The organism is Pseudomonas sp. NyZ201 (assembly GCF_049860765.1).
Taxonomy (GTDB): Bacteria; Pseudomonadota; Gammaproteobacteria; order Pseudomonadales; family Pseudomonadaceae; genus Aquipseudomonas; species Aquipseudomonas bharatica.
The window spans coordinates 2,192,501-2,653,873 of the sequence record NZ_CP187557.1; the positions used below are offsets into that span (position 1 = coordinate 2,192,501).

378 protein-coding genes, 2 tRNA genes, 2 rRNA genes, 9 pseudogenes and 1 riboswitch (2 of these 392 only partly in view) are annotated in these 461,373 nt (G+C 64.3%); of the genes and pseudogenes, 170 read left to right on the top strand and 221 right to left on the bottom strand.

Annotation, left to right across the window (positions count from 1 at the left end; all coding sequences use genetic code 11):
- Together ACPFMA_RS09805 and rrf are read left to right on the top strand one after the other, a co-directional pair.
- Positions 1–2,773 (top strand): 23S ribosomal RNA (locus ACPFMA_RS09805) (it extends 118 nt beyond the left edge of the window).
- 136 nt (positions 2,774–2,909) lie between these two features.
- Positions 2,910–3,025: ribosomal RNA gene (gene rrf, locus ACPFMA_RS09810) — 5S ribosomal RNA — on the top strand.
- A gap of 128 nt (positions 3,026–3,153) precedes the next feature.
- Here rrf and queD read toward each other — a convergent pair.
- On the bottom strand, positions 3,154–3,510 hold the full coding sequence (gene queD / locus ACPFMA_RS09815) for a 6-carboxytetrahydropterin synthase QueD (protein ID WP_009401082.1): 357 nt from the start codon (positions 3,508–3,510) through the stop codon (positions 3,154–3,156).
- Between the two features lie 48 nt (positions 3,511–3,558).
- Entirely contained in the window at positions 3,559–4,641 is a 1,083-nt protein-coding gene (locus ACPFMA_RS09820) for a patatin-like phospholipase family protein (protein ID WP_064302882.1), read from the bottom strand.
- 141 nt (positions 4,642–4,782) lie between these two features.
- On the opposite strand from ACPFMA_RS09820, the gene ACPFMA_RS09825 reads away from it, so the two are divergent.
- The 4 genes from ACPFMA_RS09825 to ACPFMA_RS09840 are packed head-to-tail and all read left to right on the top strand — an operon-like array spanning position 4,783 to position 7,392.
- Positions 4,783–5,091 (top strand): PepSY domain-containing protein, encoded by a 309-nt coding sequence (locus ACPFMA_RS09825; RefSeq protein WP_425930079.1) that lies wholly within the window; start codon positions 4,783–4,785, stop codon positions 5,089–5,091.
- Positions 5,091–5,405: a PepSY domain-containing protein gene (locus ACPFMA_RS09830; protein ID WP_009401078.1), complete on the top strand. Its 315-nt coding sequence runs from the start codon at positions 5,091–5,093 to the stop codon at positions 5,403–5,405. The genes ACPFMA_RS09825 and ACPFMA_RS09830 overlap by 1 nt, the downstream gene beginning before the upstream one ends.
- A complete protein-coding gene (locus ACPFMA_RS09835) occupies positions 5,405–6,073 on the top strand; it encodes a response regulator transcription factor (RefSeq protein ID WP_064302884.1) in 669 nt (222 codons plus the stop codon). The genes ACPFMA_RS09830 and ACPFMA_RS09835 overlap by 1 nt, the downstream gene beginning before the upstream one ends.
- A complete protein-coding gene (locus tag ACPFMA_RS09840; RefSeq protein WP_425930080.1) occupies positions 6,070–7,392 on the top strand; it encodes a sensor histidine kinase in 1,323 nt (440 codons plus the stop codon). Before ACPFMA_RS09835 ends, ACPFMA_RS09840 begins: the two co-directional genes overlap by 4 nt.
- Positions 7,393–7,413: 21 nt before the next feature.
- Here the strand turns inward: ACPFMA_RS09840 and ACPFMA_RS09845 are convergent, their stop codons facing one another.
- Together ACPFMA_RS09845 and ACPFMA_RS09850 are read right to left on the bottom strand one after the other, a co-directional pair.
- Positions 7,414–8,169, bottom strand: coding sequence for a methyl-accepting chemotaxis protein (locus ACPFMA_RS09845; protein WP_376699749.1), 756 nt, complete (start codon positions 8,167–8,169; stop codon positions 7,414–7,416).
- Positions 8,170–8,271: 102 nt separating this feature from the next.
- A pseudogene (locus ACPFMA_RS09850) lies at positions 8,272–9,582 on the bottom strand (HAMP domain-containing protein); the annotation flags it as partial.
- Between the two features lie 248 nt (positions 9,583–9,830).
- On the opposite strand from ACPFMA_RS09850, the gene ACPFMA_RS09855 reads away from it, so the two are divergent.
- Positions 9,831–11,150 carry a Na+/H+ antiporter family protein gene (locus tag ACPFMA_RS09855; protein WP_009401073.1) on the top strand — a complete coding sequence of 440 codons (1,320 nt, stop codon included), beginning with the start codon at positions 9,831–9,833 and terminating at the stop codon, positions 11,148–11,150.
- A gap of 115 nt (positions 11,151–11,265) precedes the next feature.
- Here the strand turns inward: ACPFMA_RS09855 and ACPFMA_RS09860 are convergent, their stop codons facing one another.
- The 3 genes from ACPFMA_RS09860 to ACPFMA_RS09870 form a co-directional block, all read right to left on the bottom strand.
- Entirely contained in the window at positions 11,266–12,282 is a 1,017-nt protein-coding gene (locus ACPFMA_RS09860) for a FecR family protein (protein WP_064302887.1), read from the bottom strand.
- Between the two features lie 182 nt (positions 12,283–12,464).
- On the bottom strand, positions 12,465–14,234 hold the full coding sequence (locus ACPFMA_RS09865) for an acyl-CoA dehydrogenase C-terminal domain-containing protein (RefSeq protein ID WP_420059481.1): 1,770 nt from the start codon (positions 14,232–14,234) through the stop codon (positions 12,465–12,467).
- Positions 14,235–14,264: 30 nt separating this feature from the next.
- Positions 14,265–15,887, bottom strand: coding sequence for an acyl-CoA synthetase (locus ACPFMA_RS09870; RefSeq protein ID WP_425930081.1), 1,623 nt, complete (start codon positions 15,885–15,887; stop codon positions 14,265–14,267).
- 157 nt (positions 15,888–16,044) lie between these two features.
- On the opposite strand from ACPFMA_RS09870, the gene ACPFMA_RS09875 reads away from it, so the two are divergent.
- Positions 16,045–17,841, top strand: a complete 1,797-nt coding sequence (locus ACPFMA_RS09875) for a PAS domain S-box protein (protein WP_420059478.1) — start codon at positions 16,045–16,047, stop codon at positions 17,839–17,841.
- Positions 17,842–17,855: 14 nt separating this feature from the next.
- The gene (locus tag ACPFMA_RS09880; RefSeq protein ID WP_064302891.1) at positions 17,856–18,482 is read left to right on the top strand and encodes a response regulator transcription factor; all 627 of its coding nucleotides are present in this window, start codon (positions 17,856–17,858) and stop codon (positions 18,480–18,482) included.
- Between the two features lie 95 nt (positions 18,483–18,577).
- Here the strand turns inward: ACPFMA_RS09880 and ACPFMA_RS09885 are convergent, their stop codons facing one another.
- Positions 18,578–18,898, bottom strand: coding sequence for a DUF883 family protein (locus ACPFMA_RS09885; protein WP_009401066.1), 321 nt, complete (start codon positions 18,896–18,898; stop codon positions 18,578–18,580).
- 133 nt (positions 18,899–19,031) lie between these two features.
- On the opposite strand from ACPFMA_RS09885, the gene ACPFMA_RS09890 reads away from it, so the two are divergent.
- Positions 19,032–19,298, top strand: coding sequence for a hypothetical protein (locus ACPFMA_RS09890; protein WP_009401064.1), 267 nt, complete (start codon positions 19,032–19,034; stop codon positions 19,296–19,298).
- A 3-nt stretch (positions 19,299–19,301) separates the two neighbouring features.
- On the opposite strand, the gene ACPFMA_RS09895 is transcribed toward ACPFMA_RS09890, so the two are convergent.
- On the bottom strand, positions 19,302–19,760 hold the full coding sequence (locus ACPFMA_RS09895; protein ID WP_420059477.1) for an LEA type 2 family protein: 459 nt from the start codon (positions 19,758–19,760) through the stop codon (positions 19,302–19,304).
- Between the two features lie 133 nt (positions 19,761–19,893).
- On the opposite strand from ACPFMA_RS09895, the pseudogene ACPFMA_RS09900 reads away from it, so the two are divergent.
- The 7 genes and pseudogenes from ACPFMA_RS09900 to ACPFMA_RS09930 all read left to right on the top strand — a co-directional run.
- Positions 19,894–20,400 (top strand): annotated as a pseudogene (locus ACPFMA_RS09900) (RNA polymerase sigma factor); the annotation flags it as partial.
- Positions 20,401–20,404: 4 nt separating this feature from the next.
- Complete coding sequence (locus ACPFMA_RS09905; RefSeq protein WP_420059476.1) at positions 20,405–21,283, top strand: FecR family protein; 879 nt, start codon at positions 20,405–20,407, stop codon at positions 21,281–21,283.
- 123 nt (positions 21,284–21,406) lie between these two features.
- The gene (locus ACPFMA_RS09910; protein ID WP_425930589.1) at positions 21,407–23,839 is read left to right on the top strand and encodes a TonB-dependent receptor; all 2,433 of its coding nucleotides are present in this window, start codon (positions 21,407–21,409) and stop codon (positions 23,837–23,839) included.
- A gap of 165 nt (positions 23,840–24,004) precedes the next feature.
- Entirely contained in the window at positions 24,005–24,286 is a 282-nt protein-coding gene (locus ACPFMA_RS09915; protein ID WP_051032708.1) for a hypothetical protein, read from the top strand.
- Positions 24,287–24,311: 25 nt separating this feature from the next.
- Positions 24,312–25,460, top strand: coding sequence for a PQQ-dependent sugar dehydrogenase (locus ACPFMA_RS09920; RefSeq protein ID WP_425930082.1), 1,149 nt, complete (start codon positions 24,312–24,314; stop codon positions 25,458–25,460).
- Between the two features lie 168 nt (positions 25,461–25,628).
- Positions 25,629–26,735 carry a cell division protein ZapE gene (gene zapE, locus ACPFMA_RS09925; protein WP_425930083.1) on the top strand — a complete coding sequence of 369 codons (1,107 nt, stop codon included), beginning with the start codon at positions 25,629–25,631 and terminating at the stop codon, positions 26,733–26,735.
- Positions 26,736–26,746: 11 nt separating this feature from the next.
- Complete coding sequence (locus ACPFMA_RS09930) at positions 26,747–27,352, top strand: DinB family protein (protein ID WP_420059474.1); 606 nt, start codon at positions 26,747–26,749, stop codon at positions 27,350–27,352.
- Here ACPFMA_RS09930 and ACPFMA_RS09935 read toward each other — a convergent pair.
- Positions 27,327–27,761, bottom strand: coding sequence for a YqaA family protein (locus ACPFMA_RS09935; RefSeq protein ID WP_425930084.1), 435 nt, complete (start codon positions 27,759–27,761; stop codon positions 27,327–27,329). The two genes, ACPFMA_RS09930 and ACPFMA_RS09935, sit on opposite strands and share 26 nt — an antisense overlap.
- A gap of 199 nt (positions 27,762–27,960) precedes the next feature.
- On the opposite strand from ACPFMA_RS09935, the gene ACPFMA_RS09940 reads away from it, so the two are divergent.
- Positions 27,961–28,527, top strand: coding sequence for an antibiotic biosynthesis monooxygenase (locus tag ACPFMA_RS09940; RefSeq protein ID WP_420059472.1), 567 nt, complete (start codon positions 27,961–27,963; stop codon positions 28,525–28,527).
- Positions 28,528–28,585: 58 nt separating this feature from the next.
- The gene (locus ACPFMA_RS09945) at positions 28,586–29,404 is read left to right on the top strand and encodes an alpha/beta fold hydrolase (protein WP_064302901.1); all 819 of its coding nucleotides are present in this window, start codon (positions 28,586–28,588) and stop codon (positions 29,402–29,404) included.
- Between the two features lie 57 nt (positions 29,405–29,461).
- Here ACPFMA_RS09945 and ACPFMA_RS09950 read toward each other — a convergent pair whose 3' ends face one another.
- The 9 genes from ACPFMA_RS09950 to ACPFMA_RS09990 all read right to left on the bottom strand — a co-directional run bounded on the left by ACPFMA_RS09950 (position 29,462) and on the right by ACPFMA_RS09990 (position 41,246).
- Positions 29,462–30,373: a LysR substrate-binding domain-containing protein gene (locus ACPFMA_RS09950; RefSeq protein WP_009401051.1), complete on the bottom strand. Its 912-nt coding sequence runs from the start codon at positions 30,371–30,373 to the stop codon at positions 29,462–29,464.
- Positions 30,374–30,688: 315 nt separating this feature from the next.
- Positions 30,689–32,476, bottom strand: a complete 1,788-nt coding sequence (locus ACPFMA_RS09955; RefSeq protein ID WP_425930085.1) for a monovalent cation:proton antiporter-2 (CPA2) family protein — start codon at positions 32,474–32,476, stop codon at positions 30,689–30,691.
- 143 nt (positions 32,477–32,619) lie between these two features.
- Positions 32,620–33,048: a DUF411 domain-containing protein gene (locus tag ACPFMA_RS09960; RefSeq protein WP_009401047.1), complete on the bottom strand. Its 429-nt coding sequence runs from the start codon at positions 33,046–33,048 to the stop codon at positions 32,620–32,622.
- Between the two features lie 66 nt (positions 33,049–33,114).
- Positions 33,115–34,053 carry a copper resistance protein B gene (locus ACPFMA_RS09965; RefSeq protein WP_420059500.1) on the bottom strand — a complete coding sequence of 313 codons (939 nt, stop codon included), beginning with the start codon at positions 34,051–34,053 and terminating at the stop codon, positions 33,115–33,117.
- Positions 34,046–35,749, bottom strand: a complete 1,704-nt coding sequence (locus ACPFMA_RS09970) for a copper resistance system multicopper oxidase (protein WP_064302904.1) — start codon at positions 35,747–35,749, stop codon at positions 34,046–34,048. Before ACPFMA_RS09970 ends, ACPFMA_RS09965 begins: the two co-directional genes overlap by 8 nt.
- A gap of 154 nt (positions 35,750–35,903) precedes the next feature.
- Positions 35,904–37,970: a PAS domain-containing protein gene (locus ACPFMA_RS09975; RefSeq protein ID WP_425930086.1), complete on the bottom strand. Its 2,067-nt coding sequence runs from the start codon at positions 37,968–37,970 to the stop codon at positions 35,904–35,906.
- 56 nt (positions 37,971–38,026) lie between these two features.
- Positions 38,027–39,436, bottom strand: a complete 1,410-nt coding sequence (gene mapR / locus ACPFMA_RS09980; protein WP_420059498.1) for a GntR family transcriptional regulator MpaR — start codon at positions 39,434–39,436, stop codon at positions 38,027–38,029.
- Between the two features lie 39 nt (positions 39,437–39,475).
- A complete protein-coding gene (gene ccoG / locus ACPFMA_RS09985) occupies positions 39,476–40,885 on the bottom strand; it encodes a cytochrome c oxidase accessory protein CcoG (RefSeq protein ID WP_425930087.1) in 1,410 nt (469 codons plus the stop codon).
- 121 nt (positions 40,886–41,006) lie between these two features.
- On the bottom strand, positions 41,007–41,246 hold the full coding sequence (locus tag ACPFMA_RS09990; RefSeq protein ID WP_420059496.1) for a DUF3203 family protein: 240 nt from the start codon (positions 41,244–41,246) through the stop codon (positions 41,007–41,009).
- Between the two features lie 140 nt (positions 41,247–41,386).
- On the opposite strand from ACPFMA_RS09990, the gene ACPFMA_RS09995 reads away from it, so the two are divergent.
- The gene (locus tag ACPFMA_RS09995) at positions 41,387–41,932 is read left to right on the top strand and encodes an MgtC/SapB family protein (RefSeq protein WP_064303226.1); all 546 of its coding nucleotides are present in this window, start codon (positions 41,387–41,389) and stop codon (positions 41,930–41,932) included.
- Positions 41,933–42,483: 551 nt separating this feature from the next.
- Here ACPFMA_RS09995 and ACPFMA_RS10000 read toward each other — a convergent pair.
- From ACPFMA_RS10000 to ACPFMA_RS10010, 3 genes are all read right to left on the bottom strand, one after another.
- On the bottom strand, positions 42,484–43,383 hold the full coding sequence (locus ACPFMA_RS10000; protein ID WP_425930088.1) for a hydroxymethylglutaryl-CoA lyase: 900 nt from the start codon (positions 43,381–43,383) through the stop codon (positions 42,484–42,486).
- 22 nt (positions 43,384–43,405) lie between these two features.
- Positions 43,406–43,810: a MerR family transcriptional regulator gene (locus ACPFMA_RS10005; RefSeq protein WP_009401038.1), complete on the bottom strand. Its 405-nt coding sequence runs from the start codon at positions 43,808–43,810 to the stop codon at positions 43,406–43,408.
- Positions 43,811–43,986: 176 nt separating this feature from the next.
- Positions 43,987–44,637, bottom strand: coding sequence for an HAD family hydrolase (locus ACPFMA_RS10010; protein ID WP_064303228.1), 651 nt, complete (start codon positions 44,635–44,637; stop codon positions 43,987–43,989).
- Between the two features lie 81 nt (positions 44,638–44,718).
- On the opposite strand from ACPFMA_RS10010, the gene lexA reads away from it, so the two are divergent.
- The 4 genes from lexA to ACPFMA_RS10030 are packed head-to-tail and all read left to right on the top strand — an operon-like array spanning position 44,719 to position 50,455.
- Positions 44,719–45,336, top strand: a complete 618-nt coding sequence (gene lexA, locus ACPFMA_RS10015) for a transcriptional repressor LexA (RefSeq protein WP_009401036.1) — start codon at positions 44,719–44,721, stop codon at positions 45,334–45,336.
- On the top strand, positions 45,336–45,956 hold the full coding sequence (gene imuA / locus ACPFMA_RS10020) for a translesion DNA synthesis-associated protein ImuA (RefSeq protein WP_064303229.1): 621 nt from the start codon (positions 45,336–45,338) through the stop codon (positions 45,954–45,956). Before lexA ends, imuA begins: the two co-directional genes overlap by 1 nt.
- Positions 45,957–45,962: 6 nt before the next feature.
- Positions 45,963–47,381 (top strand): Y-family DNA polymerase, encoded by a 1,419-nt coding sequence (locus ACPFMA_RS10025; RefSeq protein ID WP_425930089.1) that lies wholly within the window; start codon positions 45,963–45,965, stop codon positions 47,379–47,381.
- Positions 47,357–50,455 (top strand): error-prone DNA polymerase, encoded by a 3,099-nt coding sequence (locus ACPFMA_RS10030; RefSeq protein WP_425930090.1) that lies wholly within the window; start codon positions 47,357–47,359, stop codon positions 50,453–50,455. The genes ACPFMA_RS10025 and ACPFMA_RS10030 overlap by 25 nt, the downstream gene beginning before the upstream one ends.
- A gap of 3 nt (positions 50,456–50,458) precedes the next feature.
- Here the strand turns inward: ACPFMA_RS10030 and ACPFMA_RS10035 are convergent, their stop codons facing one another.
- Positions 50,459–51,280: an aldo/keto reductase gene (locus ACPFMA_RS10035; protein ID WP_064303232.1), complete on the bottom strand. Its 822-nt coding sequence runs from the start codon at positions 51,278–51,280 to the stop codon at positions 50,459–50,461.
- Positions 51,281–51,403: 123 nt separating this feature from the next.
- Entirely contained in the window at positions 51,404–52,300 is an 897-nt protein-coding gene (locus tag ACPFMA_RS10040) for a LysR family transcriptional regulator (RefSeq protein WP_420059489.1), read from the bottom strand.
- A 107-nt stretch (positions 52,301–52,407) separates the two neighbouring features.
- Here ACPFMA_RS10040 and ACPFMA_RS10045 point away from each other — a divergent pair, with 107 nt between their 5' ends.
- Entirely contained in the window at positions 52,408–53,106 is a 699-nt protein-coding gene (locus ACPFMA_RS10045; protein ID WP_009401029.1) for a CoA transferase subunit A, read from the top strand.
- Between the two features lie 32 nt (positions 53,107–53,138).
- Entirely contained in the window at positions 53,139–53,795 is a 657-nt protein-coding gene (locus ACPFMA_RS10050; protein WP_009401028.1) for a CoA transferase subunit B, read from the top strand.
- Positions 53,796–54,022: 227 nt separating this feature from the next.
- On the opposite strand, the gene ACPFMA_RS10055 is transcribed toward ACPFMA_RS10050, so the two are convergent.
- The gene (locus ACPFMA_RS10055; RefSeq protein ID WP_009401027.1) at positions 54,023–54,949 is read right to left on the bottom strand and encodes a LysR family transcriptional regulator; all 927 of its coding nucleotides are present in this window, start codon (positions 54,947–54,949) and stop codon (positions 54,023–54,025) included.
- Between the two features lie 138 nt (positions 54,950–55,087).
- On the opposite strand from ACPFMA_RS10055, the gene ACPFMA_RS10060 reads away from it, so the two are divergent.
- Positions 55,088–56,317, top strand: a complete 1,230-nt coding sequence (locus ACPFMA_RS10060) for an acyl-CoA dehydrogenase (protein WP_064303235.1) — start codon at positions 55,088–55,090, stop codon at positions 56,315–56,317.
- 105 nt (positions 56,318–56,422) lie between these two features.
- Here ACPFMA_RS10060 and ACPFMA_RS10065 read toward each other — a convergent pair whose 3' ends face one another.
- From ACPFMA_RS10065 to xthA, 3 genes are all read right to left on the bottom strand, one after another.
- Positions 56,423–57,418, bottom strand: coding sequence for a TerC family protein (locus ACPFMA_RS10065; protein ID WP_064303236.1), 996 nt, complete (start codon positions 57,416–57,418; stop codon positions 56,423–56,425).
- 151 nt (positions 57,419–57,569) lie between these two features.
- Positions 57,570–58,859, bottom strand: coding sequence for a substrate-binding domain-containing protein (locus ACPFMA_RS10070; protein ID WP_064303237.1), 1,290 nt, complete (start codon positions 58,857–58,859; stop codon positions 57,570–57,572).
- A gap of 244 nt (positions 58,860–59,103) precedes the next feature.
- Positions 59,104–59,916 carry an exodeoxyribonuclease III gene (xthA, locus tag ACPFMA_RS10075; protein ID WP_064303238.1) on the bottom strand — a complete coding sequence of 271 codons (813 nt, stop codon included), beginning with the start codon at positions 59,914–59,916 and terminating at the stop codon, positions 59,104–59,106.
- A gap of 213 nt (positions 59,917–60,129) precedes the next feature.
- Here xthA and ACPFMA_RS10080 point away from each other — a divergent pair, with 213 nt between their 5' ends.
- Genes ACPFMA_RS10080 through ACPFMA_RS10090 form a run of 3 tightly spaced genes read left to right on the top strand, consistent with a single transcriptional unit; the run spans position 60,130 to position 66,252 of the window.
- Positions 60,130–60,780 (top strand): GNAT family N-acetyltransferase, encoded by a 651-nt coding sequence (locus ACPFMA_RS10080; RefSeq protein ID WP_279897274.1) that lies wholly within the window; start codon positions 60,130–60,132, stop codon positions 60,778–60,780.
- A 55-nt stretch (positions 60,781–60,835) separates the two neighbouring features.
- Positions 60,836–62,575 (top strand): autotransporter assembly complex protein TamA, encoded by a 1,740-nt coding sequence (locus ACPFMA_RS10085; RefSeq protein WP_064303240.1) that lies wholly within the window; start codon positions 60,836–60,838, stop codon positions 62,573–62,575.
- Complete coding sequence (locus ACPFMA_RS10090) at positions 62,572–66,252, top strand: translocation/assembly module TamB domain-containing protein (protein ID WP_425930091.1); 3,681 nt, start codon at positions 62,572–62,574, stop codon at positions 66,250–66,252. Before ACPFMA_RS10085 ends, ACPFMA_RS10090 begins: the two co-directional genes overlap by 4 nt.
- 1 nt (position 66,253) lies before the next feature.
- Here ACPFMA_RS10090 and ACPFMA_RS10095 read toward each other — a convergent pair whose 3' ends face one another.
- The 4 genes from ACPFMA_RS10095 to ACPFMA_RS10110 all read right to left on the bottom strand — a co-directional run bounded on the left by ACPFMA_RS10095 (position 66,254) and on the right by ACPFMA_RS10110 (position 68,752).
- Complete coding sequence (locus ACPFMA_RS10095) at positions 66,254–66,817, bottom strand: DUF2589 domain-containing protein (protein ID WP_420057068.1); 564 nt, start codon at positions 66,815–66,817, stop codon at positions 66,254–66,256.
- Positions 66,818–66,893: 76 nt separating this feature from the next.
- Positions 66,894–67,538, bottom strand: a complete 645-nt coding sequence (locus ACPFMA_RS10100; RefSeq protein WP_420057069.1) for a DUF2589 domain-containing protein — start codon at positions 67,536–67,538, stop codon at positions 66,894–66,896.
- Positions 67,539–67,614: 76 nt separating this feature from the next.
- Positions 67,615–67,995 carry a Mor transcription activator family protein gene (locus ACPFMA_RS10105; RefSeq protein WP_064303244.1) on the bottom strand — a complete coding sequence of 127 codons (381 nt, stop codon included), beginning with the start codon at positions 67,993–67,995 and terminating at the stop codon, positions 67,615–67,617.
- A 298-nt stretch (positions 67,996–68,293) separates the two neighbouring features.
- Positions 68,294–68,752 carry a hypothetical protein gene (locus ACPFMA_RS10110; RefSeq protein ID WP_420057070.1) on the bottom strand — a complete coding sequence of 153 codons (459 nt, stop codon included), beginning with the start codon at positions 68,750–68,752 and terminating at the stop codon, positions 68,294–68,296.
- A gap of 163 nt (positions 68,753–68,915) precedes the next feature.
- On the opposite strand from ACPFMA_RS10110, the gene ACPFMA_RS10115 reads away from it, so the two are divergent.
- Positions 68,916–69,104 carry a hypothetical protein gene (locus tag ACPFMA_RS10115; RefSeq protein ID WP_009401013.1) on the top strand — a complete coding sequence of 63 codons (189 nt, stop codon included), beginning with the start codon at positions 68,916–68,918 and terminating at the stop codon, positions 69,102–69,104.
- Positions 69,105–69,145: 41 nt separating this feature from the next.
- Here the strand turns inward: ACPFMA_RS10115 and ACPFMA_RS10120 are convergent, their stop codons facing one another.
- Positions 69,146–69,538, bottom strand: a complete 393-nt coding sequence (locus ACPFMA_RS10120) for a fe2+ zn2+ uptake regulation protein (RefSeq protein WP_279897279.1) — start codon at positions 69,536–69,538, stop codon at positions 69,146–69,148.
- A 177-nt stretch (positions 69,539–69,715) separates the two neighbouring features.
- On the opposite strand from ACPFMA_RS10120, the gene ACPFMA_RS10125 reads away from it, so the two are divergent.
- A complete protein-coding gene (locus tag ACPFMA_RS10125; protein ID WP_425930092.1) occupies positions 69,716–72,061 on the top strand; it encodes an acylase in 2,346 nt (781 codons plus the stop codon).
- Here the strand turns inward: ACPFMA_RS10125 and yegQ are convergent.
- Entirely contained in the window at positions 72,051–73,367 is a 1,317-nt protein-coding gene (gene yegQ, locus ACPFMA_RS10130; RefSeq protein ID WP_425930093.1) for a tRNA 5-hydroxyuridine modification protein YegQ, read from the bottom strand. The genes ACPFMA_RS10125 and yegQ overlap by 11 nt on opposite strands.
- A 233-nt stretch (positions 73,368–73,600) precedes the next feature.
- Here yegQ and ACPFMA_RS10135 point away from each other — a divergent pair, with 233 nt between their 5' ends.
- Entirely contained in the window at positions 73,601–74,665 is a 1,065-nt protein-coding gene (locus tag ACPFMA_RS10135; protein ID WP_009401007.1) for an AI-2E family transporter, read from the top strand.
- Positions 74,666–74,692: 27 nt separating this feature from the next.
- Here ACPFMA_RS10135 and ACPFMA_RS10140 read toward each other — a convergent pair whose 3' ends face one another.
- Together ACPFMA_RS10140 and ACPFMA_RS10145 are read right to left on the bottom strand one after the other, a co-directional pair.
- Complete coding sequence (locus tag ACPFMA_RS10140) at positions 74,693–75,055, bottom strand: DUF5064 family protein (RefSeq protein WP_420057073.1); 363 nt, start codon at positions 75,053–75,055, stop codon at positions 74,693–74,695.
- A gap of 115 nt (positions 75,056–75,170) precedes the next feature.
- The gene (locus ACPFMA_RS10145) at positions 75,171–77,261 is read right to left on the bottom strand and encodes a TonB-dependent receptor family protein (RefSeq protein ID WP_425930094.1); all 2,091 of its coding nucleotides are present in this window, start codon (positions 77,259–77,261) and stop codon (positions 75,171–75,173) included.
- A gap of 227 nt (positions 77,262–77,488) precedes the next feature.
- On the opposite strand from ACPFMA_RS10145, the gene ACPFMA_RS10150 reads away from it, so the two are divergent.
- Both ACPFMA_RS10150 and ACPFMA_RS10155 read left to right on the top strand, forming a co-directional pair.
- On the top strand, positions 77,489–77,749 hold the full coding sequence (locus ACPFMA_RS10150; RefSeq protein WP_064303250.1) for a helix-turn-helix domain-containing protein: 261 nt from the start codon (positions 77,489–77,491) through the stop codon (positions 77,747–77,749).
- A 12-nt stretch (positions 77,750–77,761) separates the two neighbouring features.
- A complete protein-coding gene (locus ACPFMA_RS10155; RefSeq protein ID WP_064303251.1) occupies positions 77,762–78,112 on the top strand; it encodes a putative holin in 351 nt (116 codons plus the stop codon).
- On the opposite strand, the gene ACPFMA_RS10160 is transcribed toward ACPFMA_RS10155, so the two are convergent.
- Positions 78,107–78,526, bottom strand: coding sequence for a helix-turn-helix domain-containing protein (locus ACPFMA_RS10160; protein WP_420057312.1), 420 nt, complete (start codon positions 78,524–78,526; stop codon positions 78,107–78,109). The two genes, ACPFMA_RS10155 and ACPFMA_RS10160, sit on opposite strands and share 6 nt — an antisense overlap.
- A gap of 251 nt (positions 78,527–78,777) precedes the next feature.
- On the opposite strand from ACPFMA_RS10160, the gene ACPFMA_RS10165 reads away from it, so the two are divergent.
- The gene (locus tag ACPFMA_RS10165) at positions 78,778–79,038 is read left to right on the top strand and encodes an ogr/Delta-like zinc finger family protein (protein WP_081263188.1); all 261 of its coding nucleotides are present in this window, start codon (positions 78,778–78,780) and stop codon (positions 79,036–79,038) included.
- A gap of 76 nt (positions 79,039–79,114) precedes the next feature.
- Here the strand turns inward: ACPFMA_RS10165 and nuoN are convergent, their stop codons facing one another.
- From nuoN to ACPFMA_RS10280, 23 genes are all read right to left on the bottom strand, one after another.
- Positions 79,115–80,584, bottom strand: a complete 1,470-nt coding sequence (nuoN, locus tag ACPFMA_RS10170) for an NADH-quinone oxidoreductase subunit NuoN (RefSeq protein WP_420057075.1) — start codon at positions 80,582–80,584, stop codon at positions 79,115–79,117.
- Positions 80,585–80,591: 7 nt separating this feature from the next.
- Positions 80,592–82,124 carry an NADH-quinone oxidoreductase subunit M gene (gene nuoM, locus ACPFMA_RS10175; protein ID WP_425930095.1) on the bottom strand — a complete coding sequence of 511 codons (1,533 nt, stop codon included), beginning with the start codon at positions 82,122–82,124 and terminating at the stop codon, positions 80,592–80,594.
- 39 nt (positions 82,125–82,163) lie between these two features.
- Entirely contained in the window at positions 82,164–84,017 is a 1,854-nt protein-coding gene (gene nuoL, locus ACPFMA_RS10180) for an NADH-quinone oxidoreductase subunit L (protein ID WP_009400997.1), read from the bottom strand.
- Positions 84,014–84,322, bottom strand: coding sequence for an NADH-quinone oxidoreductase subunit NuoK (gene nuoK, locus ACPFMA_RS10185; RefSeq protein WP_009400996.1), 309 nt, complete (start codon positions 84,320–84,322; stop codon positions 84,014–84,016). The genes nuoL and nuoK overlap by 4 nt, the downstream gene beginning before the upstream one ends.
- A gap of 4 nt (positions 84,323–84,326) precedes the next feature.
- On the bottom strand, positions 84,327–84,827 hold the full coding sequence (gene nuoJ / locus ACPFMA_RS10190; RefSeq protein WP_064303255.1) for an NADH-quinone oxidoreductase subunit J: 501 nt from the start codon (positions 84,825–84,827) through the stop codon (positions 84,327–84,329).
- A gap of 9 nt (positions 84,828–84,836) precedes the next feature.
- Positions 84,837–85,385 carry an NADH-quinone oxidoreductase subunit NuoI gene (nuoI, locus tag ACPFMA_RS10195; RefSeq protein ID WP_009400993.1) on the bottom strand — a complete coding sequence of 183 codons (549 nt, stop codon included), beginning with the start codon at positions 85,383–85,385 and terminating at the stop codon, positions 84,837–84,839.
- A gap of 11 nt (positions 85,386–85,396) precedes the next feature.
- Positions 85,397–86,404, bottom strand: a complete 1,008-nt coding sequence (gene nuoH / locus ACPFMA_RS10200) for an NADH-quinone oxidoreductase subunit NuoH (protein ID WP_009400992.1) — start codon at positions 86,402–86,404, stop codon at positions 85,397–85,399.
- Entirely contained in the window at positions 86,401–89,115 is a 2,715-nt protein-coding gene (gene nuoG / locus ACPFMA_RS10205) for an NADH-quinone oxidoreductase subunit NuoG (protein WP_064303256.1), read from the bottom strand. Before nuoG ends, nuoH begins: the two co-directional genes overlap by 4 nt.
- Before the next feature lie 133 nt (positions 89,116–89,248).
- Positions 89,249–90,613, bottom strand: a complete 1,365-nt coding sequence (nuoF, locus tag ACPFMA_RS10210; RefSeq protein WP_425930096.1) for an NADH-quinone oxidoreductase subunit NuoF — start codon at positions 90,611–90,613, stop codon at positions 89,249–89,251.
- Positions 90,610–91,107: an NADH-quinone oxidoreductase subunit NuoE gene (nuoE, locus tag ACPFMA_RS10215; RefSeq protein ID WP_009400989.1), complete on the bottom strand. Its 498-nt coding sequence runs from the start codon at positions 91,105–91,107 to the stop codon at positions 90,610–90,612. The genes nuoF and nuoE overlap by 4 nt, the downstream gene beginning before the upstream one ends.
- A 2-nt stretch (positions 91,108–91,109) precedes the next feature.
- Entirely contained in the window at positions 91,110–92,891 is a 1,782-nt protein-coding gene (gene nuoC / locus ACPFMA_RS10220; RefSeq protein WP_009400988.1) for an NADH-quinone oxidoreductase subunit C/D, read from the bottom strand.
- A 77-nt stretch (positions 92,892–92,968) separates the two neighbouring features.
- Entirely contained in the window at positions 92,969–93,646 is a 678-nt protein-coding gene (locus tag ACPFMA_RS10225) for an NADH-quinone oxidoreductase subunit B (RefSeq protein ID WP_064303257.1), read from the bottom strand.
- Positions 93,647–93,656: 10 nt separating this feature from the next.
- On the bottom strand, positions 93,657–94,070 hold the full coding sequence (locus tag ACPFMA_RS10230) for an NADH-quinone oxidoreductase subunit A (protein WP_009400986.1): 414 nt from the start codon (positions 94,068–94,070) through the stop codon (positions 93,657–93,659).
- Positions 94,071–94,425: 355 nt separating this feature from the next.
- Positions 94,426–95,088, bottom strand: a complete 663-nt coding sequence (locus ACPFMA_RS10235) for a lysoplasmalogenase (RefSeq protein WP_064303258.1) — start codon at positions 95,086–95,088, stop codon at positions 94,426–94,428.
- Between the two features lie 137 nt (positions 95,089–95,225).
- A complete protein-coding gene (aceA, locus tag ACPFMA_RS10240; protein WP_064303259.1) occupies positions 95,226–96,551 on the bottom strand; it encodes an isocitrate lyase in 1,326 nt (441 codons plus the stop codon).
- A gap of 525 nt (positions 96,552–97,076) precedes the next feature.
- Positions 97,077–97,841: a secretin N-terminal domain-containing protein gene (locus tag ACPFMA_RS10245; protein WP_425930097.1), complete on the bottom strand. Its 765-nt coding sequence runs from the start codon at positions 97,839–97,841 to the stop codon at positions 97,077–97,079.
- Between the two features lie 130 nt (positions 97,842–97,971).
- Positions 97,972–98,403, bottom strand: coding sequence for a GNAT family N-acetyltransferase (locus tag ACPFMA_RS10250; protein WP_279897289.1), 432 nt, complete (start codon positions 98,401–98,403; stop codon positions 97,972–97,974).
- A complete protein-coding gene (locus tag ACPFMA_RS10255) occupies positions 98,396–99,565 on the bottom strand; it encodes a cupin domain-containing protein (RefSeq protein WP_009400978.1) in 1,170 nt (389 codons plus the stop codon). Before ACPFMA_RS10255 ends, ACPFMA_RS10250 begins: the two co-directional genes overlap by 8 nt.
- Before the next feature lie 82 nt (positions 99,566–99,647).
- Positions 99,648–101,018, bottom strand: coding sequence for an adenylosuccinate lyase (purB, locus tag ACPFMA_RS10260; protein ID WP_009400977.1), 1,371 nt, complete (start codon positions 101,016–101,018; stop codon positions 99,648–99,650).
- An 89-nt stretch (positions 101,019–101,107) separates the two neighbouring features.
- Complete coding sequence (gene hflD, locus ACPFMA_RS10265; protein ID WP_064303262.1) at positions 101,108–101,728, bottom strand: high frequency lysogenization protein HflD; 621 nt, start codon at positions 101,726–101,728, stop codon at positions 101,108–101,110.
- On the bottom strand, positions 101,725–102,849 hold the full coding sequence (gene mnmA, locus ACPFMA_RS10270; protein ID WP_064303263.1) for a tRNA 2-thiouridine(34) synthase MnmA: 1,125 nt from the start codon (positions 102,847–102,849) through the stop codon (positions 101,725–101,727). Before mnmA ends, hflD begins: the two co-directional genes overlap by 4 nt.
- A 71-nt stretch (positions 102,850–102,920) precedes the next feature.
- A complete protein-coding gene (locus ACPFMA_RS10275) occupies positions 102,921–103,361 on the bottom strand; it encodes an NUDIX hydrolase (protein WP_064303264.1) in 441 nt (146 codons plus the stop codon).
- Between the two features lie 176 nt (positions 103,362–103,537).
- Positions 103,538–105,763, bottom strand: coding sequence for an NADP-dependent isocitrate dehydrogenase (locus ACPFMA_RS10280; protein WP_420057079.1), 2,226 nt, complete (start codon positions 105,761–105,763; stop codon positions 103,538–103,540).
- Between the two features lie 418 nt (positions 105,764–106,181).
- Here ACPFMA_RS10280 and icd point away from each other — a divergent pair, with 418 nt between their 5' ends.
- Positions 106,182–107,438 (top strand): NADP-dependent isocitrate dehydrogenase, encoded by a 1,257-nt coding sequence (gene icd, locus ACPFMA_RS10285; RefSeq protein ID WP_009400972.1) that lies wholly within the window; start codon positions 106,182–106,184, stop codon positions 107,436–107,438.
- A gap of 58 nt (positions 107,439–107,496) precedes the next feature.
- Here the strand turns inward: icd and cspD are convergent, their stop codons facing one another.
- Entirely contained in the window at positions 107,497–107,748 is a 252-nt protein-coding gene (gene cspD, locus ACPFMA_RS10290; RefSeq protein ID WP_037060661.1) for a cold shock domain-containing protein CspD, read from the bottom strand.
- Positions 107,749–107,977: 229 nt separating this feature from the next.
- Here cspD and clpS point away from each other — a divergent pair, with 229 nt between their 5' ends.
- Both clpS and clpA read left to right on the top strand, forming a co-directional pair.
- The gene (clpS, locus tag ACPFMA_RS10295) at positions 107,978–108,340 is read left to right on the top strand and encodes an ATP-dependent Clp protease adapter ClpS (protein ID WP_009400967.1); all 363 of its coding nucleotides are present in this window, start codon (positions 107,978–107,980) and stop codon (positions 108,338–108,340) included.
- A gap of 30 nt (positions 108,341–108,370) precedes the next feature.
- On the top strand, positions 108,371–110,641 hold the full coding sequence (gene clpA, locus ACPFMA_RS10300; RefSeq protein ID WP_009400966.1) for an ATP-dependent Clp protease ATP-binding subunit ClpA: 2,271 nt from the start codon (positions 108,371–108,373) through the stop codon (positions 110,639–110,641).
- A gap of 169 nt (positions 110,642–110,810) precedes the next feature.
- Here clpA and infA read toward each other — a convergent pair whose 3' ends face one another.
- The 3 genes from infA to aat all read right to left on the bottom strand — a co-directional run bounded on the left by infA (position 110,811) and on the right by aat (position 112,588).
- Positions 110,811–111,029: a translation initiation factor IF-1 gene (infA, locus tag ACPFMA_RS10305; RefSeq protein ID WP_002553999.1), complete on the bottom strand. Its 219-nt coding sequence runs from the start codon at positions 111,027–111,029 to the stop codon at positions 110,811–110,813.
- A 102-nt stretch (positions 111,030–111,131) separates the two neighbouring features.
- Positions 111,132–111,839 carry an arginyltransferase gene (locus ACPFMA_RS10310; RefSeq protein WP_064303266.1) on the bottom strand — a complete coding sequence of 236 codons (708 nt, stop codon included), beginning with the start codon at positions 111,837–111,839 and terminating at the stop codon, positions 111,132–111,134.
- 53 nt (positions 111,840–111,892) lie between these two features.
- Positions 111,893–112,588 (bottom strand): leucyl/phenylalanyl-tRNA--protein transferase, encoded by a 696-nt coding sequence (gene aat / locus ACPFMA_RS10315; protein WP_064303267.1) that lies wholly within the window; start codon positions 112,586–112,588, stop codon positions 111,893–111,895.
- A 351-nt stretch (positions 112,589–112,939) separates the two neighbouring features.
- Between aat and ftsK the strand changes: the two genes are divergently transcribed.
- From ftsK to cysG, 6 genes are all read left to right on the top strand, one after another.
- A complete protein-coding gene (ftsK, locus tag ACPFMA_RS10320) occupies positions 112,940–115,345 on the top strand; it encodes a DNA translocase FtsK (RefSeq protein WP_064303268.1) in 2,406 nt (801 codons plus the stop codon).
- 64 nt (positions 115,346–115,409) lie between these two features.
- Positions 115,410–116,033 (top strand): outer membrane lipoprotein chaperone LolA, encoded by a 624-nt coding sequence (gene lolA, locus ACPFMA_RS10325; protein WP_425930098.1) that lies wholly within the window; start codon positions 115,410–115,412, stop codon positions 116,031–116,033.
- An 18-nt stretch (positions 116,034–116,051) separates the two neighbouring features.
- The gene (locus ACPFMA_RS10330; RefSeq protein ID WP_009397605.1) at positions 116,052–117,377 is read left to right on the top strand and encodes a replication-associated recombination protein A; all 1,326 of its coding nucleotides are present in this window, start codon (positions 116,052–116,054) and stop codon (positions 117,375–117,377) included.
- Positions 117,374–117,748: a fluoride efflux transporter CrcB gene (crcB, locus tag ACPFMA_RS10335; RefSeq protein WP_009397604.1), complete on the top strand. Its 375-nt coding sequence runs from the start codon at positions 117,374–117,376 to the stop codon at positions 117,746–117,748. Before ACPFMA_RS10330 ends, crcB begins: the two co-directional genes overlap by 4 nt.
- 29 nt (positions 117,749–117,777) lie before the next feature.
- A complete protein-coding gene (gene serS, locus ACPFMA_RS10340) occupies positions 117,778–119,058 on the top strand; it encodes a serine--tRNA ligase (protein WP_009397603.1) in 1,281 nt (426 codons plus the stop codon).
- Positions 119,059–120,444, top strand: a complete 1,386-nt coding sequence (gene cysG, locus ACPFMA_RS10345) for a siroheme synthase CysG (protein WP_425930099.1) — start codon at positions 119,059–119,061, stop codon at positions 120,442–120,444.
- Positions 120,445–120,556: 112 nt separating this feature from the next.
- Here cysG and ACPFMA_RS10350 read toward each other — a convergent pair whose 3' ends face one another.
- The 8 genes from ACPFMA_RS10350 to soxR form a co-directional block, all read right to left on the bottom strand.
- Entirely contained in the window at positions 120,557–121,525 is a 969-nt protein-coding gene (locus tag ACPFMA_RS10350) for a glutathione S-transferase family protein (protein WP_420057082.1), read from the bottom strand.
- A gap of 113 nt (positions 121,526–121,638) precedes the next feature.
- On the bottom strand, positions 121,639–122,634 hold the full coding sequence (locus ACPFMA_RS10355) for a glycosyl transferase family protein (RefSeq protein WP_425930100.1): 996 nt from the start codon (positions 122,632–122,634) through the stop codon (positions 121,639–121,641).
- On the bottom strand, positions 122,631–122,966 hold the full coding sequence (locus ACPFMA_RS10360; protein WP_420057084.1) for a TusE/DsrC/DsvC family sulfur relay protein: 336 nt from the start codon (positions 122,964–122,966) through the stop codon (positions 122,631–122,633). Before ACPFMA_RS10360 ends, ACPFMA_RS10355 begins: the two co-directional genes overlap by 4 nt.
- Positions 122,963–123,253 (bottom strand): sulfurtransferase complex subunit TusB, encoded by a 291-nt coding sequence (tusB, locus tag ACPFMA_RS10365; protein WP_064303274.1) that lies wholly within the window; start codon positions 123,251–123,253, stop codon positions 122,963–122,965. The genes ACPFMA_RS10360 and tusB overlap by 4 nt, the downstream gene beginning before the upstream one ends.
- Positions 123,253–123,612, bottom strand: coding sequence for a sulfurtransferase complex subunit TusC (gene tusC / locus ACPFMA_RS10370; protein WP_064303275.1), 360 nt, complete (start codon positions 123,610–123,612; stop codon positions 123,253–123,255). The genes tusB and tusC overlap by 1 nt, the downstream gene beginning before the upstream one ends.
- A 1-nt stretch (position 123,613) precedes the next feature.
- Positions 123,614–124,006 (bottom strand): sulfurtransferase complex subunit TusD, encoded by a 393-nt coding sequence (tusD, locus tag ACPFMA_RS10375; protein WP_009397593.1) that lies wholly within the window; start codon positions 124,004–124,006, stop codon positions 123,614–123,616.
- Between the two features lie 84 nt (positions 124,007–124,090).
- Positions 124,091–125,461 (bottom strand): nucleobase:cation symporter-2 family protein, encoded by a 1,371-nt coding sequence (locus ACPFMA_RS10380; protein WP_064303276.1) that lies wholly within the window; start codon positions 125,459–125,461, stop codon positions 124,091–124,093.
- A gap of 179 nt (positions 125,462–125,640) precedes the next feature.
- A complete protein-coding gene (soxR, locus tag ACPFMA_RS10385; protein WP_064303277.1) occupies positions 125,641–126,117 on the bottom strand; it encodes a redox-sensitive transcriptional activator SoxR in 477 nt (158 codons plus the stop codon).
- 91 nt (positions 126,118–126,208) lie between these two features.
- On the opposite strand from soxR, the gene ACPFMA_RS10390 reads away from it, so the two are divergent.
- The 4 genes from ACPFMA_RS10390 (at position 126,209) to ACPFMA_RS10405 (ending at position 132,715) form a co-directional block, all read left to right on the top strand.
- On the top strand, positions 126,209–127,291 hold the full coding sequence (locus ACPFMA_RS10390; protein WP_425930101.1) for an efflux RND transporter periplasmic adaptor subunit: 1,083 nt from the start codon (positions 126,209–126,211) through the stop codon (positions 127,289–127,291).
- Positions 127,288–130,368, top strand: coding sequence for a MexW/MexI family multidrug efflux RND transporter permease subunit (locus ACPFMA_RS10395; protein ID WP_425930102.1), 3,081 nt, complete (start codon positions 127,288–127,290; stop codon positions 130,366–130,368). The genes ACPFMA_RS10390 and ACPFMA_RS10395 overlap by 4 nt, the downstream gene beginning before the upstream one ends.
- 9 nt (positions 130,369–130,377) lie before the next feature.
- Positions 130,378–131,826, top strand: coding sequence for an efflux transporter outer membrane subunit (locus ACPFMA_RS10400; protein ID WP_425930103.1), 1,449 nt, complete (start codon positions 130,378–130,380; stop codon positions 131,824–131,826).
- A 115-nt stretch (positions 131,827–131,941) separates the two neighbouring features.
- Entirely contained in the window at positions 131,942–132,715 is a 774-nt protein-coding gene (locus ACPFMA_RS10405) for an ABC transporter ATP-binding protein (RefSeq protein WP_009397582.1), read from the top strand.
- 6 nt (positions 132,716–132,721) lie between these two features.
- Here ACPFMA_RS10405 and mrdA read toward each other — a convergent pair whose 3' ends face one another.
- From mrdA to ACPFMA_RS10435, 6 genes are all read right to left on the bottom strand, one after another.
- Entirely contained in the window at positions 132,722–134,620 is a 1,899-nt protein-coding gene (gene mrdA / locus ACPFMA_RS10410; RefSeq protein WP_064303282.1) for a penicillin-binding protein 2, read from the bottom strand.
- Between the two features lie 187 nt (positions 134,621–134,807).
- Complete coding sequence (locus ACPFMA_RS10415; protein ID WP_425930104.1) at positions 134,808–136,058, bottom strand: OprD family porin; 1,251 nt, start codon at positions 136,056–136,058, stop codon at positions 134,808–134,810.
- A 73-nt stretch (positions 136,059–136,131) separates the two neighbouring features.
- On the bottom strand, positions 136,132–137,514 hold the full coding sequence (locus ACPFMA_RS10420) for a tripartite tricarboxylate transporter permease (protein ID WP_009397576.1): 1,383 nt from the start codon (positions 137,512–137,514) through the stop codon (positions 136,132–136,134).
- A complete protein-coding gene (locus tag ACPFMA_RS10425; protein WP_420057092.1) occupies positions 137,514–137,966 on the bottom strand; it encodes a hypothetical protein in 453 nt (150 codons plus the stop codon). Before ACPFMA_RS10425 ends, ACPFMA_RS10420 begins: the two co-directional genes overlap by 1 nt.
- A 102-nt stretch (positions 137,967–138,068) precedes the next feature.
- Entirely contained in the window at positions 138,069–138,977 is a 909-nt protein-coding gene (locus tag ACPFMA_RS10430) for a hydroxymethylglutaryl-CoA lyase (RefSeq protein ID WP_009397572.1), read from the bottom strand.
- On the bottom strand, positions 138,974–140,260 hold the full coding sequence (locus tag ACPFMA_RS10435; protein WP_064302875.1) for a hydroxymethylglutaryl-CoA reductase, degradative: 1,287 nt from the start codon (positions 140,258–140,260) through the stop codon (positions 138,974–138,976). Before ACPFMA_RS10435 ends, ACPFMA_RS10430 begins: the two co-directional genes overlap by 4 nt.
- A 151-nt stretch (positions 140,261–140,411) precedes the next feature.
- Between ACPFMA_RS10435 and ACPFMA_RS10440 the strand changes: the two genes are divergently transcribed.
- Positions 140,412–141,794: a PLP-dependent aminotransferase family protein gene (locus ACPFMA_RS10440; RefSeq protein WP_420057094.1), complete on the top strand. Its 1,383-nt coding sequence runs from the start codon at positions 140,412–140,414 to the stop codon at positions 141,792–141,794.
- A gap of 157 nt (positions 141,795–141,951) precedes the next feature.
- Here ACPFMA_RS10440 and ACPFMA_RS10445 read toward each other — a convergent pair whose 3' ends face one another.
- Positions 141,952–142,623: a Bax inhibitor-1/YccA family protein gene (locus ACPFMA_RS10445; RefSeq protein ID WP_425930105.1), complete on the bottom strand. Its 672-nt coding sequence runs from the start codon at positions 142,621–142,623 to the stop codon at positions 141,952–141,954.
- Between the two features lie 125 nt (positions 142,624–142,748).
- On the opposite strand from ACPFMA_RS10445, the gene ACPFMA_RS10450 reads away from it, so the two are divergent.
- The 10 genes from ACPFMA_RS10450 to atzF all read left to right on the top strand — a co-directional run bounded on the left by ACPFMA_RS10450 (position 142,749) and on the right by atzF (position 153,729).
- Positions 142,749–142,836: transfer RNA gene (locus ACPFMA_RS10450), tRNA-Ser, on the top strand.
- 253 nt (positions 142,837–143,089) lie between these two features.
- Positions 143,090–143,326: a type II toxin-antitoxin system ParD family antitoxin gene (locus ACPFMA_RS10455; RefSeq protein ID WP_420057095.1), complete on the top strand. Its 237-nt coding sequence runs from the start codon at positions 143,090–143,092 to the stop codon at positions 143,324–143,326.
- Positions 143,323–143,652: a type II toxin-antitoxin system RelE/ParE family toxin gene (locus tag ACPFMA_RS10460; protein WP_081263155.1), complete on the top strand. Its 330-nt coding sequence runs from the start codon at positions 143,323–143,325 to the stop codon at positions 143,650–143,652. The genes ACPFMA_RS10455 and ACPFMA_RS10460 overlap by 4 nt, the downstream gene beginning before the upstream one ends.
- 376 nt (positions 143,653–144,028) lie before the next feature.
- Positions 144,029–144,130, top strand: a riboswitch (guanidine-I (ykkC/yxkD leader).
- Positions 144,131–144,206: 76 nt separating this feature from the next.
- Entirely contained in the window at positions 144,207–145,274 is a 1,068-nt protein-coding gene (locus ACPFMA_RS10465; RefSeq protein WP_420057096.1) for a putative urea ABC transporter substrate-binding protein, read from the top strand.
- A gap of 13 nt (positions 145,275–145,287) precedes the next feature.
- The gene (locus ACPFMA_RS10470; RefSeq protein WP_425930106.1) at positions 145,288–146,103 is read left to right on the top strand and encodes an ABC transporter permease; all 816 of its coding nucleotides are present in this window, start codon (positions 145,288–145,290) and stop codon (positions 146,101–146,103) included.
- The gene (locus ACPFMA_RS10475) at positions 146,100–146,879 is read left to right on the top strand and encodes an ABC transporter ATP-binding protein (protein WP_009398841.1); all 780 of its coding nucleotides are present in this window, start codon (positions 146,100–146,102) and stop codon (positions 146,877–146,879) included. The genes ACPFMA_RS10470 and ACPFMA_RS10475 overlap by 4 nt, the downstream gene beginning before the upstream one ends.
- Positions 146,880–146,881: 2 nt before the next feature.
- Complete coding sequence (locus tag ACPFMA_RS10480; RefSeq protein WP_420057097.1) at positions 146,882–147,595, top strand: urea amidolyase associated protein UAAP1; 714 nt, start codon at positions 146,882–146,884, stop codon at positions 147,593–147,595.
- Positions 147,596–147,604: 9 nt separating this feature from the next.
- Complete coding sequence (locus tag ACPFMA_RS10485) at positions 147,605–148,231, top strand: urea amidolyase associated protein UAAP2 (RefSeq protein WP_064302867.1); 627 nt, start codon at positions 147,605–147,607, stop codon at positions 148,229–148,231.
- A 159-nt stretch (positions 148,232–148,390) separates the two neighbouring features.
- The gene (gene uca, locus ACPFMA_RS10490) at positions 148,391–151,975 is read left to right on the top strand and encodes an urea carboxylase (protein ID WP_425930107.1); all 3,585 of its coding nucleotides are present in this window, start codon (positions 148,391–148,393) and stop codon (positions 151,973–151,975) included.
- Positions 151,972–153,729 (top strand): allophanate hydrolase, encoded by a 1,758-nt coding sequence (atzF, locus tag ACPFMA_RS10495; protein ID WP_425930108.1) that lies wholly within the window; start codon positions 151,972–151,974, stop codon positions 153,727–153,729. Before uca ends, atzF begins: the two co-directional genes overlap by 4 nt.
- 111 nt (positions 153,730–153,840) lie before the next feature.
- Here the strand turns inward: atzF and ACPFMA_RS10500 are convergent, their stop codons facing one another.
- The 8 genes from ACPFMA_RS10500 to ACPFMA_RS10535 form a co-directional block, all read right to left on the bottom strand.
- Positions 153,841–155,130: an OprD family porin gene (locus tag ACPFMA_RS10500; RefSeq protein WP_425930109.1), complete on the bottom strand. Its 1,290-nt coding sequence runs from the start codon at positions 155,128–155,130 to the stop codon at positions 153,841–153,843.
- A gap of 56 nt (positions 155,131–155,186) precedes the next feature.
- The gene (locus ACPFMA_RS10505) at positions 155,187–156,506 is read right to left on the bottom strand and encodes an MFS transporter (RefSeq protein WP_064302863.1); all 1,320 of its coding nucleotides are present in this window, start codon (positions 156,504–156,506) and stop codon (positions 155,187–155,189) included.
- A 61-nt stretch (positions 156,507–156,567) separates the two neighbouring features.
- Positions 156,568–157,092: a gamma carbonic anhydrase family protein gene (locus tag ACPFMA_RS10510; protein WP_425930110.1), complete on the bottom strand. Its 525-nt coding sequence runs from the start codon at positions 157,090–157,092 to the stop codon at positions 156,568–156,570.
- Positions 157,093–157,107: 15 nt separating this feature from the next.
- Positions 157,108–158,292 carry a CaiB/BaiF CoA transferase family protein gene (locus ACPFMA_RS10515; RefSeq protein ID WP_425930111.1) on the bottom strand — a complete coding sequence of 395 codons (1,185 nt, stop codon included), beginning with the start codon at positions 158,290–158,292 and terminating at the stop codon, positions 157,108–157,110.
- A 10-nt stretch (positions 158,293–158,302) separates the two neighbouring features.
- Entirely contained in the window at positions 158,303–159,226 is a 924-nt protein-coding gene (locus ACPFMA_RS10520; RefSeq protein ID WP_064302860.1) for a hydroxymethylglutaryl-CoA lyase, read from the bottom strand.
- Positions 159,227–159,461: 235 nt separating this feature from the next.
- Positions 159,462–160,358 carry a LysR family transcriptional regulator gene (locus tag ACPFMA_RS10525; RefSeq protein ID WP_425930112.1) on the bottom strand — a complete coding sequence of 299 codons (897 nt, stop codon included), beginning with the start codon at positions 160,356–160,358 and terminating at the stop codon, positions 159,462–159,464.
- A gap of 186 nt (positions 160,359–160,544) precedes the next feature.
- Positions 160,545–161,573 (bottom strand): alpha/beta fold hydrolase, encoded by a 1,029-nt coding sequence (locus tag ACPFMA_RS10530; protein ID WP_064302858.1) that lies wholly within the window; start codon positions 161,571–161,573, stop codon positions 160,545–160,547.
- 12 nt (positions 161,574–161,585) lie between these two features.
- Positions 161,586–162,794, bottom strand: coding sequence for a cytochrome c biogenesis protein DipZ (locus tag ACPFMA_RS10535; protein ID WP_425930113.1), 1,209 nt, complete (start codon positions 162,792–162,794; stop codon positions 161,586–161,588).
- Positions 162,795–163,012: 218 nt separating this feature from the next.
- Here ACPFMA_RS10535 and ACPFMA_RS10540 point away from each other — a divergent pair, with 218 nt between their 5' ends.
- The 6 genes from ACPFMA_RS10540 to ACPFMA_RS10565 all read left to right on the top strand — a co-directional run bounded on the left by ACPFMA_RS10540 (position 163,013) and on the right by ACPFMA_RS10565 (position 179,920).
- On the top strand, positions 163,013–163,756 hold the full coding sequence (locus ACPFMA_RS10540; RefSeq protein WP_064302856.1) for a response regulator: 744 nt from the start codon (positions 163,013–163,015) through the stop codon (positions 163,754–163,756).
- Positions 163,753–165,051, top strand: coding sequence for an ATP-binding protein (locus ACPFMA_RS10545; protein ID WP_420057109.1), 1,299 nt, complete (start codon positions 163,753–163,755; stop codon positions 165,049–165,051). The genes ACPFMA_RS10540 and ACPFMA_RS10545 overlap by 4 nt, the downstream gene beginning before the upstream one ends.
- A 1,421-nt stretch (positions 165,052–166,472) precedes the next feature.
- A complete protein-coding gene (locus ACPFMA_RS10550; RefSeq protein WP_009398876.1) occupies positions 166,473–168,068 on the top strand; it encodes a ShlB/FhaC/HecB family hemolysin secretion/activation protein in 1,596 nt (531 codons plus the stop codon).
- Positions 168,069–168,107: 39 nt separating this feature from the next.
- Positions 168,108–176,879, top strand: coding sequence for a beta strand repeat-containing protein (locus ACPFMA_RS10555; protein ID WP_425930114.1), 8,772 nt, complete (start codon positions 168,108–168,110; stop codon positions 176,877–176,879).
- 192 nt (positions 176,880–177,071) lie between these two features.
- Complete coding sequence (locus ACPFMA_RS10560; protein WP_425930115.1) at positions 177,072–177,686, top strand: biliverdin-producing heme oxygenase; 615 nt, start codon at positions 177,072–177,074, stop codon at positions 177,684–177,686.
- A complete protein-coding gene (locus ACPFMA_RS10565; RefSeq protein WP_425930116.1) occupies positions 177,683–179,920 on the top strand; it encodes an ATP-binding protein in 2,238 nt (745 codons plus the stop codon). Before ACPFMA_RS10560 ends, ACPFMA_RS10565 begins: the two co-directional genes overlap by 4 nt.
- A gap of 31 nt (positions 179,921–179,951) precedes the next feature.
- Here the strand turns inward: ACPFMA_RS10565 and ACPFMA_RS10570 are convergent, their stop codons facing one another.
- Positions 179,952–180,689: an AraC family transcriptional regulator gene (locus tag ACPFMA_RS10570; protein ID WP_425930117.1), complete on the bottom strand. Its 738-nt coding sequence runs from the start codon at positions 180,687–180,689 to the stop codon at positions 179,952–179,954.
- A 305-nt stretch (positions 180,690–180,994) separates the two neighbouring features.
- Here ACPFMA_RS10570 and ACPFMA_RS10575 point away from each other — a divergent pair, with 305 nt between their 5' ends.
- Together ACPFMA_RS10575 and ACPFMA_RS10580 are read left to right on the top strand one after the other, a co-directional pair.
- Positions 180,995–182,947 carry an ATP-binding protein gene (locus ACPFMA_RS10575; RefSeq protein ID WP_425930118.1) on the top strand — a complete coding sequence of 651 codons (1,953 nt, stop codon included), beginning with the start codon at positions 180,995–180,997 and terminating at the stop codon, positions 182,945–182,947.
- Between the two features lie 97 nt (positions 182,948–183,044).
- On the top strand, positions 183,045–184,826 hold the full coding sequence (locus tag ACPFMA_RS10580; protein WP_425930119.1) for a thiamine pyrophosphate-requiring protein: 1,782 nt from the start codon (positions 183,045–183,047) through the stop codon (positions 184,824–184,826).
- A 118-nt stretch (positions 184,827–184,944) separates the two neighbouring features.
- On the opposite strand, the gene ACPFMA_RS10585 is transcribed toward ACPFMA_RS10580, so the two are convergent.
- The 4 genes from ACPFMA_RS10585 to araD1 all read right to left on the bottom strand — a co-directional run bounded on the left by ACPFMA_RS10585 (position 184,945) and on the right by araD1 (position 190,520).
- The gene (locus ACPFMA_RS10585; RefSeq protein WP_425930120.1) at positions 184,945–186,522 is read right to left on the bottom strand and encodes an aldehyde dehydrogenase (NADP(+)); all 1,578 of its coding nucleotides are present in this window, start codon (positions 186,520–186,522) and stop codon (positions 184,945–184,947) included.
- 29 nt (positions 186,523–186,551) lie between these two features.
- On the bottom strand, positions 186,552–188,105 hold the full coding sequence (locus tag ACPFMA_RS10590; protein ID WP_009398886.1) for a UxaA family hydrolase: 1,554 nt from the start codon (positions 188,103–188,105) through the stop codon (positions 186,552–186,554).
- A 29-nt stretch (positions 188,106–188,134) separates the two neighbouring features.
- Entirely contained in the window at positions 188,135–189,454 is a 1,320-nt protein-coding gene (locus tag ACPFMA_RS10595) for an MFS transporter (protein ID WP_425930121.1), read from the bottom strand.
- A gap of 67 nt (positions 189,455–189,521) precedes the next feature.
- Positions 189,522–190,520 carry an AraD1 family protein gene (gene araD1, locus ACPFMA_RS10600; protein WP_425930122.1) on the bottom strand — a complete coding sequence of 333 codons (999 nt, stop codon included), beginning with the start codon at positions 190,518–190,520 and terminating at the stop codon, positions 189,522–189,524.
- A 114-nt stretch (positions 190,521–190,634) separates the two neighbouring features.
- Here araD1 and ACPFMA_RS10605 point away from each other — a divergent pair, with 114 nt between their 5' ends.
- The 8 genes from ACPFMA_RS10605 to ACPFMA_RS10640 all read left to right on the top strand — a co-directional run bounded on the left by ACPFMA_RS10605 (position 190,635) and on the right by ACPFMA_RS10640 (position 198,434).
- Positions 190,635–191,558: a LysR family transcriptional regulator gene (locus ACPFMA_RS10605; protein WP_064302845.1), complete on the top strand. Its 924-nt coding sequence runs from the start codon at positions 190,635–190,637 to the stop codon at positions 191,556–191,558.
- 148 nt (positions 191,559–191,706) lie between these two features.
- Complete coding sequence (locus ACPFMA_RS10610) at positions 191,707–192,246, top strand: methylated-DNA--[protein]-cysteine S-methyltransferase (RefSeq protein ID WP_064302844.1); 540 nt, start codon at positions 191,707–191,709, stop codon at positions 192,244–192,246.
- A gap of 78 nt (positions 192,247–192,324) precedes the next feature.
- Positions 192,325–193,164, top strand: a complete 840-nt coding sequence (gene yghU / locus ACPFMA_RS10615) for a glutathione-dependent disulfide-bond oxidoreductase (RefSeq protein ID WP_425930123.1) — start codon at positions 192,325–192,327, stop codon at positions 193,162–193,164.
- A gap of 264 nt (positions 193,165–193,428) precedes the next feature.
- Entirely contained in the window at positions 193,429–193,947 is a 519-nt protein-coding gene (locus ACPFMA_RS10620) for a sigma-70 family RNA polymerase sigma factor (RefSeq protein WP_064302841.1), read from the top strand.
- The gene (locus tag ACPFMA_RS10625) at positions 193,944–194,843 is read left to right on the top strand and encodes a DUF4880 domain-containing protein (protein WP_425930124.1); all 900 of its coding nucleotides are present in this window, start codon (positions 193,944–193,946) and stop codon (positions 194,841–194,843) included. The genes ACPFMA_RS10620 and ACPFMA_RS10625 overlap by 4 nt, the downstream gene beginning before the upstream one ends.
- A 77-nt stretch (positions 194,844–194,920) precedes the next feature.
- Positions 194,921–197,278: a TonB-dependent siderophore receptor gene (locus ACPFMA_RS10630; RefSeq protein ID WP_425930125.1), complete on the top strand. Its 2,358-nt coding sequence runs from the start codon at positions 194,921–194,923 to the stop codon at positions 197,276–197,278.
- 14 nt (positions 197,279–197,292) lie between these two features.
- Entirely contained in the window at positions 197,293–198,126 is an 834-nt protein-coding gene (locus ACPFMA_RS10635; RefSeq protein WP_425930126.1) for an alpha/beta hydrolase, read from the top strand.
- 116 nt (positions 198,127–198,242) lie between these two features.
- Positions 198,243–198,434 (top strand): hypothetical protein, encoded by a 192-nt coding sequence (locus tag ACPFMA_RS10640; RefSeq protein WP_009407329.1) that lies wholly within the window; start codon positions 198,243–198,245, stop codon positions 198,432–198,434.
- Positions 198,435–198,560: 126 nt separating this feature from the next.
- Here ACPFMA_RS10640 and ACPFMA_RS10645 read toward each other — a convergent pair whose 3' ends face one another.
- From ACPFMA_RS10645 to ACPFMA_RS10670, 6 genes are all read right to left on the bottom strand, one after another.
- A complete protein-coding gene (locus ACPFMA_RS10645) occupies positions 198,561–199,889 on the bottom strand; it encodes a hypothetical protein (protein WP_425930127.1) in 1,329 nt (442 codons plus the stop codon).
- 272 nt (positions 199,890–200,161) lie between these two features.
- On the bottom strand, positions 200,162–200,941 hold the full coding sequence (locus ACPFMA_RS10650) for an SDR family NAD(P)-dependent oxidoreductase (RefSeq protein ID WP_425930128.1): 780 nt from the start codon (positions 200,939–200,941) through the stop codon (positions 200,162–200,164).
- Positions 200,938–201,756 carry a molybdenum cofactor biosynthesis F family protein gene (locus ACPFMA_RS10655; protein ID WP_425930129.1) on the bottom strand — a complete coding sequence of 273 codons (819 nt, stop codon included), beginning with the start codon at positions 201,754–201,756 and terminating at the stop codon, positions 200,938–200,940. Before ACPFMA_RS10655 ends, ACPFMA_RS10650 begins: the two co-directional genes overlap by 4 nt.
- Positions 201,757–201,894: 138 nt before the next feature.
- Complete coding sequence (locus ACPFMA_RS10660; RefSeq protein WP_425930130.1) at positions 201,895–202,266, bottom strand: GFA family protein; 372 nt, start codon at positions 202,264–202,266, stop codon at positions 201,895–201,897.
- 61 nt (positions 202,267–202,327) lie between these two features.
- Positions 202,328–203,002, bottom strand: a complete 675-nt coding sequence (locus ACPFMA_RS10665; protein ID WP_425930131.1) for a helix-turn-helix transcriptional regulator — start codon at positions 203,000–203,002, stop codon at positions 202,328–202,330.
- The gene (locus tag ACPFMA_RS10670) at positions 202,999–204,258 is read right to left on the bottom strand and encodes an MFS transporter (protein ID WP_425930132.1); all 1,260 of its coding nucleotides are present in this window, start codon (positions 204,256–204,258) and stop codon (positions 202,999–203,001) included. Before ACPFMA_RS10670 ends, ACPFMA_RS10665 begins: the two co-directional genes overlap by 4 nt.
- A gap of 646 nt (positions 204,259–204,904) precedes the next feature.
- Here ACPFMA_RS10670 and ACPFMA_RS10675 point away from each other — a divergent pair.
- From ACPFMA_RS10675 to ACPFMA_RS10685, 3 genes and pseudogenes are all read left to right on the top strand, one after another.
- Positions 204,905–205,162, top strand: a pseudogene (locus tag ACPFMA_RS10675) (PAS domain-containing protein); the annotation flags it as partial.
- A gap of 33 nt (positions 205,163–205,195) precedes the next feature.
- Positions 205,196–205,438: pseudogene (locus tag ACPFMA_RS10680) on the top strand (methyl-accepting chemotaxis protein); the annotation flags it as partial.
- Positions 205,439–205,642: 204 nt separating this feature from the next.
- Entirely contained in the window at positions 205,643–206,101 is a 459-nt protein-coding gene (locus ACPFMA_RS10685) for a DUF3574 domain-containing protein (protein WP_420057139.1), read from the top strand.
- A gap of 32 nt (positions 206,102–206,133) precedes the next feature.
- Here ACPFMA_RS10685 and ACPFMA_RS10690 read toward each other — a convergent pair whose 3' ends face one another.
- The 4 genes from ACPFMA_RS10690 to ACPFMA_RS10705 all read right to left on the bottom strand — a co-directional run bounded on the left by ACPFMA_RS10690 (position 206,134) and on the right by ACPFMA_RS10705 (position 212,317).
- Positions 206,134–208,521 (bottom strand): TonB-dependent receptor plug domain-containing protein, encoded by a 2,388-nt coding sequence (locus tag ACPFMA_RS10690; protein WP_425930133.1) that lies wholly within the window; start codon positions 208,519–208,521, stop codon positions 206,134–206,136.
- A gap of 170 nt (positions 208,522–208,691) precedes the next feature.
- A complete protein-coding gene (locus ACPFMA_RS10695; protein WP_425930134.1) occupies positions 208,692–209,747 on the bottom strand; it encodes a substrate-binding domain-containing protein in 1,056 nt (351 codons plus the stop codon).
- Between the two features lie 25 nt (positions 209,748–209,772).
- Positions 209,773–210,792: an ABC transporter permease gene (locus tag ACPFMA_RS10700; RefSeq protein ID WP_425930135.1), complete on the bottom strand. Its 1,020-nt coding sequence runs from the start codon at positions 210,790–210,792 to the stop codon at positions 209,773–209,775.
- Positions 210,785–212,317 (bottom strand): sugar ABC transporter ATP-binding protein, encoded by a 1,533-nt coding sequence (locus ACPFMA_RS10705; protein WP_425930136.1) that lies wholly within the window; start codon positions 212,315–212,317, stop codon positions 210,785–210,787. The genes ACPFMA_RS10700 and ACPFMA_RS10705 overlap by 8 nt, the downstream gene beginning before the upstream one ends.
- Before the next feature lie 363 nt (positions 212,318–212,680).
- On the opposite strand from ACPFMA_RS10705, the gene ACPFMA_RS10710 reads away from it, so the two are divergent.
- From ACPFMA_RS10710 to ACPFMA_RS10740, 7 genes and pseudogenes are all read left to right on the top strand, one after another.
- On the top strand, positions 212,681–213,931 hold the full coding sequence (locus tag ACPFMA_RS10710) for an acyl-CoA dehydrogenase family protein (protein WP_420057145.1): 1,251 nt from the start codon (positions 212,681–212,683) through the stop codon (positions 213,929–213,931).
- Positions 213,928–215,259, top strand: coding sequence for an LLM class flavin-dependent oxidoreductase (locus ACPFMA_RS10715; RefSeq protein WP_425930137.1), 1,332 nt, complete (start codon positions 213,928–213,930; stop codon positions 215,257–215,259). The genes ACPFMA_RS10710 and ACPFMA_RS10715 overlap by 4 nt, the downstream gene beginning before the upstream one ends.
- 9 nt (positions 215,260–215,268) lie before the next feature.
- Positions 215,269–216,321, top strand: coding sequence for an NADP(H)-dependent aldo-keto reductase (locus ACPFMA_RS10720; protein WP_425930138.1), 1,053 nt, complete (start codon positions 215,269–215,271; stop codon positions 216,319–216,321).
- A gap of 143 nt (positions 216,322–216,464) precedes the next feature.
- Complete coding sequence (locus tag ACPFMA_RS10725) at positions 216,465–216,713, top strand: hypothetical protein (protein WP_425930139.1); 249 nt, start codon at positions 216,465–216,467, stop codon at positions 216,711–216,713.
- Positions 216,714–216,889: 176 nt separating this feature from the next.
- A complete protein-coding gene (locus tag ACPFMA_RS10730) occupies positions 216,890–219,424 on the top strand; it encodes an EAL domain-containing protein (protein ID WP_420057150.1) in 2,535 nt (844 codons plus the stop codon).
- Positions 219,425–219,573: 149 nt separating this feature from the next.
- Positions 219,574–220,254 (top strand): annotated as a pseudogene (locus tag ACPFMA_RS10735) (PAS domain-containing protein); the annotation flags it as partial.
- 135 nt (positions 220,255–220,389) lie between these two features.
- Positions 220,390–220,800, top strand: coding sequence for a methyl-accepting chemotaxis protein (locus ACPFMA_RS10740; protein ID WP_376699756.1), 411 nt, complete (start codon positions 220,390–220,392; stop codon positions 220,798–220,800).
- 100 nt (positions 220,801–220,900) lie between these two features.
- On the opposite strand, the gene ACPFMA_RS10745 is transcribed toward ACPFMA_RS10740, so the two are convergent.
- The 8 genes from ACPFMA_RS10745 to ACPFMA_RS10780 form a co-directional block, all read right to left on the bottom strand.
- Positions 220,901–222,199: an NAD(P)/FAD-dependent oxidoreductase gene (locus ACPFMA_RS10745; protein ID WP_420057151.1), complete on the bottom strand. Its 1,299-nt coding sequence runs from the start codon at positions 222,197–222,199 to the stop codon at positions 220,901–220,903.
- Positions 222,200–222,479: 280 nt separating this feature from the next.
- Entirely contained in the window at positions 222,480–223,400 is a 921-nt protein-coding gene (gene hpaD, locus ACPFMA_RS10750; RefSeq protein WP_064302819.1) for a 3,4-dihydroxyphenylacetate 2,3-dioxygenase, read from the bottom strand.
- A 224-nt stretch (positions 223,401–223,624) separates the two neighbouring features.
- The gene (locus ACPFMA_RS10755) at positions 223,625–224,557 is read right to left on the bottom strand and encodes a phosphatidate cytidylyltransferase (RefSeq protein ID WP_425930140.1); all 933 of its coding nucleotides are present in this window, start codon (positions 224,555–224,557) and stop codon (positions 223,625–223,627) included.
- A 1-nt stretch (position 224,558) separates the two neighbouring features.
- Positions 224,559–225,182: a lysophospholipid acyltransferase family protein gene (locus tag ACPFMA_RS10760; RefSeq protein WP_064302817.1), complete on the bottom strand. Its 624-nt coding sequence runs from the start codon at positions 225,180–225,182 to the stop codon at positions 224,559–224,561.
- 11 nt (positions 225,183–225,193) lie between these two features.
- Entirely contained in the window at positions 225,194–225,649 is a 456-nt protein-coding gene (locus tag ACPFMA_RS10765; protein ID WP_009401614.1) for a hypothetical protein, read from the bottom strand.
- On the bottom strand, positions 225,646–226,965 hold the full coding sequence (locus ACPFMA_RS10770) for a phosphatase PAP2/dual specificity phosphatase family protein (protein WP_425930141.1): 1,320 nt from the start codon (positions 226,963–226,965) through the stop codon (positions 225,646–225,648). The genes ACPFMA_RS10765 and ACPFMA_RS10770 overlap by 4 nt, the downstream gene beginning before the upstream one ends.
- The gene (locus ACPFMA_RS10775) at positions 226,965–228,719 is read right to left on the bottom strand and encodes a bifunctional alpha/beta hydrolase/class I SAM-dependent methyltransferase (RefSeq protein WP_425930142.1); all 1,755 of its coding nucleotides are present in this window, start codon (positions 228,717–228,719) and stop codon (positions 226,965–226,967) included. The genes ACPFMA_RS10770 and ACPFMA_RS10775 overlap by 1 nt, the downstream gene beginning before the upstream one ends.
- An 11-nt stretch (positions 228,720–228,730) precedes the next feature.
- Positions 228,731–229,348: a CDP-alcohol phosphatidyltransferase family protein gene (locus ACPFMA_RS10780; RefSeq protein ID WP_081263153.1), complete on the bottom strand. Its 618-nt coding sequence runs from the start codon at positions 229,346–229,348 to the stop codon at positions 228,731–228,733.
- Positions 229,349–229,512: 164 nt separating this feature from the next.
- Between ACPFMA_RS10780 and ACPFMA_RS10785 the strand changes: the two genes are divergently transcribed.
- A complete protein-coding gene (locus ACPFMA_RS10785; protein ID WP_064302814.1) occupies positions 229,513–229,767 on the top strand; it encodes a ParD-like family protein in 255 nt (84 codons plus the stop codon).
- Positions 229,764–230,534 (top strand): type I methionyl aminopeptidase, encoded by a 771-nt coding sequence (gene map / locus ACPFMA_RS10790; RefSeq protein WP_420057156.1) that lies wholly within the window; start codon positions 229,764–229,766, stop codon positions 230,532–230,534. The genes ACPFMA_RS10785 and map overlap by 4 nt, the downstream gene beginning before the upstream one ends.
- A 98-nt stretch (positions 230,535–230,632) precedes the next feature.
- On the opposite strand, the gene ACPFMA_RS10795 is transcribed toward map, so the two are convergent.
- Genes ACPFMA_RS10795 through ACPFMA_RS10810 form a run of 4 tightly spaced genes read right to left on the bottom strand, consistent with a single transcriptional unit; the run spans position 230,633 to position 233,450 of the window.
- Positions 230,633–231,361, bottom strand: a complete 729-nt coding sequence (locus tag ACPFMA_RS10795) for an amino acid ABC transporter ATP-binding protein (protein WP_425930143.1) — start codon at positions 231,359–231,361, stop codon at positions 230,633–230,635.
- The gene (locus ACPFMA_RS10800; protein WP_420057313.1) at positions 231,348–231,998 is read right to left on the bottom strand and encodes an amino acid ABC transporter permease; all 651 of its coding nucleotides are present in this window, start codon (positions 231,996–231,998) and stop codon (positions 231,348–231,350) included. The genes ACPFMA_RS10795 and ACPFMA_RS10800 overlap by 14 nt, the downstream gene beginning before the upstream one ends.
- Positions 231,995–232,660 carry an amino acid ABC transporter permease gene (locus ACPFMA_RS10805; protein WP_064302811.1) on the bottom strand — a complete coding sequence of 222 codons (666 nt, stop codon included), beginning with the start codon at positions 232,658–232,660 and terminating at the stop codon, positions 231,995–231,997. The genes ACPFMA_RS10800 and ACPFMA_RS10805 overlap by 4 nt, the downstream gene beginning before the upstream one ends.
- Positions 232,661–232,670: 10 nt before the next feature.
- Complete coding sequence (locus ACPFMA_RS10810) at positions 232,671–233,450, bottom strand: transporter substrate-binding domain-containing protein (protein WP_425930144.1); 780 nt, start codon at positions 233,448–233,450, stop codon at positions 232,671–232,673.
- 257 nt (positions 233,451–233,707) lie between these two features.
- Here ACPFMA_RS10810 and ACPFMA_RS10815 point away from each other — a divergent pair, with 257 nt between their 5' ends.
- A complete protein-coding gene (locus tag ACPFMA_RS10815; protein ID WP_064302809.1) occupies positions 233,708–234,412 on the top strand; it encodes a FadR/GntR family transcriptional regulator in 705 nt (234 codons plus the stop codon).
- 175 nt (positions 234,413–234,587) lie between these two features.
- Here the strand turns inward: ACPFMA_RS10815 and ACPFMA_RS10820 are convergent, their stop codons facing one another.
- The gene (locus tag ACPFMA_RS10820) at positions 234,588–235,067 is read right to left on the bottom strand and encodes an OsmC family protein (RefSeq protein ID WP_425930145.1); all 480 of its coding nucleotides are present in this window, start codon (positions 235,065–235,067) and stop codon (positions 234,588–234,590) included.
- 171 nt (positions 235,068–235,238) lie between these two features.
- Between ACPFMA_RS10820 and ACPFMA_RS10825 the strand changes: the two genes are divergently transcribed.
- The 7 genes from ACPFMA_RS10825 (at position 235,239) to ACPFMA_RS10855 (ending at position 245,520) form a co-directional block, all read left to right on the top strand.
- A complete protein-coding gene (locus tag ACPFMA_RS10825) occupies positions 235,239–236,129 on the top strand; it encodes a LysR family transcriptional regulator (RefSeq protein WP_064302807.1) in 891 nt (296 codons plus the stop codon).
- Between the two features lie 146 nt (positions 236,130–236,275).
- On the top strand, positions 236,276–238,954 hold the full coding sequence (acnA, locus tag ACPFMA_RS10830; protein WP_425930146.1) for an aconitate hydratase AcnA: 2,679 nt from the start codon (positions 236,276–236,278) through the stop codon (positions 238,952–238,954).
- Positions 238,955–239,113: 159 nt separating this feature from the next.
- Positions 239,114–240,166: a lactonase family protein gene (locus ACPFMA_RS10835; RefSeq protein WP_425930147.1), complete on the top strand. Its 1,053-nt coding sequence runs from the start codon at positions 239,114–239,116 to the stop codon at positions 240,164–240,166.
- A 72-nt stretch (positions 240,167–240,238) separates the two neighbouring features.
- A complete protein-coding gene (locus ACPFMA_RS10840; protein WP_425930148.1) occupies positions 240,239–241,555 on the top strand; it encodes an MFS transporter in 1,317 nt (438 codons plus the stop codon).
- 162 nt (positions 241,556–241,717) lie between these two features.
- On the top strand, positions 241,718–242,971 hold the full coding sequence (locus ACPFMA_RS10845; protein WP_425930149.1) for an OprD family porin: 1,254 nt from the start codon (positions 241,718–241,720) through the stop codon (positions 242,969–242,971).
- A 126-nt stretch (positions 242,972–243,097) separates the two neighbouring features.
- Complete coding sequence (locus tag ACPFMA_RS10850; RefSeq protein WP_425930150.1) at positions 243,098–243,823, top strand: transporter substrate-binding domain-containing protein; 726 nt, start codon at positions 243,098–243,100, stop codon at positions 243,821–243,823.
- 53 nt (positions 243,824–243,876) lie between these two features.
- Positions 243,877–245,520, top strand: coding sequence for an acetolactate synthase large subunit (locus ACPFMA_RS10855; RefSeq protein WP_009401593.1), 1,644 nt, complete (start codon positions 243,877–243,879; stop codon positions 245,518–245,520).
- Between the two features lie 61 nt (positions 245,521–245,581).
- Here the strand turns inward: ACPFMA_RS10855 and ACPFMA_RS10860 are convergent, their stop codons facing one another.
- From ACPFMA_RS10860 to ACPFMA_RS10875, 4 genes are all read right to left on the bottom strand, one after another.
- Entirely contained in the window at positions 245,582–245,836 is a 255-nt protein-coding gene (locus tag ACPFMA_RS10860; RefSeq protein WP_425930151.1) for a type B 50S ribosomal protein L31, read from the bottom strand.
- A 375-nt stretch (positions 245,837–246,211) separates the two neighbouring features.
- A complete protein-coding gene (locus ACPFMA_RS10865) occupies positions 246,212–247,507 on the bottom strand; it encodes an MFS transporter (RefSeq protein ID WP_425930152.1) in 1,296 nt (431 codons plus the stop codon).
- Between the two features lie 43 nt (positions 247,508–247,550).
- Positions 247,551–248,327: an SDR family NAD(P)-dependent oxidoreductase gene (locus tag ACPFMA_RS10870; RefSeq protein WP_064302800.1), complete on the bottom strand. Its 777-nt coding sequence runs from the start codon at positions 248,325–248,327 to the stop codon at positions 247,551–247,553.
- Entirely contained in the window at positions 248,324–249,217 is an 894-nt protein-coding gene (locus ACPFMA_RS10875) for a sugar phosphate isomerase/epimerase family protein (protein WP_425930153.1), read from the bottom strand. The genes ACPFMA_RS10870 and ACPFMA_RS10875 overlap by 4 nt, the downstream gene beginning before the upstream one ends.
- Positions 249,218–249,333: 116 nt before the next feature.
- Here ACPFMA_RS10875 and ACPFMA_RS10880 point away from each other — a divergent pair, with 116 nt between their 5' ends.
- Positions 249,334–250,251, top strand: coding sequence for a LysR substrate-binding domain-containing protein (locus ACPFMA_RS10880; protein WP_425930154.1), 918 nt, complete (start codon positions 249,334–249,336; stop codon positions 250,249–250,251).
- Between the two features lie 34 nt (positions 250,252–250,285).
- On the opposite strand, the gene ACPFMA_RS10885 is transcribed toward ACPFMA_RS10880, so the two are convergent.
- Entirely contained in the window at positions 250,286–251,059 is a 774-nt protein-coding gene (locus tag ACPFMA_RS10885) for an IclR family transcriptional regulator domain-containing protein (RefSeq protein ID WP_009401587.1), read from the bottom strand.
- 148 nt (positions 251,060–251,207) lie between these two features.
- Here ACPFMA_RS10885 and ACPFMA_RS10890 point away from each other — a divergent pair, with 148 nt between their 5' ends.
- From ACPFMA_RS10890 to ACPFMA_RS10910, 5 genes are all read left to right on the top strand, one after another.
- The gene (locus tag ACPFMA_RS10890; protein ID WP_425930155.1) at positions 251,208–252,017 is read left to right on the top strand and encodes a shikimate dehydrogenase family protein; all 810 of its coding nucleotides are present in this window, start codon (positions 251,208–251,210) and stop codon (positions 252,015–252,017) included.
- 11 nt (positions 252,018–252,028) lie between these two features.
- On the top strand, positions 252,029–253,759 hold the full coding sequence (locus tag ACPFMA_RS10895) for an FAD-dependent oxidoreductase (RefSeq protein WP_425930156.1): 1,731 nt from the start codon (positions 252,029–252,031) through the stop codon (positions 253,757–253,759).
- Between the two features lie 2 nt (positions 253,760–253,761).
- Entirely contained in the window at positions 253,762–254,082 is a 321-nt protein-coding gene (locus ACPFMA_RS10900) for an NIPSNAP family protein (RefSeq protein ID WP_064302795.1), read from the top strand.
- Between the two features lie 11 nt (positions 254,083–254,093).
- Complete coding sequence (locus ACPFMA_RS10905; protein ID WP_425930157.1) at positions 254,094–255,734, top strand: FAD-dependent oxidoreductase; 1,641 nt, start codon at positions 254,094–254,096, stop codon at positions 255,732–255,734.
- A 163-nt stretch (positions 255,735–255,897) separates the two neighbouring features.
- Positions 255,898–256,620 carry a CPBP family intramembrane glutamic endopeptidase gene (locus tag ACPFMA_RS10910; protein ID WP_425930158.1) on the top strand — a complete coding sequence of 241 codons (723 nt, stop codon included), beginning with the start codon at positions 255,898–255,900 and terminating at the stop codon, positions 256,618–256,620.
- Here the strand turns inward: ACPFMA_RS10910 and ACPFMA_RS10915 are convergent.
- The gene (locus ACPFMA_RS10915; protein ID WP_425930159.1) at positions 256,617–257,468 is read right to left on the bottom strand and encodes a LysR substrate-binding domain-containing protein; all 852 of its coding nucleotides are present in this window, start codon (positions 257,466–257,468) and stop codon (positions 256,617–256,619) included. The genes ACPFMA_RS10910 and ACPFMA_RS10915 overlap by 4 nt on opposite strands.
- A gap of 135 nt (positions 257,469–257,603) precedes the next feature.
- Here ACPFMA_RS10915 and ACPFMA_RS10920 point away from each other — a divergent pair, with 135 nt between their 5' ends.
- The 3 genes from ACPFMA_RS10920 to ACPFMA_RS10930 are packed head-to-tail and all read left to right on the top strand — an operon-like array spanning position 257,604 to position 260,657.
- Positions 257,604–258,665 (top strand): agmatine deiminase family protein, encoded by a 1,062-nt coding sequence (locus tag ACPFMA_RS10920; protein ID WP_420057174.1) that lies wholly within the window; start codon positions 257,604–257,606, stop codon positions 258,663–258,665.
- Complete coding sequence (aguB, locus tag ACPFMA_RS10925) at positions 258,662–259,570, top strand: N-carbamoylputrescine amidase (protein ID WP_425930160.1); 909 nt, start codon at positions 258,662–258,664, stop codon at positions 259,568–259,570. The genes ACPFMA_RS10920 and aguB overlap by 4 nt, the downstream gene beginning before the upstream one ends.
- 1 nt (position 259,571) lies before the next feature.
- The gene (locus tag ACPFMA_RS10930) at positions 259,572–260,657 is read left to right on the top strand and encodes an extracellular solute-binding protein (protein WP_425930161.1); all 1,086 of its coding nucleotides are present in this window, start codon (positions 259,572–259,574) and stop codon (positions 260,655–260,657) included.
- 5 nt (positions 260,658–260,662) lie between these two features.
- Here ACPFMA_RS10930 and ACPFMA_RS10935 read toward each other — a convergent pair whose 3' ends face one another.
- Together ACPFMA_RS10935 and ACPFMA_RS10940 are read right to left on the bottom strand one after the other, a co-directional pair.
- On the bottom strand, positions 260,663–261,517 hold the full coding sequence (locus ACPFMA_RS10935) for an AraC family transcriptional regulator (RefSeq protein ID WP_425930162.1): 855 nt from the start codon (positions 261,515–261,517) through the stop codon (positions 260,663–260,665).
- 220 nt (positions 261,518–261,737) lie between these two features.
- Positions 261,738–262,919 carry a DUF6166 domain-containing protein gene (locus ACPFMA_RS10940; RefSeq protein WP_425930163.1) on the bottom strand — a complete coding sequence of 394 codons (1,182 nt, stop codon included), beginning with the start codon at positions 262,917–262,919 and terminating at the stop codon, positions 261,738–261,740.
- A 229-nt stretch (positions 262,920–263,148) separates the two neighbouring features.
- On the opposite strand from ACPFMA_RS10940, the gene ACPFMA_RS10945 reads away from it, so the two are divergent.
- Positions 263,149–263,892 (top strand): sulfite exporter TauE/SafE family protein, encoded by a 744-nt coding sequence (locus ACPFMA_RS10945; protein WP_425930164.1) that lies wholly within the window; start codon positions 263,149–263,151, stop codon positions 263,890–263,892.
- A 25-nt stretch (positions 263,893–263,917) separates the two neighbouring features.
- Here the strand turns inward: ACPFMA_RS10945 and ACPFMA_RS10950 are convergent, their stop codons facing one another.
- From ACPFMA_RS10950 to ACPFMA_RS10980, 7 genes are all read right to left on the bottom strand, one after another.
- Positions 263,918–264,700: a hypothetical protein gene (locus tag ACPFMA_RS10950; protein WP_425930165.1), complete on the bottom strand. Its 783-nt coding sequence runs from the start codon at positions 264,698–264,700 to the stop codon at positions 263,918–263,920.
- A gap of 277 nt (positions 264,701–264,977) precedes the next feature.
- On the bottom strand, positions 264,978–265,889 hold the full coding sequence (locus ACPFMA_RS10955; protein WP_420057185.1) for a DMT family transporter: 912 nt from the start codon (positions 265,887–265,889) through the stop codon (positions 264,978–264,980).
- Between the two features lie 258 nt (positions 265,890–266,147).
- Entirely contained in the window at positions 266,148–267,638 is a 1,491-nt protein-coding gene (locus ACPFMA_RS10960) for an aldehyde dehydrogenase (RefSeq protein WP_420057187.1), read from the bottom strand.
- A 1-nt stretch (position 267,639) separates the two neighbouring features.
- The gene (locus ACPFMA_RS10965) at positions 267,640–268,542 is read right to left on the bottom strand and encodes a dihydrodipicolinate synthase family protein (protein ID WP_420057189.1); all 903 of its coding nucleotides are present in this window, start codon (positions 268,540–268,542) and stop codon (positions 267,640–267,642) included.
- 41 nt (positions 268,543–268,583) lie between these two features.
- Positions 268,584–269,912: an MFS transporter gene (locus ACPFMA_RS10970; RefSeq protein ID WP_425930166.1), complete on the bottom strand. Its 1,329-nt coding sequence runs from the start codon at positions 269,910–269,912 to the stop codon at positions 268,584–268,586.
- Positions 269,913–270,119: 207 nt separating this feature from the next.
- A complete protein-coding gene (locus ACPFMA_RS10975; RefSeq protein WP_420057192.1) occupies positions 270,120–271,439 on the bottom strand; it encodes an NAD(P)/FAD-dependent oxidoreductase in 1,320 nt (439 codons plus the stop codon).
- Positions 271,440–271,533: 94 nt separating this feature from the next.
- Positions 271,534–272,256 carry a GntR family transcriptional regulator gene (locus tag ACPFMA_RS10980; protein WP_425930167.1) on the bottom strand — a complete coding sequence of 241 codons (723 nt, stop codon included), beginning with the start codon at positions 272,254–272,256 and terminating at the stop codon, positions 271,534–271,536.
- A 619-nt stretch (positions 272,257–272,875) separates the two neighbouring features.
- Here ACPFMA_RS10980 and ACPFMA_RS10985 point away from each other — a divergent pair.
- The 5 genes from ACPFMA_RS10985 (at position 272,876) to ACPFMA_RS11005 (ending at position 277,784) form a co-directional block, all read left to right on the top strand.
- On the top strand, positions 272,876–273,727 hold the full coding sequence (locus tag ACPFMA_RS10985) for a glycine betaine ABC transporter substrate-binding protein (RefSeq protein ID WP_064304444.1): 852 nt from the start codon (positions 272,876–272,878) through the stop codon (positions 273,725–273,727).
- Positions 273,728–273,834: 107 nt separating this feature from the next.
- On the top strand, positions 273,835–274,932 hold the full coding sequence (locus tag ACPFMA_RS10990) for a quaternary amine ABC transporter ATP-binding protein (protein ID WP_425930168.1): 1,098 nt from the start codon (positions 273,835–273,837) through the stop codon (positions 274,930–274,932).
- Positions 274,929–275,786, top strand: a complete 858-nt coding sequence (locus tag ACPFMA_RS10995; RefSeq protein ID WP_425930169.1) for an ABC transporter permease — start codon at positions 274,929–274,931, stop codon at positions 275,784–275,786. Before ACPFMA_RS10990 ends, ACPFMA_RS10995 begins: the two co-directional genes overlap by 4 nt.
- Positions 275,776–276,624, top strand: a complete 849-nt coding sequence (locus ACPFMA_RS11000) for an ABC transporter permease (RefSeq protein WP_425930170.1) — start codon at positions 275,776–275,778, stop codon at positions 276,622–276,624. Before ACPFMA_RS10995 ends, ACPFMA_RS11000 begins: the two co-directional genes overlap by 11 nt.
- Positions 276,625–276,773: 149 nt before the next feature.
- On the top strand, positions 276,774–277,784 hold the full coding sequence (locus ACPFMA_RS11005; RefSeq protein WP_279900189.1) for a GlxA family transcriptional regulator: 1,011 nt from the start codon (positions 276,774–276,776) through the stop codon (positions 277,782–277,784).
- Positions 277,785–277,892: 108 nt separating this feature from the next.
- Here the strand turns inward: ACPFMA_RS11005 and ydiJ are convergent, their stop codons facing one another.
- Entirely contained in the window at positions 277,893–280,907 is a 3,015-nt protein-coding gene (ydiJ, locus tag ACPFMA_RS11010; protein WP_425930171.1) for a D-2-hydroxyglutarate dehydrogenase YdiJ, read from the bottom strand.
- A gap of 150 nt (positions 280,908–281,057) precedes the next feature.
- Between ydiJ and ACPFMA_RS11015 the strand changes: the two genes are divergently transcribed.
- The 3 genes from ACPFMA_RS11015 to ACPFMA_RS11025 all read left to right on the top strand — a co-directional run bounded on the left by ACPFMA_RS11015 (position 281,058) and on the right by ACPFMA_RS11025 (position 283,715).
- Positions 281,058–281,963 carry a LysR substrate-binding domain-containing protein gene (locus ACPFMA_RS11015; protein WP_064303451.1) on the top strand — a complete coding sequence of 302 codons (906 nt, stop codon included), beginning with the start codon at positions 281,058–281,060 and terminating at the stop codon, positions 281,961–281,963.
- A gap of 203 nt (positions 281,964–282,166) precedes the next feature.
- Positions 282,167–283,204 carry an AAA family ATPase gene (locus ACPFMA_RS11020; protein WP_425930172.1) on the top strand — a complete coding sequence of 346 codons (1,038 nt, stop codon included), beginning with the start codon at positions 282,167–282,169 and terminating at the stop codon, positions 283,202–283,204.
- A 1-nt stretch (position 283,205) separates the two neighbouring features.
- Positions 283,206–283,715 carry a hypothetical protein gene (locus ACPFMA_RS11025; RefSeq protein WP_064303453.1) on the top strand — a complete coding sequence of 170 codons (510 nt, stop codon included), beginning with the start codon at positions 283,206–283,208 and terminating at the stop codon, positions 283,713–283,715.
- A gap of 55 nt (positions 283,716–283,770) precedes the next feature.
- Here ACPFMA_RS11025 and ACPFMA_RS11030 read toward each other — a convergent pair whose 3' ends face one another.
- The 13 genes from ACPFMA_RS11030 to ACPFMA_RS11090 all read right to left on the bottom strand — a co-directional run bounded on the left by ACPFMA_RS11030 (position 283,771) and on the right by ACPFMA_RS11090 (position 314,255).
- Complete coding sequence (locus tag ACPFMA_RS11030; protein ID WP_425930173.1) at positions 283,771–295,614, bottom strand: hypothetical protein; 11,844 nt, start codon at positions 295,612–295,614, stop codon at positions 283,771–283,773.
- Positions 295,615–297,132 (bottom strand): hypothetical protein, encoded by a 1,518-nt coding sequence (locus ACPFMA_RS11035; protein ID WP_064303455.1) that lies wholly within the window; start codon positions 297,130–297,132, stop codon positions 295,615–295,617.
- 22 nt (positions 297,133–297,154) lie between these two features.
- Positions 297,155–300,814 (bottom strand): hemagglutinin protein, encoded by a 3,660-nt coding sequence (locus tag ACPFMA_RS11040; protein WP_425930174.1) that lies wholly within the window; start codon positions 300,812–300,814, stop codon positions 297,155–297,157.
- Between the two features lie 30 nt (positions 300,815–300,844).
- Positions 300,845–304,066 (bottom strand): hypothetical protein, encoded by a 3,222-nt coding sequence (locus ACPFMA_RS11045; protein WP_425930175.1) that lies wholly within the window; start codon positions 304,064–304,066, stop codon positions 300,845–300,847.
- Between the two features lie 84 nt (positions 304,067–304,150).
- A complete protein-coding gene (locus tag ACPFMA_RS11050) occupies positions 304,151–305,983 on the bottom strand; it encodes a Hint domain-containing protein (protein ID WP_425930176.1) in 1,833 nt (610 codons plus the stop codon).
- A 250-nt stretch (positions 305,984–306,233) separates the two neighbouring features.
- Positions 306,234–308,177 (bottom strand): response regulator, encoded by a 1,944-nt coding sequence (locus ACPFMA_RS11055; RefSeq protein WP_425930177.1) that lies wholly within the window; start codon positions 308,175–308,177, stop codon positions 306,234–306,236.
- A complete protein-coding gene (locus ACPFMA_RS11060; RefSeq protein ID WP_064303460.1) occupies positions 308,167–309,039 on the bottom strand; it encodes a sensor histidine kinase in 873 nt (290 codons plus the stop codon). Before ACPFMA_RS11060 ends, ACPFMA_RS11055 begins: the two co-directional genes overlap by 11 nt.
- Positions 309,032–310,057: an ATP-binding protein gene (locus tag ACPFMA_RS11065; protein ID WP_425930178.1), complete on the bottom strand. Its 1,026-nt coding sequence runs from the start codon at positions 310,055–310,057 to the stop codon at positions 309,032–309,034. Before ACPFMA_RS11065 ends, ACPFMA_RS11060 begins: the two co-directional genes overlap by 8 nt.
- A complete protein-coding gene (locus ACPFMA_RS11070) occupies positions 310,048–310,452 on the bottom strand; it encodes an anti-sigma regulatory factor (protein ID WP_009401528.1) in 405 nt (134 codons plus the stop codon). The genes ACPFMA_RS11065 and ACPFMA_RS11070 overlap by 10 nt, the downstream gene beginning before the upstream one ends.
- A complete protein-coding gene (locus tag ACPFMA_RS11075; protein ID WP_009401527.1) occupies positions 310,449–310,811 on the bottom strand; it encodes an STAS domain-containing protein in 363 nt (120 codons plus the stop codon). The genes ACPFMA_RS11070 and ACPFMA_RS11075 overlap by 4 nt, the downstream gene beginning before the upstream one ends.
- 4 nt (positions 310,812–310,815) lie before the next feature.
- On the bottom strand, positions 310,816–311,667 hold the full coding sequence (locus ACPFMA_RS11080; RefSeq protein ID WP_425930179.1) for an STAS domain-containing protein: 852 nt from the start codon (positions 311,665–311,667) through the stop codon (positions 310,816–310,818).
- A gap of 298 nt (positions 311,668–311,965) precedes the next feature.
- Complete coding sequence (locus tag ACPFMA_RS11085) at positions 311,966–312,727, bottom strand: class I SAM-dependent methyltransferase (RefSeq protein ID WP_420057212.1); 762 nt, start codon at positions 312,725–312,727, stop codon at positions 311,966–311,968.
- 100 nt (positions 312,728–312,827) lie between these two features.
- Positions 312,828–314,255 carry a PLP-dependent aminotransferase family protein gene (locus ACPFMA_RS11090; RefSeq protein ID WP_420057213.1) on the bottom strand — a complete coding sequence of 476 codons (1,428 nt, stop codon included), beginning with the start codon at positions 314,253–314,255 and terminating at the stop codon, positions 312,828–312,830.
- A 454-nt stretch (positions 314,256–314,709) separates the two neighbouring features.
- On the opposite strand from ACPFMA_RS11090, the gene ACPFMA_RS11095 reads away from it, so the two are divergent.
- Both ACPFMA_RS11095 and sodC read left to right on the top strand, forming a co-directional pair.
- Positions 314,710–316,131, top strand: coding sequence for an amino acid permease (locus ACPFMA_RS11095; protein ID WP_009401519.1), 1,422 nt, complete (start codon positions 314,710–314,712; stop codon positions 316,129–316,131).
- 468 nt (positions 316,132–316,599) lie between these two features.
- Positions 316,600–317,127, top strand: coding sequence for a superoxide dismutase [Cu-Zn] SodC (gene sodC / locus ACPFMA_RS11100; RefSeq protein ID WP_420057214.1), 528 nt, complete (start codon positions 316,600–316,602; stop codon positions 317,125–317,127).
- Between the two features lie 157 nt (positions 317,128–317,284).
- Here the strand turns inward: sodC and ACPFMA_RS11105 are convergent, their stop codons facing one another.
- From ACPFMA_RS11105 to ACPFMA_RS11135, 7 genes are all read right to left on the bottom strand, one after another.
- The gene (locus ACPFMA_RS11105) at positions 317,285–318,889 is read right to left on the bottom strand and encodes a dipeptide ABC transporter ATP-binding protein (RefSeq protein ID WP_425930180.1); all 1,605 of its coding nucleotides are present in this window, start codon (positions 318,887–318,889) and stop codon (positions 317,285–317,287) included.
- A complete protein-coding gene (locus tag ACPFMA_RS11110; RefSeq protein ID WP_009401264.1) occupies positions 318,886–319,776 on the bottom strand; it encodes an ABC transporter permease in 891 nt (296 codons plus the stop codon). Before ACPFMA_RS11110 ends, ACPFMA_RS11105 begins: the two co-directional genes overlap by 4 nt.
- A gap of 1 nt (position 319,777) precedes the next feature.
- The gene (locus ACPFMA_RS11115; protein ID WP_064303466.1) at positions 319,778–320,728 is read right to left on the bottom strand and encodes an ABC transporter permease; all 951 of its coding nucleotides are present in this window, start codon (positions 320,726–320,728) and stop codon (positions 319,778–319,780) included.
- Positions 320,725–322,347 carry an ABC transporter substrate-binding protein gene (locus ACPFMA_RS11120; RefSeq protein ID WP_425930181.1) on the bottom strand — a complete coding sequence of 541 codons (1,623 nt, stop codon included), beginning with the start codon at positions 322,345–322,347 and terminating at the stop codon, positions 320,725–320,727. The genes ACPFMA_RS11115 and ACPFMA_RS11120 overlap by 4 nt, the downstream gene beginning before the upstream one ends.
- Positions 322,348–322,412: 65 nt before the next feature.
- Positions 322,413–324,821, bottom strand: coding sequence for a TonB-dependent receptor plug domain-containing protein (locus ACPFMA_RS11125; protein ID WP_425930182.1), 2,409 nt, complete (start codon positions 324,819–324,821; stop codon positions 322,413–322,415).
- Between the two features lie 336 nt (positions 324,822–325,157).
- Positions 325,158–326,741, bottom strand: coding sequence for a rhodanese-related sulfurtransferase (locus tag ACPFMA_RS11130; RefSeq protein WP_425930183.1), 1,584 nt, complete (start codon positions 326,739–326,741; stop codon positions 325,158–325,160).
- Positions 326,738–327,346 (bottom strand): cysteine dioxygenase, encoded by a 609-nt coding sequence (locus ACPFMA_RS11135; RefSeq protein ID WP_064303470.1) that lies wholly within the window; start codon positions 327,344–327,346, stop codon positions 326,738–326,740. The genes ACPFMA_RS11130 and ACPFMA_RS11135 overlap by 4 nt, the downstream gene beginning before the upstream one ends.
- Before the next feature lie 242 nt (positions 327,347–327,588).
- On the opposite strand from ACPFMA_RS11135, the gene ACPFMA_RS11140 reads away from it, so the two are divergent.
- From ACPFMA_RS11140 to ACPFMA_RS11155, 4 genes are all read left to right on the top strand, one after another.
- A complete protein-coding gene (locus ACPFMA_RS11140) occupies positions 327,589–328,659 on the top strand; it encodes an LLM class flavin-dependent oxidoreductase (protein ID WP_064303471.1) in 1,071 nt (356 codons plus the stop codon).
- Positions 328,660–328,738: 79 nt separating this feature from the next.
- Positions 328,739–329,200 (top strand): tripartite tricarboxylate transporter TctB family protein, encoded by a 462-nt coding sequence (locus ACPFMA_RS11145; protein ID WP_009401390.1) that lies wholly within the window; start codon positions 328,739–328,741, stop codon positions 329,198–329,200.
- Positions 329,201–329,209: 9 nt separating this feature from the next.
- Positions 329,210–330,712: a tripartite tricarboxylate transporter permease gene (locus ACPFMA_RS11150; protein ID WP_425930184.1), complete on the top strand. Its 1,503-nt coding sequence runs from the start codon at positions 329,210–329,212 to the stop codon at positions 330,710–330,712.
- A 32-nt stretch (positions 330,713–330,744) separates the two neighbouring features.
- On the top strand, positions 330,745–331,719 hold the full coding sequence (locus tag ACPFMA_RS11155) for a Bug family tripartite tricarboxylate transporter substrate binding protein (RefSeq protein WP_064303473.1): 975 nt from the start codon (positions 330,745–330,747) through the stop codon (positions 331,717–331,719).
- Between the two features lie 190 nt (positions 331,720–331,909).
- Here the strand turns inward: ACPFMA_RS11155 and ACPFMA_RS11160 are convergent, their stop codons facing one another.
- A complete protein-coding gene (locus ACPFMA_RS11160) occupies positions 331,910–332,590 on the bottom strand; it encodes a GNAT family N-acetyltransferase (protein WP_425930185.1) in 681 nt (226 codons plus the stop codon).
- Between the two features lie 369 nt (positions 332,591–332,959).
- Here ACPFMA_RS11160 and ACPFMA_RS11165 point away from each other — a divergent pair, with 369 nt between their 5' ends.
- Positions 332,960–334,162: a sugar transporter gene (locus ACPFMA_RS11165; RefSeq protein WP_425930186.1), complete on the top strand. Its 1,203-nt coding sequence runs from the start codon at positions 332,960–332,962 to the stop codon at positions 334,160–334,162.
- Here ACPFMA_RS11165 and ACPFMA_RS11170 read toward each other — a convergent pair.
- From ACPFMA_RS11170 to ACPFMA_RS11215, 10 genes are all read right to left on the bottom strand, one after another.
- Positions 334,129–335,652, bottom strand: a complete 1,524-nt coding sequence (locus ACPFMA_RS11170) for an FAD-dependent monooxygenase (RefSeq protein WP_425930187.1) — start codon at positions 335,650–335,652, stop codon at positions 334,129–334,131. The two genes, ACPFMA_RS11165 and ACPFMA_RS11170, sit on opposite strands and share 34 nt — an antisense overlap.
- 44 nt (positions 335,653–335,696) lie before the next feature.
- Positions 335,697–336,260, bottom strand: coding sequence for a TetR/AcrR family transcriptional regulator (locus ACPFMA_RS11175; protein WP_425930188.1), 564 nt, complete (start codon positions 336,258–336,260; stop codon positions 335,697–335,699).
- 58 nt (positions 336,261–336,318) lie between these two features.
- Entirely contained in the window at positions 336,319–337,023 is a 705-nt protein-coding gene (locus ACPFMA_RS11180; protein WP_425930189.1) for an SDR family NAD(P)-dependent oxidoreductase, read from the bottom strand.
- Between the two features lie 3 nt (positions 337,024–337,026).
- Positions 337,027–337,626 carry a 2-hydroxychromene-2-carboxylate isomerase gene (locus ACPFMA_RS11185; protein ID WP_064303478.1) on the bottom strand — a complete coding sequence of 200 codons (600 nt, stop codon included), beginning with the start codon at positions 337,624–337,626 and terminating at the stop codon, positions 337,027–337,029.
- A 265-nt stretch (positions 337,627–337,891) separates the two neighbouring features.
- Positions 337,892–338,836, bottom strand: a complete 945-nt coding sequence (locus tag ACPFMA_RS11190) for a LysR substrate-binding domain-containing protein (RefSeq protein WP_425930190.1) — start codon at positions 338,834–338,836, stop codon at positions 337,892–337,894.
- Between the two features lie 12 nt (positions 338,837–338,848).
- Positions 338,849–340,165 carry an NAD(P)/FAD-dependent oxidoreductase gene (locus ACPFMA_RS11195; RefSeq protein WP_425930191.1) on the bottom strand — a complete coding sequence of 439 codons (1,317 nt, stop codon included), beginning with the start codon at positions 340,163–340,165 and terminating at the stop codon, positions 338,849–338,851.
- A gap of 20 nt (positions 340,166–340,185) precedes the next feature.
- The gene (locus ACPFMA_RS11200) at positions 340,186–340,527 is read right to left on the bottom strand and encodes a hypothetical protein (protein WP_425930192.1); all 342 of its coding nucleotides are present in this window, start codon (positions 340,525–340,527) and stop codon (positions 340,186–340,188) included.
- Entirely contained in the window at positions 340,524–341,831 is a 1,308-nt protein-coding gene (locus ACPFMA_RS11205) for a spinster family MFS transporter (RefSeq protein ID WP_425930193.1), read from the bottom strand. Before ACPFMA_RS11205 ends, ACPFMA_RS11200 begins: the two co-directional genes overlap by 4 nt.
- 779 nt (positions 341,832–342,610) lie before the next feature.
- On the bottom strand, positions 342,611–342,922 hold the full coding sequence (locus ACPFMA_RS11210; RefSeq protein ID WP_425930194.1) for a hypothetical protein: 312 nt from the start codon (positions 342,920–342,922) through the stop codon (positions 342,611–342,613).
- A 593-nt stretch (positions 342,923–343,515) separates the two neighbouring features.
- Positions 343,516–344,157, bottom strand: a complete 642-nt coding sequence (locus tag ACPFMA_RS11215) for a LysE family translocator (RefSeq protein ID WP_425930195.1) — start codon at positions 344,155–344,157, stop codon at positions 343,516–343,518.
- A gap of 112 nt (positions 344,158–344,269) precedes the next feature.
- On the opposite strand from ACPFMA_RS11215, the gene ACPFMA_RS11220 reads away from it, so the two are divergent.
- Complete coding sequence (locus tag ACPFMA_RS11220; RefSeq protein WP_420057233.1) at positions 344,270–344,713, top strand: Lrp/AsnC family transcriptional regulator; 444 nt, start codon at positions 344,270–344,272, stop codon at positions 344,711–344,713.
- An 11-nt stretch (positions 344,714–344,724) separates the two neighbouring features.
- Here ACPFMA_RS11220 and ACPFMA_RS11225 read toward each other — a convergent pair whose 3' ends face one another.
- Positions 344,725–345,642, bottom strand: a complete 918-nt coding sequence (locus tag ACPFMA_RS11225; protein WP_064303485.1) for a LysR family transcriptional regulator — start codon at positions 345,640–345,642, stop codon at positions 344,725–344,727.
- A 124-nt stretch (positions 345,643–345,766) separates the two neighbouring features.
- Between ACPFMA_RS11225 and ACPFMA_RS11230 the strand changes: the two genes are divergently transcribed.
- The 5 genes from ACPFMA_RS11230 (at position 345,767) to ACPFMA_RS11250 (ending at position 350,089) form a co-directional block, all read left to right on the top strand.
- Complete coding sequence (locus ACPFMA_RS11230) at positions 345,767–346,525, top strand: 5-oxoprolinase subunit PxpA (RefSeq protein WP_420057235.1); 759 nt, start codon at positions 345,767–345,769, stop codon at positions 346,523–346,525.
- A 94-nt stretch (positions 346,526–346,619) separates the two neighbouring features.
- Entirely contained in the window at positions 346,620–346,865 is a 246-nt protein-coding gene (locus tag ACPFMA_RS11235) for an acetyl-CoA carboxylase (protein WP_009401419.1), read from the top strand.
- 10 nt (positions 346,866–346,875) lie between these two features.
- A complete protein-coding gene (locus ACPFMA_RS11240; protein ID WP_425930590.1) occupies positions 346,876–348,249 on the top strand; it encodes an acetyl-CoA carboxylase biotin carboxylase subunit in 1,374 nt (457 codons plus the stop codon).
- Complete coding sequence (locus tag ACPFMA_RS11245) at positions 348,246–349,118, top strand: 5-oxoprolinase subunit B family protein (RefSeq protein ID WP_420057237.1); 873 nt, start codon at positions 348,246–348,248, stop codon at positions 349,116–349,118. The genes ACPFMA_RS11240 and ACPFMA_RS11245 overlap by 4 nt, the downstream gene beginning before the upstream one ends.
- The gene (locus ACPFMA_RS11250) at positions 349,115–350,089 is read left to right on the top strand and encodes a biotin-dependent carboxyltransferase family protein (protein WP_420057238.1); all 975 of its coding nucleotides are present in this window, start codon (positions 349,115–349,117) and stop codon (positions 350,087–350,089) included. Before ACPFMA_RS11245 ends, ACPFMA_RS11250 begins: the two co-directional genes overlap by 4 nt.
- A 314-nt stretch (positions 350,090–350,403) precedes the next feature.
- Here the strand turns inward: ACPFMA_RS11250 and nikE are convergent, their stop codons facing one another.
- Genes nikE through nikA form a run of 5 tightly spaced genes read right to left on the bottom strand, consistent with a single transcriptional unit; the run spans position 350,404 to position 355,346 of the window.
- The gene (gene nikE / locus ACPFMA_RS11255) at positions 350,404–351,219 is read right to left on the bottom strand and encodes a nickel import ATP-binding protein NikE (protein ID WP_425930196.1); all 816 of its coding nucleotides are present in this window, start codon (positions 351,217–351,219) and stop codon (positions 350,404–350,406) included.
- The gene (locus tag ACPFMA_RS11260) at positions 351,216–351,986 is read right to left on the bottom strand and encodes an ATP-binding cassette domain-containing protein (RefSeq protein ID WP_420057240.1); all 771 of its coding nucleotides are present in this window, start codon (positions 351,984–351,986) and stop codon (positions 351,216–351,218) included. Before ACPFMA_RS11260 ends, nikE begins: the two co-directional genes overlap by 4 nt.
- The gene (nikC, locus tag ACPFMA_RS11265; RefSeq protein WP_425930197.1) at positions 351,987–352,832 is read right to left on the bottom strand and encodes a nickel ABC transporter permease subunit NikC; all 846 of its coding nucleotides are present in this window, start codon (positions 352,830–352,832) and stop codon (positions 351,987–351,989) included.
- Positions 352,829–353,770, bottom strand: a complete 942-nt coding sequence (gene nikB, locus ACPFMA_RS11270; protein WP_425930198.1) for a nickel ABC transporter permease subunit NikB — start codon at positions 353,768–353,770, stop codon at positions 352,829–352,831. Before nikB ends, nikC begins: the two co-directional genes overlap by 4 nt.
- A gap of 1 nt (position 353,771) precedes the next feature.
- Positions 353,772–355,346 carry a nickel ABC transporter substrate-binding protein gene (nikA, locus tag ACPFMA_RS11275; protein WP_425930199.1) on the bottom strand — a complete coding sequence of 525 codons (1,575 nt, stop codon included), beginning with the start codon at positions 355,344–355,346 and terminating at the stop codon, positions 353,772–353,774.
- A gap of 87 nt (positions 355,347–355,433) precedes the next feature.
- Between nikA and nikR the strand changes: the two genes are divergently transcribed.
- Positions 355,434–355,853: a nickel-responsive transcriptional regulator NikR gene (gene nikR / locus ACPFMA_RS11280; protein ID WP_420057245.1), complete on the top strand. Its 420-nt coding sequence runs from the start codon at positions 355,434–355,436 to the stop codon at positions 355,851–355,853.
- Positions 355,854–355,886: 33 nt separating this feature from the next.
- Here nikR and ACPFMA_RS11285 read toward each other — a convergent pair.
- The 3 genes and pseudogenes from ACPFMA_RS11285 to ACPFMA_RS11295 form a co-directional block, all read right to left on the bottom strand.
- Positions 355,887–356,024, bottom strand: a pseudogene (locus tag ACPFMA_RS11285) (integrase); the annotation flags it as partial.
- Positions 356,025–356,216: 192 nt separating this feature from the next.
- Complete coding sequence (locus tag ACPFMA_RS11290; RefSeq protein WP_420057246.1) at positions 356,217–356,831, bottom strand: YitT family protein; 615 nt, start codon at positions 356,829–356,831, stop codon at positions 356,217–356,219.
- Positions 356,818–357,003 (bottom strand): hypothetical protein, encoded by a 186-nt coding sequence (locus ACPFMA_RS11295; protein WP_420057247.1) that lies wholly within the window; start codon positions 357,001–357,003, stop codon positions 356,818–356,820. The genes ACPFMA_RS11290 and ACPFMA_RS11295 overlap by 14 nt, the downstream gene beginning before the upstream one ends.
- A gap of 196 nt (positions 357,004–357,199) precedes the next feature.
- On the opposite strand from ACPFMA_RS11295, the gene ACPFMA_RS11300 reads away from it, so the two are divergent.
- Positions 357,200–357,664 carry an Lrp/AsnC family transcriptional regulator gene (locus ACPFMA_RS11300; protein WP_420057248.1) on the top strand — a complete coding sequence of 155 codons (465 nt, stop codon included), beginning with the start codon at positions 357,200–357,202 and terminating at the stop codon, positions 357,662–357,664.
- A gap of 164 nt (positions 357,665–357,828) precedes the next feature.
- Here the strand turns inward: ACPFMA_RS11300 and ACPFMA_RS11305 are convergent.
- From ACPFMA_RS11305 to ACPFMA_RS11320, 4 genes and pseudogenes are all read right to left on the bottom strand, one after another.
- A pseudogene (locus tag ACPFMA_RS11305) lies at positions 357,829–358,222 on the bottom strand (GGDEF domain-containing protein).
- A 264-nt stretch (positions 358,223–358,486) separates the two neighbouring features.
- A complete protein-coding gene (locus ACPFMA_RS11310; protein ID WP_425930200.1) occupies positions 358,487–359,374 on the bottom strand; it encodes a hypothetical protein in 888 nt (295 codons plus the stop codon).
- 634 nt (positions 359,375–360,008) lie between these two features.
- Positions 360,009–360,445, bottom strand: a pseudogene (locus ACPFMA_RS11315) (hypothetical protein).
- Between the two features lie 98 nt (positions 360,446–360,543).
- Positions 360,544–361,485 (bottom strand): aromatic alcohol reductase, encoded by a 942-nt coding sequence (locus tag ACPFMA_RS11320; RefSeq protein ID WP_425930201.1) that lies wholly within the window; start codon positions 361,483–361,485, stop codon positions 360,544–360,546.
- Between the two features lie 98 nt (positions 361,486–361,583).
- Between ACPFMA_RS11320 and ACPFMA_RS11325 the strand changes: the two genes are divergently transcribed.
- Entirely contained in the window at positions 361,584–362,033 is a 450-nt protein-coding gene (locus ACPFMA_RS11325; RefSeq protein ID WP_420057253.1) for a winged helix-turn-helix transcriptional regulator, read from the top strand.
- Positions 362,034–362,174: 141 nt separating this feature from the next.
- Here ACPFMA_RS11325 and ACPFMA_RS11330 read toward each other — a convergent pair whose 3' ends face one another.
- A complete protein-coding gene (locus ACPFMA_RS11330; protein WP_425930202.1) occupies positions 362,175–363,371 on the bottom strand; it encodes an MFS transporter in 1,197 nt (398 codons plus the stop codon).
- Positions 363,372–363,465: 94 nt separating this feature from the next.
- On the opposite strand from ACPFMA_RS11330, the gene ACPFMA_RS11335 reads away from it, so the two are divergent.
- Positions 363,466–364,359 carry a LysR family transcriptional regulator gene (locus ACPFMA_RS11335; RefSeq protein WP_425930203.1) on the top strand — a complete coding sequence of 298 codons (894 nt, stop codon included), beginning with the start codon at positions 363,466–363,468 and terminating at the stop codon, positions 364,357–364,359.
- 258 nt (positions 364,360–364,617) lie between these two features.
- Here the strand turns inward: ACPFMA_RS11335 and ACPFMA_RS11340 are convergent, their stop codons facing one another.
- Complete coding sequence (locus ACPFMA_RS11340) at positions 364,618–365,562, bottom strand: GlxA family transcriptional regulator (protein WP_420057315.1); 945 nt, start codon at positions 365,560–365,562, stop codon at positions 364,618–364,620.
- A 105-nt stretch (positions 365,563–365,667) separates the two neighbouring features.
- Here ACPFMA_RS11340 and ACPFMA_RS11345 point away from each other — a divergent pair, with 105 nt between their 5' ends.
- From ACPFMA_RS11345 to ACPFMA_RS11370, 6 genes are all read left to right on the top strand, one after another.
- A complete protein-coding gene (locus ACPFMA_RS11345) occupies positions 365,668–366,462 on the top strand; it encodes an SDR family NAD(P)-dependent oxidoreductase (RefSeq protein WP_425930204.1) in 795 nt (264 codons plus the stop codon).
- A gap of 25 nt (positions 366,463–366,487) precedes the next feature.
- Positions 366,488–367,252, top strand: a complete 765-nt coding sequence (locus ACPFMA_RS11350; protein ID WP_420057258.1) for an SDR family oxidoreductase — start codon at positions 366,488–366,490, stop codon at positions 367,250–367,252.
- A gap of 38 nt (positions 367,253–367,290) precedes the next feature.
- On the top strand, positions 367,291–367,809 hold the full coding sequence (locus tag ACPFMA_RS11355) for a carboxymuconolactone decarboxylase family protein (RefSeq protein ID WP_420057259.1): 519 nt from the start codon (positions 367,291–367,293) through the stop codon (positions 367,807–367,809).
- A gap of 180 nt (positions 367,810–367,989) precedes the next feature.
- Positions 367,990–368,997 carry a zinc-binding alcohol dehydrogenase family protein gene (locus tag ACPFMA_RS11360; RefSeq protein ID WP_425930205.1) on the top strand — a complete coding sequence of 336 codons (1,008 nt, stop codon included), beginning with the start codon at positions 367,990–367,992 and terminating at the stop codon, positions 368,995–368,997.
- A gap of 81 nt (positions 368,998–369,078) precedes the next feature.
- Entirely contained in the window at positions 369,079–370,176 is a 1,098-nt protein-coding gene (locus ACPFMA_RS11365) for an L-dopachrome tautomerase-related protein (protein ID WP_420057316.1), read from the top strand.
- Between the two features lie 12 nt (positions 370,177–370,188).
- Positions 370,189–370,977: a glycine betaine ABC transporter substrate-binding protein gene (locus ACPFMA_RS11370; RefSeq protein ID WP_425930206.1), complete on the top strand. Its 789-nt coding sequence runs from the start codon at positions 370,189–370,191 to the stop codon at positions 370,975–370,977.
- Between the two features lie 39 nt (positions 370,978–371,016).
- Here ACPFMA_RS11370 and ACPFMA_RS11375 read toward each other — a convergent pair whose 3' ends face one another.
- Entirely contained in the window at positions 371,017–371,907 is an 891-nt protein-coding gene (locus ACPFMA_RS11375; RefSeq protein ID WP_420057317.1) for a LysR family transcriptional regulator, read from the bottom strand.
- A gap of 394 nt (positions 371,908–372,301) precedes the next feature.
- On the opposite strand from ACPFMA_RS11375, the gene ACPFMA_RS11380 reads away from it, so the two are divergent.
- The gene (locus tag ACPFMA_RS11380; RefSeq protein WP_425930207.1) at positions 372,302–373,087 is read left to right on the top strand and encodes an L-dopachrome tautomerase-related protein; all 786 of its coding nucleotides are present in this window, start codon (positions 372,302–372,304) and stop codon (positions 373,085–373,087) included.
- Positions 373,088–373,175: 88 nt separating this feature from the next.
- Here ACPFMA_RS11380 and ACPFMA_RS11385 read toward each other — a convergent pair whose 3' ends face one another.
- Complete coding sequence (locus tag ACPFMA_RS11385; protein WP_420057263.1) at positions 373,176–374,111, bottom strand: DMT family transporter; 936 nt, start codon at positions 374,109–374,111, stop codon at positions 373,176–373,178.
- A 138-nt stretch (positions 374,112–374,249) separates the two neighbouring features.
- Here ACPFMA_RS11385 and ACPFMA_RS11390 point away from each other — a divergent pair, with 138 nt between their 5' ends.
- Complete coding sequence (locus ACPFMA_RS11390) at positions 374,250–374,753, top strand: Lrp/AsnC family transcriptional regulator (RefSeq protein WP_425930208.1); 504 nt, start codon at positions 374,250–374,252, stop codon at positions 374,751–374,753.
- 242 nt (positions 374,754–374,995) lie between these two features.
- On the opposite strand, the gene ACPFMA_RS11395 is transcribed toward ACPFMA_RS11390, so the two are convergent.
- Together ACPFMA_RS11395 and ACPFMA_RS11400 are read right to left on the bottom strand one after the other, a co-directional pair.
- The gene (locus ACPFMA_RS11395) at positions 374,996–375,346 is read right to left on the bottom strand and encodes a putative quinol monooxygenase (RefSeq protein ID WP_420057264.1); all 351 of its coding nucleotides are present in this window, start codon (positions 375,344–375,346) and stop codon (positions 374,996–374,998) included.
- Between the two features lie 415 nt (positions 375,347–375,761).
- On the bottom strand, positions 375,762–376,652 hold the full coding sequence (locus ACPFMA_RS11400; RefSeq protein WP_425930209.1) for a LysR substrate-binding domain-containing protein: 891 nt from the start codon (positions 376,650–376,652) through the stop codon (positions 375,762–375,764).
- 112 nt (positions 376,653–376,764) lie between these two features.
- Between ACPFMA_RS11400 and ACPFMA_RS11405 the strand changes: the two genes are divergently transcribed.
- Positions 376,765–377,205, top strand: a complete 441-nt coding sequence (locus tag ACPFMA_RS11405; RefSeq protein WP_064303034.1) for a PACE efflux transporter — start codon at positions 376,765–376,767, stop codon at positions 377,203–377,205.
- A 120-nt stretch (positions 377,206–377,325) separates the two neighbouring features.
- Here ACPFMA_RS11405 and ACPFMA_RS11410 read toward each other — a convergent pair whose 3' ends face one another.
- The 4 genes from ACPFMA_RS11410 to ACPFMA_RS11425 all read right to left on the bottom strand — a co-directional run bounded on the left by ACPFMA_RS11410 (position 377,326) and on the right by ACPFMA_RS11425 (position 381,305).
- Positions 377,326–378,324, bottom strand: a complete 999-nt coding sequence (locus ACPFMA_RS11410) for a transketolase family protein (protein WP_425930210.1) — start codon at positions 378,322–378,324, stop codon at positions 377,326–377,328.
- Entirely contained in the window at positions 378,321–379,169 is an 849-nt protein-coding gene (locus tag ACPFMA_RS11415) for a transketolase (protein ID WP_425930211.1), read from the bottom strand. Before ACPFMA_RS11415 ends, ACPFMA_RS11410 begins: the two co-directional genes overlap by 4 nt.
- 18 nt (positions 379,170–379,187) lie before the next feature.
- Positions 379,188–380,486 (bottom strand): MFS transporter, encoded by a 1,299-nt coding sequence (locus ACPFMA_RS11420; protein WP_037060767.1) that lies wholly within the window; start codon positions 380,484–380,486, stop codon positions 379,188–379,190.
- Between the two features lie 69 nt (positions 380,487–380,555).
- Positions 380,556–381,305, bottom strand: a complete 750-nt coding sequence (locus ACPFMA_RS11425; RefSeq protein ID WP_425930212.1) for an SDR family NAD(P)-dependent oxidoreductase — start codon at positions 381,303–381,305, stop codon at positions 380,556–380,558.
- A 193-nt stretch (positions 381,306–381,498) separates the two neighbouring features.
- Here ACPFMA_RS11425 and ACPFMA_RS11430 point away from each other — a divergent pair, with 193 nt between their 5' ends.
- Positions 381,499–382,419, top strand: coding sequence for a LysR substrate-binding domain-containing protein (locus ACPFMA_RS11430; RefSeq protein WP_009401471.1), 921 nt, complete (start codon positions 381,499–381,501; stop codon positions 382,417–382,419).
- A 46-nt stretch (positions 382,420–382,465) separates the two neighbouring features.
- On the opposite strand, the gene ACPFMA_RS11435 is transcribed toward ACPFMA_RS11430, so the two are convergent.
- The 3 genes from ACPFMA_RS11435 to ACPFMA_RS11445 all read right to left on the bottom strand — a co-directional run bounded on the left by ACPFMA_RS11435 (position 382,466) and on the right by ACPFMA_RS11445 (position 386,154).
- Positions 382,466–383,713 carry an OprD family porin gene (locus tag ACPFMA_RS11435; RefSeq protein ID WP_081263170.1) on the bottom strand — a complete coding sequence of 416 codons (1,248 nt, stop codon included), beginning with the start codon at positions 383,711–383,713 and terminating at the stop codon, positions 382,466–382,468.
- Positions 383,714–383,829: 116 nt separating this feature from the next.
- On the bottom strand, positions 383,830–385,116 hold the full coding sequence (locus tag ACPFMA_RS11440; RefSeq protein WP_420057274.1) for a CitMHS family transporter: 1,287 nt from the start codon (positions 385,114–385,116) through the stop codon (positions 383,830–383,832).
- Positions 385,117–385,221: 105 nt separating this feature from the next.
- A complete protein-coding gene (locus tag ACPFMA_RS11445) occupies positions 385,222–386,154 on the bottom strand; it encodes an SMP-30/gluconolactonase/LRE family protein (RefSeq protein WP_425930213.1) in 933 nt (310 codons plus the stop codon).
- A gap of 389 nt (positions 386,155–386,543) precedes the next feature.
- Between ACPFMA_RS11445 and ACPFMA_RS11450 the strand changes: the two genes are divergently transcribed.
- The 4 genes from ACPFMA_RS11450 (at position 386,544) to ACPFMA_RS11465 (ending at position 390,969) form a co-directional block, all read left to right on the top strand.
- Entirely contained in the window at positions 386,544–387,485 is a 942-nt protein-coding gene (locus ACPFMA_RS11450; protein WP_425930214.1) for a hydroxymethylglutaryl-CoA lyase, read from the top strand.
- Entirely contained in the window at positions 387,482–388,684 is a 1,203-nt protein-coding gene (locus tag ACPFMA_RS11455; protein WP_425930215.1) for a CaiB/BaiF CoA transferase family protein, read from the top strand. Before ACPFMA_RS11450 ends, ACPFMA_RS11455 begins: the two co-directional genes overlap by 4 nt.
- Positions 388,681–390,069: an MFS transporter gene (locus tag ACPFMA_RS11460; RefSeq protein ID WP_425930216.1), complete on the top strand. Its 1,389-nt coding sequence runs from the start codon at positions 388,681–388,683 to the stop codon at positions 390,067–390,069. The genes ACPFMA_RS11455 and ACPFMA_RS11460 overlap by 4 nt, the downstream gene beginning before the upstream one ends.
- Positions 390,070–390,204: 135 nt before the next feature.
- Positions 390,205–390,969: an IclR family transcriptional regulator gene (locus ACPFMA_RS11465; protein WP_425930217.1), complete on the top strand. Its 765-nt coding sequence runs from the start codon at positions 390,205–390,207 to the stop codon at positions 390,967–390,969.
- Between the two features lie 122 nt (positions 390,970–391,091).
- Here the strand turns inward: ACPFMA_RS11465 and fdhE are convergent, their stop codons facing one another.
- The 4 genes from fdhE to fdnG are packed head-to-tail and all read right to left on the bottom strand — an operon-like array spanning position 391,092 to position 396,571.
- Positions 391,092–391,982, bottom strand: coding sequence for a formate dehydrogenase accessory protein FdhE (fdhE, locus tag ACPFMA_RS11470; RefSeq protein ID WP_425930218.1), 891 nt, complete (start codon positions 391,980–391,982; stop codon positions 391,092–391,094).
- Positions 391,979–392,620 carry a formate dehydrogenase subunit gamma gene (locus ACPFMA_RS11475; RefSeq protein ID WP_420057282.1) on the bottom strand — a complete coding sequence of 214 codons (642 nt, stop codon included), beginning with the start codon at positions 392,618–392,620 and terminating at the stop codon, positions 391,979–391,981. The genes fdhE and ACPFMA_RS11475 overlap by 4 nt, the downstream gene beginning before the upstream one ends.
- Positions 392,617–393,510, bottom strand: a complete 894-nt coding sequence (gene fdxH, locus ACPFMA_RS11480; protein WP_420057283.1) for a formate dehydrogenase subunit beta — start codon at positions 393,508–393,510, stop codon at positions 392,617–392,619. The genes ACPFMA_RS11475 and fdxH overlap by 4 nt, the downstream gene beginning before the upstream one ends.
- A gap of 10 nt (positions 393,511–393,520) precedes the next feature.
- Positions 393,521–396,571 (bottom strand): formate dehydrogenase-N subunit alpha, encoded by a 3,051-nt coding sequence (fdnG, locus tag ACPFMA_RS11485; RefSeq protein ID WP_425930219.1) that lies wholly within the window; start codon positions 396,569–396,571, stop codon positions 393,521–393,523.
- Positions 396,572–396,873: 302 nt separating this feature from the next.
- Here fdnG and ACPFMA_RS11490 point away from each other — a divergent pair, with 302 nt between their 5' ends.
- Together ACPFMA_RS11490 and ACPFMA_RS11495 are read left to right on the top strand one after the other, a co-directional pair.
- Positions 396,874–397,221 carry a hypothetical protein gene (locus tag ACPFMA_RS11490; RefSeq protein WP_009401476.1) on the top strand — a complete coding sequence of 116 codons (348 nt, stop codon included), beginning with the start codon at positions 396,874–396,876 and terminating at the stop codon, positions 397,219–397,221.
- 119 nt (positions 397,222–397,340) lie between these two features.
- Complete coding sequence (locus ACPFMA_RS11495; RefSeq protein WP_425930220.1) at positions 397,341–398,243, top strand: universal stress protein; 903 nt, start codon at positions 397,341–397,343, stop codon at positions 398,241–398,243.
- Positions 398,244–398,285: 42 nt separating this feature from the next.
- Here the strand turns inward: ACPFMA_RS11495 and ACPFMA_RS11500 are convergent, their stop codons facing one another.
- Together ACPFMA_RS11500 and ACPFMA_RS11505 are read right to left on the bottom strand one after the other, a co-directional pair.
- Positions 398,286–399,992: an amidase gene (locus ACPFMA_RS11500; RefSeq protein WP_420057288.1), complete on the bottom strand. Its 1,707-nt coding sequence runs from the start codon at positions 399,990–399,992 to the stop codon at positions 398,286–398,288.
- A gap of 304 nt (positions 399,993–400,296) precedes the next feature.
- Positions 400,297–400,371: transfer RNA gene (locus tag ACPFMA_RS11505), tRNA-Gln, on the bottom strand.
- A 326-nt stretch (positions 400,372–400,697) separates the two neighbouring features.
- Here ACPFMA_RS11505 and ACPFMA_RS11510 point away from each other — a divergent pair.
- Positions 400,698–401,324 carry a LysE family translocator gene (locus ACPFMA_RS11510; RefSeq protein WP_420057290.1) on the top strand — a complete coding sequence of 209 codons (627 nt, stop codon included), beginning with the start codon at positions 400,698–400,700 and terminating at the stop codon, positions 401,322–401,324.
- A gap of 101 nt (positions 401,325–401,425) precedes the next feature.
- On the top strand, positions 401,426–402,295 hold the full coding sequence (locus ACPFMA_RS11515) for a helix-turn-helix domain-containing protein (protein WP_425930221.1): 870 nt from the start codon (positions 401,426–401,428) through the stop codon (positions 402,293–402,295).
- A gap of 121 nt (positions 402,296–402,416) precedes the next feature.
- Here the strand turns inward: ACPFMA_RS11515 and ACPFMA_RS11520 are convergent, their stop codons facing one another.
- The 5 genes from ACPFMA_RS11520 to ACPFMA_RS11540 form a co-directional block, all read right to left on the bottom strand.
- Positions 402,417–403,712 (bottom strand): NAD(P)/FAD-dependent oxidoreductase, encoded by a 1,296-nt coding sequence (locus tag ACPFMA_RS11520; protein WP_425930591.1) that lies wholly within the window; start codon positions 403,710–403,712, stop codon positions 402,417–402,419.
- 14 nt (positions 403,713–403,726) lie between these two features.
- Positions 403,727–404,812 carry a polyamine ABC transporter substrate-binding protein gene (locus ACPFMA_RS11525; RefSeq protein ID WP_420057293.1) on the bottom strand — a complete coding sequence of 362 codons (1,086 nt, stop codon included), beginning with the start codon at positions 404,810–404,812 and terminating at the stop codon, positions 403,727–403,729.
- 46 nt (positions 404,813–404,858) lie between these two features.
- Complete coding sequence (locus ACPFMA_RS11530; RefSeq protein WP_009401483.1) at positions 404,859–406,217, bottom strand: glutamine synthetase family protein; 1,359 nt, start codon at positions 406,215–406,217, stop codon at positions 404,859–404,861.
- Between the two features lie 577 nt (positions 406,218–406,794).
- Complete coding sequence (locus ACPFMA_RS11535) at positions 406,795–408,987, bottom strand: OsmC domain/YcaO domain-containing protein (RefSeq protein ID WP_425930222.1); 2,193 nt, start codon at positions 408,985–408,987, stop codon at positions 406,795–406,797.
- A 105-nt stretch (positions 408,988–409,092) separates the two neighbouring features.
- On the bottom strand, positions 409,093–409,689 hold the full coding sequence (locus ACPFMA_RS11540; RefSeq protein WP_420057295.1) for a nucleotidyltransferase family protein: 597 nt from the start codon (positions 409,687–409,689) through the stop codon (positions 409,093–409,095).
- Positions 409,690–409,748: 59 nt separating this feature from the next.
- Here ACPFMA_RS11540 and ACPFMA_RS11545 point away from each other — a divergent pair, with 59 nt between their 5' ends.
- The 3 genes from ACPFMA_RS11545 to ACPFMA_RS11555 are packed head-to-tail and all read left to right on the top strand — an operon-like array spanning position 409,749 to position 413,409.
- A complete protein-coding gene (locus ACPFMA_RS11545; RefSeq protein WP_425930223.1) occupies positions 409,749–410,252 on the top strand; it encodes a (2Fe-2S)-binding protein in 504 nt (167 codons plus the stop codon).
- Positions 410,249–411,241 carry an FAD binding domain-containing protein gene (locus ACPFMA_RS11550; protein ID WP_425930224.1) on the top strand — a complete coding sequence of 331 codons (993 nt, stop codon included), beginning with the start codon at positions 410,249–410,251 and terminating at the stop codon, positions 411,239–411,241. The genes ACPFMA_RS11545 and ACPFMA_RS11550 overlap by 4 nt, the downstream gene beginning before the upstream one ends.
- A complete protein-coding gene (locus ACPFMA_RS11555) occupies positions 411,238–413,409 on the top strand; it encodes a xanthine dehydrogenase family protein molybdopterin-binding subunit (protein WP_425930225.1) in 2,172 nt (723 codons plus the stop codon). Before ACPFMA_RS11550 ends, ACPFMA_RS11555 begins: the two co-directional genes overlap by 4 nt.
- 50 nt (positions 413,410–413,459) lie before the next feature.
- On the opposite strand, the gene ACPFMA_RS11560 is transcribed toward ACPFMA_RS11555, so the two are convergent.
- From ACPFMA_RS11560 to ACPFMA_RS11575, 4 genes are all read right to left on the bottom strand, one after another.
- The gene (locus tag ACPFMA_RS11560) at positions 413,460–414,482 is read right to left on the bottom strand and encodes an XdhC family protein (protein ID WP_425930226.1); all 1,023 of its coding nucleotides are present in this window, start codon (positions 414,480–414,482) and stop codon (positions 413,460–413,462) included.
- A gap of 286 nt (positions 414,483–414,768) precedes the next feature.
- Complete coding sequence (locus ACPFMA_RS11565; protein WP_425930227.1) at positions 414,769–416,082, bottom strand: c-type cytochrome; 1,314 nt, start codon at positions 416,080–416,082, stop codon at positions 414,769–414,771.
- Positions 416,083–416,092: 10 nt separating this feature from the next.
- The gene (locus tag ACPFMA_RS11570; protein ID WP_425930228.1) at positions 416,093–418,324 is read right to left on the bottom strand and encodes a molybdopterin cofactor-binding domain-containing protein; all 2,232 of its coding nucleotides are present in this window, start codon (positions 418,322–418,324) and stop codon (positions 416,093–416,095) included.
- Positions 418,324–418,782 carry a (2Fe-2S)-binding protein gene (locus ACPFMA_RS11575; protein WP_064303061.1) on the bottom strand — a complete coding sequence of 153 codons (459 nt, stop codon included), beginning with the start codon at positions 418,780–418,782 and terminating at the stop codon, positions 418,324–418,326. Before ACPFMA_RS11575 ends, ACPFMA_RS11570 begins: the two co-directional genes overlap by 1 nt.
- 301 nt (positions 418,783–419,083) lie before the next feature.
- Between ACPFMA_RS11575 and ACPFMA_RS11580 the strand changes: the two genes are divergently transcribed.
- The 3 genes and pseudogenes from ACPFMA_RS11580 (at position 419,084) to ACPFMA_RS11590 (ending at position 420,289) form a co-directional block, all read left to right on the top strand.
- Complete coding sequence (locus ACPFMA_RS11580) at positions 419,084–419,329, top strand: hypothetical protein (RefSeq protein WP_425930229.1); 246 nt, start codon at positions 419,084–419,086, stop codon at positions 419,327–419,329.
- Positions 419,330–419,414: 85 nt separating this feature from the next.
- Positions 419,415–419,771: pseudogene (locus tag ACPFMA_RS11585) on the top strand (methyl-accepting chemotaxis protein); the annotation flags it as partial.
- 95 nt (positions 419,772–419,866) lie between these two features.
- A complete protein-coding gene (locus tag ACPFMA_RS11590; RefSeq protein WP_009401501.1) occupies positions 419,867–420,289 on the top strand; it encodes a hypothetical protein in 423 nt (140 codons plus the stop codon).
- A 9-nt stretch (positions 420,290–420,298) separates the two neighbouring features.
- Here the strand turns inward: ACPFMA_RS11590 and ACPFMA_RS11595 are convergent, their stop codons facing one another.
- The 13 genes from ACPFMA_RS11595 to ACPFMA_RS11655 all read right to left on the bottom strand — a co-directional run bounded on the left by ACPFMA_RS11595 (position 420,299) and on the right by ACPFMA_RS11655 (position 431,799).
- Complete coding sequence (locus ACPFMA_RS11595; RefSeq protein ID WP_425930230.1) at positions 420,299–421,189, bottom strand: LysR family transcriptional regulator; 891 nt, start codon at positions 421,187–421,189, stop codon at positions 420,299–420,301.
- A complete protein-coding gene (locus ACPFMA_RS11600) occupies positions 421,189–422,097 on the bottom strand; it encodes a LysR substrate-binding domain-containing protein (RefSeq protein ID WP_420057309.1) in 909 nt (302 codons plus the stop codon). Before ACPFMA_RS11600 ends, ACPFMA_RS11595 begins: the two co-directional genes overlap by 1 nt.
- Positions 422,098–422,102: 5 nt before the next feature.
- Positions 422,103–422,660: a GNAT family N-acetyltransferase gene (locus ACPFMA_RS11605; protein WP_420057310.1), complete on the bottom strand. Its 558-nt coding sequence runs from the start codon at positions 422,658–422,660 to the stop codon at positions 422,103–422,105.
- Between the two features lie 214 nt (positions 422,661–422,874).
- Positions 422,875–423,219: a carboxymuconolactone decarboxylase family protein gene (locus ACPFMA_RS11610; RefSeq protein WP_037060772.1), complete on the bottom strand. Its 345-nt coding sequence runs from the start codon at positions 423,217–423,219 to the stop codon at positions 422,875–422,877.
- A 119-nt stretch (positions 423,220–423,338) separates the two neighbouring features.
- Entirely contained in the window at positions 423,339–424,238 is a 900-nt protein-coding gene (lpxO, locus tag ACPFMA_RS11615) for a lipid A hydroxylase LpxO (RefSeq protein WP_425930592.1), read from the bottom strand.
- 161 nt (positions 424,239–424,399) lie between these two features.
- Positions 424,400–424,945, bottom strand: a complete 546-nt coding sequence (locus tag ACPFMA_RS11620) for an AidA/PixA family protein (protein ID WP_064303066.1) — start codon at positions 424,943–424,945, stop codon at positions 424,400–424,402.
- A 521-nt stretch (positions 424,946–425,466) separates the two neighbouring features.
- Positions 425,467–426,318 carry a CAP domain-containing protein gene (locus tag ACPFMA_RS11625; RefSeq protein ID WP_425930231.1) on the bottom strand — a complete coding sequence of 284 codons (852 nt, stop codon included), beginning with the start codon at positions 426,316–426,318 and terminating at the stop codon, positions 425,467–425,469.
- Positions 426,319–426,657: 339 nt separating this feature from the next.
- Positions 426,658–427,371, bottom strand: coding sequence for a GNAT family N-acetyltransferase (locus ACPFMA_RS11630; protein WP_420059451.1), 714 nt, complete (start codon positions 427,369–427,371; stop codon positions 426,658–426,660).
- A gap of 65 nt (positions 427,372–427,436) precedes the next feature.
- A complete protein-coding gene (locus ACPFMA_RS11635) occupies positions 427,437–429,062 on the bottom strand; it encodes a methyl-accepting chemotaxis protein (RefSeq protein ID WP_420059450.1) in 1,626 nt (541 codons plus the stop codon).
- 109 nt (positions 429,063–429,171) lie between these two features.
- A complete protein-coding gene (locus tag ACPFMA_RS11640) occupies positions 429,172–430,023 on the bottom strand; it encodes a helix-turn-helix transcriptional regulator (RefSeq protein ID WP_064303072.1) in 852 nt (283 codons plus the stop codon).
- The gene (locus tag ACPFMA_RS11645) at positions 430,020–430,343 is read right to left on the bottom strand and encodes an AzlD domain-containing protein (RefSeq protein WP_420059449.1); all 324 of its coding nucleotides are present in this window, start codon (positions 430,341–430,343) and stop codon (positions 430,020–430,022) included. Before ACPFMA_RS11645 ends, ACPFMA_RS11640 begins: the two co-directional genes overlap by 4 nt.
- Positions 430,343–431,035 (bottom strand): AzlC family ABC transporter permease, encoded by a 693-nt coding sequence (locus ACPFMA_RS11650; protein WP_425930232.1) that lies wholly within the window; start codon positions 431,033–431,035, stop codon positions 430,343–430,345. The genes ACPFMA_RS11645 and ACPFMA_RS11650 overlap by 1 nt, the downstream gene beginning before the upstream one ends.
- 77 nt (positions 431,036–431,112) lie before the next feature.
- Positions 431,113–431,799, bottom strand: a complete 687-nt coding sequence (locus ACPFMA_RS11655; protein ID WP_425930233.1) for a sel1 repeat family protein — start codon at positions 431,797–431,799, stop codon at positions 431,113–431,115.
- A 273-nt stretch (positions 431,800–432,072) separates the two neighbouring features.
- Between ACPFMA_RS11655 and ACPFMA_RS11660 the strand changes: the two genes are divergently transcribed.
- Both ACPFMA_RS11660 and ACPFMA_RS11665 read left to right on the top strand, forming a co-directional pair.
- Positions 432,073–434,433, top strand: coding sequence for a DNA polymerase II (locus ACPFMA_RS11660; protein WP_425930234.1), 2,361 nt, complete (start codon positions 432,073–432,075; stop codon positions 434,431–434,433).
- Positions 434,434–434,661: 228 nt separating this feature from the next.
- Positions 434,662–435,210, top strand: a complete 549-nt coding sequence (locus ACPFMA_RS11665; protein ID WP_064303076.1) for a DUF4174 domain-containing protein — start codon at positions 434,662–434,664, stop codon at positions 435,208–435,210.
- A 106-nt stretch (positions 435,211–435,316) separates the two neighbouring features.
- On the opposite strand, the gene ACPFMA_RS11670 is transcribed toward ACPFMA_RS11665, so the two are convergent.
- Complete coding sequence (locus ACPFMA_RS11670) at positions 435,317–436,558, bottom strand: NAD(P)/FAD-dependent oxidoreductase (protein WP_425930235.1); 1,242 nt, start codon at positions 436,556–436,558, stop codon at positions 435,317–435,319.
- Between the two features lie 114 nt (positions 436,559–436,672).
- On the opposite strand from ACPFMA_RS11670, the gene ACPFMA_RS11675 reads away from it, so the two are divergent.
- From ACPFMA_RS11675 to ACPFMA_RS11715, 9 genes are all read left to right on the top strand, one after another.
- A complete protein-coding gene (locus tag ACPFMA_RS11675; protein WP_425930236.1) occupies positions 436,673–437,683 on the top strand; it encodes an Ldh family oxidoreductase in 1,011 nt (336 codons plus the stop codon).
- 214 nt (positions 437,684–437,897) lie between these two features.
- Entirely contained in the window at positions 437,898–439,091 is a 1,194-nt protein-coding gene (locus ACPFMA_RS11680; protein WP_425930237.1) for an aromatic amino acid transaminase, read from the top strand.
- 277 nt (positions 439,092–439,368) lie between these two features.
- Complete coding sequence (locus ACPFMA_RS11685; protein ID WP_425930238.1) at positions 439,369–440,649, top strand: serine/threonine transporter; 1,281 nt, start codon at positions 439,369–439,371, stop codon at positions 440,647–440,649.
- 238 nt (positions 440,650–440,887) lie between these two features.
- The gene (gene tpx, locus ACPFMA_RS11690) at positions 440,888–441,388 is read left to right on the top strand and encodes a thiol peroxidase (protein ID WP_009400333.1); all 501 of its coding nucleotides are present in this window, start codon (positions 440,888–440,890) and stop codon (positions 441,386–441,388) included.
- A 178-nt stretch (positions 441,389–441,566) separates the two neighbouring features.
- Entirely contained in the window at positions 441,567–442,895 is a 1,329-nt protein-coding gene (locus ACPFMA_RS11695) for an MdtA/MuxA family multidrug efflux RND transporter periplasmic adaptor subunit (RefSeq protein ID WP_420059441.1), read from the top strand.
- Entirely contained in the window at positions 442,892–445,990 is a 3,099-nt protein-coding gene (locus tag ACPFMA_RS11700; RefSeq protein WP_425930239.1) for an MdtB/MuxB family multidrug efflux RND transporter permease subunit, read from the top strand. Before ACPFMA_RS11695 ends, ACPFMA_RS11700 begins: the two co-directional genes overlap by 4 nt.
- A gap of 31 nt (positions 445,991–446,021) precedes the next feature.
- The gene (locus ACPFMA_RS11705) at positions 446,022–449,135 is read left to right on the top strand and encodes an efflux RND transporter permease subunit (protein WP_425930240.1); all 3,114 of its coding nucleotides are present in this window, start codon (positions 446,022–446,024) and stop codon (positions 449,133–449,135) included.
- A complete protein-coding gene (locus tag ACPFMA_RS11710) occupies positions 449,132–450,616 on the top strand; it encodes an efflux transporter outer membrane subunit (RefSeq protein WP_425930241.1) in 1,485 nt (494 codons plus the stop codon). The genes ACPFMA_RS11705 and ACPFMA_RS11710 overlap by 4 nt, the downstream gene beginning before the upstream one ends.
- Positions 450,617–450,845: 229 nt before the next feature.
- Positions 450,846–452,930 (top strand): putative bifunctional diguanylate cyclase/phosphodiesterase, encoded by a 2,085-nt coding sequence (locus ACPFMA_RS11715; RefSeq protein ID WP_420059437.1) that lies wholly within the window; start codon positions 450,846–450,848, stop codon positions 452,928–452,930.
- A 17-nt stretch (positions 452,931–452,947) separates the two neighbouring features.
- Here ACPFMA_RS11715 and ACPFMA_RS11720 read toward each other — a convergent pair whose 3' ends face one another.
- The 4 genes from ACPFMA_RS11720 to ACPFMA_RS11735 form a co-directional block, all read right to left on the bottom strand.
- Positions 452,948–453,208 (bottom strand): DUF1652 domain-containing protein, encoded by a 261-nt coding sequence (locus ACPFMA_RS11720; RefSeq protein WP_009400322.1) that lies wholly within the window; start codon positions 453,206–453,208, stop codon positions 452,948–452,950.
- Between the two features lie 280 nt (positions 453,209–453,488).
- Entirely contained in the window at positions 453,489–454,136 is a 648-nt protein-coding gene (locus ACPFMA_RS11725; RefSeq protein WP_425930242.1) for a DUF1345 domain-containing protein, read from the bottom strand.
- Between the two features lie 116 nt (positions 454,137–454,252).
- Positions 454,253–455,509, bottom strand: a complete 1,257-nt coding sequence (locus ACPFMA_RS11730) for a carbohydrate porin (protein WP_420059435.1) — start codon at positions 455,507–455,509, stop codon at positions 454,253–454,255.
- A gap of 56 nt (positions 455,510–455,565) precedes the next feature.
- Positions 455,566–457,983 (bottom strand): glucose/quinate/shikimate family membrane-bound PQQ-dependent dehydrogenase, encoded by a 2,418-nt coding sequence (locus ACPFMA_RS11735; protein ID WP_064303086.1) that lies wholly within the window; start codon positions 457,981–457,983, stop codon positions 455,566–455,568.
- Between the two features lie 476 nt (positions 457,984–458,459).
- On the opposite strand from ACPFMA_RS11735, the gene ACPFMA_RS11740 reads away from it, so the two are divergent.
- From ACPFMA_RS11740 to ACPFMA_RS11755, 4 genes are all read left to right on the top strand, one after another.
- Entirely contained in the window at positions 458,460–459,128 is a 669-nt protein-coding gene (locus tag ACPFMA_RS11740) for a GntR family transcriptional regulator (protein ID WP_425930243.1), read from the top strand.
- 71 nt (positions 459,129–459,199) lie between these two features.
- A complete protein-coding gene (locus ACPFMA_RS11745) occupies positions 459,200–460,006 on the top strand; it encodes an ABC transporter substrate-binding protein (protein ID WP_425930244.1) in 807 nt (268 codons plus the stop codon).
- 12 nt (positions 460,007–460,018) lie between these two features.
- Positions 460,019–460,795: an amino acid ABC transporter permease gene (locus ACPFMA_RS11750; RefSeq protein ID WP_425930245.1), complete on the top strand. Its 777-nt coding sequence runs from the start codon at positions 460,019–460,021 to the stop codon at positions 460,793–460,795.
- A 3-nt stretch (positions 460,796–460,798) separates the two neighbouring features.
- A protein-coding gene (locus tag ACPFMA_RS11755) for an amino acid ABC transporter ATP-binding protein (RefSeq protein ID WP_009400315.1) crosses the window boundary here: on the top strand, positions 460,799–461,373 show its 5' portion. 205 nt of this gene lie beyond the right edge of the window; only the first 575 of its 780 coding nucleotides appear in the window; the start codon lies at positions 460,799–460,801; the stop codon falls past the right edge of the window.

A 461,373-nucleotide genomic window follows, 5' to 3' on the forward strand; every position in this document is an offset into this window, starting at 1 on the left:
ATGGGGGAACCCACTCAGCACAAGCTGAGTATCTTGTACTGAATACATAGGTACATGAGGCGAACCAGGGGAACTGAAACATCTAAGTACCCTGAGGAAAAGAAATCAACCGAGATTCCCTTAGTAGTGGCGAGCGAACGGGGACTAGCCCTTAAGTTGACTTGAGATTAGTGGAAGGCTCTGGAAAGTGCCGCCATAGTGGGTGATAGCCCCGTACACGAAAATCCCTTGTCAATGAAATCGAGTAGGACGGAGCACGAGAAACTTTGTCTGAATATGGGGGGACCATCCTCCAAGGCTAAATACTACTGACTGACCGATAGTGAACCAGTACCGTGAGGGAAAGGCGAAAAGAACCCCGGAGAGGGGAGTGAAATAGAACCTGAAACCGTATGCGTACAAGCAGTGGGAGCCTACTTTGTTAGGTGACTGCGTACCTTTTGTATAATGGGTCAGCGACTTATATTCAGTGGCGAGCTTAACCGAATAGGGGAGGCGTAGCGAAAGCGAGTCTTAATAGGGCGTTTAGTCGCTGGGTATAGACCCGAAACCGGGCGATCTATCCATGGGCAGGTTGAAGGTTAGGTAACACTGACTGGAGGACCGAACCGACTACCGTTGAAAAGTTAGCGGATGACCTGTGGATCGGAGTGAAAGGCTAATCAAGCTCGGAGATAGCTGGTTCTCCTCGAAAGCTATTTAGGTAGCGCCTCATGTATCACTCCAGGGGGTAGAGCACTGTTTCGGCTAGGGGGTCATCCCGACTTACCAAACCGATGCAAACTCCGAATACCTGGAAGTGCCGAGCATGGGAGACACACGGCGGGTGCTAACGTCCGTCGTGAAAAGGGAAACAACCCAGACCGTCAGCTAAGGTCCCAAAGTCATGGTTAAGTGGGAAACGATGTGGGAAGGCTTAGACAGCTAGGAGGTTGGCTTAGAAGCAGCCACCCTTTAAAGAAAGCGTAATAGCTCACTAGTCGAGTCGGCCTGCGCGGAAGATGTAACGGGGCTCAAACCATGCACCGAAGCTACGGGTATCACTTAGGTGATGCGGTAGAGGAGCGTTCTGTAAGCCTGTGAAGGTGAGTTGAGAAGCTTGCTGGAGGTATCAGAAGTGCGAATGCTGACATGAGTAACGACAATGGGAGTGAAAAACTCCCACGCCGAAAGACCAAGGTTTCCTGCGCAACGTTAATCGACGCAGGGTTAGTCGGTCCCTAAGGCGAGGCTGAAAAGCGTAGTCGATGGAAAACAGGTTAATATTCCTGTACTTCCGGTTATTGCGATGGAGGGACGGAGAAGGCTAGGCCAGCTTGGCGTTGGTTGTCCAAGTTTAAGGTGGTAGGCTGGAATCTTAGGTAAATCCGGGATTTCAAGGCCGAGAGCTGATGACGAGTTGCCTTTAGGCGACGAAGTGGTTGATGCCATGCTTCCAAGAAAAGCTTCTAAGCTTCAGATAACCGGGAACCGTACCCCAAACCGACACAGGTGGTTGGGTAGAGAATACCAAGGCGCTTGAGAGAACTCGGGTGAAGGAACTAGGCAAAATGGCACCGTAACTTCGGGAGAAGGTGCGCCGGCGAGGGTGAAGGACTTGCTCCGTAAGCCCATGCCGGTCGAAGATACCAGGCCGCTGCGACTGTTTATTAAAAACACAGCACTCTGCAAACACGAAAGTGGACGTATAGGGTGTGACGCCTGCCCGGTGCCGGAAGGTTAATTGATGGGGTTAGCTAACGCGAAGCTCTTGATCGAAGCCCCGGTAAACGGCGGCCGTAACTATAACGGTCCTAAGGTAGCGAAATTCCTTGTCGGGTAAGTTCCGACCTGCACGAATGGCGTAACGATGGCGGCGCTGTCTCCACCCGAGACTCAGTGAAATTGAAATCGCTGTGAAGATGCAGTGTATCCGCGGCTAGACGGAAAGACCCCGTGAACCTTTACTATAGCTTTGCACTGGACTTTGAATTTGCTTGTGTAGGATAGGTGGGAGGCTTTGAAGCGTGGACGCCAGTTCGCGTGGAGCCATCCTTGAAATACCACCCTGGCAACTTTGAGGTTCTAACTCAGGTCCGTCATCCGGATCGAGGACAGTGTATGGTGGGTAGTTTGACTGGGGCGGTCTCCTCCTAAAGAGTAACGGAGGAGTACGAAGGTGCGCTCAGACCGGTCGGAAATCGGTCGCAGAGTATAAAGGCAAAAGCGCGCTTGACTGCGAGACAGACACGTCGAGCAGGTACGAAAGTAGGTCTTAGTGATCCGGTGGTTCTGTATGGAAGGGCCATCGCTCAACGGATAAAAGGTACTCCGGGGATAACAGGCTGATACCGCCCAAGAGTTCATATCGACGGCGGTGTTTGGCACCTCGATGTCGGCTCATCACATCCTGGGGCTGAAGCCGGTCCCAAGGGTATGGCTGTTCGCCATTTAAAGTGGTACGCGAGCTGGGTTTAGAACGTCGTGAGACAGTTCGGTCCCTATCTGCCGTGGACGTTTGAGATTTGAGAGGGGCTGCTCCTAGTACGAGAGGACCGGAGTGGACGAACCTCTGGTGTTCCGGTTGTCACGCCAGTGGCATTGCCGGGTAGCTATGTTCGGAAGAGATAACCGCTGAAAGCATCTAAGCGGGAAACTTGCCTCAAGATGAGATCTCACTGGAGCCTTGAGCTCCCTGAAGGGCCGTCGAAGACTACGACGTTGATAGGTTGGGTGTGTAAGCGCTGTGAGGCGTTGAGCTAACCAATACTAATTGCCCGTGAGGCTTGACCATATAACACCCAAGCAATCTGAGCTGAGAAGCCGGATTGTGGTGGTGAAGACGCAATGAACCGAAAGTTCGTGCAAACCACAACTGTCACATACCCGATTTGCCGAGGCGTCGAAAGACGAGTTGGCACACAGAATTTCTTGACGACCATAGAGCATTGGAACCACCTGATCCCATCCCGAACTCAGTAGTGAAACGATGCATCGCCGATGGTAGTGTGGAGCTTCTCCATGTGAGAGTAGGTCATCGTCAAGATTCAATTCCGAAACCCCTATCTGCGTATGCAGGTAGGGGTTTTGTCTTTCTGAATCACGAGAATACAGCTACGAAAAAGGGCTTGCCTGGTAACCAGAGCAAGCCCTTTCTGGTGAAGCGCTAAACCATCAGTCGCCGGTGTATTCGCATCCGCTGGTGCACGTCTCATGAATCCGCACTTTGCTCAACTCCGGCAGCAGCGGCTTGACCTGGTCCCAGATCCATTTGGCGATCACTTCGCTGGTCGGGTTTTCCAGACCGGGAATATCGTTGAGATAGTTGTGGTCGAGTTGTTCGTAGAGTGGCTTGAAGATCGCCTTGATCTCGGAGAAGTCGCGGATCCAGCCGGTATGAGGATCGAGTGGGCCGGTCAGGTGCAGGGCGACCTTGAACGAGTGGCCGTGCAGGCGACCGCACTTGTGGCCGGCGGGGACGTTCGGCAGGCGGTGCGCCGATTCGAAGGTAAATTCTTTGAAGATTTCCAAAATATCCAACTCTGAAAGCCAATGCTGTCGCGCAGTTTACCAGCAAGGTCACGACAAGGGTTGCAGATGGTCGCCCAGCGTGCCTCGCTCGACCAGCTCCAGGAAGCTGTCGCCCAGGCGCTGGCTTTCGGTCATTGCGGTACGCCAGTAACGCTGGCGGCTGGCAGCATCGCCCATGAAGCGCTTGAAGTCGCTGCGATCGGGCAACTTGCCGTAGGGCAGCCGGGCCAGGTATTGGGGCGACGGTGCCAGCAGCACCACGTTCTTCAGCCTTTCTGTATCGCCGCGCCGCCAGGGCAGGGCCTTGTCGAACCAGCCGGGAATCACCTTGTCGGTGAAATGCGGGTAGAGCACGATGTCGCCGCCGCTATAGGGCAGGTCGAGGTGATAGTCGAGCAGACCGCCATCGCGATAGGTGCCGGAGCCTGCTCCCGGGATGTCGCGCACGCCTTCCATGACCATCGGGATCGAGCCGGACGCCAGCAAGGCATGGCGCAGATTGTCGGTCGCCAATGGCAGGCAACGCGACGGGAAGTCCGTCAGGGTTCCCAGTGGCGGCGCGCTGCGGGCGTCGTGAAGGATGATGCGTTCGAAGTGCCTGGCCAGGCGTGGCCGACCGATGAGGTTATCGGCAATCACCGATGACAGCCCCAGCCCCAGGCGCGCGCGGTGATCCTCGGCAAGCAGGCCATGGCTCTTCACTACCATGATGTTCAAGCGATACAGCGGATTATCCAGGACTCTGGCATCGCGGCCTTCAAGCAGATCATCGAGCATGCGCTGGCAACTGCGGCTGACTTCGGCCTGGGTCACTCCTTTTGCGAAGTCTTGCGCCGTGTACAGCTCGCCCAGGCGGCGGATCGCTGTGGTCGGGTCTGGCAGGCAGGCGCTGGCGAAGCGCCAGGAACCAATCGAGGCGCCTATCAGCGCCCGCTCCCGTGGCGCCCGGGGCAGCCATTCGCCGAACAAGGCCAGGTCCAGCCCCTGGATACCCAGCGCCTTGGGGCCACCTGCGGCACCCGGTAGCACGCCGACATCTGCCGCGCTCAGCCCGTTTTCGCGTATGCGCGCCAATGCGCGTTTGCCAGCCTTGAGGGTCAGCGCAGGAAAGGGTGTATGGATGGCGGTCATTGGATCGGCTCGCTACGGGTTGACTGGCGAGTATAAGCCGCGGCGTACCGCGCTATCATGTCGCCAGCTATTTTCAGCTTCAATTAAGTTCGGCTGGTTAGACTTTCCACCGTACCCGATTGATAACGATGGAGAAACATGATGAAAACTTTCACTGCCCTGTTCGCCGCCGCTACCCTTGCCCTGGGAGCCAATGTCGCCCTGGCCAAGGACGTGCAACCCGACCAAGTAGTGAAGCTGGTGCAGAGCCAGCAGATCCAGTCGCTCGATGTCCTGAAACAGGAGGCCCTTGAGCAGTACCGCGGTTCGACCGTCACCGACAGCGAACTGGAGGAAGAGTACGGCCGCTACATCTATAAGGTCGAACTGCGGGACGCGCAGAACGTCGAGTGGGATGTGGACCTGGATGCCAAGACCGGCGAAGTCCTGAAGAACGAACGAGACAGCTGATGACACGTCTTGCCCTGGGCATCCGCTGGCCCCTGCTGGCACTGTTGGCGGTATGCTCCCTGGCCCTGGCCCGCGACCTTGACCAGGACGAAGCCCTGGCCCTGCGTCGCGACGGGGTCATCCTGCCGCTTGAACAACTGCTGCAAGCCGCCCTGGGACGCTATCCCGGGGCGCGCCTGCTGGAAGCGGAGCTGGAAGAGGATGACGATGTCTATGTCTACGAAGTCGAGTTGCTGACCGGTGAAGGTGTCGTACGCGAAATCAAGCTCGATGCCGCCAGCGGCACCCTGCTCAAAGATGAGGAAGATGATTGATGCGCCTGCTATTGGTCGAGGACAACGTCTCGCTCGCCGATGAACTGACGGCCAGCCTGCAACGCCAGGGCTACGCGGTGGACTGGCTCGCCGATGGCCGCGATGCCGTGTATCAGGGCGCCAGCGAACCTTACGACCTGATCGTGCTGGACCTTGGCCTGCCCGGTATCCCGGGGCTCGAAGTGCTGCGCCAGTGGCGTGCCGGTGGTTTGGTCACGCCGGTGCTGATCCTGACCGCGCGGGGCTCCTGGGCCGACCGGATCGAAGGACTTAAGGCCGGCGCCGACGACTACCTGAGCAAGCCTTTCCATCCTGAAGAACTGCAACTGCGCATCCAGTCCCTGCTGCGCCGCGCTCGCGGCCTGGCCAACCAGCCGACCCTGGAGGCCGCCGGCCTGCACCTGGACGAAGGCCGTCAGTGCGTCAGCCGCAGCGGCGAGGATGTGCAACTCACCGCTGCGGAATTCCGCCTGCTGCGCTATTTCATGCTGCACCCGCAGCAGATCCTGTCGAAGAGCCATCTCGCCGAGCACCTCTACAACGGTGAAACCGAACGCGATTCGAATGTGCTGGAAGTCCATGTCAACCACCTGCGCCGCAAGCTTGGCCGCAGCGTGATCGAAACCCATCGCGGCCAGGGCTACCGCTTTGGCGGGGCGTTGCAGTGAGGTCGATCCAGTCGCGTCTCAGCCTCGGCCTGGTGGGAACATTGGTGGTGGTCGGGCTGGCCCTGGCCCAGGTCAGCCTGTGGCTGTTCGAGGTGGGGCTGCACCGCTATCTGGAAAGCGGCCTGCGCAAGGAAAGCGAAAACCTGCTGATGGCCCTGGTCCAGGGGCCCAACGGCATGGAGCTGGATCAGCGGCGCATCTCCGCGGCCTACAACCGGCAGTTTTCCGGCTACTACTTCCGTATCGACTTCGACAGCCAGACCTGGCGCTCTCGCTCATTGTGGGACACCGAGTTGCCCAGGCCGGAAACCGCCGGCCTGCATGACGGTCTTGAACTCGGCCCGGCAGGCCAGCAACTGCTGGTGCTACGCGCCGATTACCGGCGCCAGGGCCGGGCCATTTCCATCAGCGTCGCCCAGGACTATACGCCCATGCGCGATGGCTTTCGCCGCATGCAGCAGATCGGCCTGGGCCTCGGTCTGCTGGCGTTGGTGCTGGTGCTGGTGTTGCAACGCCTGATCGTCACCCGTTCGTTGCGTCCGCTGGAGCGTTCCCGCGAGCAGATTGCCCAGTTGCAACAGGGCAAGCGCACGCAACTGGACAGCGAAGTACCTGGCGAGCTGGAGCCCTTGGTCGCCCAGATCAACCACCTGCTGGCCCACACCGAAGACAGCCTGCGCCGCTCGCGCAATGCGCTGGGCAATCTCGGCCATGCGCTCAAGACGCCCCTGGCGGTGCTGCTTAGCCTGGCATCCAGCGAGCGTTTGAAGGACGCCCCGGAGCTGGCTGCGCAGTTACGCGAACAACTGGAGCAGATCCAGCAGCGCCTCAGCCGTGAACTCAACCGTGCCCGCCTGGCTGGCGATGCCTTGCCCGGGGCGCATTTCGATTGCGATGTGGAACTCCCGGGCCTGCTCTCGACCCTGGGCATGATCCATGGCGACGGCCTGCTGATCCGCCGCGATGTGCCGGAAGGGCTGTCGCTGCCCTGGGACCGCGAGGACCTTCTGGAACTGCTCGGCAATCTGCTGGACAACGCCTGCAAATGGGCTGACGGCGAAGTATGCCTGGGCATTTGCCAGACGCCGGACAGCTACCTGCTGTGGGTCGACGACGACGGTCCGGGGATTCCCGAGGATGCCCGCCAGGGTGTGCTGGAGCGCGGCGCGCGCCTGGATGAGCAGGTTGCCGGGCATGGGCTCGGGCTGGGCATCGTGCGCGATATCGTCGAGGCCTGGCGTGGCCGGATGGACCTGCAGGCAAGTCCGCTGGGCGGCTTGCGGGTACATATCGAACTGCCGAGACGGGCAGGGCGCTGAGGCCCTGCCCGATAGGCCGGATTACACCTTGAAGTGATCCATCAAGCCCTGCTGCTGGTTGGCCAGGCTGTTCAGCGCCTGGCTGACCCGCGCCGATTCCTCCGCCTGATGGGACAAGGATTCGGTGACATCGCGGATTGTCGCCACGTTGCCGCTGATCTCTTCGGCGACCGCACTTTGTTCCTCGGCGGCGCTGGCGATCTGCAGGTTCATGTCGGTGATCACTGCCACCGCCTCGCCGATCTGGCGCAGCGCGGTCACCGCCTGGCCGACCTGTTCGACGCTGCCCTGGGCCTGGCGATGACTGCTGTCCATGGCACCCACCACCTCGCGGGTGCCGGCCTGCAGTTGCTCGATCACATGGCGGGTTTCTTCCACCGATTCCTGGGTGCGCTGGGCCAGGTTGCGCACCTCGTCGGCGACCACCGCGAAGCCGCGTCCGGCCTCACCGGCACGGGCCGCCTCGATGGCCGCGTTGAGCGCCAGCAGGTTGGTCTGCTCGGCGATGGAGCGGATCACTTCGAGTACCGAGCCGATTTTCTCGCTGTTATCCGCCAGGCCTTCGACCTGGCCCATGGCAGTGCTCATGTTGGCGGCCAGGGTGCCGATGCTGTTGGTGGTCTGGTCGATCACCGCCAGGCCCTGGCGGGTCGCCTGGTCCACGTCCCGCGCTGCCTGGGCCGCTTGTGCCGCGCTACGGGCGACATCGTGGGCGGTAGCGCTCATCTCGTGGGACGCGGTGGCGACCTGGTCGACCTGGCGGTATTGCTGCTCCATGCCGGCACTGGTCTGGCTGGCGATGGCCGACGACTTGTCGGCAGTATCCCGCGCTGCGTGCACCGAGCTTTTCACTTCGGCGATGGTCGGCTGCAGCTTGTCGAGGAAGCGGTTGAACCAGCCGGCCAGCTCGCCCAGTTCGTCCTGCTTGGCGTAGGCCAGGCGGCTGGTCAGGTCGCCATCGCCGCTGGCGATCTCGCGCAGGCGGTGGGCAACGTGGAGGATCGGCCGGGTCACGCCGCGGGCCAGCAGCCAGATCAGCAGCAGGCCGACCACCGCCGCCAGCAGGCCCAGGGCCAGTTCGATCATGGCGCCGCTGGTATTGCGCTGGTCCAGCTCCTGCTTGAGCGCTTCGGCCGGGCCGGTCAGGGCGCTTTCCGGTACATCCAGCAGGACGCCCCAAGGCTTGGCGCCAGGTGTCGGGGCGAACGAGGCCAGCACTTTCAGGCGGCCTTCGTGCTGGATGCTGTGCAGCGCGGTGCCGTCGCCCAGCAGGCGCATCAGCTCGGCGCCGCTGGCCGTGTCGATGTCCGCATAGCGCTTGGCCAGCTTGCTGGTGTCCGGGCTGTAGCCGGCAAGCAGGCCGGCCGGGCTGATGATGCCGATCTGCGTCTGCCCGCCATAGAGCCGGGCGCTGGCGTCCTTGCTCAAGGCCTGCAGGCTGTTCAGGTTGATATCGATGGACAGGGTGGCGATGACCTTGTCGTTGACGATCAGCGGGAACACGATGCTGGTCATCAGCACCTGCTGGCCGGCGATCTCGTAGAAGTACGGCTCGGTGATGCAGGTTTTGCGCGTGGTGCGCGGGCATACCGACCAAGTGTTGGCCGGCTCGCCGCTCGGTCCGATGCTGGTGTCGGCCATGTCCTTTTCCGGCAGGGCCATGGAGGTCAACTGGCCTGCGGTCGGTTGCGACCAGTACAGGGCGAAGCGTCCGGTCTCGTTGCTGCCCAGGGCATCCTGGTTGGCGAAAAGCGTGTCCTTGCCGTCGAGGGCGTTGGGTTCGAACACCAGCGACAGGCCAAGCAGGTCCGGGTTGGCCTGCAGTGCCGAGCGCACCTGGCGGGTCATGTCCTCGCGCAGGTCGAAGGCATCGAGGAAGCGCTTTTCTGCCTGTTCACGCAGGAACAGCACCTGGCGCGCAAATCCGGCGCCGTACTGGTAGGCATCCATGAACTGCCGACGGATGGTCAGCGCCTGGACTTCGCCCTGGGACTCGATGCGGCTCTCGGCCGCTTCGGTGAGCATCTGCATGCTGCTGGCCTTGACCAGCTCCGTCGTGTGCTCCATGCGATACAGCGAAAGACCGACCAGCAGGGTGACGATGCCGGCAAGGCAAAGTCCGGCCAGCAGAGTGATCTTCCATTGGATGGAAAGCTGTCTGAACGACATTGGCGAAATCCTTTGAACCATTAGAGATAGACACGCCGACTGTATCGGCCTCCGCACCGGTTTCTTTATTCAAACGTTCAATTTAATTGCGTCCTTTTCGTTCATCGACGCGACCCCTGCACCGCTGTGGGCCGCTGCGCTTTGACAATGGGGGAGGCCTCCTTCAGAGTGTGCGCCTTCCACATTACATACCGTCATTCGGCCAGGCCCCCAGGGCATATCTGTCGCCGACGCTAGTGCTTTTTCATCGTTTCAAGAGGCTGGAAAGAATGAATGCAGTCATTGCCGCGGTCGGCATCATGCTGGTGCTGAGCCTGTCCCGCGTGCATGTGGTCATCGCACTGATCATTGGTGCGCTGGTGGGCGGGCTGGTCGGTGGCCTGGGGATCGAAGGTACGCTCAAGGCCTTCAATGGCGGGCTGGGCGGCGGGGCCACGGTGGCGTTGTCCTACGCCTTGCTCGGCGCCTTCGCGGTGGCCATCGCCAAATCCGGACTGGCCCATGCCCTGGCCGACCGGGCCTTGGCGATGTTCCATGGGCAGCGCGACGGCCAGGGCGGAAAAATCAAATGGCTATTGATCGGGCTGATGCTGGTCGTGGCGATCGCTTCGCAGAACCTGCTGCCAATCCACATCGCCTTCATTCCGCTGCTGGTGCCACCGCTGCTCTATGTACTGACGCGGCTGCAGATCGACCGGCGCCTGGTGGCCTGCGTCATCACCTTCGGCCTGATCACCCCGTACATGTTCCTGCCGGTGGGCTTCGGCAATATCTTCCTCAACGAAATCCTCCTGGCCAACGTGGCCCGTAGCGGCGTCGATATCAGTGGCGTCAACGTCACCCATGCCATGGCCATCCCGGCGGCGGGCATGCTCGCCGGGCTGCTGATTGCGGTGTTCTTCAGTTATCGCAAGAAGCGCGTATACGACCTGGAAAAGATCGAGCAGGTCGAGCAGGTGGCGGTCAGCTACAACCCGCTGACGCTCCTGATTGCCGGTTGTGCGATCGCGGCGGCGTTCATCGTCCAGTTGTGGCTGGACTCGATGATCATCGGCGCGCTGGCGGGTTTCCTGATCTTCTCGGTTTCCGGCATCGTCCGCTGGAAGGACACCGACGACCTGTTCACCGAAGGCATGAAGATGATGGCGATGATCGGCTTCATCATGATCGCTGCCTCCGGCTTTGCCGAAGTGATGAAAGCCACCGGGGAGGTGAAGACGCTGGTCGAGGCGTCGGCGGTGTGGATCGACCACAGCAAGGGCATCGGCGCGTTGCTGATGCTGCTGGTGGGCCTGCTGGTGACCATGGGCATCGGTTCTTCGTTCTCGACCGTGCCGATCCTTGCGGCGATCTTCGTGCCGTTGTGCGTGCAACTGGGCTTCGACCCGATCGCGACAGTCTGCATCGTCGGTACGGCGGGAGCGCTGGGTGATGCCGGGTCGCCGGCGTCGGACTCGACCCTCGGACCGACGTCCGGGCTGAACGTCGATGGCCAGCATCACCACATCTGGGACACCGTGGTGCCCACCTTCATCCACTACAACCTGCCGCTGCTGGCGGCGGGGTGGGTGGCGGCGATGGTGCTGTAAGAGCGCTGCGGAGCCTGTGGGAGCGGGTTCACCCGCGATACGGTAGCGGATTAACCATCGCAATCGCGGGTGAACCCGCTCCCACCGGGGCCGCGTCGTCCTTAAGGCTGCTGGCTCAGCCCTTCTTCGGCGGCGGCGAAATCCGGTTCAACACCGTGTCGCCGTTCTTGTCCTGGGTCAGGTACACCGGCAGCACCTTGGGCAAGGTGCGCACCAGCTTTTTCACATCGCTGGTGTTGTAGATCCCGCTGATGCGCACGCTGCCGGTGCTGGCATCGGCCAAGCGCAGAGGGCTGTCGAGGTAGCGGTTGATCAGCGGCAGGGCCTGGTCGAGGGTGAGGTTGTCGATCACCAGCTTGCCATTGCGCCATGCCAGGCTGGGGTCATTGGCGTAGGTCTGGTTCAGGCTCGGTTCGAGATCGCCGGTTTGGTAGGCGGCCTGCATGCCCGGGCCGAGACGGTAGCCGCTGCCGAGCTTGAAGCTCTCGCTGCTGACCAGCACCGAACCTTCCACCAGGGTCACCTTGACCTGGTCGCGGTACTTCCAGACGTTGAAACGGGTGCCGGTGACTTCGGTCTGGCCGTTGCCGGCGCGGACCACGAACGGGTGCCGTGGATCGTGATGGACCGTGAAGAACGCCTCGCCCTTGCTCAGGGTGACCCGGCGCTGGTCCTTGAAATTCATGTAGCGCAGGGACGTGCCGAGGTTCAATTCCACCTCGCTGCCATCGCCAAGGGTGACGGTGCGACGGCTATCGGTGCTTTGCACCGACTGGTAATCGTTGGGCAGCCAGCCCTGGTCCCAGCCGACCCAGCCGGCCAGGGGCAGGGCCAGCAAGGCAATGACTGCCGCCGAGGCATAGTGCCGGGCACGTTGTGGCTGCTGCCGGGGCTTGAGCGGCAATTGCAGGATTTGCGCAGGGGCAGGCGAGCGGGGAAGCTGGTCGGCAGTTATCCAGATATCCTGCATCGCCTCGAACTCACGACGGTGCAGCGGGCTGGCCGTCAGCCACTCGGCGAACTCGGCCTGTTCCTGTTCAGTGCAGTCGTCAGCGTGCAAGCGCATGCACCAATGCGCAGCGGCATCGGTAATGGCGTTGAGTTCGTCGTCGCTGGGGCTGGCCTGATTCATTGATACTCCCGGTTTTGGCCATTCTACCCCTGCGTGGCGGGGCTCCGGAACCGAGATCATGGCGAATCACTATCAGTTGTGAGATTTATTTGCAGTAAATCCGTTGCAAAGCCGGCTTTTCCGCACAAACCAACCGGCGGTCGGAAAACCGGCACGCTCGGGCGTGCCGGGATATCCGCCGTTCAGAAATGCTCGGCGTCGAGCTGATACAGGCTGGCGCTCCCGGCCTGGATGCCGGCCTGCAGGGACAGGGTCCGCGGCAGCAGGCGAGCGAAATAGAAGGCCGCCGTGGCCAGCTTGGCTTCGTAGAATTCCGGCTCGTCGGCATGCCGGGCCTTCGCTACCGCCGCCATGCGCGACCACATGTAGGCGTAGGCGACATAGCCGAACAGGTGCAGGTACTCCACCGACGCCGCACCCACCGCATTGGCATCGACGCCAGCCTGCTCGCGCAGCCATTGGGTGGTGCTCTGCAGTCGTACCAGTGCTTCCAGCAATTGTGCAGCGTAAGGCGGCTCGCTCTCGCAGAAAGCGCGGATTTCACTGGCCAGCAGGGTCAGCGACTGTCCGCCATCGGCCACCACCTTGCGCCCGAGCAGGTCCAGGGCCTGGATACCGTTGGTGCCTTCGTAGATCTGCGCGATCCGCACATCGCGCACCAGTTGCTCCTGGCCCCATTCGCGAATATAGCCGTGGCCGCCGAATACCTGTTGCCCCAGCACGCAGCTTTCCAGGCCGGTGTCGGTGAAGAACGCCTTGGCCACCGGCGTCAGCAGGGCTACAAGGCGTTGCGCGGCTTCGCGCTCGCCGGCGTCCTCGGCATATTTGGCGATATCCAGCTGTTGCCCGACGTAGGTGGCGAATGCCCGCCCGCCTTCGGTCAGGGCGCGCATGGTCAGCAGCATGCGGCGCACGTCGGCATGCACGATGATCGGATCGGCGATCCTGTCCTTGGCTTGCGCACCCGTGGCTGCGCGGCTTTGCAGGCGATCCCGGGCGTAGGCGGCCGCGCTCTGGTACGACGCCTCGGCGCAACCGATGCCCTGGATGCCGATGGACAGCCGTTCGTAATTCATCATGGTGAACATCGCCGCCAGTCCACGATTGGGTTCGCCGACCAGGTAACCCACCGCGCCATCGAAGTTCATGACGCAGGTGGCCGAGGCCTTGATGCCCATCTTGTGCTCGACCGAACCGCAGCTCACCGCGTTGTCCACGCCCAGGCTGCCGTCATCGTTGACCACGCGCTTGGGCACCAGGAACAGCGAGATGCCCTTGGGCCCGGCGGGCGCGTCCGGCAGCCTGGCCAGGACCAGGTGAATGATGTTCTCGGTGAGGTCCTGGTCGCCACCGGTGATGAAGATCTTGGTCCCGCTGATGGCGTAGCTGCCGTCGACCAGCGGTTCGGCCTTGCTGCGGATGATGCCCAGGTCGGTGCCCGCATGGGGTTCGGTCAGGCACATGGTGCCGGCCCATTCGCCGCTGTACAGGCGTGGCAGGTATAGCGCGCGCAGGCTATCGCTGGCATGGGCGTCGATCGCCAGGCAGCAGCCGGCGCTCAGCGCCGAGTACAGGCTGAAGGAGCAGTTGGCAGCGTAAAGCATTTCCTCGAACTGTACCGCGAGCATCTTCGGCATGCCCATGCCGCCATGCTCCGGGTTGCCGGCCAGGCCGACCCATCCACCCTCGCGGTACGTGCGCCAGGCGTCCTTGAAACCCTCCGGGGTGGTGACCTGGCCCGCCTCGAAGCCGACGCCCTGTTCGTCGCCGCTACGGTTGAGCGGGGCGATCAATTGGCCGGTGATCTTCGCCGCCTCTTCGAGGATGGCGTCGGCGGTCTCGCCGTCGACCGTCGCCGCCAGGGCCGGCAGTCGCGCCCACTGGGCCGGGCCCTGGAACACTTCATGAAGGACGAAGCGCATATCGCGCAGCGGGGCATTGAATTCAGGCATCTTGGTTCTCGCAATAAAAGGAGGGACGGATCAGAGCGCCTTGGCCCAGTCGCGCAACAGGTACTTCTGGATCTTGCCGGTGGAGGTCTTCGGCAGGTCGCGGAAGATCACCGTCTTCGGCAGCTTGAAGCCGGCCAGGTGTACGCGGCAGAAGGCGATGATCTCGGCCTCGCGGGTGTCCTCGAAGCCGGGCTTGAGGCTGATCCAGGCGCAGGGCGTCTCGCCCCATTTCTCGTCCGGCCGGGCGACCACGGCGGCCTCGAGCACGGCGGGATGGCGGTATAGCGTGTCCTCCACTTCGATGGTGGAAATGTTCTCGCCGCCGGAAATGATGATGTCCTTGAGTCGGTCCTTGATCTCGACATAGCCGTCCGGATGGCAGACCGCCAGGTCGCCGGTATGGAACCAGCCGCCACGGAAGGCTTCGGCAGTGGCTTCGGGGTTCTTCAGGTAGCCCTTCATCACCGTGTTGCCGCGCATGAAGATCTCGCCCAGGGTGTTGCCGTCCCGTGCCACGGGTTCGAGGGTCTGCGGGTCGGCGACCATCAGGCCTTCGAGGGTGGCGTAGCGCACGCCTTGACGCGATTTGATCCGCGCCCGTTCCTGCAACGGCTTTTCATCCCACTCGGCGTGCCAGGCGCAGACCGTCACGGGGCCGTAGACCTCGGTCAATCCATACACGTGGGTGACCTTGATGCCCATTTCCTCCACCGCGCCAATGACCTTGGCCGGTGGCGCCGCGCCGGCGACCATGGCGTTGACCGGATGGTCGATGGCCGCCTTGGCCGAGTCGGGCATGTTGATCAGCGCATTGAGTACGATGGGCGCACCGCACAGGTGGCTGACCTGGTGTTCGCGGATCAGGGTGAGGATCTTCTGCGGATCCACCCGGCGCAGGAACACATGGGTTCCGGCCAGGGCGGTGACGGTCCAGGGATAGCACCAGCCGTTGCAGTGGAACATCGGCAGGGTCCACAGGTACACCGGATGATTGCCCATGGCCCAGGTCATCTGGTTGCCCAGCGAGTTCAGGTAGGCGCCGCGGTGGTGATAGACCACGCCCTTGGGGTTGCCCGTGGTGCCGGAGGTGTAGTTCAGCGAAATCGCTTGCCACTCGTCCTCGGGCCACTGCCAGGCGAACTGCGGGTCGCCCTCGGCCAGGAAGGCCTCGTAGTCCAGCTCGCTGACCGCGCAGCCTTCGCCGTACTCGGGATCGTCCACATCCACCACCAGCGGCGGGTGTTCCATCAACTGCAGGGCGGCGGCGATGACCTTGTGGAATTCGCGGTCGGTAATCAGCACCCTGGCTTCACCATGTTCCAGCATGAAGGCAATGGCTTCGGCGTCGAGGCGCACGTTGAGGGCGTTGAGCACGGCGCCGATCATCGGCACGCCGAAATGCGCTTCGAGCATCGCCGGGATATTCGGCAGCATCACCGCCACCGTATCGCCCCGGCCGATGCCGCGGCCGGCCAGGGCGCTGGCCAGGCGTCGGCAGCGCTGGTAGGTTTCCTGCCAGTTGCGCCGGATCGAACCGTGGATCACCGCCGGGTAGTCGCCGTACACGGCAGCGGTGCGTTCGATGAAGCTCAGGGGAGTAAGGGCGACATGGTTGACAGGCGCGGGCTGCAGGCCCTCGGAGAAGATCGACATAGAAAGCGATGTCCTGTTGGCTGATTGTTAGCTCTGATCAGGGTTCTGGAGCGGGGTGACCGTTCCGTTGCGTTGATTTTTACGCTGTTCGCCATGTTACTTGGAAGATAGACTATAGCAATATGGTACAAATACTATAAAAAGCGGAGTCCTCCTTGTGACGCTCATTCCTTCGGCCTTGCTCGATAACGATCCGCAACCCTCGCTGCTGCTCGACGCCAACGCCGTGTTGCGCGCCGCCAACCCGGCCATGCGCGACGAGCTCAATGGCTGGCCGCCGCAAAGCCTGTCGGTGCTGCTGCCGGCCAACCATGCCGCGCTGGTCCGCGCCTGCCTGGGTCAACAGCGGGCGATTGCCGAGGTCGAGAGCCTGGCCGGCGAGCGCATTCTGCTATGGACCTTCATCCCTGCCGGCGCCGATCAGGTGGTTGCGCGGTGCCGTGACGCCACCGGCGAGCGTCGCGCCGAGCGCGAGGCGGCCCAGGCCCGGCGCCTGTACCGGCTGATTACCGAGAACACCACCGACCTGATTTCCCGGCACACCCCCGACGGCAGTTTCCTCGATGCCTCGCCGGCCTCGTACCGCCTGCTCGGCTACTGGCCGGAGGAACTGCGCGGGGTCAAGGTGCAGGCCCTGCTACATCCCCAGGATCGCCGCCAACACCTTATCCAGGCCTCGACTGCGCTCGAGCGCGATGGCTACCAGACCATGACCTGCCGCGTACGCCATCGCGACGGCCGCGACCTTTGGTTCGAGATCGCCAGCCGTGCCATTCGCGAGACCTATACCGGTGCGGTGGTGGAGATCGTCAGTGTCTCGCGGGATATCACCGTGCGTATCGAAGCCCAGGAAAACCGCCGGCGCCTGGCCGAAGTGGTGGAGGCCAATACCGACCTGGTGCTGTTCACCGATCCTGACGGGCGCCTGACCTACCTCAACCGCTCGGCGCGCCGGGCCCTGGGCCTGACCGCCGTGGAGGACGCACCTCGCCTGGGCGAACTGCTCGACGCCGAGGCTTGCCAGCGCCTCGATCACGAGGGCTGGCTGCGTGCCGAACGCGAGGGCGTCTGGCAATGCGAAGCGCGGCTGGCGCCCTACGACGGGACTGCGGCGTTTCCGGTGTCGCTGGTGTTGCTTGCGCATACGGCGGCCGGCGGCGAACGTTACTACTCGCTGGTGGCCCGCGACATGACCGAGCGCGAACTGCGCGAGACCCAGCAGCGCCGCCACCAGGATGAACTGGCCCACACCGCGCGCCTGGTGACCCTCGGCGAACTGGCCTCGGGCATTGCCCACGAAATCAACCAGCCGCTGGCCGCCGTGCTCAACTACGCCGCCGCCAGCCAACGTTACCTGCACGCCCTGGAGCGTGATCCGCAGGCTGCCGGCCGGGTTGCCCAGGGTTTGCAGCGGATCAGCGAACAGGCGACCCATGCCGCCGAAGTGATCAAGCGCCTGCGTGCCTTCCTGCGCAAGGAACCGCGGCGCCTGCAGGCGCTGTCGGTGGCCGGGGTGGCGCGCGAGGCGGTGCGCCTGTGTGCCTGGGAGGCGACGCAGGCGCAGGTGACGATCGAGCAGCGAATGGCGGACAATCTGCCGCCGGTGTACGCCGACCGCGTGCTGCTGGAGCAGGTCCTGCTCAATCTGCTGCGCAACGCCATCGACGCCAACCGCGAGCATCAGCCGGGGCAGCCGTCGCGGATCGTGCTGCGTGGCGAGCAGGAGGGCGCGCGCCTGCTGGTCCAGGTAATCGACCAGGGGCCGGGCGTGGCGCCGGAGCAACTGGACGGCATCTTCACCCCCTTTACCACCAGCAAGCCGGAAGGACTGGGCCTTGGCCTGAGCATGAGCCGCAGTATCGTCGAAGGTTTCGGCGGCACGCTCTCGGCCAGCCCGGGGGAGGGCGGGGGACTGATTCTGAGCTGTCGGCTGGCGCCGGCGGCAAGCGCTTGAACAAGGGGACTTTGATGCAGGATCCGAAGGTCTATGTGGTCGACGACGACCAGGGCATGCTCGATTCAACGGTGTGGCTGCTGGAGTCGGTGGGCCTGGTGGCCCTGCCATTCACCAGCGGCCAGGCCTTTCTCGATGCCTGTGAGGGCGACTTGCCGGCATGCGTGCTGCTCGATGTGCGCATGCCCGGCATGGGCGGCCTGAGTGTGCAGGAAGCGTTGCGGGCAAAGGGGATCGACCTGCCGGTGATCTTCGTCAGTGGTCACGCCGATGTGCCGATCGTGGTCAGGGCTTTCAAGGCCGGGGCCTGCGACTTCATCGAAAAGCCGTACAACGACCAGATGCTTTTGGACAGCGTCCAGGATGCCTTGGGGCGTTCGTCGCAGATCCAGGTCGGCAGCCGCCAGCGCGACGCGGTGCAGGCACGGATCGACAGCCTCACGCCGCGCGAGCGCGATGTGTTCGTGCCGCTGGTCAAGGGTTACACCAACCGGGAGATTGCCGAGCAACTGGAGGTCAGCGTCAAGACCGTCGATCTGTACCGCTCGCGGGTCATGAAGCGCATGCAGGCCGAGCACCTGCCGGAGCTGGTGGGGATGGCGATTGCCTGTGGTGTCGTCGAGCCGTTGAATCTCCGTTGACCCCATCGCCGGCAACGCCGGCTCCCACAAGAATCTGCGGCGCCGCCGAACCCTGTGGGAGCTGGCTTGCCAGCGATGAGACTAAAGATTCCGGATCAGGAACGACGCCCCAGCAACAACCCCACTACCAATCCGAACCCCGCCGAAATCGCCACCGTCTGCCACGGATGCCCGCCAATGTACTGCTCGGTGGCGTCCACCACCGGCTTGGCCCTGTCACGCACGTTACCCACCGCCTGGCCGGCCTGTTTCAACTTGAGCTGCAACTGGGCACGCAGGGTCTCGGCTTCCTCGCCGACCAGCGAGGCGCTGTCGTTGAGCAGCTTCTCCGACTCCTGGATCAGTGCCTGCAATTCGCTGAACGCCTGGTCCTTGATCTGCTCGCTTTCGGTGTGCTGGGTGGTTTTCCTGGCCATTGCGCTTCCTCGGTCAAATCATACGTCGATGTGTGATGGACGCCCGCCGGTACGGAAAAGTTGCACCGGTTTGCAGGGCATCGGCGGCTACAGTGTAAGATAGCGCCCATTTTCAAGCGGCAGGAATTACCCCATGAGTTTCAATCTGGCCAACAAGAGTTTCGCCGAGCGGGCCGAGATCGAAGACGAAAAAGCCCGGCTGTTCGAGCTATGGCAGACCAACCTGGCCAAGGCCAAGGGCGAAGCCGTCCGCCTGATCGGCGAGAAGCCGCGGCGCAAGGGCAAATGGGCGGAGTGGGTGCGGGCTGAGCTGGATGCCATGTCGCCGCCGGAATACGCCAACATGGTGCGCGGCGAGGTCAACAAGCTGATGGCGGCGGCCAGCGCCAGCAAGGCCTGAGCGTCAGCGCGGCAGCTCGAAGGTGCCGCGGTCCTTGAAGCGCATGGTGCCGAAGGCTCCCCCGGCGAGCTTGCCATTGACCTCGTAGGGCATGCCGTCGAGGCTGCTCATCTGGCTCAGGCCCACGGCCTGGCGCAATACCGAAAACGCGGTGATGCTTACCGGCACCACCAGCACCTGTTCGCTGAAGCGGCCAATGCTGCCGTGCTGGTCGCTGACGCCGGCAGCCAGCGGCTGGCCATTGACCTCCAGGTTCAGGGCCACGCCATTGAAGTCGATGGCCGTCTCGTTGGGGTTCTGCACCCGCAATTTCACCGCCATGCGCAACTCCAGGTCCTGGCCGGGCAGGGGGTCGATACCGATCACGCTGATGTTCACCGGATCCCGCCCCTGGAACAGCGCACAGGCTGACAGGGCGAGGATCAGGCTCAGGCCGGTGAGATGGCGCAACAGGCGAGACATGGCGATTGCTCCGGGAACAGGTTGCCCCGGAGTGTGGCAAATGCACGGCGGCGTTGAAAGTCGTACATGACTTGAAAGATAATCCTTCTCATTAAAGTTCATGTCCTACTTTCCACGGCGATCTTTCCCACTCATGCTGACGTCCCCCGCTTCAGGGCTGCTGGCCAGTTTCCAGGAGCATTACGATGATCTCCTGCTGTTCCTGACCCGGCGCATGAACGACCGCCAGCGCGCGGCCGACGTGGCCCAGGAGACATGGCTCAAGCTGGTGAAGATCGATGAGCAGGACGTGCCGGTAGTGCACGCCCGCAGCTTCATTTTCCGGGTCGCCGGCAACCTGGCCATCGACACCCTGCGCCGCGAGCAGCGCCAGGAAAGCAACCTCGGCGACAGCGATGTGGCGGGGCAGATGGTCTGCCCGGGGCCGGCGCCGGAGGCCACGCTGCTGGCCCGGGAGCGCCTGGCCATCCTCGACGAAGCCCTGCTGCAACTCTCCGACAATGCCCGCCAGGCGTTGCTGTTGAACCGTGTCGAGGGCCTGACCCAGGCGCAGATCGCAAAACGGCTGGGCGTATCCGAAAGCATGGTGGCAAAATACATCGGCCAGGCCCTGCGCCATTGCCGCGACTGGCTCAAGCACAACCATGACTGACGCGCGCATGCCTTCCGAACCCCAGCCCATCCTCGACCTTTCAGATGCTGCCATCGATTGGCAGGTGCTGTTGCATTCGGGCACTGCCAGTGCCGCCGACCGGTCCCGCTACCAGCGCTGGCGCGAACTCAGCGCCGAACATCTGGCCGCCGCCGAGGAGGCCGAGGCACTGTGGGGCGATATCGGCCACACCGAAGCTGCCGCCAGATTGCCCATCGCGCCGCGCCGCAGCCGTCGCTGGGGCTCGGCCATCGCCGCTTCGCTGGTGCTGGCGCTGGTGGGCTACGGTGGCTGGCAACAAGCACCGGCACTGCTGGCCGACTACCACACCAGCACGGGTGAGCGCCGCACCGTCACCCTGGAAGACGGCTCGCGGGTCACCCTCAACAGCGCCAGCGCGTTTTCGGTGAAGTACACCGACGACCGGCGCCTGGTGTCGTTGCGCGAAGGCGAGGCGCTGTTCGAGCCGGCGCAGGATCCGCGGCCGTTCGTGGTCGATAGCGGCGACGAACGGGTGCAGGGCAGTGGTGCGGTGTTCAGCGTGCGTCGCCAGGGCCACGCCGCCAGTGTGGTGGTGGCCCGTGGCGAGGCGCGGGTCGGCGAGCGCTTGCTCGCGGCGAGCCCCGATGCCCAGGCGCAAACTGCCTGGCAACGCGGCAAGCTGATCTTCAACGGCCGCCCGCTACGGGAAGTGATCGCCGAGCTGGAGCGCTACCAGCACGGGCGCATCCTGATTTCCGATAATCAGCTCGGTGCCTTGCCGGTCAGCGGCGTGTTCGATCTCGATGATCCTCACGGCCTGCTGCGCACCCTCGAACAACGCTATGAGCTGAAGGTCACCTATCTGCCGTGGCTGGCCGTGCTGTACTGATCCGGGCACCGAAAATTTTTTTCGAAAGTCACTGCAAGTTCTGCAAGGCCGAATCGTCGTAGTGAGACTGATCAGCAACTCATTCTCATTTACGTATTCGTCTGGAAGAAAACAGTGAAAGGTCTGTCCCCGTCCTCAGCACGTTCCACCCGTTCCTTCAAACTGGCCCTGCTGGCCTCGGCCGTGGCCGCCGGCCTCTGGGGCACCTTCGCCGCCCATGCCGCCGAAGCCGTGAACCCTGCACAGACCAGCGCCGCCCAGGCACGCCAGGTCAGCCTCGACCTGCCGGCGCAGAGCCTCGACCAGACCTTGACCCAATTCGCCGACCAGGCCGGGCTGCACCTGCTGTTCACCACCAGCGACGTCGCCGGCCTGGACAGCCCGGGCCTGCGCGGCAGCTACAGCATCGAGCAGGCGCTGCAACAACTGCTTGCCGGCAGCGGCATGAGCTGGCAGTTCAGCGATACGAACACGGTGATCCTGCGCAAGGCCGAGCCCCAGGCCAGCATCGCCCTCAAGGCGATCGAGGTCAGCGTGGCCTCGCGTACCAGCACCTCGATCAGCGAGATTCCCGGCACCGTCTGGGTGGTCGACCAGGAGCAGCTCAAGGAGCAGATCAGCAGCGGTGTCAGTCTCAAGGAAGCCATTGGCAAGCTGGTCCCGGGCCTTGACCTGGCGCCGGAAGGGCGGACCAACTACGGCCAGAACATGCGCGGGCGCAATGTCCTGGTGATGATCGACGGGGTCAGCCAGAACAGCTCCCGTGGCCTGTCGCGCCAGTTCGACAGCATCTCGCCGTTCAACGTCCAGCGCGTCGAAGTGCTGTCCGGCGCCAGCGCTATCTACGGCGGCGGTGCCACCGGCGGGATCATCAACATCGTTACCAAGAAGGGCGAAGAGGGCCCGGCGCGTTTCGAAACCCAGATCGGGGCCAGCAGCGGCTTCAACAACAGTGACGACCTGTCGACGCGCATTGCCCAATCGGTCAGTGGCGGCAACGAGCGCATCAATGCCCGCCTGGGGGTGTCCGCCGAGCAGAACGAAGCCTTCTACGACGGCGCCGGCGAGCAGATCTTCATCGATAACACCCAGACCGACCTGCAATACAACCGCACCATCGACGTGCTGGGCAGCCTGGGCATGCAGTTCAACGATGAACAGAGCCTCGACCTGCTGGCGCAGTACTACGACTCCGGCAACCACGGCAGCACCGGGATCTACTTTCCGCACCTGAACTACAACGCACCGTCGGATCTGGAAGACGCCGAACTGCGCAGCGGCCTGTCCAGCGACCTCGAACCGCAAACCCGGCGCCTGCTGCTCAACGCCAACTACCACCATGCCGATGTGCTCGGCCAGGACTTCTACCTGCAGGCCTCGTACCGCAAGGAAGACGACAATTTCTACCCGTTTCCCTACTACAACAGCGGTACGCCCCGGGGCTCGCGCGGCGTGTACTTCGCTGCCTCGCAGCAGAACTTCGAGGTTTCCAGCCTGAAGGCGCTGTTTGCCAAGCAGTGGGATACCCTCAAGCTCACCTATGGCGTCGACCTCGATCGCGAGCGTTTCAATGCCGAGCAGAGCACCTTCGATGCGCGCACCTCGTCCAGCAGTGGTGGCCTCGAACTGGAAACCGCGAGCAAGGCGCCGCGCTACCCGAGCTACCGGGTCGACGGCCTGTCTGCCTACGCGCAACTGGACTGGCACCTGACCGACAACCTGACCCTGTCCGGCGGCGCACGACGCCAGCAGATGGACGTGGATGTCGGTGACTTCAAGGGCATTCCCGGTGGCAGCAACGACTATCAGGTCAACCTGTACAACCTGGGGGCGATCTACGACTTCAAGAACGGGCATCAAGTCTGGACCAACTACGGCGAAGGTTTCGACCTGCCGGACCCGGCCAAGTACTACGGCAAGGCTGGCCTGAGCGTCGATGACAACCCGCTGGCCGGGATCAAGAGCCGCCAGGTCGAAATGGGCTGGCGCTATGCCGATGTGGACTGGGATGCCCAGGCGGCGGTCTATTACATCTGGTCGGACAAGGTCATCAGCACCGACTCGGCGACCCTGACCATCAACGTCGAAGACAAGAAAAGCCGTGACTTCGGCTTCGAAGGCGCGCTGACCCGACGCTTCGACAGCGGCTGGGAAGCCGGCAGCACCCTGCACCTGGTGCGTTCCGAGGAGGAAGACACTGACGGCGACTGGATCAAGCGCGATGCCCGCTATGCCTCGCTGTCCAAGTCCACCGCCTTCGTCGGCTGGAAGGGCGACGGGCGCAACGCGCGGCTGCAGGCCAACCACGCCTTCACCCTCGAGGACGATGCCGACCATAAGATTTCCGGCTACACCACCTTCGACCTGCTGGGTAGCCAGGAGACCGGTTTCGGCACCTTCAGCGCCGGCATCCAGAACCTGCTGGACAAGCAATACAGCACCGTCTGGGGCCAGCGCGCGACGCTGTTCTACTCGCCGACCTATGGCCCGGCCTACCTGTATGACTACCAGGGACGCGGCCGCACCTACACCCTGACCTGGTCGCTGGCCTACTGAGGCCAGTGCTGCTGCGGGGCCGCCAGGGCAATGCTTCCCTCGTAACAAAATGAATCACCTGCGCCGGCCCCGGCGCTTTCCGGGCGAACCTCTCGCACCTTAGGCTATCCAACCTTCGGAGATGCCCAATTGCGGGAGGTGCCCATGTCACGCCGACCTTTGCCGATGCTGTTCGCTGCCGTCCTTGCCGCTTGCGCCGCGGGGGCGGTATTGGCAGCGAGCGAAAACAACCCGCACAACAGTCCCATCCGCGACATCAACCCCAATAGCCAGCAGGGCAGCGTGCCCGCCACGCCGCCGCTGCGCGGCCCGTCCACCCAGCCGCCATCCCGCCCGCCAACCCTGGAGAACCGGGGCATCGGCAATGGCGACAACCTGCGTCGCGAGCAACAGGCGCCACGCCTGGAGCCCATCCGCCCACCCCGCGATTCACAACGTGCACCGTGATCGCGCCCCCAGAAAGGAAGCCCGCATGACCTCACGATCCTGGCTGCTCGCCTTCGGTACTGCCGCACTCTTGCCACTTCTGGCCCAGGCCGCGCCTGAACGAACCTTCCCCAGCGAGGAGGGCACGCTCAAGGTGGCGACCCTGGCCGAGGGCCTGAAACACCCCTGGGCCCTGGCGTTTCTTCCGGACAATCAGCGCATCCTGGTCACCGAGCGCCAGGGCAACCTGCGGGTGATCGGCCCTGAGGGCCGGGTGGGTGCGCCATTGAATGGCGTGCCCGAGGTCTGGGCCAAGGGCCAGGGCGGCCTGCTCGACGTGGTGCTGTCGCCGACGTTCAACAAGGACCGCCTGGTCTATCTGTCGTTTGCCGAGGGCGGTGGCGAGGGCGGCAAGGCCGGCACGGCGGTCGGGCGTGGGCGGCTTTCCGGCGACCTGTCGAGCCTGGAGGATTTCAACGTGATCTTCCGCCAGGAGCCGAAGCTGTCCAGCGGCAATCACTTCGGCTCGCGGCTGGTGTTCGACCGCGAGGGTCATCTGTTCATCGCCCTGGGCGAAAACAACGAGCGACCGACCGCCCAGGACCTCGACAAGCTGCAGGGCAAGGTGGTGCGCATCCTGCCCGATGGCGAGATTCCCAAGGACAACCCTTTCGTCGGGCAGAAAAACGTGCAACCGGCGATCTGGTCCTACGGCCACCGCAACCAGCAGGGCGCGGCGCTCAACCCCTGGACCGGGCAACTCTGGACCCACGAGCATGGTCCCCGTGGTGGTGACGAGATCAATATTCCCAAGCCCGGCAAGAACTACGGCTGGCCGCTGGCGACCCATGGCATCAATTATTCGCTGATGCCCATTCCCGAGGCCAAGGGCAAGGAGGTGAAGGGCACGGTAGCGCCTCACCACGTCTGGGAGAAATCCCCGGGCATCAGTGGCATGGCGTTCTATGATGGCGGTCGCTTCAAACCCTGGGACCACAACCTGTTCATCGGTGCCCTGGCCACCCAGGAAGTGATCAGGCTGCAGCTCGATGGCGACAGGATCGTCCATGAAGAGCGCATGCTCGGGCAGTTGGACGCCCGGGTGCGGGATGTCCGGGTAGGGCCGGACGGGTTCCTCTACCTGCTGACCGATGAGGAGGATGGGCAACTGTTGAAGGTGGGGCTGGCCGAATAAGCCGCCATTACGCGGCCCCTGTGGGAGCGGGTTCACCCGCGATTACTTCAGTGAATCCACAACAGTAATCCCGGGTGAACCCGCCCACAGGGACCGCGCCGGCTTCAAAATCCACATACAAATAATGGCTTACTGATATACCCTGTGCCCTTTTGTCCGAGGGTCAGCATGTCCCACACCCCCTTGGCCCTGTACCGCCAGGCCATCGAGCAGCAGGGCTTCATTCCCGACCCTGCCCAGCAGGCCGCCGTGCAAGCCCTGCAAAACTGCTTTGATGCCGTGCAGCGCGGCGAACCGGCCCGGGGCGTGTACCTCTGGGGCCCGGTCGGTCGCGGCAAGACCTGGCTGATGGACCAGTTCCATGGTTGCCTGACGATTCCCGCGCGCCGCCAGCATTTCCATCACTTCATGCGCTGGACCCACCAGCGCCTGTTCCAGCTCAACGGCACTGCCGACCCGCTCAAGGCCCTGGCCCAAGGCCTCGCCGAAGAGATCCGCGTGCTGTGTTTCGACGAGCTGTTCGTCAACGATATCGGTGATGCGATCATTCTCGGTCGTCTGTTCCAAGTGCTGTTCGAGTCCGGGGTAGTGGTGGTCGCTACCTCCAACCTGCCGCCACGCGAGCTCTACGCCGACGGCTTCAACCGCGAGCGCTTCCTCCCGGCCATCGCCGCGATCGAGGCGTCGATGCAGGTGGTGGCAGTCCAGGGTGAGCAGGATCATCGCCTGCACCCCGGTGTCGGCCAGCAGCGCTACTGGGTACGCCAGGCCGGCCAGCCCTGCGCGCTGGAGCAGGTGTTCAACGAGTTGAGCGGCGGCGCCCCGGCCACTGATGCGGACCTGCCCGTCGGCTACCGCACCGTCCAGGTGATCCGCCGCAGCGCCAGGGTACTCTGGTGCGATTACCTGCATCTGTGTGAGCAGCCCCTGGCCGCCATGGAGTTCATGGCCCTGTGCGAAACGTTCGACGCCATTCTGCTCAGCGGCGTGCCGGCGCTCGGTGCGGCGCAGCGCCCGGGCAGGATCGCCCGGGGCACCGAGGATGGTGCCGAGCGGGTGGTGGCCGGCGAGCGGGAGCTGCCGCAACTGTCACCGCAGGACAACGGCGCACGGCGTTTCATCGCTCTGGTCGATGAATGCTACGACCAGCGCGTGGCCCTTTACCTGGAGGCCGACGTTCCCCTGGAAGCGCTCTACACTCAAGGCTACCTGGAGTTCCCGTTCCGACGGACACTCAGCCGTCTGCGGGAGATGCAGCTGCAACGCTTCCACTGAGGACGTGCAAGATGGCCGAGCCACTGTCGCACCACCTGCTGACCATGGCCTACAACAATGCCTGGGCCAACCACCGCCTGTACAAGGCGTGCCGGCAACTGAGCCGCGACGAACTGGTCGCGCCGCGGTGCAGTTTCTTCCCCTCGATCAAGGCCACCCTCAATCACCTGCTGACCGTCGACTGGTTCTACCTCCAGGCCCTGGAGCGCGAGCTGCGCGGGGAGCCGCCGGACGAACTGTCGGCGCGCTTCTTCGAGCCGGAACAACCCTTCGACGATGTCGGGCAGTTGCACCGGGAACAGGCGCAGAACGACCGGCGCCTGATCGCTTATTGCCAGCAACAGCGCGACGACCAGTTGCAGCGCTACGTCAGCATCGTCCGTCCCGAGCGGGTTCAGCGCGACCAGCGCTTGCGCCTGCTGTCCCATCTCTTCGAGCACCAGATCCACCACCGCGGGCAGGTCCACGCCATGCTCGCGGATACCGGTGTGCGCCCGCCGCAACTGGATGAATTTTTCTGCGAGGGGGAGGCCCATCTGCGTGCGCAGGACTTCGCCGAACTGGGCTGGACCGAGGAGATGATCTGGGGCGTCAGCGGCCGAACCAACCCAGGGTAATCAGCGCCAGCACCAGGTACCGTGCGCCCTTGGCCAGGGTCACCAGCAGCACGAAGCGCCAGAATGGCTCGCGCATGATCCCGGCGATCAGGGTCAGCGGGTCGCCGATCACCGGCATCCAGCTCAGCAGCAGCGACCATTGCCCATAGCGCTGGTAGCGCTGCTGCGCCTTGTCCAGTTGCGTGGCGGAAAAGGGGAACCAGCGCTTGTCGCGCCAGCGTTCCACGGCTCGCCCCAGCAGCCAGTTGACGATAGAGCCGAGGACGTTGCCCAGGGTCGCCACCAGCAACAGGCTCGTCACCGCCTGCGGATCGTGCAGGAGCAGGCCCACCAGCAGCGCTTCGGACTGAAGCGGCAATAGCGTGGCGGCGCCGAATGCCGCGAGAAACAGACCCCAATAGCTCAGCACGGTGGGCGCGCTTCCTTTTTCCGAAGGATGCGTAGGATATTTCCCGGAACCCACGACCGCCAGCACGGAAGTGTTCGAGTGTTTATCGTTCCGTTAATGGAACGCTAAAGGCCGATTTGGCCATCTGGTGCTGAAAGGGTGTCGAAATTAAGCTTTTCCCATCAACGCGACACACCACTTATCGCCAGGGAAACTGCTTATGAACACCGCCAACCAGGACAGCTCCAACGTGGTCACGCTGGTCATCCAGCACAAGGTCCGCAGCGACGCGCTGGACACCTATGAAGAATGGCTCAAGCGCGCCGTGCAGGCCGCGCGTCGCCAGCCCGGTCACCTGGGCGTCAACGTCATCCGTCCGGAGCAGGGCGGCAGGCACTTCACCACAGTGGTGCGCTTCTGCGAGTCGGCCCGCCTGCAGGACTGGGTCAACTCCAGCGAGCGCCAGCGGATGATCGACGAGGTCATGCCTTTGCTCGATGGCGGCGACCATACCGAGGTCCACGCCGACCCCGAGTTCTGGTTCACCCCTGTCGGCAGTGGTGCCCAGCAACCGCCACGCTGGAAGCAAGCCGTGCTGACCTACCTGGTGATCTGCCCGATGACCCTGCTGGTCCCGGCCTTGCTGGCGCCGCTGTTCGCCGCGGTTCCCGCGCTGGGCGGGCCGCTGGCGGGCAACCTGATCGGCAACCTCTTCGTCATCCTGCCCGTGGTGTTTTTCATCATGCCGCTGGTGACCCGTCTCGCTGCCGGCTGGCTGCGGGCCTGAACGAATCACCCCATACACACTCAAGAAACTACCTACGCATTTTTCAGGAGATACCGCTATGAGCACCCTCGTTACCCGTGACGGCACCGCGATCTATTACAAGGACTGGGGCAGCGGCAAGCCCGTGCTGTTCAGTCATGGCTGGCCGCTGGACGCCGATATGTGGGATGTGCAGATGGAATTCCTGGCCAGCCGCGGCTACCGCGCCATCGCCTTCGACCGTCGCGGTTTCGGGCGTTCCAGCCAGCCGTGGACGGGCTATGACTACGACACCTTCGCCGACGATATCGCCCAGCTGATCGAGCACCTCGACCTCAACGAGGTGACCCTGGTGGGCTTCTCCATGGGCGGCGGCGATGTCACCCGCTATATCGCCCGGCATGGCAGCGAGCGGGTGGCCGGGCTGGTCCTCCTGGGCGCGGTCACGCCGCTGTTCATCAAGACCGCGGACAATCCGGAGGGTGTCGACAAATCGGTATTCGATGGCATCCGCGACGGCATCCGCGCCGACCGTGCGCAATTCATCGCCGACTTCGCAGCGCCGTTCTACGGCATCAATCATGGGCAGAAGGTGTCCCAGGGCGTGCAGGCCCAGACCCTGAACATCGCCCTGATGGCCTCGCTCAAGGCCACCCTGGACTGCGTGACGGCTTTTTCCGAAACCGACTTCCGTCCGGACATGGCGAAGATCGACGTGCCAACCCTGGTGATCCATGGCGATGACGACCAGATCGTGCCTTTCGAGACCACGGGCAAGAAAGCCGCGCAGATGATCCGCGGGGCCGAGCTGACCCTCTACAGCGGGGCGCCCCACGGGTTTGCCGTGACTCATGCGCAGCAGTTGAACGAAGACCTGCTGGCGTTCCTGTCGCGCTGATCCCCGTTGTGCTTTCGGGCCTCATCGTCGGACCACCGCGATGAGGCCTTCTGCTTTCTAGGCCATGTCACTCCCCGCAAACTCCTCCGCCAGATGATCGATCAATGCCCGCACCGACGGCAGCAAGCCGCGCCGTGACGGGAAGATCGCATGCACGATGCCGCAGCGCGGATGCCATCCCGGCAGCAACTCCACCAGCCGCCCCGCCGCCAGGTCCTCGCGCACCGCCACCCGTGGCAGGTGAGCGATTCCCACCCCGGCGACGACGAAATGGCGCAAGGCGAACAGGTCGTCGGTGACCATGCGTGGGGTATGCGGGATCACCAGGCTGCGGCTCATGTCCTCGCCCTGGAACAACTCCCATTGGTACTCGCGCTGGGCGCTGCCCCAATGCAGGCTGGGCAGCTCGCCGAGCCGCTGCGGGTCGAAGCCTTCCGGCAGTGCCTGGAGAAACGACGGCTGGCCGACCAGGCATTGGGTGCTGTTGCTCAGCACCTTCATCACCATGTCGGTGTTTTCCAGGGGCGGGAAGCGCACCCGCAAGGCCAGGTCGAAGCCTTCGTGCAGCAGATCGACGCGGCGGTTGGTGCTTTCGATGAACAGCTCTACCAACGGGTACTTGAGCATATAGCGGGTCAGCATCGGCCCGACCCAGGAGTTGAGTAGAGTGGTCGGGCAGCTCAGGCGCACCAGGCCGCGGGGTTCGCTGCGATTGCGCTCGATCACCTCGGCCGCGCCCTCGGCCTCGACCCGCATGGCCAGGCAGCGTCGATAGTATTCCTGGCCGATCTCGGTCAACGAGCAGTGACGGCTGGTGCGATGCAGAAGGCGCACGCCGAGGCGTTCTTCCAGCTCGCAAATGCGCCGGCTGAGCTTGGACTTGGGCATGTCCAGCGCGCGGCCGGCGGGGGCGAAGCCGCCGTGTTCGACGACCTGGGTGAAGTAGTAGAGGGAGTTGAGGTCTTCCAAGAAGGGCGGCTCCGTTGTGACAAGCTCCGGAGTCTACTGCAAGTGTCTCTGTTGATCTTCAGGGCCTCATCGCTGGCAAGCCAGCTCTCAAGAACAAAACATAACTCTTTGATTTGCAGAGACCTTGTGGGAGCGGGTTCACCCGCGATTGCAGTAGTGAATTCACCATAGCAATCGCGGGTGAACCCGCTCCCACAGGGTACGCGTCGTGCTTTGGAACTGTTCTCTGCGCGACAGCGCAGCCTGAAAGGCTGGGCGGACTCCCACAGTGTCCTGTGGGAGCTGGCTTGCCAGCGATGAGGCCCTGAAGGTCAATCAATCAGCATCGGCCTCGAACAACCGCTCCAGATCCAGCCGCGCTTCCTTGGCCGTCTGCATCACCTTGGCCTTGTCATCCCGCACCCGGCCCTGGGCGGCCAGCACTTCCTCGTCGTGCCGGGTGAAACGCTGGATCCGGTCCGCCGCCTGGTCCTCGCTCAAGCCCAGCCCGACCAGGGTCATCCGGCTCATTTCCAGGCTCGAATGGAAGGTCTCGCGAATCGGCTCGGCACCCACGTCCACCAGCTCATGCACATGCTGGCGATTGCGTGCCCGGGCCAGGACCTTGAGGTGCGGGTACATTTGCTTGACCCGCTGCGCCGTGCGCGTGGTGGCCTCGGCGTTGTCGGTGGTGATGACGAAGTATTCTGCCTCGCCGACCTTCGCCGCATGCAGCACCTCGGGACGTTGCGGGTCACCGTAGAACACTGGCACCTGCTCGAACATGCGGGTCATCTCGATGGTATCCACCGAGGTTTCCAGAGCGAGGAAAGGTATCTTCTGCGCGCGCAGGATCCGCGCCACGATCTGGCCCATCCGGCCCATGCCGACGATCACCACCCGCGGCGCATCGGTGTCGATGTCCTTGTATTGCTCCGGCACTTCGCGCACCACCTGCGGGCGCTTGCCCAGGCGGGCGCAGCCGAGCAGCAGGAGCGGGGTGATGGCCATGGACAGGGTGATGGTCATCAGCAGCATGTCGTAGGTTTGCAGGTCGAACAGGCCCTGGTCGCGTCCCAGCTTGAACACCACGAAGGCGAACTCGCCACCGGCGGCCAGCACCACGCCCAGGCGCAGGGCATTGACCTTGTTCAGGCCACCGGCGAAGTAGCCGACCAGCATCAGCAGCGGCAGCTTCACCGCTACCAGCAGCAGCGTCATGCCGATCAGCAGCAGCGGCATGTCCAGCAGCAGGCGCAGGTTGGCCCCCATGCCCACGCTGATGAAAAACAACCCCAGCAGCAGCCCTTTGAACGGCTCGATCTGCGCCTCAAGTTCATGCCGGTATTCCGAGTCCGCCAGCAGCAAGCCAGCGAGGAAAGCGCCCAGGGCCATGGAAATACCTGCTTCCTCCATGAGCCAGGCCGTACCGATCACCACCAGCAGGGCGGTGGCGGTAGATACCTCCGGCAGGCCGGTGCGGGCCACGATGCGGAACAACGGACGCAGCAGGTAGCGGCCGCCGACGATAACGATGGCAATGCTGCCGAATACCTTGAGGCCGTGGCCCAGACTGTCGCCATGGCTGGTATCCGGCCCGGCGGCGGCCAGCAGCGGCACCAGGGCGATCAGCGGAATCGCGGCGATGTCCTGGAACAGCAGGATGGCGAAGGCCAGGCGACCATGGGGCGCATTGAGCTGCTTGCTTTCGGCCAGGCTCTGCAAACCGAAGGCGGTGGACGACAGGGCCAGGCCAAGGCCCAGGACAATCGCCGCCGGCAGCGAGCGGGCAAAGCCGAACAGCGCGATGGCGCCGATCACCGCACCGGTCAGCAGGACCTGTGCCAGGCCCACGCCGAACACCGACTTGCGCATCAGCCACAGGCGCCGTGGCGACAGTTCCAGGCCGATGATGAACAGCAGCAGGACCACGCCCAGCTCGGAGATATGCGCAACGCTCTGGGTGTCGCGGATCAGCCCCAAGGCTTGCGGGCCGATCACCACGCCAGCCAGCAGGTAGCCGAGCACGGCGCCCAGTTGCAGGCGCTTGGCCAGGGGAACGGTAACGACCGCGGCGAGGAGGAAGATCACCGCGGTTTGCAGAAGGCTGCCTTCGTGTGGCATTGCTCGGTCTCCATGAACTGCTTGAGGCAGCGTTTGCTATGAAAGTCCGGGCATTTTCCTGGGGATTGGTGTTTCCGACAATCCGGCTGGGTGTGGATTGATTGTCTCCCTGTTGGTGACAATAAGCGGGTCAGGCCTGTGAATCAGTACTCGGCAATCACTTCGTCGGTGCCGGCACCGGTCAAGCCGATGACCTGGTAGGCGTCCTTGTGATCGCCCATTTCCATGCCCGGGGAGCCCATTGGCATACCCGGTACGGCAATGCCTTTCAGGTCGGGGCGTTTGCCGAGCACTGCAATCTGTTCGGCCGGGACATGGCCTTCGATGAACTGGCCGTTGATCACGCCGGTATGGCAGGAAGCCAGGCGCGGCGCCACGCCGAGTTTCTGCTTGACCGCGCTCATGTTCGGCTCGACGTGGTCGTTGACGGTATAGCCGTTGTCGCGCAGATGGCTGATCCATTCCTTGCAGCAGCCGCAGTTGGGGTCGCGGTAGACATCGATGGTCTGCCCGGCCTGGGCCAGGGTGGTCAGGGCCAGTAGGCCGAGGGCTGCCAGGTTTTTCTTCAGCATGGTCTTTCTCCTTTGGATTCTGTGTTGTCTGAGCGGGCCGCACCGCAGCGATCGGGGCGACACGATCTAGAACCTTAACCTGATACCCGCCACCCAGCGCGTCTGCCCGATATCCTCGCCTTCATCCCGGGCCATCGCCGCCGTCTCGCCATACATCCGGTTGAAAGTCACCCCTACATAGGGCGCGAATCCCGGGGTGATTTCGTAGCGCAGGCGCACCCCGGTCTCGCTGTCCGCCAGCCCTGAGCCTTGTCCGCGGCCGGCGTCGTCGCGCCCATGGAAATTGGCTTCGACCATCGGCTCCAGCCGCCAACGCTGGGTCAGCAGGATAGCGTAGGACGCTTCCACCCGCAGCGCGGTCTGTTGTCGCTCGCCGGCGTACAGCGTGGCTTCCAGCTCCATGCCATAGAGCGGTGTGCCCTGGACGCCGAAGGCCGCCCAGGTCTGGCCGCTGCCCGGTTTGAAGTCCTGGCGCACGCCCGCGACCACTTCCCACCAGGGGCTGAAGGCGTGCCCCCAGAGTGCCTGCAATTCTGCCTTGTGGGTGCGTCCCTGTTCCCGTTCGCCTTCGCTGCGCAGCCACAGGCGGTCGATATCACCGCCGATCCAGGCGTTGGCATTCCAGTTCAGCGCGCTGCTGTTTTCGAAATTCTGGTACTCCAGTTGTTCGACGGTCACCGCCCAGTTGATCTGCCGGTCATGCACCTGGTGCCCGGGCAGGGGCGGGAAGGCTGCCTGGCGATCGGCGTCGGTAATCGGTTTGAGCGGTGTACGTGGTGGTTGCGGTGCATCGTGGTTCATCGAGCCATGCGTCATTGCTCCGTGATTCACTGCTTCATGACCCATTGCTCCATGGTTCATCGCGCCATGGCCCATGCCCGAATGATCCATACCGGAGTGATTCATGCCGGAGTGATCCATCGTTGCCGCACGAATCTCCTCGCTGCCCAGCAGCAAAAGCAGGGCAATGCCGCCGATCAGCGGCCTGTTCGATCGTTCATTCATCGACGCGCACCTCGCGGAACATGCCGGTTTCCATGTGGTAGAGCAGGTGGCAGTGGTAGGCCCAGCGGCCCAGGGCGTCGGCACTGACCCGGTAACTGCGGCGGCTGCCCGGTGGCATGTCGACGGTGTGCTTGCGCACCTGGAATCGCCCGTGTTCATCCTCCAGGTCGCTCCACAGGCCATGCAGGTGGATGGGGTGGGCCATCATGGTGTCGTTGACCAGGGTGATGCGCAGGCGCTCGCCGTATTTCAGGCGCAGCGGTTCGGCATCGGAAAAGCGGATGCCGTCGAACGACCAGGCGAAGCGCTCCATGTGCCCGGTGAGGTGCAGTTCGATCTCGCGCCCCGGTTCGCGGCCATCCGGGTCGGCGAAGGTGCTTTTCAGGTCGGCGTAGGTCAGTACCCGCCGGCCGTTATCGCGCAGGCCGATGCCGGGATCGCCCAGGTTGGCCTTGGGCATCATGGTCTGCATGTCCACCAGCGGGTTGCCGTTCTCCGAAGCCGGGTGCTGCTGCATGTCCATGCCCGGCATGGCGTGATGCATGCCGGCCATGCTGCCGTGGTCCATCGCGCCCATGTCGCCATGGCCCATGTCCGCCATGCTCAGCACCGGCTTGGGCTCCAGCGCCGGAATCGCTGCACTCAGGCCATGGGCCCGGGCCAGGGTACCGCGGGCATAGCCACTGCGGTCCATGCTTTGGGCGAACAGGGTGTAGGCCGGCAGGTCGCCGACCGTGACCAGCACATCGTAGGTTTCCGCCACCGCCAGGCGCAGTTCGTCCACCGTGACCGGCTGCACCGGCTGGCCGTCGGCGGCGATCACGGTGAGCTTGAGGCCGGGAATGCGGAAGTCGAAGTAGGTCATCGCCGAGCCGTTTATCAGGCGCAGGCGCAGGGTTTCGCCGGGCTGGAACAGGCAGGTGAAGTTGCCCTCGGGGGCCAGGCCATTGAGCAGGTAGGTGTAGGTGGCAGCGCTGATATCGGCGATATCGGTGGGCGTCATGTGCATCAGCGCCCATTCCTTGCGGTTGGCCAGGGTCGCCGACCAGCCGTCGCGGGCCACGTCATCGATGAAGTCGCCGACGGTGCGCTGGCGCTGGTTGTAGTAGTCGGACTGTTTCTTCAAGCGGGTCAGCAGGGCGGCGGGCTTCTCGTCGCTCCAGTCGCTGAGCAGCAGCACGCAATCGCGCTGGTAGACATGGGGCTCGGGGGTCTTCGGCTCGATGACGATGGCGCCGTAGACCCCGGCCTGCTCCTGCAGGCCGGAATGGCTGTGGTACCAGTAGGTGCCGTGTTGCTCCAGGGTGAAGCGGTACAGGTAATCACCACCGGGCTCGATGCCGGCGAAGCTCAGGCCGGGCACGCCGTCCATGTTGGCCGGGAGGATGATCCCGTGCCAGTGCAGCGAGGTGCTTTCGTCCAGGCGATTGCGCACCCTCAGGGTCACCGTATCGCCTTCGCGCCAGCGCAGGACCGGGCCGGGCAGGCTGTTATTGATGGTCAGCGCGGTCCGTGGCTTGCCGGTGATATTGACGGCGGTCTGGCCGATGAACAGCTCGAAATGCTGGCCGTCCAGCTCGACGGCATCATGCGGCCCGCGGGCCCATGCGTTGCTGCGCCAGAGGCCGAGACCGCCCAGGGCGCTGGCTGCGGCCAGGCCCTTGACGAAGGTGCGGCGGGTAGGAAGGTGGGGCATGGGGTGTCAGTCCATCAACAGGGATGCCCGACCTTAATCCGTTGTGGCTGACAGCAAACTGAGGTTTGAATTACAGATTTGTCAGGGAGCGCTGGGCAGCGTCGCCCGAGCAAACGGATCAACACACAATAACCAGCCCCAGCCCCGGCCCCATTCACCGCTCCCCGAGAATCTCCTCCACCCGCGCCATCAACCCCTCCAACGTAAACGGCTTGGTCATCACGCTGATCCCCGGCGCCAGTCGCCCATCGCTCAGCGCGGCGCTTTCGTCATAGCCGGTGATGAACAGCACCGGCAACTGCGGGTGCACCTGGCGCACCGCCGCCGCCATTTGCCGACCGCTGAGCCCGCCCGGCAGGCCGATATCGCTGATCAGCAAATCCGGCGGCGTCCCGTCCTTCAACCTTGGCAAGGCCAGCACAGCGCTTGCGTAGAACTCGACCCGGTGACCGGACTCTTCCAGGATCTCGGTAATCACCCCGCGCAGGGTGTCCTGGTCTTCCACCAGCACGATGCGCGCTCCGCTGCCCAGGCCCGGGACATTGCGCGCGCTGGTGCGGGCCGGGCTTGCCGCCGCACTCTGGTGATGGCGCGGCAGGTACAGCTCGATCCGCGTGCCCTGGCCAGGGGCGCTGACGATACGCAGTTGCCCGCCGGACTGACGGACGAAACCGTAGGCCATCGACAGCCCAAGCCCGGTGCCCTGGCCCAGCGGCTTGGTGGTGAAAAACGGGTCGATGGCCCGCGCCGCGACATCGGCGGACATCCCCGTGCCGTTGTCGGCGACGCTCAGGCACAGGTACGGCCCTGCGGCCAGGTCCAGCGGGCGTCCGCGTTCTTCGTCCAGCTCGATATTATCGATGGCGATTTCGATCAGCCCGCCATTGGGCAGGGCATCCCGGGCATTGATGCACAGGTTGAGCAGGGCGCTTTCCAGTTGCGGCGGGTCGATGAAGGTCGGCCACAGGTCATCCCTGAACTGGCTGCGAACCGCGATGGCCGGGCCGACGCTGCGCTGGATCAGCTCCTCCATGTCGCGCAGCAGGGCACCGACATCGGTGGCCTGGGGTTGCAGGGTCTGTTGTCGGGAAAAGGCCAGCAGGCGGTGAACCAGCGACGCCGCGCGCTGGGCCGAGGTGCTGGCGGCTTCCAGCAGTGGATGCAGTTCGGCGTGGCGCTGCTGGTCCAGGCGCTGGCGCATCAGTTCGTGGGCACCGAGGATACCGCCGAGCAGGTTGTTGAAGTCATGGGCGATGCCGCCGGTAAGCTGGCCCACCGCTTCCATTTTCTGCGCCTGGCGCAGGGCCTCCTCGGCGCGCAGCAGGCGTTGCTGCTCCTCGACCCGGGCACTGATGTCATAGGCGAAAAGATAGGCGCCGAGCAATTCGCCCTGGTCGTCGTGCAGCGCATTGAAGCGCAGTTCGTAATGACGGCGGCGGTCACCGCTGCCGAACTCGACGGTTTCGATGAACACCTCACCGGCCAGGGCCCGGCGCCACAAGGACAGGGTCCGCGCGCAATCGGCGGGGAAGCGGCGCAGGACGTGCTCCACCCGGTCGCCGACCTTCGGTACCTCGTCGTAGAGGTGATAACAGTCCTTGAGGGCTTGTTGGTTGATCGCCATCCAGCGCAGGTCGGGGCTGACCACCTGGACGCAAGCCACGCTGTTGTCCACCAGTTGAGCGAGCAATTGGCGTTCGGCCAGCGCGTCGCGCACCCGTTGCTCCAGTTGCTCGTTGAGCCGATGCACGGCCCGTTCGGCGTTGCGTCGTTCGGTCACGTCCTGGAACAGCACCGCAACCTGCTTGCGCTCGGCCGGTTCGATGCGGAAGGTGGTGACCGACAGCACGCGGCCGGTGGCGACCAGTTCCTGTTCGAAATGCAAGGGCTCACCGGTGCGCAATACCGCGCCATAACGGGCGACCCAGTCGTCGGCCTCGTCGGGGACCATTTCCCGCAGTTTCTGCCCGACCACGTTGGGAATCCCGGCGTGGCGAGCGTAGGCGGCGTTGGCCACGACGTGGATGTAGTCGCTCAGCGGGCCATGGGGGCCATCGAAAAACTCGATGACACAGAAGCCCTCGTCCATGGTGTCGAACAGAAAGCGGTAGAAGTCCTCATCCTGCGCCCGTTGCTGCAGTAGTTGCCGTTCGAGGGCGGCATTGCGTTGTTGCAGGGTCTGGAGTTGCAGGCGCAGTGAGTCGAGTTCGCGGGAGGGCATGGAAAGGTCCGGACGCAGGCCAATGGCGCCACTTTAGACCGCCGCTGATCCGGCGGCTAGAAGGAGCGTACGATCCGTCCGAGTGTTTCCATGGCTTTTTCCGATTGCTCGGTCCAGGGGCTGCCGTAATTCAAGCGGATGCAATGACGGAAGCGCCGGGTCGGCGAGAAGATCGGCCCCGGGGCGATGCTGATGCCCTGGGCCAGGGCCATCTGGAACAGTTTGAGGGAGTCCATGCTCTCCGGCAGTTCCAGCCAAAGAAAGTAACCGCCCGAAGGATGGCTGACCCGTACCGAGGCGGGAAAATGCCGGGCGATGGCGGCGAGCATGGCGTTCTTCTGTTCTTCCAGGGCGTAGCGCAGGCGGCGCAGGTGGCGGTCGTAGCCGCCGTGCTGGAGGTAGTCGGCGATGGCCGCCTGGGCAGGCATCGAGGCGCACAGCGAAGTCATCAGCTTGAGCCGTTCGATGGTGCGGGCGAAACGTCCGGCGGCTACCCAGCCAATCCGATAGCCGGGGGCGAGGCTTTTGGAGAAGGAACTGCAATGCATCACCAGGCCCTCGGTGTCGAAGGCTTTCGCCGGCTTCGGCGCCTGCTGGGCGTAATACAGCTCGGCGTAGACGTCGTCCTCGATCAGCGGCACCTGGTGCTGGCGCAACAACTCGACCAGCGCCCGCTTCTTTTCTTCCGGCACGCTGGCGCCCACCGGGTTCTGGAAGTTGGTCATGCACCACACGGCCTTTACCGGGTGCCGCTCCAGGGTCTGGGCCAATACCCCCAGGTCGATGCCCTCGCGCGGGTGCACGGGGATTTCCACGGCCTTGAGCTTGAGGCGCTCGAGCACCTGCAGGCAGGCGTAGAACGCCGGTGCCTCTATCGCCACCAGGTCGCCCGGCTCGGTCACCGCCTGCAGGCACAGGTTCAGGGCTTCCAGGGCACCGTTGGTGATGAGCAGTTCCTCCATCGGCAGCATCAGCCCGCCGACCATGTAGCGCAGGGCGATCTGCCGGCGCAGTTGCGGATTGCCCGGCGAAAGGTCGGTGACCACCATGCGCGGGTCCATGTCTCGGGTCGCGCTGGCCAGCGAGCGGGCCAGGCGTTGCAGGGGGAACAGGGCAGGGCTGGGGAACGCCGAGCCGAACGGCACGGTGTGCGGGTCCTTGATCGATTCGAGGATGGAGAACACTAGTTCGCTGACGTCGACCTCGGTGGACTCGCTGGCCGGCTCGCCGATCCGTGGTTCGCTGAACGGTTTCGGCGCATGGGCGTTGACGAAATACCCCGAGCGCGGCCGCGCGCGGATCAGCCCGCGGCGTTCCAGCAGGTAGTAGGCCTGGAACACCGTGGACGGGCTGACCCCGTGGGTCTGGCTGGCGTAGCGCACCGACGGCACGCGCTGGCCGGGTCCGAGGACCCCGGTGTAGATCAGTTCGGCAATGTCGTCGGCGAATTTCTCGTAGCGTTTCATCATGGCTCTGCTGGTTCGAAGTGCACGCAGTGTAGGGGATCAGCGGTTGAGCGGGGCAACGAAGCGGCTGCGGGCCACGGCGCGGATTGCCGGTTCGTCGCTGTCCACCAGTTCGAAGTCCAGTTCCTGCGAACTGCTGCTTGCCCGTTCGCCCAGCATCGCTACCGATACCGGCAGCTCGGCCATTTCCCCGGCGGGAATGCTGAAGCGGGTCTGGCCATGCAGTTCGAAGCCCTCGGCATCCAGCAAACGCAACTGGTAGTTCTGCGCTACCTGGGTCTTGTTGATCACCTTGAGCACGTAGATGTTCTCGATCTGGCCGCGGGCATTCTCGCGGAACAGGCCGCGGTCCTTGATGACGTCCATGGACAGCATCGGCCGTTCATGCAGGGCGATGACCAGGGCACCGATCATCACCACCAGCACGGTGACGTAGCCCAGCAGGCGCGGGCGCAGCCAGTGGGTGCGCCCGCCTTGCAGGCTGTGCTCGGACTTGTAGCCGATCAGGCCGCGCGGGTAGTTCATCTTGTCCATGATGCTGTCGCAGGCATCGATGCAGGCGGCGCAACCGATGCATTCCATCTGCAGACCATCGCGGATATCGATGCCGGTCGGGCAGACCTGTACGCACATCGTGCAGTCGATGCAGTCGCCGAGACCGGCGGCCTTGTAGTCCTGGTCCTTCTTGCGCGCACCGCGGTTCTCGCCGCGACGCGGGTCATAGGCCACGGCCAGGGTGTCCTTGTCGAACATCACGCTCTGGAAGCGGGCGTAGGGACACATGTGCATGCACACCGCCTCGCGCAACCAGCCTGCATTGATATAGGTGGCGCCGGTGAAGAACAGGATCCAGAACAGGCTGACGCCACCGGCCTGCAAGGTGAACAGCTCTTCTGCCAGCGGGCGGATCGGCGTGAAATAGCCGACGAAGGTCAGGCCCGTCAGCAGGCTGATGGCCAGCCAGAGACTGTGCTTGAGGGCACGGCGGGCCAGCTTGTTCGGCCCCCAGGGCGCCTTGTCCAGTTTCATGCGCTGGTTGCGGTCGCCTTCGCTGACCTTCTCGCACCACATGAACAGCCAGGTCCAGGTGCTTTGCGGGCAGGTATAGCCGCACCAGACCCGCCCGGCGAACACGGTGATGGCGAACAGGCCGAAGGCGCAGATGATCAGCAGCGCCGAGAGCAGGATGAAATCCTGTGGCCAGAAGGTCGCGCCGAAGATATGGAACTTGCTCTCGGCCAGGTCCCAGAGCACGGCCTGGCGGCCACCCCAGTCCAGCCAGGCGGTGGCGAAGAACAGCAGGAAAAGAAAGCCTGCGCCACCCAGGCGCAGGTTGCGGTACAGGCCAGTAAAGCTGCGGGTAAAGATCTGCTGGTCGCTGCTGGCGGCCTTCTTCTTGTGGGTCGGCTCGGCAACTTCAACGATCTTGACGGGAATAGGTTCGCTCATGGTTCGTCGCTCATCAGGCCTCGATCAGGCCAGGGCACTATGGCGAGCGATCTGTATTCAGAACAGATTCAGGTATCCCGATAAAAACCGTATCAGATTTTCCGCGAAAGGCCTGCAGGCCTTAGATTATCGAGCCTGGAGCGCTGCTTTTCAGGTGCCTGCGACCATCCACCGCACCAGCCACGGTCAGCGCATCGGCTTCCGCTTCGGTGATCGGCACGCGCTTGCCGGCCAGTTCGGCCACGGACATGCGCAGGTTCTCGTCAGTCAGCACCTGCACTTCGCTGGCGTTGCCTTCGATATTCAGTTCTTCGCTGATCAGGGTGCAGCGCTGGGTGGTGTCATCGATCTGGATGGGCATGGTGTGTTCCTCGTGCAAAGGGCCTATGGGGTAGACCATCGGCCCGTCCCGCTTGCGGCCTCGAGCCGATCAGCGGTTGCATCGCACTTTGTCGAAGCGGCTGTTGTCCATCGACTGACAGCACTGATAAGGAAAACGCCATGGATGCCTGGTGGGATGAAGTGTGGATGACGCTTGTGGCGGAGTTCGCCGACATTACCGATGCGAAACAATTGACCCAGGTTTCGGTACGCCTGCTGATGGCCGCGCTTCTGGGGGCGGTGCTCGGTTTCGAGCGCGAGATGAAAGGCAAGGCCGCCGGGGTGCGCACCCATATGCTGGTGGCCATTGGTGCGGCACTGTTCGTCCTGGTCCCGCGCATGGCCGGGGCTGACGATGCGGCGCTGAGCAGGGTGGTGCAGGGGATCGTCGCCGGGATCGGCTTCCTCGGCGCCGGTACCATCCTCAAGGGGCACGATCTGGATGCCAGTCACGTCAAGGGCCTGACCACCGCCGCCGGCCTGTGGATGACCGCCGCCATAGGCGTGGCCGCCGGAATGGGCCGCGAGGCCACGGCGTTGTTCAGCACGATATTGGCGCTGGTGGTGTTTTCGATCATGCCGTGGGTGGTGGACCTGTTCGAGGACGAGGAACACAAGAGGAAGCGCAGGGAGGAAGGAGACAAGGAGGAAAATGGCAAGGCCTGAATGCACTGAGGGGAGCCGAAGCTCCCCTCAAAGATTGTTGCGTGCTCTTTTTTTGTTATTGGAGGGCGGTCTGTTGTTGTTTTTGTCAACCGTTGCCTCTTGTCGCTGTTTTGTGCGACCCCCATCCGGGGTCAAGAGCAAACGTATTTTTTTGAGCGCTGATCGACCTTCATCATTGCTGATCCAACCGTGACGGGCGCTACCTTGAGGTAGTTTTATTGTTCTCTGTCTGGTTGCGGGGCACGCCCCGGAAAAGCCATCCACTTCAAAAAAATCAGTTAGCTTCGTCTCTGCCGTATTGTTCTTGTTATGTCAGATCCGGTACGTCTTGTTTTTATTGGGTTTGCCGCATTTTTTATTCTTGTTGTGCCAGAGATAAAGCAGGTGCCGTGCCAACTTTTAAAAATCCAATAAAATCAATGTGTTGAAGAATTTGATGGAAAAGCCTGCGCGGGAAAAACCGCTGATTTGTTTCCGTGTTACCCGGAATTTCCCTGGGCAGTGGGTAGGCGGTAACACTTTGTGACCGAGTGCACAGTGTTACCACTTCCTCAGCAGGCGTTACGCGCACGTGCTACCCGCGAGCCAGTGGCGCGACCGAGCACGGCGCTGATGCGCTGGCCAGCGGCGATCAACCGCTCCAGGTCGATGCCGGTATCGATGCCCAGGCCTTGCAGCATGTACACCACGTCTTCGCTGGCCACATTGCCGCTGGCGCCCTTGGCGTACGGGCAGCCGCCGAGGCCGGCGACCGAGCTGTCGAACACGTTGATGCCTTCCAGCAGGCTGGCATAGACGTTGGCCAGGGCCTGGCCGTAGGTGTCGTGGAAATGCCCGGCCAGGTGCGGGCGTGGCACCTGGGCGCCGACCACGTTGAACAGATGACGGGTGGCCCCCGGGGTGCCGGTGCCGATGGTGTCGCCGAGGGACACTTCATAGCAGCCCATTTCATAGAGCTCGCGGGCCACGGCGGCGACCTGGGCTGCGTCCACCTCGCCCTCGTACGGGCAGCCGAGCACGCAGGACACATAGCCGCGTACCCGCACACCGTGCTGGCGCGCAGCCTCCATGATCGGCACGAAGCGTTGCAGGCTCTCGCTGATCGAGCAGTTGATATTGCGCTGGGAGAAGGCCTCGGAGGCGGCGGCGAACACCGCGACTTCCTTGACCCGGGCGGCGAGGGCGTCCTCGAAGCCGCGCATGTTCGGCGCCAGGGCGGCATAGGTGACGCCCGGCTGCTGGCGGATGCCGGCGAAGACTTCGGCCGAACCGGCCATCTGCGGCACCCATTTCGGCGAGACGAAACTGCCCACTTCGACGTAGGACAGGCCGGCATCGGTCAGGTCGTCGACCAGGCGCACCTTGTCGGCGACGCTGATGGGTTGGGCTTCGTTCTGCAGGCCGTCGCGGGGACCGACTTCGACCAGACGCACTTTGGCGGGCAATGGCATGGCGGGGGCTTCCTGGTGGGGCTCAATGGCCGTTGTTGTTCTGCGTGTTCAGGGTTGCTGCCAGCGCCTGCTGGCAGCGTTCTTCGGCGGTATCCAGTTCCAGTTGCATCTGCTGGATGTCGAGCAGTTGCTGCTCCAGCTGGGCACGGCGCTCGGCGATCTTCGCCAGCATGCTGTTGAGCTGCCGGGTATTGCCGCCGGTGGGGTCGTACAGCTCGATCAGTTCGCGGCACTCGGCGAGGGAAAAACCGATGCGCTTGCCACGCAGGATCAGTTTCAGGCTGACCTTGTCGCGTGCCGAATAGACCCGTTCCAGGCCGCGCCGCTCGGGGCTCAGCAAACCTTGTTCCTCGTAGAAGCGGATGGCCCGGGTGGTGATGTCCAGCTCGCGGGACAGGTCGGAAATACTGTAGGTCTGGCTGCTCATGGGCTGGCTCTGCATGAAGGCGATATGGCGCCTAACCTAAAGCCAGGTTGACGTATACGTCAAGGTGATTGGAGTCTGCACTGAACCCTGTGGGAGCGGGTTCACCCGCGATTACGGTAGTGGATTCACCATCGTTATCGCGGGTAAACCCGCTCCCACAGGGTCCGCGTCGCTCTTCAGATGCTTTTAATGACTTCCCACAACCGCGGATCCTCGAAATCCGCCACCACCAACTGCGCCCCCGCCGCCCTCAATGCCTCCACCGTCTGGCTCGTCGACAATCCCACGGTAAAGATCCCCGCACCACTGGCCGCCTTGACCCCCGGCACCGAATCCTCGAATGCCAATGCCCGTTCCGCCTGCGCACCCAGGCGCTGCAACCCGGTGAGGTAGGGCAGCGGGTCCGGCTTGGCTTTCGGCAGTTCCTCCGCCACCAGCACGTGCTCGAAACGCCCGGCCAGATCCAGCGCCTGGAGCATGTGCTCGGCATTGGCCCGCGGTGCATTGGTCACTACCGCCATGCCGATGCCACGGTCCTCGGCGTACTCCAGCAGGCGGAGCAGGCCCGGCGTCGGCTGCAAGGTCGGCGACAGCTCGCGAAAGCGCGCCTCCTTGCGGTCGGCAAAGGCCCGGTGTTCGTTTACCGGGCGATCGGGAAACAGGTAGCGGCACAGGTCGGCATTGGCCCGTCCGCTGATATGCGCCTCGAATTCCGCCTCGGTCAGGGTACGGCCATCCTCGTGCAGCAACTGCTGCATGGCCAGCAGGTGAAGCTTGTCGGTATCCGCCAGGGTGCCGTCGAGGTCGAAAAGCAGGGCGTCGAGCATGGTGCATATCCGTAGAACGATGAACGGCCATCATACCCGCCGATCGATGGTGCTGGTCAGTGGAGTACGAAAAGAGTACAAATGTACCCCATGACCAGACTCTCTCCCAAACGCAGCGCCATCCTCACCTTCATCCGTGATCGCATCACCGGAGAAGGACGGCCGCCGAGCCTTTCCGACATCGCCCAGGCCTTCGGTTTCGCCTCGCGCAGCGTGGCGCGCAAGCATGTCCAGGCCCTTTGCGAGGCCGGTTTCATCGAGATCACGCCGAACCAGGCGCGCAGCATCCGCCTGGCCGGTCCCTTGCGTCGGCCCGAGGTGCTGGACATCCCGGTGCTCGGCCAGGTAGCGGCGGGCCGACCGATCGGCCCGGACGTGGATATCCACGAGCAGTTGCTGCTCGATGCCCACCTGTTCAGCCGCAGCCCGGACTACCTGCTCAAGGTCCGTGGCGATTCGATGATCGACGACGGCATCCTCGACGGCGACCTGGTGGGCATCCGCCAGCAGCCCGACCCCCGGGACGGCCAGATCGTGGTCGCGCGACTCGATGGCGAGGTGACCATCAAGCGTTTCGAACGTGGCAACGGCCACTACCGCTTGCTCCCGCGCAACCCGGCCTATGAGCCGATCATCGTCGGTCCGGACCGCGACTTCGTCATCGAAGGCGTGTTCTGCGGCCTGGTCAGGCGTGACTGATGGGCGCGGTGGTCAGCCTCGACGGGCTGCTCGATACCCGCCGTGTCTGGAAAGGCCGGCCGGTGGTCGAGGACCATGGCCTGCAGCCCACAGGGCATGCCGCACTGGATGCGGTGCTGCCTGGCGGTGGCTGGCCGGCGGCCGCCCTCACTGAACTGTTGCTGGCGCAGGAGGGCGCGGGTGAGCTGCAACTGCTCTGGCCCAGCCTGGCACGCCTGACCTCGGCTGGTGAGCGGGTGGTGCTGGTGGCTCCGCCGTTCATTCCCTATCCTCCGGCCTGGCAGGCCGCGGGCGTGGATTTGCGCTGGCTGTCGGTGATCGAGGCGGGCAGCAAGGAAAGCCTGTGGGCTGCCGAGCAATGCCTGCGCTCCGGCAGTTGCGCCGCCGTGCTGTGCTGGCCACAGCGTGCCGATGACCGTGCATTACGGCGTTTGCAGGTGGCTGCCGAAACCGGCCAGGCCCTGGCCTTCGCCTGTCGCGACCAGGGTGCTGCGCTCAATCCGTCGCCTGCGGCCCTGCGCATCGCTGTCGATAGCAAGCCGGCGCAATGGCGGGTACTCAAGTGCCGTGGCGGGCTGGCGCCGGCCCGGCCAATCGCCGCCAGCGGACGCACAGGGTGAGACGCCATGCTCTGGGCTTGCATCCTGTTACCGCAACTGGCGCTCGACAGTGTCCTGCGCAGGCGTGAAGACGCCGATCAACCGCTGGTTCTGATTACCGGTCCGGCCAATCGCCGGATAGTGCAGGCGGTCAATCCGCCTGCCCGGGCCCTTGGCCTGCGCGCCGGGCAAAGCCTGGCCACGGCCCAGGCCCTGGCCGGCGGTTTCACCACGGTGGAGCACGATCCTGCTGCTACCGAGTGCCAGCAGCAGTTGCTTGCCGCCTGGGCCTACCGCTTCAGTTCCCAGGTCAGCCTGCATTACCCCCGTGCCCTGCTGCTCGAAGTGGAATCCAGCCTGGGCCTGTTCGGACCCTGGCCCAGATTCGAGGCCTGCTTGCGCAAGGAATTGAAGGCCCTGGGCTTCAGCCACCGTATCGTCCTGGCCAGCAACCCGGTGGCGGCGCGGATGCTGGCCAATGCCCATGACGGGCTGGCAGCCAGCGATGCCGAGCTCACCCGTGCCGCACTGGCGGCCATGCCCATCGATCGCCTTGGCCTGCCTGCGGACGCCGTCACGGCCTTCAGCCGCATGGGCCTGCGCCACTTGCACCAGGTATTGACGCTGCCCCGCGAAACCCTGGCCAGGCGTTTCCCCGCCCAGGTGCAACTGCATCTGGACCGTTTGCTGGGGCTGCGTGCCATGGCCCTGGACTGCTACCTGCCGCCGGACCGTTTCGAGTCGCGGCTGGAGCTGAACTTCGATGTGGAGTCCAGCCAGGCCCTGCTGTTTCCGCTACGGCGGATGATCGAGGACCTGGCCGCCTTTCTTGCCGGGCGCGATGCCGGGGTGCAGCGCTTCGACCTGTTCCTGGAACATGCCGAGGGCGCCGACACGCGGCTGCAGGTCGGCCTGCTGGCGGCCGAACGCGACGCCGGGCGCCTGCTGGAGCTGGCCCGCGGCCGCCTGGAGCAACTGACCCTGCGCGCTGCGGTGCGCAACCTGCGCTTGAGTGCCGAGGAACTGCCGGCCTTCGTGCCCCTGGCCGGCGAATTGTTCTCGGCCAGGGCCCAGCAGCAACAGGGTTGGGAGCAGTTGCGCGAACGCCTGCGGGCCCGTCTCGGCGATGATGCGGTGCGTACCGTGGGTGTGGTGGCCGATCACCGTCCGGAATATGCCTGGCGCAGTGCTGATCTGCCGGCTGCCTGCGCTCCTGGCCCGGCACCGCGTCCCGGCTGGTTGCTGGAAGCGCCGCGATCCCTGCCGCTGAACGGCCTGCGCCTGCTGGCCGGGCCGGAGCGCATCGAGTCCGGCTGGTGGGATGGCGGCGATGTGCGCCGTGACTATTACCTGGTGGAGACCGCCGCCGGCCAGCGCGGCTGGGCTTATCGCCAGTTGGGCGAAAGCCGCGACAGCCCGCTGTGGCTGCAAGGCTGGTTCGCATGAGTGGTTATGCCGAGCTGCATTGCCTGTCGAACTTCAGTTTCCAGCGCGGGGCATCGAGTGCGATGGAGCTGTTCGGGCGAGCGAAACAGCAGGGCTACAAGGCCCTGGCGATCACCGACGAATGCACCCTGGCCGGGATCGTCCGGGCCTGGGATGCGGCGAGAAAGGTCGAACTGCCGCTGATCGTCGGCAGCGAGATGCGCGTGGAAGACGGCCCGAAGCTGGTGCTGCTGGTGGAAAACCCGACGGGTTACCAGCGTCTGTGCGGCTTGATCACCCAGGCCCGGCGGCGTACGGAAAAGGGCAGCTACCGGGTTCTGCGCGAAGACTTCGAACAACCCATGGACGGCCTGCTGGCGCTCTGGGTTGCGGATACTACGGACGACCCGGCCCCGGGCCGCTGGCTGCGCGAGATTTTCGGCGAGCGCCTGTGGCTGGCCGTGCACCTGCACCATGGCCATGACGACCGCCAGCGCCTGCAGGACTTGCTGGCCCTGGCCCGTGAGCTGGATATCCGTCCGCTGGCCTGCGGCGACGTGCATATGCACAGCCGGGGGCGACGAGCCTTGCAGGACTGCATGACCGCCATCCGCCATCACACCACCGTTGCCGAGGCCGGGCACCGCCTGTTCGCCAATGGCGAGCGCCATCTGCGTGCGGTCGAACAACTGGCCGCGCTGTATCCACCGGCCTTGCTGGAGGAAACCACGCGGATCGCCGCACGCTGTCACTTCGAACTCAAGCGCGACATCAACTACCAGTACCCCCACGAAATCGTGCCCCAGGGCTACACCGCCAGCGCCTGGCTGCGCGACCTCTGCGAGCGAGGAATCCCCACGCGCTGGCCGGCGGGCATCAGCGACAAGAATCGCCAAGCACTGGAACACGAACTGCAACTGATCACCGACCTTGAATACGAGTCCTACTTCCTCACCGTCCATGACATCGTCCGCTTCGCCCGCGAGCAGGGCATCCTGTGCCAGGGCCGTGGCTCGGCGGCCAATTCGGTGGTGTGTTTCGTCCTCGGCATCACCGAGCTGGACCCGAGCCAGACCAGCCTGCTGTTCGAACGCTTCCTGTCCCGTGAACGCAAGGAGCCGCCGGATATCGATGTGGACTTCGAGCACGACCGCCGCGAGGAAGTCCTGCAATACGTGTTCAGGCGTTACGGTCGCCATCGCGCCGCCCTGACGGCGGTGGTCAGCACTTACCATGCCTCCGGCGCGATACGCGATATCGGCCGGGTGCTGGGCCTGCCGCCGGACCAGTTGGGCGCCTTGTCCGACTGCTGCGGGCGCTGGAGCGACCGGGTGCCGTCGCCCGAGCGCCTGGTGGAAGCCGGCTTCGACCCGGACAGCCCGCTGCTGCACCGGGTCCTGACCCTGACCGGCGAACTGATGGGCTTCCCCCGGCACCTGTCCCAGCACCCCGGCGGCTTCGTTATCAGCGAGCAGCCGCTGGATACCCTGGTGCCGGTGGAGAACGCTGCGATGGAAGAGCGCACGGTGATCCAGTGGGACAAGGACGACCTCGACATGATGGGCCTGCTCAAGGTCGATGTACTGGCGCTGGGCATGCTCAGCGCCTTGCGCCGCTGCTTCGATCTCTACGAGGTGCATCGCGGCAAGCGCCTGAGCATCGCCGCAATCCCGGCGGACGACCGCCCCACCTACGACATGATCAGCCGCGCCGACACCATCGGCGTGTTCCAGATCGAGTCGCGGGCGCAGATGGCCATGCTGCCGAGGCTCAGGCCGCAGAAGTTCTACGACCTGGTGATCCAGGTGGCGATCGTGCGGCCGGGGCCGATCCAGGGGGACATGGTGCATCCCTACCTGCGTCGGCGAAACAATCAGGAAGAGGTGGTCTATCCCTCGGAAAAGCTCAAGGCGGTCTTCGAACGCACCCTCGGCGTACCGCTGTTCCAGGAGCAGGTCATGTCCCTGGCCATCGTCGCCGCCGACTTCACCCCCGGCGAAGCCGACGAGTTGCGTCGCTCCATGGCGGCCTGGAAGCGTCATGGCGGGCTCGAGCCACATCGCATTCGCCTCACCGAGGGCATGTTGCGCAACGGCTACGACCTGGCGTTCGCCGAACGCATCTTCGAGCAGATCAAGGGCTTCGGCAGCTACGGCTTTCCCGAGTCCCATGCCGCCAGTTTCGCCCTGCTGACCTACGCCAGTTGCTGGCTCAAGTGCCATGAGCCGGCGATCTTCGCCTGCGCCCTGATCAACAGCTGGCCCATGGGTTTCTACAGTCCGGACCAGATCCTCCAGGACGCGCGCAGGCATGCCATCGAGATCCGCCCGGTGGATGTCCGGCACAGCCACTGGGATTGCAGCCTGGAACCGGGGCAGGGCGGCGCGCTGGCCCTGCGTATCGGCCTGCGCCAGGTGCGCGGTTTTCGCGAAGAGGATGCCCGGCGTCTGGCCCGGGTGCGGGAAGTACAGGCGTTCCGCGATGTCGGTGACCTGTGTCTGCGCGCCGGGCTCGACAACCGCGCCCGCGACCTGCTGGCCGATGCCGGTGCGCTCGCTGCGCTGGCGGGGCACCGTTACCAGGCGCGCTGGGAAGTGGCCGCGGTGCAGGCGCAACTGCCCTTGTTCGCCGGCATCGAGCCGACTCCGGAAATCGCGGTGGCGTTGCCCGCGCCCAGCGTGGGCGAGGACCTGTTCGCCGACTACAACAGCATCGGCACCACCCTTGGCCCGCATCCCCTGAGCCTGCTGCGCCGTCGTCTCACCGCCCTGGGCTGTCGCAATTCGCGGGCGCTGGACGATGTGGCGCATGGCGACAGCATCAGCGTGGCCGGGCTGGTAGTCGGCCGGCAGCGCCCGCAGACCGCCAGCGGGGTGACCTTCGTTACCCTGGAAGACGAGTTCGGCATGCTCAACGTGGTGGTCTGGCGCGATCTGGCCGAGCGCCAGCGACGGGTGCTGGTAGGTGCACAACTGATGCAGGTACGCGGCAAGCTGGAGTTCGCCGATGGCGTACGCCATCTGATCGCCCGGCGCCTGGAAGATCTCAGCCCGCTATTGAGCGGGCTGGATGTGCGTAGCCGGGACTTTCACTGAGGGTCAGACCACCGCCAGGCGTTGCTTGCGGGTCGGTGCAGGGAAGGCCTGGTCGATGGCTTGCAGGTCCTCGGCATCGAGGACCAACCGGCCTGCCGCCGCATTGAGCTGTACATGGCGTGGCTCCACCGCCTTGGGGATCGCGATCACCCCGTCATTGCGGGTGACCCAGGCCAGGCTGACCTGGGCGGGTGTGACGCCGTGGCGTTCGGCGACCTGCGCCAGGACCGGATGGCGCAGCAGGCGCCCGGCCTGGGCCAGCGGGCAGTAGGCCATGACCGGTACCTGGTGTTCGCGGCACCAGGGCAGCAGGTCGAACTCGATGCCGCGTTGCTCCGGGTTGTACAGCACCTGGTCGGTAGCGCAGGCCGGATTGTCCAGCTCGCGCATATCGTCGCTATCGAAGTTGGACACTCCCCAGCGCCCGATCTTGCCCGCTTCGCGCAGGCGCTCGAAGGCCTCCACGGTTTCTTCCAGCGGGTACTGGCCGCGCCAGTGCAGCAGGTACAGGTCGATATGGTCGGTGGCCAGGCGTTGCAGGCTGCGCTCGCAGGCGGCAATGGCCCCTTGGCGGCTGGCGTTGTGCGGATAGACCTTGCTGACCAGGAAGACCTGGTCCCGGCGCCCGGCCAGGGCTTCGCCGACCACTTCCTCGGCGCCGCCTTCGGCGTACATCTCCGCCGTATCGATCAGCGTCAGGCCAAGGTCGATGCCTTGCTGCAGGGCGGCGACCTCACGCCGGCGCTGGCCCGGGTCTTCACCCATGTACCAGGTGCCCTGGCCGATGACCGGGACCTGGTGGTTGCCGAGTGTTGTCGTTCTCATATTTGAAGTCTCTCCTGTCTCTCAGCCTTGTGCGGACCCTGTGGGAGCGGGTTCACCCGCGATTGCAACAGTGAATTCACTACCGCAATCGCGGGTGAACCCGCTCCCACAGGGTCCGTGTTCTCAAGTCAGAACCGGCGCAGTCACTTCTGCCTCCAACACATCCAGAACCGCCTGCGCCGCTGCCGACAATTTATGATCCGCCAGCATCGTCACGCCGATCCTGCGCTCCACCACCGGCTCCACCAGCGCCACGCACTGCGCTCCCAGCTCACGCATCTGGCCGATGCACAGCGCCGGCACGGCACTGACCCCCAGTCCGTTGGCGACCATCCGGCCAATGGTAGACAACTGGTGACTTTCGAACGCCACCGCCAGCTTGCCGTGATCCGCCGCCACATGCCGTTCCAGCAACAGGCGCACCGCCGACGGCCGCTGCAGGGCAATGAAATCCTCGCGCAGCAACTCCGTCCAGCTCACTTGGGCCTGCCCTGCCAGCGGCGAGTCTTTCGGCACCACGGCGACGAAACGGTCCAGGTACAACGGCCGGAACAGCAGCGGCTCGCTGGATTCCGGTTCGAAACCGATGCCCAGCTCCACTCGCCGATGCCGGACCAGTTCCAGTACCTGTTCATTGATCACGTCATGCACCGTGACGTTCACCCGCGGATAGCGCTGGCGAAATAGCTTGAGCACCGGCGGCAGCAGGTTGCCGGCAAAGGCCGGCATCGCCGCGACCGAGACCCGCCCCAGCTGCAAGGTGAAATGCTGGCGCAGCACTTCCTCGGTGTTGTCCCAGTCCGCCAGCAGGCGCCGGGCCAGAGGCAGCAGCACTTCGCCCTCCGGCGTCAGGCTGACACTGCGCGTGGTACGGCTGAGCAGGGCGCCGCCGAGTTGCTCTTCCAGACCCTTGATGGTCAGGCTCAGGGCAGGCTGCGATAGATGCAGGTGCTCACCGGCCTGGGCGAAGCTCTGGTAGGTGGCGACCGCGACGAAGGCGCGCAATTGCTTGAGGTTCATGGAATTGTTTTGAAATCCAAATCAATCAATGAGAAAAACAAAATTAACAAATCAGTCTGCAGGGAGGAAGATCCGTCCAGCCCTACAACGACAACAAGGCGGATCACATGGCCGGACTGGACAAGCGCGTAGCAACCTATGAACAGGCCCTCGAAGGCCTGACCGACGACATGACGGTACTGGCCGGCGGTTTCGGCCTCTGCGGCATTCCCGAGAACCTCATTGCCGAGATCAAGCGCCGCGGTGTCACCGGCCTGACCGTGGTCTCCAACAACTGTGGCGTCGATGGCTTCGGCCTCGGCGTACTCCTGGAAGACCGCCAGATCCGCAAGATGATCGCCTCCTATGTAGGCGAGAACGCTGAGTTCGAACGCCAGTTGCTTAGTGGCGAACTGGAAGTGGAACTCACCCCGCAAGGCACGCTGGCCGAGAAGATGCGCGCCGGTGGCGCCGGGATCCCGGCCTTCTACACCGCCACCGGCTACGGCACCCCGGTCGCCGAAGGCAAGGAAGTGCGCCAGTTCAACGGGCGCCATTACATCCTCGAAGAAGCCATCACCGGCGACTTCGCCATCGTCAAGGGCTGGAAGGCCGACCACTACGGCAACGTGGTGTACCGCAACACCGCACAGAACTTCAACCCGCTGGCCGCCACCGCCGGCCGGATCACCGTGGTCGAGGTCGAGGAGATCGTCGAACCGGGCGTGCTGCTGCCAAGCGAGATCCACACCCCGGGCATCTATGTCGACCGGGTCATCGTCGGCACTTTCGAGAAGCGCATCGAAAAGCGCACCGTCAAAGCCTGACCCGTCCCCAGAACAACGAAGAGATCCTGACCATGGCACTTACCCGCGAACAAATGGCCCAGCGCGTCGCCCGCGAACTCAAGGACGGCTACTACGTCAACCTCGGCATCGGCATTCCGACACTGGTGGCCAACTACGTCCCCGCCGATATGGACGTGATGCTGCAATCGGAAAACGGCCTGCTGGGCATGGGCGAATTCCCCACCGAAGGCCAGCTCGATGCCGACATGATCAACGCCGGCAAGCAGACCGTGACCGCCCGCCGTGGCGCGTCGATCTTCAACTCGGCCGAATCCTTCGCCATGATCCGCGGCGGGCATGTCGATCTCACCGTGCTCGGCGCCTTCGAAGTGGACGTGGAAGGCAACATCGCCTCCTGGATGATCCCCGGCAAGCTGGTCAAGGGCATGGGCGGGGCGATGGACCTGGTGGCCGGTGCCGAGAACATCATCGTCACCATGACCCATGCGTCCAAGGACGGCGAATCCAAGCTGCTGCCACGCTGCAGCCTGCCGCTGACCGGCGCCGGCTGCATCCGCAAGGTGCTGACCGACCTGGCCTACCTGGAAATCGACAATGGCGCCTTCATCCTCAAGGAGACGGCGCCTGGGGTAAGTGTCGAGGAGATCATCGAGAAGACCGCGGGCAAGCTGATCGTGGCCGACGATGTGAAGGAAATGACCTTCTGATTTTGTGGTGAGCTTTAGGGCCTCATCGCTGGCAACGCCAGCTCCCACAAGGTCGTGTGTCGACCGGTGGGCCTGAGTACGACGCCGACTCTGTGGGAGCTGGCGTTGCCAGCGATGAGGCCCTCGAGGTCACCACACTTGTGAGTAAAAACACAATCGCGGAGCCTGTTCAGGGCAGGGAACCACGCACTCCCTGCCCCTGACCGGTCCCGCGATTGCCTTCCCGCCTACTGCTTCGCCTCCCGCTCATCCTGCGCCACCACCGCCTGGCACAACTCGATCATCTGCTCGCGCATCCAGCGGTTGGCTGGGTCCTGGTCGGTGCTTTCATGCCAGTACAGATGGGTTTCCAGTGGCGGCACGTCGTTCACCGGCAAGCGTACGTAGTTCAGTTGATGACGCCGGGCGAAACGCTCCGGCACGGTCATCACCATATCGGTCTGCTGCAGCACCTGGGAGGCCATCAGGTAATGCTGCGAGCGCAGGGCGATGCGCCGTTGCAGGCCCATCTTGCCCAGTGCCAGGTCCACGTAACCCAGACCGTTGCGGCGGCTGGAGATATGGATATGGGTCATGCCCATGTACTCGTCGAGGCTGATCCGCTCCTTCGCCATCGGATGCCCCTGGCGCAGCGCGCAGACGTACTGGTCCTGCATCAGCTTGACGTGGCGCACCTGCGGGTCGGTGTTGAGCGGCGCATCCACGGCGAAGTCCAGGCGCCCGGCGGCCAGCTCCTTGGTGGTCTCGCGGCGCTTGCACAGGAAGCTTTCGATCACCACTGCCGGCGCCAGGCGGCGCAGGCGCTGGAACAGCGGCGGCAGCACCACCGCCTCGGTGAGGTCGGTCATGCTGATGCGGAACGTCTTGTTGGCCTGCAACGGGTTGAAGATCCGGCTTTCCTGCACCGATACGCGCAACAGCGACAGGGCGTTGCGCACCGGGCCGATGATGTTCTGCGCCATCGGCGTCGGCACCATGCCCTGGGCAGTACGCACGAACAGCGGATCGTTGAAGGTTTCGCGCAGCCGGGCCAGGGCGTTGGACACCGCGGGCTGGGTAATGCCGACGATCTGTCCGGCACGGGTCAGGTTGGCTTCGGTGTAGATCGCATCGAAAACGATGAACAGATTCAGGTCGACCTTGTTCAGGTTCATGGGCACTGCTCTTGTTGGTGTTATCGGCCGATCATATATCGGTTATGAATGTTTATACACGCCGAAAATAGACTAGGTGGATTGTGACCGGTGTTCTAGCATCCGTTGCAGATCCCTTTCCCGAAGAAGGTACTGCTGATGGATTTCGCCTACACACCCAAGGTCCAGGCCCTGCGCGAGCGCGTCACGGCGTTCATGGATGCCTATGTCTATCCCGCCGAAGCGGTGTTCGAGCGCCAGGTCGCCGAGGGTGATCGCTGGCAACCGACGGCGATCATGGAAGAGCTGAAGAACAAGGCCAAGGCCGAGGGCCTGTGGAACCTGTTCCTGCCCGAGTCGGAGCTGGGCGCCGGCCTGACCAACCTGGAATATGCGCCGTTGGCCGAGATCATGGGCCGTTCGCTGCTGGGGCCGGAGCCGTTCAACTGCTCGGCGCCGGATACCGGCAATATGGAAGTGCTGGTGCGCTACGGCAGCGAGGAGCAGAAGCGCCAATGGCTGGAACCGCTGCTGCGTGGCGAGATCCGTTCCGCCTTCGCCATGACCGAGCCGGACGTAGCCTCGTCCGACGCGACCAACATGGCCGCCCGCGCCGAGCGCCAGGGTGACGAGTGGGTGATCAACGGGCGCAAATGGTGGACCTCCGGTGCCTGCGATCCGCGCTGCAAGGTAATGATCTTCATGGGCCTGAGCAATCCGGACAACCCGCGTCACCAACAGCATTCGATGATCCTCGTGCCCACCGATGCGCCAGGGGTGAAGATCGTTCGCCCGCTGCCGGTATTCGGTTATGACGACGCGCCCCATGGCCATGCCGAAGTGTTGTTCGAGAACGTGCGGGTACCGTACGAGAACGTGATCCTCGGCGAGGGCCGTGGTTTCGAGATTGCCCAGGGACGCCTCGGTCCTGGCCGTATCCACCACTGCATGCGCTCCATCGGCATGGCCGAACGGGCCCTTGAACTGATGTGCAAGCGCTCGGTGGCGCGTACCGCCTTCGGTCGTCCGCTGGCGCGGCTGGGCGGTAACGTCGACAAGATCGCCGACTCGCGCATGGAAATCGACATGGCCCGCCTGCTGACCCTGAAGGCGGCGTACATGATGGACACTGCAGGCAACAAGGTTGCCCGCAGCGAAATCGCGCAGATCAAGGTGGTGGCGCCGAACGTGGCGCTGAGGGTGATCGACCGGGCGATCCAGATCCATGGTGGCGCCGGGGTTTCCGGGGACTTCCCGCTGGCCTACATGTACGCGATGCAGCGCACCCTGCGCCTGGCCGACGGCCCGGATGAAGTGCACCGTGCGGCGATCGGCAAGTACGAGATCGGCAAGTATGTGCCGAAGGAGATGCTGCGTAGCGGCCACTGATTTCAAGGATGGCAGTGAACCCTGTGGGAGCGGGTTCACCCGCGATTGCGATGGTGAACTCACCGACGTCATCGCGGGTGAACCCGCTCCCACAGAATACGGTGATCAGCCTTCTTTTTGGGGTGATTTCTCATCCCGGGTCTTGAACAGCGACAACACCACCCCTCCCGCCAGCAAGCCGAAGGTCACCCCCAGCGACACCAGCGCCGGGATCTTGCCGATGAACCCATGCAGGAAGATCTTCCCGCCGATGAAGATCAGCACCAGCGCCAGCGCGTACTTCAGGTAGACGAACCGGTGCATCAGCGCCGCCAGGGCAAAGTACAGCGCCCGCAGGCCCAGAATGGCGAAGATGTTCGAGGTGTAGACGATGAACGGGTCCTGGGTGATGGAGAAGATCGCCGGCACGCTGTCCACGGCGAACACCAGGTCGGCCAGTTCGATCAGCACCAGGGCCAGGAACAGCGGCGTGGCGTAGAGAATCGCCTTCGACCCGCCCGGCGGCGTCAGGCGCACGAAGAAGTGCGCGTCATGCAGGCGGTCGGTAACCCGCACATGTTTCTTGATGAACCTGATCATCGGATTATTGGCCAGGTCCGGATGCGAATCCTCGCGGCTGAACAGCATCTTCACCCCGGTGATCAGCAGGAAGGCACCGAACACGTAGAGAATCCAGTCGAACTCCTTCACCAGGGCGCTGCCGACGCCGATCATGATCGCCCGCAACACCACCACCCCGAGAATCCCCCAGAACAGCACGCGGTGCTGGTAGCGTCGGGGAATGCCGAAGTAGCCGAAGATCATCGCCATGACGAAGACGTTGTCCATCGACAGCGACTGTTCCACCAGCAAGCCGGTGTAGAACTCCAAAGCGCTCTGGGCGCCGAGTTCGTACCAGATCCAGCCACCGAACATCAGCCCGACACTGAAGTAACCGGCGTAGAGCAGCAGGCTCTCGCGCATCTCGATTTCGCGCTGGTCGCGGTGCAGCACCCCGAGGTCGAGGACCAGCAGGGCGACGACGATAACGACGAAGGCCAGCCAAAGCAGGCCGCTGGTGCCGAGGAATTCGGCATTGATGAAATCATGCAGAGCTGTCATGAGCCCCTCCCTATGTCGTGGAAGTGACTCCGACATGGCGGTCGAATGACCGTCAGAGGGGCCCGGCGTCACATGTTTCAGCCTAGTCGGCGACAGGCGCGGGGCCGGGTGAGAGCGTTACAAGGTCTTACAAGGATGAGCGAAACCTCCTTCAGTAAACCCAGGCTTCGACACGGCGATTGCGGATCCGGCCCTGGGTGTCGGTATTGGCCGCCACCGGCAGCTCGGCGCCGAGGCCGATGACATCGCGCAGGGTCACGCCGGCCCTGACCAGTTCGCGGCGCACCGCCATTGCGCGCAGACGCGACAGCAGGTCGGCGCGACGGGCGTCATCCTTGGCATCGCCGAAGCCCACCAGCACCACCTTGTTGTCCAGCTTGCGGTTCTGCTTGAGGTACTCGGCCAGCCGCTGGATGTCGCGCAGGGCCTTGTTGTCGAGCGTCGCGCTGCCTTCCTGGAAGCGGAAGTTGACCGACAGCCGCCTGGCTTCGCTGGACAGGCGGCGGTAGCTCGGCGGCATGTCCGCCTGGGGCTGTTCGTCGATAGTGCGCACGCGCTGGTCGATAAAACCGTTGCTGGCGACGATGGCCTGGCCCTGCGGGCTTTGGCTGAACGCCAGCAGGGCACGGGCGAGGGGATTGTGCTGTGCCGGCGGCAGGTAGAAGTACAGGCGACGCGTCAGCGGGTAATCCTCGCTGGCGATCTGTTCCGGACTCGGCAGCATCGCCCGCGAGGCACCGTCGGCGACCGCCAGGACCCGCGCGCCGTGCACCGTGCTCAGGCTGCTGAAACCGATGGCATGGCGGTCGTTGCGCACGGCTTCGCTGAGTTCTTCGCCGGATTCGAAGCGCCGGGTATTAACGGCCAGGACCTGCTGGTGCGGATCGAGTACCAGGCTCTTGAAGGTTTCCCAGGTGCCGGAGCGGTCGTCACGGGCATACAGGCGGATCGGTCCGCCGCCGACGCCGAGTGCTTCCCAGGTGGTGATCTGCCCGGAAAAGATCTTCGCCAGTTGCTCGATGGTCAGTTGCGGCAGAGGGTTGTCAGGGTGGACCAGCACCGCGACGCCGTCGAGGCCGATGACCTGCTCGGCTTCGGCACTGGTCAGGTTGCCCAGGGCCTGGAGTTCGGCCTGCTCGCTGTCCTTGATCGGGCGCGAGGCAGCCGCCAGGTCGGCGCTGCCGGCCTTGAGTGCGGCGAAACCGGTGCTGGTGCCGTGGGCGGCGATGTCCACTTGGATATCGCCGGCGCTGATGCGCACTTCATTGGCCCGGGCGCCGGGCTCCGTGCGGATATCGCTGATGCCCTGGCTCTCCAGGAGTCCGCGCACCAGTGCCGGGGCCAGGGCTGCGCCGATGGTGTTGGAACCCTGGATGCGCAGGGTATCGGCAACTGCCAGGGGTGCGAGCAGGGCGAGGAGCAGGGCGCAGGCGCGGATCATTGCCGGAAGGCACTCTCGAAGGGACGAAGGTGGCGGCAGATTAAGACAGGAAGATGAAATAAAAATGACGGCTGTGGCGTGGGACCTTGTGGAGCCGGCCCGGCCTTTCAGGCTGCGCTGTCACGCTAGAGAATACTTCTAAAGTAAGACTCGGACTCTGTGGGAGCGGGTTCACCCGCGATAGCGTCGGTGAATTCACTACCGTAATCGCGGGTAAACCCGCTCCCACATTCGAACCGTGTTGTCAGCTCAATTCAAGCCAGATCGGCGCATGGTCGGACGGCTTTTCCATCCCGCGCAGTTCATAGTCCACACCCGCCGCCTTGACCCGCGGCAACAGCGCATCGGAGGTGAGGATCAGATCGATGCGCAGCCCGCGTTTCGGTTCATCCTCGAAGCCCCGGCTGCGATAGTCGAACCAGCTGAACTGATCGACCACTTCCGGATGCAGGTGGCGGAAGCTGTCGGTCAGGCCCCAGCCCTTGAGCCTGGCCATCCACTCGCGCTCTTCCGGCAGGAAGCTGCATTTGCCGGTCTTCAACCAGCGCTTGGCGTTGTCCGGGCCGATGCCGATGTCGCAATCCTCCGGGGAGATATTCACGTCGCCCATCACGATCAGCGGCTGGTCGTTCCTGAACTCGCTTTCCAGCAGGTTCTGCAGGTCGGCATAGAAACGCTGCTTGGCCGGGAACTTGGTGGGGTGGTCGCGGCTTTCGCCCTGGGGGAAGTAACCGTTCATGATGGTCACCGGGTTGCCCTGGTCATCGGCGAAGGTGCCCCAGATGAAGCGGCGCTGGGCATCTTCTTCATCGGTGGAGAAACCCTTGACCAGGCTCAGCGGCGCCTGGCGCGAGAGCAGGGCGACGCCGTAATGGCCTTTCTGGCCGTGGTAATGCACGTGGTAACCGAGGGCCTGCACCTCGGCGAGCGGGAACTGATCGTCGGAGACCTTGGTTTCCTGCAGGCCGATCACATCCGGCTGGTGCTTGTCGATCAACGCCGCCAACTGATGGGGCCGGGCGCGCAGGCCGTTGATGTTGAACGAGACGATCTTCATGGAAGGGCAATCCTGGGGAAAAGGCAGGATGCTAGCTGAGTCGGGCGGCAGGGGCCAGCCTCGAGGGCACTGGAAGAGCATCGTTATCACACCCGACTCCGTCCCTGAGCACCTTGTGATTCCCTCCTATACTCCAACCCCATCAGGAAGGAACGTTGGCGCAGCCCACCCCTCAAAGAGCAATGCCCGACTGCCATCAGGAGATCCGCGACCATGCCCCAATCGACCCCCGCGCCGGCCGAAGTGCGTCTGCTCGACGGCGGTTACAGCCGTGAAGCGCGTTCTCTGCTCTACCACGCCTACCGCCACGAACCCACCTACGCCTACCTGTTCGAAGCCGAGCGCCCGGGTTTCGAGCAACGCGTGCGCGCCCTGGTTCGTGAGCGGGTGCGCCAGCATTTCCTGCAGGACCTGCCTGCCCTCGGCCTGCTGGTGGAAGACCGCCTGATCGGTATCGCCCTGATCTCCCCGCCGGTACGCCGCCTCGGCGTGACCGAGAGCTGGGCCTGGCGTCTGCGCATGATGCTGTCGGCCGGTGTGCGCTGTACCCGCCGCTACCTCGAATACCGCGCGGCCTTGCTGGCCTGCCTGCCCGGCGACGCCGTACATATCCTGCCGCTGCTGGGTATCCATCCGCAGTTCCAGGGCCGGCACTATGGCGAACAATTGCTGGCGGCGGTGCACGATTGGTGCGCCGCAGACGAGAGTTCCCGCGGCGTGGTGCTCGACACCGGCAACGAGCACTACCTGGATTTCTACCGCCGCCAGGGCTACCTGGAAATCGGTGAAGTGGCCGTCGGGCCGATTCGCGAGCATGTGTTTTTCCATCCCGCTCCGCAAAGGATCGCCCTGGCTCCGGCCTGATCCGGACGGCTTTCGACATGCAAGCCGTCAGCCGGCTCTGGTAGCATCCGTGCCCATGACGTATTCAGGACGCTTTTCCCTGGGTTTGATCCTGTGCCTGGCCAGCAGCCTCGCCGCCGCACAGAGCGAACTGGTCGTTCGCATCAAGCCCGCCAACACCGCACTCAAGGCCAATGTCGAGGGTTATATCGGAAGCCTCGGCGAGCGTGACGAAGAGGCGCTGCTGCGCTTCAGTCGTGGCGCCGAGGAGCAGGCGCGCAAGGCCGCCCAGGCCCTGGGTTACTACCAGGCCCGGATCGACAGCGAGGTGCTGCCGCCTCGCGACGAGGACAAGGGGCCACGCCTGCGCCTGACCATCGAACCCGGCGAACCCATTCACCTGCGTAACGTCAAGGTGCGCATCGACGGCCCGGCCAGCCAGCTCAAGGCCTTTCGCATCCCCGACAGCAAGGCGCTGCGCAGCGGCGCGGTGCTCAATCATGGCAGCTACGAGGACGCCAAGCGCCTGATCCAGAACCAGGCCTCGCGCTATGGCTTCTTCAAGGGCCACTTCACCAGCAATCGCCTGGCGGTGGACCCCGCTGCCGGGGTCGCCGATATCGAACTGGTCTACGATAGCGGCCCGCGCTATAGCCTGGGCAAGGTGACGTTCGACGGCGATTCGCCCTTCGATGAAGACCTTCTGCAACGCATGGTGCCGTTCAAGGAAGGCACGCCCTACGACTCCGAGTTGATCGCCGAACTGAACAACGCCCTGCAATCCAGTGGTTACTTCGAAGGCGTGCGGGTCGATGCCGCACCCACGGCGGCGCAAGGCCAGAGTATCCCGGTGGCCGTCGACGTGCAGGCGCGCAAGCCGCGAACCATGGGCCTCGGCCTTGGCTATTCGACCGACGTCGGGCCGCGGGTGAAGGCCAACTGGACTCGCCACTGGGTCAACCCGCAAGGCCACAGCTACGGGATCGAAAGCGAGGTTTCGGCTCCTCGGCAGAATATCGGCCTGTGGTACGACGTGCCCCTCGACCCGCCGCTGACCGACAAGCTGCGCTATGCCGGCGGCTATCAATATGAAGAGATCGCCGGCACCGATACCTTGAGTAAATTGCTCACCGTCGGCCCGGAATGGCACAGCAAGCTGCCCAGCGGCTGGCAGCGCGTGCTGTCGCTGAAATGGCAGCGCGAGGAATATCGCCTGGGTGACGATTCCGGGCTGAGTACGCTGCTGATGCCCGGCGTCAGCTACAGCTACCTGCGCAGCGACAACCGTATCGATCCGCACAACGGCTACCGCCTGCAATTCGATGCGCGGGTGGCCAAGGAAGGGCTGATGTCCGACACCAACCTGCTCAACGGCACGGTGCTGGTCAAGGGCCTGACCACCCTCGCGGACAAGCACCGTTTCCTCGGTCGTGCCCAGTTCGGTGGCAGCGCCACCAACGGTTACAAATCCGTACCGCCATCCCTGCGCTTCTTCGCCGGTGGCGACCAGAGCGTGCGCGGCTACGATTACCAGACCCTGTCGCCGACCAACAGCGACGGCGATCGCATCGGCGGTCGCTACATGGTCGCGGCCAGTGCCGAATACCAGTACCAGATCGCCGATAAGTGGCGGGTGGCGACCTTCGTCGACCAGGGCAACTCCTTCAACAATCTCGAACTCCCCAGCCTCAAGACCGGCGTCGGCTTCGGCGTGCGCTGGATTTCCCCGGTGGGGCCGCTGCGTCTGGACCTGGCCAAGGCGCTGGACGACGACGGCGGGATTCGACTGCACTTCTCGATGGGACCAGAGCTGTGAAACGGGTAGCGAAATGGAGTGCGATCAGCCTGTTCGCAGTGTTGGTTCTGATAACCCTGGCCTTGGGCCTGGTGCTGGGTACGCAAGCGGGCAGCCGTTGGGCCCTGGGCCTGGTGCCCGGCTTGCAGGTGGACGGTTTCCAGGGGCGTCTGGCCGGTTTGTGGCAGGCGGAAAAGCTGGTCTGGCAGTCCGGTGAGGACCGCGTCGAACTGACCGCGCCGCTGCTTGAATGGACGCCCGGCTGCCTGCTGCGCCGGACTCTGTGCGTGGACAAGCTGCACGCCGCGCAGATCGAGCTGGCCTTCGCGCCCACCGAAACCGATCCGGACAGCGGTCCGCTGAAACTGCCGGACCTCGATCTGCCGCTGGCCATCGAGCTGGGCGAAGTCCAGGTCGGCGTGTTGCGGCTGGACGGCGCCGAGCAACTCAGTGGCCTGACCCTCGCCGCCCACTGGACCCGCGAAGGCCTGAAGATCGACAGCCTCGACCTCAAGCGCGACGACCTGCACCTGACCCTGCAAGGCCTGCTGCAACCCAGCGGCGACTGGCCATTGCAGGCCGAGGGCCAGTTGCAGTTGCCGGCGGTAGATGGCCAGGCCTGGCAACTGGCGTTGCAGGTCAAAGGCGATCTGCAGAAGAGCCTCGACCTGCAGGCCGACAGCAGTGGCTACCTGCAAGGCCGCCTGAGCGGCCAATTGCAACCCTTGGTGGAAAACCTGCCGGCCCAGGTCCATCTCAGCGCCAGGGACTTCAAGGCTGCCGCCAGCCTGCCGGACACCTTGCTGTTCCAGCAACTGGAACTGACTGCCCATGGTGATCTCAAGGCCGGTTACCAGTTGGTTGGCGCTGGCAATCTCGCCGCTCGGGACGGCCCGATCAACCTGGCCCTGCGTGGCCGGGTCGATGCCAAGGGCGCCGAAGTGGCCGGGCTGGACCTGACCGCCAGCGCCGAGCAGCGCCTGGCCCTGACCGCCACGGCCAATTGGGAAAACGCCCTCGCTGCCACGGCCACCCTCGACTGGCAGGATTTCCCTTGGCTGCGCCTTTATCCGCTGGACGAGGCGCCGCAAGTAGTGCTGCATCGCCTGAAGGCCCAGGTGCAGTACCGCGATGGCAGCTATGAAGGTGATTTCAGTGGCGAGCTCGACGGGCCGGCCGGCGCCTTCACCCTGCGCAGTCCGTTCAACGGCGACCTTGGCCGCATCAGCCTGCCGCAACTGGTGCTGAACGCGGGGCAGGGCAAGGCCGCCGGCAGTGTCAGCGTGGCCTTCGCGGATGGCGTGGCCTGGGACGCGGCCTTGGATCTGTCCAATCTCGACCCGGCCTATTGGCTCAAGGAGATGCCCGGCACGCTTGCCGGCCCGCTGCGCAGCAAGGGCGAGCTGAAGAACGAAAAACTCTCGCTGAACGCTGACCTCGACCTCAAGGGCCGCCTGCGCGGCCAGCCTGCGCTGCTGCAGCTCAAGGCCGAAGGCGCGGGCGAGCAGTGGACCCTGGGCACCCTGCAAGTGCGCCTGGGCGACAACCGGATCAATGGCAGCGGCAGCCTGCAACAGCGCCTCGCCGGGCAGATCGACCTGAACCTGCCGCGCCTCGGCCAGCTCTGGCCGCAACTGCAAGGGCAGGTCAAGGGGCGGCTGGATGTCTCCGGCACCCTCAAGGCGCCGCAAGGTCAGTTGAAACTGCAAGGCACGCAACTGGCGCAGGCAGAAAACCGTCTGCAATCCCTCGATCTCGACGCCCGTCTCGATGGCGCACAAAAAGCCCTGATCAACCTCGATGCCAGCGGCATCCGCGCCGGCGAAACGGCACTGGGTACCCTGACCGCCAAGGGCCAGGGCGATATCCGCCAGCAACAGTTGCAACTTGCCCTCGATGGTCCGCAACTCAAGCTGGACCTCGGCCTGGACGGGCAACTGGACCAGAAAAAAGGCGACTGGCGCGGACGCCTGGCCAGGGGCGAAATCAAGGCCGGCGGTCAGGAATGGCGCCTGCAGGCGCCGGCCACCTTGCAGCGCCTGGCCAACGGGCAGATCGATTTCGGTGCCCACTGCTGGCGCTCCGGGCCGGCCAGCCTGTGTGGCGATCCGCAGCGCCTGGCACCGGAGCCGCGGATTCGCTATCACCTCAAGGAATTCCCGCTGGAAAGCCTGGCGCAATGGCTGCCGAAGGACTTCGCCTGGCAGGGCCGGTTGAATGCCGATATCAATCTCGACCTGCCGGCCAGTGGCCCGAAAGGTTCGGTGCAGGTGGATGCCAGTGGTGGCACCCTGCGCATCCGCGAGAAGGGCCAGTGGGTCGATTTCCCTTACCAGGCCCTGCGCCTGGACAGCACCCTTGGCCCACGTCGGGTCGATACCCGGTTGGACTTCCGTGGCGGTCGCCTGGGTGAGCTGAGCCTGAATGCACGTATCGATCCGCTGGCGCGCAACAAACCGTTGATTGGCGATTTCAGCCTCAGCGGCCTTGACCTCGCGGTGGCGCGGCCCTTCGTGCCGATGGTCGAGCGCCTGGCCGGGCAGTTGAATGGCAGCGGACGGATTTCCGGCACGCTGCTGGCGCCGCTGGTCAATGGCAACCTGGTGCTGTCGGGGGGCGAGGTAGCAGGGGCCGAGCTGCCGCTCAGCCTGCGTGACCTGAGCGTACGGGCGCAGATCGCCGGCGAGCAGGTGCAATTGAATGGCGACTGGAAAAGCGGCGAGCTGGGCCAGGGCCGCCTGGGTGGCGAGATCGGCTGGGGCCAGGCGTTGAGGGTCAACCTGGCCCTGCAAGGCCAGCGCCTGCCGGTCAGCGTCGAGCCCTATGCGGCGCTGGAAGTGGCGCCGGACCTGAAGATCAGCCTACAGGGCGAGCGTCTGGCGGTCAGCGGCAAGGTGCTGGTACCCAAGGGCACGATTACCGTGCGCGAGCTGCCCCCGTCGACGGTCAAGGTGTCGGAGGACACGGTGATCGTTGGCCAGCAGACCGAGGAAGGCAAGGCGCCGATGCAGGTGGCGATGGATATCGACGTGCAGGTCGGCCAGGACAAGCTGGCCTTCAGCGGCTTCGGCCTGACCGCCAACCTGCTCGGCCAGGTGCATATCGGCGATAACCTCGATACCCGCGGCGAACTGAGCCTGGCCGACGGTCGCTATCGTGCCTACGGCCAGCGCCTGACCATCCGCCGCGCCCGGCTGCTGTTCGCCGGCCCTATCGACCAGCCCTACCTGGACATCGAAGCGATCCGCAAGACCGACGATATCATCGCCGGCATCCGCCTCACCGGCAGCGCCGAGCAGCCTACCACCACGGTGTTCTCGGAGCCGGCGATGAGCCAGGAACAGGCGCTGTCGTACCTGGTGCTGGGGCGTCCGCTGAGCACTACCGGCGAGGACAACAATATGCTGGCGCAAGCGGCGCTGGGGCTTGGCCTGGCGGGAAGTGCGGGAATCACCGGCAGCCTGGCATCGAGCCTCGGCATCGAGGACTTCCAGCTGGATACCGAAGGCAGCGGGCAGAGCACCGCTGTGGTAGCCAGCGGCAACCTGACCGAGAAATTGAGCTTGCGCTACGGCGTGGGCGTGTTCGAGCCGGCCAATACCATCGCTCTGCGGTATTTGCTGAGCAAGCGCCTGTACCTGGAAGCGGCCAGTGGCGTGGCCAGCTCCCTGGACCTGTTCTACAAGCGGGATTTCTAGCTCAGCGCACGGTGGCGGCGTCTATGAACTCGTTGCTGGAGGTTGGCGGGCCGTCGGCAGGGGCGGACTGGCGGAACGGCGAGATCAGGTTGGTGTACTCCTCGATCAGCCGGTTCAGCGCTTCGGGCGGCTCGCAGGCCTGGAACTGCATGCGGATCTGTACCTCGTCCGGATCGCGCGCCTCGCCCTGGCGGCGGTTCTGCTGGCCGACCTTGACGAAGAAGCGCTGGTGCGCGGAGTCGCTGCATTGGCCAGGGGCAGGGCGGGTATTCTGGATCCTCACCGAGAGGTCCACCTGCATCCGCTCCAGCGCCAGTCCGCGTGGTGCAACCAGGGTGATCAGCGGGATCTTCAGGGTGTGCCGGTCATCCATTGCCACTTCGACCATCTTCGCCTTCATCGGCGCGCCCAGTTGCTGGCTGTCGTAGTCGAAAAACTGGTCGAACAGCCTGATGTACTGCTGGGCGATCAGCCCGGTGGTGGCGGAAGCGGCCTCCTGCAGACCGCGGGTGATATCGCAGAGGTCACTGGTGGCGATGGGTTCCTTCGGGGGCGTCTGGTCCACGGGCGGCATTCCTTGGCTTGGATGAAAGGTTGCCCCGCACTAGGCGGGGCGGTGGTGCGTGTTCGGAGGATGCTGATCAGGCAGGCGGCGCTGCCTGGGTCTTCGGATCAGGCAGCGCGTTGTCGGTCGGCGGTGCGTCCGGGTTGCTGGTCTCGCTGTTGGGCAAGGTGATCGGCTTGGTCGCTGCCTCGGTGAGGAAGTCGATCACCCGCATCAACGCTTCCGGTGGATCCTGGCGGGCGATGCGGGTACTGATGGCATAGCGGGCCCGGGTGTCTGTCTTGCGGGTCTGTGCCGACTTGTGGCTGACCTGGCCCTTGACCTCGAGCTTGAACGGGCCCCAGCCCAGGGACGCGCCGAACTCCGCGGAACCGGCGGTTTCCTTGGTGTCTTCGGCGCTCTGGCTGATGGTCAGCTCGAAGTCGATGGTGCCTTCCTCGATCACGATGTTCGGGTGGGCAACCGCCGCCAGCAGCGGGATCTGCATCTTGCGCGACATGGTGCCTTTGTAGACACCCTGTTCGTCGGTGATGGCCTCGTCATAGTCGAACTGGATCGAGACCGCCTTGCCGTCCTTGACACAGACCCCCAGGAGGAAGTCCGCGTAGCTTTTGCTGGCGGTGACCTGGGCCTGGATCATGGCTTGCAGGGGGCCGGAAATCATCCGGTCCAGGGGCAGTGCGTTGATTACCGAGCCGATAAGGCTGCTATCGATGGACATTCAAGAATTCCTTCTCTTGCTTGCGCGAAAGTGCGCGGTGACTGCGGGGCACGAACGTGTGCCCCGCAGTGGTTTTCTAGCGTGAGTGCGCTTCCTGGCGACGGATGTTGCCGATCTGGCGCAGGCTCAGCCCATATTTATTGGCCAGTACGCTGCGCGACAGGCCGTTGGAGCTTTCCTCCTGGATCTGCTGGTTGCGCAACTGGCGGTTGAAGTGGTCGCACTTGGGAATTTCCAGGGCCATGCCGGCATAGCGCTTGATCAGGGCTTCCAGAGCGTCGGCCGGGAGGATCTCGGCCAGCGAAGTGCGTTCGCGATGCTTGGGTATGTACTTGGGTCGGCCGCCGTAGATATGGGTCAGGCGGTAGGCATGTTCGATGCCGATGCACTCGATCAGCATCTGCAGGGATTGAGGGAGCTGCTCGATATCGATTCGCTTCAGGTCACATGATTGCATGTTGACGTCCTTGTTTTTCTGGCGTGAGCAAAAGGGTCTCTGTCTGGGCCAGGCGAGGCTTGAGCGTTGTGCAGGATGGGTAGCGAGCACTGGGCTGGCCAGGTGGCGTGGGATCGATTCTCGACCAGCCTTGCAGTGGTCGCTAGGTAGCAAGCAGGTCAGGAGCGGTAGCCAAGAAGTCAAAGCACTGTAAGTATCGTGATTACATCAAGTAGGCAGAAACCTGCTGATGAGCCTGTAGCCCCTGCCCCTTCGCGCGCCCCTCGGATAGAGGGGCGCGTGGTTGCTCAAGGCTGACTCAAGGGCAAGGTTGGCTGACCAGCAGGCTGACCTGGCCCATCCATGGCCCGGGGTCGCCGCGAGTCCCCTCGGGGAAGGTACGCCAGTCGACCGTCAGGCACAGGGCGCTAAGGGGTGTGCCGCCTAGCTTGCCGACCACCAGCGGCTGGAAGTCGCGCCGGTATTGCACGCGGGTCAGGTTTTGCGCACTCGCCGAATCGGGACGCGACAGGGTGGCCCGGGTCAGTTCGTCGATGCGTTGCTGGGACACGACGAAATGCGCCGCCTTGCCTGGCGTCAGGTGTCCGGCTTCGCGGCTGCGCTGCCAAAGCAACTGCCACTGGCTGCTGCCGGCAGTCTGCGCCAGGCTGCTGGCCAGGGCGATCAGCTCGGTTTCGCTGCGGTTTTCGGTTTCCAGCGCCTGGGCGCCGAGGCAGGTAGACAGCACCAGGCTGCCGAGAAGGGTGCGCAAGGACATGATATGAAGGCTCGCGGGGAAGGGCCTGGGCCCGGAGCCGAGCATGGTTTCAGCTGGTGCCTGCGGAAAAAACAGGGAAAAGATCCTCCGGAGCGAGGCTGCGATGTATCATTGCGCCCGGTCGCTCATCGGCCTTCACCATCGCTGCTGCAAGGATTTTCCAATGACTCAAGGGCAACGCCTGAAATACTCGATCCTGATGACCCTGGTCTTGCTGGCCGCCATGCTGGGCCTGTCGTGGCTGCAGAAGCAGGGGGTGATCACCGAGCAGATGTTCCAGTACATCGCCATGGGCCTGGCCGTGGTTTTCGTGGTCATCAATGGCATTCTGCGGCGCAAGGTCAAGCCCTGACCGAGCAGAGCAGGGCGGCCGGCGCAACGCCGGCCGGTCGCTCAACGCGAAGGGGCCTGCTCCAGAACGGCGCGGGCCTGGGGGTTGAGGCTGTAGCATTTGTCGCTGCCCATGCTGATCACGCCTTCGACGCAAAGGCGCTTGAGCACCTCGCGAACGCTCAGGAACGACAGCGGGATATCGAGCCTTTCCAATTGACTGTGGATGCCGCGCACACCAATGGCGCGTCCTTCGCGATCGGCCGTGTGCAAGGCATCGATCACCTTGAGGCGGATCAGGCTGGTGCGCAGGCCGAATACCCGCAGCAGCTCGCGGATCTGCTCGTTGCCGGCACGTTCCTCGGTTTCCGCTGCCTCGTTCCTGGCCGGCAGCGTGGCGTTGGTCCTGCGTCTGAAGCGAAGTGGCTGGGGTGGTTGCGGTTGCTGGTCGTACATGCAAAAACTCCCTTTTCAGAGCCTGTCTGTCCTGCGTTCAAATGACGCTCCCAACCTATAAGACGAATGAGAGCGACAAATCTGCAATTGGAGCGGAAAAAAATTCCGCCTTTCTACCTGTAACGAAGCAGCCACCCCTTTACCGTAAATTTTTCATCCGGACTTCGTTCTATCAGGATGTCCTTGCTATGCCTGATTCCGGCAGGAGTTCCCGTGATCGCCATTCCCCCTTCCTCCAGGCTTTGCCTGGCCCTGCTGCTGGCCGGTATCGGCCTGTGTGCCCAGGCCCGGGACAATCCCGGGGCGGTTTCCGCCGAAATCCGCCGTACCACCTTCGGTGTGCCGCACATTCTCGCCCGTGACGAGCGCGGCCTCGGCTATGGCATCGGCTATGCCTACGGGCAGGACAACCTGTGCCTGCTGGCCAACGAGGTCGTCACGGTCAACGGCCAGCGTTCGCGCTGGTTCGGGCCGCAGCAGCGGACCCTTGAACAGCGGCGCAATCTCTCCAGCGATCTGTTCTTCACCTGGCTGAATACGCCGCAGTCCGTGTCGGCGTTCTGGCAAGCACAGCCGGCGCCGATCCAGGCATTGCTGGAAGGTTATGCCCAAGGCTTCAACCGTGCCCTGGCCGAGCGTCGCGAACAGGGCCTGCCCGCCGAATGCCAGCAAGCCGAGTGGCTGCGCCCCATCACTGCGTTCGATCTGGTCAGGTTGACTCGGCGCTTGCTGGTGGAGGGCGGGGTCGGCCAGTTCGCCGAAGCAGTGGCAGGTGCCACGCCGCCGGGCACGGTTGCCCGGTTCGACCCTAAGGATCTGCGCGTCGCCCTGGAAAACCAGCGCCGCTTCGCCCTTGAGCGCGGCAGCAATGCCATTGCCCTGGGCAGCGAGCGATCGCGCACGGGGCACGGCATGCTCCTGGCCAATCCGCATTTCCCCTGGAATGGCGGCATGCGCTTCTACCAGATGCACCTGACCATCCCGGGCCAGCTCGACGTCATGGGCGCGGCGCTGCCTGGCCTGCCGCTGGTGAATATCGGCTTCAACCGTCATCTGGCCTGGACCCACACCGTGGACGCCTCGCGACATTTCACCCTGCATCGCCTGCAGCTCGATCCGGCGGATCCGACCCGCTACCTGTTCGATGGCCGCTCGTTGCCGATGGATCGGCAGACGCTGAAGGTCACGGTCAAGGGCGAGGACGGGCAGTTGCGCGAGATCAGCCACGAACTGTTCAGCACCCGTTTCGGCCCGGTGGTGCGGTGGCCGGGACGCCTGGACTGGACGCCCGGCGTGGCCTTCAGCGTGCAGGACGCCAACCTCGGCAACACCCGGGTGCTGCAGCAATGGCATGCGCTCAACCAGGCCGACAGTCTCGCGGCCTTGCAGGCGTCGGTGCAGCGTTTGCAGGGTATTCCGTGGGTCAACACCCTGGCCACCGATGCCGGTGGCCGCACCCTGTACCTCAACCAGTCGGTGGTGCCCTACGTTGACGCCGAGCTGCTGGGCCGCTGCAGCGACCCGAAGGCCGGTGCCGAGATGATCGTGCTCGACGGCTCGCGCAGCGCCTGCGACTGGAAGGTCGACGCCCGTGCCGTGCAGCCGGGGATCTTCCCGGCGCAGATGCAGCCGCAGTTAAGCCGCGGGGATTTCGTCCAGCATGCCAACGACAGCGCCTGGCTGGTCAATCCGGCACAGCCGTTGACCGGTTTTTCGCCGCTGGTCAGTCGGGACGGCATTCCCCTTGGTCCGCGCGCGCGTTTTGCCTTGACCCGGCTGGAACAGCCTGGTCGGCTGGGGGCCGAGGACCTGAAGAAAATGGTGATGAACGACCAGGTCTACCTGGCCGACGTGTTGTTGCCGGACATCTTGGCATGGTGTGCCGGCGTGGGCGATGAGGCCGATCTGAAACGGGTCTGCGCCGCACTCGCCACTTGGGATGGCCGGGCCGGCCTGGACAGCGGCCTTGGGTTGGTGCATTTCCAGATCATCATGCAGGCATTGCAGGAGAAAGGCGGCTTCTGGCGGGTCGCATTCAATCCGGCCGATCCGATGCACACCCCGCGTGGCCTGGCCTGGGAGCGTGCCGCAGTGGCGAAGATGTTGCGCGAAGCAGCGCTGGCCTCGGCGGCGCGGGTGGCCGGTGCCGACGAAGCGACCCGCTGGGGCCAGATTCAGCAGGCCGCCGACGGCACGCCGATCCACGGCGGCCCGGCCAATCTCGGCGTGTACAACGCGATCCAGAGCGTCGACGGTGCGCCGGGCAAGCGCCGGGTGGTCAGCGGCACCAGCTATCTGCAACTGGTGACGTTCGACGACAAGGGGCCGCAGGCCGAGGGTCTGCTGGTGTTCTCGCAGTCCAGCGAGGCCGCTTCGCCTCATGCCAGCGACCAGACCCGCGCGTTCTCGGCTGGTCAGTGGCACGCGACACCCTTCACCGAAGCGCAGATCAAGGCCGATCCGCAGTACCGCACGCAGTCGATCGGCGAACCGCTGCCGAGTGAGGCCGCTGTCAGCCGTTGACATCACGCATCAGCAGGCCGTAGGCCAGGTCTGCCTGCTCGGGTACTGGCAGGTAGACCACATGGCCGTCGCCGGGGGCGACCTGCAGCGGTTTGCCGTGGCGGTCGCGCAGTTCGGCCAGGTCGAAGTGGAAGTTGCCAGCCGGGGTCATCAGCTCCAGGTGATCGCCCAGGGCGAAGCGGTTCTTCACCAGGACTTGCGCCAGCCCGTCGACCCGTTCACCGGTCAGTTCGCCTACGAACTGCTGGCGCTCCGACACCGAGTTGCCGCGCTGGTAGTTCTGGTATTCGTCATGCACGTGGCGGCGCAGGAAGCCTTCGGTGTAGCCGCGCTGGGCCAGGGATTCGAGGTCGAGCATCAGCGAGCGGTCGAATTCGCGTCCGGCCACCGCATCGTCGATGGCCTGGCGGTACACCTGGGTGGTGCGCGCGCAGTAGAAATGCGACTTGGTGCGTCCCTCGATCTTCAGCGAATGCACGCCCATGCGCGTCAGGCGCTCGACATGCTGCACGGCGCGCAGGTCCTTGGCATTCATGATGTAGGTGCCGTGCTCGTCCTCGAAGGCCGGCATGTCTTCGTCCGGGCGATTGCTTTCCTGGAGCAGGAAAACCTGCTCGGTGGGGGCACCGAGGCCGAGGGTCGGTTCCGGTTCGAAGGCGCGGACGATATCCCCGGTTTCGTTCTCGGTGGCCTCGCTGGCGGTATATTTCCAGCGACAGGCGTTGGTGCAACTGCCCTGGTTGGCGTCGCGGCGGTTGAGGTAGCCGGACAGCAGGCAGCGCCCGGAATAGGCCATGCACAGTGCGCCATGGACGAAGACTTCCAGCTCCATCTCCGGTACCTGCTGGCGGATTTCCTCGATCTCTTCCAGGGACAGCTCGCGCGACAGGATCACCCGGGTCAGGCCCAGGCCCTTCCAGAACTTCACGCTGGCCCAGTTCACCGTATTGGCCTGCACCGAAAGGTGGATCGGCATCTGCGGGAAATGCTCGCGCACCAGCATGATCAGCCCCGGGTCGGACATGATCAGCGCATCCGGGGCCATGGCGATCACCGGCTCCAGGTCCTTGAGGAAGGTCTTGAGCTTGGCGTTGTGCGGCGCGATGTTGACCACCACGTAGAACCGTTTGCCCTGGGCCTGGGCTTCCTTGATGCCGAGGGCGAGGTTGGCGTGGTCGAACTCGTTGTTGCGCACCCGCAGGCTGTAGCGCGGCTGGCCGGCATAGACGGCATCGGCGCCATAGGCAAAGGCGTAGCGCATGTTCTTCAGGGTGCCGGCGGGGGCGAGCAGTTCGGGCTTGGTCATGGTCGGTGCACCGGGGCAAAAGGCGCGGATGCTACGGCAGGGGCGGTTTCGATTTATTGATCTGGAGCAACGGCACTTTCTGCGTGGCGCAGAGCACTAATGATCACGCGGATCCTGTGGGAGCGGGTTCACCCGCGATTACGTCGGTGAATCCACCACTGCAATCGCGGGTAAACCCGCTCCCACAAGGTCCGCGCTCAGTCCATGAGTGTTGTGTTGATCTAAGGACCGACATGAGCGAAACCGCATTGCAAAAAAGAACCCTCATCGGGTTGCTGGTCCTGGTCACGGTGGCCTTCTTCTGGATCCTCCTGCCGTACTACGGGGCCATATTCTGGGCCGTGATTCTTGGCGTGCTCTTTGCGCCCATGCAGCGGCGCCTGCTGCTGCGCCTTAACCAGCGACGCAGCCTGGCCGCCGGGCTGACCCTGCTCGTGTGCCTGTTGATCGTGGTTTTGCCGGTAATCGTCGTCAGCGGCCTGCTGGTGCAGGAAGGCGGGATGATCTACAAGCGCATCGAGAGCGGCGAACTGGATATCGCCGGTTATGTCGAGCGCTTCAAGGAAGTGCTGCCGCCCATCGTCCAGCATGGTCTGGAGCGCCTTGGCATCGGAGACCTCGACGGCCTGCGCGACAAGGTTGCCAAGGGCGCGATGGAGGGCAGCCAGTTCTTCGCCAGCCAGGCCTACAGCTTCGGCCAGGGCACCTTCGACCTGGTGGTTAGCCTCGGTGTGATGCTGTACCTGCTGTTCTTCTTCCTGCGCGATGGTGCGGAGCTGGTGCGGCGGATCCGCATGGCGATCCCCCTGGCCGAGCAGCAGAAGCGCCGCCTGCAGTTGAAGTTCAACCGGGTGGTACGCGCCACGGTCAAGGGCAACCTGCTGGTGGCCATCGCCCAGGGTGCCCTGGGCGGCCTGATCTTCTGGGTGCTGGATGTACCGAGCCCGCTATTGTGGGGCGTGCTGATGGCCTTCCTGTCGCTGCTGCCAGCGGTGGGCGCGGGAATCGTCTGGGCGCCGGTGGCGGTGTATTTCCTGTTCAGCGGAGCGGTATGGCAGGGCGTGGTATTGACCGCCTTCGGCGTTTGCGTGATCGGGCTGGTGGATAACCTGCTGCGCCCGCTGCTGGTGGGCAAGGATACGCGCCTGCCGGATTACCTGATCCTGGTCTCGACCCTCGGCGGCCTGGCGGTGTTCGGGCTCAACGGCTTCGTCATCGGGCCGTTGATCGCCGCGCTGTTCGTGTCCAGTTGGGGGATCTTCACCAATACCCGGCCGCAGGTGCAGTTGCCGCCTTGACAGGCCGGGCGTGCCTCGCGGTGGGCGTCATTCGAAATGGCGGACGTCCACCGCATCGCCGGACTGCATGTTCAGCTTCTGGCGTATGTCTTCGAACATCAGATCGTAGTGCTTGTGCTGCGAGCCGATGCTGCTCAGTTCCTTGGGAATCCCGTAGCGCTCGGCGATCTGCGTGACGTTGCGGGCGAAGTTGTAGGCGTCCTCCTTGGGTAACCAGAAGGTCTCGTCCACGTTCCTGTCCTGGATGCTGCCATGCATCCTGAACTGGATGCCTTTGCCTTGTTTCGGGTCCTGGGTGACCTCGTAGCTGATCTTCAGGTTGTAGCTGACGTCCTTCGGGGTCAGCGCATGTCGTTCGATATGCAGTTGCCCGGGCGCGAATATGGCCATCGTCGTTTCTCCTGGAATAGGGGCGCTCGGGCATGGCCCGGTCAGCGCGACCCAGCCAGTATGGTGGACAATTCCACGCTTTGCCTGACCCACCTCACAGAGTTTTCAGGCGCTCTCAGTGGAAGGTGTAAGACACGCCGGCATAGACCCCGAAGCCTTCGCCGGGCACCGACCTGGCCACATCCGCGCCGTTGTCGTTGTAGCCCGGAACGACGATCGCCGCGTAGCGCTGGTTGGTCAGGTTGCGCAGGTCGAGCCAGGTCTGCCAGTCCTGCTTCGGTGCGTTGTAGCCGAAGGTTGCGCCGAGAATCGCGTAGGCATCGGCGTCGTAGCTGTTGGCGTAATCGACCTGCACCTTGGAGGCCATGGTGGTGTTGATCCCGGCGTAGAAACCGCTGGGCAGGTCGAAACGCAGTTCGCCCTGGTAGTAGTGCATCGGGATGCCCGGCAGGCGGTTGTCGCCGAAGACCTTGTCGTTGCGGTAGTGGAAGTCGTTGAGGGTGTAGGCCTGGCGCAGGGACAGCCGGCCGACATCGCCACGTTGCCATAGCGTGCTGTCAAGGCTGGCCTCGATACCCTGGTGGATGGTCGGGCTGGCGTTGCTTTCGCTGCGGATGGGGGCCTGGATTTCGACCATCAGCAGTTCATGGCGCACGGCCGAGTAATACCAGGACAGGTCCCAGCGACCCAGGTCCGAGTCGCCACGGGCGCCCAGCTCGAGCGTGGTAGCGGTCTGGTTTTTTAGCTCGATGGGTTGGTACTGCGTAGGTGCGCTCCAGATCAGCGACCACGGGTGCGGCGGTTCCACCGAACGGCTCAGGTTGCCGTACAGCTGCAGGCTCGGGCTGGCGTCATAGCGCAGGCCGATACGCGGCGCGTAGTCCCAGTCGTGCAGGCTGACCTTGCCCCCCGGCCCCGAAGTGACGTTGCTGTAGGTCACATCGCTTTCCCGGCGGGTATAGATCGCTGCCAGGCCACTGCTCAGCCACAGGTCGGGGACCAGCTCCAGTTCATTGCCGATATGCAGCACGGTATCCGAGCCCTGGTAGGAAAAGTCCCGGGTCCTGGCGCCGACGATGTCGTTCGCCCGCGAGTACTGCGAGGCGCCGCTGTTGGGCAAATGCTTGGTGGTGCGCCAGCCCACGGTGGTATTGCTGTCATGGCCGAACAGCGTATGTCGGCGTTGATAGTCCAGGGTGCCGCTGACATCGGCGTAGGCCACCTTCAGACGCATCGGTCCTTCGCGCAGATCCATCGGATAGTCGTGCCAGACCAGGCCCGCGACCAGTTGTGAATCGTCGTCGAGATAGAAGGTGGTCTTGTTCGCCAGCCACGTGGACCCGGGTTGCGGCCGACTGTCGTTGCGGCTCAGGTAGGCCGGGTTGGCGGCCCGCGGGTGATGCTTGATCTGGTCCTTGGTCAGGCGCCCGGCCAGGTCATTGTCGGTTTCCCGGTAACGCAGGTAGAAGCGTGTCTCCAGATCGGGATTGAAGCGGTAGCCGAAGTTCGCCGCAACGCCCTTGCCGCTGCCGCTGCTGTGATCCTGGTAGCCGTCGTACCCGGTGTCGGTCAGGGCCACGTAGTAATCGAAGTCGCCGAGCACCTGGCCGGAACTGATATGGCGTTTCTGGTAGCCGCGGCTGCCGGCTTCATAGCGCAATTGCAAGGGCGCGGCGTCGTAGCCGGTATGGGTCAGGTAGTTGATGGCACCGCCCAGGGCCAGGGCGCCACGGTCGAAACCATTGGCCCCGCGCAGGACTTCCGCGCGATTGAGCCACAGGGGCTCGAACAGCTCGTAGGGCGTGCCACCGGGGCCGGTCAGGGGCAGGCCGTCGAACATGACGTAGGTCCCGGAGCCGTGGGCACCTGGCGCCCGGTTGATTCCCGAGCCGCGGATCGACAGGCGAATACCGTCATTGCCGGCGGACTGGGCGAACACCCCGGGCTGGTAGGCGAGGACATCCTGGTTGCTGGCGACGCGCCCTTGCTCGACCCGCTTCATGTCTATCAGGTTGGTAGCGCCGGGCACCTGTTCCAGGCGTTCGCGAGCAACCTGGAGGTCATCCTGGTCCTGCTCCTGGATGAGTACCTGCTCCAGTTCGATACTCTCCAGTTTGATGCTCTCCGGTTGCTGGGCCTCGGCACTGCCGGCCAGGGTCAGGCCCAGCAGGCACAGAGAAGAGCGCAGGGACAGCGGTGACGGCATCTTACAGCTCCAACGAGGTTGTTCTGACAGGAAATGTGAAGTCAGACGAACGATCGTGCTCTGAAATCACCACGTCTTTCTGACGTTTTTGCGTGACTCCTTCCTGTGATTTGTAGCTTCGCTGGCTACAGGTTGTACGACTGGTCCTACAGCAAGGCTGGTCCGTATCGTTTGCCCATCGTCAACCGGCCCGGGCGAGCCCGGGGCCTCTTTACAGGAGACTATGGATGTCAACCGCTTCTGCTGTTACCACGCCTGCTGCCGGCGTGGCACCGCCTACCCTGACCCGTCGGGAGAAGGAGATTCTGTATTGGTGTTCCTGTGGGAAAACATCTTGGGAAATTTCGCAGATCCTTGCCTGCAAGGAGTCTACGGTGAACTTTCATGTCAGCAACGTACTTCGCAAACTATCGGTTCATTCCCGGGTAGCCGCCGTGATCAAGGCCTTGCGCTACGGCATCCTCCGGCACCAATCCGACGAGAGCTGAGGCGTGTTATCCATGAGTGATCCTACAACCTCAAGTCTGTCCAGCCTGTTCATCGGGCTGGGGCTTGCTGCATCCCTGCCGGCGGTGGAGGGCGACATGGTGTTCGGAGCGCTGCTCGGTGCCTGGCTGGTGGCAAGTACGCGGGGCTTCCTGAAAGCCTGGCAACGTATCGGGTCCCTGCTGTTGTCGGCGGGAGTAGGTTATCTGTTCACGCCATTGATGCGCTCGATCGGGCCGTTTCTGTCGGGAGGGGAGGCCGCCTTCATCGGTGCGGTGGTGGTGATACCGATCGTGATCAAGGTGATGATCTGGCTGGACGGCGCGGAATTGCGCGACATCATTCAGCGTTTGCGCGGCTCATGAAGCCGGATTGTGAAGTTGCGAGAGCAGGCTGCTGATCTCTTCGAGCTGCTGCTCCAGTTCCCGCAGGCGCTGTTTTTCCTGAATGGCCAGGACAATGGCGCGTTGATCCTGAGGGCTGAGCAGGCGCAATTCGGCGAGCAGTTGGGTTTCCCAGTCAGGGTCGGCGTTATGGCTCATGGCCTGATGACTATGGGCGCGGAATCGGGGCCCCTCGCCAACCAGCAACCAATCGAGGGAAATGCCATGTTTATTGGCCAGATCAACGCATATTGCATACGGGATACTGTCCCGGCCCTTCCAGCTGCTAACGGTTTGAGGGCTCACGCCAAGCGCTGCCGAGAGCCCTGAGTCGGTAGCCGACTGGGTGACGAGCTTCATGCGAGCCAGTACCGCTGCAAATCCATTAATACTCATAACGAGTAATCCCAAGGCATGCTGATATAATGTTCGGCCAAAAAATACGCGAAACGCATTCTCTCTCTTTGCAATATTGAGCACTACTCGTTTGGGAAATTAAATGTCAGAAATTTCCAGCCGCATCATGGGAAATTTCCTCGGCTTGACTGTTTTGAGCTTACAGGAGATTGGAATAGGAATGAATTATCGAAATCGCCGCAGTGTGCGCTGCTTCCGGCTTGGAACGGTGTCACGGCAAGGAGTCAGCAGTGAGTACTTATAAACTCGTATGTCCCCACTGCCAGAGCCGGATGCGCATACGTACCAGCGAGGGGCGCCATATCTTCCTGCGCGTGGCGTACCTGCAATGCACTACGGAAGCCTGTGGCTGGTCGGTACGTGCAGAATTCGAAATGACCCACGAACTCTCGCCAAGTGGCATGCCGAACCCGGATGTTCATTTGCCACATGCTGACAGCGATCTGAGGCGCGCCGCTTTGCGCCCAAGACAGGAAAATCAAGAGCCCTGAACGGTAAACGGGCTGGCAAGGCCTGTGCTGGAAAAAAAACACCCCGCCGAAGCGGGGTGTGTTCTTGCCAGGTGAATCAGCTGACCAGTTGCAGGCCAGCGTGTTGCACCAGGTCCAGCAATGGCTGCGGATAAACGCCGAGAACGAAGGCCAGGATGGCAATGGCCAGCAGCATGACGCCACCGGTACGTTGCTCCCAGTTGAACGGTGCATCGTGACGACGCAGGTTCGGCTCGATCAGGTAGAGCGTGACCATCACGCGCAGGTAGTAGAAGACGCCAATGGCGCTGCCCAGGACCAGCGCACCGGTCAGCCACCACAGTTGCGATTCGACGCCGGTGGCGATGATGTAGAACTTGCCGATGAAGCCGGCGGTCAGCGGGATGCCGGCCAGCGACAGCATCATCACGGTCAGTACGGCGGTCAGGTATGGACGGCGCCAGAACAGGCCGCGGTACTCGTACAGGGCGTCCGCATCACGGCCGTTGTACGGCGAGGACATCAGGGTGATCACGCCGAAGGCGCCGAGGCTGGTGATCACGTAGGTGACCAGGTATACGCCGATTGCTTCCAGGGCCAGGCCCTTGCTCGCTACCAGGGCGATCAGCAGGTAACCGAAGTGGGCGATCGACGAGTAACCCAGCAGACGCTTGAGGTTGCTCTGGGTCAGGGCCAGCAGGTTGCCGACCAGGATCGAAGCCACGGCGATCACCGACAGCACGGTGGTCAGCACGCCACTGCTGGCAGCAGGGGAGAGCATGAACAGCCGTACCACCACGGCGAATACCGCGACCTTGCTGGCGGTGGCCAGGAAGGCGGCGACCGGCGCCGGAGCACCTTCGTATACATCCGGGGTCCACAGGTGGAACGGTACCAGCGACAGCTTGAAGGCCAGGCCGACCAGCATCATCCCCAGGCCCAGTTGGGCCAGCAGGCTTGGCATGCTTGTAGCGGCCAGGGCCTTGCCGATGGTGTCGAAGGCCAGGCTGCCGGCGTCGGCGTAGAGCAGGGCCATGCCGAACAGCAGGAAGGCCGAACCCGCGGCGGACAACACCATGTACTTGATGCCGGCTTCCAGCGAACGCTTGTTGAAGAAGGCATACGCCACCAGGCCGTAGACCGGTACAGAGAGCAGTTCCAGGCCGATGAACAGGCCGGCCAGGTGTTGCGCGCAGACCAGCACCAGGCCACCGAGGGCCGCCATGAGGATCAGCAGGTACAGCTCTTCGCGGTTGCCCGGGTAGCCGGAGCCGCCGTCACCCAGGTAGGCATGGGCCAGGGTCACGCAGGCCAGGGTGGCGACCAGGATCAGCGCCATGTACAGGCAGGCGAACTTGTCCACGGTCAGCAGCGGGGTCACCGCCAGGGGCACGATTTTCAGGACCGGCAGGATCGACAGCAGGGCCAGGTTCAGGCCCACGGTCGACAGCAGGAAGGTTTGCGAGTGGTTGCGGCGCCAGGCGATCGCCAGCATCACCACGACAACGGTGATGGTGGTGATCAGCAGTGGCGCAAGCGCGATAAAGTGTTGAATCGTCAGGTCCATAGCGCTCTTACCGGGCCGAAGCGAGTTGAGTGAAGGCGGAGCCGAGCCATTGCTGCACACCGCTCATGGTGGCGGCGGAAGTGTCGAGGAACGGCTGCGGGTAGACGCCCAGCACGATCAGCAGGACCGCCAGGCCCAGCACCATGATCATTTCGCGGCTGTCCATGCCGGCCAGGACTTCTTCCGATTTGGCCGGACCGAAGTACGCGCGATGGATCATGATCAGCGAGTAGACCGAGCCGAACACCAGGCCGGACGTCGCGATGACGGTGACCCACGGGGCACTGACGAAGCTGCCGATCAGGATCAGGAATTCGCCGACGAAGTTGCCGGTGCCCGGCAGGCCCAGCGAAGCCGCCGCGAAGAACAGGCTGATGGCCGGCAGGTAGGCGATGCGGTGCCACAGGCCGCCCATCTGGCGCATGTCACGGGTGTGCAGGCGCTCGTACAGCTGGCCACTGAGGATGAACAGCGCGGCGGCCGACAGGCCGTGGGCCAGCATCTGGATCACCGCGCCCTGCAGTGCCTGCTGGCTGCCGGAGTAGATGCCGATCAGCACGAAGCCCATGTGCGAAACGCTGGAGAACGCGATCAGGCGCTTGATATCGGTCTGGGCGAAGGCCAGGAAGGCGCCGTAGAAGATGCCGATCAGGCCCAGGGTCATGGCGACCGGTGCGAACTCCGCCGAGGCATTCGGGAACAGCGGCAGGGCGAAACGCAGCAGGCCGTAGGCCGCGGTCTTCAGCAGGATACCGGCGAGGTCGACGGAACCGGCGGTCGGGGCCTGGGCGTGAGCATCAGGCAGCCAGGAGTGGAACGGCACCACCGGCAGCTTCACCGCGAAGGCGATGAAGAAGCCCAGCATCAGCAGGTACTCGGTACCGGCCGGCAGCTCGGCCTTGAGCAGCTGGCTGTAGTCGAAGGTGATCACGCCGGTGTTGTTGAAGTTGACCAGCACCAGGCCAAGGATCGCCACCAGCATGATCAGGCCGCTGGCCTGGGTGAAGATGAAGAACTTGGTTGCAGCGTAGATCCGGGTCTTCTTGCCGTCGGAGGAGCTGTGACCCCAGAGCGCGATGAGGAAATACATCGGCACCAGCATCATTTCCCAGAAGAAGAAGAACAGGAACAGATCGAGGGCGAGGAACACGCCGACCACGCCGCCGAGGATCCACATCAGGTTGAGGTGGAAGAAGCCGACGTGGCGCTGGATCTCTTTCCACGAGCAGAGCACGGACAGCACGCCGAGCAGGCCGGTCAGCAGGATCATCAGCAGCGACAGGCCATCGAGGGCCAGGTGCAGGCTGATGCCGAAGCGCTCGATCCAGAGGACCTTGAACTCGACGGTCCACTGTGGATCGGCGCCCGGGGCAGGGGCGAGGGTGTAGTCCCCGTTGGCCCACAGCCAGAGGCCGATACCAAGGAGCAGGGACATGGTCAGCAGCGCGATCCAGCGCGGCAGGGTGGCGCCGAAGCGCTCACCCAGCCAGCACAGCAGGCCGCCGATGAAGGGGATCAGGATCAGCCAAGGCAAAATCATGACGGGCTCAATTCCTTTCGCAAAGTCGCAAGGTTCATATCAGACCGCAGCCATCAGGACAGCGCCGAGTACCAGTACGGCACCTACGGCGATGGACGCGGTGTACCAGCGCAGCTGACCGGTTTCGGTCTTGCTCATGGCGGCGTGGCCGCCACGGGCCATGCGCGGGATCAGGCCGATGGTGCGGTCCACCGGGTCCTTGCGCAGGATGTGGCTGATCAGCAGGTAGGGTTTTACGAACAGCTTGTCGTAGATCCAGTCGAAGCCCCAGGCCGCGAACCACCAGGCCGAGAGCAGGCGACCGATGCCGCTGTTGGCAACGGCGGTCACGAAGCGGCGCTTGCCAAGGAACAGCAGGGCCGACAGCAGGATACCGGCGATGGCGATGGCGCCCGAGGCGATTTCCAGGCTGTGCTTGGCTTCGCCGCCGGCATGGCCCGCGCTTTCCGGCAGTACGCCGGCCAGCGGTGGGTGGATCCAGGCGCCGACGAAGGTCGACAGGACGATCAGCACGCCCAGCGGCAGCCAGTGGGAGATGCCGTGGCCGGCATGGGCCTCGGTCTTGGCTTCGCCGTGGAAGGCGATGAAGATCAGGCGGAAGGTGTACAGCGAGGTCATGAAGGCACCGACCAGGCCGGCATACAGCAGGCCGGTGTTACCACTGGCGAAGGCTTCCCAGAGGATCTCGTCCTTGGAGTAGAAGCCCACGGTGACCAACGGCAGGGCGGCCAGGGCGGCACCACCGACCACGAAGCTGGCGTAGGCCAGCGGCAGTTTCTTCCACAGGCCGCCCATCTTGAAGATGTTCTGCTCGTGGTGGCAGGCAACGATCACCGCACCGGAGGCAAGGAACAGCAGGGCCTTGAAGAAGGCGTGGGTCATCAGGTGGAAGATCGCTGCGTCCCATGCGCCAACGCCGAGGGCGAGGAACATGTAGCCGATCTGGCTCATGGTGGAGTAGGCGAGGATCCGCTTGATGTCGGTCTGTACCAGGGCGGCGAAGCCGGCCAGGACCAGGGTGACACCGCCGACCACGCCGACCAGGTGCAGCACGTCCGGCGCCAGCAGGAACAGGCCGTGAGTACGGGCGATCAGGTAGACGCCCGCGGTGACCATGGTTGCGGCGTGGATCAGTGCCGAAACCGGGGTCGGACCGGCCATCGCGTCGGCCAGCCAGGTCTGCAGCGGCAGCTGGGCCGATTTACCGACCGCACCGCCGAGCAGCATCAGGGTCGCCAGGACCATCCAGGTATCGCCCGCCTGGAACTTCTGCGGGGCCAGCACCAGCAGTTCCTGGATGTTCAGGGTGCCGAGCTGCTGGAACAGGATGAACAGGCCGATGGCCATGAACACGTCGCCGATACGGGTAACGATGAAGGCCTTCAGCGCGGCGTTACCGTTGTTGCGGTTGCTGTAGTAGAAACCGATCAACAGGTACGAGCACAGGCCCACGCCTTCCCAACCGAAGTAGATGAACAGCAGGTTGTCGCCCAGGATCAGGAACAACATGCTGGCGATGAACAGGTTGGTGTAGGAGAAGAAGCGCGAGTAGCCCGCTTCGCCACGCATGTACCAGGACGCGAACAGGTGGATCAGGAAGCCGACGCCGACCACCACGCCGAGCATGGTCACCGACAGGCCGTCCAGGTGCAGGGTGAAGGACGGGGCGAAGCCGTCGACCGACATCCACTGCCACAGCAGTTGGGTGTACACGCCGTTTTCCGGCGGCGCCACGTTGAACTGCCAGATCACCCAGGCGGCAACGATTGCCGACAGGCCGACCGAACCGACACCGATCAGCGCCGAGAGGTTCTCCGAGAAACGACCGCGGGAGAACGACAGCAGCAGGAAGCCGATCAGGGGGAATACGAAAGTCAGGAAGAGAAGGTTCATCCGCGCATCTCACTGGCTGCATCGATATCGAGAGTGTGGAAGCGGCGATACAGCTGCAGCAGGATCGCCAGGCCGATACTGGCCTCGGCCGCTGCCAGGCTGATCACCAGGATGAACATCACCTGTCCATCCGGCTGGGCCCAGCGGGCGCCCGCGACGATGAACGCCAGTGCCGAGGCGTTCATCATGATTTCCAGACTCATGAGTACGAAGAGAATGTTGCGGCGGACCATCAGGCCGACCAGACCGAGGCTGAACAGGATGCCGGCGACGGCCAGGCCGTGTTCTAACGGGATTGCAGGCATGTGATTACTCCTTCGCCTCGTTGCGGCCGACGTGGAAGGCCGTGACCGCCGCTGCGAGCAGCAGCATGGAGGCCAGTTCCACCACCAGCAGGTAAGGACCAAACAGGCTGATGCCGACCGCCTTGGCGTCGACGGTGGTGTGGCCGATGGCAGCGCCGCTCTCGGTGCTGAACAGCACATAGAGCAGTTCGGCCAGCAACAGGCCGGCCAGCACGACCGGGCCGAGCCAGATGCCCGGGGTCAGCCAGCCGCGCTCCTGGGCGACCGACGCCGGGCCCAGGTTGAGCATCATAACCACGAAGACGAACAGCACCATGATGGCGCCGGCGTAGGCAATCACTTCCAGGGCACCGGCGAACGGCGCGCCGAGTGCGAAGAAGGTCATCGCCACGGCGATCAGGGAAATGATCAGGTAGAGCAGGGCGTGCACGGGGTTGGTATTGGTGATCACCCGCAGGGTGGACACCACGGCAACGCCGGATGCGAAATAGAAAGCGAATTCCATCTTTCTTCCTTAAGGGAGCAAGCTCTTCACGTTGATCGGCTCGGCTTCGTTCTGCGCGGCGCCCTTCGGCTTGCCGGCAACGGCCATACCTGCAACACGGTAGAAGTTGTAGTCGGGATTCTTGCCGGGGCCGGAGATCAGCAGATCTTCTTTCTCGTACACCAGGTCCTGACGTTTGAACTCGGCCATTTCGAAATCCGGAGTGAGCTGGATCGCGGTGGTCGGGCAGGCTTCCTCGCAGAGGCCGCAGAAAATGCAGCGCGAGAAGTTGATGCGGAAGAACTCCGGATACCAGCGTCCGTCTTCCGTTTCGGCTTTCTGCAGCGAGATGCAACCCACCGGGCAGGCCACGGCACACAGGTTGCACGCTACGCAGCGCTCTTCGCCATCGGGGTCGCGGGTCAGGACGATGCGGCCACGGTAGCGGGGCGGCAGGTAGACCGGCTCTTCCGGGTATTGCAGGGTGTCGCGCTTGCGGAACCCGTGGGAGAACACCATCACCAGGCTGCGCAGCTGGGTGCCGGTGCCCTTCACGATGTCGCCAATATATTTGAACATGGGTCAGATCCTCACTGGGCCGCAACAGCTGGCGTGTTGAGCAACACGATCGCAGCGGTCACCAGCAAATTGAGCAGGGTCAGCGGCAGGCAGAACTTCCAGCTGAAGTCCATCACCTGGTCATAGCGCGGGCGCGGGATCGAGGCGCGCAGCAGGATGAACAGCATGATGAAGAAACCGGTCTTCAGGGCGAACCACAGGAACGGGACCTGCGGCAGCAGATCGAACGGGCCGTGCCAGCCGCCGAAGAACAGGGTCACCAGCAGCGCCGACACCAGGATGATGCCGATGTACTCGCCGACGAAGAACATGCCCCACTTCATGCCGGCATACTCGATGTGGTAGCCGTCGGCCAGTTCCTGTTCCGCTTCCGGCTGGTCGAAGGGGTGACGGTGGGTCACGGCCACGCCGGCGATGAAGAAGGTACAGAAGCCGAAGAACTGCGGAATGATGAACCACAGGTTCTGCGCCTGGTACTCGACGATGTCGCGCATGTTGAAGGAGCCGACCTGGACCACCACGCCCATCAGCGCCAGGCCCATGAACACTTCATAGGACACGGTCTGGGCCGAGGCGCGCAGGCTGCCGAGCAGGGCGTACTTGTTGTTCGACGACCAGCCGGCGAAGAGCACGGCGTAGACCGACAGGCCGGCCATGGCGAAGAAGAACAGCAGGCCGATGTTCAGGTCCGCGACACCCCAGGTCGGGGTGATCGGGATGATCACGAAGGCGATCAGCAGGGCGCTCATCGCCACCACCGGTGCCAGGGTGAAGATCATGCGGTCGACGAAGGGCGGGTTCCAGTCTTCCTTGAAGAACATCTTCAGCATGTCGGCAGCGATCTGGAACATGCCGAACGGGCCGACGCGGTTCGGACCGTAACGGTCCTGCCACCAGCCCAGCAGGCGCCGCTCGATGAAGCTGAGCAGCGCGCCGCAGACCACCACCGCCAGCAGGACCACGACGGCCTTGACGACGGCGATGATCACATCGATCACTTCGGGGGTGAACCAGGTCATTGTGCTGCCTCCTGCAGGCCTTCGACGGATGCACCGAAGATGGCTGGCGGAATACCGGCCAGGCCTTTCGGCAAGGCGACCAGGCCAGCGCCCAGTTCTTCATTGATGCGCAGCGGCAGGCGCAGGGTCTGGCCGGCTACGTTCAGGCTGAGCAGGGCGCCGTCGTTGACGCCCAGGCGGTCGGCTTCCGACTTGGCCAGCGCAACGTAAGGCTGCGGAATGCGCTCTTGCACCGGCGCCGCGCGGGAAGAAGTCTCCTCGCTGCCGAACAGGTGGTAGAACGGCACCACCTGCCAGGTGCCGCGGGCCGGGGCGAAGGCGCCCGGTACGCTGGCGAACCACTGCAGGCGATCGCCCTGGGACTCGATCAGGCGGGTGCCCGGGTCGCCTGCGCGCAGGTGACCACCGACCTCGTCCTGGAACTTGTTCCAGGCTTGCGGCGAGTTCCAGCCTGGCGACCAGGCGAACGGCACTTGCGAGCGCGGTTCGGCGGAGCCCGAGTAGCCTTCCATGGAGAAGGCGAAGGCGGTGTCCTGGTCCTGCGGGGTACGTGGCTCGTGCACGCTGATATTGGCGCGCATGGCGGTACGACCGGAATAGCGCAGCGGTTCGCGGGCCAGCTTCAGGCCCTTGATGCGGAACGCAGCGGACGGTGCGGCGTTGACGATGCCGGCCAGTTGCGGGGCAACGCTGGCGCAGGCGCTGGTGACGTGGTCCAGTTGGGTCCAGTCCACCGGCTTGTTCAACAGCGTTGCGCGCAGGGCGTGCATCCAGCGCCAGCCTTCATGAACCAGGATGCTGCTGTCCAAGTAGGTTGGATCGAACACCTGGAAGAAGCGCTGGGCGCGGCCTTCCTGGCTGACCAGGGTACCGTCGCCTTCGGCGAAGGTGGCGGCCGGCAGCACCAGGTGGGCACGGTCGCTGGTCGCGGTCTTGGAGTGGTCGGCGACGATGATCACCTTGGCCGCGGCGAAGGCGGCATCGACCTTGGCGGCCGGGACGCGGCTGTACAGGTCGTTTTCCAGCACGACGATGGCATCGGCCTTGCCGGCGATCACCGCGTCCAGCGCGGCATCCACCGAGTCGCCACCGAACATGGCCATGCCGATGCTGTTGGCTTCCGGAACCACCAGGCTCAGCGAGCCGGCCTTGTCACGCAGCTTGAGGGCCTTGGCGATGTTGGCGGCGGCTTCGATCAGCGCCTTGGAACCGAGCGATCCACCGGAGACGACCAGCGGACGCTTGGCGGCCACCAGGGCATCGGCGATGCGCTTGGCCAGTTCGGCTGCTTCGCTGTCCAGGCCTTCGACCGCCGGGGCGCTCGGGTCGATGGCGTGGGCCACGGCGAAACCGAGGCGGGCCAGGTCGTCCGGCGCGGCATGCACGCATTCTTCGGCAACGTCATCGAGCTTGGTTTCGGCCAGGCTGGCGATGAACAGCGGGTACAGGGCGTGCTGGCCGATGTTCTTCACCGCGGCATCGAGCCATGGCTGGACTTTCATCGCTTCGGCCATGGCCTCGGCCTTGCCCTTGGTGGCCTGGCGCACGGCCAGGGCGACGCGGGCAGCGGTCTGGGTCAGGTCTTCGCCGAGGACGAACACGGCGTCGTGGTCCTCGATGTCGCGCAGGGTCGGGACTGGCAGCGGGCTGTCGTTCAGCACCTGCAGGACCAGGCGCACGCGCTCCAGTTCGGACGCTTCCATGCCGCAGTAGAAATGCTCGGCACCGACCAGCTCGCGCAGGCCATAGTTGCTTTCCAGGCTGGCGCGGGGCGAGCCGATACCGACGATGTTGCGGCCGCGCAGCAGTTCGGCGGCCTTGTCCAGGGCAGCGTCCACGCTGAGCTTGGTGCCGTCGGCCAGCAGCGGCTGGCGTGGGCGGTCGGTACGGTTGACGTAACCGTAGCCGAAGCGGCCGCGGTCGCAGAGGAAGTACTGGTTCACCGAGCCGTTGAAGCGGTTTTCGATCCGGCGCAATTCACCGTAGCGTTCACCGGGGCTGATGTTGCAGCCGCTGGAGCAGCCATGGCAGATGCTCGGGGCGAACTGCATGTCCCACTTGCGGTTGTAGCGCTCGGAGTGGGTCTTGTCGGTGAATACACCGGTCGGGCAGACCTCGGTCAGGTTGCCGGAGAACTCGCTCTCCAGCACACCGTCCTCGACGCGTCCGAAATAGACGTTGTCATGGGCACCATAGACGCCCAGGTCGGTACCGCCGGCGTAGTCCTTGTAGTAGCGCACGCAGCGATAGCAGGCGATGCAGCGGTTCATCTCGTGGGCGATGAACGGGCCGAGGTCCTGGTTCTGGTGGGTACGCTTGGTGAAACGGTAGCGGCGCTCGTTGTGGCCGGTCATTACCGTCATGTCCTGCAGGTGGCAATGACCGCCTTCCTCGCAGACCGGGCAGTCGTGCGGGTGGTTGGTCATCAGCCATTCGACGACGCTGGCGCGGAACGCCTTGGATTCTTCGTCGTCGATGGAAATCCAGGTGCCGTCGGAGGCGGGGGTCATGCAGGACATGACGATGCGACCACGGGTGTCGTTCTCGTCGGTGTACTGCTTGACCGCGCACTGGCGACAGGCGCCGACGCTACCGAGCGCCGGGTGCCAGCAGAAATAGGGGATGTCGAGGCCGAGCGACAGACAAGCCTGTAACAGGTTGTCCGCACCATTGACTTCGAGCGCTTTGCCGTCTACGTGGATAGTGGCCATGGTTCAAAGTTCTTCGTTGGCCCGCGTGAGCGGGTGTGGCTAATGGAAATCGGTGTACCCGCGGCCCGCGCGAATCGATCGGGCGAGCCTGCGTGGCTGGCGGATGGCACGGACCACCCGCTTTTTCATCTTGTTATGCGCCGACCACAATCGGCTGCGCCAGGTTCGGGCGCAGGATTTCGCCACCAGGATTGGCGGCGACACCGGCCTCGAACTCGGAGCGGAAATATTTGATGGCACTGCCCAGCGGCTCGACGGCACCTGGTGCGTGAGCACAGAAGGTGCGGCCAGGGCCGAGGAAGTTCACCAGTTGCAGCAGGGTGTCGATGTCCTCGCGCTTGCCTTGGCCTTTTTCCAGGGCACGCAGCATCTTCACGCTCCATGGCAGGCCGTCGCGGCACGGGGTGCACCAGCCGCAGGACTCGCGGGCGAAGAACTCTTCCATGTTGCGCAGCAGGGAGACCATGCTGATGCTGTCGTCCACCGCCATGGCCAGGCCGGTACCCATCCGGGTGCCCACCTTGGCGATGCCGCCGGCGTACATTTGTGCATCCAGGTGTTCGGGAAGCAGGAAGCCGGTACCGGCTCCGCCTGGCTGCCAGCACTTGAGCGTGTAACCGTCGCGCATGCCACCGGCGTAGTCTTCGAACAGCTCGCGGGCGGTGACGCCGAATGGCAGTTCCCACAGGCCCGGGTTCTTCACCTTGCCGGAGAAGCCCATCAGCTTGGTGCCGTGGTCTTCGCTGCCTTCGCGGGCCAGCGATTTGTACCAGTCGACGCCGTTGCCGACGATGGCCGGGACGTTGCACAGGGTCTCGACGTTGTTGACGCAGGTCGGCTTGCCCCACACGCCCACGGCGGCAGGGAAGGGCGGTTTGGAGCGCGGGTTGGCGCGGCGGCCTTCCAGCGAGTTGATCAGGGCGGTTTCTTCACCGCAGATGTAGCGGCCGGCACCGGTGTGCACGAACAGCTCGAAATCGAAGCCGCTGCCGAGGATGTTCTTGCCCAGCAGGCCGGCGGCCTTGGCTTCGTCGATGGCGCGGTTCAGGTTGCGCGCGGCCGTGGTGTATTCGCCACGCAGGAAGATGTAGCCGCGGTAGGCCTTGAGGGCGCGGGCGCTGATCAGCATGCCCTCGACCAGCAGATGGGGCTGTTGCTCCATCAGCATGCGGTCCTTCCAGGTGTTGGGCTCCATTTCGTCCGCGTTGCACAGCAGGTAGCGGATGTTCATGGATTCGTCTTTCGGCATCAGGCCCCACTTCACACCGGTGGGGAAGCCTGCGCCGCCGCGGCCCTTGAGGCCGGAGTCCTTGACCGTCTGGACGATATCGTCCTGGGACATCTGCGCCAGTGCGGTACGGGCGGCGGCGTAGCCGTTCTTGGCCTGGTACTCGTCGAGCCACACCGGCTCGCCGTCGTCGCGCAGGCGCCAGGTCAGCGGATGGGTCTCGGCACTGCGCGCGATGCGGTTGGCCGGGCCGAAGGAAGTGATGGTCATACGTAACCCTCCAGCAATTTGGCGACACCGGCTGGCTGCACGTCGCCGAAGGTGTCGTCGTCGATCATCAGCGCCGGGGCCTTGTCGCAGTTGCCCAGGCAGCACACCGGAAGCAAGGTGAAGCGGCCGTCGGCGGTGGTCTGGCCCAGGCCGATGCCCAGCTCGCTCTGGATCTGGCCGACCACGGACTCGTGGCCGCCGATGTAGCAGACCATGCTGTCGCACACGCGGATGATGTGGCGGCCGACAGGCTGGCGGAAGATCTGGCTGTAGAAGGTGGCCACGCCCTCGACGTCGCTGGCGGGAATGCCGAGGATCTCGCCGATCGCATGGATGGCGCCGTCCGGCACCCAGCCGCGTTGCTTCTGGACGATCTTCAGGGCTTCGATGGACGCCGCGCGCGGGTCCTCGTAGTGATGCATCTCGTGCTCGATGGCCGAGCGTTCGGTTTCGCTCAGGACGAAACGGTCAGTCTGGATAAGCGTGCTGTTCATGCTTAGCGGTCCACGTCAGCCATAACGAAGTCGATACTGCCCAGGTACGCGATGAGGTCCGCGACCATGCTGCCGCGGATCACCGACGGGATCTGCTGCAGGTGCGGGTAGCTCGGCGTGCGAATCCGGGTGCGGTAGCTCATGGTGCCGCCGTCGCTCGTCAGGTAGTAACTGTTGATGCCCTTGGTCGCCTCGATCATCTGGAAGGATTCGTTGGCCGGCATGACCGGGCCCCACGAAACCTGCAGGAAGTGGGTGATCAGGGTTTCGATGTGCTGCAGGGTGCGCTCTTTCGGTGGCGGCGTGGTCAGCGGATGGTCCGCCTTGTACGGGCCTTCCGGCATGTTGCGCAGGCACTGGTCGATGATGCGGATACTCTGGCGCATCTCCTCGACACGGACCATGCAGCGATCATAGGCATCGCCGTTGTGGGCCAGCGGCACTTCGAACTCGAAGTTCTCGTAGCCGGAGTAAGGACGCGCCTTGCGCAGGTCGAAGTCCAGGCCGGTGGCCCGCAGGCCGGCACCGGTAACGCCCCAGGCCAGTGCTTCCTTGGTGTTGTACTGGGCAACGCCGATGGTGCGGCCCTTCAGGATGCTGTTCTTCAGCGCGGCCTTTTCGTACTCGTCCAGGCGCTTGGGCAGCCATTCGACGAAGTCCTTGACCAGTTTGTCCCAGCCGCGCGGCAGGTCGTGGGCGACGCCACCGATGCGGTACCAGGCCGGGTGCAGACGGAAGCCGGTGATGGCTTCGATCACGGTGTAGGCGCGCTGACGGTCGGTGAAGGTGAAGAACACCGGGGTCATGGCACCGACGTCCTGGATGTAGGTCCCCAGGAACAGCAGGTGGCTGGTGATGCGGAAGAACTCGGCAAGCATGACGCGGATGGTATCGACCTTCTGCGGCACCTTGATCCCGGCCAGCTTCTCGACGGCAAGGACGTACGGCAGGTTGTTCATCACCCCGCCGAGGTAGTCGATACGGTCGGTGTACGGGATGAAGCTATGCCAGGACTGGCGCTCGGCCATCTTCTCGGCGCCACGGTGGTGGTAGCCGATGTCCGGGACGCAGTCGACGATCTCTTCGCCGTCCAGTTGCAGGACGATACGGAAGGCACCGTGGGCCGAGGGGTGGTTCGGGCCAAGGTTGAGGAACATGTAGTCCTCGTTCGCGCCCTGGCGCTTCATGCCCCAGGCTTCCGGATTGAAGCGCGCGGCTTCTTCTTCCAGTTGCTGCTTGGCGAGGTTCAGGGTGAACGGATCGAATTCGGTGGCGCGGGCAGGGAAGTCCTTGCGCAGCGGGTGACCTTCCCAGGTCGGCGGCATCATGATCCGGGTCAGGTGCGGGTGGCCCGGGAAGTCGATGCCGAACATGTCCCAGACTTCGCGTTCGTACCAGTTGGCGTTGGGCCAGATGCCGGTGACGGTCGGTACGCTCAGGTCGGTTTCGCTCAAGGAAACCTTGATCATCACGTCGCTGTTACGTTCCACCGAGAGCAGGTGGTAGAACACGGTGAAGTCGGCGCCCGGCAGGCCGCGGCGCTGGGTGCGCAGGCGCTCGTCGACGCCATGCAGGTCGTACAGCATGCTGTACGGCTTGGCGACGTTGCGCAGGAACGTCAGGATTTCGATCAGGCGGGCGCGGTCGACCCACAGTACCGGCATGCCGGTGCGGGTGTCCTGGGCGGTGAACGCCTCGGCGCCAAAACGGTTGTGCAGTTCGACGACCACATCCTGGTCGTCAGCCTTGTAAGGCGGAATGTAAATAGCGGTGTCCGCTGTCATGGTCTCGGTCGCTTTCGGTCAACGTAGAGAATGAAGCCAGGCCGCCGGTTCCGGGGAACGGGCGGCAGGTCGCTGGATCAGACTTCGTCGGGGCTGCGCAGGTTGGTCACCTGCATGCGCTGTTCACGACGCAGATCTTTCTGGGCCGGCATCTCGGCGCGGTACACGCCTTGATCGCCGACGACCCAGGAAAGAGGGCGTCGCTCCTGGCCAATCGACTCCTGCAGAAGCATCAGGCCTTGCAGGAATGCTTCAGGGCGAGGCGGGCAGCCAGGTACGTAGACATCCACGGGGAGGAACTTGTCGACCCCCTGGACGACCGAGTAGATGTCGTACATGCCACCGGAGTTGGCACACGAACCCATGGAAATGACCCACTTCGGTTCCAGCATCTGCTCATACAGGCGCTGGATGATCGGCGCCATCTTGATGAAGCAGGTGCCGGCGATGACCATGAAGTCGGCCTGACGCGGAGATGCCCGGATCACTTCGGCGCCGAAACGGGCGATGTCGTGCGGCGCGGTGAACGCCGTGGTCATCTCCACGTAGCAGCAGGAAAGGCCGAAGTTGTAGGGCCAGAGGGAGTTCTTGCGACCCCAGTTGACCGCACCGTTGAGCACATCCTCGAGCTTGCCCATGAAGATGTTCTTGTGGACCTGGTCCTCTAGCAGCGAATCGGAGACGGTTTCCCGATCTCCGATTGGGTACTGCTCGTTGGGCGCGTCCGGATCGATTCTGGTGAGATTGTATTGCATTGCCAAAGCCTCATTGTTTCAGCTTCGCTTGCCGCTTGCGGCGACCCACGGGAGCCCAATCGAGCGCCCCGACCCGCCAAAGGTAGACAAGACCTGCCAACAGAATTGCTATGAAAACGAGAGCTTCGACGAATCCGGTCCAGCCGCTTTCGCGGACGGACACAGACCATGCAAAGAGAAAGAGGGCTTCGATATCGAAGATCACGAACAGCATCGCGACCAGATAGAATTTGGCCGACAGGCGCAGGCGGGCGCCGCCGGTAGGCAGCATGCCGGATTCGAACGGCTCGTTCTTGCTGCGACCCCAGGCCTTGCTACCGAGCAGGCTGGACAGGCCGAGCATGAAGGCGCAGAGGCCGACGACACCCAACAGGAAAATGGCGAAACCCCAGTTGTGGGCGATCAGTCCGGTCGAATCGGGCATGCTGAGAATCCTTAACAGAGCACGGTGGTCTCTGAGCGTAAAAGAGTTGGAGCAGTGACGATATGTCGCAGCTGGATCTATCGCGCTGATTTTATGGGTAAAGCCGGTGCAAGTAAAATTTCTACGGCAAATTTATTCGTAGGATTAAGAACAAAAAAACCTCGTAACTCCCTGTAGCCCTTGTATTTCGGGGATTCGCCGCGCTTTCGTTAATTATGTTTCTTGCAGGCTGTAAAGAATCGCAAGTTTCGAAATGATAATTGATATCATTTGTTGATCTGCTGTTATTCCTACTGTTCAAGTCAACCAAGAAGTTCATCGGCGTTCTTCCTGAAAGTTATCGGCAATCTGCGTTCTAGACGCTTTTGGTCGCTGGCGTCCGGTCATGGGTCAAGGGTGTGGTGGATTGCTGGCGCTGCGCCGAAGCGCTGATCGCCCATTGCCCGAGCCAGTAGAACAGGATGATCAGCGTGGGAGCTGCGCCGAACTGGCTGACGAAACGGTCGATGCCGATCAGGCTGTCCGACAGTACGAAGCTGATGGCGCCAATGGCGGCGAAGCCTGCGCAGGCAAGGGCGCGCCAGAGCATTGCGCTGATGACCAGGGCATAGGCCGCCACCGGAACCAGCAGGTCGCCCAGGTCGTGCCAGGCCAGCAGGGTGAATAGCCCGACGCCGCAGGTGCCAGCAATCAATAGTGCCCATGGGGCGGTTTTTCGCTGGTCATCCAGGTAGGCACGCAGGTATGCCAGGTGCGCGCAAAAGAAGGCGGCGAGACCGATGATGAACAGGTCGGCTGGCCAGGCCAGGGCCAGGTCGCCCAGGATCGAAAAGCCCAGGCCGATCAGGATCCAGCGCCGGTAGGTTCCGGCGGGTGCGTCGAAAAGCCAGAGGATCATGGCCAGCACGGGCACCGGCTTGCTCGCGAAGGCCAGCCAGGCGGCGCCGCTGTTCGCTGCATATATATAGAGAGCGCAGCCGGCTACGGCAAAGGTGCAAAGCGCTGCGGGGCGGGTCATGGCCTATCCTTGTCCGGTGCTGTGCGGGCAAGCATAGCCGTGAATTTTGCATAGGAGTGAGGCAAAAAGCCGCGGCCCGGAACCCCATCACAGGTCCCGGGCCGCAGGTGTTACCCGAAAGTCACCGATCGGTCAGATCAGTGGAACTGCTCTTCTTCGGTGGAGCCGGTGAGGGCGGTTACCGAAGATTTGCCACCCTGGATCACGGTGGTCATGTCGTCGAAGTAGCCGGTGCCGACTTCCTGCTGGTGGGCGACGAAGGTGTAGCCCTTCGAAGCGTCAGCGAACTCTTGCTCCTGCAGCTTGACGTAGGCAGTCATGTCGTTGCGGGCGTAGTCGTGCGCCAGGTTGAACATGCCGTGCCACATGTTGTGGATACCGGCCAGGGTAATGAACTGGTGCTTGTAGCCCATGGCCGACAGTTCGCGCTGGAACTTGGCGATGGTCGCGTCGTCCAGGTTCTTCTTCCAGTTGAAGGAAGGCGAGCAGTTGTAGGACAGGATCTGGTCCGGGTATTCCTTCTTGATCGCTTCGGCGAAGCGACGGGCCTCGTCCAGGTCCGGCTTGGCGGTTTCGCACCAGATCAGGTCGGCGTATGGAGCGTAGGCCAGGCCACGGGCGATCGCCTGGTCCAGGCCGGCGCGGACTTTGTAGAAGCCTTCCGGAGTGCGGTCGCCGACCACGAACGGCTGGTCGTACGGGTCGCAGTCGCTGGTCAGCAGGTCAGCGGCGTTGGCGTCGGTACGGGCCAGGATGATGGTCGGTACGCCGGCAACGTCGGCTGCCAGGCGGGCAGCGGTCAGCTTCTGTACGGCTTCCTGGGTCGGAACCAGTACCTTGCCGCCCATGTGGCCGCACTTCTTCACCGATGCCAGCTGGTCTTCGAAGTGAACGCCGGCGGCGCCTGCCTCGATCATGTTCTTCATCAGTTCGTAGGCGTTCAGTACGCCGCCGAAACCGGCTTCGGCGTCAGCCACGATTGGCGCGAAGTAGTCGATGTAGCCTTCGTCGCCCGGGTTCTTGCCGGCTTTCCACTGGATCTGGTCGGCGCGACGGAACGAGTTGTTGATGCGCTTGACCACGGTCGGAACCGAATCCACCGGGTACAGCGACTGGTCGGGGTACATGGATTCGGCCGAGTTGTTGTCGGCAGCCACTTGCCAGCCGGACAGGTAGATGGCCTGGATGCCGGCCTTGACCTGCTGTACTGCCTGGCCGCCGGTCAGGGCGCCCATGCAGTTGACGAAATCTTTCTCAGGGCGGAAGGACGGGTGTGCGCCCTTGGTCACCAGGTTCCACAGTTTTTCCGCACCCAGGCGAGCCAGGGTGTGCTCTGGCTGGATCGAACCACGCAGACGGACGACATCGGCAGCGGTGTAGGTACGGGTCACGCCTTTCCAGCGCGGGTTCTCGGCCCAGTCTTTTTCGAGGGCTGCAATTTGCTGTTCGCGTGTCAGTGCCATGGAAATAAACCTCGTCGCATAGGTCTTGGTGAAAAGTGTTCGCTCTGTCGGCTGCGCTGTGTCGTACAGGAGCAGCACCGAATGCTCGCAGCTCAGGAACGCTGGCGTTGAATCAGTCCGGTCGGGCGAAATCGCGACGGTGAACGATGGGGCTCGGAGGGGAAGTGAGCAGGTGCGGGCGTCCGTCGGGCAGGTTGGCTCGTGGTTGCCGTGCTGCTTCGATCAGGGTGTGCCATGTACCGTTTGATGCGCTTCCGTCCCTCGGGACAACCTCGTTCCAGTCGTGATCACGTCCAACGCGCCTTGTGGGCTGTACAGACACGAATCGGCCTCGGGGGTAGATCGAAGCGCGACCCGAAGGCCCTTGCCAGGGCCCCTGATTAGCGGGAGCGGGGCCATCATGCCTCTGCGATCCGAGGGCGTCAAATGTTTTGTAGTGGTTTTTTCACTCCACTACATCTTTGGTCTAATGCGACTCCTCAGTCAGTTTCAAGGCCTTTGGTCGAGGCCTTGATTTCCCTGGGTTCAGTCCAGAACGTCGACTTTTACCCGCAAAGTCATGTTTTCACCGCGTTGGGTGGAGTAGGAGATGTCCGAAGCAGAGCGGTTGGCCTGACTCTGCTGATTGAATCCTGCCAGGGTGAGCCACTCACCCAGCCTGCCGGTGACTTTCGTGTCGGTGCTTTGTACTTTCACTACATCGGGACGTTCCTGGCTCATCCGGTCATTGTTGGTGCTGATGGCCAGGTGAACGGTTTCACCCGAGACGCTGGCGGTGACGTAGAAGCCCTGGGTGACGTTGCGGTACTCGGTCTGGCTTTGCAGGCGGCCGTAGCTATCGGTCTGGGTGTTGGTGATGGGGATGCTCTGGCCTATCTGGATCAGTGCGGGAGTGCCTTCGCTGGCCTGGACCTGTTGCAGGCCACCGTCGCGATTGGCGGTGCCGTAGTGGATTATCCGGGCATCGCCACGGCTGTCCTGAACATTGCTGTCGTCGTTGTCGACGCTGATCAGCAAGCGTTTCGGAGCAGTGTCCAGATCGCGCAGAAGGGTGCGAAGTTCGTCGATCTTGCCGGGTTCGGCCTTGACGATGAGTTTGTTCTCGAAGGCGCTGACCGTGCCGTCCCTGCCGATGAAGGCCTGGGCCGTGGGCAGGATCTCCGCGCTGGTGCGGTGGTTCAGGGGCAGGACTTCGGTGGCAGCGACAGCGTTGAGGCTGAAGGCCAGAAGCAGGGAGGCGAGCAGGGGGCGTAGCGGCATGTCCATGATCTCCGCGGGTGGAGTGGACATGATGGCAAAGATTGTTTGCGGTCGGGAGGATTTGCTGTGGATTTGCGGGCCTCATCGCTGCGGTGCGGCGGTCCGACGAGCCAGCTCCCACACACGATCCCTGTGGGAGCTGGCTTGCCAGCGATTGGGGTCACAACGGTTTCGAGTCGCGCACCATGTCGACATGAGGAATGCCCGCTTCCAGGAATTCCTCGCTGACCACCCGGAACCCCAGGCGCTCGTAGAACGCCGTGGCATGCACCTGTGCCGTCAGCATTTGCTGGCGCAGGTCGCGGTTCTGCGCTTCGACGATCGCAGCCTGCATCAACGCGTCGCCAACTTTCAGGCCGCGCCAGTCCTTGAGTACCGATACCCGGCCGATCTGGCCGTCTGGCAGCAGGCGGGCGGTGCCGATGGCGTAGTCGTCTTCCATGGCCAGGAAGTGGATGGCCTGGTTGTCGTCCGAGTCCCATTCCAGTTCCGGCGGTACGCTCTGCTCGGCGATGAATACTGCCTCGCGGATGCGGCGGATGTCCGCATTGTCCTTGTGCCAGTCGGCCAGACGGACCTTGATCTTATTCATTGGCGAACCCCAGGCTTCCCTGCTTGACCAACTGGCAAACCAGTTCCAGGCCGACTTCGTCGCCCAGCCAGTCGGCCAGGTTGTCGATATGCAAGGCGTCGGCCGAGCAGATCAGCTTCAGCAGTTCACGCAGGTTGCCCGGCAGCAGGCGGCTCTGCCCGCTGGCGAAGAGCAGCAGGTTATCGTCCACCTCGGACCAGGCCAGGCGTGCGCTCGGGTTGCGGATGATGATCGCGCCCTGTTCCAGGCTGTCCACCAGCTCTTCTTCGCTCAGTTCTTCACCGCTGACCAGTTCCGGATAGCGCGGCTCGGTCATGAACTGGCCGAACCAGGTCAGCAGCAGGCGCTCGTCGCCCATGTGTTCGTTGAGCAGGGACTTCAGGCGACCGAGGGCGTCATGCTGGATCTGGTGCGGATCGTCGCTGACCGGCTGGGCGTCGGCGTCGCTGTAGCGTTCTTCGTCGGTCAGGAACTGGCCGAGGAAATCGGTGAAGTGGGTCAGCACCTCGGCGGCGCTTGGCGCGCGGAAGCCGACCGAGTAGGTCAGGCAGTTGTCTTCGGCAACGCCGTAGTGGGCCAGGCGCGGTGGCAGGTAGAGCATGTCGCCCGGCTCCAGTACCCATTCGTCGCTCTGCTCGAAGTCGGCGAGGATGCGCAGGTCGGCGTGTTCCAGCAGCGGGCTGTCGCTATTGCACATTTGCCCGACTTTCCAGTTGCGCTTGCCATGGCCCTGGAGCAGGAACACGTCGTAGTTGTCGAAGTGTGGGCCGACACTGCCGCCTGGTGCGGCGAAGCTGATCATCACGTCGTCGATGCGCCAGCTCGGCAGGAAGCGGAAGTGCTCCAGCAGCTCGGCAACTTCCGGGACGAACTGGTCGACCGACTGCACCAGCAGGGTCCAGTCGCGTTCCGGCAGGGTGCCGAAGGTGTCTTCGGTGAACGGGCCACGGCGCAGCTCCCACGGGGTTTCGCCGTGTTCAAGCACCAGTCGCGACTCGACCTCTTCTTCCAGGGCGAGGCCGGCCAGTTCGTCGGCATCGATGGGGCTTTCGAAATCGGTAAAGGCCTGACGGACCAGCAACGGTTTTTTCTGCCAGTAGTCGCGCATGAACTGGCGCGCAGTCAAACCGCCGAGAAGTTGCAGTGGGATATCAGGATTCATGGTTAACCTATTGAAAAAACACAATTTTCTTTCATGAATAAAAACGCCCGGCTCGGCCGGGCGTTAAAGCGCGGAGTGTGGATCAGACGCGCTTGGCTTGCTCGGCAGCGTTGCCGATGTAGCTGGCAGGGGTGAGCTTTTTCAGCTCTTCGCGAGCCTCGGCAGGCATGTCCAGGCCTTCGATGAAAGTCTGCAAGGCTTCCGGGCTGATGCCCTTGCCACGCGTCAACTCCTTGAGCTTCTCGTAGGGGTTTTCGATGTTGTAGCGACGCATCACGGTCTGGATCGGCTCGGCCAGGACTTCCCAGCAGGCGTCCAGGTCGTCGGCGATGCGCGCGGTGTTGATTTCCAGCTTGCCGATGCCTTTCAGGCTGGCTTCGTAGGCGATCACGCTGTGGGCGAAGCCGACACCGAGGTTGCGCAACACGGTGGAGTCGGTCAGGTCGCGCTGCCAGCGGGAAACTGGCAGTTTGCTGGCCAGGTGCTGGAACAGGGCGTTGGCGATGCCCAGGTTGCCTTCGGAGTTCTCGAAGTCGATCGGGTTGACCTTGTGCGGCATGGTCGAGGAGCCGATTTCGCCGGCAACGGTCTTCTGCTTGAAGTAGCCCAGCGAGATGTAGCCCCAGACGTCACGGTCGAAGTCGATGAGGATGGTGTTGAAGCGGGCGATGGCGTCGAACAGCTCGGCAATGTAGTCGTGCGGCTCGATCTGGGTGGTGTAGGGGTTGAACACCAGGCCCAGCTCGTCCTCGATGAAGGCGCGGGCGTTGGCTTCCCAGTCGATCTGCGGGTAGGCCGACAGGTGGGCGTTGTAGTTGCCCACGGCGCCGTTGATCTTGCCCAGCAGCGGTACGGCTGCAACCTGGGCGATCTGACGCTCCAGGCGGTAGACCACGTTGGCCAGTTCCTTGCCCAGGGTGGTCGGCGAAGCCGGCTGGCCGTGGGTGCGCGACAGCATCGGCACTTCGGCGAAACGGTGGGCCAGCTCACGGATCGACTGGGCGATCTGGCGCATCAGCGGCAGCAGCACGGTATCGCGGCCTTCGCGCAGCATCAGGGCGTGGGACAGGTTGTTGATGTCCTCGCTGGTGCAGGCGAAGTGGATGAACTCGCTGACCTTGGCCAGTTCCGGCAGCTTCGCCGCCTGCTCCTTGAGCAGGTATTCGATGGCCTTGACGTCGTGGTTGGTGGTGCGTTCGATTTCCTTGACGCGCTCGGCGTGTTCAAGGGCGAATTCATTGGCCAGGCCATCGAGCAGTGCGTTAGCTTCGGCGGAGAAGGCCGGGACTTCGGCGATCTGCGGGTGGGAAGCCAGACGCTGCAGCCAGCGGACTTCGACCAGGGCGCGGAAACGGATCAGGCCGTATTCGCTGAAAATGGGGCGCAGGGCCTGGGTTTTGCCGGCGTAGCGGCCGTCTACAGGGGAAACCGCAGTGAGCGAGGAGAGCTGCATGGGGTGTTCTCGGACAGTCAGGCTTTTAAGAGGGCGCATATCATACATGAAAATCGCGCCCGGGTCGGGTGGCTGACAAAAGGTATTTATCAGCCGCGAAGCATCGGGTAGAGCTCGCGCAACAGCTTGCGGCGGCTGAACACCAGTTGCCAGCGATGCCCGCCGAGCTGGCGCCAAAGGCGCGCGGCACGGATGCCGGCCAGGAGCAGGGCGCGGATCTTCGAGGCATTGTTGGTCTGCTGCAGATGGCGCATGTCGCCATGGACCTGGATGCGCTGGCGCAGGGTGCTCAAGGTATCCTGGTACAGCGCGCCGCTGGAGGCGATGACGTTTTCGTGAACCAGGCCGAAGTGGTCGGCCTGGGCCTGGATCTGCGGCAGGCGGTTGCCGATGGTTTCCAGCATGTCGCCGCGCTTGGCCAGCTGACGCTCCAGGCCGAGCATCGACAGGGCGTAGCGCAGGGGTTCGCGCTGCAGGCTGCCGGGGTCGCGCTCCAGGGCGCTGGCCAGGGCGCGGTAGCCGTCGCGCAGGTTCAGATCGTCTCCACCGAACACTTCCAGGGTGTCCTTGGGGTCACGTACCAGCAGGCTGCCAAGCATGCAGCCGACATCGGCCTCGCTGGCGGTGCCGGTGCGGGCAATGCGATCCACCAGTACGGCGGCCTGGAACACGCCGCCGAGGGCGATCAGTTGCTCCTGGGTCTGGTTCATCCGCGGGCGCTCCACGGTTCGGCGATTTCGATCACGCCGCCGCCGAGGCAGATATCGCCGTCGTAGAACACCACCGACTGGCCGGGCGTGACGGCCCGCTGCGGTTCGTCGAATACCGCCCGATAACCGGTTCCGGTGCGCTCCAGGGTGCAGTCCTGGTCGCTCTGGCGGTAGCGCACCTTGGCGGTGAGGCGGCGCGGCGCCGACAGGTCGATCGGGTTGACCCAGAAGATTTCCGAGGCGAGCAGAGCGCGGGAGAACAACCATGGATGTTCATTGCCCTGGCCGACCACCAGCACATTGCGCGCCAGGTCCTTTTCCAGCACGTACCACGGTTCGTCGCCTGCGTCCTTCAGGCCACCGATGCCGAGGCCCTGACGCTGGCCGATGGTGTGGTACATCAGGCCGTGATGGCGGCCGATGACTTCGCCGGTGGTGGTCTGGATCTCGCCGGGCTGGGCCGGCAGGTATTGCTTGAGGAAGTCGCTGAAACGGCGCTCGCCGATGAAGCAGATGCCGGTGGAGTCCTTCTTCTTCGCCGTGGCCAGGCCGTGTTTCTCGGCGATGGCGCGGACTTCCGGCTTCTCCAGTTCGCCCACCGGGAACAGGGTGCGGGCGATCTGCTCGCCGCCGACGGCATGGAGGAAGTAGCTTTGGTCCTTGTTCGGATCCAGGCCCTTGAGCAGCTCGGTGCGGCCGTCGATATCGCGGCGGCGCACGTAGTGGCCGGTAGCTATCAGGTCGGCACCAAGGGACAGCGCGTAGTCGAGGAACGCCTTGAACTTGATTTCCCGGTTGCAGAGGATATCCGGGTTCGGCGTGCGTCCGGCCTTGTACTCTTCGAGGAAGTGTTCGAAGACGTTGTCCCAGTACTCGGCGGCGAAGTTGGCGGTATGCAGCTTGATGCCGATGCGGTCGCACACGGCCTGGGCGTCGGCCAGGTCTTCGCGGGCGGTGCAGTATTCGGTCCCGTCGTCCTCTTCCCAGTTCTTCATGAACAGGCCTTCCACCTGGTAGCCCTGCTCCATCAGCAGGAGGGCGGAAACGGAAGAGTCCACGCCGCCGGACATGCCGACGATGACGCGCGTCTTTTCGGGAGCTGGAAGAGCTGTTTCGGACATAGGTATGGGATGCGTATCTGGAAAAAGACGACGATTCTATCAGGCTGCGCCCTGCAAGGCGAAAGGCGCGCTCAGTTACGGATCAGCGAGAGGCTGTGCAACGGCCCGGCTAGGTAGTCGTCGAGGCATTGTGGCACCAGTTCGCTGCGCCAGCGTTGCGGGTCGGCCAGGAGTTCTTCGCGGGTCAGCCACACGGCGCGCACGATATCGCTGTCCAGGGCGCGTTCGGCGTGGTGCTTGACGGGCCTGGCGGCGAAGCAGATGCGCTGGTAGGTCACGCCGTTGCTGGGGGCGGTGTAGAGATAGATGCCGACCACGCCGGTCAGCTCGACGTCCCAGGCGGTTTCTTCGAGGGTTTCCCTCAAGGCCGCTTCGAGCAGGGTTTCATTGGCCTCCAGGTGCCCGGCGGGCTGGTTGAAGACGTGCTTGCCGGCCTTGAACTCCTCGACGAAGAGGAAGCGGCCCTGGTCTTCGACGACGGTGGCGACGGTGATGTGGGGTTGCCAGGTCATGTTCGGTCCTTTGATGGCGCCGAACCCTGTGGGAGCTGGCTTGCCAGCGATGACTGCAGTGAATTCACTATAGTCATCGCTGGCAAGCCAGCTCCCACAGGGTTCGGCGTGTAGCTGATACAGAAAAACCCCGGTGCGTGGCCGGGGTTTTCCTTCATTGCTTCAAGCTGGCGTTCTTACAGCGCGGCAATCGCGTTGTTGAAGGTCTGGCTTGGACGCATCACCTTGCTGGTCAGCTCGACGTCGGTGAAGTAGTAGCCACCGATTTCGGCTGGCTTGCCCTGGACTGCGTTGAGCTCGGCGACGATGGTCGCTTCGTTCTCGGTCAGGGTCTTGGCCAGCGGGGCGAAGCGTGCCTGCAGGGCGGCGTCTTCGGTCTGGGCAGCCAGTGCCTGGGCCCAGTACAGGGTCAGGTAGAAGTGGCTGCCGCGGTTGTCGATACCGCCGACCTTGCGCGCAGGGGACTTGTTACTGTCCAGGAACTGGCCGGTGGCCTGGTCGAGGGTGGCAGCCAGTACCTTGGCTTTCGGGTTGGCGTAGGCGTTGCCCAGGTGCTCCAGGGAAGCGGCCAGGGCGAGGAATTCACCCAGCGAGTCCCAGCGCAGGAAGTTTTCCTCGACCAGTTGCTGGACGTGCTTCGGTGCCGAACCGCCAGCGCCGGTTTCGAACAGGCCGCCGTTGTTCATCAGCGGAACGATCGACAGCATCTTGGCGCTGGTGCCCAGCTCCATGATCGGGAACAGGTCGGTCAGGTAGTCGCGCAGCACGTTGCCGGTGACCGAGATGGTGTCCTTGCCGGCGCGAATGCGCTCCAGGGAAACCTTCATCGCCTCGACCGGTGCCAGGACGCGGATGTCCAGGCCGGTGGTGTCGTGGTCCTGCAGATACTTCTGCACTTTCTCGATCAGCACGCCGTCGTGGGCGCGTTGCGGGTCGAGCCAGAAGATCGCCGGGGTGGCGCTGGCGCGGGCGCGGTTGACGGCCAGCTTGACCCAGTCGCGGATCGGCGCGTCCTTGGTCTGGCACATGCGGAAGATGTCGCCCGCCTCCACTTCCTGTTGCAGCAGCAGGTTGCCCTTGCTGTCCAGGACGCGGATGGTGCCGTCGGCCTTGGCCTGGAAGGTCTTGTCGTGGGAACCGTACTCTTCGGCTTTCTGTGCCATCAGGCCGACGTTGGGCACGCTGCCCATGGTGGTCGGATCGAAGGCGCCGTGTTTCTTGCAGTCTTCGATGACGGCCTGGTAGATGGTCGCGTAGCAACGATCCGGGATCAGCGCCTTGGTGTCCTGCAGCTCGCCCTGGGCGTTCCACATCTTGCCCGAATCGCGGATCATCGCCGGCATCGAGGCGTCGACGATCACGTCGCTCGGCACATGCAGGTTGGTGATGCCCTTGTCGGAGTTGACCATGGCCAGGGCCGGACGGACGGCGTAGACGGCCTGGATGTCGGCTTCGATCTGCGCCTGCTGCTCGGCCGGCAGGGTTTTGATGCGGGCGTACAGGTCGCCGATGCCGTTGTTCAGGTTGAAGCCGATCTCTTCGAGGACGGCAGCGTGCTTGTTCAGCGCGTCGGCGTAGTACTCGGCGACGATCTGGCCGAACATGATCGGGTCGGAAACCTTCATCATGGTGGCTTTCAGGTGTGCCGACAGCAGCACGCCCTGGGCCTTGGCATCTTCGATCTCGGCGGCGACGAAGGCGCGCAGGGCCTTGGTGCTCATCACGGCGCAGTCGATGATTTCGCCAGCCTTGACGGCAGTCTTTTCCTTGAGGACGGTGGTGGAGCCGTCCTTGCCCAGCAGTTCGATGCGCAGGCTGTCATCGGCTTCGATCAGGGCGGCTTTTTCGCTGCCGTAGAAGTCGCCGCTGCTCATGTGAGCGACGTGGGACTTCGAATCGGCGGCCCAGGCGCCCATCTTGTGCGGATGCTTGCGCGCGTAGTTCTTGACCGACAGCGGGGCGCGGCGGTCGGAGTTGCCTTCACGCAGGACCGGGTTCACGGCGCTGCCCTTGATGCGGTCGTAGCGAGCGCGGGCTTCCTTCTCGGCGTCGGTGGTCACGGTGTCCGGGTAGTCGGGGACGTTGAAGCCCTTGCCTTGCAGTTCCTTGATCGCGGCTTTCAGTTGGGGAACCGAGGCGCTGATGTTCGGCAGCTTGATGATGTTGGCTTCGGGCGTGGTCGCCAGTTGGCCCAGTTCCGCCAGGTGGTCGGCCACTTGCTTGTCGGCGCCGAGCTGTTCTGGGAAGGCGGAGAGGATGCGGCCGGCGAGAGAGATGTCCCGGGTTTCTACCGAGATTTCGGCGGTAGCGGTGAAGGCTTCGACGATGGGCAGCAGGGAGAAGGTGGCGAGGGCGGGAGCTTCGTCGGTGAAGGTGTAGATGATCTTCGAACGGGTGGACATATTCGGGTTAACTCTCTGTTTTGCTGAGCGTGCTCGGAATCTCGGTAGGGCGCGCAGGGTAAGCGCTTCGCTCAGACACATCCATAAGCGGAAAGTCGAGGATTCCAGGCTGTGATGGTGGGTTGCATCAGTCGAGTGTCAAACGGCTGCACTGCTGTAACAGTTCAGTCTTGTCAGGGGCCGTGGGTCCTGTGGCGGACGTCTCGCCCCGAGTGACCCTTGGGTCACCGGCGCGCAGTATACCAATTCCTTGGTCCTAATCAGCAAGGCGAACATGGCGGATGAGCATTTATAGACGAAAGATGTAGAGCTTTTTTCGGCTTTGTGACGGTTTTTTCGCCAAGGTTTCCGTTCTTCGCCAACTGGGTTAGGCTCAATGGATTGCATGACTTCAAACCAAGAAAAAGCGGAGTGCAGCATGGGATACCAGAAAATCGAGGTTCCGGCAGTCGGCGACAAAATCACCGTCAACGCAGACCATTCTCTCAATGTTCCAGACAATCCGATCATCCCATTCATCGAAGGCGACGGCATCGGCGTCGATGTCACCCCGGTCATGATCAAGGTGGTCGACGCTGCGGTCGAGAAGGCTTACGGCGGCAAGCGCAAGATCTCCTGGATGGAGGTCTATGCCGGCGAAAAGGCCACCCAGGTGTATGACCAGGACACCTGGCTGCCCCAGGAAACCCTCGATGCGGTGAAGGATTACGTGGTTTCCATCAAGGGCCCGCTGACCACGCCGGTCGGTGGCGGCATCCGCTCCCTCAACGTCGCCTTGCGCCAGCAGCTCGACCTGTATGTGTGCCTGCGCCCGGTGGTGTGGTTCGATGGCGTGCCCAGCCCGGTGAAAAAGCCAGGCGACGTCGATATGGTGATCTTCCGCGAGAACTCCGAGGACATCTACGCCGGTATCGAATGGAAGGCCGGTTCGCCCGAGGCCAACAAGGTCATCAAGTTCCTCAAGGAGGAAATGGGCGTTACCAAGATCCGTTTCGACCAGGATTGCGGGATCGGCGTGAAGCCGGTGTCGAAGGAAGGCACCCAGCGCCTGGTGCGCAAGGCCTTGCAGTATGTGGTGGACAACGACCGCAAGTCGCTGACCATCGTGCACAAGGGCAATATCATGAAATTCACCGAAGGCGCCTTCAAGGACTGGGGGTACGAGGTCGCCAAGAATGAATTCGGCGCCGAACTGCTCGATGGCGGCCCGTGGATGAAATTCAAGAATCCGAAGACCGGTCGTGAAGTCATCGTCAAGGACGCCATCGCCGACGCCATGCTCCAGCAGATCCTGCTGCGCCCGGCGGAGTACGACGTCATCGCTACCCTCAACCTCAACGGAGACTACCTGTCCGACGCCCTGGCGGCGGAAGTGGGCGGGATCGGTATCGCCCCGGGCGCCAACCTGTCCGACACCGTGGCCATGTTCGAGGCGACCCACGGCACCGCGCCGAAGTACGCCGGCAAGGACCAGGTCAACCCGGGTTCGGTGATTCTTTCCGCGGAAATGATGCTGCGCCACCTGGGCTGGACCGAGGCGGCCGACCTGATCATCAAGGGCACCAATGGTGCGATCCGCGCCAAGACCGTGACCTATGACTTCGAGCGGCTGATGGACGGGGCTACCCTGGTCTCGTCGTCGGGCTTCGGCGAGGCGCTGATCAAGCACATGTAAGAAAAAAGGCCCGCCTCATATAAATGAGGCGGGCCTTCGTTCGTAATACCGCAATGGATCAAGCGTTCATGGTCAAGTTGGTCGGGACCCTGGCCTCCACAGTGACGGGCGCGGCATGGATGTTGACCGCGTGATTGCCCTTGGGGCCCTGGATGACCTCGAAGATGACCGACTGACCCGCTTTCAGGGTCTTGTAACCATCCATCTGGATCGCCGAGTAATGTGCGAAGAGGTCTTCGGTGCTGCCGTCTTCATTGATGAAGCCGTAACCCTTCGCATTGTTGAACCACTTGACTTTACCGCTTGCCATCCTCATATCCCTCTGCAAAGGACTCCATCACTGGAGTATCATCCACTCCATCCGCATACGAACCTGCGAAATTCCTGGTTGACTGCGCGGATCTAATTGACCACGGTGGGTTCTTATTGGTTGTAACACCGTTTTACCGATAGTCAAGGTCAGGCGACGGGCCGTAATCCGCGCCGGTTCCAGCGGCCAACCCACAACCTTAACCTGTCGAAATGATGAAATTCTTTCCATGCATGCACATAGCCAGATTCGACTAACATTCAATCAGGATCGCCCGCAATCGCATGAGGACGATGGCTCCGGGTTGGCAGTACAGGAAGCCAAGCCGGCGCTGCAGGCGCCACCGATGTACAAGGTGGTTTTGTTCAACGATGACTACACGCCGATGGATTTCGTCGTCGAAGTGCTCGAAGTGTTCTTTAACCTGAACCGCGAGCTGGCGACCAAGGTCATGCTGGCCGTCCATACCGAAGGACGGGCAGTCTGCGGATTGTTTACCCGCGACATCGCCGAAACCAAGGCCATGCAGGTCAACCAATACGCCAGGGAAAGCCAGCATCCGCTACTCTGTGAAATCGAGAAGGACGGTTAATCGCCGACCACTTGGGTATGAGGTGAAGCTATGTTAAACCGCGAGCTCGAAGTCACCCTCAATCTGGCCTTCAAGGAGGCGCGCTCCAAGCGTCATGAGTTCATGACGGTCGAGCACCTTCTCCTGGCATTGCTGGACAACGAGGCCGCCGCCACCGTTTTGCGTGCGTGCGGGGCAAATCTCGACAAGCTCAAACACGATCTGCAGGAGTTCATCGACTCCACCACGCCATTGATCCCCGTTCATGACGAGGACCGTGAAACCCAGCCAACCCTGGGCTTCCAGCGGGTACTGCAGCGTGCCGTCTTCCATGTGCAGAGCTCCGGCAAGCGAGAAGTGACCGGCGCCAATGTATTGGTGGCCATTTTCAGCGAGCAGGAAAGCCAGGCGGTGTTTCTGCTCAAGCAGCAAAGCGTGGCTCGCATCGATGTGGTCAACTACATCGCCCACGGCATTTCCAAGGTTCCAGGTCATGGTGAACACCAGGATGGCGAGCAGGAGATGCAGGACGAGGAAGGAGGCGAAACCTCTTCCTCGAGCAATCCGCTCGACGCCTATGCCAGCAATCTCAACGAGCTTGCCCGCCAGGGCCGCATCGATCCGCTGGTCGGTCGGGAAACCGAAGTCGAGCGCGTCGCGCAGATCCTTGCTCGTCGCCGCAAGAACAACCCGCTGCTGGTCGGTGAGGCCGGTGTCGGCAAGACGGCCATCGCCGAGGGCCTGGCCAAGCGCATCGTCGATGGCCAGGTGCCGGACCTGCTGGCCCAGAGCGTCGTCTATTCGCTGGACCTGGGCGCACTGCTGGCGGGTACCAAGTACCGCGGCGATTTCGAGAAGCGTTTCAAGGCGCTGCTCGGCGAACTGCGCAAGCGTCCCCAGGCGATCCTGTTCATCGACGAAATCCACACCATCATCGGTGCCGGTGCGGCATCCGGCGGGGTGATGGATGCGTCCAACCTGCTCAAGCCGCTGCTGTCCTCCGGCGACATCCGCTGCATCGGCTCGACCACCTTCCAGGAGTTCCGTGGCATCTTCGAGAAGGACCGGGCCCTGGCGCGGCGCTTCCAGAAAGTCGATGTCAGCGAGCCCTCGGTGGAAGACACCGTGGGTATCCTGCGCGGGCTCAAGGGTCGCTTCGAGTCGCACCACAGCATCGAATACAGCGATGAGGCCTTGCGTGCCGCTGCCGAGCTGGCAGCCCGCTACATCAACGACCGGCATATGCCGGACAAGGCCATCGACGTCATCGACGAGGCGGGCGCCTTCCAGCGTCTGCAGCCGGTGGAGGCGCGGGTCAAACGCATCGAAGTGCCGCAGGTCGAGGACATCGTCGCCAAGATCGCGCGCATTCCGCCGAAACATGTCACCAGTTCCGACAAGGAGTTGCTGCGCAACCTCGAGCGCGACCTGAAGCTGACGGTGTTCGGCCAGGATGCAGCCATCGACTCGCTGGCCACGGCAATCAAGCTGTCCCGGGCCGGCTTGAAGGCGCCGGACAAGCCGGTCGGTTCCTTCCTGTTCTCCGGGCCGACCGGGGTCGGCAAGACTGAGGTGGCGCGGCAGCTTGCCAAGGCCCTGGGGGTCGAACTGGTGCGCTTCGACATGTCCGAGTACATGGAGCGGCATACCGTCTCCCGCCTGATCGGTGCGCCGCCGGGCTACGTCGGTTTCGACCAGGGTGGCCTGCTCACCGAGGCGATCACCAAGCAGCCGCATTGCGTGTTGCTGCTCGACGAGATCGAGAAAGCGCATCCGGAAGTCTTCAACCTGCTGTTGCAGGTGATGGACCACGGCACCCTGACTGACAACAACGGGCGCAAGGCGGACTTCCGCAACGTGATCCTGATCATGACCACCAACGCCGGTGCGGAAACCGCGGCGCGGGCCTCGATCGGCTTTACCCACCAGGATCACTCTTCCGATGCCATGGAAGTGATCAAGAAGAGCTTCACGCCGGAGTTCCGCAACCGCCTGGATACCATCATCCAGTTCGGTCGCCTTACTCACGAAACCATCAAGAGCGTGGTGGACAAGTTCCTCACCGAACTGCAGGCGCAACTGGAAGACAAGCGTGTTCTTCTGGAAGTGTCCGACGCGGCGCGCAGCTGGCTGGCGACCGGTGGCTACGACGCCCAGATGGGTGCCCGGCCGATGGCCCGGCTTATCCAGGACAAGATCAAGCGGCCACTGGCCGAGGAGATCCTGTTCGGCGAGCTGGCCGAGCATGGCGGTGTGGTTCATGTCGATATCCGCGATGGCGAACTGGTCTTCGACTTCGAGACCACGGCGGAGATGGCCTGACCGGAGATTTTGTGGAGGTAGACGGGCCTCATCGCTGGCAAGCCAGCTCCCACAGGGTCCTGTACCTGTCGGAGCTGGCTTGCCAGCGATAGGTTCCTCGGTCTCACCACAAAAACAGCAAAAACAAAAAAGCCCGGCATCTGCCGGGCTTTTTCGTTCGTATCGACTTTTAGCGGGCGCGGTAGGTGATGCGCCCTTTGCTCAGGTCGTACGGCGTCAGTTCGACGCGGACCTTGTCGCCAGTCAGGATACGGATGTAGTTCTTGCGCATCTTTCCGGAGATGTGCGCGGTTACGACGTGCCCGTTTTCCAACTCCACGCGGAACATGGTGTTGGGCAGGGTGTCGACGACAGTGCCTTCCATTTCGAAGCTGTCTTCTTTCGACATGCAGTAAAGCCCTCGGTGTTCAGTTATGGCCGGCCACAGAAGCACCCGGCTACAAAAAGTGGCGTGCATTGTGCCCGAAAAAGGGAGGTCAAGCCAAGGATTTCAGTTCAGGGTGACCCAGCGCTGGTTGATCAGCAATTCAATAGGGCGGTATTGGGTCTTGTAGTTCATTTTTTTGCAGTTCTTGATCCAATAACCAAGGTACACGGCGTCCAGGCCCAGGCGCAGGGTTTCGCCGATCTGCCAGAGGATGGCGTAGCGGCCGAGGCTGCGCCGCTCTTCGGCCGGTTCGTAGAATGTATAGACCGCAGACAGGCCGTTTGGCAGCAGGTCGGTGACCGCTACGGCAACCAGTCGCCCCAGCAGACGGAATTCGTAAAAGCGCGAAAACGGCAGGTCCCTGACCAGGAAGGTGGAAAACTGGTCCCGGCTTGGCGGGTACATGTCGCCATCGGCGTGGCGCTGTTCGATATAGCGCCGGTACAGGTCGAAGTATTCTTCGTTGAAGGCGGGGCGGGCAGCGCTCACCACCAGGTCGGCATTGCGCTTGATGATGCGCTTCTGCTGCCGGTTCGGCGTGAAGCGCGCAGCCGGAATGCGTGCCGGCACGCAGGCATTGCAGTTCTGGCAGTGAGGACGGTACAGGTGGTCGCCACTGCGACGAAAGCCCATTTCCGACAGGTCCGCGTAGACGGTGGCGTCCATTGGCTGGCTCGGGTCGAGAAACAGCGTAGTAGCCTGCTCGTCAGGCAGGTAACTGCAGGCATGGGGTTGAGTGGCATAAAACTTCAACCGCGCCAGCTCAGTCATGATCAACCCCTCGGCAGATTTTTACTAATTGTAAGCCAGCTGTGGAAACTCGCCTAGCAAACGGCCTGGGTGCAGGTCCAGGTGGCGTCATTGGGCTGGTCCAGATATTGACGCAGATAGTCGGCGAAGGTTGCCCTGGAGATGGCGCGGGCACCCAGGCTGTGTAGATGCTCTGTAGGCATCTGGCAGTCGATCAGGACGAAACCGGCCTGGCGCAGGTGCTCGACCAGCGCGACGAAACCGACCTTGGAAGCGTTGTCTGCCCGGCTGAACATCGATTCACCGAAGAACAGCCGGCCCATGGCCAGGCCGTAAAGCCCGCCGACCAGTTCGCCGTCCCGGTACACCTCCACGGAGTGGGCAAGGCCCCGGCGATGCAGTTCCACGTACGCCGCCTGCATGCTGTCGGTGATCCAGGTGCCGTCGGCGTAGGCCCTGGGCGCGGCACAGGCGGCAATCACGGCGGCAAAGTCCTGGTCGAAGCTGACCTGGTAATGCCCTTGGCGGATGAACTTGCGCAGCGAGCGCGAGACATGCAGCTCGTCGGGGAACATCACCGTGCGCGGATCCGGAGACCACCAGAGGATCGGCTGGCCGTCCTGGTACCAGGGGAAACAACCATGGCGATAGGCCTGGACCAGGCGCTCGGGGCGCAGGTCGCCGCCGGCGGCGAGCAGGCCGTTGGGTTCCTGCAGGGCCTTTTCCAATGGCGGGAAATCCAGGGTGTTGCGGTTCAGCCAGGTCAGCATCGGGTTCCGTCGCGTGTGTCGGGGCAGGGGAGGGCGCCCAGCATGACCCGAAAAAGCCCCGGCGGACAACCCGTTGCCTGGCGCGTGTGGTGCGCTTGGATGATGGCCGTCTGCCTTGTGCGCAACTTAATATCGGGGCAGTTGTCCCAACCATGCAAAAACCCCGCATAAGCCTTTGTCACAAAAGAAAATGCGTGCTCAAATTGTTGTATTGGAATTTGCTCCTGTCATGGCTCGTTCCGCCGAGTGCAATGGCGATGGATCGACAGTAATGTTAAAAGTAGTGATTTGTTGACCGGGCCCCTCGGTCAATCACGGTTGGACGCGCATCCGCGCAGGAATAGACCCGTTTTGAAGAAAAACACAGCAACACCCAGCCCCCAGCCGCTCTGGCGCCAGCAGTTGCACTACAGGCTCAAGGAAGGTGCCCTGATTGCCATGGGCGCCCTGTGCCTCTATCTGTGGATGGCATTGCTGAGCTACGACCAGGCCGACCCGGGCTTCAGCCACACCAGCAATGTCGAACAGGTGCAGAACGCTGCCGGCCGCGCGGGTGCCTTCTTCGCCGACGTCCTGTTCATGGTGCTCGGCTATTTCGCCTATATCTTCCCCTTGCTGCTGGCAATCAAGACCTGGCAGATCTTTCGCGAACGCCACCAGCCGTGGCAGTGGAGCGGCTGGTTGTTCTCGTGGCGGCTGATCGGCCTGGTGTTCCTGGTCCTTTCCGGCGCGGCCCTGGCCCATATCCATTTCCATTCTGCACCGAGCCTGCCGGCCTCGGCCGGCGGCGCACTGGGCGAGAGCCTTGGCGACTTGGCGAAGAACGCCCTGAACGTGCAGGGCAGTACCCTGATGTTCATCGCGCTGTTCCTCTTCGGCCTGACCGTATTCACCGATCTGTCGTGGTTCAAGGTGATGGACATCACCGGCAAGATCACCCTCGACCTCTTCGAACTGATCCAGGGCGCCGCCAGCCGCTGGTGGAGCGCGCGCAACGAGCGCAAGCAACTGGTCGCGCAACTGCGCGAAGTCGACGAGCAGGTCAATGAAGTGGTGGCCCCGGTGGTGCCGGACCGCCGCGAGCAGGCCAAGGCCCGCGAGCGCATCATCGAGCGTGACCAGGCGTTGGCCAGGCATGTCGCCGAGCGCGAGGAAAAGACCCCGCCGGTGATCATGCCCGCGCCGGCCAAGGCCCCCGAACCGAGCAAGCGCGTGCAGAAAGAGAAGCAGGTGCCGCTGTTCGTCGACAGCGCCGTCGAAGGCACGCTGCCGCCGATCTCGATTCTCGACCCGGCCGAGCAGAAGAAGGTCAACTACTCTCCCGAATCCCTGGCGGGTGTCGGCCAGTTGCTGGAAATCAAGCTGAAGGAGTTCGGCGTCGAGGTCTCGGTGGACTCGATCCACCCGGGCCCGGTGATTACCCGCTACGAAATCCAGCCGGCCGCCGGCGTCAAGGTCAGCCGCATCGCCAACCTGGCCAAGGACCTGGCACGCTCCCTGGCGGTGACCAGTGTGCGCGTGGTCGAGGTGATTCCCGGCAAGACCACCGTGGGCATCGAGATTCCCAACGAAGACCGGCAGATCGTGCGCTTTTCCGAAGTGCTGTCGTCGCCGCAGTACGACGAGGCCAAGTCGCCGGTTACCCTGGCCCTCGGTCATGACATCGGCGGCAAGCCGGTGATTACCGACCTGGCCAAGATGCCGCACCTGCTGGTGGCCGGTACCACCGGTTCCGGCAAGTCGGTGGGCGTGAACGCCATGATCCTGTCGATCCTGTTCAAGTCCAGCCCGCAGGACGCCAAGCTGATCATGATCGACCCGAAGATGCTCGAACTGTCGATCTACGAAGGCATCCCGCACTTGTTGTGCCCGGTGGTCACCGACATGAAGGACGCCGCCAACGCCCTGCGCTGGAGCGTCGCGGAGATGGAGCGGCGCTACAAGCTGATGGCGGCCATGGGCGTGCGCAACCTCGCGGGCTTCAACCGCAAGATCAAGGACGCCGAGGAAGCCGGCGAGCCGATCTACGACCCGATGTTCCGTCGCGAAAGCATGGACGACGTGCCGCCGACCCTGGGTACCCTGCCGACCATCGTGGTAGTGGTGGACGAATTCGCCGACATGATGATGATCGTCGGCAAGAAGGTCGAGGAACTCATCGCCCGTATCGCCCAGAAGGCCCGGGCCGCGGGTATCCACCTGATCCTGGCCACACAGCGCCCGTCGGTGGACGTCATCACCGGCCTGATCAAGGCCAACATTCCGACGCGCATGGCGTTCCAGGTATCGAGCAAGATCGACTCGCGGACCATCATCGACCAGGGCGGTGCCGAGCAACTGCTCGGTCACGGTGACATGCTCTACATGCCGCCCGGCACCAGCCTGCCGATCCGTGTCCATGGCGCTTTCGTCTCCGACGACGAGGTGCACCGGGTGGTCGAGGCATGGAAACTGCGGGGCGCACCGGATTACAACGACGACATCCTCAATGGCGTCGAGGAAGCCGGCAGTGGCTTCGAGGGTGGCGGTGGCGGCGAGGGTGGTGAAGATGCCGAGACCGACGCGCTTTACGATGAAGCCGTGCAGTTCGTCCTGGAAAGCCGCCGTGCCTCCATCTCCGCGGTACAGCGCAAGCTGAAGATCGGCTACAACCGCGCCGCGCGGATGATCGAGGCGATGGAAATGGCCGGTGTGGTCACTCCGATGAATACCAATGGATCACGTGAAGTCATCGCGCCGGGGCAGGCGCGGGACTGATCCCTCTTCAATGGCGGTGGGCGAAGACGCCCGCCGCTTCATTCATTCAGCAACGAGGATTGCCATGCGCCTGATTCGCATGATGTTGGTTTCCGCTTTGAGCCTGTCCAGTGCCTCGGTGTTCGCCGCCGAAGCCGACGTGGCGCGCCTGAGCCAGTTGCTCGAGCGCTCGACGACCATCAGCGCCAACTTCTCTCAACTGGCACTGGATTCCAGTGGTACCCAGTTGCAGGAAACCAACGGACAGATGGCGGTCAAGCGCCCGGGTCTGTTCTACTGGCACACCGACGCGCCGCAGGAGCAGGTGGTGGTGTCCGACGGCAAGAACGTCACCCTGTGGGACCCGGACCTGGAGCAGGCGACCATCAAGAAGCTTGACCAGCGCCTGACCCAGACCCCGGCGCTGCTGCTGTCCGGCGATATCTCGAAGATCGGTCAGAGCTATGACATCACTTCGAAAGAGCAGGGCGAGGTGATGGACTTCGTTCTGCGTCCCAAGACCAAGGACACCCTGTTCGACTCCCTGCGCCTGTCCTTCCGCGGTGGCCTGATCAACGACATGCAGTTGATCGACAGCGTTGGCCAGCGCACCAACATCATGTTCACCGGGGTCAAGGCCAACGAGTCGATCCCGGCGAGCAAGTTCGAGTTCGTCGTGCCCAAGGGCGCGGACGTGATCAAAGAGTAAGAGGTCGCCTAGCCGTCCATGGACCTGTTTCGCAGTGAACCGGTTGCCCAGCCCCTGGCCGCGCGCATGCGCCCGGCCAGCCTGGACGAATACGTCGGCCAGCAGCACCTGCTGGCCCGTGGCAAGCCGCTGCGCGAGGCCCTGGAACAGGGCGCGCTGCATTCGATGATCTTCTGGGGCCCGCCCGGTGTCGGCAAGACCACCCTGGCGCGGCTGCTGGCGCAGTTCTGCGATGCGCACTTCGAGACGGTTTCGGCGGTACTGGCCGGGGTCAAGGAAATCCGCCAGGCGGTGGAAGTCGCCAAGCAGCAGGCGGCCCAGTACGGACGGCGGACCATCCTCTTCGTCGACGAAGTGCACCGCTTCAACAAATCCCAGCAGGATGCCTTCCTGCCCTATGTGGAAGATGGCACGCTGATCTTCATCGGTGCCACTACCGAGAACCCGTCCTTCGAGCTGAACAACGCGCTGCTCTCGCGAGCCCGGGTCTACGTACTCAAGAGCCTCGACGAAGAAGCCCTGCGCCGCCTGGTGCAACGCGCCCTCACCGAGGAGCGCGGCCTGGGCAAGCGTAACCTGAGCCTTTCCGACGAGGCTTTCAGCATGCTCCTGGCCGCTGCCGATGGCGATGGCCGGCGCATGCTCAACTTCCTCGAGAACGCCTCGGACCTGGCCGAAGACGGCGGCGAGATCGGTGCCGAGCTTCTGCAAAGCCTGCTCGGCGATACCCGTCGCCGTTTCGACAAGGGTGGCGAAGCCTTCTACGACCAGATTTCCGCGTTGCACAAATCCATCCGCGGCTCCAATCCCGACGCCGCGCTGTACTGGTTCGCGCGCATGCTCGACGGCGGTTGCGACCCGTTGTACCTGGCCCGCCGCGTGGTGCGCATGGCCAGCGAGGATATCGGCAATGCCGACCCGCGCGCCCTGAGCCTGTGCCTGTCGGCCTGGGACGTGCAGGAGCGCCTTGGCAGCCCCGAAGGTGAACTGGCGGTGGCCCAGGCCATCACCTACCTGGCCTGCGCGCCGAAGAGCAATGCCGTGTACATGGGCTTCAAGGCTGCGTTGCGCGAAGCTGCGGAACACGGTTCGCTGGAGGTCCCGCTGCACTTGCGCAACGCGCCGACCAAGCTGATGAAGCAGCTGGGCTACGGCGAGGAGTATCGCTACGCCCACGACGAGCCGGGCGCCTATGCCGCCGGTGAAGACTATTTCCCCGAAGACCTCGAGCCACGCCAGTACTACCAGCCGGTGCCCCGCGGCCTGGAACTGAAGATCGGTGAAAAGCTCCGGCAACTGGCCGAGCTCGACCGCAACAGCCCCCGGCAACGGAGAAAACCGTGATCGCCCTTGTCGCCGCCGTCAGCGCCGGAGGGATCGCCGGTACCCTGTTGCGCTTTGCCACCGGCAATTGGGTCGCCGCCCACTGGCCTCGCCACTTTTATCTCGGTACGCTGGCCGTCAATCTGGTCGGCTGCCTGCTGATCGGCCTGCTCTACGGGCTGTTCCTGCATCGGCCGTACGTGCCGGTCGAGCTGCGTGGCGGCCTGATCGTCGGTTTCCTCGGCGGCCTGACCACGTTTTCATCCTTTTCACTGGATACCGTGCGCCTGCTCGAAAGCGGGCAGGCGCCGCTGGCTTTCGGTTATGCCGCAGCCAGCGTGCTGGGCGGCCTGCTCGCAACCTGGGCCGGCCTGGCGCTGACCCGAATCTGAACCAACACCACACATAACGAGAGAACGATATGCTCGATTCCAAACTGTTACGCGGCCAACTTCAGGAAGTGGCGGACCGCCTGGCCTCCCGTGGCTTCAGCCTGGATGTCGCGCGCATCGAATCCCTGGAAGAGCGCCGCAAGACGGTGCAGACCCGTACCGAGCAGTTGCAGGCCGAGCGCAACGCGCGCTCGAAGTCGATCGGCATGGCCAAGGCCAAGGGCGAGGACATCGCACCGCTGATGGCCGACGTCGAGCGCATGGCCAGCGAGCTGGCCGCCGGCAAGGTCGAACTGGACCAGATCCAGTCCGAGCTGGACCAGATCCTGCTGACCATTCCCAACCTGCCGGATGCCAGCGTTCCGCTCGGCGAGGATGAAGACGGCAACGTCGAAGTACGTCGCTGGGGCACCCCGCGCCAGTTCGACTTCCAGATCCAGGACCACGTGGCCCTCGGCGAGCGTAACGGCTGGCTGGACTTCGAAACCGCCGCCAAGCTCTCCGGCGCGCGCTTCGCCCTGTTACGCGGCCCGATTGCCCGCCTTCACCGCGCCCTGGCCCAGTTCATGATCAACCTGCACATCAACGAGCACGGTTACGAAGAGGCCTACACCCCGTACCTGGTCCAGGCCCCGGCGCTGCAAGGCACCGGCCAGTTGCCGAAGTTCGAGGAAGACCTGTTCAAGATCAGCCGCGAAGGCGAGGCCGATTTCTACCTGATCCCGACCGCCGAGGTGTCGCTGACCAACATCGTTGCCAACGAGATCGTCGACGCCAAGGACCTGCCGATCAAATTCGTCGCCCACACCCCGTGCTTCCGTAGCGAAGCCGGCGCGTCGGGCCGCGATACCCGCGGCATGATTCGCCAGCACCAGTTCGACAAGGTCGAGATGGTCCAGGTAGTAGAGCCATCGAAATCCATGGAAGCCCTGGAAAGCCTCACCGCCAACGCCGAGCGCGTCCTGCAGGCGCTGGAACTGCCGTACCGCGTGCTGGCCCTGTGCACCGGCGACATGGGCTTCAGCGCCACCAAGACCTACGACCTGGAAGTCTGGGTGCCGAGCCAGGACAAGTACCGCGAGATCTCCTCGTGCTCCAACTGCGGCGACTTCCAGGCCCGCCGCATGCAGGCGCGCTGGCGCAACCCGGAAACCGGCAAGCCGGAACTGGTCCATACCCTCAACGGTTCGGGCCTGGCGGTAGGCCGGACCCTGGTCGCGGTGCTGGAGAACTACCAGCAGGCCGACGGCACCATCCGTGTACCGGAAGTCCTCAAGCCCTACATGGGCGGCATCGAGGTCATCGGCTAAATGGAATTCCTGCCGCTGTTCCACAATTTGCGCGGCAGCCAGGTCCTGGTGGTGGGTGGCGGCGAGATTGCCTTGCGCAAATCCCGCCTGCTGGCCGATGCCGGAGCACGGCTGCGCGTGGTCGCCCCGGCGATCGAAGGGCAACTGGCCGAGTTGGCCCGGCACAGTGGTGGCCAGCTTCTGGAGCGTGGCTATCAGGAACAGGACCTGGACGATTGCCAACTGGTCATCGCCGCCACCGATGACCAGGCGCTCAATGCCCAGGTTTCGGCAGATGCGCGCAAGCGCTGCGTGCCGGTCAATGTAGTGGATGCCCCCGCGCTGTGCTCGGTGATCTTCCCTGCCATCGTCGATCGTTCGCCGCTGGTGGTCGCGGTTTCCAGCGGCGGCGATGCCCCGGTGCTGGCGCGGTTGATCCGTGCCCGCCTGGAAACCTGGATCCCCGCCGCCTACGGGGAACTGGCCGGGCTGGCCGCGCGCTTCCGCGATCGGGTCAAGCAGCTGTACCCCGACGTCAACCAGCGTCGGGGTTTCTGGGAAGAGGTGTTCCAGGGCCCGATCGCCGAGCGCCAGCTGGCCGGGCAGGGCGCCGAAGCCGAGCGCCTGTTGCAGGCCAAGGTCGAGGGCAAGCCGGAGCAGACGACGGGCGAGGTGTACCTGGTCGGTGCCGGTCCGGGTGATCCGGATCTGCTGACCTTCCGTGCCTTGCGCCTGATGCAGCAGGCTGACGTGGTGCTGTATGACCGTCTTGTCGCGCCCGCAATCATCGAAATGTGCCGGCGTGATGCCGAGCGCATTTATGTCGGCAAGCGCCGCGCTGATCATTCGGTACCCCAGGAACAGATCAACCAGCTGTTGGTGGACCTGGCTCGCCAGGGCAAGCGGGTGCTGCGGCTCAAGGGTGGAGACCCGTTCATCTTCGGGCGTGGCGGGGAAGAGATCGAGGAACTGGCGGAGCAGGGCATACCGTTCCAGGTGGTGCCCGGTATCACCGCGGCAAGCGGTTGCTCGGCCTACGCCGGAATCCCGCTGACCCACCGTGACTACGCGCAGTCGGTACGCTTCGTCACCGGTCACCTGAAGGATGGCACCAGCAACCTGCCGTGGAACGATCTGGTGGCGCCAGCGCAGACCCTGGTGTTCTACATGGGCTTGGTGGGTTTGCCGACCATCTGTTCCGAATTGATCCGCCATGGTCGCGCCGCCGACACCCCGGCAGCGCTGGTCCAGCAAGGCACTACCAAGAACCAGCGGGTGTTTACCGGCACCCTGGCCGACCTGCCGCAACTGGTGGCAGAGCATGAGGTTCATGCGCCGACCCTGGTGATCGTGGGTGAGGTGGTGCAACTGCGCGACAAGCTGGCCTGGTTCGAAGGCGCCCAGTAAAACCTTTCAGGTGGGCTCGGACCCTGTGGGAGCGGGTTCACCCGCGATTACGTTAGTGAATTCACTACTGTAATCGCGGGTGAACCCGCTCCCACATTGATTATGGTGGCCTTTAGAGCCCGGTTTTCTTCCAGATCCCCCGCCCAACCAGCCGTTCCCGATCATGCGCCTGGCCAAAGTCCTGCTTCGGCCCCTTGGGCACGATGCCGTTCGGGTTGATGGTCTTGTGACTGGCGTAATAGTGGTGCTGGATATGCTCCATATCCACTGTCTGCGCCACTCCCGGCCATTGGTACAGTTCGCGCAGCCAGTTGCTCAGGTTCGGGTAGTCGGCAATCCGCCGCAGGTTGCACTTGAAGTGCCCGTAGTACACCGCATCGAAGCGCACGATGGTGGTGAACAGGCGGATATCGGCTTCGGTCAGGTATTCCCCGGCCAGGTAACGCTGCCGATCCAGTAGCTGCTCCAAGGTATCCAGTTCGGCGAACAGCGCATCGAACGCCTCCTCATACGCCTTCTGCGACGTGGCGAAGCCCGCCCGGTAGACACCGTTGTTCACTGCCGGATAGATGCGCTCGTTCAAGGCATCGATCTTTGCCCGCAGCGGCTCCGGGTACAGGTCCAGGCGATTGCCGGTCAAGCCGTCGAAGGCGCTGTTGAAGATACGGATGATCTGCGACGACTCGTTGTTGACGATGCGCTGCTCCTGCCTGTCCCACAGCACCGGTACGGTGACGCGCCCGGTGTAGTGCGGGTCGTCGCGGGTGTAGCGCTGGTGCAGGTAGTCGAAGCCGTCGAGCTTGTCGCCGGTGGAGCCCAGGCCCTTGTCGAAGGTCCAGCCATGCTCGCCCATCAGCCAACTGACCACGGACACGTCGATCAGGCTCTCCAGGCCCTTGAGCTTGCGATAGATCAGGGTGCGGTGGGCCCAGGGGCAGGCCAGCGATACATACAGGTGATAGCGTCCGGCTTCGGCCGCTGGCAAGTCATTGCGGCGCTGCGCGTTTTCGCGCTCGAAAGCGCCGTCCTTGCTGCTTTGGTACCACTGGTCATGCCAGCGTCCGTCGATCAACAGGCCCATGGTGAAGGCTCCTTGGCAATTCGTTTTGAAATTGGAGGCCATTCTACGGGCTCAAGTTCGAACGAATAGCGCAAAGATCCCGCCTGTTTGATCGATGGAGTCGATGGATTGTCTCAGGCCAGACGTGCAGCCCAGTATTCGCGGGCCTTGGCGAAGGCGTCGGCCTGGCTGTGCCCAAGGCCTCGCAGCGCCAGGGCCATGGTCGCGACTACCGCCATCTCGCCATAGCTGTCAGCGGACTCGCCGGACCAGACGCTCAACAGGTGCGAAGGCTCCAGGCTTGCCGGCTTCACATGCCGTTGCGCCGACATCTGCGGCCATTCCTCATCCCAGTCCGCACCCTCGGCGGTGCCGTAGAGATGGCTGGTCGCGTCCGGGTTGACCTCGATCTCGCCGCCATCGCCCTTGATCACGATGGCGCGATCGCCCAGCAAACGGCTGGCCTCGCGGTGCACCGCCTGGTAGCCGGGGTGGAAGATGCTCTGCAGGCCGCAGCGGGCGCCCAGCGGATTGAGCACCCGGGCCAGGGAGTGGATCGGCGAGCGCAGGCCGAGGGTGTTGCGCAGGTCGATCATCCGTTGCAGGCGCGGCGCCCAGTCCTGCAGCGGGAAGAAGGCCAGGTTGTGCCGGTCCAGCGCTGTCCTGACTTCGCCCCAGTTGCGGCACAAGGGGATGTCCAGCAGGCCCAGTACCTGCTCGGTATACAGGCGCCCGGCGGTGTGCGCGCCGCCGCCGTGCATCAGGATGCGCACGCCATTGCGCGCCAGGCAACGTGTCGCCAGCAGGTACCAGGGCAGGTGGCGCTTCTTCCCGGCGTAGCTCGGCCAGTCGATGTCCACGGCGATCGCCGGGGCATCCAGGCGCGCACGCAAGGCCTCGGTAAAACCGGCCAGCTCCTCGGGGCTTTCTTCCTTGTGCCGCAGCAGCATCAGGAAGGCGCCAAGCTGGGTTTCTTCGACCTTGCCGTCGAGGAGCATGCCCATCGCCTCGCGGGCTTCCTCGCGGGTCAGGCCGCGGGCTCCGCGCTTGCCCTTGCCGAGGATGCGGACGAATTCGGCGAAAGGGTGTTCGGCCGGGGTTTCGGTAACGAGAGGACGTGGCTCGGTCATATGCAATTGGTCGGCTTGGGCAGGCCCGCCAGCTTGGCGGCAAGTTTGGCGGGAGTACCGTTGAACAGGCGGTTAAGGTGCAGGCTGTTGCCTTTGTCCGCGCCCAGCTTGAGCGCGGTGTACTTGATCAGCGGCCGGGTCGCCGGCGACAGCTCGAACTCCCGGTAGAACTGGCGCAGCAGCTCCAGCACTTCCCAGTGATCGGCACTCAGCTCGATGGACTCGCGCTCGGCCAGGGCCCGGGCGACATCCTCGGACCAGTCACCCAGTTCCACCAAGTAACCGTCCTTGTCGAGGGCGATATCGCGGCCGTTGACATGCAGGATGCTCATAGCCAGCTGTTGACCTTGTCGTAGTTCAGGGACAGTTCGACGAATGCCGGATAATCCACGGCCGTGGCGACGGTGTCGGTGATGGCGCGGGCCTCGAGGTCTTCCGCAAGGGCATACAGGCGCGGGCCGAGCGTGGTCAGCCCGGCTACCGTTACGCTGCCGGGATTCAACGCGTACACCGCATCGCCACAGAGCAGCAGGCCGTCGTGCGGGCCGAGCAGGCGCAGGCAACTGGCCAGGCGGTCGTCGCCGAACGGCGATCGGGAAATGACATGCAGGGTGCTCATCAGAGGGTTACCACCTGGTCGAAACGGTCGATCAAGGCCGCAAGGCCGGCGTCATCCAGCACCTGCACCGGCAGGCCCAGGCCGTCGGGGTCCAGGCCGCGCTCGGCCAGGCTGCTGGCGGCAACGAACAGGTCCTCGACGCCGAACATCGGCAGGGCCTGAAGATTGGCTGCGAGGTTCTTCTGCTGCAGCAGCGCCGGTTGCTGGTTGGGCGCGAGCTGGAACACGCCGTCATCGAGGAACAGCATGCCCAGGGGAAGATCGAAGGCGCCGCCGGCCAGCGCGATATCCAGCGCTTCGCGCGCCGACGGGCCGCTCCACGGCGCCTGGCGGCTGATGATCAGCAGGGACTTGGCCATTTCAATCGCCTCCGAAGCAGACCAGGCGGTCCGCGCTTTGTGCGGCTTCATGCAACTGGCCGAGGCCGGACAGTTCCCACGGTACCGGCAGGTTGGCAGCCGGACGCTGATAGCGATTGGCTTCCTCGTCGTTCAGCACACCGCGGCGCAGGGCGGCGGCGATGCAGACCACCGCATCGAGCTGGTGGGCCGTGACGAACTCGCGCCAGTGCGCCGGCACGTCGTTTTCATCCTGGGGCGTGACCACGTTGGCCGAGGCGCTGTGCACACCGTCCTGGTAGAAGAACAGGCGCACGATCTCATGACCGCCGGCAAGAGCCGCCTGGGCGAACAGCAAGGCGCGGCGCGAGGAGGGCGCGTGGCCGGGGGAAAAAACCGCGATGACGAACTTCATGGCAGGCCCTGTGGGAAAAACACCCGGCATGATAAAGCAAAAAGCCCGCAGCAGGCTGCGGGCTTGTCCGATGCACGACCCGGATCAGGCCTCGCGCCTGGCCTCGGGCAGGAACCAGTTCAGCACCAGGGCACAGATGCCACCGGTGGCCACGCCCGATTCCAGCACGTTGCGCAGGGCCGAAGGCATATGGGCGAGGAACTCCGGCACCTGGGCCACGCCCAGGCCGAGGGCCAGGGACACAGCGATGATCAGCAGGGCCCGGCGGTCCAGGCTGATGCTGGCAAGGATGTTGATCCCGGAAGCGGCGACGGCGCCGAACATGACCATGGCCGCGCCGCCCAGCACCGGCTCGGGCACGGCCTGGATCACCCCGGCCACCGCCGGGAACAGGCCCAGCACGACCAGCATCAGGGCGATCCATACGCCAATATGGCGGCTGGCGATGCCGGTCAGCTGAATCACCCCATTGTTCTGCGCGAAGATCGAGCTGGGGAAGGTGTTGAACACCCCGGCCAGCAGCGAGTTGGCCCCGTTGACCAGTACCCCGCCCTTGATCCGCTGCATCCACAGCGGGCCTTCCACCGGCTGGCGCGACACCTTGCTGGTGGCGGTGACGTCGCCGATGGCCTCCAGCGAGGTGACCAGGTAGATCACCAGCATCGGAATGAACAACGACCAGGAGAAGCCCAGCCCGAAATGCAGCGGTACCGGCACCTGGAACAGCGCCGCTTCATGCATGCCGGTGAAATCCAGGCGGCCCAGGTACCCGGCCAGGGCATAGCCCACGGCGAGGGCAATGACGATGGCGCAACTGCGCATCCACACCAGCGGGATGCGGTTGAGCACCACGATGATCGCCAGCACCACGCCGGACAGCAGCAGGTTCTCGCCGTTGGCGAAGGTGCCGTTGCCCATGGCGGCGAAACCGCCGCCCATGCTGATCAGGCCGACCTTGATCAGGGTCAGGCCGATCATCAGCACGACGATGCCGGTCACCAGCGGGGTAATCAGGCGCTTGACGAAGGGCAGGATGCGCGAAATGCCCATTTCCACGAACGATCCGGCGATGACCACGCCAAAGATCGCCGCCATCACCGCCTCCACCGGCGTACCCTGCTTGACCATCAGCGCACCGCCGGCGATCAGCGGGCCGACGAAGTTGAAGCTGGTGCCCTGGACGATCAGCAGCCCGGCGCCGAACGGCCCGAAGCGGCGGCACTGGACGAAGGTGGCGATGCCGGAGATTACCAGGGACATCGACACGATCAGGTTGGTATCGCGGGCGGAAACGCCCAGGGCCTGGCAGATCAGCAGGCCCGGGGTCACGATCGGCACGATGATCGCCAGCAAATGCTGGAGCGCGGCCAGCAGGCCGATCACCAGGCGCGGCCGGTCTTCCAGGCCGAGGACCAGTTCATTGGCCTGTGCCGGGCCTTGTTCGATTGAGCTCATGGAAAGGATGCCCCGGAAAAAAAGGAGCGCATTCTACGGGGGCACGAAGGTTTGCGGTAGCCTGTCTTAGGGGCGATTCGCGGAACTTGTAGGAGCGGGTTCACCCGCGATTGCGATGGTGAATTCACTACTGTAATCGCGGGTGAACCCGCTCCCACAAGGCCCGCGGTGCTGTTGCACTATTTATGCCCTCGACAAGCCGCCTCCAGCACCCGCGGCCCCGGCCCTTCCAACCCGAGCCTGTCCTCCGGGTTGCGCAACGGACAATCCTCCAGCGACAGGCAGCCACAGCCAATGCAGTCATCCAGGCTGTCGCGCAATGCTTCCAGCGTCCGTATCCGCGCATTCAGGTCTTCGCGCCAGGCCGTGGACATTTCCCCCCACTGCGCCGCCGTCAGCTTGCTGTTCGGCGGATAGCGGCCAAAGGCATTCTTGATCTCCTCCAACGGAATCCCGGTGCGCTGGGCCACCTTGATCACCGCGATGGTCCGCAGCACCAGCGCCGGAAAACGCCGTTGGTTGCCGGCATTGCGGGTACTGGCGATCAGCCCCTTGGCCTCGTAGAAGTGCAAGGTCGACACCGGCACCCCGGCGCGCCGCGCCACTTCGCCGACGCTGAGCAGGCGCGTCCCGTCCACCGCTTTTTTCCCCGCCATACCTGTTGACCTCAAGTAAAGTTGAGGTTTTATAGTCCGGCCCCGTCGTTCCTGCAAGTGCAGGAATCATCATCGATCAGCGGGGCGGAGCATGGGCAAAAGGCTGCTGTTGGGGGGAGGGGCGCTGGCGCTGGGTGCGCTGGTGTTGGTAGTGGGCACGCAGCGGACACCGCCGGCGCAGGCCAGCGGTGCATGGCCGACAACCAAGGTGGCGTTGGCCAGGGTTACGTCGATGCCGGCGCCACGGCAGCGTTTCGCGGTGGGCGAGCTGGAAGCCGTGGATCAGGTGCGGCTGGCCGCCGAAAGCGCCGGGCGGGTGACGCGCATTGCCTTCGACTCGGGCCAGACGGTCAAGGCCGGGCAGTTGCTGGTCCAGCTCAATGATGCCCCGGAGCAGGCTGAGCGCCTGCGCCTGCGGGCACAGTTGCGCAATGCCGAATCATTGCTGGAGAGGACGCGCAAGCTGCGTGCCTCCAGTGTCACCACCCAGGAGCAACTGGACAACGCCAGCGCCGCTGCCGACATGGCCAGGGGCGAGTTGCAACAGGTTGAAGCGCGGATTGCGCAGAAAGCTATCGTCGCGCCATTCGCCGGCAAGCTCGGGATCCGCCGGGTGCATCAGGGCCAGTACCTCAATGCGGGCGACGCGGTTGCCAACCTGGTCGAGCCAAACCGGCTGCGGGTGAATTTCTCCCTGAACGAACAGGCGGTCGCCGAACTGAGTACCGGACAGGCCGTGCAACTGGGCATCGATGCCCTGGCGGACCGGAGCTTCCCGGCGCGGATCAGCGCCATCGACCCCATGATCAGTTCCACGCGCCTGGTCCAGGTGCAGGCCACCCTGGTCAACCCGGACAGCCAGCTGCAACCCGGCATGTACGCCCGGGTGCGTGTGGACGCCCAACAGCCGGCCAGTGTCTTGTCGCTGCCGGAAACCGCCGTCACCTACACCGCCTACGGCCAGACCGTGTTCGTCGTGCGGCAGGTCGAGGGCGGCCTGCAGGTTGCGCGGGTCGGCGTGACCACCGGCGAACGCTGGCAGGGCCGGGTGGAAATCACCTCTGGCCTGGCCGAAGGCGAGCAGGTGGTGGTTTCCGGCCAGCTCAAGCTCAGCGATGGCATGGCGGTGGAACCCGTGGCCGGCAACAGCCTGGATGAAGGAGGCCGGCCGTGAGATTCACCGACCTGTTCGTCCGCCGTCCGGTGCTGGCCCTGGTGGTCAGTGCGCTGATCACCTTGATGGGCCTGTTCGACCTCGGCAAGTTGCCGATCCGCCAGTACCCGCTGCTGGAAAGCTCGACCATCACCATCACCACCGAGTACCCCGGCGCGTCTGCCGAGCTGATGCAGGGCTTCGTCACCCAGCCGATCACCCAGGCGGTGTCCTCGGTGGAGGGCATCGACTACCTGGCGTCCTCGTCGATGCAGGGTCGCAGCACCATCACCCTGCGCATGACCCTCAACCGCGATCCGACCCAGGCCCTGACCCAAGCCATGGCCAAGGTCAACCAGGTGCGCTATCGCCTGCCGGAAAAGGCCTACGATCCGGTGGTCGAGCTGTCGGCGGGGGACTCCACCGCGGTGGCCTATGTCGGGTTCTCCAGCGAGACCCTGTCGATCCCCGAATTGAGCGATTACCTGTCGCGGGTGGTCGAGCCACAGTTCTCGGGGATCGACGGCGTGGTCAAGGTGCAGACCTTCGGCGGCCAGAACCTGGCCATGCGCCTGTGGCTGGACAGCGAGCGCATGGCCGGGCGCGGGGTCACCGCCAGCGACGTGGCCGAGGCGGTGCGGCGCAACAACTACCAGGCCACCCCGGGCCAGGTGCGCGGGCAATATGTGCTGGCGGATATCCGCGTCGACACCGACCTGACCAGCGTCGAGGCCTTTCGCGACCTGATCGTGCGCAACGACGGCCGCGACCTCGTGCGCCTGCGTGACATCGGCAGCGTCGAGCTGAGCGCGGCCATGACCCAGACCAGCGCCACCATGGACGGCAAGCCTGCGGTGCACCTGGGCCTGTTCCCCACGCCCTCGGGCAACCCGCTTGTAATCGTCGACGGCATCCGCAAGCTCCTGCCACAGATCCAGCAGACCCTGCCGCCAGGGGTGAAGGTGGCGTTGGCCTACGAGACTGCACGCTTTATCGATGCGTCGATCAAGGAAGTGCTGCACACCTTGCTCGAAGCGATGCTGATCGTGGTCGCGGTGATCTGGCTGTGCCTGGGTTCGCTGCGCAGCGTGGCGATACCGGTGCTGGCGATTCCCCTGTCGATGCTCGGCGCCGCCGCATTGATGCTGTTTTTCGGCTTCAGTCTCAACCTGCTCACCCTGCTGGCGATGGTCCTGGCCATCGGCCTGGTGGTGGACGATGCCATCGTGGTGGTGGAGAACGTCCATCGCCATATAGAAGAAGGGCAGACGCCGGTGACCGCGGCGCTGGCGGGCGCCCGGGAGATCGCCGGGCCGGTGGTGGCCATGACCCTGACCCTGGCGGCGGTGTACGCGCCCATAGGTTTGATGGGCGGGCTCACCGGCACGCTGTTTCGTGAATTTGCCCTGACGTTGGCCGGTGCAGTGATCATCTCCGGGATCGTTGCCCTGACCTTGTCGCCGGTGATGAGCTCGTTGCTGCTCAAGCCCGGCCAGCAGGAGGGGCCGATGGCCCGGCTGGCAGAGAAGGTCTTCGGGGGCCTGGCCGGAGGGTATGGCCGTTTGCTGGAGCAATCGCTGGCGCGACGCTGGATCAGCGGCGGAATCGCCGTGCTGGTCTGCCTGAGCCTGCCCTGGCTGTACCTGCAGGCGCAGCGCGAGCTGGCGCCGCCGGAGGACCAGGCGGCGGTACTGGCCGCGATCAAGGCGCCACAATATGCCAGCCTGGAATACGCCGAGCATTTCAATGCCAGGCTGGACCGGGTGATGAAGGCCATCCCGGAAACCACTGATACCTGGATCATCAATGGCACCGACGGCCCGGCCAGCAGTTTCGGCGGCATCAACCTGAGTGCCTGGGGTGACCGCCAGCGTTCGGCGGCGCAGGTCCAGGCCGAACTGCAACAGGCCGTGGGCGAGGTCGAAGGCAGCAGTATCTTCGCCTTCCAGGTGGCCTCGCTGCCGGGTTCCAGTGGTGGCCTGCCGGTGCAGATGGTGCTGCGCAGCGCCCAGGACTACCCGCTGCTGTACCAGACCATGGAAGGGCTCAAGCAGCGCGCGCGGGAAAGCGGCCTGTTCGTCGTGGTGGACAGCGACCTGGACTACAACAACCCGCTGGTCAGCCTGAATGTCGACCGGGCCAAGGCCGCCAGCCTCGGCATCGGCATGCAGGCCATCGGCGATTCGCTGGCGGTGCTGGTGGGCGAGCAGTACATCAATCGCTTCGCCCTGTACGGCCGCTCCTACGACGTGATCCCGCAGAGCATCCAGGACCAGCGCCTGACCCCGCAGGCCCTGGCCCGCCAGTATGTGCGGGCGGATGACGGGCAATTGCTGCCGCTGTCCAGCGTGGTGCACATGGACATCGGCGTGGCGCCGAACCGCCTGCTGCAATTCGATCAGCAGAATGCCAGCACCTTGCAGGCGATTCCCGCGCCGGGTGTTTCCCAAGGCCAGGCGGTGGCCTTCCTCGAACAACTGGCCAGCGAGCTGCCGCCAGGCTTCAGCCATGACTGGCAATCGGAGTCGCGGCAATACGTGCAGGAAGGACTGGCGCTGATGTGGGCCTTCCTCGCCGCGTTGGTGGTGATCTACCTGGTGCTCGCCGCCCAGTACGAAAGCCTGGTGGACCCGCTGATCATCCTGGTCACCGTGCCGCTGTCGATTTGCGGTGCGCTGCTGCCGCTGGCGATGGGCTGGGCGACCCTGAACATCTACACGCAGATTGGCCTGGTGACCCTGATCGGCCTGATCAGCAAGCACGGGATCCTGATGGTGGCGTTCGCCAACGAGATCCAGGTGCGCGACAACCTGGGCCGTGGCGAGGCGATCATCCGCGCCGCGCAGGTCCGCCTGCGCCCGGTGCTGATGACCACGGCGGCGATGACCTTCGGCGTGGTACCGCTGTTGTTCGCCAGCGGTGCCGGGGCCAACAGCCGTTTCGGCCTGGGGGTGGTGATCGTCTGCGGCATGCTGGTGGGCACGCTGTTCACCCTGTTTGTGCTGCCGACCCTTTATTCATGGCTGGCCCGGGATCACCGGGTCGAAGGTGCACGCAAGCAACAGTTGGCCGATGCCCAACGCGTGCTGGGGAATTGAGGAGTGCTCATGAAGTATTTTGGCGTGGTGAGCGGGGCGTTGATCCTGGGGGCTTGCAGTGTGGGGCCGCAGTACCGGCAGCCGGATGTGGCGCCGATCACCTTGGTCAGTCCGCAGGCCGGGGAATTCGCTGCGACCGGGGTGCAGTCGCAGGCGAACTGGTGGGGCTTTTTCGACGACCCGCAACTGTCGCGCCTGATCGAGCGGGCCCTGGTACAGAACAACGATGTGCGCCAGGCCCACGCCAATCTGCTGCTGGCCCGCGCCGGACTCGACGAGCAGGACCTCAAGCGCTATCCGCAGGTCACCAGCGAGGCCGGTTACCTGCGCAGTCTTGAACAGCGCGCGGTGGACGGCGCGGCGCCCCAGCGCAGCCTGGCCGAGTCGTGGCGGGCGGGGCTGGATCTGCAATGGGAACTGGACCTGTTCGGCCGCCTCGATCACCTCAGTCGTGCCGCGCAAGCGCGGGTCGAGGCGTCCCGGGCAGACCTCGAGCAGGTGCAGTTGAGCATCGCCGCGGAGGTGGCGCGAGCCTGGTTCCAGGCCCAGGGACAACGACGGCAACTGGTGCTGGCCCATGACGAGGTGCGTAGCTGGGGCGAGACGGTGCGCATGGTCGAGGCGCAGCTGGCGGCGGGCAGCGGTCTGCCCGAGGACCGGGAAAGTGCGCGGAGCAACCTGCTGCGGGCCGAGGCATCGATCGCACCCTTGAGCAGTGCTTTGCAGCGCAGCCTGTACCGGCTGGACGTGTTATGCGGACAGCGTCCTGGCCGTCTTGCGCTGGCGTTGGATGCGGCGCCACCGCTGCCTTTGGCCCGGCAACTGCCGCTGGGCGATGTCGACCTGCTGATCCGCAAGCGCCCGGATGTGGTGCGCGCCGAGCGCTTGCTGGCGGCCCGGGTCGAGGACGTCGGCGCGGCGACGGCGGATCTTTATCCGCGCTTGAACCTGGGAGGCTTTATCGGCTTCTTCGCCTTGCGCGACGGCGATCTCGGCAGTGCCTCGCGGGCCTTCGAACTGGCCCCCGGGTTGACCTGGCCGGCGCTGGACCTGGGCAGTGTGCGGGCCCGCCTCAGGGCGGCGCAGGCGCGCTCGGCGGGCGAGGGCGCGCGCTTCGAGCAGGTGCTGCTGGTGGCGGTGGAAGAAGTGGAGGGCGCCGTGGTCGAACTGACCGAGCAGCAGCGGCATCTGCAGGAGCTGGTGAAGTCGGCCGTGCATGACGAGGCGGCGTTCGCCATCGCCAGCCGGCGTTATGACGCCGGCGGCGGGAGCTATCAGGCGGTGCTGGAGAGTCAGCGCGAGCTGTTGCGCACAAGGCAGGCGATTGCGGGGGCGGAAACGGCGTCTTATCTGAATGCGGTGGGGTTGTACAAGGCGTTGGCCTGGCGGGCCTCATCGCCGGCAACGCCGGCTCCCACAGAGATGGCGTCGAACACTGGTCCTGTGGCAGGTGAATAACCTTGTGGGAGCCGGCGTTGCCGGCGATGGGGCCCGAAAGAACAACAAAAAACCATGCGGGTTCCCCGATGCCTCTGGCAAACTCCTGTTACACAAGGCAGCCAAGAGCCCCCTGATGATCGATATCCATAACGTCACCGCTTTCCAGCAGCAGACCCGAGTCCTGGAAGGTTTCTCCCTGCATATCGGCGAAGGCGAGAAGGTCGCCATCCTCGGCCCCAACGGCGCCGGCAAGAGCACCCTGCTCAAGCTGATCACCCGCGAGCTGTACCCGGTGGAGCGCGAGGGCAGCCACCTGCGCCTGTTCGGCAGCGACACCGTCAATCTCTGGGCCCTGCGCAGCCGCATCGGTTTCGTCTCCCAGGACCTGCAGGACGACTACACCCCCTACACCCAGGCGCTGGACGTGGTGGTCTCCGGCTTCTTCGGTTCCATCGGTGCCCATGGCCATCTGCAGCCCAGCGCCGAGCAACTGGAGAACGCCCGCCAATTGCTGGCCGTGGTAGAGATGTCCGGCCATGAACAGACCATGTTCCAGCGCCTGTCCACCGGCCAGCGTCGCCGCCTGCTGCTGGCCCGGGCCCTGGTCCACCAGCCGAGTGCACTGATCCTCGACGAGCCGGCCAACGGCCTGGACATGGGCGCCAGCCTGGGCATGCTCAAGCTGATGCGGCGCTTCTGCGGTGCCGAGCACGCGATGATCATCACCACCCACCATATCGACGAGATCATTCCGGAGATCGAGCGGGTGGTCCTGCTGGACAAGGGCCGCATCGTCGCCGACGGGCCCAAGGCCGACGTGCTCACCAGCGAACGCCTGTCCGCCCTTTACCAGACCGACCTGCGCCTGACCGAGCAGGATGGCTGGTACCGTTGCTGGCACGGTTGACGGTATCTAGGGGTGTGCCGATGCATGCAGCGCCAGGCCCTGGCCGCCGGCGTATTGGGGTTTAAGGTGCCCCTGATCGTCCAGTAGCCACGCATCCATGATTTCCCGCACCACCGGCCCGGCCACCCGGCCGCCGGCCTCGCCGTTCTCGATCATCACCGCCACTACCACGCTGGGATGATCGGCAGGCGCGAAACCGACGAACAGGGCGTTGTCGCGGTGCCGCTCCAGAGTCTTGTTGCGGTTGTAGCGTTCGCCCTGCTTGATCGCCACCACCTGGGCCGTGCCGCTCTTGCCGGCGATGCGGTATTGCGCTCCGGCGGCGGCGGCGCGGGCGATGCCGCGGGGGTCGTGCATGACCATTTGCATGCCCTGGTTGACCTGGTCCCAGGCATGGCTGTCGTGCAGCACGATGTCCGGCATGGGGTTGGGGTCGACCGGCGCCGTGTCGCCGACTTCGAGCGCCAGGTGCGGCCGGTGCCACTTGCCCTTGCTGGCCAGCAGGCTGGTGGCCTGGGCCAGCTGTAGCGGCGTGACCTGCATATAGCCCTGGCCGATGCCAAGGATCAGCGTTTCCCCCGGGAACCAGGCCTGGCGGCGAGTGGCGCGTTTCCATTGCTGCGAGGGCATCAGGCCCGGTGCTTCCTCGAACATGTCCAGCGAGACCTTCTCGCCGAGGCCGAAGCGGGCCATGTAGTCGTGCAGGCGATCGATGCCGAGCTTGTGCGCCAGGTCGTAGAAGTAGGTGTCGTTGGAACGCATGATCGCCGTGTACATGTCCACCCAGCCATCGCCGCTGCGGTTCCAGTTGCGGTACTTGTGGTCGTAGTTGGGCAGCTCGTAATAGCCCGGGTCGAACACGCGGCTGCCCGGGGTGGTCACGCCGCTGTCGAGGCCGGCGATGGCGACCTCCGGCTTGACCGTCGATCCGGGTGCATACAGCCCGCGCAGCACGCGGTTGAACAGTGGCCGGTCGATGGAGTCGCGCAGGGCAGCGTACTGCTTGAAGCTGATGCCCTTGACGAACAGGTTGGGGTCGAAGCTCGGGTTGCTGACCATCGCCAGCACGTCGCCGTTGCCGGGGTCGAGTACCACCACCGCGCCCCGGCGGTCGCCCAGGGCGTGCTCGGCGGCCAGCTGCAAATGCGCGTCGAGGCTGAGGGTGATGTTCTTTCCGGGGACCGGGTCCTTATGGTTGAGTACCCGCATCACCCGGCCCTGAGCGTTGGTCTCGACTTCTTCATAGCCAACCTGGCCATGCAGCTCGTTCTCGTAGAAGCGCTCGATCCCGGTCTTGCCGATAGATTGCGTACCGCGGTACTGGGTGCTGTCGAGGACCTTGGCTTCCTTCTCGTTGATCCGTCCGACATAGCCCACGGAATGCGCGAAATGCTCGGCCAAGGGATATTCGCGGATGAACTGCGGCTCCACCTCAAGCCCCGGCAGGCGAAACTGGTTTACCGCGATAAGGGCGATCTGCTCTTCAGTCAGGCCGACCATCAGGGTGACCGGCTCGAAAGGCTTGCGGCCGCGGCGCAGGTCCTTGTCGAACTGGCGGCGGTCGTCTTCGCCGAGGTTCAGGACCTGCGCCAGGGTGTCCAGGGTCTTCGCCGAATCGCCGGCGCGCTCGCGGGTCATGGTCAGGTCGAAGCTGGGCTTGTTGTCGGCCAGGACCACGCCGTTGCGGTCATAGATCAGCCCGCGCTCGGGCGGGATGGGCAGGATATGGACGCGGTTGTTCTCCGACACGGCGGTCTGCTGGTCGTGCTGAAGCACCTGCAGGACATAGAGGCGGCCCACGAGTACGGCGACCAGGGCCAGGACCAGGATGGCGCAGGCTACCAGCCGGCGGTTGACCAGATGCTGTTCCTTTTCGTGGTCCTTGAGGGGGATCGGTTGTGGCATGGGCGTGTATCGGGCAGCGGGCCGGCGATGCTACGCGTTGCCAGGACGTCCAGGGGTGAATATGAACACTTGTTCATGTGGATTCATGAAGAGGGGTGTTGTCTGATCTGGCCTTATCGCCGGCCAGCTCCCTGTGGGAGCTGGCTTGCCAGCGATAAGGCCATCAGCAATAACCCAGGTTGGTTGTTCAGAGCAGCGAAAGCGGATAACTCACGATCACCCGATGCTCATCGAACTCATTGCTGCTGAAGTCCCGCCGCAAGGTCGAACTGCGCCACCTCAGCGTCAGGTCGCGCAGCGCACCGCTCTGGACGGTGTAGGCCAGCTCCGTCTCGCGCCCCCACTCCTTGCCATCCTTCACGCTGCCGACCTGCACCTGATCCCCACGGATATAGCGCGTCATGAACTGCAGCCCCGGCAATCCATCAACCGCGAAATCATGGTCATAGCGCACCTGCCAGGAGCGCTCATGGGCATTGTCATAGCTGGAGTTGTAGCTGTCGTTGGCCAGGCTGGTGCCCGCCGTGCCATTGACCCGCATCCAGCCGGTGTCGCCACTGACCTTTTGCAGGCCCAGGTAGAAGGTGTGCCCGCCCGTGCGCGCCGAGAGCAGCAGCGAGGCGGTGCGGTTGTCCATGTCGCCGGCCAGCGAGCGGCCGCTGTCCTTGCCGGTGAAGTAGCCCAGGTTGGCGCCCAGGGTCCAGGTGCCCATGGTCTGGCGATGGGTCAGGTTGTAGTACTGCTGCTGGTAGATGTCGCGCAGGTCCGAATGCCAGGCACCGATCAGGGTCGCCTTGTCGTTGAACAGGTATTCGGCACCGACGATATCCAGGCGATCCGAGGTGGCGCCGGGGCGGCCGGACATGAACATGTCGTCCATGCTCGCGTCGTTGCGCGGGCTGTTGCCACGGAAACGCGCGCCATAGAGGGTCAGGTCGGTTATTTCCCGGGAGGTGACCTGGGCGCCCTGGAAGGTCTGGGGCAGCGAGCGGCCGTCGTCCGAGCGCAGCACCGGAAGCATCGGCGACCACTCGCCGACCTTCAGTTCGGTCGCGGAAATCCGTGCTTTCCCGGCAACCGCGAGACGCCCGAAATCATCCGCCGGACGACCGCCGTCATGCACCGGCAGCAGTTGCGTGTTGGCCGTGCCGCGACCACCGTCCAGCTTGACCGAATACAGCCCCAGCACATCCACGCCGAAGCCCACCGTGCCCTCGGTGAACCCCGAGCGGGCATCGAGGATGAAGCTCTGGGTCCATTCCTCGGCCTTGCCTTGCGGGTACGCCGGATCGACGAAGTTGCGATTGATATAGAAGTTGCGCAGTGTCAGGCCTGCCTTGGCGTCTTCGACGAAACCGGCGGCCTGGGCAGTGCCGGCGCCGAACAGCAGGCAGGCGCAGGCCGCCGGCAGACGGCGTGGAAAGCAAAGGATATTCATTGTTGTTGTTCCTTTCTTGCGGGCGAGTAAAACCACGCAGCCGCCCGGGGGCTGCGTGGGAGAAAGTGGAAGGTCAGGCGAACAGGGCGATGATGGCCGGCACGCTGAGCACGGCGGTGTAGTACCCCATGAACTGCACGCCGATGTTGAAGCCGATGAAACGCTGCAGGAAGCCGCCCAGCAGGCCGATGGTAAGGATCACCAGCAGGCCCAGCAGGCCACCTTCCCACAGGCCGATGACCAGGATCAGGCCGACGAAGGTGGCGATTACCGCCTCGTGGCTGATGCGCCGCGACACGAACGAAGCCGCGCGGTGGGCGAAGTTCATCGAGAACGGGTAGGCGATCAGGATAGCGATCACGACCGCGAGCATGCCGAAGGCAAGGAACTCACCGGCGCTGAGCAGGTTGTGCAGGTTGTTCACCTGGCCGGTGGCGCTGTCCACGGTAAAGCGCGGCGGGGCGTTGAACAGCGGCGCGGCCGGGCCGGCGGCCACCGGGCTCAGGGGCAGGCCGAAGGCGATCAGCGGGATCAGCGCCTCGGCGATATAGGTGGACTCGGTCACCCCGTTGCGCACGCTGATCACCGAGGTCAGGCGGTGGTAGGCGTGCTTGATTCGCGCACCGACCACTTCACCAAGGATCACCGTCATCGCCACCGGGCTGAATACGAAGGTGGCGCTGGACACCGTGGCGGTGGCCAGGGTCCAGCCGGACTGGCGGCGGTCGAGGACCTTCAGCGGGTTGGGGAACCAGCCGCCCCAGCTTTTCACGTCCGGCGACAGGGAGAAGGTCCGCGGTTCGCTGCGCTTCATCCGCGCCCGTTCGGCCGGGGCAAGCATGGCGAACAAGGCGGCGATCAGCGGGCCGATGGCGATGCCGAGGAAGTAGCTGACGCTGAGCTTGACCCCATGCTGGCCGGTGAAGGTCTGCAGGGCGATAATCACCAGCACGAAGGGCAGCAGTGCCAGGACCGAGGCCCAGCGGCCGGCCGAGAACCAGGCGATGGTCGTCGCGGCGGCGAGGAACACCCAGGGCGCCGCCTGCTTGATCCCGTCGCCAAACGGTGCCAGCAGCACGGCGAACAGCACTGCCAGCGGCACGGCCACCAGTGCGGCGATCACCGCCCCGGAGATCATCTTGCGCAGGGCGATATGTGGCACGCCGAGGTTGCGCAGGAAGTTCGCCTCGCGCATCAGCGGTGTGGCCATGGTGTCGCCGGGGATACCGAGCAGGGCAGTGGGCACGGCGTGAGTCATGTGCTTGGCCACGGCGCCGGCGAGGAAGAAGGTGAAGACTCCGGCGGCAGGAACGCCGAGCAGTACCACCAGTAGGGTCAGCGGGGCCAGGGTGGTGGTCTCGTCGCTACCGGAGATCAGGCCGATGGCGGAAAACACCACGGCACCGATCACGCCCATCAGGGCGGCCATCAGGATCTGGTCGAACAGGGCTTCCATCAGGCGGTACCTCCCTTCAGGGCTGCAGGGGCGGTGACGGTGCGGGTCGGGCTGGCCGGTTCGGCTTCATCGAACAACTGCTCCAGGCCCAGCTCGCGCAGTTCGGCGCGGACTTCCGGCGGCAGCTCGGAGAGTTGGCCGATACCGCCGTATTCGCTGCGCAGCTCTTCGATCACCTGCTGGCGCCACGCCGGGTCGGCGACGTGTTCCACCACATGGCGCTTGGGCTTGAACAGGCAGGCGCTGACGCCACCGCCCAGCAGCGAGCCGAGGATGCCGAGGAGCATGGCGTAGGCGCGGGCCATCTGCGCGGACTCGACCCAGCCGGTCAGCAGGTGCTCGGCGAGGAAGAAGATGCCCAGGCTGCACGCGGCGCCGATGGCGATGGAAGCGACCAGGTGGCGGCTGTCCACGGTGTCGCCCCAGACTTCGTAGAGGTTATCGTCAGCCATGGTCCACCTCCGTGGGGCGGGGGTGCAGGCGGCATTCAAGTGTCATCGGAATTCTCCTGCCCTTGCGGGCTTGTTGTTTTTGTTCGGGAGCCAGGATCGGGTTCAGCGGTGTTCTGCGCTCCTTGCCGCCAGGGCCCTGCCTGCGCGGGAGCGGTTGGCGATGCCCAGCTCCGCGCTGATCCAGGTGCCGACCCGGGCCACTGCGTCCAGGTCCACGCCGGTCTCGAAACCCATGCCATGCAGCAGGTAGAGCACGTCCTCGGTCGCCACGTTGCCGCTGGCGCCAGGTGAGTAGGGGCAGCCGCCGAGGCCGGCGACCGAGCTGTCGAAGGTGCGTACTCCCTGAGACAGCGCGGCGTGGACATTGGCGATGGCCATGCCCCAGGTGTCATGGAAATGCCCGGCCAGGGCTTCGACCGGCAGCTCGCGGGCGCAGTGCTCGATCAGGCGGGCGGTCTCGTCCGGGCGTCCTGCGCCGATGGTGTCGCCCAGGCTGATCTCGTAGCAGCCCAGTGCATGCAGGCGGCGCGCTACCGCTGCTACGGCGTCTGGCGCCACTGCACCGCTGAACGGGCAGCCGAGCACGCAGGATACATAGCCGCGCACCCGGACACCCGCAGCTTTGGCAGCTTGCAGCACCGGGGTGAAGCGCTCGAAGCTCTCATCGATGGAGCAATTGATGTTGTTGCGCGAAAACGCCTCGGAGGCGGCGGCGAACACCGCCACCTCCCGGCAACCGGCGCGCAGCGCGGCGTCCAAACCCTGGCCGTTGGGCACCAGGGCCGAATAGTTGACCCCGTCGTCCTCCGGCAGACGCTGGAACAGCGCCTCGCTGTCGGCCATCTGCGGTACCCAGCGCGGCGACACGAAGGCGCCGCCCTCGATATGCCGCAGGCCGGTGGCTGCTAGCTTGCCGATCAGGGCCAGGCGGGTGTCCACCGACAGATGCCGTGGCTCGTTCTGCAAACCGTCCCGCGGGCCTACCTCGAAGATCCTGACCTGCATGGTCATTCGCCGCGCTTCTGTTTCAGCAGCTCGACGGCGCGGTCGGCGCGCACGTCGTGGTCCTGCACCAGTTGCCGGGCGACCCAGTCCACCTCGTCGCCACGGGCGCCAGCCACTACGGCGATGTTGCGCGCGTGCAGGGCCATATGGCCGCGCTGGATGCCTTCGGTGGCGAGGGCGCGCATGGCCCCGAGGTTCTGCGCCAGGCCTACGGCCACAGCGATTTCCGCGAGGTCCTGGGCGGTCTTGACGCCGAGGATGCGCAGCGACAGTTGTGCCAGCGGATGGGTTTTGGTGGCGCCGCCGACCAGGCCGACGGGCATCGGCATTTCCAGGGTGCCGACCAGATGGCCGTTGCCGTCCTTCTCCCAGGTGGTCAGTGAACCGTAATGCCCGCTGCGGCAGGCGTAGGCATGGGCACCCGCCTCGACGGCGCGCCAGTCATTGCCGGTGGCGACGATCAGCGGGTCGATGCCGTTCATGATGCCCTTGTTGTGGGTCGCGGCGCGGTAGGGATCGACGGCGGCGAAGGAGTAGGCATCGAGAATGCCCTCGATCACCGCTTCGCCACTGAATTCGGCGCAATTGAGTTGCTCCGGGGTGATCCGCACCTGGGCCCGGGCCAGGCGCAGGTCGGCCAGGTTGGAGAGGATGCGCAGGCGCACCTTGCCGCCGGTGATGTCCTCCATCAGCGGCGCAACGGCTTCGGCCATGGTGTTGACGGTGTTGGCGCCCATCGCATCGCGCACATCGACGATCAGGTGGGCCACCAGCATCGGGCCGCGCGGGGTATCGGCGAAGGTGTGGACCTCGATATCGCGGCAGCCGCCGCCGAGGCGGTTGAGCAACTGGTCCTTGCGGTTGGCCAGCTCGATGATCTCGTCCTTGCGCCGCAGCAGGCTCAGGCGGGCATTGAGCGGATCGGCGACACCGACGATCTGTACCTGGGCACGCATCAGCGGGGCACTGCTGGAGGTCACGAAACCGCCGTTGGCCCGGGCCAGCTTGGCCATGTAGGAGGCGGCGGCGACGATCGAAGGCTCTTCCACCACCAGCGGCACCAGCACATCGCGGCCATTGACCTGGAAGTTGCTGGCTACGGCGAAGGGCAGTTCGAACTTGCCGATGACGTTTTCGATCATGCCGTTGGCGATTTCCATCGGCAGGGCACCGGCGTCGGCCAGCAGGGCGACGTCATCACCGCTCAGGCCAAGCAGGCGGCCGATATGGTCGAGGCGGGCGGCAGGAGGCAGGTTGCGGAAATCGGGCAGGCGGGAGTCGAGGCTCATGGGGGCTCCTGTGGAGTCATTGTTGTTGGGGCGACGGCTTGAGCGCGGCGCCGGCGTGGTGCTAAATGTGCAGCCACTGTGCCCTTGGATAAAGGTACAGTTTTGCCCAACAGTACCCAGACTGTACCCATGACAGCCCAGGAGCGCGCCGATGGTCCGTGTCACCCTTGCCCAGCAGGTCGCCGATTCGGTGGAGCAGCAGATCCGTGCCGGGGTGCTCAAGGCCGGTGACCGCCTGCCATCGCTGCGCGAATACATGCGCCTGCACGGGCACTCGAAGAACACCGTGATCACCGCCTACGAGATCCTTGCCTCCAAGGGCCTGGTGGAGGCGCGGCACGGGCAGGGCTTCTTCGTCGGCGTGTTGGTGCAGGCTGCCGAGGCGGACGAAACGCCGCCCTACACCCGGGCCATGGACACCATCTGGATGATGCGCCAGCAGTTCGTGCGCGAGCCGGGGGTGGCGCCGCTGGGCGAGGGTTTTGCGCCGGTGGCCTGGCTGCAGGACATGCGCCTGGACAAATTCACCCGCCAGGTGATGCGCAGCGGGGCCGGCAACCTGTTCCGCTACGGCAACCGCCTGGGCAACCCGGCGTTACGCCAGAGCCTGGTGCGCAAGCTGGCCAGCTACGCGATCAGCGCTACGCCGCGGCAGATCGTCACCACCCATGGTGCCAACCATGCGCTGGACCTGATCATCCGCCGCTTCGTGGTGCCGGGGGATGCGGTACTGGTGGAGAACCCCGGTTACTACCCATTGTTCGGCAAGTTGCAGATGCAGGGCGCGCGGATGCTCAGTGTCCCGCGCCTGCCCGACGGGCCGGACATGGATGCCCTTGAAGCGCTGTTGCAGCGGGAGCGGCCGCGGTTGTTCTTCGTCCAGTCGGTCTGTCACAACCCCACCGGCTCGGATATCTCGCCGGCCAAGGCCCATCGCTTGCTGCAACTGGCCGAGCGGCACGACCTGTTGCTGGTGGAGGATGATGCCCTGGCCGACTTCAAGCCCAGCTCCGCGCTCAAGGTCGCGGCGCTGGACCAACTGCGCCGTTCGCTGTACATCGGCAGTTTTTCCAAGTCGGTCTCGGCGGCGTTGCGGGTGGGGTATATCGCTGGCAGCAAGGACATCATCGATGAGCTGGCGGATCTGCAGATGATGCTGCACACCAGTTGCTCGGAGCTGTGCGAACGTACGGCGGACGTGATTCTTGGCGAAGGGCATTTTCTGCGGCACCTGATGCGTTTGCAGGACCGGGTGCGCGAGGCTACCGAGGGCGGTTTGCAGGTGCTGGATGAACTGGGGGCGCAGGTGTTCTGCCGGCCGCAGCAGAGCCTGTATCTGTGGGCGCGGTTTCCGGGGATCGAGGATTCGGCGCAACTGACCCGGGAGGTGCAGGGCAGGGGCGTGATGCTGGCGCCAGGTGCGATCTTCCAGATGGATCAGAAGGGGGTTACGCCGTGGACGCGGTTGAATGTGGCGTATTTACGGGAGGCGGTGTTTGCGGAGTGCATTCGGGGGTGGAAGGAGCAGGTCTGAAGTACGGCACGGACCTTGTGGGAGCTGGCTTGTCGGACCGCCGAACCGCAGTGATTGCAGTAGTGAATTCACAACCGCAATTTCGCAAATCCAGGATCGTCTGTTCACAGACATGAAAAAGCCCGCCGAAGCGGGCTTTCTCGTTACATCACCTGAATCAGTCGTCCGAGCTCATGATGCCGAACAGTTGCAGCAGGCTGACGAACAGGTTGTAGATCGATACATACAGGCTGATGGTCGCCATGATGTAGTTGCGCTCGCCGCCGTGAATGATCTGGCTGGTCTGGAAGAGGATGCAGACCGACGAGAACAGTACGAAGCCAGCGCTGATCGCCAGTTGCAGGCCGCTGATCTGGAAGAAGAAGCTCGCGACCACGGCACCCAGCAGGACGAAGAAGCCGGCAGTGATGAAGCCGCTGAGGAAGCTCATGTCCTTGCGGGTGATCAGCACGTAGGCCGACAGGCCACCGAACACCAGTGCGGTCATGGCGAAGGCCGAGCTGACGACTTCGGCACCACCGGCCATGCCCAGGTAGCGGTTGAGGATCGGGCCAAGCAGGAAGCCCATGAAACCGGTCAGGGCGAAGGTGGAAACCAGGCCCCAGGCCGAGTTACGCAGCTTGGCGGTGAGGAAGAACAGGCCGTAGAACCCGATCAGTACCACGAAAATGTTCGGGTAGCCGACGCGCATCTGCTGTGCGACATAGGCCATGACGGCGCTGAAAGCCAGGGTGAGGGCCAGCAGACCATAAGTGTTGCGCAGGACCTTGCTGACTTCCTGCTGTTCGGCCTGCAGGCCGTGATTGACGGCATAATCCTGTTCGCGCATGGCGACACTCCTGTGGGGTTTGAAACGTTGAGTTGCAAAGATCATATCAGACCCTTGGAAACAGGCCATGTAGAGAGTTTGACAGCTTGTTTCATTTCGGTATGATGGCGCCCGCATGACAGAGTGGAAGCGTGGCCGAGTGGTTTAAGGCAACGGTCTTGAAAACCGTCGATGGGCAACTATCCTAGAGTTCGAATCTCTACGCTTCCGCCATATTTCTATTAAAGCCCTGATTTTTCAGGGCTTTTGCGTTTATAGGGCAGTGAACAATAGTTTTGGCAGAAAGCATGTGTTCAGGCCGCTTCCTGTCCCGGGAATACTCAACCGCTTCCCCAGCGCACTCAGCGCCTTCTCCACCGCCTCCATCCTGCTCATCGATACCAGATTGGAGCGTGGGACATGATGACTGGCGGCGCACGATGGTAGGTGTATACTTTGGCAAATTTTGTCAAAGACAGGCAAAACCATGAGCACCATGAACATTTCTCTGCCAGACGCTCTCAAGTCATTCGTCGATGAGCAGGTCAGCCAGCGCGGCTACAGCACCAGCAGCGAGTATGTTCGGGAACTGATTCGAAAGGATCAGGACCGTCAGCATCTGCGCGGCTTGCTTCTGGCCGGGGCAGAGTCGGTCCCGGCGGCCCCCGTGACTGACGACTACTTTGAGTCCCTGCGCGCCAGGGTTCGCAAGAGGCGTGGATGAAGGCAAAGCCAGTTATTCCGCGATCGGCTGCCATCCAGGATGCAGAGTCCGCTGTCGATTACTACCTGGAGCAGCAGGCCGAGCAAGCTGCACTTGGCTTCATTGGCGCTCTTAAAAGTGTTTATGACCACATTGGTCGTCATCCGGCTTCTGGGATGCCTCGCTATGCGCACGAGCTGGACTTGCCAGGATTGCTTCACTGGCCACTAAAGGGATATCCGTATTTGGTGTTCTATGTTGAGCGCAGCGACCACGTCGATGTCTGGCGCGTTTTACATAGCGCAAGGGATATCCCCGAATGGCTGGTAGACTGCATCGCACATTAGTTTCCTGAAAAGCAGAACCAAGATGGTCAAGCGATTAAAGAACCTTCAAAGCAGCCTAACCCCCAGACACCGCCTCTGGGCCGGAATCTCCCTGGTCGCAGCCGCACTCTCCGGCGGCGCCCTGGCCAGCTCCGAAACCAGCCTCGCCTCCCTGATCGCCCCTGCAGCCACCTTCCTCGCTCACACCATCCTCCCAGCCGCCAGCTGACGCCCCGTCAGCGCGCACAACGCCCCAATACCGTGCGTTACTAGCGCGTCCACGCCGTCTCCATCCCCCAGAACCCCCGCAAAACCCATCCTCCAACCACTTGGCACGCCTCTGGCATTACTTCCCTCCGTGCGGGAGTAGCGCGAGCTAGATTGCACCACAACCTGAAAATAGGTCGGCTAGGGTTCCGGTCCGCTTGTGCGGGCGTCTGGACCGAGAGCCGACGACCTCCAGTTCGAGGTTACACGGCGGGATAAAAGCCCGGGAGACAGACCACTCACTGCAATGAGTGTCGTGCTGCTCCCTGGTCAGTCCACCGTCAACCGCCGTCAACTGGAGTCACTTCATGCGAAAGTCCCTGCTTTCTGCTTTCCTCGCCGCCGGCCTGGCCCTGTCCGCGAGCCCCGCCTCCAACGCTGCAGCGAAGACCGATTTCGATATCTGCTGGACCATCTACGCCGGCTGGATGCCGTGGGAGTACGCCGCCGCCGAAGGCATCGTCGACAAGTGGGCGAGCAAGTACGGCATTCATATCAAGCTCACCCAGGTCAACGACTACGTCGAGTCGATCAACCAGTACACCGCCGGCCAGTTCGACGGCTGCTCGATGACCAACATGGACGCCCTGACCATCCCCGCCGCCGGCGGCGTCGACAGTACCGCGCTGATCGTCGGCGACTTCTCCAACGGCAATGACGGTGTGGTCCTGAAAGGCACCGGCAAGACGGTGAACGACCTCAAGGGCATGGACGTCAACCTGGTCGAGCTGTCCGTCTCGCATTACCTGTTGGCCCGCGCCCTGGACAGCGCCGGCCTGCGCGAGAAGGACCTGAAGGTGATCAACACCTCCGACGCCGATATCGCCGCCGCCTTCAATACCCCCGACGTGCAGGCGGTCACCACCTGGAACCCGATGCTCGAAGAAGTGCGCAGCAAGCCCGGCGTGACCCAGGTCTTCGACTCCAGCCGCATTCCCGGCGAGATCCTTGACCTGATGGTGGTCAACACCCAGACCCTCAAGGACAACCCGGCGCTGGGCAAGGCGCTGACCGGCGCCTGGTACGAGGTGATGGACCTGATCGCCGGCGACTCCCCGCAGCGCACCAAGGCCCTGGAGCATATGGCCAAGGCCTCCGGCACCGACCTCGCCGGTTTCGAGCGCCAGCTTTCCACCACCTACCTGTTCGATACGCCCAAGGCGGCGCTGACCTTCGTCAGCAGCGCGGAGCTGCCCAGGACCATGGACAAGGTCGCCAGCTTCTCCTTCGACCACGGCCTGCTGGGCGAGGGCGCCAAGGACAGCAAGGCGGTGGGCATGAGCTTTGCCAACGAGGTGATCGTCGGCAACCGCGACAACCTCAAGCTGCGTTTCGACCCGACCTACGTACGCATGGCCGTCGACGGTTCGCTGTAAGCGAGGAATGAACATGCGCCTGATCAATCGCCATCCCGATCGTCCGTCGCGGCTGCTGCTGATGCTGTTGCCGTTCGTGCTGGTACTCTGTGCCTATTTGCTCGGCTCGGCGCAGCGCCTGGCGGACAATCCCAACGACAAGCTGCTGCCCGGCGCGGCCCAGATGGGCGCGGCGGTGGAACGCATGGCGCTGGTCGAGGACAAGCGCAGCGGCAACTACCTGCTCTGGCAGGACACCGCTTCCAGCCTGCAGCGCCTTGGCGTCGGCCTGGCCATCAGCGCCGTGATCGGCCTGTGCCTGGGCATCGCCTCGGGCACCTTGCCGTTGTTCGGCGCAACGCTTTCGCCCTTGCTGGTGGTGCTGTCGATGATTCCGCCGCTGGCGATCCTGCCGATCCTGTTCATTGTCTTCGGCCTGGGCGAGCTGTCCAAGGTGATGCTGATCGTCATCGGCATCACCCCGGTCCTGGCCCGTGACCTGGAACAGCGTGCCCGCGAGATTCCCGTCGAATTGCTGATCAAGGCGCAGACCCTGGGCGCCAGTTCCTGGACCCTGATCCTGCGGGTGGTGCTGCCGCAACTGCTGCCGCGCCTGCTGATCTCCCTGCGCCTGGTGCTGGGGTCGGCCTGGCTGTTCCTGATCGCGGCGGAAGCCATCGCTTCCGAGGATGGCCTGGGCTACCGGATCTTCCTGGTCCGGCGCTACCTGGCGATGGATGTGATCCTGCCCTACGTGGTGTGGATCACCGCGCTCGCCTGGCTCACCGACTGGCTGCTCAAGGCCCTGACCCGCCGTGCGTTTCCCTGGTACGAGGGGGCACGGGCATGAGCTTTATCCAGGTAAGGAATGTCTGGCAGGAATATGACCAGCACGTGGTACTCGAAGGCCTGAACCTGAGCATTGCCGAAGGCGAGTTCTGCACCATGGTCGGTGCTTCGGGCTGCGGTAAATCCACCTTCCTGCGCCTGCTGCTGGGCCAGGAACGACCGAGCCGCGGGCAGATCCTGCTCGATGGCCAGCCTCTGGTTGCCGAGCCTGATCCGGCCCGGGGCGTGGTGTTCCAGCGTTATTCGGTGTTTCCGCACCTGAGCGTGCTGGACAACGTCGCCCTTGGCCTTGAGTTGCCCCGGGCGAAGCTGCTGGGCCGCCTGTTCGGCAGCGCCAGGCGCGAAGCCCGGGAACAGGCCGCCGCCTTGCTGCACAAGGTCGGCCTCGGCCACGCCCTCGACAAATACGCCAGCCAGCTCTCCGGCGGCATGCAGCAGCGCCTGGCGATCGCCCAGGCGCTGATCATGAAGCCCAGGGTGCTGCTGCTCGACGAACCCTTCGGCGCCCTCGACCCGGGTATCCGCAAGGACATGCATGCCTTGCTCCTTGAGCTGTGGCGCGAAACCGGGGTGACCGTGTTCATGGTCACCCACGACCTGAGCGAAGGCTTCAGCCTCGGCAGCCGCCTGCTGGTCTTCGACAAGGTGCGCCACGACCCGCATGCGCCGGCGGCGTTCGGCTCGCGGGTCACCTACGACCTGCCGCTCAACGACAAGCGCCTCGCGGCCCGGGCCGACGCGTTGCCCGAGCTTCTTCAATCGTACGCAAGAGGTTAACCATGACCGACAACACTGTATTCGCCGAAGACTTCCTGCCCGGAGGCGGCCACCTGTCCTTCGTCCTCAAGCGCGGCCAGCAGGTGCGTTTCACCGACCTGGAAGGCGGCGCCAACGTCAGCCTGATGCTGTTCAACGCCCATGAAAAGAGCGAACGCTTGAACCTGCCGGACAGCCTCAAGTGCCAGCACACCGCCAGGCTCACCAGCGGGCATTGCCTGTATTCGGACATGGGCCGCGTCCTGGCGGCGATCACCCGCGATACCTGCGGCTGGAGCGACAGCATCGGCGGTGTGCTGAACGCCGAGGAAGTCCGGGAAAAATATGGCACCGGGCGCTATCAGGAACTGCGCAACCGCTTCCACCGCAACGGCACCGACAACCTGCTGGTGGAAATGGGCAAGTGGGGCCTGGAGCTGTCCGACCTGACCATGCCCCTCAACCTGTTCAGCCGCGTGGACGTGGGCGCCGACGGCAGCCTGCATTTCGTCGAGGACAACTCCCGGCCGGGCGATGCCATCGAACTGTATGCGCCGATGGACACCCTGTTCATCGTTACCGCCCTGCAGCACCCGATGGACCCGTCCGCGCAATACGCCCCCAGGCCGGTACAACTGACCTTTGCCCGCGCCGACGAAAGCGTCGCCGAGCACTGCCGCACCTCGCGCCCGGAAAACGAGCGCGGCTTCCTCAACACCCAACGCCTGTTCGCCTGAGGACCCGTCATGACGTCATCCCTGCAAGCCGACACCGCGATCTACCGCGCCACCATCCCGGCCGGCGAGCCCTGGCTCACCGAAGTGAAGGCCGGCCAGACCCTGCGCATTCTCGACCTGGAAGGCAACCAGGCCATCGACACCCTGTTCTACAGCGTCTCCAACCCCCGCGAGCGCTACGACGTGCAACGCACCCTGCGGCGCCAGGGCAATGTCTACCTGGGCGTTGGCAGCGTGCTGTATTCCAACCTGGGGCGGCCGATGCTGACCATCGTCGAGGACAACTGCGGCCGCCACGACACCCTCGGCGGCGCCTGCGCCCAGGAAAGCAACACCGTGCGCTACGCCCTCGACAAGCGCCATATGCACAGCTGCCGCGACAATTACCTGCGCGCCTGCTGCCACGACGGCCGCCTGGGCAAGCGCGATATCAGCCCGAACATCAACTTCTTCATGAATGTCCCGGTCACTCCCGAAGGTGGCCTGACCTTCGAGGACGGCATCTCCGCTGCCGGCAAGTACGTGCAGCTCAAGGCCGAGATGGACGTGATGGTGCTGATCTCCAACTGCCCGCAACTGAACAACCCCTGCAACGGCTACAACCCGACCCCGGCGGAGCTGCTGATATGGAACTGAAAGCCTTTTTGCACAAGGTCCGGCTGTGCTTCTTCAGCGCCTGCCAGGCCCGTTTCGGCCAGTTGAATGCCGACAGGCATCCCTGATCTGCCGTCCGGGGACGACCCCGAGACCTCCAAACAACTGCGGGACGGCCCGCACCCCTCCGGGGACGTTGTCATGTTCGAAACACTGCTGATCGCCAACCGTGGCGCCATTGCCTGTCGCATCCTGCGCACCCTGCGCGAGCTGAAGGTCCGCGGCGTCGCGGTCTACTCCGAAGCCGATCTCGCCAGCCGCCACCTCGTCGAGGCCGACCAGGCCATCAGCCTGGGGCAGGGCGCTGCGGCCGGTACCTATCTGGCCGTGGACAAGATCCTCGCCGCCGCCAAAGAGAGCGGGGCGCAGGCCATCCATCCCGGCTATGGCTTTCTCTCCGAAAACGCCGCGTTCGCCGAAGCCTGCGAGGCTGCCGGGCTGGTCTTCGTCGGCCCGACGCCGGAGCAACTGCGCCTGTTCGGCCTCAAGCACACCGCCCGTGATCTTGCCCGCCAGCAAGGCCTGCCGCTGCTGGAAGGCACCGGTCTGCTCGACAGCCTCGCCGACGCCTGGCGCGCCGCCGAAGCGGTCGGCTACCCGGTAATGCTGAAAAGCACGGCAGGCGGTGGCGGCATCGGTATGCGCGTATGCCGCTCGGCGGCGGAGCTGGAAGAGGCCTTCGAGGCGGTCAAGCGCCTGGGCCAGAACAACTTCAGCGATGCCGGGGTGTTCATCGAAAAATACATCGAGCGCGCCCGCCATCTTGAAGTGCAGGTGTTTGGCGATGGCGCCGGCGAGGTCATTGCGCTCGGCGTGCGCGACTGCTCGGTGCAGCGGCGCAACCAGAAAGTGCTGGAGGAAACCCCGGCGCCGAACCTGCCCGAAGGCATGGCCGAAGCCCTGTGCGACGCCGCGATCCGCTTGGCTCGCGCCGTGAAGTACCGCAGCGCCGGCACCGTCGAGTTCGTCTTCGACAGCGATGCGCAACGCTTCTACTTCCTTGAGGTGAACACCCGTCTCCAGGTAGAGCATGGTGTGACCGAGCAGGTCTGGGGCGTGGACCTGGTGCGCTGGATGATCGAACTGGCGGCCGGCGATCTGCCGCCGCTGCATCAGCTGGCCGCGGGCCTGGAACCCGTGGGCCATGCGGTGCAGGCGCGGTTGTATGCGGAGGATCCGGGCAAGGATTTCCAGCCCAGCCCCGGCCTGCTCACCGCCGTCGGCTTCCCCGAGGCGGACGGCAAGGCGCTGCGGATCGACACCTGGGTCAGTGCCGGCTGTGAAATCCCGCCGTACTTCGACCCGATGATCGCCAAGGTGATCGTCTGGGCCGACGACCGCGAGCAGGCGCGGGAGCAACTGCATCGTGCCCTCGGCGACAGCCAGGTCTACGGCGTCGAAACCAACCGCGACTACCTGCGCCAGATTCTCCAGGACACGCCCTTCGCCAGCGGCCAGCCCTGGACCCGCTGCCTCGAAGGCCTGGCCTACCGCGCCGCCACCGTCGAAGTGCTCGGCGGCGGCACCCAGACCAGCGTGCAGGATTACCCCGGGCGCCTGGGCTACTGGGCCGTCGGCGTGCCCCCGTCCGGCCCGATGGACAGCCGCGCCCTGCGCCTGGGCAACCAATTGCTGGGCAACCCGGAAGGTGCAGCGGGGCTGGAAGTGACCATGAGTGGTCCGACCTTGCGCTTCAATACCGATGCGGTGATCGCCGTGACCGGTGCGGTGATCCCGCTGACCCTGGACGGCCAGGCGATCGCCATGAACACCAGCGTGCTGGTCAAGGCCGGCAGTACGCTGGCCCTGGGCACCATTGCCGGTGCTGGCGCCCGGGCGTATCTGTGCGTGCGTGGCGGTATCCAGGTGCCGGAATACCTGGGTAGCCGCAGTACCTTCATGCTCGGCCAGTTCGGCGGCCATGGCGGTCGTGCGTTGCGGGCCGGGGATGTGCTGCACCTGGAGTGCTTGAGCGACAGATCGGCAGGTGCCTCGCTGCCCGGGCAAGCGGCGCTGGCCGCCACCCGGCAGGTCCGGGTTATCTATGGCCCGCATGGCGCTCCGGAATACTTCAGCGAAAACTACATCCGCACCTTCTTCGCCACCGACTGGGAAGTGCACTTCAACTCCAGCCGTACCGGCGTGCGCCTGATCGGCCCGAAACCGGAATGGGTCCGTGCCGATGGCGGCGAGGCCGGGCTGCATCCATCGAACATCCACGACAACCCCTATGCCATCGGCGCGGTGGACTTCACCGGCGACATGCCGGTGATCCTCGGCCCGGATGGCCCGAGCCTGGGCGGTTTCGTCTGCCCGGTAACGGTGATCGAGGCCGATCTCTGGCAGCTTGGCCAGCTCAAGGCGGGGGACAAGGTGCGCTTCGTTCCCGTGTCCCTGGAACAGGCACGGCGACTGGCTTGTGCAGAGCTGCTGGCCGAAACGGCCGAGCCCGTCGGCGAAGAGCAATGGCTGTCGCCCATCGTTCTTGATCTCGGCGTGGACGATACCCGCCTGGTCGCGCGGTTGGCGGGGGATACCCACCTGCTGCTGGAAATCGGCGCTGCCGAGCTGGACCTGGTCCTGCGCTTCCGTGGCCACGCCTTGATGCAGGCGCTGGAAGCCAGGGCCCTGGCTGGCGTGATCGACCTGACCCCGGGCATCCGCTCGTTGCAGGTCCATTACCAGCCGGAACGCCTGCCGCTTGGTCAGCTGCTGGAAATCGTGGCCGGTGAATGGCAGGCGGTGTGCGCCGGCAGGGACCTGCAAGTGCCGTCGCGCATCGTCCACCTGCCACTGTCCTGGGACGACCCGGCCTGCCAGCTGGCCATCGAGAAATACATGACCACCGTGCGCAAGGACGCGCCCTGGTGTCCGAGCAACCTGGAATTCATCCGCCGTATCAACGACCTGCCGAACCTCGACGAGGTGCAGCGCACGGTGTTCGACGCCAGCTACCTGGTCATGGGCCTGGGCGACGTCTATCTCGGCGCGCCGGTGGCTACGCCGCTGGACCCGCGGCATCGCCTGGTCACCACCAAGTACAACCCGGCGCGCACCTGGACCGCGGAAAACTCGGTGGGTATCGGCGGCGCCTATATGTGCGTGTACGGCATGGAAGGGCCGGGTGGTTACCAGTTCGTCGGGCGCACCTTGCAGATGTGGAACCGCTACCGCGAGGTCGCGGCCTTCGATGGCAAGCCGTGGCTGCTGCGCTTTTTCGACCAGATCCGCTTCTACCCGGTCAGTGCCGGGGAGCTGGAGCGCATTCGCCGGGACTTTCCGCTGGGGCGTTTCGATCTAGCGATCGAACCTGGCCAGTTGTGTCTGGCGGACTACCAGCAGTTCCTGGCCGAGGAAGCATCGGGCATCCAGGCGTTCCGTGACCAGCAGCAGGCGGCGTTCGCCGCCGAGCGGCAGCGCTGGATCGACAGTGGTCAAGCGCATTTCGAATCCACCGAGGCCGTGGCCGAAGCGGGCGAGGAAGCGCCGTTGCCTGCGGGGCAGATCGGTGTGGAAAGCGCTATCGCCGGCAATCTCTGGCAGGTGCAGGTCGCGGTCGGTCAGCGGGTTGCGGCAGGGGACGCGCTGGTGGTGCTGGAGTCGATGAAGATGGAGATCCCGCTGCTGGCGCCCTGTGCGGGTGTGGTACGGGAAGTGCGGGTCGAGCCGGGTTCGGCGGTGCGTGCGGGGCAACGGGTGGTGGTACTGCAAGGAGGTGAAGCATGAAGGTGAATCTGCAACTGGACGCGCTGCGCCAGGCGTATGGCGCTGGTGAACATTCTCCGCGGGACCTGATCCTGGCCCTGCGCGAGCGGGCGGCGCAGCTGAATCCGCGCTTCAACATGTTCATTCATCTGTTGAGCGCGGAAGAACTGGAACCCTATCTGGCAGCGCTGGACGGCGCTTCGCTGGAGAGCCTGCCGCTGTACGGCGTGCCCTTCGCGATCAAGGACAATATCGACCTCGCCGGCATCCCGACCACGGCGGCCTGCCCGGCATTCGCCTACGTGCCGGAGCGCTCGGCCACGGTGGTGGAGCAGTTGATCAAACTGGGCGCGGTGCCGCTGGGCAAGACCAACCTGGATCAGTTCGCCACCGGGCTCAACGGAACGCGCTCGCCTTATGGCGCCTGTATCAACAGCGTGCTGGAAAACTATCCCTCGGGTGGTTCGAGCGCCGGCTCGCCGCTGACCGTGGCGTTGGGGCTGACCAGCTTTGCCCTCGGCACCGACACCGCCGGTTCCGGCCGGGTCCCGGCAGCGCTGAACAACCTGGTTGGACTCAAGGCCAGCAAAGGGTTGATCTCCACCGCTGGCGTGGTCCCGGCCTGCCGTACCCTGGATTGCGTGACCACCTTTACGGCCACCGCCCCGGAGGCCAGCCAACTGCTGCAACTGCTGGCGGTGCAGGACCCGCATGACGAATACAGCCGGGCCAACGCCGGGTGGAACCTGGGCAGCGCCTTTGGCCGCGTGGGCAGGTTTCGCTTCGGCGTGCCACGGCAGCAAGACCTCGAATTCTTCGGTTGCCAGGAAGGCCCGGCGCTGTTCGCAGCAGCGGTGGAGCGCTTGCAGGCGCTGGGCGGCGAGGCGGTGACCCTGGATCTTTCTCCGTTCCTTGAGGCAGCCCGGTTGCTGTACGAAGGCCCGTGGGTCGCCGAGCGCTACAGCGTGGTCGGCGAGCTGGCGCGCAACCAGCCTGAAGCGGTGTTGCCGGTCATCCACGCGGTGCTGGCCAAGGCGCCGCAGGTGAGTGGCGTCGATACCTTCCGGGCCCAGTACCGTTTGCAGCAGCTCAAGGCCGAATGCGACCGGCTGCTGGCCGGGCTGGAGTGTGTGCTTACCCCGACCATCGGCCGTCCGGTGACCCTGGCCGAACTGGCCGAGGAGCCGGTGCTGCGCAATGCCGAGCTGGGTTACTACACCAACTTCATGAACCTGCTGGACTACGCGGCGGTTGCGCTGCCCAGCGGGTTCATGGGCAACGGGTTGCCGTGGGGAGTGACCCTGTTCGGTCGGGCATTTACCGATCAGTACCTGCTCAGTCTGGCCAGTGCTTATCAAGGCCTTGAAGTGCCGGCCCGCGAGGCGCGCAATGACCGCGTTAGCGTGGTGGCCTGTGGTGCTCACCTGGAAGGACTGGCGCTCAACTGGCAGTTGCAGCAGCGCGGCGCGACGCTGGTCGAGGCAACCCGCAGCTCGCCGAACTACCGGCTGTATGCCTTGGCGGGCGGGCCGGTGCAGCGCCCGGGTATGGTGCGGGTTGCCCATGATGGTGTGGCGATTGCGCTGGAGGTCTGGCAGATGCCTAGCGCGGCGCTGGGCGCGTTTCTCGCCGAGATCCCGGCGCCGCTGGGGCTGGGCAAGGTCGAACTGGAAGATGGGCGCTGGGAGACTGGCTTCGTCTGTGATGCCTACGGGCTGGAGGGCGCGCAGGATATCAGCGAGTGGGGCGGCTGGCGCGCCTGGTTGAACTCGTAGTCAACATGCTGTAAGCGCCGCGAACCCTGAGGGCCGGCAAGGGCAATGATGTTGCCGGACCTGGCCAAATCGCTGGCAAGCCAGCTTCCACGGGGTTCGCGGCGCGCTCACCTAGAACGCTATCTCATAACTGACAATCACCCTATTCTCATCCACCCCATCCTGCAGATTCGACCGCGCCGTTGCATTGCGCCACCTCAGCCCGAGGTTCTTCAACGGCCCGCTCTGGATTACATAGGCCAGGTCCGTGGTGCGCTCCCATTCGTGTCCATCTTCGCCGGCAGCGCGCAATAACGCGGCCTTGCGGGTCGACACATGGCTGACATCGACGTCATCGCCCTTTACGTAGCGCAGGGTAAAGGTCAGGCCTGGAACACCCAGCGTTGCGAAGTCGAAGTCATAGCGCGCATGCCAGGCCCGTTCGTCCTGCAGGGAAAAGGTGTACGCCTGCTGCTCGCTGAACAGGTAGGTATCGGTGCCGCCAAGATAGGCATAAGCCGTATCCCCGGCGACCTTCTGGTACCCGCCGCTGAACCGGTGCCCGCCCAACTGGTAGCCGAAGTTGCTGCTGATCACCCGGTTGTCCACTTCGCCAATCCGTGCGGCCCCGGTTTCCCGTGCGGTGAAGTGGCGGATCTCGGTGAACGCCTTGCCGGGCCCCAGTGGCAGCGAGTATTTCAACCCGAGGTAGGTGCGCCGGTAGAAGTCCTCCAGCTCGCTGGCATGGGCGCTCAGGGTCAGGTCGGCAAGCGGCTGGTAATCGACGCCGCCATAGGTGTAGCTGTCACTGTGGATCGCCGTGGACCAGGCACCCACCTGGGCCATGGTGGTCAGCGCTTCCGAGTCCGCCGAGTCCCGCTGCTTGACCTTGTCGACCCGGCCGAGATGGAGGGAGAGGGCGTCAAAATCCCGGGAGATCAGTTGCCCGCCATTGAAGTACTGCGGCAGCAGCCGGCTGTTGTTCGAGGCGATCAGCGGCAGCAGCGGATTCAGCCCGCCATAGCGCAACTCGCTCTTGGCGAAGCGCAGCTTGGCGGTCACGAGCATCTTCGAATAATCATCCTCGGCCCGACCTTCGGCATTGCGCGGCAGCAATCCGGTGCCCGAGCGATCCGGGCTGGAATCCAGCTTTAGCCCGAGCATGCCGATGGCATCTACACCGAAGCCCACGGGTCCCGGGGTAAAGCCTGATTGCCAGTTGAGGATAAAGCCCTGCGCCCATTCCTCACGTTTGGACTGGCTGGGAAACCCATCGCGGAAATCCCGGCTGAAGTAGAAGTCACGCAGTTCCAGCTTGCCCTTGCCGTCGGCCAGAAAATCCGCCGAAGCCTGCGGGGCGAGCAGGGTGAAACCCAGGCCGGCGCCCACGGCGCAAGCCCACCAGGAGGTGCTTGTTGTCATTGTTATTTACCTGCGAGAGCGGTGCGGGCCGAGGCTCGGCCCGACGACCAGGGGTTTCAGTCTTTTGCCGGGTTCTTCACGAACACCGCGATCAGCACGATGCAGCCAAGGATCAACGGCACGATGGCGAGCATGCCCATGTAGCTGATCCCGGTCAGGTCGTTGACGAAGCCGACCATGGCCGGGGAGACGATGCCGCTCAGTTGCGCGAGGGAGTTGATCGCCGCCGTGCCGGTGGCGATGCCCAGCCCGGAGAAGGTGGATTGGGGAATGGTCCAGAACACCGGGATGGCGATGAAGGTGCCGGCCGTCGCCAACACCAGTGCCAGCATCAGCGCTAGCGGATTGCCGGAGAAACCGCAGGCGAGGAGATAACCGATGGCCGAGGCGACCATGCACCAGAGCAGGTAGCTCTTGCGATCACCGGTCTTGTCCGAGCGCCGGGTCACCACCAGCATGCCGATGCAGGCAACGATATAGGGCGAGGAACTGAGCAGCCCGACCATCAGCAGGTCATGGACCCCGGATAGCTGGATCAGGTTGGGCATCCAGAAGTTCAGGCCGTAGCTGGCGCTCTTGATCACGAAGTAGATCAGCGCGAATACGCCCACCTCCCAGGTCAGCAGTACCCGCCAGATCGAGCCGTGGCCGTTGCTGTCCGGCTTGCGGTCGGCCTTGAGGTTTTCCTTCAACTGGTGCTTCTGCTCCGGGCTCAGCCATTTGGCCGAATCGATATCCTTGTCCAGCTTCCACAGCACCGCCAGGCCGAGCAGCACGCAGGGCAGGCCGGACAACAGGAACAGCCAATGCCAGCCGGCCAGGCCAAGCAGGCCGTCCATCTTGCCCAGGATCAGCCCGGCGGCCGGCGAGCCGACCGCACCGGCCAGGGGCACGGCGAGGAACCACAGGCCGTTGATCCGCGCCAGGTAGCGCTTGGGAAACCAGCAGGCCAGGTAGAACAGGATTGCCGGGCCGAAACCAGCCTCCATCACCCCGATCAGGAACCGCAGGAAGTACAGGGTGTACTGGGTGTAGGCAAACACCAGCGCGGCAGTCGCCAGCCCCCAGGAAATCATGATCCGGCAGATCCACGCCGGCGCCCCGTACTTCTTCAGGCCCCAACTGCTGGGGACTTCGAACAGCACGTAGCCGATGAAGAACATGCTTGCCGCCAGGCCATAGGCGGCATCGCTCAGGCCCAGCTCGGCCTGCATCTGGGTCTTGGCGAAGCTGATATTGATGCGGTCGAAATAGGAAAACAGGAAGCAAATGATCGCCAGCGGCATGATCCGCCAGGCCACCCGGCGGTACAGCAGCAGTTCGTCGAGGCGTGCAGAGGCGCGTGGAAGGTCCAGCGCCGTCGAGGACGTGGTCATGGTGTTCTCCATTCTTGTAATTGTGCGGAGAGTGTTTGCCGCCTTCGAGGGCGGCTTCGGGTCAGGCGATGCGGATCAGGCTCCGCTTGTGGATCTGTGCACGCTCCACATAATCATGGGCGTTGCGGTGGAAGCTGCGGATGCTTTCGTCGGTGAGTTCCCGCACCACCTTGGCCGGTACGCCGAGGATCAGCGAATTGTCGGGGTAGACCTTGCCCTCGGGGACCACGGAGCCGGCGCCGACCAGGCAGTTCCTGCCGATCACCGCGCCATTGAGGATCACCGACTGGATACCGATCAGGCTGCCGTCGCCGATCTGGCAACCGTGCAGCATCACCTGGTGGCCGATGGTCACGTCGTTGCCGACCCGCAGCGGGAAGCCTGGATCGGTATGCAGCACCGCACCTTCCTGGACATTGCTGCCGGCACCGATCTCGATCAGTTCGTTGTCGCCGCGCAGCACCGCCTGGGGCCAGACACTGGCGCCCTGGCCGAGGGCCACCTTGCCGATCACCGTGGCGTCCTCGGCCACGTAGACGCTGTCGTGCACTTCCGGCCGCTGGCCGTCGTATTCGTAGATCGCCATCTTGCAGTCCTCTTCCTATTGTTCGCTGCGCAGCACGCCGGCATCGCGCAGGCGGGCGATTTCGTCGTCGCTGTAGCCGAGATCGCGCATCACCCCGAGGGTGTCCTCGCCGATCCGAGCGATGGGACGACGTGGCCCCAGGCGTTCGCCATCGAGGGAAAACGGCAGCAGCGGCATTTCCGTATGGCTGCCGTCCTCAAGCTCCAGCCGGGCGAGGCCGCCGCTGTGGATCAGGTGCTCGTCGTCGAACAGCTCTTCCGGACGCCGAATGGGCGCGAAAGGAATGCCGTTGGCTTCCAGTTGCGTTGCCAGTTGCCGGGCATCCAGAGTGGCGAAGATCTCCGCCAGATGGGCCAGCAGGCGCGGGCGTTGCAGGACCCGGTCGTTGTTGCTCGCCAGGGTTGGGTCGTTCATCAGGTCGTGCTGGCCGAGGAGGGTGCACAGGGTGCGCCACTGGCCGTCGCCGGTGGCGGCGACGAACATCTGCTCGCCGCCGGCAAAGCCGAACACGTCGTAGATGGCCCAGGCGCTGATGCGATTGGGCATCGGCGCCGCCGCTTCGCCGGTGACCACGTATTGCTGCATGTGCTGGGCGGCCAGCAGCACGCAGTTCTCGTACAGTGCGCTCTGCACTTCGCGGCCCTGGCCGCTGCGCTGGCGCTCGAACAGCGCGGCGAGCACGGCGATGGCGCCGAACATGCCGCCCATGATGTCGTTGACCGAACTGCCGGCGCGCAGCGGTCGTCCCACCGGCCCGGTCATGTAGGCCAGGCCGGCCATCATCTGCACCACCTCGTCGAGGGCCAGGCGCTTGTCGTAGGGGCCGGCCAGGAAACCCTTGTGGGTAGCATAGATCAGCCGCGGATTGCGCTGTTTCAGCGCCGCGTAGCCAAAGCCGAGGGCGTCCATGCGCCCGGGCTTGAAGTTCTCGATGAACACATCGGCGCTGTCCAGCAGCTTGAGCACGGCGTCGCGGCCTTCGGGCGTCTCGACATCCACCGCCAGGCTCTGCTTGTTGCGGTTGAAGGTACGGAAGAAGCCGGCGCCGGCGCCGAGCAGTCGGCGGGTGCCGTCGCCCTTGAGCGGCTCGACCTTGATCACTTCGGCGCCGAGATCGGCGAGGATCATCCCGCAGGTGGGGCCCATGACCATATGGGACATTTCCACGACGCGAACGCCGTCGAGTGGCAACTGTTGCATGGGTTTTTCCTCAGGCAGCGGGGGCGACGAAGTGCTTCGGCAGGCCGGCGCGGGCGATGTAGCCGTACAGCGGCTCGCCGGGCAGGGCGCGGGCCAGCAGCTCGCGGCTGGCAATCAGGCCCTGCAGGTCGATGCCGGTGGCATGGCCCATGCTCTGCAGCATGAACACCAGGTCTTCGGTCACCGTATTGCCCGAGGCACCCGGGGCGAACGGGCAGCCGCCGAGGCCGGCGAGCGAGGCATCCAGCTCGGTGATGCCGTGCTGCACCGCCACCAGGCTGTTGGCCAGGGCCAGGCCGCGGGTGTCGTGGAAGTGTGCCGCTTGCAGTTTCGAACCGGCGACCTCGCGCACCGCATCGATGGTCTCGCCGACCTGGCCCGGGGTGGCGTAGCCGGTGGTGTCGCCGAGGGAAATCTGCTCGCAACCGGTTTCCAGCACGCGGCGCACCAGGGCGCACAGGTCGGCCAACGGCACTTCGCCCTGGCGGGTGCAGCCGAAGGCGGTGGACATCCCGGCGACCATGATCACGTCGTGGCGACCGCTGCTGCTGCGCAGGTCGCACATGCGTGCGAATTCCTCGACCATTTCTTCCGGCGAGCGGCGCACATTGGCCTGGCTATGGGCGGCGCTGACCGAGATCGGCGCGACGATACGGTGGGCGCCCGAGGCCAGGGCGTTCTCCGCACCGCGCAGGTTCGGCGCGAGTACGGTGACAGTCAGTCCGGGACAGGTCAGGGCATGGGCCACCACCTCGGCGGCGTCGGCCATCTGCGGCAACAGGCGGGCGGGAACGAAGGAGGCGACCTCCATATGCCGCACGCCGGCGGCGTAGGCCTGGTCGATCCAGCGTTTCTTGGCGTCGGTGGGCATGATGCTCTGCAGGCTTTGCAGACCATCGCGCAGGCCGACTTCGTTGATGATTATTCTTGTCATGGCGTCTCTCGCGGGGTGATCTGCTGCCTAAGGTAGGCAGGGGGCAGGCGAGGGAAAAGACGTCTTTGGCGGGGGTATCCATCGTGGATGGCGATGGATGCCATTTCAGATCGGAAACGTCCATTGCTCAAACCGGCCTCATCGCCGGCAACGCCGGCTCCCACAGGGTTCGGCGGTATATGCGGTCGTTGTGGGAGCCGGCGTTGCCGGCGATGAGGCCATCAGCCGCACCGCTTTAAGCCGGTATCTCCGCCAGCAGATGATTCAACAACCGCCGTGCCGAAGGCGACAGCGCTTCCTGGTCGCGCACGCAGATCACGAATTCTCCCTTGGCCCAGGCATCGGTCAGCGGAATCACCTTCAGGCCGAACATCTCCGCGTACCGGGTCACCGCTTCCCGGGGCAGGATGGTCTGCGCCAGGCCGGACTGGACCAGCCGGTAAGCCGCATCGAACGACGACACATGGGCGCGGATGCGCAATTCCCGCCCCAGTTCCTGGGCGGTGTTCTGCATGAAGCTGTTGAGGGTGGCGAACGCCGAATGGCCGATATGCTCGTAGTCCAGGGTCTCGCCGAGGGTGATGCTGCTGCGCCCGGCCAGCGGGTGCCGCTCGTTGACCACCAGTGCCAGGTGATCGCGCCGATAGGGAATGAATTCCAGCTCGCTGGTGGACACGGTCTTGCGACAGATCCCCAGGTCGGCCTGGCCCTCCAGCACGCCGCGGACCACATCGAAGCTGAAGCGCTCTTCCACGTCCACGCGGATGTTTTCGTTGGTCATCATGAACGATGACAGCGACTCGGGGAGGAACTCCATGATCGACGAAATGTTCGCCAGTACCTTTACATGCCCGCGGGCGCCCTCTGCGAATTCGCTGATTTCCCCTTGCAGCCTTTCCATGCTCAGCATCAGTTGCCGCGCATGGCGCAACAGCGCCTGGCCTGCGGGTGTCGGCGTGACGCCGCGCTTGCTGCGGTGCAGCATCGGCACGCCGAGGTCGGCCTCGATATCGGCGATGCGCTTGCTCACCGCCGAGGGTGCGATGAACTCGCGCTCGGCGGCGCGGGCGATGGTGCCTTCCTCGCAGACCGCGATGAACAGGCGCAGGGAGATCGGGTCGATGTGCCACATGAGGGGAGGCCTTGTGCGTGGGTAGGCCGGGGCAGGATACGCAGGCCGCCAAGATCAGGGCAACCAGAACGGCAGGAGCGCTGCGGCCCCTGTGGGAGCGGGTTTACCCGCGATTGCTGCAGTGAAGTCACTATAGCAATCGCGGGTAAACCGCTCCCACAGGGGCATGCGTCGCGGTTGCGATCGTTACATCCGATCCGCATCCACGATCGCCTGGGCAAACGCCCGTGGCGCTTCCTGCGGCAGGTTGTGCCCCACGCCGCCCTCGATCAGCCGGTACTCGTACTTCCCGGTGTAGCGCTTGGCATACGCCTCGGCCGGTGGATGCGGTGCCCCATTGGCGTCACCTTCCAGGGCAATGCTCGGCACCGTGATCGCGGGGAAGCCGGCAAGTTTCTTCTCGATCGCGTCATAGCGTGCCTCGCCCTTTTCCAGCCCCAGCCGCCAGCGGTAGTTGTACACCGACACCGCGACATGGTCCGGGTTGGCCAGGGCCGCTGCACTGCGGTCGTAGGTGGCATCGTCGAACTGCCATTGCGGCGATGCGGTCTTCCAGATCAGTTTGGCGAAGTCATGGGTGTTTTGCGCATAGCCTTCGCGACCGCGCTCGGTGGCGAAGTAGAACTGGTACCACCACTGCAGCTCGGCGGCCGGAGGCAGCGGTTTCCTGCCGACCTCCTGGCTGCCGATCAGGTAGCCGCTGACCGCGACCAATGCCTTGACTCGCTCCGGCCACAGCGCCGCGACGATATCCGCCGTCCGTGCGCCCCAGTCATAGCCGCCAAGTACAGCGCTCTTCACCTGCAGCGCATCCATGAAGGCGATCAGGTCCTCGGCCAGTGCCGCCGGCTGGCCGTTGCGCAGGGTTTTCGGCGAGAGGAAGCGGGTCTCGCCATAGCCCCGGGCGTAAGGGATCAGCACCCGGTAGCCCTGTTCGGCGAGGGCCGGGGCGACATCGACGTAGCTGTGGATGTCGTAGGGCCAGCCGTGCAGGAGGATCACCACCGGGCCGTCGGCAGGACCGACCTCGGCATAGGCGACGTCCAGCAGGCCGGCCTTGATGTGCTTGAGCGGGCCGAGGGACACATGGCTGCCGACGCTGATCGGGGCAATCTGCGGCGCAATCTGCGGTGCATTGCCCGGGGCGGCGTGCGTGGCCCCCAGCAGACCCAGTTGCAGTGCGGTGGCGGCGAAGAGCGAGGTGAGGGTGTTCATGGTCATGCTCCTTCAGTGGGTGGCCTTGGCTTCGGCCAGCAGTTTTTCAATGACGTGTTCCTGGGTGGCATAGGCGCCTTCGCCGAAGTGGGTGTAGCGCACCTGGCCCGTGGCATCGATCAGGTAGTGGGCGGGCCAGTACTGGTTGGCGAACTGGCGCCAGATCGCGTAGTCGTTGTCGATCGCCACCGGGTAGGTGATGCCGAGTTTGCGTACCTGCTTGCGCACATTGGCCGGCACGCGCTCGAAGGGGTATTCCGGGGTATGCACGCCGATCACCACCAGGCCGTCCTTGCCGTAGCGGTCGGCCCACTGCTTGACGTAGGGCAGGGTGTGCTGGCAGTTGATGCAGTCGAAGGTCCAGAAATCCACCAGCACCACCTTGCCGCGCAGGGCTTCGGCGCTGAGTTCGGGGGAGTTGAGCCATTCCACGGCGCCGCCCAGCGAGGGCATCGGCCCCTTGGGCGAAAGGTCCGGCTCGGTGGCGGCCCGGGCTTTGCTTATCAGGTGGTCGAGGGCGCCCGAAACCGACTTCAGCACCTGCTGTTCGACCCGGTTGGACAGTTGCGACGAGGTGTCCGCCAGCAGGCTGCGGGTGCCGCCGCTGGCGATCCCGACTGCCGCCAGCAGCACCACCACGCCGGTACCGCGGCGCAGCCATTCGAGGCTTGGCAGGGACAGGCGCAAACGCCGGGCCAGGCCCTTGCCGGCGAAGATCAGTACGCCAAGGGAGACCGCGCTGCCCAGGCCATAGGCGAGCAGCAGCAGGCTGGTCCGGGCATTCGGCCCGGCGAGCATGGCGCCGCTGAGGATCAGGCCGAGGATCGGCCCGGCGCAAGGGGCCCAGAGCAGGCCGGTGGCAACACCGATCAGCAACGAGGCCAGCGGCCCCGAGGCCGAGGCCCTTGGCGCCAGGCGGTTGCCCAGGGCCACGAAAGGCCGGGCCAGCCAGTTGCCGAGGCGCGGCGCCAGCAGCGACACGGCGAACAGCATCAACACCGCCAGTGCCAGATAGCGCCCGGCGGTATTGGCCTTGGCCACCCAGGCGCTGCCGACCACCGCCAGGCTCGACACCGCAGCGAAGGTCAGCACCAGGCCGCCGAGGGTCAGCAGGATCGAGGCGCGGTGTTGTCCGCTACGGGCGAAGACGAAGGGCACGATGGGCAGGATGCAGGGACTGAGGACGGTCAGCAGGCCGCCCAGGAAGGCGATGATCAACATGGCGTTCTCCGGTTGCGAGGGGGAGGGCGCTGCTCCGCGGATCAGCGCTTGCCAGGCATTTCACGCCGCGCAGGTATCCGGGATGTGTCGATCCGGAGCCTTTGTTGTCGCTTTTGGTATCTGCGTACCGCTCTGATACAAAACCCTACAAAGCCTGCTGCCAGCCAGGGGACGCCTCGCTAGACTCAGCGCACCACCCGCTGAGCAAGGTCACCGCAATGGATTCCAACGCTGATCACGTGCTGATCGTCGACGACGACCGCGAAATCCGCGAACTGGTGGGCAACTACCTGAAGAAGAACGGCCTGCGTGTCACCCTGGCCGCCGATGGTCGGCAGATGCGCAGTTACCTCGAAGCCGGCCAGGTCGACCTGATCATTCTCGACATCATGCTCCCCGGCGACGACGGCCTGGTGCTCTGCCGCGAACTGCGCGCCGGCAAGCACCGCGCCACGCCGGTGCTGATGCTGACCGCACGGGACGACGAGACCGACCGCATCATCGGCCTGGAAATGGGCGCCGACGACTATCTGGTCAAACCCTTCTCGGCCCGCGAGCTGCTGGCGCGGATCAACGCCGTGCTGCGGCGCACACGGATGCTGCCGCCGAACCTGCAGGTCAGCGAGCCGGTGCGGGTGCTCGAATTCGGCACCTGGCGCCTGGACACCACGGCGCGCCATCTGCTCGACGAGCAGAACACCGTGGTCGCCCTCAGTGGTGCCGAATACCGCCTGTTGCGGGTGTTTCTCGACCATCCGCAGCGAGTGCTCAGCCGCGACCAGTTGCTCAACCTGACCCAGGGCCGCGGCGCCGACCTGTTCGACCGCTCCATCGACCTGATGGTCAGCCGCCTGCGCCAACGCCTGCTGGATGATGCGCGCCAGCCGGCCTATATCAAGACGGTGCGCAGCGAAGGCTACGTGTTTAGCTTCCCGGTGCGCCTGGTCGGGGGCGGCTCATGAAACCCTGGCCACGCAGCCTGGCCTCGCGCCTGTCGCTGATCTTCCTTGCCAGCCTGGTCCTCGCCCACGGCCTGTCCTTCGGCCTGCAGACCTTCGAGCGCTATAGCAGCGCCCGGACCCTGATGCTGAGCAATTTCGAGCAGGACATCGACACCTCGGTGGCGATTCTCGAACGCCTGCCTGCGGCGGAGCGTCCGGCCTGGCTCCAGCGTTTGCAGCGGCCTAACTACAGCTACCGGCTGGACCAGGGCGAAGCGGGGGAGGAGATGACCGATGCGCCGGCGTCGGTGCAATCGATCAAGGCCACCCTGGGCCCGCACTACACCTTGAGCTTTCGTGATATCCCCGATGTCCGCCCGCATTACCAGGCGCACCTGCGCCTGGCCGACGGGCAGCCGCTGACCATCGATGTGCGCCCGTCGATCATGCCGCTTTCGCCATGGCTGCCGGCGCTGTTGCTCGGGCAATTGGCGCTGTTGCTGATCTGCACCTGGCTGGCGGTGCGAACCGCCGTGCGTCCGCTCACGCAACTGGCCAGCGCCGTCGACAGTCTCGACCTCAACCGCCAGAACCCGCGTCTTGCGGAGCAGGGGCCGAGTGAGGTGGTACAGGCGGCAGTGGCTTTCAACGCCATGCAGGAGCGCATCGCTGCCTATGTGAAGGAGCGCGTGCAACTGCTCGCCGCCATTTCCCATGACCTGCAGACCCCGATCACGCGAATGAAGCTGCGGGTCGAGTTCATGGATGACTCGACGGACAAGGACAAGCTCAACAGCGACCTCGAGGAGATGCGGCACCTGGTCAAGGAGGGCGTGGCCTACGCCCGCAGCAGCGAGCCTTGCACCGAGGTGGCGAGCCGGATCCGGCTCAGGGCGTTCCTTGAAAGCCTGGTGTTCGATTACCGCGATACCGGGCGGCCGGTGGAGCTGCTGGAGATGGCGGATCTGCTGGTGGTCAGCCGGCCGCAGGCATTGCGTCGGCTGCTTGCCAACCTGCTCGACAATGCCCTGAAGTTCGCTGGCGAGGCGCGGGTAAGGGTGCTTGAGGACACAGGTGCCGGCCTGTCGATCCAGGTGCTCGATAGCGGGCCGGGGATCCCCGATGCCCTGCTTGGAGAGGTGACCAAGCCGTTCTATCGCCTGGAAAGCTCGCGCAGCCGGGATACCGGCGGCACCGGTCTGGGCCTGGCGATCGCGGCGCAACTGGCGCAGAGCCTGGGCGGGGCGTTGCGCTTGAGCAACCGGCAGGAGGGAGGGTTGTGCGCCGAGGTCCTGTTGCCTTCGGCCAGCGAATAGCATCGTTCTTAACGCTGGCAGGGCGCCGACTACCTATGGGCAAAGAAGTTCCTGGCTTGCCCTGCATATTCCCAACTTTACGATGATCGGCGCCTCATAGATGCCATCATTCCGCCATGTTTGCCGGAACTCCCGGCTGTGCGCTTGGTATGCCATACGACTAGTTGGTACAGGGCAACCGCTTGCTTCCAATCGCTATATAAACTGTATTTCACATTTCGAAAAAACCATTCGTTTGGAGCGTGTCGATCCATCCGCTTGGGGTGGTCAGCTAGTTCAAGCGAGGCATTTGAGTGTTGCTCTGACGGAACATCACCCGATCAGAGGTGCCATCATTGAGCCATCAACTAGCGTCGCTCTTCGTTGATAGGGCCGAGTTGCGACGTGTCGTATCTCCGAACCTGGCCTTGTCAGGGCATCACCCCCGGAATCGTTGGTCCTGACCGACCAGGCAAAAAAATATGTGATGAAGTTCGCATTTCCTTTGGCGCGGCAATCGGGTGTGATTAGGCATATCCGACTGCAGGTTTCTGGGTGTCTTCCTGGTAGTCATGAAGAGAACCTGAGGCCTCTGTTTATTTGTGCAATCAGGGGCGAGGCAAAGTTGGTTATTGTCTGATTGCGGCGTTTTTTAAGTTGCCTGGATTGCTTAATAGTCCAGATCGTCCACGCTAACATGTGCTCTATGACTTTTGCGCAGCGCTACGTATTTAGAAGTGCGCTTTTGTAGAGAGCGTCGGTGATGCGGTTTGCTGTTTAAGTCGTTATTAATGAGCTGTTGTTTTTATGCTTGGGTACGGATTGGGTAGTTCTGAGTTATTGGCTGTAACTTAACTAGTCCGGTTGATTGCTTAGCGCTCAAAATATTTGCGGTACTACCTGCGAGGTTGCGGCTCTAAGGCTCTGTCGCGCTGCAGGCCGCGCAGTTCAAGGCCTGCGCGTGCCTGGTTGTGTCTGTTTCGTTCCCTCTCGGCCACCCGTTCCGATTATTTTGCGCACTTATGAAAGTTGCACGTCGTCGCGTCAATTCGGCGGCGTCAGAAAATATCAGCAACTTGCCGTTGACCGTTATTGCTAACAGCGCTATTAATGCGCCCACTCTACCCAGACCATGCTATTGGTCGTGACTGCGATGGACTTGCGGGGGGAGTGGCAAACAACTTTGCGTGCAAGCTTCCTCGAAGCCGCTTATGTGTGCCCGACAAAAAAGATGATTGGCTGACTGTTTTTCGGCCAGGGGCACCTGTGTGCCCGAGTTATGCCAACCGGTGTTACCAAGGACTGTTCGATGCCCTGTTTCGGGGCATTGTGCTCGATTGTGCTTCAACGTTAGAGAAACAACAAAGATGCCGGATGTATCACGACGATCGAACCGCCCGTCCCGCACAACCTCCTCGCCAATAACTGACAGCAAGGTTCCCATGCTCAATTCCTCCGTACCGGCGAAGGCGCTGCTGTGCGCCCTCGGTTTTGCCGTGATGACAGCCAATGCCGCGATGGCCAGCGAAAGCGCGGCTCCGGCCGCCCAGCCCCAGGCTTCCCAGAGCCGGGTGATGGTCAAGGCCGTCGAGTTCAGTGGTAACCGCACCTTCACCAGCGAGCAGCTCAGCGCGCAGATCGCCGCCGACATCGGTCGGCCGATGAGCCTGGTCGAGATGAAGGCCCTGGCCGCCAAGATCGAGGCCTTCTACCAGGCCGCCAACTACCGCCTGGTCAAGGTGGTGGTGCCGGCCCAGGACTTTGCCAACGAGCCGGCCCTCAAGCTGGTGGTGCTGGAAGGCTGGCTGGGCAATGTCCAGGTCACCGGCGCCAAGCGCTTCACCCCGGAACAGGTGCACGACGCCCTCACCGCCGGTGGCGTGGTCGAAGGCAAGCCGTTCACCCTGGAGCAGGTCGAGCGGGCGCTGACCCACCTAAACCGCCTGTCCGGCATCGAAGTCACCTCCACCCTGCAACCGGGCGTGCAGACCGGTTCCACCGACCTGGTGGTCGATGTGAGCGAGGCGCCGCGGGTCCAGGGCGCGATGGAAATCAACAACTACGGGAGCAAGGACACCGGCGAAACCCGCCTGATGCCGAGCCTGAAGTTCGCCAACCTGACCGGCCACGGTGACGAAGCCAACGTCCTGGCCCTGACCTCGGTGGGCGACGGCGACCTGTGGTACGGCTACGTCGATTACAGCCTGCCGCTCAATGCCCGGGGCACCAAGGCCCGCGCCTACTTCTCGAAAGGTAACGTCGACGTCGGCAACACCTACCGCGTGCTGGAAATCGAGGGTGACAACCAGAGCTGGGGCCTGGGCCTGTCCCAGGACTTCGTGCGTTCCGCGCGCAGCATCGTCACCGCCGAGGCCTGGCTCGAATCCCAGGACCTGGAGCAGAGCATCCTCGGCGTGCGTACCGCCGAAGACAAGATCCGCAAACTGCGTTTCAGCCTGAACCTGGACAACTCCGACCTGTACGGCCGCACCCTGGCCACCGCCGGCCTGCACTACGGCCTTGGCGAAGCCCTCGGCGGCATGGACGACGACTCGCTGATGTCCAGCCGCGCCGCGGCCAAGGCGGACAACCGGTTCACCAAGTTCACCTTCGATATCGCCCGTCTGCAGCAGATCACCCCGCGCTTCCTGGTGATTCCGCGCATCGCCGGCCAGTACTCGCTGGATTCGCTGGTGTCGAGCGAGCAGTGGGGCATCGGTGGTTTCAACTCCGTGGTCGGGCATGCGCCCTCCACCTGGTCGGGCGACCACGGTTTCACCGCCAGCCTCGAAGGTCGCTACTCGCTGTTCAAGGACAACGACCGCTACCAGGCCACCGCGCGCCTGGACCACGGTCAGGTCTGGTTGAAGGACCCGCTGGTCGGCCAGGACGACCACCAGGACCTGACCGGTGCCGCCATCGGCCTGCTCGCGCGGCCGCTGGACAGCGTCGACCTGCGCGTCGATTTCGGAGTGCCTATCGGTGACAAGACCGAAGACGGCTCCTACGTCTACGCCCAGGCCCGCTACCACTTCTGAGCCTCGGAAACCACACCCCATTTGCACAGGTAAGTACTTATGTCCCGCAAGAAGAAAGGCACGCAGAGATTCATCAAGGCGGTTTCGGTTTCCGTGATCGGCGCCAGCAGCTCGGTAGCGCTGGCCGCCCCGAGCGGCGGTGTCGCGGTCCAGGGTGGCATCACCATCGGCAGCATGAACAACAACGAGCTGGTGATCACCCAGGCCCTGCAGAAGGGCATCATCAACTGGACCGACTTCAGCATCGACGCCGGCGAGCTGGTGCGCTTCGCCCAGCAGGCCGGTAACGATTCGATCACCCTGAACCGGGTGCTGGGCAGCCAGGTGTCGAATATCCAGGGCGCCCTGCAGGCCAACGGCAACATCTTCCTGATCAACCCCAACGGTATCGTCTTCGGCGCCGGTTCCCAGGTGGACGTGGCCGGCCTGCTGGCCACCACGTTCGATGTCAGCGACCAGAGTTTCATGAACGGTGGCCAGCTGAACTTCACCCAGGTCGCCGGCAAGGACCTGGGCAGCATCACCAACCAGGGGCAGATCACCGCCGATACCGGTGGTTTCGTCTACCTGGTGGCACCGAAGGTCGATAACTCCGGCTTCGTCATCGCCAACGTCGGCCGGGTGACCATGGCCGCAGGCGACCGCTTCACGGTCAACCTGCAAGGCAGCAACCTGATCAACTTCAGCGTCAGCGCCGATACCCTGGCCGCTGCAACCGGCAGCGACGCCACCGGCGTCAGCAACAGCGGCACCGTGTCGGCCCAGACCGTCCTGCTGCAAGGCAACTCGGCCAGTGGCCTGATGAGCTCGGTGGTCAACAACAGCGGTATCGTCGAGGCGACCGACCTGAGCATCGACGCCGGTGATATCGTCCAGTCCGGCGTGATCAAGGGCGTTGGCACGGCCGCCGCCACCACCGCCAGCCTGACCGCCGGCAAGACCATCAGCACCAGCGGCAACAGCTCGACCCGCGCCAGCACCCTGAACCTGACCGTGAAGGACGAAGGCGCATCGATCGGCTCCGAGCAAGGCGCGCTGCTGGTCGATGCCGACGTGCTCAATGCCACCTCGCAAAGCGGCAACGTGCTGGTCACCGACGTCAGTGGCGGCGTCGCCCTGGGCGAAGTCAAGGCCGGTACCCCGGCTGCCGGCGGCAGCGTGGTGATCACCGCGCAGAACGGCTCCATCACCTCGGCCGATACCAGCAAAACCAACGTCAGCGGCTACTCGGCCAAGCTGGTCGCCGACGGCGCGGTCGGCAGCGACAGCACCGCGGTCAACACCCAGGTCGGCGTACTCTCGGCCTCCACCCAGAACGGCGGCATCAACGTCAAGAACGACGGTGCGTTGATCCTCGGCGACGTGGTCGCCCGCGAGCAGATCAGCATCAACGGCCAGTCCTCGGTGTCCGGCGCGGTGGACAACAGCGGCTCGATCACCTTGAGCAACGGCAGCACCGGCACCAGGAACGTCAAGGTCCAGGCCAGCGAAGGGGTGATCCTCACCGGTACCGTCTCGGCCACCAATGGCCTGAGCGTCACGTCCGACACCGGCAGCATCCTCGCCGCCCAGGCCGGCACCTCGCTGGTGGGCCGCACCATCGACCTGTCCGCCGGTGGCGAGATCGGTGACGCCGCGCAGGCCCTGAGCACCCAAAGCAACACGCTCAACGCAGCGGCCGGCAACGGTGGCGTGTACCTGAGCGAAAGCAACGGCCTGAGCGTCGGCACCATCACCGCCGCAGGCACCGGCAACAACGTCGTGCTCAATGCCACCCAGGGCAACCTGACCGTAGGCAGCATCAGCGCTGCCGGTGCCTCGGTAACCCTGAACGCCGGCAACGGCAGCATCGTCTCCGCCAGCGGCTCGACCACCAACGTCAGCGCCAAGGACCTCACCGCATCGAGCAAATCCGGCATCGGCACCTCGGCCAAGAAGCTGGGCACCAGCGTCGATACCCTGACCGCCACCACCACGGCGGCCCAGGCCGGCGTCTACGCCAACAACGACAAGGCCCTGAGCGCGCTGTCGGTGACCACTCCGAACGGCGATACCAACGTGGCCTTCACCGGCGGTTCGCTGGTGTACAGCCGCACCCTCGGTACCCTGACCCTGAACCGTACCCAGGCGCTGGACCTCTCCTTCGCCAACACCGCCGCCGGCCTCAAGCTCAACGGCATCGATGCCGGTACCGACAGCAAGGTGTCCCTGACCGCCGCCGGTGATATCACCCAGGGCAGCGGCAGCCTGGTCGGCAAGGACGTGGTCATCGACGCTTCCGGCAGTGTCGGTGCCGATGGTTCCGCCCTGGCCACCCAGGCCAGCAGCCTGAACCTGACCAGCCGCAACGGCACCGTCAACGTCGCCAACAGCTCCAGCGACCTGACCCTGACCGCCAAGGCCAACGCCACCAACGGTGCGATCACCGCGACCCAGACCGGCAACCTCGCGGTCAACTCGGTCATCGCCAAGAAAGCCGTGCAACTCAGCGCCGGCGGCGCCGTGACCACTGCGGCCGACGCCGTGGGCACGCCGATCTCGGCGGGTTCGCTGACGGTCACCGGCGCCTCCATCGGCACCGGCAGCAAGGCCCTGTCCAGCCAGGTGGCTGGCGGCGCCGTGAACCTGACCGCCACCGGCGGCGACGTTAACTTCGCCAACAGCGGCGCCATCAGCCTGCTGGACGTGCTCGCCAGCAATGGCAAGATCGCCTTCCAGAACGCCGGCGACACCGTGGTCGGCCAACTGCAGGCCAGCGGCACCATCGACTTCAAGGTCACCGGCAACGTCACCGACGGCAACGGCAGTGCCGCCAACTTCATCACCAGCGGCCTGACCGCGGCGGTGAAATCCTTCGGTACCAGCGGCGACGCCCTGGAAATCCAGGTCGATAACCTGGTGATCGACGCCGCCAACGGCGGTATCTATGCACGCCAGAGCAACGGCAACCTGCTGTCCCTGGTCCAGGTCACCAGCGGCGGCACCGGCAGCAACATCCAGATCGACGCCGACGGCAGCATCAAGCTGGGCAACGTCGATGCTGGCGGCAACAACGTCAAGATCGCTGCCGGTGGCAGCATCGAGGATGGTCGCACCGACCGCAGCAAGGCCAACGTGGTCGCCCGCTCGCTGGATATCAGCGCGCCGAACGGCATCGGCCAGCAGGGCGATCTCGCCCTGGACGTCAGCTTCCTGTCTGCCGCCGGCGGCAACGCGGGCGTCACCGCGACCAACGCCGGCGCTGTGGCCGTGGATGCCTCTTCCTTGACCGGCAAGGGCGCCAGCGCGATCAACATCGTCGCCACCGCCATCACCATCCTCGACAACAACGGCGGCACCATCACCATGGATGGCGGCTCGCTGGTACTGAAGGCGACCTCGGGCAACATCGTCTTCCTCAACCAGAACGACACCATCTACCTGCCGGGTGGCGGCAGCATCAGCCTGATCGCCACCTCCAAGGCCAGCTCCCAGGTTCCGGGCTATGACGGCGTGATCATCGCCGGCAACCTGAAGACCGACGGTGGCAACATCACCCTGCAGGCGCAGTCGAACATCACCATCGGCATGCTCGACGCCGGCAGCACCGGCAACGTTACCGTGGCCTCGGCCGGCGGCGTGATCCTCGATGGCAACGGTAGCGCGCAGAACATCCGCGGCAACCGTGTCAGCCTGACCGCCAGCACCCCGAGCGAGCACACCGCCGAGCTGACCCGCGACACCGCTATCGCCGAATACTCGGCGCGCGATGCCGAAGCCGCGGCCAAGCTGCTGCAATTGAACATCCTGATCCAGCAACTGAAGGACTACGAGGCGCTGGTCAACTCGGCGGCCCTGCAGAACAGCCTGGCCGAGCTGACCCAGCGTCTGTCCGAGATCAATGCCAACGCCCAGGCCGCCAAGGTCGACAGCATGTCGGCCACCGCCGATGCGCTGAACACCGCGCTGAACGCCGCCACCGTGGTGCGCAACGCCGCCGCGGTGATCGCCGGTGCCGCCCAGGCCATTCCGTTCTCCGGTGACGCCGGTGCCGACGCGGCCTTCGCCGTGGTCGACCTGGTGATGTCCGCCGCATCCCTGGCGCTGGACAGCTACGAGCGCTACAGCCTGGCACCGCAGCAAGACCTGCTGGTGGAGCTGAACAACACCCTGGACGTGGCCAACGCCGCGGTCTACACCGCAGCCACCAACCTGGCGACCACCACCCAGATCCGCGACACCACCGCGACCTCCAAGGCCACCGCCGACCTTGCCGTGTTCAAGGCCAACACCGCCCGCGACGCCGCCCTCCAGGTGCGCAAGCAGGCCGTGGCCGCCTATGACCTGAACCAGCAGATCGACAGCTCCGCCGACAAGCCGCTGGGCATCACCGCCAACCGCCTGGACATCAACAACGGCGGGGTGATCGACTCCAGCCTGTACCTGAACTCCACCGGCAGCCTGGGGCTGGGTGACATCACCGTCGCCGCCGGCGAGAAGATCGTCGCCGAAGCCACCGGCAACGTCGGCGTGGTGGGCAACGTCAACAGCGACACCTCCATCAGCCTGAAAGCCGGCCAGGCTATCCTCGGCCAGGGCGGCGTGCTGGTCACTCCGGACCTGAAAATGGTCGCCGGCAACGGCATCGGTGCCCTGCAGGCGGTCAACACCCAGGTCGACCGCGTTGCAGCGGACGCCGGCAACGGCGGCGTGGCCATCGTCAACGCCAATGGCGGCGCGCTGCTGACCATCGGTACCCAGGGCGCGGTCAAGGGCATCAGCGGTGCGGGCGACATCAGCGTCAGCACCGATGGCTCGCTGAAGATCGAGCAACTGGTGAAGGACAGCACCCACACCCATACCGTGAGCCTGACCGCCACCAACGGCGCGATCGTCGATGGCAACACCGTCGAGCGCAATGTCCAGGGCGGTACCCTGGTGGCCAGGGCCGCTGGCAATATCGACCTCGACAGCGAAGTCGATACCCTCGACGTCCAGGTCACCAACGCCGGCACTATCACCCTGCGTGAAGCCAACGGCGTGACCGCGCGCAACCTGAACACCGCCGCCGGCAATATCGACCTCAAGGCCGGTGGTGCGGTAGTGGTGGGCAGCCTCGACGCCGGTGCCGGCACTGGCACCATCGACCTGCACGCCGATGGCGCGGTGTCCGATGACCAGGACAACACCACCCTGATCGTCGCCGACACCCTGAACGTCAACGCGGCAGGCAGCGTCGGTGCGGTCGGCAGCGACAGCAACCGTCACCTGGACCTCAAGGTCAACACCGTCAATGTCACCGCCAGCGGCGAGGTCAACCTGGCCGAAGTCGACGACCTGAAGATCGGCACCCTGGAAACCGAGCAGGGCAATGTCACCGTCACCACCGGTGGCGCGCTGAACGTTGGCCGTATCAGCACCGCCAGCGACACCGTGACCCTGGTTGCCGGTGACAGCATCAGCAACGCCAGCACTGGCGACGACAGCAACATCGACGCCGGCAACCTGTCCCTGTCGGCCGTCAACGGCATCGGCACCGACAAGGCCCTGAACGTCAAGGTCGACAGGCTGGTCGCGCAAACCGCCACCGGCGGCGTCAAGGTCAAGGACCTGGACGGCGACCTGGTCATCGGCGGCGTGGTCCCGAACCTGGGCAACCCGCAGATCTTCGGGGTCAACACCAACGGTGGCGATATCGAGGTCGGCACCACCGGCAACCTCACCGTCAACGAAGGCGTGGCCAACACTGCGGCGGGCTCCCTTACGCTGGAGGCGGGCGGCGATGTCCGGCAGAACACCAGCCTGATGACCGCCAATGGCAACCTGTCGGTCACCGCCGGCGGCGACATCGAGATGCTCTCCGGCACCTCGGCCAACTCCCTGAGCAGCGGTGACATCACCTACCACGCCGGCGGCAACGCCAGCCTGGAACGCCTGACCACCGTTACCGGCAACATCGACCTGAAGGCCGGGCAGGGCAACCTGACCCAGCACAAGCTGGTGCAGACCGGCGCAGGCAATATCAGCGCCCATGCCGGCGGTAACCTGGTCACCGAGCGCGAGGTGGTGGTCAACGGCACCGGCGATATCCAGCTCACTGCCCTGGGCAACCTGACCCAGCAGGAACTGGTGCACACCATCGACGGCGATATCCGCATCGGCGCAGAAGGTGACGTCACCTCCCTGGCGAGCACCAACGTGTCCGGGACCGGCGACATCACCTTCATCAGCCACGGCAACCTCAGCCTGCAGCAGGTCGACACCGGCAGCGGCAAGATCGACCTGAGTGCAAGCGGCAACCTGCTGCAGAACGCGGCGGTCATGACCGGGCAGGGCGATATCGTCGCCAAGGCCGGTGGCAACCTGACCACCCTGGCGCCGACCGCCGTGATCGGCAATGGCGCCATCGATTACAGCGCCGGCGGCAACCTGGACCTGCAGCAAGTCAGCACATCGGCCGGCAATATCGGCCTCAAGGCCGGCGGCAACCTGACCCAGAACCAGCTCGTGCAGACCGGGGCAGGCAACATCACCGCCCAGGCGGATGGCAACCTGACCACCCTGGCCGACACCCGGGTTTCGGGCAGCGGCAACATCGACTACAGCGCCGGCGGTAACCTCGACCTGCAGCAAGTGACCAGCGGCGGCGGCAACATCGACCTGAAGGCGCTGGTCGGCAACCTGACCCAGCAAGCGCTGGTGCAGACTGCCAGCGGCCATGTCAACGCCTCGGCCGGCCGCGACCTGATCATGAACCTCGGTGCCCAGACCCTGGTCAACGGCCAGGGCGACGTGACCTACGGTGCCGGCGGCAACCTGCTGATCGACGAAATCGTCGCTGCCAATGGCAACGCGACCCTGAGCGCCAGCAGCGGTGATATCCAGGTCCAGGGCACTGCGGCACGCAATGTTACCGCCCGTCAGCTGACCGCCAATGCCGGGACCGATATCGGTAGCAACGGCGCCCTGCGTACCGAGGTCGATAGCCTGGTGGCCAAGGCCGACAATGGTTCGATCATCATCGACGAAGCCAACGCCGTCACCCTCGACGCGGTCACTGCGGCCAATGGCCTGGTAGCGGTCAGCGCCGGTGACATCACCGTCAAGCAACTGCAGGGCGACAGCATCTCGCTGGACTCCACCGGCAAGGTGGTCACTGCCAGTGGCGGCCTGGTCAAGGGCGGCAGCCTGAACGTCACGGCCGAGACCGGGGTCAACCTGCATACCGCAGTGGACAGCGCGTCGGTACGGGTCAATGGCAGCGGCGACCTGGTGCTGACCGAAGACGACGGCATCAGCCTGACCCGCCTGGGCGCGGCTGACGGCAACGTCCGGGTCAACGCCGGTGGCGACATTGCGGTGGGCACGGTCGATGCCGGTACCCACACCGTCAGCCTGAACTCCGCCAGCGGTGCCATCGTCACCCAGGCGCAGCCGAGCTTCTTCGCTCGCCTGCTGTCCCGTGTCGCCCAGGCAACCGGGATCACCGGTGAACGCATCGAGCTCAATGCCGCCAACGGCCTGGGCAACGGTTCGCAAGGCGCCCTGCAACTGCACGGCACTACCGTCGCGGCCAGCACCACCAGCGGCGACGTCAACCTGGCGCAGAGCCAGGCCGTGACCCTGGAGCAGGTTCGTACCGGCAATGGCAATGTCTCGGTCGATGTGGCCGATGGCAATGCCACCCTGGGTTCGGTGAGCGGCACGGGCTCGGTCAACCTGACCGCCGAAAATGGCGCCCTGGTCGATGACGGCAACGCCAGCACCCGCGTCCAGGGCAATGCCCTGAACCTGACGGCGGGCAACGGCATCGCCGTGCAGACCCAGGGCAACAGCGTCAATGCCCAGGTCACTGGCAATGGCAATATCGCCATCGACGAAGCCGACGGTCTGAACCGCCTGACGGTCAACAGCGCCAATGGCGACGTCTCGGTAACCAGCCGTGGCGGCAACCTCGCTGTCGATGTGGTCAATGCCAATGGCCACGCGGTCAACCTCAATGCCGCCACCGGCGCGATCCTCGACGCCAATGGCAACGCGGTGAGCAACGTCAACGCGCAAAGCGCCAACCTGGTCGCCGCCAATGGCGTCGGTCAGGCCGGCAATGCCTTCGACGTCAACGTGCAGACCCTGGCCGGCAACGGTGGCAACGGCGGTGCCAACCTGAACAGCACCTCCACCTCGGCGCTGAACCTGGCCTCGCTGTCCACTGCCCAGGGAAACATCGCCCTGGCCACTGCCGGCGACCTCAACGTCAATGGCGCGGTGCGCAACAGCGGGGCGGGCAACATTGCCCTGAGCGGTGCCAACGTCAACCAGAATGCCAATATCAGCACCAGTGGCCGGGGCAACGTCAGCGTCACCGGTTCCGGCGACGTGGTCATGGCCACCAACAGCACCACCAGCACCGATACCGGTACCGTCAGCTACCAGGGCGGCAAGACCATCAAGGTGGCGTCGATCCAGACCGCCAACAACATGGGTGGCGGCAAGGTGGTGTTCGTCGCACCGCAGGTACTCGACAACATGCCGGGCGTGGCCAACGTGCGTGCGTGGCAGGTGTCGATCACCGCGGACAACGGCAATGCCGCGCTGATCCAGGAACTGATGGGCGACGTCAACGACTCGTCGCAGGTCGACCTGGGCAGCCGCGTCATCGGTGGCAGCCTGGCCGAAAGCCGTCGCTTCATGGAAGCGCTGCTGCAGCCGGCGATCGTGCAGCAGACCGGCGCGGAGAAAATGTTCGACGCAGGCCTGCTGACCAGCCAGCAGATCGCGCCGTACAACGGCTTCGTCGAAGGCGAGGATGGGGTGATGACCTACAACAAGTAAGTCGGCGCCTGTAACGAAGAAGGCCGCCGGGGAGACCCGGCGGCCTTTTTTACTGATTCGGTATCCAGGACCCGGGCACAAAATCGTCGTTCGCATTGCTTCCTTGTAGGAAATAGGCCATTTTGTGCCCTGATCTTTCGATCAACTTTCAGCCATTGGCCATCACGAGGTCAGCCATCCGAGCCCCGCTATATGCAATCAACGTCCCGTGAGGTCGCTTCGGCGCCGGTACTGCAGGAATTGCGTACCCATACTGCTGAACTGCACATCGCACTGGAAAAACGCCTGCCTTTCTTCGCCGATTCCCTGGATTCCCACGCTTTCCTGCAGTTGATGCAGGCCTATCACGGTTTCTATGCCCCGCTGGAAGACGCGCTGCGCACCAGCCCGTGGTTTCCCGCCGATTTCGATCTGCAACCGCGCCTGAAATCCGCCATCCTCCAGGATGATCTGCGGGCCCTGGGCCTGTCTGCCGAGGCCGTCGAGGGGCTGCCGCGTTGCCAGGACCTGCCAGCCCTTGATTCCAGGGCGGCCTGCCTGGGCGTGCTCTATGTTGTGGAAGGGGCGACCCTGGGCGGCCAGGTGCTGCGCCGGCACATCCACTCGCACCTGGGCCTGGACGCCCGAAACGGTGCGGCCTTTCTCGATGTCTATGGTGAAGATACCGGCCGCCGCTGGCGCGCCTTTCTTCATTATCTGTGCTCGCAGCCATTGAGCGGCCAAGAGCGCGCCGCCACGGTGCGTGCGGCGCAGGATACATTTCGCTGTTTCGAACACTGGCTGCAAGGCCGGGAGGTACTGCTATGACCCCAGAAGAACAGGATGCCTTCGAAACGCTATTGGCCAATTGCGCCGATGAACCCATCCGTTTTCCCGGTGCCATCCAGCCCCACGGCCTGCTGCTGACCCTGAGCGAGCCGGGGCTGGAGATCCTCCAGGTCAGCGCCAACGTCGAGACCCTGCTCGGTCGTACGCCGCAGTCGCTGCTGGGCCAGCCCGTCGAAGGCCTGCTGGGCCAGGCCCAGGCCGCCGCCTTGCAGCACAGCGTGCAACAGCCGCTGCTGTCCAATGATTCGCCACTGACCGTCGCGCTCAACGGCATGACCTTCGATGGCCTGCTGCACCGTCACGACGGTGTACTGATCTTCGAACTGGAAGTGCATGCCGGGCACTACCAGCCCGGCAGCATCGCCGGCAACCTGACCAACCTGGGCCGCATGCTCCAGCGCCTGCAGGGCGCAGCCTCCCTGCAGGCGCTGTACGAGGTCAGCGTCCGCGAGATCCAGGCCCTGACCGGCTACGACCGGGTGCTGATCTACCGCTTCGAAGAGGAAGGCCATGGCCAGGTCATCGCCGAGGCCTCCGGCCCGTCCATGGAAGTCTTCAACGGCCTGTTCTTCCCCGCCTCGGACATCCCCCGGCAGGCCCGCGAGCTGTACCGCAAGAATTGGCTGCGGATCATTCCGGATGCCGGCTACCAGGCTGTCCCGCTGGTGCCGGCGCTGCGGCCCGACACCGGCGGGCCCCTGGATCTCGGCTTTGCCAACCTGCGCAGCGTGTCGCCGATCCACTGCCAGTACATGAAGAACATGGGCGTGCTCTCGTCCATGAGCATTTCCCTGCTCAAGGACGGCGAGCTGTGGGGCCTGATCAGTTGCGGCAATCGCCGGCCGCTGCACGTGCCCCATGAACTGCGCATGGCCTGCCAGGCCATCGGCCAGGTGCTGTCGCTGCAGATCAGTGCCATGGAGGCGCTGGAAGTCAGCCGCCAGCGTGAAGAAAAGATCGAAGCGCTGGGGCTGCTCAACCAGGCCATGATCGACTCGCCGCAGAATGTGTTCGACGGCCTGGCCGGCCAGCCCGAGGTGCTGATGAACCTGACCGATGCCGCCGGCATCGCGATCATCGAGGACAAGCAACTGCACCGCTATGGCAATTGCCCGGAGCCCGACGAGATCCGCGCCTTGCACAAGTGGCTGCAGCAGGGCGGCCAGGCGGTTTTCGCCAGCCACAACCTGTCTGCGGTCTATCCCCCGGCCGAGGCCTACCAGCATGTCGCCAGCGGTTTACTCGCCATGAGCCTGCCCAAGCCGGTGGATAACGGCGTGCTGTGGTTCCGCCCGGAAGTGAAAGAAACCATCAACTGGAGCGGCGACCCGAAGAAGCCGCTGGACCTGGAAAATTCCGAAGCCGGCCCGCGCCTGCGCCCGCGTGCCTCGTTCGAGATCTGGAAGGTGGAAATGGCCGGGATCTCACGCAAGTGGAGCCATGGCGACCTGTACGCTGCCAACGACCTGCGCCGCTCCGCGCTGGAAAACGACCTGGCCCGCCAGGTACGCCGTGAACAGCAGGCGGTGCGCACCCGCGACGACCTGGTGGCGGTGGTTTCCCATGACCTGCGCAATCCGATGACGGTCATTTCCATGCTCTGCGGCATGATGCAGAAGAGTTTCAGCTCCGACGGCCCGCATGCCTCGCGGCGCATTGCCACGGCCATCGAGACCATGCAGCAGGCGGCCGGGCGCATGAGCACGCTGCTGGACGACCTGCTCGATACCTCGAAGATCGACGCCGGACGCTACACCATCTCGCCCAAGACTCTGGACGTCGGCCAGATCTTCGAGGAAACCCAGGCGCTGCTCATGCCGCTGGCGCTGAACAAGAACATCAGCATCGCCTTCGAAAGCGAGCCGGAACTGAAGATCCACGCCGACCCGGAGCGGTTGTTCCAGGTGCTCTCCAACCTGGTGGGCAACGCCATCAAGTTCACCCCGCGCCTGGGCACGGTGGGCGTGCATGCGGCGGCGGGCGGCAACGAGATCGTGTTTACCGTCAAGGACGACGGCGAAGGCATCCCGGCCGAACAATTGCCCCACGTGTTCGAGCGCTACTGGACGATGAAGGAAGGCAACCCCAACGGTACCGGGCTTGGGCTGTATATCACCCAGGGCATCGTCGAAGCCCATGGCGGGCGGATCGAGGCTCGCAGTGAAGTGGGCAAGGGCACCGAGTTCAGGTTCACCATGCCGATGGGGGATTGATCCTTTCAGGACCTTGTCGCTGCAGGGGTATCTACCCCTGGTAATGACTCGGCAGATGCCCGACGACCCGCTTGAAGGTCTGCGAGAACGCACTCGGGCTCTGGTAACCATGCTCCAGCGCCACTTCCAGCACCGAGGCGCCGCTGCCCAGGCGCTGCATGGCCAGGACCATGCGCACGCGGGTGCGCCAGTCGCCGAAGCTGGTTCCCAGCTCGCGCTGGAACAGGCGGGCCAGGGTCCGGCTGCTCATGTTCAATTGCCGGGCCCAGTCCTCCAGCCCGGCTTCGCTCGCCGGACGGGCGATCACCTGGTTGCACAGGCGCTGCAGGCGCGGGTCGGCGGGCATTGCCAGATGCAGGGCGACGGCCTGCGCACCCTGCATTTCCACCAGCAGCAGCTCATGGATGCACTGCCGGCGGTGTGGGTTGTCGGCTTGCGAAGGCAGGCCGCTGGCGGCCACCAGCAACTCGCGCATCAACGGCGTGACGCTGATCAGCTGGCACTGCTCACCGCCCCATGGCCAGGTCGAGGCGGGCATGAACAGGGTGCGCATGCTGACCTGGCCGAGCATGCGGATCTGGTGCTCGATGCCCGGCGGCACCCACAATGCATGGCCCGCCGGCACTACCCAGTGCGTACTCGCCGCGCCCACCAGCATGACCCCACTGATACCGTGGATCAGCTGCGCCTGGGCATGGCAGTGGGGCAGGATCTCTTCGCCATCCTGGTGATCGAAGGCCAGTGCTTCCAGGGCCAGGGCGCAGGTCATGGGGACTCCTTGCTGGAAAGGGTGGTGGACAGGCCATTGTAGGCTGTTCGATCGCATGGTTATTTCTATTTATTGCGCAAAAAGCCGTCGAGCAGCAGGGATCACTGGCTTTACGACTTTTTGCGCAATAAACGAAATTTTTCCGCCTTCGGTCGTCGGACGTGGAACGATCCGGGTCCGGCGCGCTTCATATTGATGGATGAACGAAACACGGCCGGGGCCTCTACAGGATGAAAACAAGCCACGGCAACCCTTTGGACGGTTGCACGACGCATTCGCCAGGCTTTATCGACAATGGCGGCATCATGAGTGATCTATTGCAGACGCTGGATTGGCGAAGCTCGCCGCTGGGTCCTCCGCACGCCTGGTCGGCGGGGCTGCAAGCGACCATGAGCCTGATGCTCCCGGCCAAGGCGCAGATCGTGCTGTTCTGGGGGCCGCAGTACGTGGCCCTGTATAACGAAGCCTACGTGCCGACGATCGGTGCCAAGCATCCCCACGCCCTTGGCCGCCCTGCCATCGAACACTGGAGCGAGCTATGGGACGACCTCGAGCCGCTGTTGCGCGGCGTGCGAGAAACCGGCCAGACCTTCTCCGCCACCGACCGGCCGTTCTATATCGAACGCAGCGGCTTCGGCGAGACGGCCTGGTTCGATGTGTCCTATTCGGCAGTGCGCGAGAGTGACGGCAGCGTGGGCGGGGTGTTGTGCATCGTCACCGAGACCACCCGGCGCGTGCAGTTCCAGCGGCGCCAGGCCTTTCTCCTGGAGCTCGGCGAGGCCCTGCGCGGGCTCGACGATGCCGAGGCGATCCGCGAGCATGCGACCCGCCGTTTGCAACAGGAACTGGATGCCTCCTGCGTGTGCTTCGATGAGGACCCCGCGCGCTTTTCCATACCGGCCAGCCTGCAGGTGCCGGTGCTGCGGGCGGGTGAACTGCAGGCCATGCTCAGCGTGGAGTTCGCCCGGCCGCGGGTACTGTGCGAGGACGAATGCCTGCTGGTGGAGGAGTGTGCCCGGCAGACCTGGGATGCCATGAGCCATGCCCGCGCGCAACGTGACCTGCAGGCGGCCTTCGCCGAGATGAAGGCTCTGAATGAAAGCCTGGAGGAGCGGGTCGGCGCCATCCTTGCCGAGCGAGAGGCGGCCATCGTCGAGCTGCATGAAGCGCGCAAGATGGAGATGGTCGGCCAGCTCAGCGGCGGTATCGCTCACGATTTCAACAATATGCTCACGCCGATCATTGCCTCGCTGGAGTTGATCCAGCGCCGCCCCGATGACCTGCAACGCACCGCGCGCCTGACCCAGGGCGCATTGCAGGCGGCGGAGCGGGCGCGCAACTTGGTGGGGCGCCTGCTCAGCTTCGCCCGGCGCCAGACCCTGACCCCGCAGACCGTGGCGCTGGCAAGCCTGGTGGCGGAAATGCACGAGCTGATTGCCCACTCCCTGGGGCCGACCATACAGTTCGAGGTCGAGGTCGACGAATACCTGCCGACCGTGGTGGTCGATCCGCATCAACTGGAACTGGCGTTGCTCAATCTGGTGGTCAATGCCCGGGATGCCATGGAGCAGGGGGGGCGCCTGCGGATTTCCGCCGGGCCGGGCGAGCCGCCGGAGGGCGTACGCGGGCAACAGTTGTGGCTCAAGGTCAGCGACAGCGGCTGTGGCATGAGTGCCGATGTGCTGCGCCGTTGCGCCGAGCCGTTTTTCTCCACCAAGGGCGTAGGCCGCGGGACCGGGCTGGGCCTGTCCATGGTCCAGGGGCTGGCCGGGCAATCCGGTGGCGGCATGGAGGTCCGCTCCTGGCCGGGGCGTGGTACCGAGGTGACGCTTTGGCTGCCGGTGGGAACGGTGGAGCAGGAGGGGCAGGACGAATTCGGTGACGCGGTGCCCATGGCCCGGCACCTGAACCGTGTGCTGCTGGTGGATGACGAGGAAATGGTCCGCAACGCCACGGCATTGCAACTGCGCGATCTCGGCTACAAGGTCACCGAAGCCGACGGCCCGGCCCAGGCGCGGCGCCTGATCGAGGCGGGGCTGGAGCTGGATATCCTGGTGACCGACCAGATCATGGCCGATGAAACCGGCAGCCGCTTCGCCCACGACCTGCGCCAATGGCGGGCGGACCTGCCGGTGTTGATCATCACCGGCTACGCCAACCTGCCACCCCAGGCATTGCATGAGTTCGAAGTGTTGCGCAAGCCGTTCCGGCGGCTGGAGCTGGCCAGGAGCCTGGCCCGTTTGCTGGGCAGCGGCTGATGTCCTGGCGTTTCACGCCCGGGTCAAACAATCTGAACACCTGCCGAACGCCTCCTGTCCCAACCTTTACCGACCCGAACGATAAAGGAGGCAGTACATGTCCAGCACCGTAGGCGACTTTCTCGTGGAACGGCTCAGCCAATGGGGTGTGAAGCGCATCTTCGGCTACCCCGGCGATGGCATCAACGGCGTGTTCGGGGCGCTGCGGCGCTCCGGCAAGATCGAGTTCGTGCAGTGCCGCCACGAGGAAATGGCCGCCTTCATGGCCAGCGCCCACGCCAAGTTCACCGGGGAGCTGGGGGTGTGCATCGCCACCTCGGGGCCCGGCGCATCGCACCTGGTCACCGGGCTGTACGACGCGCGCCTGGACCATATGCCGGTCCTCGCCATCTGCGGCCAGCAGGCCCGTACCGCGCTGGGCGGGCATTACCAGCAGGAAGTCGACCTGGTGTCGCTGTTCAAGGATGTGGCCGGGGCGTTCGTCCAGCAGGCTTCGGCGCCGTCCCAGGTGCGCCATCTGCTGGATCGTGCGGTGCGCACCGCAGTGGGCGAGCGCAAGGTGACGGCGTTGATCCTGCCCAACGACCTGCAGGAGCTGCCTTATGAAGAGCCGGCCCGCGCCCATGGCACCCTGCATTCCGGCCTTGGCTACCGTCGGCCGCGGGTCCTGCCGCGGGAAGACGATCTGGCGGCTGCGGCGAAGCTGCTTAACGAGGGAAGCAAGGTCGCCATCCTGGTCGGCGCCGGTGCCCTGGGGGCCAGCGAGCAGGTCAGGCAACTGGCCGACAAGCTCGGTGCAGGGGTTGCCAAGGCGCTGCTGGGCAAGGCGGTCCTGTCCGATGACCTGCCCTGGGTCACCGGTTGCATCGGTCTGCTCGGCACCGAGCCGAGCCTGAAGCTGATGAACGAATGCGACACCTTGCTGATGATCGGGTCGGGCTTCCCCTATGCCGAATTCCTGCCCAAGGAAGGCCAGGCCCGGGGCGTGCAGATCGATATCGAGCCGAACATGCTCGGCCTGCGTTACCCGATGGAAATCAACCTGGTGGGCGATGCTGCCGACACCCTCGATGCGCTGCTGCCGCTGATCGAGCAGAAGGGCGAACGGCGCTGGCGCAAGAAGATCGAGGGCTGGCGCAAGGCCTGGGACAGCAAGCTGGAGAAGCGTGCGCTGAGCAAGGCCGACCCGGTCAATCCGCAGCGCGTGGTGTATGAACTATCGCCGCGCCTGCCGGACCACTCGATCGTCACCAGCGACTCCGGTTCCTGCGCCAACTGGTTCGCCCGCGACCTGCGGATCCGTCCGGGCATGCGCTGCTCGCTGTCCGGCGGGCTGGCCTCGATGGGGGCCGCGGTGCCTTACGCCATTGCCGCCAAGTTCGCCCATCCGCAGCAGACGGTGGTGGCGCTGGTGGGAGACGGCGCGATGCAGATGAACAACCTCGCCGAGCTGATCACGGTGGCCAAGTACTGGCGCCAGTGGGGCAACGGGCGCTGGATCTGTGCCGTGTTCAATAACCAGGACCTGAACCAGGTGACCTGGGAGCAGCGGGTGATGGAGGGTGATCCGAAGTACGTGGCGAGCCAGGCGATACCGGATGTGCCGTATCACCTGTTCGCCATTTCCATTGGCTTGAAAGGTATCTGCGTCGAGCGCGAGGAAGACGTGGCCCCGGCCTGGGAGCAGGCGCTGGCCAGCGATGTGCCGGTGCTCATCGAGTTTCGCACCGACCCGGATGTTCCGCCGTTGCCGCCGCACATCAACCTCAAGCAGGCCCGGCAGTTCGCCGGGGCGCTGTTGCAGGGGGATCCGGATGGCGTGGGAGTGATCCGGCAGACGGCGAGGCAACTGGTGAGCAGTGTCTTGCCGAAGAACTGAGATGAGTCCGAGGGCCTCATCGCCGGCAACGCCGGCTCCCACAGGTACTTGAGCTGCGCAGAACCTTGTGGGAGCCGGCGTTGCCGGCGATAGGGCCCTGAAGATCAATAGAGAATCATCAGACCAGACCCTCCCGACTGAACACTCCATCCACCAGCCGCAACACCCCCAGCGGATTCCCATCCCTCAGCGCTTCGGGCAACAAAGCATCCGGATAATTCTGGAAGCACACCGGCCGCAGGAAGCGCTCGATCGCCAGCGTTCCCACCGACGTTCCGCGGCTATCGGAGGTCGCCGGATAGGGCCCTCCATGGACCATGGCATCGCAAACTTCGACCCCGGTCGGATAGCCATTGACCAGTACCCGCCCGACCTTTTCCTGCAACAGTTCACCCAGCCAGGCATGGGCCAGCAGCTCGTCCGGCTCGCCGATCAATGTCGCCGTCAGTTGCCCGCGCAGCGCCTGGATCGCTGCGCGCAGTTGCGCGGTGTCCTCGACTTCGATCACCACGGTCGCCGGCCCGAATACTTCTTCCTGCAGCAGTTCATCGCCCTCCAGCAACAACCGCACATCCGCCGCGAACAGCTGCGGCTGCGCTTGCCCGTCGCCCTGCGCGGCCCCGGCCAGATGACGCACGCCGGGATGCCCGTGCAAATGCTCCAGCCCCTCGCGATAGCTGGCCAGGGTGCCGCGATTGAGCATGGTCTGCGCCGGCTGTTCGGCCATCTGCACCTTGAGCTGCTCGACGAACGCAGTGAACTGCGCCGAGCGCAGGCCGATGATCAGTCCCGGATTGGTACAGAACTGCCCGCAGCCGAGGGTCACCGAGGCTGCCAGTTCCCGAGCGAGGGTGTCGCCGCGGGTGCGCAGCGCGTCCGGCAACAGGATCACCGGGTTGATGCTGGACATCTCGGCGAACACCTGGATCGGCTGTGGCCGTTCGGCGGCCAGGCGGCACAGGGCGTTGCCGCCGCGCAGCGAGCCGGTAAAGCCCACGGCCTGGATCGCCGCGTGCTTGACCAGCCATTCGCCAACCCCTCCGCCGTAGACCATGTTGAAGACACCGGCCGGCATGCCGGTGCGCTCCGCCGCGCGGAGGATGGCATCGGCCACCGCTTCGGCGGTGGCCATATGGCCGCTGTGGGCCTTGACCACCACCGGGCATCCCGCCGCCAGCGCCGCGGCGGTATCGCCGCCGGCGGTAGAGAAGGCCAGGGGGAAGTTGCTGGCACCGAACACGGCAACCGGGCCGATACCGATGCGCATCTGCCGCAGGTCCACGCGCGGCAGCGGCTGGCGATCGGGCAGGGCGCGGTCGATCCGCGCACCGAGGAAATCACCGCGGCGCAGCACCTTGGCGAACAGGCGCATCTGCCCGCTGGTACGTCCGCGCTCGCCCTGGATACGTGCGGCGGGCAGGGCGGTTTCGCGGCAGACCATGGCGACGAAGGCATCGCCCAGGGCGTCCAGTTCGTCGGCGATGGCATCGAGGAACTGCGCACGCCGCTCCGGCGTCAGGTTGCGATAGGCCGGGAAGGCTGCCGCAGCTGCGCGCGCCGCTGCATCGACCTCCGCCTCGGTGGCCTGGCAGAACTCGCCAGGCAGGGCTTCGCCGGTGCTGGCGTCGAGGCTCTGCAGGCGGATATCGCCCTGCGCCGAGCGCTGTCCGCCAATGTAGTTGTGACCGAGGATCATGGGTTGCTCCTAAGCGGTAAAACGGAAAATCAGGTGATGGCGCCGATCTGCCACGGCACGAACTCGTTCTGTCCGTAGCCGTGCTGCTCGCTCTTGCTGCGTTGGCCCGAGGCGATCGCCAGCATCAGGCGGTAGATGTGCTCGCCGCGTTCTTCGATGGTCATGCTGCCGTCGGCGATGCCGCCGCAATTCACGTCCATGTCTTCCTCCTGGGTTTCCCACAGGCGGGTATTGGTTGCCAGCTTGATCGACGGCGAGGGCGCGCAACCGTAGGCCGAGCCGCGCCCGGTGGTGAAGGCGATCAGGTTGGCGCCACCGGCAACCTGGCCGGTGGCGGAGATCGGGTCATAGCCGGGGGTGTCCATGAACACCAGGCCATGGGCGCGTACCGGTTCGGCGTATTGGTAGACATCCACCAGGTCACTGGAGCCGGCCTTGGCCACGGCGCCGAGGGACTTTTCCAGGATGGTGGTCAGGCCGCCGGCCTTGTTGCCGGCGGACGGGTTGTTGTTCAGCTCGGCGCCCATGCGCTGGCAGTAGGCCTCCCACCACTGGATGCGGGCGATGAGTTTCTCGCCCACGGCCTGGCTGACCGCACGACGGGTCAGCAGGTGCTCGGCACCATAGATCTCCGGGGTTTCCGAGAGGATCGCGGTGCCGCCGGCCGCCACCAGGCGGTCTACCGCATTGCCCAGCGCCGGGTTGGCGGTGATCCCGGAATAGCCATCGGAGCCGCCGCATTGCAGGCCGACGGTGAGGTGGCGGACGCTGACCGGTTCGCGCTGCACCGCATTGGCCTCGGCCAGCAGCGACTTGACCTGGGCGATGCCGCTGGCGATGGTTTTCGAGGTGCCGCCGGTGCCCTGGATGGTGAAGGTGCGCAGGGTATTGCAGCTTTCCAGGCCCTGGGCCGCGAGCAGGTCGGGGATCTGGTTGGTCTCGCAGCCCAGGCCGATCATCAGCACCGAGTGGAAATTGGCGTGCACCGCGTAGCCGCCCAGGGTGCGCTGGAGCATCGCCAGGGCCTCGCCACCCGGGTCCACGGCGCAACCGACGCCGTGGGTCAGGGCGACCACGCCATCGACATTGGGGTAGTCGGCCAGCGCCTCGGGATGGATATCGCGGCGGAAATGGTCGGCGATGGCCCGGGCCACGGTGGCCGAACAGTTCACCGACGTCAGGATGCCGATATAGTTTCGCGTGGCGACCCGGCCATCGGCGCGGACGATGCCCATGAAGCTGTCCTCGACGGGCGTCTGCACGCCCTTGGCATCGACGCCGAACGCGTAGTCGCGACTGAAGTCGCCCATGGCCAGGTTATGCACGTGGACATGCTGGCCGACGCCGATGGCCTGGCTGGCAAAGCCGATGATCTGCCCGTAGCGGCGCAGCGGCTCGCCCACGGCGATGTCCCGGGCGGCGATCTTGTGCCCGGCCGGTACCGGCTCGCGCACGCGGATGCCTTCGGGCAGTTCCAGGCCTTCGGTCAGCGGTTGGCGGGCGATCAGCACATCGTCCAGCGGGTTGAGCCGGATCACGGCCAGGGCAGCGCGTTCGCTGCCCGTTGTTGTAATCAGTTGCATGACGGTTTACCTCGGATAACAGCGCGGGCTCAGGCCAGCCCACGCTCGCGATAGTCAATCAGGCCGGAGAACAGCATCAGGCCGAAGGCCATGACCACGAAGAAAATCAGGGCCAGGAAATAGGAGCCGGTGAACTGCACGATCAGGCCGATCAGGATCGGCACGATCACCCCGACCATGTTGCCGCAGAAGTTCATGCTGCCACCCAGCACGCCGGCCTTGGACTTGCCGCCGAGAATGGCCGGCAGGCACCAGTACATGCCGCACCAGCGGATGAAGAACAGCGCCACGCAGAGCAGGGCGATCACCCGCGCGGCATCCGGGGTGTAGGCCACCAGCAGGATGCACAGGGCGGCGACGGCAGCAGAGCCGGCGAACATGCTGCGCATCACGGTGTTCGGCTGGCCGCCGTTGGTCCGCCATTTATCGGCGATCCAGCCGCCGACCAGCTCGCCGACGAAGCCGCACATGAAGATCAGGAAGGTCGCCCCGCCCATGGCCTTGATATCCAGGTTGTGGCTCTGGTGCAGGTAGCTCGGCATCCAGGTCAGCAGGCCGTAGAACACGCTGTTGTAGCAGGCATAGCCGGCGAACATGCACAGTACCGAGCGGCTTTTCAGCAGTTCCTTGAGCACCGCCTTGCGGTTGCCGCCGGACGTGCTCGCGGCGTCGTTGGCCTGGGTGATGTAGTCCAGCTCGGCCTTGTTCACCAGCGGGTGTTCGCTGGGGTGGTTGCGGATGTACCACCAGGCCCAGACGCCGACCACCACGGTGCCGACGCCGGCAATGATGAAGGCGATGCGCCAGGAGTCGAACCAGGTGATCAGCCCGGCGATGATGATCGCCCCGAAGGCGGTGCCCAGCGGTGCGCCGCCGTCCACCAGGGTGGCACCGCGCCCGCGCTCGTTGGGTGTCAGCCAGGAGCCGTTGAGCTTGGCCCCGGCCGGCATGATCGGCGACTCGGCCACGCCCAGGCCGACCCGGGTGATCAGCAGGGTGATCCAGTTATGGGCGAAGCCGCCAAGGGCCTGGAAAGCGCCCCAGCCGACGGTGGCGACGCCGACGATATTGCGCACCTGGAAGCGGTCCAGAAGCATGCCGCTGGGAATCTGCATCAACGCGTAGGACCAGAAGAACGCGCTGAGGATCAGGCCTTCCAGGGCCGGAGTCAGTTCGAACTCGGCGGAAATCAATGGCAGGGCCACCGACAGCGAAGCGCGGTCGATGTAGTTGATCGCCGCCAGCAACAGCAGGATCAGGAAGATGCGCCAGCGCACGTTGCTCGGACGTGTGCTGTCGGCGCCGGCGAGGGCGGGCGAGGGCGCCGCCGGGAAGGGGCTGTTCTTCATGCTCATCTCACTCTTATGTTTGTTATGAAATGCCGGGTGGCGCCTCCCTGCGCCGGGTGGGTCGGGTTCAGAGGGCCTGCACGGCGCCCGGTGCCAGCGGTTCGGCGGCCTGGCCCACGGTATTGCGCAGCGGCGCGCCGAACTCGGCCAGGCTGATTTCGAACACATCGCCCGGCTCGGTCCTGACCTGGTCGGCAAAGGACAGGGTGGCGGTGCCGAAGAAATGGATATGCACGTCGCCCGGGCGCAGGAACTGCGGGTACTTGAAATGGTGGTACTCGAGGTTCTCCAGCGAGTGGCACATGTTGTCCTCGCCGCTGAGGAAAGGTTTTTCCCACAGTACCTTGTCGCCACGGCGGATCCGGCTCACGCCTTCGAGATGGCGCGGCAGTTCGCCCACCCGCAGCTCCGGGCCGTAGGCGCAATTGCGCAGTTTCGAATGGGCCAGGTACAGGTAGCTGCGGCGTTCCATCACATGGTCGGAAAACTCGTTGCCGATGGCGAAGCCCAGGCGGTATGGCTGGCCATCATCGGCGATCACGTAGAGGCCGGCCAGTTCCGGTTCCTCGCCAGCGTCTTCGGCGAAGGCCGGGCTGCGCAATGCCTGGCCGGGGCGGACCACGGTGGAGCCGTCGCCCTTGTAGAACCACTCCGGCTGGGCGCCGACGCTGCCGGCCGCCGGACGACCGCCCTCGATGCCCCACTGGAACATGCGCGCGGTATCGGTCAGGGCAGCGGCATCGTCGATCTTCTGCTGGTGCATCTTGTCCCGGGTCGAAGCGCTGCCCAGGTGGGTCAGGCCGGTGCCGCTGACCAGGCAGTGGGCCGGATCCTCGTGGTCCAGCGGCGGCAGGACCCGGCACTCGTCCAGGGCCAGGGAATAACTTTCAGTAACGTCATCCAGGCCCCGGGCCAGCACCTCGGCCGTAAGGCTGCGCTGGTTGCGAATCGCGGCCAGGGCCAGTTCGCGCATATGGCTGGTTGCGCGGACCGGCTGGATCAGGTCGCCCTCGACCACGCCCACGTGGCGCCGGGCGGTTGCGGTTTCGAATTGGATCAGACGCATGGGGGCTCCATGATTGTGTGTTCTTGTGGAGGATCGCTGGGGCCACTTTAAATTTCCCGGACGATGCTGCCTAATGACAGCTATTGACCCTGTGATAACTTTTGGTGATCCCCCGTGCTGCCATCCTTGAGTTCCATGGCCTCGCGCTTGCGCCTGCGGCAACTGCGCCTGCTGATCTGTCTCGATGAACTGGGCTCGATCCACAAGGCGGCCGACGCCATGTCGATCACCCAGCCAGGGGCGACCAAGGCCCTCAACGAGATCGAATCGACCCTGGGCGCGGTGCTGTTTGAGCGTACCAGCAAGGGCCTGGAGGCCAACGACCTTGGGCGCTGCGTGGTGCGCTACGCGCGGCTGATCAACACCGATCTGGCCCATTTGCGTGAGGAAATGCTCGGGATCATGCAGGGGCACGGCGGGCGGCTGTCGGTGGGCACCATCATGGGCGCGGTACCGATGCTGGTCGAAGGGCTGGCACGGCTGCGCGAGGAGCAGCCGGACCTGTCGGTGACCGTGGTCGAGGACACCAGCGACCGCCTGCTCAGCCTGCTCGACCAAGGGCGCCTGGATGTGGTGATCTGCCGGACCAGCGTCAGCCGGCGGCCGGATGCCTATGACAGCCGGGTCCGGCACCAGGAGCGACTGGTGCTGGTGGCCAACCCGGAGCACGCCCTGGCCGGTAGCGAGCAGCTCGACCTGGCGCAACTGGCGGATTCGCGCTGGGTGGTGTTCCCGGTGAACATGCCGATGCGCCTGACCCTGGAGCGGGAGTTTCGCGAGGCGGGGCTGAATTTCCCGCAGTACCCGATCGAAACCTCCTCGACCTTCACCACCTTGTCCTTGTTGCGCCAGGACCCGGGCCTGCTGGCGGTGATGCCCTGGGACGTGGCGCGGGTGGCGGTGGAGCACGGGATGCTGGTGCAGTTGCCGTTGCAATTGAGATCGCGCAGCGAGCCGTACGAGGTGGTGACGCGGCGCGGGGTGGAACTGAGCGGGCCGGGGCGGGTGCTGGTGGATATCCTCATGATTGACCGTTGACCTCGGGGGCATCATCGCTGGCAAGCCAGCTCCCACAGGTTTCAGCGGCGCCGCGGATGAGCTGTGGGGCTGGCTGGCCAGCGATAGGGCCCTTGAGAACACAGCGGATGCCATGTTAAAGACTTCCCCCCGGATCCAGGACAGCCCCATGTACTATTCCACCCTCTACCCGTCCCCCGTCGGCACCCTGCAACTGGCCGCCAGCGACAGCCATCTGCTGGGCCTGTGGATGGTCGGCCAGAAGTACTTCGGCGGCAGTGCTCCCGGCACCCTTGAGCCCAACGACAACCTGCCGTTCTTCCGCGAAGTGCGCGACTGGCTCGACCAGTACTTCGCCGGCCGCCAGCCCGCCGTCGCCGACCTTCCCATGGCCCCGATCGGCAGCGATTTCCGCAAGGCCGTGTGGGCCCTGCTCTGTGAAATACCCTACGGCGGCACCACCACCTACGGCGAGATCGCCAAGGCCGTGGCCCTGCGCAGCGGCCTGGCGAGCATGTCCAGCCAGGCCGTGGGCGGGGCAGTGGGGCATAACCCGATATCCATCATCATTCCGTGCCATCGGGTGATCGGCCGCGATGGCAGCCTGACCGGCTACGCCGGGGGCATCGAAAAGAAGATCCACCTGCTGGAACACGAAGGTGCGTTGTCCTCGCTGTTCTACACGCCGCGCCGCGGTACGGCGCTGTAGGCGGCGAAAACTGAACCTGTGGCGGCCATGCGCTGCCGAACCAAGGACCTGCAAACGATCCGTCGAGGAGGGCTTTTCATGTCAGACACCCCTTACACCCCACCCAGGGTCTGGACCTGGGACAAGGCCAGCGGTGGCCAGTTCGCCAATATCAACCGCCCGATCGCCGGCCCGACCCACGAGCGTGAATTGCCCCGGGGCGGCCATCCGCTGCAGTTGTATTCCCTGGCCACGCCCAACGGCGTCAAGGTCGGGATCATGCTCGAAGAGCTGCTCGCCGCCGGCTTCAAGGATGCCGAGTACGACGCCTGGCTGATCCGCATCGGCGAAGGCGACCAGTTCGGCAGCGGCTTTGTCGAACTCAACCCCAACTCGAAGATCCCGGCCCTGCTGGACACCCGCCAGAACCCGCCTGTGCGCCTGTTCGAGTCGGGCTCGATCCTGCTGTACCTCGCCGACTCTTTCGGCGCCTTCATCCCCAAGGACCTGGCCAAGCGCGCCGAATGCCTGAACTGGCTGTTCTGGCAGATGAGCGGCGCCGGGTTCGTCGGCGGCGGTTTCGGGCATTTCTTCGCCTATGCGCCGGAGAAGTTCGAATACCCGATCAACCGCTACACCATGGAGGTCAAGCGCCTGCTCGACGTGCTGGACCGACAGTTGGCGGAACACCGCTATGTCGCCGGGGAAGAATACAGCATTGCCGACATGGCCTGCTGGCCGTGGTTTGGCGAGATGCTGCGCAACAAGGTCTACGGCGCGGCGGAATTCCTCGATGCGCCCAGCTACCCCCATGTGCTGCGCTGGGCCAACGAGATCGCCGAGCGTCCGGCGGTCAAGCGCGGGGCACGGGTCAACCGGACCTGGGGCGAGGAATCGGAACGGTTGCCGGAGCGGCATGCGGCGAGTGATTTCGACTGAACTGCCGGTGGTTCCAGGGGCGTGGGCCAGGTTTTTTGGGCCTACCCAAAGCCCTGTAGGAGCTGGCTTGCCTGCGAAGGACCGCGCTAGCGGTCCCAAAAACCGGTTTCTCAAGGTCTGCGTGCTCCAGCCATATGGCAGCAAACCCGCTCATACAATGTGCGCGTTGTCCTTTCGGGCTTGCCTAATTTCATATTGAAATAAGAATGATTCGCTATTAATGTGCGCCCGTATTTCAGCCGTTCTGGCTCCGGAGGGGGTGCCATGTCGCTGCATGAAGCGGATTCCATCGTTCCTTTCGACGTGCTCTACGGCACCCACCACGGCTGGCTCAACGGTTGGCTGCGGCGTTCGGTCGGCTGTTCGCAGCAGGCCGCCGACCTGGCCCAGGATACGTTCGTGCGCTTGCTGGTGCGCAACCAGCCGGTGACCAACCGTTCGCCCCGGGCCCTGCTGGCGCGTATTGCCCGTGGCCTGGTGATCGATCACTGGCGTCGCGATGCCCTGGAACGTGCCTACCTCGAAACCCTGTCCCATCTGCCGCAAGCCTGCCACCCCTCGCCGGAAGTCCGCCATGAAGCCCTGCAGTGCCTGGAGCGCATCGCGCAGATGCTCGAAGGCCTGAAGCCGGCGGTGCGCGAGGCCTTTCTGCTGTATCAGCTCGGCGGGCTGACCCATACCCGGATCGCCGAGCAACTGGGGGTGTCCAGCCGTACCGTGGAGCGGCATGTCGCCCATGCCCTGCTGCACTGCTACCGCCTGTGCTTCGAGACGGCGCCATGAGTCGCCTGCCGGAAAACGTGGTGCGTGCCGCCATCGACTGGCAGATGCGCCTGCGCGGCAACCCCGAACTGCAGGCCCCGTTCAATGAATGGTTGCGCCGCGACCCTCGTCATCAACTGGCCTGGCAACGCCTGCAGCAGATGGCCGGGATGTTCCAGGCTAGTCAGTTGCCGCGGGCCGAGCAGAGTATCCCGTTGCTCCAGCGCGCCTCGGCCGACCTCAGCCGGCGACGCATGCTGAAGATGCTCGGGCTGGTCGCTGGTGGTACCGCGCTGGCGACGCTGAGCGCGCCACCGACCTGGCATCCCGGCTATGTCACCGGCCTCGGCGAGCGCCGGCAGATCGACCTGGGCAACGGCACCCAGGTCACCCTCAACGGCGACAGCTCGGTGGACGTGCAGGGCGGTGAGCTGTTGCTGCGCTCCGGCGAGGTGCTGGTGGACGGTGCGCGTTGGCAGGCGCGCTGCCGCTTCGCCGAATGCAGCGGCCGCGAGGCCCGGGTGGCGCTGCGCGAGCGCGATGGCTACAGCGAGATCCGCGTCGATCGCGGCGAGGTGCTGGTGACGTCGCCGGTCGGCCAGCGCCGCTTGCAGGCGGGCGAGGGGCTGGGGGCGTCGGCGTCGGCGCTGACGGAGCTGGGCAAGAGCCGCCTCGATCCGTTCGCCTGGAGCCGTGGGCTGCTGGTGGTCAACGATATGCCATTGGGTGAGTTCCTCGCCGAGGCCGGGCGCTATCGGCACGGCTGGCTGGGCTGCGACGAGCGAATTGCCGACCTGCGCCTGTCCGGCGTTTTCCGCCTGGATGAGCCGGCCTCGCTGCTGGACAACATCAGCCATCTGCTGCCAGTGAAAGTGGTGGAGCGCACCCGCTGGTGGGTGCGGGTGGTGCCCGCATAGAGGCCGGCCAAAATAGTTTGTCGGACTTTGTGGACTCGTCCGGTTATGGGCTATCACTTCCCTTATTGGACCCCTGAATGCGCCGCCCAAGCCCTCCATCGATCCCCTTGCAGCCCCGTTTCCTGTCCCGCGCCGTGTGCCTGGCGCTGGCCCTGGGCAGCGCTGTCGCCAGCTTGCCGGCCCGGGCCGAAAACCCGGTCGCCCCGGCCGTGGCTGCCGGCCCGCTGGCCCAGGCCCTGAGCAGTTTCGCCGAGCGCTCCGGGATCACCCTGTCGTTCGCCCCTGATGACGTGCGTGGCCTGAGCACTTCCGGCCTCGGCGGTGGCGGCTCATTGGAGGAGGGCCTGAGCCGGCTGCTCGCGGGCAGCGGCCTGGTCGCGCGCAAGACCGCCTCCGGTTATGTGGTACTGCGCGATAGCGAAGCTGGCTTGCAATTGGCGCCAACCAGCATCGAAAGCACCTCGGTGCAGAGCGCCTTCGCCCCGGTGCCGGGTTATTTCGCCAGCAATGCCAGCAGTGCGACCAAGAGCGACCGGCCGATCCTGGAGACCGCGCAGAGCATCAGCGTGGTCACCGCCGAGCAGATCAACGACCGCAAGGTCAACAAGGTCGAGGACGCCGTGGCCTACAGTGCCGGGGTGCGGGTCGGCAGTTCGGGCCTGGACCCGCGCTTCGACAATATCCAGGTGCGCGGCTTCGAGACCACCATCGCCGCCGATTTCCTCGACGGCCTGCGCCAGCCCGGCAGCGGCTGGCTGTCGCTGTATTCCACCGAAGCCTACGCGCTGGAGCGCATCGAAATACTCAAGGGTCCGGCCTCGGTGCTCTACGGCCAGATCAGCCCCGGCGGCATGGTCAACCGGGTCAGCAAGCGCCCGAGCCTGCTGGCCAGGAATGAAGTGCAGGTACAGGCCGGCAGCTATGACCACCGGCAAGGCCAGTTCGATATCGGCGGTCAGCTGGACGAGGCGGGTGACGTGCTGTTCCGCAGCGTTGGCCTGTACCGCGATTCCGGCTATTCGGTGGAGCAGATGGACAACGACTCGCGCCTGCTGGCGCCGTCCCTGAGCTGGCAGATCGACCCGGACACCAGCCTGACCCTGCTGGCGCAATACCAGGAGCGGCAGACCGCCGCTTCGCCGATGATGCTCCAGGAAGGCGACCACCTGACCCATTTCTGGCAGGGCGACGAGTACTTCGACAAGCTGCACCAGCGCCAGTGGACCTTCGGCTACGAGTTCGAGCACGCCTTCAACGAAACCTTCAGCCTTCAGCAGAACCTGCGCTACGGCCAGGTCAGCACCACCAACCAGTACCTGCAGCCGACCTCGATCACCGCCGGGCATATCCTCGACCGCTATGCGGTGGGCGTGTACGAGGACATGAACTCGCTGTCCACCGACACACGCCTGGTCAGCCGCTTCTCCACCGGCAACCTGCACCACACCTTGGTCAGCGGCGTCGACTATGCCTGGCTGGACACCTCGTTGCTCTACGCCATGGGCCCGGCGCCCACCCTCGATCGCTGGAACCCGGATTACCACCAGCCGGTAGCCAGGCCGACTTCGCCGCTGGCCGACCAGGATGGCCTGGAGCATCGCATGGGCGCCTACGTTCAGGACCAGATCGAGCTCGACCAGTGGCGCCTGTCCGCCGGCCTGCGCCGCGACTGGGTGCATGTACGGCGCGACGACAACCTGACCGACATCAACAGCACCACCAGCGATTCGGCCACCACCGGCCAGCTCGGCGTGCTCTATCTGTTCGATAACGGCGTGGCACCCTATGCCAGCTTCGCCACCTCGTTCCTGCCGGTCAGCGGCGTGAACGCCAGCGGCCAGCCGTACAAGCCTACCGAGGGCAGGCAGTATGAAGTCGGGGTGAAATACCAGCCGCCAGGCAGCAGCACCCTGCTCACCGCCTCGCTGTACCACCTGACCCAGAGCAACGTGCAGACCCGCGACCTGGTCAACCCGCTGAACAACCTGCAGACCGGCGAGCAGGTGTCCCGCGGGCTCGAGCTGGAAGCGGTATCGGACGTCAACGACAGCCTGCGCCTGACTGCCAGCTATGCCTTCAACGACGCGGAGGTGACCAAGGGCAACAACGGCGACCAGGGCAAGGTGCCGAAGAACGTGCCGCGCCACCTGGCCTCGCTGTGGCTGGACTACAGGCTGCCGTTCGGCTTCGGCATATCCGGCGGCGCTCGCTATACCGGCAGCACCTATGGAGATGCCGCCAACCGGGTGAAGAACGAGGGCTACACCCTGGTCGATGCCGGCGTGCACTACGACTTCGGTGGCGGTCTCGACGGCGTGCGGGTGGGCGTCAATGCCCGCAACCTGTTCGACGAGCGCTTTATCAATTGCCAGGACGGCTACTGCTACCGTGGTGAAGCGCGCAGCGTGGTCACCAGCCTCAGCTATCGCTGGTAACGAGGGGAAAACATATGCTGCGTAACTGGATGATGAGCCTTGCGGTGCTGCTGTTCAGTGGTCTGGCCCGGGCTGAACCGGTGACCCTGGATGGCACCGAACAATGGACGATGCACAGTGCCGAAGGCCGCGAATACCGCATCATGGTCAGCCTGCCCGAGGGTGATGTGCCCTGGACCGGCGGCTACCCGGTGATCTACCTGCTCGACGGCAATGCCTACTTCCCGGCCTTCCATGCCGCCAAGCGGGCCCAGGACCGGCTGCGCGGGGCGGTGCTGGTGGGGATCGGCTATCCGAGCGACACACCGCTGGATTTCGTGCGCCGCGCCTATGACCTGTCGCCGCCGGCCCCGGCCGAGCGCAACAAGCCGCCACAGGGCGGGCAGGACGTGTTTCTCGACTTCATCGAGAAGCGCCTGATGCCCAGGGTCAACGAACGCTTCAAGGTCGACCAGGACCAGCGCAGCCTGGTCGGCCACTCGTTCGGCGGGATGTTCGCCATCTACACCCTGTTCACCCGGCCCGGGCTGTTCCAGCACTACGTTGCGATCAGCCCGAGCCTGTGGTGGCAGGATCGTTTCCTGCTGGCCCATGAACGGGCCTTCACCGCCAGGGCCCATGCCGGCAAGCTGGACCTGATCCACCGCAGCCTGAGCCTGAGCGTCGGCGACCGGGAAATGCCCCAGGAGATCCAGGATGTACGCTCGCTGCAATTGCGCCTGGAAAACCTCTCGCAGTACGGACTGCGCAGCGACCTGCAGATCGAGGCGGGCGAGGATCACGCGGCGATTCCGTTCCGCGTGCCGAACCGGGTGCTGGACGAGTTGATGAGTACGCGGCGCTACTGAACCTTTCACGATTGTCATCCGCGCCTCACCTTGGCGTTAGCTGCACCTGCATAGACTGGCCAGCAACAGGACCCCTTTCCCTGGGCGTCCGAAAACGTTCGAGGTGTGTGATGCGGATGCTCAAGGTAATGGCGGTGGCGGGTTTGGTGTCGGCGCTGGCCGGGACGGCACAGGCGGCTGATGGCATGCAGCGGATCCAGGATTTCCAGGCCAGGTTCCAGGCCGAGCAGGACCGGCTGTGGGGTGACCGGGACAAGGAGCAGCAGGTGGTGAAGCAGGACAAGGCTGACAAGAAGGCGGATGGTTGAATATCACTCGTTGACTCAACGCGGACCTTGTGGGAGCGGGTTTACCCGCGATTGCTGTAGTGAAGTCACTATAGCAATCGCGGGTAAACCCGCTCCCACAAGGTCCGCGTTGCGCTTTGGATGTTGTTAGAACGGTACCGCCACGGTCAACTGGCTATACACATTGGTCCCGTTCCCGCCCACCTGATTCCCCCCGTTCGTCTCATCCTTCTTCGGCTGGTACAGGCCGATCAGCGGGCTGACGATCAGGTGCTCGTTGACCGCCCATTCGACATAGAAATTCAGCTCGCGGGCATCGAGGTTAAGGGTGTCGCGGGTCCTCAGGATATTGAAGTCGAAATACAGCGCGCCGACGGTGAGATTTTCCAGCGGCGTGGCCTTCAGGCCGACATGGTGGATGCCGGTGTTGCTGTTGAACGGGCCGGAGTAGTTGGCGGCCACTTCACCCTGGAACCAGGTGCCGTAGCCGGTGCTCAGGCCGGTGAACAGCGAATCCCAGCCCTGGGAATAACGGGTGTAGCGGTAGGTGACCTTGGGCGACCAGGCGACATCGGCGAAGGTATAGCCTGCCTCCGCGTACCAGGCTTTTTCCGGGCCTGCGTCCTTGTCCTGCCAGGCGTATTCGAAGGCGAAGCTGGCATTCTCGATGCCGCCGTTGCCTTCGCCGCGCAGGCTGTAGACGTCCATGTTCTCGCGTTCTTTCTGGAACTCGCTGGCCCATTGGTCGACCACATCGAGGCCATGTACCCAGGTCAGGCCCAAGGTGCCGACGTCGGCGGTGTAGTCCAGGGTGCCCGCAGCCAGTTCGGTTTCGGCCTGGGCGCGGTTGTCGGACTTCAGCCAGACCACGCTACCGTGCAGCCCGTCCTGGCCGCCGAGTTTCAGCACCGCGGTGCGGTCGAAGGCATGACGGGCCGCCAGGTAGTAGGCGCCGCCACGGTTCAGTGCACCGTCGGCCGGGCCCTTGCCAAGGTTGGGGCCGTCGTCGTTGATCAGGAAGCCGCTGCCGAGCTTGACTACTTGACGCCCGGCGGAGAAGTCCACGCCATCCTTGCCCAGGGCCGGGAACAGGTCGCCCGAGCGCCAGCCCAGGAAAGCATCCTCGATCTTGGTCGTGCGTTCGGAGCCGTCGGTATTGCCTGCCGCGTCGCCATCACCCCAGGTCGCCGAGCTGACCAGGTTGAAAGTGCCGTACAGCGTGCCGTTGCCACCCAGGCCCTGGTCGCCGCTGACCCCGTACTTGATGAAGCCTTCGCGCCAGGTCGAGCCGCCGCGGGTGCCGTCGTAGTTCTTGCGGCTGTTGAACATGCCGTACACCGCGAGCATATCGGCGTTGAGGTGAGTGTCGTCGGCGGCGTACAGCTCGTAGGCCAGGGCCGGCTGGGCCGCGGCCAGGGTGACAAGGCTCAGGCCGACGGCCCGGGCCAGTGGTAACACGCGGTGTTGCTTGTTCATGAATGCTCCCCGGTTCTTGTTGGCAGATCAGGGGCTATTAGGGCGCCGGGTGGCGGGGCAAGTCTTGTTCGTGGCTGCCAGTGCTCTTGACCGTAATGGCCAGTTCCAAGGCTTTGGGAGCAACTGTCTTTGGGTTGGGGCTGGTGCTGGATATCGGGTGTTGATCCATTTGCCGGGGTGACTCAGGATCGCCCGAGCAAACGGATCAACACACATATCCAGCACCAGCCCCCAAAGGCCAAAGACCCAAGCCAGCTCACCAGCGACCGATCTCAAATACCCTGCAAGGCCAGCGTCGGCACATCGACGATGGTCGATCCCCCATCGGCTGCAATCACCGCCCCGGTAATGATCGACGCCTCGCTACCGATCAGGAACTGGCACAACGCGGCGATCTCGTCCGCCGTGGCCGGGCGGCGTAGCGGCACGTCGGCGGTGACCCGGGCATAGGCGGCGTCGAGGTCTTCGTTGTAACGATCCATCAACGGCTGCATCTCGGCATCGGCCATCGGCGTACGCACCCAGCCCGGACAGACGCAATTGACCCGCACCCCCTGCGGCCCGAAATCCCGCGCCAGGGAGCGATTGAGCCCCACCAGCGCATGCTTGGCGGTGGTGTAGCCGCATACACCGGGGCCTGCCGCGAGGGAGGCGATGGAGCCAAGCAGGACGATGCTGCCGCGCCGTCCGATGAGTAACGGCAAGCAGGCACGGGCGCTGTGGAAGGCGCTGTGCAGGTTGCTGCGCATGGCCGCTTCCCAGGCCGCGTCGTCGCTGTCCAGCGCCGTCCCCAGGCCATGCCCGCCGGCACAGCAGACCAGCGCATCGAGGCCGCCGAAGCGGGCGCGGATCTGCTCGACGAAGCCGTGCCAGGTGGCGCTGTCGGCGGCATCGCCGGCCAGCACCAGGGCGTTGCTGCCGTCCGCCACCCGTTCAAGCGCCTCGCGGCGCCGGCCAACCAGCACCAACTGGTCGCCGGCCGCCGCCAGGCGCCGCGCGCAGGCTTCGCCGATGCCGCTACCGGCACCGGTCACCAGCACGGTGCGGCTCATTTGTCGTGGACCGTGGTGTTGATCAGGCTGCAGTACGACGCCACCGGGAAGTTGCTGAACGCCTCGAAGCCGCCCTCGGCATGGCCGAAGATCTTGCCGTCGCTGCGGTGGGCGCGCAGGTCGATCATCACCAGGCCCAGGGTCGGGATGATCTTTTCACGCCAGACGAACAGGTACAGCTCGTCGGCGATCTTGTAGTAGTGGCAGCGGTCGGTATCGCACAGGCCTTGCTCGACGCCCTTGAGGCACTGCCAGGTATAGAAGTTTTCGTTGAGGTAGATGTGCTCGTATTCCTCGGTCGGGCTGTAGCGATACAGGTTGCGGATACCCACCAGTTCGGCGGTCGGTGCATGCGGGCAGGCGCCGTCCTGCCAGGGGCGGTCAAGGGTGCCGTGGAGGAATTGCGCGTCGACGCAGGTCAGCGGCTTACCGGCCAGGGCGCGGTGGAACATGCCTTCCCGGGTTTCCTCGGCCTCCGGCATGCTGCCGATAACTGCGGTGAACGACTGGCTCAGGGTGTCGAGTACCAGGGAAACCGACCAGGTCTGGCCGTTCTCGGTCTTGAGGAAGTCCACCAGCACTATCCCCGTGCGCACCGAGGTGGCGCGGTAGGGTGCGCTGCCGCTGGAGTGACCGTCGGCGGCGTGCCAGTGCAGTTGTTCGGCGTCGAAGCGGTGTTCGATGGACCAGCCATTGACGAAATTGAGGGTCATGCGCTGCCCGGCCAGTTCGGCCAGTTGCGGCAGGATGAAGGCTTCAGGGGCGAAACCGTCGGCCAGGGCGCCTACGGAGATCCAGTCGGTATGGGTGGTCATGGGAGGTGGCTCGTTGTTGTTGATTGGAGCCGTGATAGTGCCGGGCAGGGCGGTCGGGGGGTATCAACCGGATGGTTGAGGTGGCGGCATGGCGTTGGTAGCGGATCTACCCTGACCCCCCTATGTGTTGCGCAGTGGTCAGGTACGCCACCAGGCGGGCTGGCAGTCTTCGAAGGCGTGGTATTCGGGCTCGAGCTCCGGGGCGGTCGGGTCGTCGAAGCCGCCGACCAGCAGGGCAATCACCGGCTCGTCGTCCACTGCACCGAGGGAGCTGCCACAGCGCGGGCAGAAGGCGCGGCTGGAATAGTCCGAGGAACGGTAGAGGGCGGGGGCGCCGCCTGCGCCGGTCCATTCGACTCGGTCCCGGGGGAATTCGACCCAGAGCGCGGTGAGGGCGCCGCTGTGCTGCTGGCAGTTGCGGCAGGAGCAGGTGTGGGTTTTTTCGGCGGGGCCTTGGGCGGTGTAGCGGATAAAGCCGCAGAGGCAGCCGCCTTGGTAGGTGGTGGGCATGGGCAGTCCTTTGAACATTGGCCAGTGTGAATGTAGCAGGGGCCGCGTTGCCCTTGCGATCCTACAGGAACAATGCCCCCACCAACTCCGTCCTGTTCCTCACTCCCACCTTGCGAAACAGGTTGATCAGGTGGGTCTTAACCGTCGGCAAACCCAGCTCCAGTTGCCGCGCCAGGGTCTTGTTGCAGGCTCCGTCGCGCAGCAGCAGGGCAATCTCCCGCTCCCTTGGCGTCAACCCGGCCAGCCGGTCTGGCACAGGGGCCGGCAACTGCCGCGCCGCCATCTGCATCAAGCCGTGCAGCGGCAACAGGCGCTCCAATTCCTCGACCCTGAACGCCCCCAGGGAGCCATCGCGCAACAGGGAGATCCCGGCAGTCAGCCGCCCTTCGACCCAGGCCGTGACTTCCACCACATCCACGACCTTGTGCTGGCGCAGGAAACCCAGGTATTCGCGGCCCAGCGCCGCATCCTGATGGGCCAGGCCCTGGCGCAGCGACACCACCGGCAGGCCGATCGCCTTGCAGTTACCGGGCTTGAGCGGATCGAGGTGACGGTAATGCTCGAGGTAGTGGCGGTGCATCGGCGGTTGCATGCCGAGCAGCTGGAAATCGCAGGCCAGCAGGTCTTCGTCCACCCGATAGAACGCGGCAAGGCTGGCCGGCACTTGCTGGCTGAACGCGTGCAGGCAGTAGCGGCCGAGCTCTTCGGTCGGTTGCTGACGCAGCATGTCGGTCATGGCGTCGGTTCCTCGGAGGTGGGTTCAGGTGCGCCACGGGTACGCAACGCTAGCTGCCAGAGGCAGTACAAGCTCAGCAGCGCTGCGGCGATCGCCATGGCCCAGGGCCCGCCGATATGGCCCGCGAGCATCCCGGCGAGCAGGCCGCCGATGGCGTCGAAGCCGAAGCGGGTCGAGGTGTAGATCGATACCACCCGACCGCGCAGCGCTTCCGGGGCCTGGCCTTGCAGAAGGATATTGGTGCCGACGTTGTTGATGGTCACGCCGAAACCGAGGATCAGCATCGCCAGCAGCGACAGCGGCAGGCTGCGGCTGCTGGCGAACAGCAGCAGGCCGAGGGCACTGGCGCAGGCGGAGAACAGGATCAGGCTGCGCAGGCGATCGGTGCCCTGGTGGCCGGCCAGCAGCACGGTAGACAGCAGCGAGCCGAGCCCGGCGGCGCCCCACAGCCAGCCCAGGGTTCGCGCGTCGCCGGTGAAGATATCGTGGACGAACACCGGCAGCAGCACGGCGTAGGTGGACGCGGTCAGGTTGACCATCAGCACCCCGAGCATCAGGCTGCGCAACGACGGCGAGTGCAGCACGTAGTCGAGCCCCTCGCGGAACATGTGGCGCATGCTGCCGCTGGCCTTTTCCCCGGGCGCGAGGCGGATCAGTTGCAGGCCGAGGATCAGTCCGCCATAGGACAGTGCATTCAGGGCAAAGCACAGCGCCTCTCCGGTCAATGCCAGGAGCAGGCCGGCCAGTGGCGGGCCGATGAAGCGCGAGCAAGTGAAGAGCATGGCGTTGAGGGCCAGGGCGTTGGGCAGGTCGGCGCGGTCGTCCACCAGGCGGCTGAGCAAGGACTGGCGCAACGGTGTGTCCACCGCATTGAGGATCCCCAGGGTGGCGGCCAGGGTCACGATCAGGCCCGGGGTGATCAGCTCGAGGCCGGTCAGTGCCGCCAGCGACAGGGCCTGGGCACCGAGCAGGGCTTCGACCTTCATCAGCAGGCTGCGCTTGTCGTGGCGGTCGATCCAGGCGCCGGCGATCGGGCCTACCAGCAACTGTGGGAGCAGGGTGGCGCAGGTGGTGATGCCCAGCAGCGCTGCCGAGCCGGTCAGGCGATAGACCAGCCAGGACAGGGCCACGGTCTGCATCCAGGTGCCGAGCGTGGATACCGCATGACCGGCGAAGTACAGGCGGAAATTGCGATGATGCAGGGCCCGCAACACGGCGGGCCAGCGGTTCGGGCGGGTTTGTTGCTCAACTTTCACGGTTCGCGCACGCCATGGCCGAGGGAAGAATGGGCCTGTCGGACTTTACCCGCTTGCGCGCGCGGCGTCTTGACCCAGCCTGTCGAAGGCATGCGTCTGCCTGCCAGGATCGCGACATTCCTGGCAGCGACGATCAAATGCCCGGCACCCGGGTGCAAGACGGCGCCGGCACAATCCGGTCAACTCGCTGTTTTTCACTGGCAGACGGTGGGCACTGATGTTTTTCAGGAACGATCATTGGGTGCGGGAGCTGGAGTCCTTGCTGGTGCGGGTCGGCCACGGGGAGCCTTGGGACGGGATGGACGCGCCGCACCTGCAGCGACACCCGGCCGTGCTCGCGGCCCTGCGCGAACTGGCAGTGGCGCGTCAGCAGCAGCGGCGCCAGCTCGACGAAGCACACGCCCTCGCCAGCGAGTCGCGCCAGCAGGCCGAGCAGGCCACGGAACAGGGCCAGCGTGCCGAGGCCGAGGTGGTTCGCCTGGAACAGCGTTGCAGCGACCTGGCGGCGTGTGTCGCCGACCTTGAACGACAGCTCGAGGCGCACCGCCAGCAGGCGGCGATCTGGGCGCAACTGGAATCCACCATCACCGAGGGCACCTGGGACATCAAGGTGGTCCAGGGCGATCTGCAACACCCGGACAGCCATATGCGCATCTCCAACCAGTTCCGCGCGGTGATGGGCTACGGCCCTGCGGAGCTGCCGGACGGTTGGGACGCCCAGGTCGGCATCACCCATCCCGACGACCTGCCGCAGATCATGGCGATCTTCGACCGCGAGATCCTCAAGCCCGGGGCCAGTGGCGAATACGTGTTCGAGTACCGCATGCGCCACAAGACCCGCGGCTACATCTGGTGCCGCGAGCGCGGCTGTGCGGTACGGGACGAAAGGGGCGTGCTGGTGCGTGTGATCGGCGCGGTGCGGGATATCAGCGACGAACGCAGTGCCCAGGCCAGCCACGAACAGATGCTCGCGCAGAACCAGACCACCTACGCGCAGATCGCTACGGTGGTGGGCGTGATCAAGAGCATCGCCGAGCAGACCAACCTGCTGGCACTGAATGCCGCGATCGAAGCAGCCCGGGCCGGGGAGGTCGGGCGCGGCTTTTCGGTGGTGGCGGAGGAGGTGAAGAAGCTGGCGGAGAGTACGCGGCAGGCGACCCAGCAGATACAGGCGATGCTAAGCGATCGGTAGATTGACGCAGACCCTGTGGGAGCGGGTTCACCCGCGATTAGGGTAGTGAATTCAATATCGCAATCGCGGGTGAACCCGCTCCCACAGGGTCTGCAGTATTTCTATAAATATATCTATCTGTTAATTGGTTATTTTGAACCCCGGATATTCCTTCCTATAGTGCCTCGCCTATAACTCGAAAAAGGATATTCCATGTTTCGCCGTCTTGTTCTTGCCTCGGTTCTGGTTGCGCTTTCCGGCTGTGCCAATACCCAACTTCCCGTTCATACGACCCACCCCGCAAGTTCAACGTTGCAAGGCGATCCGAGCCGGCCTGCCCAGGCCGCCTGGCAGCGTACCGAACTGTATTTCGCCCTCGGCCGCATCGACGGTGGCAAGGATCTGATCAGCGAATCCCGCTGGCGCGCGTTTCTCGATAAGGAAGTGACCCCGCGCTTCCCCGATGGCTTCAGCGTGCTGAACGCCTATGGGCAATGGCGGGATCACGGGGCGAAGGAGCCGGAGCGCCTGGACACCCGGGTGATCGTGATCCTGCATGCCGACACCGCCCAGGCCGGCAAGGATATCGAGGCGATTCGCCTGGCCTGGAAGCGGATCACCGGGGACCTGTCGGTATTGCGCCTGTCGCAGCCGGCCCACGTCTCCTTCTGAAAAAGCATCAGGGGACCGAAGTCCCCTGACTGTCAGAACCCGTAGGTCACCCGGGCATAGTAATAAGCCCCGTTGGTGCCGATCGGCGACAGCACGTCATAGGGCAAGTTACCCCCATAGTTGATCTCCGACCCGGAGCGCTCCGGATAGTTGTCGGTAAGGTTGTTGCCGCCCACGGCAATATCGAAGGTCGGGGTGAACTTGTACTGCACCTCCGCATCCAGCTGCCACACCGCACCATAGGTCTGCTCCGGCTGGCTGTCGCCGAAATCGAAGACGCGGGTGGTCTCGCCCTGGCGGGTCAGGCGGCCGAGCAGGCCCCAGTGCTGGCTGGTCCAATTGGCCGAGACGACGAAGCGGTCCTTGGGCGCGGCGTCGGTAAGGGTGTTGCGCTCCTCGACACCGACCAACGCATCGTTGCCGATACCCAGGGCGGTGAGCTGTGCAGGCGTGCCCTTGGTTTTGGTCACCTTGGTGTGGTTCCAGGTGTAGGCACCGGTCAGGGCCAGTTCGCCGTCGTAGAACGGCTGCCGATAGTTGAGCACCAGCTCCGCACCATCGGTGCGGGTATCGGCAGCGTTGGTAAAGAAGTTGACGTCATGCACCCCGGCCACGCCGAAGGTGTCGTTGATGTACTGCTCCAGGGCGTCGCTGCCGATGCGCTGGGACAGGGTGACACGGTCCTTCACGTCGATGCGGAACACGTCCAGCGAGGCATCGAAGCGCTCGCTGAGCTGGGCGGTAACGCCGAGGCTGAAGTTCTTCGAGGTTTCCGGATCGAGCTTTTCCGCACCCAGGGCGCGGGCGATCGGGTCGTTGACCGAGAGCACGCGGACATCGGTAAGGGTGCCGCCGTCGCCGAAGTTGCTGGTGGTGTGCTGGAAGCCGATTTGCGCCAGGGACGGCGCGCGGAAATTGTTCGATACCGCGCCACGCAGGGCCCATTGCTCGTTCAGGCGATAGCGCCCGCTGAGCTTGCCGGTCAGCTTGCTGCCGGCATCGTCGTAATGTTCCCAGCGCGTGGCGGCATCGACGAACAGGCGGTCGCTGAGGTCGCCGGACAGCTCGGCATAGGTGCCGAACACCTTGCGGTCCAGGTCCGCTTCTTCGCTGGGGCGCAGGCCGTTGGCGCCATCGGCGCCGCTGCCGAAGTACGACGCCGGGTCGCCGGCAGTGGTCAGGTAGTTCTCGTAGCGGTATTCGCCACCCACGGCCAGCACGAAGGAGCGCTCGGCCAGGCGCAGTTCGCGGCTGAAGTCGAGGTTGGCGGTGGTCTGGCGCAGCTCGTAGTCGCCGGTATCGAAACGGGTCGGCGAGTCGGCGCCGAGGCTGACGTTCAGGGTCCGTCGGCTGGCCGATTCGAAGCGGTTGCGGCCATGGGTCAGGCTGCTGTCGAAGTCCCAGCCATCCCCCAGCAGGCCCTTGAAACCGGCGGTGGCGGAGAGATCCTGGTTGACGCCGAGCGACTGCGGCAGGTAGCCGTTGGGGTAGAACTGCGGTTGCTCGTAGGGGTAGCGGTAGAACTGCGCGCCCGTGGAGTGGCGCTCGTTCCAGGTGCCGAAGGAGTACAGCTCGTGCTCGCCCAGGGGCAGCGAGCCGTTGAACCACAAGTTGACGTCCCGCGCCGAACCGTCGCCCATCACGTAGTTGCGCTGGCCCGGGGTGTCGGCGAAGCCGTCGAAGCCGGCGCGGTTGGTCGGGTTGCGTTCCTTGTACTCGGCACCACCGCGCACGAAGCCGCCATCCTCGCCCAGGCGCACGCCGCCCTTGGCCGTGGTCAGGCTGTTCTGGCCATCGGTGGTGGTGCGGCCGATGGCATCCTGGTGGGTGTGGTAGGCGCCGTAGGTCGTGGAGACCTCGCCACCTTCCGGGGCGTCGTCGAGGATGATGTTGATCACCCCGGCGATGGCGTCCGAACCGTACTGCGCCCCGGCTCCGTCGCGCAGCACTTCGATGCGCTTGATTGCGCTGATGGGGATCGAGTTGAAGTCCACCGGGGCGGTGCCGCGGCCGATCTTCGACGAGTCGTTGACCAGCGCCGAGGTGTGTCGGCGCTTGCCGTTGACCAGCACCAGCACTTGGTCCGGGCTCATCCCGCGCAGTTGCGCGGCGCGGATATGGTCGGCACCGCCGGAGTTGGACTGGCGCGGCATGCTGAACGACGGTAGCAGGGTCTGCAGGGCCTGGCCCAGTTCGCCGTTGCTGGCGCCGGTGGCCTTGAGGTCGGCAGCCGTGAGCACGTCCACCGGTACCGGCGAGTCCAGCACGGTACGCGCCGTACCGCGGGTGCCGGTGACCAGCACCGTGTCCAGGCGCCTGGCGTCTTCGCCGGTCGGCACGCTGTCTTCAGCCCGGGCGTTCAATTGAAAGAGTGCGGAGGTTATCGCAAGTGCAAGTAATGAAAGTTGGCGGTGTTGCATGGCAGCGCTCCTTGGACGGCAGGCAATAGCACCCACGACCGGCAACCTTGGAAGTTGCCGGGCAGGGCAGTACCGCAGCCGTTTTTTAGTTTTGATTGAAAGTGCGATCGAAGCGGGGAGGCGCCGCTGTATGGCAGAGGCGTTGCACGCAAGTGTTCAGGGTTCGGGTCTCAGTCCACCTTTGGAATCCACGCCGGGCTGGCAATCGCCGCGCTGTCGCCGAAGGCGGGCACCTTGCGCGCCAGGTCGCGGACGTTCTTCACATCCAGGTCAAGCAGCTGCTGGCGGCTGATCAGGGTCGGCGGCACCAGCAGGCGCCGGCCCGGGTCTTCCCCGGCGATCAGCATCGCCAGGCTGCGCACGCTGATGGCTCCGGCCACCTGCGGATTGATCGCGGCGGTAGCGGTCCAGGCGCTGTCGGGCTCCTTCATGATCTGGATATCGGCGGTGGAGATATCGGCGCTGTAGATCCTGATCTTCGCGGCGCGGCCCGCTTCGTCCACGGCGATCTTGGCGCCTTTGGCGAACTCGTCGAAGGGCGCGAAGATCACGTTGATATCCGGGTTGGCGCGCAGCACGGCACTGGCCTGGTCGGCCACCGAGTTGGCGATGGGCGGGTTGAGGGTGCCGAAACGGGCCTTTTCGACGATGCCCGGGTTGGCCGCCTTGACCTGGCGCCAGATCTCGTCGCGGCGCTCCATCGGGGTGAAGCCGCCGATATAGACGTAGCCGGCATTGAACGCCGGGCCGTTGTCCTGCAGCGCCTTGTCCAGGGCCAGTTGGGCGATGGCGTGGTGGTCCTGTTCGATCTGGGTGACCCTGGGGTTGTTCAGGTCGACATCGAAGGCCACCACCTTGATGCCCTTGGCCACGGCCTTGTCTACCGAGTCGCGCAGGGTTTCCGCCAGCCCCAGCTGGACGATGATGCCGTCGACGCCAAGGTCGATGGCCCGCTCGATCATCTCGCGCTGGCTGGCCGCCTGCTGCCGGGCGTCGAAGATGCGCAGCGTGACGTCGAGGGCGGCGGCCTGTTTTTCCACGCCTTGCAGGTAGGCCTCGGGGAAGTCGCCGGAGAACAGGTAGCCGACCAGGGCGATCTGCACCTCGCCCTTGTCGAAGGGCGCGGGGGCGCCGGGCAGGCCCTTGGCCTGGGCTTGCCAGCCCAGGCTGGCGAGCAGTACCGCGGCGAGAAGGTGGCGAACGAAACGTTTGGGTGATGCGGTCATGGGTGGTCCTTGCAAGTCGAAGAAGTCAGCGGGTCTGCCGGGCGAGGCCGAAGGTGAAGACCAGGGCCAGCACCAGGACCAGGCCCTTGACGAAGTCCTGGGCGTAGTAAGGCGCGTTGAGCATGGTCAGGCCGTTGAGCAAGGTGGCGATCAGCACGGCGCCGGCCAGGGTGCCGAAGGCGTTGGCCTTCTTCGCGCCGAGCACGGCGAAGCCGATCAGCGCCGCGCCGAGGGCGTCGAGCACCAGGCCGTTGCCGGAACTGACATCGCCGCGCCCGAGCCGCGCCGCCAGGAGCAGGCCGCCGACCGAGGCGAGCAGGGCCGAAAGCACATAGGCCAGCAGCTTGTAGCGCTGCACCGGGGCACCGGCCAGGCGCGCCGCCTGTTCGTTGCCGCCGATGGCGTAGAACAGCCGGCCGATCCGCGTGCGTTCGAGAAACAGCCAGACCGCCAGGGCCAGCACGGCGGTGACCAGCACCGGGACCGGCACCATGTCCCACAAGCGGCCGCGGCCCAGGGCGAGGAACGCCGGGCTGAACACGCCCTCGGTTTCCTCGCCGCCGGGCAGGGTCATGCCCACGGCGATGGAGCGCCCGCCGGTGGGTATCAGTTGCACACCGATCACCAGGAACATGCTGCCCAGGGTGGCGAGGATGTCCGGGATGCCCATGCGTACGATCAGCCAGCCATTGAGCAGGCCGACCAGCGCGGCGCCGGCCAGGCTGATGACGATGGCAGGCAGCGGGCCCCAGTCCAGCACCACCATCACGTAGCTGGCGATCATCAGGCTCATGGCCGCCACCGCGCCGATGGACAGGTCGAGGCCACCGACGGCCATGGTCAGGGTCACGCCGAGGGCGAGCAGGGCGACGATCGACACCGACTGGAGAATGATGAACAGGTTGCTGACCTGGACGAACGCCGGTTCGACCAGGCTGAACAGCACTACGATCAGGCCCAGCAACAGCAGCAGGCCATAGTGGATCAGGGCGTCCAGCCAGCGCCGGGGCGCAGGCTGCAGAGAGCGGGATAGCGAATCAGGCACGCACGGTACTCCTTGGCGTTTGCGGTGTCGGGGGAGCGCTCCCGGCCAGTTCGGCCACCAGGGCATTGCGGCTCAGGTCGGTGCGGGAGTATTCGGCGACCACGGCGAAATCCCGCACCACCAGGATGCGGTCGGCGATCTCCAGGGCTTCGTCGATATCGGTGCAGATCACCAGGGTCGCGCGCTGGCCGGCGCCGTTGCGCAGCAACTGGCCGATCTCGCGGCGGGCGCGGATGTCGACGCCCTGGAAGGGTTCGTCGAGGATCAGCAGGCGCGCCTCCTGCAGCAGCCAGCGGCCGATCACCACCTTTTGCTGGTTGCCGCCGGAGAGGCTGGCCATTGGTGCGTCGATGCCAGCGGTCTTGATCCCCAGCTCGCTGACCTGCGTGGTGACGGCTGCGGCCTCGGCGCGGCGGTCGATAAAGCCGCCGCGGCTGAATCGCTGGAGAAAAGGCAGGGTCAGGGTCCGGCGCAGGGAAAAGCCCGGCACCAGGGAGCCAGCGGCACGGTCCTCCACGGCGAGGAATACCCCGGCCTCGATCGCGTCCCGGGGCGAACGCGGCTGCCACGGCTGGCCGTCCAGGTGCAGGCTGCCGGCGGCAGGGCGGCGCAGGCCGAAGAGGGTTTCGGCGATCTCGCTCTTGCCGGCGCCGAGCAGGCCGGTCAAGGCTACCACCTGGTTTTCGTGCAGGGTCAGGTCGAAGGCCCGCGACTGCGGCAGCAGGCGCACGTCGCGCAGGCTCAGCACTTCGCGGCCCGGCAGGCGCGGCACGAAGCGCAGCGGGTCGAGTGCCACGCCGAGCATCGCCTCGATGGCCTGCGGCAACTGTTGCGCGTTGAATTCGCCGACCAGCCGGCCATCGCGCAGGACCAGTGCACGTTCGGCGATGCATTGCAGGTCCGCGAGGCGATGGGAAATATACAGGATCGCCACGCCGCGCTGGCGCAGTTGCCCGATCAGCTCGAACAGCCGCTGCGCCTCGGCCGCAGACAGTGCCGCCGTGGGTTCGTCGAGGATCAGCAGGCGCGGTTGCAGGGCCAGGGCACGGGCCAGCACCACCAGTTGGCGTTCGGCCTGGCCGAGCTGTTCGATGGGCGCGTGCAAAGGCAAATCGAGGTTCAACCCGGCCGCGATGGCTGCTGCCCGCTGGTGCAGGTCACTGCGCCGCACCCAGGGACTTGCCTGCGCCTGGCACAGCTCGTCGAGCATCAGGTTTTCCGCCACGCTCAGGCCCGGCACGATGCCGTCGTCGACATGCTGGTGCACCGCAACTATCCCCGCCCGGCGTGCTGCCAGCGGCGAGTCGAAGCGTTGCTGCCTACCCTGTACGCACAGTTCGCCGCGGTCGTGAGGCTGGCTGCCGGCGAGGATCTTCACCAGGGTGGACTTGCCCGCGCCATTGGCGCCGAGCAGTGCCACCACTTCGCCTGGGAAGAGCTGCAAGTCCACTCGGTCGAGCGCGCGCTGGGCACCGAAGTCCTTGCTCAAGGCGCGCAACTCGACCAGCGCCTGTGGAAGTTTCATAAGAACATCCTGAACTAATGAATGGTGGCGATTAAATTCACTGGTCGAGTAAAAATCAAATAGCCAGATCGTATGGAAAACGTTTTTCGGTTATATGCAATCGGTCAACTGTTTGGCAGTGAACAGTTGATCAACAAAGTGTCTTGAAGATAACAGGCTGACGTGCGGCACAAGCATAAGTACCGGCGATCCAGTTATTAAAATTCCCGTACAGGCCATGGAAATCATCGGGTTAGGGCGATCGGGAGGGCATGGCATGTCGCTTGCTATTGTGCTTGCTCAATAACCTTGAATTTTATTTTTCAATTAAGCGGCCCGCACTTTTTATTTGCCTCGGTCCCCTGCCCAATGAAAGGACGCATCATGAGTTCCACTGCCGTTAGTTACGAAACCCTGCAACAGCGCTTTGCCGAAAGTTTCCAGCGGATTGCCGAAACCGCCGTGCACCGCGAGCAGCAACGCGAACTGGCCTTCGAGGCGGTGCGCTGGCTGCGCGAGGCCGGTTTCGGGGCCTTGCGGGTGCCCCAGGCATTGGGCGGGCTGGGTGCGAGCATCCCGCAGTTGTTTCGCCTGCTGATCGAACTGGGCGCGGCGGACTCCAACCTGCCGCAGATCTTCCGCGCCCATTTCGGCTTCGTCGAAGGCCGCCTGTCCAGTCGCGACCCGGTATCCCAGGCGCATTGGCTGGGCAAGGTGGTGGACCGGCAACTGTGGGGCGCGGCCATGGCCGAGCGCAGCGGTACTACCGGCATCACGGTGGCGCTGAGCCCGCTGGAGCCCGGCAATGAACAGGCTGGCTGGCGTCTGGATGGCGAAAAGTACTACTCCACCGGCACCGTGTATGCCGACTGGATCGCCGCCGTGGCCCTGGCCGGCGACGATTTCGTCAGCGTGGCGCTGCCGGTGGCGGCCGAGGGCGTTACTGTCGTGGACGACTGGGATGGCTTCGGCCAGCGCCTGACGGGGAGCGGTACCACCCGCTTCGATGCCGTGCGCGTGCCCAACGAGCATGTGATCCGCCGCTACAAGCCTGATGAAGTGCGCGCCGAATCCTACCTGACCGCCTATTACCAACTGTTCCATCTCGCCACCCTGGCCGGGATCGCCAAGGCCGTGCTGCGCGATGCCACGGCGTTCGTGAAAGGCCGCACCCGGGCTTTCGGTTTCCCTGGGGAGGCCAGTCCCAAGGACGATCCGCTGGTGCAGCGGGTGATCGGCCGGCTGTCCAGCCTGGCCTGGTCGGCGCAGACCCAGGTGCTGGCGGCGGCCGAGCAGGTGCAGCAGGTGTTCGATGCGGAGCAGGGCGGGTATGCCGAGGAGCATCATTACACCGAGGCGGAAGTGGCCGCGTTCCAGGCCCAGCAGATCATTATCGGCCAGGTGCTGGAAGCCACCACGCTGTTGTTCGAGGTTGGCGGCGCGTCTGCCACCAGCGAAACCCGGCGCTTCGACCGTCATTGGCGCAATGCCCGCACCCTGGCTTCGCACAACCCGGCGATCTACCGCGAGCGCGTGCTGGGCAACTACCACCTCAACGGCGTGACCCCGGACCAGGCCTGGCTGGCCCAGCAAAGCGCCGGCAACGGCGTGCGTGACGAGGCCAGTGCGGTATGAGCAACCGTCGTGAGGGGCAGATCGGCCTCGGCCTGAACGTCCTTGGCTTCGGCGCTCATCCGGGGGCGTGGCGCAAGGCGGAGGCGGGGGCGACGGCCCATCTGGATATCGCCCATTACCAGAACATCGCCCGTATCGCCGAGCGTGGCTGCCTGGATGCGCTGTTTCTTGCCGACTGGTCAGCCTTGAGCGGTGATCCGGCGAGCCAGCCGGTGGGCCATCTCGACCCGGTGGTGCTGCTCAGCGCCGTGGCAGCGGTGACCCGGCGGATCGGGTTGATCGCCACGGCGGCCAGCACCTACAACGATCCTTTCGGCACCGCCCGGCGCTTCGCCTCCCTCGACCATGTCAGCCAGGGCCGCGCCGCCTGGAACCTGGTGACCAGCGCCAGCGACGAGGCCGCGCGCAACTTCAGCCTGCCCGGGGTGCCAGGCCATGCCGAACGCTATGCCCGGGCCGAGGAATTTCTCGAGGTGGTGCTCAAGCTGTGGGACAGCTGGGAGGATGGCGCGATTATCGGTGATGCGGCTGGCGGGCGTTTCGCCGATCCGGCCAAGGTCCGCGCCATCGACTTCGTCGGCGAGCATTTCGCGGTGCAGGGGCCGCTGAACGTACCGCGCTCGCCGCAGGGGCGGCCGGTGCTGGTGCAGGCCGGGTCGTCGGAGCCGGGCAAGGTCCTGGGCTCACGCTATGCCGAGGTGATCTTCACCACCCAGACCACCCTCGATGCCGGCCAGCGTTTCTATCGCGATATCAAGGCGCGCGCCGTGCGTTGGGGGCGCAACCCCGATGACCTGAGGATCATGCCCGGCCTGGCCACGGTAATCGGCAGTACCGAGGCCGAGGCCCGGGCGCGCTTCGACGAGTTGAACGCCTGGCATGGCGAGCAAGGCTTGCTGGAGCGGGTGGCGGCGCGCTTCGGGCTGGCGGCCAGCGAACTGGACCCGGACGGACCGCTGCCATGGGCACGGATTGGCGAAGTGGCGGATTTCGAGCGCGGTTCCCAGGGTTTCCTTGAGGCGCAACTGAACCTGGCGCGCCAGGAAAACCTCAGCATCCGCCAGCTGTCGCGGCGCATCCTGGTCGGTCACCGCCTACTGGTCGGCACCCCTGAGCAGGTGGCCGACAGCCTGGACACCTGGTTCCAGGCCCATGCCGCCGACGGCTTCAACATCATGCCGGACGTGTTTCCGTCCGGCATCGAACACTTCGTCGACGAGGTGGTGCCGCTGCTGCAACGGCGCGGCCTGTTCCGTCATGAATACAGCGGCAGCACCCTGCGCGAGCACCTCGGGTTGCCGTTTCCGCAGAATCGATACTCACGCTAGGGATCCAGCATGCGTTACCGCCAATTGGGCAACAGTGAACTCCAGGTCAGCGTGCTTGGCCTGGGCAGCATGACCTGGGGGCATCAGAACAGCGAGGCCGAGGCGCACCAGCAGATCGAGCTGGCGCTGGCCGCCGGGGTCAACCTGATCGACACCGCCGAGATGTACCCCACGCCGACCAACGCCGAAACCTGGCGTACCACCGAGCGCTACATCGGCAACTGGCTGGCGGCCAGCGGGCGGCGCGACGAGGTGATCCTGGCGAGCAAGATCGCCGGACCGTCCAGCGAGAAGGCGCCGCAGCCGCATATTCGTGGCGGCCTCAGCCGGCATGACCGGCGCAATATCGTCGAGGCGCTGGAGGGCAGCCTGCAACGCCTGCGCACGGACTATCTGGATCTCTATCAACTGCACTGGCCGGATCGTCGCACCACCACCTTCGGCCAGCGCGAATACGCGTGGCAGGACGATCCCGAAAGCATTGCCATCGAGGAAACCCTGGCGGTGCTGGCCGAGCAGGTGCAGGCGGGCAAGGTGCGGCATATCGGCGTTTCCAATGAAACGCCGTGGGGTGTTGCCGAGTTCATCAAGCAGAGCGAACGCTTGGGTTTGCCGCGGATTATCAGTGTGCAGAATCCCTACAGCCTGCTGAACCGGTTGTATGAGGGCGGGCTGTCGGAGTTCGGTCACCGGGAAGGCATCGGCTTGCTGGCGTACTCGCCGCTGGCCTTCGGGGCGTTGACCGGCAAGTACCTGGGCGGCGCGCGACCGGCGGGTTCGCGGTTATCGTCGCTGTACCGCACCTTCAATCGCTACGACAGTCCATCGGCCCAGGCGGCCATCGCAGATTACGTGGAGATTGCCCGGGCGCATGGGCTGACCCCGGCCCAACTGGCGCTGGCGGCGGTGATCGACAAGCCGTTCGTTGCCAGTGCGCTGACCGGACAGACCAGCCTGGCGCAGTTGCGCGAGAACCTGGGGGCGCTGGATGTGGTGCTGGGTGACGAGCTGCGTGGGCAGCTTCAGGCTGTTCACCAACGGATTCCCAATCCGGCGCCCTGAGCGCAAGCCGGTCACGGGCGCTGTGGGGGGCGAACAACAGTTCCAGAGCACGACGCATACCCTGTGGGCGGGTTCACCCGCGATTGCGATGGTGAATTCATTACCGCAATCGCTGGCAAGCGCCCACAAGGTCCGCGCCGGGCATGAATGCTGCGGCTGACCCAGCACCCTGTGGGAGCTGGCTTGCCAGCGATGAGGCCATCAGCCTCACCCTGGATCCGGCGATGTACCCCACAGGGTACGCGGTGTTCAGAAGTATTGTTGTTGTCAGTTTTATTAAATCGGCACTAGCACAGTCCATCCAATATTCATTGATCCAGATCAATTATTTTAAAAACGAAGTTTTGATTAATCGTTTGTCCTTTCGCCAGTTTCCCGGCGCCGGAAAATAATCCGAATAATATCTTGCCGAGTAATGGCTAAGCGCCATATCGCGGCGTAAGCTATGCCCCCGCGCCAGTCGCGCACCTCCCGGCCCCAGAGGCTCTACGCTTGGTCATGCAGTGCTTTGCTGCATGGCTTCGTAGCGCTTTGGCCGCTTTCAACAAGTTGCGTTCGGATCGACTTGATGTCCACTACCCGGAATCTTTCTGAGATCTTCGTTCATACCCTGGAACAAGCCATCGACAGTGTTGTTGTGATCGATAGCGATAACCGCGTCATCCTCTTCAACGGTGCCGCGGAAAAGTTGTGGGGTTTTCATCGCGAAGAAGTGCTCGGCAATAATGTGAGCATGTTGGTACCGGAGAATATCCGCAGCAAACATGACGGTTATGTCGATAGCAATCGCCGTACCGGGGTCAACAAGATCGTCGGCACTACCCGCGACGTGCCGATCCACAAAAAGGACGGCAGCCAGCGCTGGGGTTCGATGTCGATCTCGCGGGTCGAGACCGAGGGGCAGATTCTCTACACCGCCTTCGTCAAGGACGTGACCGAGCAGCGCAAGGAGCGCAAGCGCACCAAGCTGTTGTCGCTGGTGGCCGACCAGACCGACAACGCGATCTTCATCACCGACGGTAGCGGCAGGCTGGTGTACCTGAACAAGGGCTTCGAAAAGCTGTTCGGCTACCACCTGGAGGAGATCGCCGACTGCCAGCCGGCGCAACTGCTGGTGCCGGATCTGCCACCGCAGCGGCTGGTGGGGTTGCAGCGCGATTTGCGCGGCGGGCGCTCGTGCCAGGTCGAGGAGTTGTTGCAGGTCAAGGGCGGCGAGCGCATCTGGTGCAACGTGGCGATCAACCCGGTGGCCGGGGCCAATGGCGAACTGGCCCATACCGTGACCGTGCTCACCGATATCACCGCCTCGAAGATCCATCAGGTGCTGCAGCACTGCATTCTCGACGCCATGGTTCGGGAAATGCCCCTGGCGTCGGTGATGGACCTGCTGTGCAGCGAAATCCGGCGCATGGCGCCCGAGGTCCGCGCCGCGGTGATCCAGGTCGACGAGGACGGCGCCATGCACCCGCTGGCGGCACCGGGTTTTTCCGAGCGCTACGGGCAACTGCTGGAGGGCATGCCGATCCGCGATGGCATCGGCTCGTCCAGTGTGGCCGCCTGCCGTGGCGAAATGGTCTTTGCCCGGGACATCGCCAGCGATCCGCACTGGACACCGATCCGCGACGAGTGCAGGGCGCTGGGTATCAGCAGCGCCTGGTCGATTCCGATCAAGAGCGCCAAGGGGGCGGCGATCGGCGTCCTGGCCTTTTATTATGGCGAGCACCGCACGCCTTCGGTCCTCCACCAGCAGATCGTCGAGGTGGTCCTGCCGCTGTGTGCCGTGGCCATGGAGCGCGAGGCCAACCGCGAGAGCATTCGCCAACTGGCGTTCTACGACAGCCTGACCCGCCTGCCCAACCGCAGCCTGCTGCACGCCAATGCCGACCATGCCTTGATCGAGGCGCGGCGTACCCGGACGGCCTTGGCGGTGCTGTTCATCGATCTCGATCGCTTCAAGCAGATCAACGATTCCCTGGGGCATCCGGCGGGGGACGAACTGCTCAAGCTGGTAGCCCAGCGCCTGGGCGCCAACCGCAATAGCAACGATATCGTCGGCCGCCTGTCCGGCGACGAGTTCGTGGTGGTGCTGCCCGATTGCGACAGCGAGCGGGTCAACGACACCATCGAGGAGATCCGCCAGGCGATTTCCCAGCCGTGCCGGATCGCCGGCTCCTGTTTCTCGCCCTCGGCCAGTATCGGCGTGAGCCTGTATCCGCGCGACGGCCACGATATGAGCAGCCTGATCCACCGCGCCGACATGGCCATGTACCAGGCCAAGAGTGCCGGGCGCGGGCGGTTCAGCTTTTTCAGCCACGAGCTCGACGAACTGGCCCAGGAGCGCCAGGCCCTGGAAAGCGCGTTGCGCGAGGCGATCGCGCAGGGCTCGCTGCAACTGCATTACCAGCCCCAGGTGACCATCGAAGACGGCCAGGTCTATGGCGTCGAGGCCCTGGCTCGCTGGACCCACCCGACCTTCGGTGTGGTCTCGCCGGCGCGCTTCATCCCGCTGGCCGAGGAGTGCGGGCTGATTACCGAACTGGGCCACTGGGCTTTGCGCGAGGCCTGCCGGCAACTGGCGGCATGGCGGCGCAAGGGCCTGAACATTCCTGCGGTGTCGGTGAACCTGTCACCGAGCAACTTCCATAACCTGGACCTGGCCGCAATGATCGGCAACGTCCTCGACCAGCACGGCCTGGCTGCCACGGACCTGACCCTCGAACTCACCGAGAACCTGCTGCTCGATACCAATCCCGGGACCATGAAGGTCCTGCATGAGCTCAATGCCCGGGGCATCCGCCTGGCCATGGACGACTTCGGTACCGGTTATTCGAGCTTGAGTTATCTGCGCAAGCTGCCGATACAGGAACTGAAGCTGGATCGCAGTTTCGTGCTGGATCTGGAAGCGGACGAAACCAGCCGGGCGCTGAGTGACGCAGTAATGCGCATCGGCGATAGCCTGCACCTGAAAGTCGTGGCCGAAGGGGTCGAGCAACACGGCCAGTACCGGATTCTGAAGGACCAGGGGTATCACGTCGTCCAGGGCTACCTGTTGTCGAAGCCGCTCCCGGCGCACGACCTGGAAGCCTGGATGATGAAGTATTGACGCATTGATCGGGCAAGCTGCTCACACTTTCGCACTCTTGGAGGTAATCCCTCATGTTTCCAGCGTATCGGCGGCTCAAGCAGGAACTGGCAGAGGCACAGGACCGGCTTTCATCCCTCGAGCAGGTCAAGGAAAGCCTCGACCGCGAGATGCTCTTTCTCAAGTTGAACTCCCAGGGCCAGGTTCTTTCGGCCAATGCCAATTTCCTCGGCGAAATGCAGTACTCCGCCGCTGCGGTGGAGGGCAAGGTCCTGTTCGGCCTGGTTCCGGAGTATGCCCAGGGCACCAACCACTTCAACCTGATGAAGCGCGCGATCCAGAGCGGCGAGCACTGGGCCGGGGCCTTGCAGCTCAAGCGCGGCAATGGCAACGAGGCCTGGTTGCGCGCCATCGTCCAGCCGATCAAGGACCGCAACGGCCAGGTCAACTACATCTCGCTGTATGCAAACGACCTGACCCGCACCATCGAGTCGTCCCGTGAGCGCGAGAACCTGATCGAGGCCCTGCAGCGTTCCACCGCCGTGGTCGAATTCGACCTGCAAGGCAATGTGCTGACCGCCAACGAGCGGTTCCTGCAGGGCATGGGCTATACGCTGGCGGCCCTCAAGGGCCAGCATCACCGGGTGTTCTGCGATCCTGCCGAAGTCGCCTCGCCGCAGTACGAGCGCTTCTGGGACAAGCTGCGCCGCGGTGAATTCATCGCCGACCGCTTCAAGCGCATCGACAGCCATGGCCAGGTGGTCTGGCTGGAGGCGACCTACAACCCGATCTCCGATGCCCATGGGCGGCTGTACAAGATCGTCAAGTTCGCCACGGTGATCACCGACCAGGTCAACCGTGAAATCGCCGTGTCCAAGGCTGCGGAAATCGCCTTCACCACCTCGCAGCACACCGACGACAGTGCCCGCCGCGGCAGCGTGGTGATCCAGGAAACCGTAGAGGTGATCCAGGGCCTGGCAGTGCAGATGGCGGCGGCCGTGGAGGGCATCGCGGCGCTGGACAAGCAGTCGCAGATCGTCGGCAGCATCGTCAAGAGCATCGGCGGCATTGCCGACCAGACCAACCTGCTGGCGCTCAACGCGGCCATCGAGGCGGCCCGGGCAGGGGAGCAGGGCCGCGGATTCGCGGTGGTCGCCGACGAAGTGCGGCAGCTGGCGTCGCGCACCACCAAGGCCACCGAGGAAATCGTCGATGTGGTCACGCAGAACCAGAAACTGGCCGAGGAAGCGGTGCGCATCATCGAGCAAGGCAAGGCCCGGGCCGAGCAGGGCCTGGAGCTATCGGCCCAGGCGGGCAATGTGATCGTCGAGATCCAGGACGGCGCGCAGAAGGTGGTGAACGCGGTGGGGCAGTTTACCAATCAGCTATCGGTGTGAACCTGGAGGGCCTCATCGCTGGCAAGCCAGCTCCCACAGGGCACGGCCCTGTGGGAGCCGGCGTTGCCGGCGATGAGGCCCTCAGCAACAACCAAGAGCTTCAACGCCTGCCGTTGAAGAACCCGGATAACTGGTGCAGCGTCTTCGCCGCCGTGAGGATTGCCGGGCGGAAATGGTCCTTGCCGATGATCCGCGCATGCTTCACCGAGCTGAACAGGTCGTAGCGGCTGGAGCCCTCGGCCATGCCTTCGGCGAGGATCTTGCAGACGATATGGCTCGGGGTCACCCCGAAACCGGAGTAGCCCTGCACATAGAAGGCATTGCGCCGACCACCGAGCGTGCCGATCTGCGGGAACAGGTTGGCGCTGGTGGCCATCGGGCCGCCCCAGGCGAGGTCGATCTTCACGTCCTTGAGGTAGGGGAAGATCTTCAGCATCAAGGCGCGGTTCCAGGCCTTGAGGTCGTTGGGGATGTGCTCGATGAAGGGCGTCGCGGCACCGAACAGCAGGCGGTTTTCGTTGGTCACCCGGTAGTAGTCGATGACCGGGCGGATATCGCTGTAGGCCCCGCGGATCGGGCTGATGCGCTGGATCAACTCGTCGGAAAGCGGCTCGGTCATCAACTGGAAGGCGTAGGTGTTGATGGTACGGCTGTGCAGTTCCGGCTCCAGCTTGTTGAGGAAGCTGTCGCAGGCCCACAGCAGCTTGGCGGCCTTCACCGACCCGCGGCCGGTGCGCACGGTGATGGTGTCGCCATAGCGCACTTCGAGGGCGGCGCTGTGTTCGAAGATGCGCACGCCGTGGCTCACCAGGGCCTGGGCTTCGCCGAGCAGCAGGTTGAGCGAATGCACGTGGCCGCCACCCATGTGCAGCAGGGCGCTGCTGTAGGCGTCGGAGCCAATGATCTGCTTGACCTCGGAACCGCCGAGGAAGCGGATTTCATCCTTGGTATTGACCTTCTTGAACTCCTGCTCCCAGTTGCGCAGGGTGCGGGCCTGCCGGGCGTTGAAACCCATGTAGCCGTAGCCATGGCGAAAGTCGGCATCGATGTTGTACCGGGCGATTCGCTCCTTGATGATCCCGGCGCCCAGCTCGCTGATTTCGAAGATCTGCTGCAGGCCTTGTTCGCCGACGCTGCTGCGGATTTTCTCGAGGTCGTGGCCGATGCCGGCCATGATCTGCCCGCCATTGCGCCCGGTGCCGCCGAAGCCCAGGTAGCGCGCTTCCAGCACCACGATATTGGTGATGCCTTTCTCGGCCAGTTCCAGGGCGGTGTTGATGCCGGAGAAACCACCGCCGATCACCACCACGTCGGCTTCGATATCGGCTTCCAGGGTGGGAAAGGCGAGGTTGTACTTCTTGGTGGCGGAGTAGTAGGTGGGCGTTTCGACGTTGATCATGGGGCGGCCTGAATAATTGGAGTTGGGCAGGGGCGACCGTGGCGCTTGTTACACTTTGCATTAAATGCCTAACGGTCGGTAGGTGCTTGACTCAGGTTGCCGGGGGATTTGATCGGGGCTGCCAAGAGAAGTGGAGATCTTGCCGGAGAGGATCTTTTGGATTTGATGGCCTCATCGCCGGCAACGCCGGCTCCCACAGGGTTCTGAGCCACTGAATCCGGGCATGACACCGAACCTTGTGGGAGCCGGCGTTGCCGGCGATGAGGCCCTTGGATCTGGATTACAACCGGCCAAACGCTGCCAATTGCCCCGAAGACGCCTGCGCCGCCGGAATCGCCGAGCCATCCTGCGGGGTCACCGGGAAGATCGCATTGATCTGCCCGGTCGCCGACGAACCGAAGTAAGGCGTGACCACCTCGACCTTGCCATCGTACTTCGACCAGCCCAGGGCGCCGAGAAGCATGGCGGTGTCATGCATGAAACCTTCGCCATGGCCCTTGACCGCATATTCCGGAAGCATGGTGCAGAAGTCGTCCCACTCGGCGTTTTCCCACATTTGCACCACGCGGTGGTCGAGGGTTTCCAGGAACGGGCTCCAGACCTTGTCGGCGAATTCCGGGGCCTGGCCGTTCTGGGCGAAACGGTGCGACAGCGAACCGCTGGCGAGGAAGGCGACGGTCCCCTCGTAGTGATCCTCCACCGCCTTGCGCAGGGCCCAGCCCAGGCGTGCACTGTCGTTGAGGTAATGCGAGGTGCACAGGGCGGAAACCGAGACGACCTTGAAGTGCTGGTCTTCGTTCATGTAGCGCATCGGCACCAAGGTGCCGTATTCCGGGCCGAGGCTGGTGGCGTCGTGGGCCATGGTCTCGACGCCGAGGCGGTTGGCCTCGGCGGCCATCAGCTTGCCCAGCAAGGCATTGCCCGGCACTTCGTAGTCCATGTTGGCGATGAAGTGCGGCAGCTCGTTGCTGGTGTAGGTGCCCTTGAAGTGCGGGCTGCAGTTGATGTGGTAGTTGGCGTTGACCAGCCAGTGGGTGTCGAACACCACCAGGGTGTCGACCCCCAGTTCGCGGCAGCGCCGGGAAATCTCCTTGTGGCCATCGATCGCGGCCTGGCGATACCCCTGGCGTGGGCCGGGCAGCTCGGAAAGATACATGGACGGAACGTGGGTGATCTTGGCAGCCAGAGCAAGTTTGCCCATGACGGTACTCCTGGTGGCAGACGCCCTCCTGGCGGGGCGCGGCGATTATCGGACGTTGGCACGCAGGCACCATCGGCCAGTGGCTGGCTCTTGTGGCCCGTCCCGGACTCGGGAAATGCGGGCTGCCCATTGGACACGGTCACCCGCGTCACCGCTTGCCTTCCTCTGCCAAGCACTTGACCCAGCTTGCCACGGGTGGCTGGGGGCCACCAGTGGCAGGCCGCTTATGCCCACCAATACCGGACGAAATGGAAGAAGATCGGCGCCGCAAAGCACACGGAGTCCATCCGGTCGAGCATGCCGCCGTGGCCCTCGATCATGTGGCCCCAGTCCTTGACCCCGCGGTCGCGCTTGATCGCCGACATCACCAGGCCGCCGAAGAAGCCCATGATATTCACCACCAGGGCCATCAGCGCCGCCTGCCAGGGGCTGAACGGCGTGATCCAGTACAGCGCGGCGCCGACCAGGGTGGCCAGGGCCACGCCGCCGACCAGGCCTTCCAGGGTCTTGGACGGGGAGAGCGACGGTGCGACCTTGCGCTTGCCGAACAACTTGCCGCAGACGTACTGCAACACGTCGCTGATCTGCACCACGAGGATCAGCCAGGCGATCAGCAGCAGGTTGCGCCCCTCGAAGCCGGGGATGTCCAGGGTCATCAGTGCCGGCACCGAGGACAGGCAGTAGACCGCTATCATCAGCCCCCACTGCACCTTGGACGCGCGTTCGAGAAAACGCGTGGTATCGCCGCCGAAGCTGGCCAGGATCGGCAACAACAAGAACAGGTACACCGGAATGAAGATGCTGAACAGCCCGTACCAGTCGAAGCCGATCAGCAGGTACTGCACCGGCAGCGCCACGTAGAACGCCAGCACCAGCGCCGGATAGTCGCTGCGCCGGGTCGGGGTGAGGGTGATGAATTCGCGCAATGCGTAGAACGACACCAGGTAGAACAGCACGATCACCCCGGTCTTGCCGAAGATGAACGCCAGCCCGATGACCAGGACCATCACCCACCAGGCGTCGATACGTGCATTCAAGTTATCGATCACCACGTGTGGGCCGGGGCCGGCGCGCCATTTCAAGGCGCGGCCGATCAGGCTGGCAAGCAGGAGCAGGGCGCCGATGCCGGCGAACAGTGGCCAGGCGGAAGCGTGCATGTCAGACCTCCTTCGGGGCCAGGGCCAGCAGGGCATGGCTGGCGCGTTCGATAAAGGCCTGCTTGCTCTCGTCGGCCTGCAGTTGCAGCGGCTCGCCGAAGCTCAGGGTGCACAGCAGCGGCAGGGGCAGGGTGCGCCCCTTGGGCATGACCCGGTTGAGGTTGGCGATCCACACCGGTACCAGTTCGATGTCCGGTTGCGCCCGGGCCAGGTGGAACAGCCCGCTCTTGAACGGCAGCAAGGGCTCGTCGCCGAGATTGCGCGTGCCTTCCGGGAAGAAGATCAGCGAATCACCCTGGGCCAGGGCCTCTTTCACGGGCAGCAGCGGATCGGCCTCGGGCTCGCTGCGCTGACGGTCCAGCAGCACGCCGTTGAACACCTTGCGGATCAGGAAACTGCGGATCCCGGGCTTGAGCCAGTAATCGGCCCCGGCCACCGGGCGGGTGCGGCGGCGCAGGGTTTCCGGCAAGGAAGCCCAGATCAGCACGAAGTCGCCGTGGCTGCTGTGGTTGGCGAAATACAGGCGCTGGATCGGCAGCGGGCTGCAGCCCAGCCACAGGGCACGGGCCCCGGTGACCAGGCGGGCGAAGGAAGTGATGAGGAAGGCGGTGAATGTAGCGAGCATGGGTGCGTCCTTTATGCAGCCGGTGGAAGCCAGGGCAGGATCAGCAGCCCCGACAACGCCAATGACACTTGTACAGCGAAACAGATGCCTTGCCGGCGCAACAGACGCAAGGCGCCGCGACAACGGGCCAGCCAGTCGCGCTCGGCCACGCCGCGTTTCAGGCCCAGTTCGTACAGGGCCTGGTCGAGGGCCCGGGTGCGGCTGCCCAAGCGTCCGGCATCGTTGGCCAGGGCGCCGATCAATTCGGCATCCAGGGCCACGCGCAGGGCATGGTACTTCTGCGCCAGCCCAAGGATCAGCAGCAAGGCACATAGCGTGCTGGTCAGGCCGGGATGACGGGGCGCCAGCAGCAGCGGCGCCAGGCCGAAACCCAGGGCCAGCAGGCTGATGCCGTCGGACAGCCTTTCGATCTGCCGACCGCGCTCCAGCAAGCGCGCAGTCAGGGCCAGTTGCGGTTCTTCGCTCATGGACAGGCTCCCGGGTGCAAGCGTTCCAGCACGCGGCGGTGGGCCGGGTACAGCACCACGCCGGGCCGGGCCTGGCGGATCAGCGCCTCGGCCGCGTCGATATCCGCGCAGCGGCCGCTGAGTACCAGCCAGGCCGCCACCGCGCTGGCGCTGCGCGAGTAGCCCAGGGCACAGCAGACCAGCAGCGGGCCATGGACGCGCAAGGCTTCGATGGTCGCTGCGGCCTCACGGCACAGCGCGGCGTCCGCTACCACCAGGTCCAGGCTGGGCAGGCTGCGATAGTGCTGGCCAGGGTCGGGCGTCATCGGCAGTTCGGCACACAGATCGACTATCCCGGAGAAGGCCGTGGCCTCGCCCCGGGCGGGCAGGCGACCGAGCCAGACGCCGGCGCAGACCTCATCGGCCTGCGGGTGACGGCGGGTCCACAGGCGTGAATTGATCCAGGCTGCCGCCAGATAGGGTGCCAGCAGCCAGCGTACCGCGCAGGACAGGTTGCCATCGGCCCCTTTCTGGAAGCCGGCAGCGCCGAACACGGCGTAGTTCAGCGCCACCATCAGCAGCGCAATGCCGGGCCACAACAGCCAGAGCCAGAAGCCTTTCAAGGTGAAGGCCAGCGCTGCGAGCAGTCCGGCCCCCAGGCCGTAGCGCAGGGCCAGGCCGAGACGCCGTCGCGACGATTGCAGGCGCGCCAGGCGCAATGGCAGCTCGCCTTCCCGGGGCCACAGCCACAGGCACAGGAAACCGGCCAGGGCACCCGTGGGGAGGTCGATGAAATGGTGTTGCCAGGTGGTCAGTACCGACAGCCCGATCAGCGCCATCCAGGCATGCATCAGGCCACGTAGCCAAGCCCCGCGGGTATGCCGGGCGAACATCGCCCAGATGATCACCAGCAGGGCGATATGCAGGGATGGCGCCTGGTTGTAAGGCTTGTCGAAGCCCATCAGCACATCGAACAGCCAGCCGAATGCGCCAGCGAGTTCCGGGCGCTCGAAGGTGAAGCGCAGCGGCCAGAGCAGGAAGCAGGCGATGCAGATCAGTTGGGCGCTGAGCAGGCGCAGCGCGTGCAGGTCCATTTCCCGGCGATTGCGCGGGAGCAGGAAGGACAGGCCGTAGAGCAGGTCGATGGACCAGTAGGGCACGATGCTCCACGACCACAGGGGAATGTGGCGTTCCCAGTCGAAGACCAGCGTGCCGACGTCGTTGCGCCCGGCGGTGAAGCTGTTGCTCAGGCCATAGCTGAGGAAGAACAGCGGGCCGAGCAACAGCAGCCAGAGCACACCGCGCTTGATCAGCCCCGGTTCGCGCGAGACCTGCATCAACGTACCCGCCGGGCCAGGCTGACGCTGAAGATGCCCCATTCATCGATGCGCTGCTCCAGCTTGCGGAAGCCGGCGGCCTCGACCAGTTGGTCCATCTCCGCCTGGCTGCGCCGACGCATGACCCAGGGCTGACCGTCGCGATGGCTGGTCAGGGCGCGGGCGATCATCTCCAATTGCGGGTGCCACGGCTGGCCGGTGTAGACCAGGTAGCCGCCGTCTTCGACGGCATCGGCCAGGCCGCCGAGGGAGGCGCGGATCAGGTCGTTGTCGGGGAACAGCTCGTACAGCCCGGACACCACCGCCACGCTCGGCCGTGGATCGAGGGCGGCGAGGGACGCCCGGTCGAAGGCGTCGCCACGCACGAAGCGGGCGATATCGCCCAGGCCTTTCTCCTCGATCAGCGCGCTGCCCTGGCTGACGTTCAGCTCGCTGTAGTCGCGCAGCAGGATCGAATCGGGACGCTGTTCCAGCCCTTCCAGTGCTTCGAGAATGTAGCGCCCGTGGCCGGCGGCGATATCGACGATATGCACCGCCCGCCCTTGTTCGCGCAGGCGGGCGATGGCCAGGCGCAGCAGTTCCTCGGCATGCAGCTTGCGCTGGCGGATGCCGCGCCAGCCGATGGCGTCGAGGTAGTTGCGGTCCACCAACTGGCCGAAGTTGCCCTTGCCGGCGGGCTGGTTACGGTAAACGTAGTCGAGGGTGCTGCCGGAATCGAAACCGGTGTCGAAGCCCAGCTTGATGCCCTCGGACAGCCCCTTGCCCAGGCGCAGCGAGGCGCGGGTGGCCTGCCAGTAGAGGTTGCGCAGCGAGTATTTCGGCAACGGCGCAGCCAGGCTCTCGGCCTCGGCGCAACTGGCGCCCTGCCTGTCGGCGTCGAGCAGGCTCGGGCGCTGCGCGGGCTGCTGGAAACACTGGCGGACGAAACGCCGGATCCGTGCCAGGGCATGGCCGCGATCGCGCTCGCCGAGGGTGTCGTGGAAGAAGCCGGGGAGGATGTGCTTTTCCTTGTGCAGGGTGCCAAGGCGCTCGAAGAAATCTTCCTGCGGCTTGCGCCGGACCACCACGTCGGCCCCGGAAATCAGCAGTTGCGTGGGGATCTGGATCGCCTGGGCGTCGGCCACCACCCGGTCTGCAGCATCGTACAGGCCAAGCAGCATGTTCACCGAGATCGGCCGGGTGATCAGCGGATCGCTGCGGTAGCTCAGCACCCGCTCCGGATCATGGGTAAGCAACTGCGGCTTGACGTAGCTGTTGACGAAGAAATTGCCGCGCCAGGCGCGCAGGGCCTTGAGACCGGGGCGGGCGAAGGGCACGTACAGCTTGATATCGAAGGCCGGCGAGGCCAGCACCAGGCAGCGCACCTTGGGCGCGTAGTCATGGGCCCAGGTCGCCACCAGCACGGCGCCGACGCTTTGGGCGAGAACGGCGATATCCGTTTCGGGAATCCCGTGCTGGTCGCCGATATGGTAAATGAAGGTCTGCACGTCGCGCACGCTGTGGGCGAAGCCCGGGCTGTCGCCGCGGGTACCCGGGGACTGGCCGTGGCCGCGGGCGTCCCAGGCGAAGAAGTCGTGGTCGGGCAGGTCCAGTTCGTCTACCAGGTGAGCCATGCGGCCGCCGTGTTCATGGCCGCGATGGAACATGACCACGGCCTTCCTGGCCTGCCCCGGCTCGCGTTGCGCCGGCCAGTGGCGGTAGAACAGTTCGACGCCGTCGTGGGTGGTGAAATGCGATGAGTGCGCCTGGCGCATGGGACATATCCTTATCCAGCAGGGAATTCGCGGGTTTCTGCCAGACCTTGGCGAACCCGGTTATAGAGGGTGAACAGGCACAACAGGAGGACCACCAGCAGCACGCCGTTGACCCAGGCAGCCGGGATGGCGAAGGCCACTGCCAGGCCCAGGGCACCGAAGACGAAGGCACGGTCGCTCTTGCCCATGGGGCCGTCGTAGCGTCGCGACGCCCCGGCCAGCGGACCCATGACCCCGGCGTATTCGCTGACCAGCGCGGCCACCGCCACCAGTACCACCAGCAGCGGCCAGACCCCGGGCAGCAGGGCGAAGGGCAGGTACAGCGCGGTATCGGCAATGACGTCGCAGAGTTCGTTGAGGTAGGCGCCCAGGCGCGATTGCTGGCCGAACTCCCGGGCGAGCATGCCGTCCACGGCGTTGAGCGCCATGCGCAGTAGCATCCATAGCGGCAGCAGGGCGAACAGCCACGCATGGGAAGCGCCCCAGGCCAGCAGCACGCCGAGCAGTACGGAGACCAGGGCGGCGACGAGGGTCACCTGGTTGGCGGTGACGCCGCGCTCATGGAGGCGGCTGACACCCGGGCGCAACAGCGCCTGGAAGCGGGGTTTGAGCTGGTAGATCGATGGCACTTGAACTTCCTTGAGCAGATGCGTGACCGGGCTATCGATAAAGCGTAAGCGCGAAACTGTGCTTTTCCAGCGAAGCGCCGTACAGGGCTTCAAGCGGGAAATGTTACCCAGCGCAAATTTTCGGGTAGTATACGATTCGTCTGCGTTTCATATAGGAAATGTCCATGGGTATCGTAAAGATCTCTGAAAGCATGCATGAGAGCCTTCGCGTCGCCAGTAGTGCCCTGAGTCGCTCGATCAATGCCCAGGCCGAACACTGGATGCGCATCGGCATGCTCGCCGAGCTGCATCCCGACCTGAACCACAACGAAATCTGCCGTCTGCTGATCCAGGCCGAACAGCAGGGCGGCCTCGATATCAGGCAGGTCTGCGCCCTCGACGGCGCCTCGAACCCACGTGTCCTGGAGGCCCAGCATTGAGAAACATCACCCTGCATACCCCCGAGCAGGTCGCCCGCTCGCGCATCGCCGCCGAACTGGCCGCCGATGTGCTGGCGATGATCAAGCCGCATGTCCAGCCCGGGGTCAGCACCGATGAGCTGGACCGCATCTGCCACGACTACATCGTCAACGTGCAGAAGGCCATCCCGGCCAACGTCGGCTACCACGGTTTCCCCAAGACCCTCTGCGTCTCGGTCAACGAGGTGGTGTGCCACGGCATTCCGTCGGCACGGGTGCTCAACGAAGGTGACATCGTCAATATCGACACGGCAGTGATCAAGGACGGCTGGTATGGCGATACCAGCCGCATGTACACCGTGGGCAAGGTCAGTGCCGAAGCCCAGCGCTTGATCGACGTGACCTTCGAGGCCATGTGGGCGGGGATTCGCGTGGTGCGGCCGGGGGCGACCCTGGGCGATATCGGCCACGCCATCCAGTCGGTGGGCGAGGGCGCCGGATTCAGCGTGGTCCGCGAATACTGCGGACATGGCATCGGGCAGGTCTACCATGGCGAACCGCAGATCCTGCATTTCGGCCAGCGTGGCTATGGCATGCGCCTGAAGGAAGGGATGATCTTCACCATCGAGCCGATGCTCAACTATGGCAAGCGCCAGACCCAGACCCTGGCGGACCAGTGGACGGTGGTCACCAGGGACAATTCATTGTCGGCGCAATGGGAGCATATGGTGGTGGTGACCAATGATGGGTTCGAGGTCCTCACCACCTGGCCTGAGGACCGCCGCTAACCTTGTGGGCACTGGCTTGCCAGAAGTTGGGCCTGACCTGACACCATCATTGCTCAAGCTGGCCTCATCGCTGGCAAGCCAGCTCCCACAGGGTGTGTTCAGGCAACACTCCCGATGAAATTCGCCAGCTCCGGCGTTTGCGGTGCGTCGAACAGTACCTTCGGATCGCCCATCTCATGCAGCTTGCCCTGGTGCATGAACACCAGCTTGTCGCCGACCTCACGGGCAAAGCGCATTTCGTGGGTGACCATCACCAGGGTCATGCCTTCCCGCGCCAGTTCGCGGACCACCGCCAGCACTTCGTTGACCAGCTCCGGGTCCAGCGCCGAGGTGATTTCATCGCACAACAGCACTTTCGGCGACATCGCCAGGGCCCGGGCGATGGCCACCCGCTGCTGCTGGCCACCGGAAAGCTGGTCGGGGAAGGCGTCGAAACGGTTGCCCAGGCCGACCCGGTCGAGCATGCGCTGCGCCAGCTCGCGGGCTTCGGCCTTGGGCGTCTTCTTCACCAGTTGCGGGGCGAGCATGACGTTCTCGCCGATGCTCAGGTGCGGGAACAGGTTGAACTGCTGGAAGATCATCCCGACCTTCTGTCGCAACGACCGCAGGTCGGCACGGGCGGCGTCGAGGTACTCGCCGTCCACCTCGATCACCCCGTCATTGATCGACTCGAGGCCGTTAAGGGTGCGCAGCAAGGTGCTCTTGCCCGAGCCGCTGCGGCCGATGATCGCCACCACCTCGCCTTGCTCGATGCTCAGGTCGACACCCTTGAGGACATGGTTGTCCCCGTAGTATTTGTGCAACGCGGACACTCTAACCAGCGGCATGCAGCCTCCTCTCCAGGTAACGCGCACCCAGGGACAATGGAAAACACAGGATGAAATAGCCCAGGGCAACCAGGCCGTAGATCAGGAAGGGTTCGAACGTGGCATTGGCCAGCATGCCGCCGGTCTTGGTCAGCTCGGTGAAACCGATGATCGAGGTCACCGCGGTGCCCTTGACCACCTGCACCGAAAAGCCGACGGTCGGCGCCACGGCGATACGCAGGGCTTGCGGCAGGATCACATGGCGCAGTTGCTCGTAGCGGTTCAGCGCCAGGCTCGAGCCGGCCTCCCATTGCCCGCGCGGGATCGACTCGACGCAGCCGCGCCAGATCTCGGCGAGGAAAGCGCTGGTGAACAGGGTCAAGGCCACTGCCGCCGCCATCCAGGCCGAGACGTCGATGCCGAACAGGGCAATGCCGAAGAACACCATGAACAGTTGCATCAGCAGTGGCGTGCCCTGGAACAGCTCGATATAGCAGCGGGCAAGCACGCGCAGGCTGGCATTTTCCGAGATTCGTGCCAGCAGCATCAGCAAACCGCCCAGGCCGCCGCAGACGAAGGCCACCAGCGACAGCAGCAGGGTCCACTGCAGGCCGACCAGCAGGTTGCGGACGATGTCCCACAAGGTGAATTCCATCAGCCTCTCCTCAGGATCAGGCGCCGGCCCAGTAGGTTGAGCACCTGGCGCACGGCGATGGCCATCAGCAGGTACACCAGGGTGGTCAGCAGGTAGGTTTCGAAGGCGCGGAAGTTGCGTGACTGGATGAAGTTGGCGGCGAACGACAACTCTTCGGTCGCAATCTGCGAGCACACCGCTGAACCCAGCATGACGATCACGATCTGGCTCGACAGTGCCGGCCAGACCCGCGCCAGGGCAGGGCGCAGGATCACGTGGCGGAAGGTCTCGACCCGGCTCAGGGCCAGGGCCGCCGCGGCTTCCAGCTGACCCCGCGGTATCGCCTGGATGCCGGCGCGGATGATCTCGGTGGAATAGGCGCCCAGGTTGATGATCATGGCCAGCACCGCGGCCTGCCATTCCGTCATGCGCAGGCCCAGGGCCGGCAGGCCGAAGAAGATGAAGAACAGCTGGACGATGAAGGGTGTGTTGCGGATCAGTTCCACGTACGCCGCGAACACCCAGTTGAACGGACGCAGTTGCCAGGCGCGGACCACCGCGCCAAGGATGCCCACGGCCACGCCGGCCACGGTGCCGATCAGGGTCAGCTCGAGGGTGAACAGCGCACCCTTGAGCAGCAGGTCACCCTGGGCCAGCACTGCAGCGAAATCGAATTGATAGGCCATGCGCAAGGGCTCACTGGAAGTCGGCGGGCAGCGGTTGCTTCAGCCATTTCTCGGCGTTGGCGTTGAGGCTGCCATCGTTGCGGGCTTCGGTGAGGATCGCGTTGACCTTGTCGCGCAGCGCCGGCTGCTCCTTGCTCATGCCGACGTACACCGGCGAGTCCTTGAGCTTGACCTTGAGCACCGGCACCTTCTTCGGATTCTTTTCGGCGATCGCTGCCATCACCACGCTGCCGCTGGCAATCAGATCGACCTGGCCGGACAGGTAGGCGGCGATGGTCGAGTTGTTGTCCTCGAAGCGCTTGATGGTGGCGCCCTGTGGGGCCACGGCGCTGAGCTCCATGTCCTCGATGGCGCCGCGGGTCACGCTGATGGTCTTGCCGGCCAGGGCCTCGACCTTATCGATGCTGCTGTCTTCGGGGCCGAACACGCCGAGGTAGAAGGGCGCGTAGGGCAGGGAGAAGTCCACCACCTTCTCGCGCTCGGGGTTCTTGCCCAGGCTCGAGATCACCAGGTCGACCTTGCCGGTGGTGAGGAAGGGAATGCGGTTGGTGCTGTTGACCGGGGTCAGGGCCAGCTTCACCCCGAGCTTGTCGGCCAGCAGTTGCGCGGTGTCGATATCCAGGCCGCGTGGCTTGAGGTCGGGGCCGACCGAGCCGAACGGCGGGAAGTCCTGGGGCACGGCGACCTTGAGCACGCCGCGCTGGGTGATGTCGCCGAGCACATCGGCCTGGGCGCCGAGGGCGCTGCCGCAGAGCAGAGTGGCAAGCAGGAGTTTGCGGAAGGAAATCATGGTCGGTGCCTCGCAGCGGAAAGGTGTGTTTCCGGCTATTGCAGCCGCCGTGCCAGCCTGCGGGGAAACCATGGAAACGGGCTGGAAAGCAGGTGTTGTGCGGTATTACTGGTCTGAACAGTTGCGGGTCTTTTCGGCATCGCATGCCCCGAGAAAAGGCAGGCGCCACGGGCCTGCGCCAGGATGGAGCGAAACTTGCGCAGCAGGTGGGAAAGGACGTAAAACAGCGCATCTTCCGTTCCGACTGGTCTGAACACATGTTCGAAACCCCCACCCGCAGCGCCGTCCCGGAGCAGGCCGTGCAGGCTATCCAGCAGCTGATCCGCGAAGGCGGATTCCAGGCTGGCGATGCCCTGCCATCGCAGCGCGACCTGGCGGAGCGATTGGGTGTCAGCCGGGCGTCACTGCGCGAAGCGCTATCGTCCCTGAGCGCGCTGGGCGTGGTCAGCGTGCAGCCGGGCAAGGGCGTGTTCGTGCAGGCGGCGAAGCCGCTGCCGGCTAGTGAATCACCCTGGTTCGCCTGGCCTTTCGCCGCCCAGATCGGTGCGGCGGATACCTTCCAGTTGCGCTACGTGCTGGAAGGCTTCGCCGCCGGCCAGGCCGCCAATGCCCTGACCGCCGATGACCTCGATGCCCTTGAGGTGAATGTCGAGGCCATGCGCGTGGAACTGCGGGCGGGCAATTTCGAGGCGGCGGCGCAGCTGGATTTCGCCTTCCACCGCCGTCTGCTGGAGGCCGGCGGCAACCTGGCGATGCTGCATATCGTCACCAGCAGTGAAGCGATCTTCGTCGAAAGCCAGAAACTGCCGTTCATTCGCCCGGAGCGGGCTATGGAGACCTGGCAGGAGCATCGCAAGATCCTCCGCGCCCTGGCCCGGCACGCGCCCGCTGCAGCGCAGAAGGCCATGCAGGAACATATCCGCAATGCTGCAGCGCGTTGCGGGATCGTGTTTGCTGCCTAGGTTTCCAGCGCAAACCCCTCGCAATGATCCGACATTGCGCAGTTTGTGGAAGTCGCTGGAGGAGGTGAGGCTGCCATGGATCCTGTGGGAGCTGGCTTGCCAGCGATTTGGCCCTATCCGACAACATCATTGCCCAGACCGGCCTCATCGCTGGCAAGCCAGCTCCCACAGGGCCTCACGATGGTTGCAGTATCAGCTCCACCTCATGCTCCACCGGAAAATTCACCGACCGCGCAATGAAGCACTTCTGATGCGCCAGTCGATGCAGCGAGCGTGCCTGCTCCAGGTCCGTGCCGGGTGCCAGGGTCACCTTCGGTTTCAGGGTCACGGAGGTGAATTGCCCGGCACCGTTGGCTTCTTCGACCATCTCGCCTTCGGCGCGATCTTCATAGGCCTGGACCACGATCCCGGCCTCGGCGCACAGCCCCAGGTACCACAGCTTGTGGCAGGCGGAAAGCGAGGCCAGCAACAACTCCTCCGGATTCCAGCGCGCTGGATCGCCGCGGAAGACCGGGTCCGACGAGCCTTCGATCGCCGGCTTGCCCTCCGCCTGGAGCAGATGTTTACGGCTGTAGCCACGGTAGGACGCGGTTCCCGCGCCCTGGTTGCCGATCCAGGTAACGGTGACGGCGTAGTGGTGGTGTTTTTCGGCCATGGGGTTCGTCCTGAAAATGAGCGGAAATCCAGCCTACGCCCTGAGTGCGCCATCATGAAACCTGCAACCGGGTCAATGTTGATTGCACGGATGCAATAGGCCCTGCAAATTGAGCAGCCTGCACGATTCCCCTAGAATCAGCGCCCTTTCTGGCCGATGGAGCAATCGCCCATGCGCTACGACCTGACCAGCCTCGACCTGTTCATCACCGTCGCCCAGGAACGTAACCTGACCCGCGCCGCGCGGATCAGGCACCTGGCCGTCTCGGCCATCAGCAAGCGCATCAGCGAACTGGAGGCGCAGATCGGCTCGCCCTTGCTGATCCGCAATGCCCGCGGCGTCGAGCTGACCCCGGCGGGGCAGTCGTTGCTGTTCTATGCGCGCCAGCTCAAGCAGACCCTGGCCCAACTGGACACCGAACTGGGCGACTACGCCAGCGGGGTGAAGGGGCATATCCGCATCCATGCCATTACTTCGGCGCTCTCGCAGTTCCTGCCCCAGGACGTGGCCGGCTTTGCCGAGCTGTACCCGCAGATCAAGTTCGATATCGAGGAGCGGGTCGGTTCGGCAGTGGTGCGGGCGGTGGCCGACGGTCGCGCCGACCTCGGTATCATCGCTGCGCAGACCGCTGCCCAGGGGCTCGAAACCCTGCCGTACCGTAACGACCAGCTGACCCTGGTGGTCCCCGCTGGCCACGTCCTGGCCCAGCGCAGGTCGGTGCCGTTTCGCGATGCCCTGGAGCACGAGTTCGTCGGCCCGCATCTGGAAAGCTCGGTGCACATGCTGCTGACCAGCGAGGCGGAAAAGCTCGGCCTGGCCTTGCGCCTGCGCATCCGTATTAGCAGCTTCGACTGCATGTGCCGCCTGGTTTCGGCGGGCCTGGGCGTGGCCGTCCTGCCGCGCAGCGTGGTCATGCAGTACCAGCGCAGCCATTCGCTCAAGGCCGTGCCCCTGGCCGAAGACTGGGCGCAACGCTCGCTGGTGCTGGTCTTGCGTAAATACGATGCGGCCTCGGCCACCCTCAAGACCTTTATCGACCATCTGAAACTCGGCGAGGACTGACCCACTCGAGCGTTCTCCATCGGAGAACGCTTCTGTGGCAATCGATCAATTTTCATCCCGCCTGCCTGCTCCTAGTATCGGCCCCATCAACGGCGCCCGGCCTGGTCCGGTCCGTGACCCTTATAAAAAGCCGAGCGATGAGCAGCATGACCGAAACAGCCCGCGACCTTCTTTCCACCCTGATGATCGAGCAGCAGGAGTTTGCCTACGTCGACCTGCACAAGCTGCTGGATGCCGCGCAGGTCGAGCGCCTGCCGTACTCGATCCGCATCCTCCTGGAGAACGTCGCCCGCTGCTCGCCCGAGGCATTGCCCTCGGTGCTGGCCCGTGCCACCGGCCGGGGCCCGACCTGCGAAGTGCCGTTCCAGCCCAACCGCTTGATGTTCCACGACACCACCTGCCTGCCAGCGCTGGCCGACTTCGCCGGGATGCGCGACGTGGTCGCCGAGCTGGGGGGCGACCCGCAAGCGATGAACCCGCTGATCCCGGCGGTGCTGACCATCGATCACTCGGTGATCGTCGAGCGCTATGCCGAGGCCGATGCGGTGGAGCAGAACCTCGATATCGACTTTCGCCGCAACGGCGAGCGTTACCGCTTTATCAAGTGGGCACAGAAAAGCCTCGACAATTTCGCAGTGATCCCTCCCGGCACCGGCATCATCCACCAGATGAACATGGAGGCGCTGGCCAGGGTGGTCTGGGAAGGCCGCAGCGCCGATGGCCGGCGCCTGCTGCACCCGGACGACATGGTCGCCACCGACAGCCATACCCCGATGATCAATGCCATCGGTGTGCTCGGCTGGGGTGTTGGCGGCTTGGAAGGACAGGCGGCGATGGTCGGCGAGCCGGTGCCGATCAGCTTTCCCGATGTGGTCGGTATCCGTGTGGTCAACGCCTTGCGCCCGGGTGTCACCGCCACCGACCTGGCCCTGCATGTGGCCGAGATCCTGCGCAGGCGCCCGATGGTCGGCAAGTTCGTCGAGTTCACCGGGCCCGGCCTGTCCACCCTGGGCTGGGCCGCGCGCGGCACCGTGTCGAACATGGCGCCGGAATATGGCGCCACCGTGGTGTTCTTCCCGTTCGACGACGAGACCCTGAGCTACCTGGAATTGAGCGGCCGTTCGCCGCAACTGCGCCAGCAAGTGGCGGCCTACATGAAGGCCCAGCCGCTATGGCGCCGGGACGATCTGCCGGAGCCGCAGTTCGACGAACTGATCGAACTGGATCTCGCCAGCCTGGAACCGAGCGTGGCCGGGCCGCACCAGCCGCACCAGCGCCAGCCGCTTTCCGCTGCCGGCTCTTCGTTCAGCGAGGAAGTGCTGGGCGGCGAAGGGCTGATTGCAGGTCCCGCTGCCCAGGCGTTCTTCGAACCGTCCTTCGGCGAGTCCATCAGCCATGGCGCCGTGGTGATGTCGGCAATCACCAGCTGCACCAACACGGCCAATCCGTCGCTGATGATCCAGGCCGGCCTGCTGGCTCGCCGTGCCCGTGAATGGGGGCTGCAACGCAAGCCGTGGGTGAAGACGTCGCTGTCGCCAGGCTCGCGGGTGGTCGCCGACTACCTGGCCGAGGCCGGCTTGCTGGACGACTTCTCGGCCCTTGGTTTCGACCTTGCCGGTTTTGGCTGCATGACCTGCATCGGCAACTCCGGCAAGCTCGAAGCGCATGTCGAGGGCTTCGCCGAGCAAGGTTTGAAGGGCGTGGTGGTGCTCTCCGGCAACCGCAATTTCGAAGGCCGGGTCAACCCGAAGGTGCCTGCCGGTTACCTGGCCTCGCCAGCACTGTGCGTGGCCTACGCTATCGCCGGGCGCATCGATATCGACCTGACCCGCGATGCCCTGGGCCACGATGCTCAAGGCCGGCCGGTCTATCTGCATGACCTGATGCCGGCGGACGCCGAGGTCGCTGAACAAGTGGCCCGGGTGGTGCGGCCGGAGTATTTCCGGCAGCGCCTGGCCACGGTCTGGGACGGTACTCATCATTGGCAGGCGCTGTCCGCCGAGGGCAGCGTGCAGTTCCCCTGGAGTCCGCAATCCACCTACCTGCGCCGCCCGAAATACCTCGCCGATATCCAGCCCCAGGCACGGGACAGCCTGGCGATTTCCGGCGCGCGGACCCTGATGGTACTGGGCGACAACGTCACCACCGACCACATTTCCCCGGCCGGGGCGATTCCGGCCGATAGCCTGGCCGGACAATGGCTGCTGGCGCGTGGCGAGGATCCTCGGGACCTCAACCAGTACTCCACCCGGCGCAGCAACCACGAGGTCATGTTGCGCGGCGCATTCACCAATAAATCCGTGCACAACCGCCTGCTGGCCGAGCAGCCGGGGCAGGGCGCCTGGGCGCGCACGGCGGACGGCACCGATGTGCTGCCGTTGTACGAAGCGGCCAGGAGCTACGCCGGCACGCCACTGGTCGTGTTCGCCGGGATCAATTACGGCGCCGGCTCCAGCCGCGACTGGGCGGCCAAGGCCCAGGCGCTGCTCGGGGTCAAGGCGGTGGTGGCGCGCAGTATCGAGCGGATCCACCGCAGCAACCTGATCGGCATGGGCGTGATCCCGTTGCAGTTCAAGGACGGGCAGTCGGTGGACGACCTGAAGCTGGACGGCAGCGAAGCGCTGGATTTTGTCGGGCTCGATGATCTGCGGGTCGGCGACAACCCGGTGTTACTGGTGATTCGCCGGGCCGATGGCGAGCGGAACGAGGTACAGGTCGGGGTGCGGATCGATTCGCTGCAGGAGGTGCGCTACCTGCGCAATGGCGGGGTGCTGCCCTATGTGATCCGCAAGGTCGTGGCCAGGACCAAGTTCATCGACGCGTGACGTATTGGTTTGCGGGGATTGTGTGGGAGCGGGTTTACCCGCGATTACGTCAGTGTTTTCACCATCGCAATCGCGGGTGAACCCGCTCCCACAGCAACTGTGTGAGGCCCAGGTCCTGTGGGCTGGCTTGAAGAACAACAAAGATTCCGGAGTAACCCCATGTTTGCCTACATCGGCTCGCGCACCACCCGCGAACGCAACGCCCGCGGCGACGGCATCAGCGTCTTCGCCGTCGATCCGGACCAGGGCCGCCTTGAGCGTGTGCAGGTCGTCAAGGACCTGGTCAACCCGTCCTTCCTCGCCCTCAACCGCGCCGGCGATCGTCTCTATTGCGTCCACGGCGACCGCAGCGAAGTCAGTGCCTTCAGCGTCGACAAGGCCAGCGGCCAGCTGACCTTCCTCAATCGCCAAAGCTGTGAGGGCAACAACCCGGTGCACCTGGCCCTGGACCCCAGTGAGCGCTTCCTGGTGGTGTCCAACCACCTCAGCGGCACCCTGGCCGTACTGGCGATCGAGCCCGATGGCGCTCTCGGCGCGCTGGTGCAACTGCTGGCCTTGCACGGTCCCAGCGGCCCGCACCGGATCGAGCAGCCATTCGCCAAACCGCATTTCAATCTGTTCGATCCCAGCGGGCGGTTCGTTTTGGTACCGGACAAGGGCCTGGACCGGATCTTCGTCTTCCATTTCGACAACGGCAGGCTGATTCCCACCGAGCAGGCGTTCGTCGTGACCCGTGAGGGCGCCGGGCCCCGGCATGTCGCCGCACACCCGCAGGCGCCGCTGGTGTTCGCCATCAACGAGCTGGACTCCAGCGTCACCAGCTACCGCTTCGATCCTGTGAGCGGAGCGCTGGACCCCGTACAGGTACTTCCGTCGCTGCCATCGACCTACACCGGCAACAGCCGCGCATCGGAAATCGAGGTAAGCGCCGACGGGCGATTCCTCTACGCCTCCAACCGCGGTTACGACAGCATCGCGGTGTTCGCCATAGATACCGCCAGCGGCTGCCTGAGCCCGGTGGATTTCATCCCGAGCCAGGGACGTACCCCGCGCTTCTTCGCCCTGACGCCCAACCAGCGGTTCCTCTTCGCCCTCAATGAAGACAGCGATTCGATCGTTGCGCTGGCGATCGATGCGGCCAGTGGCCAACTGCGCGACACGGGCTTCTCGATCGCCATCGGCAGCCCGGTGTGCATGGTTTTTTCTGCCTGATCCACCCGGGTTCGCCCCGGTCACTATAAAAACGCACGAGGCAGGCGCAAGCTTGCCCTCCAAGAGGTCATCATGAACAACAACAAGACGCTCGACGAGCACGCCATAGTCCGCAAGATCACCTGGCGGATCATCCCCTTCGTGTTCCTGCTCTACATCGTCTCCTACCTGGACCGGGCCAACATCGGCTACGCCGCGCTGGAGATGAACAAGGAACTAGCCCTGACCAGCGAGGCCTTCGGCTTCATTTCCGGGATCTTCTTCATCGGCTACTTCCTTTTCGAAGTGCCGAGCAACGTGATGCTCAACAAATACGGGGCGCGGGTGTGGATCGCGCGGATCCTGGTGACCTGGGGCCTGATCGCCGCCGGCACTGCCTTCGCCCAGACCGCCAACCAGCTCTATGTGCTGCGCTTCCTGCTGGGCGTGGCCGAGGCCGGGTTCTTCCCGGGGATCATCGTCTACCTGACCTACTGGTTCCGCTCCCGTGAACTGGCGACCACCGTGGCCCTGTTCACCGCGGCGATCCCGGTCAGCTACATCATCGGCGCGCCGCTTTCCACCTGGATCATGGACAACGTCAAGTGGTTCGACTGGAGCGGCTGGCGCTGGATGCTGTTCCTCGAGGGCATCCCTGCGGTGCTGCTGGGCATCGCCTGCTACTTCTTCCTCACCGACAAGCCGGAGCAGGCCCGGTGGCTCAAGCCGGAAGAGAAGGAATGGCTGCTCGCCGAGCTGGAGCGCGACCGCAACAGCCGCAAGAACGTCAAGAGCCTGGGCGTCATGAAGACCATGACCAACCCCAAGGTGCTGTACCTGGCCTTCATCTATTTCGTCTACCAGTGCGGCAGCCTTGGGGTTGGCTACTGGATGCCGCAGATCATCAAGGGCTTTTCCACCAGCCTGAGCCATACCGAGATCGGTCTGATCGCCATGCTGCCGTATATCGTCGCCACCCTCGCCATGGTGGTCTGGTCGCGCAGCTCCGACCGGCGCAACGAGCGCAAGCTGCATTCGGCGATCCCGCTGCTGATAGCGGCGCTGGGGCTGGTGGGGGCGGGCATGCTGGGGAGTCCGGTACTGTCGATGGCAATGATCTGCGTCGCGCTGTCCGGCCTGTACAGCTTCAAATCGCCGTTCTGGGCGCTGCCCACGTTGTTCCTTGACCGTACCACGGCGGCGGTCTCGATCGCGGTGATCAACTCGATCGGCAACCTGGGTGGCTTCGTCGGGCCTTCGATGATCGGCGTGGTGAAGGGCAGCAGCCAGAGTGCGGCGACCGGCTTGCTGTTCCTCAGCGGACTGCTGGCGATTGCCTTCCTGATGACTGCCTTGATGCGGGTCAGCAACAAAGAGCCGGGTCAGCCTGTGGCGGCTTCCGCGCACTGACGGCCGCTATCGCTGGCAGCCGGCTCCACACGGACCTTGTGGGAGCTGGCTTGTCGGACCGCCGCACCGCAGCGATGAGGCCCTCGGATCCAACACTTTCCTTCCTGCCTGGCCCCTGGGCGCCAAGGCACCCCCATACCTATAAAAAAGCGGACCCCACCGATGCACAACAACAAGAACATCATCAAAACCCTGCTCACCCTGTCCCCCTGCCTGGCCACCGGCACCGCCAGCGCCGCCGGTTTCATCGAGGACAGCAAGGCCAGCCTGCAAACCTCGAACTACTACTTCAACCGCGACTTCCGCGACGGCGCCGGGCAGAGCAAGCGCGAGGAATGGGCCCAGGGCTTCATGCTCGACCTGCGCTCCGGCTACAGCCAGGGCACCATCGGCTTCGGCCTCGACGCCATGGCCATGCTCGGCCTCAAGCTTGACTCCAGCCCGGATCGCACCGGCACCGGCCTGCTGCCAATCCACGATGACGGCCGCGCCGCCGATGAGTTCGGCCGGGTCGCCCTGACTGCCAAGGTGCGGGTGTCGGACACCGAACTGAAGTACGGCACGCTGATTCCAAAGCTGCCGACCCTGCAGGCCAACACCGGGCGCATCCTGCCGCAGACCTTCGATGGCGGCCTGCTGACCAGCAAGGAAATGGAGGGCCTGACCTTTACCGGCGCGCGTTTCGAGCGCATGACCGACCGCGACTCGACCAATGCCGTGGGCCTGACCCTGAACAACAAGAATCGCCGTTTCCGCTCTGCAGCCGATGGCGATGCCTTGCTGATCGGTGGCGCCGACTACGCGCTGAGCAAGCAGCTCACCCTCGGCTACCAGTACGCCGAGCTTGAAGAGGTCTACCGCCAGCACTTCCTGGGCCTGGTGCATACCCTGGCGCTGGGCCCGGGCAAGCTGAAAAGCGACTTGCGCTACCTGCTCAGCGAGGAGGCCGGCGCGGCCCGTGGCGGGCGCATCGACAGCGGTGCGCTGAGCGGCCTGTTCACCTACAGCCTCGGCGGCCACGCCTTTGGCCTCGGTTTGCAGAAGATGAACGGCTCGACCTCCATGCCGTTCATCAACGGAACAGACCCGTACCTGGCCAACTACATCCAGATCAATGACTTCGCCGAGCCGGGGGAGCGTTCCTGGCAGGTACGTTACGATTATGACTTCGGCGCCATCGGCATTCCCGGGCTGACCTTCATGAGCCGTTATGTGCGCGGCGACCAGGCCGATGCCGCCACGACCAGCGGCGGCGGGCAAGAGTGGGAGCGCAACACCGATCTGGGCTATGTGTTCCAGACCGGAGCCTTGAAGAATGTCGGCGTCAAATGGCGCAATGCGGCCTATCGTTCCAGCTTCGCCCGTGGCGCGGACGAGAACCGTCTGATCATTTCCTATACCTTGCCGATCTGGTAAGCCAATTCAGAGACGACACGGACCCTGTGGGAGCGGGTTTACCCGCGATTGCGGTAGTGGATTCACCATCGTAATCGCGGGTGAACCCGCTCCCACAGGGTCCGTGTCCAGCCAAGAAGATTTCCCATGACTGCCGTGACCCCCGCCATCCTCAACGACCTCGCCCCCGACGGCATCCTCCGCGCCGCGATCAACCTCGGCAACCCGGTCCTCGCCCAGCGCGGCCCGGACGGCGAGCCCCAGGGTGTTTCCGTGGCCCTGGCCAAGGCGCTGGCCGAAGAACTGGGCGTCACCCTGGAAATGCGCACCTTCGATGCCGCCGGCAAGGTCTTCGCCGCCCTCGAAGACGATGCCTGGACCGTCGCCTTCCTTGCCATCGAGCCTGTGCGCGAGGCGCAGATCCATTTCAGCACGCCCTACGTGCTGATCGAAGGCACCTACCTGGTGAAAAAAGACGCGCCGTTCCAGCATGTGGCGCAGCTCGACCAGCCCGGTTTGCGCCTGGCGGTAGGCGAGGGCGCTGCCTACGATCTGTACCTGAGTCGCACCTTGCAGCATGCGCAACTGGCGCGGGCCGGCACTTCGGCCGGGGCCGTGGACCTGTTTATCGAGCAGAATCTCGACGCTGCGGCCGGTGTGCGCCAGCCGCTGGAGAAGGTCGCCGCCGCCGATTCCCGCTTTCGGGTGCTGAACGGTGCATTTACTGCCATTCGTCAAGCTATGGCAGTGCCGAAAAGGTGCGACAATGGCGCCGTCTTTGTAAGTGACTTTATCCAGCGTTGCTTACGTCAAGACTTCGTCCGTGCCGCTTTGCTGGCGACCGGGCAGCCTGATGTCAGTGCCCCGCGCTGACCGCTCAACCCTTTTTCCCTGATCCTGCAATCCCATTTGAGGTAGCAAGCAAGATGGCCAAGGCCGCCGATGTCGTTGTGCAATGCCTGGAAAACGAAGGTGTCGAGTATGTGTTCGGCATTCCCGGTGAGGAAAACCTCGACCTGCTGGAATCCCTGCGCAAGTCGAAGATCAAGCTGGTGCTGACCCGCCACGAACAGTCCGCCGGCTTCATGGCCGCCACCTATGGCCGCCTGACCGGCAAGACCGGCGTCAGCCTGTCGACCCTCGGTCCTGGCGCGACCAACCTGGTGACCGCTGGCGCCTATGCCTACCTTGGCGGCATGCCGATGCTGATGATCACCGGCCAGAAGCCGATCAAGAAGTCCAAGCAGGGTCGCTTCCAGATCATCGACGTGTGCGGAATGATGGACCCCATCACCAAGTACACTCACCAGTTCGCTTCGGCCGACAACATCCCGTCGCGCATGCGTGAAGCCTTCCGCCTGGCGGAAGAAGAGAAGCCGGGCGCGGTGCACCTGGAACTGCCGGAAGACATCGCCGCCGAGCAGACCGACGTGCTGCCGATCCCGCCAAGCCTGCATCGCCGTCCGCTGGCCGAGCACGTGGCCATCGAGGCTGCCATCGACAAGCTGCGCACCGCGCGCAGCCCGATCCTGGTGATCGGTGCCGGTGCCAACCGCAAGATGACCGCCAAGGTCCTGACCCAGCTGATCGAGAAGACCGGCATTCCGTTCGTCACCACCCAGCTGGGCAAGGGCGTGGTCGATGAGCGCAACCCGCGCTTCCTGGGCAACGCGGCGCTGTCCTCCGGTGACTTCGTGCACCGTGCGGTCGAAGCGGCCGACCTGATCATCAACATCGGCCACGACGTGATCGAGAAGCCGCCGTTCTTCATGGTCCGTGGCGGCACCGAGGTCATCCACATCAACTTCCGTTCTGCCGAAGTCGATGCCGTGTACTTCCCGCAGATCGAAGTGATCGGCGATATCGCCAACGCCGTATGGCAGATCGGCGAAGGCCTGGGCGACGTGTCGCACTGGGACTTCACCCGCCTGATGGCGATTCGCGAAGCCAACGAAGCGCAGATCGCCGAAGGCAAGGACGACGACCGCTTCCCGGTGTACCCGCAGCGCCTGGTCGCCGACATCCGTCGCGCCCTGCCGTCCGAAGGCATCGTTGCCCTGGACAACGGCATCTACAAGATCTGGTTCGCCCGCAACTACAAGGCGCACAAGCCCAACACCGTACTGCTCGACAACGCCCTGGCAACCATGGGCGCGGGCCTGCCGTCGGCCATGGCTTCGCACCTGGTGTACCCGGATCGTCCGGTCATCGCCGTGTGCGGCGATGGTGGCTTCATGATGAACAGCCAGGAGCTGGAAACCGCCGTGCGCCTGGGCATGCACGTCACCGTGGTGATCCTGCGCGACGACGGCTACGGCATGATCCGCTGGAAGCAGGCCAACATGGGCTTCACCGACTTCGGCCTGGACTACGGCAACCCGGACTTCGTCAAGTACGCCGAAGCCTACGGTGCCAACGGCCACCGGGTGGAAAGCGCGGCGGGCCTGCTGCCGCTGCTGGAGCACTGCATCAAGACCCCGGGCGTGCACGTGATCGACTGCCCGGTCGACTACAGCGAGAACGATCGCATCCTCAACAGCGAACTGCGTGAGCGCGCCCTGGCCGTTTAAGCTGCTTCGACGTTGAACGCGAACGCCGCTTTCCGGAGTCCGGAAAGCGGCGTTTTTCATTTCATTTAGCGGTGAAGCCGGCGAAGCGCTTGTTGAAGCCCGCCACACGGCCTTCGCTCTTGGCCTTGCGTTCCTGGCCGGTGTAGATCGGGTGGGAGGCACTGGAAACGTCGAGGGTGACGTAGGGATAGGTATTGCCGTCGCTGAGGACATAGGTCTTGTCGGTATCGACAGTGGAGCCGATCAGCCAGAAAGCATTGGCGCTGGTGTCGTGGAACAGGACAGGGCGGTAGGCGGGATGGATGCCGGGTTTCATGAGGGACTCCAGTTGATACGATATAAAGTAACGAAATGCTATTTGATATCGAATCTCATTTCAACCCTGGCTTTATGGGTGTTCTCTCGGGCGTAATCGCTGGCAAGCCAGCTCTCATAGAACAAAACATAACTCTTTGATTTGCAGGGACTTTGTGGGAGCGGGTTTACCCGCGATTGCTATGGTGAACTCACTACCGCAGTCGCGGGTGAACCCGCTCCCACAGGGTACGCGTCGTGCTTTGAAAACGGTTCTCTGCGCGACAGCGCAGCCTGAAAGGCTGGGCTGACTCCCACAGGAACACTGTGGGAGCTGGCTTGCCAGCGATGGGATCGACCCGGTATCAAGCCGGGCTGAACAGCCGGATCTCCCAAATCACGCGTGCCGCGCCTGCAACACCGGCTCGTCGGCACCTGCCGGGCGCGACACCAGTGCCGCGATCGCCGCGAGCAACGACAGCCCGCCGATAAAGCACGCCACCGGAATCCAGTCGTTGCCATCGCTCATCAGCGCGTAGCACAGGCTTGGCGAGAAGCCGGAGATGATGAAGCTCAACTGGGTCGCCAGGCCGACGCCGGTGTAGCGCACGCGGATGCTGAACATCTCGGCGTAGAACGACGGCCACAAGGCGTTCGGTGCGCTGTACAGCACGCCCTTGAGCAGTACGGTGCTAAACAGGATCAGGCCAAGGTTGCCGGTGCTGATCGACCAGAGGAACAGGAATACCCCGGCACAGCAGGCCAGCGAGCCGATGGCGAAGATGCGCTTGCGTCCGATGCGGTCGGCCAGCAGGCCGAACAGCGGCTGGCAGATCAGCGCCACGACCTGGCTGGCGGCGATGGCGCTGAGCATCGATGGACGATCGACGTTCTGGTTGTTGGTCGCCCAGGACAGCCCGAAGATCATCACCAGTGACGACACCGCGCAGATCAGCGCGCAGCTGAACACGTTGAAGAACGCGCGGCGCTCCTTGTTGAACAGCTCGGCCACCGGCAGGCGCCGTGCGGCCGGCTTGCTCGCCTTGAATTCCGGGCTTTCCTCCACGCCGCGGCGGATCAGCCAGGTGATGACCACCATCACCGCACTGAGCAGGAAGGGAATCCGCCAGCCCCAGGCCAGCAGCTGTTCCTGGCTGAGCATGGACAGCGGTATGAACACCGACGTGGCGAGGATCGAGCCCATGGAAGCGCCATTGATCAGCCAGCTGGTGTAGAAGGTTTTGCTCTTGCCAGGGGCGTGCTCCATGGTCAGCAGGCTGGCACCGACCTGTTCGCCGCCGGCGGAGAAACCTTGCAGCAGGCGGCAGAACACCAGCAATGCTGGGGCCCAGGGGCCGATGCTCGCATAGGTGGGCAGCAAGCCGATGGCAAAGGTGGCCAGGCCCATCAGCAGCAGGGTCATCATCAGCACCTGCTTGCGTCCGATGCGGTCGCCCAGGTGGCCGCAGACCAGCGCACCGACGGGCCGGGCGATATAGCCCACGCCAAAGGTCGCCAGGGCCGCGAGGGTACCGGCCATCGGGTCGCCGGAGGGGAAGAACAGCGTGCTGAACACCAGTGCCGCAGCCGAGCCGTAGATGAAGAAGTCGTAGTACTCGACAACGCTGCCGAGGAAGCTGCCGAACGCAGCCCGGCGCGCCATGCGCCGGTTTTCGGGATGGGGAGTGGTCATAGCGAACCTTTCTTGTAGTTGTGGTGGTCGGGTAAGGCGGGTCTCAGTTGCCGAAGGGCGCCAGCTGGCTGCCGCCGCAGACATGAATGACTTCGGCGGTGATGAAGGCGGCGTCCTCCGAAGCCAGGAAAGCGGTGGTGCCGGCGATGTCTTGCGGGGTGGCCAGGCGCTTGAGGGGGGTGTTGTTGATCGAGCCCCGGGCCATGCGCTCGAAGCTTTCCGTATCGCGGCCATCGAGGGTGAAGGCCGACGGCAGCAGGCCCGGGGCGATGGCGTTGACGGTCACGTTGTCCGGCGCCAGTTCCCGTGCCATGGAGCGGGTCAGGCCGACCAGCCCGGCTTTGCAGGCCACATAGGCAGGCGGTCCACCGGCGACCCAGCAGCGCGAGACGATATTGATCACCCGGCCGCTGGCCTGGGCTTTCCAGTAGGGCGCGACCTTCTGGCACAGCAGCGCCGGGCCGCGCAGGTTGACGGCCATCATGTGGTCCCATTGCGCCGGATCGAAATCATGCAGCGAGCCGCGATGATTGACTGCGGCATTGTTCACCACCACATCGATACGTCCGAAGGCGCCGCCGCCCACTTCCACCAGGGCAGCGATGGAGGCGGCGTCGCCCAGGTCGGCGTGCACGGCGATGGCGCGTTGTCCCTCGGCCAGCGGCAGGCTGTCGACCAGGGTTCGGGCGGCGTCCAGGTTGATATCCGCAGCGATCAGGTCGAGGCCGTCGTGGCTCAGGCGCTGGCAGATGGCGCGGCCCAGCTCGCCGGCGGCGCCGGTGACCAGGGCAACACGGCGGGGGATGTGGGGCAGGTTCATTTGCAGGGTACCTCCGGGGTGGAAACAGGGGCGACCGGCGTATCCAGGTCGAGATAGCGGCAGATCAGGTCGCGGTTGCGCAGCAGCTTGTGGGCGTCGGGCCAGGTGGTGTCGAAGTCTTCGATCGACAGCCAGTCGGCGAAACCGCGCGCGGCCAGGGTCTGCAGCATGCTGCGCAGGGGCAGCACGCCCTGGTCCGGCGGGCACCATTCCCAGCGCCAGCCCAGGTCGTCGGCCTGGGCCACCCAGGCCACGTTCTTCACCTGCACATGGGCCAGGTACTCACCCATCAGGTCGAGGGACAGGCGCACATCCTCGCGGCCTTCGATGGCCAGGTTGCCCAGGTCGTAGATGATTCCGAGGTGTTGCGCCGGGTAGTGTTCGGCGATGCGCATGGCCAGGGACGGGCTGGAGCAGATGGTGCGCTGGTGCACCTCCAGCGCCAGGCGTACGCCGGCGGCTTCGGCGCGCGGCAGCAAGCGGTCGAGGAAGCGACGCATGCGCGCGCTGGCTTCGCTGTAGCGCTCGTTCTCGTAGCCCGGCGCCCACAGGCGCAGGCGGGCATTGCCGGCCAGGGCAGCGAGGTCGATCAGGCGCAAGGCCTGCTCCACATCGCCCACTGGCAGGTAGGGGCTCAGGCCAAAGATCTCCAGGCCATTGGCCTGGCATTGCTGGCGGATGCGGGCGATGGCCTGCTCGCAGGGCGGCAGCGTGCAGCGGTTGTTACTGCGTGCATCCCAGGCACGACGGGTGTCCAGGTTGTCGATATCGGCGACCCGCCATTCGACGCCCTGGTAACCCAGGCGGGCGAGTTCGTCCACCAGCGCCTCGGGAGCGAGGCTGGGCAGCGAGGCACTGGAAACGCCCAGGCGAGGGCGGGCTTGAGTCATGGCGAGGAATCCTTGTTGATGATGGAGAGGATGCTAGATGAAGTTGCTGGTTGATTAAATTGATATAAAAGCGCTACCTGGTTAACTTGCAGGTTGATTAACTTCCGGGGCATCCAGTGAATCTTTCCACCATCAGCCTGCGCCACTTCCGTGTATTTCTTGCCGTGGTCAGCTCCGGCAGCCTCGCCACCGCCGCGCGCTTGCTGCATATAACCCTGTCGGCGGTTTCCAAGAGCATCAAGGAACTGGAGCAGGAGCTGGGCTCGCAACTGCTGGTGCGCGGGCGCAAGGGCGTGCAGTTGACCCGCGCCGGCGAGGCGTTCCACAAGCACGCGGCGCAGGCCATGGCCAGTTTTCGCATGGCCTTGGAGGAGGGGCAGGTGCAGCCCCAGGCGCCGCAGGTGCTGAGGGTCGGCGCCTTGCCGACGGCGGCGGGCTACATGCTGGCGCCGGTGATCGCGCAGATGCGCCAGCGTTTTCCGCAGATCCAGGTGCAGGTGCTGGCCGGTGTCTACGACTTTCTCGTCGGCAAGCTGCGCACCCATGAGCTGGACCTGATCGTCGGACGCCTGATCGGGCGCGACATGCTCGGCGTAGTCTTCGAGGCACTGTACGAAGAAGACCTGCTGCTGGTGGTGCGCAGCGGGCACCCGCTGGCGGCGCGGGAAAGGCTCATGCTGGAGGATTTGCGGCCCTATGTGCTGCTGGTTTCGCCCCAGGGCACGCTGGTGCGGATCAGCGTCGACAACTTCCTGCTGTCCAGTGGCGCGGAGGAAGGGTTTACCATCCAGGAGTCGCTGAGCGAGACGTTTTCACGGGTGTATGTGCAGGACTACGACGGGGTGTGGTTCGTCCAGCGTGGGGTGGTGGATCTGGATCTGCGGCTGGGGATCGTCAAGGCCTTGCCGTTCAGCAGCACCTTGCTGCGCGCGCCGATCGGCCTCACCACGCCGACGGACCGGCCGCTGTCGGAAGCGGCGCAGGTGTTTGCGGGGTTGTTGCGGGAGTGGTGTGCCCCTCAGGTTTCAAGGTGATCTTGCGGGCCTCATCGCTGGCAACACAGGTCTTTCAGGCCTCCATGACGGGCTTCAATAACGCCTGCGCCTCATACAGCGGCATCAGATACCGCCGCCGCATTTCCTCCAGGCTGATCCTTGATGCATGGGTGGTGATGGTCAAGGTCGAGCGCAACACCCCATGCCGATCCACCAGCGGTACCCCCAGCACGCGCATGCCCACCTCGAATTCCTGGTCCACCTCGGCATATCCCTGGGCCGCCACACGGCGCAGTTCCTCACGCAAGGCCTGCTCATCGACACAGGTATGCGGCGTCAGCCCACGCAGTTCGACCCGGGCGAAATACGCCGCCAGTTCCTCCTCCGCCAAGGACGCCAGCCAGATTCGCCCGCCAGCGGTGCAATACAGCGGCAAGCGCGACCCGGGCCGGATCGATAGCGAGGCGATGTGGCTGTACCGGCTGCGCACGATATGCACGATCTCGTCGCCATCGCGGGTGCCCACCGACACATGCTCCTGGGTGGTCCGCGCCACCTGTTCCACCACCGGTCGCAGCATCCTTGGCAGTTGCGCCGAATCCACATAGGCCTGGCCGATGCGCAGCGCCTTGGGTGTCAGCCAGTAGTGACGACCATCGGTTTCAACGAACGCCTCATGCACCAGCGTCAGCAGGAAGCGCCGCGCCGCACTCGGGGTCAGGCCGGACAGGCGCGCCGCCTCGGGCACGCTGAGCTTTGGTTGATCGACGCTGAACAGTTGCATCAACGCCAGCCCCTTCTGCAGGCCGACGATCAGGTCACGGGCATGGATCTCGGGCTGGGCCATGGCCTGGCGCTCCGTTGATTTGCTGAAAGACTGCGATTATCGCAGCGATACAGCGAATAACAACCGAAACGACGATCTGCGCCATTGGCCTTGGCGGCGTCGAACCGCACCCTTGCAGCACAACAACACCGATCCTTTGGAGGTCAGCATGCTGCACGGCTCCACCGAACTGGTGGCGATCGTCGGGTCGCCCATAACCCAGGTCAAATCCCCGGAAAACTTCAACCGCTGGTTCCAGGCCAACCGCCAGGACCTGGCGATGTTGCCCATCGATATCCGCGAAGAGGCCCTCGACGCCTTTATCGACACCCTGCGCGGTTGGCAGAACCTGCGCGGTGTGGTGGTCACCGTGCCCTACAAGCAGGTGCTGGCCGGGCGTCTCGATGAAGTGAGCGAGCGGGCGGCGGCGCTGGGCACGGTAAACGTGATCCGCCGCCAGGCCGATGGCCGCCTGCTGGGCGATAACGTCGACGGCGAGGGCTTTCTCAATGCGGCCTGCCTCAACGGTTTCCAGGCCCGGGGCAAGCGTGCCCTGGTGATCGGTGCCGGCGGCGTAGGCAGCGCCATCGCCTGGTCGCTGTGCCAGGCCGGGGTCGCCTCGCTGGTGCTCGCCGATGCCAGCGCCGCCCGGTGTGAACGCCTTGCCGGGTTGCTGGGCAAGGCCTTCGCCGAGGTGCGCATCGTGATCGGCTACGAATCGCTGGAACGCTTCGACCTGCTGGTCAACGCCACCCCGGCAGGCATGGGCGGCACCGGTGAGTTGCCGCTGCCTGCGGCGCTGCTGGAAGGCCTGCGTGCCAGCACCCTGGTTGCCGATGTGGTCACTTCGCCGGAGATCACCCCCTTGCTTGCCGCCGCCCGCGAACGCGGTTGCGCGGTCCAGACCGGTGCACAGATGGCCTTCGCCCAGCTTGGCAACCTCGGTCATTTCATGGGCGTCACGCCCCTGCAGTTGTGAGGATCGGCACGATGAACACAGCAAACCGCTTTCCGCCAGAGGGCGACGCGCGGTTCGACCTGATCGTGCTGGGCAGCGGCGCGGCCGGCTTCGCTGCGGCAGCCACCGCCGCACGCAAGGGCCTCAAGGTACTGATGGTGGAAAAGGCCGGGCAGTTCGGCGGCACCTCGGCGATCTCGGGTGGCGCGGTGTGGATACATGGCACCGACCAGGCCCGTGCCGCCGGGGCCGAGGACAGCCCCGAAGCCATGCGCCGCTACCTGCACAAGACCATCGGCCCGGGCTACAACGCCGAACTGGTGGAGGCCTATATCGAGCAGGGGCGGCAAGCGCTGCACTGGCTGGAGGCCAATACCGAGCTCAAGTACGCCCTGCGTCCACTGTCGCCGGATTACTACCCGGACGAGGAGGGCGCCACCGATCGCGGGCGGGCCCTCGAGATTCTGGAGTACGACGGGCGTCGCCTCGGCGCGCATTTCAACGACCTGAAGATGCCGCCGGCGGGGATGCTGCTGTTCGGCGCGATGATGGTCAATCGCGTGGATATCCAGCACTTCCTCAGCTTCCGGCGCTCGCCGCGTTCGTTGCTGCATTGCCTGAAACTGATGGGACGCTATGCCATCGACCGTATCAGCCATCCTCGTGGTACCCGGCTGACCACGGGCAACGCGCTGATCGCCAGGCTGGCGACCAGTGCCTTCGAGCATGGCGTGACCCTGTGGCTGGACAGCCGTACCGAGGAACTGATCGTCGAGAACGGCGTCGTGGTGGGCGCTGTTATCACCCGCGACGGTCGCCAGCATCGCGTGCTGTCCCGTGGCGGCGTGGTCTGCGCCACCGGTGGTTTCGCCGCCGCGCCGCAAGCGGCGGCGCAGCGCCCGGATACCGGTAGTGCGCACCTGAGCATGTCGCCGCCGACCAACACCGGCGACGGCCTGCACCTGGCCCAGGCGACCGGCGCGGTACTGGGGCAGGGACTGGCGGCCAACTTCTTCTGGGCGCCTGTCTCCGAAGTCAACCACAAGAACGGCGAGCGCGAACGCTTTCCCCACCTGGTCACCGACCGCGCCAAGCCAGGGGTGATCGCGGTCAACCGCAAGGGCGAGCGTTTCGTCAACGAGTCCGACTCCTATCACCATTTCGTCCAGCGCATGTTCGCCACGGGCAGCACGCCATGCTGGCTGGTCTGCGATGCCCAGGCCCTGGACAAGTACGGCCTGGGCCTGGCCCGGCCCAAGCCGGTGGACAACCAGGCGCTGATCGACGCCGGCTACCTGCTGCGTGCCGACAGTGCCGAGCAACTGGCGGCACGGATCGGTATCGATCCGCAAGGCTTGCGCCGCACCCTTGACAGCTACAACCACGATGCCCGCGACGGCCTGGACCGTGCCTTCGGCAAGGGCGGCAATAGCTACAACCGCTACATGGGCGATCCCGGACACCAGCCGAACCCGTGCAACGCGCCGTTGCTACAGGCGCCCTGGTACGCGATCCGCCTGCACACCGGTGACCTCGGCTCGGCCCGTGGCCTGGTCACCGACGGTCGGGCACGGGTACTGGATGCCAGCGGCATGCCGATCCCCGGCCTGTATGCCGCTGGCAACGACATGAATTCGCTGATGGATGGCACCTACCCGGGGCCGGGCATCACCCTTGGCCCCGGCCTGACCTTCGGCTGGCTCGCTGCCTGCGATGCCGCCGAACGGCTGGCCCACACCCCTTCGCTCACCCTGGAGAAATGACCATGTACTACGAACTGCGCACCTACACCCTGAGCCCGACCCGCATGGCCGACTGGCTGGCGCTGTACCAGAGCGATGCCCTGGCGGTGCAGACCGAGCACCTCGGCCAGTTGCTGGGTTTCTTCACCACCGAATTCGGCGAGGCCAACCAGGTGGTGCATATCTGGGCCTATGAAAGCCTCGACGATCGCAGCGCACGTCGCGCGAGGATGGCCGCCGATCCGCGCTGGGCCGAGTTCGGACGCAAGAACAAGGAACTGGGCGCCGTGCTGAAACTGGAGTCGCGGCTGCTGCGGCCCACCGGTTTTTCGCCGCTCAAATGAGTTCGCAACCGATGCAGACGCTGGAATGCGATGTGCTGGTGATCGGCTCGGGAGCCTCGGGACTGGCGGCGGCGGTGACTGCGGCCAGTCATGGCCTGAGCGTGATCGTCGCGGAGAAAAGCCGTTGGCTGGGCGGCACCAGTGCCTGGTCCGGTGGCTGGTTGTGGGTGCCGCGCAATCCGCTGGGGCGGGTCGAGACCGACGATGCGCCGGAGCGGTATCTGCTGGCCCAGGTGCATGGATCCTCGTTGAGCGAGCAGCAGCGGGTGTACCTGCAGCGCGGGGCGGAGATGGTCGAGTTCTTCCACAACCATACCGCGGTGCAGTTCTACCCGGGCAGTGCCATGCCGGATATGCGTGATGGCGAGGGCTCGGCTTCAGGTGGCCGTTCGCTGTGCGCGCAGCCCTTCGACGGTCGCCGACTGGGGCGGTGGATCGAGCATCTGCGGCCACCGCTGGATATCGTCAGCCTGTTCGGCATGGGCATCGCCGGCGGTGCCGACATGGGCGCGTTCTTCAATGTTCGGCGTTCGTTCAAGGCCGCTTGGCATGTGGGCACGCGCCTCGGGCGACATGGCCTGGACCTGCTGCGTTACCGGCGCGGCATGCACCTGGTCAATGGCAATGCCCTGGTGGCGCGGCTGTTGCACAGTGCGCTGGACCGCAAGGTGCAGTTGCTGACGCAAAGCCCGGTGCTGGGCCTGCTGCGCGACGGCGAGCGGGTGAGCGGGGCGCAACTGGACGGTCGCCGCGTGCTCGCCGGGCGCGGGGTGGTGCTCGCCTGTGGCGGCTTCGCCCATGATCCGCAGCGCCTGGCACAACGTATCGAACATCGACATCACTGCGCCGCGCCACTGGACAACAGCGGGGATGGCCTGCGGCTTGGGGAAAGCGTGGGCGGCCTGGTTGGTGACGATCTTGCCCACGACGCGGCATGGGCACCGGTTTCGCTGGTACCTCGGCGCAACGGGCCGCCAGGGCGATTTCCTCACTTGGTGGATCGCGGCAAACCGGGCTTCATCGCGGTGGGCGCGGATGCCCGGCGATTCACCAACGAGGCCGACTGTTATCACGACTTCATGAACCACCTGTTCGCGCGCACGCCGCCAGGGCAGGAGCCCGAGGCCTGGATGATCTGCGACCACCAGGCGCAGCGCCGCTTCGGTATCGGCTGGGCCAAGCCGTGGCCGTTTCCGCTGGGGTATTACCGGCGTTGCGGCTATCTGTGCGAGGGACGGGATGCGCGGGAGCTGGCCGCGCGCTGCGGGCTGGATCCGCTGCAGTTGCAGGCAACCATCGAGCGTTTCAACCGGCATGCGCGGCTGGGGCATGACCCGGATTTCGGGCGAGGGCAGTCGGCGTACAACCGGGCCTCGGGAGACCCCTCGAACAGTCCGAATCCGTCGTTACGGCCATTGCAGGGACGCCTGTATGCGGTAAGGCTGGTGGCGGGCAGCCTCGGCACCTTCGCCGGGCTGAAGACCGATGCGGCGGCGCGGGTGCTGGACCGGAACGGGCAAGTGATTCCGGGACTGCACGCGGTGGGCAACGACATGAACAGCATCATGGGCGGCTATTACCCCAGTGGCGGGATCACCCTGGGGCCGGGGATGGTGTTCGGGTATCTGGCGGGGTTGGCGCTGGCTTCCTGATTCTCTGGTGATGCTGAGGGCCTCTCGCTGGCAACGCCAGCTCCCACAAATTTCGCGGCGCACACCATCCCTGTGGGAGCTGGCGTTGCCAGCGAGAGGCCCTGAAGACCGACCGGGAAGGCTGGGATAAACTATGCCCCCCAGTCGCAGACGGACCCCTGCAATGCTCCAGAACGGACTCGCCCACCTTGCCACTTACCTCGTGCACATCACCCCCGGCCTGATCCTCTGCCTGCTGTGGTTCGCGCTTACCCCGAAAGCCCAGGCCGGGCTGCGCATCGCCATCCTGCTGCTGACCTTCATCCTCCTGCGCGATGCCATGACGCCCACCGGTCTGTGGGCGCTGGACGGCCAGGTGCGTATCGGCTTCATCGACAATCCGCTGGTGCTCGCTGCGCTGGGGCTGATGTCGTTGGGATTGATCGCGGTCTTGCAGCAACTGGCACCGGAGCTCCGGGCACTGATCGTCTGGCGCAAGGGCCATCTCGCCACGGGGCTGGCCCTCGGGCTGTTGGCTGGTTGTGCCATCGGTCTTCCGTTGCGCCTGTATCAGGGCGGCGGGTTCAGCGGTTTCAACCTCTGGCTCGGTGGCTTGCTGCTGCTTGCCTATGGCGGCAATGCGCTGGAGGAAGTGCTGTTCCGCGGGGTGTTGCAAGGGTATCTGGAGCAGCATGGCTCGCCGCTGCGGGCCGCGCTGGGCAGTGCGCTGGCCTTTGCCGCCTGTCATGTATTTCTCGCGTTCACCGTCACCCAGGCGGGCTGGCCGGTGTTGGTGTTCACGCTGCTGGAGGGTGTGGCCTGCGCCTTGATCAGGCTGCGCTATGGTGTGATTCCGGCAATCGCTGCCCATGGCACGGTGATCCTGCTGATCGCACAGCCTTTCTAAAGGCAAGCCCGCAACCACCCCATGAACGACCGGGTCAATGGACTCTTCTCACTGTCCTGATGCACCAGGCAAACCCAACTGACACCCGCTACCCGCCGCTCGCTCAGCGGTTGCAGCAAGCCTTTCTCCAGCGCCCGCGCGGCCAGCAGCTGGCTGACCAGCGCCACCCCATGCCCCTCGCACGCTGCATCCAGCAACAAGCCCGGATCGGAAAAATTCAGCCCGTGGGTGCGTTGCCCGACATCCTCGCCGCCCTGCACCGACCAGCGACTCCAGTCCATCTCCCGTTCGCCGTGCAGGGTGGTGCGCCGTGCCGCCGGCTGGTCGATCAGCCCGGGGTGGCAGGCCGGGTAGAGCCGATCTTCCAGCAAAACTTCGTAGCTGCATCCGGCCTGCTGCTCCAGGTCGTCCCGCAGGCACAGGTCCACCGTCTGGCTGGACATGTCCGGTGTTTCGTAGGTGGTGAACAGCCACAGGTCCACCTGCGGATGCAGCCGATGGAAATCCCCCAGGCGTGGCAGCAGCCAGTGCCGGGCGAACGCCGGGGTGGTGTTGACCACCAGTTGGTTGGGCTTGCGGTATTGGTCGAGGCGGCGAATCCCTACCGACAACTGTTGCAGCATGGCCTGGGTGGTGCTGTGCAGGTCGTGCCCGGCATCCGTGAGGCTGACGCTGCGCCCGCTGCGATGGAACAGCGGCTGCTCGAGAAAGGTTTCCAGGCTGCGGATCTGCTGGCTGATGGCCGATTGGGTCAGGTGCAGTTCCTCCGCCGCCTGGTGAAAGCTGCCCAGGCGTGCGGCGGCTTCGAAGCCGCGCAGGGCGTTCAGGGGTGGCCAGTGTTTGAGCATGATTGATAAGTCCTGCTAATCAGTTGTCGGCTAAATCCATCGTTTGTTGCCGCTCGGGTTGCGCCATAGCATGACATCCATTCCGCAGCAGCGGATTTCAATCATAAAAAATACTTAACTGAAGGTGGATTGAGCATGATGTGCAACGGCGATCGAAGCAGTGGTTGGACGATGCCCGCAGAGTGGGCGCCCCATGCCGCGACCTGGATGGTCTGGCCGCATAACCGGGCCTTGTGGGAGAGCACCTGGAGCGTGCGCCTGGAGCAGGTGCAGGAAGACTTCGCCCGGGTCGCCAATGCCATCGCCCGCTTCGAACCGGTGAAACTGGTGGTCGCCCCCGGCGCCCGGGCCCGCGCCGCCGGGTTGTGCGGGACGAATGTCGAGTTGATCGAGCAGCCGGTGGACGACAGCTGGTGCCGCGATTCCGGGCCGACCTTCATCTGCCACCCGCAGCACGGCCTGGCTGGCGTCAGCTGGCGCTTCAACGCCTGGGGCGGCAAGTCGGCCCATGGCCTGGACGAAGGCCTGGCCCGGCGTGTGCTCAACGGCATGGGCCTGGACTGCTTTGGCACCTGGCTGGCCAACGAAGGCGGGGCCATCCATGTCGATGGCGAAGGCACCCTGGTCACGACCGAGTCGGTGCTGCTCAACCCCAACCGCAACCCGGGGCTGGACAAGGCCGACGCCGAGGAACTGTTTGCCCGCCTGCTCGGCGTGCAGAAAACCATCTGGCTGCCGGGTGACCCGAAGTACGTCACCGGCGATATGACCGACGGCCATGTCGATGGCGTTTGCGCTTTCGCCCGCCCCGGCGTGCTGCTGGTGGATGCGACCCATGACCGCGATTCGGTATACGCCGAAGTGGTGCGGGAAAACCGTCGTGCCCTATCCCTGGCACGGGATGCCCAAGGGCGCAGCTTCGAACTGATCGACCTGTACGAAGCCAGCGCCGCCGTGGACCCGGAGGCCGAGGTGTTCTGCGCCTCGTACACCAATTTCTACATCGCCAACGGCGCGATCATCATGCCGGCCTACGGCATCGAGGCCGATCGTGAAGCGGCGCGAGTGCTGGCCGGGGCCTTCCCCGACCGTGAAGTGGTGCCGGTGCGCATCGAGCATCTGGCCCATGGCGGCGGTGGCGTGCACTGCATCACCCAGCAACAACCGGCCTGGCCATTGAAGAGGGAAGCAGCATGACCTTTCTCACCGTTGCCACCATCCAGATGCCGTGCACCTGGGACCTGAACGACAACCTCGACCGTGCCGAACAACTGGTACGCGACGCCGCCGCCCAGGGTGCCCAGGTAATCCTCTTGCAGGAGCTGTTCGCTACTCCGTATTTCTGCATCGAGCAGGACCACAAGCATCTCGCCCTGGCCGAGGAATATGCCCACAGCCGGGTGCTCCAGCGTTTCGCTGCGCTGGCCCGGGAACTGGGCGTGGTGCTGCCGCTGAGCTGGTACGAGAAAGCCGGCAATGCCTTCTTCAATTCCCTTAGCGTGGCCGACGCCGATGGCCGCCTGCTCGGCGTCTACCGCAAGACCCATATCCCCAACGCCGTCGGCTACCAGGAGAAGGAATACTTCAGCCCCGGCGATACCGGCTTCCGCGTCTGGGACACCGCCTTCGGCCGCCTTGGCATCGGCATCTGCTGGGACCAGTGGTTCCCGGAAACCGCGCGCAGCCTGGCGCTGATGGGCGCCGAGCTGCTGCTGTTCCCTACGGCGATCGGTTCCGAACCGGGTGCTGCCGCCTTCGACTCCCGCGATCACTGGCAGATGACCATGCGCGGGCATGCCGCGGCCAACCTGCTGCCGGTGGTGGCCGCCAACCGCATCGGTCGCGAGGTGGCGACCGGTGATCCCGGGCTGCACATGGATTTCTACGGTTCGTCCTTCATCAGCGACCACAAGGGCAAGCTGCTGGCCGAGGCCGACCGCGAAACACCCGGCGTGCTGATGCGCACCCTTGACCTCGCGGCCATGCGCGAAGAGCGCCTGACCTGGGGCATCTTCCGCGACCGCCGGCCTGAAATGTACGGCACCCTGCTCAGCCTCGACGGTGGTTCGACCAGCGTCTGGCGTCCTGCCCGGGAGGTGTGAGATGAAACGTCTGCTTAGCGTGATCGGCCTGTCCCTGTGCCTCGGCACGGTCCAGGCCGACGACCAGGACAAGCTGCTGCGCCTGTACAACTGGTCCGATTATTTCGCCGAGGACACCCTGGCGCGTTTCACTGCCGAAACGGGGATCAAGGTGATCTACGACGTGATGGACAGCAGCGAGGTGCTGGAGGCCAAGCTGATGACCTCCGGCAGCGGCTACGACCTGATCTTCCCCGGCGACACCGTGGCCGAGCGCCTGATGCGTGCCGGCAGCCTGCAAAAGCTCGACCCGGCGAAGATCGAGGCGCTGGCGGATATCGAGCCGGGCCTGCGCCGGTTGCGCGAGCACTACCCGCACTCGGCAGCGGCCACGGTGCCCTATACCTGGGGCAGCATCGGCCTGACCTGGAATGACGAGATGATCCGCAAGCGCATGCCCGACGCCCCGGTCAACAGCCTCGACCTGCTGTTCAAGCCAGAGTACGCGGCCAGATTCGCCGACTGCGGGATCTCGGTGATCGATTCGCCGGACGAAGTGCTGGCGGTGGTGCTCAACTACCTCGGCCGCGAGCCGCGCAGCGCCAGGCCGGAAGACCTGGCCGCCGCCAGCGAGCTGCTGATGAAAGTGCGTCCCTATATCCGCAAGTTCCAGTCGCAGCCGGTCACCGACCTGGTCAACGGCAACCTGTGCCTGTCCCTCGGCTACAGCGGCGACATGACCCAGGCCCAGCGCGCCGCCGACGCTGCCGGCAAGCCGGCCAGCTTCCAGTACCGCATCCCCCGCGAGGGCACCACGGTATGGATGGACAACATGGCGATCCCGGTGGACGCCCGGCACCCGGAGTACGCCTACGCCTTCATCAACTTCGTCATGCGACCGCAGAACATGGCGGCGATCAGCACGTTCACCGGTTACCCGACGTCGAGCGCCAAGGCGCGGCCGCAGGTTGACCCGAAGATGCGCGACAACCCGGATATCTACCCTGATGAAAGCGCCTTCGCCCGCCTGATTCCCGGCAAGGACATCCCGCAGTCGGACATGCGTGCGCGGATGCGTGCGTGGACCAGGTTCAAGACCGCCCGTTGACGGCGCTACTGCAAGGGCACGTAGATATCCGTCTGCCATTGCTCCAGCGGGGTCTGCGGGAACACGCTGAGGTAGTGGAAGAACAGCGGCTGGTCGCGCAGCTCCTCACCGCTGCCCGGCAGCCAGTCACGGTAGACCGGGTAGATGGTTTCGCCGATATGGTCCGGCGAGCCGTGATGGCGGACCACCGCGTAGCGGCCACCGGCGATACGCAACTCGGCGACGTCGGTGTCGTTGGGCCTGACCGCTTCATCGATCTCGCCACAGACGGCGAAGCGGAATTCCTCGGGCGGCGTGGTATCCGGGTTATTGAAGGGGATACCGAAGGTGCGGCTCGATGCCACCGGCGACTGGCCGCTGTGCATCCGCCAGTCGATGAAGCGGCGCACGGTGTCCTGGACCAGGCCGGGCGGGCCCAGGTGTTCCAGGGCGGCGACGCGGACTTCGGCGAACTCGACGATCTTCACTTGCATGCTGATGTTCCTCGAAAAGTGGGGGATGGCGAACACCGCATTCCACACCTGCCATTCCGGGTTCTGGCGAAAGGCGCTGGGGCTGGTCCCGAAATCCCGGCGGAAGGCCCGGCTGAAAGCCTCCGGGCTGTCGAACCCGGCATCCAGCGCCGCTTCCAGCACCGAATACTCCGCCTGACCTGCCAAGCGCCGGGCCGCGCGGCGCAGGCGCATCAGTTGCACATAGCGGGCAACCGGCACGCCGACGAAAGCGCTGAACTGGCGATGGAAGTGGTAGGTCGAGAAGTGCGCCACCTGGCTCAGGGCCTTCACGGACAGATCGCCTTCGAGGTTGGCATCGATGTAGGCGAGGACGGCGCTGAAGCGGGCGGTGTAGGAGGTGGACATGTGGGTACCGGGTGGTGTGGCTTGCGATGGGCACAGGTTCGGGGATTTCGAGAAGGGCAGCCTAGCCGGATTTGCTGTTGTCAGTGAGGGTCCTGTCGCTGCATGGGTATCTACACATCTTTAGCGCAGATAGATCTATCTCTCCATGCCGATAGATGCATAGATACCCGTGCCTATCGCTGGCAAGCCAGCTCCCACAGGTATCACTTGTGGGGGCGGCTCAGTTGTCGTACATGACCATTTCAAGTGTGATCCCCGATGGCTTGCCATCCTGGCCGAGCAGCAGATAGGCCAACAACAGCACAGCCGGTTCGAGCACATCCGTCGACTCGCGTCCACTGCGAAACAATAGCTTCATCCTCGATAGCAAGGTCTCTTCGACATCGGGGACAACCCATTGCCAGCAATGATGATCGACAATCTGGATGGTATTGCCATCGATGCCGAGGAGCTTGAACGCGATCCGGCTGGCACCGGGACGATGCGGCAGCCAGTATTCTGCCTTTTCGAGCAATGACGCACCTCTATCGATACCTTGCTCCAGCGCCGTTTGCAGCTGGCTGGTGGTGATCATATGTTCGCCATGCTGGGCCAGATGAACGATGAGGTTCTTCAGCAACGCCTCGACCTGGTCTGCGGTCGGCGGCTCGCCATCGAGGTGATGAGCCAGGATGCAGGCGCTCAGGAACTTGCTGCCAGTGCCCTCGTATCCCCAGCTATAGGTGCCATGGTTACGGAACAGATCCCGCCGCGTATCCAGAAGGTAGCTTTCGTGGTGCTTGAGGTTACGGCAGAGCACTACCTTCACCCCGTCGAGCTCCTTGAGGTGATACTCGAAGTCCGGCGTCTCGTCGAAGTGTCGGCTGGCGCCGAAATGGGTGGCGAACACGTCCTGGATGAAGGCCCTGTTGCGCTCGCGTTCCGTGTGCTTCATGCACTCCTGGATCGTGTTCAGGATGTCCCTGCCAGGCCGGTTAAGGTAGTTCGTGTACGCACGTTTGCCGGTCAGTTTGAATGCATAGTATTCACCGCATCGGGTTTCCTGCAGTGCACTGACGATATCGCTGGCGGTAAAGAAGTAATGTGCGTGCTGGCCGCTGCTGTCGTCGGTATGGATGAGGCAGAAGAAGTCCGTCCTTGGCTCCGTCTTGTCCAGCACGTAGCTTTTATGAATCCTTACTTGGTTCTGGCCTTCGAAGAACTTGGCCTGCACGATTCCAAACGCCTGGATCCTCCTGGAATTGCGCCTCAGTTCCTCTAGGGAGTCGAACGCGGTCTGGACCAGGAAGTCCGCACCATCGACATCCACCGAGCGTCGCAATACCCAGAATCGGTCGAGCAGTATCGCTTCCGTTCTGCTTTCACCTTTCTTGCCATTTCCATCCTGTTTCCCCAATCCCACACGCACTGCTCCTTTCGCTTGTGCAAATACCGGACTGCCAGCGTCACCGGGCGTCCAAAGCGGCCACCATACCGAGAGATGCAGTTTGTGGCGACTGACTATAAGGCTTGGAGCTCGTCCTACCAGTTCGCATGGTCCTTTGAATGGCCCTTGCATGCCCCACGATTGGACCTTTAACGGCTATCACCACGGGCTTATCCTCCTTTGCTTTTGCACATTCGAGTATTCCATGGACTCCCTCTGGCTCATCATCATCTTCGGCGCCATCCTCGCCGGCTTCGTCCAGGGCCTGTCCGGCTCCAACTTCGGCCTGGTGGCCATGGCCGTGTGGGCCTGGGCCGTACCGCCGGGATTGACCGGGCCGCTGGTAGTCTGCGGCTCGCTCACCGGCCAGTTGCTCGCTGCCCGCACCCTGCGCCGTGGCCTGAAGCGCGAACACCTGCTGCCGATGGTGATCGGTGGCCTGCTCGGCGTTCCCGTGGGCGTACTGCTGCTGCACCAGATCGACCCGCTGCTGTTCCGCTTGCTGGTAGGCGTCGTCCTCGCCCTGTGGTGCCCGCTGATGCTGTTCTCCTCCCGCCTGCCACGGGTTCGCAGCGGCGGTGCCGGGGCAGACGCGCTGGTCGGCATGGTTGGCGGCGTGATGGGCGGCCTCGGCGGCCTGACCGGCCCGGCCACGGCGCTGTGGGCGGTGCTCAAGGGCTGGGACCGGGATACCCAGCGTTCGGTGATCCAGGGCTTCAACCTGGCCATGCAGTTACTGACCATGCTCACCTACCTGGTGGCCGGCACCATTACCGCCGAAGCCCTGGGCCTGTTCCCGCTGGTGATTCTCGCGGTACTGCTGCCGACCCTGCTTGGGGTGCGCCTGTACCGGCATATCAGCGATATCGCGTTTCGGCGCGTGGTGCTGGGGCTGTTGGCTCTTGCCGGGGTAATGCTGATCGCCCAGTCGTTGCCGCAGCTTCTTTGACGCTTTTGCAGAGGCAAGGCGCGGACTAGGTATTCAGACGAATGAATTCATGTTTGGACGAATGAATGGTGATTCCGGAAAGGTAGAACTTTCCACTTCCCACCAGCCAGAACAGCTTGTCAACTTCATAAGGTGGCCTTCCGATGGCCTTGCAATACGCTTCGACGTCCTTGAAAACTCCGTAATTCGTGGTGGAGGTTGTGATGCCCAGGCCCCGGGCAATATCGTTGATATGCGTATCCGGCTTTAGGAATTCCGAATTGCCGGTTTCCTTAAGGAAGTCGCAGGCAAGGGCGAAGCCGAAGCCGAATATCTCTTCTTTCAGAAGCAAGGGCAAGGCCAGTCGGGAATATTCATTGGTCAGGAAACCGTCGACGAAGCGCTGGTAGTCATCAATGGTCCTGTAAGGACGCAGGAAGTCTGCAACGGAGAGGATGGCCTTGCAGTAGATGACCCAGTGGCTCTTGCTTTCCGTTCTGTTAAGGCGAGTCTCTGTCAGCCGCGTCGACTCGACGATGTCGAATATCTCTTCCCAGCTACCATAGCTTTTGCGAACCTTGTGCGGGTCGAAGTTGAAGAGTATCTCCTTGAGCTTTTCAATGTCGCCAATCGTATTAGGCATGCTCTGGCGATTCTTCACATGGTTCAACAGGGTCTTGAACAATTGCTTCAGGTTCTTCGGCTTGCTGGTTTTCCAATAGTGCAGATGGGTATCGATTGTTTCTTCTGAGATTTCGTCGAAAGAAAGCAGGTAGGCATAGGCCCGGTCGAAGTAGTTTGTCTTGGTGGGGTTGTGTTTCGAGCTCATGGGCATCCTTGTGTTGATGCTGCGTCAGGGGCAGTTGACCGGGTCGTCCGCCACGGCGGATTTTCTCAATGAAGGCGAGCGCGGAATAAAAATTCATTTCCGGGGCCAAAATCAAGAAATAACGCCATCGCGCTGAAATCGCATTCCTGTAGGGGACTGGCTTTCCAGCGATGAAGCCGGCAATGACAAAGAGGTTGTCAGCTCAGGCCAAATCGCTGGCAAGTCGGGTCGCCGAACCGCAGCTCCCACAGGGTTCTCTACAGGCTTCAGGGGCGGCTCAGTGCACCTGCTCCGCCGTCATTTTCCCCCAGGCCGACAGCACTGTGGCCAGGATGATCAACGCCGCACCCGCCACCATCCGCAGCGACGGCTGTTCACCGAACAGCCACCAGGCACAGGCGATCGCATACACCGGCTCCAGCGCGATGATCATCCCCGCGCTGCGCGCCTCCAGCCCTTCCAGGCTCTTGACGAACAGGTATTGGGACAGCCCGGTGCAGAAGATCCCGAGGAGCGCCAGGTACAGCCAGTCGCTGTGACTCAGTCCCTGCACCAGCAAGGTGTCGAAGGCGAACGGCGCGACCAGTACGGCCACCGTGAGGTTCTGCCAGAACGCCACCTGCACCGCATTCATTCCTTGCAGGCCGCGGCGGTTGATGATCGCCAGCAGGGCGAAGGACAGGCCCGAGCCCAGGCCCCAGAGCAAGCCGACCGTACCCTGGTCAAGCAGGTCGAAGGACGGCACCACCAGCACCAGGCCGAGGCTGACCAGCAGCAACAGCAGGCCTTCGGCAGCACGAATGCGCTCCCGGAACACCAACAGGTCGAGGATCGCGATAAAGGCCGGGAAGCTGGCGAAACCGAGGGTCGCCACGGCCACGCCACCAACCTTGATGGCAATGAAGAAACTCACCCAGTGCGAGGTCAGCATCACCCCGCTCAGGGCCATGACCGCGAACTTGCGCGTGTTCAGGCGATGGAACACGCCACGTTTCTGCAGTTGCGCCACCGCACCCAGGGCGAGCACGGCAAAGGCCGCGCGACCGAAGGTGATGACCGAGGCGGACGAGTGGATAAGGGCGCCGAGAATGCCGGTCAGGCCGAACAGCACGGCGGCGATATGGGCCACGATCAGCGCATTGCGGTGACCGAGGGTGGAACCATGGGTTGAAACGTTCGAAGCGAGCATGGGCAGTAGAAAAGTCTGTGCATGTGTTCGCACGCGAGCGCTCTGCGGCGGTCGTGCGGACGGGTTTTTGGGTAGTTGGATTGGGTGGCCGCCTGGTCGAAATCCAGGAACCGTCGGCGCCGCAGCGTTGTAGTGGCCTGCACGGGCCGTGCTGCTCGTTCGCCGTACTGCGAAAGGAAACGGGGGGGGCCACCGCCTGCGTGGGGCGGTGGCCGGGTCGGGTACCGAACTCCGTCAGAACAGCACCCGGTTTTCAGCTCACGAAGCGTCGATCCAGATGGTTTTCAGCTCCGTGTACTGATCATGGGCCCAGATCGACTTGTCGCGACCGCCAAATCCGGACTCCTTGTAGCCTCCGAACGGCGTCGAGGCATCGCCTTCGCCGAAGCAGTTGACCGTGACCACGCCAGCGCGGATTTCCCGCGACAGGCGCAGGGCATTGCGCAGGCTGCCGGTGTAGGCCGAAGCCGCCAGGCCGTAGATGGTGTCGTTGGCCAGTTCGATGGCTTCATCGAGGGTTTCGAAGGTGGTCACGCTCAGTACCGGGCCGAAGATTTCTTCGACGAACAGGCGGCTGTCGCGGGCCACGCCATCGATGATGGTCGGCTGCACGAACACGCCGTCCTGGGTCTCGCCACCCAGGGCCACGGCGAGTTTCTGCTCGGCGGCGTACTCCAGGTAGGAACGGACCTTCTCGAAGTGCGCCTTGCTGACCATGGCACCGAGACGGTTGTCCGGGTCCAGCGGATCGCCGAGTTTCCAGTCCTTGACGTGCTTGGAGATCAGGCTCAGCAGCTCGTCCTTCACATCCTTGTGCACGATCAGGCGCGACGACGCGGAGCAGTTCTCGCCCATGTTCCAGAAGGCACCGGCGGTGACGAACTGGGCCACGGAGTCGAGGTCCTCGCAGTCGTTCATGACCACGGCCGGGTTCTTGCCACCCAGCTCCAGGACCACGCGCTTGAGGTTGGATTCGGAAGCGTACTTGAGGAACAGGCGACCGGTATCCGTAGAACCGGTGAAGCTGACCATGGCTACGTCCATATGCCGACCTATGGCTTCGCCGGCCTCACGGCCGCCGCCAGGTACGATATTGAACACGCCGGCCGGGATGCCGGCCTCGTGGGCCAGTTCGGCCACGCGCAGGGCGGTGAGGGTGGTTTCCTTGGCCGGCTTGACCACGATGGAGCAACCGGCGGCCAGGGACGGGCCGATCTTCCAGGCCAGCATCAGCAGCGGGAAGTTCCACGGCAGGACCAGGCCGACAACACCGATCGCCTCGCGTACGACCATGGTCACCGCAGCGGAACCGGTCGGGGCGGTGGCGTCGTAGATCTTGTCGATCAGCTCGGCGTGCCAGCGCAGGGTGTGGATGGTCTCCGGTACGTCGACGTTCTGGCATTCGCTGACCGGCTTGCCGCTGTCCAGGGCTTCCAGTACCGCCAGTTCATGGGCGTTGTCTTCCAGCAACCGGGCGAACTTCAGCAGGACCTTTTTCCGCGCGCCCGGGGTCAGCGCGCTCCAGCGACCGTCTTCGAAGGCCGCCTTGGCGGCGGCGACGGCGACGTTGACGTCCTGCACATCACAGGCCGCCACTTCAGCGAGCTTCTCGCCGGTGGCCGGGTTGGTGGTGACGAAGGTGCGTCCGCTGATCGCGTCGCGGAATTCGCCGTCGATGAAGGCCTGGTTGCGCGGCTGCAGCTTGGCAGCCAGGGCCTGGTATTCGGCTTTGCTCAGCAGTTCGGCCATGTCATTTGCCCTCGACGATTGCGGCGATGTTGCGCTTCAGGGTGGCGACCACATTGCTCAGCTCGGCCTGCTCGACAGCGTCCAGGCCTTGCAGCGGTGCGCGCACGCCACCGGTGCTCAGGCCGTTGAGGCTGACGCCATGCTTGATCGACTGGACGAACTTGCCGCCTTCGAGGAAGTCCATCAGCGGCATCATCTCCGCCATGATGCGTCGGCCTTTGTTGAAGTCCTTCTCGATCACGCAGGCTTCGTACAAGGCCACGTGCTCGTGCGGGATGAAGTTGGAGCCGGCGCAGACCCAGCTCTGTGCACCCCAGGCGAAGAATTCTAGGGCCTGGTCGTCCCAGCCACAGGACAGGGAGATGTGCGGGTACTTTGTGGCCAGGCGGTGCAGCTGGTTCATGTCGCCCGAGCTTTCCTTGATGGCGACGATGTTCTTCACATCGGCCACGGCATCGAAGAACTCAGGGCCCATGCTCACGCTCATGCGGCCCGGGTAGTTGTAGAGCATGATCGGCAGGTCGGCTGCTGCGTCCACGGCTTTGACGTGCACGGCGATTTCCTGCTGGGTCGGCAACGCGTAGGGCGGGGTGCCAACCAGCAGCGCGTCAGCCTTGATTTCCCTGGCATGCTTGGCGAAGGCCACCGAGTCTTCGGTACGGATCGCGCCGGTCCCGATGATCAGCGGCAGGCGGCCGTTGATCACGTCCTTGGCCTGGGCGGCCAGGTCGATGCGCTCCTGGGCGGTGTGGGCGTAGTACTCGCCGGTCGAGCCGCCGATGATGATGCCGTGGATCTTCGATTCCACCAGGTAGTCGAGGACGGCGGCGAAGCCGGCCTTGTCGATGCTGCCGTCGGCGTTCAGCGGGGTCACGGCGGGGGTGTAGATACCAGCGAATTTCATGCTTTTCTCTCCAGTGGGACGCAAGGAATGTCAGACCGCGCTCAGTTCAGCGAGGCGGCTTGTTGCAGAGTCAGGGAACGGGTTTCCGGGGCCAGGGCCCAGGCGAAGAGCAAACCGATCAGGGTCACGATGGCGGCGGCGTACATGGTCTGGGCGATGCCCAGGGATTGCAGCGACATCGGCACCAGCCAGGTGCCGACCGCAGCGCCGATCCGCGACAGCGAGGTGCCGATGCCGACCGCGACGGCGCGTATCTCGGTAGGGAACAGCTCGTTCGGGTACACCAGTTGCAGCACTTGTGCGCCGCCGATGAACAGGGCGTAGGCACCGAACAGCACCAGGACCAGCATTGGCGAGCCGTCGTGCAGGGCCGCCAGGCCGAGCAGGGCCAGGCCGGACCAGAGGAAGCTGTGGATCAGCATGCTGCGCCGGCCCATGCTGTTGATCAGACGGGTGGCGATGATGCAGCCGACCACGAACAGCAGAGTGATCGCCACCGAGCCGAAGGACGCCCAGTCACCTTTGAGGTGCAGCGCTTCGAGGACCTTCGGGGCGAAGGAGTACACGGCGAACACCGGGATCACCGAGCACGACCAGAACATGCTGACGAACAGCATGCGTTTGCCGTAGCCCGAGTGCAGCAGGCTGAGCAGCGAGGCTTTCTGTTCCTTTGGCTGCTCCGGCAGGTTCTTCAACGAGAAGGCCTTGCCGTAGACCTGCTTGATGATCGTCTCGGCTTCTGCCGCACGCCCCTTGTTCAGCAGCCAGCGGGGCGACTCCGGTGTGCCCATGCGCAGGCCGAAGAGGATCGCGCCGATCACCACGGGGCTGGCCAGCACCAGGCGCCAGGCATTTTCGTCGCCGGACGCGAGGAGGAAGTGGCCGACGATATAGGCGAAGGCGGCACCGGCGAACCACAGGATGGTCAGGGTGGCCAGGCGCGGGCCGCGGTATTTCTTCGGCAGGAATTCCACCAGCAACGCGGTGGCCACCGGGTATTCGATGCCGACCGCGACACCGATCAAAAAGCGCAGGGCGAACAGGATGGGCCCGGACTCGACCCAGAACTGGGCGAGGGAACCTAGGATGAACAGGGTAGGGCCGACGAAGAAGATGCGCTTGCGCCCGAAGTGATCGGTCAGCGCGCCGCCGAGGAAGCCGCCGAAGAAGATGCCGATCAGCGCCGAGGCGGCGATCATGCCCTGCCAGAAGGCGGTCAGGCCCAGGCCTGCGGACATCTGCACCATGGCCACGCCAATGATGCTGAGCACATAGCCGTCGACGAATGAGCCGCCGCCGGAACGGGCGGTGAGCAACTGGTGGAAGCGATTGAGGGGTACGTCTTCAACGGATTGATTGGAAGTTGTCATTATTGTTTCCTGTACTATCGAACCTGTTTTCCGGCCGAGCAGGTCCGCGGCGCTGAACAGGAACTTCAGTCCGGGGATTGGCGCCTGGCCGGCGCGACACTTTGCTACTTCTTTACTCCAACTTGCCGGGCGATCTTTGGCACCGCTGCGCGGTCCTTCGCGGCGGTTCGGCGTCCCGACAAGCCACGCTCCTACAAGAGCAAGGGCTTAGCTTTCCTTGCCGGCGCGCATCTGGCCCCAGGTCAGGTTGGCGTTGACGCCAATCGACAGGAACGGCTGCGGCGGGTTGGCATTTGGGCCGGGGGACTTCAGGAGGAAGTCGATCAGGTCGTTCTTCTCGCCCGCCAGCCAGTCCGCCAGCAACTTGCCGGTGGCAGTGCCGCGGGTCACGCCCAGGCCGTTGCAGCACAGTGCGCCATAGACATTCGGCGCCAACTGGCCGAAAAAGCTCTCGTGGTTGCGCGACATGGCCAGGGCGCCGCCCCAGGTGTATTCGATACCCACGTCCGGCAGCATCGGGAAGCGCCGGGCGAACGACGCCCTGTGCCGGGCGACGTAGCGCTGCAGGTACTTGGGATTGGCGCGGCCGTCCGGGTTGAAGCTGAAGCTGTTGCGGATCAGCAGACGGTTGTCCGGGGTGCGCCGCACCGTGGTGCCGAACGGGTCCGCCGGAATCACGCCCCAGTAGGGCTTGCCGCCCAGGCGCGCCTGTTCCTGTTCGGTCATCGGCCGGGTCAGGCTGGCGTAGGTGAAGATCGGCAGCATGGCGCCCTTGAGGAAGCCGAAGTGACCGCCGAAGGCATTGTTGGCCAACACCAGCTTGTCGGCGCTGATGCTGCCGCGTGCATGGCGCAGCACGGTCTTGCTGCCGTACTCGACGTCGAGGATCGGAGTGTTTTCATAGAGCGTGACGTTGGCCGGCAGGCTTTGCGCCAGGCCCTTGACCATGGCCGATGGCTGGATCAGCGCGGTGCCGGGGGTGAACAGCGCCTTGCGGTAGAAGTGCGTGCCGATGTGCTCGGGCAGGTCCGCGCCTTCGATTACTTCGAAGGGCTGGCCGAGCTTTTCCAGGCCGCGACGGTAGGCGTCGAGCACGGCGATACCGCGATCTTCCACGGCGGCCTGGTACTTGCCGCAGAACTTCATCTGCGCATCGATGCTGTGTTCGGCGACCAGGTTCGCGAGATAGTTCTGGCCGGTAAGGTTCAGGCGCAGGCAGGTCCTGGCGATACCGATGTCGCCGATATAGTCCTCGGCGCCGATATCGTGTGGCAGGTCGATGGCGAAGCCGGCGTTGCGGCCAGCGGTGCCGAAGCCGACTTCCTGGGCTTCGACCAGGAGAATCTGTTCATCGGGGAAGTTCAGCGCGAGCTGGCGTGCGGCGGCGAGGCCGACGTAGCCAGCGCCCAGCACCACCCAGCGCGCATGGCTGGTGCCCGAATGGGCGGGCCGCGGCGTGCGCTTCGGGCTCAGGTGATACCAACCGCACGAACTGTCGTCGGCTGGCAACGAGGTTACTTTTGTCATTTCAGGGACCTGGCTGTTCTTGTTTGATCCGGTGTTGCCACCCAGGCTGAAATGACCAGCGAAACCTCGCTAGATCTTCATGCTCCGGGGCCTTTCAAAGCGCGAGCGATACCTCCATGCCTTCCGGTGCGGCGTATTCCGCCATGCGCCGGCGCGACAGTTCCATATGCTCGCGAATCAGTTGTCCCGCTGCCTCGGCGTCATGGCGGGCAATGGCCTCGATGATCAGGTCGTGCTGGTCGCAGGCCAGTTCGAGGTCCTTCTGCATGTCCACGGTGGTCGGGTGGCGGTAGAAAATCTTGCCCAGTCGCGCATGGTCGATCAGTACACGGCGCAGGCTCGGCATCAGGTAATCGTTGCGCGCCATCTTGCCGATCTCGAGATGGAACTCGTCGTTGTAGATGACGCGGTTTTCCACGTGCTGTTCCTGGATCGCCTGGCGGAACAGGGCCTGGATCCGGCGCAGCTCTTCGATTTCGCTCGCGGTGGCGCGGGTCGCTGCCAGTTGCGTGGTGGCGATGTACACCAGCGGTGCGGCAAGGAAGAACGCCCGCAGCGACTCATGACTCATGGCCGCGACCCGCGGGGCGCGGTTGGCTTCCAGCTCGATGTAGCCTTCGGCGGCGATCTGGCGCAGCAGCTCGCGCACTGGCGGCCGGGACAGACCGAATTCATCGCACAACGCCAGTTCATCCACCACCGCTCCGGGCGCCAGCTCCATGCTCAGGATGCGCCGGCGCAGCGCTTCGGCGAGAAGCGCCTTGCGATCCGGGGAGGCATCGGCAGGGGTGGAGGAGACAGCCGCGGTGGCTTTCATGGGAGCCTTTTTTGTACTCATCAGGTTGTGTCTACAATTTGTATAACGACTATAGGGGAGGATTAGACAATGTGTCTACAGATATTTCGATGAGCGGTTTCCCTGCTTATCTGGGTATCTGTGACAGGGTCTGACCCCGGTTTTGTGCTGTGCTTTCGGGCCTCTCGATGGCAAGCCAGCTCCCACAGGTACGGTGTACGCCGGTCCTCGTGGGAGCTGGCTTGCCAGCGATGAGGCCATGACAGGCGATCCGAGTGCCAGGTCTCTATGGCATCCACGAGACACACTCTTATCAAATCCCGCCACCGCCATATCCACCCGCGACAGCTTTTTCCTTGGCTCTACTAGCCTGAGAGCCCTGAAAACACTGGGGAAAATAGCATTTTTTATGAATTCTTTTTGAATTCCATGGGTATACACAAAGAATACAATTCCGTTGACCGTCTCTTGAGCCCGTGCGAATCTCGCCCCAAGGCCAGTGTTCGCGGGGCTTTAGCTCTTTGCCAGGCCTTGTCGGGCGCCAGAAAACCCCCGCCAGAAAGTTGTGCAAGAAAACCAAGAACAAGCAACGGACGTGGCAATGCGTCCGGCCAGCACCACAACCCAGGAGACGACAACAATGAAACTCTTCCGCAAAGCGCTCTGTACCCTCGCCATGGTCGGTCTTACGGTGTTCCAGGCCCAGGCCGAGGAAAAGACCATCACCATGGGCACCCTGTCGTGGGAAGACCTTACCCCGATCACCACCGTCACCAGGAAAGTCCTCGAGGACGCCGGCTACACCGTCAAGGTGACCAACTTTTCCGAATGGGGCATCGCCTACGCCGCCCTGGGCAAGGGGGACATCCAGTTGCTGGCCTCGCAGATCGACTACGCCGCCCAGGACTACTGGAAGAAGAACAAGAACCGCCTGGAAAAGATCTCTCCGGTTTCCCACGGCCTCTACCAGGCCATCGCCGTACCGAAGTACGTGACCATCGACTCGCTGGAAGAGCTCAATGCCAACGCCGACAAGTTCGGCAACAAGATCGTCGGCATCGAGCCGGGTTCGGGCCTGATGAGCGATGCGGCCAAGGCCGTGACCGACTACGGCCTCAAGCTCAACCTCCTGGAAGGCAGTACCGCCGCCATGACCGCTGCCCTCAAGTCCGCCGTGGATCGCAAGGAGTGGATCGCGGTGACCACCTGGGAACCGTCGTGGATGAGCCAGAAGTTCGACGTGAAGTTCCTCAAGGACCCGAAAGGCTCCTTCGCCCCGCCACAGGGCTACTACTGGATCGGCCAGAAGGGCTTTTCCGCCGCCTACCCGCAAGCGCGTGAGCTGATCGCCGGGGTTTACCTGCCGCTGGCCGACATCACCGCTATCAACGGCGAAATGAAGGATGGCAAGACGGTGGAACAGGCCGTGCAGGACTGGGCCACGAAAAACGCCGACCTCGTGAACCGCTGGGAAAACATCAAAAAATACTGATTTCGAAGTCCCGCGTTGTTCGGGGCTGTACCCGGGCAACGCCTTTACCACTGCCGAACTGAACGTAATAAAAAAGCCAACCAGATTCCTGGTTCGACGGGTGCGAGATGAACACAGCAAGCGAAGTAGCTGAAGACGTATTGGTAGAGTGCCAATCGGTCTGGAAGATTTTTGGCAAGAACGCCGATACCGCCATGCGTGCTTATAAAGAGCGTGGTTTGTCGAAGAAACAGATTCTTCAGGACCATGGCTGTGTTGTCGGCGTCTCGAACGTCAGCCTCAAGGTCAGACGGGGTGAGATCTATTGCATCATGGGCTTGTCCGGCAGCGGCAAGTCGACCCTGATCCGTATGTTCAACCGCCTGATCGATCCGACCTCCGGGCAGATCCTGATCAAGGGCAAGGATCTTGCCAGCCTCGATAAGGGGGCCTTGCGCGAAACCCGCGCGCGGCACATCGGCATGGTATTCCAGAGCGTGGCCTTGCTACCGCATCGCACGGTGCTGGAAAACGCCGCCTTCGGCCTGGAGGTGCGCGGCATCTCGAAAGCCGAACGGTACAAGGTGGCCGGGCAGGCCTTGGCGAAAGTAGGTTTGAGCGACTGGGCGCAACGCTACCCGGACGAACTGTCCGGTGGCATGCAGCAGCGCGTCGGCCTGGCCCGGGCCATCACTTCGGACCCGGAAGTGATCCTGATGGATGAACCCTTCAGCGCCCTCGACCCGCTGATCCGTCGCCAGTTGCAGGATGAGTTTCGCCAACTGACCAAGTCCCTCGGCAAGTCCGCCGTGTTCATTACCCACGACCTGGAAGAGGCCATCCGCATCGGCGACCGCATCGCCATCATGAAGGACGGGGTGATCATCCAGGAGGGTACCGCCGAAGACATCGTGCTCAACCCCGCCGATGACTATGTGGCGGAGTTCGTCGCCGGGATTTCCCGTTTGCACCTGGTCAAGGCGCATTCGATCATGTCGCCGGCCGCGGCGCATCCGTATCTCAGTCCCGGTCTTCTGCCGAGTGCCGGTCCGCAAGCCGACCTCGATGCCCTGATCAACCTGATGATCAGCTCCGGCGGCGATGCCTTGACGGTGGCGGAGGGCGGCCAGGTCCTCGGCGTGATCACCCAGCAGGACCTGCTGCGTGGCGTGCAGGGTGCGCCGGCCGCAGAACATGCCGCTGCGCAGCCGGAGCACGCACTATGAGCCCCGGGGAATTCGCTGCAGCCTTCGACGACGTCGTCGATGCCCGGCTGGAGTGGCTGTCGGACAACGGCGCCTGGTTTTTCGACGGCCTCAACGATGTGCTGCACGCCGGTTACCAGGCGATCTACAGCGGCCTGACCCTGCTGCCGTTCTGGGTGCTGATCCTGGCCTTCGGCGCGCTCGGCTGGCGCCTGACCGCCAGCTGGCGCTTCGCCCTCGGGGCCATGCTCGGGCTGCTGCTATGCGTGGCCATGGGCCTGTGGCCACAGACCATGAGCACCCTGGCGCTGGTATTGTCGGCGACCAGCATGGCCCTGATCATCGGCATCCCGCTGGGCGTCGCGGCCGGCCTGATGCCGTCCCTGGACCGGGTCAGCGAACCGGTGCTGGACCTGATCCAGACCTTGCCGCCCTATATCTATCTGCTACCAGCCATTGCCTTGCTCGGCTACGGCCCGGGCACAGCGCTGCTGGCCACCTTCATCGTTGCCATACCGCCGGTGGTGCGCCTGACCTCGCTGGGCATCCGCATGACGCCCAGGGTCTTCATCGAACTGGGCCAGGCCAGCGGTACCACGGGGTGGCAGCAGTTCTTCAAGATCCGCCTGCCGTTTGCCCTGCCGAGCATCATGGCCGGGGTCAACCAGGGCCTGATGATGGCCTTCGGCATGGTGGTGATCGCCGGTATCGTCGGTTCCGGAGGACTGGGTGAAGTGATCTACGGCGCGATCCGCACCCTGGATATCGCCATGTCGATCAACGCCGCCATCGCCATCGTCATTCTTACCCTGATCCTTGACCGCATGGCCCAGAGCGCCAGCCGTCCCGGCCGGAGGGCTGCCCATGAATCCTGATATCACGTTCTCTCCAGGCGCCTGGCTGGCACCATCGGTCGACTGGCTCAACGCCAACCTGCACGGTCTGTTCGCCCTGATCAGCCGCTTTATCGAAACCGTCCTCGGCGGTATCGAAGGCGTGCTGCTGGCGATCCCGCCCTACGGCATGATCGCCCTGGTGGCGGTGGCGGCGTTCTTCCTGGTCAACCTGCGGGCGGCGATCCTGGCTGTGGTGATGCTTGGCTTCTGCCTGATCTCCGGGTTCTGGGTGGCGTCGATGCAGACCATCTCCCTGGTGACGGTAGCCGTGCTGATCTCGGTGACGGTGGCGTTCCCGATCGGCGTCGCGGCCTCGCGGATCAAGCGCCTGGACGCGGTGCTCAGCCCGCTCCTCAACGTCATGCAGACCGTGCCGCCGTGGGTCTACCTGATTCCAGCGGTGATGGTCTTCAGCCTGGGCAAGGTCCCGGCGATCCTCGCCACCATCATCTATGGCATCCCGCCGATGCTGCGCCTGACCACCCTGGCGTTCAACCAGGTGCCCCGTGACCTGCTGGAACTGGGCAAGGCCATGGGCGCGCCGCCCCGGGCGATCCTGCTGAAGATCGAGTTGCCCACGGCCATGCCGACGCTGTTGGTGGGCTTGAACCAGTGCATCCTGCTGTCCCTGGCCATGGTGGTGCTGGCCGGGCTGGTGGGGGCGGGCGGGCTTGGTGCGGAAGTGACCCGCGGCCTGACCCGGATGGAAATGGGCCTCGGCCTGCGTGCGGGCCTGGCCATCGTTGCCGTGGCCCTGTTGCTGGACCGTCTCTCTCGTGGAGCCTTGCAAGGCCGCAGGAATCAGGCAGCAACATAAATCAGAAATTCCGAAGGAACGTTGGACACCTCCGCGCCGGCGTGCATCATTCGACGATGCATGCCGGCGTAGCGGTTTCAGCGCTTCGGATTCCCAGAACACTATCGGAAGACACCAACGTGGTCGAAAGAAGGCATTTCAGCGATGCCATGCAGGGCTCGAACCTGCGCTTCACCGGCGAAAAGCAGGCGCCGGGCGGGCAGGGCAGGGTCGGTTTCATCCTGCTCGAACATTTCTCCTTGCCGGCCTTCACCCAGGCCCTGGATACGGTGGTCACTGCCAACCTGATCCAGGCGGCGTCCTTTACCTACCGTACCTTCACCCTGGATGGCGGCTCGCGGGTCAGCGACCTGGGGCTGGTGATCTGCCCGGATGCGCCACTCGATGCCGCTGCGCTGGACGACCTTGACCTGCTGGTGGTGTGCGGCGGCTTGCGCACCGTGTTGCGGCCGATCCCGGAGCTCAACCAGATCCTGCACAAGGCGGCGGAAAAGCATGTGGCCCTGGGCGCGTTGTGGAATGGCGCCTGGTTCCTCGGCCAGGCCGGGCTGCTGGATGGCTACCGTTGCGCCGTGCACCCGGAGCACCGTGGCGCGGTGGCGGAAATCGCCAAGGACAGCCAGGTCACCAGCGAAAGCTACATGGTCGACCGCGACCGCCTGACCGCTGCCAGTCCGTCGGGCGGTTTCCATCTGGTGCTGGAGTGGATCAACAGCCGCTGCGGGCGCGGGCTGGTGGATGCGGTGGTGGATATCCTCGCCTTCGAGGAATCGCGCTATCGCCGGGCCCGTCCGACCCTGCACGAGAAGATGAGCGAGCCTTTGCGCGAAGCCATCAACCTGATGAGCGCGAACATCGAGGAACCCTTGAGCCAGGATCAACTGGCCCACTATGTGGGACGTTCCAAGCGGCAGATCGGGCGCTTGTTCATGAGCCAGCTCGGTACCACCCCGGTGCGCTATTACCTGGAACTGCGCATCACCGAAAGCCGGCGCCTGTTGCAGCATTCCGACCTGCAACTGATCGACGTGGCGCTGGCCTGCGGTTTCGTCTCACCGAGCCATTTCAGCAAGTGCTACACCTCGTTCTATGGCTATGGGCCGTCGAAGGAGATTCGCTATGGCCTGGTGAAGGGCGGGAAGGCGAAGAAGGCCGAGTGATGTGTGGTGACTGAGCCGGCCTCATCGCTGGCAAGCCAGCTCCCACAGGGTACGCGGTGTCAGCGATGAGGTCCTGAAGAACACCCGGGAGCTCCAGGGCCTGCCTAATCAGCCGATCACGGCCTGCAACACCACCTCCAGCGGATGCCGCAGCTTGCGGTCGGCCATGCGCTTGACCTGGCTGCGGCACGAATAGCCGGTCGCCAGCGGCTCGCCGTCCTTGTCCAGCTTGCCCGCCCAGGACTGTTCGAAGATGGTCTTCGAGGTCTCCTGGTTGCGCGCCTCATGCCCGTAGGTGCCGGACATGCCGCAGCAGCCGGTAGCCTCGGTCACCAGCTTCAGGCCCAGCCGTGAGAACACCTGCTCCCATTGCCGGGTACTGGCCGGCACGTTGGTTTTCTCGGTGCAGTGCGCCAGCAGGCGGAAGCTGCCGCCCTTGCCGGTGCCTTGCTCCGGCAGCACATCCATCAACCATTCCTGCGGCAACAGCACGTTCGGGCTGCCTTCCAGGCCCGGCACCTTCTGGTATTCCTGGCGATAGACCAGGGTCATCGCCGGATCCAGTCCTACCAGTGGCACGCCGCAATCGGCCAGGGCCTTGAGCTGGGTGCCATTGCGCACTGCCGCCTTGGCGAAGGCGCCGAGGAAGCCCTGCACATGCAACGGCTTGCCGTTGGCGCTGTACGGGGCGAGGAAGATCTTGTGCCCCAGGCGATGCGCCAGGTCGATGAAGGCCGCCAGCAGCGGCGTTTCGAAGTAGCGGGTGAAGGCATCCTGGACCAGCACGATGCTGCGCTCGCGCTGCGCCGGGGTCAGTTCGCGCAGTGCCGGCACGCTGGCGGCACGTACGCCGCAGCGTTTCAGCGTGGCCTGGAAGTTGAAACGGCTGATCAGCGGGCTGTCGACCATGCCGATACGGTCCGCCAGCAGACCACTGACGAACTTCGACCCCATCACCGCGTTGTACAGACCCGGTGCATGGGCCAGGTACGGGATGGTGAATTCCAGCGAACCGATCAGGTAGTCGCGCAGCGGGCGCTGGTAGCGGTTGTGGTACAGCTCGAGGAAGCGCGAACGGAAGTCCGGCACGTTGACCTTGATCGGGCACTGCCCGGCGCAGGATTTGCACGCCAGGCAGCCGGCCATGGCGTCGTAGACTTCATGGGAGAAGTCGGCCTGGCCCTGCTGCTGTGCGCGCACATTGCGCAGGCGCCCGGGCAGGCCCTTGAGCCAGGAAACCCTATTCGGCGCGAGCACATCGATGTTCGCCGCTCCCTGCAGGCGCAGCCATTCGCGGATCAGCGAGGCGCGGCCCTTGGGCGAGTGCTGGCGCTGGCGGGTGGCTTTCCACGACGGGCACATGGCGTCGTCGGGGTCGTAGTTGTAGCAGGCGCCGTTGCCGTTGCAGTGCACGGCGCTGCCGAAGCTCTGCCACACGCGCTCGTCGATCTGCCGGTCATGCTCGCCGCGCAGCGGCGCTTCGTTGACCTTGATCAGGCCTTCGGCACTGTCCGGCGGGGTGCAGATCTTGCCCGGGTTGAGCTGGTTGTGCGGGTCGAATGCGCCCTTAAGGCGTTGCAGCGCCGGGTACAGTTCGCCGAAATAGGCCGGTACGTACTCCGAACGCAGGCCCTTGCCGTGCTCGCCCCAGAGCAGGCCGCCATAACGCTGGGTGAGGGCGGCGACCGCGTCGGAGATCGGCTTGACCAGCGCGGCCTGGGCCGGGTCCTTCATGTCCAGCGCCGGGCGCACGTGCAGCACGCCGGCATCGACATGGCCGAACATGCCGTAGGTCAGGCCATGGCCGTCGAGCAGGGCGCGGAACTCGGCGATATAGTCGGCCAGTTGCTCCGGTGGTACCGCGGTGTCCTCGACGAACGGCTGCGGACGCACTTCGCCCTCGACGTTGCCGAGCAAGCCCACCGAGCGCTTGCGCATGGTGTAGACCTTGGTCACCGCCGCCGAACCTTCGGCCAGGGTGTGGCCCAGGCGCTCGACACTGGTGTCCTGTTGCAGGTGCTCGATGAAGGCTGCGACCCGGGCGTTGACCTCGTCCGGCTGGTCGCCGCAGAACTCCACCAGGTTGATGCCCAGGGTCGGCTTGGCCGGGTCGGCCGGGAAGTATTCGGCGACGCTGTGCCAGACGATGTCCTGCATCGCCAGCATCAGCACCCGCGAGTCCACCGTCTCGATCGACAGCGGCTTGTGCGCCATCAGCGCATTGGCGTCGCGCAGGGCGTCCATGAAGCTGGTGTAGCGCACGTTGACCAGCACCGCGTACTTCGGGATCGGCAGCACGTTGAGCTTGGCTTCCACCACATAGCCCAGCGAGCCTTCGGCGCCGCACAGCACGCTGTTGAGGTTGAAGCGACCGTCGTCGTCGCGCAGGTGGGCCAGGTCGTAGCCGGTCAGGCAGCGGTTGAGCTTGGGGAAGGTGCTTTCGATCAGATCGCCCTGGGTTTCCTGGATCTCCCGGGCCATGCGGTACACCTCGCCGACCCGGCCGGGCAGGGCGCAGGCGGCGTCGAGGGTGGCGTCATCCACCGGCAGGCTGTGCAGGCGCTCGCCGCCGAGCAGCACGCTGTGCAGTTCCAGCACGTGGTCGCGGGTCTTGCCGTAGGTGCAACTGCCCTGGCCGCTGGCATCGGTATTGATCATGCCGCCGATGGTGGCGCGGTTGGAGGTGGACAGCTCCGGCGCGAAGAACAGCCCGTGGGGCTTGAGCGCGGCATTGAGCTGGTCCTTGACCACCCCGGCCTGGACCCGCACCCAGCGCTCCTCGACGTTGATTTCGAGGATCTGGTTCATATGCCGCGACAGATCGACGACGATGCCGTCGGTCAGCGACTGGCCGTTGGTCCCGGTGCCGCCGCCGCGCGGGGTCAGCTTGACCTGGCGAAAGCGTGGTTCGGCCATCAGCGCGGCGACCTTCGCCACGTCATCGGCATCCAGCGGGAACACCGCGGCCTGGGGCAGGCGCTGGTAGATCGAGTTGTCGGTGGCAAGCACGGTGCGGGTGCCGTAGTCGGTGCTGAACTGGCCGCGGAAACCGCTGGCGCGCAGGGCATCGAGGAAGGCGGCGTAGTCGGTGGCGGGAGCGCTCACCGGCAATTGGGCGATCATCAAGGGATGGCCTCGTTTATATGGGCTAATCATGGATACCTGAGCGCAGGGTATGGTCTTGGCTCGCCCAGGTAGTGGATGATGCAATGATTCCGCAGTGTCGCGCCGGACACAAACGGATAATGGCGCAGCCTTTGATGAGTTTTATGAATGAATTACCGCAACCTAACCCCCTCGATGTCGCTGCTGCTGGCCTTCGAGGCCGCCGCCCGGCATGAAAGCTACACCCGCGCCGCCGAGGAACTGTCCCTGACCCAGAGCGCGGTCAGCCGCCAGGTGCAGACCCTGGAGCAGCAACTGGGCGTGCTGCTGTTCCGCCGCGAGGGGCGTACGGTCAAGCTCACCGAGGTGGGCCGCCTGTACCAGCGCGAAATCAGCGAGGCCCTGGGGCGCATTCGCAGTGCCACCCTGCATGCGATCGCCCACCAGGACGGCGGCGGCAGCCTGCGCCTGGCGACCTTGCCGACCTTCGGTTCGAAATGGCTGCTTCCGCGGCTGCACGAGTTCTACCGCCGCCATCCCGAGGTGCTGGTGCATATCAACTCGCGGATCGAGCCGGTGGACTTCGCCACCAGCGGTATCGATGCGGCGATCGTCGTCGCCACCGGCGACCAGCCGGGCCTGGTCTGTCACCGCCTGCATGCCGAGGAACTGGTGGTGATCCTGTCGCCGGCCCTGGCGGCCTCGCGCGCCGAATGGACGCCCCGGGACATCAGCCGGCAGACCCTGCTCAGCGTCGCCAACAATCCCAACGCCTGGGGCGACTGGTTCACCCACCATGGCGTCGCCCACCAGGCCATGCGCCTGGGCCCGAGCTTCGAACTGACTTCGCACCTGATCCAGGCGGTGCGCGCGGACATCGGCATCGGCCTGGTGCCGCGGATCCTGATCAGCGATGAACTGGCCGAGGGCACCCTGGTCAGCCCGGTACTGCCCTATGCCAGTGCCCGCGGCTACTACCTGGTGTACCCGCCGAGAAACCGCGCGTTGCCGGCGCTGGAGGCGTTTCGGGGATGGTTGCTCGACGAGTCGGACCTGCGTTCGGCCAATGAATGATGCACCCAGGCGCGGGGTATCTCCTGATCTTCGTGCTGAAGTACCATGTCGCACTTTATGGAATGCCGGAAAGGCGCCCGCCTTGACAGCCCCGGACTGCCTGCAATCATCAATCAGGCATCGTCATCCGGGTTGAATGTTCAAAGGTTGCTGGGCCAGTTCGCTGCGGCGAAATGGGCAAGAGAAACTGCAAGGGCCTTCTTATGTTGAAACGCGTCGAGATAAACAACTTTGGCCCTTTGCCAAATGAAGTATTCAAATTTGCCGCCGGTCTTAATGTGATCGTTGGCGAAAACGGTTGTGGCAAGAGCCAGCTGTTGAAATTGCTTTACAGCCTTCTGAAGGTTCAGGCAGATACCAAGGGGCTGACCAAGTCCGCATTGCAGAAGAACTGTGCCGATAAACTCGTGGGCGTCTTTCGACCTGATACGCTCGGTCGGCTTACCAAACGACGCCAGGGCAAGGGCAAATGCGAAGTATCGCTGATCATGCAGGATGAGAAAGAGAACCTTGCGATCAGCTTTTCCAGTCAGTCCAGCAGTTCCGTTCAGGTTGATGTCCATCCGGAAAATGGTCTTGAAAAATCCCCGGTCTACCTGCCGACCAGAGAACTGGTCACGCTGTGCCCGTGGTTTTTGCCGCTGTACGACAACTACCATCTGGAATTCGAAGAAAGCTGGCGCGACACGGTGTCCCTGCTGGGCAGTCCGACCTTGAAGGGGCCGCGGGAAAAGAAAGTCGCCGCGTTGGTCAAGCCGCTGGAAGAGATCATGGGTGGCAAGGTCGTCGTTGATCCTGCCAACGGCCGCTTCTATCTCCAGGTTCCGGGCGAGGGCAAGATGGAGATGCCCCTGGTCGCTGAAGGGCTGCGCAAGATCGCCATGCTGGCACGGCTGATCAGTACGGGCGTATTGCTGGAGCAAGGCTATCTTTTCTGGGACGAACCCGAAACCAACCTTAATCCCAAGCTGATCAAGGTCATCGCTGCCTGCATCCTGAATCTGTGTCAGCAAGGCATCCAGGTATTCGTTGCCAGTCATTCACTGTTTCTTTTGCGCGAACTTGAGATGCTCTCGGAACAACCGGAGTTCAAGAAGGTGAAACAACGCTACTTCTCGCTGAAGGCAGGAGAAGAAGGCATCGAGCTGGAACAGGGGAACTCGACGGATGATTTGCAGACGCTGGTTCTTCTGGATGAAGAGTTGAAGCAGTCCGATCGCTTCATGGCATTGGGGGACTGACATGACTGTTCTTCAAGAGGGACGTTTGAGGTTCAGTTTCCCGGCGGGCACCCTCGCCAGCAAGTATGACGACTGGGCGCACTATCGGCAGCAATTCAATAGCGCTTTCGGCGGTACCAAGGCGGTGGATCTGCTGGTTGCCGACGGCGAGGTCAGTTGGTTGATCGAGGTCAAGGACTACCGTCTCCATTCCAGAACCAAGCCTGTCGATCTGGCGGAGGAAGTTGCCCTGAAGGTTCGCGATACCCTTGCAGGTCTGGTGTCCGCCAAGTTCCAGAACCATGATCGCGATGCACGCGTGGTGGCACGAAAGGTGTTGGCCGGCAAGCGTCTGCGTATAGTGCTGCATCTGGAACAACCTGCCAGGCATACCAGGCTCCGCCCTCGCGCCATAGATCCGGCTGCGGTGAAAAAGAAGCTGCAGGGCCTTTTGAAAGCGCTCGATGCCCACCCCGCAGTTGTCGACCAACATAGTTTGAAGGCCGATATGCGCTGGAACGTCACGGGTTAGATCGTTGCATTGAAGAACCGTATTGCTGAGGGCACTACGGTTTTTTTAATGGCCGTCAATTCACCACCTCCAGCACCATCGGCAAATACAGATTCCCGATCACCAGCAACGGCCGCCGATCCTCCTCCAGCGATGAATACAGGGTCAGCGAGAACACCCACTCGCCGCCCTCGCGCTGTGGATTGGCCAGGTTGCGCCAGGTATCGACCGCCGTTTGCAGGTTGCCCGCGGTGCTGCTGTCGAGCGTCTGGTTGGGATACAGGTACACCGGCGTTTCCCCGACCAGGCCGTGGTTCGGGTCCAGCGGATCGGTGGCCAGTTCATAGGCATAGGCGACCCCGGCGGTGATGCTGAGCCCGCCATCCTGCGCGGCGCTGCCGAACAGGGTGTCGAACGCTGCCTGCAAGGCTGCGCTGACCGTGGTCGGCGCGCTCGCCAGCGGTACCCGCTGGTCCCAGCTGTTGAGCGGCGTGGCGATGCTGGCGGCCTCGACCCGGTCGGTCTGGAACACGAATGCCGGGTTGGTCGCGGGCCCGTCGGCCCCCAGCAGCTTCTGGTTGCGCTGGACCAGGATCGAGCCGGTCGCGTTCTGCCAGCGGGCTACGTTGAGCCCGGCGAAGACCAGGCTGAACGTCGGCCACGAGGCTGCCACGTGGGCATCAGCCGGTACCTGGTAGCGCGATTCGCTGGCCGAGATGCTTTCGCGCTCCAGCGCCACCATCAGGCCCGCCGCCGTCAATGCCCATACCTGCGGCCATTGCCCGTCCGGGCCGACCCCAGCGCTCAGCGCCGTCAGGCCGAGGCTGGCCACTTCACGGCTGCCCAGCGGTCCGTCGCGATCGGTGACCCGCGCCTGGAAACCGAAGGCGTCGGTGACCGGCGCCTGCAGCCGGGCATCCGCCACGCTGTCGACCAGGCGCACGTTCCAGCTGGTGGCAACGGCCGCGGCCAGGTCGCGCAGGGTGTTCGCCGCATTGCTCTGTACCGGGGTCAGCGCGCCGCTGTCGGGCAGGTCGCCGAGGATCTCCCAGAGGTTGTCGGCCACGGCGATATAGCGCGCCAGTTGCACGAACAGGTCCGCATCGCTGGCGGCCATGCGCAGGGTCTGGTCGGGCCTCAGGTTATAGCTCAGGGTGAGGCTGACATCGTCCTGCTCGGCATGTTCGTGGGAGTAGGTGAAGCGGTGATCCCACAGCGCCAGGTTGCCCAGGCTCACGTCGCTGTCCGCGCGCAGGGTACTCAGCGCCCGGCGGCTGCGCAGGCGCTGGCGCAGTTCGGCGTCCAGCGCGGTAGCGCTGGCACGTTGCTCGATGATGACCGGCAGCGCCGGGAAATCCCGCAGCGGGATCGGCACCGAGACTTCGCCCAGGTCGACGCTGACTGCCGTTGGCAGATTGCTGCCGCCCAGTGGCGGGACGAAGGTCAGCCACTGCGAGGCGGCGTAGCCGTCGGGCAGGCCGGCGCTGGTGATATTGCGCTCCAGGTCGGTGATGCCGAAGGCCATGTCGGCGGTCACCGCACGGTGGCTGGCCGGATCGGATTCGGTCAGCAGCAGGGTGATGAACGGCGAGAAGTCGGTCAGCCAGCATTTGCCCGCGCTCATGCTCCAGGAGCGTTCCTCGCCACCGCGGGTAACCTCGATGCCGCCGTACAGGTCTGCCGGCAGCAAGGTGGTGCCGGGATCCTGCCAGGCCGAGGTCACCTCGCGGTTCAGCTGTACCAGGGTCGAGGCGCTCCAGGCCCGGGACAGGCTGATGCCCAGTTGCTGTTGCAGGGTGATGGCCGCTGCGGCCTGCCCGGCGGCGGCCTGCGGGTCGCTGATTTCCAGCACCGGCTGCAGCCCTTCGGGAATGGCCCCGGCCAGTTGGCGCTTGACCGCCACCAGGTCGCCGAGGGTCTGGCGGGTGTCCGGGGTGCGGTACAGCGCGGCGACGTTGGCGGCGCCGAGGATGCGGTCGATGTCCGAGAGGAAGCGCCCGGCCCAGGGCTCTACGTCTATGCCCTGGAAGTCATGCTGGCTGCTGGCTTCGGACAGGGTGCCATCCGCCTTGAGCGCCTGCAGTGCCACGCCCTGGCGGCTGACCAGGCTCTTGTACAGCGGTGTCAGGGCAAAGTAGCGCGGCTGTGGCCCCGCTGCGCCGGGGACGCTGGTCGCTCCGGCGATGCTCAGGGCGCTGATGCCCGCGTCGCCGAAGTTCACCGCCCACAGGTCGCGGCTGTCCTCCAGGGCGCGGCCGGTGGCGATGCGCAACTCGGGCAGGGCCGCGCGCATGGCGGCGATAAAGGCGTTGAAGGCCAGGCCGCCACCCTGGTCCTGCGCCGCCGGCACCTGGGGCGCCGGGATCGGGCTGCTGCTGCGGGACACGCCGCCATCGTTGTTGGCCGCGAAGTCCGGGTTGATCAGCGCCGCTGGGCGACTCAGGGTCAGGCTCACATTGAGCGGGAAGGCCGGCCCCGGATAGGGCCCGGTGGCGCCGATCGGCAGGCGGACAAGGGCACCGGCCGGCGGCACCAGCGCCGGGGCGTCGGCAGCGAACAGCGGTTTGTCGGCGTTCGCCGGGGTTTCCACGATGTCCTGGGCGCTGACCTGCACCCCTGCCTCGGCAAAGCGCACGATCAGGCTGTTCAGGCAGTCGTTGGCCCGGGTCTCGACGCTGGCCTGGCCGTGTGGCGCGGTCAGGGTCACGCCGCTGGCGATCAGCTGCGGCGTACCGACGTTGGCCAGGGCGAAGGCCCCGGCACTGACGCCGAGCAGCCCGGCAATCGCCGACGGCGCGGTGGCCGTGGCGAACTGCGCCGCCGGGCAGACCAGCAGGGCACCGGTGTTCAGCGCCTGGGTGTCGTCGCCCATGCCCTCCAGCAGGTCCGCGAGGGTGGCCGCAGGTGCTTGCTGCTGCAACTGGCCGAGGGTCGTGGCGAGGCTCTGGCCGCCAGTGGCAGTGGTCAGGCTGTACGACTGGCCGCCGACGCTAATGTCCAGGGTTACGCCACCGGCCAGCACCACCGGCATCTCCAGGTTGGCCGTGGCCAGTTCCAGCGTGCTTTGGGCAAAGCGCGGGGCGATGCTGTCGAGGCTGTCGCCGTGCTGGATTGAATAGGGCACCCGTACCTGCACCATGTCGGCTGGCCAACTGACCCTGCCCGGCAGGGCGAAGGCGCCGTCGCCGGGCACGGCGAGGTCCGGGTTGGCACCCAGCAGCAGTTCCGCCGGGCAGGCATGGGCATCGGCGAACTGGTGCAGGGTCTGTGCGCCATCGGCGCTGATCCCGGCGCCGCCGTTGAAATCGCCCAGGTAGAGCAGGGCGCCCATCTCGAACAGATTGACCGTACTGGTGTTCAGCGCCGCCAGGGCCGCCTGGTCCAGGCCGCTGCCGTTATGCGCCAGGCTGTCGTCGCTGCCTGCAACCCAGGCCGTGCTGGAAATCAGCTGGCTGGCCTGGAAGATCGCCGGCAGTGCCGGGTGGCTTTGTCCCAGGTCGTTGACGCTGATATTCACCCCGAGGCCGGCGAAGGCCATGCATACCTGTTGCAGCGAGCGGACCGGCGTCGGCGCATCGGCCTCGGTCACCGTGACCGACACCATTTCCGCCTCGGACACCGCCACCGAGAAGGTGATGCCCGGGGTCAGGATGGTCAGGCTGGCGTTATCCCCGGCCAGCAGGCCCGGCAGGGTGCCGAGGGCATTGGCCAGGGCCGCCAGGCTGGCGCTGCCGTCGCCGGTATCGCGGGTGAGCGGCGGCGAGACCTTGAGCACCGCGCCGCTGCGCAGTGGCAGGTCGCCATTCTGCGGTGCGGCGAGCAGGGCTTCGGCGCTGATGCTCGGCCAGCCGTCGGGGCGGACCATGGCGGTGATGCTCTGCGCCGTGTCGTTCTCGGCGAACAGGGCATAGGCCGGGACCTTGAGCCGGGCGTCGACACCGAACAGCGCCTGCATCGGCACTTGCGCGTTGGCCAGGGCCATTTCCGCGTAGCGCAGGCTGTAGTCCTCGGCCAGGGAGGCGAGGGTGGCTCCTGCCGGGGCACGGGCGGCGCCCAGTTGCGCGGCACTGGCGCTGAACGCCTGGGACGCGGCGGCGAAGCGCCACAACGGCGCTTGCTCGATGCCGTGGGCGGCGCTGGTATCAAGGCTGGTTTCCACCGCCGCGTCCAGCGGCTGACCGAGCTGGTAATAGGCCTTGGCATAGGCTTCGGCCTGGCGCCCGGCGCTTTGCGCGGCGGCATCGCCGGGTTGGCTGGGCGACGGCATCACCGTGGCCGGGCGGGCTTCCAGGCTGATGCTCAGGGTGACCCCGGCTCCACTGGCCGAGACGGTCCAGGCGCTGACCATGGCCGGCCAGTCGCCGACCCCCAGCAGCGGGTCGGTGTAGCCGCTGGGCAGGCTGACCTGGCCCTGGCCGGCAGGATTGGCCCCGGTCTGGTTGCCGAGGATGTCCTGGAAGTTCAGCACCACGGCCGCCGCAGGCAGGCTCTCGGCCCAGCCGAAGCCGCGGTAGGGATCGTCGTCCGGGTTTGGCAGACCGGGCACGCGGGGCAGTGGCGACGGCGTGGCGAAGCGGTACAGCGGTAGAATCTGCTCGTACAGCCAGTACGGATCGGCTTCCTCGGCCAGGCGCTGGTCACGCAGCACGCCACGGCGCACCAGGCGCTGGCGCTTCCAGGCGGGCGGCGCGTCCTTCTCCACCGGCGTGGGTGGTGCGGGCATACCCGAGGCCGGCATGGCGAAGGGCGCGCCCGCGCTCGCGGGAATCTGCGTGCCGAGCAGGCTGAACAACCGGCGGGCCTGCAGTTCGGCGCTGTTCCCGGCGTCTTCCGCTGGCGCTTCCAGGGTCAGGTTGAAGCCGACGCTGCCGGCCGGTACCAGGGCCTGCAGGATCATGTCTTCTTCGTTGTGGTCCTCGGCATACAGGGTGCCGATGGTCGCATCCAGCCCCGGCGCCACCAGGGCGCAGGTATTGAACGGCAGCAGGCTGCGGCCTTGTGCTGCGGCGCCTTGCTGGGTGCCGGCGATCACCAGCAGGTCGATGCTGGCCACGCCATTGGCGTCCACGGCGCTGGCCGGCAGGCCCTTGTCCAGGCCGAGGGTGTAGCCGGTGCCGCCGACCACGCTGCCTTCCCAGAGCAGGGTGACAAAGCGTTCCAGTTCGTCGAGCGAGGCGGCCGGTGCCGGATTGCCGTCCCGGGCCAGGCCGTTGACCCGGCCAAGCCTGAGGTCGGGCGCGTGCGGCACGCTTTCCGTGGACAGGTTGGCCTGGATCAGCCAGGTTTGCGCCGGGGTGCTGTCGAGCACGCTGACCCCGGCGGCATTGCCGGCATTCGGTGCCGGCAGGGCCAGCACCCTGACCACCGTGCCGCTGCCTTCTCCGGCCGCCAGCCAGCCGCGCAGGGCCAGCAGGGTCGGGCGCTCGGCCTCGTCCACCCCTTGCAGGGCGAACAGGGTCAGGGCGTCGTTGATCTGCTTGATCGCCACCGGGATGCGGCAGGCCCAGGTGGCATTTGCCACGACCAGGGCATCGCGACCGGCGCTGGCCCCTTCGGCGGTGGTCAGCAGGTCGTAGGCCACGCTGGAACCGGCCAGGGCCTTGGCCCGCAGGTCTGCCGGCAGCGGCCAGAGGGTCGGCTGGGCGCCCACGGGTGGCGCGTCCATGCCCGGAATGGGCAGGGCCACCGGGGTTTGCAGCTCGATGCGCTGGGTCAGGCCGTAGGCTCTCGGCGAAAGGCCGGCCAGGGGCATGGCCGCAGGCGACTTGACCACCGGCAGGGTGAGACTGGCGGCCGGCCCCATAGCGATGATCTGCGCGTTGCTGTAGCGGTAGTTCAGGCTTTGCACCACGTCGGTGGGCACGGCCATGCCGGCGGGGATATCACTGCGCGCGAGGAAGCGGCTGTTCACCTGTGCATTCGCACCCGAGGTGGTGCTGTCCACCAGGCTGATCCAACTGCACTGGGCGGTCAGGGTCATGTCCAGCGCCGGTTCATCGGCCTTGTCCGGCGCGGTGTCCACCACCAGGTCGAATTGCTGGCCGGTAAGGTCGTAGAGCGGGGTGGGTTGCTGCGGGTCGGCGATGGCATGGCCCTGGGCGTCGGTCACCGGTTTCGGTGCACGCAGGCCGGCCATCAGCGAGCGCGAGCCCTGGTTGACGATGCGCGGCAGCGCTGCACTACCGAGTAGTTGCGCGAGCAACTGGTCCACGCGGATCACCGGCACCTGGGTCACGCTCAGCACGGTATCGATGGCGTACAGGCCGGCCAGGTTCTCCAGGCGCACGGCGGCATCGGCGATTGCCAGGCCATAGGTGTCGGCCAGCAGGGTGAAGCTCAGGGCCTCGCCCTCAATGGCCTTGGCCACGGCATTCGGCACCGGCACCAGGGCCAGGGGCGCCAGGAAGGTGGCCGGTCCGGCCCAGGCCATGATGTCGGCCCAGGCGTAGTTCCAGGTACCTACCGCCGGGTCGTCGCTGGCCGTCCAGCTGACATCCAGCAGCAGGCGCCGGGCCAGGGCATCGAGGCTTTCCCCGGCGCGGGCGTACAGGCCGGTGGTGGCCGGCAGCCCGTAGGTGTTGGCGGCAGGGCTGGTTACGGCAGCGAGGAAGGATTGCCAGTCCGCGGCCTCTGCCGGCGACAGCTGGGGATAGACCTGGACCAGGGCCAGGGTCGCGGCGATCCGGTCGAGGGTGTCGCCGGGTTGGGTGCTGTAGTCGCTGGTCGGCTGCACGGCGTTGAAGCCTTGCGGCACCTTGAGCACCTGCCCTGGCGGCAATTCCTGGCTGTTGACCGTGAGATCGTCGCGGGTCAGCCGGGCGATCAGTTCGGCGTTGCCATCGAATACCGCCTGGGCGTACCAGTCGGCCGGCAGCAGTCGTGGCTGGCGATAGCGTACATAGGCGGTAGCGGCGGCAAGCAGCTGGCTGGACGGGCCATTGCTCCAGGTTCGCGGCGGCAGGTCGAACGGCGCTGCCGGATCGAGCAGTTCGCTGGATTGGCCCAGGCCGGCGCCGTCGGCCTCGAACAGTTGGCTGCTGCCGTCGAGGTTGAACAGGCTGGCGATCGCATCCAGGGTTTCGCCGCTGGCGGCCTGGTGCAGCAGGGTACCCAGGTCGACGCTGTCGAGGGCGAAGGCCTGGCTGGCGTTGTCCTCGGCCAGCACCTGCGGGGCGATCCCGAGCTTCACCGGCACACGGCTGCCCACCGCCGCGGTGTCCAGCTGGCGTTGCAGACCGGGATTGAGGAACAGCAGCTCGGCGCTGCTGGCGCCCAGGGCCAGGGCCACGCTTTCCACGGTATCCCCGGCGCGTACTGGATAGTCGATGGTGGCGCTGGCAAAGGTGGCCGCCAGTTGCGCCAGGGACTGGCCCTTGCCGCTGCCATCGTCGTCGACGCCAAGCGTGGTACTGGCCAGCAGGTCCCCGGCTTCCTGCACCGCAGCCTTGGCCAGCATCAGGCAGTAGTCGCGGAAAATGAAGGTCGGGAACGACTCGTAGCTGGCCGGGTCGTCCACGGCCGGGCGCGGCCCGCTGGCGCCGCCCACCGGCAGGTACTGGCCCATGTAGCGGGCCAGGTCCCACTCGTACCAGGGCCCGACCGGATTGACCTCGGCGAAATTCAGCGTGCCACCCGGCGTACCGCTGCGGGTCAGGCCCGGTGGCAGCGGTGCGACCATGCCGCCGACCTCGGTCACTGCGCCCGGGTCGGCGCCCAGCAACAGGTGCAGGTTGGTGGCGAACAGGGTGTCCAGGTTGCTCCAGGCAAACGCGGCGTCGGCGCTTTGCGGATCGTCGAGAACCGCAGCCAGCAGGGCCAGTTGGCCGGCGGTCAGGCTATCGGTTGCGCTGCGCGGGCCATCGGGAATGGCGTACAGCGCATAGAGCAGCACGGTGCGCACCCACAGGTCCGGGGTCAGGCTGGCGGTGTCCTCGGCGCTGGCGGCCAGGGCGTGGTGCGACGCCGAGCGCCGGGCTTCGGCGCGGGCGTTGGGAGCCAGCGGATCGACCCCGGAATTGGCGCAGAGGATGAAGGCGGCCCGGTAGTTCGGCGACGGGTCTGCCTCGGCCGGGCCGTTCCAGGACACCGGCAGCTCGCCGATGGAAATACTTGGCAGCAGGTACAGCAGAGCGCTGCGTGGCTGGCCGTCCGGCCACTGGCTGCGGCTCGGGTTCCAGTCCCAGTCGCTGTCTTCGATCTGCGCCAGGGCATTGGCCAGGCGCTTGCGCTGCACGACCTGGTACAGGTGCTGGGCGCCGAGCACTTGCAGGCGTTGCGTGCGATTGCGCCGCGCCCGCGGGCCCTGGCCGCCGGACAGGCTGCCGGCGCGGCCCGGCGCGGCCAGCAGGCGAGCGTCCTGGAAACCCTTGGGATCGCCGCCCGGTGCGACGATCCAGGGCGTCTGCTGCACCGAGCCGAGGGTGAAGGACAGTTCCAGGGACACATGGAAGCTGAAGGAAATCTTGATGAACAGGATCTTCACCTTGGCCTCGGCACGCACCGAAACCTTGAGGTCGAACTGCGTCGGCCGGTAGCACTCGAACAGCGCGCTGACCTGGGCATAGGCTTCCAGGCTGACCGACACCTTGATCACCTTGAAATCCACGTAGCCGTAGACCTTGCCGTGCAGCGCGGCGATGCCCAGCGCGCGGAAATACTGGGCCGATGGCAGCCCGGCGCTGGACGGATTGAACCAGCCAAGCACGCCCTGGAAGATCACCTGCACCTCGACATAGGCCCCGCCGCCGAGGATCCCGGCACGGATCTCCTTGCCCACCCCCACCGCCAGGCCGATGCCCAGTTCCAGCACCGGCGAGAAGGTGCCGTTGCTGATGCGCGGCACCTGGCTCGAGGTGACGCCATCGAGCAGGCCGAAATACACCCCGCCGCGGCCGATGAACACGTAGGCCTGGACCGAGAACGAGCGGCTGAAGTCCTGGTTGCAGGGGAAGCCCAGGTCCACCTTGAAGTTGCCGTTGGTGTAGACCTCGATCACCACCGTGCCGAGGGTCAGCGACGCGATGCCGATCTGGAAGGTCCGGAAGGCATCGGGCAGGCGCAGTTCGACGCGGAACATGCCGACGTCATCGGAAATCTTCTTGTACAGGATCTCGAAGCGCAGCCCGGCGAGGCTGCCGGCCTTCTCGCCATTGAGGCCCACCGACAGGCCATAGAGGATCGGGTCGTTGAACAGGAAACCGAGGTCCAGGGTATTGCCCATCAGGCCGATGTCCAGGCCGATCAGCCATTGGCTGTCGGCGGAGAAGGCGATGCCGCTGCCGCCGGTGGTGGGCAGGTTGTTCGGGTTCTCCACCGGCTGCATGAACTGCTTGAGCAGGGCCAGGTTGCCGGCCACGGTATCCACCGGGTTCTGCAGGCGTATGCGCTGGCCGATGCCGAGGTAGCGCAGTTCCACCAGGGCCGAGCCGGTGCCGGGTACCGCTGGCGGCGGGTCATTGACCACGTCCCAGGCCAGCGCATCGTCGCCGGTAAAGGATTTGCCCAGCAGCGAGCCTTCGAGGATCAGCTCGACCTTGCCGGCCCCGGCGCGGGTGTAGCGCACGCCGATCGCCGAGAGGCTGCCGAAGCCGAGGTCGACCTTGGCCTTGTAGACGAACTCGACCACATTGTTGGTCGGGTCGAGGGTGAAGACGAAGCTGGACAGCTCGATGCGCTTGAGCACGTCCCACGGCGCGTCCAGGGTGAAGCCCAGGGTCGGCGCGGCCAGGTTGACCAGGTATTCGAGCATGTCGCCCAGGGTGGTGCCGCCCAGTTGTACCGAGACCACCTGGTGCCGTGGATTGCTGGTGCTGTCCTTGTCGCCGCGCCAGGCGGTGATGGCCTGGACCCAGATCGTATCGACGTACACCTTGAGCAGGTAGGTCGGTTCCTCGACACCCACGTCCATGCCCACTTCGACGCCGATGCGGTTGATCGAGAACTCGCCGCTCAGGCGGCCGGAGGCGGGCTTGTCCGCCGCGGCGCTGCCATCCCGGGCGATATCGATGCTGGCGGCCGCCGAGATCTTCAGTTCGGTGCCGAACAGCGTCGGGGTCCAGCGCATGGAAATGGTGCCGCCCAGCTCGTAGGATTTGTCGCCGGTGGAGAACCTGACGTCTAGGCGATCCACCATCAGCACCGGTACCGAGCCGGAGGCCTTGCCCAGGCCGAGGAACTGCGCGACAAGGTCGGTGAGGTTGATGCTGGTGCCCTGGTAGAGATGGCCCTCGAAAACCCAGCCCCGTGGCGTCGCCGGATCCTGTACCGGGTAGCTGGCAGCCAGCATCAGGCGCGGGCTTTCATAGTCGTCGGCCGCCGCATCCGGGTAGAAGGAGAAGATCCCCGACAGGCCGCCACCGACCTGGCCATTCTGCACAGCGATCCAGAAATCGACCTGTTGCAGGACCAGCTCGATCACCACCAGGTCCACGCTCCAGCCCTGGCGCAGGTCCGGCAGGCCGGTTGCAGGGTCGAGGAACACCACGGTGGTGCTGGCGTTGTAGGTCTGGTTCAGCGGATCGGCGAAGAATCCCAATGCCGACACCACCGCGCTGCTCAGGCCTCCTGCGCTGGGGCCGGGGGCACCGAAGTAATAGGTGAAGGCCTGGCCGATGGGAATGTAGTCGCCCGCGCGCATGTTGCCCTGGATGAACAGGTCGGGCAGCGCCACGGCAATATCCACATCGACCTTGTCTTGTGGGGCCTGGCCGCCGAAGCGCAACGAGCCGCTGATCGAACCGGAAACGCTGCTGACGCTTTTCCCCGCGCTGTCCTTGCTCCAGCCCCAGGTCCAGCGGGTGCCGACATTGTGCAGGGTGACGAAGGGCACCGGTGGCGTCCATTGCTGGTCCGAACCGATGGACACCACAAGGAAGTTCAGGGTCGGCAGCACGCCGTTGTCGGGGGCGCTGAAGTACAGCTCCACGGAGCGGAACCTGAAGGTTTCCAGCAGCGGGAAATTGTCCGGCAGAGGCAGTGCCGGCAGGCCGAAGATGGTGGTCAATTGCGCCATGCCGCGCACCACCGAGGCGTGCGCGGGGTCGAAGGTCGCAGTCATGTGCCACTGCGGGCCGGAGGTGAGGATCTGCGTGGTGACCGTGGCCACCAGGGCGTCGGATCCGCTGCCGAGGATGACCGTACCGGTCAGGTTGGCGACCGAGAAATCGCTGCGATCCCAGATCGCTTCATCGAGATCGTCGCGCACCAGCAGCTCCATGCCCAGCTCGCGCAGGCTCAGGCCAGCCGGGCCGCCCAGGGTTCCGCCGTTGGCGGCGATGGGCACATTGGCCGAACTGGCGGTCACGGCGCGCAGGGTCATGACTGCAATGCCGGTCCAGCTTGCGGGCATCGTCAGGGTGCCGCTCAAGGCCAGCGGCCAGGGTGCCAGCAGGTCGGCGAAACGCTCGAACACGGGTGACTCAAGAAGGGCGCCGGAGAGCGTAAGACTGCTGTCCGGAATGCTGTCGGCACGGAACACCGGGGTGTTCAGCCCCAGCGTCAAGAGAAAGGAGGGGCCCCAAAGGACCGCGCTGTCCTCGTTCTGCACCCGTTCGCTGTCGGGCAGGCTGGCCGGATTGAAAAAGCCTGCGAAGGTCCAGCCCGGTTCGGTCAGCGCCATGGACAACTGGAATATCCCGTCGCTCCCGTCCTGCTCGGTGTACAGCAGCGTCAGCCAGGCGGCGAAGCGCATGCCCTGGGGATCACCGGGCTGCCCGTAGCGCCCGTTGCCGTTGAGTGTCACCCGGTCCAGGCCCTGGCTGATGGTAGCGGCGCTGACCACATAGCTGCCGGACAAGCCGAAGCGTTGCAGAACGCCACGCAGCCCCGGCAGGCCGGGGTCGGCCGATACCGCCCAGAGATCGATGGTCTGCGCCGCAGTGATGGCGGCCTTGAGAATCGCGTAGGTCGAGGATAGGGACATTTATCGGCGACCTCCGCTGCGCGAGCCCGGGGTCCCGAGCCTTGGTGCAAGACGCTGGGCGTGGGCCGGGGCGCGGGCCTTGCCGGGCGCCGCTGGTTGCGCTTGCACGCGGGCGGTCGGCTGCGGCGCGACGGTCTGCGCTGGCGATGCGGCCTCGGGCAGCCCTTCGCGATGAACGAAGCTGAACGACTCCAGCAGTTGCGCGGGCGTGAGCTTTTCCAGCGACTTGTCCTTGGGCAGTCGGTTGCTGGATACCCCGCGAAAGTCGATCAGAAACCCGATGCTCTGGGGCAACAGGGTGTAGATCCAGTTCATGCCCGGGGCGAAGGCGAACTTGTCACTGTAGGGGGGCGTGCCGAATGCCGTGAACGGGGCATAGGCGACCATCGGTGACGACACCACCGAGCTGTCGTAATAGCGCGTCGAGTAGAGGTTCTGGGTGGTCAGGAAGGTGCGCATGCCGATCTGGTTATAGTTCGTGGCGTCCAGTGCATAGTCGATGTAGGCGGTGGTGAAGTGGCGGTCGTTGCCGACCAGCGGGTCGCTCCACCAGGTCTTGCTGGTGTCGGCGTAACGCAGGAACAACTGGCTGGTTTCCAGGGACGGGTGTCCGTAGTTGCTGCCGGTATCGGCGCTGGCAACCACTGTCTTGCCCGACATCAGCTGGGCGTAGGTCGCCACCACGCTGCGGGCTTCCTCGCTGATCGGCTTGGTTTTCGACGGCAGGCCGAAGGTGGTCTTGCGGCTGCCATGGTGCGGCAGCAACGTCATGTAGACGTTCTGCCCGGTACCGGTGACCAGGCAGTTGATGTACTGGAAGGTCGGAAAGGTGGCATCGCCGCCGATGATGGCGGTGGTCATCTGGCCACCTGCTTCTACGCCCACCACCAGCACCAGGCTCTTGGAATTGGCCTGGTCGCCGTTGGGCTTGTCGGAGATCTTGTCCTCCGAGGTTCCGACTGCCTCGCCATTGAAGGGGGCGTTGGCAGCGACCAGAAACACCAGGTAATCGTCACCGCCCCAGAGCTTGCCGACGCCGCCGGTGGTCAGGACACTGCTTGCACCGACCGGGAAGCCCTTGACGTCCTCGTCAGGGTTGGCGGTCCGGGCCTTGATCAGGGTGAGCAGGTTCTCGCTTTTCTTGCTGACCGTGGCGGTGTCGGCGTACCAGCTGTAGCGGCCGCCGTAGCGGCAAAGCCCGATGGTCATGTCCGGAAGCAGGCGCAGCAGGCCCTGCAAAGGATCCTTGCCGCTCTCGCTGCCGAAGAACATGTTGATATGGTCGCCATCCTTGTGGGAGATGAACACGGCGTCGATCCGGCCGTTGGGCGACTCCCGCAGCAGCGCCATTTTCTTCAGGAATTCGAGCGTGGACGGGCCTGCGACATCGCGTTTACCCAGCGAGCCCAGGTCGAACAGGGCCAGTGCGGTGACCCCGCCGTCGGCGTCATAGACGACGAAAAGCGTCGACATGCCTTGCCCGACGTCCAGGGAGTAGAGGCGAAAATGGCTGCTCATCGGGGTCGTCCTTGAGTCCTGTTCAGATAACCGGCGGCGTACGCCGCCCGGAACGTGCGAGGCGCTTGCTATCCGGCGTGCGCCGTGCCACCTGGCGCGGTGCCGGGGTCGCCAGCAACGCCTGTTGCTGTTTCTTCTTGTCCTCGTCCTTGAGATACGCCGCATACCAGCCCAGCGAGGTCTTCGGGCTGCCGGGCGCGCCGAACAGCATCAGGTCGGCATTGCCCGGCGGGAAGCTCCAGGCCAGCACCGAGAGGGCGAAGCGGCGCATGCGCAGCAGGTAGTTGAGGCGGTTGTCGCTGTCGCGCCAGGTTTCGAAAAGGAAGTTGCGAAAGCCCAGCTTGAGCACGCCTTGCAAGGGCAGGCTGCCGTTGAGGGCGTTGGACATGCCCAGCTTGATCCCGAGGTACACCGGCGGCTCGCCGGCCACCGGCTCCGGGCCCCAGGCGGCGAGCAGGGTGATCTTCAGGCCGATTGCGCCGCTGAGGGCGCCGAGGGTGCCCATGTCCAGGGCCAGGCTCAGGCCGAACCAGGGCGCGGCCAGCGGCTGCTGGTCCAGCGGTGCGCCGATCGAGTTGAAGCCGAGGCTTTCCGGGGTGGCCCCTTGCGGCGGCTGGCCGGCCGGGGCCAGGTCGGGGGCGGCGACCAGGCCTTCGAGACGCAGCGGGAAGTTCTCCACCAGCGACGCCGGCCGCGCCAGCGAGGCGCCGGGGCCGGTGTCGAAACTCACGCCGGCCTCGCCCGAGGTGAAGTGCTGCGCGGACGGGTCCTCCATGGCGAAGGACATCGCCACCACCAGGCCCTGGAAGCTCAGGTAGCCATTGACCAGGTCGCCGGCGCCATAGCCGAACAGGTCGAACCCGGGGATCTCGACGAAGCCGAGGCGCCCGGACAACACGAAATTGGCCGTGAGCAGGCCGTCCACCGGAGCAGCGGCGGTTTCCAGGCGACAGTCGCGGATATCGATGGAGGACAGCGCCGCGCCATTGCTCTGGAACACGTTGTCACCGAGCAGGCTGAACGAGTAGCTGGGCTGGCCGCCGATACGCTGGTAGCTGCCGGTAAGGATGAGGTTGTTGCCGCGGGCGCGATCGACCTTGGCCAGCCACGAGGCGAACAGGCGGTTGACCATCAGCTCGGCTTCGGCGGAGAAGTCCACCACCCGTGCGTTGTCGAAGCGCACGCGCATGGACAGGGTCTTGTAGCCGAAAGGGATGGTGGTGGAGGCCACCAGGTCGTCCGGGTCGTTGTAGTCGATCAGGCCGAATGCCGCGGTCTGGCCCAGATCGATGACACCGTCGCGCGGCGTGTAGGGCGTCAGCGAGAAGCCGATGTGGTGGGCGTAGAAGCGTGAGCGATCGACCCCGGCGGCCATGAAGCGCAGGGCCGAGGGCATGTCCTGGAAGTCGATCGGCGCATTGAGGAACAGCACGCCGTTCCACTGCGGGTTGTCCAGCACCTCATGGTAGAACAGCACCAGCGGGTCGGCGTCGCCGATGTCGGGGTCGAGCACGGCCAGGCGCGCCTTGGCGATCACCGCATCGAGGGCGGCCCGGGTCGGTGCCAGGCTTCCGTCCGGGGCCTGCGCCACTTCCGGCCAGGACCAGGCGCCGGTGTCGGCCGCCAGCTCGGTGATGGCCCGGCCGCAGTATTTGAACAGCATCAGGGTCGGCGTCAGGGCATCGCTGCGCCAACTGCGCGGTGAAAGCTGGAAGGTCCAGCCTTCGATGTCGGCGCGTAGCAGGCCCGCGGCTGCCTGGGCCTGGGCCAGGTAATCGCCGGCGCTGGCTGCGACTGCCGCATCGAAGGCGGCTTCGTTGGGGAACTCCGGGTAGCCGAGGGCCTTGAGGGCCGTATCGATCGCCTGGGCCTGGGTGGCCGGCACTCCGGCGGCGAGCAGGCGCGGAATGGCGTTGGCGGCGGTCAACTGGTAGGCCACCGAGCTGCCCTGGTCCATGAAGGTCTCGACATCGGCCACCACCATGAACAGTTGGTTGGATTGCAGGGCCCCCTGGAACGGCGGCTTGACCTCGGTGAGGATCAGTTGCCCGGTATCCGATTGCGGCATGTTGGCGAACAGCACCCCGGCCCAGGCGGATTGCGCCTGGTCGAGCACGGCGATCAGGCCGCTGGGGGTAACGCCCAGCGGTGGGGTATCCGCGGCGTTGGCCTGGACACCCAGGCACAGCCGGCCGGTGGGGGCCAGGCGCGGTGTGTCCGGTGGCGGCAGGCCGATCAGGGTGCGCCGGGTAGGCGCCAGGGCGGCATCCTCCAGGCGCGCGGCCTGGTCGATGGCGCTGGCGGCGATGCGCCCGTACACACCCATGGGCCATACCGTTGGCGGGCTCTGCTGGCTGGCCTGCAGGGTCGGCAAGGTGGCGGCATTCATGTTCAGGTAGGCCAGGAAGCCCGCCACCGGTACCCGCGCCGCATTGAACAGCGGCGAGCGCGGTGGTTGTGCTTCGTAGCTGCGGCCATTGCCGCCATCGGAGAGCACGGTGGCCCAGGCGGTGGTGCCGATAGCGCTCAGGGTGCTGCCGCCGGCATCCTCGACAGCGGGCGGCAGGTAAGCCGCACCATTGGCCTGGAACAGCAGCAGCGAGGTGCCATCTTGCGGCAGCACTACGCTCTCGGTGCCGGAAACACCGAGGATCAGCCGGGTGTTGCCGTCGCCACTGCGCGCCTGCTGGGGCGTGCCGAGGTCGAACAGGCCATCCGGCGCCAGGTGCCAGACCAGGCTGGCGCTGGCGGCATCGGGTGCGTCGAACAGCGGGGTGCGGCCGAAGCTCAGGCGTGCCCCCGGCAGGTCGCCGCTGCCGGCGCGGGGCGTGGCCTGGGTGGCATGCCCGGTATTGCTGAGCTGGGCAAAGCCGAGGGTCGGCGCCTGGTCCGCGGCGGTGACGAAGGCCAGCGCACTGCGCTGCGGCAACTCCGGGTTCAGTGGATCGAAGGCCAGGGCCAGGTCGAAGGGCGTGGCATCCAGTTGGCGGAACAGCGGCATGTCGATGATGCTGACTTCGCCCACCGGGCTGTCGGCATCGGCCTCGCCGTAGCGCAGCATGACGCCGAGGCGCTGCATGTCGTCGGCGTCGTCGCTGCTGCCATTGCCGGCACGGATGCCGAAGGTCAGGCAGCCGAGCTGCGCGCCGGCCAGGGGCAGCGGGCACTGCGTCTCGATCGGCGCATAGATCCCGCCAGGGGCATTGAAGGCCAGGCCGTTGGCGGCGAACAGCAGGCTGTCGCCGCCTGCCTCGACCAGGGTCGCACCGCGTACGGTCACGGCGTAATCGCCGAGGGTGAAGGCCGAGTCGCGGACCACGCGCCAGGTCCCGGCCGGTTCGCCGGCGCTGGCGGGCAGGGCGTCGATGCCGCGGGTCTGCCATTGGCTGGCCGGGTCCGCCGGGTTGCTGATCCACAGCAGGCGCAGCCAGCCCTTGGGCGACAGGCGCGGCCACAGGGCACGCAGGTCGCTGACGAAACTCGCCGGATCGGCCGGCGCACTGCCGAGGAACAGGTAGGCGCCGCCCAGGTCGGCCCAGGTCTGCGCCAGGCTGGCGCTGGCACCAAGGTCGCTGCCGGGGCTGGCCAGATAGCCAGCCCAATACGCCTCCAGCCCGCTTTCGGCGAGGGTGGAAAGGCGGTACAGGCCCGCCGTGACTTGCTCGAACACCGGTACGCTCATGACGGCTCCCTGTCGCGAGGCGGTGAAGGGTCAGGGCTGGCGGGTGGTGACGCTGTCACCCGGCAGCAGCGGCACGGACAGTTGCGTCCAGCCCGGGCCGTAATTGCCCAGCCCGCTCCAGTCCAGGCGCAGCGGCCAGGCCGTGGTGCCCAGTGGCGCGTTTGCCGCCAGCACCGCCGCGCCCAGTCCACGCAGCAGCTGCACGCCCTGCATCGGCAGCGATGCAGGCACCGGCATGCGTCCGGCCTGGGCCAGCAGGTTGGCCACGGTGGTGCCGACCGGGACCACCAGCGGCGTGCCATCGAGGGTCACCCGCAGGCACGCCCTGGGCACCACGCGGCCGCGGAAATAGGCGACCGGCACGCTACCGCCCGGCACATTGCCGGCACTGCTGAGGGCGGTGAAGCTGGGGGCGGCGGCGAGGGTGAAGTTGTTGGTCGTGGTGGTTACCGCCGGGTCGCTGGCACTGGCCAGTGCCGAGGGCGAGAACAGGCGGTAGAACGGTGTGACGAAGGCCGGGAAGTACAGGTCGGCGGCATCGGCGACCCCGCCCATCTGCTGGGTGGTGTCATGGGATGGGGGCGGGTTGACCGACAGCGCGCCGCCGCTGACCAGCTGGCCGATGAACGAGTCCCAGCCGGTGCTGATACCGCCGGAACTGTCGACGAACTGTCCCACCGGGTAGTCCACGGTCGGTCCGGTCACGTAGCCGTTGCTCCATTTCAGATCCGAAGTCGATTGGGAAATGGTTTGGAACGGGCTGGCGGCGACCCGCAGGATCATTCCCGGGCGCAGGTCCACCGAGCCGAGCGTGGCGCCGGTATCGGGCGACGGGAACGACAGGCCGAAGGCGTAGTACAGCGACTCCTCGAAGGTCTGCGGCATGGCCCGGGCCAGGGCGTCCTGTACGGCGATGATGCCCCAGGCCGCCGCGCCGGCACTTTCCAGGGCCTGGAGGAAGGCCACGTAGGCCTTGAGCAGGCCGCTGCGGATGGGCTGGGTGTCGAAGGTCCAGGGCGAATCGGTGCCACTGGAGGCGATCGCCAGGCTGTAGGGGTAGGTGCTGCCCGAGGCGGCCGACAGGGTGAACGGGCCATTGCTGATGGGCAGGTTGGCGAGGCTGCCGGTCTTGCCGATCTGCGGCAGGTACAGGGTCAGCGCGGTGGCGGGTGCGGTGCCGCTGAGGGCGGTGCTCAGGGCCGCCGCCGGAATCAGGTGCGGGAAGCTGGTCGAGGCGGCCTGTGCCGAGGGAATGAAGGCGCTGCGGTACAGGGTCGTGGCCTGGCTGGCCGGGCCGATATTGGCGATGCCGAGCACCGGCTGGTTGGCCTGGACCACCACGCTCAGGTCCGCCGCCGGGTTGGCCGGGGTATAGGCCCAGCTTTGTTCGAGCGCCCCGGCGCTGGAGGTGAAGGCCTGGTCCACCGAGGTCGTCCCGTCCACGGTTTTCAGCACCGACACCCGATAGCTCTGGCCGTCGCTCACGGCGCTCCAGCGGGCGCTGAGGGTGGCGCCGTCGTACTCCACCCGCACATCCCGCACCGGCGTCGTGGCCAGGGCGAACGCTGCACTGGCCGGGCCGACCAGGGTGCAGCCATCGACCACTCCGGCGCTGCGCAGGGTGACCAGGGCCGGATTGCCACCGCTGGCCAGTTGCGCCGGAGTGAGGGTGGTGCTGGTGCCGGTCAGGTCCAGGTGCTGGCCGCCGGGCAGGCTCAGGCGGTAGCCGGGAGCGCCGCTCAGCGCGGCCCAGCTCAGGGTGCCGCTGCCACTCACCGCATCGGTATCCCAGCCGCTGATCTGCGGGATGCCCAGCGGGACACCGAGGGCGCTGGTACTGGTGTTGCGCACCACGCCCCTGGCGGGTGCCAGGCCGACGCTCAGCGCCGCACCGGCGGCGTTGACCGGCAGGGCCAGGCGCGCGGTATTGCCATTGACCGCGAAGGTGCTGCTGACAGTGCCGTCGAGCAGCAGGCTGACCGTGGTCAGCTCCGGGCTGGTCAGCGAGGCCGGCGCTTGCCAGGTGATATCGAGACTGCCGCCATCGGCGCTGACCACCAGGCTGGTGAAGCTGGCGCTGCCGGTGATCAGCGGCAGCAGTTCGCCCTCGGCCCCGACGCCATCGCCGGCGTTGTTGGCAATGATCTGCGCCACCCAGGCCTGGGCAGTGTCCAGTGGTGCACCCAAGGGGATGCTGCCCGAGGTGGCCCCGGCGTTGCTGACCGTGGCGGAAAAGCTCTGTCCGCTGGACAGCGACAGGGCCTGCAGGGTGTAACCGGTTACCGCCGGGTTGTAGGGGATCACCCAGTCGAGCTTCAGGGCGCTGCCGTTGTAGTCCGCTGCCGTCAGCACGGGGCGGGTCGAGACGATGGCGGCGAGGGGGCTGACCAGGCCGGCGCCGCTGGCGGTCAACGCCGTCACCGAGAGCTGGAAGCTGGCGCTGTCGGCCAGGGGCGCTGGCAGGGCGAGGGTGGCGTTGTTGGCGTTGGCCCCCGGCACTTCGACGCTGTAGCGGGTGCCACTGGCCGCATCGCTGGCGCTCAGGCGGTAGCCGACGATCTGGCTGGCACCGCTGCCGGTCCAGCGCGCGATGATGCGATTGCCGTCGCGGTACAGGTTGGTCTTGCCCAGCACCGGACGGACCATCGAAGCGGGCGGGAAGCTCGCGGCGGCAGAACGCGCGCTGGCACTGCTGGCACCGACCGCAGCGACGTACACCACCCATTCCGAGTTGTCGCCCAGGCCGCCGCCGAGCTGGGCGTTATCCACCACTGCCGAACGGGTCCCGGTACCACTGACGGCAATGTTGTAGGTAGTGCCGATGCTCTGTGACACCACCACGATCTCGTAGCCGGCGGCCGCCTGCCACGAAGGTTGCCAGGTCACCTGCAGCGCATGGCCGTCGTACAGCGCCTCGTCCAGGGTCGGCGCCAGCGTTGGCAGCAGCACCGCTGCGCTGTTCTGCCCGGAACTGCTGCCCCACTGCGCCTGGACCACCACCTGCCAGGCGACATCGGTATTCAGCGGCTGGCTCAGGGGCAGGTTGCCGATCCCGGTGTTCTGGCCCTGGAAAACCTGGCTTTGGTGGGCGATCACCGGCTCGCCGCCACCCAGCCAGGCAAGCTGGATGATATAGCCGGTGACCCCGGTATCGCTCGACGGGGTCCAGATTACCCGCACACTATTGCCGTCGTAGATGGCGGACTGGATAACCGGGTCGGTGCTGTTTTGCGCTTGTGCGTGGGCGGCCATGCGAGCCTCCGGAAGAAGGGCTGGGAAGAGAAAGCCGGACAAGAGGGGCGTCGGGGGATGCGCGCGGACGCATCCCCGCTGGCGTCACGGGTCGGGGCTGTTGTCGAAGTCCTGCAGCCATTCCTTGGGCAGGCTGGCGCGGATTTCGGCGCGGCTGCGCAGCGGCGTGCGTTCGCCCACCGAGGCCAGCGACTGCTGCATGTTGGCGTCGCCGGTGAGCAGGCCGCCGGCGTAGTAGGTGCCGGAGGTCGGGTAGGGCTGGGTCAGCAGGTTGTGCACCTTGCCCTTGTAGTCTTCCAGGGTCAGCAAGGTGACCCGGGCCTTGCCCTCCAGGCTGGCCAGTTCGTCGCCGACCCGCAGGTAGCGGGCCTGCAGGGGCAGGCCGTTGGCAAGGATCATCGGGTGGGTGCGGGTCACCAGGAGGTCATGGCCGGCATCGGTCTTGATGCGGATCATCGGATGGGGCTCGGTGCCCTGGGTGGTGCCGCGTACCTCGCTGGTCTTGCCGTCGGCACTCTTCACCGACTCGCCGCCCTTGCCGGTGAAGGCCTCGACCGGGCGCTTGCTGCCGTCGGCCAGGGTGATCTCGGTGCCCTCGGCCAGGCAGCCCTGCATGATGTACAGCGGCGGAATGATGTTTACCCCCGGCGTACCCAGGTAGGTGCGGTCACTGGTGAAGTTCAGGGTGCCGAACGGTGGTTCCTGGCCCTGGCTGCCGTTGAGCGCGACATAGGCGGTGACCCACAGGTTGGCGGCGGTGCCGTCGTAGTAGTTGATGCAGTTGCCGGTGTTGGGGAAGGCCGAGGCCGGGTAGTTCCACGAGATGGTCTGGCCATTGGCCGTCCAGTATTGCTGTTCGAGCACCGTGCCTTGCTGGAAGTACACGTTGCAGCCGCCGCCGGCGGGGTTCTGGATATAGATCGAGGTGACCCCGGCCGGTGGCGAGACCACGGTGTTGACGAAGGTCGCCGAGCCCGACAGCGGGAAGACGAAATTGGTCGGGTGCGCGGTGGAGTTCCAGTAATCGCATTCCTGCTGGCTGCCGCGGTACCAGCACAGCTTGATCGGCGTGGTGTTGGCCTTGGTGTTGGTGCAACTGGTCTCGTAGCTGCCGGTGCAGTTGCCGCTGGCGTTGCGTACGCAGTAGTTGGGCTGGTTGAGGCAGGCGCTGGTGGGGTTCAGGGTGTCCTGAAAGGTCTGCACGTAGACCACCGGCGGATCGGTCGGGCCGGCGTTGGCCGGGTAGTAGTAGAACAGGCCCTTGGCCTGGGTGGTCGGGTTGCCGTCGGCGGCCGGCACCTGGCCTTCGACCTGCACGCGGAAATCCGTACCCTGGCTGAACTGGCTGCCGGACTTGGTGGCGTAGACCTTGCCGGTCTCGACTTCGTACAGCTCCATGACGATGGAGGTCGAGGTGGTGCCGCCCGCCACCGAGGAAATGCCCGTGGCCTGGTAGCCCGGCTGGGTGGCCGAGAGGGTTGCCCGGGCCTTGGCCGGGTTGCTGCCGGTGCCGTTGTCCTGGGAGAAGGTGGCGATGAAGTTGAGGTTCTGGATACCGTCGCTGGCGGCGGCATTGACGGCCAGCGCCCGGTTGGGGCGGGTAGCGTTTTTCTGCAGCGCGGCAGTGGCGATGTCGCGGCCGTTTTCCAGGGTGCGGAACAGTTGCGGTGAATTCTCCGGGGTTTTTCCGGCGCGCTTGAAGGTTTCCGTGATGTAGCGGTAATGCAGCGGATTGGCCAGGTCGAGGCGGTGCGGGATGCCCGGTTTTACCTCGGCGTCGAGGGCCTTCATGTCGGCCTGGGCCTCGGCCAGCAGCGCCTGGGGAGCGGCGCGGGCCGGGGTGATCGCCACGGCGGCGAGCACGGCCAGCATGAGAAAAGCGTGACGCACAGCTCGAACGAAATCGCGAGTCGCCATGGTGATCTTCCCTGAGTGGTGGCTGGCGGCTCACTGGCAGCGGGTGCCAATTCCTTGTGAGCGCCGGGTGCTCGAACCATAGTTGCGGGGTGGGTAAACTGCAAATGATTATTTCAGCGTTTTTTACCCGGCCAAATAGCGTTGCGTACTGAGCAAGTGCCCGGAAATGCGGGTTGTCGATGAGTTTGGTGACTGATCGGTCAGATTCCGAATGGTGCATTCCGGCCGCTTTTCCACGCCAGCATGCCCGTCAACCTTCCAGCGCGCGCCGTACCTTCTCCAGCAACTCGCTGATCTGGAACGGCTTGAACAGCATGTCCATCCCCGGTGCGAGGAAGGCCTGGCGGTTCAAGGCGGTTTGCGCATAACCGGTCATGAACAGCACCGGCAACCCGGCCCGCCAACCGCGCGCCACGTCCGCCAGTTCCCGCCCGCTCATGCGCGGCAGGCCGACATCGGTCAGCAGCAGGTCGATGGAGGCGTCGCGCTGCAGATGCTCCAGGGCCAGTTCGATGCTTTCCACCGTGGTGCAGCGATAGCCCGCGTCCAGCAGCACCTCGCTGACGAACAAGCGCACCGAGGCCATGTCCTCGACGATCAGGATATGTTCGCCCTGGCCCTGGGGATCGACACTGCCCTGCGGCTCCGGCGCCAGGTCCGGTACGTCGCTGCCGGCCGGCAGCAGCAGGGTCACTTCGGTGCCACGGCCGATGACGCTGCGGATATGCGCATCGCCGCCGGACTGGCGGGCGAAACCGTAGATGGTCGATAGCCCCAACCCGGTGCCCTGGCCCAGCGGCTTGGTGGTGAAGAAGGGTTCGAAGACCTTGTCGACCACGCTGTGGTCGATGCCGATGCCGTCGTCGCGCACCGACAGCGAGACATAGGCGCCGTCCTGCATTTTCGGATTGCCACGTGAATAGGCGGCGTAGGTGCTGATCCAGATATGCCCGCCCTGGGGCAGGGCATCGCGGGCGTTGATCGCCAGGTTGAGCACCGCGCTTTCCAGTTGCACCGGGTCGACCAGGGCGATGGCCGGCTGGTTGGTCAGTTCCAGCGTGAGCACGATGCGTTCGCCGATGGTGCGGATCAGCAGTTCTTCCAGCGAACGCACATGCTCGTTGATGTCCACCGGCCGGGTGTCCAGCGGTTGCTGGCGGGCGAAGGCGAGCAGGCGGTGGGTCAGGGCGGCGGCGCTGGTGGCCGAGTTGAGCGCCGCCTCGGCGTAGATCTGCAGCTTGGGCGACGCCTGGGTGCCGGCCTGCTTGCGAATCAATTCGAGGCTGGTGATGATCCCGGTGAGCATGTTGTTGAAGTCGTGGGCGATGCCGCCGGTGAGCTTGCCCAGGGCATCCATTTTCTGCGCCTGGAGCAACTGCTCCTCGGTGCGTGCCCGTTCGGCGACTTCCTTGGCCAGCTGGATATTGGCATCGTCCAACTGGGCCCGGTGCGAGCGTTCGCGGTGGCGGTGTTCGGTGACGTCCTCGACGAACACCAGGCTGGAGCCGGGCGCACGGTACGGCGATATCTGCCACTCGGTCTCGCGCAGTTCGCCCTTGACCCGCATGTTCAGGGTGCCTTTCCAGCGCTCGCCCTCGGCCAGGCGCAGGCGCAGTTCACCGACCACCGAGGCGTCGTTGTCCTCCAGCGCCGCATCCAGGGTCTGCGGGGCCTTGATGCCCTCAAGCAACTGGGTGAAGGCGTGGTTGCACTCATGGATGTTGAGGCTGGTATCGAGCACGGCGATGGGCGCCGAGACATTGGCGAAGATCTCGCGAAAGCGCGCCTCGCTTTCACGCAGGGCGTTTTCCGTGTCGCGCACCCGCAGCAGGGTGCGCAGGGTGGCGAGCAGCACGTCGGGATCGATCGGGTGGATCAGGTACGCGTCGGCGCCGGCGTCGAGGCCGGTGATGATGTCGCCGGTCTGGATCGACGCCGCCGACACGTGGATCACCGGCAGCAGCGCGGTGCGCGGGTCGGCGCGCAGGCTGCGGACGATATCGAAGCCGCTCATGTCCGGCAGGTTGACGTCGAGGATCAGCGCGTCCAGGCGCTCCTTCTCGATCAGCGCCAGGCCTTCGCCCCCGGTACCGGCCTCCAGCACCGTGTAGCCCTGGCGATCGAGGCGGCGGCGCAGGGCGTAGCGGGTGGCGCTGTTGTCATCGACGATCAGCAGGCGCAGGTTACGTTTCATCGACGGCCTCCGTGGCCATGGCCAGCGGGATGATAACGAAGAAGGTCGAGCCGACCCCGGGTTCGCTGCACAGCCCGACCTGGCCGCCGAGCAGCGCGGCGAAGCGCTTGCACAGCGACAGGCCGAGGCCGGTGCCGCGCAGGCGTTTCTGCAGGGGCGAATCGACCTGGGAGAAGTCCTCGAACAGGGCACCGTGCAGTTCCGGGGAGATGCCGATGCCGGTGTCGCTGACCGCGAAGCGGATGCGGTCGCTGCCTTCCAGGCTGGCCGAGACCCGTACTTCACCGCTGGTGGTGAACTTCAGCGAGTTGGAAATGAAGTTGCGCAGGATCTGCGCGAGCTTCTTGTCGTCGGTGTAGAGCCGCGGCAGGCCGGTGGGCTCTTCGAAGATCAGGTCGACAGTGGTGCTGTTGACGATCGGCCGGAACATGCCGCGCAGGGCAGAGAACAGGTCGAGCATGTCGAACCAGCCCGGCGAGATGGTGATGCGCCCGGCTTCGATCTTGGCCAGGTCGAGCAGGTCGTCGACCATGTCGCTGAGTTCGCGGGTGGCCGTGCTGACGAAGGCCACCTGCTTGTGCTGCTCGGGGCTCAGCGGGCCGTCCAGCTCGTCGGCGAGCAGGCTGGTGATGCTCAGGATCGAGCCCAGCGGGGTGCGGAACTCGTGGCTCATGTAGGAGAGAAAACGGCTTTTCAGGTCCGAGGCCTGGCGCAGTTGTTCGGCCTGGGTGTCCAGCTCGGAGTACAGGGCCAGTACGCCCTGGTTGGTTTCGTCGAGTTCGGCACGCAAGGCATCGGCCTCGCCCTGCAGGCGCTCGAACAGCGCGCGCTGTTCGGCATTGAGGTTGGACAGGTCAGTCATCGACGGTCTCCAGGGCCATCACCAGAACGGTCACGTCGTCGCGACCACGGTTGAAATCACGGTGCAGCACGGTGGCGATCACCGCCGGGTGGCGCTGCAGCAGGCCGGGGTAATCGCGCAGGTTCCAGCGTGATTGCAGGCCGTCGCTGTGCAGGATCAGCAGGTTGCCGGTTACGCCAGCGTAGTCGAAGGTCTGCACCTTGCGGTACTGGGCGCCGACGATGCCTGGATGGGAGGTCAGGCCGCGGTTTTTCTCCGGGCCGACCAGGCTGGCGGCGATATTGCCGATGCCGGTGAAGTGCAGGTCGTCCCGTACCCCGTCGAACTGGGCGATGCCCACGGCGCCGCCACGGCTGTGGAGCATGGCTTCGTGCATGTCGGCAACCAGGCGCTCGGGGTCGGCGAAAGGCGTGCGGGCAAAGGCGGCGCGGCCGGCGAGGGCGGCCTGCTCGGCCTCGCTGCCATGGCCGAGGCCGTCCAGCACCAGGGCGCTGATCTGCGCGCCGCGCACCACCAATTGCCAGGTATCGCCGCAGGCCGGGTCGTCGAGCAGCGAATGATGGCTGACGCCGAAGCGCAGGTCGCGCTTGCGCTTGCCCGGGCCGCCGTTGCGGTAGAAGCGCGCCAGCAGCACGGTGCCGCGTGGGTCGGCATACATGTCGAAGACATCGGCCTGGCGCTCCACCGCGCCCAGGCCGATGCCCTGGGTACCCCGGGTGGAATAGCCATCGGTCAGGCAGGTGTAGCGATCGAAGCCGCCGCCACGATCCACGGCCAGCACCTCGATACCGGCGCCTTCGGGATGGGGCAGCGCGCGCAGGTGCAACTCGCCGCGGGCGGCATGCTTCAACAGGTTGCTGGCCAGCTCGGTGGTCACCAGGGCGACACGCCCGGCATCGCTTTCGTCCAGCCCTTGCTGCGTTGCCAGCTTCTGCGCGGTGCGCCGGGCATGTCCGATCTGGGAATCTTCTTCGATCGCCACCACCAGGGTCGGCGATCCTTCAACGCTCAAGTCCATCGGGTGATCGTCACGCAGGTGCCCTCGCCGGGCGCGGTTTGCAGGTCGAATTCGTCCACCAGGCGCCGGGCCCCGGTGAGACCCAGGCCGAGGCCGCCGCCGGAGGTCCAGCCGTCGGTCAGGGCCAGGCGCACGTCGGGGATCCCCGGGCCCTGGTCGCGGAAGCTCAGGCGCAGGCCGACGCGACCGATATCTTCCAGCACCTGCCAGTCCATATCGCCGCCACCGCCGTAGACCACAGTGTTGCGTGCCAGCTCGCTGACCGCAGTGACCAGCTTGGTCTGGTCGATCAGGCGCATGCCGCATTCGGTGGCCAGCTTGCGCGCGGTCTGCCGGGCCAGGACCACGTCCTGTTCCAGGCGTACCGGTTGGGTACCGCTGCTGCGCAGGTTCATGAGCGTTCCACCCGGTCGCGAAGTTTCTGCATGCCGCGCTCCACGTTCAGCGCCGTGCTGACCCCCGGCAGGGTCATGCCCAGTTCGACCAGGGTGATCGCCACCGAGGGCTGCATGCCCACCAGTACGGTCTGCGCGTCCATGATCCGCGAAAGTCCGGAAATGGTGCCGATCATCCGGCCGATGAAGGAATCGACCATGTCCAGCGCCGAGATGTCGATCAGCACGCCCTTGGCCGAGGTGCGGCTGATGCGTTCGGCCAGGTCTTCCTGGAGGTTGAGGGCGAGCTGGTCATGCATGTCGACCTGGATGGTCACCAGCAGGTACTCGCCCATTTGCAGTATCGGGATACGTTCCATGGGCTCAGCCCGCTTTCACGGTGCTGACGCCAAGGCGCGACAAGGCCAGCTTGAGGGCGTCGGCCAGGTTGGCCTTGGTGGTCACCCCTTGCAGGTCGAGGCCGAGGTGGACGATGGTCTGGGCGATCTGCGGACGCACCCCGCTGATGATGCAATCGGCGCCCATCAGGCGGATGGCGGTCACGGTCTTGAGCAGGTGCTGGGCGACCAGGGTGTCCACGGTGGGTACGCCGGTGATATCGACGATGGCGATTTCCGCGCCGGTATCGACGATGCGTTGCAACAGCGACTCCATCACCACCTGGGTGCGCTGGGAGTCAAGGGTGCCAATCATTGGCAGGGCAAGGATGCCGTCCCACAGCTTGACCACCGGCGTCGAGAGTTCCAGCAGCTCTTCCTGCTGGCGCTTGATCACCGCTTCGCGCGAGCGCTGGAAGGTGCGGATGGTATGCATGCCCAGGGCATCGAGCAGTTCCGAGACCACCCAAAGCTGTTCGGCCAGGGTCGCCGGTTCGTCGCTGAAATGCTTTTGCAGAAGCGCGAACAGCGGGCCCTTCAAGGTGAAGATGAACGAGGCCGTCTGTTGCGAGTCATGGCCGAGCAGGGCACGGCTGTTGGAGAGTTTTTCGAGGAACAGGCGGATCTCGTCCCAGCCGGCTGTGCCGATGTTCTCCCCGGTCCTGCTTTGCAGGCTGCTGATCAGCAGCTGCAGGAATTCCTGGGTTTGTTGCTGCAGCTCCTGTTCCTTCAGGTTGCGGGTGGCGCCTTTATCCTCGAGGTCCCGGGTCCACTCGGCGAGCAACTGGGTGCGCTGCGCCTGGATCGCTTCTAGCGTGCTGGAACTGAGTGCTGCCATGTGAGTGTCGCTCCTGGGATGGGGCCGGTTCTGTTGGATGAACTGCCGGCTTGTGGACAGTAGCACTGCCCTTGGAAAAATGTTTGGCGGATTGCCAGTATGCGGCGGATTGGAACTCCGATCCTTGCGCTGCGCAAATGGTTCCGTGGGAAGGAGGGGATTTTGTCCACATTTTGGCGGCTGCCCGAAAAACCTGTGGGAGCTGGCTTGCCAGCGATGGGTCCGGCACTGGCAGAGCCGTTGTCAGATCTGGCCAAATCGCTGGCAAGCCAGCTCCCACAGGGGCTTTGCAGCGCTGCTAATAATTGTGGATGCGCCCGGCGCGAACGGTCAGTGGCCAGGTCACCCGCCGCCGGGTCGTTGCATCACCCCATTCCTCGCCCAGCGCCTGGGCCAGGACATCCACCGGGTTGATCCCCTGTGCCTGCTGCGCTGCCTTCACCGCCGACCAGGTGTTCAGGTAGCCGACCAGTTGCGCCAGGGTCCAGTGCATCTCGATCACTTGCGGCGGTATTTCGATCGGGGCGAAGGGAAACGGCAGCTCGCGGTAGCCGCTTTCCACATGGCGCCGCTCCGGCGGCCAATAGGGGTCGAGGGTCTGGTAGTAGAACGTCTGCAGATGACGATCCAGTTCACCCTCCAGATGCAGTACGCCGTAGGTGATCAGCGCGATGGCCGCCTGGGGGCGGGCGATGCGCCGGGCTTCGGCGTAGAACTTGTCGAGGTCCAGCCAGTGGGCGGCCTGGGCCACGGTCACCAGGTCAACGCTGGCGTCAGGCAGGCCGCTGTCTTCGGCCAGGGCGGTGCGGTAGATCACGCCCTCGCGTGGTTCGGCGTCGGCGATCTGCGCGGCGCTGGCATCGGTGGCTACCACTTCGTCGAAACGTTCGGCCAGCAGCACCGACAACTGCCCGGTGCCGCAGCCGCAGTCCAGCACCCGGCCGGTGCCGGGGCTGATGCTGGTCAGCTCATCAATCAGCTCCAGCGGGTAGCCCGGACGGTAGGCCGCATAGCCGGCCGAGCCGCTGGAGAAATGATCCTTGAATGTCGCGCTTGTCATGAAACCGGCCTCTGTCTTTCTTTTTGGATATGCCGATCCTAGCGAGTGGTTCCCTTGCCGAACATTCGACCTTTTTCTGCCCCGCTGCCGATAAAGACGATCAGCGGTCCTTCACCGCCCGCACATGCTTGACCAGCAGCCTCTCCAGTTGCTCCCACAGCGCCGGATCGGTGCTGAACGCCACGTTGAACCGCATCCAGCCGGTGGCCTGGCTGTCGACCATGAACAACTGCCCGGGGCCGAGCATGATGCCCTGGTCCAGGGCATCGTCGAGCAGCGCGGCGCTGTCCGGGATGGCCGGATGGCGGGTCCAGATGTACATGCCTTCGTCGCTGTCGATGAAGCGCTCGAAGCCCAGCCGCGCCAGTTGCCGGCCCACCTCCTGGTGCGCCTCGGCCAGGCGCTGGCGCAGGCGCTTGAGGTGCTTGCGCCAGCGGCCGTCGGTGATCGCGGCATAGACCACGCGCTCCATCACCTGGGAGGTGGTCAGGCCCGAGCGCATCTTCAGTTGCAGCAATTGCTGCATCAGCTCCGGGTTGGCCAGCATGTAGCCGACCCGCACGTTGGGCGAGATGCTCTTGGAGTAGCTGCCGACATACACCACCTGTTGCAGCTGGTCGAGGCTGGTCAGGCAGGGCAGGGGCTCCTCGATCATGTCGGCGTAGAGGTTGTTCTCCACCAGGCGGAAGTCGTGCTGGGTCGCCAGTTGCAGCAGGCGGTGCAGTTGCACCAGCGGGGTACGGGTGCAGGTCGGGCTGTGCAGGTGCGGCTGGGTGAAGAACACGCTTGGCCGGTACTGCTCGAGCAGCCGTTGCAGGTGATCCAGGTCGTAGCCGTTGGGCGTGCGCGGCACGCCCACCAGGGTCGCGCCCTGGAAGCGCAGGATGCTCATCAGGTTGGGGTAGCCCGGGTCGTCCACCAGCACCACGTCGCCCGGGCGCACCAGGGTGCGTACCGCCAGGTCCAGGGCCTGGCTGGCACCGTGGGTGAGCATCAGCTGGTTCGGCGGCACCACGATGCGCAGGTCCTGCTGCAGGTTCTGCGCGGTCAGGGTGCGCAGTTCGGCCAGGCCCATAGGGTCGCCGTAGCCGCTCAGTTCCAGCACGCTGCTGGCAACCTGGCGCAGCCCGCGGCGCAGGCCGTCCTCGAACATCCAGTCATTGGGCAGCCAGCCACAGCCGGGCTTGAACGCCAGTTGGCGGCTTTCGAAGATCTGTTGCAGGTACCACTCGGAATTGAACGCCGGCTTGGCCGTGTCCGGTTCGCTGGCCTGGGCCTCCAGCAGGTCGCCGGCGGCGCGGTTGACGAAGAAGCCGGCGGTGCCACGGCTGACCAGCAGGCCCTGGGCCACCAGGCGGTCGTAGGCTTCCACCACGGTGAAGGTACTCACCGAGTATTTCGCGGCGAAGGCGCGGATCGACGGCACCTTGGCGCCTGGCTTGAGGGTCTGGTTCTCGATCGCGTCGCGCAGTCCGTTGATGATCTGGTTGACCAGGGGAGGCGAGGCGTCGGGGCGGAGTTCGAACATGGGAAAACGGTGCCTTCGGGTGAGCGTAACGCCGGCCGCGCATGCGCTGTATTGCATTGGCGACCTGTACAGTGCTGTGACAATCAGTGGGCACTGTGCATGGCTCTTGAGGCTGGACATTTTTACATTAGGTATCAGTTACCGCTAGATCAAAGCCGTGAAGCTTCATGAACAACCGCTCGTCGAACCACAAATTCCCGAGGCGGGGCTCAGTCTCCGCGTCTCTCTCGCTGTCGTCGTGCCCGCAAGGCCGGTGCGCAGTGTCTTCGCAGTAACTTTCCAGGCTTAGCGGACGAGCCTGGGCACGACAACACACTGCCAGCACATAGCCGTTCGTCGGCTCGGGCAGCGTCGTGCACGTCGAATCAGAGCAGCTGATGCAACAAGGGGTGCGACCTCAGGCCGCACTCCTGTCGAGTTTCCTTGCATAAAAAAAACACGGGGTAGACCACTGATGGACGCAACATCCACATCGACTTCGGCAGCGAAGTCGGAGCACGAGAGCAAGCTGGCGGCTTCGCTCAAATCGCGCCACCTGACCATGATGTCGATCGCCGGGGTGATCGGCGGGGCATTGTTCGTCGGTTCCGGCAGCGTGATCCACAGCGCCGGCCCGGCCGCCGTCCTGGCCTACCTGGCCGGCGGCATCCTGGTGGTGCTGATCATGCGCATGCTCGGTGAAATGGCGACGTCCTCGCCGGACACCGGCTCGTTCTCCACCTATGCCGAACGTGCCATCGGGCGCTGGGCGGGCTTCACCATCGGCTGGCTGTACTGGGGCTACTGGGTGATCCTGATGGCCTGGGAAGCCTATGTCGCCGGCAAGATCCTGCATGGCTGGTTCCCTTCGGTGAGCATCAACGAGTTCGTGTTGATGGCCACCCTGGCGCTGATCTGCGTGAACTTCTTCAACGTCAAGCACTACGGCGAGTTCGAGTTCTGGTTCGCCCTGATCAAGGTGGTGGCGATCGTCTGCTTCCTGGTGGTGTGCACCGCGGCGGTGATGAACCTGTGGCCGACCGGTGAAGTCAGCGGCATGGCCAACCTCACTGCCCACGGCGGCTTCATGCCCAACGGCATCGAGTCCGTGGTGGTGGCGATGCTCGGTGCGATGTTCGCTTTCCTCGGTGCGGAAATCGTGACCATCGCCGCATCGGAGTCCAAGGATCCGGCCGGTCAGATCGTCAAGGCCACCAACTCGGTGGTGTGGCGCGTCTGCCTGTTCTACATCGGCTCGATCTTCCTGATCGTCTGCCTGGTACCGTGGAACGACCCGCTGATGGGCACCTCGGGCTACGGCTCGTACCGCCGCACCCTGGAACTGCTGGGTATCCCGGGCGCCGAGTTCATGATGAACTTCGTGGTCCTGACCTCGGTCAGCAGCTGCCTGATCTCGGCCCACTACACCGCGTCGCGCATGCTGTTCTCCCTGGCCACCCGTGGCGACGCGCCGAAGATCTTCAAGATGACCCGCGCCGGCACCGGCGTACCGGTCTTCGCCATCATCGGCTCGTGCTCGATCGCGATCATCTGTGCCCTGATCAACTTCAACGAAGCCCTGCGTCCGAAGGATGTGCTGGACACCCTGATGAACACCACCGGCATGATCGCCATGCTCGTCTACCTGGTGATTGCCTGCTCGCAACTGAAGATGCGCCGCAAGCTGGAAGCCGAAGGCAAGCAGATCCGCCTGAAGATGTGGCTGTTCCCGTGGCTGACCTACCTGAGCATCGTGTTCATCGTCGGCTGCCTGGTGACCATGGCCTTCGTCGAGGAGTACCAGGTGCTGGTGGTTTCCACCGGTGTCGCGGCGATCGTCGTGGCGCTGATCGGTGTGATCGTGCACCAGCGCGCGCTGAAGCAGGCTGCTGCCTGATCGCATAGGAGCGAGGCGCAGATGCCGGCTCTGCGCAGGATTGGGAGCGTGGCTTGTCGGGCCGCCGAACCGCCGCGAAGGTGTGGGTATCTACACATCTTTTGAGGTAAGAAGGCCCGTCAGTCGATCGCATCAGGGCTGGCAGGTGCTTGTCATGACTTTTCCGGCGTCCTTGAGATCGAGCGCCGCGCGGGCGGCGCTCGATCTCAAGGGCGCTGAAGATCTCCCGGCGTGCGCCTAGCGGCCATAACGCGGTTCTAAGACGGACACCTCGCAGCCATCACTCAGGGACCGCTAGCGCGGTCCTTCGCGGCGGTTCGGTGCTCCGACAAGCCACGCGCCTACGAACTGCGGAACTGTTCGCCAGAGGTGTTGCCTGATATTGCCGAGAGTGATTTTCATTCGAACTTCCCGCCGGATTTTGTCTAAGCTCTCAAGCGATTTTTTCTGCGAAAAGGAACGTGCCCGATGAAAAAGTGGATTGCTCTGTCAGTAGCCCTGTGCGCCAGCGCCGCGGTGCAGGCCGCCGACTCGATCAAGGTCGAACTCAAGGAAGCCACCGCCCAGGGCGAGGGCAAGAGCGTCGGCTTCGTCACCATCACCGAAAGCCCGTACGGCGCGGTGTTCACCCCTGAACTGACCGGCGTGGCGCCGGGCGTGCATGGGTTCCACGTGCATGCCAACCCCAGCTGCGCGCCGACCGAGGCCGATGGCAAGCCGGTACCGGCCGGTGGCGCCGGTGGTCACTGGGATCCGAAGAACACCGGCAAGCACAGCTTCCCGTGGGAGGATGACGGCCATCTCGGCGACCTGCCGGCCCTGATCGTCACCGCCGATGGCAAGGCTTCGCAGCCGCTGCTGGCACCGAAGATCAAGACGCTGGACGAGCTGAAGGGGCATGCGCTGATGATTCATGCCGGTGGGGACAACCACTCGGATCATCCGGCACCGCTGGGTGGCGGGGCGGCTCGGTTTGCTTGTGGGGTGATCAAATAAGCCTGGTGTAGACATGAAAATCCCGGTCATCTGGCCGGGATTTTTTTTGTTTTGCGGGCCTCATCGCTGGCAAGCCAGCTCCCACACGGACCGCGTGCACCGCCGAACCTTTGGGAGCTGGCTTGCCAGCGATGAGGCCCTGGAGGACACCCGAGCATCAGGCCACTGCCAACCTCCGCCCAGGCACCGCCTCCAGCAATTCCCGGGTATAGCTGGCCTGCGGCTGCCCCAGCACCCGACCTGCCTCCCCTTGCTCCACCACCTGTCCCTGTTTCAGTACCACCACCTGGTGCGCCAGGCTGGCGACCACCGCCAGGTCATGGGACACCAGCACGTAAGCCACGCCCAGTTCCGCCTGCAATTCCCGCAGCAGGTCGAGGATCTGCGCCTGCACCGAGACATCCAGCGCCGACACCGGCTCGTCGAGCAGCAACAGGTCGGGCTTCAAGGCCAGTGCCCGGGCAATGGCCACGCGCTGGCGCTGGCCGCCGGACAGCTCGCGGGGCAGGCGGTCCAGGTAGCTGGCCGGCAACTGCACCTGCTCCATCAGGCGCCGCGCCGCCTGTTCCAGCTCGCGACCCTTGAGCCGGCCGAAGGAGACCAGTGGCTCGACCACGCTTTGGTAGATGCTGAACTTCGGGTCCAGCGCGGCGAATGGATTTTGCTGCACCAGTTGCATGCGCTGGCGCAGCGGCCTGAAGGCCTTCCAGCTCAAGCCACCGATATCCTGCCCGGCAAAACGCACCCGGCCCGAGCTGGGTTGCTCCAGCCCGAGCGCAATCCGCAGGCTGGTGCTCTTGCCCGAACCCGACTCGCCGACGATGGCCAGCGTCTGCCCCGGGTAGACCTCCAGGCTCAGGTCCTGCAGTGCCTGGAAGTGCTGCCCGTGCGGTAGCTGGAAGCGCTTGCCGACCCCTTCGAACTCCAGTAGCGGCTGTGCGCCGAGGGTTGAAACCGGCACCGGCCGTGGCGTTTCACCAAAAGCCGGCGCTGCTGCCAGCAGATCACGGGTGTAGCTGTGGCCGGGCGCTGAAAGCACCTGGCTCGCGACGCCGCTTTCCACCAACTCGCCCTGGCGCATCACCAGTACCCGGTCTGCACGATCCGCCGCCACACCCAGGTCATGGGTGATGATCACCAAGGCGATGCCGCGGGCTTTCACCAGTTGCTCCAGGTGATCGAGGATGCGCTTCTGCACCGTGACATCCAGGGCGCTGGTGGGCTCGTCGGCGATGATCAGCCGGGGCTCGCCGGCCAGGGCGATGGCGATCAGCACGCGCTGGCGCATGCCGCCGGACAGTTCATGAGGATACTGGGCCGCGCGCAGGGCCGGGTTGTCGAGTCCGACCTGTTCGAGCAGTTCCAGCACATCCGCATCCAGGCCCGGATAGCGTTTGCCATGGCGCAGCACCAGGCTCTCGGCGATCTGCTTGCCGATGCTCAGGGTCGGGTTGAGGCTGACCATCGGGTCCTGCGGCACCAACCCGACCACCCGGCCGCGCAGTTGCTGTTTGCTGCGCTCACTGGCGTGGCTGATGTCGTGATCGGTAACTTTCAGCACCCCGCCATCGATCCGTGCCGTCGCCGGCAACAGGCCGAGCAGGGCGCTGGCGATGGTGGTCTTGCCCGAACCGGATTCACCGACGATGGCCAGGGTTTCCCCTGGATCCAGATGAAAGCTCACCCCGCGCACCGCCTCGGTAACGCGGCCGGCGCTGTGGTAACTGACCCGCAGGTCCTGCACATCGATCAGGCGGCTCATCGCTGGATCTCCTCGAAGGTGCGGGCGATATGGTTGAGGCTGAACACCACCAGCACCAGGAACAGCCCCGGCAGCAGCGACACCCAGGGCGCGGTGATGAGGAAGTGGCGACCGTTGGCGATCAGCGTGCCCCATTCGGCGGCGGGCGGTGCGGCGCCGAAGCCGAGGAAGCTGAGGCCGGCGGTGGCGAGGATCGCCGCGCCGATATCCAGGGTCGCGAGCACCGCCACCGGTCCCCAGGCATTGGGCAGCACATGGCGCAGCAAGGTCCGGCCCCAGCTTGCGCCGCCCAGGCGCGCGGCCTCGACGTAGGGCAGGGTCTTGATCCGCAGCACCTCGGCGCGGGTGGTGCGGGCGAAGCCGGGAATGATGCCGACGCCCACGGCGATCGCCACCGGAATGGTGCCGAAGCCGATCGCGGTGACGATGGCCAGCGCGAGCAGCAGGCCGGGCAGGGCCAGCAGTACATCCACCAGGCGCATGATCAGCGCGTCCACGCGCCCGCCGATAAAGCCCGAGACGATACCCAGGCCCAGGCCGCTGACCAGCGCCAGCCCGACCGCGAGCAGCGCCGCCTCCACCGACAGGCGCGCGCCATACAGCACCCGTGTGTACAGGTCGCGCCCCAGCTCGTCGGTGCCGAACCAGTGCGCGGCACTCGGTGGCAGCAGTTTGGCCGAGGGCTGCGTGGCGTAGGGATCGACCTGGGTGAACAGGCCGGGCCAGAGCGCGGCCGCCAGGGTAAACAGCACCAGGACCAGGGCCACGACGAAGCCCGGCCGGCGCAGCAGCGGCCCGGCCTGGTCCAGCAAGCGTTGCAGGCGCCGCCGCGGGCGCCACTGGGAGGCCTCGCCGGCCACGGGGATCAGGCGTTGCAATACGGTCATCTCAGCTCACCTTGGGCGCATGGGTAATGCGCGGATCGAGGATGGGGTAGAGCAGGTCCACCAGCAGGTTGACCAGCACGAAGGCGGCAGCGGACACCGTCACCACCGCCAGTACCAGCGGGATGTCCTGGCGCAGCACCGCCTCCTGTACCAGCCGGCCAACACCGTTGCGGGCGAAGATGGTCTCCACCAGCACGGCACCGGACACCGTGTTGCCCACCTGCAGGCCGATCAGCGTCAGCAGCGGCAGGGCGGCATTGCGCAGGCCGTGGCGGGCCTGCACCTGGGCGCGGCTGAGGCCCTTGGCGTAGGCGGTAACGATGTAGGGCTCGCGCCAGACATCCTGGAAGCCGCGTTGCAGCACCTGGGCGTAGACCGCCGCGCTGGGAATGGCCAGGGTTACCGCTGGCAGTACCAGGCTGTCGAAGCCGGTGCTGCCGGTGGCCGGGAACCAGCCCAGGCCGAAGGCGAAGATCTGGATCAGCAGCAGGCCCATCCAGAACACCGGCACGGAAAAGCCCAGCGCCGGCAGGCGCGACAGCGCGGTTTTCAAGGGTTGCCAGCGCACGTAGGCGGCCAGGTACGCCAGGCCCACGCCGCCGATCAGCGACAGGACGATGGCGAACCCGGCCAGGGCCAGGGTCTGCGGCAGGCGTTCGGCGAGGATCGCGGTGACCGGGCGGTTCAGGGTCAGTGATTGGCCCAGGTCGCCTTGCAATACGCCGAGCAGCAGGTTGATGTAGCGCTCCAGCAAGCCCTGGTCCAGCCCGTAATAGGCCTTGGCTTTCGCCAGTTGCTCCGGCGACAGCGCATCGATCTCCATGCCCGAGGCGCTGAGCATGATGCTCAGCGGGTCACCCGGCAGCAGGTAGAGGATGAAGTAGGTGATGCTGTACGCCCCCCACAGCACCAGGGCGGCCTGGGCAATGCGGCCGAGCAGGTAGCGGCTCATGGCTTGACCTCGATGTCGTTGAGGAAGGCAAAGCCCTCGGCGCTCCAGCGGAAGTTCTGCACGCGCTTGGACGTGGCCGCCTGCCACACCCGCTCGTACACCGGGATTGCCGAGCCCTGGTCGATCAGCAGGTCCTGCAGTTGGCCGTAGGCGTCGGCGCGCTGCTGCGGTGCGGTGGCGGTGAGGCCGGCGTCGAACAGGTTCTGCGCCACGGGCAGCACGTTCGGTGCGTAGGTGTTGGTGGCCAGGGTCGAGCTGTTGGCGCTGCGCGGGTCGAGGATGGTCTGCAGGATGATCGGGTCGGCCCGGGTCATGTAGGTGTAGGTCAGGTCATAGTTGCCGGCGGCGTTGTTCGCGGCCCACTCGGCGGTGGTCTGCACCTTGAGCTTGAGTTCGATGCCGAGCTTGCGCAATTGGTCCTGGATCAGCACGTCGCCGGGGGTTTCCTTGCCGGCCAGGTTGTACAGCAGGACCAGGCGCTTGCCGTCCTTGTAGCGGTAGTTGTCCTGGCCCAGGGTCCAGCCGGCCTCGTCCAGCAGCCGGGCCGCGCCTTGCGGGTCGTAGGCCAGCTTGTCGCCCTGGCTGCGGAAGTACGGGGTGGTCACATCGTAGACGCCGTCCACCACCGGGAAGGCTTCGTTGTAGACGGTGCTGGCGTAGCTCTTGCGGTCGATGGCCTTTTGCAGGGCCAGGCGTACCTTCTGGTCGGCAAGGATGCGGTTGTCGCGGGTATTGGGGTAGAGGTTCCAGGCCGGGCCCGGCAGCGAGCGGCTCTGGATGGTCGCGTCGTTGCGCTGGAACAGTTGCAGGTCGACCTCGGAGAACGGCACCCGCGGCCAGAGGATATCCACCTTGCCCTGCAGGAACAGGCCGTTGCGCACGCTTTCCTCGGGCACATAGCTGACCTCGATGGCCGACAGGTGCGCGTCGCCCTTGTTCTGCACGTTGGCCGAGGCCCAGGCGTAGCCTTCGCGACGGACCAGGCGCAGGCCGCTTTCCGGGGTGTAGTGGTCGATCTTGAACGGGCCGGTGCCGATCACCGCGCCCAGGGAGCGTTCCTTGGCGGTCTTGCGGTACGACTCGGGGGCCAGGATCGACAGGTTGGTGGTGGAGGTGGCCTGCAGGAAGCCCGCGTTGGGTTTGCTCAGCACCAGCTTGATGCTGTACGGGCCGAGGATCTCGGCGTGGTCGTAGCCGGCCAGGTAGGTGGCACCGAAGGTGCTCGGCAGCTCGGCGGCGAAGGCCTTGTTGCTGTCGAAGGCGGTCTTGACCGCCTGTGCGTCGAATGCCTCGCCGTTGCTGAAGGTTACGCCTTTACGCAGGTAGAAGGTGTACTCCCGGGCATCCGGGCTGATCTCCCAGCGTTCGGCCAGCCACGGAATGATCTGCCCGGTCTGCGGGTCCTGGTCGGTCAGGGCCTCGACCACGTTGCGCAGCACCACCCGGTGTTCCAGCCAGTAGACCTGGAACGGATCGATGCTGACCAGTTGGGTGTTGTCGTTGAAAAAGGCGATCTTCAGGGTGCTCGCCGCCTTGGCGTCCGGTTGCGAAGGCGAGCAGCCGGACAGTCCCAGGGCAAGCAGGATGGCCGCGCTGGCCAGGGTTCGTTGCAGTCTCATGGGCGATTCCTCGTTCCGTTGTCGGAGCAGGGCCGCGCCGCATCCCGGCGGCGCGGCCGGGTGGGTCAGAAGTCGTAGGCGATCTTGCTGTACCAATAGCCACCACCAGGGTGGAATGGCGGGTTGCCGTAGGGTGCCAGGCCAAGCGGGCTGTACACCGCATGCTTGTCCGGGCGCACGTCGAACAGGTTGGTGGCGCCGATGCTGACGGTCAGCTGGTCGAAGAAGGTGTAGGCCACGTCCAGGTCGGTGATCCACTTGGCACCGAAGCTGCGATCGCCGCTGGGGTTGACTGCAAGGGTCTTGACGCTGCCGTAGCGGGTGGTCTGCAGGTTGACCGCAAGGTTGTCGACCTTCCAGTTGGCGCCGAGGATCCACTTGGTTTCCGGGCTGGCCACGGTCAGGTCGCCCTCGCGGTCGCGGCCCACCAGGGTCACCCCGGAGCCGGCCAGCGACGCCGGTGTGTCGCGCACGTCCTCGATGCTGGTCTTGTTCCAGTTGAACGCCAGGCTCCAGCGCACGTCGCCCCAGGCGCCGAAGTCGGTGCTGTGGTCGGCGACGATGTCCAGGCCCTTGGTGCGGGTGTCGTAGGCGTTGGTGTAGTAGTTGACCCAGGTGCCCGGGGCCACGCCCTGGTTTTGCAGGATCGAGGTGATCACCCCGTTGCCCTGGTCGTAGATGTTGCTGGTCAGGGTGATGCGGTCGTCGATGTCGATCAGGTAGGCGTCGGCGGTGATGCTGGTGCGCGGTGCCGGTTGCCAGGTCACGCCCAGGCCCAGGTTGCGCGATTTCTCCGGCTTGAGCTTGTCACCGCCGAGGGCGGCGGCCAGGCTGCTGTCGGACGGGGTCAGGCGGGTCACTGCCGGAACCACGTTGCCATTGACGTCGGTGGCGACGCGGTTGTCGGCCACGGTGTAGCCGATCTGGGTCAGGGACGGCGCGCGGAAGCCGGTACCCACGGTGCCACGCACGGCCCATTGGTCGGTCAGCTCGTAGCGCGAGTTGAGCTTGAGGCCGAAGGTATTGCCGGAATCGTCGTCGTAGTGCTCGACGCGCCCGGCGAGGTCGAGGAACCAGCGCTCGGTGAGATCGAAGCCCAGGTCGAGGTAGGCCGCGTAGTTGTTGCGGATCAGGCTGACTTCGTCTTCCGGGCGCAGGGTCACCGCGGCCTGGGCGCCGGAGGCGGCGGGGTAGCTGCCGGTGATGTATGCCTCGGGGTCGCCGGCAAAGGTGCTGAAGCGCTCCCAGCGGTGTTCCAGGCCGGCCGACACCTGCACCGGCGAGGTCAGGCCGAACAGGCTGTCGTAGCGGCGGGTCAGGTCGAAGTTGTTGACCCACTGTTCGAAGCGGAAGGTCGCCAGGTTGTCGAAGCTGGTCGGGCTGGCGGTGCCCAGGGACGGGTTGATGTTGAAGTCGCTGGAGTGGTGGATATTGTTGCGCCCGTAGGTGGTGCTCAGGTCCCAGTGCCAGTCGGCGCGTTCGCCCTTGCCGCCGAAGAGGAACTGGTAGTCGCGGTCCTTGATGTTGTTCAGCGGGTAGTAGCCGTCGGGGAACAGCTCGGGCACCGCGGCGGTGCCGGTGGGCAGGCGGAAATAGTTGTAGGCCTCGGCATCGCGTTCGCCGTAGGTGGCGTAGGAATACAGGGTCAGGGCGTCCAGCGGCAGTTCGGCGTTGTAGGCGACGTTAAAGGCCTTGATCTCGGGGTCACCGTTCTTGATCGCTACGCGGTCCCAGGCTGCTTCCTTCACCGGGTCGCGGAAGGCCCTCACGCTACTGTCGGCCTTGCCGTTCCAGGCGGCATCACCGCGTTTGCGCGCATCGGCGGAGAGGTGCAGGAAGCCGCTTTCACCCAGCTTGAAGCCCTGGTCACCGGCCACCTTGATGGTTTCGCCCTGGCCGGAGTAGAGCTTGCCGTAGCTGCTCTCGACATGCCCGCCGGAGGCGCTGGTCTTGAGGATGATGTTGATCACCCCGGCCACTGCATCGGAGCCGTACTGGGCGGCGGCGCTGTCCTTGAGCACTTCGATGTGATCCACGGCGCTGACCGGGATCAGGTCGATATCCACCGCGTTGGCGCCGCTGTTGTCGATGTTGCCGCGCTGGCCCACCGCGCCGTTGTGCCGGCGCTTGCCGTTGACCAGCACCAGGGTGTAGGCCGGGCCCAGGCTGCGGTTGCTCAGGGGCCGGGTCACCGAGTTGTAGCCGGCGATATTGGTGCCGAAGTTGAATGACGGCAGCAGGCGCGAAATGGCTTCGGAGAGTTCGGCGCGGCCGGTCTTGAGCAGTTGCTCGCTGTTGATCACATCGATCGGTGCCGGGCTGTCGGCCACCGTGCGTTCCTGGCCGCGGATGCCGGTGGAGATTACGGTCACGGTGTCCAGGTGGGTATCGTTGCTGGCGGCCACGACCTGGGGCGAGAGTCCGGCCAGGAGCAGGGCGGTGGTCAGGGTGCTGAAAGGGAAATGCTGGGGCATGCGGGCTTGGTCCATCGAAGCTGGCACTGGCCCTGGGTGTGGGTGCAGGTGGATCGCCTGGGGTGTTTTGAAGGAATGACGAGATCGTCTGGGGTTGATCTTATTTTTATAAGAAATTCATTGGAAATTCTTTTTTGGAATATAAATATTATTCTTTTTTTGAATTATAAATAATCATGAATATGCAAAAAATGATTATTAATGAGTTGCACAAAACCCTGTGGGAGCTGGCTTGCCAGCGATAAGGCCAGTAAGAACACCGTTGTTCTCTAAGGCCCTATCGCTGGCAAGCCAGCTCCCACAGGGATTGTTGTCAGGGGTTGGATAGGTGGTGGGTCAGATCACGAAGAACCCATGGGTCCCATCCCGTCCCAACTGCTCCACCAGGCCGAACTCCCAGTCCAGGTACCCTTGCATCGCCTCGCGCGGGTTATCCGTGCCTTCATAGGGCCGGCGATAACGGTCGCTGCGCGGTACCGCCAGACTGGTTTCGCCATGCTCCAGCGGTCGGCCTTCGGCGATCCAGCGTCCGGTGCCGCCTTCGAGCAGGAATACCGGCTTGCGCGTCAGCGCCTGCAGGTCAACGGCGGCGAAGCGCGCCAGCAGGCTGCTGCCGCAGGTCACCACGTAGCGCTCGGCCACCGGCAGTTTTTCCAGGGCCTGGGCCAGCTGTGCACGAATCGCCCAATGCGCGCCGGGGATATGCCGCTGCACATAGTTGGCGCTGGTGGTGAAGTCCAGCAGTACGGTGTCGCCAGCGTCCAGCCATTGCTGCAGTTCACCGCCCTGGATCGACGGTGGCTGCGGCAGTTCCGGCAATGGCGCCTGCCAGTCGCCGGTCTCGCTGAAATCGCTCTTGCGCAGACCGTCCAGGACTGCCACCTCCCAGCCCATCTGCGCCAGCCAGGAAGCGCTCATGTTGGCGCGCACGCCATCGTCGTCCACCAGCGCGATACGCGCGCCGCGTACGCTGGCGTTGTGGTCGGTTTCCTGGACCAGTTGCCCGCCCGGCGTGGAACGGCTGCCGGGCAGGTGGCCGCGGGCGTATTCCTCGGGGGTGCGTACGTCGAACAGGTAGGTGGTGCGATGAGCCTCTACCTGCCATGCCGCCAGGGTGTCCCTGGAAATGCGTGCAACCCCGGCCTTGTCCGCCACCGCGCGGGCCCGGCGTGCGGCGGTGGCGCGCGTCTCGTCGCCGACCTCGGCGAAGCGTTGCGATTGCCCATGGGCCAGTTGCTGCCCGGCCAGGGTCCAGCCAATGGTGCCGTTGCGCAAGGCCGAGACCGGGTTGGGAATGCCGGCGTTGACCAGCGACTGGGTGCCGATGATGCTGCGGGTGCGGCCGGCGCAGTTGACGATGACGCGGGTGTTCGGATCCGGCGCCAGTTCGGCCACGCGCAACACCAGTTCCGCTCCTGGCACGCTGATGCCACCGGGAATGCTCATGGTCTGGTATTCATCGAAACGGCGGGCATCGAGCACCACCACGTCGGCGTGTTCATCGAGCAGTTGCTGGACCTCTTCGGCGGCCAGCGACGGCGTATGACGCTTGGCTTCCACCAGCTCGCCAAAGGCCTTGCTCGGCACATTGACGTCGCGAAACAGCTCGCCGCCGGCCTCGCGCCAGCCTGCCAGGCCGCCTTCGAGCAGGGCCACGTCGCTGTAGCCCAGCTCGCGCAGGCGCTCGGCGGCCAGCGCGGCAAGACCTTCGCCATCGTCGTAGACCGTCACCTGGGTATCGCGGCGCGGCACCCGTGCATAGATCTCGATTTCCAGTTTCGACAGGGGAATATTGGCCGCGAAAAGCGGGTGCTCCAGGGCGAAGGGCGCTTCTTCGCGCACATCGATCAGGGCCAGTTCGTCCTTGGCCAGCAGGTGCTGGCGCAGCTCGGCGTAGGAGCGGGTAGTCGCGGTGCTCATGGGGCAGGGTTCTCTTTGGACAGGTCCCAGATATTGGGCAGGCGGGTGTTGGAATAACCGGAGATAAAGGGTTTCTCGCTGCCGTCGGCGAGGTACACGGCACGTTTTACCGCGCCGATGTTGGCGCCATACACGTGGATGCTGATGGACACCTGGTCGTCGTGGGCATTGCGCACTTCATGGATATCGCCAATACGCGGCGACACCGCTTCGACCTGCCCGGGCGCCAGGCGCACGGCGTCGCCCGCCGGAATCAGCGCGCCGCTTTCGGTGCGGGCGAAGCCCTGGGAATACTCGGCGCCGCGCAGCATGCCGATCAGGCCCCAGACCCGGTGATCGTGGATCGGCGTGCGCTGCCCCGGGCCCCAGACGAAACTCACCACCGAAAAGCGCTGGCGTGAATCGGCGTGCAGGAGGAACTGCTGGTAACGCTCGGGGCTGGGTTGGGCCAGCTCCGGGGGCAGCCAGTCGTCATGGGCTACCAATTGCTGCAACAGGTTCTGCCCGCGATCGAGGATGGCGGCTTCTTCGTGTTCCTGCTCCAGCAGTTCGGCCAGGTCGCCGATGAACCGGCGCAGGCGGTCGAGACGTAGGGGATGGGTCATTTTTCAAGGCTCAGGCTGCGGTTTCAAGGAACCCTAGCAACGGCAGGATCATTCTCAAAATTCGAATTCCGCATAAGCTAATATGCGAAACAAGAATTTTAAAGATAAAAGATTATTCTTTATTTTTTGAATTAGCTTATGCCGGAAAAGAATTTCACAGCGGACAGTGCGACCGTTAGCTTATAAGCGATCGTTTTGAACATCCCCGTTCCTATAACCGTCCGCCTTCAGGGAGATCCAGCATGAGCGTGCAATTCATCGGCATGATCGGCCATCGGCTGTCATCGGAAACCATCGACGCCAGCGGCCCGATCTTCGACAAGGCGTACATCACCCGTTTCGCCCAGGTGCATGAAGAGGCGGGTTTCGACCGTGTCCTGGTGGGCTATTGGTCGGATCAGCCGGACGGCTTCCTGGTCACCGCCCTGGCCGGGCTGGCGACGTCCAGGATCCACTTCCTGCTTGCCCACCGCCCGGGCTTCGTCGCCCCGACCCTGGCCGCACGCAAGCTGGCGACCCTTGAGCACCTGCTCGACGGGCGCCTGGCCCTGCATGTGATCAGCGGCGGCAACGACGTCGAGCAGCGCAAGGACGGCGACTACCTCGAGCACGACCAGCGCTACGCCCGCACCGACGAGTTCCTCGAGGTGGTGCGAAAGGTCTGGACCGAGGAACGTCCATTCGACCACGCGGGTACCTACTACCAGGCAGAAAAGGCCTTCTCGGCGATCAAGCCCCTGCAGAAACCCCACTTGCCGGTGTATTTCGGCGGCTCCTCGGCGGCCGCGCTGCAGGTCGCCGGCAAGCATGCCGATGTCTTCGCCCTGTGGGGCGAGTCGCTGGAGCAGACCCGCGAGACCATCGCCGCGGTGCGTGCCGAGGCGGCTCGCCATGGTCGCGAGATCGAGTTCAGTGTGTCGTTCCGGCCGATCATCGCCGCCACCGAGGAGGCCGCCTGGGCCAAGGCCGAAAGCATTCTTGGCACGGCGCGCCAGCGTATCGAGCGCTCCGGCCCGGTGATCGCCAACAAGCCGCAGAGCGTCGGCGCCCAGCGCCTGCTCGACACCGTGGCCAAGGGCGAGCGGGTCGATGAGCGGCTATGGACCGGGATCGCCGGGCTGGTCGGCGGCGGGCACAACTCCACCGCGCTGGTGGGCACCCCCGAGCAGGTGGCCGATGCCTTGCTGGCCTACTACGACCTGGGCGTGAAGACCTTCCTGATCCGTGGCTTCGACCCGGTGGTCGATGCCGAGGACTATGGCCGCGAATTGCTGCCGCTGACCCGGGCCAAGGTCGCTGCTCGACTGGCCTGATCCATTCCATTCAGCCCCCACGAGACCGCACGCGCGGATCGTCAACCACAGTGCCGGACACTGGCACCTGGAGAGACCCGTGCGTACCCGACTGATTCCCGATGCCCGCGAATTGCTGGCCGGCCTGCTGTTTCTCGGCTTCGGCCTGGCCGGCCTGTTGATCGGCCGCGACTACGCCAGCGGCACTGCCATGCGCATGGGCGCCGGTTATTTCCCCTGGTTGGTCAGCCTGGCGCTGTGTGTCCTGGGGGCGGTCCTGCTGGTACGCGGCCTGGCATCGTCGCGGGAACGGGTGGCGCTGGGCGAGCTGTTCCAGGCCCGGCCCGGGCTGTCCATAGGCGGCAGCGTGGTGGCCTTCGCCCTGTTGCTGCCAAGCCTGGGCCTGGCCCTGTCAACCTTGCTCATGACCCTGCTCAGCGGCCTGGCCCGGCGCCGCGCCCACCTTGGCGAACTGACCGTGCTCGGTTGCGTGCTGGGGCTGTTCAGTGTGGCGGTGTTTGCCTGGGGCCTGGGCCTCAACCTGCCGGCCTGGCCGGTCTGAGGGCGCGCCATGGAATTGCTCGATCACCTGACGATCGGCCTGCAAGCGGCCTTTACCCTGAACAACCTGCTGTACTGCTTCGTCGGCGTCACCCTCGGCACCCTGGTCGGCGTCCTGCCGGGGCTGGGGCCGGTGGCGACCATCGCCATGCTGCTGCCGATCACCTACGGCCTGACCCCGTCGGCGGCGTTGATCATGCTCTCCGGTATCTACTACGGCGCCCAGTATGGAGGTTCGACCACCGCGATCCTGGTCAACCTGCCCGGCGAGTCCTCCTCGGTGGTGACCTGCCTCGACGGCCATGCCATGGCGCGCAAGGGCAGGGCGGGAGCGGCGCTGGCCATCGCGGCGATCGGTTCGTTCGTTGCCGGCAGCCTGGCGATCCTGCTGCTGGCCGCCGCTGCCACGCCATTGGCGGAGGCCGCCTTGAAATTCGGCCCGGCGGAATACTTTTCGCTGATGCTGCTGGGCTTGGTGGCGGCCATTGTCCTGGCCCAGGGCGACGTGCTCAAGGCCATCGCCATGACCTTGCTCGGGCTGCTGCTCGGGCTGGTCGGCACCGATGTGAATTCCGGGGTCGAGCGCTTCACCTTCGGCATTCCCGAGTTGAGCGACGGCATCAGCTTCGTGGTGATCTCGATGGGCATCTTCGGTATCGCCGAGATCATCGCCAACCTCGAGCGCGATCACGGCGGCAAGGCCCAGGTGGCCCGGGTCGGCAGTCTGATGCCGTCGCGGGACGACTATCGACGCAGCTGGAAACCGATCCTGCGCGGCACCGGGCTCGGTTCGCTGTTGGGCATCTTGCCCGGCGGCGGGGCGATGCTCGGTTCCTTCGCCTCGTACATGATCGAAAAGCGCCTGGCCAGGGAGCCGGAGCGCTTCGGCCAGGGCGCCATCGAAGGGGTTGCCGGGCCCGAGTCGGCCAACAATGCCGGGGCGCAGACGTCCTTCATCCCCATGCTGGTGCTGGGCCTGCCGTCCAACGCGGTGATGGCGCTGATGGCCGGGGCGATGATGATCCACGGTATCGTCCCCGGCCCCCAGGTGATCGACGCACGCCCCGAGCTGTTCTGGGGCCTGATCGTCAGCATGTGGCTGGGCAACCTGTTGCTGCTGGTGCTCAACCTGCCGTTGGTGGGCATCTGGGTGCGCCTGCTGGCGGTGCCGTACCGCCTGCTGTACCCGTCGATCCTGCTGTTCTGCTGCATTGGCGTGTACAGCGTCAACAACAGCCTGTTCGACGTGCTGCTGACCGTGGCCTTCGGCTTGCTCGGCTACCTGTTCATCAAGCTGCGCTGCGAGCCGGCACCGCTGCTGCTGGGCTACCTGCTCGGCCCGCTGATGGAAGAGAACCTGCGCCGGGCGATGCTGCTGTCCCGTGGCGATCCCACGGTGTTCTTCACTCGGCCCTTGAGCCTGACCCTGCTGATCGTCACCGCATTGGTGGTGCTGTTGATGTGCTCGCCACGCTTGCGTGCCACCCGCCAGGTGGCCTTCAGCGAAGAGTGACTTTCTTCTCCCCCTCGTCCAGGAATTGCTCCATGAAACTTGCCCGCTCCGTCACCTTCGCCCTGGCCGCCCTGGCCCTGGGCATCACCGGCCTGGCCCAGGCCGACAATTACCCGAGTCGACCGCTGACCCTGGTGGTGCCATTCCCGCCCGGTGGTGCGGCGGACACCATCGGCCGTTACTACGCCGAGCAGCTTTCCACATCGCTGGGCCAGCCGGTGGTGGTGGACAACAAGCCCGGCGCCGGCACGGCGATCGCCGCCGAAGCGGTGGCCAAGGCCAAGCCCGATGGCTACACCCTGTCCCTGGCCACGGCCGGACAACTGGCCATCCTGCCGAACCTGCAAAAGGACCTGCGCTACGACCCGGTCAAGGACTTCGTGCCGGTGGCGGTGGTGGCCTCGGTGCCGAACGTGGTGGCGGTGCAGGCGTCGAGCAAGATCGACTCGCTGCCGGCACTGATCGCCGAGGCCAAGGCCAGGCCGGGGGCATTGAGCTACTCGTCGTGCGGCAATGGCACGCTTTGCCATCTCTCCGGCGAGCTGCTCAAGCACCTGTCCGGCACCGACCTGCTGCATGTGCCCTACAAAGGCAGCGCTCCGGCAGTGACCGGCCTGCTCGGCGGCGAAGTGGACGTGGCGGTGGACACCCTCACCGTCCTCGCCCCGCAGATCCAGGCCGGCAAGCTCAAGGGCCTGGTGCTCAGCAGCGCCGAGCGCTCGCCGCTGCTGCCCGGCGTGCCCAGCGCCACCGAAGCCGGGTTGCCGGGGTTCGTCGCCTCGGGCTGGTTCGGCATCGTATTGCCCAAGGGCGCGGCGCCGGAACTGGTGGAAAAGTTGAGCGGAGCCATTGGCGTCATTGCCAGGTCACCGCAAACCGCCGAGCGCTTCGCCCAGAACGGCATCAGCGTCGAGCAAGGCACGCCTGCCGGATTCGCCGAATTGATCGCCGAGGATGGCAAGCGCTGGGGCGAGGTGATCGAGGCGGGGAAAATCACCCTGGAATGATGGAGCGGTAAATGCCCTTGCACGACGCGTACCCTGTGGGAGCGGGTTCACCCGCGCTAGCGGTATTGAGTTCACCATAGCAATCGCGGGTGAACCCGCTCCCACAGGGTCCTTGCAAATCAAAGAGTTATGTTTTTGTTCTAAGAGAGCTGGCCAGCCAGCTCCCACAGGGATCACCTGAAATCATCTGTCAGGCTATCTCCACCTTCACCGGCTGCGCCCTTGTCTTGCACAGCAGCACCAGCCGCGAGCCGCTGTAGCGGCTCTGGCGAAACAGCTTCCAGCGCCCGAACAGCCCGTACACGTGCATTACCCGGCCTTGCTCCTGGTAACCCATGCGCAGGTGCAGCTTGAGGGCCGGCACGTTGTGGGTTTCCACCACATCCACCACCCGGCTGCAGCCACGTGCCTGCATGGCTTGCCACAGGCCGACCTGGGCATCCACCGAGAGCCGGGTGCCGAAATAGGCGGGGATCATTTCCCCGCCGAATTCGAAGAAGTCCCCCGGCGCCACCGGGAAGGTGCAGCCGTAGTAATGACGGTCGTGATAGTCGCGGGTACTGGCCCAGATAAAGGCCACCGCGTCGCCCGCGTCATCCAGGTACATGTGCCCGACATGCCCTTCTCGGGCCAGTTCGCGCATGGTCCCGACGCGATCGCCGAAATGGCGCGCGAAGGCATCGGCATTGGCTTCGGTGATGGTCTCCAGGCGCACCGGCGGGTGATCCTTGAGGCTGTGCGGGCCGACCGGCGTCGTCAGGTCGCGTTCCATCCACAGCAGCTCCCAGTGGAAAAATATGTGGCGGCGCCACAGGGTGAGGAGGGTGCGGCGCAGTCCCTTGCGCTGGAGTCGGGCGATCAGGACGTGCATAGGGCCTCCGCAACAGGCTGCTTCATGAAGTGAAGTTTTTTCAGGTATAGCGCAGCGGCGTTGGGCTCCGTCAAAAAGCCATCACGGTAGTTGTTTCAATATGTGTATCAGTGGCTTCTTTCGCTCTATTCCGATGCTTTCAGCGGCGATGAATAATTTTCCGCAGCGGCGCAGAAAACTGGCGGAATTCTGGCGCCTGGTTTTGGCGTCCAGGACAAAAGCCTGTGCCAGGCGTTTGCGACAGGGGGTTGGCTCACGTAGACTCCGGCCATCATTCCTACAAAGACCGTAAGGCACATCCGACCCTCAGGGTCATGGATGCCTTCGTCACGTCCGCGATTCAGCATTTCCAGGAGCCTTTCCCCGCGCATGATCAGCCCCACAGAAACCCGCAGCGGCAGCTGGCTCAGTGTCTTCGCCCTGGCCCTCGGCGCCTTTATCTTCAACACCACCGAGTTCGTCCCGGTGGCGTTGCTCAGCGATATCGGGCGCAGTTTCGATATGCCGGCGTCCCAGGTCGGATTGATGCTCACGGTCTATGCCTGGGTGGTGTCGCTGACGTCGCTGCCGATGATGCTGCTGACCCGCAATATCGAGCGCCGCCGCTTGCTGGGCCTGCTGTTCGTGCTGTTCAGCGTCAGCCATGTGCTGTCGAGCATGGCCACCAGCTTCGGCATGCTGCTGGTCAGCCGGGTCGGCATCGCCCTGGCCCATGCGGTGTTCTGGTCGATCACCGCGTCGCTGGCGGTGCGCGTGGCGCCGCCGGGCAAGCAGGCCAAGGCCCTGGGGTTGCTGGCGACCGGCACCACCCTGGCAATGGTCCTCGGCATCCCGCTTGGTCGGGTGGTGGGTGAAGCGCTGGGCTGGCGCACCACCTTCCTCGGGATCGCCGTGGTCTCGGTGGCGACGCTGCTGTGGCTGCTGCGTTCGCTGCCGTTGCTGCCAAGCCAGAACTCCGGCTCGCTGCGCAGTCTGCCGATCCTGCTCAAGCGTCCCGCGTTGATGTCGGTGTACGCCCTGGTGGTGCTGGTGATCACCGCGCAGTTCACCGGCTACAGCTATATCGAGCCGTTCGCCCGGGACGTGGCGGCGCTGAGCAGCGAGATGACCACCATCCTGTTGCTGGTGTTCGGTGGTGCGGGGATCTTCGGCTCGTTCCTGTTCAGCCATTTCAGTGAAGGTTTCCCCCGCGGTTTCCTGATCGCCGCCATCGCCGCGCTGGCCGTTTCCCTGTCGTTGCTGCTGCCGCTGGCCGGGGTGCCGTGGTTGCTCTGCGCCCTGTGCGCGTTGTGGGGCATGGCGATCATGTGCTTCAGCCTGGCCTTGCAGTCCAAGGTGCTGCAACTGGCGTCGGACGCCACGGACGTGGCCATGGCCATGTTCTCCGGCCTGTACAACGTCGGTATCGGCGGTGGGGCGCTGCTGGGCAGCATCGTGGTGAGCCAGGTCGGCCTGGCCTGGATCGGTGGCGTCGGCGGTTCGCTGGCCGTGGCCGGCCTGGCCCTGTGCCTGTACGCCACCTGGCGGTTCTTCGGGGGTCAGCAGGGTCTCAGCGAGCGCTCGGTGAAGTAGCGCTCCAGCGCGGCGGTGGAAGAAGACGCCTCGGCCAGCGCCACGTAGCTGTCGGGGCGGATCAGGTAGAACGCGTTACGCGCCAGCCCGGCGGCTTCATGGGCCGGGCTCCAGGCGAACACCTGCAAGGGGATCTGCCGCGCCGCGCACCAGCCGGTCAGGTCCTTGCCGGCAAGCCCATAGACATGCACCTGCCAGCAGGGCCGTGCCAGTTCGGCGAAGTTGTCTGCCGTCTCATCATGGGCCCAGGGCAGCCGATCGCCGCCATGCACGTGCCCGGCCGTGCCGAAACTCAGGGGCATCAGGCGGTAATTGAGGCCGATCTGCGACAGCGTGCGGAATATGAAGCCGCGCACCTTGCCCATCGCCATCAGCCGCGACAGCAGCACCGGTGCCAGGCGTGTGCGCAGCAGATTGGCGATACGGCCATTGGCGCTGACGAAGTTGAAGACCTGGTCGGTAGTGGCGACCAGGCGTTCGGCAAACGCCTTGCGCTCGATCTCGAAGCTGTCGAGCAGTTCGTCGGTGGCCTTGCCGTGCAACACGCTGGCGAGCTTCCAGGCCAGGTTGATGGCGTCGCCGATCCCGGTGTTCATGCCCTGGCCGCCGGCCGGGCTGTGCACGTGGGCGGCGTCGCCGAGCAGGAAGGCGCGGTGGCGACGGAACTGCTGGGCCACGCGGTGGTGCACACGGTAGGTGGAGAACCAGTTGACCTGTTCGACCTGGAGCTGCATGTGCTCGATGGCGCGGCTGCTGACATCCTCGAAGGTGAGGTTTTCCGCATGTTCGGCACGCTCGTCGCGCACCGTGCCGATCAGCCGTGCGCGGCCCGCGCCGGCCAGCGGGAAGACCGCGACGAAGTCCGCCTCGTCGAGATCCACGTGCAGTTCGCCGTCCAGCGCCGGCCCCGAGGCCTGCACGTCGGCAACATAGAACACCTGCTGGTAGGTGCCGCCGGGGAAGCCGATGCCGAGGGCCTTGCGCACCGCCGAACGGGCGCCGTCGCAGCCGGCCAGGTAAGGCACGCGACAGTCTTCTTCGTGGCCATCGGGCAGGCGCAGGCGGGCCACGGCCTGCTCTTCGTCCTGGCTCAGTTCGAGCAGTTCGGTGTTCCACTGCACCTCGACGCCGAAGCCTTGCAGGCGCTCGATCAGCAGCTTCTCGTGTTCGTCCTGCGGGTAGATTTCCAGGAAGGGGTAGGGCGTCAGGCCAGCGCCGATATTCTGCAAGGACAGCTTCGCCGCCTTTTGCCCCCTGACCCACAGATTGGCCGCCGGCACCTGATGGCCGCGCTCGACCACCGTGTCGGCGAGGTCCAGCTGGCGATACAGTTCCAGGGTGCGCGCCTGGACCGCCAGGGCACGGGAGGTGGTGCCGGGGCCGGTCGCCTTGTCGACGATGCGCACCTTGACGCCCAGCCTGCTCAACCACAGGGCAAGCACCAGGCCCGTGGGGCCGGCGCCGATGATCAGGACTTCTGTGTCATTCATGCCACGCTCTCCTGGTGATTGTCAGAAGAGTGTAGAGGTGGGCGTCAGCCTTCGCCGAAGCTGGCGAGGAGGAACGCTTGCACCGTTGTCAGGATTTCCTGCGATAGCGCGTCATCCGCGCAGGCCCGGGACAGGCCAAGGGCGCCGACCATGGCGCTGAAGGCGACCATGGCCTGCTTGCGCTTTTCCTCATCGTCACCGCCGAGCAGGCGGGCGATACCCTTGATGTTGGCGCGCAGCTTGTTGGTGTACAGCTCGCGGGCCTCGCCCTCGACCCGACCGATATCGCTGACCAGCGCACCGACCGCGCACCCGGTGCCGACGCCGTCGCGGTGCTCGGGGCTCAGGTATTCGCTGACCAGGGTGGGGAAATTCGCCCGGTGGCTACGTTGCGGGTCTTCCGAGCGCTTGAACGCCGCGTCCAGTGCCTCTGCCACCAATTGGTCGCGGGAGTCGAAATGCTTGTAGAAGCCGCCATGGGTCAGTCCGGCTTCCTTCATAAGGTTGGCAATGCTCAGGCCGTCGAGGCCCAGCTCGCAGAAACGCTCGGCGGCGATGGCGACGATACGTTCGTGGGTGCTCTGCTTGCTGGCTTGGGAATGGCCCATGGTGGCGGTCTCCTGCGTGATCCGGGGGCGGATGATAGCACCGCCCCCGGGCTGCGGCTTACCAGGTCTCCCCGAATGGTCGCACTTCGCTCAGGAAGCTCCAGGCGCTGCGGGGTTGCTGGATCAGATGGCCGACCTCGCCGGCGATATCGTCCGGCTGGATAAAGAACGCGTCCGGTTTGGTCGAGTGCATCTTGCGGGTCCATTCCACATCGATCACCGCGTCGATCACCAGGTAGGCCACATGCACGCCCTTGGGGCCCAGGTCACGGGCGATCGACTCGCTGAGAATGCGCTGCGCCGCCTTGGTTGGCGCAAAGGCGGCGAAATGGCCCTTGCCGCGCAAGGCCGAGGTATTGCCGGTGACGATGATCGCGCCCTGGCCCTTTTCCACCATTGCCGGCGACAGCGTGCGAGCCAACTGCAGCAGGGCCATGACATTGGTCTGGAAGTTGGCTTCGAGGGCCTGCGGATCGATTTCGCGGAAATTGCCGAAGGTGGCGCCGACGGCGTTATGCACCAGCACGTCGGCGTCGCCCAGCTCGGCCTGGATCTGCTCCAGCGTGCGCTGCAGTTGCGCGCTATCGCTGACGTCCACCGGGAAAGCATGGGTGTCCGCCAGTTCGCCCTGCAGGGCGGCGAGGCGGTCGGCGTTGCGCGCCAGCATGGCCACGCGGTAGCCGTCGGCCACCAGGCGACGAACGATGGAGGCGCCGGTACCCGGGCCGACGCCGGTGACGATGGCAAGTTTCTTGGTGGTCATGGTTCAGGCTCCTTTGGATTGGGCAATGGCGGCGCGGACGAAATCGAGGCGGTCGTTGCCGAAGAACATGTCGTCATCGCAGAAAAAGGTCGGCACGCCAAAAACGCCGCGCTCGATGGCCAGCGCGTTATTGGCGGCCAGGCGCTCGCGCACGTGCGGGCTGTCGGCGAGCTGCCAGAGGTCGGCATCCAGCTCCAGGTTACGCAGGAAAGCCTCCCGGCCTTGCGTGCTGGCCAGGTCGTCGCTGCCGGCCCAGACCGCCGCGAACAGGGCAGGGTGCAGGGTTTCGAACACCCCGGCCTGCTGGGCGGCGACGGCAAGGCGCACCAGCAGGGCGTTATCCAGCCGTCCTTCTCGCATGGCCTGGAACAAGGCGCGATTGGGGGCGAAAGGCACCTGGTAAAGGGCTGCCCAACGGGCCGCGTCGATACCGGAATAACGGGCTTTCGGCGGACAGGCGGGCGAGGGCTGGTTACCGATCTGCTTCATCACGAAGAGGATATCGACCGGCAGGTACTCGACCGGATGGTCGAGGCCGGGCAGGCGCGTGTTGGCGAGATAGGCGTAGGGACTGGTGTAGTCGAAGACGGATTGGAGATTCATGGATCCCGGTCCTGTGGCGGGTGGTTGGTCGAGGTGTTGCTGGTGTGGATGTTATTCATCATCCATTGTGGATGTCAAATGACATCCTTGTGATCGAACGCATCACTTCAGGACAGCATCGCGCTCATGTGGGAGCGGGTTCACCCGCGATTACGATGGGGGATTCACTAACGTCATCGCGGGTGAACCCACTCCCACAAGGTCCCTGAAAATCAAAGAGTTATGTCTTGTTCCATGAGCGGTGCACCAGCACATCTCCCCGCCGTCAGGACACCAGGAAAGCCTGTGTAGCCTCATTGGTCCGACGCGCGTACTCGACGATCCAGTCCCGGAACACCATATGCGGACGGGACCTTTCCAGTGCTGCGTCATGCACCAGGTACTCGACATGGCCGGTATTGACAATGTCGTCGATCGGCCGCACCAGGACCCCACTGGCGAAGTCCGCCAAGGGGGCCACGTAGGCCCACATCAGCATCACGCCTTGCCCGGCGTAGGCTGCACGACAAGCGAGGTCGTAGTTGGAGACCGAGAGGGTGTAGTCGATACCCCGGGTCTGGCAGCCGGCGCGGGTGAACCAGTCCGGCCAACCCTTGACCGTGCGCAGGTGGCGGACTTCGAAATCGATCAGCTTTTCCCGGGAAAGGTCGGCGATGCTGGTGAAGGTCCGGCCTTTGAGGTAGGCGGGCGTACAGGCCGGAAAGATCACCTCCTCGAACAGGCCGATGCACACCTGACCGCCGCATTGGCCCTGGCCGTAGAGGATGGTGAAGTCGCTGTCGTTGTTGCGGATGGCGGCGTAGTCTTCACCATCGACCGCAATGACCCGCACCCGGATATTCGGATTGCGGTCCTTGAACTCGGCAATCCCCGGTAAAAGCCAGAAGCTGGCGATGGCCATGCTGGCGCTGATGGTGACCGTCGGACTCCGGTCGTTCTCGATGGTCTCTACCGTCCTGCGCAGCTCTGTCAGGCTGCGCTCTATGCCGTCAAGCAGGGTCCGGCCCGCCTTGGTCAGTTCCAGGGTCTTGTGCGTGCGGGTAAACAGCTGCACCCCCATGCTCTGTTCAAGGTGCTTGATCTGCCGGCTCACGGCGCTCTGCGACAGGTTGACCTCTTCGGCAGCCCGGGTGAAGCTCAGGTGCCGGGCTGCCGCCTCGAAGGCTTCGAGATTCTGCAGCGGTGGAAGACGTTTTCTTGAATTGACCATGTCCTACCTTGTCTAGTACTCGGTCCTCCCTACCCAGCGCTCCCTGGCCAGATACGCCTTGACTCCAAGATCGAGGAAGGGCCTGGGCGGCAGCGTTTGTGGTTCACCCAGCTCGCGCATGTCGGGGATCAGCGGGTTGTCCACCCCGCAGGCCAGGTCGGCCAGGGTCACGCCGGCTATGGTCTGCTTGGCGATACCGACGCCATTGCAACCGACGGCCGCGTAGACGTTGTGATCGATCTTGCCCCAACGCGGCGCTCCATTGCGAGTGATAGAGAAAAAGCCCATCCAGAAATGCTCCAGCACCACGTCCTGCAGTTCTGGAAAACGTAGCAGGAATACCTGCCGATGCTGCGCCCTGACGCGCTCGCGGGTTCGTTCGTCAACCTGCAGGCGTGGCGTGAAGTCGAAATGCTGGCGAATCAGGATGCGATGGTCGCGGGTGTAGCGCAGGGTGGCGCCGCTCACGGCGTTGGCGGGCGTTACGCCCCATTCATCGATATCGCCTATCCGTCGACGCTGCTCAGCGGTCAACGGCCGGGTCAGGCTGCCATAGGACGCGACGTTGAACAGCTGCCTGCCGAAGGCAGGCAGCTGCGCGGCGCTACCGTTGTTGGCGAGCACCAGCCGGCGCGCCCGGACCGAGCCCTGGGCGGTGTCGGCGGTGATCGTCGTGGCGCATTCCAGGCGGGTGACCGCGCTGTTTTCAAACAGGCTGACATTTTCCGGCAAGGTATCGGCCAGGCCACGGGTCAGGGCTGCCGGGTTGAGCAGTACGCAGCCCGGGGTATAGATCCCGGCATGAAAGAACGAGGTCCCCAGCCGGCTGGCAAGTTGCGCCTTTTCCAGCCATTCATAGGGCTCGCCCAGAATCTGCAGTTCCCGGGCATGCTGGCGCAGCAGGGTTTCGGCCAGGCGCGGGGCGGCGGTGCAGTGGTATTTGCCTTTCTCGCTCCAGTCGCACTGGATGCCCTGCGAACGGACGATTTCCGCCAGGTGAGCGATGCCGGCTTTCATCAGGCGTTTGTAGTTCACGGCCTTTTCCAGCTCGGCAGTGGAGCTGCCGACGTTATGCGGCACGTCGATGGCAAAGCCGGAATTGCGTCCCGAGGCGTTATCCCCGGCTTCGCCGGCTTCAAGGATCACGATCCGCTCATCGGGGCGGTTGTGGGCCAGGCGCCTGGCCGTGGCCAGCCCGGCGTAGCCGGCACCGATAACCAGCCAATCGGCTTCCAGCCGCTGGCGAAGGGGTGGATGGGGCTGGCGCGCAGGCAGGATTGCCGACCAGCCGTTGGTGCGGTCGTCGTGGGGTTTGAGTCTGATGTTCATGCGGGCAGTGTCCATGCTGATCATGCGCCTGGCGGGGTTATCACGTAGAACACCTTCGCCTGGCTGCCGAAGTACTTGACCGTGGTGTTCTTCGGTATGCGCAAGGTAGTTTGCGGCCCACCTTCGAAGCGCTCTCCCGACGCCAGCTGGAAGCCGAAGTGACCTTCGAGAACGATCAGTACCTCGTCGTAATCCAGGGTCTTGTAGGGCGACTCGTCGCCGTCCCATCGCGCGAAGCCTGCCAGCAGGGGCCCTGCGTCGGCGGGAGGAATCGACCAGCCCATCTCGACCCTGGCGTTGCCGGACTGCGGTCTGGCGCGGTAGTGCACCTGTTCGGCGGTGACTTGCAGTGGCTGGATCATCGTACTTCCCTCTGCATGTGGCGGGCGCAAGCCCAGTAGTGATAGCTCGCCCAGAAACCGGTGAAGGCGCAGCCGAGCAACACGTAGCGCAGCGACTCGGCGGGGTTGGCAAGGTGCGGGGCGATCCAGTCCGACAACAGCCCCACCAGTTGTGGTGCGATGGCGAGGTTGGCGATGTTCGCGGTGAACAGCAGGATCGCCGAGCCCTTCGCGCGCATCCCGGCGGGGTAGAGGTTTTGCAGCAGGCCGATGGAGGGGCCGATGTAGATGTAGGTAATGGGTACGAACAACCACAGCAGGACATGGGTGATGCCGAGGTTCGGCGTCAGGAACAGGGCGACGGAACACAGCGTCCCGAACAGGGTGGTCCAGGCGACGAACTCCGGTTGCCGGGACATTGGCCTGCTGCGCAATAACAGCATCACCAGTACGGTAATCACCATCATTGCCGTGCCGGCGACCCCATGGATAGGCCCGAGCAGCGAGCCTGCCTCGCCTACGGACAAGCCATGGCTGCGCACCAGGAAGGAGGTGGCCCACCACAGGATGCCCCAGCCCCAGAAGGTGATCACGGTGGCACCCGCGATCAGGTGAAACAGTGCACGCCGTTGCACGCTGTAGGCGAGCGTTGCCTTGTAGCCGTTACCTTGGGCCTGCACGGGTTGCTGGTCATCCTGGACGCGTTTCGGCTCGCGGATGCACAGCCAGGCCAGCAGGGCGAACGGCAACCCGCAAAGACCGAACACCAGCAGCGTGGTGCGCCAGCCATGGGCATCGTTCAGGTAGCCCGCGCCTGAAGCCCCCAGCCAGGCCCCGACGCTGGCGCCGATGCCGTACACCGAGAGCGCGAAGGCACGCAGCCTGGGGCGAAACTTGTCGGCGATGATCGAATGGCTCGGCGGCGTGCCGCCGGCTTCCCCGACACCGACGCCGATACGTGCCAGCAGCAGTTGCCAGAACCCCGTGCTCAGGCCGCACAGCACGGTCATCGCCGACCAGACCGCCACTGCCGCGCCGACCATGCGCTTGCGGTTGGCCCGGTCGGCCAGGGCACCGAGTGGCAATCCGGCGACAACGTAGAAGATCGCCAGCGAGGTGCCGGTGAGGAACCCGACCGAAGCGTCGCTGAGCTGGAATTCGTTCTTGATCGGTTCGATCAGGGTGGAGAGCACATAGCGGTCGGCGATATTGATCGCATAGATCGCCGTGAGGATGAACAAGGTGGTCCAGGCGCCCGGGCTGGCGGCAATGGATGAGCTATCGGGGTACAGGGTGGCGCTGAGGCTATTCGACTGCATTGACATGGATGACCTCCAGCCGCTGGCGGGCGCGCCTGGGCAGCGCCGACAGCTTGTTATTGTTCTGCTTGGATGGACTGCCCGGCAGGGCCGTGTACGCGAGCCAACATACCTTTCGCTGGAAATTGGCAAAAACGCATATTTCTTCTGGGTTGCATGCGTGGGATGCATGCACGGTGGGAAAGGACAGGACTGGGCTTGTAGGAGCGAGGCTTGCCCGCGTAGGCATGGGTATCTACACATCTTTTGAGGTGAGAGGGCCTGCCAGTAGATCGCATCAGGGCTGACAGGTGCTTGTCATGACTTTTTTGGCGCCCTTGAGATCGAGCGCCGCGCGGGCGGCGCTCGATCTGGAGGGCGCTGAAGATCTACCGGCATGCATCTGGTGGCCATGACGCCGTTCTCTGGCAGGCACCTCGCCACCGCCACTGCTCAGAAAAAATGTGTAGATACCCATGCCGCGAAGGGCCGCAAAGCGGCCCCCAAAAACCATCCAGCACAAGCTTGAGCGTGGACGCTTTCCCTGGTTCGGTGCCTCTTGGCCCCAGTGTGTCTGATGCTCGGCGTGATAGGGCTTGGGGCCGCGTTGCAGCCCTTTACGGCGGTTCGGCGGTCCGACAAGCCACGCTCAAACCCTGCCAACCTGCATTTTCCCGAATAGGGACGCCACGCAGTAAAGGTGCGGATTTACTGAACTGCCGCGATTGGCCTCAACGCGACATAAGACCCAAGTCCCGAGTCTGCCGGGCAAATCCGGGAACCCTGGGTTTCGTGGGTGAATCTGATCAGGCGTCCTCAGTCCCCAACCCTGACTCTGCCTTCCTCTTCAACAACGACTCCACCAACGCCTGGCAGATCTCCAGCGAATGCTGGGTCGCCCAGGCCAGGCTCTGCATCGGTTTGCTGGCCGATTCGCAGACCTGGTAGTTGGTTTCATAAGCCGAGGCCAGGGACAGGGTGAGGTGAACCAGCACATCTTCCATCCGCGCGCCCTCGCATACGGCGAACAGGGGCGGATGGGTGCCGTTGCAGGTGGCGAAGTGGGTGTGGGCGCTGACGGGGGTATTGGTGGGTGGATCGGGAACGGGCTTGCTCATTGCGTATCTCCTCGGTTGATCGGATACGCCACACCGTCGTGACCAAACGATGGGTGGCGACTGTGACACAGGTTGGTCAACCGGGAACCGAGGCAAACCCGGCGCGCTGAAAAGCGCCCTGCGCACAGCCGCCATAAAGCAGCAGCCACGAAAAAGCGCCCGCCAAAACGGATGGGCGCCTGCGCGCTTCGGATTTGCCAGGTGACCAAACCTGATCGCTGATATGCAGCGACCGAGGCAGCCTAGGCACTGATTTCCAGGAGCGCAATGACAAAGACGGCGCGGAAGTATGCTTGGGAAATTGCCTACAAGAAAGTCGGAAGGGGCAGGGGTTTGTAGCGCTATGCGACAGCCGGGAAGTTGCTAAACGAGCCGGGATCGGGTGCATGGGTATCTACGCATCTCTGGCTGATGGCCGATGCGGCTCAGGAGCGTGGCTTGTCGGACCGCCGAACCGCCGCGAAGGGCCGCATCGGGTTTCGGATTCAAGGCGTCTTGTAGATCGCATTAATCCAGACAGTCCGGTGTGGCAGGTTTTGGGACCGCCTTGCGGTCCATCGCAGGCAAGCCAGCTCCTACCCGGACCGAGTCGACTAGAAGACGTCGCGCAACCCTGTAAATACCTGAACCAAACCAAAGGTGCCGATAACCACAGCGGAAACTGCAGAGATGCCCCGCATGAATGAAACAGACATTTTCTTACGTAACACCGCCGTGAGCCCGCTCAAGCATAGCCACCAGGCAGCAGAACCCAAAAACACCCCGCAGAGCATTGGAAGCGTGGCAAACCACGGTGCTCTGCCTTCCTGTGGGTGCTCGACGGACAGCGGGTCCAGTGCGGCAAAAATCGCTATGAACGCCAATATGGTCATCGGGTTGGACAGGGTTAAGCCAAACGCTGTCAGAAAATCACGGGTGACCGCCGCCGTGGCCGGCACCTGCGCCGCCTGCTTGGGTTTCAGTGCGTCCCGGGCAATGCTCCACGCCAGCCACACCAGGAACGCACCGCCAACCACTTTGAGAAAAACCACCAGAGAGGGGGCTGAAACGGCGATCCCGGTAATGCCAATCGCGCCTAGAAACCCATAGAGCGTATCGGCGCTTGCAGCCCCCAGCCCGGTCGCCAGCCCCGAACGAAAACCTCGTTTCAGGCTGCGCTGAACGCAGAGCAATCCAATCGGGCCCACGGGTGCAGCAATTGAAAAGCCGATAACCAGCGATTTGACGAACAACATGGTTCTCTCCCGGCGTTACTCATTGATGACGGGAAAAGGGTACGTGTCCGCCCGATTGTGCTGAATGCGCTTTCCAAGGAATATTCATCCTTTACCTAAGGAATTAAGGCATATGGACGATATCGACTGGAAAATCCTCGGCCGCCTCCAAAGCAACGGCCGTATGACCTACACCGAACTCGCCCGCCACGTGCATCTCTCGGTGCCGGCCGTTACCGAACGCGTCAAGCGCCTGGAGGAGGGCGTGATCGAGGGCTACGCAGCCCGAGTCAACCCGGTAGCAGCGGGTTACCAGGTCAGCGCAATGTTGGCCATGACGGTCCCCCAACCTGCCAAAGCCAAATTCCTCAAGCTCCTGCAGTCGATCCCGGAAGTCCTGGAGTGCCACCACATCACCGGCGCCGACTCCTATATCTTCCGCGTAGTCGCCGCCAGCATGAGCGACCTCGAGCGGCTGATCGAAAAGATCAACCTCTACGGAGAAACGCGAACCTCAATCGTGATGTCCACCCCGATCCCTCCAAGAGCGCTTGAACGACCCGTTCGACCGGCCTGACCGTTGTACCCTCAGCGCCGTGCAGAAAGCTGCTGCGGCGCCAGAAACGCGTCGTGGAAGTAATTGCGGAAGGCGTGCATCGCCGGCGTGAATTCCCGCTCGCGATGCCAGGCCAGGCCGACGCTCATGGGGGTGACCTTGTCGACGATGGTCACGGTTTCGATACGCTTGCCCTCCAGCGACCAGGGGCGGTGCACCAGGTCGGAGAGGATCGCTACGCCGCTGCCGTTGGCTACCATGCTGCGCACCGCTTCGACGGAACTGGTGCGAACCCGCACGTTGGGCTGCTGGTGGGCATGTTCCCAGTAGCGCATGGCGCTTTGTTCGGCTTCGTCGACGGTCAGCAGGATGAAGGGCTCGCGGGTGACATCGGCCAGGCTCACGGCCGAGCGTTCGCACAGCGGATGGTGGCTGGGCAGCCATAGCCGGCGTTCGGAGTTGAACAGGGTTTCCGAGACGATGTCCGGGTGGGTGAGGTTCGAGGTGAGCACCACCGCCATGTCGAATTCGCTTTCCAGCAAGCCTTGCTCGATGGCCTGGCGCTCCCGTTCGTGCACGTCGATGGTCACGTCCGGGTACCAGTGTTCCAGGCGTTGCAGGTGGTGCGGCAGGAAGTAGCCGAGCACCGTGTAGCTGGCCGCGACGCGCAACAGGCCGCTGGCGCGGACATCCGGCAGCGGACTGTTGAGGGCGTCGTCGACGCTGCGCAGGATCACGTAGGCCCGGTTGAGAAAGTGCCGCCCGGCATCGGTCAGGCTCATGCCCTGGGCCGAGCGCTGGAACAGCAGCGTGCCGAGCAGGCCCTCAAGCTCCTTGATCGCGGTGGTCACCGCCGACTGGGAAATATTCAGATGAATCGCCGCCTGGGATATCTGCCCGATCTCCGCCGTGGCGACGAAATAGCGAACCTGGCGCAGAGTCAGTGACATGCAAGCTCCATGTGATGGGGTATCTGTTTTTCAGAAGATACACCCTCTGATAATAGATCTTCCCAAGGGGGTGGCTGGAATCTAACGTGGTCTGCATGAAGTCACAAGCGTCAGGAGCACGTGCATGCAGGCAGTAGATTTCAACTCGGACATGGGCGAAGGCTTCGGTCCGTGGACCATCGGCGACGGGGTCGACAACGAGCTGATGGGCTTCATCAGTTCGGCCAACATCGCCACCGGCTTCCATGCCGGCGACCCCGGCACCATGCGTCGCACGGTCGAACAGGCCAGGCGCCTGGGCGTGGCCGTCGGTGCCCATCCGGGTTTTCGCGACCTGGTCGGGTTCGGTCGCCGCCATATCAATGCGCCGGCCCAGGAGCTGGTGGACGACATGCTCTACCAGCTCGGCGCCCTGCGTGAGCTTGCCCGGGTTCAGGGCGTGGCCCTGCAGCACATCAAGCCTCATGGGGCGCTGTACATGCACCTGGCCCGGGACGAGGAAACGGCGCGTTTGCTGGTGGAAAACCTGCAGCGCCTGGAGCCCGAACTGCTGCTGTATTGCATGCCCGGTTCGGTGATCTGGCGTATTGCCACGGAACTCGGCCAACCGGTGATCCGCGAGTTCTACGCCGACCGCGAATACGACCTCAGCGGCTCCATCGTCTTCACCCGCAATGTGCGTGGCTACGACCCGGCTCAGGTTGCTGCGCGGGTGCTGCGTGCCTGCCAGGAAGGGGTGGTGCGCACGGTAGAAGGCGAAGACCTGCCGATCACCTTCGACTCCATCTGTTTGCACAGCGATACACCCGGCGCCCTGGCGCTGGTCGAGGCCACCCGCAAAGCGCTCGATGGCGCGGGGATCAAGGTGCGTGCACCGCGATAACGCAAGCGAAGACACCTGGCACGCAGACGCCAGGGTTTACCCGAGACACCCATTTTTGGCCTGCCTTTCTACAAGTATTCCAAGAGGAACAGACATGGCGCAGCACCCAGTCATCACCCCGTTGCCGGGGACTTTCTACCGCAAGGCCACCCCGGACTCGCCGAACTACGTCGAGGCCGGTGCCGAAGTCAGTGCCGACACGGTGATCGGCCTGATCGAGGTCATGAAGCAGTTTTCCGAACTGACCGCCGGTGTGGCAGGGCGCCTGGACGCGTTCCTGGTCGAGGACGGTGATCCGGTGGAGCCGGGTCAGGTCATCGCCACACTCGAAGACGCGTGAGGGCATGAGCATGACTCAAGGCATTGGTAAATTGCTGATCGCCAACCGTGGCGAGATCGCCGTGCGCATCATCCGTGCCGCGAAAGGGCTGGGGATTCCAACCGTGGCGGCGTGCAGCGAAGCAGACGTCGATTCCCTGGCCGCGCGCCTGGCCGACGAAGTGCACATCCTCGGCCCGGCCCGCGCCGACAAGAGCTACCTCAATGTCGAGGCCTTGCTCGGTGCCCTGAAGGCCACCGGAGCCAACGCGGTCCATCCCGGCTACGGCTTTCTTTCGGAAAACGCCGAGTTCGCCGAAGCGGTATTGGCCGCCGGGGCGATCTTCGTCGGCCCGTCCCCCGAGACCATCCGGCGCATGGGCGACAAGGCCGAAGCCCGGCGCACCGCGCAAGCAGCAGGCGTGCCGGTGGTGCCCGGTTCCCCCGGTGAACTGTTCGATGTGGAGTCGGCGCTCAAGGCCGCCGAATCGGTCGGTTTCCCGCTGTTGATCAAGGCCTCGGCTGGCGGCGGCGGGCGCGGCATTCGCCTGGCGGAAAACCCGCAACAGTTGAGCGAAGAATTCCCCCGTTCCCAGCGCGAAGCCCAGGCCGCTTTCGGCAATGGCGCGGTGTATCTGGAGCGCTTCATCGGCAAGGCCCGGCACATCGAAGTGCAGGTGCTGGGCGACGGCACGCATGCGGTGCACCTGTTCGAGCGCGAGTGTTCTTTGCAACGCCGTCGCCAGAAGATCTTCGAGGAAGCGCCGTCGCCGGCCCTCGATGCGCAGCAGCGCGAGGCCCTGTGCGCGAGCGCCGTGCGCCTGACCGAGGCGCTGGGCTATCAGGGCGCCGGCACCCTTGAATACCTGTACGACGACGCCACCGGCGAGTTTTTCTTCATCGAGATGAACACGCGGATCCAGGTAGAACATCCGGTCAGCGAACTGGTCACCGGCATCGATCTGGTCCAGGCCATGTTGCGCATTGCGGGTGGCGAGCCACTGGGGCTTCAGCAAAGCGATATCAGGCTCAACGGCGCAGCCCTGCAGATGCGCCTGAACGCCGAAGACCCGGCGCGGAATTTCTTCCCCAGCCCGGGCCTTGTGCAGGCGCTGAACTGGCCGCAAGGCGAGGGCGTGCGGGTCGACAGCCATCTGTATGAAGGCTACCGCGTGCCGCCGTACTATGACTCGCTGCTGGCCAAGCTGATCGTCCATGGCCGTGATCGCAATGAAGCCCTGGCCCGCGCGCGATGGGCGGTCGAGCAGACCACGCTCACCGGCATGGCCAGCACCTTGTCCTTGCACGGTGAATTGCTGGAGCAACCCTGGTTGCACAGCGCCGACTTCCACACCGGCACCCTGGAAACCTGGCTGGCCGAGCGCCGCAGCGGAGGTGAAGCATGAGCAGTCCGATTCGCTACAGCTTTGGCGCCGACGAACATCTGTTTGCCGAGGTCAGCGACAGCATGTCCCTTGAAGCCTTCTTCAAGGGCATGGCGGTGACCCGTGCGGTGGAGCGCCTGGCCCTCGATGGCGTGCTCGACGTGTGCCTGGCCAACGCCTCGTTCCAGATCCGTTTCGATCCGGATCGCATCGCGCCGGCCGATCTGCTTGAGGCGGTGAAGGGCGCCGAGGCCGAGGCCGTGGCCGAGCGCACCCTGCACACGCGGATCATCGAGATTCCGGTGCTCTACAACGATCCCTGGACCCACGAAACCCTGATGCGTTTTCGTGACCGCCACCAGGACCCGAGCGCCACGGACCTGGAGTACGCTGCGCGCATCAACGGCCTGGCCGACGTCGAGGCGTTCATCGCTGCCCACAGTGGCGCGCCGTGGTTCGTGTCGATGGTGGGCTTCGTCGCGGGCCTGCCGTTCATGTTCCAGATGGTCGAGCGCGAACGCCAGCTGCAGGTACCCAAGTACCTGCGGCCGCGTACCGACACGCCGAAATTGACCCTCGGCCATGGCGGCTGCTTCGGTTGCATCTACTCGGTGCGTGGCGCCGGTGGCTACCAGATGTTCGGCGTCACCCCGGCACCGATCTACGACCCGCAGCAGCGCCTGGCGTACCTGAAGGAGCACATGGTGTTCTTCCGTCCCGGCGACATCGTGCAGTTCAAGCCGATGGACCGCGAAGCCTATGACCACGCCGTCGCCGAGGTCGAAGCCGGGCGCTTCGACCTGCGCATCCGTGCAGTGGAGTTCTCGCTCGATGCGTTCCTCGCCGACCCGGTCGGCTATCCCAAGTCGCTGCAGGAGGTGCTGGCATGATCAAGGTACTCAAACCCGGTCTGGCCACCTCGGTGCAGGACCTCGGCCGCGAAGGCTATTACCACCTGGGCATCCCGCCATCCGGCGCGCTGGACCAGTACGCCCTGAGCGCCGCCAACCAGCTGGTCGGCAATCCGGCCAATTCGGCGGCGCTGGAGTGTACGTTGCTGGGGCCGGAGCTGGAGTTCCAGCAGGATGCGCTGGTGGCAGTCTGTGGCGCGCAGATGACCCCGAAGGTCGATGGCGTGGACATGCACCTGGACACCGCGTTCGAAGTGAAGGCCGGGCAAGTGCTGCGTTTCGATTTCCCCAAGGCCGGCGCACGGGCGTATCTGGCGGTGGCCGGCGGCATCGATGTGCCGCTGGTGCTCGGCAGCCGTTCCACCTACGCGCTGGGGGCGCTGGGCGGTTTTCAGGGGCGCCGGCTGGCGATCGGAGATGAACTGCCGGTAGGTGTCGCCAGCGGCAAAGGGCGTGTCGGGGCGAGCCTGCCGATGGCGCTGCGTCAGTCGCTGGGCGGAGAGATTGTCCTGCGGGTGGTGCCGGGGCTGTACTACGAGCGCTTGACTCCGGCGGCGGCGGACAGCTTCTTCGCCGAAGCCTGGACCGTCGGTTCGGAAGCGGATCGCATTGGCTATCGCTTCAAGGGTGGCAGCCCGCTGAGCTTCCAGCCGCGCGAGCAGCCGTTCGGCGCTGGTTCCGATCCGTCGAACATCGTCGACAGCTGCTACCCGATCGGCTCGATCCAGGTACCGGCCGGGCTGGAGCCCATCGTGCTGCACCGCGATGCAGTGTCCGGGGGCGGCTACGCCATGATCGGTACGGTGATCAGTGCCGACCTCGATCTGATCGGCCAGATGCAACCCAACCAGAAGGCGCGCTTCATCGCGGTAACCCTGGACGAGGCGCTGCAAGCCCGACGCTCCTACAAGAAGAAGCTCGCCTGCCTGAGCACGCTGTTCCCTTCCTGATTTGCCCGCCGCACGGCGCGGGTCAAGCCAACGCCGCACTTCGGTGCGGGGGCGGCTGCCCGCGCTTTTACCTCTGGCGGGTTCCGCCAACGTTACCCATCCGGGTCGAAACCCTTCATCTGTCATGAGAAACTTCCGCTGCCGGATCTCGCCCATGAACGAACGCCACCCTCATCCATAACGAGGCCGAGCGCCACCGATCCCAAGACACTTGGTCATCATGACCCTTCGACGCTCTCTATTTGCCCGCGGCGCAGTATTTTCCCAATACGCGCTGTTCTGTATCCCGGCCCAGGCGGCAACCCTGTGGTTGTTCAGACGAGAGATCCATTGGGCCGAACGCTGGTCCTTACCGGGCGCTCAGGCAACACTGCCGCTTGCAACTGCTGCCCCACGGGGCCATCGAACGACAGGTCACCGTTCACTGTGCGGTCTTCGGCAATGCGTCCCGCATCGAGCACGACGACCCGCTGACAGAAATAACGCACCAGGCTCAAATCGTGAGTGATCAGCAGGAAGGCTGTGCCGCTTTCGCGACGCAGTGCCTCAAGGCGTTGCAGCAGTTGCAATTGCAGTACCCGATCGAGGTTTGATAACGCCTCGTCGAGCACCACCAGCTTTGGTGAAATCACCAGTGCCCTGGCGATGCTGGCCCGTTGCAGCTGGCCGCCGCTGAGTTGCTGCGGCCGGCGCTCGGCATGCTCGGCGCGCAGGCCCATTTGCTCCAGTAATTCAACGGCCCGTGTGTGCCGGGCTGCCTGATCCAGATTGGTCAAGTGGCGCAATGGCTCGGCAATGCTCCAGCCGATGCTGCGCTGCGGGTTGAAGGCCCCCGGCGCGTCCTGGAACACCAACTGCACGGTGCGCTGGAAGGCACGCGCTGATTCGCCACGTAGTTGGCTGACCGCTTGTCCAGCGAAGGTCACCTGGCCTTGGCTCGGTGTTTCCAGCCCAAGCAGCAGACGAGCAAGCGTGCTTTTGCCGCTGCCGCTGCTGCCCAGCAGGCCGACCGACTGACCTGGCTCAAGCCTCAGGTCCAGACTGTCGAGGACTTGCAACCAGCCGCGTTTGTGCAGGATTCCGCCCGTGCGGTAGCGGTGGCTCACCTGTTGGACATGCAGCAGACTCATGGTTGGCTCCCGCAGAGGATTTGATGGGCTTCAAGCATCGTGCGCGCGGTGGTGCTGATCGGATGGGTGAACAGTGAATGCACCGGTTGCTGCTCGACGATACGCCCAGCCTCCATCACCGCGACCTGGTCGGCACAGCGTGCGACTACGCCCATGTCATGGGTCACCAGCAGCACGCCCAGGCCCTGCCGTTCAACCAGCTCCATGAGCAGATCGAGAAAGCGTGCCTGGCTCAACAGGTCCAGGTCGCTGGTGGATTCGTCAGCCAGCAGAAATGGCGTCTCGGCCATCAGCGCCAGGGCTATCATCATGCGCTGGAGCATGCCGCCACTGAGCTGGAAGGCAAACGACTGGAGTACCCGCTTGTGCTCCTTCAGGCCTACGACTTCCAGGCAATGGGCCAGGCGCTCACGGGCAGCGGCACCGGTCATGCCGCGCTGGCGTAGCGTTTCCAGGCCGTGGCTGGCCATATCGCGTACAGGGTTGAACGCACTGCGCGGGTTTTGCAGGACCAGGCTAGCCAGGCGACCGCGCACCTGGCTGGCGCCCAGCGATTGGCCGTCGAGCAGCAACGCGCCCTGCGTGCGCACAAGCCCCGCAGGTAACAGGTCAAGCATGCCCAGGCAGCTCAGCGACTTGCCTGAACCACTGGCTCCAACCAGGGCGCTGACTTTACCGCGACGCAGTTGCAGATCGACGCCATGCACCAGCACACCGGCATTGGTTTCGATACGCAGGTCACGCACTTCAAGAGTCGATGGGCTCATCTAGTGGCGCTCCCGGGTTGGGTCGAGGCGGTCACGCAGCGCATCGCCCAGCAGGTTGAAAGCCATCACCGAGAAAAAGATCATCAGCCCCGGCAACAGCAGCAGGTGTGGGTTCGTCCAGATGAACTCCTTGGCATCGTTGATCATCACGCCCCATTCGGCGGTTGGCGGTGTCACGCCCAGGCCAAGGAAGGAGAGGCCCGAGACGTGCAGCATCATGTGGCCGATGTCCATGGTCGCCAGCACCAGCAGGGGACCGGCGATATTCGGGAGCACGTGTTGGCGCAAACGTGTCCAGCGCGACGCACCGGCCAGTCGTGAAGCCAGCACGTACTCGCGACCACGCTGGGCAATCACCATGCCGCGCACCATGCGCGCGTACCAGGCCCAGTGCGAGAGGGCGATGGCGATGATGACGTTGGTCAGGCCGGTACCCAGCAGGGTGACGAAGAAGAACGCCAGCACCAAGGTCGGGAAGGTCATGAACATGTCGCACAGACGCATCAGCAGCAGATCGGTACGCCCGCCGACGAAGCCTGCGAGTCCACCCACGGCAAGTCCAAGGGCCAGCACCAGCGCCAGGGTCAGCATCACGCTGCCCAGCGACAGTCGGGTGCCGACGATCAAGCGTGAGAGCAGGTCGCGCCCCAGGTGATCGCTGCCCAGCCAGTGGCCGGCGTCGGGAGGCATCAGGCGTTGGCTGAGGTCGACCAGGTCGGGATCGTGCGGGGCCAGCCAAGGGCCGAACACTGCCAGCACAACCAACAGCCCAACCAGAACCAGGCCCAGAATCAGGCCAGCATTGCCAGCAAACGCCGGCCGACGAATTGTCGCGAGAACGGTCATGCGCTTGCGCCCTCCAGGCGGCTGCGTGGATCGAGCCAGGCGTAGCACACGTCCACCAGCAGGTTGCAGACCATCAGCAGGCCGGTCAGCAGCAGCGTGAAACACTGCATCACCGGGAAATCGCGGTTGAGCACCGCCGAAACTGCGAAACGCCCCAGGCCAGGCCAGGCAAAGATGGTTTCGATCACCAGCGCACCACCGATCAGTTCGCCTACGTGCATGCCGGTGGCCGTGACAAAGGGCAGCCAGGCGTTGCGCAGGACATGATCACGCCACACCAGCCGCTCGGGCAGGCCGCGGGCGCGGGCGAAGAGCACATGGCGTTGGCCGCTGACCTCAAGCAGGCTGGCACGCAGCAGGCGAGCATTGATCGACATCGACATCAGTGCGATGGCCAGCACGGGCATCACCAGATGCCCGGCCGTGCCGCGCCCAAGCGGCGGCAGCCAGCCCAGCCACAGCGAGAACAGGGCGATCAGCAGGAAAGCCAGCCAGAAGTTGGGCATCGACACGCCAAGAAAGGTGACCGCCCGCACCGCATGGTCGGGCCAGCGCCCCTGCCAGCGCGCGGCCAACAGTCCCAGCGGGATCGACAGCAACAGCGTACAGGCCAGTGCCAGCCCGCCCAGTTGAAGGGTTCCAGGCAGATAGTACATCAGGTCATCCAGTACCGGCCGACCGGTCAGATAGGAAATCCCGAAGTCCAGGTGCAGGGCCTTCCACAGCCATGTCAGGTACTGCGCGTACAAGGGGCGATCCAGGCCCAAAGCGTGGCGGACTTCGGCGATGGCGGTATCGGTGGGCGGGATATGCGACAGGCGCAGGTAATCCAGTGCCGGGTCTGTGCTGCCCAGGTGCAGCAGGACGAACACCAGCAGTGACACACCGAGCATCACCGGCACCAGCAGTATCAGGCGCAGCAGTATGTAGCGCAGCATCTCAGCGGCCCTGCTTCGGCGTCATGGCCTCGAACGGCACATCGAACAAGGTGCTACCGAACTCGACGTGAGCGACCGAATCACGGCGTACGCTGATGGCGGTGAGGTGCGAGATGGGCAGGTACACCGCTTGCTCATGCAGCGTGCTCAGGATGAAGCGGTACTGCTCGGCGCGTTGTTGCTCGTCAATGCTTGCCAGCACCTCGCCGATACGTCGATCCAGCTCGTCCTTGATCGCCAGGCCACGCTGGGCCATGTAGTCGGCGTGGCCGGCATAGCGCATGGAGCTGATGAACGAGTGGGGGTCGTAGGGTGCGCCCCAGGTGTCGGCGAAGATCATGCCGAAATCGCCGTCGCGCTGCCGGCGTACCAATGCACCTTCCTCCACGGCACGTAGCGCGATCTGGACGCCGATCTTGGCCAGTTCGCCTTGCAGCACTTCGGCGAGGCTTTTCTGCAAGGCGCTGGTACCAAGGAACACGAGTTCGATCGAAAGCGGCTCGCCGGCCTTGCTGCGCACACTGGCTCCGGGGGCAAGCGTCCAGCCTGCGGAGTCCAGCATCTGCTTCGCCTGGGCAGGGTCGTACGGATAGGGCTCCAGTCCGATGTCGGCATACGGCATGTTGCTGGCGAACAACGTATCAGCCTTGGGTTCAAGGCCGTAGAGGATCTTGTCGATAATTGCCTGCTTGTCCACCGCCTCATTGATCGCCTGGCGTACAGCCAGGTCGCGAGTGGCGCCACGGCCTGTGTTCATGGCCAGCATGCGTGTGGCCAGCGGCGCTGAACGTGCGGTGGCGTAGCCCTGGTCACGCAGGCGGACGAATGTGCCTGCGGTGATTTCGCCGGCTGCCCCCTGGGTCAGATCGACTTCTCCGGCCTGTAGGGCCAAGGCGCGGCTGTTGGGGTCCGGAATGACCTTCACCATCACTTCGCCGTAGGCCGGCTGTGGCCCCCAGTACAGGGGGTTGCGGACGAAATGATCGTGTTCGCCCAGGCGCGACTCGGCGCGCATCCATGGCCCGGTACCGACGGGCTGCCCGGGCTTGGCGTCAGGAGCACCGAAGCGCAGCGGGCGGACCTGGGCCAGCTCCATAAGGGTCGGGTAATAAGGGTGCTTGAGCACCAGGCGCAAGGTCAGGCGGTCGGGGGCTTCGATGTGATCAAGCGTGGTCACCAGCTCCATCCAGCGGTGGCGTTGGCTGTTGGCCAGGACAGCGTCCAGGTTGGCCTTGGCGGCCGCAGCATCGAACAACGTACCATCGCTGAAGCGTACGCCGTCGCGCAGAGTGAATGTGTAGGTCTTGCCGTCTTCGGAGACCTTCCAGCCCGTGGCCAGCCACGGTTGCACGGAGCCTGAGTGGGTATAGCGAACCAGAGGTTCGTAAACCATGGCCTGGGCGTACATCTGGTTGGGTGAATAACCGCGGGGATCAAGGGGACCGGCGTTGACGGGCCAGGAGTACACCAGTGTCGGACCTGGCTGCCCGGTGTCCGCGGCCTGGGCGATGGCACTCGCCACGAGGAGAATAACGCCCCACAGGGCAGGCTTTCGTTTACCAGGCTGCTGCTTCACACTGCGTCCCCCACTTCAACGGAGGCCGTAGGCTAAAGAGTGGGGGGTATGATGTCTATGTAAAATCCTCTTACCGGAAGTTACAAAATGCAACGGATCACCATCACGCTGGATGAAGAGCTGCTCGATCTCATCGATCGGCGAGTGGAAGTGCAAGGCTACCAAGGGCGGTCCGAGGCCATTCGCGACATGCTGCGCAACGGCCTGCGCGAGGCAGAGCCCTTGCCGGATGATGCCCCGTGCGTGGCGGTGGTCAGCTACCTGTATGACCACGCCACCCGCGAACTCCCCAAGCGCCTCAACCAGACATTGCATGCCCACCATGAACTGACGCGCTCGACACTGCACGTGCATCTGGATGCGGGCCATTGCCTGGAAGTCTCGGTACTTCAAGGCCCAAGCGGCCCCATCGGCAAGCTGTCTCGCCAGTTGATGGTCGAGCGGGGCGTCGAGCATGGGCAGGTGCAAGTGATCCCGGCTCCTTGCCACACACTCACGACTCGATGAAGTGGTGTCAGGCTAAGCGCCACCCCTGGCTTGAGCTAGGTCACGGGTTTTCTCTCCAATTTGAAGCCTTACTTGGATAGCCCAGATATCTCTCAGTCGGGGCGGGGCGTTCTGTCCGATCAATTTTCCTGTGCTCCAGGGCTGACGGCCGCAGGTTGCGATGATGTTCATGGCAAATCCTCCACGGTGCGAGAACAAGGATGGTTAGCCAGAGCAGCGGTCGCTCTCGGCCAGGAGCGGTAAGCGGCTGCCGAACACACCCACCGAACCCCACCATCGCCCGGAACAGCTTCGTGCCTTGGCAGCACAGGCATTGCAGTTGCAGTCCCGGGTCGTGGCGTTGGGCAAGAAGATTCAGCTCGCTTACCCGCGATAACGTCCAGGCTTATGCCAGATGATGAGCACGAGGTTCATCGCTACGGTTCCCACCAGAGACCAAATCATCTTATCGACTGGCAGGTAGAAACTCGCAACAAGGAACAGGATGCAGTCACAAGCAAGCTGAGAGATACCCGCGTTAATCCCAAAGCGCTTCTGCACCCAGAGGACGACCGATCCGGTTCCGCCCATGGATGCATCGTGTCTCGCAAGGCACAGGATACCCATCCCCAGGAGTGTCCCGCCGATCACCCAACCGACCGAAGGATCCACACCGGAGACATTGAGAGCCGGTGTGATGAGCTTGACGCCCGCACCTAGGGCGAAACTCACAAGGACGCTTTTGAGGGTGAACGCTCGGCCCATGGTAAACAGAGCAAATAGAAGAAACGGGACGTTGATCGCTGGGACAAGAGTCGACGCAGGATAAGGACTGATGAACGACCCCAACAAGGCCATCCCGGCGATGCCTCCTGTGATAAGTCCAGACTTCCCCAGGATGGCGATTCCAGTTGCGGCCAGGGCGATCCCAGTAAACAGGCCGTAGGCGTCATCAAGGGCCGTGTGTCGAGGATATAGGGCGCCGTCATTGGTGCTCATGTGTCGCCTCCAATGAAACCGAGCGGCGCTTCGTGAGGCCCTCAACGGCTGTCACGCGGGCGATCTCCACGCCATCCCGAGCGATGATGACCTCGGTTCCGTAGATAACTTGTTCAAGGATGAATTCGAGACTCTTCAGAGCCTCTGGCATGTCGTATCTCACTTTGCGCATCTCGCTGTATTCCTTTTGGGAGTCCAGCCCTCACGTGATCGGCCGTCGGTGGATTGCACACGCCGGCGCACTTATGACGTAGCTTGCTGCGCTACCGGGCTGCGATGAAATTATCTCCCTCCGAGCACAGAAAGTGCTTTCGTTTTGTTCGGCCAAATACCTATCATTCAGAAAATATTTCTTAGGTTTGCAGGGTATGCAGAACAATCAATTGGATGGCATGGACAGGAGGATCCTCGGGGTTCTCACGCAGGATGGCCGAGCGAGTCTTCAGGAAATCGGGAGGCAAGTAGGACTGTCCTCAAGTCCTTGCTGGCAGCGCATCAAGCGCATGGAGGAAGCGGGGATCATCCAGGGATACCAAGCGAGAATCGACATGGCGTCTCTCGGGTATGGGGAAGGTCTGATCGTTATGGTGACTCTCGACCAGCACGGTGATGATGTGCTCGCTACGTTTGAGAAGGCCCTCGCTGAGATTCCTGAGGTCATCGAAGCGTATCTCGTCTCCGGGGAATACGATTACTTTCTCCGTCTCGCAGTGAAGGACACACGGGATTACGAGAGGCTCCTCAGGGAGAAGCTCTACAAGATCCCAGGTCTACGACACTCGGTCTCCAGCTTCGTCCTTAGGCAACTCAAGGCAGCGAGTGTGCCGCTGTGACATGCAGATCGAAGCACTTGCGCCGGGCGTGGGCTATGGTCAGGCTCAACCAACGCAGCGCGTTCCCGAACACACTCGATCCTTACCTGCGCGTTTAGCGTTGTACAAGTTGCGGTCGGCATGAATGAGTATTTCGGAAATGTCTCGACCCTAGGCAAAAGGTGCTAAGCCTGCACTGAACGTAAGCGCAACCGGCGCCTCTCGGCAAGTGCGTATCGCTTCCAGCATTTTTCAGCCAGTAGCCGCGCTTTCTCAGGATCTTGCGCATCAATGATCAGACCCAATTTCTCGCCACCCAGCCGCCCTACGCAATGCCCAACAGCCATTTCATTCAAACGGCGGGCTAACACTTGAAGTACCTCATCGCCAACGGCGTGCCCATTGATCATTAATGCTTTTAAAATCATCGACATCAATCATCATGAAATAGCCACCAGGGTAGGTCTCGACAAAATCAAGCAATCGATCTATCAGTGCACGACGGTTGTACAGTGATGTCAACTGGTAGATGCTCCCACCACCCCCAGCACTGTCAACGGCAGTGAATCTAGTCGACACACTATCGGGTGATTTATAACTACCAGCTTGAAACCCACTATTCCCGCGTACACGAACAGCCGACCTGAAAAACGCCAAACCTGGTCTGACGGTGTAAACATTTGCAGCAGGAAAACTATCATGGCTAACAGAAAAGTTATCCAGGCAGCAGGACTTCCAGCTCGCTCTGCCAGCATCACATGAATCAAAAGCCAACGGGCGAGCCCCCGTAACGGAACGGCGATAATCCCGTCTCGTAACAACAATCTGATACGTTGCCCTTGGCTAGCTGACAGATTCAGAACCTCGCGAGAACGACTTATCTTCTTTAGCATGTGTCCCTAGCTCTATACTGATCCGCGCAACCGCGAAGTTAATGGCCATCGTTTGTCTCACTGTATCTGCGAAAACTGGCCGCATCTGGACTGCACTACCGCAGCAACGAAAATAGCCTTTGGCCTCGCCGTCACGAACTAATCTCATCACATGTGTCTTGGATACATGCAGGCGTGAGGATAATTCTGCATAAGTCGAGACCTTGTAGCGCCCGTTACTTGATCGATACCTTAACGCATCCAGATATAGCGCGAGCATGGGCAAGTGGCCGCCATCCCTGTTCATAATCCACTTGGCCTCTGGCAGCAGACTATCAAGCAAAATGTCGGCGTCCAAAAGCCGTACGAATCCTGTAAAGAAACACTTTAGCAGCGCGGTAGCATCTGCGTACGTGACCGGCCCATCCTTCCGCGCCAACAACAGATCTCCAGCTATCAGATACGCTTTAATGAACCTTGCGGCCTCATCAATAGCAGACGTGCTTGGCGTATAGATGCGAAAGCGTGCATCATCCGGGTGCACTTCAATGTGCATATAACCAGTTACAAGGAGGAACGAGAAATAGGACTCAAGGCTATTACGCGACAGATATCCTCGCCTGACGCAAAACTCCCGAACCTGGGACAAAGGTGTTAGAGGGCTACGATAATGAAATGCAAACAATGTCATGACTACCATTAAGCGATCATGCTTCATCAGTGCTTTGCAGAAAAAAGGTTTGCGCTCGTAGTGCTCAAGCATCAGGTCAAAATGAAGAATTATGGCGTCATCGACTTCACGTGCGTAGAAAGCGTCCTTCGTGCTTTGCAAATAATCCAGCAGTTTTTCTCGCTTCATCGATTTTTGACTACCAGAAAAGTCGCATTATTCGGCCATGCCTCTAGTAAAGCGATTATAGGTACCTCGACAAAGACTTTCGAATCACCCCAAAAATGTTTCAGTTAAGCTTTGCTTGCCGCCCACATCCAAGCCTAATCAAATTCATCACTTAATGCGCCGATCCGCAGAGTGCAGTCTTTGTCCTCCTGGTCGATTTATACGCGCCGAACAGCATCGCTACTGCACCTTCAACATCGGTCATGCGCGGTAGTTGGTAAAGGAAGGGTCCATTGCGTCCCCTTCGCGTACGAGGCGGACATCGACCATACGCACTGTCACCCTTGCCGACCGTCATGTTATGTCGTGCATTGCTGCACCAAGTGGCCTGGGTTGCGCTTCATCTGCGTTCATCTGTGCTGGTCGGACTTTCAGCTTGCACCAGAAAACGCCCCCCTGCAGAAACTGAAAAAAATGTAATGTCGATGTCAGCGTCCTAACAGTTCCGGAAACTCATTCGACCTTGTATCTGTCGCCATGACAGGCAGCCTACTTGAAAATTCCAGATGAAATTCTCCCTGAGCTCAACGCCGGTTCATCCGGTTTTTAATGCGCGCACTACACAAAAAACCAGAGACGCCTCTGGTTTTCTGCATTACAGACGCACCGCTCCCGTCACGCTCAACAGGTGGCGTCGGGCGATCCGCAGATTCGACAACGCAACTAGCGTGGTCAGTTGCGCCGTGTTCTTTGTCAACTCGGAGAAAGGCGCTTTCACGTAACCAAACTGCTGCTTGATGACACGAAATGGGGGGGCGACCTTGGTTCCTGCCTGGGCTTTGACCGTTTCAACCCTGCGTCCGATCTTGTACGGGGCGCTCAGTGAAAACCGGTTTTGCAGCAGATGAATGCGCAGCATGGCTTTCACTGGATAGGGTTTGCGACCGCAATCTGCTTTTGGATAATGCGGCTCGATCAACGCGACCCGTCCGCTCCACTGCACGATCTGCTCCATCTCGCAAGGCAGCGCTCACGATGGGTTTGCTTGCGCTTACCGGCGTGCTCGAAATCCGAAAAGCTCATCTGACTCATGGGGTGGAGGCTTGCTCGGACTGGGGAGTTGGGCGGTGGGCTATTTAGCACTGTCGAGCCCAGGGGTTTCTCGGCAAGTCAGCTATGTGTCGTCGCGCTCACTTGCCCCCAAGGTTCGCCCGAGCCCATTGCTCAGCGGTGGTTACTGGAATCGACTGCTGTTGGTTGAAGGTTCCCGATTTAGGCCATGCCACACCTCTGCCTTGGGCGAATACAGCACGGTACTTTTTGATGTGATGGGTAGTGTCTTTCCTCAGCTCATCCATCAGGTACGGAACAGTCCACACATGAGTTTTGAATGGACGACCCAGCGCATTTTCGAGGATGTTCGCGACTTGCCCATACGACACCGTGTCGCCTGAGAGATAGACAATCTCGTTGCGCAAGCGAGGTTCGAAGAAGACGATTTCCGCCGTGAGAGCGCCGATGTCGTCTGGTGTAGTGAGCGTCACGCTGTTCTCAAGACTGCCGAGAGCGTTAACGGTGTCATTGTCGAAGTCGACGACCTCAAATACGGGCTCGAAAAGGAAGCTGGTGAACATGCCGGTCGAGATAATGACCCATTCAGTTTTGTCTTGCGCACGAAGCGCCTCGCGTACATCGAGTTGAGAATCGAAAAGATCTTGGGGGCTGCCCCGACCGATCACTTCGAAATCCACGCCAAACTGCCACGGGAAGTAGCGCTTCACCCCCGACCTTAGCGCTGCTGTTGCCAGTTTCATGGGGGTTTCTCGACCCGCGACCATACCGGCACAGCCTATGACGGTATCGAACCGGGCGAACACTTCAGCTAACTGTTCAATTGAATCGTTCACCAGGTCCGCTGCGACCATCTGAATGCCCAGCCCGCGAAGCTCATCGATTTCGGCCTTTTTCTCCGGTACCTGGGTGTTGATGGTCGACTCCCGGAGAAGAACGCTGATTTGGGAACCAGGTGCGCGTTTGGCCACTCGCGCGAGATTGCGCAAAACCGGGAGACCAAGTTCCCCAGCGCCGAGAACAAGAATGGATTGAGGGGAAAGCGGGGTTGCTTCGGTCATGATTTCTCCTGAGGCGTGATGCCTATAACATGAGCGAATGCTGGCATGATCAGGCAGTACTCGTAAGAAGGCACACGCGTGATACCTAGGAGGAATAAATGACCAATCAGGACGCTCTGAGCCAGGCAGAAGCCATCTGCCAAACGCTCCGGGAAGACGATGATGGCGTCAGGCGGGAAGTCCTCGCTCACGCAGGTAGCCGATGGTCATTGGGCATCCTGCATGCTTTGGGCGTGTACGGCACGATGCGCCACGCCGAGATAAAAAGACAGATGACTGGGGTGACCCAGCGAATGCTCACCAAGACGCTACGCGCCATGGAGCGAGATGGATTACTGCTTCGACGGGAGTTCGAGGAAATTCCGCCGCGCGTCGAATACGAGCTGACTCCGCTGGGTAGGGAGCTGTTGGTTCGGATGTCCCCCGTTTGGATGTGGGTGGTCGAAAATGCTGAGGAATTCCGCGAGGCGCGTCGCGCTTTCAACAGCCAAGGTGAAAAGAAGCCCGCCTGGCAAATCCCTACCCCCGCACGTTTTGATCCAGAGTAATCGATAGCGTGCACCTTCATTCAGATAAGTAGCACTCGATTTGACCTGGCAAAATTGAACTGTGGGAGCCGGCGTTGCCGGCGATGCGCCGCGCGGGCGGCGTCGATCTCAAGGGCGCCAAAAAAGTCATGGCAAGCCCTGTCAGCCCTGATGCGATCCACCGACGGCCGAGGGCGAGGTACCCACGTCCGATCTGAGCGACCGCCACGCAAACCCCAACACCATCAACAACCCCAACCCGGCCATCGCCGCCCCCGCCAGGGAAATCGCCGGATAACCCAACCCCGCTTTGATCACCGCGCCTCCCAGCGCCGCGCCAATCGCGTTGCCAAGGTTGAACGCACCAATGTTCACCGCCGAGGCGAGATTAGGCGCGTCCTTGGCGGCTTCCATCACGCGCATCTGCAGCGGCGGCACCAGGGCGAAGCTGGCGATGCCCCAGATCAGGATGGCTACGGCGGCCGGCAGCGGCCAGCGCATCAGTACGGTGAACGCCAGCAGGACCAGGATGAGCACGCTCAGCGAGACGATCAGGGTACGGTCTATCGAGCGGTCGGCAGCTTTGCCGCCCCACATGTTGCCCAGTGTCAGCCCTACGCCGAACAGCACCAGCATGGCGGTGATGAAGGCGGTGGAGGCGTGGGTCTCGGCGCTGAGGATCGGAGCGATGTAGGTGAAGACGGTGAACATTGCGCCCGAGCCGACGACGGTCAGGGCCAGCGCCGCCAGCACCGGGGCACGGCCCAGTACCCGGATTTCGGCCATGACACCGCCGCCTGGCGGTGCCTTGAGGTCGGGCAGGGCGAGCCACAACGCGGCCATGGTCAGCACGCCGAGGCCGGTAATGCCCCAGAAGGCGGTGCGCCAACCGAACAGCTCGCCAAACCACGTGGCCAGCGGCACACCGCCAATGGTTGCCAGGGTGAGGCCCATGAACATCGCCGCTACCGCGCCAGCACGCTTTTCAGGAACCACCACGCTGGCGGCGACGATGGAGCCGACGCCAAAGAATGCGCCGTGGTTCAGTGAGGTCACCACCCTGGCAATCATGAGGCTGTAGTAGTCGGTCGCCAGTGCGGACATGAGGTTACCCAGGGTGAAAATCGCCATGAGGCCGATCAGCAGATAACGCCGGGGAATCTTGCCGGTGGTCAGGGTCATCAGCGGCGCGCCAAGCAGTACGCCCAGGGCGTAGGCACTGACCAGCAAGCCCGCAGCGGGAATCGAAACGCCGAGGTCCGCAGCGATGCCCGGTAGCATGCCCATGGGGGCGAACTCGGTAACGCCGATGCCAAAGGCACCAATGGCGAGTGCAACAAGGGGTGGATTGATACGCATAAGAGGCTCCTTATCTATGCCGCCAATGCTACGATCAAGCGCTTTCAGGCGGTAGACGGCATTTTTGGCAATCACCTTTGCGTAAGAGGCACAAGTGGATTTCAACGGTAGATCAGGTGAGATGTTTGTGTTCGCCACCGTAGCGCAGCAAGGCAGCCTGTCGGCTGCCGCGCGTGCATTGGGGCTCACGCCCTCGGCGGTCAGTCGAATCATCGCGCGTGCCGAACAGCGCCTGGGCACCCGGCTGCTGCTGCGCACCACGCGGGCGATCACCTTCACCGCCGAGGGCGAAGCCTTTCTGCGCGGCGCCCGGCGCATCCTGGCCGACATGGATGAGGTCGAAGAAGCCATTGCCGACCAAGGCGTACCCAAGGGGCGATTGCGGGTCAGCGCTGCCCTTGGCCATGGGCGGATGTCTATCGTTCCCCTGGTCGCGGCCTTCAGCGAGCACTACCCGAATATCGTCGTGGACCTCACCTTGGGCGACGAAGTGGTCGACATCCTCGGCGGCCAGGCCGATGTGGCCATACGTTTCGGCCACCTGCCCGACAGCCCGCTGACCGCGCGCAGGATCGGCGACACCGGCCAGGTGGTAGTGGCATCGCCCCAGTACCTGCAACGCCACGGCACCCCCCAGGAACCGGAAGACCTGTTACGGCACAACTGCCTGCGCTTCAACTTCCGGCGTGCCGAACCCAACTGGCCGTTTACGCGCGACGGCAAAGCGTTTTCCCTCAATGTCAGCGGCAACATCGAATGCAGCAGCGGTGATGCACTGGCCCAACTCGCGCGGGTCGGCGCCGGGATTGCGCGTATCGGCGAGTTCACTGTCAGTGAGGACCTGCGCCGGGGCGACCTTGTATCGCTGTTGCAAGCCTGGAACCCCGGTGACCGAGAGCCGATTCATGCGGTTTTTGTGGGTGGCCCGACGATGCCGGCGCGGGTGCGGTTGTTCGTGGATTTTTTGGTGGAACAGCATCGGATGTAGGGGAGGGCGGTGGCTGGTTTTTTCCGGTGGGTAATGTTGAGTGGTTCCAGGGGCCTAGCCTTATTGACGGGTGTAATCGTGAGCCATTGGGTTGATGTTTGCGCACCTCAGCAGAGGTCGGGATGAGGCTGTTTTCGACCCTAAACAGTCATACAAATCAAGCCTTTCGCATGCGGGTACAAACCGTCCCATTTTCGGTACCTAAACGATCGACATGAGCCCAGTATCGAACCGTTCGGTTTAATAGGAAAGCGAGTTCTACTCGACTCGCCTAGCGTCGCGGCGAACTGCTTGCGGGGGAACCCCAAAACCTCGGATGAATACCTCGCGCATGTGTCGACGATCCCTGAACCCGGTTTCCCTTGCTACCGTGTCCAGGCTATGGCGACTCTGCTCGATCATTAGCCGAGCTGCCTCTAGTCGTAGGCTCTCCACCGCTTTCGCAGGTGATTGACCGGTTTCGGCAGTGAAGACCCGCGTGAATTGCCTAGGGCTCAGATGAACAACCTCCGCGAGCTCTTCGACACTCAGTGCCCTGTTCAAATGCTTGCGTGCATAATCCAAAGCGCTCTGAATGCGATCAGACTTGGGCGCCAGAGCAAGCAACTCAGAGTGCTGAGACTGCCCTCCCGATCGGCGTTGGTGCATTACGAGCTTATGAGCAACCGATTTGGCAAGCTCCGTTCCCAAATCCTTCTCCACCATCCCCAACGCCATGTCGAGGCCTGCGGTCATTCCCGCAGAGGTCCAAACAGGGCCGTCCACGATGAAGATTCGATCCTCTTCCACCTCAATGCTCGGGTGCATGCTTTGAAGAGTCTTGGCATATGCCCAGTGAGTAGTCGCACGCCGGTTATCGAGGACACCCGCTTGAGCTAAGACGAACGCTCCTGTGCAGATACCCGCGATGCGCCTGGAACTCTGGGCAAATCCCTGCACGCTGGACAGAACCTCAGTAGCGGGAGGCGTAAGCGGAGTGAGTGTCCCTGTGATCATCCAGCTATCTGCAAGCCCTGGATCATCCAAAGCCAGCGTATCGATGTGCATACCCAAGGATGATCGAATGCTCCCTCCTAACACCGAGTAGTTCTGAATCCGGTACACAGGCTCGCCCGCGACCATGTTTGCGAATTCAAAAACTGCCTGGGTGGCCAGAGACATCACCTGAAATCCATCCGTGACCAAGTAGCCGATTCGATGCATAACCGTGCTCCGATTGTGATGTCTTAAAACATGACCATATGCGTCGTTTAAGACAAATCTGATTTTTTGCATCATGGCTCCACACCCAAACAACGGAGCTGGATCATGACTCAGGAATACAAAGGCACCGCCCTGATTACAGGCGCATCCACCGGCATCGGCGCAATTTTCGCAGGCCGCCTGGCTCAACGTGGCTATGACCTGATACTGGTCGCCCGCAATCGTGATCGCCTGAACGCTCTTGCTAGCCGCATCACCAACGAGACTCAGCAGAGCGTTGAAGTCTTCCCCGCAGACCTGGCCAACGCAGCGGACCTGGCGCGAGTGGAACGCAAATTGCGCGAAGACGCCAGCATCAATCTGTTGGTTAACAACGCAGGCATTGGTACTCACACCCGTTTGCTGGACAGCGACGTGGAGCGAATGGCCGAGATGATTAGCCTCAACGTCACGGCACTCACTCGACTGACCTACGCCGCAGTTCCGGGCTTCATCGCTCGCCAACAGGGCGCACTCATCAATATCTCATCAATCGTCAGCCTGGCACCGGAAATTCTGAATGGCGTGTATGGCGCAAGCAAAGCCTACGTCACGGCCTTCACTCAGTCGTTGCACAAAGAGCTGGCAGAACAGGGCATCAAGATTCAGGCGGTACTGCCAGGAGCCACGGCGACCGATTTCTGGGAGATCGGTGGGCTGCCCGTCGAGAACCTTGATCCCAGCATCGTGATGTCAGCAAGCGACCTGGTGGATGGCGCCCTTCAAGACTTCGACAACGGTGTCCTGATCTCCATCCCTTCCATGCAGGACATACAGCATTTCGAGCTGTACGAAACCAGCCGCAAGGCGCTGTACGGACATCTCTCCAGCAACAAACTCGCTCCGCGTTACAACGTTTAATCAATCAATTGAAAGGATACAGATCATGAAAACCAGCGCAAACACCATCTTCATTACTGGCGGCACCTCGGGCATCGGTCGCGCTCTGGCCGAAGCGTTCCACCGGCGTGGAAACAAAGTCATCATCGCGGGCCGACGCCAATCGCTGCTGGATGAAATCGCCAGCTCCAATCCCGGCATCGACACTGTTCAGCTTGATATCAATGATCCCCAGCAGATCAAGGATGTCGCACAAGAGGTTATCCGTCGCCATCCCTCGCTGAACGTCATCATCAACAATGCCGGCATCATGCCTTTCGACAACCCAGGCTCTGGCGATTATGACGATGAGCAGGCTGTAGGGCTGCTGCAAACCAACCTGCTGGGCCCGGTGCGGGTTAGCGCAGCGTTTGTAGAACACCTCAAGCGCCAACCCGATGCCTACATCATCAACAACAGCTCGGTACTGGCTTATCTGCCACTGGCCGCGACTGCCCTCTATTCAGCGACCAAAGCTGCGATTCACTCCTACTCGCTGTCGCAACGTTTTGCCCTGCGCGACACCAGCGTCAAGGTTCTGGAAATCGCGCCGCCATGGGTCGACACCGATCTGATTCACAAAAGTGGTGATGAACGCGCCATGCCACTGGACGAATTCATCCAAGAGACCCTGGAAAAACTGGAGACAGCGACAACCGAAGTCCTGGTTGACCGCGTCGTACCGGTACGCGCCAACCAAGGGCCCAACGAGCATGGACTGATCAACCAGTTCAACGAGGCATTGGCCGAAAACCCTATCCCTGTCGCCTGAACAGAAACGAATTGGACAACCTGGAAGGAAGCAAAATCATGACCCGAATTGCTGCTTTGACCATTGACCAAGCTCCAGACGCTGCGCGCGCTGCCCTTCAGGGCATTGAAAAAGGCTTGGGTTTTATCCCTAACGCTTTCGCTACGCTGGCTCACTCTCCAGCAGCCTTGGGAGGATATCTCGCTCTGGCACAGGCGCTTGGCAAGAACAGCCTGACACCTGCCGAACGTGAAGTAGCGGCACTGGCGGCCTCGGAAGTTAACGGATGCGATTATTGCGTCGCGGCTCACAGCTTCTTCGGTGGGAAGGCCGGACTGAACGCTGATGATTTGCTGGCAGCACGCGCTGGCACGCTGAATGGAGTCGCTGCACTGGCTCGGGCAGTCACGCTCAACCGCGGCCAAGTGAGTGACGAGCATCTCTCAATCGCACGGGAAGCAGGGTTGGACGATGCAAAAATCGTTGACGTCATCGCGCAGGTCTCGCTGCTGACCTTGACGAACTACCTGAACAACGTGGCGAAAACGGATATCGATTTCCCACCGAAAGCGATCTGATCTGACGCCTGACTTGAACGACGTACGCGCTCCTTCCAAGACGATCAGCCATTCCTTGAATGGCTGATCGCCTCAACCTTCAGCGAAACGGCGAAAGTCTTCCTCGGGTTAGCTGGTTTTTGAGGCTTACGAAGGGAGTTAGCCTGACATCACTCTCTGACCTGTAAAGGACAACCTCATATGAAAGCCGTAGTTTTCCAAGAAGCTGGTTTGCCAATCCAAAACGCTCGTTCCCTGTTCGAAACGGACCTGCCGAAGCCCACCCCAGGTGCTCGAGATCTGCTTGTCGAAGTGAAAGCGATTGCGGTGAATCCGGTAGATACAAAGGTGCGAGCCCGCAGTACCAGCCAAGAGGTCCAAGTGCTGGGTTGGGATACTGTTGGTATCGTCCGTGAAGTCGGCAGCGACGTTTCATTGTTCAACGTTGGCGACGAAGTATTTTACGCCGGCGCGATCGATCGCCCTGGTAGCTACAGCGAATTTCACTTGGTGGATGAGCGCATCGTCGGTCAAAAACCACGTAGCCTGGACAATGCCAGTGCCGCAGCCTTGCCGCTGACCTCCATTACTGCCTGGGAGCTGTTGTTCGATCGACTGGGCGTTCAGGAGAACGGTGGTAAAGGACAAAGCCTGCTGGTCATCGGCGCCGGTGGTGGGGTTGGCTCGATTCTGGTCCAGCTGGCCCGCAAACTTACCCGACTCACCGTCATCGGTACGGCGTCGCGGCCAGAGACTCAGTCCTGGGTACAAGAACTGGGCGCCCACCATGTGATTGATCATTCCGCTTCGATCCCGCTGCAGCTTGAGAATCTGAAGCTCAACCCGGTCGACTACGTTATCAGCCTGACCCATACCGAAACCTACCTGCCGCAGATCGTCGAAGTGCTTCGCCCACAAGGCAAACTGGCACTGATTGATGACCCCGCACAACTGGACGTCATGCCACTCAAGCGCAAGTCGCTTTCGCTGCATTGGGAACTCATGTTCACGCGTTCTCTGTATCAAACCGCAGACATGATCAAACAGCATGAGTTGCTGAACAGAATTTCCGAGCTGGTCGATAACGGCGTCATCCAGACCACCATTGGCGAACACTTCGGCAAAATCGGCTCAGATAACCTGAAGCGCGCCCATGCTCTGATCGAGAGCGGCAAAGCCAAAGGCAAGATCGTTCTCGAAGGCTTCTAACCCGCTGATAGGCTCAAGGACAAGCATATGAAAGCTTTCTTCCAAGCCACTGGCCTGGCTGTCGCGGTCTCGCTCAGTGCAATGGCCATGGCCGATACCGCCTCGGGCACAGGCACCAACCCCGAACGTGTTTTCGCTTTCAATGGCGCCATGCCTACAGGCGTGACCGTTACCGAAACGGGTCGGATCTTCATCAACTTCCCTCGTTGGGGAGATGACGTACCCTACACCGTGGCAGAGATTAAACAGGGCCATTTGGTTCCTTACCCGGACCTGAAAACGAATGTGGAAAACACCAAGGATCCGGCCGCCGGGTTCATCAGCGTGCAGAGCGTGGTAGCTGACGGTCAAGGGCGTGTCTGGGTATTGGATACAGCCGCTCCCGCCTTCTCCGAGCCCAAGGCAGGTGGAGCCAAGCTGATCGCAATCGACTTGAACACCAACAAGATCGTGAAAACAGTTGTGTTCCCGCGTGAAGTGATTCTGCCAACTACCTATGTGAATGACGTCCGTTTTGATTTTCGCGTAGGTAAAGAAGGTACCGCTTACGTCACCGATTCGTCGGTAAAAGGGCCAGGCGGAATCATCGTCCTGGACCTGGCCAGCGGTACCGCAACCCGCCGCCTTAGCGGGGCCAAATCAACTTCCGTAGACCCTGAGTTCCGACCTGTCATCGAAGGGAAACCAGCACTCATCACCCGCGACGCGCAGGGTAGATCAGGGCTGCTGACCGTAGCCTCGGACGGCATCGCCCTGTCGAGCGATGGTAGGACGCTGTATTTCTGTCCGCTTTCGAGTCGACACCTGTATGCGGTTCCAACGGCTTTGTTGCGAGACCCCAATGTAAGCGAAGCCGAACTTGAACAAGCAGTTGTAGACCTTGGTGAAAAAGGCGCCTCCGACGGTCTTGAGGCTGATGCTAACGGTGCAGTCTATGCGGGGGATTATGAGCACAACTCCATCCGCAAACGCCTTGCCGATGGCACTTGGCAAACCGTGGTTGAGGATTCGCGAGTCCTTTGGCCGGATACCTTGTCGATCGGCCCAGACGGATATCTGTATTTCACTGCCAACCAGCTGCACCGCTCACCTGGCTTCAACGATGGCCAAGACAAACGGGTGAAGCCTTACAGCCTGATGCGCGTCAAGATCGACGCCAAGCCTGCGCAAACGCATTGATAAGGAAATGACATGCAAAAGCACATTCGCTTGGGCTACATCGACCTCAGCTTCCATGCCGCTAGTGCAGCGCTTGTGCAGCGCACGCTAGAGCGACATGGTTATCTGGTGGAAGTCAGTACAGCTCCTCATGAGGAGATGTTCCGGTTGTACAGCGAAGGACTAGTAGAGATGCTCGTATCAGCCTGGCTGCCTGCCAGCCATGGTGCCTACCTGGCAGCTTGCAAGAAATCGAGCACTTCCCTTGGCGTTCTTTACAACCCATTCTGCATTTGGGGGGTGCCTGATTATGTACCGGAGGATCAGGTCGCTACGATTGCAGACCTGCTGAGGCCGGATGTTGCCCAGCGGATGAGCCGCCGCATCCAAGGCATAACCCCTGGTGCTGGTATCAGTCGCTTTTCCAAAGCCATGGTGACGCAATACGGGTTGGACGCTGAAGGCTATTTTTTTGCGCAAGGCACCGAGACTGATTGCTTCAATCGTTATGAGCAATCCTATGCCGAGCGGGAATGGTTTGTCGTGCCGCTGTGGCATCCTCAATATCTGCACCATGCCTACAAAATCCGAGCCCTGGATGAACCGCTCGGGCTGTTGGGCGGTGAGGATCAAGCCACGCTCATTGCCGCCAGTGACGTTGTGCAAGCGATGCCGAAAGAACTGATTGAGGATCTGGTCTCGCTACAACCTGGCAATGCCGCGGTCAGTGAGCTTGATTTTCTTATCCGTCACAAAAAGCTTTCAGCCTTGGAAACTGCAGACATTTGGCTCGCACGTCAGTCGGCACCGGCGGAAGCTTGAATCAGTAGCGGGGCCCCGTGCCCCGCCACTGAGCCCCGACTAGCTTTCGAAACGTTTTGCTAGAAAGGCTCTAAGCGATTGGATGGCCGGCGTGAGCGATGTGCGATGGGCACATACCAGCTGAAGCGGTGCCGACTGCCCATAGCTTTCCGGGAATAGCTCAACCAGGCGGCCGCTACGAAGATCCTCAGCAACATCGAGCCTGGACTTGTAAACGATCCCCAATCCGGCGACAGCCCAGCGTCGAACAATATCGGCATCATCGCTGATTCGATCACCTGTCACCTGAACCGTCCGCACTCCCTGTGGGAAATTGAAGCTCCAACGCTCGTAGGTTTGCTCGCCCATCACATATCTCAGGCAATTATGCCCGCTCAACGCCTCAGGAGATTCCGGCATACCATGACGCGCGAGATACGCCGGCGAGGCGCAGACTGTTCTGCGGTTCATCGGTGCGAGTGCCAGGGACACCAGGCTCGAGTCACTCAACTGTCCATACCTGATACTAGCGTCCAGATGTTCCCCCACTAGATCAGCCACCTGATCACTAACCCGCAATTGCAGACGTACCATGGGGTGCGTTTGCTGAAACTCATCAAGCCATGGGAGCAACACGTTCCTGCCGATATCAGATGGCATCGACAAGCGAATAGTGCCAGCGATCTCGTCACGGCCCTGGTTCAGCGCTACCTCGCCATTATCAAGTGCTTCCAAGGCTTGCCGCGCGTGCGGCAAGTAGCGCTCGCCATCATCGGATAATCTCAACCGACGCGTCGAGCGAACAAACAATCTCACGCCCAGGTTGCTTTCCAGACGCTGAATGGCACCGCTCGCCAAGGCGGGCGAGATGTCAAGCAACCGCGCCGCGGCGGAGAAACTACCCGCAGCAGCCGTCGATACGAAGACCTGCAGATCATCGATTCGTATGATTTTCTTCACGTTGACGAAATTCTTTACGTGATGGCGAGGTTTTTCAGCGTAATGGGAAAAATGATCATTGCCCAGCCCTTCAAACAGGAACTTGCAATGACCTTCCCTAAACGATTTGTACTAACAGCTCTGATGGCAGGCTTTATCGGTGTAGCCCACGCCGAGCTGCCGCCAACCCTTCATGTGGTAGCCCAATCGGCGAATGCTGTATGGAATACGGTGGCCGTGGACAGCGCCGGAAGCCTATACGTATCGGGCCCAAAATGGACTGGCTCAGCGGGGCCATCCGTATCGAAGCTAGACCAAGCTGGAGCCCCATCCCTTTCCAAATGAGCGATGGAATAGCAATGACGCGACCATTCCAGCCGAACAGCGCTTCGTCAATGTCAATGCCATGGGCGTTGATGACAATAGCCGGCTGTGGATTGTCGATGCAGGCGTAACTGACTTCGGCGGCAAAGTCATTGCAGGTGGTGCAAAGGTCGTGGTCGTTGACCTAAAAAGCGGCGAAGTGATCAAGGTCATCCCATTCGACAGCAGCATCGCTCAAGAACATAGCTACATCGACGATATCCGCCTCAATGGCAAGCATGCCTACCTGACGGACGCTGGCGTTCCTGGCATCGTTGTCTTGGACTTCGAAACCAACAAAGCCCGGCGCGTCTTAACGACCAGTCCTGCTGTACGCGCGCCCAAGAACCGCGACATTATCCTGAGCGGCAAAGTAGTCAGAGCGCCAGATGGGACAGCATTGAGGGTGCATTCCGATCCCCTTGAGGTGTCCCCGGACGGGAAATGGCTCTACTTCGCACCGTTGGAAGGCCCTTGGCACAAGATTGAAACGCGCTGGCTGGATGATGCCAACCTGCCTGAAATTGAGCTCGTCAAACATGTCGAGTTCTGGCGAGATCTGCCGCCGGCCGGTGGGACAGTCATGGACAGCAAGGGCAATTTCTATTTCAGTGACCTAGCTGAAGATAGCGTCAAGCGAATCGCCACTGACGGCACCATTCAGACCATTGCAAAGGACACTCGCCTGCACTGGGTCGATGCACCTGCGTTCGACAACCAGGGCAGATTGTACTTGCCGGCAGCGCAAGTCGATCGAGTAGGCTTGTTCAACAATGGCGCATCGAAGGTCGAGCGACCACTGAGCGTCTATCGCATAGACTCTAAGTAACCTCACTGCACCCGTTTCAGAGCTAATGCCTTACGCATTGCGAGCTCTGAAACGGGTTTATCGAAAAGCCTCCGCCAACCTTTATGGTTCAGGTCCGGCGGGAGCGCGAAGCTAACGCAGAGACCACGACCCCCAAAACCACCAGGCCGAGCCCGGCAAGGAACATGGTGGAAACGGTCGCACCAAAAGCCAAGCAAGAGAACACTGTTCCAATCAGGGGTACCCCAAGGGTGAAATTTGACATGCCAAACGTCGAAATTCGCCGTCCGTACTCCGTAGAAATCACAAAGCACGCCGATGTCGCAATCGGACCAATGAAGAACAATTCCTCAGCCAGTTTCCTATCCAAGACAAGGGATGTCGGTGAGCCTTCGCTGACATAGGCTGCAATCGCCAACGGTATGGTAGCCAAGAGCATCTGCCACGGGGCAAGCGCCAGAGGTGGGGTCACCCACCGATGACGTTTCACATGAAGGATGACAATCGCCCAGCTGACCGCTGCAAGAAGCAGGAATATTGCCCCCAACACTGTTTCCTGATTTGTCCATTCGAGCTCTTCTGGGGAGCACACAGCCGCGACCCCTGACATCCCTATGACAAGCCCTGCAATCTGCAACCTAGAGGGCATTTCACGGAACATGACCCAGGCGACAACCACACACCACAGTGGGGTTGTGTATGCCAAGAGCACAGCGCGGCTAGTGTCGACATGAACCATCGCTACCATACCCAGACCTGTGAAAGCCATCATCTGCAACAAACCCACGCTTGCGATGATTGGCACATCCTCTCTAACGGGAAGCTTGAGCTGTCCTCTCGCGACCAGATAGGCAAAAAGACAAACCGCGGCAGTGGCGAAACGAATGGTAGCCAGCCAGAGCGGAGGCACGTCATGCAATGCAAGCTTGGTAACCGGCCAGCTACTTCCCCACAGAAGCACCATGACACCAAGCCAGACGTAAGTCGAAGATATCCCGAAATTTTTGGAGCGAGTCTTAAACACTTGCTGAGTTGAAGCGCGCATGGTGCCACCTCGTTGCAATTTAGTTACGTAGCACCATGATATTTTTGGGCATGCGAAAAAACGTACCTATCTCTTCCTCAGAAGTAGAAATGCCGGTACATTTCATTGGAAAGCTCTCATGCAGAGGAAAAATTTACCATGAGCCGCTCGAAGCTCGATGACGCTAGCCTGCGCATCCTTGATGCACTCCAAGAAAATGCGGAGTTAAGCAATGCCGAACTCGCTGAAATTGTAGGGCTTTCAACTTCGCCGTGCTGGCGACGTGTCTCAGAGATGAAGGAAAGTGGGGTCTTGCGAGGCGCCGTAACGCTAGTTGATCCTGCAGCGCTCGGCCTTGCAATAAATGTATTCGTACACGTGTCGCTCAAACTTCAGGACAAGCAGTCGCTAGAAGTATTTACGAACGCAATCAGGGAGCGCCCAGAGGTGATGGAGTGCTATTTGATGAGCGGCGAGGCGGACTTTATGCTGAGGGTGGTAAGCGAAGACCTGACAAAGTATCAGGCGCTACTGCTTGACTGGTTGACCACCATACCTGTTGTGGCAAGCATTAAGTCGAGTTTCGCACTTAGCCAAGTTAAATATACGACTGCACTGCCCACGAATCATTTGAGAGGGCGCGCTTCAGCGGGCAACAACTAACGCCATACTTTCTTTCACTCCTCAACCGAGGAGTGAAAGGTAGTTTCTGATTGGCTGAGCTTGCTCGTGCCGCCTGCTCACCAAACCTAGCCTGGGGCCCAAGCTTTGGGACGAACGCTCCCAAACTACTGGCTATGATCGTCCCGGAGACCTGCTCTGGCAATATGAACAACTCATCACCCAGATCCCGCACGGCGCGTTGCGCTTGCTCTTGAGCGATATCCGTTACGTTAGCTTAAAGCTCATGGCAAACCGTTTCCGAGCCAGAAGTTTGGGTTTACAACAGACTCCACCTGTACAGCAGAAGCAGCCGGAGCCAAGCGGAAAACCTCAACACTCGCTTTGCCGTCGATAGCCGCGCTTAAAGTTTTAAACGCCTCACCGAGTGTATGTTGAGTCAGCGCATCATCATTCTGCCAAAGCTCAAGCATGGTCCAGTGGCCTTGAGTGTCCATGTTTTCAAAAAGACGATAATGAAGACACCCGTACTCTGACTGCGTCGCTTCGACAGCTATTAGCAGGGCGCTGTGAACCTCTGCTACTGATGATGGATCTGCGGTGATATGCGCTACAACGGTAATCGTACTAGTCATGGCGAGCACTCAGTGTGTTGATGCCTTAGCTTGATCACTTCCACTAGCACGTGAAACCCAAGGGGTAGTGAAACAGTTTCAACAAATTGACGAAAGTCCCGGAAAACCTTCTAGCGCGGGCCAGCGCACAGCCGTCATACCTACGTTAGTTGTTAGCTAACGAAATCGTTCATCGATGAGAGTTTTTGATCGATTACTGCCAGATAAACTCGAGGACTGACCATCCAGAAAAGCGAAAATTGGATAGTAAACCGACCTACGAACATCCAGGATTTATCCTCTCAACGGCAATCTGGAGAATGAGAGAGTAAGTGGTTAGGTAGCCCTCCCGCCCCCGAGCCAGCGCTACGCGGTAAGTAGTGACCGGCTGCTTTCGACCCATAGCGTCCATACGCATGACAAGAACCGAATATGCTCATCCATCCCGCAGCGCCGCATCTACCAGCCACCTCAGGAACGCACTCACATGCGCCTGCCGCTCCTTCCCTGGCACGCACGCAGCAATATAACGCGGCCCCGGCAGGCTTATTTCCGGCCTATAGGCCACCAATTCCCCGCGCCTGAGGCTGTTAGCCACCAGCACATTGCTTGCCAGCACCAGTCCATGCCCGGCGATCGCGGCGCTTAAAGCAAAATGCTCATCATCGAATTCACGCATCTGCGCCGTTTCAAGCCATGACTGGCAAGCAGCCGCCGCACACCAGCTTTCCCAATTCACCGAGAATGCGCCTGGAATTTTCCAGCGCAGGTTGATCAGCTCGATCTGCTCCAGGTTCAGCGAAGCGACCAGGTCCGGGGCACCGTAGGCCGAAAATCGTTCGTGCATGAGCGCTTGGGAGAACAACCTGGGGTCGTCACGGCTGACCGAGCGAATGGCAACATCGATACTGGAGTCACGCAGTAGATCGACGAGTTCATTGCGTGTATCGACCCGTACATCAAAGTGCCCAAAGTTCTTGTAGAAGCTACCCAGCCTTGGAATCAACCAGGCTGCGGCGAAGCCTGGGGTAGTGGTTATGGTCAGGGTCTGCTGAACGGTGTCTGGATAGAAGGCCTCCAGACTGCGGCGAATGTCCGATAAGGCGCGATGCGTCTGGCGATAAAGCGACTCGCCTTCTTCGGTCACTGTCACGCCTTGTCCGGAACGATGGAATAGCCGCGCTCCGAGGTGGTTTTCCAATGTCCTGATCTGGTGGGAAATGGCCGCCGGGGTGACTGACAGTTCCTCAGCGGCCGCCTTGAAACTTCCCAGCCGCGCCGCCGCCTCGAAGGTGCGCAGCGCGTTGAGTGGAAGAGTCGAAAACACGCAGGGTTCCCTGATGAATTGAATTGATGTGCAGGCAATTTATCTCATTTTTCCTGGATCGCATGGGCAGATACCGTCCTGGTGTTCAATTACCCGATCTTCGGAGTACACCATGCAAGGCCCTTCCAGAAAAATCCTTCAAGCCGTCCTCTATGAATCCATCGCCATTACGGTGCTGTCGCCCAGTATCGCGTTTATATACGGCAACGGTCTGGCTCATGCGGGTGCGCTGTCGGTGATGTTGTCTGCAAGCGCGCTGCTGTGGAACGTGCTGTACAACTCCATGTTTGAGTGGTGGGAAGCGCGTCAACCGCAGCGTGCTCGCACATTGGGCAGGCGTTTGCTCCACTCGCTGGGTTTCGAGGGAGGGCTGGTCGTGTTGTTGGTGCCACTGGTGGCATGGTGGCTGGGGATTTCCTGGTGGGCCGCACTGGTCACCGATATGGGCTTGTTCGTGTTCTTCTTCTTTTACTCGCTGGCGTTTCAGTGGGTCTTCGACCGCGTTTTTGATCTACCGGAGTCCGCGAAGGAAGGGGCTTCGGTTAATCCATGATGTTCTGCGGCTGGGCAGCGGCCTTGAACCCTCAGCGCTACCGTTGAAACAAACAAAAGCCCGATGCACTGCATCGGGCCTTGGATTGAACCGCTGTCAAACTGTTCCAGAACCCAGCATTTACAGCCAGGCCTTGATTTGCGCAGCCACTGCCTGGGTCGAGATGCCGTAGCGGTCGTGCAGTGTCGGAAGCGCCCCGGCATCCAGGAAGGCGTCGGGCAGGGCGATCTGGCGGAAGGTCGGGGTGACACCATTACGCAGCAGCACACCCGCTACGGCTTCCCCGAGGCCGCCGATGATCGAGTGGTTTTCCGCGGTAACCACCAGCCGTCCGGGTTTACGCGCTTCAGCCAGGATGGTTTGCTCGTCGAGCGGCTTGATGGTTGGCACGTGCAGTACCGATACATCGACGCCGTCCTTGTGCAATTGCTCGGCCGCCTCCAGGGCGCGCATCGTCATCAGGCCGCTGGAAACCAGCAGAACGTCTCGACCACCGCGCAGCACCTGGGCTTTGCCAATCTGGAAGCGGTAATCATAGCGATCCAGCACCAAGGGCACGTTGCCGCGCAGCAGGCGCATATAGACAGGCCCTGGGTGGGCTGCGATGGCCGGCACGGCCTGTTCGATTTCCAGCGCGTCGCAGGGGTCGACGATCATCAGGTTGGGCATGGCGCGGAAGATGGCCAGGTCATCCGTGGCCTGATGGCTCGGGCCATAGCCAGTGGTCAGGCCAGGCAAGCCACAGACGATTTTCACGTTCAGGTTTTCTTCGGCGATCGCCATGCAGATGAAGTCATAGGCACGGCGCGAGGCGAACACGGCGTAGGTGGTGGCGAACGGGGTGAAACCTTCGCGCGCCATGCCGGCAGCAGCACTCATCAACAGTTGCTCGGCCATCCCCATCTGGTAGAAACGCTCGGGGTGCGCCTTGGCGAAGATGTGCAGGTCGGTGTATTTGGACAGGTCGGCACTCAAGCCGACGATGTCTTTCCGCTGTTCCGCCAACGCGGCCAACGCGTGGCCAAAGGGCGCCGGTTTCGTGGGTTGGCCTTCGGCGGCGATGGACGCGATCATGGCCGACGTCGTTAGGCGTTTCTTTGCGGCGATTTCAGTGCTCATGCTTGGCTCCCGGCGTCGAGGGCTTCCAGGGCGAGTGCCCATTCGTTTTCGTCGACCCGAATGAAGTGGGTCTTGTCGCGGTTCTCGAGGAAAGGCACGCCTTTGCCCATGCGGGTGTCGCAGATGATCACCCGAGGTTGCGCGGCCTGATGCGCGCGCGCCTGGTCGAACGCGGTGACGAGCTGTTCCAGGCTGTTTCCGTTGACCCGCTGCACATACCAGCCGAAGGACGCCCAGCGCTCCACTATCGGCTCGAAACCCAGCACTTCGCTGGAGTGCCCGTCCGCCTGCTGGTTGTTCACGTCGACGATGGCGATAAGGTTGTCCAGTTTCCAGTGACTGGCCGACATCACCGCCTCCCAGGTCGAGCCTTCGTTGAGTTCGCCGTCCGACAGCAGGTTGTAGACCCAGCTGGAGGACCCCTTGAGCTTCAGGCCCAGGCATGCGCCTACGGCGATGCCCAGTCCATGGCCCAGCGAGCCGCCGGTGATTTCCATGCCGGGGGTGTACGCAGCCATCCCGGACATCGGCAGGCGGCTGTCATCGCTGCCATAGGTTTCCAGCTCTTCTTCCGGAATCACGCCGGCTTCGATCAGGGCTGCGTAGAGGGCGATGGCATAGTGGCCGATGGAAAGATAGAAACGGTCCCTGTCTTCCCAGTCCGGATCCGCTGGATCCAGGCGCAGCGCGTGGAAATACGACACGGCCAGCAGGTCGGCGGCACCGAGTGCCTGGCCGACATAGCCCTGGCCCTGGACTTGACCCATGCGCAGGGCATGGCGGCGAATATTGCGGGCGCGCGCTGCCAGCGACGGCGCCTCGTTATGCGTAGGCACAGCAGTCATGCAAGACTCCTTGTTGAATCAACGATTGACCAGGTTTGCGGGAACCCGGGACACCAGGAAGGCGCCAAACACCAGCACTGCGGTGATCAGGTACATCCCCACGGCATTGCTGCCCAGGGTGGTGGTTACCCAGCCGATCAGGTAGGGCGAGCAGAAACCTGCGAGGTTGGCGAAGCTGTTCACGGCTGCGATGCCCGCCGCGGCCGATACGCCGCCCAGCAGCGTGGTCGGCAGCATCCAGAAGAGTGACGAGGCCGAGAGAATGCCTGCCGCAGCCAGGCACAGGCTGAGGATCGACAGCGTCAGGCTGCTGCTCAGCGCTGCAGCGAGGCTCAGGCCCAGTGCACCGAACAGCATCGGAATCGCCAGGTGCCAGCGCCGCTCGCGGTGACGGTCGCCGCTTCGACCGGCAAGCAGCATTGCAACGATTGCGGTCATATACGGGACGCTGGTCAGCAGACCGATGTGCAGCGGTTCGCTTACACCGGCGTTACGCACCAGGGTGGGGAGCCAGAAGGTGATTGCGTACTGGCCCATTACCACGCAGAAATAGATTCCGGCCAGCAGCCACAGGCGGCGATCCTTGATGAAGTCGCCGATGGAGCCATGCTTGACCTTGTGTTGCTCGTCCTCGGCCAGCTCCTGGCGGACCAGGGCCTTTTCTTCGTCCGTGAGCCAGTTGGCCTGGTCGACGCCATCCTTCAGATAGCTGAGCACCAGAATGCCCACCACAACGGTCGGAATGGCCTCGAGCACGAACATCCACTGCCAGCCCGTCCAGCCATGAACGCCGGCGAAACGCTCCATGATCCAGCCCGACAGGGGGCCTCCGATCATCCCCGACAGCGGGATGGCAATGAACCACAGCGCGGTCATTTTGGCGCGGCGGTAGGAGGGGAACCAATAAGTGAGATACAGCAGCAGGCCGGGGGCCAGGCCGGCCTCGGCGACGCCCAGCAGGAAGCGCAGCGCATAGAACTGCCAGGCGGTTTCGACGAAGGCGAACAGCGCCGAGATGATGCCCCAGGTAATCATGATCCTGGCGATCCAGCGGCGGGCCCCGACCTTGTGCAGGATGATGTTGCTGGGCACTTCGCAGAGGAAGTAGCCGATGAAGAACATGCCGGCGCCGAGTCCGTATACAGCCTCGGACAGCGCAAGGTCATCCATCATCTGCAGCTTTGCGAACCCGACGTTGACCCGGTCCAGGTAGGCACAGAGGTAGCAGAGCATCAGGAAGGGCATCAGGCGCCAGGCAGTCTTGCGGTACGCGCTGCTGCGGGCAGCCGAAAGCGCATCCATCGTTAAGGTAGTCATGTCGATCTGATCTCTTGTTGTTATTGAGAGCCCGGCTTGGCCGGGCCCGGATACAGAGCGCAATCGAAATCAGTGGATCAGCATTCCACCGTTCACGTCCAGGGTGACACCGGTCAGGTAGCTGGACAGGTCACTGGCCAGGAACAGGGCAGCGTTGGCCACGTCGCGAGCTTCACCGAGCCGCCCCAGGGGAATGCCTTCGATGATTGCGTGACGTCGCTCATCCTGCATCAGCCCGCCAGTGATATCGGTATGGATCAGCCCTGGGGTAATGGCGTTGACCCGGACATTGTGCGGGCCCAGCTCCCGTGCCATGGCCTTGCCGAGGCCCAGCACGCCGGCCTTGGCAGCGCTGTAATGAGGGCCGCCGAAGATGCCGCCTCCACGTTGCGCAGAAACGGAGGACATGCAGATGATGCTGCCGGCGCCTTGGTTACGCATGCCTGGAATGACCGCCTGGGACATCAGCAGCGTGCCACGCAGGTTTACGTTGAGGATCCGGTCGTAGTCCGCACCGGTAATCTCCAGCGTCTTGACCGGCTGGGTAATGCCGGCGTTGTTGACCAGAACGTCGATGCGGCCGAAGCGCGCCAGCACCTCGGCCACGGCGTCACGAACCTGGGCTTCGTCGGCAACGTTGGCGCCCAGGCCAAGATGACCCTCGCCCAGGGTCGCAGCTGCTTCGGCTGCGGCGTTCGCATCGAGATCGAAAATCGCCACCTTGGCGCCATGGTCTGCGAACAGCTGCGCGGTGGCGCGGCCGATGCCTCGTGCAGAGGCGGCGCCGGTGACGATTGCGATTTTGCCAGTGAGTAGCATGAAGAGTGCTCCGATTGATTGTTGTTGTGAGCGGCAGTTCCACGGGAACCGATGGCGTCAGAATCAACCCGGGGTGCGTGACGAGCAACGCAGCGCCATTCAACTAATGCTGAAAAAAATTCAGGGGCGGGCAGGAGATTTTTTTTCGGTTTCCGATAGCATTGCGTGCAATCCGCAGAAATCGGGGCTTGCAATGATCGGCGACTCGAACAGGAAAATGCAGCAGATACCGCCGCTGAAATCGATTCAGGCCTTCGAGCAGGTGGCGCGGTTTGGAAACGTGGCCAAGGCGGCCGAACAGTTGAACCTGACCCCTTCGGCGGTCAGCCACCAGATTGCGAATCTGGAAGCGCTGATTGGCCGTGCCCTGTTTGTCAGGGAAGCCCGCGGCATGTCCCTGACGCCCGCTGGCGAGCAGTACCAACGGGAGATCTCCGGAATCCTGCAGAGCCTGGCGCTGGCCACCGAGCGGGCGGGGAGTGCCGTGGGCTTCGATTGCCTGCGACTGCATGCGGCGCCCAGCTTCGGTCTGCTCTGGCTGCTGCCGCGCCTTGATCACTTTCGCAGCTGTCATCCGGAGATTCAGATCAACCTGTCGTGTTCCTATGAAACACTCCATTTCGGCCGCCATCAGATCGATGTGGACATCCGCCACGGCTACCCTGACTGGCCAAGCCTGGAGGTGCGCACCATCCGTCACGAGCGTGCCACGGTGCTCGCGTCCCCCAGCCTTCTTGAGCGCATTCCCGTCAGCCAACCCAGCGATCTGCTCGGGCAGAACCTTATCCTCTCCGAAGCGGCATTGGTGCAGTGGCCGCAGTGGTTCGCCCAGCAGGGCGTGGCGCTTCCGCAAGCCCCGTTCGCGCTGGGCTTCGACCGCTCGTACATGAGCCTGGAGGCCGCCAGGCATGGCTTCGGTTTTGCCCTGGAAAGCTCGTTGCTGTCCCAGGACTATGTCAAACGCGGCGACCTGGTGCCGGTATTTCCCGCCGAGTTGTCCACCCCCGTAAGCGCGCACCACCTGGTGTTCCCCAGGGGGCACGCGGAGATGTCCAGGGTGCGGCACTTCCTGGAGTGGGTGCAGGGTCAGTTAGGGCATGTGTTCAATTACTGAGCTTGCACTCAGGGCGAATGTGAACGCCGCGGAAGCTTGCGCAGGTCTACAGCAATGGAATGCTGTAGCTGATGATGAGGCGGTTTTCGTCCGCGCCCCTGGCGAAGTCCGAGCGATAGCTTGCATTGCGCCAGCGGATCCCCAGGTTCTTGAGCGGGCCGCTGGGGAACAGGTACTGCAGCTCGGTGTTTCGCTCCCACTCGTTGCCGCTGGCATTGCCAGCGAGCTCGACGTCCTGGCCTTTCACGTAGCGCGACATGAAGGTGAGGCCCGGCAGCCCCACCGTGGCGAAATTGAAGTCATATCGAAGCTGCCATGATTTTTCCTTGGCGCCGGCAAAGTCGTTGATCTGGACGAAATTGATCAAGTAGGGGTCGGTGCCATCGATGTAGGGGAAGGCTGTGTCCCCGGACATCTGTTGATAGCCAACGCCGAAGCCGTGGCCCTTGAGGCTGTAGGTGAGCATGCCGTTGGCCGAGCGGTTGTCGATTTTTCCTGCCGCCGCGTTGCCGCTGTCTCTGCTGACAGCCAGTCGCAGGTCTGCCTTCAACTGCCCTGCAGGCAATGCAACAGACCCGACAAGTCCGAAGAAGTGCTGGGTATAGACGTCTTCGAGTTCGCCGTACTGATACGAACCCACCAGGTTTTTCGAGAAGCTGTAGTCGAAGCCGGCCAGGTCGAAACGGTCTGCGCCGATACCGGCCTGGAAGCGGCGGTTCTTGTTGTTCAGCATCAGGTCCTGGGCGGCAGTCTGGTCGCGGTCGGTAACTTTCGTGAGGCGACCCGCCACGATATCGAGGGCATCGATTTCTCCGATGCTCAGCAGCCCACCCCTGAAGGTCTGCGGGAAGATTCGCCCGTTGTTGGCTTTAACGGTGGGCATGTCGGGGATCAGCGTTCCTGCTTCGAGCAGGCTTTTCGAGAACCGAGCCTTTGCCGTCAAACCTAGCTTGGAGTATTCGTCCGGTGCCCTGCCATCATCATGCACGGGGAGAAGCCCGGTACCTGTGCGGTCGGGGCTGGAGTCCAGCTTGATACCGAGCATGCCGATGGCGTCCACGCCAAAACCAACGGGGCCGGGCGTGAAGCCCGACTTTGCGTCGAGAATGAAGCCCTGGGCCCATTCGTCACGCTTGTTCTGGCCAGTACCGTCCCGAAAGTCCCTGTTCAAATAGAAATTCTTCGTTTGCAGGGAGATTTTGGAGTCCTCGACGAAGCCCTCCGCCAGTGCGGGAGTGGCAAGATTGCCAAGGCCGAGCAAGGTGCAGACCGGGATTGCGTTATGTGCCTTCATGTTTACTCCAGGCGTTGCCTGCGCGCTCAGCAGATGAGCACGCAGGAAGCAGCCATTGTTTTTGTGGGTTGGAGTTACGCGGTGTTGCTACTGGGTTGGCCGTTCGAAGAAAGGCCTCAATTGAAAACGTCGATGGTGCCGAGCGCGATGGCCGCCACGAACATCACCAGGCATGTACCGATGCTCCAGCCGATGGAGGCTCGCTGGTTGTCCCCGTAGTCCAGGTCGAGCAGGCCACAGAGAAGGTAGGTGGAGGCCACCAATGGGCTGAGCAGGTGTACCGGCTGTCCGATCAAGCCGGCGATGGCCATTTCCTTCGCGCCAATGCCGTAATGGCTGGCGGTCTCGGCCAGGATCGGCAGGATCCCGAAGTAGAACGCGTCGTTGGTCAGCACGTAGGTGAAAGGCATGCTGAGGAACGCCGTGATCACCGACATGAAATGGCCGGCAGACTCGGGGATCACATGGATCAGGCTTTCCGAGATCGCCTTGATCATCCCGGTGCCGGACATGATTCCGACGAAGATGCCGGCGGCGAAGATCAGCAGGGTGACCGCCATCACGTTGTCGGCGTATTTGCCGATGACTTCCTTCTGCGCCTTCACGCTCGGGAAGTTCACCAGGACGCCCAGGCCGAAGGCGAGCATGAACAGGATTGGAAGGGGCATGATGCTGAGCATCATCAGGGTGATCAGGGTGATGGTGAGGACCGCGTTGAACAGGAAGCGCCAGTCTGTCAGCCTGAATTCGGTGAAATGGCTCATCACTTCATCGTGATCAAGCTCCACGACACCCAGGCGACGGCGCTCCCTGCTGCCCAGGTAGAACGCCGCGAAAATCACCCAGCCTGCGCCCGCGATCATCAGCGGCAGCATTTCCAGGAACAGCTCGGTAATGTCCACGTGCATGGCGCTCGCCGCACGTGAGAAGGGCCCCGCCCAAGGCAGGATGTTCATCACCCCGTTGGTCAGCAACAGAACAGTGGCCAGCACCTGGAGGCTCATCCCGGTGCGCCGGTACAGTGGAAGCAGTGCAGCGGTGGTGATGATGTAGGTCGTGGCGCCATCGCCATCCAGGCCTACGCAGATGCCCAGGATGGCCGTGCCGATGACGATCTTCAGCGGGTCGCCTTTCACGCACTTGAGGATCAGCTTGATCAGCGGGTTGAACAAGCCTGCGTCGGTCATCATGCAGAAGTACAGAATCGCGAAGGTCAGCATGATCCCCGTCGGGGCCAGCATCTTCACGCCATCGAACATCATGGGGCCGAGCTGGGTTGCGAACCCGCCGAGGCTTGCGAATGCAACCGGCACCAGGATCAGGGCAACCAGCGGTGACAGGCGTTTGCTCATGACGAGGTACATGAAGCAGACGATCATTGTGTAGCTCAAGAGAGTGAGCATGCTGTCCTCTTATTATCTGTTTTGTATGAGTAATAACCTTCGCTGGCCGTTTTCGGGCCAGGCAGGGCCCGTGCGCCATGTGCACAGGGCCGTACCACGAAGTCGTTAGGCTGGGGCGTGCGAGAACATCCGCTTGCCCGGGTGGCCGGGGTCGGCCTTCAGGATGTGTCCTGTCGACGAGTCGGTGATGAACAGGCTGCGATTGGCGTCTCCACCAAAGGCCAGGTTGGTGAGCGTGCGGCCTTCGGTGCAGGACCTGAATCGATAGAGCGGCACGGCGTGGGCGTCGAATGCCCACACGCAGCCGTTGCCTGCATCGCAGACATACAGGTTGCCCGACTCATCCAGGGCCATGCCGTCGGCGCCACTCACGCCTCCGGCCATGGCGGTGAAGACACCCACCTTGGATGTTGTGCCATCGGCTTGCAGGGGAAGTCGCCATACGGCATTTCCGCGGGTCATCGCCACCAGCAGCGCCTTTTCCTGGAGATCCATGACCAGGCCGTTAGGGCTGGGGCCGTTGTCCAGCAAGCAATCCAGGCGTTGCTGCTCCAGGTCGTAGCGGAAAACCCGGCCGGATGGATCGTGCATGCCGGTCTGGCCTTGATCGGTGAAGAACAGGTGCCCCTGGCGGTCAAAGAACAGATCGTTCACACCCTTGAAGCTTTCGCTGCGGCGATGCGTCAGGAAGGGCTCGAGGCGTTTGCTGATCGGGTCGAGAACGAGGATCCCGTGCTTGTAGTCGGCAATGAAGACGCGCCCGTCACGATGGATTTTCAGGCCGTTCGGCCAGCCGTCGTATTCAACGACCAGGTCCCAGTCTCCCTGTGCAGAGATGCGAAAGATCCGGCCGTACGGGATATCAGTGACATAGAGATTGCCGGCCTGGTCGAAGGATGGCCCCTCCAGGAAGCTCGTAACCTGCTGGCCTGGTTTGTTGGCTCGGACCCAGTCGGAGTCCCCATCACGCCAGAATTCTCTTGGCAGCCTGCTGAAGACTTCTGTTGGGCGTTCTTCGGGAGGGGCGTACAGGCTCATGGCAAATCTCCATGTGAAAACAGACACACGACGCTGAGGCTCAAACGGCAGGGTCTGGGCCAATCTCATCAGTGTACGTTGCCTGGGCTATCTTGTTGTTTCGAGCATTGTTCTATCAGGTAGAACATAGTTGCTCTTGGTAGAACACTTTCCAAGCTATTTTTCCCTCTGTCAAGTCTCACTCGAGACCTGTCCAGCCATTCAAAACTCAAACCATGGGCAACTGCTTCCGTTCATCGTTGGCCTCGTTGACAGCGGTGAAAATGTCGGTAGATACTAAAACAGAACGTAATTCTGCCTGACAGAACAATCATAAAAACAGCGCTTCGCCTCGCAGCTGCACTGCATGAATGTTCGGACAGGCTCTCCCCAGCAACAGGAGAACCTCCGTGAAAGAAGCGACAGACATCGACATCCTTGTCAGCGAAGTCGGGCCCAGGGATGGCTTGCAGAGCGTCAAGGCCTGCATGCCCACCGACCTGAAGCTGGAGTGGATTTCGGCACTGGCCAAGGCTGGCTTGAAAGAGATCGAGGTCGGCTCGTTCGTATCGGCGAAACTGCTGCCGCAGATGGCCGATGCCGCCCAGGTCGTCGCCCATGCCCTGACCCTGCCCGATCTTTTCGTCACGGCACTGGTGCCGAATCTCAAGGGCGCGGAGGCCGCATTCAACGCTGGTGTGCACAAGATCACCTTGCCCATCTCGGTGAGCGAGCAGCACTCGGTCTCGAACATCCGCAAGACCCACGCCCAGGTTTTCGCCGAAGTCCAGGCGGTGGTTGCCTTGCGCAACGAGCGCTTCCCGAACGTCCAGATCGAAGCCGGCCTTTCCACCGCCTTCGGTTGCACGCTGCAAGGCGTGGTAACCGACGACGAGACGATGGCGATTGCCGTGAAGATGGCGGAGCTGGGGGTAGACGAGGTGGGGCTTTCCGACACGGTCGGCTACGCCAACCCCACTCAGGTTCGTCGATTGTTCATCCGTCTGTTCCGGGAGCTCGGCGCCCTCGCAGGCAGTGCTCACTTTCACAACACCCGCGGCCAGGGCCTGGCCAACGTCGTCGCTGCATTGGAGGCCGGGGTGAAGACCTTCGACGGCTCGCAGGGCGGTCTGGGCGGCTGTCCGTACGCGCCCGGGGCTTCGGGCAACATCGTCACCGAAGACCTGGTGTATCTCCTGGAATCCATGGGGCTGAAGACCGGCGTCGACCTCGATCGCCTGGTCGCTGCGCGTGAAGTGCTTCGCCGTGGGCTGCCCGGTGAACCCCTGTACGGTTTCATCCCCGATGCCGGGGTCGGCAAGAATTTCACCTATGCGAAGGAGGCCGTATGAGCCAGCACGAAGGGAAGCCTCTGCCTCTTGCAGGCATTCGCGTAGTCGAGTTCGTCCACATGGTGATGGGCCCGACCTGCGGCTTGCTGCTTGCGGATCTCGGGGCCGAGGTCATCAAGGTGGAACCCGTGCCGGAGGGCGACAACACTCGCCGTCTCATGGGCTCCGGCGCCGGCTACTGGATGACCTACAACCGCAACAAGAAGAGCTTTGCGGTGGACATCAAGTCGGAGGAGGGCATGGCCGCGGTGAAGAAACTGCTCGCCACGGCCGATGTCGTCACCGAGAACTTCCGCCCCGGCGCGATGGAGAAACTGGGCCTGGGCTACGAGCAGGTCAAGGCCATCAAGGCGGACATCATCTACAGCTCGATGAAGGGCTTCCTGCCTGGCCCTTATGAGAAGCGCACGGCACTGGACGAGGTCGTGCAGATGATGACCGGCCTGGCCTACATGACCGGGCCCGTGGGGCGCCCGCTGCGGGCAGGCGCCTCCGTCAACGATGTGATGGGCGGCATGTTCAGCGCGGTCTCGATTCTCGCTGCGCTGCTGCAGCGCAAGGAGACCGGTCGTGGCCAGTTCGTGCAGACCGGCCTGTTTGAAAACTCGGCGTTCCTGGTTGCCCAGCACATGATGCAGAAAGTCGTGACCGGCAAGGCGGCGGCGCCTATGCCGAGCCGGATTTCAGCCTGGGCCATCTACGACGTGTTCGAGACTGCCGAGGAAGGTGAGCAGGTCTTCATGGGCGTTGTCAGCGATAGCCAATGGGTCTCCTTCTGCCAGGCGTTCGACTTCGCCGAACTTGGCGCAGACCCTGGGCTGAGCCGGAACAACCAGCGCGTACAGGCCCGCGACCGAATCATCCCGATGGTGCGGGAGCGCCTGTCTGGCATGGACAAGCAGACCGTCATGGCGCTGTGTGAAGACGCCGGCTTGCCGTTCTCCCCGATCCAGCGACCCGAGGACATGTTCGAAGACGAGCACCTCAACCGATCCGGCGGCATGGCCGAGCTGACGCTGCCTGGCGGCGAGCAGGTCAAGGTACCGATGCTGCCCTTCGAGATGGACGGTCAGCGCTTTGGTGCCCGATTGAACGTACCGGACCTGGGCAGCCACTCCAGGGAGCTTCTTGCCCAGCTGGGCTATGGCGACGACGAGATCACCCGGCTCGCGTCCAGCGGAACGATCAAGACCGCTTGATCGGCTCGAATGCGGGCCGCCTCACCAACCACGGTATTCATAACAACAAAACCGAGGATACAGTCATGGCTAACGTCACGACCCCGGATACCCCTTTGTCCATGCCGCAGCCTGAAGTCGCGTCGGCGCTACAGCAAAGAGCAATGAAGAAAGCCGCCTGGCGTCTGATCCCGTTGCTTGCCCTGGCCTACTTTTTCAACTACCTGGATCGTACCAGTGTCGGTTACGCCGCCCTGCAGATGACCGACCAGCTCGGGCTCACGGCAGCACAGTTCGGCCTGGGTGCAGGGATCATGTTCGTCGGTTACTGCCTGTGCGAAGTGCCGAGCAACCTTGCCATGTACCGGTTCGGCGCGCGCGTCTGGATGGCCCGCATCATGATTACCTGGGGGCTTGCCGCAGCTGCAACGGCCTTCGTGATCGGCCCCTACAGTTTCTATGTCGTTCGCTTCCTGCTGGGGATTGCCGAGGCGGGCTTCTTCCCCGGCGTGATCTTCTTCCTCACCCTGTGGTTCCCGGTTCAATACCGCACCCGGGTGCTGGCATGGTTCACGGTTGCAACGCCGATCTCGTTCCTCGTCGGCGGCCCGCTTTCCATCTATCTGCTGCAGATGCATGGTGCCTGGGGGCTCGCGGGTTGGCAGTGGATGTTCATCATCGAAGGCTTGCCGGCCTGCGTCCTGGGGCTCATCACCCTGAAGGTGCTTGCCAACCGGCCAAGCGAGGCCAGGTGGCTATCCCAGGAAGAGAAGGACGCCCTTGCCGGCATGCTGGAGAAGGAGAGGGCAAGCACCAGGAAAAGCCACGGTTTCGCCGCGGCACTCAAGGATCCACGCGTCTGGATCCTGAGCTCCATCACCTTCAGCTTCACCATCGGCACCTACGGTATCGGTATCTGGCTGCCGCAGATGCTCAAGGCCCAAGGCGTTGAAATCAGCCTGATTGGCTGGGTTGCAGCCGTACCCTACTTCTTCTCGACCATCGGACTGCTGTTCTGGGCCAGGCATGTCGACCGAAGCGGTCGGGGCATTCTCAACCTTATCATCGCGCTGGTATTGGCCGGCTTGGCGTTGATCTTCGCGGTCAACATGAATGCCCTGGTTCCCGCATTGGCCGGTATCACCCTGGCCCTGGTGGGGACGATCTCGGCGAAGACGATCTTCTACACGCTGCCGGCGAAGTTCCTGACGGGCCAGGCTGCCGCAGGCGGTATCGCTCTTATCAACTCCATTGGCGCATTCGGTGGGTTCGTCGGGCCCTATCTGATGGGGTTCCTAAAGGATTACACGCAGTCCTTCACCGCAGGCCTGATGGTCATGGGGTGCATCCTGTTCTTCGCCGCGCTCATGGCGCTCTCCCTGCGCCTGTTCATGCGCGATGCCTGACCTGCGCTGCCGGTAAAGCAGAACGCTGTTCCGGACAGTGGACTGGCTGCTTTGCACACTCACAGGTAAGGTATCGGTCATCCGCACGGCCCCTTCGAGGGGCCGCTTTTCATGATTGCACCGGGAACACGTCTGATGTCATCGAAAAACGAGCCTGTTGATGCTGCCAAGAACACTGCAGACGGCGGGGTGGCGGCGGTTGATAGAGCCTTTGCGATTCTCGGGGCTTTCGAGCCTGATCGAAGCAGCCTGCCACTGGCCGAGATCGCACGGCGCACCGGCCTGTACAAAAGCACCATCCTGCGGCTCATGAGTTCACTGGAAAGGGCCGGGTTCGTCAGGCGCCTGCCCGACGGGCAGTACGCAGTGGGACATGAGCCCTTGCGCCTGGCGCAGATCTACCAGGCGTCTTTCCGTCTACGCGACACGATCTACCCGGTGCTTGAGGCACTGACCGAAGAGAGCGGAGAGACCTCTTCCTTCTACGTGATCGAGAACGACATCCGGGTGGTGCTCTTTCGGGTCGAGCCCAAGCGCGCAGTGCGCTTCAGCATCCACGAAGGGGATCGCTTCCCGCTGCATGCCGGGGCTTCCGGGAAAATCCTCCGGGCCTTCGGCCCGCCGGCCGATCGCGCTTTGTCCGAAGTACGGGAGCAGTTCTGGGCAACGTCATTCGGTGAGCGCGACCCGGATACATCGTCTATCTCGGCCCCGGTCTTTGGCGTCGGCCATGAGTTCAAGGGCGCGCTGACGCTGTCCGGCCCATCCGAGCGCTTCAACAAGGATCAACTGCAAGCGGCCCGGGTCATGCTGCTCAAGCGCGCCGCCCAGGCAACCAGCCTCCTCGGAGGAAGCAACCAGGAATTACTTGCCGCTTCGCAGAAATACGCGGACGCATAGCACCGTTCTCAAAAGCTCGACGCGTACCCTGTGGGAGCGGGTTTACCCGCGATTACGATGGTGAATTCACTAACGCAATCGCGGGTAAACCCGCTCCCACAGGGTACGCGTCGGGCTTTGGATCACCCCGGAAACAGGAACGGACTGACCCCGCTGCGCCCGAAGCCCTGGCGCTCGACCTCGGCATCCAGCCCCAGTGTCGCCAGGTCGTCCGCCAGCACCTCGAGGCCGCGCTCGTGCTCCGGGTAGAACACCTTCAGGTAACTGCGGCATTCGCCACAGCTTTCTGCCTTCACCGGCGCCTTCGCATCCTCCAGCGACCAGTAATCCAGCCCGCCCGTGGCTTCGCAGTTGCTGCACTTGAGCCGCACCATATGCCAGCGACTTTCGCACAGACCGCAATGCAGGTAGCGCAATCCGGCCTGGGCGCCGGTGAGGATGCTGCTCGCCACCGGTGCGCTGGCGCATACCGGGCAGAACTGCCGCTCTTCACCTTGGGCGATGCCCACCGCGGGCAGGTGCGCCGCCAACTGGCTGAAGTACAACGATAGCGCCGACCAGATGAACAGCGCTTCGCCACTGTGCACCTCATGAAAGTCCCCGCGCAGCAGCGAGTCGGCACAGGCCTCGAGTCGCCAGTCCTCTTCCTGCAGCAGTTCCTCCAGCGCCGGGTGCTCGAGGGTTTCGCCAAGCCCGCGCAGCAGCACCAGCCAGTGCCTGTGCCGCACATGCCGTCGGCAATCCAGCGGCGCGCCATCTGCACCCAGCGATGCCGCCAGCCCGGCGAGCAAGGCCGGGGGCAGGGGCCTGTGCGTGAGCAACAGTTCCTGGCTTTCCACGATCCCGGCGACGAAGCCCAGGTAGTCCGCCATCGGATGCCCGACCGCCAGTTCCCGCAAGCGCGCCGCCCGCCGCGCATGATTGCCCTCGCGCGACGGCAACAACACCGGCGCGATAGCCCCGACCGCCGCCTGCCCGGCCCCCTGCGGCGTCATGCGAATACTGCTGTTCATTTGCTTTTCCCGTCCTGCCGGGCACTGATCTGCCGGTACCAGCGGCCATGGTGGGCCTTGGCCCAACGGTGGCTTACATAGCCGGTGACCATCCCGCGAATCGAGCCTTTGACCCAGAACGCCAGGTACGCATGCCCGATTACCAGCAGGATCAGGGCGACCCCGGCCAGGGCGTGCACCAGCAGGCCGATGCGGATAGCAGGAATGGAAAACAGCGGGGCGAAATAGGGCCGCCAGATCACCACGCCGCTGACCAGCAGCAGGCTGATCAGGCCCATGATTCCCCAGAACATGACCTTCTGCCCGGCGTTGTACTTGCCGATCTGCAGCGCCGGGTCATGCTTGCCGGCGAGCACGCCGGGGAGGTTCCTGAACCAGAGGCGGTCCTGCGGCTCCGGCAGGTTGTAGCGCACGAAGCGGATGAACAGGAACATCAGCAGCAGGAACACCACCACGCCGAAGAACGGGTGGAGGATGCGGGCCATCTGCGGTGTGCCGAAGACGCCATTGAGACCGTTGAGCGAGGGGAAGAACCACGACAGCCCCGACAGCGCGACGGCCAGGAAGCAGATCACCATCAGCCAGTGGCTGGCGCGCTCGATGAAGCGCGTGCGCAGGATCATCCTGTCCTTGTTCATGCGTGGGTCTCCTCGTCGTTTTTCTCGTCCTCGTCCACTTCGTTCGGCCCGACGCCGACGTAGTGGAACATCGTTCCCGCCAGGGTGGCGAAGAAGGCCACCGCCGCCGCAGGCTTGAGCCAGCCTTTCCAGCCCTGCACCGCACTGCTGATGCGCGGGTCGGTGGGCAGCTTGTGGTACAGGTGCGGCTTGTCGGCGTGCTGCAGCACGTACATCACATGGGTGCCGCCGACGCCTTGCGGGTCATACAGGCCGGCTCCGGCGAAACCGCGGCCCTTGAGCTCCTGGACGCGCCCGGCCGCCAGGTGCTGCATCTCGCTCTTGGCGCCGAAGTTGATCGCGCCGGTGGGGCAGGTCTTGACGCAGGCCGGCTCCTGGCCGACGGCTACGCGATCGACGCAAAGCGTGCATTTGTACGCCTTGTTGTCTTTCTGGCTGATCCGCGGCACGTCGAACGGACAGCCGGCGATGCAGTAGCCGCAGCCGATGCAGTGCTCGGACTGGAAATCGACGATGCCGTTGGCGTACTGGATGATCGCGCCCGGCTGCGGGCAGGCCTTGAGGCAGCCCGGGTCGGCACAGTGCATGCAGCCATCCTTGCGGATCAGCCATTCGAGGCGGCCGCTTTCGTTCTGCACTTCGTCGAAGCGCATCAGCGTCCAGGTTTCTGCCGACAGGTCGGCAGGGTTGTCGTAGACGCCGACGTTGTGGCCGACCTCGTCGCGCAGGTCGTTCCATTCGTTGCACGCTACCTGGCAGGCCTTGCAGCCGATGCAGATGCTCACGTCGATCAGCTTGGCGACCTCGGCCTGGTGGTTGCGTGCTTGCGGCGGCGGGGTCAGCGAGCTGGTGGCCGAGCGTTTGATGATGTCCTGGGATTGGTATGACATGAATGCTCCCTCAGACCTTTTCCACGTTCACGAGAAACGCCTTGTATTCAGGCGTGTGGGTATTGGAGTCGCCGACGCCCGGGGTCAGGGTGTTGGCCAGGAAGCCCTTGCGCGTGCTGCCTTCGTAGCCCCAGTGGCAAGGGATGCCGATGGTGTCCACTGCCTGGCCGTCGATGGTCAGGCGCTGGATGCGCTTGGTCACCACCGCCCTGGCCTTGATGTAGCCGCGCTGGGTGCTGACCTTGACCCGGTCGCCCTGGGCGATGCCTTTCTCGGCCGCGAGGGTTTCGCCGATCTCGATGAATTGCTCCGGCTGGATGATCGCGTTGAGCCGCGAGTGCTTGGTCCAGTGGCGGAACAGCTCGGTGATCGAGTAGGTGGTGGCGACGTAGGGGAAGTCCTCGCGCTTGCCCATCCGTGAACGGTCGTGCGGGTAGATCCGTGCGGTCGGGCAGTAGGTCACGCCCGGGTGCAGCGGGTTGCTCGCCAGCGGGCTTTCGGTCGGCTCGTAGTGCTCGGGGAACGGCCCGTCGTTGAGGGCACCTACCGAGAACAGCCGGCCCACGCCTTCGGGCAGCATGATGAACGGGCTGGTGGCGGTGCCGGGGGCGATGGTCGGGGCGAAGTCGGGCACGTCGATGCCGCTCCAGCGCGCGCCGTCCCAGGCGATCAACTGGCGTTCCGGGTCCCACGGCTTGCCCGCCGGGTCCGCCGAGGCGCGGTTGTAGAGCACGCGGCGGTTCTGCGGCCAGGCCCAGGCCCAGCCGGGGGTGTTGCCCAGGCCCACGTCGGTGTTGTCGCGGCGGGCCATCTGGTTGCCCTGTTCGGTCCAGGAACCGGCGAAGATCCAGTTGAAGCACACCGTGCTGCCATCGTCGCGCAACTGGCCGAAGTCGTTGAGCAACTGACCCTTGCGCAGGATCAGGTTGCCCTGGTCGTCGTGCAGGTCGGCCAGGGCGCGGCCGTTGGATTCCTTGGCCACTTCCTCGGGCTTGGGATCGCGCGGGTCGGCGTAGTCCCAGGCCATGTTGAGGATCGGCGCAGGGTTGGCGCCGCCTTCCTGCTCGTACAGTTCGCGGATCTTCATGAACAGGTGGCCGAGGATCTTGCCGTCGTGCCAGGCCTCGCCGGGTGGCGCGGCGCCCGCCCAGTGCCATTGCAGCCAGCGCGAGGAGTTGACGATGGAGCCGTCTTCCTCGGCGAAGCAGGAGGAGGGCAGGCGGAACACTTCGGTCTGGATCGCCGCGGTATCGACGTCATGCTCCTCGCCGTGGTTCTTCCAGAAGCTCGAGGTCTCGGTGGCCAGCGGGTCGATGATGACCAGGAACTTGAGTTTCGCCAGTGCCTCCTGGGCCTTGTTCTTGTCCGGGAAGGCCGCCACCGGGTTGAAGCCCTGGGCGATGTAGCCGTTGACCTTGCCTTCGTACATGCGGTTGGTGAAGTTGATGACGTCGTAGCTGTCGTCCCACTTCGGCAGCCAGTCGAAGCCCCAATCGTTGTCCTTGGTGGCCTTGTCGCCCCAGAAGCTCTTCATCATGCTGACGAAGAATTTCGGGGTGTTCTTGTAGTAGTTGACCTGGTCGGCCTGCACCGCGCTCGGGGTGGTTTGCTTGAGGTAGGTGGCAAGGTCCGTCTGCGCATCGGACGGCAGGTTCATGTAGCCCGGCAGGCGCAGCGAGAGCAGGCCGAGGTCGGTATAGCCCTGGATGTTGGAGTGGCCGCGCAGGGCGTTGACGCCGCCGCCGGCCATGCCGATATTGCCCAGCAGCAACTGGAGCATGCCCGCGCCGCGGATCATCTGCGCGCCGTTGGTGTGGTGGGTCCAGCCGAGGGCGTAGAGGAAGGTGGCGGTCTTGTCCGGGGCGCTGGTTTCGCCAATGATCGCGCAGATCTGCAGGAAGTCGTCCTGCGGCGTGCCGCAGACCTTGCTGACCATCTCCGGCGTATAGCGCGAGACGTGCTGCTTGAGCAGGTTCCACACGCAGCGCGGGTGAGCGAGGCTCGGGTCGCGTTTGGCGAAGCCGTTCTCGTCCAGTTCGTAGTTCCACGAGGCGCGATCGTAACTGCGCTTGCCCGCGTCGTAGCCGCTGAACAGGCCTTCGTCGAAGCGGTAGTCCTCGCGCACGATCAGGCTGGCGTTGGTGTAGGCCCGCACGTACTCGTGCTGGACCTTATCGTGGCTGATCAGCCAGTTGACCATGCCCATCAGGAAGGTCACGTCGGAGCCGGCGCGGATCGGCGAGTAGATATCCGCCACCGCGGCGCTGCGGTTGAAGCGCGGGTCTACCACGATGACCTTGGCGCCGTTGCGGATCTTCGCCTCGATCACCCACTTGAAGCCCACCGGGTGCGCTTCGGCGGGGTTGCCGCCCATGATCATGACCACGTTGGCGTTCTTGATATCGACCCAGTTGTTGGTCATGGCGCCGCGGCCGAAGGTCGGCGCCAGCGCCGCGACGGTCGGCGCATGGCAGACCCGTGCCTGGCTGTCGGTGCCGAGGATGCCCAGGGCGCGGGTGAAGCGCTGGTCGAGAGAGCCGGTTTCGCTGCTGGCCGCCGAGGAGCAGAGCATGCCGGTGCTGAGCCAGCGGTTGACCGTGGTGCCCTTGGCGTTCTTCTCGATGAAGTTAGCGTCGCGGTCGTCCTTCATCAGGCGGGCGATGCGTTCGATGGCGTATTCCCAGCTGACCCGCTGCCATTTGTCCGAGCCCGGGGCGCGGTATTCGGGGTACAGCAGGCGCTGTTCGCTATGGATGTAGTCCACCAGGCCGGCACCCTTGGGGCACAGCGAGCCGCGGCTGACCGGGTGATCCGGGTCGCCTTCGATATGGAAGATCCGCGCCTTGGCGTTCTTCGCGCCGTCGCCGAGGCTGTACATCAGCAGGCCGCAGCCCACCGAGCAGTAGGTGCAGTTGTTGCGGGTTTCCTTGGCCCGCAGCAGCTTGTACTGGCGCGACTGGGTCGCCTGGGCCATGCCCGGGGCAAAACCCAGGGTGGCGCAGGTCGCGGTGGCGGCGCCCACGGTGCACAGTTTGAAGAACTGTCGTCTACCCAGTCCCATGATCATCTCCTTGTTACGGCCGGGCCGACGCGACAGCCGCGCACAGGCGTGCGCGCCGGTCAAAGCGGCGGGATCGGTCAGTGGTGTTCAGGCCAAAGCAGGCAGGAAAGGCGGCCCGGCCCATTCTTTCGAGGGCCTGGGCAACGCATTCGCGGGGAGTCTATGTCCATATCTTTTGTGTGACTAATCGAGTGTGACGATCAGTTGATCGATGTCATCTATTGGCACAAAAAAACAAGGGTTTTCGGGGCGGGCGGTGGCGGTGCTAAAGTCGCTCCTTTTTTGCGTCGAAGAGGTGAAACATGCGTAGTGCCCTGGCTTTGCTCGCCGCCACCCTGCTGGCGGGCTGCGCCTCGTCGGCGATGAACACGGCCCGTTCCGGCCAGCCGGACAGGATTATCAATTCGACCAAAGAAGCAGCCAAGGTCGCCGAATGCGTGCAGTTCAGCTGGCAGGACGAGGCGGTATTCGGCGTGGATGCCAGCGGCTACCTGGAGCGTACGGCCCAGGGCATCACCGTCTCGACCCGGGGTGGCGAGTATTTCACCGATATTTCGCCGTCGGGCAGCGGCAGCGTGATCAAGTTCTACGCGCAGAAGGACGATGCCCTGGCCCGGCGCCGTATGGCGGCTCTGGCTACCTGTCTGTAAACCCCGGCTTATACTCAGGCTGCGACACCGGCGGCATGCCGGTGTCGTCGCTTCGGTCGTCCTGGCCGGAGCGCGTTGATCGTTCCGCGGCAAACGGACAACCCGCCAGGAGGTGTCTTATGAGCCCGTATCAACGCCTGTTCATGATCGCCTCGCCGACCCTGCGCCATACCCCGGCCATGGAGCGTGCGGTGGCGATCGCCAGGGCCACCGACGCGGCCCTGCATATCGCGGTGTTTCTCGAAGAGGGTGACCTGCTCGGGCGCATGGCTGCAGGCACGGCGCTGCGCCAGGCGATGGAGCGGGACGCCTGGACCTGGCTGCGCGACGAGGCCGGGCAGTTGCGTCATGACGGCCTGGAGGTCAGTTGCGAAGTGCAGGTGAGCCGGCAGGTGATCCGCGACATGCTCGAGCATGTCGAAGACATGCAGCCCGACCTGGTGATCAAGGACGTGCACCACGAATCGGCCTTGCGCCGGGTTTTCCTCACACCGCCGGACTGGCAGTTGCTGCGTGACTGCACGGCGCCGCTGCACCTGGTCAGCGATCTGCGTTGCCCATTGCCCAGGGTGGTGATCGCCGCGCTGGATACCCTGCACCCGGACAGCCAGCACACGCGGATCAACCAGCGGGTGATGGCGCAGGCCAGCGCCCTGGCGATCCAGTGCGAGGCCGAACTGCATCTGCTGCATGCCTGGGACGTGGCGCAGACCCGGGTCGCCGATTTCGGAGCGGGTGCGGTGACCATGCCGGGATTCAACCATGAAGTCAGGCGTTCGGCGCAATTGGCCTTCGAGCACCTGGCCCAGGCCCACGGTGTACCGGAAAGCCACCGGCACTTCGTCAGCGGGCCGGCGCCGCTGGCGATCGCCGAGTACGCCGGCCAGCATCGGGCCGACGTGATCGTCATGGGCAGCAGCCAGCGCCGGGGGGCGGCGGGGCTGCTGGGCAGTACCACCGAGCATGTGCTGCAGCATCTGCCGTGCAATGTGCTGGCGGTGCGGGGGGAGCCGGGGGATTGAAAGGCGGGCTCCCGCAAGGAAATGACCTTGCGGGAGCGGGCCTTAGCCGCGCAGTGGCGGGGTACGCGGCGGGATCATCCGGCGGTTGCCGGTGGCCTCGAACGCCGCCCCCAGCTTCAGCAGGTTGGCATCGTCATAGGCCTTGCCGGCGAAGGTCAGGCCCACCGGCATGCCGATATCGGCCATCACGCCCATCGGTACGGTAACGGTCGGCACGCCCAGGTGACGGATCGCCAGGTTGCCGTTGGCGACCCAGACCCCGTTGCTCCAGGCGATGTCCGCCGACTCCGGGTTGACGTCGGCGTCCGCCGGGCCGACATCGGCCACGGTGGGGAACAGCACGGCGTCCAGGCCGTTCGCGTCCATCCAGTCTTCCAGGTCCAGCTTGCGGGTCGCCTCCAGGCCGCGCAGGCCGTCCGGCACGGTCGGGATCTCGTTCCACGGGGTGATGCCGCGTTCGGCCATCTTCACGTATTCGTCCATGCCGGCGGCAAGGTCGCCTTCGCGGTTGGGCAGGGTGCCCGGGTCGTGCGGGAAGATCTTCGGCCCGTCGACATCCACCAGGCGATTCAACTTCGGATCGCCGTTGGCCCGCAGGAAGTCGTCGAAGGCCCAGGCGGTCAGGTCCCAGAGTTCATGATGGAGAAACGCCTTGGACACGATGCCGCGATTGAATACGGTCGGCGCGCCCGGACGGTCGCCCTCGCAGTTGGAGACCAGCGGGAAGTCCGTTTCGATCACCTCGGCACCTGCCGCTTCGAGGGCCTGGCGTGCCTGCTTCCACAACTCGATCACCGAGGCGCGGGTGTGGATGCGCTGGCCGGTCGGGCCGCCGATCCCGGGTGCCTCGGACGTACCCGCGGCTTCATCGGCATTGATGTACATGCGTGGCACGCCGAGGCGCTTGCCAGCCAGTGCGCTGCTGCCCACCGCCAGATCGGCATAGGACGCCGGGCGTACCGAGGCCACGCTCGGGATCGGCACCCAGGGCTGCAGGCGCCACAGGTCGCCGCGGGTGTCGGGGTCTTCGGCGACCACGACATCCAGCACTTCCAGCAGGTCGGCCATGGTCCGCGCATAAGGCACCACCACGTCCATGGTCGGCGTCAGCGGCCAGTTGCCGCGTACCGAAATCACCCCACGGGATGGGGTATAGGCACACAGGCCGTTGTTCGATGCCGGGCCACGACCGCTCGACCAGGTTTCCTCGGCCAGGCCGAAGGCGGAGAAGCTGGCGGCAGTGGCGGTACCGGCGCCGTTGGACGAGCCGGAAGCGAACGGGGCGGTCAGGTACGCGGCGTTGTACGGGCTTTCCGCACGGCCGTAGACACCGCGCTGCATTCCGCCGTTGGCCATGGGCGGCATATTGGTCTTGCCCAGGCAGATCGCCCCGGCGGCGCGCAGGCGCTCGATGGTGAAGGCGTCACGGTAGGCCACCAGGTCAGCGAAGGCCGGGCTGCCGGAAGCGGCGGTCAGGCCCTTGACCAGGTAGCTGTCCTTGGCGGTATAGGGAATACCGTCCAGCGGGCCGAGGGTTTCGCCACGGGCACGACGGGCATCGGAGGCTTCGGCTTCTTTCAGGGCCTCGGGATTGCGCACGACGACCGCGTTGAGCGCGGTGGCAGTGTCTGCGCCGTCGTAGGCATCGATCCGGGCAAGGTAGGCCTTGACCAGCTCGACCGCAGTGGTCTGGCCGGACTCGAGTGCGGCACGCAGTTGGGCAATGGAAACTTCGGTGACCTCGATCATGCAGCTTGCTCCGGTGGCTGACAGGTAACAGGGAAGAGGATTCCCTCACGCAGGGACATCACGCTTTTCAAATTGTTTTCTCGTTGGATACCCCGTTGTGCGGCTTTACACAACGGCTGGGCCTAAAGCGGGTGATATTTTTAACACTTGGCGATCAACAAGGGAATGGGGCGCGATGCAAACCCAATGATTTAGCCGATAGGCCGCACTGTACGTTGTGAGTGTGTCGAAAAATACGAACAGTTGATCGCCGTATGCCTAGGGCATCGGAATCAAGAGAGGAGGGAGGAACTAGAAGAGAAAATGGCAGGGGCGGCTGGATTCGAACCAACGCATGGCAGGATCAAAACCTGCTGCCTTACCGCTTGGCGACGCCCCTGTTGCGACGGACAAAAGCTTGTCCTGATGCAGATCCCGCTGCTGGTCAACTGAGTGTCCGTCGCGGGATGGGCGGCAATTTAACAAGATTTGTTACGCCTGGGAAGTTTTTTTTCACGGAAAAGCGTTTTTAAACAGCGACTTAGTTGGAAGGGATAGAGCAGGTCCGATCTGCGCGGACTTTGTGGGAGCGGGTTCACCCGCGATTGCGTCGGTGAATCCACTACCGCAATCGCGGGTGAACCCGCTCCCACAAAGTCCGCGTTGCTTTGCAAATCAGGTAGAGTCCCATCACCCAGGACCTTTCCACACTTCAAGGAGGATGCAATGTTCCCCATCGACATCTGGCTCGCCTACACCGCCGCCTGCCTGCTGCTGGTGATTTCACCCGGCCCCGACAACCTCCTGGCCATCGGCCGCGGCCTGAGCCAGGGCCGCCTGGCCGCCATTGTCTCCGGCGTTGCGTCCGGTACCGGCATCCTGTTCCACACCACCACCGCAGCCCTGGGCCTGACCCTGCTGATGCAGACCTCCGCCGTGGCCTTTTGGGTAGTGAAGATCATCGGCGCCGGCTACCTGCTGTGGCTGGGGATCAAGGTGCTGCGCTCGCGCAACCTGATCAACTTCGCCCCGGCGGCCAGGCAACCGCTGCGCACCATTTTCCTCACCGGCTTCCTCTCCGCGGCACTCAACCCCAAGCCCGGGCTGTTCGTGCTGGCCTTCATTCCGCAGTTCGTCAATCCGCAACTGGGTTCGGTGACGGTGCAGATGCTGGTCTACGGGCTGTGGTTCGCCTTGCTCACTGCCGTCGGCTTTGCCCTGATGGGCGTATTCGCCTCGACCTTGACCCGTGCCATCCGTAATCGCCCCAAGGTGGTCAACGGCTTGAATATCGGCGCCGGGGTGACCTTTGTCGCCTCCGGCGTCTCGGTGGTGGCATTGAATCAGAAATAAGCGGCCGATCATCACGGCGGCTTTGACCGGGTTTACCCGCGTTCATTATTCTTGACGGCGTTTGGCCGATCAGTATTGGAATAAAAACCCAAGGTGCGTGCATGACAATCAAGGTCCTGGAGGCTCATGAGGTAAACGAGCACCGCGTTGCCCTGCCGGGCTGGCAGGAGCAGTACACGCAGATGTCGTCCGGGCGCTTCCAGGGGCGCCTGGTGCATGCCCAGAGCGCCGGCCTGGAGCTGTACGAGGAACGCATGAACCTGCGGGTCGAGCAGGAATTCCACGCGCCGGCCGATGCCTTGGTGTTCAGCTTCGACATGAGCGACAACGCCCTTTATCTGCTGGACGGCCAGACCCGCAATGCCTGGGTGACCCCCGAGAATTACCGCGAAGTGGCCGTGGTGCTGAAGCAGCCGGCGCGTTGGCAGCATTCGGCGGCGGAATTTCGCCGGTTGGTCCTGCAGCCGTTGCGTCCGACCCGTTGCAAGGCCTTCGCCAGCGCGCTCAGCGAGGTGCTCGCCGAAGCGGTACGCGGCCAGGTGGATGTGGCGGCGCCGGGGTTTGCCCGGGAGATCGCCGATGGCTGCTTCCAATTGCTCGACCAGGCCGTGGAGGTGGACGCTCGCGGACGTGCCGAGTGTCATATGCGCCGGGTGGTCGAGCGGGTCAAGGAAGTGGTCAACGACTGCCCGCAGGACAGCGTTGGCGTGCAGGATCTGGCGGATGCAGCCGGGGTGTCGGTGCGCCAGTTGCAGCAATCCTTCCTGCGCTATGCCGACATGCCGCCGACCGTATGGCTGCGCAACCGGCGCTTGAATGCGGTAAGACGGGACCTGCTGGCGGCAGACCCGGGGCAGGTCACCGTGGCCGAGGTGGCCATGCGCTGGTCGTTCTGGCACCTGGGGCGGTTTTCCCAGGCTTACCATGGGTTGTTCGGGGAGTATCCGAAGGAGACGCTGAAGAAAGGCTGATAAAAGCCCAAAGCACAACGCGGACCCTGTGGGAGCGGGTTCACCCGCGATTACGATGGTGGATACACCGACGTAATCGCGGGTGAACCCGCTCCCACAGGGTCCGCGTAACGGAGGCCAATCAACCAACCATTTCTTTGACCCGATACCACAACATCCCCAGCGCCAGCAGCGGCGAGCGCAGCAGCTTGCCGCCGGGGAAGGTCAGGTGCGGCACTGCGCCGAATACATCCAGCCCCTTGCTCTGTCCGACCGATATGGCCTCCGCCAGCAGTTTCGCCGACCAGTGCGTGACATTCAGCCCATGCCCCGAATAGCCCTGGGCGAAGAACACGTTCGGATGCTCTGCCAAGCGCCCGACCTGTGGGAAGCGGTTGGCGGTGATGCCGATCATCCCGCCCCATTGGTAGTCGATGCGCACGTGGGCCAGTTGCGGGAACACCTTGAGCATCTTCGGCCGCATGTAGGCGCCGATGTCCCTGGGGTCGGTCCCGGAGTAGTGGCAGGCTCCGCCGAACAGCAAGCGCCGGTCGGCGGTGAGCCGGTAGTAATCCAGCCCGACCTTCTGGTCGCACAGCGCCAGGTTCAGCGGAATCAGGCTGGAGGCGACGTCTTCCGGCAACGGCTCGGTGACGATCACATAGCTTCCCGCCGGCAATACCTTGCCACTGAGCTTCGGCTCCAGCTCATCGAGGTGGGCATTGCAGCCCAGTACCAGGCTGTCGGCGCGCACCCGTCCGCGGGCGCAATGCACCACGACCTGGCTGCCATGCTCGATGCGCAGCACCGGGCTCTGCTCGAAGACCTGCACCCCGAGCCGGCCGGCTGCCCGGGCTTCTCCAGTGACCAGGTCAAGCGGGTGCAGATGCCCCGAGCCCATGTCGATCAACCCGCCGGCATAGCAATCGCTGGCGACCACCTGGTGCATGCGCCCGGGCTCCACCAGTTCGATCGGGTGCGGATACCCCGAACCCGCCAGTGACGCGTATTCCTCGCGCATCGCCGCGAACTGCCTCGGGGTATTGGCCAGCTCGCAAAAGCCCCAGCGCAGGTCGCAGTCGATGGCGAACTCGTCGATGCGTTCGGCGACCAGGGTCACCGAGTCCACTCCGGCTCGCTCCAGGTAGCGCACGCCATCTTCGCCGACATAGTTGCCGAAGCCACTGACATCGTGGCCAATGCCACGAATCAGTTGCCCGCCATTGCGCCCGCTGGCGCCCCAGCCGATGCGCCGGGCCTCCAGCAGCACCACCGAGTGCCCGCGCAAGGCCAGCTCCAGCGCGGTGTTGACCCCGGTCAGGCCGCCACCGATCACGCACACATCGGCCTGGATCTCGCCGTCGAGCACAGGGTAGGGCTGGCTGTCGCGGGCGGTGGCGGCGTAGTACGAGGCCGCATGCTCGGCACGTTGCATCATCAAGGGATCTCGACTCATTGGTTGAACTTGACCTTGCTCCAGCTGCGGGTCATCAGGCGCATGATCTTCGGCGACGGGGCCTTGGAGATGTAGAGCTTGTCCAGCACCGCCTGCGGCGGATAGACCTCGGGATTGTTCAGCGTCTCGGGATCGATGAACGGCCTGGAGTCGGCGTTGGCGTTAGGGTAACCCACATAGTCGCTGATCCCGGCGATCACTTTCGGCTCCATCACGTAGTTGATGAACGCCAGGGCCTGGTCGGGGTTCTTCGCGTCGGCGGGTATCGCGATCAGGTCGAACCACAGGTTGCTGCCTTCCTTGGGAATGCTGTAGGCGATCTTCACCCCGTTGCCGGCCTCGCGGGCGCGGTTGGCCGCTTGCAGCACGTCGCCGGAGAAGCCGAAGGCCACGCAGATGTCGCCGTTGGCCAGGTCCGAGATGTACTTGGACGAGTGGAAGTAGGTCACGTAGGGGCGCAGTACCAGCAGGCGCTTCTCGGCCTTGGCGTAGTCCGCCGCGTTGCTGCTGTTGGGGTCCAGGCCCAGGTAGTTGAGGATCGACGGGATCAGCTCGTCGGCCGAGTCCATGAAGGCTACGCCGCATTGTTGCAGCTTCTTCAGGTTTTCCGGCTCGTACAGGGTGGCCCAGGAATCGATATGGTCGACGCCCAGCACCTGCTTGACCTTGTCGACGTTGTAGCCGATGCCGTTGGTACCCCACAGGTAGGGCACCGAGTGGCGGTTGCCGGGGTCGTTCTGTTCGAGCAGCTTGAGCAGGGCCGGGTCCAGGTGCTTCCAGTTCGGCAGCTTGCTGCGGTCCAGTTCGAGGAATACCCCGGCGTCCACCTGGCGGGTCAGGAAGTGGTTGGACGGCACGACGATGTCGTAGCCGGTCTTGCCCGCCAGCAGCTTGCCTTCCAGTGTTTCGTTGGAGTCGAAGACGTCGTACACCGGCTTGATCCCGGTGGCGCCCTCGAAGCCGGCGAGGGTGTCGGGGGCGATGTAGTCGGTCCAGTTGTAGATGCTGACACTGGGCTGCGCGCTGGCCAGCAGCGGCGCGGCGAGCAGGGCGAGAGGGGCAAGACGTTGCAACAGCTTCATGGCGACTCCTGATCCGTTTTTATTGTGGGCGGCGTGGCGATTGCGGTCAGACGCTGAGCAGCAGGAATTCCCGTTCCCAGGAACTGATCACGCGCTTGAAGTTTTCGTGCTCGGTGCGTTTCACCGCGACATAGCCCTGGACGAACTTGCGCCCCAGGTACTGCTCCAGCACCTCGCAGTTCTCCATGGCCGCGAGGGCGTCCTCGATGGTGATCGGCAGGCGCAGGCTGCGGCGCTCGTAGGCGCGGCCCTGGACCGGCGCGCTCGGCTCGATCTTCTCCACCATGCCGAGGTAGCCGCACAGCAGGCTGGCGGCGATGGCCAAATAGGGGTTGGCATCGGCGCCCGGCAGGCGGTTTTCCACGCGCATCGCTTCGGGCGAGGACGGCGGCACGCGCAGGCCGGCGGTACGGTTCTCCTCGCCCCACTCGACGTTGACCGGCGCCGAGGTGTCCGGCAGGAAGCGGCGGAACGAGTTGACGTTCGGCGCGAACATCGGCAGCACCTTGGGGATGTACTTCTGCAGGCCGCCGATGTAGTTGAGGAACAGCTCGCTCATGCTGCCGTCTTCGTTGACGAAGATGTTCCGGCCCGACTCGGCGTCCACCACGCTTTGGTGGATATGCATGGCGCTGCCCGGCTCGTCGGTGATCGGCTTGGCCATGAAGGTCGCCGCCACGTTGTGCTTGAGCGCGGCCTCGCGCATGGTGCGCTTGAACACGGTGATCTGGTCGGCCAGGGACAGGGCGTCGCCGTGACGGAAGTTGATCTCCATCTGCGCCGGGCCGTCCTCGTGGATCAGCGTATCCAGGTCCAGGCCCTGGGCCTCGCACCAGTCGTAGACATCCTCGAACAGCGGGTCGAACTCGTTGGCGGCATCGATGGAAAAGCTCTGCCGACCACTTTCCGGACGCCCCGAGCGGCCGATCGGCGCCTCCAGCGGGAAGTCCGGGTCGCTGCTGCGCTTGGTCAGGTAGAACTCCATTTCCGGCGCGACGATCGGCGTCCAGCCTTTCTGCGCGTACAGGCGCAGCACGCGCTTGAGCACGTTGCGCGGCGACAGCTCGACGGGATTGCCGCGCTTGTCGTAGGTGTCATGAATCACCATCGCGGTGGGCTCGATGGCCCAGGGCACCAGGAAGATCGCCTCCGGGTCGGGGCGGCAGAACATATCGATGTCCGCCTCGTCCAGCAGGTCGTAGTAGATCTCGTCCTCGACGAAATCGCCGGTGACGGTCTGCAGCAGGACGCTCTCCGGCAGGCGCATGCCGCCTTCGGCGAGAAACTTGTTGGTAGGAGAAATCTTGCCGCGGGCGATGCCGGTGAGGTCACTGACAATGCACTCGACTTCGGTGATCTGGTGTTGCTTCAGCCAGGTGCTCAGCTGATGCGCGGGGGTGTTCATGCAAACCTCTGACGGGTTGGTTGGACGGCACGCGACCGGCGTGGGCCGGTGGGCGCATGGCTAGTCTTGGTCAGAGAGGGGAGAGGGTTCTATCCGTTTTCCGCAGGAATGGCGTGTGTCGCTCTTTCGGGCCCTATCGCTGGCAAGCCAGCTCCCACAGGTTCCGAGCCAGCCGCAGATTTTGTGTTCGACACTGACCTTGTGGGAGCTGGCGTTGCCAGCGATTGGTCCGCCCAGACACCATCATTGCCTGTGCCAGCGATAGGGCCCGAAAGAACAGCAACTTTGTTCAAGGCCGGAACGGCTCCGCTCAATACACTCGAGCCCTTCATCGCCAAGGACTACTCATGATTACCTGCCAGGTCCGCTACATCATCGACCCTTGTCAACTACCGGCCTTCGAGTTCTAAGGCACAACGCGTACCCTGTGGGAGCGGGTTCACCCGCGATTGCGGTGCTGAAGTCAGCATAGCAATCGCGGGTGAACCCGCTCCCACAAGGACCTTGCAAATCAAATAGTTATGTTTTGTTCCATGACAGCGTGGCGGCGCTCCGACTTGCCGGCGATGAGGCAATATCAGCCCTTGGCTGCCCGCGCTGCGTGCAGTTTCTTGTAGCTGTCGATCAGGCGCAGGTGCCGGTCCAGGCCTTCCAGTTTCATGCTGGTCGGGGTCAGGCCATGGAAGCGCAGGCTGCCTTCGACCGACGCCAGCACCGCATCCATGCGCGGATTGCCGAACATGCGGCGGAAGTTGACCTCGTAGTCGGCCAGGTCCAGGTCGCTGTCCAGTTCCACTTCCAGCACCACGTTCAGCGCCTGGTAGAACAGCCCGCGCTCGACGGTGTTGTCGTTGTACTGGAGGAACATCTCGACCAGTTCCTTGGCATCGTCGAACTTCTTCAACGCCACCTGGATCAGGATCTTCAATTCCAGCACGGTCAACTGGCCCCACACCGTGTTGTCGTCGAACTCGACACCGATCAGCGTCTTGATCTCGGTGTATTCGTCCAGCTCGGATTCCAGCAGGCGCTCCAGCAGGCTTTCCAGGGCGTCATCGTCGAGGCTGTGCAGGTTGAGGATATCCTCGCGGAAGAACAGCGCCTTGTTGGTGTTGTCCCAGATCAGGTCGTCCACCGGGTAGATTTCCGAATAGCCCGGCACCAGGATGCGGCAGGCCGGGGCGCCGAGGTGGTCGTAGGTGGCCATGTAGACCTCCTTGCCCATGCCTTCGAGGATGCCGAACAGGGTCGCGGCTTCCTCGGCATTGGAGTCTTCGCCGTGGCCGGAGAAGTCCCATTCGACGAACTCGAAATCGGACCTGGCACTGAAGAACCGCCAGGAGACCACGCCGCTGGAATCGATGAAGTGCTCGACGAAGTTGTTCGGCTCCATCAGGGCATGGCTTTCGAAGGTTGGTTGCGGCAGGTCGTTGAGGCCTTCGAAGCTGCGGCCCTGGAGCAGTTCGGTGAGGCTGCGTTCCAGCGCCACCTCGAAGCTCGGGTGGGCACCGAAGGACGCGAACACGCCGCCGGTGCGCGGGTTCATCAGGGTCACGCACATCACCGGGAATTCACCGCCCAGCGAGGCGTCCTTGACCAGCACCGGGAAGCCTTGCTCTTCGAGGCCCTGGATACCGGCGAGGATGCCCGGGTACTTGGCCAGTACCTCCTGCGGCACGTCCGGCAGGGCCAGCTCGCCTTCGAGGATCTCGCGCTTGACCGCTCGCTCGAAGATCTCCGACAGGCACTGCACCTGGGCTTCGGCCAGGGTGTTGCCGGCGGACATGCCGTTGCTCAGGTACAGGTTCTCGATCAGGTTCGACGGGAAATACACCACCTCGCCGTCGGACTGGCGCACATAGGGCAGCGCGCAGATGCCGCGCTCGATATTGCCCGAGTTGGTGTCGTACAGGTGCGAGCCGAGCAGTTCGCCGTCCGGGTTGTAGATGGCCAGGCAATACTCGTCGAGCATGCCCTTGGGCAGGGCGTCGTTGCGCCCCGGCTTGAACCAGCGCTCGTTCGGGTAATGCACGAACTCGGCGTTGGCGATGTCCTCGCCCCAGAACTGGTCGTTATAGAAGAAGTTGCAGTTCAGCCGCTCGATGAATTCGCCCAGGGCCGAGGCCAGCGCGCTTTCCTTGCTCGAGCCCTTGCCGTTGGTGAAGCACATCGGCGACTGCGCGTCGCGGATATGCAAGGACCACACGTTGGGCACGATATTGCGCCAGGAGGCGATCTCGATCTTCATGCCCAGCCCGGCGAGGATCTGCGACATGTTGGCGATGGTCTGCTCCAGCGGCAGGTCCTTGCCCGGAATGAGCGTGCGGGTCTGGCCGTCGAGGCCCGGCATCAACAAGGCCTGGGCGTCGGCGTCGAGGTTCTCCACCTCTTCGATGATGAATTCCGGGCCGGTCTGCACCACCTTCTTCACGGTGCAACGGTCGATGGAGCGCAGGATGCCCTGGCGGTCCTTCTCGGAGATATCGGCGGGAAGCTCCACCTGGATCTTGAAGATCTGGTTGTAGCGGTTTTCCGGGTCGACGATGTTGTTCTGCGACAGGCGGATATTGTCGGTGGGGATGTCGCGGGTCTGGCAGTACAGCTTGACGAAATAGGCCGCGCACAACGCCGAGGAGGCCAGGAAGTAGTCGAACGGACCCGGTGCCGAACCGTCGCCCTTGTAGCGGATCGGCTGGTCGGCGATCACCGTGAAGTCGTCGAACTTGGCTTCGAGTCGGAGGTTGTCGAGAAAATTGACCTTGATTTCCATGCGGGTTCCGTAGCGGGCGAATCGATTTTGGCGGCCATTATCCGGGTTTTCTCCGGGAAGTCTTGTGCTTATTGGCCGGGGCTGCCGGGTGGTGTCTTATGCCACTTATCCGCGGCAGTCAGGGGGCAGATCCACATCCGCGATCACCCCCTGATCGCCGACCTCCACGTTCCGGCAGGCCTCCTGGTGTTGCTCGATGACCCGCCTCCCGCCCTGATCCCCGTCCAGTCCCGCCAGTTCTTCCCAGAACGCTTTCCCGAACACCACCGGATGCCCACGCTGTTCCTCGAACCGCGGTACCAGAATCCGGTCTTCCTTTGCCAGGCCGGCAAGTTGCACCAGCGTTTGCACCTTGACCCAGGGCATGTCCCCCAGCATCACCGCCACCGCCTCGATCCCTGATCCAGATTGCGCGATAGCCCTTGCGCCGGCCGCCAGACTGCGCCCCATGCCTTCGTCGGCGCGCTCGGCACGCACCACCTTCACTCGCCCGGCATCCACCCCCAGCGCCGCCACATCGTCCTCCGGCCGGAGCACCACCCAGACGTCCTCGAACGCCTCCAGCACCCGCGCCAGGGTCGTCTCCAGCAGGCGCGCGCCGCCTGGCAACGGCGCAATCCGCTTGTCGCTGCCAAACCTGCGCCCGCGCCCGGCCGCCAATACCAGCGCTGCGCACCTTCCGGTCAATCCCTTTGAACCCATCTCTTCGCTCCCCGGTCGGACCTGAAAAGCACCAGCATACCTACCGTGAGGCCTTTGTCATGAGCGATGTCCCTTCCGCGCCGAACACCCATGCGATCGGCCTGTACATCAACGGCGAGCAGCATCACTTGCAAGTACCGCCCTGGTTGACCCTGCTTGACCTGCTGCGCGATGAACTCGACCTGGTCGGCACCAAGAAGGGCTGCGACCACGGCCAGTGCGGCGCCTGCACCATATTGCGCAACGGCCGTCGGGTGAACGCCTGCCTGACCCTGGCGATCATGTGCGACGGCGACGAGCTGACCACCATCGAAGGCCTGGCCGACGGCGACCGCCTGCACCCATTGCAACAGGCGTTCATCGCCCATGACGCCTTCCAGTGTGGCTATTGCACCCCCGGGCAGATCTGTTCCGCCGTGGGCATGGCTCGCGAGGGCAGGGCGCGGTCGCGGGCGCAGATCCAGGAGGCCATGAGCGGCAATCTGTGCCGCTGCGGGGCCTATAGCAATATCGTCGCGGCGGTGGAGGAAGCCTTGCCGCAGATGGGAGGGCCGCGCCCATGATGCCTTTCGCCTACAGCAAGCCGGACAGCATCGAACAGGCCGTGCAACAGGCGGGGCCCGATGCGCGCTTTATCGCCGGTGGCACCAATCTGCTGGACCTGATGAAGGAGAACGTCGAACGCCCGGCGCGGGTGATCGATATCACCGGGCTGCCGCTGCGCGAGGTACGGACCACCGCCAACGGCGGCTTGCAGATCGGTGCGCTGGTGAGCAATGCCGAGCTGGCCTGGCACCCGGACGTGGAGTCCCGCTACCCGTTGCTGAGCCAGGCGATCCTGGCCGGCGCGTCGCCGCAGTTGCGCAATATGGCCAGCACCGGCGGCAATCTGTTGCAGCGCACCCGCTGTCATTACTTCTACGACGCGGCGGTGCCGTGCAACAAGCGAGCGCCCGGCAGTGGTTGCCCGGCTCGGGACGGGCTGAACCGCCAGCACGCGATCCTCGGTGCCAGCGAGCACTGCGTGGCGGTGCATCCGTCCGATATGTGCGTGGCACTCGCCGCGCTGGAGGCGAGGGTGCTGGTGCACGGAAGACAGGGCGAGCGGGAGATTCCCTTCGCCGACTTCCACCGCCTGCCGGGCGCCACGCCGGAGCGCGACAACTGCCTGGCCGAGGACGAACTGATCGTCGCCATCGCACTGCCGCCGCCCCCGTTCGTCGCGCGCAGTCATTACCTGAAGCTGCGTGACCGGGCGTCCTATGCCTTCGCCCTGGTCTCGGTCGCGGCGGGGCTGGTGGTGGCCGACGACAACAGCATCGCCGGGCTGCGCGTGGCCTTGGGCGGCGTGGCGCACAAGCCGTGGCGCGATGCCGGGCTGGAACGGTCGATGCTCGGGCGCCCGGCTACCCGCGAGAGCTATGCGGCTTTCGCCGACGCCCTGTTGCGCGATGCCAGGCCCCTGGCGCACAACGCCTTCAAGATCACCCTGGCGAAAAATGCCATCATTCGTGCGCTGACCCAGGCGCAGGCTGCGGAGGAACATCCATGAACAGTCCCCTGAGCGGCCAGCCGCTGGACCGGGTCGACGGCCCGGCAAAAGTCACGGGGCGCGCCCGTTATGCCGGCGAATATCCCGAGCCGGGCCTGCTCTACGGTAGCGTGGTCAGCGGCAACGTTGCCCGGGGTCGCATCCGTCGGATCGACTGCGATGCTGCATTGGCGGTGCCGGGCGTGGTCGAAGTGCTGCATCACCTGAACCGGCCGAAGATGGCGGGAGATGACGAGTCCTACGAGGATGCCGACGCCGCCGAGGGCAAGCCCTTTCGTCCGCTGTTCAACGACCGCGTCCTCTACAGCGGCCAGCCGCTTGCGCTGGTCGTGGCCGAGAGCCTGGAGGTGGCGCGCTACGCCGGGTCGTTGGTGCGTATCGAGATCGATGCCGAGGCGCACCGCACCGACCTGCTCGCCGAGCTGGACAACGCCCACGACGCCCCGGCCGAACTGCCCGGGCCCCGTGGTGATTTCGCCGGGGCGTTCGAGGCCGCGCCGTTCAAGGTCGACGCCACCTACAGCACGCCGGTGGAGCACCATAACCCCATGGAGCCCCACGCCTCGACGGTGATCTACAACGCCGATGGCAGCCTGCAGGTGCATGACAAGACCCAGGGCACGCAGAACAGCCAGGATTACCTGGTCAAGGTCTTCGACCTGCCCAAGGAGCGGGTGCGGGTGTGCGCCGCCTATGTTGGCGGCGCCTTCGGCTCCGGGCTGCGACCGCAATATCAATTGACCCTGGCGGCCATGGCGGCGCTTCGCTTGCAGCGCTCGGTGCGGGTGACCCTGACCCGCCAGCAGATGTTCACCTTCGGCTATCGTCCGCGCACGGTGCAGCGCCTGCGCCTGGGCGCCGATGCCCAGGGTCGCCTGCTGGCGATCTCCCACGAGGCCACCGGGCAGACCTCGCGCTTCGAGGACTTCACCGAGCACCTGGTTGAGTGGTCGGGGATGCTCTACCGCTGCGACAACGTCGCCCTGGGCTATCGCCTGGTACCGCTGGACGTTTACACGCCGCTGGATATGCGGGCGCCGGGGGCGGCCTCCGGGGTGATTGCCCTGGAGTGCGCGATGGACGAACTGGCGCAAGCACTGTCCTTGGACCCGCTGGAGCTGCGCCGGGTCAATTTCGCCGACAGCAATGGCAACGAAGGCAAGCCGTATTCCAGCAAGGCGCTGCTCGACTGCTACGCCCGGGGCGCCTTGCGCTTCGGCTGGCACAGCCGCGACCCCAGGCCGCGGAGCATGCAGGACCAGGGCGAACTGGTCGGCTGGGGCATGGCCGGTGGAGTCTGGGAAGCCATGCAGATGAAGGCCAGCGCCCGCGCGCGGCTGGACGCCGACGGGCACCTCTGGGTCAGCAGCGCGACCACCGATATCGGTACGGGAACCTACACCGTCATGACCCAGATCGCCGCCGACGCCTTCGGTATGGCGCTGGCAGACGTGACCTTCCAACTCGGCGACAGCAGCCTGCCGACGGCGCCCTTGCAGGGCGGCTCGTTTACCGTGTCGTCGGTAGGGCCCGCGGTGCGCCAGGCCTGCCAGGCCCTGCGAGGCAAGCTGGTGGCCTGGGCCAAGGGGCGTTATCCGGAACTGGCCGGGATCGATGCCGGGGCGTTCGCCGTTCGTGACGGGCACTTGCAGGTGGCCGGCAAGGCTTATGCGCTGGAAGCCATGGACGTACGCGTCGATGCCGAACCCTCGGCCAGGCGCCAGGGCTTTGCCAGCGCCACGCACTCGGCGGTGTTCGTCGAGGTGCGCATCGACGAGGCGCTGGGGACCTTGCGCGTCAGCCGGGTGGTGAGCGCCGTGGCGGCGGGTCGGGTCATCAACCCCAAGACCGCACGTAGCCAGATCCTCGGTGGCGTGGTCTGGGGGCTGGGCATGGCCCTGCAGGAAGAGACGCAGATCGATCATGGCCTGGGTCGCTACATGAACCACAACTTGGCCGAGTACCACATCCCGGTGAATGCCGACATCGGCGAAATCGAAGTAATCTTCGTCGATGAGCCCGACGATATCGTCAACGAGCTGGGCTCCAAGGGCGTCGGCGAGATTGGTGTGGTCGGGGTGGCGGCAGCAGTGGCCAATGCGGTGTGCCACGCCACCGGGCGGCGGGTCAGGGACTTTCCGTTGACGGTGGAGAAGTTGCTGGGGTGAGGTAATCCCGCTGTTCTCGCGCCCCGCTTGCGCAGGGGGCGCGAGACTCGCTAGACCACCTGCATCAGTTGCTCCCGCGCCTGCTTGGCCTGGACCACCGACAGCTCCTTCGGCAACACCACGGCATTCTTCTGCGCCAGCACCTCGGCCATCACGCTCACGGCGATCTCCGCCGGGGTCTTGCTGCCGATGTAGATGCCGATCGGGCCGTGCAGCCGTTTCAGCGACGCCTGGGTTTCGCCGAAATGCTCGATCAGGCGTTCGCGCCGGCTCTGGCTGTTGCGCCGCGAGCCGATCGCGCCGATATAGAACGCCGGGCTGTGCAGCGCTTCGAGCAATGCCAGGTCGTCGAGCTTGGGGTCATGGCTGAGGGCGATGATGCAGGTGCGCACGTCCGGGGCGAAGGCGCGGACGATGTCGTCGGGCATGCCGACCAGCTTCTCGACCCCGTCCAGGCTCCAGGCTTCCATGTATTCCGGGCGCGGATCGCAGACGCTGACCTTGAAGCCGTTGAAGCGGGCCATGGTCGCCAGGTACTCGGCCAGGGCGCCGGCTCCGATGAGCAGCATGCGGTAGCCGGGGCCGAGGGTGTTGAGCATGCGCTGGCCATCGAAGGCGAACTGTTCGGGGACCAGGGTGGTGTGCAGTGACACCTCGCCGCTGGCGAGCTCGAGGCTGCGGCGCACCAACCGGCCGTTGTCGAGATGCTGGAGAAGCTGGCCGAGGCTGTCGGCACAGGGGGCGAATTCGAGGACGATTTCCAGGGTGCCGCCACAGGGCAGGCCAAAGCGGTGGGCCTCGTCTGCGTCGATGCCGTAGCGCACCAGTTGCGGCAACCCGTCAGGAAGGCCGGGGCCCTCGTAGGCGGTGGTATAGCGGTGGATCAGGTCGTCTTCGATACAGCCTCCGGACACGCTGCCAACAACCCGGCCATCGCCGCGCAGGGCCATCATCGAGCCGACCGGGCGCGGTGATGAGCCCCAGGTGCGCACCACCGTGGCCAGCAGGGTGCGGTGGCCCGAGGTGAGCCAGTCGTGGGCGGTGCGCAGGACCAGGAGGTCGATGCTTTCCATGGGTGTGGTCCTCTGTGGTTGTTACGGGGGTTGGACCGCTGCAGCAGGCCAGGCGTGCGATCGGGTATTTCCGGGCTTGTCGGAATCCGTAGAAGCCCGCCCAGCCGTTCAGGCAGCGCTGTCGCGCAGAGAACCGTTCCAAAGCACCACGCGTACTCTGTGGGAGCGGGTTCACCCGCGATGGCGGTAGTGAATTCACCATCGTAATCGCGGGTGAACCCGCTCCCACAGGGTCTCTGCAAATCAAAGAGTTGTGTTTTGTTCAGGAGCCCTGGAGGTCCCGGGATCAGCGCATGCGCAGTACGATCGGGCTGGCACTCGCCGGGTCGGTGCGCTCACGCAACGCCCCAACATCCTTGACCTCGACCGCCCCCCCACGATTCCCCCATTGTGTCCTGACAAAACTCAACACCTCGGCAATCTCCCGATCCGACAGTTGCTCCCTGAATGCCGGCATCCTATACGCATCCGGCACCCCGGCCGCCACCACCCGCTGCGCGCCATTCAAGGTGATGTTGATGCTGGAGGCATTTTCCGCTGCCATGGACGACGAAGCCCCCGCCAGCGGCGGCATCCATTCGTTCTGCCCACGCCCGTCGGCGCCATGGCAGGAGGCGCAGCGCGTGGCGTAAGTATGCGCACCTGGCGCGTCAGCCACGGCTTGCTGGTACTGCCACGGTGGCCCGTCGCGCTGCGGATCACCCGGTAGCGCCTTCAGGTAGCGGGCGATCGCGGCCAGGTCCTCGTCGGTCATGAACTGCGTGGAGTTGTTGAACGCCTCGGTCATCGAGCCGAACACCACCGCATGCTGGTTGCGCCCGGTCTTGAGGAACTGCACGATCTGCGCCTCGCTCCAGCGCCCCAGCCCGGTATTCGGATCGTCGCGCAGGCTCGGGGCGTACCAGCCATCGAGCAGGGCGCCGGAGAGGTACGCCGGCTTGCTGCCGTCCAGGGCCTTTTCATTGAAGGCCAGCCCGCGCGGTGTGTGGCAACTGCCGCAGTGGCCCGGGCCTTCGACGATATAGGCGCCGCGGTTCCACAGCGCATCCTTGGCCGGGTTGTCGATATGCGGTGCGGAGGCACTGAACAGGCCATTCCACATGGCTATCGGCCAGCGCATGTTCAGCGGCCAGGGTATCTCGCCAGGCTTGTTGGCTTCGGCGACCGGGGCGACGCCCTTGCTGAAGAAGGCATAGAGCGCCCGCACATCCTCGTCGCTGAGCCTGGCATAGGACGGGTAGGGCATTGCCGGGTAGAGCCGGGCACCATCGCGCCGTACGCCGTGGCGCACCGCACGGTCGAAGTCGGCCAGGCTATAGGCGCCAATGCCGTGCTCGGGGTCCGGCGTGATGTTGGTGGCATGGATGGCCCCCAGCGGCGTGTCCATCTTCAGCCCGCCGGCAAAGGGCCGGCCCTCCGGCAGGCTATGGCAGGCCACGCAATCGGCCAGGCGGGCGACATATTCGCCGCGTCGGACCAGTTGTTCGTCCGGCGCACCGCTCGCCTGCGCCGTGAAGGGCGAGGCGGGCGTGCGGGTGACGTACCAGCCCAGCGCCGCGGCGCCCAGCACGACCAGCAGTGCCAGTGGTTTTGCATTCATCGGCGGCCCCTTAGCTGAAGGTGTAGCGCGACAGCGGCATGCTGCGGATGCGCTGCCCGGTCAGATGGGCCACGGCATTGGCCACCGCCGGGGCCGTGGCCGGCAAGGGTGGCTCGCCGATGCCGCCCATTTTTTCGCCGCTTTCGACGATCTTCACCTGCACCCGCGGCATGCGCGCCGGCGGCAGGATCGGATACAGGTCGTAGTTGCGCGCCCGTGGCTTGCCGTCGATATACACGGCTTCCTCCACCAGCGCCTGGGACAGCCCCAGGGCCACGGCGCCATTGACCTGGGCGTCGATGATGGCCGGGTTGACGATGCTGCCGGGGTCGATGGCCTGCCAGATCTCGTGGACCTTGACCTGGCCATTTTCAATGGACACTTCGGCGATCACCGCCGCATGCGAGCCGAACGGCGAAGCCATGGCCACGCCGCGGGCACGCCGGGTGCCGTCCTCGGCCACCCAGGGCCCGCGCTTCCAGCCACCGGACAGCTCGCCCACGGCATTGAGCAGGGTGGTCAGGCGCGGGTTGTCGCGCAGCAGTTTCAGGCGCAGCTCGAAGGGATCGTGCTTGCCCTGGTCGGCCAGTTCGTCGAGGAAGGCTTCGTAGAAGAAGTCGTTCAGCGAATTGCCCACCGAGCGCCAGTAGCCCAGCATCGCCGGCCCCTGCACATAGTTCTGGGCGATGCGCCGGTTGGCGATGGCGTAGGCCTTGCCAGCCAGGCCTTCGACCGCCGTGGCATCGACCTTTTCCGCTTGCTTGCCGGCCAGGGCCTCGGTCGGGCCTTCGGTGGCGCTGACCGCTTCCAGGGCCACGGGCAGGCCATCCTGGTCCAGCGCGGCACGGAACCTGACCACGGCCATGGGCCGCAGGACATCGCGCAGGAATTCTTCCTCGCGGCTCCAGATCAGCTTGATCGGGCGTCCGGTGGCCTTGGCCAGCTCGATGGCCTGGGGGTAGGGGTTGGCGCTGTCGTAGAGGAAGTGGCGACCGAAAAAGCCACCGAGCAGCGGCGAGTGCAGGGTGATCTTTTCCGGATCGAGGCCGGTGCGTTTGGCGATATCGGCGCGGAACATGTCCGGCGCCTGGTTCGGTAGCCAGACCTCGAGGGTGCCGTCCGGGTTGAAGCGGGCGGTGGCCGAGGCTGGTTCGAGCTGGGCGTGGTTGAGGTACTGGTTGTGGTAGGTGGCTTCGACCCTGGTACTGGCGTTATTCCAGGCGCCGGCGAAATCGCCTTCCTGCTCCGCTTCGCGGCCTGGGCCGGTTTCGCCGGCCAGGCGCTGGCGATGGCCGTCGCTGGAGAAGTCGGCGGGCATGGCGCGCACCCTGGAGTCGGCAGCGGCTTCCTGCCATTCCACCTGCAAGGCTTCGGCGGCGCGCCTGGCGTGCCACCAGCGCTCGGCCACCACCGCCATGGCCCCGGGCAGGCGATGGATCGAGTGCACGCCCTGCATGGCCTTGACCTGCTCTTCGTTGCGCACGCTGGCCACTGTCATGCCCAGGCGCGGCGCGTGCTGCACCGCGGCGTGAAGCATGCCGTCCACCTTGATGTCGATGCTGTACACGGCCTTGCCGGTGGACTTGTCGTAGGCATCCACGCGCTGCACCGGCTTGCCGATCCAGCGGAACTGGCTGGGGTCGCGCAATTGCACGCTGTTGGCGTCCGGTACCGGCAGGTCCATGGCCCGCTCGGCCAGTTCGCCGTAGTCCAGGGTACGGCCGGAAGCAGCGTGGATGACCCGGCCAGGCTCGGTGGTCAATTCACTGACCGGCACCTTCAGGCGCTCGCTGGCCGCCTGCAGCAACATGGCCCGGGCCAGGGCGCCAAGCTTGCGCATGGTCGGGTAGCTGGTGCGCACCGACATGCTGCCACCGGTAATCCGCCTGCCGTTGTCCATCACCACGAAATCCGGACCGGCAGGCGCTGCTTCCACCAGGAAACGGGCGGGATCGATATCCAGTTCCTCGCCAACGATCTGCGCCATGGCGGTGTAGATGCCCTGGCCGCCTTCCATGAACGAGCAGAGCAGGCGCACGCGGCCATCGGGACGGATTTCCAGCAGCGCCGGGACCTTGATCGGCGACGCCGCGGCGGCGTCGGCCGCTTCGACGCGGCCGATGCCCAGGGGCAGGCCGCAGCCCAGCACCAGGGCGCCGGCAGCGACCCCGGCACTGGCCAGCAGGAAGCGTCGGCGCGACAGGTTGACCGGCTCGCCGAGGGGCAACTGTTCTCTGTTCATCAGGCAGCCCCTTCGTTGCTGGCGACGTCGTGGACGGCGGCGCGGATGGCGTTGTAGGTGCCGCAACGGCACAGGTTGACCATGGCCGCTTCGATCTCGCGGTCGTCGGGGTGGGCGTTGTGCTTGAGCAGGGCGGTCGCGGCCATCACCTGGCCGGACTGGCAATAGCCGCATTGGGCGACCTGGTGCTTGACCCAGGCCTCGACCACGCGCTTGCCGACCGCGTCGGCCTCCACCGCTTCGATGGTGGTAATCTCGCGACCGACCACGCCGGCCACCGGGGTCACGCAGGAGCGCACCACATTGCCGTCCACCAGCACCGAGCAGGCGCCGCATTGGGCCAGGCCGCAGCCGTACTTGGTCCCGGTCAGGCCGAGGTCGTCGCGCAACACCCAGAGCAGGGGCGTGTCCGCGTCGGCGTCGACCTGGTAGGTCTGTTGATTGATTCGCAGGTCCATGGGCTCACCAGTCTTTTTCGGTTATCTGATCGGGCTTGTTGTAAACCGCAGCACGCAGGGCAGTGCGAGCCCGTCGGGAAACGCTAGCACAGGGATCCATGCAGGATGGTCGGAGCGTTTCGCTAGGTGCTAGCGACAGGATTGATAAATCGGCAAACGCGCCAATGTGCACCAGATCGCCGTATTTACGCTTGCTGAAACATTTTTGGGGTGATCCGATTGCCATTATCGAACTCCCTATAATCAAGTCCGCCAGGTAATGGCCATATGACGCTATTTTTCCGGGGTAACCTGAAATTCGATGAAGCGAGCCGAACTGCTGGATTGTCTGCAACACACCATCGGCGACTTCTACAAAGCTGAAATCGACGAAGCCATATCCCTTCACCTGGACCTGATGCTCGACTTCTACCAACGCAAGCCGTTCTTCTACAAAAGCTTGATGAAATACGACCGCCTGATGGTTGTCCTGTCACTGTTCGCCTTTCATTACCAGGATCCACTGACGCCGCTGTCCCGGGTCAAGGAGTTCTGCCTGGGGCGTTGAGGCGGCCACGGCGATGCGCGACATCGCCGGGCAGATGCAGGCGCTGACCGACAGCATGGAAGCCCTGGAGAACCAGTCGCGCCTGATCGGTTCGATCGTCGAAACCATCGGTGCGATCGCCACCCAGACCAACCTGCTGGCCCTCAACGCGGCGATCGAGGCGGCGCGCGCAGGCGGGCAGGGCAGGGGCTTCGCGGTGGTGGCCGATGAAGTGCGCCGGCTGGCGGCACGCACCTCCGAGGCGACCGTGGAGATCTTCGAGGTGGTCAAGCAGAACCGCGCCCTGACCGATGCCGCGACCCGCGGCATTGAATCCAGCCGCGTCCATACCGGCCAGGTCGAGGCCCTGGCCGAACAGGCCGGCAGCACCATGCTGGAGATCCAGCAGGGCGCGCGCCAGGTGGTCGAGGGTATCGGGCGGGTGGTACACGACCTGGAATGAGCCCGGGCCATGTCCATTTCTGGGGAGAACGTGGCGCCGGCTGTCGGCCTGTTAGCCTGACCTGACTTCAACAGCGATCCGCAAGTGGAGGCAACATGGCTGATTTGGCAGTGCGGGTGGCAGGCGCCCCCGTGATCACCGACAAGACCACGGTTCGGGTGCAGCTCGGCATGAAAGCGCCGGACAAGGAGGCCTCCGCCGCCGAGGCCAAGGCGCCAAACGATGCCATGGGCAGCCTGCTGGCGGTGGAGCAGGGCAAGGACAACCAGCAGGACCTCATGCGGCGTACCCGCGAAATGATCCAGGAAGCGCAGAAGCGCCTGCAGCAGGAGCAGCAGAAACTCGAGCGCCTGGCCGCCGAGGCGGCGCAGGATCCCGCCGCCCAGGCTGCGCTCTCGGCCCAGCGCACCAGCGTCTCGGCAGCCAATGCGCAGTTGCTCGCCCTGCACGCGCAGTTGATCCAGCTGATGAGCCAGTCCTCGGGGGTTTCGCTGGGTCGGGTCGATACCACCGCCTGAGCCTGGCGTTCAGTCCAGGCGCAGTTCGTCGATCACCAGGTGCATCGCCCGGGACACTTCGCGCTGGTTCGAGTAGTACAGGTGAAACCCGGGAAACTCCCGCCACCATTCCTGCAACACCGGCACCAGCCGGCCGCCATCGAGGTGCGGCCGGGCCATGTCCTCGGGCACATAGGCCAGGCCATGGCCGTCCAGTGCGGCATTCAGCACCTGGTAGATGCCGTTGAACACCAGGCGACCGTTGACCCGTACATTCATCTCCCGCTCGCCGCGCTTCAGTTCCCAGGCATACAGGTTGCCCAGGGTCGGCAGGCGCAGGTTGATGCAGTCGTGGTTCATCAGTTCTTCAGGGCTCAGGGCCAGCCCGCGCTCGGCCAGGTAGTGCGGCGAGGCGACGATGGCCAGGCGAATGTCCGGACCGATCCTCACGGCCTGGATATCCCTGGCCAGGCTGTCGCCCAGGCGCACGCCGAAGTCATAGCGGCCCTGGACGATATCGGTAAAGGCGTAGTCGGAGTGCATTTCCACCTGCAGGCGTGGATAGCGGCGCAGCAGCGGTGCCAGTTTCGGCCAGAGCAGGCTGTCGATCGCGTGGTCGCTGGCGGTGAAGCGCAGGACGCCACCGGGGCTGTCGCCCAGCTCGCTGACCGCACGCAGCTCCTCGGCGATGCTCGCCAGGCGCGGACCGACGGCCTCCAGCAGGCGCTCGCCGGCTTCGGTCAGGGACACGCTGCGGGTGGTGCGGGTGAGCAGGCGGATGTCCAGGCGTTTTTCCATCTCGCGGATGGTGTAGCTGAGCATCGACTGCGACATGCCCAGTTGCGCTGCCGCGCGGGTGAAATTGCGCTCGCGGGCCACGGCCAGCAGGGCCAGCAATTCGCTGTAGCGTTCGCGGGGCATCAGTCCGGCTCCAGGCGTAGGGCGGCGATCAGCAGGCTCATGGCACCGGAGGGCTGGCGCCGGCTCGGGTAGTACAGGTGCAGGCCGGGCCAGGTCGGGCACCAGTCTTCGAGCAGTCGCAGCAGATGACCGGAGCGCAGCCAGGGATCGGCCATTTCTTCCGGGACATAGGCCAGGCCAAGGCCGGCGACGGCCGCCTCGACGCAGTCGGTGGCGCGGTTGAAGGTGAGCTGGCCATCGACCCGTACCGACAGCGGCTTGCCGTCGCGCTCGAATTCCCAGGCCCACAGGTTGCCATGGGTGGACAGTCGGATATTGATGCAGTTGTGCCGGCTCAGGTCCCGCGGATGCTCGAGGGCGGGGTGACGGGCAAGGTAGGCCTTGGTTGCGACCAGGGCGAAGCGCAGGTCGGGGGCGATGCGCACGGCGATCATGTCCTGGGCCAGCGACTCGCCCAGGCGCACGCCAGCGTCGAAGCGCCCGGCGGCAATGTCCACCAGGGCGTTGTCCACCGAGATCTCCACCTTGATTCCCGGGTACTGGGGCAGGAAGCGCTTGAGCTTGGCCATCAGCACCGTTTGCACGGCGTGATCCGAGGCGGTGATGCGGATTGAACCGGTCGGAGTATCGCGCAGCTCATCAAGGGCGCGCAGCTCGGCGTCGATCTGCGCCATCTGCGGCGCGACCTGCTGCAGCAGGCGCTCGCCGGCTTCGGTCGGCACCACGCTGCGCGAATTGCGCGACAGCAGGCGCACGCCCAGGCGCGCCTCGAGGTTGCGTATGCCATGGCTGACGGCAGTCTGCGACAGGCCCAGGCGTGCGGCGGCCTTGGTGAAACTGCGTTCTTCGGCCACGGCGAAGAACAACGGCAGGCCGGCGAAGGCATCGCGCAGATGGCGGTGCTCCATCCTGCTCAGCGCCCGCGACGCCGCGACACCACGGCCTCGATATTCTTGCGGCCGATCAGCTTCGGCTGCTCCGGTTCGCCCAGCCACTTGTACATCACCAGGCAATCGACCAGGCCCAGGCGCGCATGGCGGTAGGCCTTGGGCAGGCGCCCCACGGTGTCGAAGCCGAGTTTGGTCCAGAGCGCGACGGCGGCTTCGTTGCTCGCCACCACCGAATTGAACTGCAGGGCAAGAAAGCCCGAGGCACGGGCCAGTTGCTGGGAGTGTTCGCACATCTGACGCGCCACACCGCGGCCGCGGGCGGCCTCGCTGACCATGTAGCCGCAGTTGCCGACATGGCTGCCGGGGCCGGCCGCGTTGGCCTTGAGGTAATAGGCACCGAGCAGTTCGCCGTGTTCTTCGGCAACCAGGGTGTGCAGGGGCAGTTCCAGCCAGAGATGGCGCGCCTGCTCCAGGGTCATGGCCGGATCGTAGGCGTAGGTTTCCCGGGCCGCGACGATGGCCTGGAAGGTGGGCCAGAAACGGTCGAAATCGGCGGCGGTCATCGGGCGGATCTGCAGCATGCGGGGGCCTTGGCTGGGGGAAGGGGAAGTCGGCATTCTAGGGGATTCGACGCTGCGCCGTCGAAAGCACGACGCGTACCCTGTGGGAGCGGGTTCACCCGCGATTGCTATGGTGAATTCACTACTGTAATCGCGGGTGAACCCGCTCCCACAAGGTCCCTGCTAATCAAAGGGTTATGTGTTGTTCTATGGAAGCTGCCCGGACGGCGATGTACTACTCGCCAGCCTTGCCCACCGCATCCAGCGCCCGCGCCGAATACACCAGGGCCGCGCCGGCATTCATCGCCACCGCCACGCCCAGCGCTTCGGCGATCTCTTCCCGGGTCGCGCCATGCTTGACCGCCTGCTGCGAATGCACGGCGATGCAGCCGTCGCAACGGGTGGTGACCGCCACCGCCAAGGAAATCAGCTCGCGGGTCTTGGCGTCGAGATGGTTGGTCTTGGCCCCGGCCGCGCTGGCGGTCGCGTAGCCGGCCACGGTATCGGGAGAAAGCTGCTTGAGATCGCCGATACCTGCCATCAACTGCTTACGGTAGCCATCCCAGTCCATCATGCTCATTGCGTTCACCTCGTTGGTTTAGGATCGATCGAACAGTGAAGCTAGTCGCTTCCCCGCCGTCCTGCCAATGAACAATAGGACTGAATGGTCGATGCTTTGGCAGCAAACGCCGGTGGACTTCAGATGTAGATGAACACCAGGGCCAGCACCGCCACCACCGCCCATTTCTCGGCGTAGTAGCGCGCCCGGTTGCGCTTCTTCAGGGCCTTGCCACGCTCGCGGATCCTGTAGATGCGGGTGAACAGGCGGTTGATGCCGCCGGTCTTGTCCCCGGCATCGTTGGGCGCTGCGGCCGCGGCCATGACATTGGCGCTGAACCAGCGGTTGAAGGCGGTCGCCCAGCGGTACTTGAGCGGTCGCTCGACGTCGCAGAACAGGATCACCCGGTTGTGTTCGGTCTGGTTGGCGGCGTAGTGGATGTAGGTTTCGTCGAACACCACCGCTTCACCATCGCGCCAGTGGTAGTTCTCGCCGTCGACGCAGATGTAGCAGGCCTCGTCGTTCGGCGTGTCCAGGCCCAGGTGATAACGGTAGGAGCCGGCGTAGGGGTCACGGTGGCGCACCAGCTTCGAGCCCGGCGGCAAGGTGGCGAACATCGCCGCCTTGACCGTGCCGATGCTCTGCAGCAGTTCGGTGGTGCGCGGGCACAGTTTCATCGCCGACGGATGGCTCTCGCCGTACCACTTCAGGTAGAAGCGCTTCCAGCCGCTCTTGAAGAACGAGTTGAAACCGACGTCGTCATAGTTCTGCGAACTCTTGATTTCGCCGACATGCAGCAGTTGCAGGGCTTCTTCGCGGATGACCTGCCAGTTGTCCTGCAACGGCTTGAGTTCGGGGAACGACTCGGTCGGCAGGTACGGCCTGGCCGGCAATTTCGAGAACAGGTAGAGGAAGGCGTTGACCGGCGCCAGGAAGCTGGAATGGTCGCCCAGCTGGCGGGTGATCTTGTGTCGTACGCGGCCGCGGTAATGCACATAGGCGATGGAGGCGGCGAACAACAGGACGATGAAGATTTTCATGGACGGGTACTTGTCGATGTGGCGATGCGCCATGGCATAAGCCCGCCAGCATAATCAATTGGCCCGTCGGTTTGTACAAAATGTTGCAGTGAGGCATGTCGACCATGGTGCAATGGCTCCCCCCCGGCCATGGCCGGGAGGTGAGCCGTTTCAGCAGCGAGTCAGGTCAGGGAAACGGTGATGAACGGATCCCAGCTCAGGCGATCGCTGATGAGATTGCCTGCGGCATCCAGCAGGTAGAAGTCGATCCGGTAGGCAATGCGGTCCGTGCCTGCTGCCCTGGCTTCGGCTTGCCAAAGGCTGACGGTGGTGCTGGTGGTACCGATATCCGGTGCCTTGCGCGGATCGCTGTCCGCTTTCACGTAGGGCACGAGCACCTCGTCGTACTGCTGCAGCGTGAACTGGTCGAGCACGCCGGCATGGGCCGATTGCGTACCGCTTTCGTACACGTTGGTGATCACGCTGGACTTGTCGAAGTTGCGCGACAGGGTGGTGGTGCGCCAGCGGATGACGTCACCGCGCTTGACGTCGATCCACAATTCGTAGCCGCCGTCCTGTTCGTTGCCCTGGGCATTGGGATCGACCAGTTGGCGCTGGGCCACCAGGTAGACGGCGTTCGCCACCTGGCCTGCCTGCTGATTGCGGGGCACCGAAGCAATGAGGTCGGCATCGACGACCAGCAGGATATCCACGATGTTTCCAGACATGCATGACTCTCCATGAAGAATTGGGTTGGCAAGGCGACCACGCCCCTTGGGCGCATCCCGGCTCCCGGTCCCTGGCTGCGGTCGCGTGGCAAAGGATGGGTGATGTCTAAATGATGTCAAGCGTTCGGCAAGCGCCAGGACACTGACGGCTGGCGGCAACCCTGCGCCTATGCTGTTGAATTGTCCGACGGTGCGGCGATGGCTGACGGGCAGGCTGGTTGTTTTCCTTCCACATCCATGGCGGCAGGCTTACCTGGCGTGAGGGGGACGTGCAGGCGCTGGTGCGGCTGCATCCCTTTTGCCCGAGTACCGGGCTGGACCAGGACGGCCTCGAATCGCCGGCGGCGAGGCGCGTTGCCTGCTGACGCTGAAGAACGTCCTTGGCCAGCCGCTGCCGGGCATCACCGTTGCTTGGGAAACCAGCCTGTCGAAGCTGGATGCGCCATCGTCCGGCAGCAACGATGAAAATGGTCAGGTGGAGATCAACCTGCTGGCTGGCGACGAGAGGGGTGGGCAACGGCTCAAGGCGTCCCGAAGAGCGCCGTCCAGTAGATCCCCGCATCGCTTTTCGGATCGGTGGCGTAGGCCGCCCCTAGCTCGCGCAACTGCGGGTTCATCAGGTTGACGCAGTGCCCGGGGCTGGCCAGCCAGCCGTCGACCACCTTGCGCGGGCTGTCGAGGCCGGCGGCGATGTTCTCGGCGATGCGCTGGCCGCTGTAGCCGGCCAGTTCGGCGCGGTCCCCGGGGGTGCGGCCTTCGCGATCGATATGGTCGAAGAAGTTCTGGTTGGCCATGGCCCGGCTGTGGCCCTGGGCCGCTCCAGCCAGGGTGTCGTTCCAGCCCAGCGGGGTGGTCGCGCTCATCGCCTGGGTGCCGCATTGACGAGGCTGGACGCGGGCGGCATTGACCGCTTCGAGCAGGTTGCGCCCCTCGCTCTGCCAGTCGCCCAGGCGGGCACTGAGCAGCGGGCGGGCGACCACGATGCGCCATTCGCGGCCCTCGCGGCTGACGCCGATATCGACGAACTGCGGGTCCAGCACCACCTGGCAGAAGCTTTCGCGGATCGCCTGCATGGCAGCGGCGGCATCGCGCGGGCCGGACAGGCTGATGGCCTGGACATTGACCATGGGATAGGCGACCCGGGCCAGTTGCTGCTGCAGGTCGCCCATGCTGGTGGCCGACAGTACCAGGCGCGGGTCGCTGGCCAGCGGCGGCAGCTCCAGGGACGCCTGGTTGGCGCAGGCCTGGGACTGGTTGCGGTAGGCGTTGATCGAGTCGATCAGTTGCGTCTCTTCCGAAGCCTGGACCTGGCTGGCGAGCAGGGGGCCGAGGCAGAGCAGGGCAAGGCGGAGCATGGAGGAACGGACGCGCATCTGGATCTCCCTGGTACATGAAAAACCGGCGGGTCTGCGCTGATGGCCCGACCGCCGCCCCGATGGATTGGGGTAAAAATGCTGAACAAGCGGGGTGCATGGTAGCCAGAATGGTCCGTGCCTGTCGTCTTTGTCCGGCATCAGGGGGTTCAGGTTCCCTGCGACGGACCAGCGTGCGGCCCTGTTTTGCGGTTTTATGCGTTCAGGGCTGCGCTGTCGCACAACAACAGTTCCAACGCACGACGCGTACCCTGTGGGAGCGGGTTCACCCGCGATTGCGGTAGTGAGTTCACCATAGCAATCGCGGGTAAACCCGCTCCCACAAGGGCCCGTCTCGGGTCAGGGCCGACGTTCCTGCACGATCCGCGTCGGTCGTATTTGCCACCGTTGGGTCCGCTCCCAGGCAAACGCCGCCGCGTGCCGGGTCAGTTCGTCCAGGTGACGGTCGCGCTTCTTCTCCGCCTCGACCATCGCCTTGCGCCCATGCTGCTTGAGCAGGTAGCTGTGAATCTGCTGGATTTCCACGGTGCGGAAGATCGGCGCCACATCCAGCACCGCCAGCTCGGCATCTGCGGCCGGCGCGTCGGTCGCCATGAGCACCTGCGGCCCGCGCGCGCCGACCACCTCGAAGCCAAGTGCCTCGAAGCACGCCACCTTGCCCTTGCCGCAGGCCAGCTCCATGCGCGGATGGCGCCGGCGTACCTCCGCGAGCATGGCCCGGGCGATCCCGCGCCGGCGCAGGTCCTGGCGCACCGCCATGTAGGCGATGGCGCAGGCGCCTTCCTCGGCGTCGATCGGCAGGTACAGGACGAACCCGGCCAATTGTTCTTCCTCGCAGGCCAGCACCAGACCGACCGGCAGGCGCGTGCCGCCCAGGGCCTGGAGATACAGGTGCACCTCGAAGCCCAGAGCGTATTGGTAGAGGTTGTAGAGCGGGTTGCTCGGCGGCAGCGCGGTGGCACTGAGGTCGCTGAAATTGTCGACCACCAGTTGCATCAACTGGCTGTGCAGCGGTTCGGCGGGGGCGGTCTGGTGAAGAGTGACAACGGGCATTACGCGCGGAGCTCCGGAAACTGGGCAGGGTGCCAGTCTACAGGAGCCGCGCCGCCTCTTCGATTTTAGACGCGGAAACGCCCCACCAGCGCCGTCAGCTCCGTCGCCAGGCCCGACAAGGTCCGGCTTGCCGCGCTGGTCTGCTGCGCGCCTTCGGCCGAGCGCGCCGACAATTCGCGGATATTCAGCAGGTTGCGGTCCACTTCCCGGGCCACCTGGGCCTGTTCCTCGGCAGCACTGGCGATCACCAGGTTGCGCTCGTTGATCTGCCCGATCGCAGCATAGATGCCTTGCAGCACCTGTTCCGAGGCCTGGGTGGTGTCCAGCGCCGCGCGGGCCCGTTCGGCACTGGCGTGCATGGAGTTGACCGCCACTTCGGTACCGTGCTGCACGCTGCCGATCATTTGCTCGATCTCCTGGGTCGATTGCTGGGTGCGGTAGGCCAGGGTCCGCACTTCATCGGCGACCACGGCGAAGCCACGCCCGGCTTCGCCTGCCCGGGCTGCTTCGATGGCGGCATTGAGGGCCAGCAGGTTGGTCTGCTCGGAGACCGCGCGGATCACCTCCAGCACCTTGCCGATATCGCGGATTTCCCCGGCCAGCAGTTGCAGGCGCTCGCTGCCGGCCTGCACCTCGCCGGCCATGGCCTGGGTCCCGTCGAGGGTGTCGCTGACCTGTCGACGGCTCTGTTCGGCAAGGCGGTTGGAGTCGTTGGCGGCCTGTGAGGTGGACACGGCATTGCGCGCCACTTCCTCGACGGCGGTGGTCATTTCGGTGACGGCGGTGGCCGCCTGCTCCAGTTCTTCGTCCTGGCGGCGCAGGCTTTCGGCGCTCTGTTCGGTGACGGTGTTCAGCGCTTTCGCGGCATCGGCCAGTTGCCCGGCGCAGGCGTTGATCTGGCCCAGGGTATCGCGCTGGCTGTGCTGCATGCGTTGCAGTTCGGCGAACAACTGGCCGATCTCGTTGCTGCCCGGCACCGCGACCGGCTCGCTCAGGTCGCCAGCGGCGATGCGCTGGAAATGCCGGCCGGCTTCGGCCAACGGGCGCAGCACGCGCTGCTGGATGAAGGCCCAGCACAGTGCAGCCAGCAGCACGGTGGTGACCAGCAAGGCCAGGCTCAGCAGTTGTGCCTTGCGCAGGCGGCTCTGCGATTCGTCCATGATCTGCTGGCTGCGGGTGCTCAGTTCCTTGACCAGGTCCTGGCGCAGGGCCTGCAGGCGGCCCATGGCGTTGCCAGCCTCGATGTTGACCGTGAAGTAGCGGTCCAGGGAGTTCTCCAGGGTCGCCTGGCGCTGGCCGGCGATGGCTGCGGAATAGCTCAGGTAGGTGCGTTGCAGTTCGTCGGCGGTGGTCTTGAGCGTCGGGTCGTCCACGGCGGCGACGAAGTCGGCGATCAGCGCCTGGCCGGAGGCGATCAGTTCTTCCGAGCGGGTCAGGCGACCCTTGGCGCTGTCCATGTGGCCGCCTTGCTGTTCGATGAAGCCGGAGGACACGTTGGCGCTGGAGCGGATCGCCATGAGCAGGGCGTTGTTAAGGCGGTCGGACTGGTGCGCGGTACGGTCCAGCTCGGCGATCTGCACATCGCTGCCCACGGCGCTGCGCCAGGCGCTGACGGTGGAGAACAGCAGGGTCAGGCTGAACAGTGACAGCACCCAGAACATTCCGGTGCGGATTTTCAGGTCGGCGAACATGCGGGCAAGGACTCCTCGATAGTCGGTCCCGCCACTTCGGGCGGGTTTGCCAATAGCTATCGGAGAGGGGTGACGAGCGCTTGAGGGGGCAGGACCGGGTTGTGTTCGATTATCGAACAGAGATCGACGCGGCGTTCATGCAGGCGCGGCGGTACTCGCCGGGCGTGACGCCGTAGGCCTGCTTGAACTGTCGATTGAGGTGGGCCTGGTCGGCGTAACCCAGGTCCACGGCGACGTTGAAGGGCAGGTAGCCGTGGCGTAGCAGGGTCCGGGCCCGGGCCAGGCGGCGCTGCTTGAGCCAGGCATGGGGTGGCAGGCCGGTGGCCTGGCGGAACACCCGGGCGAAGTAGAACGGCGACAGGTGCACGGCAGCCGCCAGTTCCTCCAGCGACGGCGGACAATCCAGGCGCGCATCCAGCAGCTCGCGGGCGCGGACCACCGCCAGCGGTTCGTTGCCCGGGGCGCGCGGGTCGCGGACCCGGGCGTGGCGCTGCATCAGCAGCAACGCTGCCTCGCGCCAGGCCGATTGCTGCTCCAGGGCGCTGGCGCCTTGCTGGGCGCAGCGGTGCAGGCCGAGCAGGGCACGGAATACCGGCGGGTCATGCAGGACACTGGCGCTGAAGCCCGGCGTGCCGCCGGCATCCAGTTCCAGTTCGTCGAGCACGCTGGTCATATGGGTCACGTCCGGGTAGCAGCCGCGGTAGCTCCAGCCGTTCTCGTGGGCGCGGGCGCCGGTATGCAGTTCCTCAGGGTTGATCAGCACTACGCTGCCCACCGGTGCCACATGGTCGGCGCCGCGGTGCCAGAAGCACTGCGCACCGGTCTCGATGGCGACGATGGAATAGCCTTCGTGCACGTGGGGAGCGAAACGCTGCTGGAAATAGCGGGCCTGGAGCAACTCGAGGTTGTCCAGCGCCGCTGCCTGCCAGAAATGGGTCTGTTCCCGTGGAACCTGTGTCATGGCGAACCGCTCAGCCAGGCGCGATAGATAAAGAAGAAGCCCATGCTCAGCAGCATGCTGAGCAGGGTATTGCGCGTCCAGAGTACCAGCACCACGGCGAGCAGCGAACCCAGCAGGTAGGGGTTGGCCGGGTCAAGGTTCAGTTGCTGCCCGGGCAGGAACACGATCGGTCCGCAGATCGCGGTGAGCATCCCGGGTACGGCGAAGCCGAGGAATTGCCGGGCGTTGGAACTCAGGCGCAGGGGCAGGCGCGGTTCGAGAAACGCGTAGCGGTTGAGGAAGACCAGCAGGCCCATGGCCAGGATCAGGATGAAGACCATCAGCGTGCTCCGGATAGTTTCTGGCAGATAAAGCCCGCGGCCATGCCCAGCAGCCCGGCGGCGACCAGCGCGGTTTCCCAGTGCCAGTAGCTGAACAGCACCGAGCAGAACAGCGCGACCGCCACGCAGACCAGCGTCGGCACGCTGCGTACCGTGGGCGCGATCAGGGCGACGAAGGTGGCGGCGATGGAGAAGTCCAGGCCCAGTTGGTCCAGGTGCGGAATGCTTTGGCCAAGGATGATCCCGGCCAGGGTGAACAGGTTCCAGGCCAGGTAGAAGGTGAAGCCGACGCCAAAGGCGTACCAACGGTTGAACTGCTGGCGGTCATGCTGGCTGACCAGGGCGAAGAACTCGTCGGTGAGCAGGAAGCCCAGGGTCAGGCGCCAGCGGGCCGGCAACTCCGACAGTACCGGGCGCATCGACAGGCCATAGAGCAGGTGCTGGGAGGTCAGCAGCAAGGTGGTCAGCAGTATGGAAAACAGGTTGGCGCCGCCCTTGAGCATGCCGATGGCCACCAGTTGCGCCGCTCCGGCGAAGACGATCGCCGACAAACCCTGGCTTTGCAGCGGGGTAAGCTTGGCTTCGATGGCCATGGAACCGGCCAGCAGTCCCCAGGGCGCGACGGCCAGCGACAGCGGCAGGCAGGCGATGGCGCCTTTGATACAGGCAGTACGGGCGATGGATGCAGGCATGGGCGACAACACGGCAAGGAACGGTCACGCAGCATGCCAGAGCGCCGGCCGGGCGCCTTGAACGATCTTGCTGTCTGCTACAGGTGGCTGACCAGTTGGTGTTGCGCAGCCTGGCAGCCGTTGATTTCCATGGCCTTGTGCGCGTAGGTGACGCGCTGGCTGGCGTCCAGCCCGGCGAGCAGGCGATAGACCTCGGCCTGGAAGTCGCGCTGGCGTCCCCACTGCATGGCCAGGCCTTGTGGCCGCTCGCGCAGGCACAGCAGGCGCACGGCGGGTTGCGGGTAGTAGCCGGCATACATCGAACTGCGTGTCGACACCTGCTCCAGGGCCTGGCGATAGGTGCTGTCTTCCAGCACCTCGGGACACCAGTTGACCACTTCCAGCGCGGCCGGGGCAAAGCCCTGGGCGATGCTGGAGCGCAGCAACGGGCAGGCTTCGGCGGCGATCTGCCCGGCGGGAAGGTGGGTGATGTAATGCAGGGCCAGGCGGTATTCGGCCACCGGGTGCTGCAACAGCGCGGCGCGCTGCAGCAGGGCCACGGCCGGTTGCAGGGTCTGGTCCAGGGCCTGGACCTTGCGGATCAGTTCGCGATCGGTGGGCAGGGCATCCAGCGGCAGCGCGTTGCTCTGTGCCTCGGCCTTTTCCAGCAGCGGCAGGGCCTGGCGGTAAAGCAGGTCGGCATGCGGGTCGATAACCGGGTCGCCGGCCAGTGCCGTCAGCGGCAGCAGCCACAACAGGGAGAGCAGGGGGCGGTCAACTGGCACGGGGTTGGTCCTGCGGGGCGCAATACATGAGGTCGGGCACTGTCCATAGTGAGGGAAGGGGCTCCTGGCCGAGCATTCTAACGGGATGAGGGGCGCGCCGAAACCCGTCGCGTCGGGTAGAATCCGTTGCCATTTTTTGTCTGGCACACCAGGACCCTGTGGGAGCGGGTTTACCCGCGATAGCGTCGGTGGATTCACTACCGTCATCGCGGGTAAACCCGCTCCCACAGGGTCCGCGTAGCGTCAGCGATCATCAGCGTTCCCGGAGGACCGGTGCAGCCACAACAGGGCTTTGTCCTGACCCGCCATTGGCGGGACACGCCCCAGGGCACCCAGGTGGAGTTCTGGCTGGCCACCGATGCCGGCCCGCGCCTGTTGCGCCTGCCGTTGCAGACCTCGGTGGCCTTCATCCCGGCGCAGTACGAGGCCCGCGCCCGCGAACTGCTGCGCGGCGAGCGCGACGTGGAACTGCGCCCGCTGGCCCTGCAGGACTTCGAACACCAGCCGGTCCACGGCCTCTACTGCCGCCAGCAACGCCAGGCGATCCAGCTGGAAAAACGCCTGCGCGGCGCCGGTATCGAGGTACTGGAGGCCGATATCCGACCGCCGGAGCGCTATTTGATGGAGCGCTTCATCACTGCGCCGGTAGCGTTCAGTGGCAAGGTCGATGCCGACGGCGTTTACCTGGACGCCCAGCTCAAACCCTCCAGCGGTTACCGCCCGCACCTGAAACTGGTGTCCCTGGATATCGAGACCAGCGAGCGTGGCGAACTGTACTCCATCGCCCTTGAAGGCTGCGGCCAGAGGCAGGTGTACATGCTGGGACCGGCCAACGGCGATGGCAGCACGGTGGATTTCGACCTGGCCTGGTGCGAGACCCGTGCCGAGTTGCTGCACAGCCTCAATGCCTGGCTGGCCCGACATGATCCGGACGCGATCATCGGCTGGAACCTGGTGCAGTTCGACCTGCGTGTGCTCCACGAGCACAGCAAGCAACTGGACGTACCGCTATTGCTGGGCCGTGATAAGCAGCCGATGGAGTGGCGCGAGCACGGCAGCCGCACGCATTTCTTCGCCGCCGCCGCCGGCCGGCTGATCATCGACGGTATCGAGGCGCTGCGCTCGGCAACCTGGAGCTTCCCGTCCTTCAGCCTGGAAAACGTGGCCCAGACCCTGCTTGGCGAAGGCAAGGCCATCGACAGCCCTTACCAGCGCATGGACGAGATCAACCGCATGTTCGCCGAGGACCGTCCGGCGCTGGCGCGCTACAACCTCAAGGACTGCGAGCTGGTCACGCGAATCTTCGACAAGACCCGGTTGATGGACTTCCTGCTCGAACGGGCCACGGTCACCGGATTGCCCGCAGACCGCAGCGGCGGCTCGGTGGCCGCGTTCTGCCATTTGTATATCCCGCTGATGCACCGCCTCGGCTTCGTCGCGCCGAACCTGGGCGGGCGCGAGGGCGAGGCCAGCCCTGGCGGCTTCGTCATGGATTCGCGGCCCGGGCTGTACGAATCGGTGCTGGTTCTGGATTACAAGAGCCTGTACCCATCGATCATCCGTTCCTTCCTCATCGACCCGGTGGGCCTGATCGAAGGCCTGCGCGAGCCGAACGACGAGCACTCGGTGCCGGGCTTTCGCCAGGCGCGTTTCTCGCGGACCCGGCACTGCCTGCCAGCCATCGTCGAACGGGTCTGGCAAAACCGCGAGGCGGCCAAGCGCGAAGGAAACGCGCCGCTGTCCCAGGCCTTGAAGATCATCATGAACGCCTTCTACGGCGTGCTCGGCTCCAGCGGCTGTCGCTTCTTCGATCCGCGGCTGGCCTCGTCCATCACCCTGCGTGGGCACCAGATCATGCAGCGCACCCGGCAATTGATCGAGGCCCAGGGCTATACAGTGATCTATGGCGATACCGACTCCACCTTCGTCTGGCTCAAGAGCGCCCACGCTCCGCAGGACGCCGACCGCATCGGCAAGGCGCTGGTGGCAGGGGTCAACCAGTGGTGGCGCGACCACCTGCGCGATGAGTACGGGCTCGAAAGCGCCCTGGAACTGCAATACGAGACCCATTACACGCGCTTTTTGATGCCGACCATCCGCGGCGCCGAGGAGGGCAGCAAAAAGCGCTACGCCGGCCTCGTAAGGCGCGCCGACGGCAGCGAGGAAATGGTCTACAAGGGCCTGGAAAGCGTGCGTACCGATTGGTCGCCGCTGGCCCGGGAGTTCCAGCAGGCGCTGTACCGCAGGATTTTCCAGCGCGAGCCGTACCGCGATTTCGTCCGCGACTACGTGCAGCGCACCCTGGCCGGCGAGCTGGACGAATTGCTGATCTACCGCAAGCGCCTGCGCCGCCCGCTGGACGACTACCAGCGCAACGTCCCGCCGCATGTCCGCGCCGCCCGGCTGGCGGACGAATACAACGACAGCCAGGGGCGGCCGCGGCAGTACCAGCGCGGCGGCTGGATCAGCTACGTGATCACCACCAGCGGGCCGGAACCGCTGGAAAACCGGCGCAGTCCGATCGATTACGATCACTACCTCAGCCGTCAGTTGCAGCCGGTGGCGGACGCGATATTGCCCTTCGTCGGTGATGACTTCGCCGGCTTGATCGATCGGCAGATGGGGTTGTTCTAGAGGAATCTTTCGCTGCGAGGGTATCTTCCGCGCAGCTTCCCGCCATCGACTATCCTCCTGTCTAGGCGTGTCGGACTTTTCGTTTCGGCACGTGAGAAATTACCTTTCTGAAACCGAAAGTTACCTTTGTCCCGGGCAGTTGCCCTGCGCAGTCGTTTAGGCTCCGACCTTCGGATCTTTCCTTGAGGTCTGTAGTCATTGTTACGAGGAATGAAGAAGGAGAAACACATGCTCGTCCGGTCCCTGACCCTTGCCGTCCTGCTGGCCATCGCCGGTCCGCTGCTGGCCGATGACAACCCTCTGGATCTGGATGCGGGCCGGGCCCGTCCGCTGGTGGTCATCGCCCCGACCAGCGCCGACCCGCTGTTGCGAAGCCTCAACGAATCACTCAAGGACCCGGCGACCCAGGCCGGCTTCAAGGAGCGCGGCCTGGTGCTCTACAGCGTGGCAGGGATGATCGGCAAGCGTGACGACAAGAACCTCGAACAGCAGACCACCATGGCCTTGATCCGCCAGGTCAGCCGCGGCGCGCAGAACGGCACCCAGGTGACCCTGGTGGGCAAGGACGGCAGCAAGCACGTGCTGGACAACGACGGTTCGCTGGATATGAGCAAGATCTTCGCGGCGGTGGATGCGCTGCCGGCGGAAGAGAAGGCGATCAGCAAGCCGGAGCCCCAGGCGGCGCCAGCCGCCGCCGATGCCAAGGCGGGCAAGGCGGATGCCAAGCCGGCCAAGCCGGCAAAACCGCTGCCACCTCCGAAACCGCTGGAAGACTGAAACACGAACCTTGTGGGAGCGGGTTTACCCGCGATTACGTCGGTGATTCCACTATCGTAATCGCGGGTGAACCCGCTCCCACAGGATCCGCATACCGCTTTTGATCTCAACCGAAACGCCCGGCGCTATAGGGCGCCGGGTCGGTAAACGGTACTTCCCCACACATCATCTCCGCCACCAGCCTTGCCGTGACCGGCCCCAGGGTCAGGCCATGGTGGGCATGCCCGAAGTTGAACCACAGCCCTTCATGCCGTGGCGCCGGGCCGATCACCGGGCGCATGTCCGGCAGGCACGGGCGGCGCCCCAGCCACGGCTGTCTGTCGAGCCGCTCGCCCAGCGGAAACAGGCTGCGGGCGATCACTTCGCAGCGCTTCAACTGGATTTCATTGCCCGGATCGTCGCTGGCGGCGAACTCCACGCCGGTGGTCAGGCGAATGCCCTGGTCCATCGGCGCGATGACGAAGCCGGCCTCGACATCGCAGATCGAATGCCGGAGCGGCATGCCCGGACGCACCTGGAAGTGCATGTGATAGCCGCGCTTGCTTTCCAGTGGAATGGCGTAGCCCAGCGGCTTCAGCACCTCGGCCGCCTGCGGGCCCAGTGCAATGACCACCTCCCGGGCATCGATCGGCCCGCGCTGGCTGCTGACCTGCCAGCCCCCCCCGACCTGCCGCAGGCTGCGCGCATCGCCGTGGATGAACTGCCCGCCGCGCTGCACGAACAGGCGTGCATAGGCGCGCACCAGCGCACCGGGATTGCTTACGGTCTTGGGATCGAGCCAGTGGATGGCGCCTATGGCCGCCTGGCTCAGGCTGGGCTCCCGGGCATGCAGCTGCTGGCGGTCGAGCAGGTCGAAGGCCAGGCCGTAGGGCCCGAGATTCGCGGCATCGGCGGTGGCGGCGGCCAGGGCGCTTTGATCCCGGTACAGCTCGATCCAGCCCTCGGTCCGGACCAGCGCCTGGGCCCCGGCGGCTTCGATCAGCGGGTCGTGCTCGCTGACGCAGCGTTGCATCAACGGCTGGATGGCCCGGGTCGCGTCGGCCAGCGGGGCAGGGGCGGACTGCTGCCAGTAACGCAGCAGCCATGGCGCGACCCGTGGCAGGTAGCGCCAGTCGTAGCGCACCGCGGATTGGCGGTTGAGGCTGTAGCGAGCCAGGGTTTTCAGGTCGCGGGGAAAGGCGTAGGGCGTCACGCTGGAGCGCTGGATCAGCCCGGCATTGCCATGGCTGGTGCCGCTGCCGGGCTCGTTGCGGTCGATCAGCACGACTTGCCGTCCGCGCGCCTGCAAGTGCAGGGCGGTACTGACGCCGACGATTCCGGCACCGAGAACGAGGGTTTGGCATTGCATGCGGGTACACCTCCAGCGTGATCAGGGTTGCTACAGACTTTGACAGATAGCGGTCATCCGGAGAAAGTCCACGGGTAGCCGATCCCAATCCAATTCCAAGCAAGGGAGCTTCAGATGTCCGCACCTGCCACACGGATTCCGTTCGCCGACCTGGTGAACCTGTTGCAGCGCATCTTCGTTCGTCATGGTTGCAGTGAAACGGTGGCCGCCACCCTCGCGACCAACTGTGCCAGTGCCCAGCGTGATGGTGCCCATAGCCATGGCGTGTTCCGTATCCCCGGTTATCTTTCTACCCTGGCCAGCGGCTGGGTCGATGGCCGGGCCGAGCCCGTGGTCAGCGATGTGGCCAGCGGTTATGTGAGTGTCGATGCCGCTGGCGGGTTTGCCCAGCCGGCACTGGCTGCGGCCCGCGAACTGCTGGTGGACAAGGCGCGCAGCGCCGGGATCGCGGTACTGGCAATCCATAATTCCCACCATTTCGCCGCCTTGTGGCCGGACGTCGAGCCGTTCGCCGAAGAGGGGCTGGTGGCCCTGAGCGTGGTCAACAGCATGACCTGCGTGGTGCCCGAGGGCGCGCGGCGGCCGTTGTTCGGCACCAACCCGATCGCCTTTGCCGCGCCCTGCGCGGGCGGGGCGCCGATTGTCTTCGACATGGCGACCAGCGCCATGGCCCATGGCGATGTGCAGATCGCCGCGCGCAAGGGCGAGTTGCTGCCCGAGGGCATCGGCGTTGACCGCGACGGCAGGCCCACTCGGGACCCGGCGGCGATTCTCGATGGCGGGGCGCTGCTGCCGTTCGGCGGGCACAAGGGCTCGGCATTGTCGATGATGGTCGAATTGCTGGCGGCGGCGCTGACCGGCGGCAATTTCTCCTTCGAGTTCGATTGGTCGCGGCATCCAGGGGCGAAGACGCCGTGGACCGGGCAATTGATCATCGTCATCGATCCACGCCTGGCCCAGGGCGAGCGCTTCGCCGCGCGGGCGCGGGAACTGGTGCGGCAGATGGAGGCGGCAGGGGTGACGCGGATGCCAGGTGAGCGGCGGTTCAGGGAGCGGGAGCAGTCGGCGCGGGAAGGGGTGGGCGTGACGGCGGAGGAATGGGCACAACTGCAATCCCTAGCCTAGCGCGGACCCTGTGGGAGCGGGTTCACCCGCGATTGCGTTAGTGAGTTCACCATTGCAATCGCGGGTAAACCCGCTCCCACACGGGCCGCGGTGTTTTTTCGATTCATGCACTCATGCACAAAACCCTTGCACCAAGGGCATGTTCCTGCACCGCGAGTCCGGGTATGCTCGACACACTTTGTTCGATTCATCCTGCCCCAAGGAGCTGTGCGCTGTGTTCAAACATGTCGATGCCTATGCCGGTGACCCGATTCTGTCGCTGATGGAGACCTTCAAGACCGATCCGCGTGCCAACAAGGTCAACCTGAGCATCGGCCTGTACTACGACGCGGCCGGCGTGGTGCCACAACTGGCAGCCGTGGGCGAGGCGGAGAAGCGCCTGGCCGACAAGCCCCACGAAGCCTCCCTGTACCTGCCGATGGAAGGCCTGGCCGGGTACCGCCAGGCCATCCAGAACCTGCTGTTCGGCGCCGATCACCCGGCGGTGACCAGCGGCCGCGTCGCCACCGTGCAGACGGTCGGCGGTTCCGGCGCGCTGAAGGTCGGTGCCGACTTCCTCAAGCGCTATTTCCCCGAGTCGCAGGTATGGGTCAGCGATCCGACCTGGGACAACCACCGTGCCATCTTCGAAGGTGCCGGGTTCAAGGTGAATACCTACCCGTACTTCGACCAGGCCTCCCGTGGCGTCGACTTCGACGGCATGCTGGCTACCCTGCAGACCCTGCCGGCCAACAGCATCGTCCTGCTCCACCCGTGCTGCCACAACCCCACCGGCGTCGACCTGACCCAGGCCCAATGGCAGCAGGTGATCGAAGTGGTCAAGGCGCGCGAGTTGATCCCGTTCCTCGACATCGCCTACCAGGGCTTCGGCGAAGGCCTGGTCGAGGACGCCTTCGCCATCCGCGAGGCCGCCCGTGCCGGCGTAGCGTGCCTGGTCAGCAACTCCTTCTCGAAGATCTTCTCGCTGTATGGCGAGCGGGTAGGAGGGCTGTCCGTGGTCTGCGACGATGCCCAGACCCAGGCCAGCGTACTCGGCCAGCTCAAGGCCACCGTACGCCGCAACTACTCCAGCCCGCCCACCTTCGGTGCGCAACTGGTGGCCACGGTATTGAACGATGCCGGGTTGAATGCCCAATGGGCAGCGGAAGTCGAGCAGATGCGCCTGCGTATCCTGGAGATGCGCCAGGGCCTGGTGGATGCGCTGGCGGTGTTGTTGCCGGGTCAGGACTTCTCGTTCTTCCTCAGCCAGCGCGGCATGTTCAGCTACACCGGCCTGAGCGTGGCCCAGGTGCGCCGTCTGCGCGACGAGTTCGGCGTATACCTGATTGACAGCGGCCGGGTGTGCATGTCGGGGTTGCGCCCTGACAACCTGCAGCAGGTGGCGGAGGCGATCGCTGCGGTTCAGTAAGTCTTGAGGGCCCTATCGCTGGCAAGCCAGCTCCCACAGGATCCGCGGCGCACGCGGTCTCTGTGGGAGCTGGCTTGCCAGCGATGAGGCCATCAGCAACACCTCAAAATCCTGCTGTCTATGCACCGCAAAGGTGCAACCATTCCTCGGACAGGGCTTTGCAAGTGCAACCTTTCAGCGCACAATCGCGCCCCTCTTTTATGGCCGGGGTGTGCTGAGGCGTCTATTCAGCCACTTGCGGCGCTGTTGCAGTCTTGCGAGTGGAGCTTCACCCGGAATGAACGAGCAGTCCCCGAGCGTTGAACAACGCTTCGAATCCACCCCGGCCGCGAGCCTTGCGCGCTGGGACCGTCATGACACCACCTGGATGCTTGGCCTGTTCGGCACCGCGATCGGCGCCGGCACCCTGTTCCTGCCGATCAACGCCGGCCTCGGCGGCTTCTGGCCGCTGCTGATCCTGGCGCTGCTGGCCTTCCCGATGACCTACTACGCCCACCGCGGCCTGACCCGCTTCGTCCTGTCCGGACGCAACGGCGGCGATATCACCGAAGTGGTGGAAGAGCACTTCGGCCTGAGTGCCGGTGCGATGATCACCGTGCTCTACTTCCTCGCCATCTTCCCGATCCTGCTGATCTACTCGGTGGCCCTGACCAACACCGTCGGCAGCTTCATGGAGCACCAGCTGCATATCCAGCCGCCTCCGCGGGCGCTGCTGTCGTTCGTGCTGATCCTCGGCCTGCTGGCCATCGTACGCTGCGGCGAGCAGGCCACGGTCAAGGCCATGAGCCTGCTGGTCTACCCGTTCATCGTCGCCCTGGCGTTCCTCGCGGTGTTCCTGGTTCCGCACTGGAACGGCGGCATCCTCAGCACCGCCGGCGATGTGCCGAGTGGCGGCGCCTTCCTGCACACCCTGTGGCTGGCGATCCCGGTCATGGTCTTCTCCTTCAACCATTCGCCGATCATCTCGGCCTTCGCTGTCGACCAGAAGCGCCGCTACGGTGCCCATGCCGACGAGCGCAGCGGGCAGATCCTGGCCCGTGCCCACCTGCTGATGGTGGCGATGGTGATGTTCTTCGTGTTCAGCTGCGTGCTGACCCTGTCCCCGGCGCAACTGGCCGAGGCCAAGGCGCAGAACCTGTCGATCCTGTCGTACCTGGCCAACCACTTCAGCAACCCGACCATCGCCTTCGCCGCGCCGCTGATCGCTTTCGTGGCCATTGCCAAGTCGTTCCTGGGGCACTACATCGGCGCCAGCGAGGGCCTGAAAGGCATCATCCTCAAGACCGGCAAGCGACCTGCGGCCAAGACCCTGGACCGGGTGACCGCCGCGCTGATGCTGGTGGTGTGCTGGATCGTCGCCACCCTCAACCCGAGCATCCTCGGCATGATCGAAGCCCTGGGCGGCCCGGTGATCGCGGCGATCCTGTTCCTGATGCCGATGTACGCCATCCGCAAGGTCCCGGCGATGCGCAAGTACAGCGGCAAGGCGTCGAATGTGTTTGTTGTGGTTGTCGGCCTGGTGGCGCTGTCTTCCGTCGTCTATTCGCTGCTGCCCTAACGCGAAACCCTGTGGGAGCGGGTTCACCCGCGATTACGTCAGTGAATTCACCAACGTAATCGCGGGTGAACCCGCTCCCACAGGGGCCAATCAAGGCGGGCATGATTGTTCGGCTTTAAATCGGCAGATTGTCCACAAGAAACGTCCGACAATTCAACAATTTGCATTGCCCCATAGGTGCCGGCGCACTTTCGTGCTTAACTCTGGGTCTTTTCAACCCCGCATAAGGACTCCGCTCATGGCTCAAGTGACTCTCAAAGGCAATCCGGTTCAGGTCAAAGGCGAACTGCCGAAGGCCGGCGCCCAGGCGCCTGCGTTCTCCCTGGTTGGAGAAGGCCTGGCCGACAAGTCGCTGAAGGACTACGCCGGCAAGCGCAAGGTGCTGAACATCTTCCCGAGCGTCGATACGCCAACCTGCGCCACCTCGGTGCGCAAGTTCAATGCCCAGGCCAACGACATCGCCAATACCGTGGTGCTGTGCATTTCCGCCGACCTGCCGTTCGCCCAGGCCCGCTTCTGCGGCGCCGAAGGCCTGAGCAACGTGCAGAACCTGTCGACCCTGCGCGGCCGCGAGTTCCTCGAGAACTACGGCGTGGCCATCGCCGACGGCCCACTGGCCGGCCTGGCTGCCCGTGCGGTAGTGGTCCTGGACGAGAACGACAAGGTCCTGCACGCCGAGCTGGTGGGCGAAATCGCCGAAGAGCCGAACTACGACGCGGCCCTGGCGGTCCTGAAGTAAGGCAAGCGGCACGACGATCCTGCAACACCCTGAAACGGCCTGGCTTAGTCCAGGCCGTTTTTATTTAAAGTTCAGAAACTTGGCAACGTCAGTTATCGGTAAATTGCCGGTAAAGGCGCTTTGCTAAAACGCTTGGAGTGCTTATCGTTCAGCCTCCTTCAAAGTTTCCTGCGTACTCATGGTCGAGAACCCGATGCAATCTTCCTCCCGTTCCTCCCGCCGCTGGCTCCTGAGCCTGTTGATCCTGCTGGTCATCGCCGGCCTGTGCTGGTGGCTCTGGCCCAGCGCACAGTCCCACACCACGCCGGCCGCCCAGGGCGAAGCCAAAGGCAATGCCGGTGGTCGCCGCGGCGCCATGGCCGGGGTCGGCGGCGGCCGCCCGGGCTTCGGCTCGTCCACTGCCAGCGTTCCGGTGCGGGTGGCCGCGGCCACGGTTGGCGACTTCCCGGTCTATTACAAGGCGCTGGGGACCGTGACCGCGACCAACACGGTCAATGTGCGCAGCCGGGTGGCGGGGGAACTGGTCAAGGTCTACTTCAAGGAAGGCCAGCAGGTGAAGGCCGGCGACCTGCTCGCCGAGATCGACCCGCGCAGCTACCAGATCGCCCTGCAGCAGGCCGAGGGCACCCTGGCGCAGAACCAGGCGCAACTGAAGAACGCGCAGATCGACCTGGCCCGCTACAAGGGCCTGTATGCCGAGGACAGCATCGCCAAGCAGACCCTCGACACCCAGGCCGCGCTGGTCGCGCAGTACGAAGGCACGATCAAGACCAACCAGGCCGCGGTGGGCGACGCCAGGCTCAATCTCGACTTCACCAAGATCCGCGCCCCGATCTCCGGCCGTCTCGGCCTGCGCCAGCTCGACCTCGGCAACCTGGTGGCGGCCAACGACACCACCGCCCTGGTGGTGATCACCCAGACCCAGCCGATCACCGTCGCCTTCACCCTGCCGGAAAACGAGCTGGACACCGTGCTGGCCCGCTTCCGTACCGGTACGCCGCTGCCGGTGGAGGCCTGGGACCGTGGCGACACGCGCCAGCAGGCCACCGGCGTGCTGGCGAGCATCGATAACCAGATCGACATCACCACCGGTACCCTCAAGTTCAAGGCGCGCTTCGAAAACCGCGACGAGGCCCTGTTCCCCAACCAGTTCGTCAACGCCCGGCTGCTGGCCGACACCCTCAAGGACGTGGTGCTGGCGCCGGCGGCGGCGATCCAGTTCGGCAGCAACGGCACCTTCGTCTATGTCATCGACGACGAGAACAAGGTGCATATCCGCAACCTCAAGGTCGGCGCCAGCGATGGTGAACGCACCGTGGTCAAGGAAGGCCTGGCCAAGGGCGAGCGGGTAGTGCTGGAAGGCACCGACCGCCTGCGCGATGGCACCAAGGTCGATGTGGTGGACGACCCGGCCAAGGTCCCGACCACTCCCGGCCAGCACCTGCAAGGCCAGGACAAGCCCGAGGTCTCCGAAGCCCCGGCATCCAGCGGCAAGGCCGGCGCATGAACCTTTCGCGCCTGTTCATTCTCCGCCCGGTCGCCACCACCCTGAGCATGCTGGCCATCGTCCTGGCCGGCCTGATCGCCTACAAGCTGCTGCCGGTGGCGGCGCTGCCCCAGGTCGATTACCCGACCATCCGGGTCATGACCCTGTACCCCGGCGCCAGCCCGCAGGTGATGACCAGCGCGGTGACCGCCCCGCTGGAACGCCAGTTCGGGCAGATGCCGGGCCTGGAGCAGATGGCCTCGACCAGCTCCGGCGGCGCCTCGGTGCTGACCCTGCGCTTCAGCCTGGAAATGAACATGGACGTCGCCGAGCAGCAGGTACAGGCGGCGATCAACGCCGCCAGCAACCTGCTGCCCAGCGATCTGCCGGCGCCGCCGGTGTACAACAAGGTCAACCCGGCCGATACCCCGGTGCTGACCCTGGCGATTTCATCGAAGACCATGCCGCTGCCCAAGCTCAACGACCTGGTCGATACGCGCATGGCGCAGAAGATCGCCCAGATCAGCGGCGTCGGCATGGTCAGTATCGCCGGTGGCCAGCGCCAGGCGGTGCGGATCAAGGTCAACCCCGACGCCCTCGCGGCAGCAGGGCTGAACCTGGCCGACGTGCGTACCCTGATCGGCGCGTCCAACGTCAACCAGCCCAAGGGCAACTTCGATGGCCCGACCCGGGTGTCGATGCTGGACGCCAACGACCAGCTGCGCTCTCCCGAGGAATACGCCAACCTGATCCTCGCCTATAACAACGGCGCGCCGCTGCGCCTGAAGGATGTCGCCGAGATCGTCGATGGTGCCGAAAACGAGCGCCTGGCCGCCTGGGCCAACCAGAACCAGGCGGTGCTGGTGAATATCCAGCGCCAGCCGGGGGCCAACGTGATCGAGGTGGTGGACCGGATCAAGACCATGCTCCCGGAAATCACCGACAACCTCCCGGCCGGCCTGGACGTCAGCGTGCTCACCGACCGCACCCAGACCATCCGCGCCTCGGTGCGCGACGTGCAGCACGAACTGCTGTTCGCCATCGCCCTGGTGGTGATGGTGACCTTCCTGTTCCTGCGCCGCGTCAGCGCCACCCTGATTCCGTCCATCGCCGTGCCGCTGTCGCTGATCGGCACCTTCGGCGTCATGTACCTGGCCGGCTTCTCCATCAACAACCTGACCCTGATGGCCCTGACCATCGCCACCGGTTTCGTGGTGGACGACGCCATCGTCATGCTGGAGAACATCGCCCGCCACATCGAGGAAGGCGAGACGCCCCTGCAGGCCGCGCTCAAGGGCGCGCGGCAGATCGGCTTCACCCTGATCTCGCTGACGTTCTCGCTGATCGCGGTGCTGATCCCGCTGCTGTTCATGGCCGATGTGGTGGGGCGGCTGTTCCGCGAGTTCGCCATTACCCTGGCGGTGGCGATCCTGATTTCCCTGGTGGTATCCCTGACCCTGACCCCGATGATGTGCGCGCGCCTGCTCAAGCGTGAACCCAAGGAGCAGGAGCAGAGCCGCTTCTACCGGGCCAGCGGCGCCTGGATCGATTGGCTGATCGAGCATTACGGCCGTGGCCTGCAATGGGTGCTCAGGCACCAGCCGCTGACCCTGCTGGTGGCGGTGGCGACCCTGGGCCTGACCGTGCTGCTGTATATCGCCGTGCCCAAGGGTTTCTTCCCGGTGCAGGACACCGGGGTGATCCAGGGCATTTCCGAGGCGCCGCAGGCCACGTCCTTCGCCGCCATGAGCCAGCGCCAGCAGGAACTGGCGGCACTGATCCTCGAGGACCCGGCCGTGGACAGCCTGTCGTCCTATATCGGCGTCGATGGGGACAACGCCACGCTCAACAGCGGGCGCTTCCTGATCAACCTCAAGCCCCACGGCGAGCGTGACCTGACCGCCGCCCAGGTGATCGCCCGCCTGCAACCGCAGGTCGACCGCCTCAGCGGCATCCGCCTGTTCATGCAGCCGGTGCAGGACCTGAGCATCGAGGACCGGGTCAGCCGTACCCAGTACCAGTTCAGCCTGTCGTCGCCGGATGCCGAGCTGCTTTCGCACTGGAGCGGCAAGCTGGTGCATGGCCTGCAGCAATACCCGCAACTGACCGACGTCGCCAGCGATCTGCAGGACAAGGGCCTGCAGGTGTTCCTGGTGATCGACCGCGACGCCGCCAGCCGCCTTGGGGTGACCGTTTCGGAAATCACCAACGCCCTGTACGACGCCTTCGGCCAGCGCCAGATCTCCACCATCTACACCCAGGCCAGCCAGTACCGCGTGGTGCTCCAGGCCGAAGCCGCGGCCACCCTCGGGCCCAAGGCGCTGGACGGCATCTATGTCAAGACCACCGCCGGCAGCCAGGTGCGCCTGTCGGCCCTGGCCCATGTCGAGGAGCGCCAGGCGCAACTGGCGATTTCCCATATCGGCCAGTTCCCGGCGGTGACCCTGTCGTTCAACCTGGCCGAGGGCGTGTCCCTGGGCGAGGGCGTGCAACTGATCGAGCAGGTGCAGAAGGACATCGGCATGCCGCTGGGCGTGCAGACCCGCTTCGAGGGCGCGGCGCAAGCCTTCCAGGCCTCGCTGTCGAGCACATTGCTGCTGATCCTCGCTGCCGTGGTAACCATGTACATCGTGCTTGGCGTGCTCTACGAGAGCTACATCCATCCGGTCACCATCCTCTCGACCCTGCCTTCGGCGGCGGTGGGCGCCTTGCTCGCGCTGATCCTCAGCGGCAACGACCTGGGCATGATCGCCATCATCGGCATCATCCTGCTGATCGGCATCGTCAAGAAGAACGCGATCATGATGATCGACTTCGCCCTGGAGGCCGAACGCAACCAGGGCATGGAGCCGCAGAAGGCCATCTACCAGGCGGCGCTGCTGCGCTTCCGGCCGATCCTGATGACCACCCTGGCGGCGCTGTTCGGTGCGGTGCCATTGATGCTCGCCAGCGGTTCCGGTGCCGAGCTGCGCCAACCGCTGGGCCTGGTGATGGTCGGTGGCCTGGCCCTGAGCCAGGTCCTGACCCTGTTCACCACGCCGGTGATCTACCTGTACTTCGATCGCCTGGCGCGGCGCTTCAAGCCGCAGCCAGCGGCCAGCGGGGAGCAGGCATGAGCGTCATGGCCGTGATGAGCGGGAGCCTGTCGTGAACCTCTCCGCGCCTTTCATCCGTCGCCCGGTGGCGACTATGCTCCTGAGCCTGGCGATCATGCTCCTCGGTGCGGTGAGCTTCGGCCTGTTGCCAGTGGCGCCGTTGCCGAAGATGGACTTTCCGGTGATCGTGGTCTCGGCCAGCCTCCCGGGCGCCAGCCCCGAGGTGATGGCGGCGACCGTGGCCACGCCGCTGGAGCGCAAGCTGGGCACCATCGCCGGGGTCACTACCCTGACCAGCAGCTCCAGCCAGGGCTCGACCCGGGTCATTCTCGGCTTCGACCTGGACCGCGATATCGACGGCGCCGCGCGGGAAGTGCAGGCGGCCATCAATGCCGCGCGCAACCTGCTGCCCAGCGGCATGAAAAGCATGCCCACCTACAAGAAGATCAACCCGTCGCAAGCACCGATCATGGTGCTGTCGCTGACCTCCGACGTGTTGCAGAAGGGCCAGCTCTACGACCTGGCCTCGACCATCCTGTCGCAGAGCCTGTCGCAGGTGGCCGGGGTAGGGGAGGTGCAGATCGGCGGCAGCTCGCTGCCGGCGGTGCGCATCGAGCTGCAGCCGAAGATGCTTGCCCAGTACGGCCTGGCCCTGGAAGACGTGCGCGAGAGCGTGGCCGCGGCCAACCAGCGCCGGCCCATGGGCTTTATCGAGGACGCCGGGCGCAATTGGCAGGTGCGGGCCAACGACCAGCTGGAAAAGGCCAAGGACTACGAACCGCTGGTGATCCGCTACCAGGACGGCTCGGTGCTGCGCCTGAGCGATGTGGCGAAGGTCAGCGACGGCGTGGAGAACCGCTACAACAGCGGCTTCTTCAACGACCAGGAAGCGGTGCTGCTGGTGATCAACCGGCAGACCAACGCCAACATCATCGAGACCGTGGCGCAGATCAAGGAACAGCTGCCGGCCCTGCAATCGCTGCTGCCGTCCAGCGTTACCCTGAACATCGCCATGGACCGCTCGCCGGTGATCAAGGCGACCCTCAAGGAAGCCGAGCACACCCTGTTGATCGCCGTGGTCCTGGTGGTGCTGGTGGTGTACCTGTTCCTCGGCAATTTCCGCGCCTCGCTGATCCCGACCCTGGCGGTGCCGGTGTCGCTGGTGGGCACCTTCGCGGTCATGTACCTGTGCGGTTTTTCCTTGAACAACCTGTCGCTGATGGCGCTGATCCTTGCCACGGGCCTGGTGGTGGACGATGCCATCGTGGTCCTGGAGAACATTTCGCGGCATATCGAGGACGGCCAGCCGCCCCTGCGCGCGGCCTATCTCGGAACCCGCGAGGTAGGCTTCACCCTGCTGTCGATGAACGTCTCGCTGGTGGCGGTGTTCGTCTCCATCCTGTTCATGGGCGGCATCGTCAACGCGCTGTTCCGCGAGTTCTCCATCACCCTGGCGGCGGCGATCATCGTCTCCCTGGTGGTGTCCCTGACCCTGACCCCGATGCTCTGCTCGCGCTGGCTCAAGCCCCATGACCCTGCGGCGGGGCAGACCCGCCTGCAACGCTGGAGCGAGCGGGTCAACCAGCGCATGGTCGCTGGTTACGACCGCAGCCTCGGCTGGGCCCTGCGTCATCGGCGCTTGACCCTGCTCAGCCTGTTCGTCGCCATCGGGGTGAATATCGCCCTGTACGTGGTGGTGCCCAAGACCTTGATGCCCCAGCAGGACACCGGCCAGTTGATGGGCTTCGTGCGCGGTGACGACGGCCTGTCGTTCAGCGTGATGCAGCCGAAGATGGAGATCTACCGGCGTGCCTTGCTCGCCGATCCGGCGGTGCAGAGCGTGGCCGGTTTCATTGGCGGCAACAGCGGCACCAACAACGCGATGGTCCTGGTGCGCCTGAAGCCGATCAAGGAACGCAAGCTTTCGGCCCAGCAGGTGATCGAGCGCCTGCGCAAGGAAATGCCCCTGGTGCCCGGCGGACGCCTGTTCCTCCAGGCCGACCAGGACCTGCAACTGGGCGGAGGCGGTCGCGACCAGACCACCTCGCAGTACCTCTACACCCTGCAAAGCGGTGACCTGGGGGCATTGCGCAACTGGTACCCGAAGGTGGTCGCGGCCCTGCGTGCGCTGCCCGAACTGACTGCCATTGACGCCCGCGACGGCGGCGGCACCCAGCAGGTGACCCTGGTGGTCGACCGCGACCAGGCCAAGCGCCTGGGCATCGACATGAACATGGTCACTGCCGTGCTCAACAACGCCTACAGCCAGCGGCAGATCTCGACCATCTACGACAGCCTGAACCAATACCAGGTGGTGATGGAGATCAACCCGAAGTACGCCCAGGACCCGAGCACCCTGGAGCAGGTCCAGGTGATCACCGCCGACGGCGCGCGGGTGCCCTTGTCCACCTTCGCCCGTTACGAGAACACCCTGGCCGATGACCGGGTCAGTCACGAAGGGCAGTTCGCCGCGGAGGACATCTCCTTCGATATCGCTGAGGGCTACACCCCGGACGTAGCCCTGGCGGCGGTGGAGCGTGCGGTGGCCGCGGTCGGTTTGCCCGAAGACGTCATCGCCAAGCTCGGCGGCAATGCCAATGCCTTCGTCAAGACCCAGCAGGGCCAGCCGCTGATGATCCTCGGCGCACTGGTGCTGGTGTACCTGGTGCTGGGCATTCTCTATGAAAGCTACATTCACCCGTTGACCATCCTCTCGACCCTGCCCTCGGCGGGCGTCGGCGCCTTGCTGACCCTGTACGTCACCGGTGGCGAGTTCAGCCTGATCTCGTTGCTGGGGCTGTTCCTGCTGATCGGCGTGGTGAAGAAAAACGCCATCCTGATGATCGACCTGGCCTTGCAACTCGAGCGCCACGAGGGCCTGGACCCCGAAGAATCGATCCGCCGCGCCTGCCTGCTGCGCCTGCGGCCGATCCTGATGACCACCCTGGCGGCGATCCTCGGTGCCCTGCCGTTGCTGCTGGGCAATGCCGAGGGCTCGGAAATGCGCCAGCCATTGGGCCTGACCATCATCGGCGGCCTGGTTTTCAGCCAGGTCCTCACGCTCTACACCACCCCGGTGGTCTACCTCTACCTGGACCGCGCCCGCCACCGCTTCAACCGCTGGCGCGGCGTGCGCACCGATGCCGCTTTGGAAACCCCGCTATGAGCCAACGCCTGCTTCTTTCCGATTCTTCGCTGATGCGCCTGCTCGGGGCCCGTGGCTCGCGCCTGCTGGCGGCCGGCCTGTGCGTGGCGATGCTCAGCGCCTGCACCCTGAGCCCGGATTACCATCGCCCGGCCATGCACACCGACGTGCCGTTCAAGCATGCCGAGGGCTGGACCCAGGCTACGCCGTCCGACACCCTGGCCCGTGGAGCCTGGTGGGAGCTGTATGGCGATGTGCAACTCAACGCGCTGGTCGCCGAACTCAATGCCAACAACCAGACCGTGCGCCAGTACGAGGCCCAGTACCGCCAGGCCCAGGCCCTGGTGCGCAGCTCGCGGGCCTCGCTGTTCCCCAGCCTCGATCTCAGCGCCAGCAAGACCCGTTCGAGCCAGGGCACCGGGAGTTCGAGCTCCAGCCTGAGCAACAACAGCAGCGGGATCCGCGACACCTACAGCGCGCAACTGGGGGTGAGCTGGGAAATCGACCTGTGGGGCAAGCTGCGCGAGGGGCTCAACGCCAACGAGGCCAGCGCCGAGGCAAGCTTCGCCGAAATGGCCTCGATCCGCCTGAGCCAGCAGTCGGAATTGGTGCAGAACTACCTGCAACTGCGGGTGATCGACCAGCAGAAGCGCTTGCTCGAAGCGACCCTGGCGGCGTACCAGCGTTCGCTGAAGATGACCCAGAACCAGTACCAGGCCGGGGTGTCCGGCAAGGACGCGGTCGCCCAGGCGCAAACCCAGCTCAAGACCACCGAGGCCGACCTTGTGGATCTGGTCTGGCAGCGTGCGCAGTACGAGAACGCCATCGCCGTGTTGCTGGGCAAGGTGCCGGCGGAGTTTTCCCTGGCCGCCACCGATACTATTCCGGCCCTGCCGCAGATTCCGCTGTCGCTGCCGTCGCAGTTGCTGGAGCGCCGTCCCGATATCGCCGCCGCCGAGCGCAACGTGATGGCCGCCAACGCCAATATCGGCGTGGCCCGGGCCGCTTATTTCCCGGATTTGAGCCTGAGCATGAACGGCGGCTACAGCAGTAGCAGTTTCAGCAACTGGATCAGCCTGCCCAACCGCTTCTGGTCGGTAGGGCCGAGCCTGGCCATGACCCTGTTCGACGCCGGCAAGCGCTCGGCCGAGGTAGACCGTACCGAAGCGGTGTACGACCAGACCGTGGCGCAGTACCGCCAGACCGTGCTGGATGGTTTCCGCGAGGTGGAAAACTACCTGGTGCAGCTCAAGGTGTATGGCGATGAGGCGGTGGTGCGTCAGGAAGCGCTGGAATCGGCGCGCGAATCCCTGCGCCTGACCGAGAACCAGTACAAGGCCGGGCTGATCGGCTACCTGGACGTGGTGAATGTGCAGACCACGGCGCTGAGCAACGAGCGCAGCGTACTCAACCTGCTGCAGGGCCGGCTGGTGGCCAGTGTCCAGCTGATTGCCGCGCTGGGCGGTGGGTGGGATGGGCAGATGACCGCGGCGCAGGAGTAGCGCCTTCTCTTGGCCGACGCGGACCCTGTGGGAGCGGGTTCACCCGCGATTGCGATGGTGGATTCACTCCCGTAATCGCGGGTGAACCCGCTCCCACAGGGTCCGCGTCCAGCCTTCAGTTCATCCGGTCACCATTGAAACTCCGTGCGTTTCCCAAAAGCTTGAGTACAATCATCGGATTTTTGCGCTGGCACATTGCCCGCGCTTTTTTTCCGTCCTGGATTGCTCGATGCTGAACGGCAGTTATTCCCCCTCCCTGGTCATCATTTCCCTGTGCGTGGCGATCCTGGCGTCCTATACCGCCCTGGACCTGACCGGGCGCCTGGCTACCGCCAAGGGCCGTGCGGTGTACCTGTGGATGGCTGGTGGTGCCATGGCCATGGGGATGGGCGTCTGGTCGATGCACTTCATCGGCATGCTCGCCTTCAGCCTGCCGATCCAGCTGGGCTACGACGTCACCCTGACCTTGCTGTCGCTGGTCATCGCCGTCCTGTCCTCGGGCTTCGCCCTGTGGCTGGTCAGCCAGCGCAGCCTGCCGCTGCACATGCTTCTGCTGGGCGCCGTGATCATGGGCGCCGGTATCGCGTGCATGCACTACACCGGCATGGCGGCGATGCGCATGCAGCCGGGCATCCAGTACGACCCGCTGCTGTTCGGCCTGTCCCTGCTGATTGCGGTCGGCGCGTCGATGGCGGCGCTGTGGATCGCCTTCCGCCTGCGCCGCAACACCCCGTACGTGCGTCAGGTACGTGGCGGCGCGGCGGTAGTGATGGGAATTGCCATCGTCGGCATGCACTACACCGGCATGGCCGCGGCCAATTTCCCCGAAGGCAGTTTCTGCGGCGCCTTCGAAACCGGCTTCAATGGCGACGGGCTGGACTACCTGGTGCTGATCACCACCCTTGCCGTGCTGTCGGTGGCGCTGCTCACCTCGGTGCTCGACGCGCGCCTGGAAGCCCGCACCGCGGAGCTTGCGCGCTCCCTGACCCTGGCCAACCAGGAACTGACCCAACTGGCCCTGCACGATACCCTCACCGGATTGCCCAACCGCACCTTGCTGGCCGACCGCATCGACCAGGCCATGAAGAAGGTCGTCGAGCATGGGGGCCAGTTCGCCCTGATGTTCATCGACCTGGACGGCTTCAAGCCGGTCAACGACGCCTTTGGCCATCACACCGGCGACCAGTTGCTCAAGGAAGTGGCCGTGCGCTTGCGTGGCCACCTGCACAGCCAGGACACCCTGGCGCGGATCGGCGGTGACGAGTTCGTCCTGCTGGTGGAACTGGACGACCCGGACGACGCCGTCAACGTGGCCGCCAAGCAGGTCAACCTGGTGTCCCGGGCGTTCCGCGTGGCCGAGCAGAACCTGCAGATCTCGGCGAGCATCGGCATCGTCCTGTATCCCGGCAACGGTGCCGACCAGCACGAACTGCTGCGCAACGCCGACGCGGCCATGTACCACGCCAAGAGCGCCGGGAAGAATGGCTACAGCTTCTTCGACGTGTCGATGAACAGCAACGCGCGCCTGCAACTGCAGTTGCTTCAGGACCTGCGCACGGCGGTGGAGGAAAAGCAGTTCCGCCTGTTCTACCAGCCCAAGTACGACGCCATCGGCCGCCACCCGGTCGGCGCCGAGGCCCTGGTGCGCTGGGAGCACCCGCTGCACGGCCTGCTGTTGCCGGACCGCTTCATCACCCTGGCGGAAAAGACCGGCCTGATCATTCCCATCGGCGAGTGGGTGCTGGAGGAAGCGTGCCGGCAGATGCGCGAGTGGGTCGACCAGGGCTTCACCGACTGGCGCATCGCGGTCAACCTGTCGGCCATCCAGTTCTGCCACGCCGGGCTGGTGGACAGCGTCGCCGCAGCACTGCAGCGCAATGACCTGGCGCCCAACAGCCTGACCCTGGAAATCACCGAAACCACCGCCATGCACGATGCCGATGCCAGCCTGCATGTGCTGCAACGCCTGTCGGACATGGGGGTGGATCTGTCCATCGACGACTTCGGTACCGGCTATTCGAGCTTGATGTACCTCAAGCGCCTGCCGGCCAACGAACTGAAGATCGATCGCGGCTTCGTCCGCGATCTGGAGCAGGACAGCGACGACGCGGCGATCGTTTCGGCGATCGTCGCCCTGGGCCAGGCGCTGGGCCTGCGCATCGTTGCCGAAGGGGTGGAAACCGACCGCCAGCAGGATTTCCTCACCCGCCTGGGCTGCGATTCGCTGCAGGGTTACCTGCTCGGCCAGCCGATGCCGGCCGAGGCTTTTCTCAAAAACATAGAGAAGGTGCGGGTGGCCCAGGCAGGGGCCTGAGGCCTGATGCGCGGGAATCAGGCCGAGCGCTTGAGGGCGCAGGACGGCTGGAACGCTTCCAGTTCGTCTTCCACCGCTTCGATGATCCGCTCGACATCGTGAGCGGCCATGACGGTGGAGCAGGGGATGCCGGCGATGGCCAGCAGGGTTTCACCGGTGGCCCGGTCGAACAACCGCGCGACCATGCTGCGCGGCGCATCCATGCTCGCTTCGAAGCCCAGCGGGTGAAAATGCCAGCGCATCATCTGGCACGCGCCGGGAAAGGTTAACTTGTTCATGCAGGCCTCCTTGTATCGCGCGACGATAACCCTGAATGAATTCGACCAAAGTTGTAGGCCTTTTCCGGCCAGAGGCTAACCATAGCAGTATTGCTTTGGGTGAAAAGCAATAATTCCCGATGCTTTTTACCGTTCCATGACGGTGGTCACATTCCCTGGTCGCCCCGGGGATTTGCGCAAACGTTTTTTTCGCCACTCGCGGCGCGGTTTGCCGGGTTGCGCGACGTAATGTCGACGCACAGTGGATCCATGTTTTCCGACCGGCGGCAAGCGCCGGGCTTCAGCTCAACAGGCCGGCGGCGATGTTCACGGTGAAACCGAGGATCGCCGTGTTGAACAGGAAGCCGATCAGCGAGTGCAGGAGCACCACCCGGCGCATGCGCTTGCCGCCAATGCCCACGTCGGAGGTCTGCACGGCCACGCTGATGGTGAACGAGAAGTAGTGGAAATCCCAGAAGTCGGGCCGCAGCTCGCCGTCGGGAAAGCGCAGCAGCGGCTCCTTGCCGGCGCCGGTATAGAACAGCCGCGCGTAATGCAGGCTGAAGATGGTACCGATCAACAGCCAGGAGCCGGCCACGGTCAAGCCGGTCCAGGCGTAGTGCAGCAGCCGCGCCTGGCCTTGCAGGTCCTTGCTGCCGGCCAGTTGCAGGGTTACCGCGGCCAGGCTGGCAACGGCGGCGATGCTGACCACGAAGAGCACCAGCGCGGCGTTCTCGTCCTCTTCCTCGGCGATGCGTCGGACCTTGTCGGCGCCGGCCTTGAAGGTCAGTTGCAGGATCAGGGCAAGGTAGATCCATAGGGCGATGTTCCATCCGGCGAGGATGTGCTGGATCGTGTCGCCGGCAGGAAGGAGCAGGCCGCCGAGCACACCGAGGACGGCAGCGGCGGAAAGGCGCGGATGGGTTCGGGCCAGTTTGTGGATTGCCATGAGGGCTCGCGGGGCGTGGGCTTCAGGCAACTGTAGACGATCGGGCCGGGCAGGTGGCTCGGTGCGGCGAGGATGCTGCCGATGGCCTCATCGCGGGCCATCGGCAAGATCACGGGTTATAGGGCTGCCTTCACCTGCAAGCCCACCACCAGCGCGTTATCGATATCAGCGCCGGAGAACGCCCCCGGCTCCATGATGTATTGCACATCCGGGCGCAGGGTCAGCCAGGGCGTCGCCTGGTAGCCATAGCTCAGCTCGATCAGGCGCTCGGCATTGCCCAGGCTCGGGAAGTCTTCACCATTGGCCAGCGCATTCTGCTCCTGGACCTCGCGGCTGCGCGGGTTCGGCACGGCCCGGCCGAAGCCAAGCGCCAGGGTATCGTTCGGCCGGCTGGCGAACGGCTGCTTGAGCACCACGCCGGTGCTGTACCACTTGCTGAACGGCGACGCCGCCGAGCTGGCTGCGGCAGCCTGGCCGAACACATGCAGGGTCTGGCCCTTGAGATCAGGTGCCTGCCATACCGCCTGGTCCAGCAGCACGTAGTGCCCACCACGCCCGGCGACTTCCTCGTCGCTGCCGATACGCTTGGCATCGGAGCTGTCGTAGTACCAGCCGACCTTGTACTCGCCCGGCAGGCCATCGAGCTTCTTGTACACCAGCTCCACCGGCACCACGGTGCCGGTCTTGTGCTTGGGCGTGATGTTCCAGGCGCGGCTGGAGTTGCCGTTGCTTTCCGGGTCCACGGCAAAGGCCGCGACACGCAGTTGCCAGGCCGGATCGAAGCTGTACTTCACCCGCACGCCAAGGCGTGCATTGGGGTAGTTGGTCCAGCCGCTGCCACCGGACATGTTCAGCGGATGCCCGCAAAAGCCGGCGTTCATGAAGTTGCACAGGATGCCGCTGTCGAGCCCGCCGAGGTCATTGCCCATGGCCATGTAGCCGAGCTTGACGTCCAGGTCCGGGGTGAACAGCGTGCGTTCGTAGCTCAGTTCGGTCAGGCGGGTGTACAGGCCACCGTAGTTTTCCTGCAACGGCAGGCGGTTACCGACCAGGTCGCCGGAGCCGTCGTTGCCGCGGCGGTCGTTGATGGTCAGTTGCACCACGCCGGCATTCTCGGCCTGGAGCAGCTTGTCCAGGTCGAAACGCACGCCGAGCTTGAGGTTCTGCGAGTAGCGCGCCGAACGCTTGAGGCCGCCGTGGGTGTTGTAGACGCTCTCGCCGCTGTAGTCGCCGGTAAAGCGGATGCCGTCGGCGTCCATCTGGCTGCGCAGGCCGCCCCAGTCGCCGGTCAGGGTCGAATCGGCGAAGGCGAACGAGGGCAGCAGGCAAGCGCCCAGCAGAGCGACGGGAAGGTAACGCGGGGAAGAAGACATATCGGTAGTTCCGGGATAACGCGAGCGCCCGCCGCGACGGCGGGCGCTGGAGAGGGTCAAGGCAGGGCGTAGGCGATCACGTAGTCGCCGCGGTCGGTGGACTGGCGTGCGCCGCCAGCGGTGATGACCACGTACTGCTTGCCGGTTTTCGGCGACACATAGGTCATCGGGCCACCCTGGCTGCCGACGGGCAGGCGGGCTTTCCAGATTTCCTTGCCGTTGCCGCTATCGAAGGCGCGCAGGTAGAAGTCCTGGGTGCCGGCGATGAACACCAGGCCGCCCTGGGTCGACAGGGTGCCGCCAAGGGTCGGCAGGCCGATCGGCAGCGGCAGGTGCATGCGGATACCCAGCGGGCCGGTGTCCTCGACGGTGCCGACCGGTACTTGCCAGGCAACCTGGCGGGTCTTCATGTCGATGGCGGTCAGGGTGCCGTAGGGCGGGGCCTGGCACGGAATGCCGGCAACCGACAGGAAGCGGTTCTTGTTCACCGCATACGGCGTGCCTTTCAGTGGTACCGCGCCCATGCCGGTGTTCAGCGCTTCACCGCCGCCCGCCGCCTGGCCCTTGTTGGCCGACGGGATCATCTGGATCCACAGGCCCAGGCGCATGTCGTTGACGAAGATCAAGCCATTGACCGGGTCGGTCGACAGGCTGCCCCAGTTCATGCCGCCCAGCGAACCCGGGAAGCTCAGCGACAGGTCGGTGCCCGGCGCCGTGTACAGGCCGTCGTAGCGCATCTTCTTGAAGTCGATGCGGCACAGCAGCTGGTCATACGGGGTGGCGCCCCACATGTCCGACTCGGTCAGGGTCTGCGCGCCGATCTGCGGCATGCCCACGGAGCGTGGCTGGGTCTTGGAGTACTGCTCGCCAGGAATGTCGGCGGTTTTCACCGGGACTTCCTCGACCTTGGTCAGCGGCTGGCCGGTGGCGCGGTCGAGCACGTAGATCTGCCCGGCCTTGGTGCCGATGACCACGGCCGGAACCTGGCTGCCGTCGTCCTTGGTGAAGTCGATCAGGCTCGGCTGCATCGGCAGGTCGAAGTCCCAGAGGTCGTTGTGCACGGTCTGGTAGACCCACTTCTCGGCACCGGTGCTGGCGTCGAGGGCGACCACGGAGGCGCCGTATTTGTGGTTCAACTGGGTGCGTTCGGCACCGTAGAGGTCGGTGGACGAACTGCCCATCGGCAGGAACACGGTGTTCATCGCCGCGTCGTAGGACATCGGTGCCCAGCTGTTCGGCGTGCTGCGCACATAGGTCTTGCCGTCGGCCGGGGCCTGCTTGTCCTCCGGGTTGCCCGGGTCGAAGGCCCAGCGCATGGCGCCGGTGATCACGTCGAAGCCGCGGATCACGCCGCCGGGCATGTCGGTCTGCACGTTATCGGCGACACGTCCGCCAACCACCACGGTGGTCCCGGCCATCAGCGGTGCCGAGGACAGCTGGTAGTAGGAGTCCGGGACATCGCCCAGGCCGGCCTTCAGATCGACCTGGCCCTTGTTGCCGAAGCCTTCGCAGAAGGCGCCGGTATCGGCGTCCACCGCGATCAGGCGGCCGTCGATGGTGTTGGTCAGCAGGCGACGCTCGCAGGCGGCACCGGCGGGAACACTGGCCGCGATCACCGGGATGCTGTTCGGCTGGGTCGGCTGCACGATCGGCTGGCTTGCATCGAAGTAGGCCAGGCCACGGCAACGCTGCCAGACCTTGGACTGGGCGTTGATATCGTTGCGCCACAGCTCTTTGCCGCTATCGGCATCGAGAGCGATCAGGTTGTTGTGCGGGGTGCAGATGAACACCTTGTTGCCGATCTGCAACGGGGTCAGCTGGTCTTCGGCGCCGTTGCCGTCGCTGATGGCGATATCGCCGGTGCGGTAGGTCCAGGCCACCTTGAGCTTGTCGATGTTGCCGCGGTTGATCTGGTCCAGCGCGGCGAAGCGGCTGCCACCCTCGGTGTTGCCATAATGCGCCCAGTCCTTCTGCGCCTTGGCCGGATCCACCGGGGTCAGTGCCGGGCCATCGCCCTTGGCTGCCACGGTCGGGTGGGCGACGAACATGTTACCCACGGCCCACACCACGCCAATGGCCAGTACGCCGGCGACAGCGTAGGCACCGCGACCGCCGCTCGCACCGCTGGCGCGCTTGAGCATCGGGTACACCAGCGCGACCACCAGGCCGATGACGCTGAACATGAACAGGCGGGAGAACATCGGCCAGAAGCTGCGGTCGGTATCGACCAGCGCCCAGATCGCCGTGGCCACCAGGAACGCGCCGAACAGCCAGGCACCGGCCGGCTTGCGCAGGGCGATAAGGATGCCGGCCACGGCCATGGCCGCACCGCCGATCAGGAAGTACCAACTGCCACCCAGGGTAGTCAGGCGAACACCGCCCGCCGCCAGGGCCAGGCCGAGCAGGGCGATGATCACGCCCAGCCCGATCAGGATGAATTTGCTTAGGCCGGAGGCCTGAGGTTGAGGGGTCATGCCGGGTATCTCGCTGTGTGAATGCGGTGGCGATTATACGCTTAGCTAGCTAATTAACCAGATAGTTCATTGGTCGAATGTGAAAAACCGGGTTGAATGCCGGGTATTGGCTGAGTTGAGCGTAGCCCTTCAACGGAACGCTTGCAGGTGGGGTTCCACATCTTCATCTGGAGAGATACGGACCCTGTGGGAGCGGGTTCACCCGCGATTGCGATGGTGAATTCACTACCGTAATCGCGGGTAAACCCGCTCCCACAGGGTCCGCGTCGTTTGGGCGGTTGAGGTTGTTACCGGGATGCACGGATTTGGGTCGTGCTCTGAGCCATTTGGTAGCACCACCCACCAGCCCACTGCAGCCTCCATCACCACCATTCCCATCCAAATCAATCCTTTAACGCCCATTCGAACAACCTGGCACACATCCTGCTTTTTCGTATCCATGGATAATTGGATACAAAAATACAAAGGTGAGCCCCATGCAATTCGCCCCCGCCTACGTTGACCGTCAGCCGCAGACCGCCGAGGAAGAGGCCTACAACTTCCTCCTCGAAGCCATCTGCTGCGGCCGCTACCGCAAGGGTGACCGCCTGATCGCCGAAGACATCGCCAGCGAGATCGGCATGAGCCGCATGCCGGTGCGCGAGGCCTTTCGCCGCCTTGACGCCCAGGGCCTGGTGACGCTGCGTCCCAACCGCGGCGCGGTGGTCAGCGGCCTGGATATCGAGGAACTGCACGAAGTCTTCGAAATGCGCAGCGCCCTTGAAGGCCTGGCCGTGCGCGTGGCCGTGGCCCATATCGGCGAACGCCAGCTGGCGGCCCTGGAGCGCATGCTCGACGAGATGGACGACTACCGCGACGAAAGCGCCCAGTGGGTGCGCCGGCACCGCGCCTTCCACGAGTACCTGTGCAGCTTCAGCGGCCGGCCGCGCCTGATGAAACAGATTTCCGCGCTGTACTCGCTGGTCGAGGCGCCCATGCGCCTGTGGCTGCAGCACGGCGAAAAGCCCCTCAGCGCCCGCGAGGAGCACGCAGTGATCCTCGATGCCATTCGCGCCGGCGATGCCGACAAGGCCGAAGCCGTGGTCCGCGAGCATATCGAGGGCATCGTTCCGGCGCTGATCCAGTTCCTGCAATCGGAAAAATAGAGGCGGGCCCGAACCCGTCCGTGTGTTGACTTTGAATCCTGCCGTTTTCCAACGAAGTGGAGTGTCTGGTCATGCATCTACGCCGCGCCTTGCTGGTGGCTGTTTCTCTCGGTCTGAGCACGCAATGGGCCGCCGCCGCGCCCCAGGTGCCGGAGCGCCTGAAGACGGTCGAAAAACTCACCTATTGCTCGGGGATGGATTCGCCGCCCCTGGTCTCCTTCGATGCCGCGCAAAAGCCCCGCGGGCTGACCGTCGACCTCGGCCTCGAAATCGCCAAGCGCCTCGGCAACAAGGACGTGCAATGGCGGGTGATTCCGTTCTCCGGGCTGGTCCCGGCGCTGCTGGCCGGGCAGTGCGACATGATCGTCGACCAGTTGTTCGACAAGCCCGAACGGCGCCAGGTGATCGATATCGTCAACTACATGTATTCCAGCCAGGCGGTGGTGGTGCCCAAGGGCAATCCCAAGGGGCTGAAGACCCTCGACGACCTCTCCGGGCACAAGGTCGCCGTGCTCAACGGCTCCACCATCAAGACCCTGCTCGACGCCCATAACGACACCCTGGCCAAGGCCGGCAAGGCGCCGATGAAAGTGGTGGTGTACAACACCGATACCGACGCCTTCCAGGCCCTGCGCATCAGCCAGGTCGACGCCTACGGCACCACGGTGGAAACCGCCGGCTACTACGCCGCCATGGCCCCGGACCTGTTCGAAGAAGGCGTACCTGCGTTCAGCCGCATCCACACCGGCCTGGGCATGCGCAAGGACGACCCACAACTCACCGCAGCGGTACAGCAGATCATCGACGACATGCGCGCCGACGGCAGCTACGCGAAATTGCTGGGCGCCTGGCACGTCAGCAGCGACACACTCGACTGAGGAACAGCGGGCATGAACTTCAATTGGGATGTGTTCTGGCAATACCTGCTGCAGCCCAGTGGGGTGTACCTTACCGGGCTGTGGCTGACCTGCCTGATCGCCGTGCTGGCCATGGCCCTGGGCTGCGCCCTGGGGCTGGCCGCAGCGCTGATGCGCCTGTCGAGCAACCCGCTGCTGCAATGGCCGGTGCGCTTCTATGTGTGGCTGATGCGCGGCACGCCGCTGCTGGTGCAGATCGTCTTTCTCTACACCGCGCTGGCGGCGGGCGGGATCTTCCGCTTCGAGGACATCGAGCTGTTCGGCCTGGTCGTCCCCGGCAATATCCAGGCGGCGATCATCGCCCTGGGCCTCAACGAAGGCGCCTACATGGCCGAGATCATCCGCGCCGGCATCGGCGCCGTGGACAAGGGGCAATACGAGGCCGGGCGTTCCCTGGGCATGACCTTCGGCAAGCTGATGCGCCGCATCGTGCTGCCCCAGGCCTTTCGGGTGATCGTTCCGCCGATCGGCAACGAATTCAACGTGATGCTCAAGAACACCACGCTGGTCAGCGTGATCGGCGTGCAGGAACTGCTGCTCAGCACGCAGATGGTCACCTCGGCGACCTTCCGTGTGTTCGAGCTGTACCTGGTGGTCGCCATCTACTTCCTGTTGCTCACCACCCTGTGGGGCTTTTTCCAGCGCTGGCTGGAAAACCGCTTCGGCCAGTCCGACCGGCCCAGCGCGCCGCCCCCGGCCGCCAGCCGCATGTTCGGCCGCGGCACCCTGAAATTGCTGAGAGGACGCTGAGCCATGGCGCAGAAGAGCGAAGAACTGGTGATCGAGGCGCTGGACATCCATAAGTCCTTCGGTGCCTTGCAGATCCTCAAGGGCGTATCCCTGCAAGTGAAGCGCGGCGAAGTGGTGGTGCTGATCGGCGCTTCGGGTTCGGGCAAGACCACCTTCATCCGCTGCATCAACCTGCTGGAAGACATCCAGGGCGGGCGCATCCGCGTCAACGGCCACGCCATGGGCTACCGCGAGCGCCCGGATGGCAGCCTGGTACGCGACTCCGAACGCAATATCGCCCGCCAGCGCCGGGACATCGGCATGGTCTTCCAGCGCTTCAACCTGTTCCCGCACATGACCGCGCTGGAGAACATCATCGAAGCGCCGGTGCAGGTGCTCGGTGTGTCCAAGGCCGAAGCACTGGAACAGGCGAAGAAGCTCCTCGCCCGGGTCGGCCTGGCGGACAAGGGCGGGCACTACCCGTCGATGCTCTCCGGCGGGCAGCAACAACGGGTCGCCATCGCCCGCGCCCTGGCCATGAAGCCGCAAGCCATGCTGTTCGACGAACCCACCAGCGCCCTCGATCCGGAGATCGTTGG

Bases quoted from the DNA above. Each gene is read 5' to 3' on its own strand.
- ACPFMA_RS09820 (WP_064302882.1), bottom strand. From the start codon at position 4,641: ATGACCGCCATCCATACACCCTTTCCTGCGCTGACCCTCAAGGCTGGC.
- ACPFMA_RS09825 (WP_425930079.1), top strand. From the start codon at position 4,783: ATGAAAACTTTCACTGCCCTGTTCGCCGCCGCTACCCTTGCCCTGGGA.
- ACPFMA_RS09830 (WP_009401078.1), top strand. From the start codon at position 5,091: ATGACACGTCTTGCCCTGGGCATCCGCTGGCCCCTGCTGGCACTGTTG.
- ACPFMA_RS09835 (WP_064302884.1), top strand. From the start codon at position 5,405: ATGCGCCTGCTATTGGTCGAGGACAACGTCTCGCTCGCCGATGAACTG.
- ACPFMA_RS09845 (WP_376699749.1), bottom strand. From the start codon at position 8,169: ATGGAGCAGCAATACCGCCAGGTCGACCAGGTCGCCACCGCGTCCCAC.
- ACPFMA_RS09855 (WP_009401073.1), top strand. From the start codon at position 9,831: ATGAATGCAGTCATTGCCGCGGTCGGCATCATGCTGGTGCTGAGCCTG.
- ACPFMA_RS09860 (WP_064302887.1), bottom strand. From the start codon at position 12,282: ATGAATCAGGCCAGCCCCAGCGACGACGAACTCAACGCCATTACCGAT.
- ACPFMA_RS09865 (WP_420059481.1), bottom strand. From the start codon at position 14,234: ATGCCTGAATTCAATGCCCCGCTGCGCGATATGCGCTTCGTCCTTCAT.
- ACPFMA_RS09870 (WP_425930081.1), bottom strand. From the start codon at position 15,887: ATGTCGATCTTCTCCGAGGGCCTGCAGCCCGCGCCTGTCAACCATGTC.
- ACPFMA_RS09880 (WP_064302891.1), top strand. From the start codon at position 17,856: ATGCAGGATCCGAAGGTCTATGTGGTCGACGACGACCAGGGCATGCTC.
- ACPFMA_RS09885 (WP_009401066.1), bottom strand. From the start codon at position 18,898: ATGGCCAGGAAAACCACCCAGCACACCGAAAGCGAGCAGATCAAGGAC.
- ACPFMA_RS09890 (WP_009401064.1), top strand. From the start codon at position 19,032: ATGAGTTTCAATCTGGCCAACAAGAGTTTCGCCGAGCGGGCCGAGATC.
- ACPFMA_RS09895 (WP_420059477.1), bottom strand. From the start codon at position 19,760: ATGTCTCGCCTGTTGCGCCATCTCACCGGCCTGAGCCTGATCCTCGCC.
- ACPFMA_RS09905 (WP_420059476.1), top strand. From the start codon at position 20,405: ATGACTGACGCGCGCATGCCTTCCGAACCCCAGCCCATCCTCGACCTT.
- ACPFMA_RS09915 (WP_051032708.1), top strand. From the start codon at position 24,005: ATGCTGTTCGCTGCCGTCCTTGCCGCTTGCGCCGCGGGGGCGGTATTG.
- ACPFMA_RS09920 (WP_425930082.1), top strand. From the start codon at position 24,312: ATGACCTCACGATCCTGGCTGCTCGCCTTCGGTACTGCCGCACTCTTG.
- zapE (WP_425930083.1), top strand. From the start codon at position 25,629: ATGTCCCACACCCCCTTGGCCCTGTACCGCCAGGCCATCGAGCAGCAG.
- ACPFMA_RS09930 (WP_420059474.1), top strand. From the start codon at position 26,747: ATGGCCGAGCCACTGTCGCACCACCTGCTGACCATGGCCTACAACAAT.
- ACPFMA_RS09940 (WP_420059472.1), top strand. From the start codon at position 27,961: ATGAACACCGCCAACCAGGACAGCTCCAACGTGGTCACGCTGGTCATC.
- ACPFMA_RS09945 (WP_064302901.1), top strand. From the start codon at position 28,586: ATGAGCACCCTCGTTACCCGTGACGGCACCGCGATCTATTACAAGGAC.
- ACPFMA_RS09955 (WP_425930085.1), bottom strand. From the start codon at position 32,476: ATGCCACACGAAGGCAGCCTTCTGCAAACCGCGGTGATCTTCCTCCTC.
- ACPFMA_RS09960 (WP_009401047.1), bottom strand. From the start codon at position 33,048: ATGCTGAAGAAAAACCTGGCAGCCCTCGGCCTACTGGCCCTGACCACC.
- ACPFMA_RS09965 (WP_420059500.1), bottom strand. From the start codon at position 34,053: ATGAATGAACGATCGAACAGGCCGCTGATCGGCGGCATTGCCCTGCTT.
- ACPFMA_RS09970 (WP_064302904.1), bottom strand. From the start codon at position 35,749: ATGCCCCACCTTCCTACCCGCCGCACCTTCGTCAAGGGCCTGGCCGCA.
- ACPFMA_RS09975 (WP_425930086.1), bottom strand. From the start codon at position 37,970: ATGCCCTCCCGCGAACTCGACTCACTGCGCCTGCAACTCCAGACCCTG.
- mapR (WP_420059498.1), bottom strand. From the start codon at position 39,436: ATGAAACGCTACGAGAAATTCGCCGACGACATTGCCGAACTGATCTAC.
- ccoG (WP_425930087.1), bottom strand. From the start codon at position 40,885: ATGAGCGAACCTATTCCCGTCAAGATCGTTGAAGTTGCCGAGCCGACC.
- ACPFMA_RS09990 (WP_420059496.1), bottom strand. From the start codon at position 41,246: ATGCCCATCCAGATCGATGACACCACCCAGCGCTGCACCCTGATCAGC.
- ACPFMA_RS09995 (WP_064303226.1), top strand. From the start codon at position 41,387: ATGGATGCCTGGTGGGATGAAGTGTGGATGACGCTTGTGGCGGAGTTC.
- ACPFMA_RS10000 (WP_425930088.1), bottom strand. From the start codon at position 43,383: ATGCCATTGCCCGCCAAAGTGCGTCTGGTCGAAGTCGGTCCCCGCGAC.
- ACPFMA_RS10005 (WP_009401038.1), bottom strand. From the start codon at position 43,810: ATGAGCAGCCAGACCTACAGTATTTCCGACCTGTCCCGCGAGCTGGAC.
- ACPFMA_RS10010 (WP_064303228.1), bottom strand. From the start codon at position 44,637: ATGCTCGACGCCCTGCTTTTCGACCTCGACGGCACCCTGGCGGATACC.
- lexA (WP_009401036.1), top strand. From the start codon at position 44,719: ATGTACCCCATGACCAGACTCTCTCCCAAACGCAGCGCCATCCTCACC.
- imuA (WP_064303229.1), top strand. From the start codon at position 45,336: ATGGGCGCGGTGGTCAGCCTCGACGGGCTGCTCGATACCCGCCGTGTC.
- ACPFMA_RS10025 (WP_425930089.1), top strand. From the start codon at position 45,963: ATGCTCTGGGCTTGCATCCTGTTACCGCAACTGGCGCTCGACAGTGTC.
- ACPFMA_RS10035 (WP_064303232.1), bottom strand. From the start codon at position 51,280: ATGAGAACGACAACACTCGGCAACCACCAGGTCCCGGTCATCGGCCAG.
- ACPFMA_RS10040 (WP_420059489.1), bottom strand. From the start codon at position 52,300: ATGAACCTCAAGCAATTGCGCGCCTTCGTCGCGGTCGCCACCTACCAG.
- ACPFMA_RS10045 (WP_009401029.1), top strand. From the start codon at position 52,408: ATGGCCGGACTGGACAAGCGCGTAGCAACCTATGAACAGGCCCTCGAA.
- ACPFMA_RS10050 (WP_009401028.1), top strand. From the start codon at position 53,139: ATGGCACTTACCCGCGAACAAATGGCCCAGCGCGTCGCCCGCGAACTC.
- ACPFMA_RS10055 (WP_009401027.1), bottom strand. From the start codon at position 54,949: ATGAACCTGAACAAGGTCGACCTGAATCTGTTCATCGTTTTCGATGCG.
- ACPFMA_RS10060 (WP_064303235.1), top strand. From the start codon at position 55,088: ATGGATTTCGCCTACACACCCAAGGTCCAGGCCCTGCGCGAGCGCGTC.
- ACPFMA_RS10065 (WP_064303236.1), bottom strand. From the start codon at position 57,418: ATGACAGCTCTGCATGATTTCATCAATGCCGAATTCCTCGGCACCAGC.
- ACPFMA_RS10070 (WP_064303237.1), bottom strand. From the start codon at position 58,859: ATGATCCGCGCCTGCGCCCTGCTCCTCGCCCTGCTCGCACCCCTGGCA.
- xthA (WP_064303238.1), bottom strand. From the start codon at position 59,916: ATGAAGATCGTCTCGTTCAACATCAACGGCCTGCGCGCCCGGCCCCAT.
- ACPFMA_RS10080 (WP_279897274.1), top strand. From the start codon at position 60,130: ATGCCCCAATCGACCCCCGCGCCGGCCGAAGTGCGTCTGCTCGACGGC.
- ACPFMA_RS10085 (WP_064303240.1), top strand. From the start codon at position 60,836: ATGACGTATTCAGGACGCTTTTCCCTGGGTTTGATCCTGTGCCTGGCC.
- ACPFMA_RS10100 (WP_420057069.1), bottom strand. From the start codon at position 67,538: ATGTCCATCGATAGCAGCCTTATCGGCTCGGTAATCAACGCACTGCCC.
- ACPFMA_RS10105 (WP_064303244.1), bottom strand. From the start codon at position 67,995: ATGCAATCATGTGACCTGAAGCGAATCGATATCGAGCAGCTCCCTCAA.
- ACPFMA_RS10110 (WP_420057070.1), bottom strand. From the start codon at position 68,752: ATGTCCTTGCGCACCCTTCTCGGCAGCCTGGTGCTGTCTACCTGCCTC.
- ACPFMA_RS10115 (WP_009401013.1), top strand. From the start codon at position 68,916: ATGACTCAAGGGCAACGCCTGAAATACTCGATCCTGATGACCCTGGTC.
- ACPFMA_RS10120 (WP_279897279.1), bottom strand. From the start codon at position 69,538: ATGTACGACCAGCAACCGCAACCACCCCAGCCACTTCGCTTCAGACGC.
- ACPFMA_RS10125 (WP_425930092.1), top strand. From the start codon at position 69,716: ATGTCCTTGCTATGCCTGATTCCGGCAGGAGTTCCCGTGATCGCCATT.
- yegQ (WP_425930093.1), bottom strand. From the start codon at position 73,367: ATGACCAAGCCCGAACTGCTCGCCCCCGCCGGCACCCTGAAGAACATG.
- ACPFMA_RS10135 (WP_009401007.1), top strand. From the start codon at position 73,601: ATGAGCGAAACCGCATTGCAAAAAAGAACCCTCATCGGGTTGCTGGTC.
- ACPFMA_RS10140 (WP_420057073.1), bottom strand. From the start codon at position 75,055: ATGGCCATATTCGCGCCCGGGCAACTGCATATCGAACGACATGCGCTG.
- ACPFMA_RS10145 (WP_425930094.1), bottom strand. From the start codon at position 77,261: ATGCCGTCACCGCTGTCCCTGCGCTCTTCTCTGTGCCTGCTGGGCCTG.
- ACPFMA_RS10150 (WP_064303250.1), top strand. From the start codon at position 77,489: ATGTCAACCGCTTCTGCTGTTACCACGCCTGCTGCCGGCGTGGCACCG.
- ACPFMA_RS10155 (WP_064303251.1), top strand. From the start codon at position 77,762: ATGAGTGATCCTACAACCTCAAGTCTGTCCAGCCTGTTCATCGGGCTG.
- ACPFMA_RS10160 (WP_420057312.1), bottom strand. From the start codon at position 78,526: ATGAGTATTAATGGATTTGCAGCGGTACTGGCTCGCATGAAGCTCGTC.
- nuoN (WP_420057075.1), bottom strand. From the start codon at position 80,584: ATGGACCTGACGATTCAACACTTTATCGCGCTTGCGCCACTGCTGATC.
- nuoM (WP_425930095.1), bottom strand. From the start codon at position 82,124: ATGATTTTGCCTTGGCTGATCCTGATCCCCTTCATCGGCGGCCTGCTG.
- nuoL (WP_009400997.1), bottom strand. From the start codon at position 84,017: ATGAACCTTCTCTTCCTGACTTTCGTATTCCCCCTGATCGGCTTCCTG.
- nuoK (WP_009400996.1), bottom strand. From the start codon at position 84,322: ATGCCTGCAATCCCGTTAGAACACGGCCTGGCCGTCGCCGGCATCCTG.
- nuoJ (WP_064303255.1), bottom strand. From the start codon at position 84,827: ATGGAATTCGCTTTCTATTTCGCATCCGGCGTTGCCGTGGTGTCCACC.
- nuoI (WP_009400993.1), bottom strand. From the start codon at position 85,385: ATGTTCAAATATATTGGCGACATCGTGAAGGGCACCGGCACCCAGCTG.
- nuoH (WP_009400992.1), bottom strand. From the start codon at position 86,404: ATGACCTGGTTCACCCCCGAAGTGATCGATGTGATCATCGCCGTCGTC.
- nuoG (WP_064303256.1), bottom strand. From the start codon at position 89,115: ATGGCCACTATCCACGTAGACGGCAAAGCGCTCGAAGTCAATGGTGCG.
- nuoF (WP_425930096.1), bottom strand. From the start codon at position 90,613: ATGACCATCACTTCCTTCGGCCCGGCCAACCGCATCGCGCGCAGTGCC.
- nuoE (WP_009400989.1), bottom strand. From the start codon at position 91,107: ATGAACAGCACGCTTATCCAGACTGACCGTTTCGTCCTGAGCGAAACC.
- nuoC (WP_009400988.1), bottom strand. From the start codon at position 92,891: ATGACAGCGGACACCGCTATTTACATTCCGCCTTACAAGGCTGACGAC.
- ACPFMA_RS10225 (WP_064303257.1), bottom strand. From the start codon at position 93,646: ATGCAATACAATCTCACCAGAATCGATCCGGACGCGCCCAACGAGCAG.
- ACPFMA_RS10230 (WP_009400986.1), bottom strand. From the start codon at position 94,070: ATGCCCGATTCGACCGGACTGATCGCCCACAACTGGGGTTTCGCCATT.
- ACPFMA_RS10235 (WP_064303258.1), bottom strand. From the start codon at position 95,088: ATGACCCGCCCCGCAGCGCTTTGCACCTTTGCCGTAGCCGGCTGCGCT.
- aceA (WP_064303259.1), bottom strand. From the start codon at position 96,551: ATGGCACTGACACGCGAACAGCAAATTGCAGCCCTCGAAAAAGACTGG.
- ACPFMA_RS10245 (WP_425930097.1), bottom strand. From the start codon at position 97,841: ATGTCCACTCCACCCGCGGAGATCATGGACATGCCGCTACGCCCCCTG.
- ACPFMA_RS10250 (WP_279897289.1), bottom strand. From the start codon at position 98,403: ATGAATAAGATCAAGGTCCGTCTGGCCGACTGGCACAAGGACAATGCG.
- ACPFMA_RS10255 (WP_009400978.1), bottom strand. From the start codon at position 99,565: ATGAATCCTGATATCCCACTGCAACTTCTCGGCGGTTTGACTGCGCGC.
- purB (WP_009400977.1), bottom strand. From the start codon at position 101,018: ATGCAGCTCTCCTCGCTCACTGCGGTTTCCCCTGTAGACGGCCGCTAC.
- hflD (WP_064303262.1), bottom strand. From the start codon at position 101,728: ATGAACCAGACCCAGGAGCAACTGATCGCCCTCGGCGGCGTGTTCCAG.
- mnmA (WP_064303263.1), bottom strand. From the start codon at position 102,849: ATGTCCGAAACAGCTCTTCCAGCTCCCGAAAAGACGCGCGTCATCGTC.
- ACPFMA_RS10275 (WP_064303264.1), bottom strand. From the start codon at position 103,361: ATGACCTGGCAACCCCACATCACCGTCGCCACCGTCGTCGAAGACCAG.
- ACPFMA_RS10280 (WP_420057079.1), bottom strand. From the start codon at position 105,763: ATGTCCACCCGTTCGAAGATCATCTACACCTTCACCGACGAAGCTCCC.
- icd (WP_009400972.1), top strand. From the start codon at position 106,182: ATGGGATACCAGAAAATCGAGGTTCCGGCAGTCGGCGACAAAATCACC.
- cspD (WP_037060661.1), bottom strand. From the start codon at position 107,748: ATGGCAAGCGGTAAAGTCAAGTGGTTCAACAATGCGAAGGGTTACGGC.
- clpS (WP_009400967.1), top strand. From the start codon at position 107,978: ATGCATGCACATAGCCAGATTCGACTAACATTCAATCAGGATCGCCCG.
- clpA (WP_009400966.1), top strand. From the start codon at position 108,371: ATGTTAAACCGCGAGCTCGAAGTCACCCTCAATCTGGCCTTCAAGGAG.
- infA (WP_002553999.1), bottom strand. From the start codon at position 111,029: ATGTCGAAAGAAGACAGCTTCGAAATGGAAGGCACTGTCGTCGACACC.
- ACPFMA_RS10310 (WP_064303266.1), bottom strand. From the start codon at position 111,839: ATGACTGAGCTGGCGCGGTTGAAGTTTTATGCCACTCAACCCCATGCC.
- aat (WP_064303267.1), bottom strand. From the start codon at position 112,588: ATGCTGACCTGGCTGAACCGCAACACCCTGGATTTCCCGCCATTGGAA.
- lolA (WP_425930098.1), top strand. From the start codon at position 115,410: ATGCGCCTGATTCGCATGATGTTGGTTTCCGCTTTGAGCCTGTCCAGT.
- ACPFMA_RS10330 (WP_009397605.1), top strand. From the start codon at position 116,052: ATGGACCTGTTTCGCAGTGAACCGGTTGCCCAGCCCCTGGCCGCGCGC.
- serS (WP_009397603.1), top strand. From the start codon at position 117,778: ATGCTCGATTCCAAACTGTTACGCGGCCAACTTCAGGAAGTGGCGGAC.
- cysG (WP_425930099.1), top strand. From the start codon at position 119,059: ATGGAATTCCTGCCGCTGTTCCACAATTTGCGCGGCAGCCAGGTCCTG.
- ACPFMA_RS10350 (WP_420057082.1), bottom strand. From the start codon at position 121,525: ATGGGCCTGTTGATCGACGGACGCTGGCATGACCAGTGGTACCAAAGC.
- ACPFMA_RS10355 (WP_425930100.1), bottom strand. From the start codon at position 122,634: ATGACCGAGCCACGTCCTCTCGTTACCGAAACCCCGGCCGAACACCCT.
- ACPFMA_RS10360 (WP_420057084.1), bottom strand. From the start codon at position 122,966: ATGAGCATCCTGCATGTCAACGGCCGCGATATCGCCCTCGACAAGGAC.
- tusB (WP_064303274.1), bottom strand. From the start codon at position 123,253: ATGAGCACCCTGCATGTCATTTCCCGATCGCCGTTCGGCGACGACCGC.
- tusC (WP_064303275.1), bottom strand. From the start codon at position 123,612: ATGGCCAAGTCCCTGCTGATCATCAGCCGCCAGGCGCCGTGGAGCGGC.
- tusD (WP_009397593.1), bottom strand. From the start codon at position 124,006: ATGAAGTTCGTCATCGCGGTTTTTTCCCCCGGCCACGCGCCCTCCTCG.
- ACPFMA_RS10380 (WP_064303276.1), bottom strand. From the start codon at position 125,461: ATGAGCTCAATCGAACAAGGCCCGGCACAGGCCAATGAACTGGTCCTC.
- soxR (WP_064303277.1), bottom strand. From the start codon at position 126,117: ATGGCGGGGAAAAAAGCGGTGGACGGGACGCGCCTGCTCAGCGTCGGC.
- ACPFMA_RS10390 (WP_425930101.1), top strand. From the start codon at position 126,209: ATGGGCAAAAGGCTGCTGTTGGGGGGAGGGGCGCTGGCGCTGGGTGCG.
- ACPFMA_RS10400 (WP_425930103.1), top strand. From the start codon at position 130,378: ATGAAGTATTTTGGCGTGGTGAGCGGGGCGTTGATCCTGGGGGCTTGC.
- ACPFMA_RS10405 (WP_009397582.1), top strand. From the start codon at position 131,942: ATGATCGATATCCATAACGTCACCGCTTTCCAGCAGCAGACCCGAGTC.
- mrdA (WP_064303282.1), bottom strand. From the start codon at position 134,620: ATGCCACAACCGATCCCCCTCAAGGACCACGAAAAGGAACAGCATCTG.
- ACPFMA_RS10415 (WP_425930104.1), bottom strand. From the start codon at position 136,058: ATGAATATCCTTTGCTTTCCACGCCGTCTGCCGGCGGCCTGCGCCTGC.
- ACPFMA_RS10420 (WP_009397576.1), bottom strand. From the start codon at position 137,514: ATGGAAGCCCTGTTCGACCAGATCCTGATGGCCGCCCTGATGGGCGTG.
- ACPFMA_RS10425 (WP_420057092.1), bottom strand. From the start codon at position 137,966: ATGGCTGACGATAACCTCTACGAAGTCTGGGGCGACACCGTGGACAGC.
- ACPFMA_RS10430 (WP_009397572.1), bottom strand. From the start codon at position 138,977: ATGACCATGCAGGTCAGGATCTTCGAGGTAGGCCCGCGGGACGGTTTG.
- ACPFMA_RS10435 (WP_064302875.1), bottom strand. From the start codon at position 140,260: ATGAGCCTCGACTCCCGCCTGCCCGATTTCCGCAACCTGCCTCCTGCC.
- ACPFMA_RS10440 (WP_420057094.1), top strand. From the start codon at position 140,412: ATGGTCCGTGTCACCCTTGCCCAGCAGGTCGCCGATTCGGTGGAGCAG.
- ACPFMA_RS10445 (WP_425930105.1), bottom strand. From the start codon at position 142,623: ATGCGCGAACAGGATTATGCCGTCAATCACGGCCTGCAGGCCGAACAG.
- ACPFMA_RS10455 (WP_420057095.1), top strand. From the start codon at position 143,090: ATGAGCACCATGAACATTTCTCTGCCAGACGCTCTCAAGTCATTCGTC.
- ACPFMA_RS10460 (WP_081263155.1), top strand. From the start codon at position 143,323: ATGAAGGCAAAGCCAGTTATTCCGCGATCGGCTGCCATCCAGGATGCA.
- ACPFMA_RS10465 (WP_420057096.1), top strand. From the start codon at position 144,207: ATGCGAAAGTCCCTGCTTTCTGCTTTCCTCGCCGCCGGCCTGGCCCTG.
- ACPFMA_RS10470 (WP_425930106.1), top strand. From the start codon at position 145,288: ATGCGCCTGATCAATCGCCATCCCGATCGTCCGTCGCGGCTGCTGCTG.
- ACPFMA_RS10475 (WP_009398841.1), top strand. From the start codon at position 146,100: ATGAGCTTTATCCAGGTAAGGAATGTCTGGCAGGAATATGACCAGCAC.
- ACPFMA_RS10480 (WP_420057097.1), top strand. From the start codon at position 146,882: ATGACCGACAACACTGTATTCGCCGAAGACTTCCTGCCCGGAGGCGGC.
- ACPFMA_RS10485 (WP_064302867.1), top strand. From the start codon at position 147,605: ATGACGTCATCCCTGCAAGCCGACACCGCGATCTACCGCGCCACCATC.
- uca (WP_425930107.1), top strand. From the start codon at position 148,391: ATGTTCGAAACACTGCTGATCGCCAACCGTGGCGCCATTGCCTGTCGC.
- atzF (WP_425930108.1), top strand. From the start codon at position 151,972: ATGAAGGTGAATCTGCAACTGGACGCGCTGCGCCAGGCGTATGGCGCT.
- ACPFMA_RS10500 (WP_425930109.1), bottom strand. From the start codon at position 155,130: ATGACAACAAGCACCTCCTGGTGGGCTTGCGCCGTGGGCGCCGGCCTG.
- ACPFMA_RS10505 (WP_064302863.1), bottom strand. From the start codon at position 156,506: ATGACCACGTCCTCGACGGCGCTGGACCTTCCACGCGCCTCTGCACGC.
- ACPFMA_RS10510 (WP_425930110.1), bottom strand. From the start codon at position 157,092: ATGGCGATCTACGAATACGACGGCCAGCGGCCGGAAGTGCACGACAGC.
- ACPFMA_RS10515 (WP_425930111.1), bottom strand. From the start codon at position 158,292: ATGCAACAGTTGCCACTCGACGGCGTTCGCGTCGTGGAAATGTCCCAT.
- ACPFMA_RS10520 (WP_064302860.1), bottom strand. From the start codon at position 159,226: ATGACAAGAATAATCATCAACGAAGTCGGCCTGCGCGATGGTCTGCAA.
- ACPFMA_RS10525 (WP_425930112.1), bottom strand. From the start codon at position 160,358: ATGTGGCACATCGACCCGATCTCCCTGCGCCTGTTCATCGCGGTCTGC.
- ACPFMA_RS10530 (WP_064302858.1), bottom strand. From the start codon at position 161,573: ATGAACACCCTCACCTCGCTCTTCGCCGCCACCGCACTGCAACTGGGT.
- ACPFMA_RS10535 (WP_425930113.1), bottom strand. From the start codon at position 162,794: ATGTTGATCATCGCCTTCCTGGGCGGCCTGCTGACCGTCCTCAGTCCC.
- ACPFMA_RS10540 (WP_064302856.1), top strand. From the start codon at position 163,013: ATGGATTCCAACGCTGATCACGTGCTGATCGTCGACGACGACCGCGAA.
- ACPFMA_RS10545 (WP_420057109.1), top strand. From the start codon at position 163,753: ATGAAACCCTGGCCACGCAGCCTGGCCTCGCGCCTGTCGCTGATCTTC.
- ACPFMA_RS10550 (WP_009398876.1), top strand. From the start codon at position 166,473: ATGCTCAATTCCTCCGTACCGGCGAAGGCGCTGCTGTGCGCCCTCGGT.
- ACPFMA_RS10555 (WP_425930114.1), top strand. From the start codon at position 168,108: ATGTCCCGCAAGAAGAAAGGCACGCAGAGATTCATCAAGGCGGTTTCG.
- ACPFMA_RS10560 (WP_425930115.1), top strand. From the start codon at position 177,072: ATGCAATCAACGTCCCGTGAGGTCGCTTCGGCGCCGGTACTGCAGGAA.
- ACPFMA_RS10565 (WP_425930116.1), top strand. From the start codon at position 177,683: ATGACCCCAGAAGAACAGGATGCCTTCGAAACGCTATTGGCCAATTGC.
- ACPFMA_RS10570 (WP_425930117.1), bottom strand. From the start codon at position 180,689: ATGACCTGCGCCCTGGCCCTGGAAGCACTGGCCTTCGATCACCAGGAT.
- ACPFMA_RS10575 (WP_425930118.1), top strand. From the start codon at position 180,995: ATGAGTGATCTATTGCAGACGCTGGATTGGCGAAGCTCGCCGCTGGGT.
- ACPFMA_RS10580 (WP_425930119.1), top strand. From the start codon at position 183,045: ATGTCCAGCACCGTAGGCGACTTTCTCGTGGAACGGCTCAGCCAATGG.
- ACPFMA_RS10585 (WP_425930120.1), bottom strand. From the start codon at position 186,522: ATGATCCTCGGTCACAACTACATTGGCGGACAGCGCTCGGCGCAGGGC.
- ACPFMA_RS10590 (WP_009398886.1), bottom strand. From the start codon at position 188,105: ATGCAACTGATTACAACAACGGGCAGCGAACGCGCTGCCCTGGCCGTG.
- ACPFMA_RS10595 (WP_425930121.1), bottom strand. From the start codon at position 189,454: ATGAAGAACAGCCCCTTCCCGGCGGCGCCCTCGCCCGCCCTCGCCGGC.
- araD1 (WP_425930122.1), bottom strand. From the start codon at position 190,520: ATGCGTCTGATCCAATTCGAAACCGCAACCGCCCGGCGCCACGTGGGC.
- ACPFMA_RS10610 (WP_064302844.1), top strand. From the start codon at position 191,707: ATGTACTATTCCACCCTCTACCCGTCCCCCGTCGGCACCCTGCAACTG.
- yghU (WP_425930123.1), top strand. From the start codon at position 192,325: ATGTCAGACACCCCTTACACCCCACCCAGGGTCTGGACCTGGGACAAG.
- ACPFMA_RS10620 (WP_064302841.1), top strand. From the start codon at position 193,429: ATGTCGCTGCATGAAGCGGATTCCATCGTTCCTTTCGACGTGCTCTAC.
- ACPFMA_RS10625 (WP_425930124.1), top strand. From the start codon at position 193,944: ATGAGTCGCCTGCCGGAAAACGTGGTGCGTGCCGCCATCGACTGGCAG.
- ACPFMA_RS10630 (WP_425930125.1), top strand. From the start codon at position 194,921: ATGCGCCGCCCAAGCCCTCCATCGATCCCCTTGCAGCCCCGTTTCCTG.
- ACPFMA_RS10635 (WP_425930126.1), top strand. From the start codon at position 197,293: ATGCTGCGTAACTGGATGATGAGCCTTGCGGTGCTGCTGTTCAGTGGT.
- ACPFMA_RS10640 (WP_009407329.1), top strand. From the start codon at position 198,243: ATGCTCAAGGTAATGGCGGTGGCGGGTTTGGTGTCGGCGCTGGCCGGG.
- ACPFMA_RS10645 (WP_425930127.1), bottom strand. From the start codon at position 199,889: ATGAACAAGCAACACCGCGTGTTACCACTGGCCCGGGCCGTCGGCCTG.
- ACPFMA_RS10650 (WP_425930128.1), bottom strand. From the start codon at position 200,941: ATGAGCCGCACCGTGCTGGTGACCGGTGCCGGTAGCGGCATCGGCGAA.
- ACPFMA_RS10655 (WP_425930129.1), bottom strand. From the start codon at position 201,756: ATGACCACCCATACCGACTGGATCTCCGTAGGCGCCCTGGCCGACGGT.
- ACPFMA_RS10660 (WP_425930130.1), bottom strand. From the start codon at position 202,266: ATGCCCACCACCTACCAAGGCGGCTGCCTCTGCGGCTTTATCCGCTAC.
- ACPFMA_RS10665 (WP_425930131.1), bottom strand. From the start codon at position 203,002: ATGACCGACATGCTGCGTCAGCAACCGACCGAAGAGCTCGGCCGCTAC.
- ACPFMA_RS10685 (WP_420057139.1), top strand. From the start codon at position 205,643: ATGTTTCGCCGTCTTGTTCTTGCCTCGGTTCTGGTTGCGCTTTCCGGC.
- ACPFMA_RS10690 (WP_425930133.1), bottom strand. From the start codon at position 208,521: ATGCAACACCGCCAACTTTCATTACTTGCACTTGCGATAACCTCCGCA.
- ACPFMA_RS10695 (WP_425930134.1), bottom strand. From the start codon at position 209,747: ATGACCGCATCACCCAAACGTTTCGTTCGCCACCTTCTCGCCGCGGTA.
- ACPFMA_RS10705 (WP_425930136.1), bottom strand. From the start codon at position 212,317: ATGAAACTTCCACAGGCGCTGGTCGAGTTGCGCGCCTTGAGCAAGGAC.
- ACPFMA_RS10710 (WP_420057145.1), top strand. From the start codon at position 212,681: ATGAGTTCCACTGCCGTTAGTTACGAAACCCTGCAACAGCGCTTTGCC.
- ACPFMA_RS10715 (WP_425930137.1), top strand. From the start codon at position 213,928: ATGAGCAACCGTCGTGAGGGGCAGATCGGCCTCGGCCTGAACGTCCTT.
- ACPFMA_RS10720 (WP_425930138.1), top strand. From the start codon at position 215,269: ATGCGTTACCGCCAATTGGGCAACAGTGAACTCCAGGTCAGCGTGCTT.
- ACPFMA_RS10725 (WP_425930139.1), top strand. From the start codon at position 216,465: ATGAATGCTGCGGCTGACCCAGCACCCTGTGGGAGCTGGCTTGCCAGC.
- ACPFMA_RS10730 (WP_420057150.1), top strand. From the start codon at position 216,890: ATGTCCACTACCCGGAATCTTTCTGAGATCTTCGTTCATACCCTGGAA.
- ACPFMA_RS10740 (WP_376699756.1), top strand. From the start codon at position 220,390: ATGGCGGCGGCCGTGGAGGGCATCGCGGCGCTGGACAAGCAGTCGCAG.
- ACPFMA_RS10745 (WP_420057151.1), bottom strand. From the start codon at position 222,199: ATGATCAACGTCGAAACGCCCACCTACTACTCCGCCACCAAGAAGTAC.
- hpaD (WP_064302819.1), bottom strand. From the start codon at position 223,400: ATGGGCAAACTTGCTCTGGCTGCCAAGATCACCCACGTTCCGTCCATG.
- ACPFMA_RS10755 (WP_425930140.1), bottom strand. From the start codon at position 224,557: ATGCACGCTTCCGCCTGGCCACTGTTCGCCGGCATCGGCGCCCTGCTC.
- ACPFMA_RS10760 (WP_064302817.1), bottom strand. From the start codon at position 225,182: ATGCTCGCTACATTCACCGCCTTCCTCATCACTTCCTTCGCCCGCCTG.
- ACPFMA_RS10765 (WP_009401614.1), bottom strand. From the start codon at position 225,649: ATGAGCGAAGAACCGCAACTGGCCCTGACTGCGCGCTTGCTGGAGCGC.
- ACPFMA_RS10770 (WP_425930141.1), bottom strand. From the start codon at position 226,965: ATGCAGGTCTCGCGCGAACCGGGGCTGATCAAGCGCGGTGTGCTCTGG.
- ACPFMA_RS10775 (WP_425930142.1), bottom strand. From the start codon at position 228,719: ATGCGCCAGGCGCACTCATCGCATTTCACCACCCACGACGGCGTCGAA.
- ACPFMA_RS10785 (WP_064302814.1), top strand. From the start codon at position 229,513: ATGGGTATCGTAAAGATCTCTGAAAGCATGCATGAGAGCCTTCGCGTC.
- ACPFMA_RS10795 (WP_425930143.1), bottom strand. From the start codon at position 231,361: ATGCCGCTGGTTAGAGTGTCCGCGTTGCACAAATACTACGGGGACAAC.
- ACPFMA_RS10805 (WP_064302811.1), bottom strand. From the start codon at position 232,660: ATGGCCTATCAATTCGATTTCGCTGCAGTGCTGGCCCAGGGTGACCTG.
- ACPFMA_RS10810 (WP_425930144.1), bottom strand. From the start codon at position 233,450: ATGATTTCCTTCCGCAAACTCCTGCTTGCCACTCTGCTCTGCGGCAGC.
- ACPFMA_RS10815 (WP_064302809.1), top strand. From the start codon at position 233,708: ATGTTCGAAACCCCCACCCGCAGCGCCGTCCCGGAGCAGGCCGTGCAG.
- ACPFMA_RS10820 (WP_425930145.1), bottom strand. From the start codon at position 235,067: ATGGCCGAAAAACACCACCACTACGCCGTCACCGTTACCTGGATCGGC.
- ACPFMA_RS10825 (WP_064302807.1), top strand. From the start codon at position 235,239: ATGCGCTACGACCTGACCAGCCTCGACCTGTTCATCACCGTCGCCCAG.
- acnA (WP_425930146.1), top strand. From the start codon at position 236,276: ATGACCGAAACAGCCCGCGACCTTCTTTCCACCCTGATGATCGAGCAG.
- ACPFMA_RS10835 (WP_425930147.1), top strand. From the start codon at position 239,114: ATGTTTGCCTACATCGGCTCGCGCACCACCCGCGAACGCAACGCCCGC.
- ACPFMA_RS10840 (WP_425930148.1), top strand. From the start codon at position 240,239: ATGAACAACAACAAGACGCTCGACGAGCACGCCATAGTCCGCAAGATC.
- ACPFMA_RS10845 (WP_425930149.1), top strand. From the start codon at position 241,718: ATGCACAACAACAAGAACATCATCAAAACCCTGCTCACCCTGTCCCCC.
- ACPFMA_RS10850 (WP_425930150.1), top strand. From the start codon at position 243,098: ATGACTGCCGTGACCCCCGCCATCCTCAACGACCTCGCCCCCGACGGC.
- ACPFMA_RS10855 (WP_009401593.1), top strand. From the start codon at position 243,877: ATGGCCAAGGCCGCCGATGTCGTTGTGCAATGCCTGGAAAACGAAGGT.
- ACPFMA_RS10860 (WP_425930151.1), bottom strand. From the start codon at position 245,836: ATGAAACCCGGCATCCATCCCGCCTACCGCCCTGTCCTGTTCCACGAC.
- ACPFMA_RS10865 (WP_425930152.1), bottom strand. From the start codon at position 247,507: ATGACCACTCCCCATCCCGAAAACCGGCGCATGGCGCGCCGGGCTGCG.
- ACPFMA_RS10870 (WP_064302800.1), bottom strand. From the start codon at position 248,327: ATGAACCTGCCCCACATCCCCCGCCGTGTTGCCCTGGTCACCGGCGCC.
- ACPFMA_RS10875 (WP_425930153.1), bottom strand. From the start codon at position 249,217: ATGACTCAAGCCCGCCCTCGCCTGGGCGTTTCCAGTGCCTCGCTGCCC.
- ACPFMA_RS10885 (WP_009401587.1), bottom strand. From the start codon at position 251,059: ATGGCCCAGCCCGAGATCCATGCCCGTGACCTGATCGTCGGCCTGCAG.
- ACPFMA_RS10890 (WP_425930155.1), top strand. From the start codon at position 251,208: ATGCTGCACGGCTCCACCGAACTGGTGGCGATCGTCGGGTCGCCCATA.
- ACPFMA_RS10895 (WP_425930156.1), top strand. From the start codon at position 252,029: ATGAACACAGCAAACCGCTTTCCGCCAGAGGGCGACGCGCGGTTCGAC.
- ACPFMA_RS10900 (WP_064302795.1), top strand. From the start codon at position 253,762: ATGTACTACGAACTGCGCACCTACACCCTGAGCCCGACCCGCATGGCC.
- ACPFMA_RS10905 (WP_425930157.1), top strand. From the start codon at position 254,094: ATGCAGACGCTGGAATGCGATGTGCTGGTGATCGGCTCGGGAGCCTCG.
- ACPFMA_RS10910 (WP_425930158.1), top strand. From the start codon at position 255,898: ATGCTCCAGAACGGACTCGCCCACCTTGCCACTTACCTCGTGCACATC.
- ACPFMA_RS10915 (WP_425930159.1), bottom strand. From the start codon at position 257,468: ATGCTCAAACACTGGCCACCCCTGAACGCCCTGCGCGGCTTCGAAGCC.
- ACPFMA_RS10920 (WP_420057174.1), top strand. From the start codon at position 257,604: ATGATGTGCAACGGCGATCGAAGCAGTGGTTGGACGATGCCCGCAGAG.
- aguB (WP_425930160.1), top strand. From the start codon at position 258,662: ATGACCTTTCTCACCGTTGCCACCATCCAGATGCCGTGCACCTGGGAC.
- ACPFMA_RS10930 (WP_425930161.1), top strand. From the start codon at position 259,572: ATGAAACGTCTGCTTAGCGTGATCGGCCTGTCCCTGTGCCTCGGCACG.
- ACPFMA_RS10935 (WP_425930162.1), bottom strand. From the start codon at position 261,517: ATGTCCACCTCCTACACCGCCCGCTTCAGCGCCGTCCTCGCCTACATC.
- ACPFMA_RS10945 (WP_425930164.1), top strand. From the start codon at position 263,149: ATGGACTCCCTCTGGCTCATCATCATCTTCGGCGCCATCCTCGCCGGC.
- ACPFMA_RS10950 (WP_425930165.1), bottom strand. From the start codon at position 264,700: ATGAGCTCGAAACACAACCCCACCAAGACAAACTACTTCGACCGGGCC.
- ACPFMA_RS10955 (WP_420057185.1), bottom strand. From the start codon at position 265,889: ATGCTCGCTTCGAACGTTTCAACCCATGGTTCCACCCTCGGTCACCGC.
- ACPFMA_RS10960 (WP_420057187.1), bottom strand. From the start codon at position 267,638: ATGGCCGAACTGCTGAGCAAAGCCGAATACCAGGCCCTGGCTGCCAAG.
- ACPFMA_RS10965 (WP_420057189.1), bottom strand. From the start codon at position 268,542: ATGAAATTCGCTGGTATCTACACCCCCGCCGTGACCCCGCTGAACGCC.
- ACPFMA_RS10970 (WP_425930166.1), bottom strand. From the start codon at position 269,912: ATGACAACTTCCAATCAATCCGTTGAAGACGTACCCCTCAATCGCTTC.
- ACPFMA_RS10975 (WP_420057192.1), bottom strand. From the start codon at position 271,439: ATGACAAAAGTAACCTCGTTGCCAGCCGACGACAGTTCGTGCGGTTGG.
- ACPFMA_RS10980 (WP_425930167.1), bottom strand. From the start codon at position 272,256: ATGAAAGCCACCGCGGCTGTCTCCTCCACCCCTGCCGATGCCTCCCCG.
- ACPFMA_RS10985 (WP_064304444.1), top strand. From the start codon at position 272,876: ATGAAACTCTTCCGCAAAGCGCTCTGTACCCTCGCCATGGTCGGTCTT.
- ACPFMA_RS10990 (WP_425930168.1), top strand. From the start codon at position 273,835: ATGAACACAGCAAGCGAAGTAGCTGAAGACGTATTGGTAGAGTGCCAA.
- ACPFMA_RS10995 (WP_425930169.1), top strand. From the start codon at position 274,929: ATGAGCCCCGGGGAATTCGCTGCAGCCTTCGACGACGTCGTCGATGCC.
- ACPFMA_RS11000 (WP_425930170.1), top strand. From the start codon at position 275,776: ATGAATCCTGATATCACGTTCTCTCCAGGCGCCTGGCTGGCACCATCG.
- ACPFMA_RS11005 (WP_279900189.1), top strand. From the start codon at position 276,774: ATGCAGGGCTCGAACCTGCGCTTCACCGGCGAAAAGCAGGCGCCGGGC.
- ydiJ (WP_425930171.1), bottom strand. From the start codon at position 280,907: ATGATCGCCCAATTGCCGGTGAGCGCTCCCGCCACCGACTACGCCGCC.
- ACPFMA_RS11015 (WP_064303451.1), top strand. From the start codon at position 281,058: ATGAATTACCGCAACCTAACCCCCTCGATGTCGCTGCTGCTGGCCTTC.
- ACPFMA_RS11020 (WP_425930172.1), top strand. From the start codon at position 282,167: ATGTTGAAACGCGTCGAGATAAACAACTTTGGCCCTTTGCCAAATGAA.
- ACPFMA_RS11025 (WP_064303453.1), top strand. From the start codon at position 283,206: ATGACTGTTCTTCAAGAGGGACGTTTGAGGTTCAGTTTCCCGGCGGGC.
- ACPFMA_RS11030 (WP_425930173.1), bottom strand. From the start codon at position 295,614: ATGTCCCTATCCTCGACCTACGCGATTCTCAAGGCCGCCATCACTGCG.
- ACPFMA_RS11035 (WP_064303455.1), bottom strand. From the start codon at position 297,132: ATGAGCAGCCATTTTCGCCTCTACTCCCTGGACGTCGGGCAAGGCATG.
- ACPFMA_RS11040 (WP_425930174.1), bottom strand. From the start codon at position 300,814: ATGAGCGTACCGGTGTTCGAGCAAGTCACGGCGGGCCTGTACCGCCTT.
- ACPFMA_RS11045 (WP_425930175.1), bottom strand. From the start codon at position 304,066: ATGGCCGCCCACGCACAAGCGCAAAACAGCACCGACCCGGTTATCCAG.
- ACPFMA_RS11050 (WP_425930176.1), bottom strand. From the start codon at position 305,983: ATGGCGACTCGCGATTTCGTTCGAGCTGTGCGTCACGCTTTTCTCATG.
- ACPFMA_RS11055 (WP_425930177.1), bottom strand. From the start codon at position 308,177: ATGAAACGTAACCTGCGCCTGCTGATCGTCGATGACAACAGCGCCACC.
- ACPFMA_RS11060 (WP_064303460.1), bottom strand. From the start codon at position 309,039: ATGACTGACCTGTCCAACCTCAATGCCGAACAGCGCGCGCTGTTCGAG.
- ACPFMA_RS11065 (WP_425930178.1), bottom strand. From the start codon at position 310,057: ATGGACTTGAGCGTTGAAGGATCGCCGACCCTGGTGGTGGCGATCGAA.
- ACPFMA_RS11070 (WP_009401528.1), bottom strand. From the start codon at position 310,452: ATGAACCTGCGCAGCAGCGGTACCCAACCGGTACGCCTGGAACAGGAC.
- ACPFMA_RS11075 (WP_009401527.1), bottom strand. From the start codon at position 310,811: ATGGAACGTATCCCGATACTGCAAATGGGCGAGTACCTGCTGGTGACC.
- ACPFMA_RS11080 (WP_425930179.1), bottom strand. From the start codon at position 311,667: ATGGCAGCACTCAGTTCCAGCACGCTAGAAGCGATCCAGGCGCAGCGC.
- ACPFMA_RS11085 (WP_420057212.1), bottom strand. From the start codon at position 312,727: ATGACAAGCGCGACATTCAAGGATCATTTCTCCAGCGGCTCGGCCGGC.
- ACPFMA_RS11090 (WP_420057213.1), bottom strand. From the start codon at position 314,255: ATGTTCGAACTCCGCCCCGACGCCTCGCCTCCCCTGGTCAACCAGATC.
- ACPFMA_RS11095 (WP_009401519.1), top strand. From the start codon at position 314,710: ATGGACGCAACATCCACATCGACTTCGGCAGCGAAGTCGGAGCACGAG.
- sodC (WP_420057214.1), top strand. From the start codon at position 316,600: ATGAAAAAGTGGATTGCTCTGTCAGTAGCCCTGTGCGCCAGCGCCGCG.
- ACPFMA_RS11105 (WP_425930180.1), bottom strand. From the start codon at position 318,889: ATGAGCCGCCTGATCGATGTGCAGGACCTGCGGGTCAGTTACCACAGC.
- ACPFMA_RS11110 (WP_009401264.1), bottom strand. From the start codon at position 319,776: ATGACCGTATTGCAACGCCTGATCCCCGTGGCCGGCGAGGCCTCCCAG.
- ACPFMA_RS11115 (WP_064303466.1), bottom strand. From the start codon at position 320,728: ATGAGCCGCTACCTGCTCGGCCGCATTGCCCAGGCCGCCCTGGTGCTG.
- ACPFMA_RS11120 (WP_425930181.1), bottom strand. From the start codon at position 322,347: ATGAGACTGCAACGAACCCTGGCCAGCGCGGCCATCCTGCTTGCCCTG.
- ACPFMA_RS11125 (WP_425930182.1), bottom strand. From the start codon at position 324,821: ATGCCCCAGCATTTCCCTTTCAGCACCCTGACCACCGCCCTGCTCCTG.
- ACPFMA_RS11130 (WP_425930183.1), bottom strand. From the start codon at position 326,741: ATGAGCACCGCGACTACCCGCTCCTACGCCGAGCTGCGCCAGCACCTG.
- ACPFMA_RS11135 (WP_064303470.1), bottom strand. From the start codon at position 327,346: ATGACCCATCCCCTACGTCTCGACCGCCTGCGCCGGTTCATCGGCGAC.
- ACPFMA_RS11140 (WP_064303471.1), top strand. From the start codon at position 327,589: ATGAGCGTGCAATTCATCGGCATGATCGGCCATCGGCTGTCATCGGAA.
- ACPFMA_RS11150 (WP_425930184.1), top strand. From the start codon at position 329,210: ATGGAATTGCTCGATCACCTGACGATCGGCCTGCAAGCGGCCTTTACC.
- ACPFMA_RS11155 (WP_064303473.1), top strand. From the start codon at position 330,745: ATGAAACTTGCCCGCTCCGTCACCTTCGCCCTGGCCGCCCTGGCCCTG.
- ACPFMA_RS11160 (WP_425930185.1), bottom strand. From the start codon at position 332,590: ATGCACGTCCTGATCGCCCGACTCCAGCGCAAGGGACTGCGCCGCACC.
- ACPFMA_RS11165 (WP_425930186.1), top strand. From the start codon at position 332,960: ATGATCAGCCCCACAGAAACCCGCAGCGGCAGCTGGCTCAGTGTCTTC.
- ACPFMA_RS11170 (WP_425930187.1), bottom strand. From the start codon at position 335,652: ATGAATGACACAGAAGTCCTGATCATCGGCGCCGGCCCCACGGGCCTG.
- ACPFMA_RS11175 (WP_425930188.1), bottom strand. From the start codon at position 336,260: ATGGGCCATTCCCAAGCCAGCAAGCAGAGCACCCACGAACGTATCGTC.
- ACPFMA_RS11180 (WP_425930189.1), bottom strand. From the start codon at position 337,023: ATGACCACCAAGAAACTTGCCATCGTCACCGGCGTCGGCCCGGGTACC.
- ACPFMA_RS11185 (WP_064303478.1), bottom strand. From the start codon at position 337,626: ATGAATCTCCAATCCGTCTTCGACTACACCAGTCCCTACGCCTATCTC.
- ACPFMA_RS11190 (WP_425930190.1), bottom strand. From the start codon at position 338,836: ATGGTCAATTCAAGAAAACGTCTTCCACCGCTGCAGAATCTCGAAGCC.
- ACPFMA_RS11195 (WP_425930191.1), bottom strand. From the start codon at position 340,165: ATGAACATCAGACTCAAACCCCACGACGACCGCACCAACGGCTGGTCG.
- ACPFMA_RS11200 (WP_425930192.1), bottom strand. From the start codon at position 340,527: ATGATCCAGCCACTGCAAGTCACCGCCGAACAGGTGCACTACCGCGCC.
- ACPFMA_RS11205 (WP_425930193.1), bottom strand. From the start codon at position 341,831: ATGTCAATGCAGTCGAATAGCCTCAGCGCCACCCTGTACCCCGATAGC.
- ACPFMA_RS11210 (WP_425930194.1), bottom strand. From the start codon at position 342,922: ATGAGCAAGCCCGTTCCCGATCCACCCACCAATACCCCCGTCAGCGCC.
- ACPFMA_RS11215 (WP_425930195.1), bottom strand. From the start codon at position 344,157: ATGTTGTTCGTCAAATCGCTGGTTATCGGCTTTTCAATTGCTGCACCC.
- ACPFMA_RS11220 (WP_420057233.1), top strand. From the start codon at position 344,270: ATGGACGATATCGACTGGAAAATCCTCGGCCGCCTCCAAAGCAACGGC.
- ACPFMA_RS11225 (WP_064303485.1), bottom strand. From the start codon at position 345,642: ATGTCACTGACTCTGCGCCAGGTTCGCTATTTCGTCGCCACGGCGGAG.
- ACPFMA_RS11230 (WP_420057235.1), top strand. From the start codon at position 345,767: ATGCAGGCAGTAGATTTCAACTCGGACATGGGCGAAGGCTTCGGTCCG.
- ACPFMA_RS11235 (WP_009401419.1), top strand. From the start codon at position 346,620: ATGGCGCAGCACCCAGTCATCACCCCGTTGCCGGGGACTTTCTACCGC.
- ACPFMA_RS11240 (WP_425930590.1), top strand. From the start codon at position 346,876: ATGACTCAAGGCATTGGTAAATTGCTGATCGCCAACCGTGGCGAGATC.
- ACPFMA_RS11245 (WP_420057237.1), top strand. From the start codon at position 348,246: ATGAGCAGTCCGATTCGCTACAGCTTTGGCGCCGACGAACATCTGTTT.
- ACPFMA_RS11250 (WP_420057238.1), top strand. From the start codon at position 349,115: ATGATCAAGGTACTCAAACCCGGTCTGGCCACCTCGGTGCAGGACCTC.
- nikE (WP_425930196.1), bottom strand. From the start codon at position 351,219: ATGAGTCTGCTGCATGTCCAACAGGTGAGCCACCGCTACCGCACGGGC.
- ACPFMA_RS11260 (WP_420057240.1), bottom strand. From the start codon at position 351,986: ATGAGCCCATCGACTCTTGAAGTGCGTGACCTGCGTATCGAAACCAAT.
- nikC (WP_425930197.1), bottom strand. From the start codon at position 352,832: ATGACCGTTCTCGCGACAATTCGTCGGCCGGCGTTTGCTGGCAATGCT.
- nikB (WP_425930198.1), bottom strand. From the start codon at position 353,770: ATGCTGCGCTACATACTGCTGCGCCTGATACTGCTGGTGCCGGTGATG.
- nikR (WP_420057245.1), top strand. From the start codon at position 355,434: ATGCAACGGATCACCATCACGCTGGATGAAGAGCTGCTCGATCTCATC.
- ACPFMA_RS11290 (WP_420057246.1), bottom strand. From the start codon at position 356,831: ATGAGCACCAATGACGGCGCCCTATATCCTCGACACACGGCCCTTGAT.
- ACPFMA_RS11295 (WP_420057247.1), bottom strand. From the start codon at position 357,003: ATGCGCAAAGTGAGATACGACATGCCAGAGGCTCTGAAGAGTCTCGAA.
- ACPFMA_RS11300 (WP_420057248.1), top strand. From the start codon at position 357,200: ATGCAGAACAATCAATTGGATGGCATGGACAGGAGGATCCTCGGGGTT.
- ACPFMA_RS11310 (WP_425930200.1), bottom strand. From the start codon at position 359,374: ATGAAGCGAGAAAAACTGCTGGATTATTTGCAAAGCACGAAGGACGCT.
- ACPFMA_RS11320 (WP_425930201.1), bottom strand. From the start codon at position 361,485: ATGACCGAAGCAACCCCGCTTTCCCCTCAATCCATTCTTGTTCTCGGC.
- ACPFMA_RS11325 (WP_420057253.1), top strand. From the start codon at position 361,584: ATGACCAATCAGGACGCTCTGAGCCAGGCAGAAGCCATCTGCCAAACG.
- ACPFMA_RS11330 (WP_425930202.1), bottom strand. From the start codon at position 363,371: ATGCGTATCAATCCACCCCTTGTTGCACTCGCCATTGGTGCCTTTGGC.
- ACPFMA_RS11340 (WP_420057315.1), bottom strand. From the start codon at position 365,562: ATGCATCGAATCGGCTACTTGGTCACGGATGGATTTCAGGTGATGTCT.
- ACPFMA_RS11345 (WP_425930204.1), top strand. From the start codon at position 365,668: ATGACTCAGGAATACAAAGGCACCGCCCTGATTACAGGCGCATCCACC.
- ACPFMA_RS11350 (WP_420057258.1), top strand. From the start codon at position 366,488: ATGAAAACCAGCGCAAACACCATCTTCATTACTGGCGGCACCTCGGGC.
- ACPFMA_RS11355 (WP_420057259.1), top strand. From the start codon at position 367,291: ATGACCCGAATTGCTGCTTTGACCATTGACCAAGCTCCAGACGCTGCG.
- ACPFMA_RS11360 (WP_425930205.1), top strand. From the start codon at position 367,990: ATGAAAGCCGTAGTTTTCCAAGAAGCTGGTTTGCCAATCCAAAACGCT.
- ACPFMA_RS11365 (WP_420057316.1), top strand. From the start codon at position 369,079: ATGGCCATGGCCGATACCGCCTCGGGCACAGGCACCAACCCCGAACGT.
- ACPFMA_RS11370 (WP_425930206.1), top strand. From the start codon at position 370,189: ATGCAAAAGCACATTCGCTTGGGCTACATCGACCTCAGCTTCCATGCC.
- ACPFMA_RS11380 (WP_425930207.1), top strand. From the start codon at position 372,302: ATGGGCGTTGATGACAATAGCCGGCTGTGGATTGTCGATGCAGGCGTA.
- ACPFMA_RS11385 (WP_420057263.1), bottom strand. From the start codon at position 374,111: ATGCGCGCTTCAACTCAGCAAGTGTTTAAGACTCGCTCCAAAAATTTC.
- ACPFMA_RS11390 (WP_425930208.1), top strand. From the start codon at position 374,250: ATGAGCCGCTCGAAGCTCGATGACGCTAGCCTGCGCATCCTTGATGCA.
- ACPFMA_RS11395 (WP_420057264.1), bottom strand. From the start codon at position 375,346: ATGACTAGTACGATTACCGTTGTAGCGCATATCACCGCAGATCCATCA.
- ACPFMA_RS11405 (WP_064303034.1), top strand. From the start codon at position 376,765: ATGCAAGGCCCTTCCAGAAAAATCCTTCAAGCCGTCCTCTATGAATCC.
- ACPFMA_RS11410 (WP_425930210.1), bottom strand. From the start codon at position 378,324: ATGAGCACTGAAATCGCCGCAAAGAAACGCCTAACGACGTCGGCCATG.
- ACPFMA_RS11415 (WP_425930211.1), bottom strand. From the start codon at position 379,169: ATGACTGCTGTGCCTACGCATAACGAGGCGCCGTCGCTGGCAGCGCGC.
- ACPFMA_RS11420 (WP_037060767.1), bottom strand. From the start codon at position 380,486: ATGACTACCTTAACGATGGATGCGCTTTCGGCTGCCCGCAGCAGCGCG.
- ACPFMA_RS11425 (WP_425930212.1), bottom strand. From the start codon at position 381,305: ATGCTACTCACTGGCAAAATCGCAATCGTCACCGGCGCCGCCTCTGCA.
- ACPFMA_RS11430 (WP_009401471.1), top strand. From the start codon at position 381,499: ATGATCGGCGACTCGAACAGGAAAATGCAGCAGATACCGCCGCTGAAA.
- ACPFMA_RS11435 (WP_081263170.1), bottom strand. From the start codon at position 383,713: ATGAAGGCACATAACGCAATCCCGGTCTGCACCTTGCTCGGCCTTGGC.
- ACPFMA_RS11440 (WP_420057274.1), bottom strand. From the start codon at position 385,116: ATGCTCACTCTCTTGAGCTACACAATGATCGTCTGCTTCATGTACCTC.
- ACPFMA_RS11445 (WP_425930213.1), bottom strand. From the start codon at position 386,154: ATGAGCCTGTACGCCCCTCCCGAAGAACGCCCAACAGAAGTCTTCAGC.
- ACPFMA_RS11455 (WP_425930215.1), top strand. From the start codon at position 387,482: ATGAGCCAGCACGAAGGGAAGCCTCTGCCTCTTGCAGGCATTCGCGTA.
- ACPFMA_RS11465 (WP_425930217.1), top strand. From the start codon at position 390,205: ATGTCATCGAAAAACGAGCCTGTTGATGCTGCCAAGAACACTGCAGAC.
- fdhE (WP_425930218.1), bottom strand. From the start codon at position 391,982: ATGAACAGCAGTATTCGCATGACGCCGCAGGGGGCCGGGCAGGCGGCG.
- ACPFMA_RS11475 (WP_420057282.1), bottom strand. From the start codon at position 392,620: ATGAACAAGGACAGGATGATCCTGCGCACGCGCTTCATCGAGCGCGCC.
- fdxH (WP_420057283.1), bottom strand. From the start codon at position 393,510: ATGTCATACCAATCCCAGGACATCATCAAACGCTCGGCCACCAGCTCG.
- fdnG (WP_425930219.1), bottom strand. From the start codon at position 396,571: ATGGGACTGGGTAGACGACAGTTCTTCAAACTGTGCACCGTGGGCGCC.
- ACPFMA_RS11490 (WP_009401476.1), top strand. From the start codon at position 396,874: ATGCGTAGTGCCCTGGCTTTGCTCGCCGCCACCCTGCTGGCGGGCTGC.
- ACPFMA_RS11495 (WP_425930220.1), top strand. From the start codon at position 397,341: ATGAGCCCGTATCAACGCCTGTTCATGATCGCCTCGCCGACCCTGCGC.
- ACPFMA_RS11500 (WP_420057288.1), bottom strand. From the start codon at position 399,992: ATGATCGAGGTCACCGAAGTTTCCATTGCCCAACTGCGTGCCGCACTC.
- ACPFMA_RS11510 (WP_420057290.1), top strand. From the start codon at position 400,698: ATGTTCCCCATCGACATCTGGCTCGCCTACACCGCCGCCTGCCTGCTG.
- ACPFMA_RS11515 (WP_425930221.1), top strand. From the start codon at position 401,426: ATGACAATCAAGGTCCTGGAGGCTCATGAGGTAAACGAGCACCGCGTT.
- ACPFMA_RS11520 (WP_425930591.1), bottom strand. From the start codon at position 403,712: ATGATGCAACGTGCCGAGCATGCGGCCTCGTACTACGCCGCCACCGCC.
- ACPFMA_RS11525 (WP_420057293.1), bottom strand. From the start codon at position 404,812: ATGAAGCTGTTGCAACGTCTTGCCCCTCTCGCCCTGCTCGCCGCGCCG.
- ACPFMA_RS11530 (WP_009401483.1), bottom strand. From the start codon at position 406,217: ATGAACACCCCCGCGCATCAGCTGAGCACCTGGCTGAAGCAACACCAG.
- ACPFMA_RS11535 (WP_425930222.1), bottom strand. From the start codon at position 408,987: ATGGAAATCAAGGTCAATTTTCTCGACAACCTCCGACTCGAAGCCAAG.
- ACPFMA_RS11540 (WP_420057295.1), bottom strand. From the start codon at position 409,689: ATGGGTTCAAAGGGATTGACCGGAAGGTGCGCAGCGCTGGTATTGGCG.
- ACPFMA_RS11545 (WP_425930223.1), top strand. From the start codon at position 409,749: ATGAGCGATGTCCCTTCCGCGCCGAACACCCATGCGATCGGCCTGTAC.
- ACPFMA_RS11550 (WP_425930224.1), top strand. From the start codon at position 410,249: ATGATGCCTTTCGCCTACAGCAAGCCGGACAGCATCGAACAGGCCGTG.
- ACPFMA_RS11555 (WP_425930225.1), top strand. From the start codon at position 411,238: ATGAACAGTCCCCTGAGCGGCCAGCCGCTGGACCGGGTCGACGGCCCG.
- ACPFMA_RS11560 (WP_425930226.1), bottom strand. From the start codon at position 414,482: ATGGAAAGCATCGACCTCCTGGTCCTGCGCACCGCCCACGACTGGCTC.
- ACPFMA_RS11565 (WP_425930227.1), bottom strand. From the start codon at position 416,082: ATGAATGCAAAACCACTGGCACTGCTGGTCGTGCTGGGCGCCGCGGCG.
- ACPFMA_RS11570 (WP_425930228.1), bottom strand. From the start codon at position 418,324: ATGAACAGAGAACAGTTGCCCCTCGGCGAGCCGGTCAACCTGTCGCGC.
- ACPFMA_RS11575 (WP_064303061.1), bottom strand. From the start codon at position 418,782: ATGGACCTGCGAATCAATCAACAGACCTACCAGGTCGACGCCGACGCG.
- ACPFMA_RS11580 (WP_425930229.1), top strand. From the start codon at position 419,084: ATGAAGCGAGCCGAACTGCTGGATTGTCTGCAACACACCATCGGCGAC.
- ACPFMA_RS11590 (WP_009401501.1), top strand. From the start codon at position 419,867: ATGGCTGATTTGGCAGTGCGGGTGGCAGGCGCCCCCGTGATCACCGAC.
- ACPFMA_RS11595 (WP_425930230.1), bottom strand. From the start codon at position 421,189: ATGCCCCGCGAACGCTACAGCGAATTGCTGGCCCTGCTGGCCGTGGCC.
- ACPFMA_RS11600 (WP_420057309.1), bottom strand. From the start codon at position 422,097: ATGGAGCACCGCCATCTGCGCGATGCCTTCGCCGGCCTGCCGTTGTTC.
- ACPFMA_RS11605 (WP_420057310.1), bottom strand. From the start codon at position 422,660: ATGCTGCAGATCCGCCCGATGACCGCCGCCGATTTCGACCGTTTCTGG.
- ACPFMA_RS11610 (WP_037060772.1), bottom strand. From the start codon at position 423,219: ATGAGCATGATGGACTGGGATGGCTACCGTAAGCAGTTGATGGCAGGT.
- lpxO (WP_425930592.1), bottom strand. From the start codon at position 424,238: ATGAAAATCTTCATCGTCCTGTTGTTCGCCGCCTCCATCGCCTATGTG.
- ACPFMA_RS11620 (WP_064303066.1), bottom strand. From the start codon at position 424,945: ATGTCTGGAAACATCGTGGATATCCTGCTGGTCGTCGATGCCGACCTC.
- ACPFMA_RS11625 (WP_425930231.1), bottom strand. From the start codon at position 426,318: ATGCGCGTCCGTTCCTCCATGCTCCGCCTTGCCCTGCTCTGCCTCGGC.
- ACPFMA_RS11630 (WP_420059451.1), bottom strand. From the start codon at position 427,371: ATGCCCGTTGTCACTCTTCACCAGACCGCCCCCGCCGAACCGCTGCAC.
- ACPFMA_RS11635 (WP_420059450.1), bottom strand. From the start codon at position 429,062: ATGTTCGCCGACCTGAAAATCCGCACCGGAATGTTCTGGGTGCTGTCA.
- ACPFMA_RS11640 (WP_064303072.1), bottom strand. From the start codon at position 430,023: ATGACACAGGTTCCACGGGAACAGACCCATTTCTGGCAGGCAGCGGCG.
- ACPFMA_RS11645 (WP_420059449.1), bottom strand. From the start codon at position 430,343: ATGGTCTTCATCCTGATCCTGGCCATGGGCCTGCTGGTCTTCCTCAAC.
- ACPFMA_RS11650 (WP_425930232.1), bottom strand. From the start codon at position 431,035: ATGCCTGCATCCATCGCCCGTACTGCCTGTATCAAAGGCGCCATCGCC.
- ACPFMA_RS11665 (WP_064303076.1), top strand. From the start codon at position 434,662: ATGCTCGTCCGGTCCCTGACCCTTGCCGTCCTGCTGGCCATCGCCGGT.
- ACPFMA_RS11670 (WP_425930235.1), bottom strand. From the start codon at position 436,558: ATGCAATGCCAAACCCTCGTTCTCGGTGCCGGAATCGTCGGCGTCAGT.
- ACPFMA_RS11675 (WP_425930236.1), top strand. From the start codon at position 436,673: ATGTCCGCACCTGCCACACGGATTCCGTTCGCCGACCTGGTGAACCTG.
- ACPFMA_RS11685 (WP_425930238.1), top strand. From the start codon at position 439,369: ATGAACGAGCAGTCCCCGAGCGTTGAACAACGCTTCGAATCCACCCCG.
- tpx (WP_009400333.1), top strand. From the start codon at position 440,888: ATGGCTCAAGTGACTCTCAAAGGCAATCCGGTTCAGGTCAAAGGCGAA.
- ACPFMA_RS11695 (WP_420059441.1), top strand. From the start codon at position 441,567: ATGGTCGAGAACCCGATGCAATCTTCCTCCCGTTCCTCCCGCCGCTGG.
- ACPFMA_RS11700 (WP_425930239.1), top strand. From the start codon at position 442,892: ATGAACCTTTCGCGCCTGTTCATTCTCCGCCCGGTCGCCACCACCCTG.
- ACPFMA_RS11710 (WP_425930241.1), top strand. From the start codon at position 449,132: ATGAGCCAACGCCTGCTTCTTTCCGATTCTTCGCTGATGCGCCTGCTC.
- ACPFMA_RS11715 (WP_420059437.1), top strand. From the start codon at position 450,846: ATGCTGAACGGCAGTTATTCCCCCTCCCTGGTCATCATTTCCCTGTGC.
- ACPFMA_RS11720 (WP_009400322.1), bottom strand. From the start codon at position 453,208: ATGAACAAGTTAACCTTTCCCGGCGCGTGCCAGATGATGCGCTGGCAT.
- ACPFMA_RS11725 (WP_425930242.1), bottom strand. From the start codon at position 454,136: ATGGCAATCCACAAACTGGCCCGAACCCATCCGCGCCTTTCCGCCGCT.
- ACPFMA_RS11730 (WP_420059435.1), bottom strand. From the start codon at position 455,509: ATGTCTTCTTCCCCGCGTTACCTTCCCGTCGCTCTGCTGGGCGCTTGC.
- ACPFMA_RS11735 (WP_064303086.1), bottom strand. From the start codon at position 457,983: ATGACCCCTCAACCTCAGGCCTCCGGCCTAAGCAAATTCATCCTGATC.
- ACPFMA_RS11740 (WP_425930243.1), top strand. From the start codon at position 458,460: ATGCAATTCGCCCCCGCCTACGTTGACCGTCAGCCGCAGACCGCCGAG.
- ACPFMA_RS11745 (WP_425930244.1), top strand. From the start codon at position 459,200: ATGCATCTACGCCGCGCCTTGCTGGTGGCTGTTTCTCTCGGTCTGAGC.
- ACPFMA_RS11750 (WP_425930245.1), top strand. From the start codon at position 460,019: ATGAACTTCAATTGGGATGTGTTCTGGCAATACCTGCTGCAGCCCAGT.